The 461373-nt window shown below is 71.7% G+C and carries 374 protein-coding genes, 3 rRNA genes, 33 pseudogenes and 1 riboswitch (2 of these 411 cut by a window edge); of the genes and pseudogenes, 182 read left to right on the top strand and 228 right to left on the bottom strand.

Annotated elements, in window-relative coordinates; all coding sequences use genetic code 11:
* Window positions 1-392: the beginning of an MFS transporter gene (locus JNO44_RS32910; protein ID WP_205367488.1), read on the bottom strand. 844 nt of this gene lie to the left of the window's left edge; 392 of the gene's 1236 nt are visible here — the first part of the coding sequence; its start codon is at window positions 390-392; the stop codon falls past the left edge of the window.
* A gap of 157 nt (window positions 393-549) precedes the next feature.
* On the opposite strand from JNO44_RS32910, the gene JNO44_RS32905 reads away from it, so the two are divergent.
* Window positions 550-1818 carry a helix-turn-helix domain-containing protein gene (locus JNO44_RS32905; protein WP_205367487.1) on the top strand — a complete coding sequence of 423 codons (1269 nt, stop codon included), beginning with the start codon at window positions 550-552 and terminating at the stop codon, window positions 1816-1818.
* Here JNO44_RS32905 and JNO44_RS32900 read toward each other — a convergent pair.
* The 3 genes from JNO44_RS32900 to fabG all read right to left on the bottom strand — a co-directional run bounded on the left by JNO44_RS32900 (window position 1808) and on the right by fabG (window position 5277).
* Window positions 1808-2494, bottom strand: a complete 687-nt coding sequence (locus JNO44_RS32900; RefSeq protein ID WP_205367486.1) for a 4'-phosphopantetheinyl transferase family protein — start codon at window positions 2492-2494, stop codon at window positions 1808-1810. The genes JNO44_RS32905 and JNO44_RS32900 overlap by 11 nt on opposite strands.
* Window positions 2495-2645: 151 nt before the next feature.
* Window positions 2646-4436 (bottom strand): FAD/NAD(P)-binding protein, encoded by a 1791-nt coding sequence (locus JNO44_RS32895; RefSeq protein ID WP_205367485.1) that lies wholly within the window; start codon window positions 4434-4436, stop codon window positions 2646-2648.
* A 136-nt stretch (window positions 4437-4572) separates the two neighbouring features.
* Window positions 4573-5277 (bottom strand): 3-oxoacyl-ACP reductase FabG, encoded by a 705-nt coding sequence (gene fabG, locus JNO44_RS32890; RefSeq protein WP_205367484.1) that lies wholly within the window; start codon window positions 5275-5277, stop codon window positions 4573-4575.
* 542 nt (window positions 5278-5819) lie between these two features.
* Here fabG and JNO44_RS32885 point away from each other — a divergent pair.
* Window positions 5820-6422, top strand: a complete 603-nt coding sequence (locus JNO44_RS32885) for a hypothetical protein (protein ID WP_205367483.1) — start codon at window positions 5820-5822, stop codon at window positions 6420-6422.
* 7 nt (window positions 6423-6429) lie between these two features.
* Window positions 6430-7572 carry a beta-ketoacyl synthase N-terminal-like domain-containing protein gene (locus JNO44_RS32880; protein ID WP_205367482.1) on the top strand — a complete coding sequence of 381 codons (1143 nt, stop codon included), beginning with the start codon at window positions 6430-6432 and terminating at the stop codon, window positions 7570-7572.
* A gap of 145 nt (window positions 7573-7717) precedes the next feature.
* Here JNO44_RS32880 and JNO44_RS32875 read toward each other — a convergent pair whose 3' ends face one another.
* The 4 genes and pseudogenes from JNO44_RS32875 to JNO44_RS32865 form a co-directional block, all read right to left on the bottom strand.
* Window positions 7718-8293, bottom strand: coding sequence for a hypothetical protein (locus JNO44_RS32875; RefSeq protein WP_205367481.1), 576 nt, complete (start codon window positions 8291-8293; stop codon window positions 7718-7720).
* A gap of 221 nt (window positions 8294-8514) precedes the next feature.
* Entirely contained in the window at window positions 8515-9186 is a 672-nt protein-coding gene (locus tag JNO44_RS32870) for a hypothetical protein (protein ID WP_205367480.1), read from the bottom strand.
* A 481-nt stretch (window positions 9187-9667) separates the two neighbouring features.
* A pseudogene (locus JNO44_RS44875) lies at window positions 9668-10231 on the bottom strand (putative T7SS-secreted protein); the annotation flags it as partial.
* A 61-nt stretch (window positions 10232-10292) separates the two neighbouring features.
* The gene (locus JNO44_RS32865; protein ID WP_037634729.1) at window positions 10293-10589 is read right to left on the bottom strand and encodes a hypothetical protein; all 297 of its coding nucleotides are present in this window, start codon (window positions 10587-10589) and stop codon (window positions 10293-10295) included.
* A 497-nt stretch (window positions 10590-11086) separates the two neighbouring features.
* On the opposite strand from JNO44_RS32865, the gene JNO44_RS32860 reads away from it, so the two are divergent.
* From JNO44_RS32860 to JNO44_RS32850, 3 genes and pseudogenes are all read left to right on the top strand, one after another.
* On the top strand, window positions 11087-12151 hold the full coding sequence (locus JNO44_RS32860) for a hydroxymethylglutaryl-CoA reductase (RefSeq protein WP_205367479.1): 1065 nt from the start codon (window positions 11087-11089) through the stop codon (window positions 12149-12151).
* Window positions 12152-12684: 533 nt separating this feature from the next.
* On the top strand, window positions 12685-13254 hold the full coding sequence (locus JNO44_RS32855; RefSeq protein WP_205367478.1) for a PadR family transcriptional regulator: 570 nt from the start codon (window positions 12685-12687) through the stop codon (window positions 13252-13254).
* A gap of 25 nt (window positions 13255-13279) precedes the next feature.
* A pseudogene (locus JNO44_RS32850) lies at window positions 13280-14088 on the top strand (SGNH/GDSL hydrolase family protein).
* Here JNO44_RS32850 and JNO44_RS32845 read toward each other — a convergent pair.
* The 3 genes from JNO44_RS32845 to JNO44_RS32835 form a co-directional block, all read right to left on the bottom strand.
* A complete protein-coding gene (locus JNO44_RS32845) occupies window positions 13991-15085 on the bottom strand; it encodes a PP2C family protein-serine/threonine phosphatase (protein WP_235095790.1) in 1095 nt (364 codons plus the stop codon). The pseudogene JNO44_RS32850 and the gene JNO44_RS32845 sit on opposite strands and share 98 nt — an antisense overlap.
* 62 nt (window positions 15086-15147) lie before the next feature.
* A complete protein-coding gene (locus JNO44_RS32840; protein WP_205367476.1) occupies window positions 15148-15348 on the bottom strand; it encodes a hypothetical protein in 201 nt (66 codons plus the stop codon).
* A gap of 558 nt (window positions 15349-15906) precedes the next feature.
* A complete protein-coding gene (locus JNO44_RS32835; protein WP_205367475.1) occupies window positions 15907-16701 on the bottom strand; it encodes a CPBP family intramembrane glutamic endopeptidase in 795 nt (264 codons plus the stop codon).
* A 463-nt stretch (window positions 16702-17164) separates the two neighbouring features.
* Here JNO44_RS32835 and JNO44_RS32830 point away from each other — a divergent pair, with 463 nt between their 5' ends.
* Together JNO44_RS32830 and JNO44_RS32825 are read left to right on the top strand one after the other, a co-directional pair.
* Window positions 17165-17659: a hypothetical protein gene (locus tag JNO44_RS32830; RefSeq protein WP_205367474.1), complete on the top strand. Its 495-nt coding sequence runs from the start codon at window positions 17165-17167 to the stop codon at window positions 17657-17659.
* Window positions 17656-17973 carry a transcriptional regulator gene (locus JNO44_RS32825; RefSeq protein WP_240167757.1) on the top strand — a complete coding sequence of 106 codons (318 nt, stop codon included), beginning with the start codon at window positions 17656-17658 and terminating at the stop codon, window positions 17971-17973. The genes JNO44_RS32830 and JNO44_RS32825 overlap by 4 nt, the downstream gene beginning before the upstream one ends.
* 368 nt (window positions 17974-18341) lie before the next feature.
* Here JNO44_RS32825 and JNO44_RS32820 read toward each other — a convergent pair whose 3' ends face one another.
* Entirely contained in the window at window positions 18342-19070 is a 729-nt protein-coding gene (locus JNO44_RS32820) for a dienelactone hydrolase family protein (RefSeq protein ID WP_240167756.1), read from the bottom strand.
* Between the two features lie 425 nt (window positions 19071-19495).
* Here JNO44_RS32820 and JNO44_RS43895 point away from each other — a divergent pair, with 425 nt between their 5' ends.
* The 3 genes from JNO44_RS43895 (at window position 19496) to JNO44_RS32810 (ending at window position 22500) form a co-directional block, all read left to right on the top strand.
* Window positions 19496-20791: a hypothetical protein gene (locus JNO44_RS43895; protein WP_240167755.1), complete on the top strand. Its 1296-nt coding sequence runs from the start codon at window positions 19496-19498 to the stop codon at window positions 20789-20791.
* 90 nt (window positions 20792-20881) lie between these two features.
* Window positions 20882-21712, top strand: a complete 831-nt coding sequence (locus tag JNO44_RS43890; RefSeq protein ID WP_240167754.1) for an MDR/zinc-dependent alcohol dehydrogenase-like family protein — start codon at window positions 20882-20884, stop codon at window positions 21710-21712.
* Complete coding sequence (locus tag JNO44_RS32810) at window positions 21685-22500, top strand: SDR family NAD(P)-dependent oxidoreductase (RefSeq protein WP_205367473.1); 816 nt, start codon at window positions 21685-21687, stop codon at window positions 22498-22500. The genes JNO44_RS43890 and JNO44_RS32810 overlap by 28 nt, the downstream gene beginning before the upstream one ends.
* Before the next feature lie 279 nt (window positions 22501-22779).
* Here the strand turns inward: JNO44_RS32810 and JNO44_RS32805 are convergent, their stop codons facing one another.
* A complete protein-coding gene (locus JNO44_RS32805) occupies window positions 22780-23274 on the bottom strand; it encodes a DUF1269 domain-containing protein (RefSeq protein WP_205367471.1) in 495 nt (164 codons plus the stop codon).
* A gap of 251 nt (window positions 23275-23525) precedes the next feature.
* On the opposite strand from JNO44_RS32805, the gene JNO44_RS32800 reads away from it, so the two are divergent.
* The gene (locus tag JNO44_RS32800) at window positions 23526-23933 is read left to right on the top strand and encodes a hypothetical protein (protein ID WP_205367470.1); all 408 of its coding nucleotides are present in this window, start codon (window positions 23526-23528) and stop codon (window positions 23931-23933) included.
* Window positions 23934-24174: 241 nt separating this feature from the next.
* Here JNO44_RS32800 and JNO44_RS32795 read toward each other — a convergent pair whose 3' ends face one another.
* Window positions 24175-24594: a hypothetical protein gene (locus tag JNO44_RS32795; RefSeq protein WP_205367469.1), complete on the bottom strand. Its 420-nt coding sequence runs from the start codon at window positions 24592-24594 to the stop codon at window positions 24175-24177.
* A gap of 244 nt (window positions 24595-24838) precedes the next feature.
* On the opposite strand from JNO44_RS32795, the gene JNO44_RS32790 reads away from it, so the two are divergent.
* Together JNO44_RS32790 and JNO44_RS32785 are read left to right on the top strand one after the other, a co-directional pair.
* Window positions 24839-25048 (top strand): hypothetical protein, encoded by a 210-nt coding sequence (locus JNO44_RS32790; protein WP_205367468.1) that lies wholly within the window; start codon window positions 24839-24841, stop codon window positions 25046-25048.
* A 218-nt stretch (window positions 25049-25266) separates the two neighbouring features.
* Window positions 25267-26447 (top strand): IS3 family transposase gene (locus tag JNO44_RS32785; RefSeq protein ID WP_205363243.1). Its coding sequence is split into 2 segments (ribosomal slippage): window positions 25267-25534 and window positions 25534-26447, totalling 1182 coding nucleotides; the frame shifts between segments, so codons are not numbered across the junction.
* On the opposite strand, the gene JNO44_RS32780 is transcribed toward JNO44_RS32785, so the two are convergent.
* Entirely contained in the window at window positions 26421-27641 is a 1221-nt protein-coding gene (locus JNO44_RS32780) for a pyroglutamyl-peptidase I (protein ID WP_205367467.1), read from the bottom strand. The two genes, JNO44_RS32785 and JNO44_RS32780, sit on opposite strands and share 27 nt — an antisense overlap.
* A gap of 385 nt (window positions 27642-28026) precedes the next feature.
* On the opposite strand from JNO44_RS32780, the pseudogene JNO44_RS45255 reads away from it, so the two are divergent.
* Window positions 28027-28122, top strand: a pseudogene (locus tag JNO44_RS45255) (hypothetical protein); the annotation flags it as partial.
* Between the two features lie 92 nt (window positions 28123-28214).
* Here the strand turns inward: JNO44_RS45255 and JNO44_RS32770 are convergent.
* The gene (locus JNO44_RS32770) at window positions 28215-28643 is read right to left on the bottom strand and encodes a VOC family protein (RefSeq protein ID WP_205367466.1); all 429 of its coding nucleotides are present in this window, start codon (window positions 28641-28643) and stop codon (window positions 28215-28217) included.
* 91 nt (window positions 28644-28734) lie between these two features.
* Here JNO44_RS32770 and JNO44_RS45250 point away from each other — a divergent pair.
* A pseudogene (locus tag JNO44_RS45250) lies at window positions 28735-28920 on the top strand (DUF4158 domain-containing protein); the annotation flags it as partial.
* A gap of 171 nt (window positions 28921-29091) precedes the next feature.
* Here JNO44_RS45250 and JNO44_RS32760 read toward each other — a convergent pair.
* Window positions 29092-29997 carry a LysR family transcriptional regulator gene (locus JNO44_RS32760; protein ID WP_205367464.1) on the bottom strand — a complete coding sequence of 302 codons (906 nt, stop codon included), beginning with the start codon at window positions 29995-29997 and terminating at the stop codon, window positions 29092-29094.
* Between the two features lie 80 nt (window positions 29998-30077).
* On the opposite strand from JNO44_RS32760, the gene JNO44_RS32755 reads away from it, so the two are divergent.
* Window positions 30078-31013 (top strand): DMT family transporter, encoded by a 936-nt coding sequence (locus tag JNO44_RS32755; protein ID WP_205367462.1) that lies wholly within the window; start codon window positions 30078-30080, stop codon window positions 31011-31013.
* Between the two features lie 438 nt (window positions 31014-31451).
* Window positions 31452-32201 carry a VC0807 family protein gene (locus JNO44_RS32750; RefSeq protein ID WP_205367460.1) on the top strand — a complete coding sequence of 250 codons (750 nt, stop codon included), beginning with the start codon at window positions 31452-31454 and terminating at the stop codon, window positions 32199-32201.
* A 230-nt stretch (window positions 32202-32431) separates the two neighbouring features.
* On the opposite strand, the gene JNO44_RS32745 is transcribed toward JNO44_RS32750, so the two are convergent.
* Together JNO44_RS32745 and JNO44_RS32740 are read right to left on the bottom strand one after the other, a co-directional pair.
* Window positions 32432-33379 carry an amidohydrolase family protein gene (locus JNO44_RS32745; protein WP_205367458.1) on the bottom strand — a complete coding sequence of 316 codons (948 nt, stop codon included), beginning with the start codon at window positions 33377-33379 and terminating at the stop codon, window positions 32432-32434.
* Between the two features lie 208 nt (window positions 33380-33587).
* Window positions 33588-34307: a sensor domain-containing protein gene (locus JNO44_RS32740; RefSeq protein ID WP_205367456.1), complete on the bottom strand. Its 720-nt coding sequence runs from the start codon at window positions 34305-34307 to the stop codon at window positions 33588-33590.
* A 410-nt stretch (window positions 34308-34717) separates the two neighbouring features.
* On the opposite strand from JNO44_RS32740, the gene JNO44_RS32735 reads away from it, so the two are divergent.
* The 4 genes from JNO44_RS32735 to JNO44_RS32720 all read left to right on the top strand — a co-directional run bounded on the left by JNO44_RS32735 (window position 34718) and on the right by JNO44_RS32720 (window position 37719).
* Window positions 34718-35524, top strand: a complete 807-nt coding sequence (locus tag JNO44_RS32735; protein WP_205367454.1) for a hypothetical protein — start codon at window positions 34718-34720, stop codon at window positions 35522-35524.
* A 225-nt stretch (window positions 35525-35749) separates the two neighbouring features.
* A complete protein-coding gene (locus JNO44_RS32730; RefSeq protein WP_205360206.1) occupies window positions 35750-36268 on the top strand; it encodes a helix-turn-helix domain-containing protein in 519 nt (172 codons plus the stop codon).
* The gene (locus JNO44_RS32725) at window positions 36232-36861 is read left to right on the top strand and encodes a transposase (protein ID WP_205360203.1); all 630 of its coding nucleotides are present in this window, start codon (window positions 36232-36234) and stop codon (window positions 36859-36861) included. Before JNO44_RS32730 ends, JNO44_RS32725 begins: the two co-directional genes overlap by 37 nt.
* A gap of 9 nt (window positions 36862-36870) precedes the next feature.
* The gene (locus JNO44_RS32720; protein ID WP_205367452.1) at window positions 36871-37719 is read left to right on the top strand and encodes a class I SAM-dependent methyltransferase; all 849 of its coding nucleotides are present in this window, start codon (window positions 36871-36873) and stop codon (window positions 37717-37719) included.
* Between the two features lie 299 nt (window positions 37720-38018).
* On the opposite strand, the gene JNO44_RS32715 is transcribed toward JNO44_RS32720, so the two are convergent.
* On the bottom strand, window positions 38019-38372 hold the full coding sequence (locus tag JNO44_RS32715) for a hypothetical protein (RefSeq protein WP_205367450.1): 354 nt from the start codon (window positions 38370-38372) through the stop codon (window positions 38019-38021).
* A 203-nt stretch (window positions 38373-38575) separates the two neighbouring features.
* Here JNO44_RS32715 and JNO44_RS32710 point away from each other — a divergent pair, with 203 nt between their 5' ends.
* The gene (locus tag JNO44_RS32710; protein ID WP_275695776.1) at window positions 38576-39112 is read left to right on the top strand and encodes a CbrC family protein; all 537 of its coding nucleotides are present in this window, start codon (window positions 38576-38578) and stop codon (window positions 39110-39112) included.
* Window positions 39113-39497: 385 nt separating this feature from the next.
* Here the strand turns inward: JNO44_RS32710 and JNO44_RS32705 are convergent, their stop codons facing one another.
* On the bottom strand, window positions 39498-40460 hold the full coding sequence (locus tag JNO44_RS32705; protein WP_205367447.1) for a phosphotransferase family protein: 963 nt from the start codon (window positions 40458-40460) through the stop codon (window positions 39498-39500).
* A gap of 151 nt (window positions 40461-40611) precedes the next feature.
* Here JNO44_RS32705 and JNO44_RS32700 point away from each other — a divergent pair, with 151 nt between their 5' ends.
* Entirely contained in the window at window positions 40612-41106 is a 495-nt protein-coding gene (locus tag JNO44_RS32700) for a hypothetical protein (RefSeq protein ID WP_205367445.1), read from the top strand.
* 918 nt (window positions 41107-42024) lie between these two features.
* Here the strand turns inward: JNO44_RS32700 and JNO44_RS32695 are convergent.
* On the bottom strand, window positions 42025-44064 hold the full coding sequence (locus tag JNO44_RS32695; RefSeq protein ID WP_205367442.1) for an AfsR/SARP family transcriptional regulator: 2040 nt from the start codon (window positions 44062-44064) through the stop codon (window positions 42025-42027).
* 203 nt (window positions 44065-44267) lie between these two features.
* Between JNO44_RS32695 and JNO44_RS32690 the strand changes: the two genes are divergently transcribed.
* Together JNO44_RS32690 and JNO44_RS32685 are read left to right on the top strand one after the other, a co-directional pair.
* Window positions 44268-46316: a GAF domain-containing sensor histidine kinase gene (locus JNO44_RS32690; RefSeq protein ID WP_205367440.1), complete on the top strand. Its 2049-nt coding sequence runs from the start codon at window positions 44268-44270 to the stop codon at window positions 46314-46316.
* The gene (locus JNO44_RS32685; RefSeq protein ID WP_235091809.1) at window positions 46309-47004 is read left to right on the top strand and encodes a response regulator; all 696 of its coding nucleotides are present in this window, start codon (window positions 46309-46311) and stop codon (window positions 47002-47004) included. The genes JNO44_RS32690 and JNO44_RS32685 overlap by 8 nt, the downstream gene beginning before the upstream one ends.
* On the opposite strand, the gene JNO44_RS32680 is transcribed toward JNO44_RS32685, so the two are convergent.
* The 3 genes from JNO44_RS32680 to lanL form a co-directional block, all read right to left on the bottom strand.
* The gene (locus JNO44_RS32680; protein ID WP_205367438.1) at window positions 46967-49297 is read right to left on the bottom strand and encodes a M14 family zinc carboxypeptidase; all 2331 of its coding nucleotides are present in this window, start codon (window positions 49295-49297) and stop codon (window positions 46967-46969) included. The genes JNO44_RS32685 and JNO44_RS32680 overlap by 38 nt on opposite strands.
* A gap of 101 nt (window positions 49298-49398) precedes the next feature.
* On the bottom strand, window positions 49399-49500 hold the full coding sequence (locus tag JNO44_RS32675) for an ALQxL family class IV lanthipeptide (RefSeq protein ID WP_205367436.1): 102 nt from the start codon (window positions 49498-49500) through the stop codon (window positions 49399-49401).
* A 19-nt stretch (window positions 49501-49519) separates the two neighbouring features.
* Window positions 49520-52276, bottom strand: a complete 2757-nt coding sequence (gene lanL / locus JNO44_RS32670; protein ID WP_205367433.1) for a class IV lanthionine synthetase LanL — start codon at window positions 52274-52276, stop codon at window positions 49520-49522.
* A 159-nt stretch (window positions 52277-52435) separates the two neighbouring features.
* Between lanL and JNO44_RS32665 the strand changes: the two are divergent.
* Window positions 52436-53595: pseudogene (locus JNO44_RS32665) on the top strand (MFS transporter); the annotation flags it as partial.
* Window positions 53596-53708: 113 nt separating this feature from the next.
* Here the strand turns inward: JNO44_RS32665 and JNO44_RS32660 are convergent.
* The 8 genes and pseudogenes from JNO44_RS32660 to JNO44_RS45240 all read right to left on the bottom strand — a co-directional run bounded on the left by JNO44_RS32660 (window position 53709) and on the right by JNO44_RS45240 (window position 60695).
* Window positions 53709-54949 (bottom strand): annotated as a pseudogene (locus JNO44_RS32660) (XdhC family protein).
* 67 nt (window positions 54950-55016) lie between these two features.
* Window positions 55017-56483 (bottom strand): annotated as a pseudogene (locus tag JNO44_RS32655) (NCS2 family permease).
* 127 nt (window positions 56484-56610) lie between these two features.
* A pseudogene (locus JNO44_RS44600) lies at window positions 56611-57237 on the bottom strand (molybdopterin cofactor-binding domain-containing protein); the annotation flags it as partial.
* Window positions 57198-57680, bottom strand: a complete 483-nt coding sequence (locus tag JNO44_RS44595) for a molybdopterin cofactor-binding domain-containing protein (protein ID WP_275695815.1) — start codon at window positions 57678-57680, stop codon at window positions 57198-57200. The gene JNO44_RS44595 and the pseudogene JNO44_RS44600, both read right to left, overlap by 40 nt.
* 271 nt (window positions 57681-57951) lie before the next feature.
* A pseudogene (locus JNO44_RS44590) lies at window positions 57952-58977 on the bottom strand (xanthine dehydrogenase family protein molybdopterin-binding subunit); the annotation flags it as partial.
* Window positions 58978-59132: 155 nt separating this feature from the next.
* Window positions 59133-59687 (bottom strand): annotated as a pseudogene (locus tag JNO44_RS32645) ((2Fe-2S)-binding protein).
* Between the two features lie 46 nt (window positions 59688-59733).
* Complete coding sequence (locus tag JNO44_RS45245) at window positions 59734-60183, bottom strand: FAD binding domain-containing protein (RefSeq protein WP_420882709.1); 450 nt, start codon at window positions 60181-60183, stop codon at window positions 59734-59736.
* Window positions 60180-60695: an FAD binding domain-containing protein gene (locus JNO44_RS45240; RefSeq protein ID WP_420882708.1), complete on the bottom strand. Its 516-nt coding sequence runs from the start codon at window positions 60693-60695 to the stop codon at window positions 60180-60182. The genes JNO44_RS45245 and JNO44_RS45240 overlap by 4 nt, the downstream gene beginning before the upstream one ends.
* A 194-nt stretch (window positions 60696-60889) precedes the next feature.
* Here JNO44_RS45240 and JNO44_RS32635 point away from each other — a divergent pair, with 194 nt between their 5' ends.
* The 3 genes from JNO44_RS32635 to JNO44_RS32625 all read left to right on the top strand — a co-directional run bounded on the left by JNO44_RS32635 (window position 60890) and on the right by JNO44_RS32625 (window position 65014).
* Complete coding sequence (locus tag JNO44_RS32635) at window positions 60890-62611, top strand: PucR family transcriptional regulator (protein WP_205367431.1); 1722 nt, start codon at window positions 60890-60892, stop codon at window positions 62609-62611.
* 313 nt (window positions 62612-62924) lie between these two features.
* Window positions 62925-63809: a hypothetical protein gene (locus JNO44_RS32630; protein ID WP_420882707.1), complete on the top strand. Its 885-nt coding sequence runs from the start codon at window positions 62925-62927 to the stop codon at window positions 63807-63809.
* 329 nt (window positions 63810-64138) lie between these two features.
* A complete protein-coding gene (locus JNO44_RS32625) occupies window positions 64139-65014 on the top strand; it encodes a hypothetical protein (protein WP_338058588.1) in 876 nt (291 codons plus the stop codon).
* Window positions 65015-65036: 22 nt separating this feature from the next.
* On the opposite strand, the gene JNO44_RS32620 is transcribed toward JNO44_RS32625, so the two are convergent.
* Window positions 65037-65738, bottom strand: a complete 702-nt coding sequence (locus JNO44_RS32620; RefSeq protein WP_039631695.1) for a GntR family transcriptional regulator — start codon at window positions 65736-65738, stop codon at window positions 65037-65039.
* A 233-nt stretch (window positions 65739-65971) separates the two neighbouring features.
* Here JNO44_RS32620 and JNO44_RS32615 point away from each other — a divergent pair, with 233 nt between their 5' ends.
* A complete protein-coding gene (locus tag JNO44_RS32615) occupies window positions 65972-66820 on the top strand; it encodes a (2Fe-2S)-binding protein (RefSeq protein WP_205367426.1) in 849 nt (282 codons plus the stop codon).
* A gap of 214 nt (window positions 66821-67034) precedes the next feature.
* Window positions 67035-68117 (top strand): DUF2637 domain-containing protein, encoded by a 1083-nt coding sequence (locus JNO44_RS32610; RefSeq protein WP_205367424.1) that lies wholly within the window; start codon window positions 67035-67037, stop codon window positions 68115-68117.
* Window positions 68118-68157: 40 nt separating this feature from the next.
* Here JNO44_RS32610 and JNO44_RS32605 read toward each other — a convergent pair whose 3' ends face one another.
* Window positions 68158-68559, bottom strand: a complete 402-nt coding sequence (locus tag JNO44_RS32605) for an ATP-binding protein (protein ID WP_205370933.1) — start codon at window positions 68557-68559, stop codon at window positions 68158-68160.
* A gap of 76 nt (window positions 68560-68635) precedes the next feature.
* Between JNO44_RS32605 and JNO44_RS45235 the strand changes: the two are divergent.
* The 3 pseudogenes from JNO44_RS45235 to JNO44_RS45225 all read left to right on the top strand — a co-directional run.
* Window positions 68636-69292 (top strand): annotated as a pseudogene (locus JNO44_RS45235) (hypothetical protein); the annotation flags it as partial.
* 431 nt (window positions 69293-69723) lie between these two features.
* Window positions 69724-69870: pseudogene (locus JNO44_RS45490) on the top strand (hypothetical protein); the annotation flags it as partial.
* Window positions 69822-70025, top strand: a pseudogene (locus JNO44_RS45225) (glycoside hydrolase family 38 N-terminal domain-containing protein); the annotation flags it as partial. The pseudogenes JNO44_RS45490 and JNO44_RS45225, both read left to right, overlap by 49 nt.
* 207 nt (window positions 70026-70232) lie before the next feature.
* Here JNO44_RS45225 and JNO44_RS32595 read toward each other — a convergent pair.
* A pseudogene (locus tag JNO44_RS32595) lies at window positions 70233-71796 on the bottom strand (glycoside hydrolase family 38 N-terminal domain-containing protein); the annotation flags it as partial.
* A gap of 340 nt (window positions 71797-72136) precedes the next feature.
* Here JNO44_RS32595 and JNO44_RS32590 point away from each other — a divergent pair.
* Entirely contained in the window at window positions 72137-72538 is a 402-nt protein-coding gene (locus JNO44_RS32590) for an ATP-binding protein (RefSeq protein WP_205370933.1), read from the top strand.
* A 40-nt stretch (window positions 72539-72578) separates the two neighbouring features.
* Here the strand turns inward: JNO44_RS32590 and JNO44_RS32585 are convergent, their stop codons facing one another.
* Together JNO44_RS32585 and JNO44_RS32580 are read right to left on the bottom strand one after the other, a co-directional pair.
* Entirely contained in the window at window positions 72579-73661 is a 1083-nt protein-coding gene (locus JNO44_RS32585) for a DUF2637 domain-containing protein (RefSeq protein WP_205367424.1), read from the bottom strand.
* A gap of 214 nt (window positions 73662-73875) precedes the next feature.
* Window positions 73876-74724: a (2Fe-2S)-binding protein gene (locus JNO44_RS32580; RefSeq protein WP_205367426.1), complete on the bottom strand. Its 849-nt coding sequence runs from the start codon at window positions 74722-74724 to the stop codon at window positions 73876-73878.
* Window positions 74725-74957: 233 nt separating this feature from the next.
* Here JNO44_RS32580 and JNO44_RS32575 point away from each other — a divergent pair, with 233 nt between their 5' ends.
* Window positions 74958-75659 carry a GntR family transcriptional regulator gene (locus JNO44_RS32575; RefSeq protein ID WP_039631695.1) on the top strand — a complete coding sequence of 234 codons (702 nt, stop codon included), beginning with the start codon at window positions 74958-74960 and terminating at the stop codon, window positions 75657-75659.
* A 22-nt stretch (window positions 75660-75681) separates the two neighbouring features.
* Here JNO44_RS32575 and JNO44_RS32570 read toward each other — a convergent pair whose 3' ends face one another.
* The 3 genes from JNO44_RS32570 to JNO44_RS32560 form a co-directional block, all read right to left on the bottom strand.
* Window positions 75682-76557 carry a hypothetical protein gene (locus JNO44_RS32570; protein WP_338058588.1) on the bottom strand — a complete coding sequence of 292 codons (876 nt, stop codon included), beginning with the start codon at window positions 76555-76557 and terminating at the stop codon, window positions 75682-75684.
* A gap of 329 nt (window positions 76558-76886) precedes the next feature.
* Entirely contained in the window at window positions 76887-77771 is an 885-nt protein-coding gene (locus JNO44_RS32565; RefSeq protein ID WP_420882707.1) for a hypothetical protein, read from the bottom strand.
* Window positions 77772-78083: 312 nt separating this feature from the next.
* On the bottom strand, window positions 78084-79805 hold the full coding sequence (locus JNO44_RS32560) for a PucR family transcriptional regulator (protein WP_205367431.1): 1722 nt from the start codon (window positions 79803-79805) through the stop codon (window positions 78084-78086).
* Window positions 79806-80067: 262 nt separating this feature from the next.
* Here JNO44_RS32560 and JNO44_RS32555 point away from each other — a divergent pair, with 262 nt between their 5' ends.
* The 7 genes and pseudogenes from JNO44_RS32555 to JNO44_RS43870 all read left to right on the top strand — a co-directional run bounded on the left by JNO44_RS32555 (window position 80068) and on the right by JNO44_RS43870 (window position 86989).
* Entirely contained in the window at window positions 80068-80961 is an 894-nt protein-coding gene (locus JNO44_RS32555) for an FAD binding domain-containing protein (protein WP_073449470.1), read from the top strand.
* A complete protein-coding gene (locus JNO44_RS32550; protein WP_205367430.1) occupies window positions 80961-81563 on the top strand; it encodes a (2Fe-2S)-binding protein in 603 nt (200 codons plus the stop codon). Before JNO44_RS32555 ends, JNO44_RS32550 begins: the two co-directional genes overlap by 1 nt.
* Window positions 81564-81567: 4 nt before the next feature.
* Window positions 81568-83957, top strand: a pseudogene (locus JNO44_RS32545) (xanthine dehydrogenase family protein molybdopterin-binding subunit).
* Between the two features lie 253 nt (window positions 83958-84210).
* Window positions 84211-85684, top strand: a pseudogene (locus tag JNO44_RS32540) (NCS2 family permease).
* Between the two features lie 67 nt (window positions 85685-85751).
* Window positions 85752-85925 (top strand): annotated as a pseudogene (locus JNO44_RS43885) (XdhC family protein); the annotation flags it as partial.
* A pseudogene (locus JNO44_RS43880) lies at window positions 85877-85996 on the top strand (hypothetical protein); the annotation flags it as partial. The pseudogenes JNO44_RS43885 and JNO44_RS43880, both read left to right, overlap by 49 nt.
* Window positions 85997-86416: 420 nt before the next feature.
* The gene (locus JNO44_RS43870; protein ID WP_240167751.1) at window positions 86417-86989 is read left to right on the top strand and encodes an XdhC family protein; all 573 of its coding nucleotides are present in this window, start codon (window positions 86417-86419) and stop codon (window positions 86987-86989) included.
* Between the two features lie 113 nt (window positions 86990-87102).
* Here JNO44_RS43870 and JNO44_RS32530 read toward each other — a convergent pair.
* Window positions 87103-88229: pseudogene (locus tag JNO44_RS32530) on the bottom strand (MFS transporter); the annotation flags it as partial.
* Here JNO44_RS32530 and JNO44_RS32525 point away from each other — a divergent pair.
* Complete coding sequence (locus JNO44_RS32525) at window positions 88227-89441, top strand: MFS transporter (protein ID WP_420882766.1); 1215 nt, start codon at window positions 88227-88229, stop codon at window positions 89439-89441. The pseudogene JNO44_RS32530 and the gene JNO44_RS32525 overlap by 3 nt on opposite strands.
* A 7-nt stretch (window positions 89442-89448) precedes the next feature.
* Here JNO44_RS32525 and JNO44_RS44580 read toward each other — a convergent pair whose 3' ends face one another.
* The 7 genes and pseudogenes from JNO44_RS44580 to JNO44_RS32500 all read right to left on the bottom strand — a co-directional run bounded on the left by JNO44_RS44580 (window position 89449) and on the right by JNO44_RS32500 (window position 96368).
* Window positions 89449-89775 carry an XdhC family protein gene (locus JNO44_RS44580; RefSeq protein WP_275695814.1) on the bottom strand — a complete coding sequence of 109 codons (327 nt, stop codon included), beginning with the start codon at window positions 89773-89775 and terminating at the stop codon, window positions 89449-89451.
* Window positions 89717-89983 (bottom strand): annotated as a pseudogene (locus JNO44_RS44575) (XdhC family protein); the annotation flags it as partial. The gene JNO44_RS44580 and the pseudogene JNO44_RS44575, both read right to left, overlap by 59 nt.
* Window positions 89980-90687: an XdhC family protein gene (locus tag JNO44_RS44570; protein ID WP_275695775.1), complete on the bottom strand. Its 708-nt coding sequence runs from the start codon at window positions 90685-90687 to the stop codon at window positions 89980-89982. The pseudogene JNO44_RS44575 and the gene JNO44_RS44570, both read right to left, overlap by 4 nt.
* A 66-nt stretch (window positions 90688-90753) precedes the next feature.
* Complete coding sequence (locus tag JNO44_RS32515) at window positions 90754-92220, bottom strand: NCS2 family permease (protein WP_205367428.1); 1467 nt, start codon at window positions 92218-92220, stop codon at window positions 90754-90756.
* Window positions 92221-92474: 254 nt separating this feature from the next.
* Complete coding sequence (locus tag JNO44_RS32510) at window positions 92475-94865, bottom strand: xanthine dehydrogenase family protein molybdopterin-binding subunit (RefSeq protein ID WP_205367427.1); 2391 nt, start codon at window positions 94863-94865, stop codon at window positions 92475-92477.
* A gap of 4 nt (window positions 94866-94869) precedes the next feature.
* Window positions 94870-95473: pseudogene (locus tag JNO44_RS32505) on the bottom strand ((2Fe-2S)-binding protein).
* Window positions 95473-96368: pseudogene (locus JNO44_RS32500) on the bottom strand (FAD binding domain-containing protein). The pseudogenes JNO44_RS32505 and JNO44_RS32500 overlap by 1 nt, the downstream one beginning before the upstream one ends.
* Window positions 96369-96630: 262 nt before the next feature.
* Between JNO44_RS32500 and JNO44_RS32495 the strand changes: the two are divergent.
* The 3 genes and pseudogenes from JNO44_RS32495 to JNO44_RS32485 all read left to right on the top strand — a co-directional run bounded on the left by JNO44_RS32495 (window position 96631) and on the right by JNO44_RS32485 (window position 100756).
* Window positions 96631-98353, top strand: a pseudogene (locus JNO44_RS32495) (PucR family transcriptional regulator).
* Window positions 98354-98666: 313 nt separating this feature from the next.
* A complete protein-coding gene (locus JNO44_RS32490; protein WP_420882707.1) occupies window positions 98667-99551 on the top strand; it encodes a hypothetical protein in 885 nt (294 codons plus the stop codon).
* Between the two features lie 329 nt (window positions 99552-99880).
* Window positions 99881-100756: a hypothetical protein gene (locus JNO44_RS32485; RefSeq protein WP_338058588.1), complete on the top strand. Its 876-nt coding sequence runs from the start codon at window positions 99881-99883 to the stop codon at window positions 100754-100756.
* Window positions 100757-100778: 22 nt separating this feature from the next.
* Here the strand turns inward: JNO44_RS32485 and JNO44_RS32480 are convergent, their stop codons facing one another.
* Entirely contained in the window at window positions 100779-101480 is a 702-nt protein-coding gene (locus JNO44_RS32480; RefSeq protein WP_039631695.1) for a GntR family transcriptional regulator, read from the bottom strand.
* Window positions 101481-101713: 233 nt separating this feature from the next.
* On the opposite strand from JNO44_RS32480, the gene JNO44_RS32475 reads away from it, so the two are divergent.
* Together JNO44_RS32475 and JNO44_RS32470 are read left to right on the top strand one after the other, a co-directional pair.
* Complete coding sequence (locus tag JNO44_RS32475) at window positions 101714-102562, top strand: (2Fe-2S)-binding protein (protein ID WP_205367426.1); 849 nt, start codon at window positions 101714-101716, stop codon at window positions 102560-102562.
* Window positions 102563-102776: 214 nt separating this feature from the next.
* Entirely contained in the window at window positions 102777-103859 is a 1083-nt protein-coding gene (locus tag JNO44_RS32470; protein WP_205367424.1) for a DUF2637 domain-containing protein, read from the top strand.
* A 40-nt stretch (window positions 103860-103899) separates the two neighbouring features.
* Here JNO44_RS32470 and JNO44_RS32465 read toward each other — a convergent pair whose 3' ends face one another.
* Window positions 103900-104301, bottom strand: coding sequence for an ATP-binding protein (locus JNO44_RS32465; RefSeq protein WP_205370933.1), 402 nt, complete (start codon window positions 104299-104301; stop codon window positions 103900-103902).
* A gap of 340 nt (window positions 104302-104641) precedes the next feature.
* Here JNO44_RS32465 and JNO44_RS32460 point away from each other — a divergent pair, with 340 nt between their 5' ends.
* On the top strand, window positions 104642-107911 hold the full coding sequence (locus JNO44_RS32460; protein ID WP_205367422.1) for an alpha-mannosidase: 3270 nt from the start codon (window positions 104642-104644) through the stop codon (window positions 107909-107911).
* A gap of 90 nt (window positions 107912-108001) precedes the next feature.
* Here the strand turns inward: JNO44_RS32460 and JNO44_RS32455 are convergent, their stop codons facing one another.
* Window positions 108002-109744 (bottom strand): pyruvate dehydrogenase, encoded by a 1743-nt coding sequence (locus JNO44_RS32455; protein WP_205367421.1) that lies wholly within the window; start codon window positions 109742-109744, stop codon window positions 108002-108004.
* Window positions 109745-109922: 178 nt separating this feature from the next.
* The gene (locus tag JNO44_RS32450; protein WP_205367420.1) at window positions 109923-111209 is read right to left on the bottom strand and encodes a protein phosphatase 2C domain-containing protein; all 1287 of its coding nucleotides are present in this window, start codon (window positions 111207-111209) and stop codon (window positions 109923-109925) included.
* 186 nt (window positions 111210-111395) lie between these two features.
* Between JNO44_RS32450 and JNO44_RS32445 the strand changes: the two genes are divergently transcribed.
* On the top strand, window positions 111396-111878 hold the full coding sequence (locus tag JNO44_RS32445; protein WP_205367419.1) for a DUF456 domain-containing protein: 483 nt from the start codon (window positions 111396-111398) through the stop codon (window positions 111876-111878).
* A 63-nt stretch (window positions 111879-111941) separates the two neighbouring features.
* Here the strand turns inward: JNO44_RS32445 and rsgA are convergent, their stop codons facing one another.
* From rsgA to JNO44_RS32420, 5 genes and pseudogenes are all read right to left on the bottom strand, one after another.
* Complete coding sequence (gene rsgA / locus JNO44_RS32440) at window positions 111942-113090, bottom strand: ribosome small subunit-dependent GTPase A (RefSeq protein ID WP_205367418.1); 1149 nt, start codon at window positions 113088-113090, stop codon at window positions 111942-111944.
* Window positions 113091-113385: 295 nt separating this feature from the next.
* Window positions 113386-113807, bottom strand: a pseudogene (locus tag JNO44_RS32435) (MerR family transcriptional regulator).
* A gap of 34 nt (window positions 113808-113841) precedes the next feature.
* Window positions 113842-114270, bottom strand: a complete 429-nt coding sequence (locus JNO44_RS32430) for a hypothetical protein (RefSeq protein WP_205367417.1) — start codon at window positions 114268-114270, stop codon at window positions 113842-113844.
* 257 nt (window positions 114271-114527) lie between these two features.
* Complete coding sequence (locus tag JNO44_RS32425; protein ID WP_205367416.1) at window positions 114528-115217, bottom strand: response regulator transcription factor; 690 nt, start codon at window positions 115215-115217, stop codon at window positions 114528-114530.
* A gap of 97 nt (window positions 115218-115314) precedes the next feature.
* On the bottom strand, window positions 115315-115671 hold the full coding sequence (locus JNO44_RS32420; protein ID WP_067346023.1) for an ArsR/SmtB family transcription factor: 357 nt from the start codon (window positions 115669-115671) through the stop codon (window positions 115315-115317).
* Window positions 115672-115752: 81 nt separating this feature from the next.
* Here JNO44_RS32420 and JNO44_RS32415 point away from each other — a divergent pair, with 81 nt between their 5' ends.
* Window positions 115753-116883 (top strand): cation diffusion facilitator family transporter, encoded by a 1131-nt coding sequence (locus JNO44_RS32415; RefSeq protein ID WP_420882765.1) that lies wholly within the window; start codon window positions 115753-115755, stop codon window positions 116881-116883.
* Here the strand turns inward: JNO44_RS32415 and JNO44_RS32410 are convergent.
* From JNO44_RS32410 to JNO44_RS32400, 3 genes are all read right to left on the bottom strand, one after another.
* On the bottom strand, window positions 116841-117857 hold the full coding sequence (locus JNO44_RS32410; RefSeq protein WP_205367414.1) for a sodium:calcium antiporter: 1017 nt from the start codon (window positions 117855-117857) through the stop codon (window positions 116841-116843). The two genes, JNO44_RS32415 and JNO44_RS32410, sit on opposite strands and share 43 nt — an antisense overlap.
* 279 nt (window positions 117858-118136) lie before the next feature.
* The gene (locus JNO44_RS32405) at window positions 118137-119570 is read right to left on the bottom strand and encodes a cysteine desulfurase (protein ID WP_205367412.1); all 1434 of its coding nucleotides are present in this window, start codon (window positions 119568-119570) and stop codon (window positions 118137-118139) included.
* Window positions 119557-120939, bottom strand: coding sequence for a family 2B encapsulin nanocompartment shell protein (locus JNO44_RS32400; RefSeq protein ID WP_205367410.1), 1383 nt, complete (start codon window positions 120937-120939; stop codon window positions 119557-119559). Before JNO44_RS32400 ends, JNO44_RS32405 begins: the two co-directional genes overlap by 14 nt.
* Before the next feature lie 441 nt (window positions 120940-121380).
* Between JNO44_RS32400 and JNO44_RS32395 the strand changes: the two genes are divergently transcribed.
* Both JNO44_RS32395 and JNO44_RS32390 read left to right on the top strand, forming a co-directional pair.
* On the top strand, window positions 121381-124191 hold the full coding sequence (locus tag JNO44_RS32395) for a SpoIIE family protein phosphatase (protein ID WP_205367408.1): 2811 nt from the start codon (window positions 121381-121383) through the stop codon (window positions 124189-124191).
* Window positions 124192-124295: 104 nt separating this feature from the next.
* Entirely contained in the window at window positions 124296-124754 is a 459-nt protein-coding gene (locus JNO44_RS32390) for a hypothetical protein (RefSeq protein WP_052286686.1), read from the top strand.
* 38 nt (window positions 124755-124792) lie between these two features.
* Here JNO44_RS32390 and JNO44_RS32385 read toward each other — a convergent pair whose 3' ends face one another.
* Window positions 124793-125287, bottom strand: coding sequence for a DUF4118 domain-containing protein (locus tag JNO44_RS32385; protein WP_235094722.1), 495 nt, complete (start codon window positions 125285-125287; stop codon window positions 124793-124795).
* Between the two features lie 510 nt (window positions 125288-125797).
* On the opposite strand from JNO44_RS32385, the gene JNO44_RS32380 reads away from it, so the two are divergent.
* Window positions 125798-127771 carry an APC family permease gene (locus JNO44_RS32380; protein WP_205367406.1) on the top strand — a complete coding sequence of 658 codons (1974 nt, stop codon included), beginning with the start codon at window positions 125798-125800 and terminating at the stop codon, window positions 127769-127771.
* Window positions 127772-127806: 35 nt separating this feature from the next.
* Here JNO44_RS32380 and JNO44_RS32375 read toward each other — a convergent pair whose 3' ends face one another.
* A complete protein-coding gene (locus tag JNO44_RS32375) occupies window positions 127807-128028 on the bottom strand; it encodes a hypothetical protein (RefSeq protein ID WP_205367404.1) in 222 nt (73 codons plus the stop codon).
* Between the two features lie 483 nt (window positions 128029-128511).
* On the opposite strand from JNO44_RS32375, the gene JNO44_RS32370 reads away from it, so the two are divergent.
* Window positions 128512-129162 carry a TetR/AcrR family transcriptional regulator gene (locus JNO44_RS32370; protein WP_235094721.1) on the top strand — a complete coding sequence of 217 codons (651 nt, stop codon included), beginning with the start codon at window positions 128512-128514 and terminating at the stop codon, window positions 129160-129162.
* A gap of 45 nt (window positions 129163-129207) precedes the next feature.
* Here the strand turns inward: JNO44_RS32370 and JNO44_RS32365 are convergent, their stop codons facing one another.
* Together JNO44_RS32365 and JNO44_RS32360 are read right to left on the bottom strand one after the other, a co-directional pair.
* Window positions 129208-130428 carry an acyltransferase family protein gene (locus JNO44_RS32365; protein ID WP_240167749.1) on the bottom strand — a complete coding sequence of 407 codons (1221 nt, stop codon included), beginning with the start codon at window positions 130426-130428 and terminating at the stop codon, window positions 129208-129210.
* Window positions 130425-132791 (bottom strand): glycosyltransferase, encoded by a 2367-nt coding sequence (locus tag JNO44_RS32360; protein WP_205367399.1) that lies wholly within the window; start codon window positions 132789-132791, stop codon window positions 130425-130427. The genes JNO44_RS32365 and JNO44_RS32360 overlap by 4 nt, the downstream gene beginning before the upstream one ends.
* A gap of 868 nt (window positions 132792-133659) precedes the next feature.
* Between JNO44_RS32360 and JNO44_RS32355 the strand changes: the two genes are divergently transcribed.
* On the top strand, window positions 133660-134295 hold the full coding sequence (locus JNO44_RS32355; protein WP_205370917.1) for a transcriptional regulator: 636 nt from the start codon (window positions 133660-133662) through the stop codon (window positions 134293-134295).
* Window positions 134296-134380: 85 nt separating this feature from the next.
* Here JNO44_RS32355 and JNO44_RS32350 read toward each other — a convergent pair whose 3' ends face one another.
* Window positions 134381-135838, bottom strand: coding sequence for a nucleobase:cation symporter-2 family protein (locus tag JNO44_RS32350; protein WP_205367397.1), 1458 nt, complete (start codon window positions 135836-135838; stop codon window positions 134381-134383).
* Window positions 135839-136078: 240 nt separating this feature from the next.
* Between JNO44_RS32350 and JNO44_RS32345 the strand changes: the two genes are divergently transcribed.
* The 3 genes from JNO44_RS32345 to JNO44_RS32335 are packed head-to-tail and all read left to right on the top strand — an operon-like array spanning window position 136079 to window position 140280.
* Window positions 136079-138445 (top strand): FHA domain-containing protein, encoded by a 2367-nt coding sequence (locus JNO44_RS32345; RefSeq protein WP_205367394.1) that lies wholly within the window; start codon window positions 136079-136081, stop codon window positions 138443-138445.
* A gap of 60 nt (window positions 138446-138505) precedes the next feature.
* Window positions 138506-139264, top strand: coding sequence for a hypothetical protein (locus JNO44_RS32340; RefSeq protein ID WP_240167748.1), 759 nt, complete (start codon window positions 138506-138508; stop codon window positions 139262-139264).
* Window positions 139261-140280, top strand: a complete 1020-nt coding sequence (locus JNO44_RS32335) for a serine/threonine-protein kinase (RefSeq protein ID WP_205367392.1) — start codon at window positions 139261-139263, stop codon at window positions 140278-140280. Before JNO44_RS32340 ends, JNO44_RS32335 begins: the two co-directional genes overlap by 4 nt.
* 48 nt (window positions 140281-140328) lie before the next feature.
* Here the strand turns inward: JNO44_RS32335 and JNO44_RS32330 are convergent, their stop codons facing one another.
* Entirely contained in the window at window positions 140329-141666 is a 1338-nt protein-coding gene (locus tag JNO44_RS32330) for a streptophobe family protein (protein WP_205367390.1), read from the bottom strand.
* Between the two features lie 252 nt (window positions 141667-141918).
* Here JNO44_RS32330 and JNO44_RS32325 point away from each other — a divergent pair, with 252 nt between their 5' ends.
* Complete coding sequence (locus tag JNO44_RS32325; RefSeq protein ID WP_205367388.1) at window positions 141919-143208, top strand: DUF6777 domain-containing protein; 1290 nt, start codon at window positions 141919-141921, stop codon at window positions 143206-143208.
* 176 nt (window positions 143209-143384) lie between these two features.
* On the top strand, window positions 143385-144560 hold the full coding sequence (locus JNO44_RS32320; protein ID WP_235094713.1) for a L,D-transpeptidase family protein: 1176 nt from the start codon (window positions 143385-143387) through the stop codon (window positions 144558-144560).
* A gap of 79 nt (window positions 144561-144639) precedes the next feature.
* Here the strand turns inward: JNO44_RS32320 and JNO44_RS32315 are convergent, their stop codons facing one another.
* The 6 genes from JNO44_RS32315 to JNO44_RS32290 form a co-directional block, all read right to left on the bottom strand.
* Window positions 144640-146697: a phosphocholine-specific phospholipase C gene (locus JNO44_RS32315; protein WP_205367385.1), complete on the bottom strand. Its 2058-nt coding sequence runs from the start codon at window positions 146695-146697 to the stop codon at window positions 144640-144642.
* Window positions 146698-147001: 304 nt separating this feature from the next.
* Window positions 147002-147547: an ATP-binding protein gene (locus JNO44_RS32310; RefSeq protein ID WP_205367383.1), complete on the bottom strand. Its 546-nt coding sequence runs from the start codon at window positions 147545-147547 to the stop codon at window positions 147002-147004.
* A 158-nt stretch (window positions 147548-147705) separates the two neighbouring features.
* On the bottom strand, window positions 147706-149919 hold the full coding sequence (locus JNO44_RS32305; RefSeq protein WP_205367381.1) for a xanthine dehydrogenase family protein molybdopterin-binding subunit: 2214 nt from the start codon (window positions 149917-149919) through the stop codon (window positions 147706-147708).
* A gap of 27 nt (window positions 149920-149946) precedes the next feature.
* A complete protein-coding gene (locus tag JNO44_RS32300; protein ID WP_205367379.1) occupies window positions 149947-150942 on the bottom strand; it encodes an FAD binding domain-containing protein in 996 nt (331 codons plus the stop codon).
* A complete protein-coding gene (locus JNO44_RS32295) occupies window positions 150939-151547 on the bottom strand; it encodes a 2Fe-2S iron-sulfur cluster-binding protein (RefSeq protein ID WP_205367377.1) in 609 nt (202 codons plus the stop codon). Before JNO44_RS32295 ends, JNO44_RS32300 begins: the two co-directional genes overlap by 4 nt.
* Complete coding sequence (locus tag JNO44_RS32290; protein ID WP_205367375.1) at window positions 151547-151957, bottom strand: hypothetical protein; 411 nt, start codon at window positions 151955-151957, stop codon at window positions 151547-151549. Before JNO44_RS32290 ends, JNO44_RS32295 begins: the two co-directional genes overlap by 1 nt.
* 212 nt (window positions 151958-152169) lie before the next feature.
* Here JNO44_RS32290 and JNO44_RS32285 point away from each other — a divergent pair, with 212 nt between their 5' ends.
* A complete protein-coding gene (locus tag JNO44_RS32285) occupies window positions 152170-153000 on the top strand; it encodes a lipase family protein (protein ID WP_205367374.1) in 831 nt (276 codons plus the stop codon).
* Here JNO44_RS32285 and JNO44_RS32280 read toward each other — a convergent pair.
* On the bottom strand, window positions 152963-153622 hold the full coding sequence (locus JNO44_RS32280; RefSeq protein WP_205367373.1) for an isochorismatase family protein: 660 nt from the start codon (window positions 153620-153622) through the stop codon (window positions 152963-152965). The two genes, JNO44_RS32285 and JNO44_RS32280, sit on opposite strands and share 38 nt — an antisense overlap.
* Before the next feature lie 202 nt (window positions 153623-153824).
* Between JNO44_RS32280 and JNO44_RS32275 the strand changes: the two genes are divergently transcribed.
* The 3 genes from JNO44_RS32275 to JNO44_RS32265 all read left to right on the top strand — a co-directional run bounded on the left by JNO44_RS32275 (window position 153825) and on the right by JNO44_RS32265 (window position 156782).
* Entirely contained in the window at window positions 153825-155030 is a 1206-nt protein-coding gene (locus JNO44_RS32275) for a serine hydrolase domain-containing protein (RefSeq protein ID WP_205367372.1), read from the top strand.
* A 115-nt stretch (window positions 155031-155145) separates the two neighbouring features.
* Complete coding sequence (locus JNO44_RS32270) at window positions 155146-155397, top strand: hypothetical protein (protein ID WP_229921890.1); 252 nt, start codon at window positions 155146-155148, stop codon at window positions 155395-155397.
* 326 nt (window positions 155398-155723) lie between these two features.
* Window positions 155724-156782 (top strand): PP2C family protein-serine/threonine phosphatase, encoded by a 1059-nt coding sequence (locus tag JNO44_RS32265; protein ID WP_275695813.1) that lies wholly within the window; start codon window positions 155724-155726, stop codon window positions 156780-156782.
* Here JNO44_RS32265 and JNO44_RS32260 read toward each other — a convergent pair.
* Genes JNO44_RS32260 through pcaH form a run of 5 tightly spaced genes read right to left on the bottom strand, consistent with a single transcriptional unit; the run spans window position 156761 to window position 160478 of the window.
* Entirely contained in the window at window positions 156761-157960 is a 1200-nt protein-coding gene (locus JNO44_RS32260) for a 4-hydroxybenzoate 3-monooxygenase (RefSeq protein WP_205367370.1), read from the bottom strand. The genes JNO44_RS32265 and JNO44_RS32260 overlap by 22 nt on opposite strands.
* The gene (gene pcaD / locus JNO44_RS32255; RefSeq protein ID WP_205367369.1) at window positions 157960-158778 is read right to left on the bottom strand and encodes a 3-oxoadipate enol-lactonase; all 819 of its coding nucleotides are present in this window, start codon (window positions 158776-158778) and stop codon (window positions 157960-157962) included. The genes JNO44_RS32260 and pcaD overlap by 1 nt, the downstream gene beginning before the upstream one ends.
* Window positions 158775-159197, bottom strand: coding sequence for a hypothetical protein (locus JNO44_RS32250; protein ID WP_205367367.1), 423 nt, complete (start codon window positions 159195-159197; stop codon window positions 158775-158777). The genes pcaD and JNO44_RS32250 overlap by 4 nt, the downstream gene beginning before the upstream one ends.
* Window positions 159184-159777: a protocatechuate 3,4-dioxygenase subunit alpha gene (pcaG, locus tag JNO44_RS32245; protein ID WP_205367365.1), complete on the bottom strand. Its 594-nt coding sequence runs from the start codon at window positions 159775-159777 to the stop codon at window positions 159184-159186. Before pcaG ends, JNO44_RS32250 begins: the two co-directional genes overlap by 14 nt.
* Entirely contained in the window at window positions 159777-160478 is a 702-nt protein-coding gene (gene pcaH, locus JNO44_RS32240) for a protocatechuate 3,4-dioxygenase subunit beta (RefSeq protein ID WP_102925782.1), read from the bottom strand. The genes pcaG and pcaH overlap by 1 nt, the downstream gene beginning before the upstream one ends.
* Window positions 160479-160806: 328 nt before the next feature.
* On the opposite strand from pcaH, the gene JNO44_RS32235 reads away from it, so the two are divergent.
* Window positions 160807-162480, top strand: coding sequence for an IclR family transcriptional regulator domain-containing protein (locus tag JNO44_RS32235; RefSeq protein WP_205367363.1), 1674 nt, complete (start codon window positions 160807-160809; stop codon window positions 162478-162480).
* 1 nt (window position 162481) lies between these two features.
* On the opposite strand, the gene JNO44_RS32230 is transcribed toward JNO44_RS32235, so the two are convergent.
* Window positions 162482-163468, bottom strand: coding sequence for a YihY/virulence factor BrkB family protein (locus JNO44_RS32230; RefSeq protein ID WP_205367361.1), 987 nt, complete (start codon window positions 163466-163468; stop codon window positions 162482-162484).
* Window positions 163469-163486: 18 nt separating this feature from the next.
* Between JNO44_RS32230 and JNO44_RS32225 the strand changes: the two genes are divergently transcribed.
* Entirely contained in the window at window positions 163487-165133 is a 1647-nt protein-coding gene (locus tag JNO44_RS32225) for an acyl-CoA dehydrogenase family protein (protein WP_205367359.1), read from the top strand.
* Between the two features lie 166 nt (window positions 165134-165299).
* Here JNO44_RS32225 and JNO44_RS32220 read toward each other — a convergent pair whose 3' ends face one another.
* Entirely contained in the window at window positions 165300-165734 is a 435-nt protein-coding gene (locus JNO44_RS32220) for a hypothetical protein (RefSeq protein ID WP_240167747.1), read from the bottom strand.
* 269 nt (window positions 165735-166003) lie between these two features.
* Here JNO44_RS32220 and JNO44_RS32215 point away from each other — a divergent pair, with 269 nt between their 5' ends.
* The 13 genes from JNO44_RS32215 (at window position 166004) to JNO44_RS32165 (ending at window position 178320) form a co-directional block, all read left to right on the top strand.
* Entirely contained in the window at window positions 166004-167365 is a 1362-nt protein-coding gene (locus tag JNO44_RS32215; RefSeq protein ID WP_205367357.1) for a helix-turn-helix domain-containing protein, read from the top strand.
* A 281-nt stretch (window positions 167366-167646) separates the two neighbouring features.
* Window positions 167647-168237: a GNAT family N-acetyltransferase gene (locus JNO44_RS32210; RefSeq protein ID WP_205367355.1), complete on the top strand. Its 591-nt coding sequence runs from the start codon at window positions 167647-167649 to the stop codon at window positions 168235-168237.
* A gap of 162 nt (window positions 168238-168399) precedes the next feature.
* Window positions 168400-168483 carry a putative leader peptide gene (locus JNO44_RS45220; RefSeq protein ID WP_350257049.1) on the top strand — a complete coding sequence of 28 codons (84 nt, stop codon included), beginning with the start codon at window positions 168400-168402 and terminating at the stop codon, window positions 168481-168483.
* 216 nt (window positions 168484-168699) lie between these two features.
* A complete protein-coding gene (locus JNO44_RS32205; RefSeq protein ID WP_205367353.1) occupies window positions 168700-170394 on the top strand; it encodes a nitrite/sulfite reductase in 1695 nt (564 codons plus the stop codon).
* A gap of 34 nt (window positions 170395-170428) precedes the next feature.
* A complete protein-coding gene (locus JNO44_RS43865; RefSeq protein ID WP_235094701.1) occupies window positions 170429-170644 on the top strand; it encodes a hypothetical protein in 216 nt (71 codons plus the stop codon).
* Window positions 170641-171330, top strand: coding sequence for a phosphoadenylyl-sulfate reductase (locus tag JNO44_RS32200; RefSeq protein WP_205367351.1), 690 nt, complete (start codon window positions 170641-170643; stop codon window positions 171328-171330). Before JNO44_RS43865 ends, JNO44_RS32200 begins: the two co-directional genes overlap by 4 nt.
* Before the next feature lie 23 nt (window positions 171331-171353).
* Window positions 171354-171887 (top strand): adenylyl-sulfate kinase, encoded by a 534-nt coding sequence (gene cysC / locus JNO44_RS32195; protein ID WP_039640634.1) that lies wholly within the window; start codon window positions 171354-171356, stop codon window positions 171885-171887.
* Window positions 171888-172005: 118 nt separating this feature from the next.
* Window positions 172006-172944, top strand: coding sequence for a sulfate adenylyltransferase subunit CysD (cysD, locus tag JNO44_RS32190; RefSeq protein WP_205367349.1), 939 nt, complete (start codon window positions 172006-172008; stop codon window positions 172942-172944).
* Window positions 172945-172946: 2 nt separating this feature from the next.
* Window positions 172947-174308 (top strand): sulfate adenylyltransferase subunit 1, encoded by a 1362-nt coding sequence (locus JNO44_RS32185; protein ID WP_205367348.1) that lies wholly within the window; start codon window positions 172947-172949, stop codon window positions 174306-174308.
* Window positions 174309-174525: 217 nt separating this feature from the next.
* Entirely contained in the window at window positions 174526-175635 is a 1110-nt protein-coding gene (locus JNO44_RS32180; protein ID WP_205367346.1) for an aliphatic sulfonate ABC transporter substrate-binding protein, read from the top strand.
* A gap of 34 nt (window positions 175636-175669) precedes the next feature.
* Complete coding sequence (locus JNO44_RS32175; protein WP_205367345.1) at window positions 175670-176494, top strand: ABC transporter ATP-binding protein; 825 nt, start codon at window positions 175670-175672, stop codon at window positions 176492-176494.
* Window positions 176481-177545 carry an ABC transporter permease gene (locus JNO44_RS32170; RefSeq protein WP_205367344.1) on the top strand — a complete coding sequence of 355 codons (1065 nt, stop codon included), beginning with the start codon at window positions 176481-176483 and terminating at the stop codon, window positions 177543-177545. The genes JNO44_RS32175 and JNO44_RS32170 overlap by 14 nt, the downstream gene beginning before the upstream one ends.
* Window positions 177546-177549: 4 nt before the next feature.
* Window positions 177550-178320, top strand: coding sequence for a sirohydrochlorin chelatase (locus JNO44_RS32165; RefSeq protein WP_205367343.1), 771 nt, complete (start codon window positions 177550-177552; stop codon window positions 178318-178320).
* A 99-nt stretch (window positions 178321-178419) separates the two neighbouring features.
* Here JNO44_RS32165 and JNO44_RS32160 read toward each other — a convergent pair whose 3' ends face one another.
* From JNO44_RS32160 to JNO44_RS32150, 3 genes are all read right to left on the bottom strand, one after another.
* Entirely contained in the window at window positions 178420-179505 is a 1086-nt protein-coding gene (locus tag JNO44_RS32160; RefSeq protein WP_205367341.1) for a glycosyltransferase family 2 protein, read from the bottom strand.
* 289 nt (window positions 179506-179794) lie between these two features.
* Window positions 179795-181006: a S8 family peptidase gene (locus tag JNO44_RS32155; protein WP_205367339.1), complete on the bottom strand. Its 1212-nt coding sequence runs from the start codon at window positions 181004-181006 to the stop codon at window positions 179795-179797.
* A gap of 327 nt (window positions 181007-181333) precedes the next feature.
* Window positions 181334-182539 carry a macrolide family glycosyltransferase gene (locus tag JNO44_RS32150; protein WP_205367337.1) on the bottom strand — a complete coding sequence of 402 codons (1206 nt, stop codon included), beginning with the start codon at window positions 182537-182539 and terminating at the stop codon, window positions 181334-181336.
* A gap of 183 nt (window positions 182540-182722) precedes the next feature.
* On the opposite strand from JNO44_RS32150, the gene JNO44_RS32145 reads away from it, so the two are divergent.
* Complete coding sequence (locus JNO44_RS32145; RefSeq protein WP_205367335.1) at window positions 182723-183610, top strand: aminoglycoside phosphotransferase family protein; 888 nt, start codon at window positions 182723-182725, stop codon at window positions 183608-183610.
* A gap of 39 nt (window positions 183611-183649) precedes the next feature.
* Here the strand turns inward: JNO44_RS32145 and JNO44_RS32140 are convergent, their stop codons facing one another.
* Together JNO44_RS32140 and JNO44_RS32135 are read right to left on the bottom strand one after the other, a co-directional pair.
* A complete protein-coding gene (locus JNO44_RS32140) occupies window positions 183650-184363 on the bottom strand; it encodes an exonuclease domain-containing protein (protein WP_205367333.1) in 714 nt (237 codons plus the stop codon).
* Window positions 184364-184577: 214 nt separating this feature from the next.
* Complete coding sequence (locus JNO44_RS32135; protein ID WP_205367332.1) at window positions 184578-185828, bottom strand: SAV2148 family HEPN domain-containing protein; 1251 nt, start codon at window positions 185826-185828, stop codon at window positions 184578-184580.
* Between the two features lie 566 nt (window positions 185829-186394).
* Here JNO44_RS32135 and glgX point away from each other — a divergent pair.
* Window positions 186395-188653 (top strand): glycogen debranching protein GlgX, encoded by a 2259-nt coding sequence (gene glgX, locus JNO44_RS32130; RefSeq protein WP_205367331.1) that lies wholly within the window; start codon window positions 186395-186397, stop codon window positions 188651-188653.
* A gap of 22 nt (window positions 188654-188675) precedes the next feature.
* Here the strand turns inward: glgX and JNO44_RS32125 are convergent, their stop codons facing one another.
* On the bottom strand, window positions 188676-189947 hold the full coding sequence (locus JNO44_RS32125) for an MFS transporter (RefSeq protein ID WP_205367330.1): 1272 nt from the start codon (window positions 189945-189947) through the stop codon (window positions 188676-188678).
* 164 nt (window positions 189948-190111) lie between these two features.
* On the opposite strand from JNO44_RS32125, the gene treY reads away from it, so the two are divergent.
* Complete coding sequence (treY, locus tag JNO44_RS32120) at window positions 190112-192631, top strand: malto-oligosyltrehalose synthase (RefSeq protein WP_205367329.1); 2520 nt, start codon at window positions 190112-190114, stop codon at window positions 192629-192631.
* Window positions 192632-192688: 57 nt separating this feature from the next.
* On the opposite strand, the gene JNO44_RS32115 is transcribed toward treY, so the two are convergent.
* Window positions 192689-193570, bottom strand: a complete 882-nt coding sequence (locus JNO44_RS32115; protein WP_205367327.1) for a LysR family transcriptional regulator — start codon at window positions 193568-193570, stop codon at window positions 192689-192691.
* Window positions 193571-193674: 104 nt separating this feature from the next.
* On the opposite strand from JNO44_RS32115, the gene lpdA reads away from it, so the two are divergent.
* Complete coding sequence (gene lpdA / locus JNO44_RS32110) at window positions 193675-195129, top strand: dihydrolipoyl dehydrogenase (RefSeq protein WP_205367325.1); 1455 nt, start codon at window positions 193675-193677, stop codon at window positions 195127-195129.
* Window positions 195130-195217: 88 nt separating this feature from the next.
* Here lpdA and JNO44_RS32105 read toward each other — a convergent pair whose 3' ends face one another.
* The gene (locus JNO44_RS32105) at window positions 195218-195772 is read right to left on the bottom strand and encodes a DUF1707 and FHA domain-containing protein (protein ID WP_039631801.1); all 555 of its coding nucleotides are present in this window, start codon (window positions 195770-195772) and stop codon (window positions 195218-195220) included.
* A gap of 160 nt (window positions 195773-195932) precedes the next feature.
* Between JNO44_RS32105 and treZ the strand changes: the two genes are divergently transcribed.
* Window positions 195933-197756 (top strand): malto-oligosyltrehalose trehalohydrolase, encoded by a 1824-nt coding sequence (gene treZ / locus JNO44_RS32100; RefSeq protein ID WP_205367323.1) that lies wholly within the window; start codon window positions 195933-195935, stop codon window positions 197754-197756.
* A 278-nt stretch (window positions 197757-198034) separates the two neighbouring features.
* Here the strand turns inward: treZ and JNO44_RS32095 are convergent, their stop codons facing one another.
* Window positions 198035-198568, bottom strand: a complete 534-nt coding sequence (locus JNO44_RS32095; protein ID WP_205367321.1) for a type 1 glutamine amidotransferase domain-containing protein — start codon at window positions 198566-198568, stop codon at window positions 198035-198037.
* Window positions 198569-198733: 165 nt separating this feature from the next.
* Window positions 198734-200227 carry a purine-cytosine permease family protein gene (locus JNO44_RS32090; protein WP_205367319.1) on the bottom strand — a complete coding sequence of 498 codons (1494 nt, stop codon included), beginning with the start codon at window positions 200225-200227 and terminating at the stop codon, window positions 198734-198736.
* A 972-nt stretch (window positions 200228-201199) separates the two neighbouring features.
* Between JNO44_RS32090 and JNO44_RS32085 the strand changes: the two genes are divergently transcribed.
* From JNO44_RS32085 to JNO44_RS32065, 5 genes are all read left to right on the top strand, one after another.
* Window positions 201200-201376, top strand: coding sequence for a hypothetical protein (locus JNO44_RS32085; RefSeq protein WP_205367316.1), 177 nt, complete (start codon window positions 201200-201202; stop codon window positions 201374-201376).
* 370 nt (window positions 201377-201746) lie between these two features.
* Window positions 201747-202721, top strand: a complete 975-nt coding sequence (locus JNO44_RS32080) for an AraC-like ligand-binding domain-containing protein (protein ID WP_205367314.1) — start codon at window positions 201747-201749, stop codon at window positions 202719-202721.
* Between the two features lie 155 nt (window positions 202722-202876).
* The gene (locus tag JNO44_RS32075) at window positions 202877-203335 is read left to right on the top strand and encodes a hypothetical protein (RefSeq protein WP_205367312.1); all 459 of its coding nucleotides are present in this window, start codon (window positions 202877-202879) and stop codon (window positions 203333-203335) included.
* Between the two features lie 105 nt (window positions 203336-203440).
* Window positions 203441-203770, top strand: coding sequence for a hypothetical protein (locus JNO44_RS32070; protein ID WP_205367309.1), 330 nt, complete (start codon window positions 203441-203443; stop codon window positions 203768-203770).
* 683 nt (window positions 203771-204453) lie between these two features.
* Window positions 204454-204957 (top strand): hypothetical protein, encoded by a 504-nt coding sequence (locus JNO44_RS32065; protein ID WP_205367307.1) that lies wholly within the window; start codon window positions 204454-204456, stop codon window positions 204955-204957.
* A gap of 227 nt (window positions 204958-205184) precedes the next feature.
* On the opposite strand, the gene JNO44_RS43855 is transcribed toward JNO44_RS32065, so the two are convergent.
* Window positions 205185-205328 (bottom strand): hypothetical protein, encoded by a 144-nt coding sequence (locus tag JNO44_RS43855; RefSeq protein ID WP_240167746.1) that lies wholly within the window; start codon window positions 205326-205328, stop codon window positions 205185-205187.
* Between the two features lie 18 nt (window positions 205329-205346).
* On the opposite strand from JNO44_RS43855, the gene JNO44_RS43850 reads away from it, so the two are divergent.
* Entirely contained in the window at window positions 205347-205628 is a 282-nt protein-coding gene (locus JNO44_RS43850) for a hypothetical protein (protein ID WP_240167745.1), read from the top strand.
* 243 nt (window positions 205629-205871) lie between these two features.
* Here the strand turns inward: JNO44_RS43850 and JNO44_RS32055 are convergent, their stop codons facing one another.
* Window positions 205872-206039, bottom strand: coding sequence for a hypothetical protein (locus JNO44_RS32055; protein ID WP_205367305.1), 168 nt, complete (start codon window positions 206037-206039; stop codon window positions 205872-205874).
* A 177-nt stretch (window positions 206040-206216) separates the two neighbouring features.
* Window positions 206217-207116: a TauD/TfdA family dioxygenase gene (locus JNO44_RS32050; protein ID WP_205367302.1), complete on the bottom strand. Its 900-nt coding sequence runs from the start codon at window positions 207114-207116 to the stop codon at window positions 206217-206219.
* A gap of 87 nt (window positions 207117-207203) precedes the next feature.
* On the opposite strand from JNO44_RS32050, the gene JNO44_RS32045 reads away from it, so the two are divergent.
* Window positions 207204-208178 (top strand): aldo/keto reductase, encoded by a 975-nt coding sequence (locus JNO44_RS32045; protein WP_205367294.1) that lies wholly within the window; start codon window positions 207204-207206, stop codon window positions 208176-208178.
* 148 nt (window positions 208179-208326) lie between these two features.
* Here JNO44_RS32045 and JNO44_RS32040 read toward each other — a convergent pair whose 3' ends face one another.
* Window positions 208327-209481, bottom strand: a complete 1155-nt coding sequence (locus JNO44_RS32040) for an oxygenase MpaB family protein (RefSeq protein WP_235094679.1) — start codon at window positions 209479-209481, stop codon at window positions 208327-208329.
* A 789-nt stretch (window positions 209482-210270) separates the two neighbouring features.
* Here JNO44_RS32040 and JNO44_RS32035 point away from each other — a divergent pair.
* The 9 genes from JNO44_RS32035 (at window position 210271) to JNO44_RS31995 (ending at window position 220822) form a co-directional block, all read left to right on the top strand.
* Window positions 210271-211371, top strand: a complete 1101-nt coding sequence (locus JNO44_RS32035) for a hypothetical protein (RefSeq protein WP_205367291.1) — start codon at window positions 210271-210273, stop codon at window positions 211369-211371.
* Window positions 211372-211406: 35 nt separating this feature from the next.
* Complete coding sequence (locus JNO44_RS32030; protein WP_205367289.1) at window positions 211407-213215, top strand: hypothetical protein; 1809 nt, start codon at window positions 211407-211409, stop codon at window positions 213213-213215.
* A 312-nt stretch (window positions 213216-213527) separates the two neighbouring features.
* Complete coding sequence (locus JNO44_RS32025) at window positions 213528-213878, top strand: hypothetical protein (RefSeq protein ID WP_240167744.1); 351 nt, start codon at window positions 213528-213530, stop codon at window positions 213876-213878.
* A gap of 407 nt (window positions 213879-214285) precedes the next feature.
* Window positions 214286-215869: a PucR family transcriptional regulator gene (locus JNO44_RS32020; protein ID WP_205367288.1), complete on the top strand. Its 1584-nt coding sequence runs from the start codon at window positions 214286-214288 to the stop codon at window positions 215867-215869.
* A 93-nt stretch (window positions 215870-215962) separates the two neighbouring features.
* Complete coding sequence (locus tag JNO44_RS32015) at window positions 215963-216880, top strand: metallophosphoesterase family protein (RefSeq protein WP_205367287.1); 918 nt, start codon at window positions 215963-215965, stop codon at window positions 216878-216880.
* Window positions 216877-217536, top strand: a complete 660-nt coding sequence (locus JNO44_RS32010) for a 4'-phosphopantetheinyl transferase family protein (RefSeq protein WP_073448910.1) — start codon at window positions 216877-216879, stop codon at window positions 217534-217536. Before JNO44_RS32015 ends, JNO44_RS32010 begins: the two co-directional genes overlap by 4 nt.
* A 362-nt stretch (window positions 217537-217898) precedes the next feature.
* A complete protein-coding gene (locus JNO44_RS32005; protein WP_205367286.1) occupies window positions 217899-218576 on the top strand; it encodes a TIGR00266 family protein in 678 nt (225 codons plus the stop codon).
* A gap of 412 nt (window positions 218577-218988) precedes the next feature.
* A complete protein-coding gene (locus JNO44_RS32000) occupies window positions 218989-219552 on the top strand; it encodes a hypothetical protein (protein ID WP_205371456.1) in 564 nt (187 codons plus the stop codon).
* A 238-nt stretch (window positions 219553-219790) separates the two neighbouring features.
* On the top strand, window positions 219791-220822 hold the full coding sequence (locus tag JNO44_RS31995) for an alpha/beta hydrolase (protein WP_420882706.1): 1032 nt from the start codon (window positions 219791-219793) through the stop codon (window positions 220820-220822).
* Window positions 220823-220879: 57 nt separating this feature from the next.
* Here the strand turns inward: JNO44_RS31995 and JNO44_RS44870 are convergent, their stop codons facing one another.
* The 9 genes from JNO44_RS44870 to JNO44_RS31960 form a co-directional block, all read right to left on the bottom strand.
* Window positions 220880-221047 (bottom strand): hypothetical protein, encoded by a 168-nt coding sequence (locus JNO44_RS44870; RefSeq protein WP_338058586.1) that lies wholly within the window; start codon window positions 221045-221047, stop codon window positions 220880-220882.
* Between the two features lie 86 nt (window positions 221048-221133).
* The gene (locus JNO44_RS44865) at window positions 221134-221283 is read right to left on the bottom strand and encodes a hypothetical protein (protein ID WP_338058585.1); all 150 of its coding nucleotides are present in this window, start codon (window positions 221281-221283) and stop codon (window positions 221134-221136) included.
* Window positions 221284-221643 (bottom strand): FHA domain-containing protein, encoded by a 360-nt coding sequence (locus JNO44_RS44860; RefSeq protein WP_338058584.1) that lies wholly within the window; start codon window positions 221641-221643, stop codon window positions 221284-221286. It lies immediately after the preceding gene.
* Window positions 221644-222117: 474 nt separating this feature from the next.
* Entirely contained in the window at window positions 222118-222261 is a 144-nt protein-coding gene (locus tag JNO44_RS31985) for a hypothetical protein (protein WP_205367285.1), read from the bottom strand.
* 102 nt (window positions 222262-222363) lie between these two features.
* On the bottom strand, window positions 222364-223206 hold the full coding sequence (locus JNO44_RS31980; RefSeq protein ID WP_205367284.1) for a PH domain-containing protein: 843 nt from the start codon (window positions 223204-223206) through the stop codon (window positions 222364-222366).
* Between the two features lie 138 nt (window positions 223207-223344).
* On the bottom strand, window positions 223345-223752 hold the full coding sequence (msrB, locus tag JNO44_RS31975) for a peptide-methionine (R)-S-oxide reductase MsrB (protein ID WP_067346138.1): 408 nt from the start codon (window positions 223750-223752) through the stop codon (window positions 223345-223347).
* Between the two features lie 15 nt (window positions 223753-223767).
* A complete protein-coding gene (gene murC / locus JNO44_RS31970; RefSeq protein WP_205367283.1) occupies window positions 223768-225177 on the bottom strand; it encodes a UDP-N-acetylmuramate--L-alanine ligase in 1410 nt (469 codons plus the stop codon).
* A gap of 151 nt (window positions 225178-225328) precedes the next feature.
* Window positions 225329-225970, bottom strand: a complete 642-nt coding sequence (locus JNO44_RS31965; protein ID WP_039631831.1) for a response regulator transcription factor — start codon at window positions 225968-225970, stop codon at window positions 225329-225331.
* Window positions 225967-227214 carry a sensor histidine kinase gene (locus tag JNO44_RS31960; RefSeq protein WP_205367280.1) on the bottom strand — a complete coding sequence of 416 codons (1248 nt, stop codon included), beginning with the start codon at window positions 227212-227214 and terminating at the stop codon, window positions 225967-225969. Before JNO44_RS31960 ends, JNO44_RS31965 begins: the two co-directional genes overlap by 4 nt.
* Before the next feature lie 204 nt (window positions 227215-227418).
* On the opposite strand from JNO44_RS31960, the gene JNO44_RS31955 reads away from it, so the two are divergent.
* Both JNO44_RS31955 and JNO44_RS31950 read left to right on the top strand, forming a co-directional pair.
* On the top strand, window positions 227419-228507 hold the full coding sequence (locus tag JNO44_RS31955) for an ABC transporter permease (RefSeq protein ID WP_205370901.1): 1089 nt from the start codon (window positions 227419-227421) through the stop codon (window positions 228505-228507).
* A complete protein-coding gene (locus JNO44_RS31950; RefSeq protein WP_205367279.1) occupies window positions 228504-229190 on the top strand; it encodes an ABC transporter ATP-binding protein in 687 nt (228 codons plus the stop codon). The genes JNO44_RS31955 and JNO44_RS31950 overlap by 4 nt, the downstream gene beginning before the upstream one ends.
* A gap of 49 nt (window positions 229191-229239) precedes the next feature.
* On the opposite strand, the gene JNO44_RS31945 is transcribed toward JNO44_RS31950, so the two are convergent.
* The 3 genes from JNO44_RS31945 to JNO44_RS31935 form a co-directional block, all read right to left on the bottom strand.
* Entirely contained in the window at window positions 229240-229440 is a 201-nt protein-coding gene (locus JNO44_RS31945) for a hypothetical protein (protein ID WP_205367278.1), read from the bottom strand.
* Window positions 229441-229619: 179 nt separating this feature from the next.
* Window positions 229620-230096, bottom strand: a complete 477-nt coding sequence (locus tag JNO44_RS31940) for an indole-3-glycerol phosphate synthase (protein WP_205370899.1) — start codon at window positions 230094-230096, stop codon at window positions 229620-229622.
* 171 nt (window positions 230097-230267) lie between these two features.
* Window positions 230268-231089: a pyrimidine reductase family protein gene (locus JNO44_RS31935; protein ID WP_205367277.1), complete on the bottom strand. Its 822-nt coding sequence runs from the start codon at window positions 231087-231089 to the stop codon at window positions 230268-230270.
* Window positions 231090-231156: 67 nt separating this feature from the next.
* Between JNO44_RS31935 and zapE the strand changes: the two genes are divergently transcribed.
* Window positions 231157-232284 (top strand): cell division protein ZapE, encoded by a 1128-nt coding sequence (gene zapE / locus JNO44_RS31930; RefSeq protein WP_240167743.1) that lies wholly within the window; start codon window positions 231157-231159, stop codon window positions 232282-232284.
* Between the two features lie 40 nt (window positions 232285-232324).
* On the opposite strand, the gene JNO44_RS31925 is transcribed toward zapE, so the two are convergent.
* The 3 genes from JNO44_RS31925 to JNO44_RS31915 are packed head-to-tail and all read right to left on the bottom strand — an operon-like array spanning window position 232325 to window position 234148.
* Complete coding sequence (locus JNO44_RS31925; protein WP_205367276.1) at window positions 232325-232522, bottom strand: hypothetical protein; 198 nt, start codon at window positions 232520-232522, stop codon at window positions 232325-232327.
* 31 nt (window positions 232523-232553) lie between these two features.
* The gene (locus JNO44_RS31920; protein ID WP_240167742.1) at window positions 232554-233234 is read right to left on the bottom strand and encodes an ABC transporter; all 681 of its coding nucleotides are present in this window, start codon (window positions 233232-233234) and stop codon (window positions 232554-232556) included.
* Window positions 233231-234148, bottom strand: coding sequence for an ATP-binding cassette domain-containing protein (locus tag JNO44_RS31915; RefSeq protein WP_205370886.1), 918 nt, complete (start codon window positions 234146-234148; stop codon window positions 233231-233233). The genes JNO44_RS31920 and JNO44_RS31915 overlap by 4 nt, the downstream gene beginning before the upstream one ends.
* 230 nt (window positions 234149-234378) lie before the next feature.
* Between JNO44_RS31915 and JNO44_RS31910 the strand changes: the two genes are divergently transcribed.
* Window positions 234379-235089 (top strand): aminoacyl-tRNA hydrolase, encoded by a 711-nt coding sequence (locus JNO44_RS31910; protein ID WP_235096140.1) that lies wholly within the window; start codon window positions 234379-234381, stop codon window positions 235087-235089.
* Window positions 235090-235314: 225 nt separating this feature from the next.
* On the opposite strand, the pseudogene JNO44_RS31905 reads toward JNO44_RS31910, so the two are convergent.
* A pseudogene (locus JNO44_RS31905) lies at window positions 235315-235524 on the bottom strand (SRPBCC family protein); the annotation flags it as partial.
* On the opposite strand from JNO44_RS31905, the pseudogene JNO44_RS31900 reads away from it, so the two are divergent.
* From JNO44_RS31900 to JNO44_RS31875, 6 genes and pseudogenes are all read left to right on the top strand, one after another.
* A pseudogene (locus JNO44_RS31900) lies at window positions 235514-235831 on the top strand (TetR-like C-terminal domain-containing protein); the annotation flags it as partial. The pseudogenes JNO44_RS31905 and JNO44_RS31900 overlap by 11 nt on opposite strands.
* 105 nt (window positions 235832-235936) lie before the next feature.
* A complete protein-coding gene (locus JNO44_RS43845) occupies window positions 235937-236161 on the top strand; it encodes a hypothetical protein (RefSeq protein WP_240167741.1) in 225 nt (74 codons plus the stop codon).
* Window positions 236162-236317: 156 nt separating this feature from the next.
* A pseudogene (locus JNO44_RS31890) lies at window positions 236318-237614 on the top strand (MbnB/TglH/ChrH family RiPP precursor modification enzyme).
* A 9-nt stretch (window positions 237615-237623) separates the two neighbouring features.
* The gene (locus JNO44_RS31885; protein WP_205367274.1) at window positions 237624-238610 is read left to right on the top strand and encodes a TIGR04222 domain-containing membrane protein; all 987 of its coding nucleotides are present in this window, start codon (window positions 237624-237626) and stop codon (window positions 238608-238610) included.
* 137 nt (window positions 238611-238747) lie between these two features.
* Window positions 238748-239536, top strand: a complete 789-nt coding sequence (locus JNO44_RS31880; protein ID WP_205367273.1) for a TIGR04222 domain-containing membrane protein — start codon at window positions 238748-238750, stop codon at window positions 239534-239536.
* A gap of 136 nt (window positions 239537-239672) precedes the next feature.
* Window positions 239673-241382 carry an alpha/beta hydrolase gene (locus JNO44_RS31875; RefSeq protein ID WP_240167740.1) on the top strand — a complete coding sequence of 570 codons (1710 nt, stop codon included), beginning with the start codon at window positions 239673-239675 and terminating at the stop codon, window positions 241380-241382.
* Between the two features lie 76 nt (window positions 241383-241458).
* Here the strand turns inward: JNO44_RS31875 and hemQ are convergent, their stop codons facing one another.
* The gene (hemQ, locus tag JNO44_RS31870) at window positions 241459-242196 is read right to left on the bottom strand and encodes a hydrogen peroxide-dependent heme synthase (RefSeq protein ID WP_205367271.1); all 738 of its coding nucleotides are present in this window, start codon (window positions 242194-242196) and stop codon (window positions 241459-241461) included.
* 2 nt (window positions 242197-242198) lie between these two features.
* Window positions 242199-243662, bottom strand: coding sequence for a protoporphyrinogen oxidase (gene hemG / locus JNO44_RS31865; protein ID WP_205367269.1), 1464 nt, complete (start codon window positions 243660-243662; stop codon window positions 242199-242201).
* A 199-nt stretch (window positions 243663-243861) separates the two neighbouring features.
* Here hemG and JNO44_RS31860 point away from each other — a divergent pair, with 199 nt between their 5' ends.
* The 4 genes from JNO44_RS31860 to JNO44_RS31845 all read left to right on the top strand — a co-directional run bounded on the left by JNO44_RS31860 (window position 243862) and on the right by JNO44_RS31845 (window position 249435).
* Window positions 243862-244989, top strand: a complete 1128-nt coding sequence (locus tag JNO44_RS31860; RefSeq protein WP_205367267.1) for a DUF4349 domain-containing protein — start codon at window positions 243862-243864, stop codon at window positions 244987-244989.
* Window positions 244990-245107: 118 nt separating this feature from the next.
* Window positions 245108-246316, top strand: coding sequence for a thiolase family protein (locus JNO44_RS31855; RefSeq protein WP_205367265.1), 1209 nt, complete (start codon window positions 245108-245110; stop codon window positions 246314-246316).
* Between the two features lie 124 nt (window positions 246317-246440).
* Window positions 246441-247898, top strand: coding sequence for an aldehyde dehydrogenase family protein (locus tag JNO44_RS31850; protein WP_205370875.1), 1458 nt, complete (start codon window positions 246441-246443; stop codon window positions 247896-247898).
* A 136-nt stretch (window positions 247899-248034) separates the two neighbouring features.
* Complete coding sequence (locus tag JNO44_RS31845; protein ID WP_205367262.1) at window positions 248035-249435, top strand: FAD-dependent oxidoreductase; 1401 nt, start codon at window positions 248035-248037, stop codon at window positions 249433-249435.
* A gap of 31 nt (window positions 249436-249466) precedes the next feature.
* Here JNO44_RS31845 and hemE read toward each other — a convergent pair whose 3' ends face one another.
* Window positions 249467-250534 (bottom strand): uroporphyrinogen decarboxylase, encoded by a 1068-nt coding sequence (gene hemE, locus JNO44_RS31840; RefSeq protein WP_205367261.1) that lies wholly within the window; start codon window positions 250532-250534, stop codon window positions 249467-249469.
* A gap of 102 nt (window positions 250535-250636) precedes the next feature.
* Between hemE and JNO44_RS31835 the strand changes: the two genes are divergently transcribed.
* The 6 genes from JNO44_RS31835 (at window position 250637) to JNO44_RS31810 (ending at window position 257694) form a co-directional block, all read left to right on the top strand.
* Window positions 250637-251293: a DUF3000 domain-containing protein gene (locus JNO44_RS31835; RefSeq protein ID WP_205367259.1), complete on the top strand. Its 657-nt coding sequence runs from the start codon at window positions 250637-250639 to the stop codon at window positions 251291-251293.
* 284 nt (window positions 251294-251577) lie between these two features.
* On the top strand, window positions 251578-252240 hold the full coding sequence (locus JNO44_RS31830) for a response regulator transcription factor (protein ID WP_016573641.1): 663 nt from the start codon (window positions 251578-251580) through the stop codon (window positions 252238-252240).
* Between the two features lie 80 nt (window positions 252241-252320).
* Entirely contained in the window at window positions 252321-253595 is a 1275-nt protein-coding gene (locus JNO44_RS31825) for an HRDC domain-containing protein (RefSeq protein WP_205367257.1), read from the top strand.
* Between the two features lie 243 nt (window positions 253596-253838).
* Window positions 253839-255053: a thiolase family protein gene (locus tag JNO44_RS31820; protein WP_102925820.1), complete on the top strand. Its 1215-nt coding sequence runs from the start codon at window positions 253839-253841 to the stop codon at window positions 255051-255053.
* Entirely contained in the window at window positions 255050-257179 is a 2130-nt protein-coding gene (locus JNO44_RS31815) for a 3-hydroxyacyl-CoA dehydrogenase NAD-binding domain-containing protein (protein ID WP_205367255.1), read from the top strand. Before JNO44_RS31820 ends, JNO44_RS31815 begins: the two co-directional genes overlap by 4 nt.
* 116 nt (window positions 257180-257295) lie before the next feature.
* Entirely contained in the window at window positions 257296-257694 is a 399-nt protein-coding gene (locus JNO44_RS31810) for a PIN domain-containing protein (RefSeq protein WP_205367253.1), read from the top strand.
* 108 nt (window positions 257695-257802) lie between these two features.
* On the opposite strand, the gene JNO44_RS31805 is transcribed toward JNO44_RS31810, so the two are convergent.
* The 9 genes from JNO44_RS31805 to ngcE all read right to left on the bottom strand — a co-directional run bounded on the left by JNO44_RS31805 (window position 257803) and on the right by ngcE (window position 270056).
* Window positions 257803-259344 carry an amino acid permease gene (locus JNO44_RS31805; protein WP_240167739.1) on the bottom strand — a complete coding sequence of 514 codons (1542 nt, stop codon included), beginning with the start codon at window positions 259342-259344 and terminating at the stop codon, window positions 257803-257805.
* 205 nt (window positions 259345-259549) lie between these two features.
* Window positions 259550-261553, bottom strand: coding sequence for a 1-deoxy-D-xylulose-5-phosphate synthase (dxs, locus tag JNO44_RS31800; RefSeq protein ID WP_240167738.1), 2004 nt, complete (start codon window positions 261551-261553; stop codon window positions 259550-259552).
* 281 nt (window positions 261554-261834) lie between these two features.
* Complete coding sequence (locus JNO44_RS31795; RefSeq protein ID WP_205367251.1) at window positions 261835-263109, bottom strand: sugar ABC transporter permease; 1275 nt, start codon at window positions 263107-263109, stop codon at window positions 261835-261837.
* A complete protein-coding gene (locus tag JNO44_RS31790; RefSeq protein WP_073448877.1) occupies window positions 263106-263906 on the bottom strand; it encodes an ATP-binding cassette domain-containing protein in 801 nt (266 codons plus the stop codon). The genes JNO44_RS31795 and JNO44_RS31790 overlap by 4 nt, the downstream gene beginning before the upstream one ends.
* Before the next feature lie 139 nt (window positions 263907-264045).
* Window positions 264046-265089: a sugar ABC transporter substrate-binding protein gene (locus tag JNO44_RS31785; RefSeq protein ID WP_205370870.1), complete on the bottom strand. Its 1044-nt coding sequence runs from the start codon at window positions 265087-265089 to the stop codon at window positions 264046-264048.
* A 197-nt stretch (window positions 265090-265286) separates the two neighbouring features.
* Complete coding sequence (locus JNO44_RS31780; protein WP_205367249.1) at window positions 265287-266486, bottom strand: ROK family transcriptional regulator; 1200 nt, start codon at window positions 266484-266486, stop codon at window positions 265287-265289.
* Window positions 266487-266708: 222 nt separating this feature from the next.
* The gene (locus JNO44_RS31775) at window positions 266709-267611 is read right to left on the bottom strand and encodes a carbohydrate ABC transporter permease (RefSeq protein ID WP_205367247.1); all 903 of its coding nucleotides are present in this window, start codon (window positions 267609-267611) and stop codon (window positions 266709-266711) included.
* A gap of 11 nt (window positions 267612-267622) precedes the next feature.
* Window positions 267623-268546 carry a carbohydrate ABC transporter permease gene (locus tag JNO44_RS31770; protein WP_039631905.1) on the bottom strand — a complete coding sequence of 308 codons (924 nt, stop codon included), beginning with the start codon at window positions 268544-268546 and terminating at the stop codon, window positions 267623-267625.
* 76 nt (window positions 268547-268622) lie between these two features.
* Window positions 268623-270056, bottom strand: a complete 1434-nt coding sequence (gene ngcE / locus JNO44_RS31765) for an N-acetylglucosamine/diacetylchitobiose ABC transporter substrate-binding protein (protein ID WP_205367245.1) — start codon at window positions 270054-270056, stop codon at window positions 268623-268625.
* 527 nt (window positions 270057-270583) lie between these two features.
* On the opposite strand from ngcE, the gene JNO44_RS31760 reads away from it, so the two are divergent.
* A complete protein-coding gene (locus JNO44_RS31760) occupies window positions 270584-274066 on the top strand; it encodes a GH92 family glycosyl hydrolase (protein WP_205367243.1) in 3483 nt (1160 codons plus the stop codon).
* Between the two features lie 335 nt (window positions 274067-274401).
* The gene (locus JNO44_RS31755; RefSeq protein WP_205367242.1) at window positions 274402-275355 is read left to right on the top strand and encodes an FG-GAP repeat domain-containing protein; all 954 of its coding nucleotides are present in this window, start codon (window positions 274402-274404) and stop codon (window positions 275353-275355) included.
* 127 nt (window positions 275356-275482) lie between these two features.
* Here JNO44_RS31755 and acnA read toward each other — a convergent pair whose 3' ends face one another.
* The 5 genes from acnA to JNO44_RS31730 form a co-directional block, all read right to left on the bottom strand.
* Entirely contained in the window at window positions 275483-278197 is a 2715-nt protein-coding gene (gene acnA / locus JNO44_RS31750) for an aconitate hydratase AcnA (RefSeq protein WP_205367239.1), read from the bottom strand.
* A 373-nt stretch (window positions 278198-278570) separates the two neighbouring features.
* Window positions 278571-278924, bottom strand: a complete 354-nt coding sequence (locus tag JNO44_RS31745) for a hypothetical protein (RefSeq protein WP_205367236.1) — start codon at window positions 278922-278924, stop codon at window positions 278571-278573.
* Between the two features lie 93 nt (window positions 278925-279017).
* Window positions 279018-279854, bottom strand: a complete 837-nt coding sequence (locus tag JNO44_RS31740; RefSeq protein WP_205370868.1) for a nucleotidyltransferase domain-containing protein — start codon at window positions 279852-279854, stop codon at window positions 279018-279020.
* Between the two features lie 89 nt (window positions 279855-279943).
* Window positions 279944-280303, bottom strand: a complete 360-nt coding sequence (locus JNO44_RS31735) for a GntR family transcriptional regulator (RefSeq protein WP_205367234.1) — start codon at window positions 280301-280303, stop codon at window positions 279944-279946.
* Window position 280304: 1 nt separating this feature from the next.
* On the bottom strand, window positions 280305-281291 hold the full coding sequence (locus JNO44_RS31730) for a DUF1648 domain-containing protein (RefSeq protein WP_205367232.1): 987 nt from the start codon (window positions 281289-281291) through the stop codon (window positions 280305-280307).
* Window positions 281292-281382: 91 nt separating this feature from the next.
* On the opposite strand from JNO44_RS31730, the gene JNO44_RS31725 reads away from it, so the two are divergent.
* Complete coding sequence (locus tag JNO44_RS31725; RefSeq protein ID WP_039631918.1) at window positions 281383-282912, top strand: helix-turn-helix domain-containing protein; 1530 nt, start codon at window positions 281383-281385, stop codon at window positions 282910-282912.
* 150 nt (window positions 282913-283062) lie between these two features.
* Here JNO44_RS31725 and JNO44_RS31720 read toward each other — a convergent pair whose 3' ends face one another.
* Both JNO44_RS31720 and JNO44_RS31715 read right to left on the bottom strand, forming a co-directional pair.
* Complete coding sequence (locus JNO44_RS31720; protein ID WP_338058583.1) at window positions 283063-284235, bottom strand: tyrosine-type recombinase/integrase; 1173 nt, start codon at window positions 284233-284235, stop codon at window positions 283063-283065.
* A 128-nt stretch (window positions 284236-284363) separates the two neighbouring features.
* On the bottom strand, window positions 284364-284621 hold the full coding sequence (locus JNO44_RS31715; protein WP_240167737.1) for a helix-turn-helix transcriptional regulator: 258 nt from the start codon (window positions 284619-284621) through the stop codon (window positions 284364-284366).
* 1037 nt (window positions 284622-285658) lie between these two features.
* Here JNO44_RS31715 and JNO44_RS31710 point away from each other — a divergent pair.
* The 7 genes and pseudogenes from JNO44_RS31710 to JNO44_RS31680 all read left to right on the top strand — a co-directional run bounded on the left by JNO44_RS31710 (window position 285659) and on the right by JNO44_RS31680 (window position 292410).
* On the top strand, window positions 285659-286537 hold the full coding sequence (locus JNO44_RS31710) for a helix-turn-helix domain-containing protein (RefSeq protein WP_205367229.1): 879 nt from the start codon (window positions 285659-285661) through the stop codon (window positions 286535-286537).
* Between the two features lie 5 nt (window positions 286538-286542).
* Complete coding sequence (locus JNO44_RS31705; RefSeq protein WP_205370864.1) at window positions 286543-287232, top strand: zinc finger domain-containing protein; 690 nt, start codon at window positions 286543-286545, stop codon at window positions 287230-287232.
* A gap of 86 nt (window positions 287233-287318) precedes the next feature.
* Window positions 287319-287840: a hypothetical protein gene (locus JNO44_RS31700; protein WP_205367227.1), complete on the top strand. Its 522-nt coding sequence runs from the start codon at window positions 287319-287321 to the stop codon at window positions 287838-287840.
* Between the two features lie 2 nt (window positions 287841-287842).
* Window positions 287843-289159: a hypothetical protein gene (locus tag JNO44_RS31695; RefSeq protein WP_240167736.1), complete on the top strand. Its 1317-nt coding sequence runs from the start codon at window positions 287843-287845 to the stop codon at window positions 289157-289159.
* A 370-nt stretch (window positions 289160-289529) separates the two neighbouring features.
* A complete protein-coding gene (locus tag JNO44_RS31690) occupies window positions 289530-289871 on the top strand; it encodes a plasmid mobilization relaxosome protein MobC (RefSeq protein WP_205367223.1) in 342 nt (113 codons plus the stop codon).
* Window positions 289868-291595 (top strand): annotated as a pseudogene (locus JNO44_RS31685) (relaxase/mobilization nuclease domain-containing protein). The gene JNO44_RS31690 and the pseudogene JNO44_RS31685 overlap by 4 nt, the downstream one beginning before the upstream one ends.
* A 212-nt stretch (window positions 291596-291807) precedes the next feature.
* Window positions 291808-292410, top strand: coding sequence for a hypothetical protein (locus JNO44_RS31680; protein ID WP_205367221.1), 603 nt, complete (start codon window positions 291808-291810; stop codon window positions 292408-292410).
* A gap of 17 nt (window positions 292411-292427) precedes the next feature.
* Here the strand turns inward: JNO44_RS31680 and JNO44_RS31675 are convergent, their stop codons facing one another.
* The 8 genes and pseudogenes from JNO44_RS31675 to JNO44_RS31640 all read right to left on the bottom strand — a co-directional run bounded on the left by JNO44_RS31675 (window position 292428) and on the right by JNO44_RS31640 (window position 297394).
* Window positions 292428-293126 carry a hypothetical protein gene (locus JNO44_RS31675; RefSeq protein ID WP_205367220.1) on the bottom strand — a complete coding sequence of 233 codons (699 nt, stop codon included), beginning with the start codon at window positions 293124-293126 and terminating at the stop codon, window positions 292428-292430.
* 97 nt (window positions 293127-293223) lie between these two features.
* On the bottom strand, window positions 293224-293685 hold the full coding sequence (locus JNO44_RS31670) for a hypothetical protein (protein WP_338058582.1): 462 nt from the start codon (window positions 293683-293685) through the stop codon (window positions 293224-293226).
* Between the two features lie 96 nt (window positions 293686-293781).
* Entirely contained in the window at window positions 293782-294468 is a 687-nt protein-coding gene (locus JNO44_RS31665) for an SPDY domain-containing protein (protein ID WP_205367219.1), read from the bottom strand.
* Window positions 294469-294682: 214 nt separating this feature from the next.
* A pseudogene (locus JNO44_RS31660) lies at window positions 294683-294822 on the bottom strand (flavoprotein); the annotation flags it as partial.
* A gap of 28 nt (window positions 294823-294850) precedes the next feature.
* Window positions 294851-295207: an ASCH domain-containing protein gene (locus JNO44_RS31655; protein ID WP_205367218.1), complete on the bottom strand. Its 357-nt coding sequence runs from the start codon at window positions 295205-295207 to the stop codon at window positions 294851-294853.
* Complete coding sequence (locus JNO44_RS31650; protein WP_205367217.1) at window positions 295204-296334, bottom strand: hypothetical protein; 1131 nt, start codon at window positions 296332-296334, stop codon at window positions 295204-295206. Before JNO44_RS31650 ends, JNO44_RS31655 begins: the two co-directional genes overlap by 4 nt.
* 29 nt (window positions 296335-296363) lie before the next feature.
* Window positions 296364-296924: a DUF6624 domain-containing protein gene (locus JNO44_RS31645; protein WP_205367215.1), complete on the bottom strand. Its 561-nt coding sequence runs from the start codon at window positions 296922-296924 to the stop codon at window positions 296364-296366.
* A complete protein-coding gene (locus JNO44_RS31640; RefSeq protein ID WP_205367213.1) occupies window positions 296921-297394 on the bottom strand; it encodes an ATP-binding protein in 474 nt (157 codons plus the stop codon). Before JNO44_RS31640 ends, JNO44_RS31645 begins: the two co-directional genes overlap by 4 nt.
* A 385-nt stretch (window positions 297395-297779) precedes the next feature.
* Between JNO44_RS31640 and JNO44_RS31635 the strand changes: the two genes are divergently transcribed.
* Complete coding sequence (locus tag JNO44_RS31635) at window positions 297780-298883, top strand: helix-turn-helix domain-containing protein (protein ID WP_205367211.1); 1104 nt, start codon at window positions 297780-297782, stop codon at window positions 298881-298883.
* A gap of 14 nt (window positions 298884-298897) precedes the next feature.
* Window positions 298898-299476 carry an HD domain-containing protein gene (locus JNO44_RS31630; protein ID WP_205367209.1) on the top strand — a complete coding sequence of 193 codons (579 nt, stop codon included), beginning with the start codon at window positions 298898-298900 and terminating at the stop codon, window positions 299474-299476.
* 163 nt (window positions 299477-299639) lie between these two features.
* On the opposite strand, the gene JNO44_RS31625 is transcribed toward JNO44_RS31630, so the two are convergent.
* The 3 genes from JNO44_RS31625 to JNO44_RS44855 all read right to left on the bottom strand — a co-directional run bounded on the left by JNO44_RS31625 (window position 299640) and on the right by JNO44_RS44855 (window position 300730).
* A complete protein-coding gene (locus tag JNO44_RS31625) occupies window positions 299640-299960 on the bottom strand; it encodes a hypothetical protein (protein ID WP_205367207.1) in 321 nt (106 codons plus the stop codon).
* A 177-nt stretch (window positions 299961-300137) separates the two neighbouring features.
* A complete protein-coding gene (locus JNO44_RS31620) occupies window positions 300138-300458 on the bottom strand; it encodes a sigma factor-like helix-turn-helix DNA-binding protein (protein ID WP_420882705.1) in 321 nt (106 codons plus the stop codon).
* Window positions 300344-300730 (bottom strand): GNAT family N-acetyltransferase, encoded by a 387-nt coding sequence (locus JNO44_RS44855; RefSeq protein ID WP_338058581.1) that lies wholly within the window; start codon window positions 300728-300730, stop codon window positions 300344-300346. The genes JNO44_RS31620 and JNO44_RS44855 overlap by 115 nt, the downstream gene beginning before the upstream one ends.
* A gap of 80 nt (window positions 300731-300810) precedes the next feature.
* Here JNO44_RS44855 and JNO44_RS31615 point away from each other — a divergent pair.
* Both JNO44_RS31615 and JNO44_RS31610 read left to right on the top strand, forming a co-directional pair.
* Window positions 300811-301047: pseudogene (locus JNO44_RS31615) on the top strand (glycosyltransferase); the annotation flags it as partial.
* Between the two features lie 83 nt (window positions 301048-301130).
* On the top strand, window positions 301131-302177 hold the full coding sequence (locus JNO44_RS31610) for a serine hydrolase domain-containing protein (protein WP_205367205.1): 1047 nt from the start codon (window positions 301131-301133) through the stop codon (window positions 302175-302177).
* A 41-nt stretch (window positions 302178-302218) separates the two neighbouring features.
* Here JNO44_RS31610 and JNO44_RS31605 read toward each other — a convergent pair whose 3' ends face one another.
* The 3 genes from JNO44_RS31605 to JNO44_RS31595 all read right to left on the bottom strand — a co-directional run bounded on the left by JNO44_RS31605 (window position 302219) and on the right by JNO44_RS31595 (window position 305435).
* Window positions 302219-302923: a restriction endonuclease gene (locus tag JNO44_RS31605; RefSeq protein ID WP_205367203.1), complete on the bottom strand. Its 705-nt coding sequence runs from the start codon at window positions 302921-302923 to the stop codon at window positions 302219-302221.
* A gap of 716 nt (window positions 302924-303639) precedes the next feature.
* The gene (locus JNO44_RS31600; RefSeq protein ID WP_205367200.1) at window positions 303640-304617 is read right to left on the bottom strand and encodes a radical SAM protein; all 978 of its coding nucleotides are present in this window, start codon (window positions 304615-304617) and stop codon (window positions 303640-303642) included.
* Entirely contained in the window at window positions 304614-305435 is an 822-nt protein-coding gene (locus JNO44_RS31595; protein ID WP_205367198.1) for a helix-turn-helix transcriptional regulator, read from the bottom strand. Before JNO44_RS31595 ends, JNO44_RS31600 begins: the two co-directional genes overlap by 4 nt.
* 63 nt (window positions 305436-305498) lie before the next feature.
* Here JNO44_RS31595 and JNO44_RS31590 point away from each other — a divergent pair, with 63 nt between their 5' ends.
* From JNO44_RS31590 to JNO44_RS31580, 3 genes are all read left to right on the top strand, one after another.
* Window positions 305499-307073, top strand: coding sequence for an MFS transporter (locus tag JNO44_RS31590; protein ID WP_205367196.1), 1575 nt, complete (start codon window positions 305499-305501; stop codon window positions 307071-307073).
* Between the two features lie 177 nt (window positions 307074-307250).
* Window positions 307251-308102: a VOC family protein gene (locus JNO44_RS31585; protein WP_205367194.1), complete on the top strand. Its 852-nt coding sequence runs from the start codon at window positions 307251-307253 to the stop codon at window positions 308100-308102.
* Window positions 308099-309049, top strand: a complete 951-nt coding sequence (locus tag JNO44_RS31580; RefSeq protein WP_205367192.1) for a Gfo/Idh/MocA family protein — start codon at window positions 308099-308101, stop codon at window positions 309047-309049. The genes JNO44_RS31585 and JNO44_RS31580 overlap by 4 nt, the downstream gene beginning before the upstream one ends.
* Before the next feature lie 26 nt (window positions 309050-309075).
* On the opposite strand, the gene JNO44_RS31575 is transcribed toward JNO44_RS31580, so the two are convergent.
* The gene (locus JNO44_RS31575) at window positions 309076-310074 is read right to left on the bottom strand and encodes a helix-turn-helix transcriptional regulator (protein ID WP_205367190.1); all 999 of its coding nucleotides are present in this window, start codon (window positions 310072-310074) and stop codon (window positions 309076-309078) included.
* Window positions 310075-310208: 134 nt separating this feature from the next.
* On the opposite strand from JNO44_RS31575, the gene JNO44_RS31570 reads away from it, so the two are divergent.
* Window positions 310209-310685: a VOC family protein gene (locus tag JNO44_RS31570; protein WP_205367188.1), complete on the top strand. Its 477-nt coding sequence runs from the start codon at window positions 310209-310211 to the stop codon at window positions 310683-310685.
* Window positions 310686-310999: 314 nt separating this feature from the next.
* Entirely contained in the window at window positions 311000-311620 is a 621-nt protein-coding gene (locus JNO44_RS31565; RefSeq protein WP_240167735.1) for a phosphatase PAP2 family protein, read from the top strand.
* 98 nt (window positions 311621-311718) lie between these two features.
* Here the strand turns inward: JNO44_RS31565 and JNO44_RS31560 are convergent, their stop codons facing one another.
* On the bottom strand, window positions 311719-312888 hold the full coding sequence (locus JNO44_RS31560) for a winged helix DNA-binding domain-containing protein (RefSeq protein ID WP_205367185.1): 1170 nt from the start codon (window positions 312886-312888) through the stop codon (window positions 311719-311721).
* Window positions 312885-313511, bottom strand: a complete 627-nt coding sequence (locus JNO44_RS31555; protein WP_205367183.1) for a TetR/AcrR family transcriptional regulator — start codon at window positions 313509-313511, stop codon at window positions 312885-312887. The genes JNO44_RS31560 and JNO44_RS31555 overlap by 4 nt, the downstream gene beginning before the upstream one ends.
* 486 nt (window positions 313512-313997) lie before the next feature.
* On the opposite strand from JNO44_RS31555, the gene JNO44_RS31550 reads away from it, so the two are divergent.
* The 5 genes from JNO44_RS31550 (at window position 313998) to JNO44_RS31530 (ending at window position 319453) form a co-directional block, all read left to right on the top strand.
* Window positions 313998-314405 (top strand): VOC family protein, encoded by a 408-nt coding sequence (locus JNO44_RS31550; RefSeq protein ID WP_205367181.1) that lies wholly within the window; start codon window positions 313998-314000, stop codon window positions 314403-314405.
* Window positions 314406-314441: 36 nt separating this feature from the next.
* Window positions 314442-315206, top strand: coding sequence for a glucose 1-dehydrogenase (locus tag JNO44_RS31545; protein WP_205367179.1), 765 nt, complete (start codon window positions 314442-314444; stop codon window positions 315204-315206).
* Window positions 315207-315250: 44 nt separating this feature from the next.
* A complete protein-coding gene (locus JNO44_RS31540; protein WP_205367177.1) occupies window positions 315251-315970 on the top strand; it encodes an NADPH-dependent F420 reductase in 720 nt (239 codons plus the stop codon).
* A 127-nt stretch (window positions 315971-316097) separates the two neighbouring features.
* Window positions 316098-317278 (top strand): IS3 family transposase gene (locus JNO44_RS31535; RefSeq protein ID WP_205363243.1). Its coding sequence is split into 2 segments (ribosomal slippage): window positions 316098-316365 and window positions 316365-317278, totalling 1182 coding nucleotides; the frame shifts between segments, so codons are not numbered across the junction.
* A gap of 774 nt (window positions 317279-318052) precedes the next feature.
* Entirely contained in the window at window positions 318053-319453 is a 1401-nt protein-coding gene (locus JNO44_RS31530; protein WP_205367175.1) for an MGMT family protein, read from the top strand.
* Window positions 319454-319741: 288 nt separating this feature from the next.
* On the opposite strand, the gene JNO44_RS43840 is transcribed toward JNO44_RS31530, so the two are convergent.
* The 3 genes and pseudogenes from JNO44_RS43840 to JNO44_RS31520 form a co-directional block, all read right to left on the bottom strand.
* Complete coding sequence (locus JNO44_RS43840; RefSeq protein ID WP_235094631.1) at window positions 319742-320263, bottom strand: transposase; 522 nt, start codon at window positions 320261-320263, stop codon at window positions 319742-319744.
* Between the two features lie 89 nt (window positions 320264-320352).
* A pseudogene (locus JNO44_RS43835) lies at window positions 320353-320703 on the bottom strand (helix-turn-helix domain-containing protein); the annotation flags it as partial.
* 181 nt (window positions 320704-320884) lie between these two features.
* On the bottom strand, window positions 320885-321610 hold the full coding sequence (locus tag JNO44_RS31520) for a dienelactone hydrolase family protein (protein ID WP_205367173.1): 726 nt from the start codon (window positions 321608-321610) through the stop codon (window positions 320885-320887).
* Window positions 321611-321975: 365 nt separating this feature from the next.
* Between JNO44_RS31520 and JNO44_RS31515 the strand changes: the two genes are divergently transcribed.
* Complete coding sequence (locus tag JNO44_RS31515) at window positions 321976-322365, top strand: cupin domain-containing protein (RefSeq protein ID WP_205367171.1); 390 nt, start codon at window positions 321976-321978, stop codon at window positions 322363-322365.
* A 22-nt stretch (window positions 322366-322387) separates the two neighbouring features.
* On the opposite strand, the pseudogene JNO44_RS31510 reads toward JNO44_RS31515, so the two are convergent.
* Together JNO44_RS31510 and JNO44_RS31505 are read right to left on the bottom strand one after the other, a co-directional pair.
* A pseudogene (locus JNO44_RS31510) lies at window positions 322388-323255 on the bottom strand (IS5 family transposase); the annotation flags it as partial.
* 45 nt (window positions 323256-323300) lie between these two features.
* Window positions 323301-324095 carry a GbsR/MarR family transcriptional regulator gene (locus tag JNO44_RS31505; RefSeq protein WP_205367169.1) on the bottom strand — a complete coding sequence of 265 codons (795 nt, stop codon included), beginning with the start codon at window positions 324093-324095 and terminating at the stop codon, window positions 323301-323303.
* Window positions 324096-324360: 265 nt separating this feature from the next.
* Between JNO44_RS31505 and JNO44_RS31500 the strand changes: the two genes are divergently transcribed.
* Complete coding sequence (locus JNO44_RS31500; protein WP_205367142.1) at window positions 324361-325434, top strand: serine hydrolase domain-containing protein; 1074 nt, start codon at window positions 324361-324363, stop codon at window positions 325432-325434.
* Between the two features lie 470 nt (window positions 325435-325904).
* Here JNO44_RS31500 and JNO44_RS31495 read toward each other — a convergent pair whose 3' ends face one another.
* A complete protein-coding gene (locus JNO44_RS31495) occupies window positions 325905-326909 on the bottom strand; it encodes a DUF1259 domain-containing protein (RefSeq protein ID WP_205367140.1) in 1005 nt (334 codons plus the stop codon).
* A 181-nt stretch (window positions 326910-327090) separates the two neighbouring features.
* Between JNO44_RS31495 and JNO44_RS31490 the strand changes: the two genes are divergently transcribed.
* The 4 genes from JNO44_RS31490 to JNO44_RS31475 all read left to right on the top strand — a co-directional run bounded on the left by JNO44_RS31490 (window position 327091) and on the right by JNO44_RS31475 (window position 329859).
* Window positions 327091-327807 carry a response regulator transcription factor gene (locus JNO44_RS31490; protein ID WP_205367139.1) on the top strand — a complete coding sequence of 239 codons (717 nt, stop codon included), beginning with the start codon at window positions 327091-327093 and terminating at the stop codon, window positions 327805-327807.
* A complete protein-coding gene (locus JNO44_RS44565; RefSeq protein ID WP_205367138.1) occupies window positions 327804-328886 on the top strand; it encodes a sensor histidine kinase in 1083 nt (360 codons plus the stop codon). Before JNO44_RS31490 ends, JNO44_RS44565 begins: the two co-directional genes overlap by 4 nt.
* Window positions 328887-328981: 95 nt before the next feature.
* Window positions 328982-329356 carry a hypothetical protein gene (locus tag JNO44_RS31480; protein ID WP_205367127.1) on the top strand — a complete coding sequence of 125 codons (375 nt, stop codon included), beginning with the start codon at window positions 328982-328984 and terminating at the stop codon, window positions 329354-329356.
* Between the two features lie 23 nt (window positions 329357-329379).
* Window positions 329380-329859, top strand: coding sequence for a chromate transporter (locus JNO44_RS31475; RefSeq protein ID WP_205367125.1), 480 nt, complete (start codon window positions 329380-329382; stop codon window positions 329857-329859).
* Here JNO44_RS31475 and JNO44_RS31470 read toward each other — a convergent pair.
* Window positions 329856-330722 carry a class I SAM-dependent methyltransferase gene (locus JNO44_RS31470; protein WP_205367123.1) on the bottom strand — a complete coding sequence of 289 codons (867 nt, stop codon included), beginning with the start codon at window positions 330720-330722 and terminating at the stop codon, window positions 329856-329858. The two genes, JNO44_RS31475 and JNO44_RS31470, sit on opposite strands and share 4 nt — an antisense overlap.
* A gap of 137 nt (window positions 330723-330859) precedes the next feature.
* Between JNO44_RS31470 and JNO44_RS31465 the strand changes: the two genes are divergently transcribed.
* Window positions 330860-331444: a TetR/AcrR family transcriptional regulator gene (locus JNO44_RS31465; RefSeq protein ID WP_205367121.1), complete on the top strand. Its 585-nt coding sequence runs from the start codon at window positions 330860-330862 to the stop codon at window positions 331442-331444.
* Here JNO44_RS31465 and JNO44_RS31460 read toward each other — a convergent pair.
* On the bottom strand, window positions 331441-332010 hold the full coding sequence (locus JNO44_RS31460; protein ID WP_240167734.1) for a methyltransferase family protein: 570 nt from the start codon (window positions 332008-332010) through the stop codon (window positions 331441-331443). The two genes, JNO44_RS31465 and JNO44_RS31460, sit on opposite strands and share 4 nt — an antisense overlap.
* A 490-nt stretch (window positions 332011-332500) precedes the next feature.
* On the bottom strand, window positions 332501-333658 hold the full coding sequence (locus tag JNO44_RS31455) for an acyl-CoA dehydrogenase family protein (RefSeq protein WP_205367109.1): 1158 nt from the start codon (window positions 333656-333658) through the stop codon (window positions 332501-332503).
* Between the two features lie 171 nt (window positions 333659-333829).
* On the opposite strand from JNO44_RS31455, the gene JNO44_RS31450 reads away from it, so the two are divergent.
* Both JNO44_RS31450 and JNO44_RS31445 read left to right on the top strand, forming a co-directional pair.
* A complete protein-coding gene (locus tag JNO44_RS31450) occupies window positions 333830-335437 on the top strand; it encodes an AMP-binding protein (RefSeq protein WP_205367099.1) in 1608 nt (535 codons plus the stop codon).
* A gap of 4 nt (window positions 335438-335441) precedes the next feature.
* The gene (locus JNO44_RS31445) at window positions 335442-336311 is read left to right on the top strand and encodes a PaaX family transcriptional regulator (RefSeq protein WP_205367088.1); all 870 of its coding nucleotides are present in this window, start codon (window positions 335442-335444) and stop codon (window positions 336309-336311) included.
* A gap of 123 nt (window positions 336312-336434) precedes the next feature.
* Here the strand turns inward: JNO44_RS31445 and JNO44_RS31440 are convergent, their stop codons facing one another.
* Complete coding sequence (locus tag JNO44_RS31440; RefSeq protein ID WP_240167733.1) at window positions 336435-337208, bottom strand: HAD family hydrolase; 774 nt, start codon at window positions 337206-337208, stop codon at window positions 336435-336437.
* Between the two features lie 484 nt (window positions 337209-337692).
* On the opposite strand from JNO44_RS31440, the gene JNO44_RS31435 reads away from it, so the two are divergent.
* The gene (locus JNO44_RS31435; RefSeq protein WP_205367086.1) at window positions 337693-338346 is read left to right on the top strand and encodes a TetR/AcrR family transcriptional regulator; all 654 of its coding nucleotides are present in this window, start codon (window positions 337693-337695) and stop codon (window positions 338344-338346) included.
* A 661-nt stretch (window positions 338347-339007) separates the two neighbouring features.
* On the top strand, window positions 339008-339604 hold the full coding sequence (locus JNO44_RS31430; RefSeq protein WP_240167732.1) for a ScbR family autoregulator-binding transcription factor: 597 nt from the start codon (window positions 339008-339010) through the stop codon (window positions 339602-339604).
* A gap of 70 nt (window positions 339605-339674) precedes the next feature.
* Here JNO44_RS31430 and JNO44_RS31425 read toward each other — a convergent pair whose 3' ends face one another.
* Complete coding sequence (locus JNO44_RS31425; RefSeq protein ID WP_205370847.1) at window positions 339675-342155, bottom strand: oxidoreductase; 2481 nt, start codon at window positions 342153-342155, stop codon at window positions 339675-339677.
* Entirely contained in the window at window positions 342152-342979 is an 828-nt protein-coding gene (locus JNO44_RS31420; protein WP_039631930.1) for an enoyl-CoA hydratase family protein, read from the bottom strand. Before JNO44_RS31420 ends, JNO44_RS31425 begins: the two co-directional genes overlap by 4 nt.
* Before the next feature lie 189 nt (window positions 342980-343168).
* Here JNO44_RS31420 and JNO44_RS31415 point away from each other — a divergent pair, with 189 nt between their 5' ends.
* Complete coding sequence (locus JNO44_RS31415; RefSeq protein WP_240167731.1) at window positions 343169-343606, top strand: ATP-binding protein; 438 nt, start codon at window positions 343169-343171, stop codon at window positions 343604-343606.
* A gap of 48 nt (window positions 343607-343654) precedes the next feature.
* Here JNO44_RS31415 and JNO44_RS31410 read toward each other — a convergent pair whose 3' ends face one another.
* The 4 genes from JNO44_RS31410 to JNO44_RS31395 form a co-directional block, all read right to left on the bottom strand.
* A complete protein-coding gene (locus tag JNO44_RS31410; RefSeq protein ID WP_205367083.1) occupies window positions 343655-345241 on the bottom strand; it encodes an amino acid permease in 1587 nt (528 codons plus the stop codon).
* Between the two features lie 157 nt (window positions 345242-345398).
* Window positions 345399-346403, bottom strand: a complete 1005-nt coding sequence (gene argF, locus JNO44_RS31405) for an ornithine carbamoyltransferase (protein ID WP_205367082.1) — start codon at window positions 346401-346403, stop codon at window positions 345399-345401.
* 335 nt (window positions 346404-346738) lie between these two features.
* Entirely contained in the window at window positions 346739-347974 is a 1236-nt protein-coding gene (locus tag JNO44_RS31400; protein WP_205367081.1) for an arginine deiminase, read from the bottom strand.
* Between the two features lie 156 nt (window positions 347975-348130).
* Window positions 348131-349699: an MFS transporter gene (locus JNO44_RS31395; RefSeq protein ID WP_240167730.1), complete on the bottom strand. Its 1569-nt coding sequence runs from the start codon at window positions 349697-349699 to the stop codon at window positions 348131-348133.
* 95 nt (window positions 349700-349794) lie between these two features.
* Here JNO44_RS31395 and JNO44_RS31390 point away from each other — a divergent pair, with 95 nt between their 5' ends.
* Window positions 349795-350760 (top strand): GlxA family transcriptional regulator, encoded by a 966-nt coding sequence (locus JNO44_RS31390; protein ID WP_205367079.1) that lies wholly within the window; start codon window positions 349795-349797, stop codon window positions 350758-350760.
* Between the two features lie 126 nt (window positions 350761-350886).
* Here JNO44_RS31390 and JNO44_RS31385 read toward each other — a convergent pair whose 3' ends face one another.
* From JNO44_RS31385 to JNO44_RS31340, 10 genes are all read right to left on the bottom strand, one after another.
* Window positions 350887-353682: a polynucleotide kinase-phosphatase gene (locus JNO44_RS31385; RefSeq protein ID WP_240167729.1), complete on the bottom strand. Its 2796-nt coding sequence runs from the start codon at window positions 353680-353682 to the stop codon at window positions 350887-350889.
* Window positions 353679-355385, bottom strand: coding sequence for a 3' terminal RNA ribose 2'-O-methyltransferase Hen1 (locus tag JNO44_RS31380; RefSeq protein ID WP_240167728.1), 1707 nt, complete (start codon window positions 355383-355385; stop codon window positions 353679-353681). The genes JNO44_RS31385 and JNO44_RS31380 overlap by 4 nt, the downstream gene beginning before the upstream one ends.
* A gap of 226 nt (window positions 355386-355611) precedes the next feature.
* On the bottom strand, window positions 355612-356535 hold the full coding sequence (locus JNO44_RS31375; protein WP_205367078.1) for an LLM class F420-dependent oxidoreductase: 924 nt from the start codon (window positions 356533-356535) through the stop codon (window positions 355612-355614).
* A 692-nt stretch (window positions 356536-357227) separates the two neighbouring features.
* Complete coding sequence (locus JNO44_RS31370) at window positions 357228-357713, bottom strand: DUF6099 family protein (protein ID WP_240167727.1); 486 nt, start codon at window positions 357711-357713, stop codon at window positions 357228-357230.
* Between the two features lie 496 nt (window positions 357714-358209).
* The gene (locus JNO44_RS31365) at window positions 358210-358566 is read right to left on the bottom strand and encodes a nucleotide pyrophosphohydrolase (RefSeq protein WP_205367077.1); all 357 of its coding nucleotides are present in this window, start codon (window positions 358564-358566) and stop codon (window positions 358210-358212) included.
* Window positions 358563-359999: a biotin transporter BioY gene (locus JNO44_RS31360; RefSeq protein ID WP_205367076.1), complete on the bottom strand. Its 1437-nt coding sequence runs from the start codon at window positions 359997-359999 to the stop codon at window positions 358563-358565. Before JNO44_RS31360 ends, JNO44_RS31365 begins: the two co-directional genes overlap by 4 nt.
* 55 nt (window positions 360000-360054) lie before the next feature.
* Window positions 360055-360444 carry a cell division protein SepF gene (locus tag JNO44_RS31355; RefSeq protein ID WP_039631950.1) on the bottom strand — a complete coding sequence of 130 codons (390 nt, stop codon included), beginning with the start codon at window positions 360442-360444 and terminating at the stop codon, window positions 360055-360057.
* 658 nt (window positions 360445-361102) lie between these two features.
* Window positions 361103-361966: an ABC transporter permease gene (locus JNO44_RS31350; RefSeq protein ID WP_205367075.1), complete on the bottom strand. Its 864-nt coding sequence runs from the start codon at window positions 361964-361966 to the stop codon at window positions 361103-361105.
* Window positions 361926-363002, bottom strand: coding sequence for an ABC transporter ATP-binding protein (locus JNO44_RS31345; RefSeq protein ID WP_240167726.1), 1077 nt, complete (start codon window positions 363000-363002; stop codon window positions 361926-361928). The genes JNO44_RS31350 and JNO44_RS31345 overlap by 41 nt, the downstream gene beginning before the upstream one ends.
* Window positions 362999-363454: a MarR family winged helix-turn-helix transcriptional regulator gene (locus tag JNO44_RS31340; RefSeq protein WP_205367074.1), complete on the bottom strand. Its 456-nt coding sequence runs from the start codon at window positions 363452-363454 to the stop codon at window positions 362999-363001. The genes JNO44_RS31345 and JNO44_RS31340 overlap by 4 nt, the downstream gene beginning before the upstream one ends.
* A gap of 182 nt (window positions 363455-363636) precedes the next feature.
* Here JNO44_RS31340 and JNO44_RS31335 point away from each other — a divergent pair, with 182 nt between their 5' ends.
* The gene (locus tag JNO44_RS31335; protein WP_205367073.1) at window positions 363637-364281 is read left to right on the top strand and encodes a TetR/AcrR family transcriptional regulator; all 645 of its coding nucleotides are present in this window, start codon (window positions 363637-363639) and stop codon (window positions 364279-364281) included.
* Between the two features lie 34 nt (window positions 364282-364315).
* Here JNO44_RS31335 and JNO44_RS31330 read toward each other — a convergent pair whose 3' ends face one another.
* Complete coding sequence (locus tag JNO44_RS31330; RefSeq protein WP_205367072.1) at window positions 364316-365884, bottom strand: PTS ascorbate transporter subunit IIC; 1569 nt, start codon at window positions 365882-365884, stop codon at window positions 364316-364318.
* Window positions 365885-365980: 96 nt separating this feature from the next.
* On the bottom strand, window positions 365981-366751 hold the full coding sequence (locus tag JNO44_RS31325) for a PTS sugar transporter subunit IIAB (protein WP_205367070.1): 771 nt from the start codon (window positions 366749-366751) through the stop codon (window positions 365981-365983).
* A 378-nt stretch (window positions 366752-367129) separates the two neighbouring features.
* Between JNO44_RS31325 and JNO44_RS31320 the strand changes: the two genes are divergently transcribed.
* The 3 genes from JNO44_RS31320 (at window position 367130) to JNO44_RS31310 (ending at window position 370897) form a co-directional block, all read left to right on the top strand.
* The gene (locus JNO44_RS31320; protein ID WP_205367069.1) at window positions 367130-367663 is read left to right on the top strand and encodes a hypothetical protein; all 534 of its coding nucleotides are present in this window, start codon (window positions 367130-367132) and stop codon (window positions 367661-367663) included.
* A gap of 705 nt (window positions 367664-368368) precedes the next feature.
* Entirely contained in the window at window positions 368369-369580 is a 1212-nt protein-coding gene (locus JNO44_RS31315; protein ID WP_205367068.1) for a cytochrome P450, read from the top strand.
* Between the two features lie 261 nt (window positions 369581-369841).
* Window positions 369842-370897 carry a type III polyketide synthase gene (locus JNO44_RS31310; RefSeq protein WP_205367067.1) on the top strand — a complete coding sequence of 352 codons (1056 nt, stop codon included), beginning with the start codon at window positions 369842-369844 and terminating at the stop codon, window positions 370895-370897.
* A gap of 130 nt (window positions 370898-371027) precedes the next feature.
* Here JNO44_RS31310 and JNO44_RS31305 read toward each other — a convergent pair whose 3' ends face one another.
* From JNO44_RS31305 to JNO44_RS31275, 7 genes are all read right to left on the bottom strand, one after another.
* Window positions 371028-371690 (bottom strand): TetR/AcrR family transcriptional regulator, encoded by a 663-nt coding sequence (locus JNO44_RS31305; RefSeq protein ID WP_205367064.1) that lies wholly within the window; start codon window positions 371688-371690, stop codon window positions 371028-371030.
* Window positions 371691-371991: 301 nt separating this feature from the next.
* Window positions 371992-372108, bottom strand: a 5S ribosomal RNA gene (rrf, locus tag JNO44_RS31300).
* Between the two features lie 71 nt (window positions 372109-372179).
* A 23S ribosomal RNA gene (locus tag JNO44_RS31295) occupies window positions 372180-375302 on the bottom strand.
* Window positions 375303-375608: 306 nt separating this feature from the next.
* Window positions 375609-377137: ribosomal RNA gene (locus JNO44_RS31290) — 16S ribosomal RNA — on the bottom strand.
* The 16S, 23S and 5S rRNA genes sit together here, the layout of an rRNA operon.
* A gap of 1203 nt (window positions 377138-378340) precedes the next feature.
* Complete coding sequence (locus JNO44_RS31285) at window positions 378341-379681, bottom strand: class I SAM-dependent RNA methyltransferase (protein WP_205367062.1); 1341 nt, start codon at window positions 379679-379681, stop codon at window positions 378341-378343.
* Window positions 379682-379805: 124 nt separating this feature from the next.
* Window positions 379806-381857: an APC family permease gene (locus JNO44_RS31280; protein ID WP_205367061.1), complete on the bottom strand. Its 2052-nt coding sequence runs from the start codon at window positions 381855-381857 to the stop codon at window positions 379806-379808.
* Between the two features lie 229 nt (window positions 381858-382086).
* Complete coding sequence (locus JNO44_RS31275; RefSeq protein WP_205370817.1) at window positions 382087-384060, bottom strand: NAD-binding protein; 1974 nt, start codon at window positions 384058-384060, stop codon at window positions 382087-382089.
* A 332-nt stretch (window positions 384061-384392) separates the two neighbouring features.
* Here JNO44_RS31275 and JNO44_RS31270 point away from each other — a divergent pair, with 332 nt between their 5' ends.
* Window positions 384393-385061: a potassium channel family protein gene (locus tag JNO44_RS31270; RefSeq protein WP_067346269.1), complete on the top strand. Its 669-nt coding sequence runs from the start codon at window positions 384393-384395 to the stop codon at window positions 385059-385061.
* Window positions 385058-385729 carry a potassium channel family protein gene (locus JNO44_RS31265; protein ID WP_039631978.1) on the top strand — a complete coding sequence of 224 codons (672 nt, stop codon included), beginning with the start codon at window positions 385058-385060 and terminating at the stop codon, window positions 385727-385729. The genes JNO44_RS31270 and JNO44_RS31265 overlap by 4 nt, the downstream gene beginning before the upstream one ends.
* 74 nt (window positions 385730-385803) lie before the next feature.
* Here JNO44_RS31265 and JNO44_RS31260 read toward each other — a convergent pair whose 3' ends face one another.
* The 4 genes from JNO44_RS31260 to JNO44_RS31245 all read right to left on the bottom strand — a co-directional run bounded on the left by JNO44_RS31260 (window position 385804) and on the right by JNO44_RS31245 (window position 390619).
* Window positions 385804-386640 carry a DUF3159 domain-containing protein gene (locus JNO44_RS31260; RefSeq protein ID WP_205367060.1) on the bottom strand — a complete coding sequence of 279 codons (837 nt, stop codon included), beginning with the start codon at window positions 386638-386640 and terminating at the stop codon, window positions 385804-385806.
* A 3-nt stretch (window positions 386641-386643) separates the two neighbouring features.
* Complete coding sequence (locus JNO44_RS31255) at window positions 386644-387042, bottom strand: OB-fold nucleic acid binding domain-containing protein (RefSeq protein WP_052286700.1); 399 nt, start codon at window positions 387040-387042, stop codon at window positions 386644-386646.
* A 162-nt stretch (window positions 387043-387204) separates the two neighbouring features.
* Window positions 387205-387888 (bottom strand): response regulator, encoded by a 684-nt coding sequence (locus JNO44_RS31250; RefSeq protein WP_039631982.1) that lies wholly within the window; start codon window positions 387886-387888, stop codon window positions 387205-387207.
* 175 nt (window positions 387889-388063) lie between these two features.
* Window positions 388064-390619, bottom strand: a complete 2556-nt coding sequence (locus JNO44_RS31245; RefSeq protein WP_205367058.1) for a sensor histidine kinase — start codon at window positions 390617-390619, stop codon at window positions 388064-388066.
* A gap of 505 nt (window positions 390620-391124) precedes the next feature.
* On the opposite strand from JNO44_RS31245, the gene JNO44_RS31240 reads away from it, so the two are divergent.
* Complete coding sequence (locus tag JNO44_RS31240) at window positions 391125-391688, top strand: GNAT family N-acetyltransferase (RefSeq protein ID WP_205367056.1); 564 nt, start codon at window positions 391125-391127, stop codon at window positions 391686-391688.
* Between the two features lie 86 nt (window positions 391689-391774).
* Here the strand turns inward: JNO44_RS31240 and JNO44_RS31235 are convergent, their stop codons facing one another.
* The 8 genes from JNO44_RS31235 to JNO44_RS31200 form a co-directional block, all read right to left on the bottom strand.
* Entirely contained in the window at window positions 391775-392518 is a 744-nt protein-coding gene (locus JNO44_RS31235; RefSeq protein ID WP_420882764.1) for an ABC transporter ATP-binding protein, read from the bottom strand.
* A 421-nt stretch (window positions 392519-392939) separates the two neighbouring features.
* Window positions 392940-393608 (bottom strand): potassium-transporting ATPase subunit KdpC, encoded by a 669-nt coding sequence (gene kdpC / locus JNO44_RS31230; RefSeq protein WP_073449640.1) that lies wholly within the window; start codon window positions 393606-393608, stop codon window positions 392940-392942.
* A gap of 5 nt (window positions 393609-393613) precedes the next feature.
* Complete coding sequence (gene kdpB / locus JNO44_RS31225) at window positions 393614-395719, bottom strand: potassium-transporting ATPase subunit KdpB (protein ID WP_205367053.1); 2106 nt, start codon at window positions 395717-395719, stop codon at window positions 393614-393616.
* 32 nt (window positions 395720-395751) lie between these two features.
* Window positions 395752-397428, bottom strand: coding sequence for a potassium-transporting ATPase subunit KdpA (gene kdpA / locus JNO44_RS31220; protein WP_205367051.1), 1677 nt, complete (start codon window positions 397426-397428; stop codon window positions 395752-395754).
* Window positions 397429-397459: 31 nt separating this feature from the next.
* The gene (gene kdpF / locus JNO44_RS31215) at window positions 397460-397549 is read right to left on the bottom strand and encodes a K(+)-transporting ATPase subunit F (protein WP_016575741.1); all 90 of its coding nucleotides are present in this window, start codon (window positions 397547-397549) and stop codon (window positions 397460-397462) included.
* A gap of 325 nt (window positions 397550-397874) precedes the next feature.
* Window positions 397875-398579 carry a DUF3710 domain-containing protein gene (locus JNO44_RS31210; protein ID WP_403418227.1) on the bottom strand — a complete coding sequence of 235 codons (705 nt, stop codon included), beginning with the start codon at window positions 398577-398579 and terminating at the stop codon, window positions 397875-397877.
* Between the two features lie 55 nt (window positions 398580-398634).
* The gene (gene dut / locus JNO44_RS31205) at window positions 398635-399156 is read right to left on the bottom strand and encodes a dUTP diphosphatase (RefSeq protein ID WP_205367047.1); all 522 of its coding nucleotides are present in this window, start codon (window positions 399154-399156) and stop codon (window positions 398635-398637) included.
* Complete coding sequence (locus JNO44_RS31200; protein WP_039631993.1) at window positions 399153-399746, bottom strand: PaaI family thioesterase; 594 nt, start codon at window positions 399744-399746, stop codon at window positions 399153-399155. The genes dut and JNO44_RS31200 overlap by 4 nt, the downstream gene beginning before the upstream one ends.
* Window positions 399747-399804: 58 nt before the next feature.
* Between JNO44_RS31200 and JNO44_RS31195 the strand changes: the two genes are divergently transcribed.
* Window positions 399805-400248, top strand: coding sequence for a DUF3093 domain-containing protein (locus JNO44_RS31195; protein ID WP_039631995.1), 444 nt, complete (start codon window positions 399805-399807; stop codon window positions 400246-400248).
* Here JNO44_RS31195 and JNO44_RS31190 read toward each other — a convergent pair.
* The 4 genes from JNO44_RS31190 to JNO44_RS31175 form a co-directional block, all read right to left on the bottom strand.
* Window positions 400188-400970, bottom strand: coding sequence for a hypothetical protein (locus JNO44_RS31190; protein WP_205367045.1), 783 nt, complete (start codon window positions 400968-400970; stop codon window positions 400188-400190). The two genes, JNO44_RS31195 and JNO44_RS31190, sit on opposite strands and share 61 nt — an antisense overlap.
* Window positions 400971-401071: 101 nt before the next feature.
* Window positions 401072-401374: a DUF4193 domain-containing protein gene (locus tag JNO44_RS31185; protein ID WP_016575747.1), complete on the bottom strand. Its 303-nt coding sequence runs from the start codon at window positions 401372-401374 to the stop codon at window positions 401072-401074.
* A gap of 543 nt (window positions 401375-401917) precedes the next feature.
* Window positions 401918-403186 (bottom strand): sensor histidine kinase, encoded by a 1269-nt coding sequence (locus JNO44_RS31180; RefSeq protein WP_073449653.1) that lies wholly within the window; start codon window positions 403184-403186, stop codon window positions 401918-401920.
* A gap of 6 nt (window positions 403187-403192) precedes the next feature.
* Entirely contained in the window at window positions 403193-403846 is a 654-nt protein-coding gene (locus tag JNO44_RS31175; protein ID WP_016576171.1) for a response regulator transcription factor, read from the bottom strand.
* 323 nt (window positions 403847-404169) lie between these two features.
* Between JNO44_RS31175 and JNO44_RS31170 the strand changes: the two genes are divergently transcribed.
* Window positions 404170-404340, top strand: a complete 171-nt coding sequence (locus tag JNO44_RS31170; protein WP_167390903.1) for a hypothetical protein — start codon at window positions 404170-404172, stop codon at window positions 404338-404340.
* Between the two features lie 95 nt (window positions 404341-404435).
* Here JNO44_RS31170 and JNO44_RS31165 read toward each other — a convergent pair whose 3' ends face one another.
* Both JNO44_RS31165 and JNO44_RS31160 read right to left on the bottom strand, forming a co-directional pair.
* On the bottom strand, window positions 404436-405266 hold the full coding sequence (locus tag JNO44_RS31165; protein WP_039632000.1) for an inositol monophosphatase family protein: 831 nt from the start codon (window positions 405264-405266) through the stop codon (window positions 404436-404438).
* A 74-nt stretch (window positions 405267-405340) separates the two neighbouring features.
* Window positions 405341-406495 carry a ferrochelatase gene (locus JNO44_RS31160; protein WP_205367043.1) on the bottom strand — a complete coding sequence of 385 codons (1155 nt, stop codon included), beginning with the start codon at window positions 406493-406495 and terminating at the stop codon, window positions 405341-405343.
* 163 nt (window positions 406496-406658) lie between these two features.
* On the opposite strand from JNO44_RS31160, the gene JNO44_RS31155 reads away from it, so the two are divergent.
* Complete coding sequence (locus JNO44_RS31155; RefSeq protein ID WP_205367040.1) at window positions 406659-407945, top strand: MFS transporter; 1287 nt, start codon at window positions 406659-406661, stop codon at window positions 407943-407945.
* A 563-nt stretch (window positions 407946-408508) separates the two neighbouring features.
* Entirely contained in the window at window positions 408509-409849 is a 1341-nt protein-coding gene (locus JNO44_RS31150; protein WP_205367035.1) for a D-arabinono-1,4-lactone oxidase, read from the top strand.
* Window positions 409850-409975: 126 nt separating this feature from the next.
* Here JNO44_RS31150 and JNO44_RS31145 read toward each other — a convergent pair whose 3' ends face one another.
* Window positions 409976-411106: a hypothetical protein gene (locus tag JNO44_RS31145; protein WP_205367026.1), complete on the bottom strand. Its 1131-nt coding sequence runs from the start codon at window positions 411104-411106 to the stop codon at window positions 409976-409978.
* A gap of 497 nt (window positions 411107-411603) precedes the next feature.
* Between JNO44_RS31145 and sepH the strand changes: the two genes are divergently transcribed.
* Window positions 411604-412656, top strand: coding sequence for a septation protein SepH (gene sepH, locus JNO44_RS31140; protein WP_078876200.1), 1053 nt, complete (start codon window positions 411604-411606; stop codon window positions 412654-412656).
* 111 nt (window positions 412657-412767) lie between these two features.
* Here sepH and JNO44_RS31135 read toward each other — a convergent pair whose 3' ends face one another.
* Window positions 412768-413607, bottom strand: a complete 840-nt coding sequence (locus JNO44_RS31135) for a sulfurtransferase (protein WP_205367025.1) — start codon at window positions 413605-413607, stop codon at window positions 412768-412770.
* 250 nt (window positions 413608-413857) lie between these two features.
* Here JNO44_RS31135 and JNO44_RS31130 point away from each other — a divergent pair, with 250 nt between their 5' ends.
* Window positions 413858-414631, top strand: a complete 774-nt coding sequence (locus tag JNO44_RS31130) for a VOC family protein (protein ID WP_073449664.1) — start codon at window positions 413858-413860, stop codon at window positions 414629-414631.
* Between the two features lie 22 nt (window positions 414632-414653).
* On the opposite strand, the gene JNO44_RS31125 is transcribed toward JNO44_RS31130, so the two are convergent.
* From JNO44_RS31125 to JNO44_RS31110, 4 genes are all read right to left on the bottom strand, one after another.
* A complete protein-coding gene (locus tag JNO44_RS31125; protein ID WP_073449666.1) occupies window positions 414654-415331 on the bottom strand; it encodes a thymidine kinase in 678 nt (225 codons plus the stop codon).
* Between the two features lie 87 nt (window positions 415332-415418).
* A complete protein-coding gene (locus JNO44_RS31120) occupies window positions 415419-416609 on the bottom strand; it encodes an alkaline phosphatase family protein (RefSeq protein WP_205367024.1) in 1191 nt (396 codons plus the stop codon).
* Window positions 416609-417199 carry a DUF5998 family protein gene (locus JNO44_RS31115; RefSeq protein WP_039640685.1) on the bottom strand — a complete coding sequence of 197 codons (591 nt, stop codon included), beginning with the start codon at window positions 417197-417199 and terminating at the stop codon, window positions 416609-416611. Before JNO44_RS31115 ends, JNO44_RS31120 begins: the two co-directional genes overlap by 1 nt.
* Before the next feature lie 38 nt (window positions 417200-417237).
* Window positions 417238-420189: a bifunctional acetate--CoA ligase family protein/GNAT family N-acetyltransferase gene (locus JNO44_RS31110; RefSeq protein ID WP_205367023.1), complete on the bottom strand. Its 2952-nt coding sequence runs from the start codon at window positions 420187-420189 to the stop codon at window positions 417238-417240.
* A gap of 200 nt (window positions 420190-420389) precedes the next feature.
* Here JNO44_RS31110 and JNO44_RS31105 point away from each other — a divergent pair, with 200 nt between their 5' ends.
* Window positions 420390-420671: an HPr family phosphocarrier protein gene (locus tag JNO44_RS31105; RefSeq protein ID WP_073449701.1), complete on the top strand. Its 282-nt coding sequence runs from the start codon at window positions 420390-420392 to the stop codon at window positions 420669-420671.
* Window positions 420672-421197: 526 nt separating this feature from the next.
* On the opposite strand, the gene JNO44_RS31100 is transcribed toward JNO44_RS31105, so the two are convergent.
* From JNO44_RS31100 to JNO44_RS31085, 4 genes are all read right to left on the bottom strand, one after another.
* Window positions 421198-421884, bottom strand: coding sequence for a GntR family transcriptional regulator (locus JNO44_RS31100; protein ID WP_205367012.1), 687 nt, complete (start codon window positions 421882-421884; stop codon window positions 421198-421200).
* 245 nt (window positions 421885-422129) lie between these two features.
* The gene (locus JNO44_RS31095) at window positions 422130-422909 is read right to left on the bottom strand and encodes a M23 family metallopeptidase (RefSeq protein ID WP_205367011.1); all 780 of its coding nucleotides are present in this window, start codon (window positions 422907-422909) and stop codon (window positions 422130-422132) included.
* A 13-nt stretch (window positions 422910-422922) separates the two neighbouring features.
* A riboswitch (cyclic di-AMP (ydaO/yuaA leader) is annotated at window positions 422923-423078 on the bottom strand.
* 301 nt (window positions 423079-423379) lie between these two features.
* Window positions 423380-424762, bottom strand: coding sequence for a M16 family metallopeptidase (locus JNO44_RS31090; RefSeq protein ID WP_205370805.1), 1383 nt, complete (start codon window positions 424760-424762; stop codon window positions 423380-423382).
* A 38-nt stretch (window positions 424763-424800) separates the two neighbouring features.
* Entirely contained in the window at window positions 424801-426141 is a 1341-nt protein-coding gene (locus tag JNO44_RS31085) for a M16 family metallopeptidase (protein WP_205370803.1), read from the bottom strand.
* A 312-nt stretch (window positions 426142-426453) separates the two neighbouring features.
* On the opposite strand from JNO44_RS31085, the gene JNO44_RS31080 reads away from it, so the two are divergent.
* Window positions 426454-428898 carry a DNA gyrase/topoisomerase IV subunit A gene (locus JNO44_RS31080; RefSeq protein WP_205367010.1) on the top strand — a complete coding sequence of 815 codons (2445 nt, stop codon included), beginning with the start codon at window positions 426454-426456 and terminating at the stop codon, window positions 428896-428898.
* 204 nt (window positions 428899-429102) lie between these two features.
* Here JNO44_RS31080 and JNO44_RS31075 read toward each other — a convergent pair whose 3' ends face one another.
* Entirely contained in the window at window positions 429103-430215 is a 1113-nt protein-coding gene (locus JNO44_RS31075; RefSeq protein ID WP_205367009.1) for a CobW family GTP-binding protein, read from the bottom strand.
* A 484-nt stretch (window positions 430216-430699) separates the two neighbouring features.
* Between JNO44_RS31075 and JNO44_RS31070 the strand changes: the two genes are divergently transcribed.
* A complete protein-coding gene (locus JNO44_RS31070) occupies window positions 430700-431719 on the top strand; it encodes a sucrase ferredoxin (RefSeq protein ID WP_205367008.1) in 1020 nt (339 codons plus the stop codon).
* 604 nt (window positions 431720-432323) lie between these two features.
* Here the strand turns inward: JNO44_RS31070 and JNO44_RS31065 are convergent.
* The 4 genes from JNO44_RS31065 to JNO44_RS31050 form a co-directional block, all read right to left on the bottom strand.
* The gene (locus JNO44_RS31065; RefSeq protein WP_205367007.1) at window positions 432324-433010 is read right to left on the bottom strand and encodes a response regulator; all 687 of its coding nucleotides are present in this window, start codon (window positions 433008-433010) and stop codon (window positions 432324-432326) included.
* The gene (locus tag JNO44_RS31060) at window positions 433007-434173 is read right to left on the bottom strand and encodes a sensor histidine kinase (protein WP_205367006.1); all 1167 of its coding nucleotides are present in this window, start codon (window positions 434171-434173) and stop codon (window positions 433007-433009) included. Before JNO44_RS31060 ends, JNO44_RS31065 begins: the two co-directional genes overlap by 4 nt.
* Window positions 434174-434204: 31 nt before the next feature.
* A complete protein-coding gene (locus tag JNO44_RS31055) occupies window positions 434205-434693 on the bottom strand; it encodes a DUF1453 domain-containing protein (protein ID WP_205367005.1) in 489 nt (162 codons plus the stop codon).
* A gap of 159 nt (window positions 434694-434852) precedes the next feature.
* The gene (locus JNO44_RS31050) at window positions 434853-436973 is read right to left on the bottom strand and encodes a DNA gyrase/topoisomerase IV subunit B (RefSeq protein ID WP_205367003.1); all 2121 of its coding nucleotides are present in this window, start codon (window positions 436971-436973) and stop codon (window positions 434853-434855) included.
* 444 nt (window positions 436974-437417) lie between these two features.
* Between JNO44_RS31050 and JNO44_RS31045 the strand changes: the two genes are divergently transcribed.
* Window positions 437418-437648, top strand: a complete 231-nt coding sequence (locus JNO44_RS31045) for a DUF7455 domain-containing protein (RefSeq protein ID WP_205367002.1) — start codon at window positions 437418-437420, stop codon at window positions 437646-437648.
* Window positions 437649-437798: 150 nt separating this feature from the next.
* Here JNO44_RS31045 and JNO44_RS31040 read toward each other — a convergent pair whose 3' ends face one another.
* From JNO44_RS31040 to leuC, 9 genes are all read right to left on the bottom strand, one after another.
* Window positions 437799-438608 carry a serine protease gene (locus tag JNO44_RS31040; protein ID WP_205367001.1) on the bottom strand — a complete coding sequence of 270 codons (810 nt, stop codon included), beginning with the start codon at window positions 438606-438608 and terminating at the stop codon, window positions 437799-437801.
* 137 nt (window positions 438609-438745) lie between these two features.
* The gene (locus JNO44_RS31035) at window positions 438746-440302 is read right to left on the bottom strand and encodes an RNA polymerase sigma factor (RefSeq protein ID WP_073449692.1); all 1557 of its coding nucleotides are present in this window, start codon (window positions 440300-440302) and stop codon (window positions 438746-438748) included.
* Between the two features lie 395 nt (window positions 440303-440697).
* Entirely contained in the window at window positions 440698-441681 is a 984-nt protein-coding gene (locus JNO44_RS31030; RefSeq protein WP_073449694.1) for a FadR/GntR family transcriptional regulator, read from the bottom strand.
* A 636-nt stretch (window positions 441682-442317) separates the two neighbouring features.
* Window positions 442318-443088: an NUDIX hydrolase gene (locus JNO44_RS31025; RefSeq protein ID WP_205367000.1), complete on the bottom strand. Its 771-nt coding sequence runs from the start codon at window positions 443086-443088 to the stop codon at window positions 442318-442320.
* Window positions 443089-443135: 47 nt separating this feature from the next.
* The gene (locus JNO44_RS31020) at window positions 443136-445130 is read right to left on the bottom strand and encodes a glycogen debranching N-terminal domain-containing protein (RefSeq protein WP_205370801.1); all 1995 of its coding nucleotides are present in this window, start codon (window positions 445128-445130) and stop codon (window positions 443136-443138) included.
* Between the two features lie 215 nt (window positions 445131-445345).
* Window positions 445346-447052, bottom strand: a complete 1707-nt coding sequence (locus tag JNO44_RS31015) for a DUF4192 domain-containing protein (protein ID WP_205366999.1) — start codon at window positions 447050-447052, stop codon at window positions 445346-445348.
* A 210-nt stretch (window positions 447053-447262) separates the two neighbouring features.
* Window positions 447263-447985 carry an ArsR/SmtB family transcription factor gene (locus JNO44_RS31010; RefSeq protein ID WP_205366998.1) on the bottom strand — a complete coding sequence of 241 codons (723 nt, stop codon included), beginning with the start codon at window positions 447983-447985 and terminating at the stop codon, window positions 447263-447265.
* Between the two features lie 422 nt (window positions 447986-448407).
* On the bottom strand, window positions 448408-449097 hold the full coding sequence (leuD, locus tag JNO44_RS31005; RefSeq protein WP_240167723.1) for a 3-isopropylmalate dehydratase small subunit: 690 nt from the start codon (window positions 449095-449097) through the stop codon (window positions 448408-448410).
* 45 nt (window positions 449098-449142) lie between these two features.
* The gene (gene leuC / locus JNO44_RS31000) at window positions 449143-450636 is read right to left on the bottom strand and encodes a 3-isopropylmalate dehydratase large subunit (RefSeq protein WP_205366997.1); all 1494 of its coding nucleotides are present in this window, start codon (window positions 450634-450636) and stop codon (window positions 449143-449145) included.
* A 280-nt stretch (window positions 450637-450916) separates the two neighbouring features.
* Between leuC and JNO44_RS30995 the strand changes: the two genes are divergently transcribed.
* Both JNO44_RS30995 and JNO44_RS30990 read left to right on the top strand, forming a co-directional pair.
* A complete protein-coding gene (locus tag JNO44_RS30995; protein ID WP_205370798.1) occupies window positions 450917-452065 on the top strand; it encodes an alpha/beta hydrolase in 1149 nt (382 codons plus the stop codon).
* Window positions 452052-453281 carry an acyltransferase family protein gene (locus tag JNO44_RS30990; RefSeq protein ID WP_205366996.1) on the top strand — a complete coding sequence of 410 codons (1230 nt, stop codon included), beginning with the start codon at window positions 452052-452054 and terminating at the stop codon, window positions 453279-453281. Before JNO44_RS30995 ends, JNO44_RS30990 begins: the two co-directional genes overlap by 14 nt.
* A 21-nt stretch (window positions 453282-453302) precedes the next feature.
* Here the strand turns inward: JNO44_RS30990 and JNO44_RS30985 are convergent, their stop codons facing one another.
* Window positions 453303-454652 (bottom strand): class II 3-deoxy-7-phosphoheptulonate synthase, encoded by a 1350-nt coding sequence (locus JNO44_RS30985; protein WP_205366994.1) that lies wholly within the window; start codon window positions 454650-454652, stop codon window positions 453303-453305.
* Between the two features lie 181 nt (window positions 454653-454833).
* Between JNO44_RS30985 and JNO44_RS30980 the strand changes: the two genes are divergently transcribed.
* Together JNO44_RS30980 and JNO44_RS43815 are read left to right on the top strand one after the other, a co-directional pair.
* Complete coding sequence (locus tag JNO44_RS30980; protein ID WP_205366992.1) at window positions 454834-456330, top strand: anthranilate synthase component I family protein; 1497 nt, start codon at window positions 454834-454836, stop codon at window positions 456328-456330.
* Window positions 456330-456983 carry an anthranilate synthase component II gene (locus JNO44_RS43815; protein ID WP_235094583.1) on the top strand — a complete coding sequence of 218 codons (654 nt, stop codon included), beginning with the start codon at window positions 456330-456332 and terminating at the stop codon, window positions 456981-456983. Before JNO44_RS30980 ends, JNO44_RS43815 begins: the two co-directional genes overlap by 1 nt.
* 11 nt (window positions 456984-456994) lie before the next feature.
* On the opposite strand, the pseudogene pdxR reads toward JNO44_RS43815, so the two are convergent.
* Window positions 456995-458308 (bottom strand): annotated as a pseudogene (pdxR, locus tag JNO44_RS30975) (MocR-like pyridoxine biosynthesis transcription factor PdxR); the annotation flags it as partial.
* Window positions 458309-458430: 122 nt separating this feature from the next.
* Between pdxR and trpD the strand changes: the two are divergent.
* On the top strand, window positions 458431-459525 hold the full coding sequence (gene trpD, locus JNO44_RS30970) for an anthranilate phosphoribosyltransferase (RefSeq protein WP_205366988.1): 1095 nt from the start codon (window positions 458431-458433) through the stop codon (window positions 459523-459525).
* A 47-nt stretch (window positions 459526-459572) separates the two neighbouring features.
* On the opposite strand, the gene trpC is transcribed toward trpD, so the two are convergent.
* Both trpC and JNO44_RS30960 read right to left on the bottom strand, forming a co-directional pair.
* Window positions 459573-460388 (bottom strand): indole-3-glycerol phosphate synthase TrpC, encoded by an 816-nt coding sequence (gene trpC / locus JNO44_RS30965; protein WP_205366986.1) that lies wholly within the window; start codon window positions 460386-460388, stop codon window positions 459573-459575.
* Window positions 460388-461373: the 3' portion of a 2-isopropylmalate synthase gene (locus JNO44_RS30960; RefSeq protein ID WP_240167722.1), read on the bottom strand. It continues 712 nt past the right edge of the window; the window shows 986 of its 1698 coding nt (coding positions 713-1698); its start codon lies off the right edge, out of view — the gene reads right to left on this strand; its stop codon occupies window positions 460388-460390. Before JNO44_RS30960 ends, trpC begins: the two co-directional genes overlap by 1 nt.

The following is a 461373-nucleotide window of genomic DNA, read 5'->3' as shown; positions in this document are numbered from 1 at the left end:
GCCGCCGCGCCGGGCGCATCGAGCAGGCGCGCGGCGAGCACCAGGGCAAGGAGCGTGGGGAAGTTCATCCAGCCCGCGGCGAAGCACAGCGGGACGCACAGCGCGGCCGCACCGCTGAGCAGATAGGAGATGCCGGCCATGGTCCGAAAGCCCCACCGGTCCACGAGCGGCCCGGCGGCGAAGCCGACCAGTCCCGAGCCGATCGCCACCACGGCGACGATCAGCCCCGTACTGGCCACGCTCCCGGTGGTCTTCAAGACGAACCAGGGGACGGCGACCACGGTCATGGCCTCGCCCGCGGCGCCGATGGCCACTGCGCACAGCATGGCGTGCAGCGCCCATCGGCGGGTGCGCCGTTCCCCCCGCAGGACCACCTCGCTTGACTCTTCCATGACTAGAGTATGACTCGATGTCAAGGGTATAGGTCAAGGGATGGCCAAGTTTGCATGCCGCCGCCGGCGCGACGGCTAGACTGATGCGTCACAGTTTCGTTTGGGGCCGTGACAAAAACCTTCTCCGCATACTTCACTTCAGTGGGCGATTACCTTCATGGTCGAACAGCCAGACTTCGGGAAGCGGGTGCGGGAGATCCGTCGCGCCCGCGGCATGTCCCAGTCGGACATTGCGGGGGAGGGGATCTCTCCCAGCTACGTCTCCCTCGTCGAGAGCGGTCGGCGCACGCCCAGCCGCAAAGCCGTGCTGGCCATCGCCGACCGGCTCGGAATGACGCCCGAGGAACTGTCCGCACCCCAGCCGGACGAGCAGCGGCGACTGCACCGACTGGACCTGGTGGGACGACTGATCGCGGCTCGATCCTGCCAACTCTCCGGCGACTGGGAGTCCGCGCTGAGCCACCTGCGCGACGTCGTCCAGGAGGCCACCACCCTCGGGGCCGAGGAGGTGCTCTGGGAAGCCCGCTGGGAACTCGCCGCCACCCTGGGGCGGTTGGGGGACGCCACCGCCCGCGAGGACACCCTCAACGCCTTGTTGGCCGACCCCCTCACCAAGACCTCACCCCTGCTGCACGCCCGCGTCGCCACGGAGACCGCCCACCTGCTGCGGACCTCCGGCCGGCTTCAGGAAAGCGCACGGCTCTGCGAGGAGGCACTGCGCTGCACCGACGCCCTCGACCCCGGCATGCCCGAACGGGTACAGGCACAGGTGAGCCTGGCCTCCGTCTGGCTGGAGGGCGGCGACTGGGAGCGCGCGGGCAGCCTGTGCGACCGACTGCTGCGATCGGCGGCCGACCTCCCCGCCGGAGGGCCACGCGCCACCGTCCTGTGGGTGGTGGCCGCACACCGCTACGTCACCGAACGGCCCGGCGAGGCCGTGGACCTCCTGGACCGGGCCGTCGCCCTGAGCCCGGGAGCCGACGCCCAGCGCGTACGGATGCTGTGGGCCGCCGCCCTGCTGAACCAGGCAGCCGGCCGCCCGGAGGCCGCCGCATCGCTGCTGGAGCGGACGCGACAAGCAGTCGAGGTGATCGGCACCCCCGCCGACACACCCCGCCTCGCAGCCCTGGAGACGCTGGTCGCACTGGGCCGGGGACAGACCGCCCAGGCATCCGACCACGCCCGCCGGGCCGAGGCCGGCCAGGACGCACTGCCTGTGACGGACCGGGCGCGCTGCACCCTCGCAGTGGCCCGCGCCCACCGGGCCGCGGGCAGGACGGAGCAGGCCGAGACCGCCTACAAGGCCGCGGCCGCCCAGTACGAGACGGCCGGCGCCTTCCGCTTCGTGGCCGCGGTGTGGCGGGAGCTCAGCGACCCCGCCGCGTCCACCGGCGGGGTCGACCCCGTGGCAGTCATCAGCCCATGACCGGCTCGGACTCCGGGTGTGTCAGCCGCCAGGCCCGCACCGTGCGCACCGGCGCGGACGTCGCGGCCGAGGCCACCCATCCACCGTCGCCGGTGGGCAGGTCGCGCACCTGAACGCTGCGCGGACCGTGCTGCCCTCCGGGAAGGACGACCTCACCGCCGTGCGCGCCGGGCAGCGTGCGCGTCTCTCCCGCCAGGGCCAGCATGCCCGGCCCCGCCAGCCGCAAAGCCGCCTCCTTGCGCGTCCACAACTGCGCCGCGAGCCGTGGAACTCCCTGTTCCGGCGCGGAGTTCAGCAGGCGTCGTTCGGCGGGGTCGAAGGCGAGCAGGGCCGCATCCCCCAGCGCCTCCGGCACGGTGTGCGCACTGACCGCCACGGACATCCCATGGGCCAGAGCCACGATCAGACGCCCGTCGTCCCGGCACAGGCACAGCCCGAACGGTGACCCCTGGAGCTGCGGACGGCCGAACCGGTCGTGCGAGAGCACCGTTTCCGATTCCGGCTGGTTCAGCACCCGCGCCAGCACGGCACGGATCCCGCGGTGCCCGCCCCGCTCCTGGAGTCCGGCACTCGCCGTCGACCTCTCCTCCACCCAGAACACGTCCAGGGCGCCGGCCTCGACCGGCATCGGACACAGCGGTTCCCATAATTCCCACTCGCAACCCAACGACTGCATCTGTTCCCCCTTTGGGCCCCTGGTCAGGGGGTCCTTCCTGCCTTGCCTGCGGTGCCTGCCGATTGCAACGGGCAGCATCGCGCCGCTCCTGGTGCAATGAGTATCAATAAGTATGTAATTTTTCTGAAACGATCACTTAGTCGCTGGCAGGCTACGTTGCCGGAAATGAGTCGGTGTCAGCACCACGGAGGTTTCCGGCCAGCGCCTGGCGCGCGACCGCGTCGGTCTGGCGGAAGAACGCCGCATCGGTGTTCGCCCGGGGAAACTGCGCGGGGCCCAGCACGGCACGGTCCCGTTGCACGATGCCGTCCGCGTCGATCGGGTGCAGCTGCGCGCCGGAGAGCAGGAACGTCCCCGTGCCCGCCCCCTCGACCTGCTCCTCCACCAGCTCGCCGCGGGCCAACAGGGCCTTCAGCAAAGGGTTCTCCACCCGCTCGGGCTCGGTCTTCTCCAGATACGCATCCAGCAGCACCGTCCCCTCGTGCACCGCGGGAACCGCCTCACTCCTCGCCCGCACCACGCCACGGCCGGGATCCGCCTGGACCGTCATACCGCTTCCCACGAAGGTGACGATGCCCTGCTCGGAGAGGGCCAGCAACTGCTCCGAGCGCAGCGGCGGCGGACCAGAACTGAGGAAGGCACCGAAGGTGAAGCGCTCCCATGCCTGGGCCACCGCCTGCGGGCTCAACTCCCCGCCCCGCCACATCTCCTCCACCACCGCGCCCACCGACCCCAGGGCACCGACCACGGCGAGATCCGTGCTCTGCCCCTGGCCGCGCCGGCGCAGCGCATCGAGGAGATAGCCACGGACATGGTCCTGAAGCTCCTGCGCACCGCTGAACTCCACCCCGGACAAGGGGGCTTCGAGCCGGGCGAGGTCCAACCGGTCCCCGTCCTCGGGGACCGCGGCCCTGACCAACTTCTCCCGCCGGTCGTCATCGTCGACGAAGAGCGCGAACTCCGCATCGAAGGCGGCCCACGTCATCCGGGTGCGCTCGGGGTGCAGGGCGAACAGCGCCTGGTAGTGACTCCAGGCCAACTCGGCCAGCATCAGCGGCCACACATCGCGGTCGAAGCGGGCCCCGGCACGGCCGAGCCGCTCCCGGCAGGCAGCCAGGGTGGCGAACCGCGGTGGACGCGGCGCGGTGAAGGGCGCCGTGACACGCGGAGGCAGCGGAACCCCCCGGCGGGACCCGGCGATCAGATGGGGCTCCCGCCCCGAGGGCAGATAGCGCAGCCGGCCCTCGCGCCGGACGAACTGCCCACCACGCCCCTGCGTCAGCAGCGCCAGGCAGTCGGTGAAGACAAGCCCCAGACCGCGCACCACGACCCGCTCGCCGGGCGCAATCGCCGCGAGTCGCTCCGGATCGGCAGGGCCGGGCCCGATGCGGGGGATCCCACCCCAGTGGGATGCGCTCCGGTTGTGCGGATGCCCCAGGGCCATGACGACGTGGTCGACGTCGATCGGGGACAGTCCGCCGTCGAGGACCACGCGCTGCCGTCCGTCGCCCGTGCGCAGCAGATCCACCACGCTCGCCCGATGGGTGAGGACGTCGACCCCCGCCGGCGGCTCGGCGGTCACCTGCTCGAAGAACCAGCGCAGATAACGGCCCTGGTCGGCGCGTGAGGCATAGGCGCCGTCGTGGAGCGGCCCGGTGAGCCACTGGCCGGTCGTCGGTCCGGGCCGGGCGGGCCCGGCACACTTCACCCCTGCGCCGGGGAACATCGTCACCTGCTCGGCGGTGGAGTTCATCCACAGCAGTGCGGGCTGGTCGGTGCGCCAGGTGCGACCTGCCCCCGGCGGCCAGGGGTCGACCACATGGACAGTCAGCGGCGCACCGTCGAGCAGGGCCGGGGAATTGGCGAGAATTCGCTCGACTACCGACGCCCCGCGTGGACCGCAGCCGATGACGCAGACGGCGTGGCCGGGCTCCGCCGTCATACCTGGCCCCGTAACCGGCGGGAACCGATGAAGACGAGCGTTTTCATGGTGGACCTCCAACCTCGTGCAACCTTGTGAGCAAGCGAACGTGAGCGTGGCGAAGCGGGACCGGGCGGGACGGGACCGGGACAGGCGGTCAGTGCCCCATCCCCGAACCGCCGTCCACGGGCAGGACGGCACCGGTGATGTAGCCCGCCTCCTCTCCCGTCAAAAAGGTGACGGCCGCGGCCACTTCCTCGGGGCGGGCGATGCGGCCGAGCGGGACCTGGGCGAGGATCTGGCGGCGGCGCTCCTGGGACAGGGCGGCGGCCATGGCGGTGTCGGTGAGTCCGGGGGACACCACGTTCACGGTGATGCCACGGGTGCCCAGTTCCCGCGCCAGGGAGCGGGCGAACCCGATCAACCCGGCCTTCGAGGCGGCGTAGTTGGCCTGTCCCGTCTCGCCCGACATGGCGACGGTCGAGGAGACCAGGACGATCCGGCCCCACCGGGCGCGCAGCATGCCGCGTGTGGCGTGCCGAAGAACCCGGTAGGCACCGGTCAGGTTGGTGTCGACGACGGCCGCGAAGTCCTCCTCGGCCATGGACAGCAGCAGGCGGTCCCGGGTGATCCCGGCATTGACGACCAGTACCTCCACGGGGCCCTGCTCCTTCTCGACCCGGTCGAAGGCCCGACGGACGCTGTCAAGGTCCGTGACATCGCAGGGGACACCGAAGAATTCTTCAGGTTCCAGACCGGTGCGGTAGGTGATCGCCACCCGGTCCCCGCGCTGTGTGAGGCACCGTGCTACGGCCAGCCCTATTCCCCGGTTGCCCCCGATTACCAGAGCCGAGCGTGGCACGGCCTCCCCCTTTCTGTCGAATGCCCGCAGAATTCCCCGGGCCCGGTTGCTGACTGCCGACCCTGAGCAGGTCTGACGCCCCCGCCCGGTGATCCGTCAATGTGTGTAGGGCGAATCTCCTCCGGCGGGTGGAGGCCGCCCAGGGCTTCCCGGCCCTAGGGTTGCGTACGAGCAACTGCCCTGCGTGCCAGGGGTGTCCCGCCCTCAAGGGGGTCGGTCGCCGTGGTTTCCGCCTCGAAGGGCATCGTAGAAGGTGCCGCCTGTGCCGACAGGTGAGTTGTCCTGCGTTTGTTCACCGTGGATTCCCGCGTTCCGGTGTTCACGCTCACGGCGGTGCGCGTGGCACTGATCGCTATCGGTGGCATTCGGCTCCCATGTGACGCGTATCGGGCGACCGGCGGACGGAGTGCAGGCCAACCCGTGACAGATCAGATCTTGCCACACCCTTCACAGCAATTACAGTTTATTGACTGTAATTGACTAGACCTGCAAGATAGCGCACAATCAGCTGACTTGAGGTCGCGAAGAGGGCGGGGTACCGCATGCAGGAACGCAACGGCGACGGGGTGCACCCGCATCCACGCATCGCCCTGGCCTCCACCGAACAGGCCGAACTGGCCGCCGCACAAAAGATGGTGGGCCACGACGCACTCGTGGAGCAGCCGAGCACACACGCCAAGGCCGTCGACGCGGTGAGCGCCGCCCTGCAGGCCGCGTTCTCCGCCCTGCCCAGGTCCCGGCAGGACACGGCCCCGCTGTACGTACTCTGCGACGACTACAGCGTCCTTGCCGCCCGCAGGCTCGCCGCCCGCTGCCTGGACCCGCACCGCCGACTGCGCCCGTCGGACTCCGTGCAGGCCGAGACCTCCGAACTGGTACGCCCCTACCTGAGCCGTGCCGGCCACCGCGGAAACTGCTACCTCCTGGCGCGGATGCCCGTTGCGGCCGCCCTGCGGCTGACAGGCCGGCACACCCCGGCCGACGCGGTCCTGTGCGAGATCGTCCCGCTCCCCACCGAGGACCCCCTCGCACCCAACTGCCTCGCGGTGGCCGCGGTCTGGGGCGCCGAGACATCGGGCGCCTTCGCACCGCAGGCACACCGGACGCCGTCGTCCCTGCTCGCAGCACTGTCCCAGGAGGGGTGACTTCGCCATGTCCGCGACGCCCGACATCGTCATCAGCGGCCTCGGCCTGCTCACCCCCTTCGGACCGGGAGTCGATGCCCTCTGGCGCGGCCTGGTCCAGGGACGCACCGCCCTGGCCCCCGCCCGACGCTTCACCGCGCCCGCCTACCGAGGCGAACCGGTCGGCGAGGTACCGCAGTTCGCCCCTGGGACAGGCGCCCGCAAGCAGGCATACGCCTCGGCCGCCGTCGTCGAAGCCCTGCGCGCGGCACGCCTGCCCGCGGTCCCGCACGACGCCCTGGTCGTATTGGTCGGCCAGGCCCCCCTGCCGGCCGACGAGCCCGCCACCCCGCTCGACGCCGAGGAACGCGAGTTCCTCGGCCCCGGCCCCCTCGGCGTACTGCGACCCGGCAGGTCCGTCCACCTCACACACGCCTGCGCCTCGGCGCTGTTCGCGATCGCCTTCGCCCGGGAGGCACTGCGAGAAGGCGCCGCACCCGTGGCCGTCGTCGCGGGCGCCACCGCCTTGAACCACTACGAGTACGCCAGCATGGACGTGGTACGCGCCGTCGACCGCGCCGCCGCCCGCCCCTTCGACACGGAGCGCGCGGGCATCTCGCTCGGCGAGGGCGGCGGCGCCGTGATACTGGAGTCCGCACAGCGCGCCCGCGCCCGAGGGCTCGCGGCGGACCTCGTCGTCGCCGGATGCGGCACCCGTGTCGCGGCGGCCAAGTCCGTCGCCTCGGACGAGACATCGGTCGCCGACTGCCTCCGCGAGGCCATGTCGGACGCCCGAGCGGACCACCTCGACCACGTGCACGCCCACGCCACCGGAACCCCCCAGGGAGACACCGCGGAACTGCGCGCCATCGAGGCGGTCGCGGCACAGGCGTCTTTGCACGACGTGCCCGTCAGCTCCCACAAGGGCGCCATCGGACACCTGCTGCACATCTCCGGCGCCGTCGGCCTGGCGGCGGCGTCCCAGACCCTGCGCACCGGCATCATCCCGCCCACCGCGGGTCTGGTCACCCCCGAAGCCACCCACCGGGTACGACTGCCCCTGGTATCGGAACACGCCTCGCCCCTCACGGTGGTGGCGGTCAACAGCTTCGGCTTCGGGGGAAACAACGCCTCCGTCGTCCTGCGCACAGGCGCCAACTCGCGCCCATAAAGCCAAGACGGCCACGACAGGAGCCAGACGACGATGACCAGGGCCTGGCAGGGGGCAGGGGCCTGCCCGGCCCGCACCGCGCAAGGGCCAAGCCCCCTCCACGAGATCCAGGCCACTGGCGACGGCCGCCCCCGCCCGTAGCCGGTCAGCGCTCCCAGTACTTCGCCACCGCCTGTGCGTAGGCCACGCGACGGTCGAGCCCCTCGCCGCCGACGCGGAACCGACCACGGGCCGACTCGGTCAACGCCGCCCGGCCCAAGGGCTGGCCCGGCCGCTTCCAGGCCGTCCGCAGCGGGGCGGTGGCCGCGCCGGCGGGGGAGTCGGACAGCGCCAGGGCAACCAGGTACAGCAAGGTCAACGGCAACAGCACCAGACTCAGGAGCAGCGAGGGCACCGTTCCTTCCCGCCCGCGCAGCACGGTGCCGTCGGGCAGGAGGATCTCGTATGCGGGACGCCACCGCTTCTTCCGCGGAGGCAGCCGCAGTTCGGCCAGCTGCTCGTGGTCCGGTGTGAGCACGGCGAGGCGACCGCCGTCCGCGCGGACGATCACCGCCAGCGGCGAGGCGCCGGCACGGTCGGCGGCGAGGGTGAAGCGCGGCTTGTATCCCTGGGGGAGGGGGCGGCCGTCCGGGGCGCCGCGGAGCACGTGGACGACGGCGGAACCCCGGGGTCGCAGTTCATAGCGCTTGGCGTCGGGGTGACGGGTGAAGACCAGTGTCATGGCGTCCTGCCTCGTTGCGTCGTTACCAGGTGCCATCGCCGATGGCAGAGTTCAACAGGCGAGAAGATCATCTGCATCCCCGTGTGCGCGGGGGAAAGCCGGTGCGGCGGGTGCGCCCTTCGGACCATGGCACCGACCGCGAACCGGTACCCCGAGGCACACACGCAGGCCCGAGACCCGTCCCGGTTGTCGAGAACACCCTCCACCACCCGTGCTCCGGCCTACCCGAACACCGCACGCACATCGCCGGCCGCCGGCGTCTTCGGTGGCTCGTCGGCCTGCTCGGCGGGGCGGACGACCAAGGACTCCCCGATCTGCCGCAGGATGCCTGTGTACCGGGGCAGGTCGGCAAAACACGGTGTCGCCAGGGCGAGCACGATCAGCCAGCCTCGGACCGGAGCCGGGACGTACAACTCGACCTGGGCGAACTCCAGTGCCGGCAGGACGGCCTCGCCCTCCGTCTCGGTGGCGTGCAAAGAAAGCGTGGCGTGCAAAGAAAGCACTGCCGGGCCGCAGGGCAGATCCACCCGGGCGACGTTGCGGTGCTCCTCGAAGGAGAGCGCCTCCTGGAACGAGGCGGCGACGACTTCCGGGGCCTCCGGCTCCACGGCCTGCGCCCGTACCAGCAGATGAGCGGTGCTCGCGGCGCCGTCCTCCGTCTCGTAGAGGGCGACCGCTGCGTGCAGGACGTCGTCGGCGGTCAGGGCCGTGGTGAGGTCGGAGTAGACGATCGCGGTAGTCTCCCGCTGGAACTCCGTACCTCCCGGCCAGATCGTCTCCGCCAGCTCCCACACGGCAGCGTCGAGGACGTCCGCGGGAAGGTGCAGCGGCAGATCGTGGAAACCTTCCGGAGTGTCCACGGTGATCGACACGCTTTGCGGGGACAGAGCCATCACAGCCTCCCCGCAGCCGGCGCACCGGTATCGGTGAGCTGAGTGTGCGTATCGATGGCGATGCCTGGCAACTGCTGGGCCATCTGAGGGCCTTTGGACCACCAGGACAGCGGGTCGATGGAGCCGTCGGCCCACGTCGCGACCGCGCCGAACTTCCCGGTTTCGCTGCTCCGTGGGTGGCGAGGGCACCGAGGGAAGCCCCTGCGCTGGCCAGGGCGCCGGAGAGAGGCGGGCACCACATGGTCAGGAGCGAGGCGACGCCCAGGATGCTGGAGGCGATCGAGAGCCAGTCGCCGATCTCCTTCAGCAGGTCGGCATGCTTGGCACACCACTCTTGGATGCTGTGTCCCATGCGGGTGAAGAAGTCGCCCAGGCTCTCCCAGAACCCTGGGTCCGGCGCGTTCTCCGTGGCGCGTCGGATGCGATCGGCGATGCCGCGGGCCTCGTCCTGGTGATGACCGAGGAGCTCCTCGGCCTTCTTGACGATGCCCTCCAGCTCCTCGGTTGCCGTATCCAGGCGGCTGCGCGCGGTGTCGAGGGCCGTGTCCGCCTTGTCCAGACGGTCGCTGGCGGCGTCGATCCTCTTCTGCGCGGCGTCCAAGGCAGCCTGGTCGGTGTAGTAGGTGCCGGCAAGGCGCAGATCCGGGTGGGCGGCAGCCTCGTTGTAAGTCTGCACCGCGCGCTCGTTCTCGGTCTTCCGCGTGGCCACCGTCTGCTTGGCCGCGGCCGCTTCCGACTCGTACTGGCGCCCCCTGCTCTGGTACGAGGAGAGCGCGGTATGCCACGAGCGCAGCTGCGTGACGGCATCACGCATGGCATCGCGACTGTCGCTCACGTACTTCTGCAGGTCGCCGACGTTCTCTGCAAACGCGCTCGCCGCCTCGCCCTGCCACTGACCATCGCCCTTGCCGATGCGGGACAGAACGGCATGGGCGGAGTCCAGGGAGCGCTTGGCGGCGTCGAGCTTGCCGGTGACGGCATCGACGGAGCCCAGGTCGCCGGGCGCCGGATTGAAGCCGAGAGCAGGGAAGTCCCGCGTGGTCATGAAATCACCCATCGGAGGCCAAAGAGAAAGACGGTTTGGTTCAATGCGCGCTGCTCGGCGCCTACTTGGCGTTCTTCGCGAAGGCGTCGCGCAGCGCGTGCTCCAGCGACTCGTAGTTCTGCTTGACCTGTTTGAGCTTCTCCTCGATGGCCTGGGTGCCGTCCGCGATCTTCTTGATCGCGTTGTCCCAGCTGTCGTGGAACTCGTCGCAGGCGTTGTCCAGCGCCTCCGCTCCCATCGACTTCGGGCCGGTGTCCTTCAGCGCGCCCAGTGCCTTGCGCATGTTGTCCTGGCTGTCGTGCAGATCCTTCAGCAGACGTCCAAGACCGTCCGTCTCGACCTTGAAATAGCCGCCCATGTGCCCCCCCCGGTGATGTCTGCGCTTCGGCACGACCACCCTCGTACATTACCCATCCTTGCCCGGTGCTTTACCATCGCCTGGGTGTTGACGGGGTGAAGCATGGGACACCCCCCCCACACCACCCCCAACCTCACCAGCACACACACGAGCCGCGGAATATGCGCCCCTGCCCCGAACCCTGCGGATCGGGAAGCCGCACCGCACCCCACAGGCACCTCCAGAGCGCACGAGCCCGCCGGATCGGGCACCAGACACAGAGGTCCAACAGACCGCGGACAACAGGTGCTTGACACCGGCACCCACCCGCACCGAACGCGCCGCACCGAGGGTGCCCGGGAACGGCTCGACAACGTCGCCCTGTCGATCCGGCCCGGTGCGCCCTGAAGATCCACGGCCTTCTACGCTGCCTCACACCGACTGCGGAGATCGAGACGTGTGCGACGGGGCACACGTTCCGGTTCCTCCGCACCCCACCAGACGACGGGAAGTGCAGGATGAACGACATCCACGAAATCGCCGGGGTCCCCATGAGGTGGGTAGGGCCACTGAGGATTTCGGGAAATATCGCAACCACCGAGACCGAAGTCCCGCTCGCCACCTACGAGTCACCGCTGTGGCCCTCCGTGGGCCGCGGAGCCAAAATCTCCCGACAGACCGAGCGCGGCATCGTCGCCACCCTCGTCGACGAACGGATGACCCGCTCGGTGCTCCTCGAAGCCGAAGACGCGCCGACCGCATACGCGGCCACGCGCTGGCTCGACACGCACTTCGAGGACTTGGCCAAGGTCGTGCGCACCTGCAGCAGATTCGCCGAACTGGTCGGCATCCGGCACGAGATCACGGCCAACTTGCTGTTCATCCGGTTCGAGTTCACCACCGGCGACGCTTCCGGCCACAACATGGCCACGCTCGCGGCCGACGCGCTCTTGAATCACCTCCTGCACAACATTCCAGGAGTCTCCTACGGATCGATCTCCGGTAACTACTGCACCGACAAGAAAGCAACCGCCATCAACGGAATCCTGGGCCGTGGCAAGAACGTAGTAACCGAACTGCTCGTGCCGCGCACCGTGGTTACCGACATGCTGCACACCACGGCCGCCAAGATAGCCGAGCTGAACGTGCGCAAGAATCTGATCGGAACACTGCTCGCCGGCGGAATCCGCTCGGCGAACTCCCACTATGCGAACATGCTGCTCGCTTTCTACCTGGCGACCGGCCAGGACGCCGCCAATATCGTCGAAGGCTCACAGGGCGTGACCGTGGCCGAAGACCGAGACGGCGACCTGTATTTCTCGTGCACATTGCCGAACCTGATCGTGGGCACCGTCGGCAACGGCAAGGGCCTGGACTTCGTCGAGGCCAACATGACGCGGCTCGGCTGCCGGGCCGAGCGCGAACCAGGGGGGAACGCACGCCGACTCGCCGTCATCGCGGCCGCCACGGTGCTGTGCGGCGAACTCTCGACCCTGGCGGCGCTGACGAACCCGGGCGAGCTCATGCGCGCGCACCTCCACCTGGAACGCGAGAACAACGTCAGCCACAGCGGAGCGGCGTGAGTTCCGGTTGCGACGTCACCGGGATGTTCGGCTTCGCCTGCCATCCACATGCGGTCAACTCGGCGCCGCCCGAGGAGCCTTCACCCAAGGCGCCTTCGGTCAGAGCGCTTTCGCCCAAGGCGCTTTCGCCCAAGGGGCCTTCGACTCATCGAGCACGGTGACATCGCTCCGCATCCTGCGGTGACGTGAGACCGGATCCGCCGGTGACGCTTTCGTCGAACCTCCTTCGCGCCTGCCGCACGTGTATCGGAGTCGACGTCCCCTCCGTCGGCGACGCCCTCTCCCGGGCGGTCACGCGGGTGTGGTCGAGGCGAAGGTCCGGTCCGCCACGACCACACCCGGCCGCACTGTGCGCACCACCCCCGACCGCATTCGAAAGCCACCATGGCCATACGCATGCCCGCGCCACAGCGCCCCACGAAGCACCCCACGAAGCACATCATCAGGCACTTGATTACTCACATTCTTGACTATCATGAGCGGCGTCCCCCACGGACAAGCGGAAGCAGGGGCAACAAGAGGGAGGCGAGGCAATGGCCTTGCGCCACGCCGTCCTGGCGGCGTTGCTCGACGAAGAACTGAGCGGGTACCAGCTGGCCAAGTCGTTCGACCTGGGCGTGGCGAACTTCTGGTACGCCCAACCACAGCAGCTGTACACCGAGTTGACCAGACTGGAGAAGGATGCCCTGATCACCGGCCGCGAGGTGGTCCAGGACACGCGCCCCAACAAACGCCTGTTCCGGGTCACCGACGCCGGCCTGGCGGAACTGGAGCGCTTCACGGCCACCGCCACCAAACCCTCCTTCATCCGCGACGACCTGGCCGTCAAGGTGCAGGCAGCCGACTACGTCGACACCGAAACACTGATCGCGCAGCTGACCGAGCGTGCCGCCTTCGCCCGGGCCAAGACCGACCTGTTCGGCCGACTGCTGCACACCATGCGCGGCGAGCGCACCGAAGCGGAGTTCCTGCGCCACGGCACCCGCATCGGCCCCTACCTGACGTGTCTGCGCGGCCTGACTTTCGAGCAGGGCAACCACGACTGGTGCGAACACACCATCGCGATCCTGCGGGACAGGCAGGCGACCCAAGCCAGGCACTGACCCGCCGTACACCCGCCGCGTCGCCCTGGGCGACAGTCGGAACGAGAGCCTGGGCGACGGCGACGACACGGTCGGCTTGCGCGGCTGAGCCGATCGACCCGCCGAAGCGCCCGCACAGCACAACTGCGCCCTGCAGTACGCCGACCTGGCCGTACGCGACCGACCCGCCGGACAGGTACGCGCCGAGCAGCTCGCCCCTGCCCTCGCCCTGCGCCCCGACCGGGCCACCGTGGTCGCCGGGGTCGACGGCCTGTTGCAGCCACGGTTCGACGCCGACGAGGTCGCCGAACACCTGGAGGCGATGTTCGCCGCCCTCACCGCCCAGGGCACCCGCGTGGCCACCCTCAGCTTCCCCGACGTCGCACGCACCACCCCGCTCGCCCGACCGCTCAACTCCCGCGTCACCGCCCTCAACGAACGCATCCGCCAGGCGGCCCGGCGCCACGGGGGCACCGTCGCCGAGACCAGCCACCATCCCCTGGTCACGACCCCCGCCTGTAGAGCCCGGACCTGCTCCACGCCAGTCCTGAAGACCACCGGCGGATGGCCGCCGTCGCCGCTCACGCCCTGGCCCTGCCCAACCAAACGCCCGCACCTCTTCCCCGTACAGACACCCATCAGCCCCCGCCACGGCGAAGAGCCAAGCTGAGCCGACTGCCTGGACCAGCCCGGCAGACCGTCTGGAGGCGTCAGGCGTCAGGCGTCAGGCGTCAGGCGGCCTCGACTTGGGCCGGGGCTATTCCGGGGGCTCACTCAGGCGTACGGCGAGGGCGGCGATGTCGTCGTCGAGGCGTCCTTTGCAGTAGTGGAGGAGGTCGCGGTGAAGGGCTGTGAGGAGTTCGTGGGGTGGTGTCGGGGGTTGTTGGCGCATCCAGGTTGTCAGGGGGAAGAATTCGCCGTCGCGGGTGCGGGCTTCGGTGACGCCGTCGGTGTAGAGGAGGAGTAGGTCGCCGGGGGAGAGGTTGAAGGTGTCGATGGTGTAGTGGTCGCCGATGAGTCCTGCGAGGTTGAGGAGTGGTGAGGGGGTGGTGGGTTCGAGGGCGCGTAGTTTTCCGTGGTTGAGGAGCAGGGGTGGGGGGTGTCCGCAGTTGAGGATGTTGATGCGTTCGCCGCCGTGTGGCATTTCGGCGAGGAGGGCGGTGGCGAAGCGTTCCATGGGCCCTTCGGGAGGGAAGGCGGCGTTGTATCGGGTGCTGCTGGCGTCCAGTCGGCGTGCCACGTTGGTCATGTCGGGTTCGCCGTAGGCTGCTTCTCGGAAGGAGTTGACGATTGCGGCGGCTGCCCCGACCGCGGGCAGGCCCTTGCCTCGTACGTCACCGATGAGCAGCCTGACGCCGTATCGTGTGTCGACTACTTCGTAGAAGTCTCCGCCGATGCGGGCCTCCGCTGCGGCTGCCAGGTACAGGGAGTCGATCTCGATGCTTCCGAGGCGGCGTGGCATCGGACTGAGCACCACTTGTTGTGCTGCGTCGGCGACCAGTCGTAGCTGGAAGAGGGTTCGCTCGCGTTGGAGTCGGACGTGGCTTCCGTATGCGGCGGCCACGGTGACGGCGATGATGCCTGCAGCTGTCCACCATGTGCCCAGGCCGGGGAAGACGATGCTCAGGCCGATCATCAAGAAGAGGCAGACGGTTCCGAGTAGGACGGTGGGGAGTACGGGCCACATGGCGGCGGCGAGGGCCGGTGCGGCGGGTAGGAGGCGGCTGAAGGCCATTTCGGGGGGAGTGGTGTATGCGAGGCTGGCGATGACGACGGTCAGGGCGACCGGCGAGAGCCGTACAAACCTCCATCGGCCGCCTCGAAGGAGCCGCCGCCGTCCAGACTCGATCACACGCCACAGAATATCCACACAAAGGGGACAAAGCGCTTTGGTGGGTCGGAGTCGGCCGCCTGTCATGGGCCGGCCTGGGCGAGATGCAGCACGACGCCCCGGCCCGGCAGCGACTTCACCGGCCAGGGCGTCGGAACGGAATCGGCCCGAGCGCACAGCGCACCGGCGCGGCGGGGCGTGGGCGGGGCCAGGGCGCTGAGCCCCAGTTGGCGGACGTCCAGGTCGTAGGAGTCGCCGAACGGCAGGGATCCGCTCCTGGGCATGGACCGCCGCCCACGCCTTCCCCGGGTCTCCTCCGATGGGCCGTTAGGCGGCGGCCGACACGAAGGACTTCGCCCGGTTGCCGACTGCCGTCAGTTGCCGACTGCCGTGCCGAAGCGCTGACGGCTCATCGGCGCGGCGGCGCGGCGGCGCGGCGGTGCGGCGGCGCGGCGGTTCCGAACGATCACCGACTGAGCCGCCGCGCCGGAGGCGGACCTCCATCTGTTGTCCATGGCCGGGCAGGTGCCCGGTTGCTGATCACGTCGTTCCGGTGACCACGCCCAGCCGTTCCTGGCGCGCTGGGCGGTGGGCGCTGTTCTCCGTCGCCGCCGTCAGTTGCGCGGGGCTGCGGTGGTCTTCCTGCGGGGGAGCCGTTTCCGTTCGGCCTCCCCGTGGCCCAGCCGTTGTCGTCCGCGGCGTCGGCCGTCGGCCTGCGGTCCGCCGTGGCCCAGCTGCGCAGTGGGGCTTCGTCCGGCCCAGTCTCTGCTTGAGCATGCGGAAGGCGTGCTCGATGTCGGAGTCGTCGACCGTGGGCGGCATCCCCTTGGCCGGTCCGGATCTCACGGTACGAGGTTCAGCAGGAGGGCGATCGTGCCGAACGTCCCCAAGAGAAAGTTCGTGCCGGCGTGCATCCCGATCGACACCCGCAGATCCTTCTTCCGCCAGACGGACCAGGGCCCCGGGAGAAAGAAGATCACCCTGGAGAGGAACCCCCACGGCGTCCACAGGTGGTAAAGCGAGAACAGCACCGTGCTGACCACCGGTGCCCACCGGCCCATCCGGGGTAGACGGGCCATCAGAAAGCCACGGAAGTAGAGCTCCTCGATCAGCGGGAAGGCCAGCCCGGTCAGCGGAATGCACGCCGCCAGCGCGATAACCATGACCGAGTGCGGGTATCCGGCGAGGACGTCGGTGGGTCCACCGCCCGCGCCCTCGAACGGAACCCACCGAAACAGCAACCGGTAGAAGAAGTTGTCCATGGGCATGAGCGCGGTCGACACCACCAGGAACCAAAGGATCAGGGGGATGACGATGGTGACGAGTTTCCGGCGCGGCAGTGGCTTGTCCAGGTAGTGCACCACGCCCCGCAGCGAGAACCGGCCGTTGCGCCGGCGGCCCAGCCACAGCAGTAGGCCGAGCTCGAACGGCACGAGAGCCAGGAGCATGGCGACCGCCCAGCCCAGGAACGGCGGATAGCCGATGGACGTGACCAGCGGTTCGGCGATGAGCAGGTAGACGGCGACGATCAGGGCTCCGGGGGCAAGGTGCAGCGCGATGGACAGCGGCAGGCGATGGCGGTCGGCCAGCAACCGTTCGACGATTCGGCTCGGTCGAGCACCTGCTGTGGTGGACATGGGCTTCCGTGTGGGTTCCATGCAGGGGACGATCGCCCGGTGCGCGGACATGGCGCTGACATGGTGCTGACATGGCGCTGGCGCGGCGCTGGAATGGTGCGAATGCGGCGCTGATGTGGCGCCGATGTGGTGCGGGCCGCGAGTCGCGTCAGGGTCTGCTCCGCAGTCAGGTCGGTCCGGGCCCGGTCCCAAGGGCCCGCAGGTACCGGCGCCGCCCACAGCGGCACCCCCGCGGTCGGCCGAACCCATGGCGCTCCGCGCGCCTGCGCCGACGCGATCAGCGGTGAGCGCGGTGGGGCGCGGCGCCCCCCCCGACATCCGGTGCGCGCGCGACCTCTCCGTCCACCGCGCTGGGCATCGTCATTGCGTGTACGGGGGTGCGCGGTGCGCCGGGCGCCATTAACTTTCCGTGACGGAAAGCGGCGTCTTGCCATGTTGGAAACACGCGGCTAGTGTTTCCAACATGGAAACCGACGAGGCTATCCGCCCCACCCCACAGCAGGCCCGCGCCACCCTGGCCGAACTCGAACGCGTCCAGGCATCCACCGCCGCCCTGTCCGCCACCCCCTGGCCACGCTGGTTCGCCACCGTCCTGACGCTCTACATCGCCGCCATCCCGCCGGTCTACGGAGGCATGACGGCAAGCACCCAGTGGCTGCTGCCGAAGTCCGCCTGGAGCACCGTCTTGGTGCTCGCCACCGCGGGGTACCTGGCACTGTTCGCCTTCGCCGCCGCCACCTGGCGCAAGAAGACCGGTGTCGCGCTGCGCCTGGACGTCCTGCCCAAACGCGCCACGCTGCCGCTCGCGATCGGGTTGCCCGCCCTGCTGATCGGAGCAGTGGTCGCCTTCCGCAGCACCGGGCAGCCCGCATGGCTGTTCGCCGCCTCCGGCATCGGCGCCGCGGTCTCCATCGCCTTCCACCGCGCCTTTGTCCGCCTGCACCGGAAAACTGCATGAAGGCCGACACGCGTAGCGGCACCGGCGACCCCATGGACGGCTTCGACACCACCATCCACGCCCCGAACCGACTGCGCATCTGCGCTCTGCTCGACACCGCAGGCGAAGCCGAGTTCGCAGTGGTGCAGGAGCAACTCGATGTGTCCGCATCGGTGTTGAGCAAGCACGTCACCGTGCTGATGGAGGCCGGTTACGTCGAGCAGCGCAAGGCCGTGCGCAACACCCGCCAACGCGTCTGGCTGCGCCTGACCCCCGGGGGACGACAGGCATACCAGGCGCACCTCGCCGCCCTGCGCGCCATCGTCGGGCCCTAACGGGAACCGCGGTGCGAGCAAGCCGGACGAAGCATCAGGACGCCCCGGAGGCGCACCATGACGCCGAGACCACCTCGGCGATCAACGCGCCTGGGAGCCCCGGTCGCCGGCCCGCGAACCGGTAGGCATTGACACCCCGAGAGGGTGACCGAGTGCGAACCGACAGCACCTGCACACGAGTTTGGGCAGCACTCGAAGCTCTGCAGAAAACGAACATTCCATGGCTTCGGGCAGCGCGGGCCCCTGCCGAGTTGGCAGGGGCCCGCGGTGTAGAGAACCGAGGAGAGAGCCGGAGCCGGGACCTGTCCTCGACGAGCGGCGCCCTGGCCGACAGCGCTACCGTCTGCTGCCGGCCGGACGGCTCGGCTCTACTTCAGGTGCCGGCCGAAGAACCGGTCCCCGTCTTCCACTTCGAACCACGGGGTACCGGTGTGCCCGCCCAGGTTGGCGTGCAGCGTCTTCTCCTTGGTGCCGAAGGCGTCGAACAGGTCCAGGGCCCGCTGCCGGGGGTTCCCTTCGTCGTCCCACTGCAGCAGGAACAGCAGCGGAATGGTGACCTGCCGGGCCTCCTCGCGCTGGGCGTGGGGCACGTAACCCCCGGCGAAGAATCCGGCGGCCGAGATGCGCGGCTCGAGCACCGCCAGCCGAATGCCGAGGGCGGTCCACCCCGAGTACCCGACCGGACCGTCGATCCCGGGCAGCGCAAGGAGGGCCTCCAGGGCGGCCTGCCATTCCGGGACCGCCTTTGCGACCAGCGAGCCGACCAGGGACTCGAAGATCTCGTCGAGCGGCTCGCCGGCCTGCATCGCCCGGCGGAGGTCGGCGCGAGCCTGCTCGTCGGCGGCGGAACGGGGCCGGTCACCGCACCCGGCGGCGTCGATGGTGGCCACCGTGTAGCCGTACGCCGCGGTGTGCCGGGCCCGGGCCACCAGCCGGGATTGCTTCCTGGGCAGGCCGTTGTTGTGGGCCATCAGGATCAGCGGGGCCGGTGCGGGGGATTCAGGCGTCCACAGGGTGCCGGGGATCTCGCCGAGGGCGAATTCGCGCTCGAGGACGCCGTCGTCGAGACGCTGTTCGGAAGTGAAGTCAATGGCCATGGTCATGCCTTTCGGGAGTGCTGTTGAACGGCGCTCCCGGACGACCTATCGCCCGACCGTGACCCCGGAGGAGAGCACCCACGTCAATACGTTCACGGGTACCACCTCGTCGTTCTCTCGCACGGCCTCCGGAAACGTAGCAGCGGTCGCCGTGGTCCGCCAAACGGTTTTTGCACGAGCCCGGTGGCCCGATGCCACGCAGTCGGAACACTACGCAGAGCATCCTGGAGCCTCATCACGGCCTTCCGAGGCGAAGCCCTGCGGCGCGGCGGGCGCGCTGGGCGCTGTCATTTCCCATGGACATCGAACACGACGCGCCGCCGACGCCTCCCCTCCCGCGTGCAGGTGCCGTCGGCTCGCGGACCCAGACAACCGACAGCACCATCCCACCCTCTCCCCCTGTGACCAACCACATGGGGGAGACCATGAACTGGACCAGACCGGTGGGACTTGCCGCGGCCGGTCTCGCGCTGTGCGGCTGCGCCCATACGGCAAACGGGAGCGGGTCGACGCAGAACCCGAGGGCGTCCACCCACAGCACGCACCAGACTGCGAACAAGCCCGCAGGCAACCGCGCCAGCGCACCGACCCGCACCCCCTTCACGACCGTGTTGGAGCTGACAGGCAATCTCGACGCCCGCCCCGGGCAACTGGTCGGCATCCGGCTCGATTTCCTCACCCGCGCCCAGGGCCGTGACGCGGTGACGGCCCACTCGCCGGCGTTCGGCGAGCCCGTACCGCTGCGATGGCAGGACGACGACTCCTACAGCGCCACGCATCCGCTGGCGATGACGGACAAGCCCGGCTGGTACCCGCTCAACGTCTCCGTCGCAGGCCATACCGTCGCCCGCGACAGGATCCACGTCCTGCCTTCCCAGCGCCCTTCCTTCACCGTCACCTTCGCATCGGAGGTGGCGCGGCCCGGGGAACTGCTGTGGCTGAACTTCGACGACCTGTACCCCGGTGAGCGGGGCACCGACTTCACCGTGCGATCCACGGCCCTGCACCAGCCCGTTCGACTCGTCCACGACGAACGGTACGACCTCTCCAACCCCCGAACATTCTCCGCCAGCACGGAGCTCGCACCCGGACTCGCCGACGGCACGTACACCTTCACGCTGTACGGCCCACACGGCCACCGCATCACCCAGAAGCCTGTCACGATCCGCGCATCCCGCCCCGGCGACGCCGACTACCTCGGCAAGGCACACGGCCCCGACCTCTACGACCCGACGATCGGCTACGCCGATGCCCCCCACGGGCACGACTTCACCGTCGGCCCCGCAGGGCGGGTCGCGGTCATGTGGCACGACGCGGTCCCGGACCCGGGCGAGGAGACGCGGCTGACCGCCACCTCCCCGGCGTTCACTCAGGTACTCCACCTCCACCGCGACGACAGCAAGTCCGCCGACGGCGATGACCCGCGTTACCTCAACACGGCCACCATCCGTACCGGCCTCAAACCGGGCCGCTACCCCGTGACGATCGCCGCCCACCACCACCGCGTCATAAAGGTCGGCTACGTGACAGTCCGACCGACGCCCTGCTGCGGCGCGGCGGCCACGCCGTGCGCATGCCCGACCGGCAACCCCCCGTTCGTGCCTGGCATGGATGCCGCCGGAGTCATCGACCAGCTCGACCCGGGACCGACGCCCGCCTCGCCATGGGCCAACCGGTGGTCGCCATGGTGCTGTTCACCAGCGCGCACGGCGGAGCCTTAAGCCGAGCACGTCGTCGTGCCCGCCGCCTCGGTGGTGCCGGCCCCGAGGGGGGTGGACTTCCCCGCGGCATCCACCGTGCTCATGAACGCCATGACCGCGCGCCTTGCCTTGGACGCGCTGGCCGTGCCGCCTGGCGGGACCATCGCCGTGACCGGTGCGGCCGGTGCCGTCGGGGGGTACGCGGTCGAGCTGGCCAAGGCCGGCCAACTGACCGTCATCGCGGACGCCACCCCACACGATGCCCACCGAGTACGAGGATTCGGCGCCGACAACGTCGTCGAACGCGGCCCCGAGGTCGCCGCCCGCATCCGAGCGCTGGCGCCTGAGGGCGTTGCCGGTCTCGTGGACGGTTCCCTGCAGACCACCGAGATCACGCCCGCCGTCGCCGACGGCGGGCCCCTGGCCGAGCTGCGCGGCTGGCCCGGCCCGGCCGCTTGGTCGGTCGTCTGGTTCTTCTGCCTGGTGGGCAGCCGGCACTGGTGGTGCGCTGTCGGGCCGCTCGCCGCAGGCATGCCGCCCGTTGTGCCGTCCAACGGAGTGCCGCCGCTGCGCCGCCCCGGTCGGACGGCGTGCTGCTGCGAAACTCTGCCCAGGCTGTCGGCCGGCCGCCCCGCTCATCGTCGGTGCGCCGCCCGGCCGCGGTCGTTGATCTGGGGCGTCGTCCTCAGGCGCTGGCGGAGCTCCGGCCGGTCTGCCACCACATGCTCGTCCTGTCTGCTGTCTGCTGTCTGCTGTCTGCTGTCTGCTGTCTGCTGTGCGCTGTGCGCTGTGGTGAGGCGCTGTGCCTGTCGCGGTGTCGACGGCAGTGGCATCCGGTCGGCCCGACGATGCCGGCGCTTCGTATGCTTCAGTGCGGGGAACCGGAAGTTGACCACCTTCGGAGGCGAACGACCATGTCGGAACAGCGTGTTGTCTTGGTGACGGGCGGAGGAACAGGAATCGGGGCCGCAACGGCCCGGCTGCTGCGCACCGCCGGGCACCACGTCGTGATCTCCGGGCGGCGGCCCGAACCACTGCGCCAGGTGGCCGAGGAGACCGGAGCACTGGCCCACCCCTCCGACGCCGCCGACCCCCAGGCCGTGCGCGAGCTCGTCGAGGCGGCGGTGACGGCCTACGGGCGGCTGGACGGTGTGGTGCTCAACGCCGGAATCGGGCGGGGCGGCGCGGTCGGCGACACCGCGGTCGAGGACTGGGAAGCGCTGATACGGACCAACCTCACGGGCCCGTTCCTGCTGCTGCGTGCCGCGCTGCCGCATCTGCTGGAGACCCGCGGCGCGGTGGTCGCGGTCGCCTCGGTCGCCGCGCTGCGCAACAGCGTCGGCAACGCCGCCTATGCGACCTCCAAGGCGGGTCTGCTCCACCTGTGCCGCTCCTTCGCAGTCGACTACGGGCCGCAGGGGCTGCGGGCCAACACGGTGTGTCCGGGCTGGGTGCGTACCGAGATGGCCGACCAGCGGATGGCGCGGTTCGCGACGGAGGCGGGGCTGGCGGGCGGTACCGAAGCGGCATACGAGGAGGCGAACCGGCTGACTCCCGCCCGGCGGCCGGGTGATCCGCAGGAGGTCGCCGAGGCGATCGACTGGCTGCTGTCGCCCGCCGCGTCCTACGTCAACGGGGCCGTCCTCACCGTCGACGGCGGCGTGACCACGGTCGGCGCCGGCGGTGCCGCCTTCAACCACCGGATCGAGGCCCGCACCCCGCGCCCGTAGCGGACTCCCGACGGGAGGCCGAGCCCGGACGGCACCCAGCGCCAGCCATGCTCGACGCCGGGGATTTCCATGCCCCCGGCGCGAGCGAGGCGGCGGCTGACCTCAGCCCACCCCGACCCATCCCCACAGGGCGTACTGCCTCCGGCCGATCGGCTGGAAGCAGACCGGGTGCCGGGCAGAGCCATCACACTCGCCGTCCGGCATCCGAGTGCACGACCCGGCCCCGGACGCTGCGCCACGGGGAAAGGGCAGCGCCGGGGCCGGTGAGCTGGGCCCGGCCTAACGCCTCTGTGCGATGGCCTCCTCCACTTCTTTGCGGACCTCTCTCGCGGGATAGCGCGCGGCCGTCCCGTACGGGGCGAGCAGTCCGTCGGCGAGTGAGGGATCGTCCTCCACCAGTTCGGCTACCAGCACGGTGCTTCCCGGCGGCACTTCCGCCGCCAGCATCTCCAGCGCCGCGTTGGCTGCGGTCGCCTCGCGCGCGTCATGGGCACCGCCAATCAGCCCGCCCGCGCCGAAGCCGATCATGACGCCGAGCGGGCCGCCGAGGATGCCCAGGAGCCCGCCGATCAGGCCGCCGACGGCGAAGGCCCGGGCGGTACCGGTGGTGTCGACGGCGTCGGGGAAGTCGAGGACGCCGTCGGCGTCGCGCGCGACGACCGCCGCCTCGCGCAATTTCACCTCGCCGGTGGAGTGCGCCTGCCGCAGCGCGTCGAGCGCCTGGTGGCCGGCCTGCGGGTCGTCGACGTTCAGGAAAAGGATGTTGTCGTTCATGATGTCCACTGTTGGCGCTCCCGGCCCTTGGCGCACGCCAGCGGGGCCTGCCATGCCGAGTGGGCCGGTGCGTCGTGCCCCCTGTCAGTGGCGGACCGGCGAGGACGACTCCGGCGCCAACTCTGACCGACTGGACGCGGCCTTCCAGTGGCACCGGGGGAGTCGCGCCCCCGAGCGTTGCCCGCATGGCATGGCGTCCATCTGACGTGGGACCAGCACGACGGGTGGCGCCTCACCCATGGGCTCGGCGGATGGCCCCCGGCCCGATCTGCGGGCAGACGTTGGGCTGGAAGTCGGCCGGCTTCGAAGTCGGCCAGCTGACCTGGAGGGATGCCGAGGCGTCGTGGCCTCAGCTCCTGGAGACCGGCAGAGCTCGGGTGCACGACCCCGACTCGGTTGGCGTAGTCATCTGCGGTCCGGGGGAGGCCGAGCTGTCGGTTGTGCTGTTCCGTGGTGGCTGGGCCGATGTGGACTTCGTAGCCAGTCTCGACGACTACGGTTCCCTGCCTGTCTCGGGCATCGCCTCAGTGTCGGATTTCGAGACCCGGATGAATCAGTGGTTCGCTCGTGTCTGCGGCGTCTGCGGCGTCTGCGGCGTCTGCGGCGTTTTCGGCGTCTGCGCGTCTGCGCGTCTGTGCGTCTGCGGCGGCGCTCAGTGAGCGCCGGTCCGTCTCAGCTCAGCTGGCAGCCTGCTGTCCGGCTCAGGCCCGGGGAGTGGCGAGGCGGCAGTAGTCCCTCGGTGGGGAACTCCGCGTAACTCCCCAACTCCCCACCAACAGCACCATTTTCCCCGCCCGAGCGTTCGACCAGACGCCGGACCAAGTTGCCTCGTACCTGCAGCGGGCGTGGAAGCTGGCGTCGCAGATGACGGCGCCCCAGTGGCTTCAAGACGGTGGGCCCTCACTGTCGTGGGAGATTTCTCATGGCGTCCTCGCAGCCGCGGACCCAGTCATCGAGGTGTTCCCGCGCGACGCCCTGGGTGAACTTCTCCTGGCGGGAGGCGAGACGGCAGTCGATGCCGGCAGTCCAGCCGGAACGGGTGAAGGCGGAGGCGGGCGGCGTCTGTCCCGTGCGGGTACTGTCCGTGGGCGTGGTGGGCGTGGTGGGCGTGGTGGGCGTGTTGGGGAAAATGCGCTTGGTGTGCTCCTTGGCGGTGAGTCCTCGTCGCATGGTGGTGAGCCACTGGTATCCCTGCCGGTACTCCGCGGCCCCAACAGCGCCGGTGCCGAAGACCGTGGCTTCCAGGATCGTTACGGTGAGTGCCACGGCAGTGATCGCCGCGACCGTGCAGATCAGTGCCGTGCGCATCCTGCGCGTCATGGTCGATTCCCCCTTGGCAGCCGGGAAACGATACCCCCGGCGCCGAGTTGCCCCTGGCTGATGGCCAGATGACCGCTACCGGCCCTCCCGCCTGAAACTCCAGCCCGGCCCTGCGGGCCGCGAACGGCCGAGGCCCTCCACACCTGCTCACCGGCTGCGTATCGACCACGTGCCCCATCGGATGCACCCTGTCCTCGCAGGGGCCCTCTCCGGCACCACCAGTTGGTAAGTACGCTTGGTACACGTGAAGCAATACAACCAGCGCGGCACCGATGCGCACACCTATACCGTCCTCGCCTTGACTCTGATCGGCACCGCCATCGGCGGCTTTACCTTCAGCGCCGTCTCGCAATGGCAAGGAAAACTCCTCGCACTGATCATCTTGATCGGTTGGGGACTCGGCGTCCGATGGTGGAGCCGCACCCGGCCCCACCACACCAGCGACACCCACTAACCTCGCGACGCGACGGGAACACGGGCGCGGACGACGTCACTTCAGTGCCGAATTCGCCGCCACCCTCAGGACCGACCGCAGCTGCGCAATGATGTCCAGCCGGTTCTGCACGAACTGCGGATCCGTGATCTTTCCGGTCGCCGGATCGGGGGCGTTTCCCCTTGATCGTGGACACCCTGATCATTGGATTGTGATGATCCATAGGACAGGAGTTCCCGTTGGGGACGTCGAAGTACGCGCCTGAGTTCCGGGCTGATGCCGTCGCGCTGTACCACTCGAGGCCGGGTGGGACGTATGCGTCGGTGGCCAAGGACCTGGGCGTCAACCACGAGACGCTCCGCACCTGGGTGCGGGATGCCGAGCAGGCTGCCCAGCCCGGGGCCGTGGAGGCCACCGCGATGGAGAAGGAGAACCGGCAGCTGCGAGCGCGGGTCAAGGAACTCGAACTCGAGCGGGAGATCCTGCGGAGGGCCGCGAAGTATTTTGCGGCGGAGACCAGCTGGTGAGCAGCCGCTTCCAGTTCGTCGACGATCACCGTGACGCCTTCGGCGTCAAGCGGCTGTGCCGGATGCTGCAGGTCTCTCGGTCCGGCTTCTACCGGTGGCTGGCCGGCGCGGAAACGCGGGCCGGCCGGAGAAAGGCGGACGCCGAGCTCGCCGAGCGCATCGCCCGGATCCACCGGGAATCGGACGGCACCTACGGAGTCCCGCGCGTCACCGCCGAGCTGAAGGATGCTGGGAGGCCGGTCAACCACAAGCGTGTCGAGCGCGTCATGCGCAAGTTCCGCATCGTCGGGCTGCATTTGCGCAAGAAGGTGCGCACCACCATTCCCGAGCCCTCGGCGACGCCGGTGCCGGACCTGCTGCGGCGCGACTTCACCGCCCAGGCGCCGAACACCAAGTACGTGGGGGACATCACCTACCTCCCTGTTGGAAATGGCCAATTCCTTTATCTGGCAACGGTGTTGGACCTGCACTCGAAGCGGTTGGCAGGCTGGTCGATCGCCGACCACATGCGCACCTCCCTGGTCACCGACGCACTGAGGGCCGCCGCGGCGGCCCGTGGCACCGGCGGCCTGCGAGGGGCGATTTTCCACAGCGACAACGGGGCGCAATATGTGTCGAAGGAGTTCGCCCTGGTCTGCTCGGCGCTCGGCGTGACCAGGTCACGCGGCGCGGTGGGCACGAGCGCGGACAACGCCGCCGCGGAGAGCCTGAACGCGACCATGAAACGCGAGACGCTCCAGGGACGGAAGCGGTGGAACGGGGCCCGTGAGGCTCGCCTCGCGGTCTTTCGCTGGGCGACCCGCTACAACACCCGGCGACGGCACTCCCGCCTTGGCCAGATCAGCCCGATCGCCTACGAGCAGCGATCAACTACGCTGGCCACCGCCGCATGACAACCGGTGTCCACGATCAAGGGGAAAGCCCCCGGTGTTGCCGGCGCCGAACTGGAGCACCGGTGTGTGCACGTGCCCGCCTGGCAGCGTGTCGTGTAGGCCCAGCCGGTCGCGCAGCAGGGTCGCGCGGTAGGCGATCTCATTGGAGAGGTAGTTGCCGCCGCCGCCCTCACGAGCCGTGGAGCGCGGGGTGGGGCCGTCGGGGCGTACGACGGGTTCGGTGCTCCCGGCCGGGATCTCGGTGACCTCGGTGTGGTCATAGCTCGGGAACCGGCCGGTGCGCGCGGTCACCATCGCCTTGTAGGGGAGGGTGGTCGTCGTCCACTGCGGCTGTGTGGCCGGGGCGGCGACCGGAATGCTCCCAGTGCTGCTGATGTTGTCGTTGTCGGGGTACCCGCCGCGCCAGGCCCCGTTCGTCCGCTCGACGTCGAAGCGGCCCACCCGGCCCTGGCTCACCGTCGTGTACAGGTCGACCTTCGGCAGGTACGGCGCCAGCGTCCGTTCCACCGTCCCCTTCGCGAAGTCCTGCCAGCGCACCGGGAACGTAACGGCCTCGATGCGGGCCGGACCGGAGTTGGTCTGGATCACCGTGCCGTCGAGAGCGAGCGCGACGGCCCCGGACGGGTTGGAGATCCTGATGTCCCGGTCCAGTGTGAACGGGTCGAAGCCGGTGACGAGAATGCGCTTGATGCCCGTGGCGCGCGACGGGTAGCGGATGTCGCTCTGGCCCCGCGAGGTCCGCTCCAACTCTTCCAACAAGGTAGAGCGTTGCGCGTCACTGAGCCCGAAACCCGGCTCCCACCTGCGCACGTCCCGCGTCATCCCGAGCCGCGCCCAGTACAGCGGCCGGTCGTCGTCCCGACCGAGGTCGCCGCCCGCGGGGCCCCGTCCCTGCGCCCAGCCGACGGCGCGCCGCCACAGCGCCGTACCGTCCCGCACGACGATGCCGCGGGCCTGCTCAAAGGAGTGCGTCCGGGCCAGGTCGCGGACGAAGTCCGGGGCCACGGAGTCGAATCCGGAGCGTCGCAGTATCTCCTGCGGTATCGCCTTGTCGAGGCGCTGTTCCTCGACGGTCGGGGTCGGGGCGCCCTGAGCGGCCTGGGCCGCCGCCGCGGTCGCGGGTACCGCCAGGCCCGCCAGACCTGCCAGCAGGGCCATTCCGAGGATGCCGATCCGAACACGTAGGGAATTCAAGGGACTTGGGGTCCTTCCGTCGCTGTGGGGGCGTACGCGTACTGCCGGACCGCTGCAGTATCGCGTGACGGAAGTGGTCTACGCCATGGGTGGGGCTCAGGGGCCTCGAACTCATACTGCAACCAGGGACTGTGTGAGGTTGTGATCAATCACGGGTTTCGTTCCCGGGCAGGGCGGAATCTGGTAGGACGCCGCGTGTGACGCGCAGGCAACTCACCGATGACAGCGGAATGTGATCGAGGCGTACCTGCCGACAGATGAGTACCGCTGTACTCCGAGCGACTGCCGGACCAGCACGAGGGAGTGATCGGGCGGTTGGGTCGCACAGAACCGCTGGGGAGCGGCGGCAGGAACCGCGCCCCGGTGAAGGCGGCTGATCAGCGCGGTGTTCCGGCATTACGAGTCCAGGTCCGGCCAGCCGCTGCTGCACGACCACGCCGTCGTATCGATCAATGCACAGCACCCGGACGAGAAGGGAACCTGGGGGAACGTTTCCGTCGACGAATTCCTCGACGACATCGTGGCAGCGGGCTCCCTCTGCACCCTGACCTTCATAACTCCCGCCCCATACCTTCAGTCGATACAGAACTCGTTGCCCTCGATGTCCAGCATCGGGATGCACGAATCATTGCCGTCGTACAGCGTCTGCACGTGCACGGCGCCGAGCGGGACCAGCCGTGCGCATTCGGCCTCAAGTACGGCGAGGCGTTCTTCACCCACGAGTCCGGTGCCGACCCGTACATCAAGATGCACCCGGTTCTTGACGGCCTTCCCCTCGGGGACGCGCTGGAAGTACAGTCGCGGGCCCACACCTGAGGGATCAACGCAGGCGAACCATGAATCCCGCTCCTCAGGTGACTGCGAACGCTTGAAATCATCCCAAGTGGCGAACCCCTCTGGTGGCGGCGGTACGACGTACCCCAACACCTCGCACCAGAATCGAGCGAGGCGCTCAGGTTCTGCGCAGTCAAAGGTGACTTGGAACCTCTTGATCGCTGACATCGGTGCACCGTACCAAGGGGACTCGGGACTCCGCCGCCCATTTCCCCCAGGGGATCCGCCCGCGTCCCGTCGAGCTCTGGGCCACCTTTGGGACGACGTCGATCGGGATCTGATCGCGCTGCGGCGGACGTCGCACCACCAGCTCGGCTTCGCGGTGCAGATGTGCACGGCGAGGTACGTCGGCGGGGTCCTGGTGGATGATCCGCTGGACCTGCCGTGGTCGGTTGGACGTGCCGTGGTCGGTGGTCGAGCCCGGGCCGCACAGCTCGGCATCGAGGCCCGTAAGGAGCTCTGGACAACTCCGCGCAGACAGTCATGGGCGACAACTTCGCGCAGACAGTCACTGGCGAAGGCCGTCTGATCGCTACCAGCTGTTCCTCACTCGGCATGTGCACACCGATGCCGATGCCGATACCGATACCGGTAGCGATGCCGGTAGCGGTGTGGCTCAGCGGTCGTGGCCCTGGATCTGTGCGGCGGCGCGGTGCAACTTGGCAAGGACTGTTCGGACGGCGTTTCGGGCGGTGCGCTCGGGCCGGTGGAGGACGTCGATGTCGCGTCGGGCGTGTACTCCGCTCAGCGGCCTGAGGACGACGTCGGGGTGCGGCCGAGTGGTCCAGCGGGGCATCAGCGCGAGGCCGCCGCCGGCGGCGACGGCCACGGCGACTACCGCGAATTCGTTGATGCGGTGGACGATGTCGAGTCGGCGGTTGGCGACGCTGGCGATGGCCTCGATGGTGGACATCAGCGGGAAGCCGTCGTGCACCGTGATCCACGGCTGGTCCGCCACGTCCCGCGGCGTAAGCAGCGGCTTGGACGCCAGCGGATGGCCGGCCGGCAGGGCGACGTCGAGGGGTTCGCGCAGCAGCGTGGTGGAGGTCACGGTGCGTGGCCATGGCGGGCTGTGGTCGAGGCGGTGGGCGAGCACGAGATCGTAGTGACGGGTGAGGGCGGGGAAGCGGTCCTGGGCGACGTCCTCATCGGCGAGCGCCGGGCGGGGGCGTCCGGGGCCGACGAGGCTGCGCAGTAGGAGCGGAAAGAACGCGGACGCTGCGCTGTGGAACGCGGCCACCGACACGTCGCCGTCGGGTTGTTCGGCGAAGTCGGTGATCGTGTGCCGGGCCTGGGCCAGGGCGGTCTCGACCTTGATGGCCGCCGCGGCCAGGGCCTGCCCGGCGTCGGTCAGTACCACCCGGCGTCCGGCGCGCTCGGTGAGCGGGACGGGGATCGAGCGCTGCAGCAACCGCAGTTGCTGCGAGATCGCGGAAGGCGTCACGTGCAGTGCCTCGGCGACGGCGCTGACGCTGCCCAGGTCTCCCAGTTCGCGCAGGATGCGCAGCTGCCGTTCATCCACCCTGACAGTGTAGTGCCGCTACACCTCAGCTTTAGAAGTTGGTTATGGCCTTCAACGTACTGGTCAGGCAGCTTGGGGGCATGCATGTTGCCCGCCGCACCGATGCGGTACTTCTCCTGGTCGCGCTGGTCTGGGGTTCCAGCTATCTCGCGGCCAAGACCGCCACCGTCGCGCTCCCGGTCCTGGCGGTCCTGTTCGCCCGGTATGCGATCTCCGCGCTCGCGTGTGGAGCCCTGGTCGCCTCCCGCCGCCAAGGGCGCCGCTGGACCCGCGCGGAGGTCCGCGTCGGGTCGCTGCTGGGAGTCACCCAGGCGACCGTGCTCGTGCTGGAGACCTACGGGGTGGCGCATACCAGCGCCGCGAACGCCGGGCTCATCATCAGCCTGACCATCGTGCTGACACCGCTGCTGGACCGCACCGGCAGCCGGCGGCTGCCGCGGACGTTCTTCCTCGCCGCCGGACTCTGCGTGGTGGCCGTCGGGCTGCTCACTTCCAGTACGGGGCTGCACGCACCACGGCTCGGAGACGTGCTGATGCTCGCCGCCGCAGTCGTCCGGGCCGGGCACGTCGCTCTCGTCGGACGGCTCACCGTGGGCCGTCCCATGGACCCGCTGCACCTGACGACCGTTCAGACCATCATGGGCTCGTCACTGTTCCTGCCGCTCGCCTTCACCCACCTGACCGACCTGGTCCACAGCAGTGCCACCACCTGGGCCCAACTGATCTATCTCGCCCTGTTCTGCAGCGTGTTCGCCTTCCTCGCCCAGACCTGGGCCGTGCAAGGCACCTCCGCCAGCCGGGCCAGCCTGCTGCTGGGCACCGAGCCGATCTGGGCTGTCGCCATCGGGATCAGCGTCGGCGGCGAACGTCTCACCCTCTGGGCCGCTCTCGGCGCCGTGCTCATGATCGCCGGAACCTACTGGGGCCAGGCCATCGAACGCACCCACCGCACCACCACAGCAAGGACCGAGAAAGAAGACGAAGCGTGCCCCACAATGACACCCACCAGCGCCTGATCACCCTCTACGCGCGCTTCCTTCGGAGGCGGTGTACGTAGGCAACGGTCGAACGGCCACGGAGGCGAACAACAGGTGTCATGCCGCGGCCCCTTCCACACCCATGGCGACCAGCGGCCGGCGGGGCTGCGTTGGCCCGGAGCATAGGGGTCGACGGTCAACCGTGCCGTCGCCGTGGGGAGCCCTCTGCACGAGGCCGCCGACGACCAGGACGTCATCGATAGAGGTCCTTGCGGCGCGGGAGTGCCCTCTCCGGCCCGCACCCACCCGTACCTCCCCTCCCTTGCCAACCCCGAACCCCGAACCCCGGACCCCGAACGCCACTCTCGTGCTCGCAGGCCTTTGACCAGCGCGTTTCCGTGATAATCCTAAGCAGCTGCTGCGCACTTCGGATATGTCGCAGCCTTGCACCGGAAAGCTCATCAAGGGGGCCATCACATGAACACGCAGGCATCCAAGTCACCGGACCCGGCACGGAAGTTCCGGGCCCTCGCCCCGATGGCGCTCGACCTGGTCATCCCCATCGCAGGCTTCTACGTACTGCACCAACTGGTCGGCTTCAGTCAGGTCTGGGCGCTGACCCTCGCCGGCGCGGCGGGTGGCGTGTGGACGCTGATCCACACCATTCAGCGGCGCAAACTCGACGTCATCGGCCTGCTCGTCGTCCTGGAGATGGCGCTGACCGTCGCCTTGCTGTTCATATCCGACGATCCGCGACTGATCGCCGCCAAGCCGTCCTTCTACACCCTGCTCGCCGCCGTCTACCTGCTCCTTACCTGTGTCGCCGGGCGGCCCCTGGTCTATGTGGCGGCCACCCCCATGGCCACCGACGGCGACCCCGACCGCACCGTCGCCTATGAGCAGGCGTGGGAGCGCTCCCAGCCGTTCCGCGCTCGTGAGCGCATGGTGACGGCGGCGTTCGGTCTCGCCGCACTGGTCGACGCCGTGCTGCGCGTGATCGTCGTCTACAGCTTCGACGTCGACAAGTTCAACGAGTCGTTCCTGCTGTCCCAGTTGCCAGGCATCGTGCTGATCGTCGCCGTGCTGCTGTTCACCAAGTCCCAGATCAAGGTGCTGCACGGGCTCGTCGACGAGGTCCACGACCAACTGGCCGCTGAAGGCGTCATCGGCCCGCGCCCCCACGCCGGCCAGCACACCGCCCCGGCGCTGAACGAGGCCACACGATGAGCACGCGTGCCGCCGTGCTCAGCCCGCCGCTGCGGACGAGGAGCAGCGTCTCTCGGGCAGTTCGGGAGGCGCGGACGAACGTCAGTGGGCCGCAGTATCGATGAGCTCGGGCTCTGTCACACTGCCTGAGCTGTAGCGGTCGCTCGGACCGCAGGACCGCACGCGCGCTCTTGCGGCGCCGGGGACCGGAAACGGAGCATCAGCCACCGCGCCGGTCCCCGAACCAGGTCTCAGATGCCGAACAGCCGCTCAGCGTTGGTGTGCGCGACTTTGTGACGGTCCTCGGGGCTGAGCGGAGCGGTTTCCAGGAACGCGGCGTGCTGGGCGGGGTCCCCGAAGGGGTAGTCCGTGGCGAACATCAACCGATCGGCTCCGAACACCGTCAACGCACACTGCAGCGGGGCCACGGTGGTGTACCCGCTGATCGTGAGGTGGACGTGGGAGCGCACCGTGTCGGCGACGGACTCGTGCCCCGGTCGCAGTCGGCTCAGGACCGAGTCGGCGCGCAGCAGGGAGAACGGCAGATTCTCCCCCATGTGTCCGACAACGACCTGCAGGAGTGGATGCCGGTCGAACACCCCGCCCAGCACCATGCGCAGCACATGCATGCCGGTCTCGACGTGCCAGCCCCACCCCGCGGTCATCAACAACGCCGCGGCCGCCGGGTCGAGGCCCGCTCCATAGGACTCGGCGACGGCAGCCGGTGGATATGTCGGGTGCAGGTACACGGGAACCCCGAGTTCCTCCGCTGCCGCCAGGACCGGGGCGAACTCGGGGCCGTCGAGGAACCGGCCACCGGTGTGGCCGTTGATGATGAGCCCGCAGAACCCCAGGTCGCGCACCGCGCGGAAGGCTTCAGCCGCAGCGGCCTCGGGGTCGGGCATGGGCAGACTCGCCAGCGCACGGAATCGCCCCGGGTACTGACGGACCGCCTCGGCCGCACGGTCGTTGAGCGCCCGCGCCAGGTCGGCAGAACGCGCCGGGGCCACCTCCTGAGCGGCCGGAGCCACCACTGACAGCACCTGGATGTCGATGCCGGCCGCGTCCATCACCGCTACCCGCCCGGCGCCGAGATCGGCCAGCGGGTCCACCGCCGCGGGCGGCAGCCCCTGGGCGGCCATCACCTCTCGCACGTGCTCGGACGGCAGGAAGTGCTCTTCAACAGCGATCAGTCGCATGCGCCTCTCATCTCACACGTCTCGGAACAGCCCGACGGATCTGACACTTCGGCAGGGGGCAGTGGCGCGCTCACGGGACTCGACCACGATCGCTCCTGCCGACCTTCGCGGCCGTCCGCTCCCAGAGCAGGCGGCCGTCGTCGTCTGCACCCACCAACCGGCACGTCCCGGACAACTACACGACGCATCGCCCCAGCACCCTCGGGTATCAGCGACCCAGTACCGCTCGTGCCAGCTTGGCCTGGGCGCGCAGCGCGTACGGTCCGATCCAAAGGCCCAGCAGGAGCCACACCACGCCAAGTCCGGCCGCCCAGTTCGCCGAGCGGGCGCTCTCCAGCCGGATGAAGCCGTACCAGCTGTTGTCCCAGGTGGAGACCCACGGGTCCCACAGGACCGGCATCAGGACACCGAAGAGGCCCAACGCGAACAGTAGGAGGGGGACAACCGCGAGGAACCAGCTGGCAACGAGGGAGACCTGGGCCCAGGCCCAGTCCCGCCAGGTCGAGCGCCGGCTCAGCACCCTCAGTGCCCCCTTCACCAGCCCAGGGACGCCGGGAGTGTCGGCGGCCCCATCCAGCGCACCAGGGTGCCGCTCCCACGAGCCGGCTCCCTTGCTGGGGCCAACGCCGTACCACCGCTGGCCCAGGCGGAGCTGGCAGTCGGCCAGCCCTTTCAGCGCCTTCGCCACCAAGGGGACCAGTGCGAACCCGACCCAGATGAACAGCGTGGTGATCGCGGTGATCAGCAGCCAGGAGACCACAGTCGCCGTCCATCCCAGGAGCATCAGCACCAGTCCGCGCCACGGCGCGAGCAGCCCGCCGATCAGCCCCCCGCCCCGCCGCGCCCGCCGGGCCTGCGCGTCGTCATCGTGCTCGGCCTGCCCGGGCGCTCCTGGCCGCGTGGCCGCCCCCACAGTCCCATCCGGCATGCCTGTGCCCCCTGCCTTTCCGTCGTCTGCAAGAACGGGAGGTCAGAACCCGTTCTTTGATCATTCTCGCAGGTGGCAGAAGCCGGAGCACGGGGGCTATCCCCCGTATCCGCCTGTGACGTGCCGCAAGTCGCGCTGGCGGCTATTTGACCGACTCGGGGTCCGGCTCATCGGCAGGGGTGCCTTTCTTCCTTGAGCGACCTGGTGCTGCCCCTCCAGCTCCGGGAGCGACCGAGGCCCCCCAACCACATCACCCTGCGCATCCGCGCTCGACTCGGCTCAGTCCCAGTTGCATCGGCCGCAGCACCGCGCTCCGGACAGCTGCGCCGACCGTCTCCACACTCCCGACAGCCGTTCCCTGCCCACTCGACCCCGACCGCCAACACCGTGCCGAGCAGCTCCAGAGCCGGATGGCCGAGGCACAGCAGGCTGCCGAGTGTGCCCGTCAAGCTGCCAGCCGTGCGACGCAGACCGCCGAAGTCGCCCATGGCCTTGCCAGCGACGCCGACCGAGCCGTACTGGGGGCCTCGGCCCCTGCGCAAGCCTTCACCCAGGACGTGATGGCGCCGCAGCAACAGGCTGCCCTTGAAGCCGAGGCCGCTGTGCGGGAGCTTGCCACGCGACTGGAACCGAATGCCTGGCAGCTTCGGGAACTTGCCGAACTCATCGACCTACGGGACGAACTGCCGCACCTGGAAAGGGACAAGGAGCGCGCCGAGGCTGCCTACACCGCCGCACGGCAGGACACCGACCAGATCGTGAAACAGGGCACTGACCGGTGGTCCAACCACCTGCTCCGGCGGATGCAGGCATGCGACCCGGAGACCACCACCGCCTCCATCGGCCCAGAAGACTTCTCCGTCCCCCTCAACGGCAGCCCATTCGACGCCCGGGCCGTCGTAGGGCACGGCATGACCCGCACCAACGTCAGCACTTGGCTGGCACTTCGCGACCCCGCGCGGGAAGTGCCAGCCATGCCTGTGCCCCAGTTCCTGATCGTCGACAGTCCCTCCACGGGCCTGGACAGCAGCACCGTGGACCAGCGGACCGGGACAGCTCTGCTCAACAGCCTCACCCCTGATGCGGCGCCAGCGTCCACCAGACGGGGAGTGCGTGGCCAGCAACCGCACCCCGATCCTCTGACTCGGGGGCGCCGGCTCCTTCCCGACGGCAGTCGAGCGCTGCTTCAGTACCTGTTTTTGATCTGGCACCGGTGACGAGCTGGTGGACGATTCATGGAGCCGACACGATCGATGGTGTGACGGATCCAGATGACCGATTCCAAGGGGGTGAGTGGCCGCAGACGGTCAGTGCGCGCATGACCGGCTGGCCGCGCATGAACCTGGCTCCCCTCATCCGGCCCCTCGGAATCGACCGTCTAAGCGGTCTTGGTGAAGTGTGGTGCTGTTTGGGTATGTGCCATACCAGGAGGGGGGTTTGGAATGGCAGGACCGTTGTGGGTGGAGCTCTCGTCGGAGGATGAGGCGGAGTTGGGGCGGCGGTTGAGGGCTCGGGACTTGCCGGTGAATGAGCGGGTGCGGTTGGAATGCGTGCGGCTGTCGGCCCAGGGCCGCAACGCTCCCGAGATCGCGTCCATTGTCGACCGGCATGTGGTCACCGTGCGCAAAGCTCTGCGCCGGTTCCTTGACGGAAGTTTCGAGGCCCTGGCCGACGCGCCCCGGTCGGGCCGGCCGCCACGGTGGACGCGCGAGGACCTGGACGCGCTGGAGGCGATGCTGGATACCGCGGCGGCTGAGGGGACCACGTGGACGCTGCCCGCTTTGGCGGAGTGGCTGCGCCGAGAGCGTGGGGTAAATGTCGATTCTTCCTGGCTGTCGGTGCTGCTGCACCGGGACGGTTTCCGCTGGAAACGTACCCGCGACAGTCTGCGGCACAAGGCCGGCCCGGCCCTCCAGGCCGCCGCGTGGGAGCGGCTGGAGGGCCTACGGCTGTACGGCTGAGGGCCGAAGCCGGTACCGAGGATCTGTACTACCTGGACGAGTCCGGGTTCTCTCCGACCCTGCCCACCGGTTTCACCTGGGCCCGCACCGGTGTCCGCGCTGTCGTCAAGCGGGAGGACACCAAGAACCGGCGGGTCAACGTCCTGGGAGCACTGAGCGAGAGCGGGCCAGGCCCCGAACTGGTGTGGAGGGCCGTCGACCACAAAATTGACGCTTCGATGGTTCTCGACTTCGTCTGCACGCACATCGCACGCCTGCCCAAAGGAACGGACAGTCTCACTGACCCGCCGCCTGGTTGGCGGCGGGTCAGACCGTGCACGATCGTCATGGACAACGCCCAGATCCACCACGCCAGACTCTTCAAGGGACGGCGTGAAGAACTGGAGGCCATCGGCGTCCACCTGTTCTACCTCCCACCGCGATCGCCGGAGCTGAACCTCATCGAGCGCATATGGCGCTCAGTGAAGTACCAGGACATGCCCGTCCGTGCCTACACCAGCACCACCGCACTACACACCGCCGTCGACCAGGCAATGACCCGACGGGCAACAGCACTGACACCAACCACAGAAGACTTGCTCAAGACCGCTTAGGCTGGCGCAATGACTGATGAGCAGGAGCGGGTGCAGCCGTCGGGAGTGTGGGCCACGGCGGTGGGGGTGGCCCGGGTGCGGGCGTTGGAGACCGAGCGGGAGAACGCGCTGTTCCGCGACCCACTGGCACAGGCATTCGCCACCGCCGGCGGCCTGTGGCCCTCCTCGCCGCCGCCCGATGACGAGGCCGCGCGACGCCGCCGGCTGGCCGTGTCGTTCTCCATCGTCGTCAGGACGAAGTTCCTTGACGACGTGTTGCAGCAGGCATCTGCGTCCGGGGTCCGGCAGGTCGTGCTGCTCGGCGCCGGCATGGACAGCCGGGCCTTCCGGATGGACTGGCCCGAGGGCACCCGGCTGTTCGAGGTCGACACCGCCGCGCCACTGGACTTCAAGGCATCGGTGCTGCGCCAGGAGCGTGCCGTCGCATGCTGCGAGCGGGTCACCGTCGCGGTGGATCTGCGTGAGGACTGGCCAGGCGCGCTGGCCGCCGCAGGGCACGACCCGGCGGTGCCGACCGTGTGGATCGCCGAAGGACTGCTGATCTATCTGCCCGAGGACGCGGTGGAGCTGCTGATGGCCCGGATCAGCGCGCAGTCGGCGGCAGGCAGTCGGATGGGGCTGACGTTGGGTTCGCGCGGCGTGATCGAGCGCTTCGGCGCGGACGCCGTGCCGGGATCGGCGGCGTCCATGTGGGTCTCGGAGATGCCCGACGACCCGGTGGGCTGGCTGGCCGGGCACGGCTGGGAGGCCGAAAGCCACACCCTGCGCGAGCGCGCTGCCGCCTACGGCCGCCCGATCGACACCCCGCCGCAGCGCGAGGAGCGGTCCGGCGGACTGATCTCGGCGGTCCGCCGGTAGAGCACCTCCCGGTTCCTTAGACGGTTGATTCCAAGGGGTCTGATGAGGGGAGCCAGGTTCGTGCACGGCCAGCCGGTCCTGCACGCACTGGCCGCCTACGACCACTGAACCCCTTGGGATCGCTCATCTAGAGGTTGACGACGCATCGACGCGCTGGACGACGCATCCCTGCGAAACCTTCCGGACGCACCACCAGGGAGTGCCGTTGCCCCCGCAGGCGGGACGCACATGCCGGCGTCACCGCTGTGCCGGAACCACCGGCTGCGGGGCCATCGGCCCGGTGCTGTCGCCGGTCTTTCTCACACTTGGACGCCCACCCACACCACGGTGGTGTTTCCGGGCACCCCGGAGTAGTTGTCGCAAAGGTCGTCGAGGTACTTGGTGTGCGGGGTCGGGACGTCGGGGTTCTCCTTCCACTGGTAGGCGCCGTTATCCACTCCGTTGACGCGGCAGACGGTGACGACGTCGGTGATGTAGACGTCCTTCTCGGACTGGAAGCAGTGTTCGCCGTCGTTGTTCCAGACCTGGATGGCGGGTTGGCCTCCGCACGCGATGCGTCCGTGCTCGACGGCCATGGCGCTGCCGGTGGTCAGCCCGGCTGCGAGCACGGTGGCCGCCGCGATCGTGAGGAGTTTCAACGTGGGTGATGCCATTGTGCGTTCCCCGTTTCTCGTTTTCAGCGCCGTCGGATGAGGCGGACGCCGACGCACTGTCTAGCAACGGGGAGGACGGACACTGCGCGATTTCACCATGCCTTGACAAGTGGAGTTGGCGGTGGTCTCTGTTGGGGCAGGCCGGCGGAGTCCGGGCGGCCGCACGATCCGTCCGAACCTTACGGCTGTTACGGTCGCTGGTTGTGACCGATTCGCTTCCGGAATTCCCTTACCATCCCCATCCCATGACCACTGGCGCAGTCGTGGCCTCCGACATCCTTTGTGTCTGCTGTGGGCGAGGGCGCGGGTACATCTACACCGGCCCCGTCTATGCAGTCGATGATCTTGACGATCGGCTGTGCCCGTGGTGTATCGCTGATGGAAGCGCCGCTGAGCAGTACGAGGCTGATTTCGTAGGGGGTCTCATCGGCGACGACGTGCCGGTCGAGGTGTTCATGGGAATTGCCGGCCGTACGCCGGGATTTCCCGGCTGGCAGGAACCTCAGTGGTTCTTCCACTGCGGTGACGGTGCGGCCTTCCTGGGCGCGGTCGGGGCGGCTGAGCTGGAGGACTATCCCGACGCAGTAGAGGTGCTGCGGCGGGAAGCCAGCAGCTGGGGGTGGTCGGCAGCCCAGGTTGAGGACTACCTCAACGCCTTGGACAAAGACGGCCAGCCCACTGCCTACCTCTTCCGATGTCGAGCCTGCGCAACTCACCTCGCCTACTCGGATTTCACATAGATCGCGCACCAGGGTGAGGCCATCGTCTTGTTGGTGATCGGTGGGGTGGCCGAAGCTCAGGGCACCGCTGTGTGAGCGTCATTGCCACAGACGTGGCCCCGGCCCGGCCGACTGGACCCCTGCAGGCCGTGTCTGGAGCGTCGGCTCGACGCAGGCTGTGCGAGCGTGCCCCTCCTGCATCGCGGACTCCGCGCCGAGTGCGCCTCCGTCACCTATCAGATGGTCCGCGTCTCGGCTCCATGCTCCTTGGGCGGTTTGACGCCGTCGACGCCGGCCAGCGCCGCTCGGTCGTCTGCTGGCCCCGTGATTCCCCGGGGTCTGCTCGATTCATCCCTTGGTTGAGTGGTGAATGATGAGGTCGGGCCGTGCCCCGGGCTGTTCTGGCTCAGCCCAGCGTGTCCATCAGGGCGGTGACGTAGGCATCCAGCCGCTCTTCCACGGCTCGTGTCGTCAGCTCTGTCCTCCCCGCCTCTCGCCATGGCTGCGTCACCTGCTGCACTTCTTCTGAGCACGCCAACCCGTCCCGCACCTGCCAGTACAGCCGCTCGCTCGCGGCCTCGGCGAGCATCCCGCCGGCCTCCTCATACGCCTCGGCGAACCGCAGACCCCACGCCGGGCCGTGCAGCAGCGCGAGATTGGTGGAGCAGTGCGCCACATCGAGATCAGAGGGGCCCCAGGAGGTCGCGGCCCAGTCGACGACGCCGGTGATCCGGGCACCCGTCGGCCTTGCGGGCGGCACGTCGAACAGCACGTTGCCGGGTTGGAAGTCCCGGTGCAGGAACCGCCCTTCATAGGGTGGCGCGGGGTTGCGGATCACGTCGATCGCGGCGGCCCATGCCGCCTCGTCGGCGCCCTTGGGAACCACGACGGTGTCGGCGGTCGTCAACGCCACATACTCCCGGGGCCGTTCGGCGGGGCGCAACGCGTGGATCGCCACGAGTTGACGGGCCAGCAGCGGAATGCGCGTCTCCACTGCCTCGTCGTCGAGGACCGTCCGGCCCACCAGATGTGTCATCAGGAGCGATGGATGCTCGCACTGCGCGGCGGTCGGATCAACCGCGACCAGTTCAGGAGCCGGCACGCCGGTCCCCGCCAGCAGCGGCAGGGCGCCGGCCTCCCTGTTCAGCCAGTCCGCGGCGTGCTCCACGTAGAACGGGTCGACGAAGCTCCGCAGCACCAGGTCACGGGTGCGTCCGTCCCGCGTGCCGATGGTCAGCCGCCGCATTTCGGCAGTGATGCCCCCGCGCAGCGCCTCGGTCCTGACGATCCGTTCGCCGGCCTTGAGGTGCCGACTCACCCAAGCCAGGGTCAACGGTCGGACAGTCGCCGCCTCATCGTGGTCGGTCACCGTGCCACCTCATCATCCGGACGGCCTCTGGGCTCTCCTTGCCAGCACCGGAGGCCGGAGTGTTTGACGCCTACGGTTCTTCACCGTACGCGGGCTGGACGACCTGTCGCTGTCCCTCGCGGCCAGAGCCTGGTACGCCAAGGATCAGGGATTGGCCCTGAGCGCGTCCTGGCGCGGCGAGGACGTCACGCTCGCCGACGTCGTCCGCCTCTTCGGCCTCCAGGACACAGCGGCCGAGGACCTCCAGGTAATGGTTCAGTTCCAGACGGACAGCCCCCTTGGCAATCAGGCGCCCGTGTCGAGCCACCTCCACACTGTGGTCGTAAACCACCAGGTGAGAGGCATGGAGGTGGCTCGGACCCGCTTGCCGATCAGCCGGATGGGGGCGGTGCAGCGGTTCGTTGCGGACCGGGGTTCGGACGCGGTTGAGGTGCGGCGTGAACAGCCGCCCGGTCTCGTCGAGCTCCTCGGGGAGTGGCATCAACAGCAGTTGTTCGAGGTCGAGTTCGCTCTCCTGGTCAACAAGGACACCGACCTGCGGAACTGGCTGGCGGTGCGGGAAGACACCCCGTTGGGGGTGTTCGGTATGTTCTACCTGGCTGTCGATGACTTCGACGCCTACGCGGAAAGGTCCGCCCGCTGGTGAAGGTCGCCAAGGACGCCTTCGAGTCCCACGGACAAAGCTCTTCCACTTCACCGACCCCCAGGGTTCGTCATCGGTGTCACCCAGCGCCAGACCTGGTAAACAGCCACCCCAGCCGCGCGGGCGGAGCCGCACCCCAGCGGCCGCGCCCTGGCTGGAGCAGCACCCCGGCATACGCCTGGCACGCTTCGCCGACGTAGCCGAGGACGCCGAGTTGCGGATCAACGCCACTGCCGGCCACACCACACTCCAGGCCGTGCAAGCCGCGGGTGAGGGCAACCTTGCCGGCAAGACGCTGATCGACGCCGTCGTCCCCGACAGCTTCACCCTCCCCGTCGGGCGACGCCGGCACCTCACCGCGGATGCCCCGCCGGCTTGGGCCACGGTTGCTCGCTTCGCTGTCGTCCTGCCGGCCGGACTCTGCTGCTCCGCCGTCGTCGGGCGTCGTCGGGCCCCGTGCGCCGGCCCGCCCGTGGATCCCTGTGGGTCCGCTGCCGTCCGTCTAACGGCCACGGACCCGGTCGCGCCCCAGGGCCCCGCCGGCGTCCGGCGGCCTGTCGTCGCCGCGACGCTCGGCGCCGCCGTGTCGCCGAGTCCGCCGCCTGCCGTCGGCTGTGGCCGCGTCGCCTGGCCGCCGTGCGGCCGCGGACCGTTGTCGTCCGGGCTTGGCGAGCCCGGCTTCAGGTCCTGGACGAGCACGCCGAACACCGGCTGCTGGCCGAGGAGATGACCGGTGCGTGGCGGGCCGCCCCGGTTCCTTTGACTGCGCTGGCCGTTGCGCCGCCCCGAACCGGCTGTCGCCGACCCACCGCCGGGTTCCGGTTCCGGGGCGTTGCCCGGCCAGAGAGTGCTGCCCTTTCATCTGGTGTCCCTGCCTGACTCTGAGATTGATCTTGCCGTGGTGGTATGGACCCATCCTGATCAGTCCTTGACTGTCCGGAGGGGATAGGGCGCTGGGGTGACGTCGATTTCGTTCATGTACCCGGCGTACAGCCGGTAGCGGCGCCGCGCTTCGCCGTGGCGGCCGGCCGCTGCCAGCAGGCAGACCAGGGCGAGGTGGGTGTCCTCGTCGTACGGATCGCGTTCCAGCAGTCGAAGCCTGTAGTGGATCTCCGCGTAGGTGTCACGGTTCTCGGCAGCCGCCGCAGCGAGCCTGGCGAGCAGTTCCGCATGGGTCGCCTGGGCCTCCTCCCGCAGAGCCGTGGCCCACTGTGCATAAGGGTCGTCCGCCAAGACGTCGCCGCGGTACAGGCCCTCGGCGGCGGTCAGCGCCGCGAAGGCGTGCTCGGCCGACCGCTCGGCCACTCCCAGCGCATGGCGTGCGGTGGCCAGGAACTCCTGCACGTCCACGTGCAGCCGGGCCAGGCCCACCACCTGCTTGTCCGCGACGATGAAGTGGTCCTGTGCCATGCGGCGCTGTGGATCCAGTACCAGGCGGAGGATGGACAGTGCCACCGACAGCCGGTTTCCGCACAGGGCCGGATCCTGTTCGGGCCACAAGGCCTCCATCAGCAGTTCACGCGGTGTGGGCAGTCCTCGTCTGGCCACCAGGAGCTTGAGCAGGTCCCGTGCCTTCTTCGACTGCCACTCCTCGGCCCGGACCGAGCAGCCGTCCCGGAGGACCTGGAAGCCGCCCAGCACCCGCACGCTCGCCGATGGGCGTAGGCTCGCCGCCGCCCGGTTGAGCAGCCCCGCAGCCTCCCCGGCCCCGGCGCCCACCCCGAACTGGCCCAGCCAGGCGGTGGCCTCACGCACCCGCGTCGCGCCGGCACCCTCAAGTCGTGCCCGTGCGACGGCGACCCTGGCCACGGCCATCGGTCGTTGCGCAGCGGACCACATCGCCTCGGCGTCCCGCAACAACCCTTGCCGCGTACCAGAGTCGGCGGCACACATGGCCTCCAGCTCCAGCAGTTCGGCGAAGACGGCTCGGCACCCCTGCGCGCCCGGCTCGTTGGCCGCCTGCCAGGCCGCCTCGGCGGCCGCCTCGCGGCGCCCGCCCGCCAGGGCGATCCAGCCGCCTGCCAGCAGGGCGCGGATTCGCGGCGGACCGGCGCACCCCTGCCCGGCCCGGGACGCCAGAACTGCCGCCGAATGGGGTTCGCTGACCCCCCGGGACACCGCGAGGCCGGTCAGAGCCGAGGACAGAGTCTGACGGTCGCCGGATTGCTCGGTGAGGACCGCTGCCTCCTGGTACGCCGCCCGGGCCGGCCCCAGCTCACCACGCTCCCGGTGGACATCGCCGACACCGAGCAGCGCCTGTGCTCCCAGCGCCAGGCCCACGCCGTCCCCCAGCCGGTGATACCGCGTGAGCGCACTGGTGAACTCGGCTGCGGCCCGGTCGAGTTCACCGAGTGCCAGCAGCGCGGCGGCCCGGCGGCACCGCCCCGACAGCACCACAGGGACCGCGAGGGCTGCGTCCCCGCCAGCCACACCCAGTGCGCCGTCCAGTTCGGCAAGCACCTCTCGGGGCTCTCCCCGCTCGATCCGCTGCTGCGCCGTGCCCACCACCGCCAGCAGCCACAACAGGGGATCGCCCACCGCACGGGCGGTGTCCTGCGCGCATTGCCGGTGGTGCTCGGCGGCCGCACAACGGCCATCCGCGGCCGCCACGGCCGAGGCCGTGGTGCGGGCCACCACGCAGGCGTACGGATCGTCGCAGCGGTCCAGCGCGGCCACGGTGCGCCGGGCGAGGGCCCGGGCCTGCCGCAGCGCCCCCCGGGCGCAGTGGGCGGCTGCTGCCCAGGCCGTCGCCGTGATCTCCGCGGGCGTGTGCAACTCGCCGGAGGCCAGGTGCCAGTGGGCGGCGACTGCCCGTTCCGGTTCGCCCAGCAGTTGGTAGACCGCGACCAGCCGGCCGTCCGTGCCGGACCGGTCGCGCAACAGGTGTGCGACCGCCGTACATCGTGCTTCCTCGCCATCGGGTAACTGGTGACTCGGTGCTGCCGTCTGTGTGATGGTCATCCCCGCCCCTCCGTGCCGTCCGTCGCGCGGCGCTTCCACACTCACTGCGATCCGGGACCACCGGATCGCCCCGCGACGAGTGTGCTCGGCGGCGCGCGGGCGGCGAATCCGGGCGCCTTCTGTTCCTGTATGGAGGTTCTCCGCCATCCCGGGGGGAGGCATGCGTGCTGTACAGGGAAAAACGGTCAAGCGACACTTGCCCCATGGCGGTTGAGAACGCACGGGGCATGCGTGTCCTGGCGGTCTGCGGTGGACTGGGGCTGCTCTACGCTGTTGCGCTCGGGGTCTGGCTCACGCCCTCGCGGATGCTCCCCTGGGCTCTGGGCGCAGTAGTGCCGTGTTATCTGGCAGGGCTGTCATTGTGCTGGAAGGCCCCGGGACATCCGGTCGCGCGGCGGGTGCTGGCGGCCGGGGCGTGGGCGGCCCTGGGGCTGGTGGTGCGGTTCACCGTAGCGCTCCTGGGCCCTCTTGCCGACTGGGTTCCGGGACCGACCACCAGTTGGCCGCTGCTGTTGCTGGTCCGGACGATCGACGTGGTGGCGGCCGTCATGATCGGCCGGCTACTCGCCCTGCTGCCGGACGGCGGCGAGCGCTACGCCCACGAACGCGTCGCGCTGCGGTCGTTGTGGCTGCTGGTCGCGGCTCCGCTCGTGCTGATGGCGGTGCCGATGCCCCTGTGGTTGCGGCTGCGCTTGCTGGTCCAGCCAGAGGCATGGATGCCCGCGGTGGGGGCGGGCCTGCTGCTGGTGCGGTCGATGCTGGACGCACGACGCCCGGGCGCCCAGAGCGCGCGCTGGTGGCGAACGGTCGCGGCAGTGGCCTTCGCCCTGTTCGCCGCACGAGGCTCCATGAGGTTGTTCCGGATGTGGCAGGGAGACAGCGGGCCGGCATATTTCATTGGCTGCGCCCTGGGCGCGTTGCCCTACGTTCTGATCTCGTTGGGTCTGGTGTACGTGGGGTTCCGGCACCGGCTGCCGGGGCTGGACTTCACCGCCCGGCGCTCCACCGTCTACGGACTGCTCTGGATCATCATCGGCGGGTGGTACCTGGGCATGGTCACCGCCCTCGGGCTCACCGCGAGCCAGTACCTGCCCATCAGCACGGCGGTCCTGGTGACCGTCAGCGCGACCATGCTGTGTCAGCCCCTCCGCCGACAGGCCAACCGGCTGGCCGCGCGACGGGTGTTCGGGGCGCGGCCCTCCAACTTCGAACTGCTGGTGCAGTTCGGTACGACCCTTGAGCACGCCTACGATCTGACGCTGCTGGCGCCGCAGCTCGCCGTCAGTCTGCAAGAGTGGCTGGATCTGCGTTGGGTGCATGTCGAGTTGGGCACCCTCGGGCCGGAGCGGCTCCCCTTTGCCACAGGGACGGCGGGCGTGGTGCCCGACGGGGCGGACTCGTCACGGACCAGGGTAGGGCTCTGCTACGGCGACGACGCCCTCGGCTTCATCGAGTACGGGCCCAAGGACGAGGGACGGTTCACCCCCGAGGACCGTGACCTCGTCGAGACCCTCGCCCGACAGGCGGCGCTCGCGGTGCACAACGCACGGCTCAACGCCGAACTGTCCATCCGCATCGAGGAAGTGCAGCGGCAGGCCAGCGAGCTCAACGCCTCCCGCACGCGCATCGTGCAGGCCCAGGACACCGAGAGGCGCAGGATCGAGCGCCAGCTCCACGACGGAATCCAGCAGGAACTCGTCGCGCTCGTGGCGAAGCTACGGCTCGCCCGCAACCAGCTCTGCCGCAACGGCGACACGGTGTACACCACCCTCACCGAGCTCCAGGACGACGCCTACCGGGTCATCGACGGGCTGCGCGAGCTCGCCCACGGCATCCATCCACCCGTGCTGACCGACCAGGGCCTCGCGGCGGCGGTGATGTCCCGGGCCCGCAGGCTGCCGATCCCGGTGACCGTCGAGATCGAGCCGTCCGTGCGTCCGGCGCGCTTCACGCCCGGCATCGAGGAGGCGGCGTTCTTCTTGGTGTCGGAGGCACTCACCAACGTCCTCAAACACGCCCGGGCGGGCCGCGTGATGGTACGGATCGGGCGTGCCGGCGGCTCGCTGCTGCTCGACGTCAGCGACGACGGGATCGGGCTGCACTCGACGACCGGGCCCGGCTCGGGACTGACCGGGATGCGGGACCGGATCGAGGCCGTCGGGGGCGAACTGTCCATCATCAGCCGGCCCGGTGACGGGACCACTTTGCGCGCGCGCATCACCGAGACACGACGGGAGCCCACCGATGCCTGAACCGATGTCCGACAGGATGCGCGTCCTCATCGCCGAGGACCACTACCTGGTGCGCGAGGGTACCCGCCGTCTGTTGGAAGACACCGGCGAAGTGGTCGTGGTCGCGGCCGTCGGCACGGCGGACGAACTGCTGGACGCGGTGCACCGGTTCCGCCCCGACGCCGTGATCGCCGACATCCGGATGCCGCCCGACCACCACACCGAGGGCATCACCGCCGCACACGCCATCCGCGCCGCGCACCCCGGCATCGGTGTGGTCGTACTGTCGCAGCACGCCAACGAGCAGTACGCCTTCGCGCTGTTCCAGCACGGCACCGACGGGCTGGCCTACCTCCTCAAGGAACGCATCGGCGAGCTTGAGGAACTGCTGCGGGCCCTGCGGGAGGTCGCCGTCGGGCGCTCCGTGATCGACCCGCGCATCGTGGAGGTCTTGGTGGGCAGCCTCACCCGCACCACGGACGCGCCGCTGTCCCATCTGACACGCCGAGAGCTCGATGTGCTGCGGCACATGGCCCAGGGCAAGAACAACCGGTCCATCGCGGAGTCCCTGTCCCTGTCGGAGTCGACCATCGAGAAGCACGTCAACTCCACCTTCGCCAAGCTGGGCCTCGCCGAGGAGACCCAGCTGCACCGCCGCGTCACAGCGGTGCTCACCTACTTGCGGTACGGCCCCGAACCGGCACCCTGACCGCCCGTCCGCCGGCCGCCGCCCCGCACACCTCTCCCACCTCGACTCGCTGTCCCCGGCCGACGGTGACCTCGGTGCTTCCCAACCGGTGACCACCCGGGTCCTCACAGGTCAGGGTGTACGCCTCGGTGGGGCCATGGACGGTTGGCAGCGGCGACCGGAAGTCGACACGGCCCGTCCAGGCGTCCGGGGCCGCGGGGTCGGCCTGCTGGAAGTCGACCACCACGGCGGTGTACCGGCCGGGCGGCGGGTCGAACATGACGACCTGCTGGGAGTCGGTGTCGCCCACCACCGACTCGCCCATCGTCCTCCCCGCCGGGTCCAGGACGTAAAGGTCCCATTCGGTCTTCCGCGACCGCCAGTTGACCGACACGGTCATTCTGCCGTTGTCGGCCCGAGGCGGTCCCTCGACGGTGAACGAGACCCGGTCCGCTGCCGGATTCGTGGGGTAGTCGGTGTTCACCGGTGGCAGGGCGGGCGGGTGGCTAAGGAGGACCGCCGGCTGGACCGGCGCCTGCGGCTCCCTTCCGTACCGCCCGGCCACGTAGGGCCGGGTGGAGGGGTTGACCGACCAGGTGAACCCACCGCCCCCGGCGAGCAGCGTCGAATCGAGCGTCTCGGCCACCTCAAGCGGCGGCCCCTGTGAACCGTCCGGCCGCCGGACCGGTGAGGTGGGGGTCCGGAACGTCTTGTGCAGCCGCAGCCGGTAACCGCGCGGCGCCGCACCCGTCACCGTGGCGTGCGCCGCAGGGTCGGCGGTGTCGGCGAGCATCTCCAGCAGCGCCGCCCGGTTGCCGCCCTTGCCCGCCCCGGCCGCCGGCGCCGTACCGGTGTACTCGGCCACCACCCCCTCCGCGTAGGGAGGATGAGCCGTCCGCGGGCCGATCTCCAGGGTCAGACCAAGCCCTCCGGTGGCCCAGTACGACCAGTCCTCCGTCATCCCGGTAGCCTCGTACAACTCCCGAGCCGGTTCACTGCGGTAGCCGTTGTGCGAGGCGAGCCGGTCACCCAGGGCCCGGTACGCCGGCTCGTCCAGCGGCGGCTGGGTGTCGTTGGAACCCGGCGGGCGCACCACGAGGTCCCCATAGGTGTGCAGGCTCACCAGGTCGGTGACCTGACGGGTGGAGACGAGGGACCGCACATTACGGGTCTCGGGCTCCGAGAAGGGCGCCGAGCCGCGGTAGTGATCGTCGTCCCACACAGGTGAGGAGCCGGCTCCACCCCAGAAGCCCGCATAGTTGCGGTTGAGGTCCACACCGCGCATCCGGCCGGCCGGATTGGCGAGGCATGGCCCTGTGCGGTACTCCAGCGGCGAGTCCCCGGCTTCGCAGTTCTTGCGCTTGTCCTCGTAGTCGAAGCGGGAGAAGTCACCCTTGGGCGCCGCTGCGCGGGAGACGGCGAAGCCGTCGGGATTGACCACCGGCACAATGATGCTTCGGGTCCCGCGCACCAGCGCACGGATCCGGGCATCGGTGCGGTAGCCGGAGACCAGCTCGTACGCCCACTCCATGGCGATCTCCCCGCTGGGCCACTCGGAGGCGTGATGCAGACCCAGGGCCAGCATCACCGGCTTGCCGTCCGCGGTCCGGGGCGCGTCCGCAGCCACCTCCACCCCGGACACCTCCCGCCCCTCAGCGGTGGGGTAGGGCAGCGTGAACGAGGTGACAAGGGACGGATGGATGCGGGCCAGTTCCTTCAACTCGTACTGGTACTCGTACAGTTGCCGGTACGTGGTACGGCCGGAGGGAAGCGCGGAGCGTGCCGTCGTCCGGGCGGCGGCAGGGCGAGCGGGGGCGGTGGGTCCCTGCCCGGGCACGACATCGACACCCAGCGACACTGTCCGGGCCCGTCCGGCATAGCGGCAGCCCTGCACCACCAGCCGCTGCCCCAGGGTGACGGTGCCCTCGGCCAACTCCCGGCTGTGCGGCCCGGAGGAGGCGTCGACCAGGGTTCCGCTGGCCTTGTCGAACACGGCCAGATCCCAGTCTCCACTCACGCCGCCCCGTGGTGTCAGCCGCGCCCGCAGAACACCGTCCGCCGGCGAGGTGACCTCGCGCACCGAGACGCCCGGAGTCCCCGTGCGCAGCACGGCCGAGTAACAGGGCCGGGGCGTCGCCTGGTCGGCGGAGAGCACGGTCCGGTCGATGGGGGAGGGGCCCACCCTCGCCATGGCCGTCGCCGTCGCCGCCGGCGCCAAGGCCGGTGCCGGCAGACCGGCCAGGACGACGACCCCCACCGGGACGACGGCCAGGACCGTCCGCAGTGCTCCGCCACGGCCCCGCAGTGCGCGCATGATCTTCCCTTCCCCTGCGTCCGGTCGGTCGTGTCGGTTGCCTCGGTCGGTCACCGCCCTCGTCAGAGCGAAGGCGGTGACCTGGTTGCCGGCCGCAGCCGTCAGAAGGTGCTGCAGCACGAGCACTTCGTCGGCTCGGGCCAGGCGCCGCTCTCGGGCTCCTCCTGCTCAAGAACCTGGAGGGCGTTCACGTCGAACTCCATTGCCATTCACCTCCTTTCGTCATCGCAGGTCATCAACCGGTGCCGAGGTGGCCCGCGCCACCCCCGCACCGGGGTCCTCGGGTTCCGCTGCCGTCAGCGAGTGCGGCACCCACATCCGCGGGCCGCCGTGCGCGAGGCGCGCCAGGAAGGCGACCACTCCGGAAAGCCCGGTGTTGAAGTCGGCCCACACGGCCGTGCCGGTGTCGTCGGGGACGACCATGCGCCCGTCCCGTACGACATGGCGGGCATGGATGCCCGTCGCGAGCTCCGCGGCCCAGTCCCGATACGTGCCGTCACCGGTGGCCTGAGCGAGGTCGAGCAGGAACTCGCCGTCCCCGGCCAGACCGTGGCACTGGGTGGGCCCCTCGTGCCAGCGGGTACGGCGCACGGCCGCGGCCGCCTGCCGGGCCGCCGTCAGAAAATCTTCGTCGCCGGTCTCCAGCCAGGTGTGCAACAGGAACGTGCCCGCCCCCGAGGAGCCGCTGCACCAGTGGGTCTTGCGCGGGCTGCCCGGTTCCCCGGTCCGCCAGTACGCGCACCCGCCTTCCACCTCGACCACGGCGAGCAGCGTCCGGGCGGCCTCGACGGCGAGCTCGGCGTACGCGGCCGTACCGGTGGCCCGCGCAGCCGCCAGGAGGAAGGCGCCGACCCCCGCCACGCCGTGCGCGAACCCGTAGTGAGCGAGAGTGTCGGAGGTCGCCAGCGTCTCCCCGGGAATCGGCCACAGCAGCAGACCATCCCTGCGCACCGCCAACGCCGCCACCGCCTCGGCCGCCCGCCGCGCCCGGTCCAGGAACCGCGGCTCCCCCGTAGCCTCCCAGAATCGCAGCTGGGTCAGCCCGGCCCCCGCCACACCGTGGCAGATATCGGGCACCGGACCCTCCACCGGTGTCCCCGCCGCCAGCCCCGTGGCGTGCGCCAGCAGCGACGCGTCCGCCAGCAGCCCTGCCGCGTCCAGCAGCGCCCAGGCGGTACCCGACCGCCCGTAGTACAGCCCCGGCAGACAGCGCGGTTCGCGCCCCACCAGCCCGCTGATCCAGTCCGCCGCCGAGCGCACCGCCGTACGCAGGGCCGGCTGCGGTTCGAGCCGATGGGCCAGGACCAGGACCCCGAGCACTCCGGCGGCGCCGTGCTGGATGTTGAACGGATCCGACACGGTGCCGACGGGGCCGGAGGGCCACAGCCGGTCAAAGCGCCCTGGGTCCATGGTGGCGAGCAGATGGTCGAGACCGTCCGTGATGAGCTGCTTGAGTTCGCCCTCCCCGATACCCCGTGACACCGGAGCCGGACGGGACCGCGCCCGTTCACCGTCCACCGTGCGCAACCGGTGCAGCACCTCGTCCAGGGCGGGCCGCGCCGTGGGGTCATCGTCCAGCAACGCCCCAATGAGCGGAGCGAGGCGCCGCGCGGCCGGGTTGCCCGCCGACAGCCGTGCCAGCCAGGAGACCAGCCGCTCCTTGTGCGCACCGCCGCCGTCACCCGGGGCAAGCAGCGGGTCGACTCCGGTGGCCAGATAGAACAGGGTGGCGCCCAGGCTGTACAAGTCGGACTCGATCCCCGGTGCGGCATCGATGCGCCCCGCGTGCACCTGCTCGGCCGCCGCGTACCCGGGGGTGTGCACGCGCACAACGTGCTCCCCCGGACGGGCGAGCGTCTCCAGGTCGATCAGCCGCAGGGTGCCGTCGTCGGTGACCATCACGTTGTTGGGGTTGAAGTCCCGCAGGACCCAGCCCCTGTGGTGCACCGCACGCATCGCCTCGGCCAGCCGGCGAGCCGTGGTGAGGGCCTCGTCGGGGTCGGGCCCCCACTCCTCGCCGTCGTCGAGGACCAGCCGGTCGAGCACCCAACGGCGCAACGTGACACCGGTGATGGCCTCCTGAACCAGGAACAGGTCACCCTGCTGCTCGAACACCGCCACCGGGCGCGGGGTGAAGCCGCTGTCGGCGAAACCCTCCAGCATCCTCGCCTCGTGGTGCCGCATATCGCGTGCGTCACCCCCGGCCAGCGTGGCTGCCGCATGACGACGCGCCTGCTTGACGATGACCGCATGCCCGGTGCCCTGGTCCACAGCCCGGTAGACACCACCGGCGAAGGCGTGCCGGATCACCCCGCGCACGAGGAACCGCCCATGGAGCAACACCGGCGCGGGCTTCGGCGGTTCGGCGACCCGCCCGGGCGCGAACGGATCGCGCGGAGCCCACGACGGCGGAGCGAACCAAGGCCGACGGTTGTCACGGACGAGCGCCCCGTCCGGGGCGATCAGCATCGCAGCACGCGTCCCGTCGCCGTCCAGCGTGGTGACCCCGCTGAAGACGCCGTACCGATAGTGCACAAGGCTGTGCGGGAAGCACGGAAGGTCGGACAGGATGCCAGGCCCGGGGAGCCCCAGGGTTGCCCGGTGCAGCTCACCGGCCAGGTCTCGCAGCCAGTCCTCGTCCCCTTCCGGGTAGACGGTGAGGAACTTCCCACCACCGCCCCGCTCGTAGTGCCGCGAAACCAGTTCGCCCGCACGCTCAAGAGTCCCGGCGAACTTGAACCGGCAGCCGCGACGTACCAGTACCTCGGCGGCGCGCGACAGTACGACGGGGGCCGACAGCGGCGTCGCCGAAACGTGTAGCTTCCAGCCCTGCACCTGCCGTGTCTCGCGGGGCGGGGAGACGTAACACCAGAACTCCCCGGCCCGTACCCGCCATCCGCCCAGTGGACCCGCCTCACCGTCCCCGGCGCGGGAGAGCACCGCCGTGAGGACATCGAGCAGCACCGTGTCGCGGACCATGTCACCTCCCTCCCCTCAAGCCGACAGGACGGACCTGCACATCGGGGCGACGAGCGAACCGGGCGCGATCAGCATCCGTGCCGAACCGGTGGTCCATGAGCCGCACCGCCTCCGCCCAGTCAGCCATGGTGCGGACCGCCGACAGCGTGCGGACCACGAACGGGTCGGCCCACCTCTCCACAGCCCGCCGCCAGAGCACCACGGGCGCTGCTGATCTACTCCGGGACCTCCGGCGGCGGCTTCTCGGCCGGGCTGATCGCCGGCGGGCTGCTGACCGCGGTCGACTGGCGCTGGGTGTTCTTCGCGCCGATGGTGCCGGCGCTGCTGGTGCTGATCGCCGGGTTGCGCCTGGTGCCGCGGGACCCGGTGCGCGCCGGTGGCCGGCCGCCGGTGGACCTGGCCGGCGCGCTCACCGTGACCGGCGCGGTGCTGCTCGTCCTCGGCGTCGAACAGGCCGCGCACGCACCGGTGTTGCGCACCGCGGCGGTGCTCACCGCGGGGGTGGCGCTGCTGGCGGCGTTCGTGGTGATCGAGCGGCGGTCCGCCGCGCCGCTGGTCCGCCTGGGCCTGCTGCGCTCCTGGCCGCTGGTCCGGGCCAACGTGATGGGGCTGCTGTTCACCGCGGGCTTCTTCGGCTTCCAGTTCGTCGCGGTGCTCTACTTCCAGGAGCTGCGCGGCTGGTCGGCCGAGCGGACCAGTTACGCGATGCTGGCGATGGGCGCCGATGCGGTGCTGGCGCCGGTGCTCACCCCGCGGCTGGTGCGGCGGTTCGGGCACGCCCGGGTGATCGTCGCCGGCCTGCTGTGCGCCGGGCTGGGCTATGCGTTGTTCCTGCCGGTGGGCGCGGACTGGCCGTACCCGGCGATGTTCCCCAGCATGCTGCTGGTAGGGGTCGCCTTCGCCCTGGTCTACGGGCCGCTGACGATCGTGGCGACGGACGGGATCGCGAACCCGCCGAACAGGGCCTGGCCGGCGGCCTGTTGTACACCTCGTTCCAGTTCGGTGCGGCCTTCGGGCTGTCGGCGGTGACCGCGGTGACGGTCGCGGCGACCGGGGCCGGCGGCTCGCCGGGCGCCGCGCTCGCCGGCTATCACGCGGGGCTGACCGTGCCGGCCGGACTGGCGCTGCTGGCCCTGGCGCTGGGGGTGACCGCGCTGGCGCGGCGCCGTCGCTCCGGGCCGCCGGGCGCCGCGCCGGCCCCAGGCGGGATCCGGAGGCGATCCGGCACGGGCACGGCCCCCACGCCACGCCCGTGCCGTGACGGACGGCACGCCCGTCCTCCCGCGGTACCGGCGGTGTCAGGTACGCCGGTCCCGTAGGTCTGGTGCATCCCGTGTGCGGCGGTGCCGCCGCGGCTCCCGCCGCCCCGACAGGCCCGGGAATGGTAGGCGGGGCGTCAACAGGCCCCACACCGCCGCCTCTTGACGTTACGTCAGGCAACCTCGCCGATCCGCCCCACCGAGCGGGGGGCATCGTGGTGGATGGGGGTGTGCGCGCCGGTCAGCGGGGCGCCGGTGCCGCCGCGGCGGTTGGCGACGATCTCGGCGGCGATGGACAGCGCGGTCTCCTCGGGCGTGCGGGCGCCCAGGTCCAACCCTATGGGCGAGCGCAGCCGGTTGAGCTCCAGCTCGGTGAGTCCGACGTCCCGCAGCCGCTGCTGGCGGTCGAGGTGGGTGCGGCGGGAGCCCATCGCGCCGACGTAGGCGACCGGGAGCCTGAGCGCCCGCTCCAGCAGCGGGATGTCGAACTTCGCGTCATGGGTGAGGACGCAGAGCACAGCGCGGGAGTCGAGCTCCTGGGAGTCGAGGTAGCGGTGCGGCCAGTCGACGACGATCTCGTCCGCGTCCGGGAAGCGGGTCCGGGTGGCGAAGACGGGGCGGGCGTCGCAGACGGTGACGTGGTAGTTGAGGAACTTGCCGACCCTGACCAGCGCGGACGCGAAGTCGATCGCCCCGAAGACGATCATGCGCGGGGCGGGCACCGAGGACTCGACGAGCAGGAGCACCGGCTGGCCGCACCGCGAACCGCTGCGCTGCGCTCCGCCTTCGCCCCCCGCTTCCTCCTCGGACGCGGGGCCGGCCCCGATCTCCAGCGTCGTGGTCCGCCCGGCGTCCAGCAGGGCGGGGTCTCCTCGACGGCGGTGCGGTCCAGGGCCGGGTGTCCGCCGAGGGTGCCGGTGTGGCTGCCGTCGGGGCGGACGAGGAGGGCACGGCCGAGCAGGTCGTCCGGGCCCTTGATGATCCGCGCGACCGCCGCCGCCTCCCCTGAGGAGGCGGCGGTCAGCGCGGCGGCGAGCGTCGCGGCGTTGCTGTCCACCGGATTCCCCGCGGGGCCGCCATCGGCGGCGCCGGGGATGCTCGCCCGTACCGGAGCGATGAATAGATGTCGATGATTCCGCCGCAGGTCAGACCCACCGCGAAGGGCATCCTCATCGCTGTAGCCGAAGCGCTCCAGGACCGGCCGACCGGTCTGCAGTGCCTCCTGGCACAGCTCGTAGACCGCTCCCTCCACGCATCCGCCGGAGACCGAGCCGATCGCCGTGCCGTCGCTGTCGACGGCGAGCGCGGCGCCGGGCTGGCGGGGCGCACTGCCGTTGGTCGCCACGACCGTCGCCACGGCGAAGGTGCGTCCCTGCTCGACCCACCGGTTCAGCTCGTCGGCGATATCCAGCATGTCGGTCTCCTTACGGATGATGGGGTCCCCCCGCTCGAACGTAGCTGAGAGCGGGGGAGGGCGGGCGTTACTTGACGCCCAGCCACTGCTCGATCGGATGGAGCGAGAAGTAGACGAGGAAGACGCCGGTCAGCACCCACATGAAGGCACCGATCTCGCGCCATTTGCCCTGGGCCGCCTTGATGGCGGTGTAGGCGATGACGCCGGCACCGACGCCGGTGGTGATCTGGTAAGTGAACGGCATCAGAGCCACGGTGAGGAACACCGGGATCGACGTCGCCCGGTCGCTCCAGTCCACATGCCCCGCCACACTCATCATCATCGACCGATGACGACCAGCGCGGCGGCGGCCACCTGGGCGGGCACGAGCTGGGTGACCGGGGTGAAGAAGAGGCAGGCCGCGAAGAGCAGACCGGTGATGACGGACGACAGGCCGGTCCGGGCGCCCTCGCCGACGCCGCTGGCCGACTCGATGAACACGGTCTGGCCCGAACTGCCGGTCAGACCGCCGATCGCACCGCCGGCGCCGTCGACGAACAGCGCCTTGGACAGGCCCGGCATCCGGCCCTTGTCGTCGGCGAGCTTGGCCTCGGTGCCGACACCGATGATGGTGGCCATCGCGTCGAAGAACCCGGCCAGCACCAGGGTGAAGACGATCATGGTCCACGCTGAGTGCGCCGATGGAGCCCCAGCCGCCGAACTCCACGTGCCCGAAGAGCCCGAAGTCCGGCATGGAGACCGCGTTGCCGTCCAGGGTCGGGGGCGTGCCGCCCCAGTCCTTGGCCGTCAGCCCGCCGAGCTTGGTGGCGCCGATGGCCAGCGCGGAGCCGACGACGATGCCGATGAGGATGGCGCCGGGCACCTTGCGGGCCTGGAGCATGAGATCAGGAGGAGGGTGATGCAGAAGAACAGGACCGGCCAGCCGACCAGGTGGCCCGAGAGGTCGCTGCCGAGGGTGACCGGGCCGCCGGCCCCCTTGCCCACGAAGCCGGCCTTCACCAGACCGAGCAGGGCGACGAACATGCCGATGCCCATGGTGATCGCGTGCTTGAGCGCGAGCGGGATGGCGTTCATGACCATCTCCCGCAGCCCGGTGACGACCAGGAGGCAGATGACGACGCCGTACATCACCGCACATGCCCATCGCCTGCGGCCAGGTCATGTGCGGGACCACCTGGGTGGTCATGCGGCGGAGACGTTGAGGCCCGGCGGCGAGGGCCAGCGGCACCTTGCCGACGAAGCCCATCAGCAGGGTGCAGACCGCCGCACCCAGCGCCGTGGCGGTCACCAGGGCGGAGTGATCGAGGCCGTGCTTCTGGACGTCCTGGACGGAGCCCAGGATCACGGGGTTGAGCAGCAGGATGTAACACATCGCCATGAAGGTGGTGATGCCGCCGCGCGTCTCCCGCGCGAGCGTCGACCCTCTGTCGGATATGTGGAAGTACCGGTCGAGCCAGGAACGGCCGGCGGGCTGGCGCGAGCCGTCGCCCGCGTCTTCCGCCGTGGTCCTCGGCTCAGTGGACTGTTGGGTCATGGTTGCCTTACTCCCAAGGTTCATAGGGCCCTCGCCGAGGCGACGAGATTTGGGATGGATATTCGGCTGCACGACCCGGGGACGGCCCGAGACGAACGTGGTACTGCCTGCGTCGAGTTGGAGCAGGTCAGCCTGGGGATGGTGCGGGGAGACTCCGGGCGGTGCGCGAAGGAGGACGGACAGGGGCACCCCTTGCCGCGCACCGCCCGGAGGATCGGGGGCCTGGGGAGGCGGCCCCCAGGCGGTTCTCCGTTACGAACCCGTCAGGTGCTCGGGCCGTACCGGGGTCTTGTTGAGCTCCAGCCCGGTCGCGTTCCGGATCGCCGCGAGGACGGCCGGGGTGGACGACAGGGTGGGGGCCTCGCCGATGCCGCGCAGCCCGTACGGGGCGTGCTGGTCGGCGAGTTCGAGCACATCGACCGGGATGGTCGGGGTGTCGAGGATGGTGGGGATCAGATAGTCCGTGAAGGAGGGGTTGCGCACCTTCGCGGTCCTTGGGGTCGACGATGATCTCCTCCATCACCGCCACGCCCAGGCCCTGGGTGGTGCCGCCCTGGATCTGGCCGATGACGGAGAGCGGGTTGAGCGCCTTGCCGACGTCCTGGGCGCAGGCCAGCTCGATGACCTTGACCAGGCCCAGCTCGGTGTCCACCTCGACGACCGCGCGGTGCGCGGCGAAGGAGTACTGGACGTGGCCGTTGCCCTGACCGGTCGTCAGGTCGAACGCCTCGGTGGGCCGGTGGCGCCACTCCTCCTCCAGCTCGACCACCTCGTCCTCCAGCACGTCGACGATGTCCGCGAGGACCTCGCCGCCGTCGGTGACGACCTTGCCGCCTCCAGCAGGAGTTCGGCGGTCGCCCACGCCGGGTGGTACGTGCCCATCTTGCGGCGGCCGATCTCCAGGACCTTCTCGCGCACCAGCTCGCAGGCGTTCTTGACGGCGCCGCCGGTGACGTACGTCTGACGCGACGCGGACGTCGAACCGGCCGAGCCCACCTGGGTGTCGGCGGGGTGGATCGTCACCTGGTGGACGCCGAGCTCGGTGCGGGCGATCTGCGCGTGGACGGTGACACCGCCCTGGCCGACCTCCGCCATGGCCGTGTGCACGGTGGCGACGGGCTCGCCGGCGATGACCTCCATGCGCACCTTGGCGGTGGAGTAGTCGTCGAAGCCCTCGAGAAGCCGACGTTTCTTGATGCCGACCGCGTAGCCGACACCGCGGACGACGCCCTCGCCGTGCGTGGTGTTGGACAGAACCGCCGGGCAGCTGACGGACGTCGGCGCCCTCGCTGGACTCCCACTGGCGCTCGGGCGGCAGCGGCATCGCCTTGATGCGGCGCAGCAGTTCGGCGACCGGGGCCGTGGAGTCGACCGGCTGGCCGGTCGGCATGATCGTGCCCTGCTCCATGGCGTTGAGCCGGCGGAACTCCACGCGGTCCATGCCCAGTTTGTCGGCCAGCTTGTCCATCTGCGCCTCGTACGCGAAGCACGCCTGGACCGCGCCGAAGCCGCGCATGGCGCCGCAGGGCGGGTTGTTGCTGTAGAGCGCGATGGCCTCGATGTCGACGTCGTCGATGACGTACGGGCCGACGGAGAGGGAGGAGGCGTTGCCGACGACCGCCGGGGAGGCCGACGCATAGGCGCCGCCGTCCAGGACGATCTTGCACTTCATGTGCGTGAGCTTGCCGTCCTTGGTGGCGCCGTGCTCGTAGTAGAGCTTCGCCGGGTGGCGGTGGACGTGGCCGAAGAACGACTCGAACCGGTTGTAGACGATCTTGACCGGCTTGCCGGTGCGCAGCGCCAGGAGGCAGGCGTGGATCTGCATCGACAGGTCCTCGCGGCCGCCGAACGCGCCGCCGACGCCGGAGAGCGTCATCCGCACCTTGTCCTCGGGCAGGCCGAGGACCGGGGCGATCTGCTTGAGGTCGGAGTGCAGCCACTGGGTGGCGACGTAGAGGTCGACGCCGCCGTCCTCGGACGGCACGGCGAGGCCGGACTCCGGGCCGAGGAACGCCTGGTCCTGCATGCCGAAGGTGTACTCGCCCTCGACGATGACGTCGGCCCGCTCGCGGGCCTTGGCCACGTCGCCGCGGATGATCGGCTGGCGGGGCACGATGTTCGGGTGCGGGACGTGACCGCTGTGGTGGTCGTCGCGGTTCTCGTGGACGAGGACGGCGTCGGGAGCGGTCGCGGACGCCTCGTCCGTGATGACCGGCAGCTCCTTGTACTCGACCTTGATCTTCGCGGCGGCGCGGCGCGCGGTCTCCGGGTGGTCGGCGGCGACCAGGGCGACGGGCTCGCCGTGGTGGCGGACCTTGCCGTGGGCCAGGACCGGGGTGTCCTGGATCTCCAGGCCGTAGTTCTTGACCTCGGTCGGCAGGTCCTCGTAGGTGAGGACCGCGTAGACGCCGGAGGTCGCGAGCGCCTCGCTGGTGTCGATCGAGACGATCTCGGCGTGCGCGACGGTGGAGCGCAGGATCTGGCCCCACAGCATGTCCTCGTGCCACATGTCGGACGAGTACGCGAACTCGCCGGTGACCTTCAGGATGCCGTCGGGACGGAGCGTGGACTCGCCGATGCCGCCCTTGGTCTGCGACCCCTGCGTGACCTTGGACGGAATACCGGTGGTGCGTGGTGTCTGCCATGGCGTCAGACCCCCTCGGGCTCGGACTGGCGGGCCGCGGCCAGGCGCACCGCGTCCATGATCTTCTCGTAGCCGGTGCAGCGGCACAGGTTGCCCGACAGCGCCTCGCGGATGTCCGCGTCGCTCGGGTTCGGGTTGCGCTCCAGGAGCTCGTCGGAGGCGACCAGCAGACCCGGCGTGCAGAAGCCGCACTGCACGGCGCCGGCGTCGATGAACGCCTGCTGGATGGCGCGAGCGTCGCATGCGGGGAGATGCCGCCCTCGCCGGTCTGCGAGTCGGTGCCCTTGGCGGAACCAGCCCTGGGCCTCCTGCAGGGAGGTGCCGCAGGCGCCGCCCTCGTGGCCGCCGCAGGAGCGGTTCTTGGCGAAGTCGGCGAGCCCCTCGACGGTGACGACCTCGCGGCCCTCTACCTGTCCTGCGGCCACCAGGCACGAACACACCGGCACGCCGTCGAGGCGGACGGTGCACGAACCGCACTCGCCCTGCTCACAGGCGTTCTTGGAACCGGGAAGGCCCATCCGCTCGCGCAGCACGTACAGCAGGGACTCGCCCTCCCACACGTCGTCGGCTTCCTGCTTACGGCCGTTGACCGTGAATTGACGCGCATTACGCGACTCCCTCCGTGCGGGCGGACTGGCCGCGGTAGGACTCCCAGGCCCAGCCGAGCGTGCGGCGGGCCATGATGCCGACCGCGTGACGGCGGTACGAGGCGGTGCCGCGCACGTCGTCGATGGGGTTGCAGGCGGCGGAGCACAGGTCCGCGAACTGCTTGGCGACCGACGGGGTGATGATCTTGCCGTTCTCCCAGAACCCGCCCTCTTCGAGCGCGGCGGCGAGGAAGGCCTCGGCCTCCTTCGCCCGCACGGGGTGGGTGCGGCCGAACCGATGCCGGGTGCGGACCGTACGGGTCTCGGGGTGCAGCGCGATGCCGAAGGCGCACACCGCGATGACCATGGCGTTGCGGGTGCCGACCTTGGAGAACTGCTGCGGGCCGTCGGCCTTGGGCAGGTGCACCGCGCGGATCAGCTCGTCCGCCTGGAGGGCGTTCCGCTTCACGCCGAGTAGAACTCGTCGATCGGATCATCCGCACGCCGCGGGCGGCCGACTCGACCTCGACCTCGCAGCCGGAGGAGAGCAGCGGCCGGGTGCGCGTCACCGGCCGGGGAGGCGGTGCCGAGGTTGCCGCCGACGCCGCCGCGGTTTGCGGATCTGCGGGGAGGCCACGGTGTTGCGATGGCCAGGGCCAGGCCCGGCAGCTCGCCCCGCAGGTGCTCCATGATCTTGGTGTACGGGACGGAGGCGCCCAGGCGTACGGTCTTCTCCCCGACCTCCCACTCCCCCAGGTCACCGATCCGTTCAGGTCGAGCAGGTACTCCGGGCGGCGGTGGTCGAAGTTGATCTCGACCATCACGTCCGTACCGCCCGCGATGGGTACAGCGGTAGGTGCTCTGCCTTGGCGGCGAGCGCCTCCTCCCAGCTGGCGGGGCGAAGGAAGTCCATGGTTGGCCTCTTCTACGAAATCGGGGCGTTCGCTGCACCTGGTCGGGACCTTCGGACCCTGTCGCCATGGTGCTGTTCATGTCTTGTTAACGCGGTTGGGCTTAGTGAACGCGCCCGGCACCCACCCGGTGCAGTCACTGAAACCATGAAGCGGTTGGCTGGCCACGCCGCCCGTCTTGTAGATTCGAACGAAAGACGAGGGATCAAAACCTCGCGGCATTCCACCGGCAACACGAGACAGCACAGAACGGCGGGCGAGGTCATGCGGCTCCGCGCACTCCTGGACACACATTCTCTGGGCCTGAAGCTCCTCGGGGGCGAGGATGAGCTGGACCGTACCGTCCGTGGCGTGATGACCACCGACCTGCGGGATCCCAGTCGTTACCTCTCCGGCGGCGAGTTGGTCCTCACCGGCCTGGCCTGGCGCCGGGAACCGGAGGACTCCGAGCGGTTCGTCCGCATCCTGGCCGGCGCGGGCGTCGCCGGGCTGGCCGCCGGCGAGGCGGAGCTGGGCGCCATCCCCGACGACCTCGTCCAGGCGTGTGCCCGGCACCGCCTGCCGCTGTTCGCGGTCGACGAGAAGGTCTCCTTCGCCTCGATCACCGAGCACGTCGTCCGGCAGGTCTCCAGCGAACGGGCCGGCGACCTGGCCGCCGTGGTGGACCGGCACCGGCGGCTGATGACCTCCGGGCCGGCCGGCGGCGGCCCCGAGGTGGTCCTGGACCTGCTCGGCTCCGACCTGGACCTGCGGGCCTGGGTGCTCTCCCCCACCGGCCGGCAGATCGCCGGCTCCTCGCTGGCCGGCGCCGGGCCGGAGCTGCCCGCGGAGCTGGGCGCCCGTCTGGCCGGCGAGCACCTGGCCGCCGCCCGGAGCGGCCGCCGCGGCCCGCACCGGATCACGATCGAAAGGGGCGGCGCGCAGCGCCTCGGTGAGGGGGGGCGGCCGGGCGACGGGTGGGACGGGGCCACCTACTCGCTCTTCCCGATCCGCTACGAGGGCCGCGACCTGCGGCAGACGCTGCTCAGCGACTGGCTGCTGGCGGTCGAGGCGGACGCCGGCGACTGGTCCGAGGAGCGCCTGGACCTGCTGCACGGCGTCACCCAGCTGATCGCCGTCGAACGGGACCGCCGGGACGCCGCCCGCACGGTCCGCCGCCGGCTCGCGCAGGAGGTCCTGGAGCTGGTCCAGACCGGTGCCCCGCCGGCCGAGATCGCGGCCCGGTTGCGGGTGGCCGCCCCGGTCCTGCTGCCCGGCCTGGGGGCCGCCCCGCACTGGCAGATCGTGGTGGCCCGGGTCGAGTGGGAGGGCGGCGACGTCCCCGGCGGCCCGGTGGCGCAGAGCCTGTTGGAGGAGGTGCTGGTCGATCCCGGCACGTTCGGCCCCGAGCCCTCGGACCGGATCGCGGTGGCGCACACCGGCGACGAGGCGGTGGCGCTGGTGCCGCTGCCCGCCGTCCCGGAGGACTCCGCCGACGCCGCCACCACGGACGGCCTGCACGCCGACCACCTGCTGCGCGCCATCCACGAGCCGCTCGGCCGCGGCCTGGACGGCGACGGCCGGCTCACCATCGGCGTCAGCGCCTCCGTCCACTCGGCCGAGGGACTGCGCGGCGCCCTGGAGGAGGCCCGGCACGCCCGTCGGGTCGCCGCCGCCCGCCCCGGCCGGGTCTGCGCCGCCGGCCACGAGGAACTGGCCTCGCACGTCCTGCTGCTGCCGTTCGTCCCCGACGACGTGCGCCGGGCCTTCACCGCCCGGCTCCTGGACCCGCTGCGGGACTACGACCGTCGCCACCGGGCCGAGCTGATCCCCACCCTAGAGGCGTTCCTCGACTGCGACGGCTCCTGGACACGCTGCGCCACCCGCCTCCACCTGCACGTCAACACCCTGCGCTACCGGGTGGGCCGGATCGAGCAGCTGACGGGCCGTGACCTCTCGCGCCTGGAGGACAAGCTGGACTTCTTCCTGGCCCTGCGGATGAGCTGACGGCATTTCAGGCGGGCGACGCCGGGCGGGTCGGTGCGGAGCGCGCACCGACCCGCCCGACGCGCACCGCGCGACCGTCACCCCGCCCCGTCCCGGGGTTCCCCCGATCGGGCGGCATCGCGTCGACGCCGTTGCCGCACCGGGCGAACGCTCCGCCCCGCGGCGCCGCCAAACCGCCGCGTATCGGCCACCACGACCGCCTGGCGCGATTGTGAAATCTTTCACCCGCCCCCTTGGCCCGACGACGGGATTCGTGCTGAGATGCGCCCACAGCATCCTGTGTTCCCGCTCAATGGCGCTCGGGGAGGGCACTGTGGCGGATACCGCCATGTCCGGATCCGCGGATCCCGCGGATTCCATGAGGTCCGCGGATCAGGCACCGGTCCCGGCACCACGACCGGGAATCCCACCGGCGGCGACCGGCCCGGCGGGGGACGACCCCCTGGACCGCGCCGTGTGGCGACTGCGCTCCCGAGGCTGCTGGGCCGACGCGGCCGCCCTCCTGGAACCCCGCGCGGCCCGACAGGCACCCGCCGCACTGCGCCGCGCCGCGCTCCTGGTGGAACGCTGCATGTTCACCGCCACCGGCTGGGCCGAGGCCGAGGACGCGCTGCGCACCGCGGAGGCGCTCGCCGGCGACGACGAGGAGCGCGGCGGAGCGGCCTGCGAACGCGGCCAACTCGCCTACACCTCAACGGTGTTGGGCGTCCGCGACCGGGCCGACGAGGCACGTTCGGCGCTGGGCCGGGCCGCCGCGCTGCTCGCCCCGAGTGCGGCCGGCCGCCCGCTGCTGGACTTCCGCCGCGGCCTGATGGCCGAGCACATCGCCGACAGCCCGGACGCCGCCCGCGCCGCCTACCGCCGCGCACACGCCGGCGCCACCGCCCAGGGCGATGCGTTACTGCTCTCCTTCACCTGGCGCCACCTGGCCGGACTCGCCCTGCGCGACGGGGAGTTGGCGGAGGCCCGGCACGGCTTCGCGGAGTCCCTGCGGATCCGCGAGGAGCTGGGCTTCCTGGTCGGCACCGCACCGGCGCTGGCGGCCCTGGCCGATGCCGCACCGGAGGACGAGGCGGTCCGCCTGCGCACCGAGGCCGCCCGCCTGTTCCGCCTCATGGGCGGCGTCCCCACCTGGCTCGCGCACCAGCTCCCCCCGGCCCCTCCGGAGGAGCCGGAGCAGCCGACCGACGCGGCCTAGCGTGCGGGGTCCCGTCCGAACCCCGACCCATCGGACAGGCCCGGGGTTCCCGGCGCCCGGGAGCGGCCCCGGCGGGCGCACCCCGGTCGTCAACCCCCCGACCTCGGCCATGCCGCGCGCCGCGACGATTGGCCGGATCCATACCCCTGCCGGCGGCGGATCGGCCGGGCCGAGGGGGCTGGCGGCGGGTGCCCGTCCGCCGACCGGTCGGTAGCGCCACGCACCACCTGCCCCGAGAATGGCCACAAGTCGCACTGCGACCGGGCGGCGCGGCCTGGATGCTGGTCCGGGACCAGCTCCGTTTGGCAAAGCCTGTCAGGAGGCGCACCGTGGCAGGAGTGACCCACACCAGCACCGGAATCGACTGGGGCAAGGCGCATTTCGAGTCGATCTACAACTGCCCTGATCCGCGCCGGTACTTCAGCACGCTGCAACCCCTCGCCTACCAGATCCCGCACCACGGCCAGGCGATCTTCCGCGCGCTGGCCGACGCCCTGCAGCAGCACCGCGGCGACGGCCGACCGCTCCGCGTCGTGGACCTGTGCTGCTCCTACGGGGTCAACGCGGCACTGCTCAACCACCGGGTGACCCTCGACGACCTCTACCACCGCTACGCCGACGCCGGGCGCGACGCACCGGAGGGCGACCGCCTGGCCCAGGAGGACCGGGCCTTCTACGCCGCCCTGCGGCGACCCGGAGCGGCCCGGGTCACCGGCATCGACGCGGCGGAGCGCGCGGTCGGCTACGCCGTGGCGGCCGGCCTGCTCGACCAGGGCTTCGCGGCGAACCTGGAGGCCGACGCGCCCGCCCCGGAGCTGTGCCGGGCACTGGAGGGCACCGACCTGATCACCGTCACCGGCGGCGTCGGCTACATCACCGCGCGCACCTTCGCCCGGCTCTTCGACTGCATCGCCGCGCCGCCCTGGGTCGCCGCGTTCGTGCTGCGCACGGTGTCGTACCGGCCGGTCTCCGCGCTGCTGGCCCGGGCCGGGCTGGTGACCGAGCGGCTCACCACGCGGTCGTTCCGGCAGCGGCGGTTCGCCGACGAGGCCGAGCGACGGGCCGCCCTGGACGCGCTGTCGGCCCGCGGACTGACCGTCGGCGGCAAGGAGGCCGACGGCTTCTACCACGCCGAGCTGTACGTCTCCCGGCCCGCCGCCGATGTCGCGGCGCTGCCGCTGGCGGAGCTGCTGCCGGCCCTCTGAGTCCGCGCCGCGCCCCGCCGTCTCAGTGCGGGTGCCGGGCCGCCGACAGGTGCTCCCGGGCGATCCGCTCGATGACCGCGTGCTCCTGGGCGATCAGCGCGTCGAGCAGCGCGGTGTGCTCGGAGGCGTCGGCCAGCAGCTCGGCCGTGCGGAGCCGGGCACCGCCGCCGGCCGACCACTGCGCACGGCGCAGCAGGTCGCCGGTGACCTGGGTGAGCCGGCGGTTCCCGGTGAGCGCCATCAGGCCCTGGTGGAAGGCGTGGTCGGCGTCGGCGTACCCGGCCCGGTCGCCCCGGGCCGCGGCGGCCACCCCGTCCTCGGCCAGCGGGCGGAGCTCCTCCCAGCGCTCGGGCGGCACCGCCCGGGCCAGTCGGAGGATCGCGGGCACCTCCAGCATGGTGCGGACCTCGGCGAGCTCGGCGAGGTCGCGGGAGCTGCGCTCGCTGACCCGGAAGCCGCGGTTGGGCACGACCTCGACGGCGCCCTCCGTGGCGAGCTGCTGCATGGCCTCGCGGACCGGGGTCGCGGAGACGCCGTAGCGCTCGGCGAGGGCCGGCGCGGAGTAGACCTCGCCGGGGAGCAGTTCGCCGGCGGCCAGCGCCTGGCGCAGGGCGTCCAGGACCTGGCCGCGCACCGAGTGCCGGCGCGGCCGGGGCAGCAGGGGGCCGGGCCCGGGCGCCCGCACCCGGGCGTCCGGCTGCGGCTCCGCTGTGCCCTGCTCCATGGCGTTCCTCCTGCTGGCGTGCTGGGTCCGGGCGGACGACGGGCGTCCGGCGATCGGGTCTCGGGCCCGTCGCCGTCCCGCGTCGTCCGCCGGGCGGACGTGCCGGGCGCCGGGCGACAGGCCATAGCACCATAAGCGCCCGAAGTACCGGTTCACACCTCAGCGGGCACGGGTAGGGATTTCGGATAAGGTAAGGCTTACCTGCCAACGATCGCGATTCGGTGGTCCCCCGCATGCCTCCTGCCGCAGCTGCCGCGCCCGTCGCCCCCGCCGCCCACCCCGCGGCGGACGCCTACGCCCGGCTCGCCGAGGTCTTCCCGGACCTGCGGGTGACGCTCTGGGACGCCACGCCCCCCGAGGGGGACGACTGGCTGGACGCGTCCGCCCTGTTCGCGGACGGGCCGGTGCTGGACGGCTTCCTCGCCGACGAGGCGGCCCGGATCACCCGGGACTACGGGCGCTCCGCCCGGCCCGACGTGGTCGCCGGCTTCGCGCTGCACCGCTACGCCTGGCCGGCCTGCCTGCTGATCACCGTCCCGTGGTTCCTGCACCGCCGGGTGCCGCACATCGCCGCGGGAGACGTCCGCTTCCACCGCGAGCTGCGCCGGATGGCGGTACGCACGGGCTCTTTCGGGTGCCTTCCGGACGACCCGGCGGCGGCCCTGCCCGGCGCCCGGGTGGTGCCGGACGAGGAGGCGCTGCGCGCCGAGGTCCGCGGCGCGGTCGCCGACCACCTGCGGCCGATCCTGGACGGCTTCCGCGCCCGGATGCGGCGCGGCCCCCGCGCGGCCTGGGGCATGGCGTCCGACGAGATCGTCGAGGGGCTCTGGTACATCGGGCACCTGCTGGGCGAGGAGCGGCGCGCGGCGGCGGAGCTGGCGCGGCTGCTGCCGGGTTCGACCGCGCCGTACGCGGCCGGCGCCGGGTTCCGCGAGCTGACCGGCCCGGACGGCGCCGCCCTGCCCACCCGGGACCGGGCCAGCTGCTGCATGTACTACACGCTGCGCCCCGAGGACACCTGCGTCACCTGCCCGCGCACCTGCGACGCGGAGCGCATCAGCCGGCTCACCGCAACCGCCTGACCCGTCCGCCACCCCCGCGGCCTGCCGCGACTCGCACACAACCTCCCCTCGACGCAAGGAAGTTCGAGACTTCCGGGGCATTCCACTGCCGACCCCGGTACACCTTGGCGTTCTCTTGCTCCGAAACCCCCTGCACCCGGGTCGGTTCCGTCAGGATGGCGCGCGCACTCGCGAATCCGCGGAAGTGCCGTCACCTGAACCAAGGAATCCCGGAGTGAGAATGAACGAGATATCGCTGAACTGGATGATTCCGACGTTTCTGCTGCTCGCCGGGGTCACCGCCACTGTCCTGCTCTTCCTGCGCGGCAGGCACGCAGGCCGGCGAGCCGGCACCGATCCGTCCTGGGAACGCACCGTGGACCGCCGTCGCCGCAAGGAGGCCGTCTTCGCCTCCGCCGCCTATGCGCTGCTGTTCTGCTGTGCCGCGGTCGCAGCGGCGCTCTCCTTCCACGGCCTGGTCGGCTTCGGCATCCAGAACCTCGGGCTCACCGGAGGCTGGGAGTACCTGGTGCCGTTCGGACTCGACGGCGCCGCGATGTTCTGCTCCGTCCTGGCGGTGCGCGAGGCCAGTCACGGCGACGCGGCACTCGGCTCCCGGATACTGGTGTGGACGTTCGCCAGCGCCGCCGCCTGGTTCAACTGGGTGCACGCGCCGCGCGGACTGGACCACGCGGGCGCCCCGCAGTTCTTCGCCGGGATGTCGCTGTCGGCCGCGATCCTCTTCGACCGGGCGCTCAAGCAGACCCGCCGGGCGGCGCTGCGCGAACAGGGCCTGGTGCCCCGGCCGTTGCCGCAGATCCGCATCGTGCGCTGGCTGCGGGCCCCCCGCGAGACCTTCGCCGCCTGGTCACTCATGCTGCTGGAAGGCGTGGGGACGCTGGACGAGGCGGTCGAGGAGGTCCGCGACGACAAGCGCGAGAAAGCCCGGAACCGGCTCCACCGGCGCGAGCAGGACAAACTCGACCGGGCCCGGATCAAGGCCCTCAACCGGCAGCACCGCTCCTGGGGCAGGGGCGGTGGACGCCACGCCCTCCCGATGAGCGCGCCCCTGCCCCCGGCGGAGGCCGCCCCGCCGGCCGGCCCGGACACCGTAGGGCCGGTCGACCCGACGCCGCTGCCCTCCGGCGACCCGGCCAAGCGCCCCCGGCCGGCCCTGAAGGCCGTGGCCGGCGCCGAGCCCGACGCGCCCGGCCGGCGCGGCACCGTCGACCTCACCGCCGAGGACGACACCCAGACGATCCCCCGGCTGGACTCCCTGGAGGAGAAACTCGCCGAGATCGAAAGGCAATTCGGCTGAGCGGTGGCGGACCGCGCCGACCCTCACCCCCGGCTTCGCGTCAGGCCGGTCCGCCGCCCAGTTCGAACCACACGCACTTGCCGATCCGCTCGGGCCGGATGCCCCACGCGTCGGCCAGGGCCCGCACCAGCATCAGCCCCCGCCCCGACGTCCCGTCGACCGACGGCGCACGCGGCTCCGGACACCTCTCGGCGAAGTCCCGCACCTCGACCCGCAGCCGGTCGGTGACCCACGCCGTCACCACCGCCCCGCCCTCGGTGTGCAGCAGGGCATTGGTCACCAACTCGCTGGTCAGCAGCGCCGCCAGCTCCGGATCCGCCGGTGCTCCGCCGTCCGGCGGCGCCCAGCGGCCGAGTAACTCCTGCAACTCCCGGCGCACCTCGCCGACCGCCTTCAGATCGGCCTGCCGCACCTTGCGCTCCAGCGTCCCCGGCGCCCGCATCGCGACCGGCCCGCCCCCGTGCCCGCCGTCCGCTCGCTGCCGTCTGTTCCGTTCCTCGCACCGCACAGGCTGACGCATGCTCTCCCCCGCCCCCAACGAACCATCGGCGCTCTACCTCGAACAGCCTCACGGTCAGCATTCCCACCGGGCCCGCCCCCATGCTTCCGCTTGTCGTCGGCGGACGTCCGCCCCGCGCTGCGGCCCGGCGGGCGGTCAGCGGCGACCCATCGGCACGGGCCCCGGCGGGCCGAGATGGGTATACGTTCCGCGACCGCCCGGAGCGAGCCGGTCCGCGGGCCGGCTCCGGGCCCGCGTGCCGTACGAGCGTGAGGAGCCCGCTGTGCACGACGACCGACTGCTGGTGGAGGGGCGCCTCGCGCGGGCGCTCGGGCAGCACATCCGGCCCGCGCAGTACCCGGCCCGGGCCCCGCTGCGGCTGGAGGTGTGGCACGTGCCCGGAGCGGAGGGAACCCGTCCGGCCTCAGAGGCGCTGTCGGCCGCCTACGAGCCGTTCGCGGTCGGGGACGCCTGGGGGCCGCCGTGGTCGACGAGTTGGTTCCGGCTGTCCGGCGAGGTGCCCGCGGAGTGGGCCGGGCGCCGGGTGGAGGCCGTCCTCGACCCGGGCTTCACCGACGACGGGCCGGGCTTCCAGGCGGAGGGCCTGGTCCACGACGCGGTCGGCGTGCCCCTCAAGGGCATCCACCCGCGCAACCGGTACGTCCCCGTCGCGGCCCCGGCACGCGGCGGCGAACAGGTCCGGCTGTTGCTGGAGGCCGCCGCCAACCCCCACCGTCCTGCGGGACTTCCGCCCCACCGACCTCGGCGACATCCGCACCGCCCCGCGCCGGCCGCTCTACCGCTTCGCCGCCGCCGACCTCGCGGTGCTCGACGAGACGTCTGGCAGCTGATCCTCGACATCGAGGTGCTCTCGGAGCTGATGCACGAGCTGCCGGTCGACCGGCAGCGCCGGCACTGCATCCTGCGGGCGCTGGAGAACATGCTGGACGCGCTCGACCTGCACGACGTCGGCGGCACGGCGGCCGCGGCCCGGGCCGAGCTGGAGGACGTCCTGCAACCGCCCGGCCGCCGCCCAGCGCACACCGCGTCTCGGCCACCGGACACGCCCACATCGACTCCGCCTGGCTGTGGCCACTGCGCGAGACGGTGCGCAAGGCCACCCGCACCTTCGCCAACGTCACCCAACTGGCCATGGAATACCCGAGTTGGTGTTCGCCTGCTCGCAGGCACAGCAGTATGCCTGGGTGCGGGACCACCAGCCGCACATCTGGAGCCGCGTCAAGGAGCGGTGCGGAAGGGAACTGGGCCCCGGTCGGCTCGATGTGGGTGGAGTCCGACGCCAACATGCCCGCGCGCCCTGGTGCCCCCGGCAGCTGGTGCACGGCAAGCGGTTCTTCCTGGACGAGCTGGGCGTGGAGACCGAGGAGGTCTGGCTGCCCGACTCCTTCGGCTACACCGGCGCCTTCCCGCAGCTGGCGCGGCTGGCCGGGGCGAAGTGGTTCCTCACCCGAAGCTGTCCTGGAACCAGACCGACCGGATGCCGCACCACACCTTCTGGTGGGAGGGCATCGACGGGACCCGGATCTTCACCCACTTCCCGCCCTCGACACCTACAACTCCCAGCTGCACGGCGGCGAACTCGCCCATGCCGAACGAACTTCGCCGAGCGGGGCCGGGCCACGCGCTCGTTGGTGCCGTTCGGCTGGGGCGACGGCGGCGGGCGGTCCGACCCGGGAGATGCTGGAGCGGCCCGCCGCTGCGCTCCCTGAGGGAGCGCAGTCGGCGGGCCCGCTCCAGCATCTCCCGGGTCGGACCGCCGCCGCCGTCGCCCCAGCCGAACGGCACCAACGAGCGCGTGGCCCGGCCCCGCTCGGCGAAGTTCCGTTCGGCATGGGCGAGTTCGCCGCCGTGCAGCTGGGAGTTGTAGGTGTCGACGGGCGGGAAGTGGGTGAAGATCCGGGTCCCGTCGATGCCCTCCCACCAGAAGGTGTGGTGCGGCATCCGGTCGGTCTGGTTCCAGGACAGCTTCTGGGTGAGGAACCACTTCGCCCCGGCCAGCCGCGCCAGCTGCGGGAAGGCGCCGGTGTAGCCGAAGGAGTCGGGCAGCCAGACCTCCTCGGTCTCCACGCCCAGCTCGTCCAGGAAGAACCGCTTGCCGTGCACCAGCTGCCGGGCCAGGGCCTCACCGCCGGGCATGTTGGCGTCGGACTCCACCCACATCGAGCCGACCGGGGCCCAGTTCCCCTTCCGCACCGCCTCCTTGACGCGGCTCCAGATGTGCGGCTGGTGGTCCCGCACCCAGGCATACTGCTGTGCCTGCGAGCAGGCGAACACCAACTCCGGGTATTCCATGGCCAGTTGGGTGACGTTGGCGAAGGTGCGGGTGGCCTTGCGCACCGTCTCGCGCAGTGGCCACAGCCAGGCGGAGTCGATGTGGGCGTGTCCGGTGGCCGAGACGCGGTGTGCGCTGGCGGCGGCCGGGCGGTGCAGGACGTCCTCCAGCTCGGCCCGGGCCGCGGCCGCCGTGCCGCCGACGTCGTGCAGGTCGAGCGCGTCCAGCATGTTCTCCAGCGCCCGCAGGATGCCGTGCCGGCGCTGCCGGTCGACCGGCAGCTCGTGCATCAGCTCCGAGAGCACCTCGATGTCGAGGATCAGCTGCCAGACCGTCTCGTCGAGCACCGCGAGGTCGGCGGCGGCGAAGCGGTAGAGCGGCCGGCGCGGGGCGGTGCGGATGTCGCCGAGGTCGGTGGGGCGGAAGTCCCGCAGGACGGTGGGGTTGGCGGCGGCCTCCAGCAACAGCCGGACCTGTTCGCCGCCGCGTGCCGGGGCCGCGACGGGGACGTACCGGTTGCGCGGGTGGATGCCCTTGAGGGGCACGCCGACCGCGTCGTGGACCAGGCCCTCCGCCTGGAAGCCCGGCCCGTCGTCGGTGAAGCCCGGGTCGAGGACGGCCTCCACCCGGCGCCCGGCCCACTCCGCGGGCACCTCGCCGGACAGCCGGAACCAACTCGTCGACCACGGCGGCCCCCAGGCGTCCCCGACCGCGAACGGCTCGTAGGCGGCCGACAGCGCCTCTGAGGCCGGACGGGTTCCCTCCGCTCCGGGCACGTGCCACACCTCCAGCCGCAGCGGGGCCCGGGCCGGGTACTGCGCGGGCCGGATGTGCTGCCCGAGCGCCCGCGCGAGGCGCCCCTCCACCAGCAGTCGGTCGTCGTGCACAGCGGGCTCCTCACGCTCGTACGGCACGCGGGCCCGGAGCCGGCCCGCGGACCGGCTCGCTCCGGGCGGTCGCGGAACGTATACCCATCTCGGCCCGCCGGGGCCCGTGCCGATGGGTCGCCGCTGACCGCCCGCCGGGCCGCAGCGCGGGGCGGACGTCCGCCGACGACAAGCGGAAGCATGGGGGCGGGCCCGGTGGGAATGCTGACCGTGAGGCTGTTCGAGGTAGAGCGCCGATGGTTCGTTGGGGGCGGGGGAGAGCATGCGTCAGCCTGTGCGGTGCGAGGAACGGAACAGACGGCAGCGAGCGGACGGCGGGCACGGGGGCGGGCCGGTCGCGATGCGGGCGCCGGGGACGCTGGAGCGCAAGGTGCGGCAGGCCGATCTGAAGGCGGTCGGCGAGGTGCGCCGGGAGTTGCAGGAGTTACTCGGCCGCTGGGCGCCGCCGGACGGCGGAGCACCGGCGGATCCGGAGCTGGCGGCGCTGCTGACCAGCGAGTTGGTGACCAATGCCCTGCTGCACACCGAGGGCGGGGCGGTGGTGACGGCGTGGGTCACCGACCGGCTGCGGGTCGAGGTGCGGGACTTCGCCGAGAGGTGTCCGGAGCCGCGTGCGCCGTCGGTCGACGGGACGTCGGGGCGGGGGCTGATGCTGGTGCGGGCCCTGGCCGACGCGTGGGGCATCCGGCCCGAGCGGATCGGCAAGTGCGTGTGGTTCGAACTGGGCGGCGGACCGGCCTGACGCGAAGCCGGGGGTGAGGGTCGGCGCGGTCCGCCACCGCTCAGCCGAATTGCCTTTCGATCTCGGCGAGTTTCTCCTCCAGGGAGTCCAGCCGGGGGATCGTCTGGGTGTCGTCCTCGGCGGTGAGGTCGACGGTGCCGCGCCGGCCGGGCGCGTCGGGCTCGGCGCCGGCCACGGCCTTCAGGGCCGGCCGGGGGCGCTTGGCCGGGTCGCCGGAGGGCAGCGGCGTCGGGTCGACCGGCCCTACGGTGTCCGGGCCGGCCGGCGGGGCGGCCTCCGCCGGGGGCAGGGGCGCGCTCATCGGGAGGGCGTGGCGTCCACCGCCCCTGCCCCAGGAGCGGTGCTGCCGGTTGAGGGCCTTGATCCGGGCCCGGTCGAGTTTGTCCTGCTCGCGCCGGTGGAGCCGGTTCCGGGCTTTCTCGCGCTTGTCGTCGCGGACCTCCTCGACCGCCTCGTCCAGCGTCCCCACGCCTTCCAGCAGCATGAGTGACCAGGCGGCGAAGGTCTCGCGGGGGGCCCGCAGCCAGCGCACGATGCGGATCTGCGGCAACGGCCGGGGCACCAGGCCCTGTTCGCGCAGCGCCGCCCGGCGGGTCTGCTTGAGCGCCCGGTCGAAGAGGATCGCGGCCGACAGCGACATCCCGGCGAAGAACTGCGGGGCGCCCGCGTGGTCCAGTCCGCGCGGCGCGTGCACCCAGTTGAACCAGGCGGCGGCGCTGGCGAACGTCCACACCAGTATCCGGGAGCCGAGTGCCGCGTCGCCGTGACTGGCCTCGCGCACCGCCAGGACGGAGCAGAACATCGCGGCGCCGTCGAGTCCGAACGGCACCAGGTACTCCCAGCCTCCGGTGAGCCCGAGGTTCTGGATGCCGAAGCCGACCAGGCCGTGGAAGGAGAGCGCCGCTGCGACCGCGGCACAGCAGAACAGCAGCGCATAGGCGGCGGAGGCGAAGACGGCCTCCTTGCGGCGACGGCGGTCCACGGTGCGTTCCCAGGACGGATCGGTGCCGGCTCGCCGGCCTGCGTGCCTGCCGCGCAGGAAGAGCAGGACAGTGGCGGTGACCCCGGCGAGCAGCAGAAACGTCGGAATCATCCAGTTCAGCGATATCTCGTTCATTCTCACTCCGGGATTCCTTGGTTCAGGTGACGGCACTTCCGCGGATTCGCGAGTGCGCGCGCCATCCTGACGGAACCGACCCGGGTGCAGGGGGTTTCGGAGCAAGAGAACGCCAAGGTGTACCGGGGTCGGCAGTGGAATGCCCCGGAAGTCTCGAACTTCCTTGCGTCGAGGGGAGGTTGTGTGCGAGTCGCGGCAGGCCGCGGGGGTGGCGGACGGGTCAGGCGGTTGCGGTGAGCCGGCTGATGCGCTCCGCGTCGCAGGTGCGCGGGCAGGTGACGCAGGTGTCCTCGGGGCGCAGCGTGTAGTACATGCAGCAGCTGGCCCGGTCCCGGGTGGGCAGGGCGGCGCCGTCCGGGCCGGTCAGCTCGCGGAACCCGGCGCCGGCCGCGTACGGCGCGGTCGAACCCGGCAGCAGCCGCGCCAGCTCCGCCGCCGCGCGCCGCTCCTCGCCCAGCAGGTGCCCGATGTACCAGAGCCCCTCGACGATCTCGTCGGACGCCATGCCCCAGGCCGCGCGGGGGCCGCGCCGCATCCGGGCGCGGAAGCCGTCCAGGATCGGCCGCAGGTGGTCGGCGACCGCGCCGCGGACCTCGGCGCGCAGCGCCTCCTCGTCCGGCACCACCCGGGCGCCGGGCAGGGCCGCCGCCGGGTCGTCCGGAAGGCACCCGAAAGAGCCCGTGCGTACCGCCATCCGGCGCAGCTCGCGGTGGAAGCGGACGTCTCCCGCGGCGATGTGCGGCACCCGGCGGTGCAGGAACCACGGGACGGTGATCAGCAGGCAGGCCGGCCAGGCGTAGCGGTGCAGCGCGAAGCCGGCGACCACGTCGGGCCGGGCGGAGCGCCCGTAGTCCCGGGTGATCCGGGCCGCCTCGTCGGCGAGGAAGCCGTCCAGCACCGGCCCGTCCGCGAACAGGGCGGACGCGTCCAGCCAGTCGTCCCCCTCGGGGGGCGTGGCGTCCCAGAGCGTCACCCGCAGGTCCGGGAAGACCTCGGCGAGCCGGGCGTAGGCGTCCGCCGCGGGGTGGGCGGCGGGGGCGACGGGCGCGGCAGCTGCGGCAGGAGGCATGCGGGGGACCACCGAATCGCGATCGTTGGCAGGTAAGCCTTACCTTATCCGAAATCCCTACCCGTGCCCGCTGAGGTGTGAACCGGTACTTCGGGCGCTTATGGTGCTATGGCCTGTCGCCCGGCGCCCGGCACGTCCGCCCGGCGGACGACGCGGGACGGCGACGGGCCCGAGACCCGATCGCCGGACGCCCGTCGTCCGCCCGGACCCAGCACGCCAGCAGGAGGAACGCCATGGAGCAGGGCACAGCGGAGCCGCAGCCGGACGCCCGGGTGCGGGCGCCCGGGCCCGGCCCCCTGCTGCCCCGGCCGCGCCGGCACTCGGTGCGCGGCCAGGTCCTGGACGCCCTGCGCCAGGCGCTGGCCGCCGGCGAACTGCTCCCCGGCGAGGTCTACTCCGCGCCGGCCCTCGCCGAGCGCTACGGCGTCTCCGCGACCCCGGTCCGCGAGGCCATGCAGCAGCTCGCCACGGAGGGCGCCGTCGAGGTCGTGCCCAACCGCGGCTTCCGGGTCAGCGAGCGCAGCTCCCGCGACCTCGCCGAGCTCGCCGAGGTCCGCACCATGCTGGAGGTGCCCGCGATCCTCCGACTGGCCCGGGCGGTGCCGCCCGAGCGCTGGGAGGAGCTCCGCCCGCTGGCCGAGGACGGGGTGGCCGCCGCGGCCCGGGGCGACCGGGCCGGGTACGCCGACGCCGACCACGCCTTCCACCAGGGCCTGATGGCGCTCACCGGGAACCGCCGGCTCACCCAGGTCACCGGCGACCTGCTGCGCCGTGCGCAGTGGTCGGCCGGCGGCGGTGCCCGGCTCCGCACGGCCGAGCTGCTGGCCGACGCCTCCGAGCACACCGCGCTGCTCGACGCGCTGATCGCCCAGGAGCACGCGGTCATCGAGCGGATCGCCCGGGAGCACCTGTCGGCGGCCCGGCACCCGCACTGAGACGGCGGGGCGCGGCGCGGACTCAGAGGGCCGGCAGCAGCTCCGCCAGCGGCAGCGCCGCGACATCGGCGGCGGGCCGGGAGACGTACAGCTCGGCGTGGTAGAAGCCGTCGGCCTCCTTGCCGCCGACGGTCAGTCCGCGGGCCGACAGCGCGTCCAGGGCGGCCCGTCGCTCGGCCTCGTCGGCGAACCGCCGCTGCCGGAACGACCGCGTGGTGAGCCGCTCGGTCACCAGCCCGGCCCGGGCCAGCAGCGCGGAGACCGGCCGGTACGACACCGTGCGCAGCACGAACGCGGCGACCCAGGGCGGCGCGGCGATGCAGTCGAAGAGCCGGGCGAAGGTGCGCGCGGTGATGTAGCCGACGCCGCCGGTGACGGTGATCAGGTCGGTGCCCTCCAGTGCCCGGCACAGCTCCGGGGCGGGCGCGTCGGCCTCCAGGTTCGCCGCGAAGCCCTGGTCGAGCAGGCCGGCCGCCACGGCGTAGCCGACCGCGCGCTCCGCCGCGTCGATGCCGGTGACCCGGGCCGCTCCGGGTCGCCGCAGGGCGGCGTAGAAGGCCCGGTCCTCCTGGGCCAGGCGGTCGCCCTCCGGTGCGTCGCGCCCGGCGTCGGCGTAGCGGTGGTAGAGGTCGTCGAGGGTCACCCGGTGGTTGAGCAGTGCCGCGTTGACCCCGTAGGAGCAGCACAGGTCCACGACGCGGAGCGGTCGGCCGTCGCCGCGGTGCTGCTGCAGGGCGTCGGCCAGCGCGCGGAAGATCGCCTGGCCGTGGTGCGGGATCTGGTAGGCGAGGGGTTGCAGCGTGCTGAAGTACCGGCGCGGATCAGGGCAGTTGTAGATCGACTCGAAATGCGCCTTGCCCCAGTCGATTCCGGTGCTGGTGTGGGTCACTCCTGCCACGGTGCGCCTCCTGACAGGCTTTGCCAAACGGAGCTGGTCCCGGACCAGCATCCAGGCCGCGCCGCCCGGTCGCAGTGCGACTTGTGGCCATTCTCGGGGCAGGTGGTGCGTGGCGCTACCGACCGGTCGGCGGACGGGCACCCGCCGCCAGCCCCCTCGGCCCGGCCGATCCGCCGCCGGCAGGGGTATGGATCCGGCCAATCGTCGCGGCGCGCGGCATGGCCGAGGTCGGGGGGTTGACGACCGGGGTGCGCCCGCCGGGGCCGCTCCCGGGCGCCGGGAACCCCGGGCCTGTCCGATGGGTCGGGGTTCGGACGGGACCCCGCACGCTAGGCCGCGTCGGTCGGCTGCTCCGGCTCCTCCGGAGGGGCCGGGGGGAGCTGGTGCGCGAGCCAGGTGGGGACGCCGCCCATGAGGCGGAACAGGCGGGCGGCCTCGGTGCGCAGGCGGACCGCCTCGTCCTCCGGTGCGGCATCGGCCAGGGCCGCCAGCGCCGGTGCGGTGCCGACCAGGAAGCCCAGCTCCTCGCGGATCCGCAGGGACTCCGCGAAGCCGTGCCGGGCCTCCGCCAACTCCCCGTCGCGCAGGGCGAGTCCGGCCAGGTGGCGCCAGGTGAAGGAGAGCAGTAACGCATCGCCCTGGGCGGTGGCGCCGGCGTGTGCGCGGCGGTAGGCGGCGCGGGCGGCGTCCGGGCTGTCGGCGATGTGCTCGGCCATCAGGCCGCGGCGGAAGTCCAGCAGCGGGCGGCCGGCCGCACTCGGGGCGAGCAGCGCGGCGGCCCGGCCCAGCGCCGAACGTGCCTCGTCGGCCCGGTCGCGGACGCCCAACACCGTTGAGGTGTAGGCGAGTTGGCCGCGTTCGCAGGCCGCTCCGCCGCGCTCCTCGTCGTCGCCGGCGAGCGCCTCCGCGGTGCGCAGCGCGTCCTCGGCCTCGGCCCAGCCGGTGGCGGTGAACATGCAGCGTTCCACCAGGAGCGCGGCGCGGCGCAGTGCGGCGGGTGCCTGTCGGGCCGCGCGGGGTTCCAGGAGGGCGGCCGCGTCGGCCCAGCAGCCTCGGGAGCGCAGTCGCCACACGGCGCGGTCCAGGGGGTCGTCCCCCGCCGGGCCGGTCGCCGCCGGTGGGATTCCCGGTCGTGGTGCCGGGACCGGTGCCTGATCCGCGGACCTCATGGAATCCGCGGGATCCGCGGATCCGGACATGGCGGTATCCGCCACAGTGCCCTCCCCGAGCGCCATTGAGCGGGAACACAGGATGCTGTGGCGCATCTCAGCACGAATCCCGTCGTCGGGCCAAGGGGGCGGGTGAAAGATTTCACAATCGCGCCAGGCGGTCGTGGTGGCCGATACGCGGCGGTTTGGCGGCGCCGCGGGGCGGAGCGTTCGCCCGGTGCGGCAACGGCGTCGACGCGATGCCGCCCGATCGGGGGAACCCCGGGACGGGGCGGGGTGACGGTCGCGCGGTGCGCGTCGGGCGGGTCGGTGCGCGCTCCGCACCGACCCGCCCGGCGTCGCCCGCCTGAAATGCCGTCAGCTCATCCGCAGGGCCAGGAAGAAGTCCAGCTTGTCCTCCAGGCGCGAGAGGTCACGGCCCGTCAGCTGCTCGATCCGGCCCACCCGGTAGCGCAGGGTGTTGACGTGCAGGTGGAGGCGGGTGGCGCAGCGTGTCCAGGAGCCGTCGCAGTCGAGGAACGCCTCTAGGGTGGGGATCAGCTCGGCCCGGTGGCGACGGTCGTAGTCCCGCAGCGGGTCCAGGAGCCGGGCGGTGAAGGCCCGGCGCACGTCGTCGGGGACGAACGGCAGCAGCAGGACGTGCGAGGCCAGTTCCTCGTGGCCGGCGGCGCAGACCCGGCCGGGGCGGGCGGCGGCGACCCGACGGGCGTGCCGGGCCTCCTCCAGGGCGCCGCGCAGTCCCTCGGCCGAGTGGACGGAGGCGCTGACGCCGATGGTGAGCCGGCCGTCGCCGTCCAGGCCGCGGCCGAGCGGCTCGTGGATGGCGCGCAGCAGGTGGTCGGCGTGCAGGCCGTCCGTGGTGGCGGCGTCGGCGGAGTCCTCCGGGACGGCGGGCAGCGGCACCAGCGCCACCGCCTCGTCGCCGGTGTGCGCCACCGCGATCCGGTCCGAGGGCTCGGGGCCGAACGTGCCGGGATCGACCAGCACCTCCTCCAACAGGCTCTGCGCCACCGGGCCGCCGGGGACGTCGCCGCCCTCCCACTCGACCCGGGCCACCACGATCTGCCAGTGCGGGGCGGCCCCCAGGCCGGGCAGCAGGACCGGGGCGGCCACCCGCAACCGGGCCGCGATCTCGGCCGGCGGGGCACCGGTCTGGACCAGCTCCAGGACCTCCTGCGCGAGCCGGCGGCGGACCGTGCGGGCGGCGTCCCGGCGGTCCCGTTCGACGGCGATCAGCTGGGTGACGCCGTGCAGCAGGTCCAGGCGCTCCTCGGACCAGTCGCCGGCGTCCGCCTCGACCGCCAGCAGCCAGTCGCTGAGCAGCGTCTGCCGCAGGTCGCGGCCCTCGTAGCGGATCGGGAAGAGCGAGTAGGTGGCCCCGTCCCACCCGTCGCCCGGCCGCCCCCCCTCACCGAGGCGCTGCGCGCCGCCCCTTTCGATCGTGATCCGGTGCGGGCCGCGGCGGCCGCTCCGGGCGGCGGCCAGGTGCTCGCCGGCCAGACGGGCGCCCAGCTCCGCGGGCAGCTCCGGCCCGGCGCCGGCCAGCGAGGAGCCGGCGATCTGCCGGCCGGTGGGGGAGAGCACCCAGGCCCGCAGGTCCAGGTCGGAGCCGAGCAGGTCCAGGACCACCTCGGGGCCGCCGCCGGCCGGCCCGGAGGTCATCAGCCGCCGGTGCCGGTCCACCACGGCGGCCAGGTCGCCGGCCCGTTCGCTGGAGACCTGCCGGACGACGTGCTCGGTGATCGAGGCGAAGGAGACCTTCTCGTCGACCGCGAACAGCGGCAGGCGGTGCCGGGCACACGCCTGGACGAGGTCGTCGGGGATGGCGCCCAGCTCCGCCTCGCCGGCGGCCAGCCCGGCGACGCCCGCGCCGGCCAGGATGCGGACGAACCGCTCGGAGTCCTCCGGTTCCCGGCGCCAGGCCAGGCCGGTGAGGACCAACTCGCCGCCGGAGAGGTAACGACTGGGATCCCGCAGGTCGGTGGTCATCACGCCACGGACGGTACGGTCCAGCTCATCCTCGCCCCCGAGGAGCTTCAGGCCCAGAGAATGTGTGTCCAGGAGTGCGCGGAGCCGCATGACCTCGCCCGCCGTTCTGTGCTGTCTCGTGTTGCCGGTGGAATGCCGCGAGGTTTTGATCCCTCGTCTTTCGTTCGAATCTACAAGACGGGCGGCGTGGCCAGCCAACCGCTTCATGGTTTCAGTGACTGCACCGGGTGGGTGCCGGGCGCGTTCACTAAGCCCAACCGCGTTAACAAGACATGAACAGCACCATGGCGACAGGGTCCGAAGGTCCCGACCAGGTGCAGCGAACGCCCCGATTTCGTAGAAGAGGCCAACCATGGACTTCCTTCGCCCCGCCAGCTGGGAGGAGGCGCTCGCCGCCAAGGCAGAGCACCCTACCGCTGTACCCATCGCGGGCGGTACGGACGTGATGGTCGAGATCAACTTCGACCACCGCCGCCCGGAGTACCTGCTCGACCTGAACCGGATCGGTGACCTGGGGGAGTGGGAGGTCGGGGAGAAGACCGTACGCCTGGGCGCCTCCGTCCCGTACACCAAGATCATGGAGCACCTGCGGGGCGAGCTGCCGGGCCTGGCCCTGGCCTCGCACACCGTGGCCTCCCCGCAGATCCGCAACCGCGGCGGCGTCGGCGGCAACCTCGGCACCGCCTCCCCGGCCGGTGACGCGCACCCGGCGCTGCTCTCCTCCGGCTGCGAGGTCGAGGTCGAGTCGGCCGCCCGCGGCGTGCGGATGATCCCGATCGACGAGTTCTACCTCGGCGTGAAGCGGAACGCCCTCCAGGCGGACGAGCTGATCCGCGCGGTGCACCTGCCCAAGGCCGACGGCCCGCAGCAGTTCTCCAAGGTCGGCACCCGCAACGCCATGGTCATCGCGGTGTGCGCCTTCGGCATCGCGCTGCACCCCGAGACCCGTACGGTCCGCACCGGCATCGGTTCGGCCGCACCCACCCCCGTGCGGGCGAAGGAGGCCGAGGCCTTCCTCGCCGCCGCGCTCGAAGAGGGCGGGTTCTGGGAGAACGGCAAGATCATCACCCCGTCGGTCGCCAAGCAGTTCGCGGACCTGTGCTCCGCCGCCTGCAACCCCATCGACGACGTGCGCGGCACCGCCTCGTACCGCCGTCACGCGGTCGGCATCATGGCCCGCCGCACGCTCGGCTGGGCCTGGGAGTCCTACCGCGGCCAGTCCGCCCGCACGGAGGGAGTCGCGTAATGCGCGTCAATTTCACGGTCAACGGCCGTAAGCAGGAAGCCGACGACGTGTGGGAGGGCGAGTCCCTGCTGTACGTGCTGCGCGAGCGGATGGGCCTTCCCGGTTCCAAGAACGCCTGTGAGCAGGGCGAGTGCGGTTCGTGCACCGTCCGCCTCGACGGCGTGCCGGTGTGTTCGTGCCTGGTGGCCGCAGGACAGGTAGAGGGCCGCGAGGTCGTCACCGTCGAGGGGCTCGCCGACTTCGCCAAGAACCGCTCCTGCGGCGGCCACGAGGGCGGCGCCTGCGGCACCTCCCTGCAGGAGGCCCAGGGCTGGTCCGCCAAGGGCACCGACTCGCAGACCGGCGAGGGCGGCATCTCCCCGCATGCGACGCTCGCGCCCATCCAGCAGGCGTTCATCGACGCCGGCGCCGTGCAGTGCGGCTTCTGCACGCCGGGTCTGCTGGTCGCCTCCGACGAGCTCCTGGAGCGCAACCCGAACCCGAGCGACGCGGACATCCGCGAGGCGCTGTCGGGCAACCTGTGCCGCTGCACCGGCTACGAGAAGATCATGGACGCGGTGCGCCTGGCCGCGGCCCGCCAGTCCGAGCCCGAGGGGGTCTGACGCCATGGCAGACACACGCACCACCGGTATTCCGTCCAAGGTCACGCAGGGGTCGCAGACCAAGGGCGGCATCGGCGAGTCCACGCTCCGTCCCGACGGCATCCTGAAGGTCACCGGCGAGTTCGCGTACTCGTCCGACATGTGGCACGAGGACATGCTGTGGGGCCAGATCCTGCGCTCCACCGTCGCGCACGCCGAGATCGTCTCGATCGACACCAGCGAGGCGCTCGCGACCTCCGGCGTCTACGCGGTCCTCACCTACGAGGACCTGCCGACCGAGGTCAAGAACTACGGCCTGGAGATCCAGGACACCCCGGTCCTGGCCCACGGCAAGGTCCGCCACCACGGCGAGCCCGTCGCCCTGGTCGCCGCCGACCACCCGGAGACCGCGCGCCGCGCCGCCGCGAAGATCAAGGTCGAGTACAAGGAGCTGCCGGTCATCACGGACGAGGCGTCCGCGACCGCTCCCGACGCCGTCCTCGTCCACGAGAACCGCGACGACCACCACAGCGGTCACGTCCCGCACCCGAACATCGTGCACCGCCAGCCGATCATCCGCGGCGACGTGGCCAAGGCCCGCGAGCGGGCCGACGTCATCGTCGAGGGCGAGTACACCTTCGGCATGCAGGACCAGGCGTTCCTCGGCCCGGAGTCCGGCCTCGCCGTGCCGTCCGAGGACGGCGGCGTCGACCTCTACGTCGCCACCCAGTGGCTGCACTCCGACCTCAAGCAGATCGCCCCGGTCCTCGGCCTGCCCGAGGACAAGGTGCGGATGACGCTCTCCGGCGTCGGCGGCGCGTTCGGCGGCCGCGAGGACCTGTCGATGCAGATCCACGCCTGCCTCCTGGCGCTGCGCACCGGCAAGCCGGTCAAGATCGTCTACAACCGGTTCGAGTCGTTCTTCGGCCACGTCCACCGCCACCCGGCGAAGCTCTACTACGAGCACGGCGCCACCAAGGACGGCAAGCTCACGCACATGAAGTGCAAGATCGTCCTGGACGGCGGCGCCTATGCGTCGGCCTCCCCGGCGGTCGTCGGCAACGCCTCCTCCCTCTCCGTCGGCCCGTACGTCATCGACGACGTCGACATCGAGGCCATCGCGCTCTACAGCAACAACCCGCCCTGCGGCGCCATGCGCGGCTTCGGCGCGGTCCAGGCGTGCTTCGCGTACGAGGCGCAGATGGACAAGCTGGCCGACAAACTGGGCATGGACCGCGTGGAGTTCCGCCGGCTCAACGCCATGGAGCAGGGCACGATCATGCCGACCGGCCAGCCGGTCGACTCCCCGGCCCCGGTCGCCGAACTGCTGCGCCGCATCAAGGCGATGCCGCTGCCGCCCGAGCGCCAGTGGGAGTCCAGCGAGGGCGCCGACGTCCGTCAGCTGCCCGGCGGTCTGTCCAACACCACGCACGGCGAGGGCGTCGTCCGCGGTGTCGGCTACGCGGTCGGCATCAAGAACGTCGGCTTCTCCGAGGGCTTCGACGACTACTCCACCGCCAAGGTGCGCATGGAGGTCATCGCCGGCGAGCCCGTCGCCACCGTGCACACGGCCATGGCGGAGGTCGGCCAGGGCGGTGTCACCGTCCACGCGCAGATCGCCCGCACCGAGCTCGGCGTCCACCAGGTGACGATCCACCCCGCCGACACCCAGGTGGGCTCGGCCGGTTCGACGTCCGCGTCGCGTCAGACGTACGTCACCGGCGGCGCCGTCAAGAACGCCTGCGAGCTGGTGCGCGAGAAGGTCCTGGAGATCGGCCGCCGCAAGATGGGCACGTACCACCCGGCGTGGGCGACCGCCGAACTCCTGCTGAGGGCGGCAAGGTCGTCACCGACGGCGGCGAGGTCCTCGCGGACATCGTCGACGTGCTGGAGGACGAGGTGGTCGAGCTGGAGGAGGAGTGGCGCCACCGGCCCACCGAGGCGTTCGACCTGACGACCGGTCAGGGCAACGGCCACGTCCAGTACTCCTTCGCCGCGCACCGCGCGGTCGTCGAGGTGGACACCGAGCTGGGCCTGGTCAAGGTCATCGAGCTGGCCTGCGCCCAGGACGTCGGCAAGGCGCTCAACCCGCTCTCCGTCATCGGCCAGATCCAGGGCGGCACCACCCAGGGCCTGGGCGTGGCGGTGATGGAGGAGATCATCGTCGACCCCAAGACCGCGAAGGTGCGCAACCCCTCCTTCACGGACTATCTGATCCCCACCATCCTCGACACCCCGACCATCCCGGTCGATGTGCTCGAACTCGCCGACCAGCACGCCCCGTACGGTCTGCGCGGCATCGGCGATGCCCCCACCCTGTCGTCCACCCCGGCCGTCCTCGCGGCGATCCGGAACGCGACCGGGCTGGAGCTCAACAAGACCCCGGTACGGCCCGAGCACCTGACGGGTTCGTAACGGAGAACCGCCTGGGGGCCGCCTCCCCAGGCCCCCGATCCTCCGGGCGGTGCGCGGCAAGGGGTGCCCCTGTCCGTCCTCCTTCGCGCACCGCCCGGAGTCTCCCCGCACCATCCCAGGCTGACCTGCTCCAACTCGACGCAGGCAGTACCACGTTCGTCTCGGGCCGTCCCCGGGTCGTGCAGGCCGAATATCCATCCCAAATCTCGTCGCCTCGGCGAGGGGCCCCTATGAACCTTGGAGTAAGGCAACCATGACCCAACAGTCCACTGAGCCGAGGACCACGGCGGAAGACGCGGGCGACGGCTCGCGCCAGCCCGCCGGCCGTTCCTGGCTCGACCGGTACTTCCACATATCCGACAGAGGGTCGACGCTCGCGCGGGAGACGCGCGGCGGCATCACCACCTTCATGGCGATGTGTTACATCCTGCTGCTCAACCCCGTGATCCTGGGGCTCCGTCCAGGACGTCCAGAAGCACGGCCTCGATCACTCCGCCCTGGTGACCGCCACGGCGCTGGGTGCGGCGGTCTGCACCCTGCTGATGGGCTTCGTCGGCAAGGTGCCGCTGGCCCTCGCCGCCGGCCTCAACGTCTCCGCCGCACTGACCACCCAGGTGGTCCCGCACATGACCTGGCCGCAGGCGATGGGCATGTGCGTGATGTACGGCGTCGTCATCTGCCTCCTGGTCGTCACCGGGCTGCGGGAGATGGTCAGGAACGCCATCCCGCTCGCGCTCAAGCACGCGATCACCATGGGCATCGGCATGTTCGTCGCCCTGCTCGGTCTGGTGAAGGCCGGCTCGTGGGCAAGGGGGCCGGCGGCCCGGTCACCCTCGGCAGCGACCTCTCGGGCCACCTGGGTCGGCTGCCGGTCCTGTTCTTCTGCATCACCCTCCTCCTGATCTTCATGCTCCAGGCCCGCAAGGTGCCCTGCGCCATCCTCATCGGCCATCGTCGTCGGCTCCGCGCTGGCCATCGGCGCCACCAAGCTCGGCGGGCTGACGGCCAAGGACTGGGGCGGCACGCCCCCGACCTGACGGCAACGCAGTCTCCATGCCGGACTTCGGGCTCTTCGGGCACGTGGAGTTCGGCGGCTGGGGCTCCATCGGCGCACTCAGCGTGACCATGATCGTCTTCACCCTGGTGCTGGCCCGGTGTCTTCGACGCGATGGCCACCATCATCGGTGTCGGCACCGAGGCCAAGCTCGCCGACGACAAGGGCCGGATGCCGTGCCTGTCCAAGGCGCTGTTCGTCGACGGCGCCGGCGGTGCGATCGGCGGTCCTGACCGGCAGTTCGGGCCAGACCGTGTTCATCGAGTCGGCCAGCGGCGTCGGCGAGGGCGCCCGGACCGGCCTGTCGTCCGTCATCACCGGTCTGCTCTTTCGCGGCCTGCCTCTTCTGTCACCCCGGTCACCCAGCTCGTGCCCGCCCAGGTGGCCGCCGCCGCGCTGGTCGTCATCGGGTCGATGATGATGAGTGTGGCGGGGGCATGTGGACTGGAGCGACCGGGCGACGTCGATCCCGGTGTTCCTCACCGTGGCTCTGGATGCCGTTCACTTACCAGATCACCACCGGCGTCGGTGCCGGCGTCATCGCCTACACCGCCATCAAGGCGGCCCAGGGCAAATGGCGCGAGATCGGGTGCCTTCATGTGGGGTGCTGACCGGCGTCTTCCTCGTCTACTTCTCGCTCCATCCGATCGAGCAGTGGCTGGGCGTCAAGTAACGCCCGCCCTCCCCCGCTCTCAGCTACGTTCGAGCGGGGGGACCCCATCATCCGTAAGGAGACCGACATGCTGGATATCGCCGACGAGCTGAACCGGTGGGTCGAGCAGGGACGCACCTTCGCCGTGGCGACGGTCGTGGCGACCAACGGCAGTGCGCCCGCCAGCCCGGCGCCGCGCTCTCCGTCGACAGCGACGGCACGGCGATCGGCTCGGTCTCCGGCGGATGCGTGGGAGGGAGCGGTCTACGAGCTGTGCCAGGAGGCACTGCAGACCGGTCGGCCGGTCCTGGAGCGCTTCGGCTACAGCGATGAGGATGCCTTCGCGGTGGGTCTGACCTGCGGCGGAATCATCGACATCTTCATCGCTCCGGTACGGGCGAGCATCCCCGGCGCCGCCGATGGCGGCCCCGCGGGGAATCCGGTGGACAGCAACGCCGCGACGCTCGCCGCCGCGCTGACCGCCGCCTCCTCAGGGGAGGCGGCGGCGGTCGCGCGGATCATCAAGGGCCCGGACGACCTGCTCGGCCGTGCCCTCCTCGTCCGCCCCGACGGCAGCCACACCGGCACCCTCGGCGGACACCCGGCCCTGGACCGCACCGCCGTCGAGGAGACCCCGCCCTGCTGGACGCCGGGCGGACCACGACGCTGGAGATCGGGGCCGGCCCCGCGTCCGAGGAGGAAGCGGGGGGCGAAGGCGGAGCGCAGCGCAGCGGTTCGCGGTGCGGCCAGCCGGTGCTCCTGCTCGTCGAGTCCTCGGTGCCCGCCCCGCGCATGATCGTCTTCGGGGCGATCGACTTCGCGTCCGCGCTGGTCAGGGTCGGCAAGTTCCTCAACTACCACGTCACCGTCTGCGACGCCCGCCCCGTCTTCGCCACCCGGACCCGCTTCCCGGACGCGGACGAGATCGTCGTCGACTGGCCGCACCGCTACCTCGACTCCCAGGAGCTCGACTCCCGCGCTGTGCTCTGCGTCCTCACCCATGACGCGAAGTTCGACATCCCGCTGCTGGAGCGGGCGCTCAGGCTCCCGGTCGCCTACGTCGGCGCGATGGGCTCCCGCCGCACCCACCTCGACCGCCAGCAGCGGCTGCGGGACGTCGGACTCACCGAGCTGGAGCTCAACCGGCTGCGCTCGCCCATAGGGTTGGACCTGGGCGCCCGCACGCCCGAGGAGACCGCGCTGTCCATCGCCGCCGAGATCGTCGCCAACCGCCGCGGCGGCACCGGCGCCCCGCTGACCGGCGCGCACACCCCCATCCACCACGATGCCCCCCGCTCGGTGGGGCGGATCGGCGAGGTTGCCTGACGTAACGTCAAGAGGCGGCGGTGTGGGGCCTGTTGACGCCCCGCCTACCATTCCCGGGCCTGTCGGGGCGGCGGGAGCCGCGGCGGCACCGCCGCACACGGGATGCACCAGACCTACGGGACCGGCGTACCTGACACCGCCGGTACCGCGGGAGGACGGGCGTGCCGTCCGTCACGGCACGGGCGTGGCGTGGGGGCCGTGCCCGTGCCGGATCGCCTCCGGATCCCGCCTGGGGCCGGCGCGGCGCCCGGCGGCCCGGAGCGACGGCGCCGCGCCAGCGCGGTCACCCCCAGCGCCAGGGCCAGCAGCGCCAGTCCGGCCGGCACGGTCAGCCCCGCGTGATAGCCGGCGAGCGCGGCGCCCGGCGAGCCGCCGGCCCCGGTCGCCGCGACCGTCACCGCGGTCACCGCCGACAGCCCGAAGGCCGCACCGAACTGGAACGAGGTGTACAACAGGCCGCCGGCCAGGCCCTGTTCGGCGGGTTCGCGATCCCGTCCGTCGCCACGATCGTCAGCGGCCCGTAGACCAGGGCGAAGGCGACCCCTACCAGCAGCATGCTGGGGAACATCGCCGGGTACGGCCAGTCCGCGCCCACCGGCAGGAACAACGCATAGCCCAGCCCGGCGCACAGCAGGCCGGCGACGATCACCCGGGCGTGCCCGAACCGCCGCACCAGCCGCGGGGTGAGCACCGGCGCCAGCACCGCATCGGCGCCCATCGCCAGCATCGCGTAACTGGTCCGCTCGGCCGACCAGCCGCGCAGCTCCTGGAAGTAGAGCACCGCGACGAACTGGAAGCCGAAGAAGCCCGCGGTGAACAGCAGCCCCATCACGTTGGCCCGGACCAGCGGCCAGGAGCGCAGCAGGCCCAGGCGGACCAGCGGCGCGGCGGACCGCCGCTCGATCACCACGAACGCCGCCAGCAGCGCCACCCCCGCGGTGAGCACCGCCGCGGTGCGCAACACCGGTGCGTGCGCGGCCTGTTCGACGCCGAGGACGAGCAGCACCGCGCCGGTCACGGTGAGCGCGCCGGCCAGGTCCACCGGCGGCCGGCCACCGGCGCGCACCGGGTCCCGCGGCACCAGGCGCAACCCGGCGATCAGCACCAGCAGCGCCGGCACCATCGGCGCGAAGAACACCCAGCGCCAGTCGACCGCGGTCAGCAGCCCGCCGGCGATCAGCCCGGCCGAGAAGCCGCCGCCGGAGGTCCCGGAGTAGATCAGCAGCGCCCGCGGGCGCTGCTGATCTACTCCGGGACCTCCGGCGGCGGCTTCTCGGCCGGGCTGATCGCCGGCGGGCTGCTGACCGCGGTCGACTGGCGCTGGGTGTTCTTCGCGCCGATGGTGCCGGCGCTGCTGGTGCTGATCGCCGGGTTGCGCCTGGTGCCGCGGGACCCGGTGCGCGCCGGTGGCCGGCCGCCGGTGGACCTGGCCGGCGCGCTCACCGTGACCGGCGCGGTGCTGCTCGTCCTCGGCGTCGAACAGGCCGCGCACGCACCGGTGTTGCGCACCGCGGCGGTGCTCACCGCGGGGGTGGCGCTGCTGGCGGCGTTCGTGGTGATCGAGCGGCGGTCCGCCGCGCCGCTGGTCCGCCTGGGCCTGCTGCGCTCCTGGCCGCTGGTCCGGGCCAACGTGATGGGGCTGCTGTTCACCGCGGGCTTCTTCGGCTTCCAGTTCGTCGCGGTGCTCTACTTCCAGGAGCTGCGCGGCTGGTCGGCCGAGCGGACCAGTTACGCGATGCTGGCGATGGGCGCCGATGCGGTGCTGGCGCCGGTGCTCACCCCGCGGCTGGTGCGGCGGTTCGGGCACGCCCGGGTGATCGTCGCCGGCCTGCTGTGCGCCGGGCTGGGCTATGCGTTGTTCCTGCCGGTGGGCGCGGACTGGCCGTACCCGGCGATGTTCCCCAGCATGCTGCTGGTAGGGGTCGCCTTCGCCCTGGTCTACGGGCCGCTGACGATCGTGGCGACGGACGGGATCGCGAACCCGCCGAACAGGGTCTGGCCGGCGGCCTGTTGTACCCTCGTTCCAGTTCGGTGCGGCCTTCGGGCTGTCGGCGGTGACCGCGGTGACGGTCGCGGCGACCGGGGCCGGCGGCTCGCCGGGCGCCGCGCTCGCCGGCTATCACGCGGGGCTGACCGTGCCGGCCGGACTGGCGCTGCTGGCCCTGGCGCTGGGGGTGACCGCGCTGGCGCGGCGCCGTCGCTCCGGGCCGCCGGGCGCCGCGCCGGGCCCCAGGCGGGATCCGGAGGCGATCCGGCACGGGCACGGCCCCCACGCCACGCCCGTGCCGTGACGGACGGCACGCCCGTCCTCCCGCGGTACCGGCGGTGTCAGGTACGCCGGTCCCGTAGGTCTGGTGCATCCCGTGTGCGGCGGTGCCGCCGCGGCTCCCGCCGCCCCGACAGGCCCGGGAATAGGCGGGGCGTCAACAGGCCCCACACCGCCGCCTCTTGACGTTACGTCAGGCAACCTCGCCGATCCGCCCCACCGAGCGGGGGGCATCGTGGTGGATGGGGGGTTGCGCGCCGGTCAGCGGGGCGCCGGTGCCGCCGCGGCGGTTGGCGACGATCTCGGCGGCGATGGACAGCGCGGTCTCCTCGGGCGTGCGGGCGCCCAGGTCCAACCCTATGGGCGAGCGCAGCCGGTTGAGCTCCAGCTCGGTGAGTCCGACGTCCCCGCAGCCGCTGCTGGCGGTCGAGGTGGGTGCGGCGGGAGCCCATCGCGCCGACGTAGGCGACCGGGAGCCTGAGCGCCCGCTCCAGCAGCGGGATGTCGAACTTCGCGTCATGGGTGAGGACGCAGAGCACAGCGCGGGAGTCGAGCTCCTGGGAGTCGAGGTAGCGGTGCGGCCAGTCGACGACGATCTCGTCCGCGTCCGGGAAGCGGGTCCGGGTGGCGAAGACGGGGCGGGCGTCGCAGACGGTGACGTGGTAGTTGAGGAACTTGCCGACCCTGACCAGCGCGGACGCGAAGTCGATCGCCCCGAAGACGATCATGCGCGGGGCGGGCACCGAGGACTCGACGAGCAGGAGCACCGGCTGGCCGCACCGCGAACCGCTGCGCTGCGCTCCGCCTTCGCCCCCCGCTTCCTCCTCGGACGCGGGGCCGGCCCCGATCTCCAGCGTCGTGGTCCGCCCGGCGTCCAGCAGGGCGCGGTCTCCTCGACGGCGGTGCGGTCCAGGGCCGGGTGTCCGCCGAGGGTGCCGGTGTGGCTGCCGTCGGGGCGGACGAGGAGGGCACGGCCGAGCAGGTCGTCCGGGCCCTTGATGATCCGCGCGACCGCCGCCGCCTCCCCTGAGGAGGCGGCGGTCAGCGCGGCGGCGAGCGTCGCGGCGTTGCTGTCCACCGGATTCCCCGCGGGGCCGCCATCGGCGGCGCCGGGGATGCTCGCCCGTACCGGAGCGATGAAGATGTCGATGATTCCGCCGCAGGTCAGACCCACCGCGAAGGCATCCTCATCGCTGTAGCCGAAGCGCTCCAGGACCGGCCGACCGGTCTGCAGTGCCTCCTGGCACAGCTCGTAGACCGCTCCCTCCACGCATCCGCCGGAGACCGAGCCGATCGCCGTGCCGTCGCTGTCGACGGCGAGCGCGGCGCCGGGCTGGCGGGGCGCACTGCCGTTGGTCGCCACGACCGTCGCCACGGCGAAGGTGCGTCCCTGCTCGACCCACCGGTTCAGCTCGTCGGCGATATCCAGCATGTCGGTCTCCTTACGGATGATGGGGTCCCCCCGCTCGAACGTAGCTGAGAGCGGGGAGGGCGGGCGTTACTTGACGCCCAGCCACTGCTCGATCGGATGGAGCGAGAAGTAGACGAGGAAGACGCCGGTCAGCACCCACATGAAGGCACCGATCTCGCGCCATTTGCCCTGGGCCGCCTTGATGGCGGTGTAGGCGATGACGCCGGCACCGACGCCGGTGGTGATCTGGTAAGTGAACGGCATCAGAGCCACGGTGAGGAACACCGGGATCGACGTCGCCCGGTCGCTCCAGTCCACATGCCCCGCCACACTCATCATCATCGACCCGATGACGACCAGCGCGGCGGCGGCCACCTGGGCGGGCACGAGCTGGGTGACCGGGGTGAAGAAGAGGCAGGCCGCGAAGAGCAGACCGGTGATGACGGACGACAGGCCGGTCCGGGCGCCCTCGCCGACGCCGCTGGCCGACTCGATGAACACGGTCTGGCCCGAACTGCCGGTCAGACCGCCGATCGCACCGCCGGCGCCGTCGACGAACAGCGCCTTGGACAGGCCCGGCATCCGGCCCTTGTCGTCGGCGAGCTTGGCCTCGGTGCCGACACCGATGATGGTGGCCATCGCGTCGAAGAACCCGGCCAGCACCAGGGTGAAGACGATCATGGTCACGCTGAGTGCGCCGATGGAGCCCCAGCCGCCGAACTCCACGTGCCCGAAGAGCCCGAAGTCCGGCATGGAGACCGCGTTGCCGTCCAGGGTCGGGGGCGTGCCGCCCCAGTCCTTGGCCGTCAGCCCGCCGAGCTTGGTGGCGCCGATGGCCAGCGCGGAGCCGACGACGATGCCGATGAGGATGGCGCCGGGCACCTTGCGGGCCTGGAGCATGAAGATCAGGAGGAGGGTGATGCAGAAGAACAGGACCGGCCAGCCGACCAGGTGGCCCGAGAGGTCGCTGCCGAGGGTGACCGGGCCGCCGGCCCCCTTGCCCACGAAGCCGGCCTTCACCAGACCGAGCAGGGCGACGAACATGCCGATGCCCATGGTGATCGCGTGCTTGAGCGCGAGCGGGATGGCGTTCATGACCATCTCCCGCAGCCCGGTGACGACCAGGAGGCAGATGACGACGCCGTACATCACGCACATGCCCATCGCCTGCGGCCAGGTCATGTGCGGGACCACCTGGGTGGTCAGTGCGGCGGAGACGTTGAGGCCGGCGGCGAGGGCCAGCGGCACCTTGCCGACGAAGCCCATCAGCAGGGTGCAGACCGCCGCACCCAGCGCCGTGGCGGTCACCAGGGCGGAGTGATCGAGGCCGTGCTTCTGGACGTCCTGGACGGAGCCCAGGATCACGGGGTTGAGCAGCAGGATGTAACACATCGCCATGAAGGTGGTGATGCCGCCGCGCGTCTCCCGCGCGAGCGTCGACCCTCTGTCGGATATGTGGAAGTACCGGTCGAGCCAGGAACGGCCGGCGGGCTGGCGCGAGCCGTCGCCCGCGTCTTCCGCCGTGGTCCTCGGCTCAGTGGACTGTTGGGTCATGGTTGCCTTACTCCCAAGGTTCATAGGGGCCCTCGCCGAGGCGACGAGATTTGGGATGGATATTCGGCTGCACGACCCGGGGGACGGCCCGAGACGAACGTGGTACTGCCTGCGTCGAGTTGGAGCAGGTCAGCCTGGGGATGGTGCGGGGAGACTCCGGGCGGTGCGCGAAGGAGGACGGACAGGGGCACCCCTTGCCGCGCACCGCCCGGAGGATCGGGGGCCTGGGGAGGCGGCCCCCAGGCGGTTCTCCGTTACGAACCCGTCAGGTGCTCGGGCCGTACCGGGGTCTTGTTGAGCTCCAGCCCGGTCGCGTTCCGGATCGCCGCGAGGACGGCCGGGGTGGACGACAGGGTGGGGGCCTCGCCGATGCCGCGCAGCCCGTACGGGGCGTGCTGGTCGGCGAGTTCGAGCACATCGACCGGGATGGTCGGGGTGTCGAGGATGGTGGGGATCAGATAGTCCGTGAAGGAGGGGTTGCGCACCTTCGCGGTCTTGGGGTCGACGATGATCTCCTCCATCACCGCCACGCCCAGGCCCTGGGTGGTGCCGCCCTGGATCTGGCCGATGACGGAGAGCGGGTTGAGCGCCTTGCCGACGTCCTGGGCGCAGGCCAGCTCGATGACCTTGACCAGGCCCAGCTCGGTGTCCACCTCGACGACCGCGCGGTGCGCGGCGAAGGAGTACTGGACGTGGCCGTTGCCCTGACCGGTCGTCAGGTCGAACGCCTCGGTGGGCCGGTGGCGCCACTCCTCCTCCAGCTCGACCACCTCGTCCTCCAGCACGTCGACGATGTCCGCGAGGACCTCGCCGCCGTCGGTGACGACCTTGCCGCCCTCCAGCAGGAGTTCGGCGGTCGCCCACGCCGGGTGGTACGTGCCCATCTTGCGGCGGCCGATCTCCAGGACCTTCTCGCGCACCAGCTCGCAGGCGTTCTTGACGGCGCCGCCGGTGACGTACGTCTGACGCGACGCGGACGTCGAACCGGCCGAGCCCACCTGGGTGTCGGCGGGGTGGATCGTCACCTGGTGGACGCCGAGCTCGGTGCGGGCGATCTGCGCGTGGACGGTGACACCGCCCTGGCCGACCTCCGCCATGGCCGTGTGCACGGTGGCGACGGGCTCGCCGGCGATGACCTCCATGCGCACCTTGGCGGTGGAGTAGTCGTCGAAGCCCTCGGAGAAGCCGACGTTCTTGATGCCGACCGCGTAGCCGACACCGCGGACGACGCCCTCGCCGTGCGTGGTGTTGGACAGACCGCCGGGCAGCTGACGGACGTCGGCGCCCTCGCTGGACTCCCACTGGCGCTCGGGCGGCAGCGGCATCGCCTTGATGCGGCGCAGCAGTTCGGCGACCGGGGCCGGGGAGTCGACCGGCTGGCCGGTCGGCATGATCGTGCCCTGCTCCATGGCGTTGAGCCGGCGGAACTCCACGCGGTCCATGCCCAGTTTGTCGGCCAGCTTGTCCATCTGCGCCTCGTACGCGAAGCACGCCTGGACCGCGCCGAAGCCGCGCATGGCGCCGCAGGGCGGGTTGTTGCTGTAGAGCGCGATGGCCTCGATGTCGACGTCGTCGATGACGTACGGGCCGACGGAGAGGGAGGAGGCGTTGCCGACGACCGCCGGGGAGGCCGACGCATAGGCGCCGCCGTCCAGGACGATCTTGCACTTCATGTGCGTGAGCTTGCCGTCCTTGGTGGCGCCGTGCTCGTAGTAGAGCTTCGCCGGGTGGCGGTGGACGTGGCCGAAGAACGACTCGAACCGGTTGTAGACGATCTTGACCGGCTTGCCGGTGCGCAGCGCCAGGAGGCAGGCGTGGATCTGCATCGACAGGTCCTCGCGGCCGCCGAACGCGCCGCCGACGCCGGAGAGCGTCATCCGCACCTTGTCCTCGGGCAGGCCGAGGACCGGGGCGATCTGCTTGAGGTCGGAGTGCAGCCACTGGGTGGCGACGTAGAGGTCGACGCCGCCGTCCTCGGACGGCACGGCGAGGCCGGACTCCGGGCCGAGGAACGCCTGGTCCTGCATGCCGAAGGTGTACTCGCCCTCGACGATGACGTCGGCCCGCTCGCGGGCCTTGGCCACGTCGCCGCGGATGATCGGCTGGCGGTGCACGATGTTCGGGTGCGGGACGTGACCGCTGTGGTGGTCGTCGCGGTTCTCGTGGACGAGGACGGCGTCGGGAGCGGTCGCGGACGCCTCGTCCGTGATGACCGGCAGCTCCTTGTACTCGACCTTGATCTTCGCGGCGGCGCGGCGCGCGGTCTCCGGGTGGTCGGCGGCGACCAGGGCGACGGGCTCGCCGTGGTGGCGGACCTTGCCGTGGGCCAGGACCGGGGTGTCCTGGATCTCCAGGCCGTAGTTCTTGACCTCGGTCGGCAGGTCCTCGTAGGTGAGGACCGCGTAGACGCCGGAGGTCGCGAGCGCCTCGCTGGTGTCGATCGAGACGATCTCGGCGTGCGCGACGGTGGAGCGCAGGATCTGGCCCCACAGCATGTCCTCGTGCCACATGTCGGACGAGTACGCGAACTCGCCGGTGACCTTCAGGATGCCGTCGGGACGGAGCGTGGACTCGCCGATGCCGCCCTTGGTCTGCGACCCCTGCGTGACCTTGGACGGAATACCGGTGGTGCGTGTGTCTGCCATGGCGTCAGACCCCCTCGGGCTCGGACTGGCGGGCCGCGGCCAGGCGCACCGCGTCCATGATCTTCTCGTAGCCGGTGCAGCGGCACAGGTTGCCCGACAGCGCCTCGCGGATGTCCGCGTCGCTCGGGTTCGGGTTGCGCTCCAGGAGCTCGTCGGAGGCGACCAGCAGACCCGGCGTGCAGAAGCCGCACTGCACGGCGCCGGCGTCGATGAACGCCTGCTGGATGGGCGCGAGCGTCGCATGCGGGGAGATGCCGCCCTCGCCGGTCTGCGAGTCGGTGCCCTTGGCGGACCAGCCCTGGGCCTCCTGCAGGGAGGTGCCGCAGGCGCCGCCCTCGTGGCCGCCGCAGGAGCGGTTCTTGGCGAAGTCGGCGAGCCCCCTCGACGGTGACGACCTCGCGGCCCTCTACCTGTCCTGCGGCCACCAGGCACGAACACACCGGCACGCCGTCGAGGCGGACGGTGCACGAACCGCACTCGCCCTGCTCACAGGCGTTCTTGGAACCGGGAAGGCCCATCCGCTCGCGCAGCACGTACAGCAGGGACTCGCCCTCCCACACGTCGTCGGCTTCCTGCTTACGGCCGTTGACCGTGAAATTGACGCGCATTACGCGACTCCCTCCGTGCGGGCGGACTGGCCGCGGTAGGACTCCCAGGCCCAGCCGAGCGTGCGGCGGGCCATGATGCCGACCGCGTGACGGCGGTACGAGGCGGTGCCGCGCACGTCGTCGATGGGGTTGCAGGCGGCGGAGCACAGGTCCGCGAACTGCTTGGCGACCGACGGGGTGATGATCTTGCCGTTCTCCCAGAACCCGCCCTCTTCGAGCGCGGCGGCGAGGAAGGCCTCGGCCTCCTTCGCCCGCACGGGGGTGGGTGCGGCCGAACCGATGCCGGTGCGGACCGTACGGGTCTCGGGGTGCAGCGCGATTGCCGAAGGCGCAACACCGCGATGACCATGGCGTTGCGGGTGCCGACCTTGGAGAACTGCTGCGGGCCGTCGGCCTTGGGCAGGTGCACCGCGCGGATCAGCTCGTCCGCCTGGAGGGCGTTCCGCTTCACGCCGAGGTAGAACTCGTCGATCGGGATCATCCGCACGCCGCGGGCGGCCGACTCGACCTCGACCTCGCAGCCGGAGGAGAGCAGCGCCGGGTGCGCGTCACCGGCCGGGGAGGCGGTGCCGAGGTTGCCGCCGACGCCGCCGCGGTTGCGGATCTGCGGGGAGGCCACGGTGTGCGAGGCCAGGGCCAGGCCCGGCAGCTCGCCCCGCAGGTGCTCCATGATCTTGGTGTACGGGACGGAGGCGCCCAGGCGTACGGTCTTCTCCCCGACCTCCCACTCCCCCAGGTCACCGATCCGGTTCAGGTCGAGCAGGTACTCCGGGCGGCGGTGGTCGAAGTTGATCTCGACCATCACGTCCGTACCGCCCGCGATGGGTACAGCGGTAGGGTGCTCTGCCTTGGCGGCGAGCGCCTCCTCCCAGCTGGCGGGGCGAAGGAAGTCCATGGTTGGCCTCTTCTACGAAATCGGGGCGTTCGCTGCACCTGGTCGGGACCTTCGGACCCTGTCGCCATGGTGCTGTTCATGTCTTGTTAACGCGGTTGGGCTTAGTGAACGCGCCCGGCACCCACCCGGTGCAGTCACTGAAACCATGAAGCGGTTGGCTGGCCACGCCGCCCGTCTTGTAGATTCGAACGAAAGACGAGGGATCAAAACCTCGCGGCATTCCACCGGCAACACGAGACAGCACAGAACGGCGGGCGAGGTCATGCGGCTCCGCGCACTCCTGGACACACATTCTCTGGGCCTGAAGCTCCTCGGGGGCGAGGATGAGCTGGACCGTACCGTCCGTGGCGTGATGACCACCGACCTGCGGGATCCCAGTCGTTACCTCTCCGGCGGCGAGTTGGTCCTCACCGGCCTGGCCTGGCGCCGGGAACCGGAGGACTCCGAGCGGTTCGTCCGCATCCTGGCCGGCGCGGGCGTCGCCGGGCTGGCCGCCGGCGAGGCGGAGCTGGGCGCCATCCCCGACGACCTCGTCCAGGCGTGTGCCCGGCACCGCCTGCCGCTGTTCGCGGTCGACGAGAAGGTCTCCTTCGCCTCGATCACCGAGCACGTCGTCCGGCAGGTCTCCAGCGAACGGGCCGGCGACCTGGCCGCCGTGGTGGACCGGCACCGGCGGCTGATGACCTCCGGGCCGGCCGGCGGCGGCCCCGAGGTGGTCCTGGACCTGCTCGGCTCCGACCTGGACCTGCGGGCCTGGGTGCTCTCCCCCACCGGCCGGCAGATCGCCGGCTCCTCGCTGGCCGGCGCCGGGCCGGAGCTGCCCGCGGAGCTGGGCGCCCGTCTGGCCGGCGAGCACCTGGCCGCCGCCCGGAGCGGCCGCCGCGGCCCGCACCGGATCACGATCGAAAGGGGCGGCGCGCAGCGCCTCGGTGAGGGGGGGCGGCCGGGCGACGGGTGGGACGGGGCCACCTACTCGCTCTTCCCGATCCGCTACGAGGGCCGCGACCTGCGGCAGACGCTGCTCAGCGACTGGCTGCTGGCGGTCGAGGCGGACGCCGGCGACTGGTCCGAGGAGCGCCTGGACCTGCTGCACGGCGTCACCCAGCTGATCGCCGTCGAACGGGACCGCCGGGACGCCGCCCGCACGGTCCGCCGCCGGCTCGCGCAGGAGGTCCTGGAGCTGGTCCAGACCGGTGCCCCGCCGGCCGAGATCGCGGCCCGGTTGCGGGTGGCCGCCCCGGTCCTGCTGCCCGGCCTGGGGGCCGCCCCGCACTGGCAGATCGTGGGTGGCCCGGGTCGAGTGGGAGGGCGGCGACGTCCCCGGCGGCCCGGTGGCGCAGAGCCTGTTGGAGGAGGTGCTGGTCGATCCCGGCACGTTCGGCCCCGAGCCCTCGGACCGGATCGCGGTGGCGCACACCGGCGACGAGGCGGTGGCGCTGGTGCCGCTGCCCGCCGTCCCGGAGGACTCCGCCGACGCCGCCACCACGGACGGCCTGCACGCCGACCACCTGCTGCGCGCCATCCACGAGCCGCTCGGCCGCGGCCTGGACGGCGACGGCCGGCTCACCATCGGCGTCAGCGCCTCCGTCCACTCGGCCGAGGGACTGCGCGGCGCCCTGGAGGAGGCCCGGCACGCCCGTCGGGTCGCCGCCGCCCGCCCCGGCCGGGTCTGCGCCGCCGGCCACGAGGAACTGGCCTCGCACGTCCTGCTGCTGCCGTTCGTCCCCGACGACGTGCGCCGGGCCTTCACCGCCCGGCTCCTGGACCCGCTGCGGGACTACGACCGTCGCCACCGGGCCGAGCTGATCCCCACCCTAGAGGCGTTCCTCGACTGCGACGGCTCCTGGACACGCTGCGCCACCCGCCTCCACCTGCACGTCAACACCCTGCGCTACCGGGTGGGCCGGATCGAGCAGCTGACGGGCCGTGACCTCTCGCGCCTGGAGGACAAGCTGGACTTCTTCCTGGCCCTGCGGATGAGCTGACGGCATTTCAGGCGGGCGACGCCGGGCGGGTCGGTGCGGAGCGCGCACCGACCCGCCCGACGCGCACCGCGCGACCGTCACCCCGCCCCGTCCCGGGGTTCCCCCGATCGGGCGGCATCGCGTCGACGCCGTTGCCGCACCGGGCGAACGCTCCGCCCCGCGGCGCCGCCAAACCGCCGCGTATCGGCCACCACGACCGCCTGGCGCGATTGTGAAATCTTTCACCCGCCCCCTTGGCCCGACGACGGGATTCGTGCTGAGATGCGCCCACAGCATCCTGTGTTCCCGCTCAATGGCGCTCGGGGAGGGCACTGTGGCGGATACCGCCATGTCCGGATCCGCGGATCCCGCGGATTCCATGAGGTCCGCGGATCAGGCACCGGTCCCGGCACCACGACCGGGAATCCCACCGGCGGCGACCGGCCCGGCGGGGGACGACCCCCTGGACCGCGCCGTGTGGCGACTGCGCTCCCGAGGCTGCTGGGCCGACGCGGCCGCCCTCCTGGAACCCCGCGCGGCCCGACAGGCACCCGCCGCACTGCGCCGCGCCGCGCTCCTGGTGGAACGCTGCATGTTCACCGCCACCGGCTGGGCCGAGGCCGAGGACGCGCTGCGCACCGCGGAGGCGCTCGCCGGCGACGACGAGGAGCGCGGCGGAGCGGCCTGCGAACGCGGCCAACTCGCCTACACCTCAACGGTGTTGGGCGTCCGCGACCGGGCCGACGAGGCACGTTCGGCGCTGGGCCGGGCCGCCGCGCTGCTCGCCCCGAGTGCGGCCGGCCGCCCGCTGCTGGACTTCCGCCGCGGCCTGATGGCCGAGCACATCGCCGACAGCCCGGACGCCGCCCGCGCCGCCTACCGCCGCGCACACGCCGGCGCCACCGCCCAGGGCGATGCGTTACTGCTCTCCTTCACCTGGCGCCACCTGGCCGGACTCGCCCTGCGCGACGGGGAGTTGGCGGAGGCCCGGCACGGCTTCGCGGAGTCCCTGCGGATCCGCGAGGAGCTGGGCTTCCTGGTCGGCACCGCACCGGCGCTGGCGGCCCTGGCCGATGCCGCACCGGAGGACGAGGCGGTCCGCCTGCGCACCGAGGCCGCCCGCCTGTTCCGCCTCATGGGCGGCGTCCCCACCTGGCTCGCGCACCAGCTCCCCCCGGCCCCTCCGGAGGAGCCGGAGCAGCCGACCGACGCGGCCTAGCGTGCGGGGTCCCGTCCGAACCCCGACCCATCGGACAGGCCCGGGGTTCCCGGCGCCCGGGAGCGGCCCCGGCGGGCGCACCCCGGTCGTCAACCCCCCGACCTCGGCCATGCCGCGCGCCGCGACGATTGGCCGGATCCATACCCCTGCCGGCGGCGGATCGGCCGGGCCGAGGGGGCTGGCGGCGGGTGCCCGTCCGCCGACCGGTCGGTAGCGCCACGCACCACCTGCCCCGAGAATGGCCACAAGTCGCACTGCGACCGGGCGGCGCGGCCTGGATGCTGGTCCGGGACCAGCTCCGTTTGGCAAAGCCTGTCAGGAGGCGCACCGTGGCAGGAGTGACCCACACCAGCACCGGAATCGACTGGGGCAAGGCGCATTTCGAGTCGATCTACAACTGCCCTGATCCGCGCCGGTACTTCAGCACGCTGCAACCCCTCGCCTACCAGATCCCGCACCACGGCCAGGCGATCTTCCGCGCGCTGGCCGACGCCCTGCAGCAGCACCGCGGCGACGGCCGACCGCTCCGCGTCGTGGACCTGTGCTGCTCCTACGGGGTCAACGCGGCACTGCTCAACCACCGGGTGACCCTCGACGACCTCTACCACCGCTACGCCGACGCCGGGCGCGACGCACCGGAGGGCGACCGCCTGGCCCAGGAGGACCGGGCCTTCTACGCCGCCCTGCGGCGACCCGGAGCGGCCCGGGTCACCGGCATCGACGCGGCGGAGCGCGCGGTCGGCTACGCCGTGGCGGCCGGCCTGCTCGACCAGGGCTTCGCGGCGAACCTGGAGGCCGACGCGCCCGCCCCGGAGCTGTGCCGGGCACTGGAGGGCACCGACCTGATCACCGTCACCGGCGGCGTCGGCTACATCACCGCGCGCACCTTCGCCCGGCTCTTCGACTGCATCGCCGCGCCGCCCTGGGTCGCCGCGTTCGTGCTGCGCACGGTGTCGTACCGGCCGGTCTCCGCGCTGCTGGCCCGGGCCGGGCTGGTGACCGAGCGGCTCACCACGCGGTCGTTCCGGCAGCGGCGGTTCGCCGACGAGGCCGAGCGACGGGCCGCCCTGGACGCGCTGTCGGCCCGCGGACTGACCGTCGGCGGCAAGGAGGCCGACGGCTTCTACCACGCCGAGCTGTACGTCTCCCGGCCCGCCGCCGATGTCGCGGCGCTGCCGCTGGCGGAGCTGCTGCCGGCCCTCTGAGTCCGCGCCGCGCCCCGCCGTCTCAGTGCGGGTGCCGGGCCGCCGACAGGTGCTCCCGGGCGATCCGCTCGATGACCGCGTGCTCCTGGGCGATCAGCGCGTCGAGCAGCGCGGTGTGCTCGGAGGCGTCGGCCAGCAGCTCGGCCGTGCGGAGCCGGGCACCGCCGCCGGCCGACCACTGCGCACGGCGCAGCAGGTCGCCGGTGACCTGGGTGAGCCGGCGGTTCCCGGTGAGCGCCATCAGGCCCTGGTGGAAGGCGTGGTCGGCGTCGGCGTACCCGGCCCGGTCGCCCCGGGCCGCGGCGGCCACCCCGTCCTCGGCCAGCGGGCGGAGCTCCTCCCAGCGCTCGGGCGGCACCGCCCGGGCCAGTCGGAGGATCGCGGGCACCTCCAGCATGGTGCGGACCTCGGCGAGCTCGGCGAGGTCGCGGGAGCTGCGCTCGCTGACCCGGAAGCCGCGGTTGGGCACGACCTCGACGGCGCCCTCCGTGGCGAGCTGCTGCATGGCCTCGCGGACCGGGGTCGCGGAGACGCCGTAGCGCTCGGCGAGGGCCGGCGCGGAGTAGACCTCGCCGGGGAGCAGTTCGCCGGCGGCCAGCGCCTGGCGCAGGGCGTCCAGGACCTGGCCGCGCACCGAGTGCCGGCGCGGCCGGGGCAGCAGGGGGCCGGGCCCGGGCGCCCGCACCCGGGCGTCCGGCTGCGGCTCCGCTGTGCCCTGCTCCATGGCGTTCCTCCTGCTGGCGTGCTGGGTCCGGGCGGACGACGGGCGTCCGGCGATCGGGTCTCGGGCCCGTCGCCGTCCCGCGTCGTCCGCCGGGCGGACGTGCCGGGCGCCGGGCGACAGGCCATAGCACCATAAGCGCCCGAAGTACCGGTTCACACCTCAGCGGGCACGGGTAGGGATTTCGGATAAGGTAAGGCTTACCTGCCAACGATCGCGATTCGGTGGTCCCCCGCATGCCTCCTGCCGCAGCTGCCGCGCCCGTCGCCCCCGCCGCCCACCCCGCGGCGGACGCCTACGCCCGGCTCGCCGAGGTCTTCCCGGACCTGCGGGTGACGCTCTGGGACGCCACGCCCCCCGAGGGGGACGACTGGCTGGACGCGTCCGCCCTGTTCGCGGACGGGCCGGTGCTGGACGGCTTCCTCGCCGACGAGGCGGCCCGGATCACCCGGGACTACGGGCGCTCCGCCCGGCCCGACGTGGTCGCCGGCTTCGCGCTGCACCGCTACGCCTGGCCGGCCTGCCTGCTGATCACCGTCCCGTGGTTCCTGCACCGCCGGGTGCCGCACATCGCCGCGGGAGACGTCCGCTTCCACCGCGAGCTGCGCCGGATGGCGGTACGCACGGGCTCTTTCGGGTGCCTTCCGGACGACCCGGCGGCGGCCCTGCCCGGCGCCCGGGTGGTGCCGGACGAGGAGGCGCTGCGCGCCGAGGTCCGCGGCGCGGTCGCCGACCACCTGCGGCCGATCCTGGACGGCTTCCGCGCCCGGATGCGGCGCGGCCCCCGCGCGGCCTGGGGCATGGCGTCCGACGAGATCGTCGAGGGGCTCTGGTACATCGGGCACCTGCTGGGCGAGGAGCGGCGCGCGGCGGCGGAGCTGGCGCGGCTGCTGCCGGGTTCGACCGCGCCGTACGCGGCCGGCGCCGGGTTCCGCGAGCTGACCGGCCCGGACGGCGCCGCCCTGCCCACCCGGGACCGGGCCAGCTGCTGCATGTACTACACGCTGCGCCCCGAGGACACCTGCGTCACCTGCCCGCGCACCTGCGACGCGGAGCGCATCAGCCGGCTCACCGCAACCGCCTGACCCGTCCGCCACCCCCGCGGCCTGCCGCGACTCGCACACAACCTCCCCTCGACGCAAGGAAGTTCGAGACTTCCGGGGCATTCCACTGCCGACCCCGGTACACCTTGGCGTTCTCTTGCTCCGAAACCCCCTGCACCCGGGTCGGTTCCGTCAGGATGGCGCGCGCACTCGCGAATCCGCGGAAGTGCCGTCACCTGAACCAAGGAATCCCGGAGTGAGAATGAACGAGATATCGCTGAACTGGATGATTCCGACGTTTCTGCTGCTCGCCGGGGTCACCGCCACTGTCCTGCTCTTCCTGCGCGGCAGGCACGCAGGCCGGCGAGCCGGCACCGATCCGTCCTGGGAACGCACCGTGGACCGCCGTCGCCGCAAGGAGGCCGTCTTCGCCTCCGCCGCCTATGCGCTGCTGTTCTGCTGTGCCGCGGTCGCAGCGGCGCTCTCCTTCCACGGCCTGGTCGGCTTCGGCATCCAGAACCTCGGGCTCACCGGAGGCTGGGAGTACCTGGTGCCGTTCGGACTCGACGGCGCCGCGATGTTCTGCTCCGTCCTGGCGGTGCGCGAGGCCAGTCACGGCGACGCGGCACTCGGCTCCCGGATACTGGTGTGGACGTTCGCCAGCGCCGCCGCCTGGTTCAACTGGGTGCACGCGCCGCGCGGACTGGACCACGCGGGCGCCCCGCAGTTCTTCGCCGGGATGTCGCTGTCGGCCGCGATCCTCTTCGACCGGGCGCTCAAGCAGACCCGCCGGGCGGCGCTGCGCGAACAGGGCCTGGTGCCCCGGCCGTTGCCGCAGATCCGCATCGTGCGCTGGCTGCGGGCCCCCCGCGAGACCTTCGCCGCCTGGTCACTCATGCTGCTGGAAGGCGTGGGGACGCTGGACGAGGCGGTCGAGGAGGTCCGCGACGACAAGCGCGAGAAAGCCCGGAACCGGCTCCACCGGCGCGAGCAGGACAAACTCGACCGGGCCCGGATCAAGGCCCTCAACCGGCAGCACCGCTCCTGGGGCAGGGGCGGTGGACGCCACGCCCTCCCGATGAGCGCGCCCCTGCCCCCGGCGGAGGCCGCCCCGCCGGCCGGCCCGGACACCGTAGGGCCGGTCGACCCGACGCCGCTGCCCTCCGGCGACCCGGCCAAGCGCCCCCGGCCGGCCCTGAAGGCCGTGGCCGGCGCCGAGCCCGACGCGCCCGGCCGGCGCGGCACCGTCGACCTCACCGCCGAGGACGACACCCAGACGATCCCCCGGCTGGACTCCCTGGAGGAGAAACTCGCCGAGATCGAAAGGCAATTCGGCTGAGCGGTGGCGGACCGCGCCGACCCTCACCCCCGGCTTCGCGTCAGGCCGGTCCGCCGCCCAGTTCGAACCACACGCACTTGCCGATCCGCTCGGGCCGGATGCCCCACGCGTCGGCCAGGGCCCGCACCAGCATCAGCCCCCGCCCCGACGTCCCGTCGACCGACGGCGCACGCGGCTCCGGACACCTCTCGGCGAAGTCCCGCACCTCGACCCGCAGCCGGTCGGTGACCCACGCCGTCACCACCGCCCCGCCCTCGGTGTGCAGCAGGGCATTGGTCACCAACTCGCTGGTCAGCAGCGCCGCCAGCTCCGGATCCGCCGGTGCTCCGCCGTCCGGCGGCGCCCAGCGGCCGAGTAACTCCTGCAACTCCCGGCGCACCTCGCCGACCGCCTTCAGATCGGCCTGCCGCACCTTGCGCTCCAGCGTCCCCGGCGCCCGCATCGCGACCGGCCCGCCCCCGTGCCCGCCGTCCGCTCGCTGCCGTCTGTTCCGTTCCTCGCACCGCACAGGCTGACGCATGCTCTCCCCCGCCCCCAACGAACCATCGGCGCTCTACCTCGAACAGCCTCACGGTCAGCATTCCCACCGGGCCCGCCCCCATGCTTCCGCTTGTCGTCGGCGGACGTCCGCCCCGCGCTGCGGCCCGGCGGGCGGTCAGCGGCGACCCATCGGCACGGGCCCCGGCGGGCCGAGATGGGTATACGTTCCGCGACCGCCCGGAGCGAGCCGGTCCGCGGGCCGGCTCCGGGCCCGCGTGCCGTACGAGCGTGAGGAGCCCGCTGTGCACGACGACCGACTGCTGGTGGAGGGGCGCCTCGCGCGGGCGCTCGGGCAGCACATCCGGCCCGCGCAGTACCCGGCCCGGGCCCCGCTGCGGCTGGAGGTGTGGCACGTGCCCGGAGCGGAGGGAACCCGTCCGGCCTCAGAGGCGCTGTCGGCCGCCTACGAGCCGTTCGCGGTCGGGGACGCCTGGGGGCCGCCGTGGTCGACGAGTTGGTTCCGGCTGTCCGGCGAGGTGCCCGCGGAGTGGGCCGGGCGCCGGGTGGAGGCCGTCCTCGACCCGGGCTTCACCGACGACGGGCCGGGCTTCCAGGCGGAGGGCCTGGTCCACGACGCGGTCGGCGTGCCCCTCAAGGGCATCCACCCGCGCAACCGGTACGTCCCCGTCGCGGCCCCGGCACGCGGCGGCGAACAGGTCCGGCTGTTGCTGGAGGCCGCCGCCAACCCCACCGTCCTGCGGGACTTCCGCCCCACCGACCTCGGCGACATCCGCACCGCCCCGCGCCGGCCGCTCTACCGCTTCGCCGCCGCCGACCTCGCGGTGCTCGACGAGACGGTCTGGCAGCTGATCCTCGACATCGAGGTGCTCTCGGAGCTGATGCACGAGCTGCCGGTCGACCGGCAGCGCCGGCACGGCATCCTGCGGGCGCTGGAGAACATGCTGGACGCGCTCGACCTGCACGACGTCGGCGGCACGGCGGCCGCGGCCCGGGCCGAGCTGGAGGACGTCCTGCACCGCCCGGCCGCCGCCAGCGCACACCGCGTCTCGGCCACCGGACACGCCCACATCGACTCCGCCTGGCTGTGGCCACTGCGCGAGACGGTGCGCAAGGCCACCCGCACCTTCGCCAACGTCACCCAACTGGCCATGGAATACCCGGAGTTGGTGTTCGCCTGCTCGCAGGCACAGCAGTATGCCTGGGTGCGGGACCACCAGCCGCACATCTGGAGCCGCGTCAAGGAGGCGGTGCGGAAGGGGAACTGGGCCCCGGTCGGCTCGATGTGGGTGGAGTCCGACGCCAACATGCCCGGCGGTGAGGCCCTGGCCCGGCAGCTGGTGCACGGCAAGCGGTTCTTCCTGGACGAGCTGGGCGTGGAGACCGAGGAGGTCTGGCTGCCCGACTCCTTCGGCTACACCGGCGCCTTCCCGCAGCTGGCGCGGCTGGCCGGGGCGAAGTGGTTCCTCACCCAGAAGCTGTCCTGGAACCAGACCGACCGGATGCCGCACCACACCTTCTGGTGGGAGGGCATCGACGGGACCCGGATCTTCACCCACTTCCCGCCCGTCGACACCTACAACTCCCAGCTGCACGGCGGCGAACTCGCCCATGCCGAACGGAACTTCGCCGAGCGGGGCCGGGCCACGCGCTCGTTGGTGCCGTTCGGCTGGGGCGACGGCGGCGGCGGTCCGACCCGGGAGATGCTGGAGCGGGCCCGCCGACTGCGCTCCCTGGAGGGTTCCCCGCGGGTGACGGTCGAGCCGCCGGCCCGCTTCTTCGAGGCCGCGCACGAGGAGTACGGGGCGGCGGCCCCGGTGTGGTCCGGTGAGCTCTACCTCCAGTTCCACCGCGGCACCTACACCTCGCAGGCCAAGACCAAGCAGGGCAACCGGCGCAGCGAACACCTGTTGCGGGAGGCCGAGTTGTGGGCCGCGACCGCGGCCGTCCGCACCGCCGGTGCGGCCGACGGCCCCGCGTACCGGTATCCGTACGAGGCCCTGGACCGGCTCTGGAAGACCGTGCTGCTGCACCAGTTCCACGACATCCTGCCCGGCTCGTCGATCGCCTGGGTCCACCGCGAGGCCCGCGACACCTACGCGGCGGTGGCGGCCGAACTGACCGCACTGACCGAGCAGGCCCTCGCCGCCCTCGCAGCCGGGGCGGGGACCGGGGCCGCCGCTGTGCAGGGGGGTCCCCCCTGCTCGAACGAGGCCGAGAGCTCGGGGGCGGAGTCGCGAGCCCGGGGAACGGCCGCGCCCGGCCTCGCGGTCTTCAACGCCTCGCCCTACGACCGCCACGAGATCGTCGCACTGCCCAGCGGCGAGGAGCACACCGGCGACGACGGCCCGGCCGCGGTCGCCGTCCACGTCCCCGCGCTCGGCTCCGCCCCGCTCCCCCGGCCCGGCACCGCTCCCCGGGCCCTGGACGGCTCCCGCTTGCCCGGACCGGTCCCGGTGCGCGCCACCGCCGAGGCCCACCACCTCACCCTCGACAACGGGCGGTTGCGGGTCCGCATCGACGCCGACGGCCTGCTGGCCTCCGTGCGCGATCTGACCGCCGGCCGGGAGGTGCTGGCGCCCGGCGCCCGCGGCAACCTCCTCCAGCTGCACCCCGACCACCCCAACCAGTACGACGCCTGGGACCTCGACCGGCACTACCGCAACCGGCACACCGACCTCACCGCCGCCGACGCCGTCGAACTCGTCGCCGCCGGACCACTCTGCGCCACCGTGCGGGTCACCCGCACCTTCGGCGACTCCCACCTCACCCAGGACCTCACCCTGCACGCCGGCTCGCACCGCCTGGACATCACCACCGACATCGACTGGCACGAGTCGGAGAAGGTCCTCAAGGCGGCGTTCCCGCTGGACGTGCACGCCGAACGGTCCACCGCCGAGATCCAGTTCGGCCATGTGCACCGCCCCACCCACGCCAACACCAGCTGGGACGCGGCCCGTTTCGAGATCTGCGCCCACCGCTGGCTCCGGGTCGCCGAACCCGGCTACGGCGTCGTCCTGCTCAACGACTCCACCTACGGCCACGACGTCACCCGCACCCCCCACGAGGACGGCCTCGGTACGACCGTGCGGCTCACCCTGCTGCGCGCCCCGCACAGCCCGGACCCGGAGACCGACCAGGGCAGCCACCGCTTCCGCTACGCGCTGCTGCCCGGCGCCGGGACCGGTGACGCCGTCGCCGGCGGCCTGGCCCTCAACCTCCCGCTGCGCACCGCCCCGGCCCCCGCCCCCCGGCACCGCGCCCCGCTGGTCCGGGTCGACAACCCGGCCCTGACCATCGAGTCGGTCAAGCTCGCCGACGACCGCAGCGGCGACGTCGTCGTCCGGCTCTACGAGTCCCGTGGCAGCCGTGCCACCGGGACCCTCACCCCCGGCTTCCCCCTCGCCCACGCCACCGTCACCGACCTGCTGGAACGCCCCCTGCGGGACGAGGAGGAGGGCCCGACCTCGGAGCTGACGCTCACCCTGCGCCCGTTCGAGATCCGCACCCTGCGGCTCCGGCCGCAGTACCCGGCCGCCGCACCGCCGGCCTGACCCGCCGGCCCGCCCCGCCCGTCGGGCGCGCCCCCACCGCGCCCCCGGTCCCCCACCCCCGGTCCCCCACCCCCGGTCTCCCTCCCGGTCTCACACCCGCGGGATGTTCCGCAGGTTGGAGCGGGCCATCTGCACCATCCGCCCGACCCCGCCGTCCAGCACGATCTTCCCGGCGGAGAGCGCGAAGCCGGAGACCATCTCCGCGCTGATCTTCGGCGGGATGGACAGCGCGTTGGGATCGGTGACGACGTCGACCAGTGCCGGCCCCTTGTGCCGGAAGGCGTCGCGCAGCGCCCCGCGCAGCTGCTCGGGCTTCTCCACCCGCACGCCGTACGCACCCGCCGCGCGGGCGATGGCGGAGAAGTCGGGATTGTGGTTGGTGGTGCCGTACGCCGGCAGCCCCGCCACCATCATCTCCAACTCCACCATCCCCAGCGAGGAGTTGTTGAAGAGCACCACCTTCACCGGTAGGTCGTACTGGACCAGGGTGAGGAAGTCGCCCATCAGCATCGAGAAGCCGCCGTCGCCCGACATCGAGACGATCTGCCGGCCGCGGTCCATGAACTGGGCGCCGATCGCCTGCGGCAGCGCGTTGGCCATCGAGCCGTGGCTGAACGAACCGATCACCCGCCGGCGCCCGTTGGGCGTGAGGTAGCGGGCCGCCCAGACGTTGCACATGCCGGTGTCGACGGTGAAGACCGCATCGGCGGCGGCCTCCTCGTCGAGCACCGAGGCGACGTACTCGGGGTGGATCGGGACGTGCTTCTCCACCTTGCGGGTGTACGCCCTGACCACCCCCTCCAGCGCGTCCGCATGCTTCTTCAGCATCCGGTCCAGGAACGTGCGGCTGCTCTTCTCGCGCACCCTGGGGGTGAGGCACCGCAGCGTCTCCCGGACGTCGCCCCAGACGGCGAGGTCCAGTTTGGTGCGCCGCCCCAGGTGCTCGGGCCGCACGTCCACCTGGACGATCCGGACGTCGTCGGGCAGGAAGGCGCTGTACGGGAAGTCCGTGCCGAGCAGGATCAGCAGATCGCACTGGTGCGTGGCCTCGTAGGCCGCGCCGTACCCGAGCAGCCCGCTCATCCCGACGTCGTACGGGTTGTCGTACTGGATCCACTCCTTGCCGCGCAGCGCGTGGCCCACCGGCGACTTCACCCGCTCCGCGAACTCCATCACCTCGGCGTGCGCCCCCGCGGTGCCGCTGCCGCAGAACAGCGTGACCTTGTCGGCCGCGTCGACCATCCGGGCCAGCGCGTCGATCTCCTCGTCCCCGGGGCGGACCGAGGGCCGGCTGGTGACCAGGGCGTGCTCGAAGGCGCGCTCGGGCGCCGGTTCGGCGGCGATGTCACCGGGCAGCGAGACCACCGCGACGCCGCTCTGCCCCACGGCGTGCTGGATCGCGGTCTGCAGCACCCGCGGCATCTGCTTGGTGCTGGAGATCAGCTCGCTGTAATGGCTGCACTCGGAGAACAGCCGGTCCGGATGCGTCTCCTGGAAGTAGCTGGTACCGATCTCGCTGGAGGGGATGTGCGAGGCCAGCGCCAGGACCGGGGCCATGGACCGGTGCGCGTCGTACAGCCCGTTGATCAGGTGCAGATTGCCGGGCCCGCAGGAGCCCGCGCAGGCCGCCAGCCGCCCGGTGAGCTGCGCCTCCGCGCCGGCGGCGAAGGCGGCGGTCTCCTCGTGCCGGACCTGGATCCAGTCGATCGCGGAATTGCGGCGGATGGCGTCCACCACCGGGTTCAAGCTGTCCCCGACGACCCCGTAGAGCCGCCGGACACCGGCCCGCACCAGGATGTCGATGAACTGCTCGGCTACGGTCTGCTTGGCCACCGGGAGAGCCTCCTTACGCACGACGAACGGGCCGAGGGACATGCCTGCCGACGGGCCGGCGGACCGCCGCGCGCACGGCCGCGGGAACCGTGGCCGCCTGCCGGCTCCTTCCCATCAACCCACGGGGCGAAGCACTCCGCCTCCGGGGGCCGACGCGGGCGGCGGCGGTACGTCCCCGTTACGACTCCCAGACCCCCACCGCCGTGCGGTCCTTGGCGTCGCCCGCGCCCCGGGGCTGGACGGCGGCCAGGAACCCCGCCAGGTCGGGCGGCGCGGGAGCGGACCACGCGGCGGCGAGCCGGGCGGCGAAGTCCGGGTCGGTGCCGAGCGGTTCCGCCAGGCCGGTGCCGCACAGCAGCAGGACGTCCCCCGGCCGGCCCGGCACGGCGCGGAAGCGGAACGGCGCCGCGGGGGGCCCGGCGTCGGCGGGCTCCAGGTCCTCCCAGCCGCCGTGGCGGAGCCGGAACAGCCCGCCCCCGCCGACGGCGAAGAACACCCGGGTACGGCACTGCGGGTCGGCGGGCAGCAACAGGCAGCGCAGCGCCGCCGGGTGCGCGCCGGCCGGCATCCCGAGCTCCGCCGCCCGGCCGCGCAGCGCGCCGAAACCGCGGTCCGTGAGGCGCTGCAACCCCGCCCGGAGCGCGTCGTGCCGGCCGGCGCGGAGGTCCTGCGCCAACCGGGTGGCATTGCGGTCGACGGCGCCGCCGGCCCAGGCGCAGGCGGCGCGGGCCGCGCGGTGCGCGACCGCTCCGGTGGTGGACAGCCCGGTGGCGACGGCTACCAGGAACAGCGCGTTGCGGCCCGAACCGAACCGGGCGGTGAGGTACGCCTCGCCGCGGACGTCGCCCCGTCGGTGGACGTCCGTGCCGCGCTGCGAGACGGCGCGGACGGCGACCGGCCCGAACCGGGCGCCGTCCAGGACCGTGTCCGGCACCGGATCGGCGGGGGCGCCCGGCTCGACCTCCGGGAACGCGGGGGTGTCGGGCGCCCGGACGACGGGCGCGGGGGCCGCGGCCCCGTCGGGCGGCCCGGCGGCCCGCGGTGCCGACCGGCCGGGCGGCTCCCAGGGGCGCGGCTCCCATGAACTCGGCTCCCACGGCCGCGGCTCGAACGACCGCAGGGTCAACTCCCCGGGCGCGGGCGCCGCGGGCCCGGATCCCCCGGGCGCGGGGTGGTCGGGCGTGGAGCGGCCGCCCGGGTCCCGGGCGGTCCCGGGCGAGGGTGCGCCGGTGGCGCCGCCGGACGGCCCCGCGCCGGCGGCCGGGCCCCGGCCCATCGTCCGCAGCACAGACTCGATCCGTTCGTCGAGGGTGTCGGAGGCATCGGTGCCGCCGGCGGAGGTGCCGGCCTGCGGCCCCGTGCCGCTGCCCCCGCCGTCCTCACCTCCCGCCCCGGAGCCCTCGCCGTACAGCTCCCGCCACCACCAGTCGTCCTCCCTGCCGCGGCCCGCCCCCTGCTGCTCCATGGGCCGCATTGTCCCGTCGTGCACCCCACCCGGACAGGGCGCGAAAAGGGCACTCCGGGAAGCGCGTCCGGTCCCCTTCCGGCAGGCTTGGGCCATGCGGGCCGCAACAGAGCGCAGCGTTCGAGCCGTCGCCGGACGTGCGCCGCTCGGGGCACGCCCGCGCGCCGGCGCCGCCGGGGCCGCGGCGTGAACGCCTGGCAGCTGATCGGCGTCGGGCTGGTCCTGCTGTTCGGCGTCTTCGGGGTGCTGGTCCCCGGTATCCCCGGGCCGCTGGTCGTCTGGGCGGGGCTGCTGTGGTGGGCCACGGCCGAGCGGTCCGCCCTGGCGTGGTCGGTGCTGATGGCCGGCACCGCCGTCCTGCTGGTCAATCAGGTGCTCAAGTGGCTGCTCCCGACCCGCAACGTGCGCGAGGCGGGCGCGCCCTACCGCACGCTGGTGCTCGCCGGCGTGGCCGGTATCGCGGGGTTCTTCGTGGTCCCCGTCGTCGGCTGCCCGTTGGGCGCGCTCGGCGGCCTCTACGCCCTCGAACGCGTCCGGCTCGGCAGCCACGGCGACGCCTGGGCCTCCACCCGTACGGTGCTGCGCGCCGTCGGCCTGAGCGTCCTGGTCGAACTGTTCGCCTGCCTGCTGGTGGTGGGCACCTGGGTGGGGGCCGTCCTCGCCGGGTGAAGGGGGCGAGGGGCGGTGGAGCGCCGGTCGTTTCCCGGCGTCACCGCCCCTCGCGGGAGGGGGCTATCGGCCGGTCCCCCACCCGGTCCCCTGGCCCCGCTTCCGTTCCGTCATGTGGCGGCCCAGGGCCTGCTTCTGCTTCCAGTCGCGCCGGATCTCGGCGCGCAGTCGGGCGTCCGTCTTGGCCACGATGCGCTGGTTCTCGCGCCGCAGCTTGCGGTAGCTCTCCAGCCGACGCGGCGCCAACTCGCCAGATTCCACGGCGAACTGCACCGCGCAACCGGGTTCGACCTCGTGCGCGCAGTCGTGGAACCGGCACCGCTCGGCCAGTTCCTCGACGTCCGAGAACGTCCGGGACAGTCCGGCCTCGGCGTCCCACATCCCGACGCCGCGGAGCCCCGGGGTGTCGATCAGCACGCCGCCCCCGGGCAGCACCAGCAGATCGCGGGTCGTGGTGGTGTGCCGCCCCTTGCCGTCCTGGTCGCGGACCGCCCGCACGTCCTGCACGTCCGCGCCGAAGAGCGCGTTGGCCAGGGTGGACTTGCCGGCACCGGACCGCCCCAGGAGGACGGACGTGGTGCCCGCGAACAGGGCGGACAGCCCGTCGAGGCCGTCCCCGGTGGTCGCGCTGACCGCCCGCACCTGCACGCCCGGCGCGGCGAGCTGTGCGTCCGCGACGAGGTGCCCCAGCGTGGCCGGGTCCGTCACCAGGTCCGCCTTGGTGAGGAGCACCAGCGGCTGCGCCCCGCTCTCCCACACCAGGGAGACGAACCGCTCGACGCGGTCGAGGTCGAGCGCCTCGGCCAGGGAGACCGCGACCACCGCGTACTCGACGTTGGCCGCGAGGACCTGCCCCTCGGATCGCTTCGACGAGGCGGATCGCAGGACGGCCGTGCGGCGCGGCAGCAACGCCCGCACCACGCCGTCGAGATGGTCGCCGACCCGGCCGTTCTCCAGGTCGAGCACGGCCCAGTCGCCGGTGCAGGGCACCCGCGTCGGGTCGCCGGTGGCCACCAGTGCGGTGTCGGCCAGGACGGTGCGGACACCGTCGCCGTCCGGCACCACGGCGTCCACCCGGCCGCGGTCGACGCGGGCCACGCGGCCGGGCACGAACCCCTGCCCGGCGAAGGGGGTGAAGAGCTCCGCGAATCCGTCGTCCCAGCCGTAGTCGGCGGTCAGCGGATGCGTGGCGGAGAGAGGAAGAGCGAACAACGGGATGGCCTTTCGACAAGGCACGGTCCCGGCTGTGCACGCTGGCGCACGCGCCGGGTGGGCCCGGCGCGCGGGAAGAGCGCGGAGAACGAGAGAGGTCGGGTCAGCCGAGGACCGCGGAGGTGAATGCGATGCTGGTCTGCTGGTTGCGGGCCATGCCCGTGGCAGTGACGGTCATCAGTTGCCACCTCCCTGTCCGGTGCAGTTCCTCGACACGATGCGATCGACGGCGCGGCGATGGTGCCGACGCCGGGTCAGACCGTAGAGCAGCCGCGGCCCGTCGCGCCAACGGTTTTCATCCGGTAGGGCGCCCCGCGCCGGATCCGACGACCCGACCGGTGCCCCCGGCGTCCCCGCGGTTGTAGGCGAGGACCGCGTCGAGGTACTCGGCGATGGCGTCGCGGTTGCGGGTCAGGCAGCCGATGCGGTCGGTCATCCGGTCGCGCTGGTGCGCGAGGGTGGCCAGCATCTCCGGGGTGGCGTCCGGGAAGTAGATGGTCCGGGGCTTGTCGAGGCAGGGCAGGATCTGCCGGATCAGGCGGGTCGGCGGACAGGCGTCGAGCAGCCCCCTGATCTGCAGCACCCGGTCCACGAAGCGCTCGTCGTAGTCGCGGTGCCGTGCGGGGTGCGGGCGGCGGCGATCAGCCCCTGCTCCTCGTAGGAGCGCAGCAGCCGTCGGGGCGTCCCGGTGCGTTCCGACAGCTCTCCGATCCGCACGACCGCCCCTCCCGTGTCCCTCGGCCCGCCCCACTCAGTGGACGGTCACGGTGACGGTGGAGGAGTGCGTCTTGCCGTGGGCCACGCGGAGCTTCTCCTTGCCCTTGTTGCCGAGCTTGACCTTGACGCTGTAGTGGCCGCCGTGCTTGGTCTTGGTGCTGGCGTGCAGGGTGGTCCACTTGCCCTTGTTCAGGTGCTGCACGGTGAGCTTGCTGCCCGTCGGTATGCCCTTGGTCCGGCCGCTGAGGGTGACCGACTCACCGGCCTTGACGGACTTCGCGCTCGCCTTGACGTCGATCTTCTCGTGCGACGTGGCGGCGGCAGCGGCAACGGCGCGGGAGTGCAGGTCCGGTACCGCGCTCGGCGCGGCGACCGCGGTGCCCGCCCCGCCGGCCAGCAGTGCCGCGCAGGCGAGGCCGATGGTGGTGGTACGCCAGCGGTACGCCTTCTTGGTGGTCCCCATGGAATTCACCTCACCTGGGTGCACGGGTCCGCCGGCGCGCCCGGATTCCGGTTCCCCGGGCTCCGGTTCAGCTGATTCCGGTTCCCCGGGTTTCCTGTCACCGGTGCTCCGGCACACCGGTCCACCCGTGTTCCGCAGGCCGCTGTTCCGGCGTCCTGTACGCCGGCGGCCCGCGTGTTCCCCGCCAGTATGCGAAGCGCAGCATGAGGTGACCGTGTACGGCGGATGTGAGTCCTCACATGTCGTCGTGCGGCGGCTCAACCACTGGTCACGGGGGTCGGGGCGAGCAGCCGGTAGCCGGCGCCGCGGACCGTCTCCAGATGGGACGCCTGGCCCGCCCGGTCGATCTTGCGGCGCAGATAGGCCACGTACTGGTCGACGACGTTGGACACCCCGTCGCAGGGGAAGTCCCAGACGTGCTCCAGGATCAGGGTCCGGGTCAGCACCTCGCCGGGGTGCCGCAGGAACAGCTCCAGCAGGGCGAACTCCTTGGGCGACAGCCGGAGTTCGGCCCCCGCGCGCCAGACGCGGCGGGTGGCCGGGTCCAGCCGGAGGTCGCCCACCGCCATCTGGGGCGGTCGGGCGTGCGCCCCGCGGCGGGACAGGGCCCGCAGTCGGGCGTACAACTCCGCGAAGCTGAAGGGCTTGGCCAGGTAGTCGTCGGCGCCCGCGTCCAGGCCCCGGACCCGGTCGCAGACCTCGTTGCGGGCGCTCAATACCAGGACCGGCGGCCAGCAGCCGGCGGCGCGCAGCCGGCGGCACACCTCGAAGCCGTCGAAGCCCCGCAGCAGGATGTCCAGGACGATCAGGTCGTACGCCATCTCGCGGGCCCGCCAGACGGCTTCCGGGCCGGTCATCGCCAGGTCCACGACATAGCCCTCCTCGGCGAGGCCGCGGCGCAGCAGAGCCGCCGTGCGGGGCTCGCCGTCGACCACCAGGACGCGCATCCCTCCACGGTAGAAGTTCTACGGACGGACGACATATGGTGCGCCGGGGGACGGAACGTGGTAGAAGTCCCGGCCGCCCCCGGCCCGTTGTGTCCGCTCAGTCGTGCGGCGGCAGGTGGCGGACCTGGTGGTCGGCGGCGTTGAGGGCCTCGTCGACCAGGCGTCGCAGATGGCCGTGCCGCAGGGCGTACACGGCGCGCCGGCCGTCCTTGCGGGTGGTGACCAGGCCGGCCAGCCGGAGGCGGGCGAGGTGCTGGCTGACAGACGTCCGGGAGGCGTCGCAGGCCGCGGTCAGGGTGGTGACGTCGGCCTCGCCGGCCCCGAGGCGGCGCAGCAGTGTCAGCCGGGTGCGGTCGGCGAGCAGTCCCAGAATCTCCACGGCGACGGCGAGCCGGGCGCCGTCGTCCGGCTCCTGCGAACCGTGCGCACCTGATAGGTGCATGCGTGCGCTCATACGCACATAATGAGGTGACGAGGGCGTACGGCACAAGCCGCGCCCCGGACCGCGGGAAGGTGCACACCTGTGGACGCGCACATGTCGGTCTCCGACCCCCACCCCCACCACCACGGCCCCGAGCACCACACCCGTCCCGCCCCGGCCGGCCGCTCCCGCGCGGCCCGACTGCGGCACCGGCTCGCACACGCCCTCACCCCCCACAGCCACGAGGCCCGGGACAAGGTCGATCCCGCGCTGGAGAGCTCCCGCGAGGGCATGCGCACGCTCTGGCTCTCGCTCGCGGTCCTCGGCCTGACCACCATGGTCCAGGCCGCCGTCTTCGCGCTGTCCGGCTCGGTGGCGCTGCTCGGCGACACCCTGCACAACGCCGCCGACGCGCTGACCGCGGTCCCGCTCGGCATCGCCTTCGTCCTCGGCCGGCGGGCCGCCAACCGCCGCTACACCTACGGCTACGGCCGGGCCGAGGACCTGGCCGGCGTGGTCATCGTGCTCACCATCGCGGCGTCCGCGGTGCCCGCGCTCTACGCGGCCGTCGACCGGCTGGTGCACCCGCGGGACGTGACGCACCTGTGGGCGGTCGCGGCCGCCGCGCTGGCCGGCTTCCTCGGCAACGAGTGGGTGGCCCGCTACCGCATCCGCACCGGCCGCCGGATCGGCTCCGCCGCCCTGGTAGCGGACGGGCTGCACGCCCGCACCGACGGCTTCACGTCGCTGGCCGTGCTGCTGGGCGCGGGCGGCGCCGCGCTGGGCTGGCGCGCCGCCGACCCGGTCGTCGGTCTACTGATCACCGCCGCGATCCTGCTGGTCCTCAAGGACGCCGCCCGGGAGGTGTTCCGGCGGCTGATGGACTCGGTGGACCCGGCCCTGGTGGCGGCCGCCGAGGCGGCGCTGCGCGGGGTGCCCGGCGTCCGCGGGGTGGGCGCGCTGCGGATGCGGTGGATCGGCCACACGCTGCGGGCCGAGGCGGACATCGTCCTCGATCCGCGGCTGACCGTGGCCCACGGCCACCGGATCGCGGTGGCCGCCGAGCACGCGCTGATCCACAGTGTGCCGCGACTGACGGCGGCCACCGTCCACCTGGACCACACCCCGGAGGACGGCGCGGCGGACCCGCACGCGGCCCTGGCCCACCACGCCCCCGTTCGCCCGACGCCCGGTCCCGGCGCTCACGCCAGGATCGGGATCAACCCCAGCCCGAAGACCACGTAGAAGCCGGCCGCCACCGCCAGCCGGCCGGCGGTCAGCTTGTGCGCGCGCATGGTCAGCAGGAGGTAGCCGATCGCCGCCATGGTGATCACGCCGGACCACAGCAGGGCGCTGTCGAAGTGCCAGCTGGTGAAGAGCAGGCCCAGGCCGCTGGGGACGGTGGCCTGGATCATCATGGCGCCGGAGATGTTGGCCAGCGCCAGCTTGGTCTTGCCCTGGCGCACCCAGATCACCGCGTTCATGATCTCCGGCAGCTCGGTGGCGATCGGGGAGAGCAGCAGCGCGGTGACCGAGGCGGAGAGTCCGAGCATCGGGCCGATGGCGTCCAGCTGGTGGACGAAGAGCTGCGAGGCGAAGAAGATCACCACCAGGGTGACCAGGGTCTGGGCAACGACCGCCCAGGTCGCCGGGGACGCGGCCCTGGGCTGGAACTTCAGCGGCTCCAGCTCGACGCCCTCGTCGTCCTCCTCGTGGTCGCCGCGGATCTCGCGCCAGAAGTAGACCGCGTACACCGCGAAGAAGGCCAGGCCGAGCACCGGCTTGAAGGCGAAGGCGACCAGGCCGAGCGCGACCTTGACGACGAAGACCGGCAGGAACCACGTCTGGTCCTTGGCCAGCCGCCGCATGTCCCGCTCCGTGCCGAGGGGCGCGTCGGCCGGGGCCGCGGCGCGCCGCTTGCGCCGCTGGAGCAGCAGCATCGCGCCGGTCACGCCGTACGCCACGGTGGCCAGGGCCAGCGGGCCGCCCATCGCGGCGCCGACGCCGATGTTCTTGGCCTCCGGGGTGGCGCCGGTGGTCACCGCGACCAGGGTCACCACGGACTCCGGGAGGGCGGTGCCGAAGGCGGCGAGGATGGTGCCCACCGCCATCCGGCCCACGTTGAGCCGCTCCCCCAGCCATTCCACGGCGTTGACGAACCACTCGCAGGAGAGATAGATCGCCACCGCACACGCGATGAGCAGGACAAAATGCAACACGCTGATCGTCAGCCTTTCCGCTCCGGCGGGCTTCGAGGGCGACCGGCGTGGGAGCGGCGGCACGACTTCGACCCCGCCGACGCGTGAATGATTCGTCGACAAAGGGCCGAAGGTCTCGCCCGCCCGCACAAGTGGCTGCGTGGGCCCGGCCACCGGGAGCCGACTGTGGCTCCAGTGTGTCGATGACCGGTTCGCGGGGCTACTCCCCTTCGCAGCCCCCCACCCTACACACCACGGGCGCGGACCGACGTCAGCGGGACATCGGGGTCGTCGGCGGTCTCAGCCGGACTGCTGGAGCCGCTGGAGCGAGGCGACCAGCTGATCCACCTCCTCGCGGGTGTTGTAGAGGGCGAGCGAGGCACGGGCGGCGCTCTTCAGGCCGTAGTGGGCCAGGGCCGGCTGGGCGCAGTGGTGGCCGGCCCGGACGGCGATCCCGTCGCGGTCCAGCCAGTCGGCGATCCGGCCGGGGTCGTGGCCCGCCATGGTGAAGGTCAGCACCGCGATCCGGTCGGCGGCGGAGCCGATCAGGCCCAGCCCGGGGACCGCGGCCAGGGCCTGCTGGGCGTAGGCCAGCAGCTCGGTCTCGTACGCCGCGACGGCGGGCCGGTCGAAGCCGGTCAGCCAGTTGATCGCGGCGAGCAGTCCGACGACGCCGGCGATGTGCCCGGTGCCGGCCTCCAGGAGGTGCGGGACCGGCGCGTAGCTGGTGCGGTCGAAGGAGACGGACTCGATCATGTTGCCGCCGCCCTGCCACGGCGCCATCGTCTGCAGGATCTCCGGCTTGGCGTACAGGGCGCCGATGCCCGTGGGGGCGAACAGCTTGTGGCCGGAGAAGACGTAGAAGTCGGCGTCGAGGTCCGCCACGTCGACCGGGAAGTGGGCCACCGCCTGGGCGCCGTCCACCAGGACCTTGGCCCGGTAGCGGTGAGCCAGCGCGGTCATCTCCTTGACCGGCGGGACGGTGCCGAGGACGTTCGACGCCTGGCTGAGGGCGACCAGCCGGGTCCGCATGGAGAGCCGGTCGGCGTAGGCGTCGAGGTCGATCTGGCCGTCCGGCCGCAGCGGGACGGGGACCACCCGGGCCCGGGTCTCCTTGGCGACCAGCTGCCAGGGGACGATGTTGGAGTGGTGCTCCAGCACCGGTACGAGGATGTCGTCACCGGGGCCGAGGTTGGCCCGCCCCCAGCTCTGGGCGACGAGGTTGATCGCCTCGGTGGTGCCGCGGGCGAAGACGATCTCGTCCGGCGAGCCCGCGCCCAGGAACCGGGCGACCGCGGCCCGGCCCGCCTCGTACGCCTCGGTGGCCTCGCGGGCCATGGTGTGCGCACCGCGGTGGATGTTGGAGTTGCCCGCCCCGTAGAAGCCGGACACCGCCTCGATGACCTGGCGGGGCTTGTGCGTGGTGGCGCCGTTGTCGAGCCAGACCAGGGGTTTGCCGTTGACGGTCCGGTGCAGGATCGGCACGTCGCGGCGCGCCAATTCCGGTGTGAACGAGGGCTGTTGGGAGAACTGACGGTCCGTCGGGGCGGTGCCGGGCCAGGTGGCGCCGGCGGGCTCGGGGGCGGGGGCCGGGGCGCCGGTGGTCGCACCGGTGGTCGCGCCGGCGGCGGTCGTGGGAGGCGCGGTGGTGCCGGCGGCCGGCGCCGCGCCGGTGGGGACTCCCGTCGTGTCCGGCCCGGTCAGCGGGAACCCCAGGAGATCAGGCGTAGTCATGGTAGCGGGACACCTCGACGTTCTGGAGGACGGCGAGGGCGTCCTCGACGAGGACCGCGGCGTTGAAGTACGCGGTCATCAGGTACGAGGTGATGCCCTTCTTGTCGACGCCCATGTTCCGCATGGCCAGCCCGGGTTCGATCTCGTCGGCCACCTTCGCCGGGCGCAGGCCGACCACGCCCTGCTCGGCCTCGCCGACCCGCATCAGCAGGATCTCGGTGGTGCCGGTGTCCGCCCCGCCGGAGAAGCGCACCTTGTCGGAGGGGAGCAGCGGGACGCCGCGCCAGGTCAGCAGCGGGCTGCCGAAGCTGGTGTCGATGACCGGGGGCACACCCCGCCGGGTACATTCCCGGCCGAACGCGGCGATGGCCCGCGGGTGCGCGAGGAAGTAGCCGGGCTGCTTCCAGACCCGGGTGAGCAGTTCGTCGAGGTCGTCGGGGGTGGGGGCGCCATAGCGGGCCTGGACGCGCTGGCCGGGGGCGATGTTGCTGAAGAGGCCGTGCTCGGGGTGGTTGAGGAGCACATCCTCCTGCCGCTCGCGGAGCGCGTGCGCGGTGAGGTTGGCCTGAGTGCGGACCTGATCCATGGTGCCGCTGTAGAGGTCGGAGACCCGGGTGTGGACGCGCAGCACGGTCTGGGCGAGGTTCATGTGGTACTCGCGGGGCGCGTCCTCGTAGTCGACGAAGGTCGCCGGCAGGTCGGGCTCGCCGACGTGCCCGGAGCTGAGGTCGACCGGCACCTCGCTGCCCGGCAGCACACCGTCCGCCGCGAGGTACGCGTCCATCGCGGCGCGCAGCGCCGGGTCGCGGTCGCCGAGCCGGGCCAGGGCGGCGCGGTCGAGGCTGAGCGCGGTGCCGGGGGTGAGCGCGGTGACCCGGTACGGCGTCGGCGCGGAGCGGGTCCAGGTGTCGAGGTCGAAGAACTGGCCGTCGCCGATCACGTCGAGGAGCGCGTCCTCGCCGTAGCGGCCGCGCGCCCGCTTCTCGGCCCGCCCCTGCACGATGACGAGCAGACGGTCCGTCACCTCACCGTCTTCCGCGAGGACTTGACCGGTGTCGAAGGTCACCTGCGCGAAGGCGCCGGCGAGTTCGGTGAGCAGCGCGTCGTCGGCTTCGCGCAGGTACGGCAGTTCACGAAGGTCACCGGGGATGACGCGGTGGGTGTCGCCGTCCTGGTAGGTGCTGAGGCGGTCGTCGCCGAGGACATAGGTGCGGCGTCGGTTGACGCGGAAGACGCCGGATTCGACGTCCACCCACGGCAGGGCGCGCAGCAGGTAGCGCGGGGTGATGCCGCGCATCTGGGGGGTGGTCTTGGTCGTGGTCGCGAGTTGCCGTGCCGCATCCGGGGCGAGCGTCATCCGGTCGTTCACTGGGGCCTCCCTACGGGACCGAGGCATGCCGACCGACCGGCGCACGGCCGGTGACACGCGGGACATCGGGATGGTCTGGGCGGGAACATCCGGCCCGCAATGGCCCGTTGGCGGCCCTCCGGCCGGAAACGCTCGCTACCCGAAACCTGGAATTCCGGATATACGTGCGACTACCTTGCGTCGTAGCGCCGCTACGCCGCGTGGAACGCCCCTCGGGCAGGCGGCCCATGGGGCCCGAACGCCCCGCGCCGGCGCTCGCCCTCCCCTGACAACCGACCAAATTTGCCCTCATGAAGGCACTTTGTCATTCCAAAAGGAACGCTTATGACCCCGCTCAGCTGATCGCTATACAGGGGCGCACAATGCTAAATATGGCGCGTGATGGAAAATTTCGGGCGAAAGCAATATTCCAGGCGTGATATCGGGCGCCGCCTTCGCTCGGTGCTGAGCGTGCACAGCGTCGCGGGCCAGGTCCTCGCGTTGCAGCTCGCCCTCGTCGTACTGCTGGTCGTGGCAGCCGGGGTGGCGCTCGCCCTCCAGGCCCAGCAGGCGAGCCTCCAGGAGGCCGAACAGCGGTCGTCGGTCGCCGCGGCGGCCTTCGCACACGCCCCGGGGACCGCCGCCGCGATGCAGTCCGCCGACCCCACCGCGCGGCTCCAGCCCCGGGCCGAGGACGCCCGCAGGGAAGCCGGCCTCGACTACCTCGTCGCGTTCAGCCCGTCCGGCGTCCGCTGGACCCACCCCAACCCGCAGCTGATCGGCAAACACGTCCCCGACGACTACGGCCCGGCGCTCGCCGGCCGCACCGTCACCTCCACCTCCTCCTCGGCCCTCGGGCGCGCCGTGGACACCACGGTGCCCGTCAAGAACGCCGACGGCCGGCTCGTCGGCCTGGTCGCGGCCGGCATCAAGGTGCAGCGGACCAACGAGTGGGCGCTGCAACGGCTCCCGCTGCTGATCGGCAGCGCGGCCGGCGCGCTCGTCGTCGGGGTCGGCGGGGTGGCCCTGGTGGGCCGCCGGCTGCGGCGCCAGACGCACGGCCTGGACCCGGCCGAGATGGCCCGGATGTACGACCACCACGACGCCGTCCTGCACGCCGTCCGCGAAGGCGTGCTCATCGTCGGCGGCGACGGACGGCTGGTGCTCGCCAACGACGAGGCCCGCCGGTTGCTGGACCTGCCCGACGACGCCGAGCACCACCGGGTCACCGAGCTGGGACTGGAACCGGGCATGGCCTCCCTGCTGGCCTCCGGCCGGGCGGCCACCGACGAGGTGCACCCCGCCGGCGAGCGGCTGCTCGCGGTGAACATCCGCCCCACCGCCCCCTACGGCGGCCTCCCGGGCACCGCCGTCACCCTCCGGGACACCACCGAACTCCGGGCGCTGACCGGCAAGGCCGAGGTCGCCCAGCGGCGCCTGAAGCTGCTCTACGACGCGGGGATGCGGATCGGCAGCACGTTGGACGTGTCCCGCACCGCGGAGGAGCTGGCCGCGGTCGCCGTGCCCCGGTTCGCCGACGTGGTCTCCGTCGAGCTGCTGGAGCCGGTGCTGCGCGGCGAGGAGCCGACCGGGGGGCACGCCCCGATGCGACGGCTGGCGGTCCGCGGCGTGCCGGAGGACTCGGCGGTCTACCGCGTCGGCGAGCAGATCCGCTTCGCGCCCGGCAGCCCGATCACCGCGGGGATCGCCGACGGCCGCCCGGTCGTCGTCCCCGACCTGCGCGCCGAACACGAGTGGCGGGCCCAGGACCCGGTCGACACCCAGCGGATCCTGGACAACGGCATCCGCTCGCTGATCGCGGTGCCGCTGCGGGCCCGCGGCGTGGTGCTGGGCCTGGCCAACTTCTGGCGGGCCGCCACCTCCGAGGTGTTCGGCGAGGAGGACCTGTCCTTCGCCGAGGAGTTGGCCGCGCGGGCCGCGGTCTCCATCGACAACGCCCGCCGCTACACCCGCGAGCACGCCACCACCATCACCCTCCAGCGCAGCCTCCTGCCGCGGGCGCTGCCCGAGCAGTCGGCGCTGGAGGTGGCACACCGCTACCGGCCCGCGCAGGCCGGTGTCGGCGGCGACTGGTTCGACCTCATCCCGCTGCCCGGCGCCCGGGTCGCCCTGATCGTCGGCGACGTCGTCGGGCACGGCCTGCACGCCGCCGCCACCATGGGCCGGCTGCGCACCGCCGTCCTCAACTTCTCCACCCTGGACCTGCCGCCCGACGAACTCCTGGGGCACCTGGACGAACTCGTCAGCCACATCGACACGGACGAGGCCCGCACCGGCGGGGCGGGGGCGGGCGAGGACGGTGACGGACCCGCGGTCGGGACCACGGCTGACGCGGCGTCGGAAACGGCCCCCGACGCCGCACCGGCCACCGACGCCTCGCTAGTGGGCAACAGCGGTGCCGGCGTCACCGGCGCCACCTGCCTCTACGTCATCTACGACCCGGTCGACGGACGCGTCACCCTGGCCCGGGCGGGCCACCCGGGCCCGGCCCTGGTCCTCCCCGACGGAACGGTGTCCTTCCCCGAGGTGCCGGTCTCCCCGCCGCTCGGACTGGGCGGCGGCATGCCCGTGGAGACCCTCGAACTGCCCCTGCCCGAGGGCTCCCGGCTGGTCCTCTACACCGACGGGCTCATCGAGGGCCGCGACCGTGACATCGACACCGGCCTGGAGCTGCTGCACAGCACCCTCGCCGGCGCGCCGGACAGCTCGCCGGAGGAGACCTGCACCACCGTCCTGACCGCCATGTTGCCCGAGCAACCCGGCGACGACATCGCCCTGCTGGTGGCCCGCACCAAGCTGCTGGACCGGGACCGGATCGCCGAATGGGAGGTCCCCTCGGACCCGGCGGCCGTCGGCCCCGTCCGCTCCGCCTGCATGCGCACCCTGGAGACCTGGGGGCTGGCCGACATCGGCTTCACCACCGAGCTGATCCTCAGCGAACTGATCACCAACGCCATCCGCTACGGCGCCCAGCCCATCCGCGTCCGCCTCCTCCACGACCGCGCCCTGGTCTGCGAGGTCTCCGACGGCACCAGCGCCTCCCCGCACCTGCGGCGGGCCACCACCACCGACGAGGGCGGGCGCGGACTGTTCCTCGTCGCCCAGTTCGCCCAGCGCTGGGGGACCCGCTACACCCCCGGCGGCAAGGTCATCTGGACCGAGCAGACCCTCGACGGGATGCGGCCGCCGGGCGGCCCCGAGGACGGCGGCGTCGACCGCCTCCTCGACCAGTGGGACGAGGCGGCCCCGTGAGCAGCGGACCGTGCCGGACGGGGCCCCGGACGGCACCGGATGCAGCCCCACCCGCCGCTCGCTAACCTCGGTCGAAGGGCCGGAACCCGACCTCTGGAGGCCCCATGACGCAGCTGCCCGAACCGCGCGACATCGCCCCTCGACTGGCCACCGGCGCGTTCATCCTGAACTCCGGGCTGACACTGTGGCGGGCGGACGAGGAGACCGCGGCCTCCGTGCACGGCACGGCGACCACGGCGTACCCGTTCCTGTCGGCACTGCCCGCGGAACAGTTCACGCGGCTGCTGGCGGCCGCGGAGATCGCCGTCGGCGGCGCACTGCTCGCCCCGTTCGTCCCGACCCGGCTGGCGGGCGTCGCCCTGACCGGCTTCGCCGGTGGCCTGGTCGGCCTCTACCTGCGCCTGCCCGGCATGCGCCGACCCGGCAGCCTGCGCCCCACGCAGAGCGGCCTGCCGCTCGCCAAGGACGTCTGGATGCTGGGCATCGGCATCGGCTTCCTCGGCGCCCGGCGCCGCGCCGACGGCCGCCGGTGCCCCTGCCCCGGCTTCCTGAGGGGCCGCTGACCGGCCGGCCGGCGCGTCACGGCGGGCCGGCCCGGACGTCACACCGCGCCGCCGCGCCGGATCCGCACGGCCCGTACCGCCGCCGCACACCCCGCCCCGACCAGCCCCGCCCCCGCGAGGACCCACAGGCTCAGCCGGTCGGTCTGCTGCCAGCCCAGTTCCGCGCGCTGCTGCACCACGAAACCGTCGAAGAACAGCCAGGAGACGAGGATCACGGCCGGGACCAGGCGGGGCCGGGCCGCCGCCGCGACGGCGACGGTCAGCAGCGCGAACGCGACGAGCGAGAACGCCAGGTGGGCGGCCTCGCCGGTCACCAGCAGGACGGTCACCGCGACCGCGGTCACCGCGGCGCCGACCGGCAGCGCGAGGTCACGGCCGAGCTCGTCGGCGGGCGGCGGCGCGGCGACCGCCCGACCGCCCGCCGTCCCGCGCCCGGCCCGCCGTCCCGCGGCCCGCCCCGGGCGCGAGGTCGGCGCCGGGAAGCGCGGGGTGGGCGGCGGGTGGGCGGGGACGGGGTGGTGAAGGGTCGCCATGGGAGCACCTCCTGGGGCCGGGGCCTGTGTGCCAGGGTGCGCGGGCCGGCGGGACCGGGACCGATTCGGCGGGGAACTTAACGCGGTACGTACGGGGGGCCGGGGGATTATGACGCGGCCCTGACGCGGCGGATATGGACACCGGATGCCCCCGGACGCGCCCCGGGCACCGAGGGGCACCGGCACGTGTTGCATACTCGCTCCTCGTTGCCCCGGGCTCCCGGGGGACAACTCGTGGGCGAAAGCGACAAAAGGCGGCAGGAAGAGCGAGTTGGACATAATCGGCCCTTATCGGAGCAGGCCGCCGATGCGCCGGACCGGGCGTCCTCGGGGTGGCCCTCAGCGCGCCTCCTGCGTCGCCTCGGCCCACGCCACGCCCTGCCCGCAGCACGCCTCGGCCCGTACGACGACCGCACGGCCGGACACCCCCCGACACACCCATCAACCCCCCACCCGCCCGGCCTCCGTGACGGCCGGCGGGACGAACGACGATCGGCAGGACGTGGCCGTATGACCAGTACCCAGGTGGACCCCACTCCGCCGCCCACCGCCCCCGCACCACCGAGGTGGCGGTCCTGGCTGCTGGACGGCCTGAGCGAGCAGAGCGCCCGCCACCCCGGGCCGCACGGCACCCCGCCCGCCGAGCACAAGGGCCACTCCTGGTGGCGGGTGATGTGCCTGACCGGCGTCGACTACTTCTCGACGCTGGGCTACCAGCCGGGCATCGCGGCGCTGGCCGCCGGACTGCTGTCGCCGTTCGCCACGCTCGTGCTGATCGCACTGACGCTGCTGGGCGCGCTGCCCGTCTACCGGCGGGTCGCCAAGGAGAGCCCGCAGGGCGAGGGTTCGATCGCGATGCTGGAGCGGCTGCTGCCCTGGTGGGCGGGGAAGCTGCTGGTGCTGGTGCTGCTGGGGTTCGCCGCCACCGACTTCGTCATCACGATGACGCTGTCGGCGGCGGACGCCTCGGCGCACGTGGTGGAGAATCCTTTCGCCCCGGCCGCACTGCACGGCGCCAACCTCTGGATCACGCTGCTGCTGCTCGCCGCCCTGGGCGCCGTCTTCCTCAAGGGCTTCCGGGAGGCGATCGGGATAGCCGTGGCGCTGGTCGGCGTCTACCTGGTGCTCAACGTGGTCGTGCTGGCCACGTCGACCTGGCAGGTGCTGTCCCACCCGGTCGCGGTCGGCAACTGGTGGGGCGCGATGACCGCGCAGCACTCCTCGCCGCTGGCGATCGTCGGCGTCGCGCTGCTGGTCTTCCCGAAGTTGGCACTCGGCATGTCCGGCTTCGAGACCGGCGTGGCGGTGATGCCGCAGGTGCGCGGCGACGCCGGTGACGACCCGGTCAAGCCGGCCGGCCGGATCCGGGACACCCGCCGGCTGCTGACCACCGCGGCACTGATCATGAGCGTTTTCCTGCTGCTGTCCAGTCTGGCGACCACCATCCTGATCCCGCAGAAGGAGTTCGCGCCCGGCGGTTCGGCCAACGGGCGGGCGCTGGCGTATCTGGCGCACGAGCACCTGGGCGAGGCGTTCGGCACGGTCTACGACATCTCGACCATCGCGATCCTGTGGTTCGCCGGTGCGTCGGCGATGGCGGGGCTGCTCAACCTCGTGCCGCGCTACCTCCCCCGCTACGGCATGGCGCCGGAGTGGACCCGGGCGGTGCGCCCGCTGGTGCTGATCTTCATGGCCATCGCGTTCGGGATCACCATCGTCTTCGACGCCAGCGTCGACGACCAGAGCGGTGCCTACGCGACCGGCGTGCTGGTGCTGATGCTCTCCGCCTCGTTCGCCTCGACCGTCGCGGCCCGGCACCGCGGGCACCGTGGCGCCACCATCGGATTCGGCGCGATCACCCTGGTCTTCGGCTACACGCTGGTCACCAACGTCATCGAGCGGCCGGACGGCCTGAAGATCGCGCTGCTGTTCATCCTCGGCATCCTGCTGACGTCGTTCGCCTCGCGGGTGCACCGCGCCTTCGAACTGCGCGCCGCGGACGTGGTGTTCGACGAGACCGCCGAGCGGCTGATCGACGAGGCGCTGGTCGCCGGACCGCTGCGGGTGATCGCCAACGAACCCGACGAGCGGAACGCGGCGGACTACCGGGAGAAGGAGTACAGCCAGCGCGAGGAGACCCACATCCCCGACCGCGGGCCGGTGCTCTTCCTGGAGGTGCTCGTCGAGGACTCCTCGGACTTCACCGCGGAACTGCACGTGCACGGGGTGGAGGAGCACGGCGCGCGAATCCTGCGGGTGCAGGGCGCGGGCGTGCCCAACACCATCGCGGCGGTGCTGATGCAGCTCCGCGAACGGACCGGCCAGGTGCCGCACATCTACTTCAACTGGACCGAGGGCCATCCGTTCAGTCACCTGCTGCGCTTCCTGGTGTTCGGTGACGGAGAGGTCGCGCCGGTCGCCCGCGAGGTGCTGCGCCGGGCGGAGCCGGACCTGCGGCGGCGCCCGCGGGTCCACGTGGGCTGACCCGCCCGCTCCCCCACCCCTCCTCGGCCGCCGGATCACTTCCGGCGGCCGAGTGCTTTGGCGCGGGTGTGCGACCAGCCGGCGAGCACGACGCCGACGGCGACGACGCAGAGATAGGCGGTCAGCAGGACCGGGAACCCGCCGCCGACCCATCCGAGCAGGCCGGTGTTGTCGTGGTCGATCAGCAGGCGGAAGGCGCCCTGGGCGGCGGTGACCACCAGGCCCATGGCGATGATCTGCAAGACGTCGTACTTCATGGCGCTCCTCGAAGCGTGCGGTGATGACGTGCCCTCGGTCTCCCGGCGCCGCAACGCGACGCCCCGGCCGGCCCGCGGCGCACCACGGCAGCAACCGTCGAGGCGCGAGGCGGGTCGGGCAACGGGGAGAACGCGAGTGGGCCCGGATGCGGCCCGGGGTGTGAACCGAGAGGTGGACCGGGACGTCGGGGCGGAACGCCGGAGCCTGACCGGCCTCGGCCGTGCCCTCCAGCCCACCGGGCGCCGCCCCGTGACGTTACGAACGTATCAGCGCCATGGGTGCCGTATTAGGCTTCAGCACTGCCGAATTCGCTTTTCGTCACAGTATTTGCGAGGTGCCGAATGGACTTGGGCCGTGCGAAAAACGATCCGTCGTGCCGGATGTGCGGAGCGCCGCTGACCCCCGCCGGGCGCGGACGGCCGGCGCTCTACTGCTCGCGCAGCTGCCAGGCACGGGCCTACCGGCGCCGGAAGCATCCGCCGGTGCCGCCGCCGACAGGGGCGCCGCGCCCGGCGGCGGGCCCGGCCGGGGAGGCGGCGGGCAAGCGGCGGCGGATCATCGAGGCGGTGTGGCGGATCGCGGCGGAGCGCGGGCTGCACGCCGCCAGCATCCGGGAGGTGGCGGCCGAGGCCGGGGTGTCGGTGCGGGCGGTGCAGTACCACTTCGCGGACAAGCACCGGCTGTTGGTGGACGCGCTGCGGCTGCTGCACGACGAGAACGAGCGGATCGCCCGGTCCCGGATCCGCTTCGACCCGGCGGATCCGCGGGGGCTGCTGCGGGACGTGCTGGACGAGTTCCTGCCGGTGGACGCCCAACGGGCCGCGGCGCTACGGGTGTTCGCGGCGTACTACGCGCGCAGCCTGACCGATCCGGCACTGGCCGCGGTGTTCCTGCCCGACGAGCATCCGCTGGAGGAGATGGTCGCGGCGATCCTCGCGGCGGCGCGGGACGCAGGGCGGGCCGCGCCGGGCTTGGACGTCCGCCTGGAGGCCGATCTGCTGGTGTCCGCGGCGGTGGGGCTGGGCGGCGATGTGCTGCACGGCCGGCGGTCGCTGGCACACGCGCGACGGGCGCTGGCCTACCGGCTGGGGGCGATCTTCGGCGACGGGCCCGGCGGGGCGGCCGAGCGGTGACGGGGGCCGCCGTCGGGCGACCCCCGTCACCGGTGTTCGGCACGGTCAGCGGAGGGCGGGTTCCGGGTAGAAGTCCCGGGGGCGCCCTTGGGCGTCCTTGAGGCGGCCGAGCAGGCTCGCCGGGTATTCGACGAGCCAGTAGCTGGCCGCGGCCACCGCGACGGCGGCGAGGAAGACGATCAGCAGGGCCCAGGGGAAGCCGGACGGGCCCCCGGGCAACAGTCCGGCGTTGTGCAGCAGGAGCATGACCGGCTCGTGCCAGATGAAGAGGCTGTAGCTGATCAGGCCCAGCGGGGTGAGCCAACGCGCCGTCAGGAAGCGGTTCCAGAAGGTGCGTCGGCGGATGTGGAGGGTGCTGAAGAGCAGCAGCACCCACAGGGCGGAGGCGATCGGGTGGTAGTAGGTGAAGGTGAAGCCCTCCGCGTCGGACTGGAGCGAGAGGCAGAAGAGGCCGGCCAGCGCGAGGGCGGTCAGGAGCAGCGCGGCGCCCGGGGAGAGGCGGGCCCGGTCGCCGAGCGCGGCCAGGACCACGGCCAGCAGCATGCCGGCCGCGAAGCCGCCGAAGCGGGCCTGCGGGCCGAAGTAGGCGACCCAGTCGGTGTGCGGGATGCCGAGGGCGTAGTGCGCGACGGTGATCCAGGCCAGCGGTGCGGCGAAGAGGAACAGGCAGCCGGCGGCGCAGACCGCGACCCGGTCGGCCCGGCGGCGCAGTCGGCGGCAGGCGCGGACGGCGAGCGGACCGAGGCCGACGAGGACGAAGTAGAAGAGCACCTCCAGGGAGAGCGACCAGGTGGGGCCGAGGGTGTAGAAGATCCGGTCCTGGTCGAAGACGTGGGTGAACGTGAGGTGTTCGAACAGGTCCTGCCAGTCGCCGGGGAGGGTGGGGTTGCGGGTGGCCCAGACGACCAGGACGGCCAGGACGTACAGCGGCAGGATGCGGATCGCGCGACGGAAGAGGAAGGCGCGGGCCGGGCGGGTGGAGCCGCCGTCGAGGGCGGCGCGGGCGTAGGAGAGGGTGAGCAGGAACGCCGACAGGACGAAGAAGAGGTCGATGACTTCGAGGGAGAGCACCGCGTCGAGGACGGGGTTGGCCACCGGCGGGTGGGTGCCGTGCGCGTCGTAGGCGGTGTACTGCTGCCAGACGTGGAAGGCGACGGTGCTGAGCGCGGCGAGGCCGCGGAAGCCGTCGATGTCCCCGGCGCGGCGGCGGCGCGGGGGGCCTTCGGGGGTCCGCGGCGGGGCGGGTGGCGCGGCGGTGGCGCTCATCGGCGGGCCACCGCCCTCGTCGCCTGGGCGCGCGGGGTGACCCGCCACTGCCGGTCGCCGAGGGCCTCCTTGAGGTGGGCCTGCCGGGCGACCATGTTCTTGAAGTGGCTGTAGAAGACGGTCGACACCAGGAGGTAGGACCAGAACCAGCGGCGGCGGGCGCGGAGTTCGGGGACGGCCAGGCGCCAGGCGAAGAGGGCCTGGACGGGTCCGGCGGCGAGGGTGAGGAGCAGGGCGAGCACACAGACCGGTACGCCCCAGTCGAGGTGCTGGGGGCCGCCGACCTTCCAGGTGGCGTAGAGCAGGATCGGCAGGATCTGCAGGGTCAGCCAGGGCTGTATCTCGCGCCAGCCCAACAGGACCAGCAGGCCGAACTTCTGACGTACCGTCAATACCGGTGAACGCAGGCCGCGCCAGAGGTGCTTGAGGGAGACCTGGAGCCAGCCCTGGGCCCAGCGGGAGCGCTGGTTCCACAGCGCGGTGAGGGTGGTGGGCGCCAGTTCGCGGGAGATCAGGGTGCGGTCGACGGCGATGCGGGCGCCCGCGGTCAGGGAGCGCATGGTGGAGTCGATGTCCTCGGTGAGCATGGAGCCGTGCATCCGGGTGCGGGCGAGGAGGTCGGTGCGCCAGAAGCCGTTGGAACCGCCGAAGACGCCGAAGCCGTGGAGCCGGGTGCGGCCGGGGTGGCTGACGGCGTAGATCGCCTCGAACTCGACGGCGACGAGCCGGGCGATCCGGGAGCTGTCGCCGTTGCGGATGACGCAGTGGCCCTGGACGACGTCGTAGCCGTGCGAGAGCCAGTGCCAGGCGTCGCGGAAGGCGTGCGGGGCGGGGTGGTGGTCGGCGTCGAAGATGCCGACGAACTCGCCGCGGACGCGGGTGACGGCGGCGTTGACGTTCTGGGCCTTGGAGGTGCTGCCGGCGACGGGGAGGAGGACGAGGCGGGGGTCGCGGGCGGCGATCTCGCGGAGGGTGTCCTCGACGGGCAGCGGGTGCGGGGTGTTGTAGGCGAGGACGATCTCCAGACCGCCCGGGTAGTCCTGGCGCAGGAACGATTCGACGGTGTCGACGATGGTGGCGGCCTCGTTCGGGAGGTACGCGGCGATCACGGCACTGGCCGGCGGGTAGGCGGCGCCGGGGCGTTGCGGTCGGGTCGGCGCGTCCAGCGCGTAGAGGCATTCCAGGACGATCAGCAGCGCGGAGAGCACCAGGCCGGCGACGACCGCCCAGTACATGCCCGAGCCGAGGTCCCAACCGGCCAGATAGGTCTGCCGGTAGAGGGCGAACGGCACCCCGATGCCCAGCAGCAGCGCCAGGACCGGGGAGAGCGCCAAGAGCGCGGGGCGGATCACGGCGCGCAGCGGCGGCCGGCGGTGGCGATGGGGGGTGCCGCGCATCCAGGGGGCGTAGCGGACCGGGCGGAGGTCGCGGTGGCGCAGGGACTCGCGGGTCGCGTCGCGGGCCCGGTCCACGACGTCGGCGGCATCGGTGCACTCGGCGAGCGGGAGCCAGCCGACGGCGGGGGTGAGGCGGACGTTCTCGTCGGCGACGACGAAGCGGGTACCGGCGGCGGCGGTGGCGAAGGCGTGCAGGGCGCGCACGGCGGTCTCCTCGCCAACGCCGGGGAGCAGCATCAGCAGGTGGCCGTCGTCGTCCCGGCCGAGCCGGTCGCAGGCCCCGCCCAGTCTTTCGGCGACGCCGGCGAGCCGTTCGGCGACCTCGCGGCGGATCCGGGGGCCGAGTCGCTCTTCCAGGGCGGCGAGTTCGGCGACGGCGACGACGGCGAGCACGCCGCCGTGCCGGGCGCCTTCGGGGCGCTTGAGTTCGCGGTCGAGTTCGTCGAGGAAGTGCGGCCGGGAGTAGAGGCCGGTGCGCGGGTCGCGGAGCAGGTGCTCGACGGGGACCGGGATCCGGCGGAGCTTGGCCTCGATCCGGGCGGAGAGCTCGTCGGGGTCGGATGCCTCGGGTATGCAGTCGTCGGCGCCCTGGCGGAGCAGGTCGGCGGCGCCGGTCGGGCCGGGGGCGCCGGTGACCATGAGGAGCGGCAGGGCCCGTCCGGCGGGGACGGTGCGGACCTCGCGGATGACGTCGGCTCCGGCGTGCCCGGTGCCGGGTTCGTGCAGGGCGACGACGGCGTCCGGGGGCGCCTGGCGGACGCGGGGGCCGGCCTCGCCGGGTGGGGCGTGGGTGACGTCGTGACCGGTGGTGCGCAGGGTGTGGGTGAGGCGTTCCAGGCGTGGCCCTGGGGTGCCGATGACGAGGACCTGGCCGGCCGGGTGGGCACCGGGTGCGGTGGGGTGGTCCGTTCCGCCGAGGAGGGCCGTGGGTGAGCCCTGGGGGTGTGCCGGGTGCGAAGTGAGCACCGGGGATTGTCCTTTCTGGCTACGGGGCACACGGAGGCCGGCGACGGGGGTCCCTGGACAACGGCCTGTCGGCGGTCCTTGCGGGGACGGGACCCGGCGGCCGGGCGCGGGCAGGCCGGCGCAACCGCCGTGGTACGGCGGCGGGTCGGGCATGCCGTCGGGCCGGCTCGTGGGGTGCCGGCGGCTCCGTGACGCGCGCGATGCGGGGACGGTGACGATCAGGCGGGCGTCGGGCGGCGCTCAGTTGGTGAGGGTCGCCGACAGCGCGCCGACTGTCAGAGACATGACAGCGCGAAGTGGCGCGCCGGGGTGCGTCTTCTCTCGGCGGAACGGACGGCGGCGCGGCGGCGCGCGGCCCCAACGGGCGCGAGCGGCATGACAAGCGGCAGGCACCGGACCGCGCGGGGGCGGTCAAGCGTGTATCGCATAGGGAGGGTCCCATCCTGATCGGATTGTGGGGGGAGGACCGGATGTCAGGTGTACACCGACCGGCGCTGCTGGGCAAGGCCCATCGGCACCCGCCAGCCTCTGCGATCACTGTGACACCACACCTTCATCCACGTAACGCCTTGATTACGTCCCGCCTTCGTGATGACCCCAACTGCCGCTACTGCCCGGTAGATACCGGTGCATCGGCTATACCCGGAACGCGAGTTCTGAGCTGGAGGTTCGTACCTCTCGCCGATCTGTTAATCTGCCCGCCCCTGGATGTTCCTCCATGTCCGCCCCCTTCCTCTCCCCCCAGCACCCCCCTGCTCACCGGGTGCAGCGAGGTGTCGCGTACGTGAACAGCGTTCCGTTCTCTCCCGCTCAGGCCCGATCCGCACGGGCCCGGGTCGGCCTGACCACAAGTCAGGTCGCCCAGTCCATGACGGCGTGCGGCTCGCCCGTGCGCCCCGAGGTGATCGAGGCATGGGAGTACGGCTCCCTGCTGCCCACCGAGGCGCAACTCTTCGCCCTGGCCGATGTGTTGTGGTGCCCGCCGGTCGTGCTGATGGGGGTGGAGCCGCGGACGCTGGCCGAGCACCGGATGGCCCGGCAGCTGAGCGCGGAACGGCTGGCGCAGCTGGTCGGCATGGCGCCGGAGGAGTACCGCGCGGCGGAGGGGGCCAACCAGTGGCACGGCGACTACCGGCAGACCAAGGCACTGGTGGACGCGCTGGGGCTGTCGCTGCGCAAGCTGATCGGGGTGATGGGGCGGGTCGAGGAGCTGGCCGGGCACCTGCGCGCGGCACTTGAGGGCCGCTGGAAGTCGCACGTCGCACCGATCACCGAGATCACCTCGCTGAACCGGACGCGGGTGGGCGATGCGCTGCGCACCATGCACGCGGAGTTCGCGGACTTCTCCGAGCGGTACATGGGGCACGTGGTGGCACGGAGCGCCGACGCCCGGCTCAAAGCGATCGCGGCCGAGCGGTCGGCGTATCTGCGACGACTGGTCGACCACTTCTGGGAGTTGATCGGGGAGGCGGGCGAGGCGCCGCCGTTCCACTCCGTGCACTAGGGCGCTTCTGACGGATCTCCGCGGCGTCCGGCGTGGGCCGGGGGCGGGACGGCGCGTCGGGCGCGTCCCGCCGTCCGGCCGGGTGTCAGTACGCGCCCTGGGCGTGCGACGGGGGGCCGGCCGGCGCCGACTCGTCCGGCCCCGGCTCGTCGTCCTCGGCGAACTCGTCCCAGTCGATCTCCAGCGACCTGCGGCGGGTGAAGACGTTGAAGACGAGGTTCAGCACGATCGCGGTCAGACCGCCCAGGGTGATGCCGCTGTCGAGCACCGCCCGGACCCCCTGCGGCATCCGCTCGAAGAACGGCGCGACCGCGGTGGGCAGGAACGCGACGCCCAGACTGACCGCGAGAATCAGGGCGTTGCGCTCCTCGCGGAGGTCCACCTTGCCCAGGATCTGGATGCCGACCGCGGCGACCATGCCGAACATGGAGAGCGCCGCGCCGCCGAGCACCGGGTGCGGGATCGCGGCGACCACCGAGCCGGCCTTGGGCACCAGTCCCAGCACGACCATGAAGCCACCGGCCGCGACGACCACGAACCGGCTCATCACCCGCGACATCCGCACCAGGCCGATGTTCTCGGCGAACGCCACGTAGGGGAAGGAGTTGAAGATGCCGCCGAGGACGGTGGCGACGCCGTCGGCGCGCAGCGCCCGGGCGACGGTGTCGTTGCCGACCGGCTTGCCGGTGATCTCGCCGATGGCGTAGACGTCACCGGTGGTCTCCACCATCGTGATCAGCATGACGACGATCATCGCGATGATCGGGAACGGCTCGAATTTGGGCATTCCATAATGGAACGGGGTGCTGACACCGAACCAGGCCGTCTGTCCCACACCGCTGAAATCGACATCACCGAGCAGCCAGGCGACGGCCGTTCCGCCGACCAGGCCGAGCAGTACCGCGACGCTGCTCAGCAGCGGCTTTCCGATCCGCACGATCGCGAGAATGAACAGCAGCGTGCCCAGGGCGTATCCGAGGTTCTTCAGGTCGCCGAATTCGGGCTTGCCCACCAACTGGGCGCCGCCGGCCGCGTCCTGGAGCGCCTGCGGGATGAGGGTCAGCCCGATGATGGTGAGGATCGTGCCGATGACGATCGGCGGGAAATACTTCACCAACTTGCTGAAGAACGGGGCGAAAAGGAAAGTGGCGATACCCGCGGTGATCACCGCGCCGTAGACCACCAGCAGTCCGGCGGTGCCGCCGCCCGCACCCAGCCCGATGGCGATCATCGGGGAGACCGCGGTGAAGGTGACGCCCTGGACGAGAGGCAGTCTGGCACCTATCTTCCATACGCCAAACGCCTGGATGATGGAGGCGATTCCGCAGGTCAGCAGGTCCGCGTTGATGAGGTAGACGAGTTCCTGACGGGACAGCCCGAGGGCGTTCCCGAGCAGGATCGGGACGATGACCGCGGCCGCGTAGAAGGCGAGGACGTGCTGGAAGCCGTAGAGGGCGAGTTTGCCGAACGGCAGCACCTCGTCGACGGGATGGGCCCGCTGCCGGGGAAACTGCCGAGGGGATTGTCGCGCGAGTCGTGCCATCTCTGCCTTGCCTTCATGAGGTAGGTGAATAAGAAGGAACCCGGGCCCTATGGTGCGTTGCCCTGCAGGGTGCGGTGCGTCCCGGTTTGCCGGTGCATCCTTCGATCAGCGAACCGAAGTACGGCATTTCCATGGAATGCGCAGGTGCGGGCACATCGGGGCGCTCACCCTAGTTGACCTACGTCGGTCCGCGCGAGTGACCGGGGGCGAGGGCGGGGAATGCGCCGTAAAATCTGAAATATGGCTGAGCGGCCTGATGCGTCCGCCGCGCCCGAACTCCTGGTGGAGTCCGGCGGGGTCACGCAGGTGATGGACCCGGGCCACGCTTACCACGTGGGTCGGGACCCCGACAGCGACCTGGTGATCAGCGACGACCGGGTGTCGTGGCACCACGCGGTGCTCCGGGCCACCGAGGGCCACTGGCTGGTGGAGGACGAGGGCAGCACGAACGGTACGTACACGGACGGGCATCGGGTGTCGCGGTACGGAGTCGGCCCGGGGAGCGTGATCCGCTTCGGCAACCCGGCCGACGGCCCGTGCGCGGTGCTCGCCGGTGTCCCCCGCCCGACCACGCCCGTCGGCCGTCCGGCGACCGTGTCGCGGCCCGCGGCCACCCACACCTTCCGCCGGCCGAGCACGGTCCGGCCGCTGCCCCCGGCGCGCACCACGCGGATCGGACGGGCCGACGACAACGACCTGGTCGTCGACGACCTCGCGGTCTCCCGCCACCACGCCGAACTCCGGGCCGGCCCGGACGGCTACCGGATCGCCGACCTGGGCAGCCACAACGGCACCTACCTCAACGGCCGTCCGGTCGATGTCGCCCCGGTGCGCCCCGACGACATCATCGGCATCGGCCACTCCGCGTTCGTCCTCGTCGGCGACCAGCTCCAGCAGTACGTCGACACCGGCGAGGTCTCACTGGACGTGCAGCGGCTGACCGTCCGGGTGGGCCGGGGCGGCGCGCGCCGGACCCTGCTGGGCGGGGTGTCCTTCCCGGTGGGTGAGAAGTCGCTGCTGGCCGTGATCGGCCCGAGCGGGGCGGGCAAGTCGACGCTGTTGAACGCGCTGACCGGGCTGCGGCCCGCCGACGAGGGCACCGTGCTCTACGACGGCCGGGACCTCTACCGGGACTACGCCGAGCTGCGCCAGCGCATCGGGCTGGTGCCGCAGGACGACATCCTGCACACCCAGCTGACCGTCCGCCGGGCGCTGGGCTACGCGGCGGAGCTGCGGTTCCCCGAGGACATCGCGCCGGCCGAGCGGGCGGCCCGGGTCGAGGAGGTGATCCGCCAACTCGGCCTGGTCGAACGGGCCGGGCTGCCGATCCACAAGCTCTCCGGCGGGCAGCGCAAGCGCGTCAGCGTGGCGCTGGAGCTGCTGACCAAGCCGTCGCTGCTCTTCCTCGACGAGCCGACCTCGGGCCTCGATCCGGGGATGGACCGCTCGGTGATGCACATGCTGCGCGGCCTGGCCGACGACGGCCGCACGGTCATCGTGGTCACCCACAGTGTGCTCAGCCTGGACGTCTGCGACCGGCTGCTGGTGCTGGCGCCGGGCGGCACCATCGCCTACTACGGGCCGCCGGAGGAGGCGCTGCCGTACTTCGGGTTCGGCCAGTGGCCGGAGGCGTTCGAGGCGTTCGAGAACGACCGCGGGCGGGACTGGGCCGGGGAGTTCCGGGCCTCGCCGCTGTACCGGCGGTACATCGCCGATGAGACCCGGCAGCCGCCGGCACCGCCGGCCCCACGGGCCCCGCAGGCGCCCCGGGAACCGGTGGCCGCGCCCCGGACCCGGCGCTGGGGCACCCAGCTGTGGACGCTGATGCGGCGGTACGCGGCGGCGCTGTCCTCGGACCGGACGTTCCTGATCATCATGGTGGCGCTGCCGTTCGTCATGGGGGCGATGGCGCACGGCCTGAGCGGCGGGAAGTTGACCGCGGACTCGGCGACGAACGTGCTGCTGATCCTGTGCGTGGGCGCGGTGCTCACCGGGGCCGCCAACGCGGTGCGCGAGCTGGTCAAGGAGCGGGTGATCTATCAGCGGGAGCGGGCGGTGGGGCTGTCCCGGTCGGCGTATCTGATGTCGAAGGTGCTGGTGCTGGGGACGGTCACGGTGGTCCAGGCGGCGGTGCTGACGGTGGTCGCCCTGTTCGGGGTGGAGCTCAACGCGCCGGGCGGCAAAGGGGTGTTGCTGCCGCCACTGCTCGAAATCACCCTGGCGGTGGCGCTGTTGGCGTTCACCGCGATGATGCTGGGGCTGCTGGTGTCCGCACTGGTGCGCAAGGAGGAGGTCACCATGCCGCTGCTGGTGCTCCTCGCGATCGTCCAAGTGGTGTTCTGCGGGGCGCTGCACTCGCTGCGCGGCACGCCGGTGCTGGAGCAGCTGGCGTGGCTGGTGCCGTCCCGCTGGGCGCTCGGGGCCATGGCGGGCACCATCGACCTGCACCGGATCCTGCCGCAGCCGCTCACCGCGGATCCGCTGCTCCGGCACGCGGTGGGCCCCTGGCTGCTGGACATGGGGATGCTGGTGGTGCTCTCGGCGGTGTTCGGCTTCCTCGTCCTGCGACTGCTGCGGCGCCATGAGCCCGAGATCATGCGCCAGTAGTCGGGACCGTTGGTGCGTACGGTGCCGGGGCCGTGCGCGAGGAGTGCCGAGGAGCCGCCTGTGACCGCGCCGGAGTTCCGTCCCAGCCATGTCGTCCCGCCGGGCGGGATGCCCACGTGGGCGGACCCGCGCGCGGGCCGTCCGCTGGTACCGCTCGATCCGCTGCTGCCCGTCCAGGTCGTCGAGCGACACGGCGACTGGGCGCGGGCGCTGTGCTCCAACGGCTGGTCGGCGTGGGTGGACGGGCGGCTGCTGCTGTCGGTGCCGCACGACCCGCCGACCGCCGAGCAGCCCGCCGCCTGGGCCGCGGATCCCCGGCCGCTGCTGGCCGCCGCCGAGGGCGCGCTGAGCCGTTACCGACAACTGGTCGAGGAGATGCTGGCCGGGCGGGTGGACCGGGAGGCGTTCGGCGAACGGTCGCGGGGGACGCGGGTGGGGGCGGTGGTGGACGGCGACGCGGTGTGGCTGTACGACGCGCCGCACGGGCGGTGGTGCTTCTGCGACGGGGAATCGTTGGTGACGTTCGCCGTATCGGACGGGCCGATGGCGGAGGGGCCCGAGGCGCGGGAGGCGGCGGAGGCCGCGGATGGGGGCACCCCCTGCTCGAACGGAGTCGAGAGCTCGGGGGAGGTCACTGACGCGGCGGGGACGGAGGGTACCGGTGGCGCGGGGAGTACGGGGAGTGCGGGGAGCACGGGGAGCACGGGGACCGGTGGCGGACTGCCCGGCGAGGCGGAGTTCCCACCGCCGTACCCGCCGATCCCACCGCCGTACCCGCCACCGATCCCACCGCCCGGCGGGACGGGTGAGCGGCCGTGAACGGGCGGCCGACGGACGCCGAGCAGACGGGCACCGGGCCGGCGGGCGGCCGGCGCCGGGAGCACACCACCGTGCCGGACGCGTCCGGGCTGCGCGGCCGCCGGATCGCCGGGTACCTGCTCGGGGACGAGATCGGCCGGGGCGGGATGGCGGTGGTCTACAAGGCAGCGGACCTGAACCTGGGCCGGACCGTGGCCCTCAAGCTGCTGGCGCCCGAACTGGCCCGGAACGACACCTTCCGGAAGCGTTTCGCGTACGAGTCGCGGGCGGCCGCGGCGATCGAGCACCCGCACATCGTGCCGGTCTACGAGGCCGGGGAGGCCAACGGCCTCCTCTACATCGCGATGCGCTTCATCCCGGGCCGCGACCTGCGGGCACTGCTGGACGACGAGGGCCCGCTGCCGCTCGCGACCACCTGCCGGATCGCCGTCCAGGTCGCCTCCGCGCTGGACGCCGCGCACGCCCACGACCTGGTGCACCGCGACGTCACCCCGCGCAACATCCTGATCTCCGAGGGCATCGACAGCGACCGGCCCGAGCACGCCTACCTGACCGACTTCGGACTGACCAAGAAGTCGCTGTCGCTGACCGGTTTCACCAGCACCGACCAGTTCATCGGGACGCTGGCCTACGTGGCCCCCGAACGGATCTCCGGGCACCCGGTGGACGGCCGGTGCGACCTGTACGGACTGGCCTGCGTGGTCTACGAGATGCTGACCGGGGCACCGCCGTTCCGCCGCGAGGACGACTTCGCGCTGCTCTGGGCCCACCAGTACGATCCGCCGCCGGCGCCGAGCGGGCAGCGGTCCGACCTCCCGCCGGCCGTGGACGCGGTGTTCGCCCGCGCGCTGGCCAAGGCGCCGGAGGAGCGGTACCAGACCTGTCGGGCGTTCGTGGCGGCGCTGCGGGCCGCCGGACGGACCGCGGACCCGAGCATCCGGCGCGGCACCGCTCCCCCGCCCCCGCCGCGCTGGGCGATCCCGGTCTTCCCCGGAGCCGGCGCCCCGGGGGCGTAGGGTCCGGGGCCCGGGGCTGCCGCGTCGGTCCGGCCGTCGCGCTCGCCGTCAGCCCCGTCGTCCGGGGTCCGGCGGCCGTGCCGGAGGGGCGTCCCGGACCTCGCCGGGATGGCGGAACCGGCGCGCCGCGAGGCCGCCGGCGAACCCGGTGACCAGGCCCCAGGCGAACCCCGCCGCCGCCAGCCGCCACAACTGCGGCCGCAGCGTGACCGCGCCGCCCAGGTCGCCGCCGAGGTCGCCGACGCCGATCAGGGAGAGCCCGTAGTGGGCGTCGATCCTGGTGGCCGACCCGACGACGAGGAGGGTGAGCGCCAGCGCCACCGCCATCTCCAGGGCGTGCCGCCAGGCGGGCCTGCGGACCGGGGCGCGGACCGCCGCGTCGAACGCGGCACCGAGCAACACCACCGCGGCCACTGCCACCAGCAGCCAGACCCGCCCGTCGTACGCGCCGATCGAGCCGAGGTCGAGGGTGCGCTGTCCGCGGGCCCGCAGCACCTGCTCCAGGGCGTGCGGCAGCGGCAGTCCGAGGGATCTGTCGACGTGGCCGGTCCAGGCGCCGCCGGTGCCGATGCCCAGCGCCAGCCAGGCCACGTTCGGCAGCCCTAGCAGGATCACCGCGAGGGTCCGGGCCGGGTCGCCGCGGACGACCAGCTCGACGAGGCCGACGAGGAGCCCGAGCCCGACGTAGGCCAGCAGCGTCAGCAGCATCGCGTGGGCCGGCGGACGGACCGGGGCCTGGAAGCGGAGCAGCCGGGCGGAGAGCGGGGCCTTGCGGGAGACGACGAAGGCCAGCACCAGCACGGCGAGCACCCACAACAGGCCGAACCCGAGGGTGGCCGGGAGGTCGGCGCGGAAGCCGACGGTGGGGGTGCTGCCGAGGAGGGCGCCGAGTTGGTCGGCGAGTTCGTTGCCGACGGTGACGGTGAAGCTGTGCCGGGCGGCCAGCGCGATCAGCCACAGCAGGACCAGCCAACAGGCCGCCGTCCGGGCGATCCGGCCGAGGAGTTCGCCGGCCGGGGCGACCGCGCGGTGCCGCAGCGGCCGGAGGAAGACGACGGCGGTCACCAGCGCGCCGGCGAGGGTCACCGACAGCGGGACGGCGTCCACGGCGGCCTGCGCCTCGACGATGATCCCGGCGTCCCCGGTCGCCTGGAGCGAGCCGCCGGCCGCGGCGACCACGGTGGCGGCGACCACCGCGGGGAACGCGCCCGCGGGCAGGTCGGCCGCGCCGGCCGCCCACAGGCCGAGCGCGGCGGTCACGACCATGGCGACCAGGCCCGCCAGGGCGGCGCCGAGCGCCTCCGCCCAGCCGCGCAGGGCCGGCGGGACGCGGTGGGACGCCGGGCTGCCGGGACCGGCCGCCACCGGGCCGCGGGTCTGGCTCACGACTGCCTCCTGCGGGTGTCTCCTGCGCGTGAGAGGGGAGGCGCGAAGTGAAGTGCCTCCTGCCGGGGTGGTGGTGGGGCGACGGACGGGCCTGTCGGACGCCGTCCTCGCCACGGTACGCACGGGCGTGCCACCCCGCTTGCGGAGGACGCCGACCCCAAGCACACAATTACCTAGAACCACATAAACATTGGCAAATCCGGACGTTATGCACATCGCCGGATGGCCCAACAGCCCCGGGAAGAAGGACCCGTGACCGCTCCACCGCCACCGGACGGCCCGTCGGAGGGCCACCCGACCGGCCCGCCACCGGGTCCCGTCTCGGGCCCCTCCACCGGACCCTCCTCCGGTCCCCCGCACGAGCCGACCCGGCCGTGGCAGCAGCCGCCGCCCACCGCGCCCGGGCGGGGAACGCCCCCTCCCCCGAACAGGCCCGGTGGCCCCGGTGGCCCCGACAGCGGAGACGCCTCGCGCGGCGGCCCCGAGCGCCGGCGGCCCTGGTGGCGGCCGACGCCGCGGGTCGCCGTCGCCACCGCCGCGGTGGTGCTGGCGGTGGTACTGGCGGTGGTGCTGACCCGCTCCGGGGGCGGCGGGAGCGCGGGCGAACTGCACCTGGAAACGGTCGGCTCGGCGGGCCCGGCCCCGTACACCGACTCGACGGTGAACGGGGGCGGCACCGCGGCTCCGACGGCCACCCCGTCCGTGGCACCCCGCGGCGACCACCAGCGCGCCAGCGTGTCGGGGTCGGCGCCCGGCCTGTACGGCGGCAGCCGCGACAAGGCCAGCTGCGACGTGGAGAAGCAGATCCGCTATCTCCAGGCCAGCCCGGACAAGGCGCGGGCGTTCGCCGGCGTGCTGGGGAAGAGCACCGAGGAGCTGCCGGCGTACCTGCGGTCCATGACGTCGGTGCAGTTGCTGGTCGACACCTGGGTCACCAACCACGGCTACCAGGACGGCAAGGCGACCAGCTACCAGGCGGTGCTCCAGGCGGGCACGGCGGTGCTGGTGGACGCGCAGGGGGTGCCGCGGGTCCGCTGCGCCTGCGGGAACCCGCTGACCCCGCCGAGGGCCACCGGGAAGGGGTTCAAGAAGCAGGGCAAGCCGTGGCCGGGGTTCCGGGACTCCAACGTGGTGACGGTGCAGCCGGCGCCGAAGCCGGTGAAGACGTTCGTCCTCCAGGACCCGCGGACCGGGGACTACTTCACGCGCCCGGAGGGCACCGACGGCAGTACGGACCAGCCCTCGCCGGCGCCGTCCGCGTCGCCGTTCTCCCCGTCGCCGTCGTCCCCCGAATCCCCCGGTTCGCCGGGCGGCGGCTCGCCGTCGGAGACCTCGCAGTCCCCGGGCGGAAGTACGACGCCTGAGTCGCCGTCCGAGCCGGGCTCGACGCCCGGGCAGACGTCGGGCGGGCCCACCACCCCCGAACAGCCGGGCACCCCGGGGTCCACGCCCCCGGAGCAACCCGGAGGCTCCGGGTCGTCCAGCGGGCCGGCCGGGACCCCCGAGAACCCGACCGGGACCAGCGGCGGCAGCGCCAGCTGACGGGCACCTGCCCCGGACCCGCGTCGCGCCCTCCCGACGCCTCCCGGCATCGATATCGAACTGTGTCCTAATAAACCGATGCACCGCACAACCTCTGAAGCGGACAAAACATCTGTATATGCGGCGGATGCCTCCGGCTCCGCCGCTGTCCGTTGTTCAGCTTTGGAGGGACCCTCGTGCACGCCGGATCACGTCGCCACACCGCCCGGTTGATACCCGCCGCGCTCGCGGCCGGGCTGCTGCTGTCCGCGTGCGGTACCGGCGCCGGCTCGTCCAAGGCGGCGGAGCCGGCTGCCAAGGTGACCGTCACCCCGGCCGCCGGCAGCGACGCCGCGAAGCTCGGCTCGCCCATATCGGTCAAGGCGGCCGGCGGCAAGCTGACCGCGGTCGACGTCAAGGACGACAAGGGGGCCAAGGTGCCCGGCCGACTGGCGGCCGACGGGGCGTCATGGACGTCCGACGGCAAGGTCCGGCCGAAGACCACCTACACCGTGACCAGCAAGGCGAAGGCGGACGGCGGCAAGGAGTCCTCGTCCACCGCGACCTTCACCACGGAGCAGGCCGACAAGGTCAACAAGCTCACCAACACCCCGGGCAACGGGCAGACGGTCGGCACCGGCATGCCGGTCTCGATCAAGTTCGACCACAAGGTCGCCAAGAGCCAGCGCGCCGAGGTCGAGAAGGCGCTGAAGGTCACCAGCCAGCCGAAGGTGGAGGGCGCCTGGGGCTGGGTCACGGACTGGGACGGCAAGGACCGGATCGACTGGCGGCCCAAGGACTACTGGCCGAGCGGCACGAAGGTCTCCGTGCGGGGCGCGCTGGGCGGGATAGATTCCGGCGACGGCCGGTACTTCACCCGCGACTACGACTACGACTTCGCCATCGGCGCCGACCACAAGGCCGTCATCGACGTGCCGTCGCACACCCTGACCATGTACGCCGACGGCAAGGCCGTGGGCACCGTCAAGGGCTCCGCCGGCTCCCCGCAGGACCCGACCCGCGGCGGCGTGCACACCGTCCGCAGCAAGAACGCCGCGGAGACCATGGACTCCTCCACCATCGGCCACGGCAACGAGTGGATGCTGGACTCGAAGTGGGTCACCCACCTCACGGCGTCCGGAACCTTCCTGCACTCCGCCCCCTGGAACCAGTCCATCGGCGTGGTCAACAACAGCCACGGCTGCTTCGGCATGACCACCTCGGACGCCAAGCAGGTCTACGACTTCCTGTCGGTCGGCTCCACGGTCGAGGTGAAGGGCACCAGCAGCACCAAGAAGACCGACGTCGGCAACGGCCTTGAGGTCTGGCAGGAGAACTGGCAGCAGTGGCAGCAGCGGAGCGCGCTGAAGTAGCCCGCCGCCCCCGCACCATGGCACGCACGCCGCCGCCCGGCCCCCGGGCGGCGGCGTGCGGCGTTTGCGGCCGGGCCGGTCAGGCGGTGTGCAGAGCCGGGTCGCTGACGCCCGGCTTACCGGTCTCGACGTGGCCGGCGAGGCGGCGCAGGAAGCCGGCTTCGGTGTCGGCGGTGACCGTGAGGTCGTACCAGCGCTTGCTCGCGGTGAGGTCGACGGACCGGGTGACGGTGCCGCCCGGGTCCACGCGGACGGTCTGCTTGGCCCCGCCGTAGGCGTTGGCGATGGTGAGGCGGCAGGGCGCGGTGCCCGGGTTGGTGAGGGACAGTTCGACCTGGCCGGAGGCGGCGTTGTGGCGGGCGGTCACCTCGGGGGTCCGCTTCTTGCCGGGGCCCTGGAAGGTGCGCAGGAAGCCGTTGGGGCCGTGCACCGTCAGGTCGTAGTTGCCCTTGGAATAGGCGGTGTTCCAGGTGTCGGAGAGCGTCTTGCCGGCCTCGGTGGTGTACGTCCAGGGGCCGTCGGTGCGGTTACCGGAGGTGACCAGGAAGCACGCGCCGGCGGCGGCGCCGCCGCTGAAGGTGAGGGTGAAGCGGCCGCCGGCGACGTCGGCCTTGCCGTCGGTCAGCGGGACGTAGCGCAGCGGGCGGCTGGGCCGGGAGCCCGCCTCCTGCTTGGGCAGGACGGGGTTGGTGGGCGGCGTGGGGTGGTAGCTGTCGTGCCGGTTGTGGTCCGGCGGCTGGTAGCCCTTGGTGTCCGGGAGCACGGCCGGCTTGGTGTTCTCCAGGGAGAAGTCGAACGCGGAGGTGAGGTCGCCGCAGATGGCGCGGCGCCAGGGCGAGATGTTGGGCTCGTGGACGCCGAACCGGCTCTCCATGAACCGGATGACGGAGGTGTGGTCGAAGACCTCGGAGCAGACGTAGCCGCCGGTGCTCCAGGGGGATACCACCAGCATCGGGACGCGCTGGCCCAGGCCGTAGGGGCCGGCGGCGTAGGTGAGGTTGCCGGGGAAGTGCTCCAGGGCGGTGTCCACGGTGGAGCGGCCCTGGGCCGCGGAGGACGGCGGGAACGGCGGGACGACGTGGTCGAAGTAGCCGTCGTTCTCGTCGTAGGTGATGAACAGGGCGGTCTTGCTCCACACCTCGGGGTTGGAGGTGAGCGCGTCCAGGACCTGGGAGACGTACCAGGCGCCGTAGTTGGCGGGCCAGTTGGGGTGCTCGGAGAACGCCTCGGGGGCGGCGATCCAGGAGATCTGGGGCAGCTTGCCGGCCTTGACGTCGGCCTTGAGCTGGTCGAAGTAGCCGTCGCCCTGCTTGACGTTGGTGCCGGTGCGGGCCTTGTCGTAGAGCGGGTCGCCGGGCTTGGCGTTGCGGTACTGGTTGAAGAAGAGCAGGGAGTTGTCGCCGTAGGTGCCGCGGTAGGCGTCGTCGATCCAGCCCCACTTGCCGGCCGCGTCGAGGCCGTCGCCGATGTCCTGGTAGATCTTCCAGGAGACGCCGGCCTTCTCCAGGCGCTCGGGGTAGGTGGTCCAGCCGTAGCCGGCCTCCTCGTTGCCGACGACCGGGCCGCCGCCGGTGCCGTCGTTGCCGACGTAGCCGGTCCACATGTAGTAGCGGTTGGGGTCGGTGGAGCTCATCAGGGAGCAGTGGTACGCGTCGCAGATGGTGAACGCGTCGGCGAGGGCGTAGTGGAAGGGGATGTCCTGCCGGGTGAGGTAGGCCATCGTCCCGGTGCCCTTGGCGGGGATCCACTGGTCGTACTTGCCGTCGTTCCACGCCTGGTGGCCGCCGTGCCAGTCGTGGTTGAGGCCCTCGATGAACTGCATGCCGAGGTTCTCGGCGTCGGGGTGGTAGGGCAGCACGTCCTTGCCGCCGCCTGCCTGGTACCAGACGGACTTGCCGTTCGGCTGGGTGACCGGGCGGGGGTCGCCGAAGCCGCGGACGCCCCGCAGCGAGCCGAAGTAGTGGTCGAAGGACCGGTTCTCCTGCATGAGGACGACGATGTGCTCGACGTCCTTGATGGAGCCGGCGCTGCGGCGGGCGGGGATCGCGGCGGCGCGGGCGATGCTGCTGGTGAGGGCGGTGGCGCCCGCGGTGGCGCCGGCTATCTGGAGGAAGCGCCGGCGATTGATGTCAACCATGTGTCTGGGGACCTCGTGGTGGGGGGGAAGTGACGGGGGGTCGGATCTGGAACAGGGTGCGGAAGCGTCGTGCGGTACAGCGGTCAGCAGAGTGTTCCAAGAGGAACGAGGATCCGGGAAGGGGGGATGACGCGGAAGTGACACCTCACGGTACGGGGGGCGAACTCGCAGGCCGGAGGCGGCCCGAGCACGCCGAACGGCCGGCGGGTCACGGCGGTCGTGCCGTGACCCGCCGGCCGTTCGGGGCCGGGCGGGCGCGCCGGATCGGCGGCGCGTGGGACCAGGGGCGGTGGTGGCGGGGCGGTCAGACCAGCGATGCCTCCGACGGGGACGGTCCGGCGACGGCCGGGCCCCCGGCGGACCCCGGCGCCGGCCCGGCCGCCGGGGCGGGTTGCTCCACGGCGGGCGCGGGCTCCACCCCGTCGGGCACGCTGCGCGGCGACACCTGCGGGGTCACCGGCGCGGGGCGGGCCGCCCCGACCCGGCGGGTGAACCAGATGACCTTGCCCTCCGGGGTGCCGCAGGTGCCCCAACTGTCGCTCAGGGCGGCGATCCGGGCGAGTCCGCCGCCGGCCGCGCGCTCCAGCCGCGGCAGCCGGGGGCCCTCGTCGGCGACCGAGGCGGTCAGGTGCCGGCCGCTCCAGCGGAGTTCGACCACACAGCGGGCGTCGGGGCCGATGTGGCGGTGGACGTTGGTCAGGAGCTCCGCCACCCCCTCGCAGAGGGGCGGGATCTGCGGTTCGAGGTTCCAATGGCGCAGATGCGCGGCGATGATCCGCCGGATCTGGGGGACGCGCTCGGCCGAGGCGGGCAGTTCGACCGTGTAGTGCCGGTCGCCGGGTGGTGTCATGTCGTCGCTCCTCACCGCGAGGCTCACGTCCTTCACCTCGTTGGACCAACGAACCCCGAACACGAAGAGTGAGCATCCATCACGTATGGGTGGACTGCCATGCTGTCCCCGGGGTGTCGGACCCGCAACAGGGGTGAGCCGTATGAGTAGCCCCGCTCTCAGGTGAGCGGGGCGGCGAGCGCGGCCAGTGTCCTGTCCGGGGTCAGCGGCAGGTCGCGCAGCCGGGCGCCGATCGCGTGCCACACCGCGTTCCCGATCGCCGCCGGGGTGCCGACGATGCCGATCTCGCCGATGCCCTTGCTGCCCATCGGGTTGAGGTGCGGATCCTCCTCGTCGAGCCAGTGCGCCTCGACGGCCGGGACGTCGGCGCAGGCCGGGATGTGGTAGGCGGCCAGGTCGCAGGCGGTGAAGTCGCCGAAGACGGGGTCCAGGGCACTGTCCTCCATAAGTGCCATGCCCAGCCCCATGATCATGCCGCCGACGAACTGGGACCGCGCGGTGCGGGGGTTGAGGATCCGCCCGGCCGCGTACTGGCCGAGCAGCCGGCGTACCCGGACCTCGCCGGTGCGGGTGTCGACCTCCACCTCGGCGAAGACGGCGCCGAAGGCGTGCCGGGCGTACGGGGAGGGCTCCGCGGTCTCCTGGCGGGTGTCCTCGGTGACCGTGATCCCCTCAGCGGGGAGCGGCCCGTGGTGCGCGCGCAGCCGGGCCAGCAGCGACGTGCACGCCTTGTGGACGGCCCAGCCCCAGGAGGCGGTGCCGGCGGACCCGCCGGCGAGCACCGCGGGCGGCAGGTCGCTGCTGCCGATGTCGACCTGCACCCGGTCCTCGGGGGCGCCGAGCACGGCGGCCGCGATCTGGGTGAGGACGGTGCGGGCGCCGGTACCGATGTCGGTGGCGTTGACCCGGATCCGGTAGCCGCCGTCGGCGGCGGCGTGCGCCTCGGCCTCGGTCTCGGAGATCTGGACGGGGTAGGTGGCCGCGGCGACGCCGGTGCCCAGCAGCAGGTCGCCGCGGCGGCGCACGGCGGGTCGCGGGTCGCGCGGCAGCCAGCCGAAGCGTTCCGCGCCGACGCGCAGGCACTCGACGAGGTGACGGCTGCTGAAGGGGCGGCCGGTGTCCGGTTCGGTGGCGGGGTCGTTGCGGATGCGCAGTTCGACGGGGTCGATGTCCAGCACGACGGCGAGCTCGTCGAGGGCGGACTCCAGCGCGTACATCCCGGGGGCCTCGCCCGGGGCGCGCATCCAGGAGGGGGTGGGGACGTCGAGGGCGGCCAACCGGTGCACGGTGCGGCTGTGCGGCGAGGTGTACATCATGCGGGCCGGGATCGCGGCCTGTTCGACGAACTCGGTGACCGTGGAGGTGTGGGTGACGATCTCGTGGGCGAGGGCGGTGATCACGCCGTCGTGGCCGGCGCCGATCCGCACCCGGTGCAGCGTGGGGGCGCGGTGGCCGACGACGCCGGGCAACTGGCGGCGCGGCAGGGCCAGTTTGACGGGGCGGCCGGTGTGCCGGGCGGCCATCGCGGCGAGCACGACCTGGGGGCGGGGCGTCCCCTTGGCGCCGAAGCCGCCGCCGACGTGCTCGGAGACGACGGTGATCTCGTCGGTGCCGAGCTTGAACAGGGCGGCCAGGTCCTCGCACACCCTGGTGGCGCCCTGGCTGGAGTCGTGGACGGTCAGGTGGCCGTCGGTCCACTGGGCGGTGGCGGCGTGCGGCTCCATGGGGTGGTTGTGCAGCGGTGGCACGGTGTAGGCGACGTCGACGGTCGCCGGTGCGGCGGCGAACGCCGCGTCGAAGTCGCCGCGTTCGCGGGCCCCCGGGCCGCCGAACACCTCCTCCGGCACGTACAGCCCCGGGTGGTCGGCGGTGATCCGCACGTCGTGGGGTTCCGTGGCGTAGCCGACGTGGACGGCCTCGGCGGCGTCCCGGGCGGCCTCCAGGGTGTCGGCGACGGCGAGCGCGACGTACCAGCCGCGGTGCGGGACGCGGTCCTCCTGGAGCAGGGCGAGGGTGGGGTCGCCCATGGACGCAAGGCGGGGCGCGTTCTCGTGGGTGAGCACGGCGATCACCCCGGGCAGCGCGAGCGCCGCCGCGGTGTCCAGTGCGGTGATCCGGCCGCGCGCGACGGTGGCCGGGACCGGCCAGGCGTAGGCGCAGCCGGGCGGGGTGTACTCGGCGGCGTAGCGGGCGGCGCCGGTGACCTTCTCGCGGCCTTCGCGGCGGACCGAGGGGGCGCCCAGCGGGTGCGGCAGCGGGGCCGCCGGCGCGAGGTGCGGCGTCGGCCGGTCCGGGGAGGGGGGTCTCCCCTGCTCGTACTGGTGCGAGAGCTCGGGGGAGGCGGTGCGCTCCGGGACGGGGTCGTGGCTCATGGCGCGGGTCCTTGCGGTCGGGGCGGGTCAGCCGTGCGCGGCGCGGCCGGCGAGGTCGGTGAGCACGCCGACGGCGAGGGCGCGGGCCAGCGGGACCTTGAAGCCGTTGTCGCGCAGCGGTGCGGCGGCGGCGAGTTCGGCGTCGGCGGCGCGGGCGAAGTGCTCCTCGGTGGCGGGCGCGCCGCGCAGCACGGCCTCGGCGGCGCGGGCCCGCCAGGGGCGGTGGGCGAGCCCGCCGAAGGCGAGGGCGGCGTGCTCGACGGTGCCGTCGCGGACGGTGAGCACGGCGGCGACGGAGGCCAGCGCGAAGGCGAACGAGGCCCGGTCGCGGGCCTTGCGGTAGCGGGAGCGGGCGCCGGGGCGGGCCGGCGGCAGTTCGACGGCGGTGAGCAGTTCGCCGAGCCGGATCTCGGTGTCGCGTTCGGGGCTGTCGCCGGGCAGCCGGTGGAACTCGGTGGCGGGGACGGTGCGTTCGCCCTCGGGGCCGTGCAGGCACACGGTGGCGTCCAGGGCGGCGAGGGCGACCGCCATGTCGGAGGGCTGGGTGGCGACGCAGTGCGCGGAGTGGCCGAGCACGGCGAGGTCGCGGTGGGCGCCCTCGCGGGCCGGGCAGCCGGTCCCCGGCTCCCGTTTGTTGCAGGGCTTGGAGACGTCCTGGAAGTAGCCGCAACGGGTGCGCTGGAGGAGGTTGCCGCCGGTGGTGGCGGTGTTGCGGAGCTGCCCGGAGGCGCCGGCCAGCAGGGCCTGGGAGAGCACCGGGTAGCGGTCGCGGACGGCGGGCACCGCGGCGAGGTCGGCGTTGCGGACCAGGGCGCCGATCCGCAGCCCGCCGTCCGGCAGTTCCTCGACGCGGTCCAGCGGGAGCCGGCCGATGTCGATCAGGGTGCGCGGGGCCTCCACGCCGAGCTTCATCAGATCCACGAGGTTGGTGCCGCCGGCGAGGAACTGGGCGCCGGGCTGCCCGGCCGCGGCCCGCACCGCCTCGTCGACGCTGGCGACCCGCAGGTATCCGAACGGCCTCATCCGCCGGTCACCCCCGCCCCGGTGACCGCCGCCCCCGTGGCCGCCGCGTCGGCGACCGCCTCGACGATCCGGGGGTAGGCGCCGCAGCGGCACAGGTTGCCGCTCATCCGCTCCCGGATCTCGTCGGCGGTGAGCGCCACCGGCGCCCCGGACCGCGCGGTGTCCGGCGTGACGAGGGAGGGGAAGCCGTCGGCCGCCTCGGCCAGGACGCCGACCGCCGAGCAGATCTGGCCGGGGGTGCAGTAGCCGCACTGGAGGGCGTCGCGGTCCAGGAAGGCTTCCTGGAGGGGGTGCAGCCGCTCGCCGTCGGCGAGGCCCTCGACGGTGGTGATCCGGCGGCCGTCGTGCGCCACGGCCAGCAGCAGGCAGCTGTTCGCGCGCCGACCCTCGACCAGGACGGTGCAGGCGCCGCACTGCCCGTGGTCGCAGCCCTTCTTGGCGCCGGTGAGGCCGAGGTGCTCGCGGAGCAGGTCCAGGACGGTGGTGCGGTGGTCGAGGGTCAGGGTGTGCCGGGTGCCGTTGACGGTGAGGGTCAGTTCGGAGCGGCGGCCGTTGACCGGGTGGGGGCCGCCGGTGTCGTCCGGGCGGCCCTCCCCCGGCGCCATCAGGCGCCCCTCGTGACGAGCCGCCGCAGGGTCTCCAGCCGCAGTTCGACCTCCTTCTCCTGGTCGCCGGCGGCGGTGCCGAGGACGGTGACCGCGAACGCCGGCCGCAGGCCCGCGCACAGCTGGTCCACCGCCCAGTAGCCGCCCTGGAGGCTGACGGTGACGGGGGCGGTCAGCCGTCGCGGCTCCGGCTCGGTGCCGCGCTCGCTGACGTCGACGGTGGAGGTCCACACCGTCGTGCCGGGGCCGGCCATCTCCTGGGGCACGTCGTCGGGGGCCCGGTCGGAGCGGAAGGCGGTGCGCAGGGCGCTGAAGACGGCGTGGGCGTCCGCCGTCCTGCAGCCCTCGACCTCCACCACGACCTCGGCCGATGGGTGTTCCGGGTGTGACGCCTGTTCCACGCTGTTCACGGTGGGCCCTTCCTGTGGGTGCCGGTCGGTGGGTACCGGTCGCTTCCAGGCTCACTCCGCGCCACGGTGTGTGCGACCCGAGGCTCGAACGAGTGGTTTAAACGGGCGCACCTGCTCGCCGCACCAGCAAGGGGTTACGGTGTGTAGTCAGAGCGCGCTCTCTGTAGTCGCCCTGTCGTCACTGCCGTCCGCACCCCTCCAGGAGCCCCCCGTTGACCAGTAGTCCCCGCGTCGACCAGCAGGCCACCGGCTACAGCCTCCGCCAGGCGGTGTGCATGGTGCGCGCCGCCGAGCTCGCGTACCAGGGCGAGCAGACCATCGAGGCCGCTGCCCGGGAGTGGGGGTTCGACCGGGTGCGCCACCACCACACCGCCTTCCGCCCGCCGTTCCCCCTCCAGGACACGCAGGCGTACACCCTCGGCGGGCGAGACATGATCATCACCGCGTTCCGCGGCACCGAGCCCGCCGAGCTGCGGGACTGGCTGTCCGACGCCACCACCCCGCCATGGCCCGGCCCCGGCGGCCGGGGCCACGTCCACTACGGCTTCGCCGAGGCGCTGGAGTCGGTCTGGCCGCAGGTCCTCACCACGCTCAAGGAGTTCCGGGACAACGACCAGGCGCTCTACTTCACCGGCCACAGTCTGGGCGGGGCGCTGGCGATGCTGGCCGGCGCCCGGCTCCACTTCGAGGACCCGAAGCTGACCGCCGACGGCGTCTACACCTTCGGCCAGCCCCGCACCTGCGACCCGGTCCTGGCCAAGGAGTTCAACTCCGCCTTCACCGACCGCATGTACCGCTTCGTCAACAACAACGACATCGTCCCCCAGCTCCCGCCGGAGCCGGTCTTCCGCCATGTCTCCGCGCTGCGCTACATCGACTCCCGGGGCGCGGTGCACAACACCATGCCGCTGATCGGCGGCCTGCTGGACCGCGGCCGGGGCCTCACCGCCGATCTGCTGGCCCCCGCCTCGGACGGCGTGCGGGACCACTTCATCGCGGCGTACGTCACCGCACTGGAGAAGGCGGCGGAGCAGCGGGGCTGACCGGGAGACCGGGCGCGGCGGCGGGCCGGACGGCAGGGCCGGGCGCGGCGGTGAAGGGCACGGCGGCGGCGTGCGGGACGATCTCGACCTCGTCGCCGAGGGCCCATTCGGCGGCCCGGGAGGACATCGCGGCCGGGACGGTGTCGCTGATGCCGGGCGCGGCGGGGATGTCATAGGTGGCGTGCGCGTCGTGCGGCAGGACGACGCGATGCCCCCGGGCCAGCGCGGTGCGCGCGGTGGCGGCCACGCACATCTCGGAAAGCACGCCGCAGACGACGAGTTCGGTCACGCCGGCGCCGGTGAGCAGGTCGCCGAGCGGGGTGTCCGCGAAGCCGTCGTCCTCGGTCTTGCGGACGACCCGCTCGCGGGGGCCGGGCTCGACGGGCAGGTGGAGTTCCCAGCCGGGGGTGTGCGGCGCGTCGACGGCGCCCGGTTCGCCGTCGTTCTGGAGGTGGACGACGAGGGCACCGGCCGCGCGCGCCCGGGAGAGCAGGTCGCGGGTGCAGCGCAGCACCCGGTCCGCGTCGGGGACCGCCTCCCGCCCGGAGACGAACGCGGCTTGCACGTCGACGACGAGGAGGGCCTGGACGGGGTGGATCGCAGCGGCGGTCGGGGCAGTCATGGCAGCCATCATCCCGTGCCGCGACATTGGTCCGGACGGGCGGGAACACTTCTGGCCGGACAGGCATGGTTGCCACAGGCATCGACCCGGACGGATCATCCGTACGTGCTCCACGGCCGGGGTGCGTCGTGCTCCGCGCGCGGGCGTCCGGGCGGCGGGGCGCGCCGCCCGACCGCACCGCGACGACGCGAGGAGAGCCACTGTGGAAGCCGCCACCGTCAAAGGCCACTGCGCACCGGGTTTCGAGGGGGTGCGGCGCGCGTTCGAGCGGAACTTCCGCGAGCACCGGGAGATCGGCGCGGCGGTCGCGGTGACGTGGGACGGCGAGCCGGTGGTGGACCTGTGGGGCGGTCACGCGGACGCGGCCGGCAGCCGCACCTGGGAGCGCGACACCCTGGTCAACGTCTACTCGACGTCCAAGGGGATGACCGCGCTGTGCGCCCATCTCCTGGTGGACCGGGGCGAGTTGGACCTGGACGCCCCGGTCTCCCGCTACTGGCCGGAATTCGCCTGTGCGGGAAAGGAGGCCATACCGGTGCGCTGGCTGCTCTGCCACCGCGCCGGGTTGCTCGCGCCCCGCGAGCCCCTGGCCGAGGGCCGCGCCTACGACTGGGAGTACGTCTGCGACGCCCTGGCGCACACCCCGCCGTGGTGGGAGCCGGGGACCGCGCAGGGCTATCACGCGACGACGTTCGGGTATCTGGTGGGCGAGGTGGTCCGGCGGATCACCGGGCAGTCGCTGGGGGCGTTCCTGCGCAGCGAGATCACCGGGCCGCTCGGCGCCGACCTCTTCATCGGCACCCCCGCCGAGGAGCACCCGCGGTGCGCCGACATGGTCGGGCAGCTGGGCGACGCGCTGCTCGCCGAGCGCTTCCCGGATGCGCCGCTCCCCCCGGTGCGCGCCATCGAGGAGCATCCGCTGGCCCCGGTCACACTGGCGCTGCGCTACGTCCCGATCGGCGACGTCAACAGCGCCGCCTACCGCTCGGCCGAGATCCCGGCCAGCAACGCCCACGCCTCGGCGCGCGGCCTGGCCGCCGTCTACGCGGCGCTGGCCGGCGGCCGACTGGTCGGGCCCGCCACCCTGGAGGCGCTGCGCAGTTCGCAGAGCCGGCCGGACGAGCCGGACCTGACGCTGGGCGCGCTCGTCCCGGAGGGCACCGCCACCGCGTTCCGCTGGGGGCTGGGCTACATGCTCAACGACCGGGGGCAGGCGGGCCCCAATCCGCGGGCGTTCGGGCACGGCGGCGCGGGCGGTTCGTACGCCTTCGCGGACCCGGAGAACGGACTGTCCTACGCGTACACGATGAACCGCTTCGGGGGTGGCACCAGCGGCGAGGATCCGCGGAGCCGGGCGCTGGTGGCGGCGGTGTACGAGGCGCTGGCGGAGGTCCGTGGCCGGGCCTGAGGGCCGCTCCGGCGCCGCCGCGGATGCGCCGGAGCGGCGCAATAATGGGAGGTGCGGCAGGATCCGTCCGGCGCCGCCGCGGGTGCGACGGCCCCGGAGAGAGGGCGTGGTGACCATGGAAAGGGACACCGAGACGGTTCACGAGGCGTACTCGTTCGTCTGCCTGCACTGCGGGCACGGGTGGGAGGAGGAGTACGAGATCCGGCACACCACCGATCTGGCGGGCCACCGCCGCGCCGACTACTTCGCCCACGGCCGCCGGGTGCCCTCTCCGCTGACCCGTGCGGACTGCCCCGACTGCAACCGCGGCCCGATCCGCATCCTGCGCCCCGGCAGGGTGAACGCCGCGCGGTCGTTCCTCCCTTAGGGCCTGCCCCAGGACCGCGCGGGTTCCTGTCCTCGCACTCGCGTCGTCCGGCCCCGGTGGACCACCCCGTGCCGCTGCGATTCGGTAACGGCCGCGTACTCCCCGTCCGTCAGCCCGGCAAATGTTGCATATGCTCAGGTCGGGGGCCCGGAGGACGGTTTCGGACAGTCGAACGGACCGTGGCCGGCCCCGCAAGCGATCGCCCCTCGGGGACCGCCGGCCATCCGGTCCCCGAGCCGTCACAACGCCGGAGTGGACCTTTGACCGTGGAGAAGGCGGAGCAGCGCAACCGCTCCCGCGTGCTGGCCGCGCTTCCGTACCTGGTCATGGCCGCGGTCAGCGCGGTGGACATCACCGCGGGCCCGGGGGTCGGCTTCCTGCCCCTGGTGTCGCTGGGGCCGGCGTTCGCCGGTCTGGTCGGCGGCTGGCGGCGGACCGCGCTGGTCGGGCTGACCGCGGCGGTGCTCTGCGTCGGGCTGGGGGTGCACAGCGGGCTGTTCGAGAGCCGGCGCGGGCTGACCGCGCTGCTGTCGGTTGCCGGGGTGACCGCCGCCGGCGTGGTGGCCGCGGTGATGCGGCAGCGCCGGGAGGCGGAGCTGGCCAATGTCCGGTCGATCGCCGAGGTCGCCCAGCGGGTGCTGCTGCGGCCGGTGCCGCGCGGCGCCGGCCCGCTGCGGATCGCGGTCTCGTACACCTCGGCGGTGGCCGAGGCCCGGATCGGCGGGGACCTCTACGAGGTGGTGACCTCGCCCGCCGGGGTGCGGATCATCGTCGGGGACGTGCAGGGCAAGGGCCTGGAGGCGGTGGAGAGCGCCGCGGTGGTGCTCGGCGCGTTCCGGGAGGCGGCGCACGACGAACCGGACCTGCCGGCGGTCGGCGCCCGGGTCGAGCGGGCGCTGAACCGCCATCTGTCCGGCGAGCGGTTCGTGACCGCGGTCCTCGCCGAGATCGGCGACGGTCCGAACGCGACCCTGCTGAACTTCGGCCACCCCTCCCCCCTGGTCGTCCGCCCCTCCGGCGAGGTCCGCTACGCGGCGCCGCCGGAACGCGCCCTGCCGCTGGGCCTGATGGACCACCGGCCGGACGCGCCGGTCCCCCACGAAGTGCCGTTCGCCCCCGGTGACCAGCTGCTCTTCTACACCGACGGGGTCACCGAGGCCCGGGACTCGGCCGGCTGGTTCTATCCCCTCGACGAGCGGGCCGTGCTGCTCAAGGACCCCGACCCGGAGGCGGCGTTGCAGGCGGTCCGGGAGGACGTGGTCGACCACGCGGAGGGCCCGCTGCACGACGACGCGGCGATGCTGCTGGTGCGCTACCGCAGGGGTCATCGGGACCCGGACCGGCCGGGACCCGGCGCCGGTCACTACAGCGGCAGCCCGGTGTAGTTCTCGGCCAGTTCGGCGGCGGCGTGCCAGGAGCCGGCGATCCGGTCGAGCTGGGAGAGCTGCAGCCGGGTGTCGAAGGGGCTCTGCTCGGGGTCGGTGTGCAGGGCCGTGGTCATGAAGTGCGAGAAGTGCTCGGCGCGCCAGACCCGGCGCAGACAGGTGGCGGAGTAGGCGTCGAGCAGCTCCGCCGATCCGGTCCGGTGCCGGTGCGTCAGCGCACGGGCCAGCACGGTGACGTCGGCGACCGCGAGGTTGAGGCCCTTGGCGCCGGTGGGCGGGACGATGTGGGCGGCGTCGCCGGCCAGCAGGATCCGGCCCCAGCGCATCGGCTCGGTGACCGAACTGCGCAGCGGGAGGACCGCCTTGGCGGTGAGCGGGCCGCGGGCCGGTTTCCAGGGGGCGGTGTCGACGGCGGCACGGGCCTGGAGTTCCGCCCAGATCCGCTCGTCGGGCCAGTCCGCCGGGTCGGTGTCGTTGGGGACCTGGAGGTAGAGCCGGCTGACGGTGGGGGTGCGCATGCTGAGCAGGGCGAAGCCGCGGTCGGAGTGGGCGTAGACCAACTCGTCGCGGGAGGGCGGGACGTCGGCGAGGACGCCGAGCCAGGAGTAGGGGTAGCGGCGGGTGAAGGTGCGGCGGGCGGACTCCGGGATCGCCTGCCGGGCCACGCCGTGGAAGCCGTCGCAGCCGACGACGTAGGCGCAGGCCAGGGTGTGCTCGCGGCCGTCGTGTGCGTAGTGGACACGGGGCCGGTCGGTGTCCGCGCCGGTGACCGCGAGCGCGCGGGCGCCGAACAGCAGCGGCGGGCCCTCGGCGAGCTGGAGCGCTATCAGGTCCTTGACGACCTCCGTCTGGGCGTAGACGGTGACCCGGCGGCCGTCGGTGAGCGCCGGGAAGTCGAGGCGGTGGGAGCGCCGGTCGAAGCGCAGCTCGATGCCGTCGTGGACCAGCCCCTCGCGGTCCAGTCGCTCCCCCGCCCCGCAGGCGCGCAGGACGTCGGTGGTGCCCTGTTCGAGGATTCCGGCGCGCTGCCGCTGCTCGACGTAGGCGCGGTCCCGGCTCTCCAGCACCACGCAGTCGATGCCGGCGCGGTGCAGCAGCCGGGCGAGCAGCAGTCCGGCCGGCCCGCCGCCGATGATGCCGACGGTGGTGTCCCTCGGTGGAGCGGGGGTGCGGGGCATCAGAGGTCCGTTCCTGGGGCGGGGTCGGTGTGGAGCGGGGCGAGGTGGGCGAGGAGGGCGGCGAGGACCTCGGCGGGCCGCTCGACGCCGGCGAGGTGGGCGGCGCCGGACAGTTCGACGAGGCTGGCGCCCGGGATGCCGTCGGCGAGTTCCCGGGCGTGCGCGGGCGGGGTGGCCGGGTCGGCGCGGCCCGCCACGACGAGGGTCGGGGCGCCGATCCGGGGCAGCGCGGTGCGCAGGTCGAAGACGGCGAGGGCGTCGCAGCAGGCCGCGTACCCCTCGGGGGAGACGTCCCGGCGCAGCGCCTCGACCAGGGCGGTGGCCTCCGGTGAGGTGGCGAAGGCGGGGGTGAACCAGCGGCCGGCGGCAGGGTCGGCGACCACGTCGGTGCCCTTGGCGCGCACCAGGGCGGCCCGTTCGCGCCAGCCGGCCGGCTCGCCGAACCGGGCGGAGGAGCAGATCAGGGCGAGCGAGGCGACCCGGCTCGGGTGGTGGGCGGCGAGCCAGGCGCCCACCGCGCCGCCCAGCGACGCCCCGGCGTAGGCGAACCGGTCGAGGCCGCGGGCGTCGGCGAGCTCCAGGACCAGGCCGGCCAGTTCGGGCACGGTGGTCGTCCCGGGGTCGGCCAGCGCGTCGACGGGGGTGCCGCCGTGGCCCGGCAGGTCCCAGCGGACGACGTGGAACCGGCCGGCCAGGGCCGGGAGTTGGGGGTCCCACACGGAGAGCGTGGTGCCCAGCGACGGGCCGAGGACGAGCGGTGGGGTGCCGGGCGGGCCGTCGGTGGTGTGGTGCAGTGCGGGGGCGGCGGGCGGCGTCATCGGGGCTCCTGCGGGTCGTACCGGTGGTGCGGAGGGTGCCGGGCGGCTGCGAGGTGCGGGCGGTACGCGCGGGACGTCGGGGCGCGGGGCACGCGGGCGCCGGGCGGTCCGGGGCGGCGGGCGGGACCGACGGGCCGGCCCGCGGCGTCCGGGGCGCCGGCCCGGCGCGCCCGGAGCGGTGCCTCCAGGGCCTCGTCGCGGCCGGTCAGGGCGGTGAGGGCCGCGACGAGGCTCCCCCGGACGTCGTCCGGGGGCACCCCCAAGGGGGCGACCGGATCACCGGCCGTACCGAGGTTGTACCGCATCCCGGGCGCGGGCCCCGGCAGGCCCGCGGGGCGGGAGAGCGCCGGGTGGGCGGCGCGGGAACGGACGCCCCGGGCCGGCGCAGCCTGCTGTGCCGGTGGTTCAGCGGAAGGCAAGGAAGACCGTCTCCTCGAAGGCGCCGTCCGCGGACTGTTGGAGCTGCACGTCGAAGCGGTAGCGGCCGGGGCCGTCGGGGTGGGCCAGGAGGGTCCGGGCGCGCTCCTCGGGCAGCTGCGCCAGCAGCGGGTCGGTGGCGTGCGCCGCGGTGTGCTCGGGGAAGTAGACGCGGGTGAACAGGTGGTGCAGCAGACCGCGGGCGTGCACGCAGACCGCGAGGTGGGGCGCGGCGTTCGAGCGCCCGGCGGCTGCGGGGCGCAGGGTGCGGACCGCGTAGTGCCCGCCGGCGTCGGTGGGGACCCGGCCGAAGCCGGTGAAGACCGCGCCGTCGCGGCGCAGCGAGCCGGGGGCGCCCGCCAGGCCGCCGTCGGGTCCGGCCTGCCAGAACTCCAGCAGCGCGTCCGGCACCGGGGCGCCCGCGCCGTCGCGCACCAGGCCGTGCACGGTGACGGCGTCGGGGTGCCCCTCGGGCGCGATCCGGCCGCCGTCGGGGACGGGGAGCGCGTGGCCGAAGAAGGGGCCGATGGTCTGCGCGGGCGTCGCGGCCAGCGGCCCGCCGCGGTCGTCGGTGTCCGGCATCAGCGGCCCTCCTCGGTCCAGGTGGCGGACGGGCCGTCGAGGACCACGTCCCAGCGGTACGCCAGCGGTCCCGCGGGGAGGGACAGCGCATGGTCGAAGGCGGCGATCAGGCGGTGGCGGTCGGCGGGGTCGCGGACCGCGGCGAGGATCTGGTCGTACGGGAGCAGCGGGTCGCCGGGGAAGTACATCTGGGTGACCAGGCGTTGGGTGAAGGCGGTGCCGAAGAACGAGAAGTGGATGTGGGCCGGGCGCCAGGAGCTCTCGTCGGGCAGCGGGTAGGCGCCGGGTTTGACGGTGGTGAAGGCGTAGCGGCCCCGGTCGTCGGTGCGGCAGCGGCCGACGCCGGTGAAGTTCGGGTCCAGCGGGGCCGGGTGCCGGTCCTGCCGGTGGGTGTACCGGCCGGCGGCGTTGGCCTGCCAGATCTCGACGAGCTGGCCGCGGACAGGGCGGCCGGCGCGGTCCAGGATCCGGCCGGTGACGGTGATGCGCTCGCCGAGCGGCTCGCCGGGGTGCTGCCGGGTGAGGTCGGCGTCCCACTCGCCGACGTCGGCGGGGCCGAACACCGGGCCGGTCAGCTCCACGGCATCCGGGTCGGTGCCGGTGTCGAAGGGGAGGAGCGGTCGTCGGGGGTGGCGCTCCACCGCGCCGCGGTACGGCGCGGGGGCCGGGGGCGGCGGGGCGGGGGATGCCGGTGCGGTCATGATGCCCTTTCCCTGCGGTGGACGGGTACGGACCGGGCGGTGGACACCGCTTTCGCCGGGACGCGGTCCAGCGTGCCGACGTTTCCCCCGACGGTCACCGGGGCGCGCCGGCGGCGGCCGCGGCGGCCCGCTGAACCCCGTCAGGAACCGGCCGGCCGTGGCGCGACCCCGACCCTCCCGACGGGTCAATTCTCCTCTGGACAAAGGGTGTTCGCCCAGTGAACTGGCGTTCACATCGTGTGCTGCCCCGAGTCTGGTCCCGGCCCCGGGCCGTGTCAACGGGCCGCCCGGTACGGTTCCGGACTACCCCGGACCACAACGCCGCACCATGGAGAGCCCCTTGCCGCCGTCCGCCTTCCCCGCTCCGCCCGCCCCGCCGCCACCGGAGGCGGTGACACCGCTGATCCGCGCGCTGGCCGTGCTGCGCGCGCTGACGGCGGCCGGCGGCCGGGCGGCGGTGAGCGATCTGGCGCGGGCCACCGGGCTGGCGCGCGCCACCGCGGACCGCGTCCTGAGCACCCTCGCCGCCCTCGGCCACGTCCGCGCCGAGGGCCGGGACGCGGTGCTCGCCCCCGGTCTGCTGGAACTGGGCAACGCCTACCTCGCCGCCACCGGGCTCCCCGACCGGCTCGGCCCGCTCGCCGACCGCCTCGCCGACACGCTCGACGAGTCGGTGTCGCTGGCCGTGCCGGACGGCGACGGGGTGCGCTTCGTCCACCAGGCGACCCGCCGCCGCGCGATGTCGCTGGCGTTCCGCATCGGCGATCTGCTGCCGGCCGAACGGGGCGCGCCGGGGGCGCTGTTCGCGGGGGACTGGGGCCCGGCGGAGTGGCGCCGCTGGCGGGCGCGCCGGGCCGCCGACCCGGTCGACGCGGGCTTCCCCGCGGTACCGGCCCGGGGCGCCGGCGATGCCGCGCCGGCCGGTGCCCGCCGGATCGCGGCGGACTTCACGGCGCGGGTGGCCGCGGCCCGCGCCGCCGGCTGGTCCCCGGACGACCAGCTCATCGAGCCGGGCCTGATCGCCGTGGCGCTGCCCGTCCGGGACCCGGCCGGCGGCACGGTCTGCGCGGTGAGCGTGGTCAGCCACACCAGCCGGCACACCGCCGCCGCGCTGCCGGGCGCGGTCCTCGCCCGGCTCCGCGACACCGTCGCCGCGATGGAGGCCGCGCTGGCCGCGCCGCCCTCCGCCGAGGATCCGGCCGCGCGCCACCAGGCGGCCTGGCGGCGCGCGGCCAAGCGGCAACTGGGCCCGGGATTCGTGGAGTCCGTCGCCCGCGGGCTGGCCGTGCTCACCGCGTTCGGCGCCGGCCGGGCCGCGCTGACGCTCTCCGCCGTCGCCGAGGCCACCGGCCTCCCCCGGGCCACCGCCCGGCGCGCCCTGATCACCCTGGAGCACCTCGGCTACACCGCGGCCGACGACGGGCGCTTCCGGCTCACCCCGCAGGTGCTGGAGCTGGGTTTCGCGCCGCTCTCCGGGCTCACCCTGCCGGCCCTCGCCCGGCCCCACCTGGCCGCGCTGGCCGAACGGGTCGGGGACTCGGCCTCGTTGGCCGTGCTGGCCGCCGACGGCGACGCCGCCGGACCGGCCGTCCAGTACCTCGTCGGGGTCCCGGCGGGGCGCATCATGAGCGTCACGATCAGTCCGGGCAGCCGCGCCCCGGCGCCGGCCACCGCCCCGGGCCGGGTCCTGCTGGCCGCCCTGCCGACCGCCGAGCGTGCGGCCATCGGCCCGGCCGGGCTGCCGGCCCTCCTGGACCGGGTCCGGGCCGACGGGCACGCGCTGGTGGACGACGAACTGGAGGCGGGCCTGCGCTCCTTGGCGGTCCCGGTGCACGACCGCGCCGGCCGTGCCGTCGCCGCGGTCGGGGTCGCCACCCATGCGGCCGGCCGGCCGCCGGCGGCCACCCGCGCCGCGGTGCTGCCCGCGCTGCGCGCGACCGCCGCCGCCGTCGAGGCCGAACTGCGGGTGGCCGGGCGCTTCCTGCGGATTTGGGTGCCGTGAGTCAGCCGGCGTCGAGGTCCTCGGCGGCGCGGCGCCGGGCGAGCTCCGCGCGGGCGGCTGCGGTGGCGACCGACGGCCACACCCGGTCCAGCGCGGCGTTCATGGCGGCGCCGACCAGGACCGCGAAGGCGGAGACGCCGATCCACAGCAGGACCGCGATCGGCGCGGCCAGGGAGCCGTAGATGGTGGGGCCCTCGACGGCCGCGGTGAGGTAGAGGCGGAGCAGGAAGCTGCCGAGGATCCACATCGCCAGGGCGACGACGGCGCCGGGGATGTCCTCGCGCCAGGGCGAACGGACCGGCACCGACAGGTGGTAGAGGGTGGTCAGGAAGGCGATGGAGAGGATCAGCACGACCGGCCAGTACAGGACGCGGATGACGTTCTCGCTGGCGGGCAGCCAGCCGACCACCACGTCGGGGCCGGCGACCATCAGCGGCAGGGCGATGGACCCGGCGGCCAGGGCGGCGAGGTAGAGCACGAAGGACAGCAGCCGGGTCCTGACGATGCCGCGCCGGCCGTCGAGCCCGTACATGATCGTGATGGTGTCCACGAAGACGTTGAGCGCGCGGGAGCCGGACCACAGGGCGAGGGCGAAGCCCAGGGAGATGACGTCGGGGCGGCGGCCGGTGAAGACGTCCTGCAGCAGGGGCCGGGCGACCTCGTCGACGCCGCGGTGGGACAGGACGGTGCCGGCGGCGCGCAGCAGGTGGCCGCGGAAGTTCTCCAGGGTGGTGTGGCCGATCCACGGTTCGGTGTAGCCGAGGACGCCGAGCAGGCCCAGGATCAGCGGGGGCAGCGAGAGCAGGCACCAGAACGCCGCCTCGGCGGCCAGGCCGGTGACCCGGTAGCGCATGCAGCTGCCGACGATGTCCTTGACCAGCAGCCACGCCAGCCGCCGCTTGGAGACGTTGCGGTAGAGCACCCGGGCACGGGTGAGGCGCCCCCGGGGTGGCCCGTGCGATTCGGTGGGTTCGTTCGGCGGCTGCACCTCTTTACCGTATCGGGCATGGCAGCCACCACTCATACCGTGACGAACCAGCCCCCGCCGCTCACCGGCTACGACGTCTTCGCCGCCGATCCGGCGCTCACCGAGGGGGTGGCCCGGTACGTCGCCGGGGAGCACCTCGGCGAGGTGCGGGAGGAACTGGGCCGGCTGGGGCGGGCGGCCGGTTCGGCCCAGGCACAGCGCTGGGGCGAGCAGGCCAACGGCTCGCCGCCGGTGCTGCGCACCCACGACCGCTACGGGCACCGCATCGACGAGGTGGAGTTCCACCCGGCCTGGCACCGGCTGCTCGGGCACGCCGTCACGGCCGGGCTGACCGACGCCTGGTCGCGCCCGCACGGGCACGTCCGACGCACCGCGGGCTTCCTGGTGTGGACCCAGGTGGAGGCGGGGCACGGCTGCCCGCTGTCGATGACCCATGCGGCGGTGCCGGCGCTGCGGGCCGAGCCGGAGCTGGCCGCGGTGTGGGAGCCGCTGCTGACCTCGCGGGTGTACGACGCGGAGCTGCGGCCCGTGGCGCGCAAGGCGGGCGCGCTGGCGGGGATGGCGATGACGGAGAAGCAGGGCGGCAGCGACGTCCGGGCGAACACCACCCGCGCCGAACCGCTGGCGGCGGCCGGGGAGTACGCCCTGACCGGCCACAAGTGGTTCTGCTCGGCGCCGATGTCGGACGCGTTCCTGGTGCTGGCCCAGGCGCCGGGAGGACTGACCTGCTTCCTTCTGCCACGGGTGCTGCCGGACGGCACCCGCAACGCCTTCCGGATCCAGCGGCTCAAGGACAAGCTCGGCAACCGCTCGAACGCCTCGGCGGAGGTGGAGTTCGACGGGCACACCTGGGCGCGCCGGGTCGGAGAGGAGGGGCGCGGGGTGGCGACGATCATCGAGATGGTCGCGGCGACCCGGCTGGACTGCGTCACCGCGTCGGCGGCGGTGATGCGGCAGGCGGCGGCGCAGGCGCTGCACCACACCGCGTACCGGGCGGCGTTCGGGCGCAAGCTGGCCGACCAGCCGCTGATGCGCAACGTGTTGGCCGACCTGGCCCTGGAGTCGGAGGCGGCGACCACGGTGGCGCTGCGGCTGGCGGCGGCCTACGACAGCGGCACCGAGCGGGACCGGGCCTTCCTGCGGCTGGCGGTGCCGGCGGCCAAGTACTGGGTGACCAAGCGGTGCACGCCCATGGTCGCGGAGGCGCTGGAGTGCCTGGGCGGCAACGGCTACGTGGAGGAGTCGGGGCTGCCGCGACTGCTGCGGGAGGCCCCGCTGAACTCGATCTGGGAGGGCGCGGGCAACGTCCAGGCGCTCGATGTGCTGCGGGCGCTGCGGCGCGAACCGGCGGCGCTGGACGCGTATCTGTCCGAGATCGGCACCGCGCGGGGCGCCGACCACCGACTGGACCGGGCGATCAGGGGCCTGCTGACCGAACTCGCCGATCTGGAGGGCATCGAGGCGCGCGCCCGGCGGCTGGCCGAGCGGATGGCGCTGGTGCTCCAGGGGGCGTTGCTGGTGCGGTACGCGCCGCCGGAGGTGGCCGACGCGTTCTGTGCCGCGCGACTGGGCGGCGATGCGGGGGCGGCGTTCGGCACGCTGCCGCACACGCTGGACCTGGCCGCGGTGGTGGGGCGGGCGCGCCCGGTGGTGGTGGCCGAGTAGTGCGTGCCACCGGGTGCGCCCGCCCGGTCTCCAGTGGCGCGGCGGCGGTTCGCCGTCCCCTCGGAGCCGTCAGGAGGCGGCTCCGGGTGGGGGACGGGACAGGGGATAACCGCCGCCGCGCCGGGCAGGGAACGGTGCCGCGCCGACTCGGCACCGATCCCGGTCTTCAGGGCCATCGCGGCGGCTGCGCCGCGGTGCGCCCGCGCAGCGCCGCGTCGATGGCCACGATGATCTCGGCGTCCGGTACGTCCGGCCGGAAGCCGACCAGGACGCCGCGCGCCTCGTAGTACCGGATCACGCGGGAGGCGTCACCCGTGCCGTCCCGCTCCGCCTCGCGCAGATGCACGACGAGGTCGGCGAAGGCCGGTGCGGGCAGCGGACCGCCGAAGCGCGCGACCCGGTCGAGGAGTTGCGGCGCACCGTCGATCACATATCCTGCGCTCGGCAGTGGCTGACGCCTGATCAGGACGTCGACCGCGGACAGTCGGGGCACGCCGTAGTGACCGGCCAACCGGGCGGCCCGGGCGAGCCGACCGCCCTCGCCGGCGCCGATCACCACGACACGTGGGGCGGCGGCCACCATGGTGTCCCCCTCCCCCATCGTGCCGACGACGCGGGCGGCCGATCGCCTCCCCGGCGGGCTCCGGCGGGTTCTCCGTCGGGTGACCGGCGAAACCTCCGGATGTGGGTCCCCGACCCACAAGGCAGGGGAAGGGTGCCATCGGCCGCTGACACCAGATTTCCCCGCAGGCGTCATAGGCCACAACGGTTGCATTCCGTTGCAACCGATCTGGTCAATGGGCTCTCCAGGGCGGGCGGCTGACGGCACGATGGGCACCGACCGGACACACGGGCACAACGGAGAGCAGTGTGAGCGACAGACCGATCGACAGGACCGGCGGGCGAACCGGGGACCGGCCGACCGACAGACCGGTCGAGAGCGCCGTCCGGTCCGCCCAGGACATCCGGGAGACCTCGCGGCGGCTGGCCGGGCTCCACGAGGCGACGCTGGCCGGCGACCACCTGCCGGCGGACGCGCCCCGGGACGCGCCCCGTGCGGTGATCGGCGAATCCTGGCGGCGGGTGCTGGACCGCGGTGTTGACCCGGAGCGGGGGACCGACCAACACCCCCTGTCGATGGCCGAGTTGGAGTACCGGCGGCAGACGTCCCAGTTGGCGTCGATACTGCCGGTGCTCAGCGGCGGGCTGCTGCCGACCGCCGACGCCGCCCAGCAGATCATGGTGGTCACCGACGCCGAGGGCCGGGTGCTGTGGCGGGAGGGCAGCGCCCCGATCCGGCGGATGGCCGACCGGCTGGGCTTCGACAAGGGCGCCGACTGGACGGAGGGGGTGGTCGGCACCAACGCGATCGGCACCGCGCTGGTGGCCCGCAGCCCGGTGCTGGTGCACTCCGCCGAGCACTTCCTGCGCAGCCACCACCAGTGGACGTGCGCCGCGGCACCGCTGCACGACCCGCGCGACGGGCGGCTGCTGGGCACGGTGGACGTCAGCGGCCCGGCGCCCTCGTTCCACCCGACGACGCTGGCCCTGGTCTCCGCGGTGGCCCGGCTCGCCGAGGGCGAGCTGCGGACCCGCCACCACGCGTCCCTGGAGCGGCTGCGGGCGAGCGCGGCGCCGATACTGGCGCGGATCGGCGGGCGGGCGCTGGCCGTGGATCCGCACGGCTGGACGGCCGCGGTGACGGGGATGACCCCGCCGGACCGGGTGGCGCTGCCCAAGGCGCCGGAGGCCGGGCCGCTGTGGCTGCCGCGGTACGGGATGTGCACGTTGGAGCCGCTGCCGGGCGGTTGGCTGATCCGGCTCGGCCGGCCGGAGCCGGCGCCCGGGCCGCACCGGGTGGTGCTGGACCTCGGCGGTGCCGACGGTCCGGTGGTGACGGTGGCCGGGCCGGCGGGCAGCTGGTCGCACGCGCTGACCCCGCGCCACGCCGAGCTGCTGTTCCTGTTGGCCATCCATCCGGGCGGCCGCAGCGCCGCCGAGCTGGCCCGGGACGTGTTCGGCGACGGCGGGCGCACGGTGACGGTCCGGGCCGAGCTGTCCCGGCTGCGGCGCCATCTCGCGGGGGTGCTGGCCCACCGGCCGTACCGCTTCGCGGACGGGGTTCAGGTCGAGCTCCGACTGCCGGCCCGGCCCGTGGAGCTGCTGCCGCACTCCACGTCGCCGGCGGTGCTGGCGGCCCGGCGGCCGGGGGCCGTCGTCGGGCCGGCGTGAGGGGCCGGGGCGCGCTCGGAGAATACGGTGCCCGGGCGCGGCTGCGGACCGAGGTACTGTGCGGCGGATCGGTGTCGGCCGTGGTCGAGCGGGTGGCCCACCGGGGCGACGGCTCCCCCGGGGCGGCCCTGCCGTCCCAGCAGATGGACGGGTTGTTCCGTGATGTGGAGGCGGCCCGGGAGCACGCCGGCCGGCCCGTGGAGACGCCGCCCCGGAAGGGCCCTGCCCGCTCTCCGACCGACCGCCGGCCGCCCCCTCCCCCGGTGTGATGTGCTGGCGCCATGAGCCACTCCGTCACCACCTGGTATCTCGAACAGACCTCGCGCACCGATCTGGCGCCCGCCGCCGAGCCGCCCGCCGAGCAGGATGTACGGATCGTCCGCTCCCAGGCACCCTCGCCCGAATTCAGCCGGTTCCTCTATACGGCGGTCGGCGGGGACATCCTGTGGACCGACCGCCTGGAGTGGTCGTACGCGCAGTGGGCCGAACACCTCGGGAAGCCGGGTACCGAGACCTGGGTGGCGTACGAGCGCGGCACGCCCGCCGGCTTCATCGAGCTCCAGGCCCAGCCGGCGGGGGTGGTGGAGGTCGTCTACTTCGGGCTGCTGCCGGCCTTCCGGGGGCGGCGGATCGGCGGGCACCTGCTCGGCTACGGTACGGCGCGGGCCTGGGACCTGGCCGAGCGGTGGCCGGACGTGCCGGAGACCACGCGGGTATGGGTGCACACCTGCAGCGACGACGGGGCCCACGCCCGGGCCAACTACGAGCGGCGCGGCTTCCGGCTGTACGACACCACGGTGACCGAGGAGCCGGTGGTCGAGAACCTCGGCCCGTGGCCCGGCGCGGGACCGACGCCGGCCCACGCCGGCTGACGCACGCGCTCACCGCGGACCCGTGGAGGGGGTGCGGCCGGGGATCCGGCGGCACCCCCTCCGCACGTGACGGACGCCACAGCATCTCGTGATGCGGGACGCTGATGTCCATATCTTGGATAACGGTGGACTGGCCAGAGAGCCGCGTGCCACGCTTCCGTCATGTCTCGAGCTGGAATTGCCTTGGTGAGTCGACGCCACGTCGACCTCGGCCGCATGTCCAGCGCCATTTGTCGGGCAGGCTGACGCTGCACGCGTGAGGGCCCGCCGCCCTGCGTACCCGGACAGCACTCAGCACCACCGCTTCGCACGCCGTCCCCACCGTCGCGGACGCGTCGCCCCCACCCTGCAGCCCACCGCCGACGCGCGCCCGCGCGCCGCGCTTCGGTGTGTCCGCGCAGGTCAACAGGGGTGCATCGCACCGTCCGCAGCCCCTTTGAGCCGCCCAGAAGGACGAAACCCATGGCCACCACCCCGGAACGCCCCACCGCCACGACCCGCCGCAAGGCCGGCCGCCACCGCGGCGAGGGTCAGTGGGCCGTTGGCCACTTCACACCCCTCAACGGCAACGAGCAGTTCAAGAAGGACGACGACGGTCTCAATGTGCGGACACGCATTGAGACGATCTACTCCAAGGCCGGCTTCGACTCCATCGACCCCAACGACCTGCGGGGCCGGATGCGTTGGTGGGGCCTGTACACCCAGCGCAAGCCCGGGATCGACGGCGGCAAGACCGCGGTGCTGGAGCCCGAGGAGCTCGACGACAAGTACTTCATGCTGCGGGTCCGCGTCGACGGCGGCCGACTCAGCGTCGCCCAACTGCGCGCCATCGGCGAGGTCTCCGAGCAGTTCGCCCGGGGCACCGCGGACATCACCGACCGGCAGAACATCCAGCTGCACTGGGTGCGCATCGAGGACGTCCCGGCCATCTGGGAGAAGCTGGAGGCAGTGGGCCTGTCCACGACCGAGGCGTGCGGCGACTGCCCGCGCGTGATCATCGGTTCCCCGGTGGCCGGCATCGCGGCGGACGAGATCATCGACGGCACCCCGGCCGTGGACGAGATCCACGAGCGCTACATCGGCAGCAAGGAGTTCTCCAACCTGCCGCGCAAGTTCAAGACCGCGATCTCCGGCTCGCCCGTCCAGGACGTGGTGCACGAGATCAACGACGTGGCGTTCGTCGGCGTCGTCCACCCCGAGCACGGACCGGGCTTCGACCTGTGGGTCGGCGGCGGCCTGTCCACCAACCCCAAGCTCGCGCAGCGCCTGGGCACCTGGGTGCCGCTGGACGAGGTCGCCGACGTCTGGGCCGGCGTGGTCGGGATCTTCCGCGACTACGGCTACCGGCGGCTGCGCACCCGCGCCCGCCTGAAGTTCCTGATGGCCGACTGGGGTCCGGAGAAGTTCCGCCAGGTGCTGGAGGACGAGTACCTCAAGCGGAAGCTGGTCGACGGCCCGGCGCCGGAGCAGCCCGCGCACAAGTGGCGCGACCACATCGGCGTGCACCGGCAGCAGGACGGCCGCTTCTACGTCGGCTTCGCCCCGCGGGTCGGCCGGGTCGACGGCGCCACCCTCACCAAGGTCGCCGAACTCGCCGCCGCACACGGCTCGGACCGGCTGCGCACCACCGTCGAGCAGAAGATGATCATCCTCGATGTGGCCGAGGACCGGATCGACTCGCTGGTCGCCGGGCTGGAGGCGCTGGACTTCCAGGTCAACCCCTCGCCGTTCCGGCGCGGCACCATGGCCTGCACCGGCATCGAGTTCTGCAAGCTCGCCATCGTCGAGACCAAGGGGCGCGGCGCCGCGCTGATCGACGAACTGGAGCGCCGGATGCCGGACTTCCAGGAGCCGATCACCATCAACCTCAACGGCTGCCCGAACGCCTGCGCCCGCATCCAGGTCGCCGACATCGGCCTCAAGGGCCAGCTGGTGCTGGACGACGACGGCAACCAGGTCGAGGGCTACCAGGTGCACCTGGGCGGCGCGCTGGGCCTGGAGCCCGGCTTCGGCCGCAAGGTCCGCGGGCTGAAGGTGACCTCCGCGGAGCTGCCCGACTACGTCGAGCGGGTGCTGCGCCACTTCGAGGAGCAGCGCACGGAGGGCGAGCGGTTCGCCAGCTGGGCGGCGCGCGCCGAAGAGGGTGCGCTGAAGTGACGTCGCAACGCACCGAGACCGAACGGGAGGAACCGTGAGCGAACGCGCCGCGCCGTTCTACTGCCCGTACTGCGGGGACGAGGACCTGCGCCCCTCCGAGGAGGGAGGGGGCGGATCGTGGGAGTGCCGGGCGTGCAGCCGGGCCTTCCGGCTGAAGTTCCTGGGGCTGCTGGCCCCCGGAGCCGCCGGGTCCACCCCGTCCCCGTCCCCTTCCGCAGCTCCTTCCGCTTCAGACGGAGGTACGCCGTGACCACCACCACCGACCTTCAGCGGCTCGCCGAGCAGGCGGGCCGCGACCTGGAGGACGCGCCCGCCCTGGAGATCCTCACCTGGGCCGCCGAGACCTTCGGTCCGCGCTTCTGCGTCACCTCCTCGATGGAGGACGCGGTCGTCGCGCACCTGGCCTCGCGGGCCCTCCCCGGCGTGGACGTGGTGTTCCTGGACACCGGCTACCACTTCCCGGAGACCATCGGCACCCGGGACGCGGTGGCGGCGGTGATGGACGTCAACGTCATCACCCTGACGCCCCGTCAGACGGTGGCCGAGCAGGACGCCGAGCACGGGCCGAGGCTGCACGACCGCGACCCCGACCTGTGCTGCGCGCTGCGCAAGGTCAAGCCGCTCGAAGAGGGGCTGGCCCGGTACGACGCGTGGGCGACCGGGCTGCGCCGGGACGAGTCGCCGACCCGCGCCGACACTCCGGTGGTGGGCTGGGACGCCCGGCGGCAGAAGGTGAAGGTCTCGCCGATCGCCCGCTGGACGCAGGACGACGTGGACGCGTACGTGGCCAAGCACGGGGTGCTCACCAATCCGCTGCTGATGGACGGCTACGCCTCCGTCGGCTGCGCCCCCTGCACCCGCCGGGTGCTGGCGGGCGAGGACGCGCGGGCCGGCCGCTGGGCCGGCAGCAACAAGACCGAGTGCGGACTGCACTGATGGCGGAGTTTTTGGAGACACAGATGACGGGCGCCACGATCTGGCTGACCGGTCTGCCGAGCGCGGGCAAGACGACCATCGCGCGTGAGCTGGCCGAGCGGCTGCGCGGCGAGGGCCACCGCGTCGAGGTGCTCGACGGCGACGAGATCCGCGAGTTCCTCTCCGCGGGCCTCGGATTCGGCCGCGAGGACCGGCACACCAACGTCCAGCGGATCGGCTTCGTCGCCGAACTGCTGGCGAGCAACGGCGTGAAGGCCCTGGTCCCGGTGATCGCCCCGTACGCGGACAGCCGCGAGGCGGTGCGCAAGCGCCACCAGAGCGAGGGCACCGCGTACCTGGAGGTGCACGTCGCCACCCCGGTCGAGGTGTGCTCCGAGCGCGATGTGAAGGGGCTGTACGCCAAGCAGGCGGCCGGCGAGATCTCCGGCCTGACCGGCGTGGACGACCCGTACGAGGCGCCCGCGGCGCCGGACCTGCGGATCGAGTCGCACACCCAGACCGTGCAGGAATCCGCGGCGGCGCTGCACGCGCTGCTCGTCGAGAGGGGGCTGGCGTGAGCGACACCCACGCGGGCACCGACCCGCAGCCGGCCGTGATACCCGCGCCTGTGCACCGCGTGGGCGGAGATGGGGGTGCCCCCGGACGGAGTCTGGGAGAGAACGAAGGGGATACCGCGTGACCACCGTTGCTTCGCTTTCCGAGGAACTGGACAACAACCCCTACGCGCTGTCGCACCTGGACGCCCTGGAGTCCGAGGCGGTGCACATCTTCCGCGAGGTGGCGGGCGAGTTCGAGCGGCCGGTGATCCTCTTCTCCGGCGGCAAGGACTCCATCGTCATGCTGCACCTGGCGCTGAAGGCGTTCGCGCCGGCGCCGGTGCCGTTCGCGCTGCTGCACGTCGACACCGGGCACAACTTCCCCGAGGTCCTCGACTACCGCGACCGCACCGTGGCGCGGCACGGGCTGCGGCTGCACGTCGCCTCGGTGCAGGACTTCATCGACCGCGGCGAGCTGCGCGAGCGCCCGGACGGCACCCGCAATCCGCTGCAGACGGTGCCGCTGCTGGACGCCATCGAGAAGAACCACTTCGACGCGGTCTTCGGCGGTGGTCGGCGGGACGAGGAGAAGGCGCGCGCCAAGGAGCGGGTGTTCTCGCTGCGCGACGAGTTCGGCGGCTGGGACCCGCGCCGGCAGCGGCCCGAGCTGTGGCAGCTCTACAACGGCCGGCACTCGCCCGGCGAGCACGTCCGGGTCTTCCCGCTCTCCAACTGGACCGAGCTGGACGTCTGGCAGTACATCGCCCGCGAGAAGATCGAACTCCCCGCCATCTACTACGCCCACGAGCGCGAGGTCTTCGCGCGCAGCGGCATGTGGCTGGCGCCCGGTGAGTGGGGCGGACCGAAGGACGGCGAGCGGCTGGAGGTCCGGCAGGTGCGCTACCGCACCGTCGGCGACATGTCCTGCACCGGCGCCGTCGAGTCGGACGCGAACACCATCGAGGCCGTCATCGCGGAGATCGCCGCGTCCCGGCTCACCGAGCGGGGCGCGACCCGGGCCGACGACAAGCTGTCCGAGGCCGCCATGGAGGACCGCAAGCGCGAGGGGTACTTCTAGCCATGAGCACGACCAACACCACCCGTGCGGACCTGACGGTGGATGCGGGTACCACCTCGCTTCTGCGTTTCGCCACCGCCGGCTCCGTGGACGACGGCAAGTCGACCCTGGTCGGCCGGCTGCTGCACGACTCCAAGTCGGTCCTCGCCGACCAGTTGGAGGCCGTCGAGCACGCCTCCCGCAAGCGCGGGCAGGAGGCGCCGGACCTGGCGCTGCTGACGGACGGCCTGCGCGCCGAGCGCGAACAGGGCATCACCATCGACGTGGCCTACCGCTACTTCGCCACCCCGCGCCGCCGCTTCATCCTGGCCGACACCCCCGGGCATGTGCAGTACACCCGGAACATGGTGACCGGGGCCTCCACCGCCGAGCTGGCCGTCGTCCTCGTCGACGCCCGCAACGGCGTGGTCGAGCAGACCCGCCGGCACGCCGCGGTCGCCGCCCTGCTGCGGGTGCCGCACGTCGTGCTGGCCGTCAACAAGATGGACCTGGTCGACTACCAGGAGTCCGTCTTCGCGGCCATCGCCGAGGAGTTCACCGCCTACGCCGGCTCGCTGGGCGTGCCAGAGATCACCGCGATCCCGATCTCGGCGCTGGCCGGCGACAACGTGGTGTCCCCGTCGGCGCACATGGACTGGTACGGCGGCCCGACCGTGCTGGAGCACCTGGAGACCGTGCCGGTGGTCGCCGACCCGTCGGACGACCCGGCCCGCTTCCCGGTCCAGTACGTCATCCGTCCGCAGACCGCCGAGCACCCCGACTACCGCGGCTACGCGGGCCAGATCGCCTCCGGCGTACTGCGCGTCGGCGACGCCGTCACCGTGCTGCCCTCGGGACGGACGAGCACCGTCGAGGGGATCGACACACTCGGCCAGAGCGTGGACGTCGCCTGGGCACCGCAGTCGGTGACCCTCCGGCTCGCCGACGACATCGACGTCTCCCGCGGCGACCTGATCGCCCCGGCCGCCGCGGCGCCGTCGGTCACCCAGGACGTCGAGGCCACCGTCTGCCACGTCGCCGACCGGCCGCTGGCCGTCGGGCAGCGGGTGCTGCTCAAGCACACCACCCGCACCGTCAAGGCGATCGTCAAGGAGATCCCGTCCCGGCTGACCCTGGACGACCTCTCCCAGCACCCGGCCCCCGGCGAACTGGTCGCCAACGACATCGGCCGGATCGTGGTCCGCACCGCCGCGCCGCTGGCGCTGGACGCCTACGCGGACTCCCGGCGCACCGGCTCCTTCCTGCTGATCGACCCCTCGGACGGCACCACGCTGACCGCGGGCATGGCCGGCACGGCGTTCACGGAGGCGACCGCGGACCCGGCGCCGGAGGGCGCGACCGACGACGAGGGGTGGGATTTCTGATCATGCTCAGGGACATCTTCTCGACCTTCGCGAAGGAAGGGGGCCGCGTAGGCAGCGGCGCCCTCGGGAGCGGACAGGGCGGAGTCGGCCGATGTATGTGCTGACCGGGCCCGACTCCGTACCCCCCACGTCCTCCCTCCGAAGTTCCACCCTTCCGCCGGGCGCGCCCCCCTAGCGAGGCGCGTACTCCCCCGGCCTTCCGAGAGGAACACCTCCCGTGTCTGCCGTTCGTCATCGCCTCCTGGCGGTCGCCGCCACCGTCCCGTTGCTGACCCTCGCGCTGGGGGCCTGCGGCTACGGCTCCCAGGCCCCGAAGGACACCGCGGCCACCGTCGCCCCGAAGGGGCCCAAGGTCGACGGGCTCGATCAGGTCAAGATCGGATTCTTCGGCAACACCACCCATGCCACGCCGCTGATCGGCCTTCAGACCGGCCAGTTCCAGAAGGAGCTGGGCGGCACCGCGGTGAAGTCCTCGGTCTTCAACGCCGGCCCCGCCGAGATCGAGGCGCTCAACTCGAACGCCATCGACATCGGCTGGATCGGCCCCTCCCCCGCGATCAACGGCTATGTGAAGTCGCACGGCAAGAGCCTGAAGATCATCGCCGGTTCGGCCTCCGGCGGTGTCTCGCTGATCGTCAACCCCAAGAAGATCAAGAGCCTGGACGATCTCAAGGGCAAGACGATCGCCACCCCGCAGCTGGGCAACACCCAGGACGTCGCCCTGCTGAACTTCCTTTCCGGCAAGGGCTACACGGTCGACGCCACCACCGGCAAGGGCGACGTCACCGTCCAGCGCATCGACAACAAGGTCACGCCCACCGCCTTCACGCAGGGCAGCATCGACGCCGCCTGGGTGCCCGAGCCCACCGCGTCCAAGCTGGTCGCCGCGGGCGGCAAGGCACTGCTCGACGAGAAGAAGCTGTGGCAGGACGGCAAGTTCGTCATCACCAACGTGATCGTCTCGCAGCGCTTCCTCAAGGAGCACCCGAAGGCGGTCGAGGCCGTGCTGCGCGCCTCGGTGAAGACCAACACCTGGATCCGGTCGCACCCCGCCGAGGCCGTCAAGGCACTGAACGAGAAACTGGCCGACCCGGCGATCACCGGCAAGCCGCTCCCGGACGACGTCATCGACCCGGCCTTCAAGAACGTCGACGTCACCGATGACCCGCTGGCCGCCACCCTCCAGGAGGAGGCGGACCACGCCGTCAAGGCGGGGCTGCTGAAGAAGCCCGACCTCAAGGGCATCTACGACCTCACCCTGCTGAACAAGGTGCTCAAGTCCGAGGGCAAGCCGCCGGTCGACGACGCCGGCCTCGGCGGCAACTGACCCCGGCCCCCCGAACTCCCAGGAGGTGACACCGATGACGACCAGCACGCTCACCAAGCCCGCCCCGGCGGACGCCGGCACCACCGGCCCGTACGCCGCTCGCATCCACCACGTCTCGAAGTCCTTCGGCCGCCCCGGCGCGCAACAGCAGGTGCTGGACGACATCAACATCGACGTCGCACCCGGCTCCTTCGTCTGCCTCCTGGGGGCCTCGGGGTGCGGCAAGTCCACCCTCCTCAGTCTCGTGGCCGGTCTGGACAAGCCGTCCGCCGGCACCATCGAGACGCCCGGCGGCAGGCCGGCCCTGATGTTCCAGGAGCATGCGCTGTTCCCATGGCTGACCGCGGGCCGCAACATCGAACTGGCGCTGCGGCTGCGCGGGGTGCCGCGCGCGGAGCGCCGCGGCGAGGCCGAGCGGCTGCTGGAACTCGTCCGTCTCAAGGGCGCGTACGGCAAGCGGGTACACGAGCTGTCGGGCGGCATGCGCCAGCGGGTGGCGATGGCCCGGGCGCTGGCCCAGGACAGCCAACTGCTGCTGATGGACGAGCCGTTCGCCGCCCTCGACGCCATCACCCGCGATGTGCTACACGACGAACTGACCCGGATCTGGCAGACCCAGAACAGCAGCGGCTCCGCCGCGGGCAACCTCTCGGTGCTCTTCGTCACCCACAACGTCCGTGAGGCGGTGCGGCTCGGCGAGCGGGTCGTGCTGCTCTCCTCCCGCCCCGGCCGAGTCGCCCGGGAGTGGCACGTGGACATCCCCCAGCCGCGCCGCATCGAGGACTCCGCGGTCGCCGACCTGTCCATCGAGATCACCGAACAGCTCCGTGGGGAGATCCGCCGCCATGGCCAGCACTGAGACCACCGCGTCGTCCGCCAAGGGAAACCCCGGCGACGACCCCGCCGGCCCCTCCACCACCCCGGCCACCGAAGCGGCCACCGACGCGGTGGCCGGCTCAGCGGGCTCCACGCACGGTTCCCCCGCCGAGGCGACCACGGAAACCGGGACCGGAGCCGGCGCCGAGGCGGCCGGCGCCACGCCCCGTCCCACCGCCGGCGACCTCGCCGGTCTGGAGGCCGGGCTCGACGCCCTGGACTCCGCCGTGGTCGCCCGGCAGCCGTGGCTGCGTACCGCGCTGTCAAAGGCGTTCCCTCCCGTCATCGCGATCGTGATCGTGCTGGCGCTCTGGCAACTCGCGTACCACTTCCAGCTCAAGCCGCACTATCTGCTGCCGAGCCCACTCGACGTCTTCCGCTCGCTCCAACAGAAGTGGCTCGAAGGCACCCTGCTGGGCTTCGTGTGGACCAGCCTCTCCCGCGGCGCCCTCGGCTTCCTGGCATCGGTCGTCCTCGGCACGGCGCTCGGACTGATCGTGGCCCGCGTCAAGCCCGTACGAGCCGCAATCGGTCCGATCCTCAGCGGGCTGCAGTCCCTCCCCTCGGTAGCCTGGGTCCCGGCGGCGATCATCTGGTTCGGGCTGAGCGACGCCACCATCTACGCGGTGGTGCTGCTCGGCGCCGTGCCCTCGATCGCCAACGGGCTGGTGTCCGGTGTCGACCAGATCTCTCCTCTCTATCTGCGGGCCGGCCGCACCATCGGCGCGACCGGCCTGGCCGGTGTCCGCCATGTGCTGCTCCCCGCCGCACTGCCCGGCTACCTCGCCGGGCTCAAGCAGGGCTGGGCGTTCTCCTGGCGGTCCCTGATGGCCGCCGAACTCATCGTCAACGCTCCCGATCTCGGCACCGGCCTGGGCCAGCTCCTGGAACAGGGCCGCGAACTGCAGGACATGTCCTGGGTGTTGGCCGCCATCCTGCTGATCCTGATCGTCGGCATCGGCATCGAGCTGTTGATCTTCGCCCCGATCGAGCGCCGGGTGCTGCGCAGCCGCGGCCTCCTCGTCAAGAGCTGAAACCATGAGCACACGCCCCACTCTCCTCGTCATCGCCCACGGCAGCCGTGACCCTCGGCACGCCGCGACCGTCGCCGCGCTCTGCGCGCGCGTCCGGAAGCGGCGGCCGGGGCTGCGCGTGGAGGTCGGCTATCTCGACTTCAACGCGCCCCGGGTACCCCGTGTACTGGAGCGCCTCTCGGCCGAGGGCGTACGGAACGTGGTGGCTCTCCCCCTCCTCCTCACCCGTGCTTTCCACGCGAAGTCCGACATCCCCGCGGTGCTGCGGGAGGCCGCCGCGCGGCTGCCCCTGCTCACCGTCCACCAGGCCGATGTACTCGGCCCTTCGCCCCTCCTGACCGGCGCCCTGGAGCGCCGGCTGGAGGAGGCCGGGCTGCGGCCCGGTGACCACCGCTCGACCGGGGTCGTCCTGGCCTCGGCGGGCTCCTCAGACCCGGAGGCGATCGCAGTGATCGCTGAAATCGCGCGGGAGTGGCGGCGCACCGCAGACTGGTGTGCCGTGCGACCTGCGTTCGCCTCCGCATCCCTTCCCCGCACGGCCGACGCCGTACGGGAACTGCGGGCCGAGGGCGTCCAACGGGTGGCCGTCGCCCCGTACGTCATCGCGCCGGGCTTCCTGCCGGACCGCATCGCCGCCGGTGCCCGCGAGGCCCGCGCCGACATCCTCGCCCCGGTGCTCGGTGCCGCCCCCGAACTGGCCCGGCTGCTGCTGCGCCGCTACGACCAGGCCGTCCGGGCCCGCTCCCGCGGCGACGCGGCGGCGCTCATCGCCTGAGCGACACCGACCGCCACCGCCTCGCCACTGCCCGCGCCGCCTCACATCTCGTCAGTGCAGGTCAGGGCCAAGGCCGAAGCCACAGCACGGCGGGTCGGGTCAGGTCGCCACCACCCGCTGCCCCGAGGGTGCGTCGGCGCGCCCCTTCTCATAGACCGTGAGCCCCCGCGCGAGGTGCAGGGGCACCAGCAACAACTCCACGACCAGGGCCTTCCAGGCGTAGACGACGTTGACCGCCTTGGTGGCGTAGGCGCAGGGGATGTTCACCAGCACGCCCCAGAGCGGGAGTTTGCGGCGATGGGCGGCGTACACCAGCGGTGGCAGCGTCAGCAGGAGGTCGGTGCCGGCCCACCACGCGAGGGCGGCCGGTGGTGAGGCACCGGTCGTCGCGGTGAGCACGAACGGGGTGACCCACCACAGCGGCGCGGTGAGGATCTCGAACAGGGCGAGCAGCACCCAGATCGCCAACAGCGGTTTGTGGACGAGGAGTCGGCCGAGGTGGAGCCGGACGTTCTGGCAGAAGCCGGCCATCCAGCGCTTGACCTGTTTGCGGAAGTAGGTGAGGTTCTCCGGGTCGGCGGCGAGGGCCACCGCGTCGGAGACGTAGACCGCGCGCCGGCCGGCGATCTGTCGGGACCAGGTGTAGTCCATGTCCTCGACGATGGTGCGCTCGGGGAAGCCGCCGCACGCCACCAGTTCGCCGCGCCGGAAGACCGAGCAGCACCCCGAGCAGACCATGGGGCTGTCGGCGAGTGCCTGGATGGGCCGGTGGAAGTGGAATCCGAAGAGGTACTCCGTGGAGCGGCCCCGCTCCCAGACGGTGCGGGTGTGTCGGGTGCGGACCGTGCCCGCGGCGACGGCGACGTCGGGGTCGTCGAAGACCGGGAGGATGCGTTCGAGGTAGTCCGGGGCCAGGACGGTGTCCGCGTCGACGGCCAGGACGAGGTCGGTGGTGCACCGCGGGAGGGCGTGGTTCTGCGCCCTCGCCTTGCTGCCGAGGTTGCGCGGTGGGCGGAGCACCGTGGCGCCGTGTGCGGCGGCTACCTCGCCGGTGCGGTCGGTGGAGGCGTCGTCGACGACCAGGATCCGGTCGGGCGGGACGGTTTGCCGGGCGAGGGACTCCAGCGTGGCCGGTAGCCCCTCTTCCTCGTTGTGCGCCGGGACGATGACGGTGACGGTGTGCATGGCGGGCTCCCCCCTGTCGTGCGGACCGCGCCGAGGACGACGCAGATCAGTCCGATCACTCCGTAGACGATGGTGCTGATGCCGAGAATCGGCGTGACTCCGTGCATGTCACCGACGGTAGCCACGCTCGGCCGTCCACGGATTCGGAGGGAGCCTCCTGTGGATAACCCGACGCGGGGGAAGGCGCGTTGGCGGGCCGCGGGCACGGCGACGCCGGCCGCCGCGCCCCGTGGGGGCGAGCGCGACGGCCGGCGTCAGGTGCCGAACGACCCGATCGGCTGCTGGCGGACTACTGCACGACCTTCAGCAGCTTGTTGGGCGTGCCCTGGCCCGGGTTGCTGATCTTGTCGGGGGTGGCCCCGTCCGTCAGCGCCTTCTCCACGTCGGCCGGCTTGGCGTCCTTGTGGTCGGCCAGGTAGATCGCGGCGGCACCCACGACGTGCGGGGTCGCCATCGACGTGCCGGAGATGGTCTTGGTGGCGTCGTCGCTGGTGTTCCAGTCCGAGGTGATGTCGGAGCCCGGAGCGTAGAGGTCGACGACGCTGCCGTAGTTGGAGAAGTCGGACTGCTGGTCGTCCTTGGTGCTGGAGGCCACCGTGATGGCCTCCTTGACGCGCGCCGGGGAGCCCTGGCCCGCGTCGGTGGACTCGTTGCCGGCCGCGACGCCGAAGGTGACACCGGAGTCGATGGCCTTCTTCACGGCCGCGTCGAGCGCCTCGTCCGCGCCGCCGCCGAGCGACATGTTGGCGACCGAGGGGCCCTTGTGGTTCTTGGTGACCCAGTCGATGCCCGCGACGACCTGCTCGGTGCTGCCGGAGCCCTGCGCGTCGAGGACCTTCACGGCGACCAGTTTGACCTTCTTGGCGACGCCGTGCGCGGTGCCGCCGATGGTGCCGGAGACGTGGGTGCCGTGGCCGTTGTCGTCCTCGGCCTTGTTGCTGTTGTCGATGGCGTTGAAGCCGTAGGACGCGCGACCGCCGAAGTCCTTGTGGCTGATGTGGATACCGGTGTCGATGACGTAGGCGGTGACGCCGTCGCCCGCGCTGTCCGGGTAGTTGTACTTGCCGTCACCGTTGGTGTCGGTCTGGTCGATGCGGTCCAGACCCCACGACGGCGGGTTCTCCTGGGTGCCGTCGATGTGGAACGTGTGGTTCTGGACGACCTTGTCGACGGCCGGGTCGGCCGCCAGGCGCTTGGCGTCCTCGGCGGACAGGCCGGTGGTCGAGAAGCCGTCGATGGCGGAGGTGAAGGTCCGCTTGACCTTGCCGCCGTACTTGGCGGCAAGGTCGCCGCTCTCGGCGGCGTGCATCGAGGCGGATTTCTTCAGCAGCACGATGTAGCTGCCGGTGACGGCGCCCTTTGCGTCGGCACCGTAGATCTTGCCCTCGGCGGCGGGCGACGCGCCCGCGGTGACCGCGGTGACGGCGGCGATACCAGTGGCGGCCACGGCGGCGGATATCGCCGTGATGAGCCGCTTCTTGCTGGAACGCTTATGAGCCATGGCGAGGGTTCTCCTCGTTCGTGGTGTGGGGGGAAGCGTTGCGAAGAGCCCGAGGAGACCGCGAGATCTCCGGCGGACTGGTTCGAAACCCTGTCGGATTGACGAGTGCAATTCAAGGGCCGCCGGGCCGTGTGAGATTCGCAACAACCCTGTAGAAATACAAAGGGTTTCAGAAGTACCCAAAGGACGCGCTGGAGTTGACGCACACCGACTCAACTCCGTTTACATGTGCGCAACGAAGGGGGACAGCTGACGATTCATTTGCTCGTCAACCATCCCCCTGTGGCAGGCTCGCGCCTCGCAAGATCTGCGTACCGGCGGTTACGCCTACGGGAGTTGGGCCTCGATGAGATCGGCGGCCCGCCGGCTGCCGCCCTCGTCCGCCATCTCGGCGCGGATCCGTCGGAGCGTCGCGGCCACATCGGGATCGTCGATCAGCGAGCGCACCGCATCACCCAGTGCCCGCGCCGTCACCTGCCCGTTCGCCAACTGCCGTGCGACACCGAGCCTTTCCAGGGTGTCGGCGTTCATGAACTGGTCGGCGGCCTGCGGTACGCACACCATGGGCACCCCGTTCGCCAGGCCCTCCTGGCTGCCGCCCATCCCGGCATGGGTGACGAACATGTCCGCCTGGCGGAGGATCGCCAGCTGTGGGACCCAGGTGTGCACCGCGACGTTGTCCGGGATCTCGCCGAGCACCGCCGGGTCGGTGAACTTCCCGATCTGCAGCACCACATGCCAGTCCGGCCGCCCGCCGAACTCCTCGATACAGGCCCGGTAGACCTCCGGCGCATCGGTGAACACCGAGCCCAGGGAGACCAGGAGCACCTTGGCGTCCGGCGCGAGACCGGCGGGCCGCCGCCAGTCGCCCTGCGCGGAGCGGTCGCCCTGGCAGGAGCCGACGAAGGTGAAGACGGAGGGGTCGACCCGGTCGGCGTTCGGCTGCATGGCGCGGGGGATCAGGACGATGGCGCGGGCGGGGCGGGCGGAGAGGAAATCCGGCTCGACGACACCCGGCACGCCGTGCTCATCCAACCAGGCCCGGAAGCGGGCGTAGTAGGCGCGGCCGCGCTCGGCGCGCAGCACCTCCTCGCGAATCCCCTTGCCAACCTCCTCTTCGTAGCCGTCCCAGGCGACCATGTGCGGGGTGAGCTGGATGGCCGGAACTTCCCACCAGTGGGCGAGCAGCGGCGCCGGGAACGCGGCGCTGTCATGGAGGACGAGGTCCGGGGTGTCGCCCTCGTAGGCCGCGGCGAGCTGCGGCAGGGCCTGTACCGCGTCGTCGAGGAAGGGTTCCAGGTGGTCGAGGACGTCCGGGCCCCAGGACTGCGGATTTTCATCGATGGGCAGGACGGAGGTCCACGGCCGGTGTTCGGCGCCGGTGGCGGCGACGAGATCGGCGAAGGCGTCCGGGATGGCGTAGCTGACCCGGTGCCCACGGTCGACCAGTTCACGGATGACGTCGAGGTTCGGCTGGACGTGGCCATGCGCCGGGATGCTGAACATGGCGATGTGCGAGGGGTGCTGAGGCATACCCAGGACCTTATGCGAGACGATACGTATCGTTCAACGGCGAAAAGTCGCCACACCAGGGGTGCGGCGGGCGGTCAACTCCCCCACCCGGCAGTGTTCTTCCGACGGCGGGCGGACGGGCCCCGGAGCGGCATCGGGCACCTGCGACACTGGTCGCGAGACCGCACCGCAGGAGGCAACCCGATGACCGAACCCAGCCCTGCCTTCACCGAGGCGCGTGCCCGGGACGTGCTGGCCGCGGCCGGGCACCCCGGCGCGGCGGCGGACGCCCGGCTGCTCGCACTCGGTGAGAACGCCGTCTTCGCCCTGGGCGAGCGCGGCCCGGTCGTCCGGGTCGGCCGCAGCGCCGAACTGCTGGCGCGCGCCGAGCGGGAGCTGGCCGTGGCGCAGTGGCTGGCGGCCGAGGACGTCGCGGCCGTGCGGGCCGCGGAACCGACCGCACGGCTCGTCGACGGGCACCCCGTGACGTACTGGCAGCAGTTGCCGGAGGCCGTCCGGCCCGCCGCGCCGCAGGACCTCGCCGAGCTGCTCAAGCGCGTCCACGCGCTGCCCGAGCCGCCGTTCGCGCTCCCCCGGCGCGAGTTGCTGGACGGCGTGGAGCGGTGGCTGCGGCTGGCCGGCGACGCGGTGTCGCCGGCCGACGCGGAGTATCTGCGGGGCCGGCGGGATGCCTTCGCGCTGGCCGCGACGGCGCTGGAGCCGCATCTGCCACGCGGCCCGATCCACGGCGACGCGCTGCCCCGCAACGTCCACATCGGGCCCGCCGGGCCGGTGCTGGTCGACCTGGAGACCTTCTCCTCGGACCTGCGCGAGCACGACCTGGTCGTGATGGCGCTGAGCCGGGACCGCTACGGGCTGGGCGCGGAAGCCTACGACGCCTTCGTGTCGGTGTACGGGTGGGACGTCCGGGACTGGGAGGGCTGCGCCGTCCTGCGCGGATCCCGGGAGACGGCGAGCTGTGCCTGGGTCTCCCAGCACGCGCCCGGGAATCCGGCGGCGCTCAAAGAGTTCCGACGGCGGATCGCCTCGCTGCGCGAGAAGGACGCGGCGATCCGGTGGTACCCGTTCTGAGGCGGTGACCCGGCCTCCGGGCCGCACCGGCCGGGTGCCTCAGCGCTGAAACGGGATCAGCGGCCAGGCCGGCTCGACTCTCGCCCGCGGGTCGCCGGACCGGCGCAGATACGCCTGGAACGAGGCGGCCTGCTCGGCGGCGGCCTGCTCCTGGAGGGCGTGCAGGGCACGCGGCGAGGGCAGCGCGACGGCCGGGTACTTCTCCCCGATGCGACGGGCGACGCCGGCCGCGGCCACCGCGTCGGCGCCCGCCTCGTGCGCGCCGTCGAGCGGTACGCCGTAGTGCCCGCAGAGCGCCTGGAGCGCACGCTTGCCCTTGCGGTAGCGGTCCACGTGCTTGTCGAGGACGAGCGGGTCGATGACCGGGGCGGGCGGTCGGCCCAGCCGGTCGGTCAGCGTCGGCACGCCGTGGCGACGGCACTCGCGGTCCAGGAGCGAGAGGTCGTAGCGGGCGTTCATCACCACCAGCGGTATGTCCGCGCGCAGGACCTCGGCCAGCGCCTCGGTGATCTCCGCTATGGCAGCCGCCGGCGCTCGGCCGTGCTCCTGGACGTATGCGGTCGACATGCCGTGGATCTCCGCGGCCTCGTCGGGGATCGGCACGCCCGGATCGAGCAGCCAGGACCGCTTGTCGGCCACCCGGCCGTCCCCCTCCAGCCGGATCAGCGCGGCCGTGACGACGCGGTCCTGCTCGACGTCGGTGCCGGTGGTCTCCAGGTCGAAGCCGACCAGCAGCTCCTGATGCCAGCTCATGCCGAAACCTCGCTTCGCCCGACCCCGCACCGGCGCGGCGCACACCCCTGCTCGATGCCGTCCCGGCCCTCGGCCGGGCCGATCCCCACGCTGCGCTCACTCATGCGCGGCCTCCTTCGGTGGTTCCTCCCCCGTGGTCCGACCACTCTCCCACGCGCCACTGACAACGGGCCGGGCCGCCCGGCCCGCCGCCCGGCCCGCCGCCCGGACCGGCTCAGGAGACCGGCCGCGAGTCCGCCCAGACGCTCTCGAACTCCTCGCGGTAGATCTCGAAGAGCCCGTGGTCGATGTCCCGGCCGTCGCGGGCGTCCTGGCGGACCACCTCGCGGCCGCCCCCGCGCAGTACGAAGACCGGCGACTCCATCCCGCGGCTCTTGCGGAGGTAGTGCTGGACGACGGCTATCCCGTCGGGCCCGTCGCCGTCGACGAGGTAGGCGGTGAAGCGCGGGGTCTCGTCGAAGACCTGGATCTCGAAGGCGCCGGGGTCCCGCAGCCGGGCCCGGACCCGGCGCATGTGGAGGATGTTCATCTCGATGGAGCGGCTCATCTCGCCCTTTTTGAGGCCGATTTCGCGCTCCCGGCGGCGGACCGCGCTGCTGGCCGGGTTGAGGAACAGCACCCGGACCCGGCAGCCGGACTCGGCGAGCCGGACCAGCCGACGGCCGGAGTAGTTCTGGACCAGGAGGTTGAGTCCTATGCCGACCGCGTCGAGGCGGCGGGCGCCGCCGAAGAGGTCCTCGGCGGGCAGCTGGCGCTGGAGCCGTACCCGGTCGGGGTGCACGCCGACCACGTCGGCGTAGCGGTCGCCGACGAGGTCCTCGACGGCGTCGATGGGCAGCCGCCCGGAAATACGGGTGCCGGCCCCGGAACCGAGGATGTCCAGCAGACGGGCGGAGGCCCGCTCGGCCTGGGCCAGGACGGTCTCGGACAGCGCGCGGTTGCGGGAGACGATGTTGCGGGCCACCTCCAGCTCGTCCAGGACCAGCTCGACCTCGCGGCGGTCGTCCACGTAGGGCTCGAAGCAGGGCCAGTGCTGGACCATCAGCTCGCGGAGCTGCGGGAGCGTCAGGAAGCTGACGATGTTGTCGTCGGCGGGGTCGAGGAGGTAGCCCTTGCGACGGCTGACCTCGCGGACCGCGACCGCGCGCTGGACCCACTCCTGGCCGGCGGGCCCGGCGGCCGCGATGACCCATTCGTCGCCGTGCACCGGCTCGTAGATGGGGCGCAGGACGGCCGCGACGACGGCCCGCAGGCGCTGCTCGACGAGATTCAGCCAGATGTAGGCGCGACCGGCCCGTCGGGCCCGGGTCCGCACCTCGCTCCAGGCGTCGGCCCCCCAGTCCAATTCCGCGCCGATCTCCAGGGGGCGGGCCAGGGACACCGTGCCGGGCGGTGCGTCCACGGAGCCGCCCTCGTGGCCCTCATGACTCTCGTCACCAGGGGGCAACTCCAGCCCGCCGCTCACCTGCCACCGCCTCCCGAACCCCCGTGCCAACGATCAAGGCAGACTACTGCGGCGCGGGGGGCGGTGCAGCAGGATGCATCGAGTCGGATGCCAACTCCCCTTATTCATAGTGCCGGTTGTGGCCGGAAGGTGTGGGGGGAGTGAGCGGTTTCATAGCCAGGGCAGGAGGCGCGGACCGATTCCGGCCCACGCGATGGAGTGTTCCGACGGCGGGCCGTTGACATCGCGCCGCGAGGCCGGGCCGGGCGCGGGGCGCCGCGGTGGGCCGGAATGTCGCTGGCGAACCGTCGGCATTTGATGTAGTCCGTCGAAGAGGTCCGCTTGAGGGACAGCCGTACCGGTCCGCCGCCCCGTACACCGACCGTCCATGCCGGCCACCGACCCCGATCGGCGCACGGTACGACAATCCGACATTACAGAAGACGACCCACCATTCAGCGGAGTTCACACGAAAATCTCCCACTATCCGGCAGTTTGGGACATATGGGGGAAGGAATCCGATTCGGTCCGCGGACGTGTGTCGTGGAGCCGCCGCCGCCCCGTAGAGAAAGTGGAAGAGTCTACGCATGCAGGTCTGGCCGGGACAGATGTATCCGTTGGGTGCCACCTACGACGGTGCGGGCACCAACTTCGCGGTGTTCTCCGAAGCCGCCACGCGCATCGAACTGTGTCTGCTGCACGACGACGGGTCGGAGACCGCCGTCGAGCTGCGCGAGTCCGACGCCTTCGTACGGCACGCGTATCTGCCGGGGGTGATGCCGGGACAGCGCTACGGCTTCCGGGCGCACGGCCCCTACGAGCCCGAGCGGGGGCACCGCTGCAATTCCGCCAAGCTGCTCCTCGACCCGTACGCACGGGCCATGAGCGGCGTGATCGACTGGGACGAAGCGGTCTACGGCTACCGCTTCGGGCGCCCGGAGGTGCGCAACGACCTGGACTCGGCGCCGCACACCATGGCGTCGGTGGTGGTCAACCCGTACTTCGACTGGGGCGACGACCGCCCGCCGCGGACCGCCTACCACGAGACGGTGCTCTACGAGGCCCACGTCAAGGGCCTGACCATGCGCCACCCCGAGTTGCCGGAGGAACTGCGCGGTACCTATGCGGCGCTGGCGCACCCGGCGATCATCGACCACCTGACGGCGCTGGGGGTCACGGCCCTGGAGCTGATGCCGGTGCACCAGTTCGTCCAGGACCACCGGCTGGTGGACGCCGGGCTGAGCAACTACTGGGGCTACAACACCATCGGCTTCTTCGCCCCGCACAACGCCTACGCGTCCTGGGGGGACCGCGGGCAGCAGGTGCTGGAGTTCAAGACCGCGGTCCGGGCGCTGCACCGGGCGGGCATCGAGGTCATCCTCGACGTCGTCTACAACCACACCGCCGAGGGCAGCCACCTGGGGCCGACGCTGTCCTTCCGGGGGCTGGACAACGCCTCCTACTACCGGCTGTCGGACGACCGCCGGTACTACATGGACACCACGGGCACCGGCAACTCCCTCCTGATGCGCAGTCCGCACGTGCTCCAACTGGTGATGGACTCGCTGCGCTACTGGGTGCAGGAGATGCACGTGGACGGGTTCCGGTTCGACCTGGCGGCGACGCTGGCCCGGCAGTTCCACGAGGTGGACCGGCTGTCGTCGTTCTTCGACCTGGTGCACCAGGACCCGGTGGTCAGCCAGGTGAAGCTGATCGCCGAGCCGTGGGACGTCGGGGAGGGCGGCTACCAGGTGGGGAACTTCCCGCCGCTGTGGACGGAGTGGAACGGGAAGTACCGGGACACCGTGCGGGACCTGTGGCGCGGCGAACCGCGCACGCTGGCGGACTTCGGATCCCGGTTGACCGGTTCGTCGGACCTCTACCAGGAGGACGGGCGGCGGCCGCTCGCCTCGGTCAACTTCGTCACCTGCCACGACGGTTTCACCCTGCGCGACCTGGTCTCGTACAACGACAAGCGCAACGAGGACAACGGCGAGGACAACCGGGACGGCGAGCGCTTCAACCGGTCGTGGAACTGCGGGGTCGAGGGGCCGACCGAGGACCCCGGAGTGCGCCGGCTGCGGCTGCGGCAGATGCGGAACTTCCTCGCCACGCTGATGCTGTCGCAGGGCGTGCCGATGCTCAGCCACGGCGACGAGTTCGGCCGCAGCCAGCGCGGCAACAACAACGCGTACTGCCAGGACAACGAGCTGACCTGGGTGCGGTGGCCGGAGCCGGGGGCGCCGGGCAGCGCCGGGGCGTTCGACGCCGACCGGCCCGACGGAGCGGACGGGACGGACGAGGCGGGCGAGGCGGACGGGGGCGAGGCGGTCGAGGGGGACGGCGGGGCGGTGGTCGACACGCCGGCGGCGGCCGAGCGGGAGGAGGAGCTGGCGCTGCTGGCGTTCGTCCGGCAGATGGTGTGGCTGCGGCGGGACCACCCGGTCTTCCGGCGGCGGCGGTTCTTCCAGGGGCACCCGATGGAGGGCACCCACGACGAGCTGTCCGACATCGCCTGGTTCACCGAGGTCGGGGCGGAGATGGGGACGCGCGACTGGCAGTCCGTCCACGCCAAGTCGCTGACGGTCTTCCTGAACGGGAGCTCGATCTCGGAACCGGGGCCGCGCGGCGAGCCGATCACCGACGACTCGTTCCTGCTGATGTTCAACGCCCATGACCAGGAGAAGGAGTTCACGGTGCCGGAACACCTGGGCCGGCAGTGGCAGGTCGTGGTGGACACCGACCGGCCGGCAGCGGCGGCGGACGGCCGGGGCGCCAAGGTCAAGGGCGGCGACCGGCTGACGTTGGTCGGGCGGAGCCTGCTGGTGCTCCAGCGGCCGGCCTGAGCCTGCGGGGGGGGCCAAAGGCTCAGGGGGCCGGGGTGCGGTCCGCCGCGGCCCCCCGGCCGGGCCGGGCGGTGCGGACGGGGGCGGTGGGCCGGGAGCCGGCGCGGGTGGCGAGGGCGACGCCGAGGATCAGCACGGCGGCGCCGACGGCGACCGCGAAGGCGGCGGACGGGCCGTACGCGTCGGCGAGCCGCCCGGAGACGGCCAGCGCGACGGCCTGGCCCCCGACCACCGCGCTGGTGAGGAACGCCATCGACTCGGCCAGCCGGGTGGCGGGCACCAGCCGTTCGGTGAGCCCGAAGAGAGTGATCAGGTGCGGCGCGAACGCCACCCCGAGCACCACGACGACCAGGTAGAGCGCGGCCATCGACCGGACGAACAGCAGCGGCACGGACAGCACGATGAGCGCGGCGGCGGCCGCCCGCCAGCGGGTCGGCAGGCCGATCCGGGCCGGTACCAGCGCGAGCGAGAGGCCAGCGGCGGCGCTCATCACGCCCATCGCCGCGTACACCAGCCCCGCCTGGGCGGGCTGGTGGAGGCGTTCGGTGAGCGCGGTGATGCCGGCCTGGCAGGCGCCGAACATGGCGCCCTGGAGGGCCGTCGACAGGCGCATGGCGTGGACGGCGCGGGGCATCCGGGTGCGGGCGGGGCGGACGGCCCGGGCGGCGGCGTTCGCGGCGGGCCGCACGGCGACCGCGGTCGGGTGCAGCGCGAACGCCGAGCCGCAGACCGCCAGCAGCGCCGCGGCCAGGGCCAGCGCCACCGCCGGGTGCGCCAGGGTGGCGGCCAGCCCCACCAGCGCCGGACCGAGCACGAACGACACCTCGTCCAGGGTGCCCTCCAGGGACAGCGCGGCGCTCACCACCCGGTCGTCGGCCGCCGCGCGGTGCGCCAGGGCGACCAGCCGGGTGCGGGCCAGCGGGCCGATCTGGGGCACGCTCGCCCCCGCCAGCAGGCCGATCGCGGCGAGCGGCGGCGTCGCCGTCCGGGCCAGCGCGGCGGTCACCAGAGCCGCCACCGCCAGCGCGTTGAGCCAGCAGGCGACGAGCACCACCGGGCGCTGGCCGTGCCGGTCCGCGAGCCGCCCCATCAGCGGGCCGGCGACCGTCTGACCCGCCGCCAGGGCGCCGCCCACCAGGCCCGCGGTGGTCAGCGAACCACTGGTCTCGGCCACCAACAACACGCTGCCGAGCTGGCACATGGCGGTCGGCAACCGCCCCAGGAAGGAGACGGCGGGCAGCAGCGGCCCGCTGAGGGCGAGCACCCGGCGGTAGGTGGCGGTGGCGGCGGTCATCACAAGAAGCTATCCACCGCACCGGCACGATCCGTAGCGGCGGTACGTACAAAGCGATACCGCGAAGGGGCTTTCCGGTTCGGACGAAAACACGACCGGCGGGACGGCCCGGGATGACGCAACCCGATGACAGAACGGGCCGTCGGCGGGGTACGGGTGTTCCCATGACGCAGCCTTCGAGTCCGTCGCCGACCGCCACCTACCGGCTGCAGCTCCAGCCGGACTTCCCGTTCGCCGCCGCCGAACGGGCGGTACCGTATCTCGCCGCCCTCGGGGTGTCCCATCTGCACCTCTCCCCCGTACTGGAGGCGGTGCCGGGGTCCACCCACGGGTACGACGTGACCGGCCACGCGGCGGTCCGGGCGGAGCTGGGCGGCGAGGAGGGGCTACGGGCGCTGGCGGCGACGGCCCGGGCGCACGGCCTCGGGCTGGTCGTCGACATCGTGCCCAACCACATGGCGGTGCCCGCGCCGCTGTCGCTCAACGGGGCGCTGTGGGAGGTGCTGCGCGACGGGCCGGCGTCGCGGTACGCGCACTGGTTCGACATCGACTGGGACGGCGGGCACGGGGGACGGCTGTTGCTGCCCGTCCTGGAGGGGCGGATCGGCAACGAGCTGCCCCGGTTCCGGGTCGAGCGCGGGCTGCTGCACTACGGGGAGCAGGTCCTCCCGCTGCGCCCCGGTACGGAACTGCTGCCGCTGCCGCGTCTCCTGGAGGCGCAGTGGTACCGCCTCGCCTGGTGGCGGTTGGCCCGCACCGAGCTCAACTACCGGCGCTTCTTCACCATTTCGGAGCTGATCGGGATCCGCGTCGAGGATCCGGAGGTGTTCGACGCGACGCACGGGACGGTGCTGCGGCTGATCCGGGAGGGGGTCGTCGACGGGCTGCGGATCGACCATCCGGACGGGCTGGTGGATCCCGGGGGCTATCTGGCGCGGCTGCGGGCCGGGACCAAGGGCTGTTGGACGGTGGTGGAGAAGATCCTGACCGGCGCCGAGCGGCTGCCGGACGGCTGGGCCTGCGCGGGCACCACGGGCTATGACGCGCTCCGCCACCTCGACGGGCTGTTCGTCTGCCCGCAGGGCGCCGGGCGGCTGTTCTCGCACTACCGCGACTTCGTCACCCCGTTGGCCGACGAGGGCGGCGACTGGGACGAGACGGTCCGCCGAGCCGCCTACGAGGTCGTCGAGCACGACCTGGCGGCGGAGGTGGAGCGGCTGGTACGGACCGCGGCGCGGATCGGCGAGCGGGTGCCCCGGCCGGGCGACCATGCGCCGTGGGCACTGCGGCAGGCGGTGCGGGAACTACTGGTGCGGCTACCGGTCTACCGGCCGTACGCCGGGGAGGCCACGGACACCGCCCGGGCCGCGGCGGACGCGGCGATGCTGCGCGCCGCGGCGGAGCGGGCCCGGGCCACCTTCCGGGTGCCGGAGGAAGCCGGGGCGGTGGATCTGGTCCACGACCTGGTGCTCGGGCGGTTGGGATACAACGCGGACGGCGCGGACGGCGCGGACGACGCCCCGGGTCGCGATGCCGCGGAGCGCGAGGCCGTGGAAACGGACGCCGTGGATCCCGATGTCGCGGACTTCGCCGCGCGGTTCGCGCAGACCGCGTCCGCGCTGCACGCCAAGTCCGTGGAGGACACGGCCTTCTACCGCTACCCGGTGCTGCTGTCGGCCTGCGAGGTCGGGGGCGATCCCGGGGAACCCGCGCTGGGGCCCGGGACGTTCCACGAGTACTGCGCACGGCTGCAGCGCGACTGGCCGGAGAGCGGCACGGTGCTCTCCACGCACGACACCAAGCGCAGTGCCGATGTGCGGGCGCGGATCGCGGTGCTGTCGGAGTGCCCGGACCGCTGGCGGGACGTGTTGAACGTGGTGGCCGACGGGCGGGAGGTCGCGGACGGTGCGGTACGGGTGGATCCCCTGGTGGCCTGGTCGGCCTGGCAGACCGCGTTCGGGCTGGGTGCGTCCGCCACCGGCGGCCCGACGGCGGAGCAGTTGACGCCCGCGGTCCTCAAGGCGGTGCGGGAGGCCGGGTTGCGCACGACCTGGACGGAGCCGGACGCGGTGTACGAGGAGGCGGTGGCGGAGTTCGTCCGCAGCGGGCCGTGCGGTCCGGCCGCCGACCGACTGGCCGCGCTGGAGGCCGAACTGTCCCCGTACGTCCGGGCGAACGTACTGGCCGCGACGCTGCTGCACCTCACCATGCCGGGCGTGCCCGACCTCTACCAGGACACCGAGCGGGAGTACGCGGCGCTGGTCGACCCGGACAACCGGCGGCCCGCGCGGTGCGATCCGGGGCCGCTCGCGGCGCTGGACGACGGTGCCGCGCCGGCCGGGCTGTCCGCCGAGAAGCTGCGGCTGACGGCCACCGCGCTGCGGCTGCGGCGGGCGCACCCGGAGTGGTTCGGCGCCGCCGCGTCGTACGAGCCGCTGGCCGCGGAGGGCCCGGCGGCCGAGCACTGCGTGGCGTTCGTCCGTGCGGGACGGGTGGTGACGGCGGTGACCCGGCTGTCGCTGCGGTTGCAGGAGACCGGCGGCTGGTGGGACACCGGGCTGCGGCTGCCCGCGGGCGGCGACTGGCGGGAGCTGCTGACCGGCCGCACGCTGGCGGGCGGTGCCGCGGTGGGGGTGGACTCGCTGTTGACGCAGTGGCCGGTGGCACTGCTCGTACGGGAGTAGCACCGAGCGGCAAAGGCGGCGGCAGGGGTGTCGCGGCCGGGCATTCTTGACGCTGCGTCAGGAACCATCGGCGGCGCCCCACTCCCTCAGCAGCTCGGTGAACTCCGCGGCGGCGCCGGTCAGTTCCACCCGCGAGAAGACCGTGATGTCGCGGCGCCACGGCGGGTCGGTGGGTATCCGCGCGCAGTCCAGGCCGGTCAGTTCGTGGGCCGCGGTGAGCAGGACGCCGACGCCGGCCGAGGCCATCCGGACGGCCGTCGAGGTGTGCTGGGTGCGGACGGCGGTGCGCGGGGTGAAGCCCGCCCGCTCGCACTCCACGTCCAGCCAGCGGCGGCCCGCCAGCACCGGTTCCAGGCTGCACCGCACCCAGGGCCGGTCCGCCAGGTCCGTCAGGCGCAGCGACTCCCGGGCGGCGAGCGGGTCGTCGTGCGGGACGACCACCACCATCCGCTCCCGGCCGACGACGGTGACCGGCCCCGGCCAGTCCTCCGGGCGCGGCCCCAGCGCCACGTCGGCCACCCCGCGCACCATCTGGTCGGTCAGTTCGTCGGTAGTGGCGTACTCGTGGAGTACCAGGCGGACCCCGGGGTGCAGCCGGGTCCAGCGGGCACAGACCGCCGGGAGCACCCCGATGGCCTGGGCGTGCACCGTCGCGATGTGCAGTTCGCCGCTCTCCGCCCCGCCGGCGGCCAGCGCCGCGCGCCGGGCCTGGCGGGCGCTGCGGACGGCGAGTTCGGCGTGCGGGTAGTAGGCCCGGCCCATCGCGGTCAGCCGCACGCCGCGGTTCATCCGCTCCAGCAGCGGGCCGCCGACCTCCCGTTCCAGCGCCTTGATCTGGTGCGAGAGCGCGGACTGGCTGACGTGCAGCGCCTCCGCGGCCCGGGTGAAGGACTGTTCCTCGACCACCGCCACCAGGTATTCCATCTGCCGCAGGCTCATCCGCCGCTCCCCGCCTCCCCCGTGCGCTCCCATGCACACAGTTCATCGCTCCCATAGAAACATTGCCTTGGACTCATGACCGCGGGTGGGCGGAGGCTGTTGCCATGAACACGGACTCGCTCACGGACCGGCCCGACGCGCCGGATGTCGTCGTCATCGGCGGGGGCACCGGCGGCTACAGCACCGCCCTGCGGGCCGCCGCCCTCGGACTGCGGGTGGTGCTCGCCGAACGCGATCTCGTCGGCGGCACCTGCCTGCACCGCGGCTGCATCCCCAGCAAGGCGATGCTGCACGCCGCGGAACTGGTCGACGGCATCGCGGAGGCGGGCGCCCGCTGGGGCGTCAAGGCCAGCGTGGACGCGGTGGACTGGGACGCGCTGACCGCCACCCGGGACGACATCGTGGCCCGCAACCACCAGGGCGTGAGCGGCACCTTGACGCGCGCCGGGGTGCGCGTGGTGCACGGTTCGGCGCGTCTGACCGGGCCGCGTTCGGTGCTCGTCGACGGGCCGGAGGGCGGCACGTTCACCGCCCGGCGCGGGATCGTGCTGGCAACCGGCTCCCGGCCCCGGACGCTGCCGGGCCTGACGGCGGACGGCCGGAGGGTGGTGACCAGCGACGACGCGCTGTTCGCGCCGGGCCTGCCGGGGTCGGTGCTGGTCCTGGGCGGCGGGGCGATCGGCATCGAGTACGCCTCGTTCCACCGCTCGATGGGCGCCGAGGTCACCCTGGTCGAGGCGGCGGACCGGCTGCTTCCGCTGGAGGACGAGGAGGTCGGCCGGCATCTCCTCCGGGGGCTGAAGCGGCGCGGGATCACCGTCCGCACGGGCTCGACGCTGACCGGCACGGAGCTGCTGCCGGACGGTGTACGGGCCACCGTCGTCACGCCCAAGGGCGAGGAGGTGGTGGTCGAGGCCGAGCGGCTGCTGGTCGCGGTGGGGCGGGCCCCGGTGACCGACGGGCTCGGGCTGGTGGCGGCCGGGCTGGCCGTGGACGAGCGGGGTTTCGTACCGCCGGCGGACTGGGCGCGGCTGGAGACCGCGGTGCCCGGCATCCATGTGGTCGGCGATCTGCTGCCGCCGCCGTCGCCCGGGCTGGCGCACGCCTCGTTCGCCGAGGGGCTGTTGGTCGCCGAGACGCTGGCCGGGGTGCCGTCCCGTCCGGTGGACTACGCGACGGTGCCGCGGGTGACGTACTCCAGTCCGCAGACCGCGTCGGTCGGGCTGAGCGAGGCCGCGGCGCGCGCCCGGGGGCTGGAGATCAAGGTCAACACGATGCCGCTGACGGCCACCGCGAAGGGCATGGTCCACGGGCAGGGCGGCATCGTGAAGGTGATCGCGGCAGCGGACGGGGCGGGTGGCGAGGCCACCGGCGCGGTGCTGGGCGTCCATCTGGTGGGGCCGCACGTCTCGGAGATGATCGCGGAGAGCCAGCTGATCGTGGCGTGGGACGCCGAACCGTCCGACGTCGCCCAGCAGGTGCACGCCCATCCGACGCTGTCGGAGGCGGTCGGCGAGGCGTTCCTGACACTGGCGGGGCGGGGGCTGCACCAGCACTGACCGCACCCGCACCGGGCCGCTCTGCCGCTCCGTCGTCCGCCCCCGGGAGCCCGACTACCGCACCCCTTCCCCGCTCCTGCTGCGTTCGTCAGCGCTCGGGCGGGGCCTGGCGCTCCGTCAGGACGTAGTCGACCTGCCCGAACCTGATGTGGTCGCCGGGACCGACCGGTATCTCGCCCACCAGCCGGCGGCCGTTGACGCAGGTGCCGTTGGTGGAACCGAGGTCGCGCAGCATCCAGCCGGTGCCCTCGCTGCGCAGCTCGGCGTGGTTGCGGGAGACCGTCTCGTGGTTGAGCCGCAGGCCGACGCCCGGGGCCCGCCCGATCAGCAGCGGGAACGGCCCGGGCTCCGGCAGCAGCAGCTTCGGCAGCCGCTCCGTGCGCCAGGCCCTGCGCACCCGGATGTGGAACGCCGACACCCGGCCGACCATCCGCAGCAGCAACCCCTGGACCTTGCCGCGGCTCTCCAAATCGGCGGTGGCGGCCGCGAGATCGGAGTGCTGCTGGGCGGTCAGGACGAGTTCCAGCCGGCGCAGGAAGGTGTCCTGGGACAACCGTCCCTCCGCCGCACCGTCGCGCAGCAGTTCAAGGGCGCGTTCCCGATCGGCGTCGGAAGGCCGCGCGGGGAACTGGAGCGAAGTCATAGCGTGATTGTCCGGCCTGCGGCGAGTCGGTGTCCAGGCGATGTCCGTGCCCCGCCGCGCCGCGTCCTTCCGTCCACGGCGGCGGCGTGCTTTGGTCGTCGGTAACCGGGGCCGCCTGGTGTCGGGACGGCCGGGGCCGCAGTGACGAAGGAGGACAGCCGTGCTGTTCGAGGTATGGGCGCCGGGTGCCGGACGGGTCGCCCTCCAGTGGGCCGGCGACCGGTCCGACGAGCCCCCGGTCCCGCTGGAGCCCGCCCCCGGACGCCCCGGCTGGTGGCGCGCCGACGCGCCGGCCCGCGACGGCGACCGCTACGCCTTCCGGCTCGACGACGGCCCGCCGCGGCCCGACCCGCGCGCCGCCCGGCTGCCGGAGGGCCCCGGCGGACCCGGCGCGGTCGTCGAGCACGCCGGGTTCGCCTGGCGGCACCCCTGGCCCGGCCGTCCGCTGCCCGGCGCGGTCCTCTACGAGCTGCACATCGGGACGTACACGCCCGAAGGCACCTTCGACGCCGCGGCGGCCCGCCTGGGCCACCTCGCCGACCTCGGCATCACCCACATCTCCTTGATGCCGGTCTGCCCGTTCCCCGGCACCCACGGCTGGGGGTACGACGGGATCGCGCCCTGGGCGGTGCACGAGCCGTACGGCGGGCCCGACGGGCTCAAGCGGTTCGTGGACGCCGCGCACGGCCACGGCCTCGGGGTCGTGCTCGACGTGGTCCACAACCACCTCGGCCCGTCGGGCAACCACCTCCCCGAGTTCGGCCCGTACTTCACCGACGCCCACCACACGCCCTGGGGGGCCGCGGTCAACCTCGACGCCCCCGGTTCCGACGAGGTCCGCGGCTATCTCATCGGGAGCGCGCTGGGCTGGCTGCGCGACTACCGCATCGACGGACTGCGGCTGGACGCCGTGCACGCCCTGCACGACGACCGCGCCCAGCACTTCCTGGCCGAACTCTCCGCCGCCGTGGACGCGCTCGCCGCCCAGCTGCGCCGCCCGCTGTTCCTGATCGCCGAGTCCGACCGCAACGACCCGCGCACCACGGCGCCGCGGGCCAGCGGCGGCCTCGGCCTGCACGCCCAGTGGAACGACGACTTCCACCACGCCCTGCACACCGCGCTGACCGGCGAGTCCCACGGCTACTACGCCGACTTCGCGCGCGCCCCGCTGGCCGCCCTCGCCAAGACCCTGACCGGCGGCTTCTTCCACGACGGTGGCCACTCCAGCTTCCGCGGCCGCCGCCACGGCGCACCGCTCGACCTGCGCACGACCCCGCCGCACCGGCTGCTCGCCTACGCCCAGACCCACGACCAGATCGGCAACCGCGCCCACGGCGACCGGCTCACCGCGGCGCTCTCCCCCGGCCTGCTCGCCTGCGCCGCCGCGCTGGTCCTCTGCTCCCCCTTCACCCCGATGCTGTTCATGGGCGAGGAGTGGGGCGCACGCACCCCCTGGCAGTACTTCACCGACCACCCGGACCCGGAGCTTGCGGAGGCCGTACGGGCGGGCCGACGACGCGAGTTCGCCGCGCAGGAGGGCGGCGCGGCGCACGGGGACGGGCTCGACGCCGACTGGCCGGACCCGCAGGACCCGGCCACCCGCGACCGCTGCGTCCTGGACTGGGCCGAACCCTCCGCCGAGCCGCACGCCGCCCTGCTGTCCTGGTACCGCACCCTCCTCACCCTCCGCCGCACCCATCCCGCGCTGACCGACCCCGACCCGTCCCGCACCCGCCTCACCCACGACGCGTCCGCCCGCTGGCTCCTCCTCCGCCGCGGCCCCGTACACCTGGCCGTCAACCTCGCCTCTGAGGGCACGTCAACCATCCCGGTGGGCCCCGCCGGGGCATCCCGCTTCGAAGCGGTGGCGGGCTGGCCGCGCCCGCTGCACCCGGAGGCCGACGGGACACTGCACCTGCCGGCGGAAGCGGCGGTGGTGTTGGTGGGGGACGGGGCGGCGGATGGGGTGGGGGATGTTCCCTAGGGGGTGGGCGCGCCCCCTGTTGGGCCACAACGCCGGTGCGGGGTGGGGATGTTCCGCGGTCGGCCGGGCGGCGGCGCCGGGCTGCCGGCCCGGCGTCCACGGACCGGCGTGAGGGGCGACGGGCCCCGGGCCGCCGTGACCCGGGGGCGCGCCGCCGGCGAGCGGTTCAGCGCTTGAGTGGTTCTGCCGCCCAGCCGTTCTGGTCGTGCAGTTCTGCCGCTGTGCCGCTGTGCCGCTGTGCCGCTGTGCCGTTCAACGGTTCTGCGCGCTTCAGCCGTTCAGCGGGCGAACTCCTCGGCCATGGCCTTGCAGAAGGCGGGCAGGTCGGCGGGTTTGCGGCTGGTGACGAGGGTGTTGGCGGCCTGGGTGCAGACGACGACCTGTTTGTCGACCCAGGTGCCGCCCGCGTTGCGGATGTCGGTGCGCAGGCTGGGCCAGGAGGTGAGGGTGCGGCCGCGGACCATGTCGGCCTCGATCAGGGTCCAGGGCGCGTGGCAGATGGCCGCGACCGGTTTGCCGGTCTCGAAGAAGGACGCGATGAGGGAGATGGCACCCTTGTCGAGCCGGAGGGCGTCGGGGTTGGCCACGCCGCCGGGGAGGACCAGGGCGTCGAAGTCGGCGACCGACGCCGCGTCCACGGTCAGGTCGACGGGGAAGGTGTCGGCCTTGTCGAGGTGGTGGAACGCCTGGATCCGGCCCGACCGGGTGGAGATCAGCGTGGGGGTGCCGCCCGCGGCGAGGACCGCCTGCCAGGGCTCGGTCAGCTCGATCTGTTCGGTGCCCGCGGGGGCCACCAGAAACGCCACCTGCATGGTGCGCTCACTTCCCTTCATCCGGGCGGCCGGATGGCCGGACGGGGCCGGAAACCGCCGGTCGGTCGGTGGGACGTGTCCCTACCGACCGACCATAGCGGGAGGAATGGGGCGGCTCATCCGCTGGTAGGCGGCACCCCCGGGCGGCCCGCGCCGCCCCGCGGGTCAGGCGGGCGTGGGCGAGGCCGCGGTGACCGTCCCCGCCCCGTCGACCCCCTCCAGCTCGCGCTCGCTCTCGGCGACCGCCGCCGCCTCCGCCGCCCGGTCGAGGTTGCGGCTGAGCAGGTAGTACAGGCCGCCGCCGACCAGCAGGCCGGGGACGAAGGCCAGGTCCGCACCGCCCAGCGCCTCGGTCACCGGGCCCGTGTAGAAGGACGTGGAGAAGAACGGGATCATCGCGACGAAGCCCGCGGCGTAGGCGGCGATGCCGCGCCAGGACCAGCGGCCGTAGATGCCGGCCGGGTCGAAGATCGCGGTGACCGCGTAGTGACCGCGCCGGACCCAGTAGAAGTCGACCAGGTTGACCGCCGTCCACGGGATCAGGAAGTAGAGCATCATCAGCACGAAGGTGTTGAAGCTCTCCAGGTAGTTCTCCGGGAGCAGCATCGCCACGGTGAAGACGATCAGGCCGATGGCCACGATGCCGGCGATCCGGATCCGGACGGTCGGCTTGACCGCGCGGAAGGCGTCGATCGCGCTGGTGGTGGTGAGCATCGCGCCGTAGGCGTTGACGGCCATGATGCCGACCAGGGCGACGGAGGAGACGACCACCGCGAAGGTGCCGAAGCCGGGGATGATCGCGTTGCCGACCTGACGGATGCCGCTGATCGCGTCCGGGTGCGGCAGCGCCGAGGCGAGCAGCGCGCCCAGCGACATCAGCCAGGCGGCGGAGCCGGCCGCACCCGCGTAGGTCCACCAGATGACCTTGCGCGCGGAGACGTCGCGGGGCAGGTAGCGGGAGTAGTCCGAGACGTAGACGGCGTAGCTGATCTGGTAGCCGGCCGCGGCGGAGAAGACGACCAGGAACGACGTCCAGGAGCCGTGCGCGGCGTGCCCGGCGGCGGCCGCGGAGTGCGGGTCCAACTGGATCAGCGCGCCGACGGTCAGCACGCCGAAGACCGCGATCAGCACGTAGGTGAGCCAGCGCTGGACGAGGTGCAGCAGGTCGTGGCCGACGACGGCGAGCACGAGGGCGACGCCGATGATCAGCACGTACCAGAGCGTGGTGCCGCCGGGGAAGACGGTGCGCAGGCCCTGCGCGGCCAGGACGACGTTGAAGACGTTGAAGCCGACGTAGACGAAGACCACCGCCGCGAACGGGACGATCGCGCCGCGGATGCCGAACTGGGCCCGCGACTGGATCATCTGCGGCAGCCCCATCCGCGGGCCCTGGTTGGCGTGGAAGGCCATGAAGAAGGTGCCGAAGCAGGCGCCGAGGACGACCGCCGCCACGGAGGCGGGCAGGCTCAGGCCGAGGGCCGGGCCGAGGAAGCCGGTGACCATCGTGGTCAGCACGAAGTTGCCGGTGAACCAGAAGGGACCCTGGTGCCACACCTTCCCGTGCCGCTCGCGGACGGGTACGTAGTCGATGGAGCGGACCTCGATCACGCGGGAGCCTCGCCCCTCGCTCGTGCCTTCCACGGGTGCCGTGGGATCCATGGGTTACTCCTCGGACGTGGCGACGGGGTGTGCGCGGATGACACCGCGGGAGGCCGCCGGGGAACTGCGGACTCCGCGGTGGTGTGAACCTAGGCGCCCGGCCGCCGGGAATCGATCGCCCGATCGTCCATTCAATAACATGCCCCTTGGACGATCAGTCCATCTCGATCCACCTCGACAGTCACCCATTTCCGCAGGCCAGAAGGGCAACGAGGCGAAGCCGACCCAGATCCTTCACGATCCTTCTCGGGCCGTCTCCGCCCTGACGTTCCCACCACGTTCCCAGCCGGGATCCGGGAACGGCATTGCGGCGGAGCGGCCGAGCGGCCGAGCTCTCATCAAGATCGAACGGTGGATGCGTTGGGGTGAGCACCACAGATGCTTTGAGAGGGACGACGCCCCTGATCCCGTAACCCGAGAATCGAACAGATCGCCTCTCGTCAAGGTCAATCAGAGCGTAGCTCGTTGTTCGGTTCGGGTGAGTCAGGCTGCACTTCTCCCATCGGGCGCCAGCGGCAGGCGGGCCGTGACCGGGTGGCCGTTACCGTTTCGTGGGGAGCACGACAGGTCGGAGCCGCGGCACTCGCTTCATTCCGGCGGCCACGAGCATGCCCACCATCGTGGTCACTGCCGCAGAGCCGGGGTTGGACGGTCTCGGCCATCTTCGGCGTCTCCTCGATCATCAGATTCACCGTTGGTTAGGCCCTACCGCTGAGGATCGAGGTGGGGTGATCCACCGTTGTTCGCGCGGCCCCTGCTGGCACGTCGTCCTCCCACGCGGCGAATGCTGACCGGTCTGCTCCGGACTGGACTGGGAGCATGCCTGCGGCGGTGAGGGGCCGTGGGGTCAGCGGCTCTGTGGTGGGGCTGGTTGGAGACACCCGTTGCCGGCGACGGGGTGCGGTTTCCCGAACCTTGGATCCGGGGGTGGGCAGGATCGATCGTCGCATCCCGTGTGCCAAGGATGGGGGCATGCTTCAGACGGCAACGGATATCGGGGTGGGGACCACTGCTCAGGCAGTGGTTCTGCATCGTGAGTATGGGCGCGGCGCTGCCGCGGTGTGGGCGCTGCAGGGGTCGGTGGCGTTCACGCCGGGGACGTTCACGGCGGTGTTGGGGCTGTCGGGTTCGAGCACCGCCGGCCACTGACCTGCGGGCAGTTCGCGGGCCGGCTGCGGAACTGATGGGCCGGGCCGTGACTCGATGCGGTGGCTGCCGCGTTGCCGATCGCTTCGAGCGGACCGGCTGAGGTCTTGGCAGGAGGGTCCGGGTGCCAAGTTCGGGCCGGACAACACATCTGGGATGTGTCCGATGCGTCGTGTGACTGGCCACTTCTCTTGTTGCGCCAGTAGGGCGGTGTGCCGTCTCTCGGGCCCGGAGCGGGCTCGGTGAGGAACTGCGACTGCGGGCGTTCCATTCCATGCTCCCGGCGGTCACGGCATGGAACCGAGTCGACCAGGACACGGCGTACTGCCGGGTGAGCCCGTGACCCACGGTTTTCAGAAATAGGGAACGAGTGTTGTTGGACGAGAAGGTGTTCCGTAGTGACGATGTGCCGGCGGCGGACCGGTTCGACTACTGGGCCGAGCTTCTGGGGCGTACCCACGCCCCCATGGAACTGCGCAGCGACCACGCCGACGATTTCCGGGCTTCCCAGCGCGTGCTGGACCTCGGTACCGTCACCGTGTGGTCCGCCACGTTCCAGCCGCTGGTGTTCCGGCGCACGCCGAAGCTGATCCGGCAGTCCGACCCCGAGGCGTACCACCTGTCACTCGTCGTACGCGGGAGCGGGGCGGGCGTGTGGCGGCACCGGGAAACCCAGTACAAGCCGTACGACGTGTTCATCAACTCTTCCTCGCTGCCGAACGACGTCCACAGCAGCGGGGCCCCGGTCACGACAGTGGCGCTGGAGATCCCCAAGGCCCTGGTGTCGCTACCACGCGACATGGCCCACCGGATAGTCGGGACGCCGGTCTCGGGCCGGGAGGGGATGGGCGCCCTGCTGGCAGGGTTCCTCACTCAACTCACCGACGACACCGCCTCCTACCAGCCCACAGACGGCTCCCGACTGGGCGCTGTCCTGGCCGATCTGACGACGGCGCTCTTCGCCCACCTGCTCGAAGCAGGCGACTGCCTCCCCCCGGAGACCCACCGACGCACCCTCACCTTGCGCATCCAGGCGTTCATCCGGGAGCACCTGCACGACCCGCACCTCACCCCGGCCTCGATCGCCGCGGCACACCACATCTCCACCAGCTATCTGCATCGGCTCTTCCAGGACGAGGACGCCACAGTCGCCGCGTGCATCCGCCACCAACGCCTGAAGGCGGCCCGTCGCGACCTCACCGACCCGGCGCTCCACGCCATCCCCATCCATGCCATCGCCACCCGCTGGGGATACCCCCGGGCAACCGACTTCAGCCGCGCCTACCGCGCCGCCTACGGAACCACACCCAAGGAACATCGACATCAGGCAATCCACGGCCACAAGTGAACTCGGCGCCAACACGGTTGTGCACTCAGCACTCACGACGCACCGGCCGCATTCCGACATCCTGGAGGGACATCAGCTCATCCTCAGGGGGATCAATGCGCGCTCTCACCTCAGCCGGAGCCTTCGTCGCCGCCGGTGCCCTCACCCTCGGCCTGATGGCCGCACCGGCATGCGCGGCGCCCGCCACCACCGCGTCCACTGCCTCCACCTCCCCGGCCAGGGCTCAACTCGCCGGAGGAGGCTGGCATATCAAGAACGCCAAGAACGTCGCCGACTCCGGTGTGCCGAAGCCGAGCAACACGGTGGTCTGCCAGTGGGTGGTGTCGGGCGGCGGCGTGAACACCCACGGCGAAGTGTGTTTCGATCCGGACGGCGACACCTTCTACGTCAAGGACATGATGGCCGACGGAATGACCATCACTATGCGCGCCCTGTACGGCGGCAACACGCAAACCATCTTCGAGTGCAGGGATGGCGAGGGCAGCGCCGCGGGCTGGACGGCGTGCGACTTCTCCCGTGAGATGAAGGAGGGCCGGAGCATCAACTTCGTCGCCATGGCCTGGAAGGGCAACACCCCCAAGTACGTGAGCCAGACCGCGACCGCGCAGAACTGAACGGTCGGGCGGGACAGGCACTTGGTGACGTCCGTTGCCGCCGGGTACCGATCCTTCACCAGGCAATCACCCACCACTGCCGGGAAACCGCCACAAAGGAAGAAAATGCACAAGCTCATGAAGTCAGCGGCCATGGCCGCCACCACAGCGGCCGTGGCCCTCGGCTCTCTGGCCGCCACCGCCCCGACCGCCTCGGCGGACGGCTCTGTGGACTGCACACGGGACGACCGGAACCGTACGGTCTCCGTCTCTGACATCTCCGCCGCCATACACGAAGAGCCCTACGTCGACTCCAAGGTCATCGGCCATGCGTGGACGCAGTTCACGGTCCAGTGCAGCAGGCCCGGCCGCGACGGCCACCGCTGGTGGTGGGGGTACGGGGGCTCGGACGGCCACACGACAGGCTGGATATGGGGCGGCTACCTTCAGGGCTGACCGGTCCGAAGTCGAGGCCGGGGCGCTGTCCCGCTGGGCTCGCACCCAGGGATGGACTCGTCGGACCGGACGCGCCCTAGGACCCGAGAGGACGCAGCTCCCTGCCGCCGGGGTTCGCCGGGATCGGCCGGGTAGTCGTCGGGCACGGGAAGTCCGGCTCCTCGGCTCTCGGCGACCCGGCGGACGACGGTCAGGGAGTCCTTCAACCGCGCGGTGAGCCGTTGCAGTTCACCGGCCGTCCAGCGCCGGCCGGCCAGGATTCCCTCCGCCTCCTGTACGTCGATCATCTATGTGTTCGCCAGGCCAGCGGCTGTTCCCGGCAGGTTTTGCCATCTTGCCCCGGAGGCTCCAAGCCCATGGCTCACCATCGGTTTCTGAACTGGTTCGGAACGGGCCTGTGGGGCCGCCTGCACGAGGCGGTTCTCCACCGGCTGGACGGCGCCGGTCTGATCGACATGACCGTGTGGTGCCGGATTTCGCTCACGTCAGGGCCAGGGGTTGTCCCGTAGATAAGGGGCGACTTGACCCTGCGGACCAGGAAGAGCCGACTTCCCGATTTCACTGCCGCTATAGCCGGGTGTCGAATTAGGCACACACCCGATCGCAACAAGGAAAATGGACACAAGGAATGGCCGTTGGGGACTCGCATTCCCATCGGATCAATTCGAGGGAAGGTCAGGAAAGTGCCCAGCAAAACGTGGATACTCAAACTCGCGACCTGCATCGCCGCGGGAGCAAGCATCCTTGCGACATCGCCCGCACAGGCCGCCGTAGCGCACGACGGATCGACGCAGACCGCTACAGCCCACGCCGGAAAGGCTCGCACCCAGGCGGCCGGCTCAGGTGATCCTGTGGTACACCGAGCATGTACCACAGGCGACGCCGGGGCGTCGGGTGGAGCAGACATCTACAACTGGCACGGGCCGAACTCCACACTCAACGTCAAGTTGGATCTCACGGACGGCAAGGCAGACGGTCGCTATGCGGCGATTCGACTCCTCGCGGTGGGGATGGACGGTAGCCAGGTGCAGAGCCATTGGAACAAGGTTTCCGGCTATGGCAAACGCAAGGAGGCGTGGGGGCCGGTCAAATATAAGGGTGGAATCAATCATATCGGGGTCCAGGTCGCCACGTTCAAAGGCAGCCACATGATTAGCTACTGCATTGATTTTGGTGAAGCCGACTAGGTTCTGCAAGACTTGATTGCTTGAAGTCCAATTCCCAGGGGCGCGAAAGGCATCCGTCGAAACGACGTCTGAATTCGACGTCACGCCATGCTTCGGGTCGCGGTTGGAGGCTGGGGCAACGTCCCGAGGTGTGCCCGAAGGATGAAGGAAAGGCAACGCGGCCGCCTTAAACCGGCCTTCGCCGTGGCGTCGGCGAAGGCCGCTGCCTGGCCAACCGCCAGTCCCGGTCAGGTCTTGTGAGCCCCCGCGCGGTCGGGGCCGGCGACCTCGCGCACGGCCGCGGCGACGGCGCGGAAGTTCTTTTTCAGGATCGAAGCGCGGGTGCTGGTGACCTTCGGGTGGATGGTGATGTGCGGGTTGCGGGCGGCCACCGCGGGGAGGGTGGCGCGGTGCCGTTCTTGCTCGTCGCCCTTGCTTCCGAAGGACTTCCCGAGGGGATCACGTACCGGATCGAGACGGTGATGTGGTCCAGCACGGGGCCCAGGTTGCGCGCGCGGGCGATCACCCCGGCCTCGATGTTGCTGCTCGCGACCTGTGCGGCGGTCATCCGCGGGGTCAGGCCCGTAGGGCGCAGCAGCAGCATGATCGGGCTCAGCCGTCGAAACAGCTTCCGGATCCGCTGCTCCACGGCCTCATCCAGCCAGTCGTCCGATTGCACGCCCTCTTCGTGAGAGGGCGCGGTCTGGATTCTTCTCAGTGCCAACCACGGTTCGAGTGATCCTCCGTGACCGGCTCCCTTCGCTGTTGCGGGGGGGGGGAGAGAGAGCCGGCGCTCAGCGGTTCCAAGCCCCATCGGGGGGGGGCGGCAGCAACTGTCCTGAATTGGTCATGCAACTGATCGCAGAATGTGGAGGCGTCGAAGGCCGGAGCCTGGTCGAGGTCTGTTGCCGTACTGACTCGACCAGGCAGGCGGGTCAGTCGTCGATCGCCTGGTAGAGCGTGGTCCAGAAGTCGTGGATGACCCGCGCCGAATCCGCGGTGGAGCGGTGGCGTTCCTGGCGTGGTGGCTGCAGGCAACTGGACGGTGGCGTTCCCCGCTGGGAGGAGTTGCACCACCGGCGCTCGGTCTGAAGGTGGGCCAATGGTGGTGGCCACCGCTTCGCGGTACGTACACCACCCTCGCGGTCTGGCTCTTGTCCGTCCCTTTCCTTCTATTGGGTTTTTCGACAGCGGACAACACCCCCAACCGATACGGGCGTGCCGGTCCGGGCAACCATGCGGCTGAAGCCTCTGACGAAGAGGTGGGATCAACCTCTCGATCAGGACGCCTTGCCGACCGAAGCGCACCGCAGCATGACACGTACGAGGCAGCGTCGGTGGGCGGTGTCGGGGTGGTCCTCGTAGGGCGTACGGCCGTGGAGGACCCGCCGGTCATCGATGACGAGGCAGTCGCCCTCCTCCAGCGGGATGGTGACCTTCAGCTCCGGGCGGGCCAGCACCTGGCGCAGGGTTTCGAGGGCCGCGCACCGTTCGGCCGGTATGGGCTCGCCGGTCAGTTCAGCGGCGGTCTCGATGCGTTTGAGGTTGCATCGGACCTGCAGGCGGCCGTCGGCCTGCTCGAACACCGGCGCTCGCACCATGGGGTTTTCGCCTCGGGGTGTGACGTGGCGGCGGTCCACGGGCCACGGGGTGCTGAGCATGTCCAGTGCGTGAGGAGCTGACTTGCGAAGGATGCGGTGGACCATCCAGCCGTCCATCAGGACGGAAGCGCCGCCTCGCAGGGCTTTGCGGTGTGTGAGGAGGGCGATGCAGTCGGGGTCCTGGCCGAAGGGCTTCACTGCCCGGTCGTTGTGCAGGTGCAGGTAGCCGCGTGACTTGGAGGTGTAGGCGTTCTCATGGAAGCGGCGGTCGTCGGTGTGTGCCGAGGCGCCCTCGTCCCGGACCAGCCACGCCAGGGCGGTGTCCTGCGGGCCCCGGCCCTGCGGTAGTGGTTCGCCGAGGTGGCGGAGCATCGACGTGGCGAACTCTTGGGCCGTGTGGGTGCTCATGGTGCCGGCGGGTGTGCCCGTCACCACGGCGAAACCGCGGCCGTCGAGCACCTCGGCGCGTAATCGGTGGGCCAGGAGGGCGTGATCGGGGCTGTAGGGGAGCCGGAAGGCGGTGGGGGAGGCGAAGGTATGCCGTGTCCAGCTGTCCCTGTCCGTGGCGTACCCGGTCATCGGCGTCTTCCTTCCGGATGTAACCGTGCTTCCTCTTCAGGGTAGGAGGCAGGGTGAACCCAGAGAAGGCCGCATGAGGAGGTGTGGATGCTGCGCAAGCGGCTGGGGCGTGGCGGTCCCCTGGTGTCCGCGATGGGGCTGGGCTGCATGGGCATGTCCGACTTCTACGGTCCTGCCGAGGCGTCGGAGTCGATCGCGACGATCCACCGGGCGCTCGACCTGGGCCTCACCTTCCTCGACACCGCCGACATGTACGGCCCGTACACCAATGAAGAGTTGGTGGGACAGGCCGTCGCAGGACGCCGTGACGAGGTGTTCCTGGCGTCCAAGTTCGGCGTCGTACGGTCCGGCGACCGCCGGGCGCGACGGGTCGACTCGACGCCTGCCTACGCCAAGAGGGCCTGTACCGCGTCGCTACGCCGGCTCGGGGTGGACCACCTCGACCTCTACTACCTGCACCGTCGCAACCCGGCTGTCCCCATTGAGGACACCGTCGGTGCCATGAGCGAGTTGGTGGCCGAGGGCAAGGTGCGCCACATCGGCCTGTCGGAGGTGAGCGCCGAAACGCTGCGCCGGGCGCACGCAACAGCCCCCATCGCCGCGCTGCAAAGCGAGTACTCGCTGTGGACACGTGGCCTGGAGCGGGAGATCCTGCCCACGGCCCGGGAACTCGGCGTCGCGCTGGTGGCGTACGCGCCGCTCGGCCGCGGCCTCCTCACCGGAACGCTCGCCGGCGTACACACCCTGGCCGCCGACGACATTCGCCGAGATCACCCCCGGTTCCGCGGGGAGAACTTGCCGGCCAACCTGCGCCTGGTTGAGCGCCTGCGGACGCTGGCCGGGGATCTCGGCTGTACTCCCTCTCAACTGGCGCTGGCCTGGGTTCTGGCACAGCCGAAGGATGTGATTCCCCTGCCGGGCATGCGCCGTCGCACGCACCTTGACGAGAACTCCGGGGCTCTTGCGGTCACGCTGACGTCCGAGCAATTACGGTTGATCAGCGAAGCGATACCGGAAGCCGCAGGCGACCGCGCACCGGACTCGTCCCGGTTGGAGAAGTAGTTCGAGGCGGCGGGCTGTCGCGTACCGGGCTCGCTGGGCCGCGCGACCATCGGACAGCCCCTGGACCGGACCGTGTTGGGCCCGCCGCGCTCGGCAGCGGGCCCACCCCACAGCGGCCGAGTGGCACCCGCTCGACGTGAGAGTTCCGTCAGCGGTTGTCGTGGAGTTCCTGGTGCATCTGCGGCTGGTCGTCCTGGTCGTGGGTGAGGGCGAAGCGTTCGACGGCGTTGAACGCCTTGGACGCCACCCCGAGGATCTCCTTGTAGGGGTTGATGCCGACGGTGTCCTTGGCGGCGCCTCCGAGGAGGCCGCCGCCGATGCCGCTGATGACGTCGTGGCCGGCGGCGAGTGGCTTACCGGCCAGGTCCAGGACACTGCGCGGGAGGCCCGCCATGTCGGCGTACGTGTCGGTGAGTGCCACGCGGACCATGGCCATGTAGGCGTCGTGTGCGCCCGGTGGCAGGAACTTCCGGTAGAAGTCGACGGCCTGCTTGGTCATGAAGACTCCGTCGTCGGTCTTGTGCCATTCGGTGTCCCGCTGGGAGTTCCACAGGCGCTCGACCTCGTCGGCGTCCTTGGGCAGCAGCCACTTCTCCGGGGTGCCGAGGTAGTGGTTGACGTAGTGCCAGGCGCAGATGAAGCCGTGGGCGTCGTCGCGGGAGACGTCGATGCCCAGGTGTTTCATCGCCTGGAGGATCTGGGTGCTGAAGACGAAGGAGGCGCCGGTGGTGTATTTCTGCGAGACCGGTTCGCCCCACTTCTCGTAGTCCCACTCGCTGCTCTTCTTGTGCAGTTGCCGGACCGAGGCGTGGACCAGGCGGACCTTGGTGACGGTGGCGGCCAGCGACCCGTCCCGCAGGGCGTCCTTGTTGCCCATGTCCAGGAAGAGGCGGGAGGACTGTGACAGTCGCCGGCCGGGGCCTTCGACGCCGCCCAGGCGGCCGGTCGAGCGGAGGGTGAAGGCGCCGGTGGGGGAAAGGTAGGTGCCGATGAGCCCGACGGTGCCCTGGAGCATGGACGCCTCGCCGTGGTGGTGGGCGAAGAAACCCTCCGCGGCCTTGACGTCTTGCTGGCTCCAGCCCGGAGGCTCGGCCGCGGCCGCGTCCAGGAACTCCCGTAGCCGGTGCGGTAGATGCGAGTTGTCCTGGCCCCGCTTCAGCGTCCCGATCGTGCGGAACAGGCCGTTGATGCCATCGACCTCCTTGTTGTCGATCAGGTCGGACACCAAGGCATCGGCGAGTGGGTCACCTGCCTTGTTCGCCGCTTCCAACTCCGTCGCGAGCGTTTCAACCGTCAAAGCCACCGTGTAAAGCTCCGTTCATCGCGATCAAGGGAATACGCCACAGGGAGACGTAGCTCGATCTCGCCGCCGGTCAGCTCTGACCACCGCAGGACCTGAGGCACACATCGCCTCACGCGCAGCCGCACAGAAACCGTGCTCGTGGGCCTCACCAGAAGATCGACCGGATCCGGGGCAAGATCTCCGGCCGCCATCCTGCCCGCGAACGCTCTGACCGACGATCCCTCAATCGAGTTATCAGGGCGTACGCCCGCGCGCATCAGGGCTCACGCCCCGGAACTCGTGGCCCCGAGTCGTCCCCTGCCGGCCCGGCCCGATCACGTCGCACCGGAGCACGCGACGGCGATGGGCCAGCGCCCGCCACGTGATCACGACTCCAGACAGGCCCTTCACCGACGGCCTGGAGGTCAGCGGTCAACGCCGTGCCGGTGCCAGTGTTCTTCGCCCTTCGGCGAGCAAGCTGGAAGAGGCCCCTTCGGATCCCACTCGATCGGGTGAATGTGATCGAGTCAGCGCGGAAGCGCCTCGGTTGTCCCCACGCACGGGCGGTTGGCCGGGAAAGCGCGGTTGCAGCCGCCGGCAGACTCTGTGGCTGTTGCTGCAGTGCGTGCCGAGGTGCAGCGCACAGACATGGGGCCCGACATGAGGAACCAGTGGTTTCTGGCGCCCGGGGCTGGATTCGGATGCCAGTTGGTGCTGGCTGATCTTGCCCTACTCCCCGGTAGTGAGGCTTTACACGCGTCCCACGGCTCTGTGGAGTTGCTGCTCCGAAAGAGTGACAGGGGAGGGTTCGTGAGCGAGCTGCTGGAAGGCAGTCAGTACCTGATCAAGAGCAAGAAGACCGGGTTGTACCTGACCGGGAAACCCAATCCCAACCGCGACGAGCACGGAACCGTCGAGTTGCAGCCGCTGCGGGACGGCGAGGAGCGCACGTCGCAGCTGTGGGAGTTACGGCAGGGCAACGCCCAAGGGCGTTTCATGCTGCGGAACATGCAGCGGCGGCAGTCGTATCTGCACCCCATCGGGCACAGCGGTGATGCCAGCACCAGGCTGGAGGAGTTCATCTACGAGGAGGACCACGCCGACAGCTACATGTGGGAGCTGGTCAAGGAGACCGCGCCGGATGGTGATGCCTGGAAGCTGAAGTTGGTGGTCGGCGGCCACTGGCTCAACATCGCGTGGCACAGCGATCAGCCGGGAGCTGAAGCGGAGGTGTGGAACGACCCGTCGGACACTCATGCCTACCGGCTGTGGCAGCTGGAGCGGGTCCCGGAGGCGGCATCCGGGGTCGAGCTGCCCCTGACGTTCTCCGTCCCCGAGGAGTTCCAGTCCCTGGATCTCCTGGGCTCCGCGGAGGAGAACACCAACCGGCTGCTCGAACAGCTCGGGCAGCTCGATCCCCCGCCGTCGCAGGAGGAACTCGCCCACGCTGTCCTGGCGCAGCAGACGATGTTCGAGATGCTGACCGCGGCCGGGGCCGTCTACGCCGGTGTTCTGCTGGCCAAGACGCCGGGGGACGCGCCGCCGGAGCAGCAGCGTCTGAGTTCGGCGATGCTGACGGTCGTTGCCCGGCCCAGTGAGTTGAACAACGAGGAGACGGTCGATCGCCTGGCGCGCACGCTGGGTGCGATTCATCCCGAGGCCGAGGTCGGAGTCTCCCGGATACCCACAGGGCGCGTGGTGCTGCTGACCCAGGAGAGCAAGGTCGAAGAACCGGTCAACCTCCTGGCGAACGGCGGCCAGCCCACCGTGGTGCGCCAGTTGCATGTCTTCGTGCCGATCCCTGGCCGACTGGCGATGGCGGACTTCTCCCTCTCCACCGAGAACATCGCCGAGTGGGACCACTACGTCGAGATCCTGGCCGGCGTCTGCAACACCATCGCCTTCACCTAAAGCCGCCCGCCGCCCCGGAAGAGAAGGACCTCGCCATGAACAAGCCGCTGTACACGCTGGAAAGCGAAGCAGCCACCCAGCTGGACAACCTCGGCTACAACGCCTCCGTGCACGACCTGGTCGTGCAGGCCGCGCACAAGGAACTCAACCGGTTCGTCCAGCACGAGGGCGAAGCGGTCCAGATGTGGGGCTGGGACCCGAACTCCCTGCACGACGCGGACCGTTACCGCATCAGCCAGCTCGTGCGCTCCTTCACCTTCCAGGAGCAGCGCATCGTCGCCGCCCTGAAGCGGCTGGACGAGCAATACCGTGCCTACCTCGCCTCTTCTCCCCAGGCGCGGGCGCAGGCAGAGGCGTTCGTCGACTCCCTCAACGAGGCCGCCGCCCGTCGTGCGATCGATGGCGCGGCCCGGGGCCTGGACTGGGCTGCGGCCCAGTGGTTCACGAAGGACAAGCGTGACAAGGCAGCCAAGGACCTGGTGGCCAAGTGGCGGCAGAAGACCTCCGAGGCCGACGCTCATGTCCCCCGAGCCCCACAAGAGGAGTACAGGCCGTACGAGGACGACGCCTACCGCCCCGAGGGGCCCAGCAAGCGGGAGGTTTACGAGCTGGGAGAACAGCTCGTGTCCAGGGTGATCGCAGATCACCTCAAAGTCGGGCCCTTCATGCAACTAGCTGAGAAGTTCGCCAAACGGATCGTCAAGATCTGGTACAACGGGAACGGGGGCGAGCCCGACGAGGTCCGCGACTACGACCCGGAACGCGACGACTTCGCGGACACGTACCTGCGGCCCCCCTTCCGGCGTATCCACACCGTGAACGGCATCGTGGACTTCCACGACCCCGAGATCGCCCGCGAACTCGGCCGCCGCAGCAACGCGTTCAACTCCGATCCCTGGGACGAGGAAGGGAACGAGCGGCCCGAGGACACGTCCTTCAAGGGGTCCGGCGTCGAGGTGGATCTGTGGCGGTTGAAGGACCGCGGGTATCCCACCGAGCGGATCCGCGACGGGTTGCTGTACGACCTGGTGGACATTGCCCTGGCCGTGCAGGCGGAGTACCAGCTGCAATGCTTCTTTGTGGACCGGGAGTTGGCCAAGGTCATCGAGACCCGGGGCAAGGAAGAGCAGTGGCTCTACCAGAAGACCGCGGACTGGGCCGCCGAGCTGGCCAAGGCGAAGCAGAGGGAGATCGACCGCTGGAGCTTCTGGGGTGACGTCCTCGGCATGGTCAGCGCCGTCGCAGGCGTTCTGACGTTCATCCCGGGAGTGTCCGTGATCGCGGGCCCCATCGCCGTCGTCACCGCTGCCGCGTCGCTCGGCCTGCACGCGAAGGCCATCTCCCTCAAGGGAAACGTGGACCTCGCCGATGGCGTCACCCTCGCGACGGATGTGCTGTCCGCCCTTCCGGTCGTCGGTTCCGTAGCCAAGGGCGCGAAAGGTGCGTGGGCCGCGGCCCGTTTGAACAAGGTCGCCAACGTGATCGTCAGCAACGGCGGACGGGCCTTCATGGGGGCGATCGCCAGCAAGAGTGCCTCCGATGCCACCCGGATCTTCGACTACCTCGGCAAGAAGGGCGCCCAGGTGGTCACAGGCACCGTCATCGAGAGCAAGATCCCCGGAAGGGTGCTGCAGGGGGCGGTCGCGCTGACCACCCAAGTGCCCACGGCCATCGACTGGGCCACCCCCGTGGACCAAGTAGCCAAGGACACGGCCGCCGGCACCGCGCTGACCGCCAACATCGGCCAGACCATCGGTGAATGGGACACGGTCGGCGCCTTCACAAAGAAGGCCGGCACCCGCAGCCTCGAAACCTTCAGCAAGTTCTTCCGCAGCCTTCACTAGCTGCGTCGCCCCGGTGATCGTCGGCCGTCCCCGACCAACTCCGGTGCTCGGTGCCCTCCTGGTCGAGGGCACCGAGCACGTTGGCTCGACGGCTCTTGGTTTCCCCCCGTCCGCCCACCGGTCGTATCGCACGCCGCCCGTGCGGCAACGACCGCTCAGCGCGGACCACGATGAACACTCACTCAACGCGGACCTTGCAATGAGGGGCGGAGCTGACTTCCAACCGACCTCCGACAACGTTGCGGCTCACCGTTTCGATCAAGCGTTGAAATAAATTGCCGAAGCTGTGGCATCAACGGTTGCGCTGGCAGCGTGGGTGCCCTGGAGAACCTCCGCGACTACGGCTGGACCCCGGTCACCGCGCCGTACGTCGTCCGCCAGGGCCTCATGGGACTCTCCGTCGCCTTCCTCGCCCTCTATCCGGTATTCACGGTCTGGATGCTCGACCGGGGAACACCGGAGGTCTCCCTCCTCTGGATCGCGATCGGGCTGGTCTTCGTGACCGAGAAGATCGTCACCGCACACGGTGCCGGATGGCGCACCCAGTTGCTCGCCGCGCCCCTCGTCGTCGAGCTGATCTACGACATGTTCCAGCACACCGTCTGCCTCAAGTCCCTGTGGGACATGCTGCACCGCCGCGAGGAAAGGCGGCAGGCCACCTGAGCGTCCGCCAGCGGCAGTTGCAGGAAACCCGAGCACGTCAGAGACCACCAGCGAAGTCCTGGAAAGTACCGCGAAAACAGCCCATGTACACCAAGTTATCCGTCGTCAACACCGTCGGTCGACGAGCGCCGTGAAGTTCCCGCCCAGGGCGTCCTGTCAGCCGACGGCACCAGCCGCGGTCCCGGCCAGTTCACCCACCAGATGTGCGAGCTGCCCCGAGGGCCGTTTGCCCAGCACACGCGGACCTTGGAACACACATGGCGGGGCTCACCGCACCATGTTGCAATGATCCCCGCCATCTCGTTTTCCCAGGTCACAGCCTTGCTGTGCGCCTGCTCCGTGGTGAGGCGGGTGGGACTCGAACCCACGGCCGACGGATGATGAGATATGTGGTGAACACTGTGTCTATGCCGTTGCGTATCTCGGACCTGCTGGCCCGGCCCGGCCTGCATCTGGCCCTCACCTACGACGTGCCGCCCGAGCTGCTGTCCCGCACGATCGAGGCGGCGACCGTCTCCGACCTCCTGGTCCCGGGGAAGTGGCTGCAGGGCGGCGAGCTGCTGATGACGATCGGGCTGCTGCTGCCGATGGAGCCGGCGGCCTGCCGGGCCTACGTCCGCGACGTGGCCGAGGGCGGCGCGGCCTGCCTGGCGCTCGGGCTGGGGCACGGACTGCCCTACCAGGAGGCACCGGAGCCGCTGGTCACGGCGGCGCGGGAGGCCGGGCTGCCGCTGCTGACGGTGCCGGACGAGGTGCCGTTCATCGCGGTCACCAAGGCGGTCTTCGACGCCCGGGCCACCGAGCAGCGGGAGGTACTGCACCGGGCGTTCGCCACCCAGCGGCGGCTGACCGCGGCGGCGGCGACCAGCGACGGCCTGCAGCCGATGCTGGAGGAGTGGACGGCCGCCACCGGGATCGGCGCCACGGTCCTCGATCCGCTGGGCCGGCAGTTGGCCACCGCCGAACAGGAGCCGCGGACGCCCCTGGAACACGCCCACGACCTGGTCGAACGGGTCGCCGCACGGGGGCTGCGGGGCAGCGCGACCAGCACCGCCGGCGGCCGGCAGCTGGAGGTGCAGCCGCTCGGCGCCCGCCGGCTGCGCGGCCTGCTGCTGCTCGCCGGCCGCCCGGACGACGCCGCCCGGTCCGTCGTCCCGGGACTGATCTCGCTGCTCTCCCTGGAGCTGGAGCGGCGCCATCTGCGGGACGAGCCGGAGCGCCGCCGGCGGTCGGCGCTGCTGTCGGAGCTGCTGGCCGACGAGGAGCTGGCGGCGGACCGGGCCCGGGACATGCTGGCCTCGGTGGGGCTGTCAGCGGAGCGGGTGCGGGCGGTCGTCGTGGAGAGCGCGCCCGCCACGGGGGCGGGCGGCGGCCCCGCGCCCGTCGGGCCGTCGGAGGGCGCGGCCCAGGAGACGGCGGCCGATCTGGCGCTGGCGATGCCCGGGGGGCTGGTGCGGGTGACCGGAGGTCCGGGGCCCGCGTCGGCGCCGCTGATCGAGGCGGTGGTGGGTGAGGAGCTGGACATCCACGCGGTGCTCGGGCGGTTCGCGCCGCACTGCCCGGCGGGCATCGGCCCGGCGACCGCGCCGGAGGCGGTCCGGGTGTCGCTGCGGCAGGCGACCGGGCTGCTGGCGGTCAGTCGGACCAGCGGCGCGCCCGTGGAGGCCCGGCAGAGCGAGGCCGCCCGGCTGCTGCTGGGGCTGGGCGACCGGCGGACGCTGCACGGCTACGCCGACACCGTGCTGGGCCCGCTGGACCTGGCCGAGCACGGCGAGGAGCTGATCGCCACCCTCTCCGCCTGGCTGGAGACCGGCGGGGCCTGGGACGCCACCAGCCGCCGGCTCGGCGTCCACCGGCACACCGTGCGCAACCGTCTGGACAAGGCGATGGACCTCACCGGGCGGCGTCTGGAGGACCCCGACGACCGCTTCGACCTGTGGCTTGCCACCCGGATCCGGCGCGGCGGCGCCCCCCTGCCCGGGAGCCGGTGACGGCCGGGCGCGCGGGCCCGGCGGGCCGGCGGCACAGCTGTTGGATCATGGAAGTCGCTTCACTCTCCCCGCGTCACCGTCTTTACTTCTGAGGTGACCTACGAGATCCGCACCTTCGCCCCCGGCGCCCAACACGCCACCGCCGGGCCGGCCCCCGCCTCGCGCGAGGGCCGGCTGGTGGCCGTCAGTGACCTGCACGTCCGGTACGAGGAGAACCGCGACATCGTCGAGCGGTTGCGACCGGAATCCGACGACGACTGGCTGCTGCTCGCCGGCGACGTCGGCGAGTACTCCGAGGACATCCGGTGGGCACTCGGCCTGCTGAGCGAACGGTTCGCCAAGGTGATCTGGGTGCCCGGCAACCACGAGCTGTGGACGCCCGCCCAGGACCCGCTCCAGCTGCGCGGGGTGGCCCGATACGAGCATCTGGTGGAGATCTGCCGGGAGTTGGGGGTGATCACCCCTGAGGACCCTTATCCGATCTGGGAGGGCGCGGGCGGCCCGGTCGTCATCGCACCGCTGTTCCTGCTCTACGACTACTCCTTCCGGATGCCCGGCGCGAGCTCCAAGGAGGAGGCCCTGGCGATCGCCGAGAAGGCCGGGATCGTCTGCACCGACGAGTACTTCCTCCACCCCGACCCCTATCCGTCCCGCGAGGCGTGGTGCCGGGCCCGGGTGGCGGAGACCGAGGCCCGGCTCGCCGCGCTCCCGGAGGACCTGCCGACGATCCTGATCAACCACTGGCCGCTGGTCCGCGAACCCACCAGACCGCTGTGGTACCCGGAGTTCGCCCTGTGGTGCGGGACGGAGGCCACCGCCGACTGGCCCCGGCGGTTCCGCGCCGCCACGGTGGTCTACGGCCACCTGCACATCCCCCGACTGATCGTCTGGGACGGAGTGCCTCATCAGGAGGTGTCACTGGGCTACCCTCGCGAGTGGCGGCGCCGCTCCGGCTCCCCCGGCCGCCCGGTCCAGATCCTGCCCGTCGCGACCACCGGAGTGCCCGCGTGATCGAGAAGCTGCTGCCCCCGCCGATAGCGACCGCCGAGTCCTTCCACGACGACCCGCTCTCGGAGATGTATCCGGAGGAGTTCGCGCTGGTGGCCGAGTCGGTGCCGCACCGCCAGCGAGAGTTCGGCACGGTGCGCAACTGTGCCCGCCGGGCCCTCGGCACGTTCGGCATCGCCCCCGGCCCGGTGCTTCCCGGGCCCGGCCGCGCCCCGATCTGGCCGGAGGGCATCGTCGGCGCGATGACCCACTGCACCGGCTACCGCTGCGCCGCGGTGGCCCGGGCGACGGACATCCGCTCACTGGGCGTGGACGCCGAGCCGCACGCCCGCATAGACGACCCCGGCGTCCTGGAGCTGGTGTCCCTCCCCGAGGAGCGGGCCCAGATAGCCCAACTCTCCCGGCACCAACCGGAGATCTGCTGGGACCGCCTGATCTTCAGCGCCAAGGAGAGCGTCTACAAGGCGTGGTATCCGCTCACCGGCCGCTGGCTGGGCTTCGAGGACGCCCACCTCACGCTCGACCCCACCAACGCCAGTTTCACCGCCCGGCTGCTGGTACCGGGCCCGGTGGTGGACGGCCGGAGCCTCGGCGAATTCAACGGTCGGTGGCTGATCGGGGCGGGACTGGTGGTGACGGCGGTGACGATACCGGCGTGACGGACGGGGCCCGGGCACCCGGTGCGGGAGCGCCCGACGGCGCCCCGCCGCCCGGGCCGGTCCCGGCCCGCCCCTCCCGTCCGGCCTCCGCGGCCGGGAAACGCCTCCGCGCGCCCACCCCGACATGGGATGATGCGGGGCTGTGGCGTGGGGGAACCCGCCGGACGCGGAGGAGGCGAGGCCCACCGGGCCCACCGGGCCCACCGGACGCGCCGGGCGACGCCGCGGCCGTTGCCGCAGCCCGGAGGAGGCGGGGGCGACGCCTCCGACGGCCGCCCTCGGCCGCGCCGCGGTGCGCTGCGCCGCGGCCCCGCCGGCAGCGGCCACCCCGTGGAGAACCGCTCCGCCGAGAGAAGGCTGACATGAAGATCGAAGTACGGCATAGCCCCTCGTTCGCGGTGGCCCGGGTGCACCTGGCGGCGGGCGAGGTCGTCCGCGGCGAGTCCGGGGCGATGATGGCCACCTCCGCGGACATCGGGGTCGAGGCGAAAGCCGAGGGCGGCCTGTTCAAGGGGCTCAAGCGCAGCGTCCTGGGCGGCGAGTCGCTCTTCATCACCCGCTTCACGGCAGGGCCCGCGGGCGGCTGGGTCGATCTCGCCGCGAACCTCCCCGGCGACGTGACCGCCATCGCCGTCGACGGCGGCGTCAACCTCGCCCGCGGCGCCTGGCTGTGCTCGTCCGAGGGCATCGACCTCGACACCAAGTGGGGCGGGTTCAAGAACCTGGCCGGCGGGGAGGGCGGTTTCCTGGTCCGCGCGGAGGGCCGGGGCCAGGTCCTCGCGACCTGCTACGGGGCGCTGGACGAGGTCGAGCTGGGGCCCGGCGAACAGATGGTCCTGGACTCCGGGCACCTGGTCGCGTTCGGCGACGGCGTCTCCTACACCACGCGCAAGGTGACCCGCGGGCTGATGCAGACCCTGAAGTCCGGCGAGGGCCTGGTCTTCGAGTTCACCGGCCCCGGCCGGCTGTGGACCCAGAGCCGCAACCCCCACGAGCTGGTCACCTGGCTCACCGCGAAACTCCCCTTCAGCCGGGGGTAGTTCGGCACCGGGGCGGGCCCGGCCGGGAGGTGCGCCGTCGCGGGCGCCCCGGCCGGGCCCTGTGGCACCCGCGCCCCCGCCCGGCACCACCCGGCACCGCGCGCTGTCCTCGCGCCGTCCGGCCGGGCCGAAGTTCCGTCATATTTTCGTACGCCCGCCGGAGCAGGCAGCCCCGCCCCGAACCGACGGCCCGGAATCCGAAGTCAGCCGTGCGGCCGAGTGGGCTTGACCCGTCACATCGTCAAAGACAGCCCGGGCGGCACCAGTTGCGGCACAAGTTGCGGCACCGGTTGGTGACGGCCGCGGAATTCGGCGCGTCCCGGGACAAGTGCGTCACATTTTGCATTAATCTCCACTAACCGTATGAAGACGATCAATTACCGATCGCATCCGATCGATTTTCGGAGATAACATGCGCAAGCTTCGCAAGGCTGCCGTCATGGTGGCTGTCCTCGGCAGCGTCGGCCTCCTCGGCGCGGGCACGGCCTCCGCCAATGCCGGGCCGGGCGGTGGCCACCGCCAGCTCCAGCCGAGCCAGCAGACCGCCATCCGGACGCTGCCGGGCCAGCAGGTGATCATCCGGCAGCAGCCGCAGGTGATCATCCGGCAGCAGCCGATCCGGCAGTACACCGCCCCCCAGCAGCCGAGACGGCAGATCGTCGTCCCGCAGCAGCCGGTCCGCCAGAACATCGTCCGACAGCAGCCGGTACGCCAGAACGTCGTCCGTCAGCAGCCGATCCGGCAGCACGTCGTCCGGCAGCAGTCCAACGGCCGGCACGGCTCGTCGCACGGCCACAAGATCGTCATCCGGCAGTTCACCTCGTGCCGGACGTTCGACAAGAACGTCGACGTCCTCGGCGGGGTCGGGATCGCGAACGGCTGGTTCGGCCCCTGGCACCGGTGGTTCGACCGGCGGGGCGTGGAGCACACCAGGATCGGCACGACCGTGGGCTGCAACAACGTCGTCCGCTTCTGAGCGCCCGGCACCACACGCCCGACGCACCCCGCGCAACAGCGCGGCCCGGATGCCCGCTCCTCGCTCGGTGAGGGGCGGGCATCGGTGTGCGGACCACGACGGCTTCCGGCGCTCTCCACCAGGGAACGCTCCCTCCCCGCCGACGCGGGACCCGGCCTCGTCGGGAATCGGCCACGGCTGACAAGCTGTCCCGGGCGGGACGGCATCGGGCGTCCCGCAACCGTGGGGAGGACCTGTCGTGGGTGTGGGTGTGGGTCTCGGTGGGACGTCGTCGGAGCATGATCCCGGCGCTACGGGGCGTCAGGTACCGCCCTTCGACCCGGAGTTGCGCACCGTGCTGGCGGCCATGGGCGAGGCGGCACGGAGGCCGCTCACCCCTCAGGACCTCGCGGCCAGGCAGGAGCAGGACGCCGCGGCCCGGCCCCGGCCGACGGTCCGGGAGCTGGCGGACGGCGGCCGGTTCGAGGTGGCGGAGGTGTGCGCGCCGGGGCCGCGCGGCGGGGGCGAGGTCAGGCTCGTCAGCGCCCGGCCCGCCGGGATCGCCGGGCCACTGCCGCTGCTGTACTACCTGCACGGCGGCGGCATGATCATGGGCAATGCCTGGTCCGTGCTTCCGCGGCTGCTGCGCGAATGGGCCCTTCCGCTGCGGCTCGCCGTCCTCTCCGTCGAGTACCGACTGGCGCCGCGGGCGCAGTACCCCGACCCCGTGGAGGACTGCTACGCCGGGCTCGTGTGGGCGGCCGACCAGGCGGCCGGACAGGGCTTCGACGCGGACCGCATCATCCTCGGGGGGAAGAGCGCCGGCGCCGGCCTCACCGCGGCGCTCGCCCTGCTGACCCGCGACCGCGGCGGGCCGGCTCCGATCGGTCAACTGCTGCTGAGCCCGATGCTCGACGACCGCAACGACACCTTCTCCGGCCACCAGATGGCCGGCGTCGACACCTGGGACCGCACCTCCAACGCCACCGCGTGGCAGGCGCTGCTGGGCGACCGGTACGGCGCCGCCGACCTGCCGCCGTACGCGGCACCCGCGCGCGCCACGGAGCTGTCCGGGCTGCCCCCGGCCTACGTCGAGGTCGGGTCGGCCGAGACCTTCCGGGACGAGGCGGTGGCCTACGCCCAGGCGATCTGGCGGTCCGGCGGCGAGGCCGAACTCCACGTGTGGGCCGGTGCCTGCCACGGCTTCGACACCCTCGCGCCGCGGGCGGCCCTCAGCCAGGACGCCCTCGACGCGCGTACCCGCTGGCTCCGCCGGATCCTCGGACGCTGAGCCCGCAGCAGGGGGCCGGTCTCCCGGGCGGCGGCGCGGGCGGAGCCGCGGCGATCGTCACAGCCCGTCCTCCTCCATCAGGTCCAGGTCCGGCGGCACCAGCGTCGTCGACTCCACCAGGCCCTTGAGCAGGTTGTGCAGCAGGCTGTTGCCCGAGGGGCGGCCGGCGGAGGTGTCGTGCATCAGCGGGTGGGGGAACCCGGTGCCGTGCAGGCGCCGGCGCACCGCCTCGATGCGGTACTCGACCTTGCGCTCGCTCCAGCTCTCCTCGGGGCGGAGGTAGCGGAGTTGCTCGGCGGCGCGGCCGTAGCTCAGCGGCGCGGCTCCTCCTCGTAGAGCAGGTAGCGCTGGCCCAGTACGACCAGCAGCAGTCGTTCGTCGTCGTCCAGCGGCCACCGGTCGGGGGCCACGGTGTCGGCGCGGCGACGGGAGACCGGGCCCTGGTCGTCGTGGCCCGTCACCTACAGCTCGACCAAGTGCTCGCGGAATCCGGCCCCCCGCACGAACAGCGGGGTGTAGCCCGGCGCGAGCGGTACCGGCTCGCTGCTGACGTGCACCATCCGGCCGCGCGGCAGCCGCAGCTGCCCGGTGTTGGTGAGCCACCACTGCCGCCCGCGGAACGTCAGTTGACCGTGCCGGCGGCTGACCCGCAGGTCGTCCACGCCGACGCCCAGATCGACATCGGGCCGCTCACCACGGCCGAAGCGCACGGTCAGTCCCGTCCGCGGCGGCACCTCGATGCCGCCGGTGACGGTACGGGCGTGCAGGGTGCCGGGCCCCGTCGGGGCGACACCGCGCGCCAGGCTGTCGGAGAAGCGCATCGCCGGTCTCCTCGGATGGTCGCTCCAGGGCGGGTCCCTGGTGAGGTGCGGACGGCCTGCCATGGTGCGCCCGGTGTTCGGGAACCGTCCCCACGGTGTGCCGCTGGAAGGACCGTGGAACGCAGAGGCCGTGAGGGATCCGTGCCGTGCGCGCGGGTCCGGACATGTGGTGAGGGGCGGAGCGATGGGGATCAGTGCGCACCGGGGCGTCGTGGCCGTACTGGGGTGGGGGCCGACGGTGGTTCTCTCGGGGTGCGGGGCGGGCGGCGGCGCGGCCGAGGGCGCCACGCCGCCCGCCCCGCACGCCGTTTCCTCGGCCGCCCGGTCCCTCGCGCCGTCCGCCCCACCGCCCGCCTCGGCCACACCGTCCACCACCGCTTCCTCCCCTGCCCCGGCGTCGGCGCCTGCTTCGACGGGCGCTGCCAGATGCTCGTGACGAAACTGCCGCACGGAACGGTCGGCCCGGGTGCGGGCTCACTCCATCTGCCCCTGGTCCTGCCGGAGTTGGGCGACCGCGGCGGTGGCCAGCCGGGTGGCCAGCCGCACCTCGCACATGCCCCCGCGCAGCGGACCCCGCGTGAGCCGGTAGCGCCCACCCATCGTCGTTCCCAGGCGCACCGAGACGCCCCCTCACCCACGCTCCGGAAGTCCGCTGCCTGCGACCACCGAACGTAGTGGGTTACCGGGGCGTCACCGTGCGCCTTCACCGGATTTTCGCGTTCATCGGTGCAGGCCGGTCCGGCGCGTCCGCGGTGCGGCGGGCCGCTCGCCCCGCCGCGCCGACCGCTGGCCGAGTACCGCGCCCACCGCCCCGCCCACGGCCACGAACCCCACGGCCACCAGGGGCAGCGCGTCCGCCCCGACACCGCCGAGGGCCCCGGTCAGCACCAGGACGAGGAACAGCACGAGGCCGACCATCGCCACGCCGCCACCGACCGCCACCCCGACCACGAGCCCGCGCTGCCGGCGCATGCCGCGCCGGGTCCTGGCGATCTTCTCCGCGACCTCCGGCAGCGCCACCCAGTCCGTGCCGCGCAGGTGCTCCCACCGCACCCGCAGCCTCGCCACGTCCTCGTGCAGCCCGAACACCGTCGTGCTGTTGAGGTGGGGAAGCAGCAACCGGCGCCCGCCCCGGTCGTAGAGCACGACGAACTCCGCGATCACGCCGGAGTCCGCGACGGCGGACGGGTTGGAGTGGATCTCGATGGCCTGGATGTCCGGCCACGCGGTCCTGCGCTCCCCGAACGGCCTGCGGACCGTGATGCCGTCCGGCCCGGTGAACGTCGCGACGCGTCCGGACGCGATCCGCAGGAGGAGGAACACCAGGATCAGGAAGGCGGGCAGCGCGAGCAGCAGCCACAACGGCGCGCCGTTGTGGGAGATCTGCGCCAGTCCGGCCAGGATCCCGGTCAGCCCCACGCTCGGCAGGGCCAGCCCGCCCAGGCATCCCGCCGGAGCCCAGTACTCGGGGAAGTGCACGTCCTCGTCGATGGTCGTCGTTCCTCGCCCGCCCTGGATCGCCGGTCCGCTCCGGTGTCCGCACCGACCGGAGCGCGGCGTCACCGTAGGACCGGGCGCGCGGGACGGGTCCCGGCGGTCCGCGGCCGGCGTCGATCGCCCGCGAGGGAGGGGGAAGCGGCGAGGGCGGGGCGGTCGGGTCGGGAAGGGGCGACGGGCACCTCCTCCCGACCCGACCGGTGCTCAGCTCTCGTCGGAGAGCAACCGCAACGAGATCGAGTTGATGCAGTACCGCTGGTCCGTCGGCGTCGGGTAGCCCTCGCCCTCGAAGACGTGGCCGAGGTGGGAGCCGCAGCGGGCGCAGCGGACCTCGGTGCGGACCATGCCGTGGGTGCGGTCCTCCAACAGCTCGACGGCGTCGGTGTCCTTGGGGTCGTAGAAGGACGGCCAGCCGCAGTGGCTCTCGAACTTGGTGGTGGAGCGGAAGAGTTCGGCGCCGCAGGCGCGGCAGGAGTAGACGCCGGCGGCCTTGGTGTCGGTGTACTCGCCGACGAAGGCGGGCTCGGTGCCGCCCTGGCGCAGGACGTGGTACTCGGCCGGGGTCAGCTCGGCGCGCCACTGCTCGTCGGGCTTGTCGATCTCGTACGTCATCGGGGGCTCCTCAGCTCATGCACCCAGGCGGGTCAGGATGGCGGGGCCGAGGTCGGTCACATCGCCCGCGCCCATGGTGAGAACAAGGTCACCGGGGCGGCTCATTCCGGCGATCAGGTCCGGGATCGCGCTCTTGTCGGCCTCGGGGGTGACCTGGGCGCCGGCGGCCCGGGCGGCGTCGGTGATCAGGGCGCTGGTGACGCCCGGGATCGGGTCCTCGCGGGCCGGGTAGATCTCCAGGACGACGGAGGCGTCGGCGAGCGCGAGCGCCTGGCCCATCTCGGTGCCCAGCTCCTGGGTGCGGGAGTACAGGTGCGGCTGGAAGACCACGAGGATGCGGCCGCCGGACTCCTCGGTGGCGCTGCGGATGGCCTCCAGGTCGGCGGTCATCTCGGTGGGGTGGTGGGCGTAGGAGTCGATGACCTGGACGCCGGCGGCCTCGCCCTTGAGCTGGAGGCGGCGCTTGACGCCGGTGTACTTGCCGAGGGCGTCGGCGAGCTGGTGCGGCGGGAGGTCGAGGGCGACACCGGCGGCGAGCGCGGCGACGGCGTTGCCGGCGTAGTGCCGGCCGGGGACGGAGACCGTGAAGGTGAGGATCTTGCCGCTGGTGAGGGTGACGGTGACGTCGCTGGCCAGGCCGTGCGGGGTGATCTGGAGGATGCGGACGTCGGCGTCCTTGGACTCGCCGTAGGTGACGATCTCGATGTCGTCGCGGTCGGCGAGGCGGGCGGTCAGCTCGCGGGCGCCGGGGTGGTCGGCGGAGACGACCAGGGTGCCGCCGGGGCGGATGCGGTCGACGAAGGTCTCGAAGGAGGCGTAGATCTCGTCCATCGAGGCGTAGTTGGCGTGGTGGTCCAGCTCGACGTTGAGGACGATGGCGACCTCGGGGGCGTACTTGTGGAAGCTGCGGTCGCTCTCGTCGGCCTCGGCGACGAAGATCTGGCCGGTGCCGTGCTCGGCGTTGGATCCCGGGGCGTCGAGGTCGCCGCCGATGGCGTACGACGGCTTCAGGCCGAGGGCGCCGAGGGAGACGGCGAGCATCGACGTGGTGGTGGTCTTGCCGTGGGTGCCGGCGACGGCGATGGGGCGCAGGCCGTCCATGAGGGCGGCGAGGGCGTCGGAGCGGTGCACGACGGGAATGCCGCGCTGCTGGGCGGCGGCGAGCTCGGGGTTGTCGGGGCGGATCGCGGAGGAGACCACGACGCTGGTGGCGTCCTGGGCGAGGTGCTCGGCGGCGTGCCCGATGTGGACGGTGACGCCGAGGTCGCGCAGGGCCTTGGCGGTCGCGGAGTCCTTGGCGTCGCTGCCCGCCACCGCGGCGCCGCGCTGCGCGAGGATCTTGGCGATGCCCGACATGCCGGCGCCGCCGATGCCGATGAAGTGCGGTCGTTCCATCGAGGCTGGGATGGCGGTGGCGGGTGCCATGGATGGGTCTCCCTGATCGTCGAGCGGATCGTGCGGTCGAGCGTGGTGTCGTACGTCGTGCTGCGGACGATTCTCGCACCCGGCACCGACAGCGGCGGTCCGCGACCCCGCGGCGGTGGCCGCCGCGCGGCCGGCCCCGCGGCGGCGACGCTCAGCGGCGGATCAGGCCCTGGGCGGTGGCGGCGGCGACCGCGGCGGTGCGGGAGTCGACGCCCAGCTTGGAGTAGATGTGGACGAGGTGGGACTTGACGGTCGCCTGGCTGAGGAAGAGCCGCTTGCTGATCGCCGCGTTGGACAGGCCGTCGGCGACGAGCTGGAGGACCTCGGTCTCGCGGCGGGAGAGGGCGGTGGCGGGCGTCCGCATGCGGTCCATCAGGCGCAGCGCGACGGTGGGGGCGAGCGCGGACTTCCCGGCGGCGGCGGCCCGCACCGCGGCGGCGAGCTCGTCCGGCGGGGCGTCCTTGAGGAGGTAGCCGGTGGCGCCGGCCTCGATGGCGGCGAGGATGTCGGCGTCGCTGTCGTAGGTGGTCAGGATCAGGACGCGGGGGGCTCCGGGGCGGCCGGTGATCTCGGCGGTGGCCCGGGACCCCAGCATCCGGCCGCCGAACTGGAGGTCCATGAGGACCACGTCGACGTCGAGCCGCCCGGCCAGTTCCACGGCCTCCTCGGCGGTGGGGACGTCGGCGGCGATCTCGAAGTCCGGCTCGGTCTCCAGGACGGCGCGGAGTCCGGCGCGGACGACGGGGTGGTCGTCGGCGAGCAGCAGCCGGACGGGGGCGGCGGGTGCGGTCACGGGGCGGCTCCCGGTGCGGTCTCGGGGGCGGCGGACGGGTCGGGGCAGGGCAGGGTGACGGCGAGTGCGGTGCCCTCCCCCGGGGCGGACTCGACGGCGAGGGTGCCCTGGAGGGCGCGGGCCCGGGCGCGCATCGCGGCCAGCCCGAAGCCGGAGTCGCCGGCCGCCGCGGAGCCGGGCGGCGGGACCTCGGCGGGCACGAACCCGGCGCCGTCGTCGACGACGTCCAGGGCGACCTCGGTGTCCATGTAGCTCAGGGTCAGCTCGACGCGGCCGGCGGCGGCGTGCTGGACGGTGTTGGCGAGCGCGGACTGGGCGATGCGCAGCAGGGCGACCTCGTGCGGGGTGGGCAGCGGGGCGGGGACGCCGGAGACCTGGCAGTGCACGACCAGCCCGGAGGTGCGGGCGGTGGCGGCGCACAGCCGCTCCAGGGCGGCCGGCAGCGAACCGGCCTCCAGGTCGGGCGGGCTCAGCGCGCGGACGAAGCGGCGCGCCTCGGCGAGGTTGTCGACGGCGGCGGTACGGGCCTGCCGGATGTGGCCGAGGGCGGTCTCCGGCCGCTCCGGCACGGCCCGCTCGGCGGCCCGGAGCAGCAGCTGGATGCTGGACAGGCCCTGGGCGAGGGTGTCGTGGATCTCGCGGGCCAGCCGCTCCCGTTCGGCGAGGACGCCGGCGGCCCGCTCCGCGACGGCCAGTTCGCTGCGGGCCTCGGTGAGCTCCTCGATGAGGCGGCGGCGCTGCTCGCTCTCCCGGTAGAGGGCCTGGTAGCCCAGGACGACGGCGATCGAGACCGCGGCGCCCAGTACGGGGCCGATGACCGTGCCGACACTGAGGGTGCGGGTGTGCCAGGCGAACCCGGCGATGGCGAGGGCCGTACTGGCCGCGACGGCGGGCAGTGCCCAGCGCAGCGGCAGCAGGTGCAGCTGGACGAAGAAGAGCGGGAAGGCCAGCCAGACGCCGTCCGGGGTGAGTGCCAGCAGCACCATCCAGACCGCGACCACGGCGGCGAGCCAGAGCGCGGCGGCGCGGGAGGAGCTGCGGACCCGGGGCAGTACGGGGCCGAGGACGTAGAGCGTCAGCAGGACCACGGCGGTGGCGAGCACGGCCGGTGCGGTGGGCCTCCCGTCGGCCACCGCGCGTACGGCGGCGAGCGCGAGCAGCGCGGCCACCATCAGATGGAGGCACAGGCGCAGCACGCGCAGAACAGGGGTGAGGGAGTGGTCGGTCCTGGCTTCTTCGGTCACGGCCCCTTCAGGCTACGGTCCGGTTCCGCCGCCGGCATCAATCGAAAGGTGGAGCGCGGGCATCCAAAGGTGGAGGCCGGACCGCATCTTTCGGCCCCGGTGAACCACACCTGGGCGCGATGCCCGGTACCCGCGCGGTGGGCGACGGTGGGAGCCAGTCGCCGGGCAGCGGGCCCGGCACCGTTGTCGAGGATGGCCGCGCCGGTGTTCGTCGCCTGGAGAGATCTGAGATTCGCCAAGGGCCGGTTCGCCCTGATGGGGACCGTCGTCACCCTGATCACGGTGCTGGTGGGGCTGCTGTCCGGCCTGACGGCGGGGCTGGGCCGGGAGAACACCTCGGCGATCACCGCGCTCCCCGCCGACCACCTGGTCTTCTCCGCTCCCGCCGGGGACGGCAAGCCGTCGTTCACCGATTCCCGGCTGCCGGAGCGGACGGTGCGGGAGTGGGCCCGGGTGCCCGGTGTGCGGAGCGCGGAGCCGCTGGGGATCGCCACCACGAAGGCCGAGGGGGCCGGCGGGAAGTCGGCGGCGGTGTCGGTGTTCGGGGTGCGGCCCGGGTCGCGCCTGGCGCCGTCCGCCGGGCCGGACGGGGACGGCACGGTGGTGCTGTCCGAGAAGGCCGCCTCGACGCTCGGTGTACGGGCCGGCGACCGGGTCTCGCTGGGCGGCCGGAAGCTCGCGGTGGCGGCGGTGTCGGGCGCGGCGATGTACAGCCACACGCCGGTGGTGTGGGCCTCGCTGGGCGACTGGCACCGGCTGTCCGGGAGTCCCGGCGGCGCGGACTCCGGGGGCGCGACCGTGCTCGCCCTGTCCACCACCGGGACGGACGGCCTGGCCGCCGCCGACCGCCGGCTGGACACCAGGACGGTGGCCGCCGCGGACGCCCTGACCGCGATCGGTTCGTACAGCGCCGAGAACGGCTCGCTGCAGTTGATGCGCGGCTTCCTGTTCGCGATATCCGCGCTGGTCATCGGGGCGTTCTTCACGGTCTGGACGATCCAGCGCAGCGGCGACGTCGCGGTGCTCAAGGCGCTCGGCGCCTCGACCCGCTATCTGCTGCGGGACGCCCTCGGCCAGGCCGTCGTCCTGCTGGTGGCCGGCACGGCCCTGGGGACCGCGATGGCGGCCGGGGTGGGCGCCGCGGTGGGCGGCACCGTGCCGTTCGTGCTCGCCCCGTCCACCGTGCTGGTCCCGGCCCTGATCATGATCGCGCTGGGTGCCGTGGGCGCCGCGCTGTCCATCCGCCGCATCACGTCCGTCGATCCGCTGACCGCCCTGGGAAGTGCCCGATGAGCCTCGAACTGTCCGATGTCACCCTCACCTACCCCGACGGCGACACCCGGCTGACCGCGCTGGACGCGGTGTCGCTGACCGTGCCGGCGGGCTGCCTGACGGCGGTGGTCGGGCCGTCCGGGTCCGGCAAGTCCAGCCTGCTGGCGGTCGCCGCGACGCTGATCCGGCCGGACCGCGGGCGGGTGGTGATCGCCGGCCGGGACACCGCGGGGCTGAGCCGCGCGGAGCTGACGACGCTGCGCCGCAGCACCATCGGGACGGTCTTCCAGCAGCCGAACCTGCTGCCGGCGCTGACCGCGGCCGAGCAGCTCCAGGTGATGGCCCATCTGGACGGCCGCTCGCCCCGTACGGCGCGGTCCCGGGCCCGGGAGCTGCTGGCGGCGGTGGGCCTGGCGGACCAGGCGGACCGGCGTCCGCACCAGTTGTCGGGCGGCCAGCGGCAGCGGGTCAACATCGCCCGGGCGCTGATGAACGAGCCCTCGGTGCTGCTGGTCGACGAGCCGACCAGCGCACTGGACCACGAGCGGGGCGCGGCGGTCCTCGGCCTGCTGACCGAGCTCACCCACGCCCGCGGCACCGCGACGGTGCTGGTCACGCACGACCGCTCCCACCTGGACGCGGTGGACGCGGTGGCGGAGGTGCTGGACGGCCGGCTGACCTCAGGGGCGGGCGCCGGGGTGTGAGTGTGTACGGGACGGGCGGGGGCACCGGCCCGTCCCGTACGCGCGGCGGCTAGTCGTCACGGTGCGAGAAGGTGGGGAACAGGCCGTGCTTGTCGGTCACCCGCCTCGTGCCGATTCCACTCTCGGGCGTGGACTCCTCGGCCTCCGGGGCGGCCTGCGCCGACCGCTCCGGGTCGCGCTCGTCGTCCCGGGACCGGCCCTCGCGACGGCCGCGCTTGCGTGGCGCGTCCGGTTCCCGCTGCTCCGCCATGACGTCCCCTTTCCTCGATGCGCCGGTCCTCGGCGGTGCCGGCTGCGGCCCGCGGTGGGCCGCTTCCTGACCAGGAACGCACCGAATCGGGACAGCAGTGCGCTACAGCTGCCCCGTTCGGGTGGCGGGTCGGTGCGGGCTTGACGTGATCCGGCCGGTGCGGGCCGTACCGGGGCGGGTCAGGCGTCGGACGCGTGCGGCTGGTCGTCGGCGGCGTGCGAGAACAGCTTCAGGACCGGGACGCCGACCTTGTGGCGGGCCCGGGAGGCCCAGTCGCGGTGGAAGAACTCCTCGACGAAGTGCGGGGTGGTCAGCACGATCACCTCGTCGGCGCCGGTCTCGTCGACCACCGACTTCAGCAGGTCCAGCGGATGGTCCTCGACCACCTGGCCGACCGCTTCGGAGCCCGCGGCGCGCAGCGCCTCCAGGGTGTGCGACAAGCCCTGTTCGGCGGGGAGCACGGCGTTCGCCCCGCCGGGCTCGTCGCCCTCCCGCACGGCGTCCTCGAACTCGCCGAGCGCGACATCGTCGATGGCCCGCAACAGGACGTCCTGTTTGCCGCGCGGCTGCATGAGGACGACGAAGGAGACCGGGTCATCGCCGTGCAGGGTGGTGACGAACTCCACGTCGGCGGGCGTCAGGGGCTTCTCGATCATCAGTACGCTCGTGAACACGACGGACGCCCTTCTTCTCTTCCGCACCGCTCGCCACGGTGCCCACAGAAACCATCCTGCCCCGTCGCCACACGGGACCTGTCGGCTTTTAGTGTGCCCAACGGAAGCTAAGCGGAACAGATAATTCCGCTCTTTCGAGAACCTGCGGCGCTGTCAGAACCGGCGGTAACGGGTGAACAGGAATCCGGACTCCTCCAGCACGGACACCAGCGCGAACCGCGCGGGAACCGCGACCGCGGGCCCGTCCATGATCCGCTGCGCATCGCCCACCGCCACCACCGGGGCCAGCGACAGACACATCTCGTCCAGCGCCCCCGACGCCGCGAACTGCCCCAACAGGCGCGGCCCTCCCTCGGTGAGCAGCCGGGTGTGCCCCCGTCCGGCCAGCACCTCCGCCACCCGGGCCGGGTCGACGCCCAGCCCCTCGCCGGCGAAGAGCACCTCGACACCCGCCGCCCGGGCCGCGCGCACCCGGTCCTCGGGGGCACCGGCCCCGGTCAGCACCAGGGTGGGCACCAGCGGCTCGGTGAACAGCGGCAGGGCGAAGTCCAGCTCCAGGCCCGCGGTGACCACCGCGATGGCGGGGGCCGGGCCCTGTCCGGCGGCGGCCCGCCGGTCGGCGAACGCGGCCCGGGCGCGGGCCGGCCGGTAGCCCTCCCGCCGGACCGTCTCGGCGCCCACCACGACCGCGTCCGAGAGCGCCCGCAGCACCCCGAAGATCCGCATGTCGGCGTCCCCGGAGAGCGGCTGGGAACGCCCCTCGTGGTGCGCAGCACCGTCCAGGGAGGACACCATATTGGCGCGCAGCCATCCGTGGCGGCCGGCCCGCACCGGGTCGTCCGCCTCCGGGTACGCATAGGCCGTGGCCAGCTCGTCCAGCGTCCACTCGCGGTCGGCGGTCGTATCGGGACCGGCGGTCCGGTCGGCCTCCGGGGCGGGGGTGGTCGGGGTGGGGAAGGGGAACAGGCGTCGCATGGGCGCAGTGTGACATGCCTCGCTCACCCGGTCGGGTGATGCCACGCAGCGACTAGGCTGGACGGCTGTGTCACCTTCCCACTGCTCGTCCTCCCCCGCCCCCTCTCCGATAGCCGCGCCCCCGGCCGACGGGGACCGCGCCACGGCGCCCACCGCGCTCACCTCCCGCGCGCCGCACGTTCCGGCCGAGCGCCTGGTCGCCGAGATGGTGCCGCCGCCGCGCTTCCAGGGCGCCCGCTTCGACACCTACCTGCCGGACCCGGGGCAGCCCAGCCAGGCCGAGGCCGTGCAGGTCCTGCGGACGTTCGCCTCGGGCATCGACGGCGCGGCCACGGACACCGGCGGGAAGCGGCGCTGGTTCTCCCGGGGACCGAAGAAGACCGCCGCACCCAAGGGCCCGCGCGGGGTCTATCTGGACGGCGGCTACGGCGTCGGCAAGACCCACCTGCTCGCCTCCCTCTGGCACGCGACCCCCGCCGCCCCCGAGCTCAAGGCGTTCGGGACCTTCGTCGAGCTGACCAACCTGGTCGGCGCGCTCGGCTTCCAGCAGACCGTGCGCACGCTCGGCTCCCACCGGCTGCTGTGCATCGACGAGTTCGAGCTGGACGACCCCGGCGACACGGTGCTGGTCTCCACCCTGCTGGGCAAGCTGGTGGAGTCCGGTGTGGCGCTGGCCGCCACCTCCAACACGCTGCCCGGCAAGCTCGGCGAGGGCCGGTTCGCCGCCGCCGACTTCCTGCGCGAGATCCAGGGCCTGAGCGCCCACTTCCGCGCCCTGCGCATCGACGGCGAGGACTACCGGCACCGCGGCCTGCCCGAGGCGCCCGCCCCGTACGACGACGAGACGGTGGCCCGCGCGGCGCACCACACCCCCGGCGCCTCGCTCGACGACTTCCCGGCCCTCCTGCACCACCTCTCGACGGTGCACCCCAGCCGGTACGGCGCGATGTGCGACGGCATAGCGGCGGTCTGCCTCACCGACGTGCAGGCGGTTCCGGACCAGTCCACCGCGCTGCGTCTGGTGGTGCTCGCCGACCGGCTCTACGACCGGGAGGTGCCGGTGCTGGCCTCCGGCAAGCCCTTCGACGAGCTGTTCAGCGACGAGATGCTGCGCGGCGGCTACCGGAAGAAGTACTTCCGCGCCATCTCCCGGCTGACCGCGCTGGCCCGGGACGCCAAGACGCTGGTGGCGTAGCCGGCGCCGGCGGCCGGTCGTCCGGCGGGCGCCGGGCGGGTCAGCCCGAGCAGGCCGAGCGCTGGGCCTCCTGCCACTCGCAGACCGGGCAGCGGACGATGCCCGGCCGGGACGCCGGGTATGCGGTCGGACGGCCGCACTCGACGCAGTCTGCGCGGGGCTCGCCCGCGTCGGCGCCGGGGGCCTCCGGGCCCGGGCCGTCCGGGTCGGGCGTGGGGTGCGGATCGGTGCGGGGCATGGGGCGAGCCTACGCCGCGGACCCGGAGCCCTCAGCCGCGGCGCCCGCCGAGGGCGCAGGCCAGGGCCGTGGCTGCGGACGCCAGCGGCACCGCGACGGCGAGCGACAGCCAGGGCACGGTGACGGTGCCCCGCTCGGAGCCGGTGATCATGCCGCGCAGCGCGGCGTTGGCGGGCGACGCACCCAGCACGAGGACCAGCAGCGCGGCGATCAGTCCGACCGGGACGCCCCAGCCGGGGCGGCGCAGCACCGGCGGGGAGCACAGCGCGCCGATCCCGATGCCCAGCAAGAGGCAGACCAACGCGGTGAGCAGCCCGGCGCCGGTCGCGGGCAGCACCGGGACCGCGACCCGGTGACCGGTCGAGTGCGGGTCGGAGAGCAGCGCGACGAAGGCAGCCCCGGCGAGTGCGAGGACCAGCGCCGCGCCGACCGCGGCCAGCAGCGCGGCGAGGTGCGCCCGGCCGGGTCCGGCGGCGGCCGCCACGCAACTGCGGGCGGCCGGCGGCTCGTTGGTGGCGCAGATCCGGGCCAGCCAGACGGAGACCGGCAGCAGCCCGCCGGCGGCGTAGCCGTACGCGTCCAGGATCGGGCCGCCGGTCTGGACGCCGATCGCGAGGAACGCCGCGTAGGCGAGGAGCGGCGGCAGCCAACGGTAGGAGCCGACGAGCAGCGCCGCCTGATAGCGGACCAGCGCCGGCAGGGAGGCGGTCATGGACGGGGAGCCTCTCCGGGAGCAGGGGTTCCGGGGGTTCCGGGGGTTCCGGGGCCGGGCGGCTCGTCGGCGGCGACCGCCCGGATGTGCCACGGCGGGCGCGCGGTGAGCAGGGCGCGCAGCAGGGCGTCGGAGTGGACGGTGGCGACGGTCAGCCGCAGGCTGTTGCCGGGGCCGGGGGCGAGGTCCGGCGCGCCCGGCAGACCGGACGGCGGCGGGCTGCCCGGCGGACCCTCCGCCTCGACGACGGTCCGCGGGCCGGCACCGGCGTCGACCCCGTCGGCCGGCTCGGCGGCGGTGCCGCGCTCCCGGGGCAGCAGCCGGCCGTCGGCGACGCGGTAGCGGGCGCTCGCGGCCCCGGCCAGTCGGCGCGGGTCGTGGTCGACGAAGACCACGGTGCCGCCGGCGGCGACCCGTTCGGCGACCGCGCGGTCGAGGGTGTCGCGGGCGGCCGGGTCCAGCCCGGTCCACGCCTCGTCCAGGACGAGGAGTTCGGGCTCGGCGAGCAGTGCCTGGGCGACCGCGACCTTCTGGCTCGTCCCCTTGGACAGCTCCGCCAGCGGGGTCCGGGCGTGACCGGCGGCGCCGAAGCGCGCCAGCCACTCGGCGGCACGGTCCGCCGCCTCCGGTGTCCGCAGGCCGTGGACGCGGCCGAGGTGGGCGAGGTAACCGGCGGCGGTGAACGGCAGGGCGGCCGGGAACCGCTCGGGCACGTAGGCGGTGCGCGGACGCCCGGTGATCCGACCCGTGGTGGGCCGGTCGATGCCGGCGAGCAGCCGCAGCAGCGTGGACTTGCCGCTGCCGTTGGTCCCCTCGATGCGCAACAGCGCGCCCGCCGGCACATCGAGCCGCACCTCGCGCAGCACCCAGGGCCCGCGCAGGCCGTAGCGCCGCCCGACCCCGTCCAGCCGCATCCGCTGCGCTTCCTGCCGCGGCATCGGCCGCACCTCCCCCGCTCCCCTGTTCTCCTGTTCCCCTGTAGCCGCCGACGGTAGCCGGGCGCGGGCAGCACCGCGTCGGCGGGCGCGGGTTCGGCGACCGTCGGCGGGCGCGAGGGGGGACTGTCGGTGGCGGCTGGCAGACTGATCGGGTGACCAGTACCGAGACCACCGGCCCGTCCGGCGAGCACAGCGCGCCCACCCGGATCGACGACCAGCGGGCGCAGGCCCCCACGGAGCCGGCGCCGGAGTACGTCCTGCCGCTGGTGGTGCGCGTGGAGCGGGCCGCACCCCCCGGGCGCACGGACGCGCTGGAGACCGCGGCGCGGGCGGTGCTGGTGCTGCTCTCCGACGAGCGGGCCACCGACGCGGGCGAGTGGGCCCGGGCGGTGCACGACTGGCAGGACTCCCGGATACGGAAGGTGGTCCGGCGGGCGCGCGGAGCGGAGTGGCGGCGGGCCGGGGCCCTGCCCGGCATCACGGTCACCGGCCGCGAGGCCGAGGTGCGGGTCTTCCCGCCGGTGCCGCTGGACGGCTGGCCGAAGGACCTCGCCCGGCTCCAGGTCTCCGGCACCGAGCTGGACGAACCGCAGGCCCCCGCGGAGCCCGTGGACGGCGCGCCGGTGCTGTGGCTCAATCCCGGGCTGAAGATGTCGGCGGGCAAGGCGATGGCACAGGCCGGGCACGGCGCACAGCTGGCCTGGTGGGAGCTGTCCACGGCGGAGCGGGAAGCCTGGCGCGCGGCAGGGTTCCCGCTGGCCGTGCGCACCGCGACGCCCGCGGCCTGGCCGGCACTGACGACCAGCGGACTGCCCGTGGTGCGGGACGCCGGGTTCACCGAGATCGCGCCCGGGAAAACCGTGGTGACCGAAGGGGGCAGCCGATTCTGCCCCCTCCCCCGCACACCACGGCCGTAGGTCGTGCGGATTGCGCACCACGGGCTGCCCGCGTTCCGGACGGCGCCCGACCGAAGTCGGCCCTCGGGACGCCGGGGACCCGATCGAAGGTCCGCCGCCCCTGTCGGATGCCCCTCTCCACCATCCCGCGCACCCGCGCCATCCGCGTCATCTGCGCCATCCGTCGTGAACTGGCCGATTTCGACGGTGAGTTCCGCGCTCGTCGCACAATCGGGGCGTCGGGGTTCAGTGCCGCTGATCGAGGCTGGTCGCTTCGGCGGTGGCCTTCAGCTCGCGCAACCATGCTTCGAGGTCCTGACGCAGGATCGCGGTCGCGGCGGGAACGTTCGCGTCGACCTGGGCGCCGGTGCGGGTCTCCTCGGTGCTCACCCGGACCCCGCCCTCGACCTCGGTGAAGTTCCATATGTGGACGCCGTCGATGCGCAGCCCCGCGCCCGGCTACCACACCCCCGAGGACATCACCGGCATCGCGGACCGGATCACGGCCGTCCTGCTCGACGCCTGCGCAGCCCTCGCCGCGGACGAACCGACGACACCGTTCGGCGCCCGCCTGGAAGCGCACCGGGAATGGGCCCACGACCACCCCGCCCCACCGGCGGCTCTCCACAAAGCTCTGGCCTTCTGGTCCCGGTTGCACGGTGTCCTGTCCCTGGCGCTCGCCGGCCAGTTCAACGGCATGGGCCTGGACCCCGCCCTGTTCTTCGCGGCCGAACTGGACGGCCTGTTGGCCGCCGGAGCGTGACGTCGTGCGCGGGGCGACGGCCGGGTCGCCGGCGGCGGGCCCCGGTGGGCCGCTCCCCCGTCCCCGCCGGCGGCCCGGCCCACGGCGGGACATACCGTGTCACCCATGCTGACCTCGCTCATCGGCTTCACCGTGGTGGCCGTACTGCTCACCGTCTCCCCCGGCCCGGACTTCGCGGTGGTTCTGCGGACCGCGCTCGGCTCGGGGCGGCGCGCCGCGCTGTGCCGTGCGCTGGGGCAGCGCCCGCGGGTGCGGCGGCGGCTGGACCAGGCCACCGGCGGGGTGCTGGTGGCGCTGGGCGCGGCGGTCGGGTGGGAGGTCGCCCGCTGAGCCGCGGCGGGACGCAACGGCCGGCGCACGGCACGGGCCGGGCCGGCCTCTGGTGAGAGAAGCTCAAATCAACCTCTGAACCGCGCGGGTGCGGGATTCGCCCCGCCCGCGCCGGGTCAGGACTACCCCGACCGCGGGGAGCACAAAGGGGGAACCATGCGTCGTTTGGGGACGGGCATCGGCTGGCGGCCGGAGATCGCCGCGGAGATCGCCGCGCTGCCCGGGGTGGACTGGGTGGAGGTGGTGGCCGAGAACGTCTGCCCCGGCCATCTCCCGGACGCCCTGCGGGAGTTGCGGGATCGCGGCACGACGGTGATCCCGCACGGGGTCTCGCTCGGGCTCGGCGGCGCGGACCGGCCGGACGCCGGGCGGCTGGCGGCCCTCGCCGAGCGGGCCACCGCACTGGAGGCCCCGCTGGTCACCGAGCACATCGCGTTCGTCCGCGCCGGCGGCCCGCTGATCGCGTCGCCGGCGCTGGAGGCGGGGCACCTGCTGCCGATGCCGCGCACCCGGGACGCGCTGGACGTGCTGTGCGAGAACGTCCGGATCGCCCAGGACGCGCTGCCGGTGCCGCTGGCCCTGGAGAACATCGCCGCGCTGTTCGCCTGGCCCGACGAGGAGCTGACCGAGGGGCAGTTCCTGTCCGAGCTGGTCGAGCGCACCGGGGTCGGGCTGCTGATCGACGTCGCCAACCTCCACACCAACCACGTCAACCGTGGCGAGGACCCGACCGCGGCCCTCGACGAGCTGCCGGTCGAGGCGCTCGCCTACGTACATGTCGCGGGCGGCGTCGAGCGGGACGGGGTGTGGCACGACAGCCACGCCCACCCGGTGACCCGGCCGGTCCTGGACGTCCTCGCGGAGCTGTGCGCCCGGACCGATCCGCCGGGCGTGCTGCTGGAGCGCGACGACGACTTCCCCGAGGGCGGCGAGCTGGCCGGTGAACTCGACGCGATCCGCGCCGTGGTGGAGGAGGCGCGCCGTGTCCGGGCGGCTTGAGGCGGTGGCGGACACCGGTCCGGCCCGTGAGCGGTTGGCGCTGGCGCAGGCCGCGCTGCTGTCCGCACTGGTGGCCGGGACGCCCGCCCCGGAGGGCTTCGACCCGGCCCGGCTGCGGGTGCAGAGCCGGGCCCTGGCCGCCAAGCGGGCCTCGGTGGTCGCCAAGGTGGCACCGGAGCTGACGGAGATCCTCGGCGACGGCTACCGGTCGGCCTTCCTCGGCTACGCCCGGCGCCGCCCCATGGCCGGCGGCTACCGCCAGGACGCCCTGGACTTCGCGGCGTTCCTGCTGGCGCAGGACCGCCCCGCGGACCCGGTGGCACGGCGGCGGCTGACGCACTGGTGGCGCGACCGCGCCGGTCCGCGACCGCCGTCCGGGCGCCGCGCGGCGCAGCTCGCGCGGGCCGCCGCCCGGCGGGCAGGAATCCTGCAGCGCGCGCTGCGCCGGAAGTGAGGTGCCGCCGTGTCGTTCACACAAGGGGTGTATCTGGGCCTCGGCCTGTCGTCGCTGGCGCTGCTCGTCGGGGCCCTGGTGGTGCGGCTGCGGACGCCGGCGGTCGGGCGGGTGGCCGGACCGACCCGTGACGTCCGGGAGTTGGCGTTCCTGGCCGGCGGGCCGGGCCGGGTGGCGGACACCGCGCTCTGGGTGATGCACGAGGACGGGCGGCTGGCGATCGGCGGCCCGGGCGTGGTGACGGTGCGGCGCGCCGCCGCGCACGACCCGGTGGAGACGGCCGTGCTGGACGCGGTCGCCGCCACCCCGGGCGGGGCGCTGGCCGCCGTCCGCGGGCGGGCGATGCGCAGTGCGGCGGTGCAGGAGGTCGGCGACCGACTGGCGGCCCGGGGGCTGCTGCGCCCGCCGCGCGCCGGCCGGGGCTGGCGGCTGCTGGCCGGGCTCCAGGTGAAGGCGAGCGTCGTGCTCTTCGCCGTCGCGCTGGTGCTGTCCTTCCTCGCCGTCCGCGACGGCGGTGGTCCGTGGGCACCGCCGGTGGCCGTCCGGGTCGTCCCGGCGGTGGCCGTGGGTCTGCTGGTCGGGCTGCCGTGCCGGCGGTTGTTCACCCGCCGGATCACCCGGGCGGGCCGGTCCGCCCTGGCCGCGGCCCGGCCCCGGGGCACCCGGCCCGACGACCTCCGGAGCCTGGAGGCGGCCTGGCAGGTCGCCGGGCTGGCGGTGGCGCTGGGCGGTACCGCGGTGCTCGCGGACGAGTTGCTGCGGGACCACTTCGTGCAGGCCCAGGGGGCGGTGGCGGCCTCGACGCCGTCCGGCGGGTCGTCGGCGGGCTCCGGCGGGTGCGGCGGGGACGCGGGCTCGGCGTGGTGCGGCTCCTCGGACGGCGGTGGGGACTCCGGATGCGGGGCGTCCTCGTGCGGCGGCGGGTCGTCGTGCGGCGGGAGTTCGGGCTGTGGCGGCTCCGGGTGCGGCGGCGGGGGCTGCGGCGGCGGAGACTGACGATCCGTCAGTTCAGGTGTCCGCACGAAGGGGCCGGTCGGGGCGGCGAGTTCGGCGCCCCGACCGGCCGGGGCGCACTATCCACAAGGTGAGAAACGTCATGGCGGCCGCGCCCGCCGTCCCGTAGAACGTCCACTATGTGGCTCCTCTTCCTCCTGCTCGCCTGGGTGGCGGCGGTCGTCTCCTGTGTCCGGGTCTGCCGTACGGCGGTCGTCACCGGCCAGGCCCAGCACCGCGCCCAGGACACCCCGCCGGACACCGCACCGGACGCCGACGGCGCCCACGCCGGGCTGACCCTGTACGAGACGGCCTATCTCTCCGGCGGCCCGCACCGACTCGCCGATGTGGTGCTCGTCCTGATGGCCCAACAGCGGCGGCTGCACCTCGCCCACACCGGCTGGGCCACGGTCGTCGACCCGGTCGGCCAGGACCCCGTCGAGCGGGCCGCGCTCACCGCCATCTGCCCCGAGGGGCAGTGCCGCATACCCGCCGTCCGGACCGCCCTGTCCGGCACCGATGCGGTCCGGGGGCTGGCCGACCGGCTGGTCGACGCCGGTCTCGCGGCGCCCGCCGCGATCCGCACCGCGGTCCGCCAGGTCCGCGGCGCCGCCCTCGTGGTGCTGTTGGCCGCCGGCGCGACCTACTGGACGGCCCCGTCCGGCGAGCCCGACCGGCTGGTGCTGGCGTGGTTCGCGCTCCCGCTGATCCTCGCCCTCGGCACCTGGGCCATCGCCCGCACGGAGGTCCGTCCGTCCACCGGCTGGGCCACCGAGACCGGCGCGGCACGGCTGCGGCAGGAGCACCCCGGCGTGCGGGACAGACGTCCGGCGCCGGAACCGGCCGGCCTGACGGGACTCGCCCTGCACGGACCCGCCGTGCTCGTCGATCCCGGTTTGCGCGCGGCGCTCCACTCTTCCGGGGCATAGCGTCCGACACCGCCGTACGGTGCTTTACTTCGCCCTCGGTTGGCCCAACTATCCCTTTTGTATGCCCACCGCGCGACCCCGTGCAGCGAGCCCCTCCCCGGAGCCCCGCACCGCGCACCATACGAAGGGACGGCTCGTGAGAGCACTTGCGTTGTACGGCGCCCTCGGGTCGCTGGTCCTGAGCGGCCTCGCCTCGGCACCGGCCGGCGGCGCCGCCCGGGACCCGGCGGCGCCGCCCGCCCCCGTTCACCCCCTCACCTTCGGCCGGTGCGCGGGCGTGGAGCACCTCCCGGCCTCCGTCGAGTGCGGCACGCTCACCGTCCCGCTCGACTACGCCCGGCCGCACGGCAAGCAGATCAAGCTGACGGTCAGCCGGACCCGGGCCACCTCGTCCGCCGAACGGCAGGGCGCCCTGGTCTTCAACCCCGGCGGCCCCGGCGCGTCCAGCATGCAGTTCCCCCTCTACGGAGCGCTGCCGACCTGGCGCCGGACCGCCCGCGCCTACGACTTCGTCGGCTATGCGCCGCGCGGGGTGGGGCGCAGCGCCCCGCTGTCCTGCCAGGACCCCAAGGACTTCACCAAGGCGCCCACGGACAGCCCGCGGTACCCCAGCGAGTCCTTCAAGCAGAAGAAGGTGGCGGAGGCGAAGGCGTACGCCCACGGCTGCGCCCAACGGGCCGGCGCCGACCTGCCGTTCTACAACTCGATCAACAACGCCCGGGACCTGGACATGCTGCGGGCGGCGCTCGGCGAGAAGAAGCTGACGTTCATGGGCGCGTCCTACGGGACGTACTTCGGGGCGGTCTACGCGACGCTGTTCCCCGGCCATGTCCGCCGGATGATCTTCGACAGCGTGGTCAACCCCGATCCCCGGCAGATCTGGTACCAGAACAACCTCGACCAGAGCGTCGCCTTCGAGCGCCGCTGGGGCGACTGGCTGCGCTGGGTCGCCAAGCACGACTCCACCTACCACCTGGGATCCGACAAGCAGGCGGTGCAGCACTCCTACGACACCGTCATCCAGCGGCTGCGGCGCGCGCCGGTCAACGGGAAGATCGGCCCCGGGCAGCTCCAGGCGGCGTACCTCAAGACCGGCTACAACGACGCGTTCTGGCCGATGCGCGCCGAGGCGCTGTCGAAGTACCTGCGCGGCGACGCCCAGCTGTTGATCGCCCAGGCACTGCCCTCCGGCGACGGCCAGGGCGAGGAGAACGCCAACGCCGTCTACACCGCCGTCGAGTGCAACGACTCGGCCTGGCCGCGCAACTGGCACGTCTGGGACCGGGACAACACCGCCCTGGCCCGCACCGCGCCGTTCGAGACCTGGGACAACGCCTGGATGAACCTGCCGTGCGCCTTCTGGCCGGAGCGCCGGCAGTCGGCGGCGGACGGCGTCGAGGAGGCGATCCGCACCACCACCCGGCGGGCCGTCAAGGGCGCGTCGGCCGGGGACGCCCTGGCCCACGCCTCCCAGCAGGTCGCCGACACCGACCTGGACGACGCGCTGTACGGGCGGGGCCGCCCGCTGGACATCCGCACCGAGCCCGGCGCGCTGCCGCCGGTGCTGCTGCTGGCCGCCGAACGGGACGCGGCCACCCCCTACCCGGGTGCGCTGGAGCTGCAGCGGCGGCTGCCCGGCTCGTCCCTGGTGACCGAGCGGGACGCGGGCACCCACGGCATCGCGTACGGCGACAACCTCTGTGTGAACGGCTACGTCGAGACGTACCTGCTGCGCGGGAAGGTCCCCGGGCACCGGTCGTACTGCGGACCGCGCGCCGAGCCGGTGCCGGGGCAGCCGCTCCAGCGGGCCCGGCCGACGCTGGTGCAGCAGGTGAAGGGGCGGTAGCCGCCCCGGAGCGTGGAGGTCGGGGCCGTCCCTTCGGGGGCGGCCCCGACCTCCGTGTTCCGGGGTGTCCGACCGGTCAGGCCAGGCCGGCGACCAGCTCGGCGACCGGCTTGCGGCGGCCGGTGTAGAACGGGATCTCCTCGCGGACGTGCCGGCGCGCCTCGGAGCCGCGCAGGTGACGCATCAGGTCGACGATGCGGTGGAGCTCGTCGGCCTCGAAGGCGAGGATCCACTCGTAGTCGCCGAGCGAGAAGGAGGCGACGGTGTTGGCGCGGACGTCGGGGAAGCCGCGGGCCATCTTGCCGTGGTCGGCGAGCATCCGGCGGCGGTCCTCGTCGGGGAGGAGGTACCAGTCGTAGGAGCGCACGAACGGGTAGACGCTCACGTAGTCGCGGGCGTGCTCGTCGGCCAGGAAGGCCGGGATGTGCGACTTGTTGAACTCGGCGGGACGGTGCAGCGCCATGTTCGACCAGACCGGCTCCAGCGCGCGGCCCAGACGGGTGCGGCGGAAGCGGTTGTACGCCTCCTGGAGGTCGTCGGAGTTCTCCGAGTGCCACCAGATCATCACGTCGGCGTCGGCGCGCAGCCCGGAGAGGTCGTAGGTGCCGCGGACCACCACGTCCTTGGCGGCGAGCTGGGCGAACAGCTCCTCGACCTCGTCGGCGTAGCCGGACCGGTCCTCGGGAAGGACGTCGCGCAGCTTGAAGACCGACCAGAGGGTGTAGCGGATGACCTCGTTGAGGTCCTTGGCCTTCTTGCCGGCGTTGGGGATCTTGTCGGAGGCGGGGGTGGAAGCGTCTGTCATGTCGTCCATTCTCACTCGCCGCCGGCGACGCCCGGCGTCAGGGTCCCGAGGACCTCGTCGGCGGCCCGGTGCGCGGAGGCGATGCACGCCGGGATGCCGACGCCGTCGTAGAGCGCGCCGCAGACCCGCAGCGGGCCCGGCAGTCCGGCGATCGCGGCCCGGATGCGCGCCACCCGGTCCACATGGCCGACGGCGTACTGCGGCAGCCCGCCGCCCCAGCGGGTGACGGTGGTGGCCACCGGCCGGGCGGTCAGGCCGACCGCCTCGCCGAGGTCGGCGAGGGAGAGGGCGACCAGTTCGGCGTCGTCGCGCTCCAGATCGGCCTCGTCGCCGTACCGGCCGAGGGAGGTGCGCAGCACGAAGAGGTCCGGGTCGGCCTCGGCGATCCAGTTCCACTTGTGGCTGGCGAAGGTCGACGCCTTGATCCGGTGGCCGTCGACCGGCGGGACGAGGAAGCCGCTGCCGTGCGGAACGGCCGTCAGATCGGCGCGCCGGAAGGCCATGGTGACCAGCGCCATCGAGGCGTACTCGACGGCGGCCAGCTCGTCGGCGGCGGCCGGGGAGCCGGCGCGCAGCAGGCGTTCGGCGGCCGGCGCGGGCGCGGCCAGGACCACCGCGTCGGCGGTGAGCACCCGGTCGCCGGCCTGGATGTGCCAGCCGTCCACGGCGGTCCAGCGCAGCTCGCGCACCGGCGTGCGCAGCAGGATCTCGCCGCCCGAGCGGCGCACCGCGTCGGCGACCGCGCCCGGCAGCGTCCCGATGCCGCCGGCGATGCCCATGAAGACCGATACCGGGCCGGTCGCGGCCGGCCCCTCGGGCACGGCGGCCGCGGCGCGCTCCTGGATGCCCCGGACGCCCTCGATCAGCGAACCGCCGCGCCGGGCCGCCTCGAAGAGCTGCGGGACGGCGGCGCGCATCGAGATGCGGTAGGCGTCGCCCGCGTAGACCCCGCCGAGCAGCGGCTCGACGAGCCGGTCGACGACCTCCCGGCCGAGCCGGGCCGCTACGTACGCGCCGACCCCGATGTCGGTGCCGGCCTCGGTCGTCGGCAGCGTCCGGTCCTCCTCGATGCGCGCCAGGCCCTCCGGGGAGAGCACGCCGGAGGCGGCGAGCGGCCCGAGGTCGCCGGGGACGCCCATGACGTGCCCCTTGGGCATCGGGCGCAGCGCACCGCGGGTCCACAGGGAGGCGGTGGCGGTGCCGGGTGGCTGGAGCCGGTCGGTCAGGCCCACGGCCCGCGCCAGCTCCACCGCCTCCGGCCGCCGGGCCAGCATCGATTCGGCGCCGAGATCGACCGGTACGCCCGCGATGTCACCGGCCAGCAGCTTGCCGCCCAGGCGCTCCGACGCCTCCAGGAGGGTCACCCGGGCCCCGCCCGCCAGCAGCCGGTGCGCGGCGGCCAGCCCCGCGATACCGCCGCCGATGACCACGACATGACCGGGCGCGCCGCCCGTACCGCTGTGCGCTGTGCTCATGTCCTCCACTCTCTCAGAGCCGGTTCCGGCGCCCGGGAGCCGGTCCGGGCAGCGGGACCGTGACCTCTTCGAGATCCCGGAACGGCAACCCGCTGCCGGGGCTCCCCGTCGAACCGGCGTCACGATCCGGCCAGTTGACCGGGCCGCCCGGAGTCCGCGCGGCCCGGCGGCCGACGACGCGGAAGGGGAGCGGCCTGTCATGCACGGATCATGGGGACGGCGGGTTGCCGGGGCGGCGGCGGTGTTGGCCGTGTCGCTGGCGGCCGCCGGGTGCGGTGCGCCGAGCGGGCCCGGCGCGGCGGTCGACGCGGCGGGGCCAGGCAAGGGCGCGGCGGGGGCGGCTCGGCAGCAATCCGACGCACGGGCCGGCGGGACCGTCCGACGCACCGGCGGGGGCACCGCGCCGGACACGCCGGTGAAGGCGACGCAGACGCAGATCATCCGGACCGCGACGCTGACCGTGCAGACCGCGGACGTCGCCGCGGCACTCACCAGGGCGCGGGGCGCCGTCGAGGACGCGGGCGGCTACGCGGCCGACGAAACCACCGACCGGGACGCCGACGGCCGGGACCGCTCGAAGCTGGTGCTGCGGGTGCCGCCGGAGCACTACGACGCGCTGCTGACGCGGCTGTCCGGGCTGGGCAAGGTCCTCACCCGCGAGGTCTCCGCCAAGGACGTCACCGACCAGGTGGTGGACGTCGACAGCCGGGTGACGTCGCAGCGGGCGAGCGTCGAGCGGATCCGGGCGCTGATGGACCGGGCGTCCTCGATCGGCGACATCACCGCCCTGGAGTCCGAACTGGGCACCAGGGAGGCCAACCTGGAGTCCCTGGAGGCCCGGCTGAAGTCCCTCAAGGACCGCACCGGGACGGCCACCGTCACGCTGCTGCTGCGGCAGCCCGGCGCCGCCAGCGGCCCCCGGCCGGACGACGGCACGTCCTTCGGGGACGCGCTGTCCGACGCCAGGCGCGCCTTCACGGCGGCGGTGCGCTGGGTGCTGGTGGCGCTCGCCGGGGCGCTGCCGTTCGCGGCCGTCGCGGCGGGCGGGCACGCGCTGTGGCGGGCGGTCCGCGGCCGGCGGGCGGGCACCCGGCCCGGCGGGCGGCGGCCCACGGAGGCCGACGGGGGCGCGGAAACCGGCCCTGCTGACACCCGCACCTCGGACGCCGGCCCCGCGGAGGCGGCCGGGACGGACCGGGCCACCCCGGCCGAGACGGCCAAGGCGTCTGAGACGGCCGCGACGCCCGGGACAGCCGGTGAGTCGGGCGGAACCGGCGGGACCGGCCGGTCCGGCGCGTCCGGTGAAGGTGGCCGCCCGCCCCGTTGACACCGGGCGGTGCCGGGCAAAGACTCGGGGCGGCGGGTGGCGATCTTCGTACCGCCCGGCCGCCGAGCCGGTGTCGCGAGGACAGCGCAGACAGCGAAGACAGCGAGGACACAGCCTGATGACCGAGCCACACGCACCGAACGCCGTGCGGGACGTCTACATCGTCGACGCGGTACGGACCCCGGTCGGCAAATACGGCGGCGCGCTGGCCGGAGTGCGCCCCGACGACCTCGCCGCCCATGTGGTGCGCGCCCTGGTGGACCGCACCCCGGAGCTCGATCCGGCGCGGATCGACGACGTCTACTTCGGCGACGCCAACGGCGCGGGCGAGGACAACCGCAACGTCGCGCGGATGGCCGTGCTGCTGTCCGGGCTGCCGGTCGGCGTCCCCGGGGTGACCGTCAACCGGCTGTGCGGGTCCGGGCTGGAGGCGGTCATCCAGGCGGCCCGCGCCGTCGCGCACGGCGATGCGGAGGTCGCGGTGGCCGGCGGCGTGGAGTCGATGAGCCGGGCGCCGTACGTACTGCGCAAGCCGGACCGGGCCTTCCCCGCGGGCCATCAGGAGATGTTCTCCTCGACGCTGGGCTGGCGGATGGTCAATCCGCGGATGGCGCCGGAGTGGACGGTCCCGCTGGGCGAGGGCGCCGAGCTGATCGCCGACAAGCACGGCATCACCCGCGAACAGCAGGACGTGTTCGCGCTGGCCAGCCACCAGAAGGCGGTCCGGGCCTGGGCGGCGGGCGACTACGACGCGGAGGTCGTGCCGGTGCCGGGGGCGGACCTGACGCGCGACGAGACCGTCCGGGAGAACTCCTCGCTGGAGGCGCTCTCCAGGCTGAAGCCGGCGTTCCGCAGTGCGGGCGGCACGGTCACCGCCGGCAACTCCTCGCCGCTCAACGACGGCGCGGCGGCGCTGCTGCTGGTCAGCGAGGAGGGTCTGCGGGCCACCGGGCGGGAGCCGCTGGCCCGGGTACGGGCGAGCGCGGTGACCGGTATCGAGCCGCAGCTGTTCGGGCTCGGCCCGGTGGAGGCGGTCCGGCGGGCGCTGGAGCGGGCCGGGCGGGGCTTCGGCGATCTGGCGGTCTGCGAGCTGAACGAGGCGTTCGCGGCGCAGGCGCTGGGCTGCCTCGCCCAGTGGCCGGATCTCGACCCCACCGTGGTCAATCCGCGCGGCGGCGCCATCGCCATCGGGCACCCGCTGGGCGCCTCCGGGGCCCGGCTCGCCGGCGCGGTGGCCCACCAACTCGCCGCACAGGGCTCGGGCACCGGGCTGGCGGCACTGTGCATCGGGGTGGGGCAGGGGCTGGCGATGGTGCTGGAGCGCTAAGGCACTTCTGGCGCCCTACGGCCCGCCGGGAGGTCGGGGTCGGCCGTCCGGCGGGCGCGCGCCGCCGCCATGGGGCACACTCGTTCATCAATCAACTGTCCCGGTGCTCACGGAGGTTGGCGCGATGGCCCTGCTCGATCCCAAGGACTGGCTCTCCCTGCACGGTGACCCCACCGAGGCGGTGGAGCCCGCGACGGGCGAGGTGCTGGCCACCCTGACGCTGGCCGCGCCCACCGACGTCGCGGACGCCGCGGCCACGGCCGCCGCGGCGCAGCGGGACTGGGCGCGCAGGCCGTACTCGGAGCGGGCCGCGGTGCTGCGCCGGGCCGGCGATCTGCTCCAGCAGCACGCCGCGGAGATCGGCGAGTGGATCGTCCGGGAGGCCGGCAGCGTCCGCGGCAAGGCCGAGTTCGAGCTCCGCACCGCGGCCGAGGAGTGCTACGAGGCCGCCGCGCTCGCCCACCGTCCGCTCGGCCAGGTGCTGCCCTCGGGGGCACCGCGGCTGTCGTACACCACCCGGGTGCCGGCCGGCGTGGTCGGGGTGATCGCGCCGTTCAACGTCCCGCTGATCCTCGCCGTCCGGTCCGTCGCACCGGCCCTGGCGCTGGGCAACGCCGTGGTGCTCAAGCCCGATCCGCGGACCGCGGTGTGCGGCGGGCACGTCCTCGCGGCGGTCTTCGCCGAGGCCGGCCTGCCGGCGGGGCTGTTGCACGTGCTGCCCGGCGGCGCGGACGTCGGGCGGGCGCTGGTGGCGGACCCGCGGGTACGGGTCATCTCCTTCACCGGCTCGACCGCGGCCGGCCGCAGCGTCGGCGCGCTGGCCGCGCAGCACCTCAAACGGGCCCATCTGGAACTGGGCGGCAACAGCGCGTTCCTGGTGCTGGAGGACGCCGACCTGGACGCCGCGATGTCCACCGCCGCCTGGGCGTCGTTCTTCCACCAGGGACAGGTCTGCATGACGGCGGGCCGTCACCTCGTCCACGCCTCGCGCTACGAGGAGTACGTGGCGCGGCTGGCGGCGAAGGCGGACGCGCTGACCGTCGGGGACCCGTTCCGCGCGCAGGTCCACCTCGGCCCGGTCATCGACCGCGGACAGCTCGGCAAGATCGACGCGCTGGTCCGGGAGAGCGCCGCCGCGGGCGTGCGGATCGCCGCCGGCGGCACCCATCGCGAACTGTTCTACCGGCCGACGGTCCTCGCCGACGCGGACCCGGACGCCACCGGGCCCGGCTCGGTGGGCGCGTCCCCCGCCTACTGCGAGGAGGTGTTCGGCCCGGTGGCCCCGGTCCGCGCCTTCCGGACCCTCGACGAGGCGGTGGCGCTGGCCAACGAGTCGTCCTACGGGCTGGCGCTGGGCGTCGTCACCCGCGACGCGGCCCGCGCCCTGGAGCTGGCCGACCGGATCCCCACCGGTCTGCTGCACATCAACGACCAGACCGTCAACGACGAGCCGGTGGCCGCCTTCGGCGGGCTGGCGGACTCCGGTACCGGCTCCCGCTTCGGCGGCGAGGCCAACCTCGACGCGTTCACCGAGACCCGCTGGACCACGGTGCGCGCCACCCCGGCCGCCTACCCCTTCTGAGCCGGCCCGCGCGGTCCGCTGGGGAACCGCCGGTGCCGCGCGACGGACCGGCGCACCGCGATCATGGAACGGACCGGAGCGCGCGGAAACGAACCGAACGCCGCGGAAGAGCGACAACTGACGAAGGGAAACGGGGATGGCGACGCCGGAGCGGCTGGTGGTCATCGGCGGCGATGCGGCGGGGATGGCCGCCGCCTCACAGGCCCGCCGCCACAAGGGGCCCGAGGCACTGGCCGTCACGGCCTTCGAACGCGGCCGCTTCACCTCGTACTCGGCCTGCGGCATCCCGTACTGGGTGGGCGGCGTGGTGGACGGCCCGGACGCACTGATCGCCCGCACCGCCGAGGAGCACCGGGCCCGGGACATCGACCTGCGGCTGCGCACCGAGGTCACCGAGATCGACCTGGACCGGGGCCGGGTGCGCAGCCGGGACCTGGCGGACGACGGCCGGGAGACGTGGACCGGCTTCGACAAGCTGGTGGTGGCGACCGGGGCGCGCCCGTTGCGCCCGCCGCTGCCGGGGATCGACGCACCGGGCGTGCACGGGGTGCAGACGCTGGACGACGGACAGCGTCTGCTGTACGGCCTGCGCGGCGCGCCGGGCCGGCGGGCGGTGGTGATCGGCGCCGGGTACATCGGCGTGGAGATGGCGGAGGCGCTGGTCCACCGCGGCTTCCAGGTCACGGTCCTGGACCAGGGCGCGCAACCGATGTCCACCCTCGACCCGGACATGGGGGCGCTGGTGCGCACCGCGATGTGCGGGATGGGCATCGAGGTGGTGACCGGTGCGCGGGTCACCGGAGTGCTGACCGACGAGGACGGGGGCCGGGCCCGGGCGGTGGTCACGGAGGACGCCGAGTACCCGGCCGACGTGGTCGTGCTGGGGTTGGGCGTCCGCCCGGAGACCGCCCTGGCCGAGGCGGCCGGGCTGCCGCTGGGCGCCTCCGGGGGACTGCGCACCGATCTGGCGCTGCGGGTGGCCGGCCAGGAGCACGTCTGGGCGGGCGGGGACTGCGTCGAGGTGCGCGACCTGGTCACCGGGGAGCACCGGCACATCGCGCTGGGCACCCACGCCAACAAGCACGGCCAGGTGATCGGCGCCAATGTGGCCGGCGGCTACGCGACCTTCCCGGGTGTCGTCGGCACGGCCGTCAGCAAGGTCTGCGACCTGGAGATCGCCCGCACCGGGCTGTTGGAGAGCCAGGCCCGGGCGGCGGGGCTGCAGTTCGTCACCGTCACCATCGAGTCGACCAGCCGCGCCGGCTACTACCCCGAAGCCCGCCCGATGCACGTGAAGATGCTCGCCGAGCGGCGCACCGGGCGGCTGCTGGGGGTGCAGATCGTCGGGCGGGAGGGCGCCGCGAAGCGGGTGGACATCGCCGCGGTGGCGCTCACCGCGGGGATGACGGTGGAGCAGATGACCGCCCTGGACCTGGGGTACGCCCCGCCGTTCTCGCCGGTCTGGGACCCGGTCCTGGTGGCGGCCCGCAAGGCGGACGCGGCGGTGCGGGCGGCCGGGAGCACCGGCCCGCGATAGCCGGGGGTGGGCCCGCCCCCGGCTCAGCTGCTCAGCGCGCGGTCTGCGTGTGGACGTACTCGACGAGGCGGGTCAGCGCCTCCGGGTCGGTGTTGGGGAGCACCCCGTGGCCGAGGTTGAAGACGTGACCGGGGAGGCCGGCGGCGGCGTCGAGGACCTCGCGGGCCTTGGTCTCGACGGCCTCGCGGGGGGCGAAGAGCACGGCCGGGTCGAGGTTGCCCTGAAGCGCCTTGCCGGGGCCGACCCGGCGGACCGCCTCGTCCATCGGGACCCGCCAGTCGACGCCGACCACGTCCGCGCCGGCCTCGCCCATCAGGCCGAGGAGTTCGCCGGTGCCCACGCCGAAGTGGATCCGCGGGACGCCGTAGCCGGCGACCGCGTCGAAGACCTTGACGGAGGCCGGCATCACCGAGCGCCGGTAGTCGGCCGGGGAGAGCGCGCCGACCCAGGAGTCGAAGAGCTGGACGGCGCTGGCACCGGCCTCGATCTGGACCTTGAGGAAGGCGGCGGTGATGTCCGCGAGCCGGTCGAGCAGATCGGACCACAGCTGCGGGTCGCCGTACATCAGGGCCTTGGTGCGCTCGTGGTTGCGGGACGGGCCGCCCTCGACGAGGTAGCTGGCGAGCGTGAACGGGGCGCCGGCGAAGCCGATGAGCGGGGTGGTGCCCAGCTCGCGGGTGAGCATGCCGATGGCCTCGGTGACGTAGGAGACGTCGCCGGGCTCCAGCGCGCGCAGCTGCTCCAGGTCGGCGCGGCTGCGGATGGGGTTCTCGACGACCGGGCCGATGCCGGGCTTGATGTCGAGGTCGATGCCGATGGCCTTCAGGGGCACCACGATGTCGCTGAAGTAGATCGCGGCGTCCACGCCGTGCCGGCGCACCGGCTGCAGCGTGATCTCGGTGACCAGCTCCGGCCGCATGCAGGAGTCGAGCATGGCGATGCCCTCGCGGACCTTGCGGTACTCGGGGAGCGAACGACCGGCCTGGCGCATGAACCACACCGGCGTGTGCGGCACCGGCTCACGCCGGCACGCCCTGAGGAAAGCCGAGTCGTACGTAGCGGTCTGCTGCTGGCCCGTAAGGGCATCGTTGGCGCTCACGCGGCAAATCTTCGCATGCGCCCGACGGCACCTCCGAATGGGCGACGCGCGCACCGGGTGTCCTCCGCGTATGAGCGGCGTCTTCCGCCTACCCTTCCGGGCATGGCTGCGGCTCAAGAACACCTCGCGGACAGCGCGGACGAGACCCCGATCCCCTTCCGTCAGGCGGTCGAGGCGCTTCGCGCGGCACGACTGCGGCCGGAGATCGAGACCGGCCCGACACCCGCACCGAAACGCCTCGCCCCGTACGCCTACGCGCTGGAGGCCGCGGTCGTCGAACGCGGGGCGGGGCCGGACGGCGAGGACCGGGACCTGGCGGACGGCCGGCTGGTGGTGCTCCATCAGCCGGCCGGCGACGAGACCTGGCAGGGCACGTTCCGGGTGGTGACGCTGGCCCGCGCGGAACTGGAGCCGGAGATGGGCGCCGATCCGCTGCTGCCCGAGGTCTCGTGGTCCTGGCTGACCGGGGCGCTGGAGGCGCGCGGGGTGCGGTACAGCGCGCCGAGCGGCACGGTCACCCGGGCCGGGTCGTACTACTTCGGCGGGCTCGCGGAGCGGGAGCCGGCGACCCAGATCGAGATCCGGGCCTCGTGGACGCCGGCCGAGGGGCCGGGCGGGGTGCCCGATCTCGCGGCGCACCTGTCGGCGTGGTGCGATCTGCTGTGCCAGGTGGCGGGGCTGCCGCCGACCCCGGTCGACCCCCCGCCGCACGGCGGGGTGGTGGCGCTGCCGCAGCGCCGCGGCCCGCAGGCCCGCTGAGGAGTCGTCCGCCCCGTCCATACGACGGCGAGGTGCCGCACGTCCGGGATGTCCGGAAGTGCGGCACCTCGCCGTTTCCGTACGCCTGTGATCACCTCGGTGTGCACTCCATGCTCACCTTGATCGCTCACGCATCCGATTTGCCCGAATTGCCCCTAACTAAATCGTGATCAAACTCTAAAGTCCTGCCGGATTGCTGCCGAAGAGGTCAGTGACCCTTCAAACACGGATCATTCCGGCTTTCCCCAGCCGGCTTCCGTCCCCGCCACTCCCCAGGAGGCCCGGTGTCAGTTCTCCTTGAGCAGCCTTCGAGCCTGGTCGCCTACCGCCCGAACAAGCCGACCGCCATGGTCGTCGTAGCCGACCCTCGCGTTCGCTCCACCGTCACCCGTCACCTGTGGGCCCTCGGCGTACGTGACGTGATCGAGGCGTCGTCCATCGCGGAGGCCCGTCCCCGCGTCGGCAACCCACGCGACATCTGCGTGGCCGACGTCCACCTTCCCGACGGCTCCGGCCTGACCCTGCTGTCCGAGACGCGGGCGGCCGGCTGGCCCAACGGCCTCGCACTGTCCGCCGCCGACGACATCGGCGCCGTGCGCAACGCCCTCGCCGGCGGCGTCAAGGGCTACGTCGTCACCGGCACCCGCACCAACCTGGGCCTGCCGGGCCGGCCGGGCGCCGCGCCGATCGGCGCCAACGCGGCCCGGATGCAGCGCCGCCCGCCGGGCGCGCCGGGCCACCCCGGCGGCTACCGCGAGCTGTCGGGGCGCGAGGTGGAGGTGTTGCGGCTGGTGGCGGAGGGCCAGTCCAACAAGGCCATCGGGGTGTCGATGGGGCTGTCGGCGCTGACCGTCAAGAGCCACCTCGCCCGGATCGCGCGCAAGCTCGGCACCGGCGACCGGGCCGGGATGGTGGCGGTCGCACTGCGCACCGGCATCATCCACTGAACCCCGCTTCCCGACCCTTCTCGCCCGTCGAGGGAACATTCCCCCGACGGGCGACGTGCATACACAGATACCCTTGACTGGTGACCGACGCCCAAAAGACCGCAGCAGACACGACACTGCGAGCACCCGGAGAATCGCCTCCGGATTCCCGACCGGCGCCGGAACCCCTACTGGAACCCCGCGAGGGCATCCCCCCGGTGACCGCCACATCCGAGGCGCTCGCCGAGGTCGTCGCCGCCTTCCAGGCCGGTCGCGGTCCGGTCGCCGTGGACGCCGAGCGTGCCTCCGGCTACCGCTACGGCCAGCGCGCCTACCTGGTCCAGCTGCGCCGTGAGGGCGCCGGCAGCGTGTTGATCGACCCGGTCGGCTGTCCCGACCTCTCCGCGCTCGGCGGGACGATCTGCGACACCGAGTGGGTGCTGCACGCCGCCACCCAGGACCTGCCCTGTCTGCGCGACATAGGGATGGTCCCCACCAAGCTGTTCGACACCGAGCTGGCCGGTCGACTGGCCGGCTTCGCCCGGGTCGGCCTGGGCGCCATGGTTGAGAACGTCCTCGGCTACGCGCTGGAGAAGGGCCACTCGGCCGTCGACTGGTCCACCCGCCCGCTGCCCGATCCGTGGCTGCGCTACGCCGCGCTCGACGTCGAGCTGCTGGTGGACCTGCGCGACGCGCTGGAGGAGGAGCTGGACCGCCAGGGAAAGCTGGAGTGGGCCCGGCAGGAGTTCGCGGCCATCGCCACCGCTCCCCCGCCGCCGCCCCGCAAGGACCCCTGGCGCCGCACGTCCGGCATGCACAAGGTGCGCCGGCGTCGGCAGATGGCGGTCGTGCGGGAGCTGTGGACGCTGCGCGACCAGGTCGCCCAGCGGCGCGACGTCTCCCCCGGCAAGGTGCTCGGCGACGCCGCGATCATCGAGGCCGCACTCCAACTCCCGCCCAACACCCACGCGCTGGCCGCGCTGTCCGGGTTCGGGCACCGGATGGGCCGGCGCCAGCTGGAGCAGTGGCAGGCCGCCGTGGACCGCGCCCGGGCGCTGCCGGACAACGAGCTGCCGCAGCCCGGCCAGCCGTTCAACGGCCCGCCGCCGCCCCGCTCGTGGGCCGACAAGGACCCGGCCGCCGCCGCCCGGCTGTCGGCCGCCCGCACGGCGGTGACCACACTCGCCGAGCAGCTGAACCTCCCCCAGGAGAACCTCATCACCCCGGACACCGTCCGCAGGCTCTGCTGGGAACCGCCGGCCGGCCCGACCCCGGAGACGGTCGCCGAAGTCCTGGCCGGACACGGCGCCCGTCCCTGGCAGATCGAGCTGGTCACACCGCTCCTCACCGAGGCCCTGGTGGCAGGCGGCTCCTGACCGGGCCCCGCGACACCACCGACGGCCCCGGCCGCGCAGCACCGCGCGGCCGGGGCCGTCCGCGTTCCCGGCGGCCTTCGCATCCCCGACACCCGGAGGGTTCCGGCCACCGGACGGTGTGACGTTCGCCGCTCCGGGCGAGGGGGGTGTGCAGCTTGGTTACTCGTAAGTAGCATGGGCGTGTGACGCGTCCTCCGGGGCGCGCTTGCAGCAGTGCCATCCCGCACCTGGAGGAGAGCCAACGTGCCTCGTACCGCTAGGGACGTCGTCTTCGTCGACGGCGTCCGCACCCCGTTCGGCAAGGCGGGCCCGAAGGGCATTTACCACGAGACCCGCGCCGACGACCTGGTCGTCAAGTGCATCCGGGAGCTGCTGCGCCGCAACCCGGACCTGGACCCGGCCCGGATCGACGAGGTCGCCCTCGCCGCCACCACCCAGATCGGCGACCAGGGCCTGACCCTGGGCCGCACCGCCGCCATCCTGGCGGGGCTGCCGAAGTCCGTGCCCGGTTTCTCCGTCGACCGGATGTGTGCCGGTGCGATGACCGCGGTGACCAGCGTCGCCGGCGGGGTGGCCTTCGGCGCGTACGACATCGCCGTGGCCGGCGGTGTCGAGCACATGGGCCGCCACCCCATGGGCGAGGGCGTGGACCCCAACCCGCGCTTCGTTTCGGAGAAGCTGGTCGACCAGTCCGCGCTCTTCATGGGCATGACGGCGGAGAACCTCCACGACCGGCTGCCGCACCTCACCAAGCAGCGCGCCGACGAGTACGCGGTGCGCAGCCAGGAGAAGGCCGCGAAGGCGTACGCCAACGGCAAGATCCAGGCCGACCTGGTGCCGATCTCGGTGCGCCGCACCTCCCCCGAGGGCGGCGAGACGGGCTGGGGCCTGGCCACCGCCGACGAGCCGATGCGCCCGGGCACCACGCTGGAGAACCTGACGGGCCTGAAGACGCCGTTCCGCCCGCACGGCCGGGTGACCGCGGGCAACGCCGCCGGCCTCAACGACGGCGCCACCGCCTCGCTGATCGCCGCCGAGGACGTGGCCCGCGAGCTGGGCCTGCCGGTCAAGATGCGCCTGGTGGACTACGCCTTCGCGGGCGTCGAGCCCGAGGTGATGGGCATCGGCCCGGTCCCGGCGACCGAGAAGGCGCTGGCCAAGGCCGGTCTGACGATCGACGACATCGGCCTGTTCGAGATCAACGAGGCGTTCGCCGTCCAGGTGCTCTCGCTGCTCGACCACTACGGCATCGCCGACGACGACCCGCGGGTCAACCAGTACGGCGGCGCGATCGCCTTCGGTCACCCGCTGGCGTCGTCCGGCGTGCGTCTGATGACGCAGCTGGCGCGGCAGTTCGAAGAGCAGCCCGAGGTCCGCTACGGCCTCACCACCATGTGCGTCGGCTTCGGCATGGGCGGCACGGTCATCTGGGAAAACCCGCACTGGGAGGGCAAGTGAGCACCACCGCTGAACTGTTGAAGGGTGCGGCCGAGCTGTTCCCGGACGAGGTCGTGACGCAGGCGCACGTGCGCCACCTCGACCTTCCCAAGGGCGCGGGCCGGTTCGCGCTCATCACGCTGGACAACGGCCTGGACCACACCAAGCCGACCACCTTCGGCCCGCAGTCGCTGGCGAACCTCAACGTCGCGATCGACCAGGTCGAGAAGGAGGCCGCGGACGGCGAGATCGTCGGCGCCGGCATCACCGGCAAGCCGTTCATCTTCGCCGTGGGCGCCGACCTCAAGGGCGTCGAGCTGCTGGCGCGGCACGAGGACGCGCTGGCCATCGGCAAGGGCGGCCACGACGTCTTCAAGCGGCTGTCGGCGCTGGCCGTGCCGACCTTCGCCTACTACAACGGCGCCGCGATGGGCGGCGGTGTCGAGGTCGGTCTGCACTGCACCTACCGCACCGTCTCCAAGGCGCTGCCGGCGTTCTCGCTGCCCGAGGTCTTCCTCGGCCTGGTCCCCGGCTGGGGCGGCTGCGCGCTGCTGCCGAACCTGATCGGCGCGGACCGCGCGGTGAGCGTGATCATCGAGAACTCGCTCAACCAGAACAAGCAGCTCAAGGGCCAGCAGGTCTTCGACCTGGGCATCGCGGACGCGCTCTTCGAGGGCGCGGACTTCCTGGAGCGGTCGCTGGACTGGACCGCGTCGGTGCTCAAGGGCGAGACCGAGGTCGCCCGACCCGAGATCGACCGCGGCGAGGCGTGGGACGCCGCCGTGCAGCGCGGCAAGGCGATCGCGGACGGCAAGGTGCACGGCGCGGCCCCGGCCGCCTACCGGGCGCTGGACATCATCGCGGCGGCCAAGAACGGCGACCTGCGGCAGGGCTTCGACGCCGAGGACCAGGCGCTCGCCGACCTCATCATGGGCGGCGAGCTGCGCTCCGGCATCTACGCGTTCAACCTGGTGCAGAAGCGCGCCAAGCGCCCGGCCGGCGCGCCGGACAAGTCGCTGGCGCGGCCGGTCACCAAGGTGGGCGTCGTCGGCGCCGGCCTGATGGCCTCCCAGCTGGCGCTGCTGTTCGCCCGCCGCCTGGAGGTCCCGGTCGTCCTCACCGACATCGACCAGGCGCGGATCGACAAGGGCGTGGAGTACGTCCACGGCGAGATCGACAAGCTGCTGCTCAAGGGCCGGGTCAACCAGGACAAGGCGAACCGCCTCAAGGGCCTGGTCAGCGGCCACCTCGACAAGGCCGCGGCGTTCGGCGACGCGGACTTCGTCATCGAGGCCGTCTTCGAGGAGATGGGCGTCAAGCAGCAGGTGTTCGCCGAGGTCGAGGCGGTGGTGCCGGAGCACGCCATCCTCGCCACCAACACCTCCTCGCTGTCGGTCACCGAGATGGCCTCGAAGCTGAAGCACCCCGAGCGGGTCGTGGGCTTCCACTTCTTCAACCCGGTCGCGATCCTGCCGCTGCTGGAGATCGTCCGGGCGGAGAAGACCGACGACGCGTCGCTGGCCACCGCCTTCGCGGTCGCCAAGTCGCTGAAGAAGACGGCCGTGCTGGTGAAGGACGCCCCGGCGTTCGTCGTCAACCGCATCCTGACCCGCTTCATGGGCGAGATCCAGAACGTCATCGACGAGGGCACCTCGGTCGAGGTCGCCGAGAAGGCGGTCGAGCCGCTCGGCCTGCCGATGTCGCCGCTGGTCCTGCTGGAGCTGGTCGGCCCGGCGATCGGCCTGCACGTCTCCGAGACGCTGCACGGCGCCTTCCCGGAGCGCTTCACGGTCTCCCCGAACCTCAAGGCCGTCGTCGAGGCCGGCAAGCGCGGCTTCTACGTCTACGACTCCGGCAAGCCGGAGCTGGACCCGGAGGTCGCCGCGCTGCTCAAGCAGGGCGACGCGGTGCTGACCGAGGAGCAGGTCCGCGACCGGGTGCTGGACGCCGTCGCGCAGGAGATCCGGCTGATGCTGGACGAGGGCGTGGTGGCCGAGGCGCAGGACATCGACCTGTGCCTGATCACCGGCGCCGGCTGGCCCTTCCACCTGGGCGGCATCACGCCGTACCTGGACCGTGAGGGCGTCTCCGAGCGGGTGGCGGGCAAGAAGTTCCTCGCCCCGGGCGTCGCGAGCGTTCCCGCGTAAGGGACTCCCGCCGCAGGGAAGTTGGCGCGCGGACCGGCTGGGTGGAGCCGGTCCGCGCGTCTTTCGCGTGCGGCGGGCGGGGCTGCCGACGGCCCCGCCCGTGGGAGGCTGACCGCATGGATTCCTTGGTCGTTGTCGATGCCGCGAACGTCGTCGGCTCGGTGCCCGACGGCTGGTGGCGGGACCGGCGCGGCGCGGCCGAGCGGCTGCGGGACGCGCTGCCCGGCTGTGCCGAGGCGGGCCTGCCGGGGCTGGCCGAACCGCCGCTGGAACTGCTGCTGGTGGTGGAGGGCGCCGCGCGCGGGGTGGCGTCGGTGCCGGGTGTGCGGGTGGTGTCGGCGGACGGCAGCGGCGACGACGCGATCGTGCGGCTGGTCGCCGAAGAGGGCGCGGGACGGGACTGCCTGGTGGTCACCGCGGACCGCGGCCTGCGCGAACGCGTGCAGGCGCTGGGCGCCCGCGTGACGGGCCCGCGGGCGGTGTGGGGCGGCAGGGGGCGGAGCGGGGCTCCGTAGCCGCCGAGAGCGGCGCCTGCGGCCGCCCGGGGAGGTACGCGCCGGGCGGCGGGCGGGGCGTTGCGGACCCGGATCGGACCGGATCGGATCGGATCGGATCGGACCACGCTAGGCCGTGTCGCGCTGTCGCCGGCGGACGGCGAGGCGGCTGTGGGTGCGCCCGTAGACGAAGTAGACGACGCAACCGAGCGCCATCCAGATCGCGAAGCGGATCCAGGTCTCGGCCGGCAGGTTGAGCATCAGCCAGAGCGAGGCGAGCACCGACAGCAGCGGGACGAACGGGACGAGCGGGGTGCGGAAGGCGCGCGGCAGATCGGGGCGGGCGCGGCGGAGCAGGACGACGCCGATGGCGACCACGACGAAGGCGAAGAGCGTGCCGATGTTGACGAGTTCGGCCAGCACGTCGATCGAGGTGAAGCCGGCGACCACCGCGACGACGACGCCCAGGACGATGGTCGAGCGGTGCGGGGTGCCGAACTTCGGGTGCACGCGGGAGAAGAGCTGCGGCAGCAGCCCGTCCCGGCTCATCGCGAAGAACACCCGGCTCTGGCCGAGCAGCAGGATCATGCACACCGAGGTCAGGCCGACCGCCGCGCCGAAGCTGATCAGGCCCGCGTAGAAGGGGTGGCCGACGTGCTTGAAGGCGTCGGCGAGCGGGGCGTCGACGGAGAGCTGGTCGTACTTCTCCATGCCGGTGACGACGACCGACACGGCGACGTACAGCAGGGTGCAGATGGCCAGCGAGCCGAGGATGCCGCGCGGCACGTCGCGCTGCGGGACGCGGGTCTCCTCCGCCGCGGTGGCCACGATGTCGAAGCCGATGAAGGCGAAGAAGACCACCGCGGCCGCCGCGAAGATGCCCATCACCCCGAAGTCGGACGGGGCGAAACCGAACATCAGCTGGGAGAGCGGCGCGGTCAGGCCGCCGCCGGCCGTGCTGGGCCGGCTGGGCGGGATGAACGGGTCGTAGTTGGCCCCCGAGATGAAGAACGCGCCGGCGATGATCACCAGCAGCACGACGGTGACCTTGACGCCCACGACCACCGTCGTCACCCGGGACGAGAGCTTCATGCCGAGCACCAGGATGCCGGTGATCACCAGGACCAGGACACAGGCGAGCAGGTCGAAGCCGAACTGCCCGCCGTGGCTGCCGGACAGCATCGACGGCAGGTGCAGCCCCCCGGTGTCGAGCAGCGAACGGACGTAGCCCGACCAGCCGACGGCGACCACCGCGCACCCCAGGGCCAGCTCCAGGATCAGGTCCCAGCCGATGATCCAGGCGGGCAGTTCGCCCAGCGAGGCGTACGAGAAGGTGTACGCCGAGCCGGCGACCGGCACGGTGGAGGCGAACTCCGCGTAGCACAGCGCCGCCAGCGCGCAGACCACGCCGGCGACGACGAACGAGAGCGCGACGGCGGGTCCCGCCTGCTCCTTGGCGATCTTCCCGGTGAGGACGAAGATGCCGGTGCCGATGACGACACCGACGCCGAAGACGGTGAGGTCCAGCGCCGAGAGGGACTTCCTGAGGGCGTGTTCCGGCTCCTCGGTGTCCTGGATCGACTGCTCGATGCTCTTCGTCCGCAGGACGCCGCGATCGCGGTGCGTCCCGCCCCCTGGTCCGTGTCCCTGTGGTCCGTGCTGTGTGCTCATGGGCGAACCTCCGCCTGGACTGCCCTCGCAACTCTCCTGAACTGACCGAGTCTCCGCAATGTCTGGAAATGGTCATCGTCGGCGGGGCCTCCGGGCCCGGGGATTCACCCGATGGGGTGGGGAATGGCGGAAATGCCGATGGGCCGGCCGGAACATCCGTGAGGACGTCCGGCCGGCCCATCGGGCGGGCGGTGCGGGCCGCGGGTCAGTCGCGGGCCACCTCGACGGGCGCGGTCGCGGCCTCGCCGTCGACCGCCTCCGGGGCGACCGGTTCCGCGGCGGCCGGGACGCCGGCGGTGCGCCCGGCGCCCGCGGCGTCGTCGTCGCGGTTGTCCATCTTGGCGACCAGCCCGGTCACCTGGCGGGCGATGTCCGGCGCGGTCAACCCGATCTCGGCCATGACCTCCTTGCGGGAGGCGTGGTCCAGGAACCGCTCGGGGATGCCGAAGTCGCGCAGCGGGAGGTCCACGCCGGCGTCCCGGAGCGCCTGGGCGACGGCCGAACCGACGCCGCCGGTGCGGATGTTGTCCTCGACGGTGACGACCACCCGGTGCTCGGCGGCCAGGCCCGGCAGCGCCTCGTCGACCGGCTTGACCCAGCGCGGGTCCACGACGGTGGTGGAGATGCCCTGCTTGTCGAGCAGGTCGGCGACCTCCAGGCACATCGGGGCGAGCGCGCCGACCGACACCAGCAGGACGTCCGGGCGCGCGACGGAGTCGGCCGGCCGGCGCAGCACGTCCATGCCGCCGACCCGGTCGACCGCCTCGACGGCCGGGCCGACCGCGCCCTTGGAGTAGCGCACCACGGTCGGCGCGTCGTCGATCTCGACGGCCTCCCGCAGCTGGAGGCGCACCTGCTCGGCGTCGCGCGGGGCGGCCAGCCGCAGGCCGGGCACGACCTGGAGGATCGACATGTCCCACATGCCGTTGTGCGAGGCGCCGTCGGTGCCGGTGACGCCGGCCCGGTCCAGGACGAAGGTGACGCCGCACTTGTGCAGCGCGACGTCCATCAGGACCTGGTCGAAGGCGCGGTTGAGGAAGGTGGCGTAGACCGCGAAGACCGGGTGCAGCCCGGCGGTGGCCATGCCGGCGGCGGAGACCGCGGCGTGCTGCTCGGCGATGCCGACGTCGTAGACCCGGTCCGGGAACGCCTTGGCGAACTTCTCCAGGCCGACCGGCTGGAGCATGGCCGCCGTGATGGCGACGATGTCCTCGCGCTCCTTGCCCAGCGCGACCATCTCGTCACCGAAGACGCCGGTCCAGTCCTTGCCGCCGGAGGAGAGGGGCAGGCCGGTGTCGGGGTGGATCGGGCCGATGCCGTGGAAGCGGTCGGCCTCGTCCTGCTCGGCGGGCTTGTAGCCGCGGCCCTTCTCGGTGAGGCAGTGGACGATCACCGGGCCGCCGAAGCGCTTGGCGCGGGCCAGCGCGGACTCCAGCGCCTCGATGTCGTGGCCGTCGATCGGGCCGACGTACTTCAGGCCCAGGTCCTCGAACATGCCCTGCGGCGCGATGAAGTCCTTCAGGCCCTTCTTGGCCCCGTGCAGCGTCTCGTAGAGCGGCTTGCCGACGACCGGGGTGCGCTCCAGGATGTCCTTGCCGCGGGCCAGGAAGCGCTCGTAGCCGTCGGTGGTGCGGAGCGTGGCGAGGTGGTTGGCCAGGCCGCCGATGGTCGGCGCGTAGGAGCGCTCGTTGTCGTTGACGACGATGACCAGCGGGCGGTCCTTGGCGGCGGCGATGTTGTTGAGCGCCTCCCAGGCCATCCCGCCGGTGAGGGCGCCGTCACCGATGACGGCCACCACCCGGTCGTCCCGGCGGCGGACCTCGTTGGCCTTGGCGATGCCCTCGGCCCAGCCCAGGACGGTGGAGGCGTGGCTGTTCTCGATGACGTCGTGCGCGGACTCGGCGCGGGAGGGGTACCCGGAGAGGCCGCCCTTGGCCTTGAGTCTGGCGAAGTCCTGTCGGCCGGTCAGCAGCTTGTGGACGTAGGACTGGTGTCCGGTGTCCCAGAGGACCTTGTCCTTGGGGGAATGGAAAACACGGTGCAGGGCGATGGTCAGCTCGACCACGCCGAGGTTCGGGCCGAGGTGTCCGCCGGTCTTGGAGACCGCGTCGACGAGGAAGCCGCGGATCTCGCCCGCGAGCTGCGTGAGCTGCTCCGGGGAGAGCCGGTCCAAGTCGCGCGGCCCCTTGATACGGGTCAGCAATGCCACCCCATGCCTCCTTGCTGCCGTAGGTCGAGCTTGCCGATCAGATGAGTCTAATGTTGCGTCCGCCGCCGGCGCGGCCGGGCCCGGCGATGTATGTCACTCGGGTGACAGCCGCCTCGAACGCCTGTTTCCAGCCGTCCCGGCAGTTCCCCGGGCGCGGCACGGCCCCCATCGGAAGACGTCCGATGGGGGCCGGTTTCCGCCGTGTCACACAGACTGTTGCAGTCTTACGACATTGCGCGGTTTCCGTACGCCGGGGCGCCCCGGCCCAGACGCGACAGGGCCTAGGTCCGCCCGGCGGTCTTCTGGGTCCGCCGGGACACCGAGTCGATCACCACGGCGGCCAGCAGCACCGCGCCGGTGATCATGTACTGGATCTCGCTGGCCATGCCGAGCAGGTTCAGGCCCTGCTGGATGGACTGGATCACCAGCATGCCCAGCAGCGCGGACCAGATCTTGCCGCGGCCGCCGAAGAGGCTGGTGCCGCCGATGACCGCCGCGGCGATGACGTTCATCAGGGTGTTGCCGGAGCCCAGGTTCTTGGTGGCGCCGCCGGAGAGGCTGGCGATGAACAGCCCGCCGAAGGCGGCGAGCATCCCGGAGATCGCGAAGACGGTGATCCGGACCCGGTTGACGTTGATGCCGGCGCGGCGGGCCGCCTCGGCGTTGCCGCCGACCGCGAAGATCTGCCGGCCGTAGCCGGTGCGGCGCACCACGAAGTCCGCGACGACCAGGACGCCGAGGAAGAGCACCAGGGCCAGCGGCAGCCCGCGGGCGCCGGACGGCTCGTTGAGGACGTAGGCGACGGCGAAGGCGATCACCGCGACCACGCCGGTGCGCAGCAGGATCTCGCTGAGCGGCCGGGACGGCAGGGTCGCGGCCCGGCGGCGGCGGCTGTCCAGCAGCAGGGAGCCCGCGTAGGCGAGGACCGCGATCAGCGCCAGGCCGTAGGCGGCGGCCTTGTCCGCGAAGTAGTAGCCGGTGAGGTTCTCCACCAGGCTGCCGCTGGGCGTGTTGATGGAGCCTTCCTTGCCCATCATCCAGATCTGCAGGCCGCTCCAGCCGAGGAATCCGGCCAGGGTGACGACGAACGCGGGCACGCCGATCTTGGCGAAAAAGAAGCCGTGCAGGACGCCGATGACGGCGCCGGCGGCGATCGCGATCAGGACCGCGAGCCAGTCGTTGACGCCGTGGGTGACGCTCAGCACCGCCCAGACGGCCGCGCCCACGCCGGCGACCGAGCCGACCGAGAGGTCGATCTCGCCGAGCAGCAGGACGAAGACGATGCCGACGGCCATGATGCCCAGGCCGGAGGTGTAGACGCCGATGTTGGCGAGGCTGCCCGCGGACAGGAAGCTGCTGTTCTTGAGCTGGAAGACGACCGCGATGATCACCAGGCCGACGACGACCGGCAGGGATCCCAGCTCACCGCCGCGGATCCGGCGCACGAACTCGCCGAAGTAGCCGGCGAATCCTCTCTGTCTGACCAGCAGCCGGGGGTCGACGGCGGCCGGCTGCGGGGTCTCCGGCGTGGCCTCGGCAGTCTGCTGTTCGTTCATGCCCCGGCCTCCTTCTTGAGCTGGTCGGTGCGCGCCTTGCGGCGGGTGACGGCGTTGTCGTCGGCACCGGTGATGGCGGCGATGATCTCTTCGTGGGAGGTGTCCGCGACGTCGAAGACACCGTTGTTGCGGCCCAGCCGCAGGACCGCCACCCGGTCCGCGACGGCCAGCACGTCGGCCATGTTGTGGCTGATCAGGATGACGCCGAGGTCGCGCTCGCGGAGCCGCTCGACGAGGTCGAGGACCTGCGCGGTCTGCTCGACGCCGAGGGCGGCGGTCGGCTCGTCGAGGATGACGATCTTCGGGTCGCCGATCAGCGCGCGGGCGATGGCGACGACCTGCCGCTGACCGCCGGAGAGCGCGGCGACGGGGATCCGGACGCTGGGGATCCGGATGGACAGGGTGTCCAGCAGTTCCTTGGCCCGCTTCTCCATGGCGATCTCGTCGAGGACGCCGGCGGTGCTGAGCTCGTTGCCGAGGTAGAGGTTGGCGACGACGTCGAGGTTGTCGCAGAGCGCGAGGTCCTGGTAGACGGTGGCGACGCCGAGTTCCTGGGCGTCGTGCGGCTTGGTGATGCGGACCGGTGCGCCCTCCCATTCGATGACGCCGTCATCGACCGGGTGGACGCCCGAGATGGTCTTGACCAGGGTGGACTTTCCGGCGCCGTTGTCGCCGACGAGGGCGACCACCTCACCGGCGCGGATCTCCAGCGTGACGTCGGTGAGCGCCTGGACGGCGCCGAACCGCTTGGAGACCCCGCGCAACGCCAGGACAGGCGTAGCGGACACGTGAATCATCTCCTTCACCGCCGTCGCTACGGCGGGAACGGTGGTGCGAGTGCGGGGGTGTGCGGGCCCCCGGCGCGGCGACCGGACGGCCACCGGGCCGGGGGCGGGGAGGGGACGGAAGCGGGCCGGACCGGGCCCGCCGCCCGCCTTACTTGATGCCCGCCGCCTCGCACGCCGCCTTGACGTCGGCGGTGCAGATCTGGCTCGCCTGGTAGACCTTGTCCTTCAGGATCGTGTCCTTGATGTTGTCCTTGGTCACGACCTGGGCGTCGTAGAGCTTGGCGGGGATGCCCTTGACCTCGCCGCTGAGGCTGTCCACCTTGGTGGGCGTCAGGGAGTCGGCCTTCTCGCCCTTGAGCAGCTTGACCGCGATCTCGGCGGTGGTGTCGGCCTGCGGCTGGATCTGCTTGTAGATGGTGAACGCCTGCTCGCCCTTGAGGACCCGCTGGAGTCCCGCGAGCTCGGAGTCCTGGCCGCCGACCGGGACGGTCATGCCCCGCTGCTTGAGGGCCGTGATGATGCCGCCGGCCATGCCGTCGTTGGCGGAGTAGACGGCCTGGATGCCGTCCTTGCCGAGCGAGTCGATGGCCGCGTTCATCTTCTTGTTGGCCTCGTCCGACGACCAGTCCGGGATGTCCTGCTCGTAGACGACCTTCTTGACCTGCTTGTCGAGGACGCTGTGGGCGCCCCGCTTGAAGAACGGCGCGTTGGGGTCGGTCGGCGAGCCGTTGATCATGACGACATTGCTGTCCTTGGCCTGGTCGCCGAGCGCCTTGACCAGTGCCTCGCCCTGGAGGCGGCCGATCTTCTCGTTGTCGTAGGAGACGTAGGCGGAGATCTGGCCCTCGGCCAGGCGGTCGTAGGCGACGACCTTGACGCCCTGCTTGGCGGCCTGGTCCACCCAGGACTTGGTGGCCTTGTAGTCGACCGGGTCCAGGACGATCACCTTGACGCCCTGCGTGATCAGGGCGTCGAACTGCTTCTTCTGGGTCTGGGTGTCCTGGTCGGCGTTGTTGTACTTGACCTTGCAGTCCGGGCAGAGCGCCTGGATCTTCTTGGTGATCAGCGGGCGGTCGAAGGTCTCGTAGCGGGTGGTCTTGTTCTCCGGCAGCAGCAGACCGATGGTCTTGCCGTCGCCGCCGCCCTTGGCGCCGTCGCCGGCCTTGCCGCAGGCGGCCACGGAGAGCGCCATCGAAACCGCTGCGGTGCCTATGACGACGCGACGCGTCCACACATTGAGCACATTCATTGGGGGTGCCTCCCTGACGTGGCCGCGTCGTTGCGGCCGAGGTGGCTGGAAGTCAACTCGGCCGCCAGCCGACCGTCAAGGAGTAAATCCTTAACGAGATGACAACGGTGCCATGCGTTAGGTGTGTGAACGTAAGCCGTTCACGCTATGGCTGCCGCGTCCGCGCCGCGCGCCCCGTCGAGCAGGGTCGAATCGCCCATCTCGCTCAGCACCAGGGCGAGCGCGCCCAGCACCTCGGCGCGACCCCCGAGGGTGCCCGGCACGATGCCCAACTGCCGTGCGGCGCTGGGGATCGCGTACCGCGACACCGACTCCCGGATCGGGCCGAGCACCAGCTCGCCGGCCTCGGCGAGGTCGCCGCCGAGCACCACCCGACTGGGATTGAGCAGATTGCACAGATTCGCCACACCGCTACCGATATGGCGTCCCACGTCCGCGATGACCCGGCGGCAGCCCGGGTCGCCCTCGCGGGCCAGCTGGACCACGCGCGGCATGGTCAGATCGGGGCCGTGGCTCGGCTGGAGCAGCGGGAGGACGTAGCGGGCGGCGGTGAAGGTCTCCAGGCAGCCGCGGTTGCCGCAGCGGCAGACCGGGCCGGACTCGTCCAGGGTGATGTGCCCGATCTCGCCCGCCGTGCCGCCCGGGCCGCGGTAGATCTGCCCGCTGATCACCAGGCCGGCACCGACGCCGCTGGCCACCTTGATGTACGCCAGGTCCGCCGCGCCGCGGCCGCCGCCCCACACCAGCTCGCCCAGCGCGCCGAGGTTGGCGTCGTTGTCGACGTAGACGGGGACGCCGAGCCGCCCGGACAGCTCCTCGCCCGGGTTGGTCCCGGACCAGCCCGGCAGGATCGCGGTGGAGCCCAGGGTGCCGGACTCCACGTCGATCGGACCGGGGACGCCCAGCCCGACGCCGATGATCTTGTCGGTGCTGACCCCGGTGCGCGCGATCAGCCGACTGACCAGCTGCTCGGCCCGGTCGAAGCCCTCGGCCGCGGAGGCGTCCACGTCGATCGGCTCGGCCTCCTCGGCGAGCACCTCGTGGGCGAGGTTGCCGACCGCCACCCGCAGGTGGGAGTGGCCGAAGTCGACGCCCACGACGATGCCGGCGTCGCCGGAGAGCGAGACGCTGCGCGCCCGTCGGCCGCCCGCGGAGGTGGGCGTCACCTCGACCGTCCCGCCGCCCTTCAACTCACGAACGATGTTCGAGACGGTGGCCGCGGACAGCCCCGTGCTCCGGGCGATCTCCGCCTGGGTGAGCGAGCCCGCCATGCGCACCGCTCGGACGACCCGCTCCAGATTGGCCCGGTGCAGCGAGGACTGCGACCCCGGAGTCTCCATCGACTCATCCACTCCCGCCTGGGGCGGACAGTGCGACGACTGCCCGCCGGCCGCACCCACGTCATCGGGGGACGGCAACCGATTTCAACATGTGAACTCTAAGCAGAACTCCAGCGGGGAAGTCTCGTCAAGGCGTTGAGCCCGAGCAGCATCGGGGCGGCCGGACATACGGGAAGGGCGGCCCCGCCCGGTGCGGGACCGCCCTTCGCCACGCGGCGGGCGCTACTTGAGCGCGCCGGCCGTCAGTCCGGCCTGCACCTGCCGCTGGAAGATGATGTAGACGAGCAGCACCGGCAGCATCGCGATCATCATGCCGGCCATCAGACCGCCCCAGTCGCCCTGGTAGCCCTGCTGGAGCGCGAGGTTGGCCAGGCCCTGGGTGAGCACGTACTTGTCCTCGTCCTGGTTGAGGACCATCGGCAGCAGGTACTGGTTCCACTGCCCCAGGAAGTTGAAGATCCCGACGCTGATCAGGCCGGGCTTGGCCATCGGCAGCATGACCTGGAAGAACGTCCGGGCGTGCGAGGCACCGTCGATCATCGCCGCCTCCGCCACCGAGGTCGGCAGGGTGCGGAAGAACGCCGTCATGAAGAAGACGGTGAACGGCAGCGAGTAGGCGATGTAGACGGCGATCAGCCCCTGGTACGTCGCCAGCAGCGGCAGGCCGGGGAAGTCCCGCAGCACGAAGAACAGCGGGATCACCAGCATGAAGACCGGGAAGGACATGCCGGCGACGAAGAGGTAGTAGATGAGGCGGTTGCCGGGGAACTCGAAGCGGGCCAGGACGTAGCCCGCCATGGAGCCCAGCACCATCGTCCCGGTGAGCGAACCGCCCACCACGATGAGGGTGTTGAGGAACATCTTGCCGATGTTGGCCTTCTCCCAGGCGTTGATCCAGTTCTCGAAGTGGAGCTTGCCCGGGAGGGACCAGGGGGTGGTGAGGATGTCGCCGCTGCTCTTGAACGAGCTCCACAGCACCCACAGCAGCGGCATGCCCACCATCAGCGCCCACACGACGAGCATGCCGTGCGAGAAGACGTTGAGCGTGCCGCCCTCGGAGGTCCGGCGCGGCCGTGCCGCGGTGGCCCGGCGCGGTCGCGCCTCGGTGGTCTCTGTCGTCGTCATGCGCCCTGCCCCTAGTACTCGATCCGCTCACGGCGCGCGAAGCGCATCGTGAGGACGGCGAACAGCAGCGTGACGACGAGCATCGCGACGCCCATCGCCGCCGCGTAGCCGAACTGACTGTCGCGGAAGGCGGTCAGGTAGAGGCGGAGCGGGACGACGTCGGTCGCGCCGTCCGGACCGCCCATGTTGACCGACATGATCTGCACCAGCGCGAACGCGTCCATCGCGATGATGCCCATGTAGACCCAGCCCGTCTGCACGGTGTCCCACAGCAGCGGCAGGGTGATCCGGAAGAAGGTCTGCGAGCGGCCGGCGCCGTCCAGCAGCGCGGCCTCGTAGATCTCCCGGGGAATGGAGGCCATGGCGGCGGAGAACAGCACGACATAGAAGCCGACGTTGGCCCAGACCATCACCAGCATGATGCAGGCCAGCGCCAGGCTCCCCTCCCCCAACCAGGCGCTCTGGAAGGAATCCAGACCGACCACGCCCAGCAGCGAGTTGAGCATGCCGTCGTGCGGATCCGGATTGTAGATGTTGAACCAGATCACCGAGATGATGGTGATCGAGATGACCTGCGGGAAGAAGTAGACGAATTTGTAGAACGTCGCGCCGCGGACGCCGGTGATGACCGCGCCGCGGCGGGCCCGGCCGCCGACGTTCAGCATGAACGCGAAGAACAGTCCCAGCGCCAGTGTGGCGATCGGCACCAACACCAGCATGACGACGTTGTGTTTGAGCGCATTCCAGAACTCATCGCTGTGCAGGAGTTTGCCGTAGTTGGCCAGCCCGACGCTCTTGGCGGTGCCGCGCAGTCCGCTCCATTCCGTGGTGGAAATCTGGAACGCCTGGACGAACGGCGAGATCACGAAGATCCCGTAGATGAGCAGAGGCAGGGCCAGGAACCCCACGATGAATCGGTACTTGCCGTGTCGCATGAGCTCCCCGGCCCTCCCTGGTCAGCGGTGGTACGTGGACGGATTCCCGGTCACGAGGCCCGGTCGGGAAACGCGGTCAGGAAGCGCGGTGGAACTTGGTGACCGAACTGTCCTTGGCGACCTCGTCCGCGTATTGCTGCGCCTTCTTGATCCAGTCGGCCGCCTTGAGCTCACCGGTGAGCAGCTGGCTGGTGAGACCGCCGAGCTTTTCGTCGGTCAGCTTCGGGTACCACTCCTGGAGTTGGATCATCAGGAGGTTCTTGCCGCCCTCCTTGACGGCCTTGGCGGCGGACGCCAGGCCGGGCGAGAGCTGCATTCCGTCGGTGGCGCCCTGGACGGCGGTGAGCGACTTGACCTTGGTGGCGAAATTCTGCGCGTGCTTCTTGGAGACCAGGATCCGCAGCAGTTCCATTCCGCCGAGCGGGTTCTTGCCGCCCTTGGCGACGATGAACGGCTCGCTGGGTTCGGCGCGCAGGGTGCCGTGCGGCATCTTGTCACCGCTGCCGCCGTCGAAGAGCGCGCCGACGGCCATGTCGAAGTCGGCCGGGGTGGTGGGCGCGGCCTCGTTCTCCACCCAGGAGCCGTTGGGGATGAAGGCGGCCTTGCCGCGGGTCCAGGCGGTCTGCGACTGGATGTGCGTCAGGCCCTGACTGCCCTCCAGGAAGTAGCCCTTGGCGGCCAGTTCCTCGTAGTGCCCGACGACCTGCTTGACGGCGTCGTTGGAGGTCCAGGCGCCCGGCTCCAGGTTGTCGATGGCGATCCACTTGTCCAGGCCGCCGATCTTGGCGATCTGCGCGAACAAGTTGAAGTGGACGTAGTACGGGTACTTCCCCGGATACGTCCAGGGGGCGATGCCGGCCTTCTTGATCTCGGCACAGAGCTTGATCATGTCGTCGAAGGAGGTGGGATAGGCCCAGCCCTTCTCCTTCAGCAGCTTTTGGGAATACCAGGTGCCGTACACCGTGAAGGCGTAGTAGAAGACGTCGAAGGCGTCCTTGTGCTTGCCCTTTTCGACGGTGCTCGGGTAGAGCGTGTCCCGGACCTTCTTCTTCGGGTCGTCCAGTGACGGGGCGTCGAGCAGCGCGGTGAGGTCCTGCAACTGCCCCTGCGCGGACAGCTTGTTCATATCCAGGTGGTCGGCGCCGGAGTTGTCGATCAGGTCGGGCGGATTGCCGCCGGCGAAGCGCGGCTGGAGTTTGGGGCCGATCTGCTGGGTGCCGGTGTGCTTGACCGTGACGCCGTAGGTCCTGTTGTAGTCGGCCTCGGCGTCCTTGGCGTACTGGTCGCCCAGACCGCCCTTGAAGATGAATGCCTCCAGCGGGGCGCCGTTCTTCACGCCGAGCGGATTCTTGGCGGAGGTCGTGCCCTTGTTCTTGAGGCCGTCGTCCGAGCCGCCGCCGCCCCCGGTGGCGCAGGAGGTCAGGGTGCCCACGGCCGGTACCGCGAGAATTCCCAGGGCCGCGGCCCGCTTGACCAGATCGCGACGGCCTACTTCTGAGGTGGATCCCATGCTCAAGTCCTCGCCTTCTTCAGGACTCAGGCGGTGCACCGGAGCCACCCCGGCACCGCGGGTCAGATGAAGCTGAGTTGTACGGGATGTGCACCGGGCGAGCTAGGGATGTGCGGGGGATGTCGTCCGTCCCCGCTTTCCCCCCGGATTCCGGCCTGGCGGTCGTACGGCCGGTTTCGGACGCCGATAGGTATAGTCCACTTCCGGCCGAACGGGCAAGATCGGATACCGGGTTGGTCGGGAGTCTTTCCCTAGTTGAGACCTCCCCGGTATGCGCCTTCGGCAGCCCTCCTCGGGGGCGCGGCCGGGAGCGCGCGACCGGCGACGCTCGGCCGAGGTGCGACGTCGGCGCTTCCCGTGGGGCCGGCGCCCGTACCGGGCGGCGGCCGGAGCCGGTGCGCGCACCGGACTTCGCGACACGGCCGGCGCCGCCCCGGCGCACCCTTGACACCCATGCCACCGGGCACCTTACTTATCTCCTGCACTACGCAACTGACAACGATGTCAATCCCGTTGAGAGGGCTCGCGTGCGGCACAGACACCGGCAGCACAGACACCGGCACGGTCCACTGCGGACGATCGCCCGTCCCGCCGCCCTCGTGGCGGCCGCCCTGCTCGTCGTCTCCGCCCCGGGCGCAACCGGCGCGGCCCAGGCAGCCCCGCCCCGGCCTCAACCGCCGGGCACCGCGGCCGAGTTCCGCTCCTCCTTCGAACCCGGCCAGCCGGCCCCGGACTGGACCGACGCCGTCGAGACCGGCCCGGACGGCCGGCCGAAGACCTCCGGCGTCGCCCCCTCCCCCGCAGCAGCTGACGCTGCGCCCCCTCACAGCGGGCCCGGTATGGACACCGCCCCCGGCACCGGCCCCGCCGACTCCCCCACCGCCAAGGCGCACGCCGGATTCACCGGCGGCCACGCCCTGCGCTACGCCGGCACCCACACCGCCGCCGGCCGGGCCTACTCGTACAACAAGCTGTTCGCGGTGCAGATCCCCGTCACCCCCGCCACCACGCTCTCGTACAAGCTCTTCCCGGAGCTGACGGAGACCGATCTCGACTACCCCGCCACCCACGTCGCGGTCGATCTGGCCTTCACCGACGGCACGTACCTGAGCGAGCTGGCCGCGACCGACCAGTACGGGACCCCGCTGACCCCCCAGGGCCAGGCCGCCGCCAAGACGCTCTACGTCAACCAGTGGAACAACCGGGAGTCGCGGATCGGCGCCGTCGCCGCCGGGAAGACCATCGCCCGCGTCCTGCTCGGCTACGACGCGCCGCGGGCCCCGCGCACCGCGCCCGCCTTCCGCGGCTGGCTCGACGACCTCGTCATCGCCCCCAAGGCCCCGGAGAAGCCGCTCGGCCACCCCTCCGACTACGCGGTCACCACCCGCGGCACCCTCTCCAGCGGCGGCTTCTCGCGCGGCAACACCTTCCCCGCGACCGCAGTGCCGGGCGGCTTCACCTTCTGGACCCCGGTGACCAACGCCGGCTCCACCGACTGGCTCTACGAGTACGCGCGGAAGAACAACGCCGACAACCTCCCCACCCTCCAGGCGTTCGGCGCCAGTCACGAGCCGAGCCCCTGGATGGGCGACCGGCAGACCTTCCAGGTCATGCCGTCCCTCGCGGCCGGCGCCCCGGACGCCTCGCGCACCGGGCGCGCGCTGCCCTTCCACCACGAGCGGGAGACCGCGCGGCCGTACCAGTACGCGGTGACCTTCGACAACGGCCTGCGCACCGAGATCGCGCCGACCGACCACGCCGCGGCGATGCGGTTCACCTTCCCCGGCGCCGACGCCAACCTGATCTTCGACAACGTCAGCGACAAGGGCGGTCTGACCCTGGACTCCGCGCACGGCGTCGTCTCCGGCTACTCCGACGTCCGCAGCGGCCTCTCGGTCGGCGCCACCCGGCTGTTCGTCTACGGCGTGGTGGACGCACCGGTCACCGCGAGCGGACCGCTACCGGGGGGCGGGGGCAGGGGCGTCACCGGCTATCTGCGGCTGCGACCGGGCGCCGACCGCACGGTGACGCTGCGGCTGGCCACCTCGCTGATCGGCGTCGAGCAGGCGAAGGCCAACCTCGCCCGGGAGATCCCCGACGGCACCTCCTTCGCCACCGTCCGGGACCGCGCCCGTGCGCAGTGGGACGCGCTGCTGGGCCGCGTCGAGGTCGAGGGCGCCACCCGCGACCAGCTGACCACCCTCTACTCCAGCCTCTACCGGCTCTACCTCTACCCCAACTCCGGCTCCGAGCAGGTCGGTTCGCGGGTCCGCTACGCCAGCCCGTTCTCCCCGCCGGTCGGCCCGGACACCCCCACGCGCACCGGCGCGAAGATCGTCGATGGTGCGGTGTACGTCAACAACGGCTTCTGGGACACCTATCGCACGACCTGGCCGGCCTACGCGCTGCTCAGCCCCGGCCGGGCCGGCAAGATGGTGGACGGGTTCGTCCAGCAGTACAAGGACGGCGGCTGGATCTCCCGCTGGTCCTCGCCCGGTTACGCGGACCTGATGACCGGGACCAGTTCGGACGTCGCGTTCGCCGACGCCTACGTCAAGGGCGTGCGGTTCGACGCCGAGGCGGCCTACGACGCGGCGGTGAAGAACGCCACGGTCGCCCCGCCGGCCGCCGGCGTCGGCCGGAAGGGCATGGCGACCGCCCCGTTCCTCGGCTACACCAGCACCGACACCCGCGAAGGCGCGTCCTGGGCGCTGGAGGGCTACCTCAACGACTTCGGCATCGCCCGGATGGGACAGGCCCTCTACGCCAAGACCCACAACCCCCGCTACAAGGAGGAGTCGGCGTACTTCCTGGGCCGGGCCCGGAACTACGTGCGCCTCTTCGACGACCGCACCGGCTTCTTCCAGGGGAAGGACGCCCGGGGCGGCTGGCGGCTGCCGCCGGACCGCTTCGACCCCCGCGTCTGGGGCTACGACTACACCGAGACCAACGCCTGGACCTTCGCCTTCGCCGCCCCGCAGGACACCCGCGGACTGGCCAACCTCTACGGCGGCCGGGCCGGCCTGGCGAAGAAGCTTGACGCCTACTTCAGCACCCCGGAGACCGCCGCGAAGCGGTTCGCCGGCTCCTACGGCGACGTCATCCACGAGATGACCGAGGCCCGCGACGTGCGGATGGGGATGTACGGGCACAGCAACCAGCCCTCCCACCACATCGCCTACCTCTACGACGCGGCCGGGCAGCCGTACAAGACGCAGGAGAAGGTCCGCGAGGTGCTCTCCCGGCTCTACCTCGGCAGCGAGATCGGCCAGGGGTACCCCGGCGACGAGGACAACGGCGAGATGTCCGCGTGGTATGTCTTCAGCGCCCTGGGCTTCTACCCGCTGGTGATGGGACAGGGCGAGTACGCGGTGGGCTCACCGCTGTTCACCAAGGCCACGATCCATCTGGAGAACGGCCGGGACCTGGTCGTCAACGCGCCCCGCAACAGCGCCCGGAACGTCTATGTGCAGGGCCTCCGGGTGAACGGGAAGCCGTGGAACTCCACCGCCCTGCCGCACGCGCTGCTCGCCCGCGGCGGGACCCTGGACTTCGCCATGGGCCCCCGCCCCTCCCGTTGGGCCACCGGTCCGGACGCCGCGCCCACCTCGATCACCGAGGACGACAAGGTGCCCGCGCCGCCCACCGATCTGACCGTCCCGGACGGCGGCCCGCTGACCGACGACACGTCCGACACCGCCGCCACGGTCTCCCGCGCGACCTTCACCGTCCCCGCCGGCGCCACCGTCTCCTCGTACACCCTCACCTCCGCCACCGCCGCGAAGGCGCCCGGGGAATGGCTCCTGGAGGGCTCCGACGACGGAGAGCACTGGGTCGCCCTGGACCACCGCAGCGGCCAGCGCTTCACCTGGGACCACCAGACCCGCCCCTTCGCCCTGCCCACCCCCAGCACCCACCGCCACTACCGCCTCACCCTGCCCCACCCGGCCACCCTCGCCGAGACGGAACTGCTGGGGGGAGGCGCCCGAGTCGGGGCGGCGCGGCCCTGACGGGCGCGGGACGGCCCCCGGACGGCACGTGTCGGAAGGATCACAGGGCGGAACAACAGGGGCGGAGTCGGACAGACGGACCGGGGCCTGCCGCGCCGGGGGGTGTCGGACGCGCGTCTTCTCACGCGTTTCGCGGGGTTCCTTCCACCACTGCCGAATTGTCGCCCGGGAAAAGGTTGTACGGCCGGAACGGGAGCTTCCGCGCCTGCCGCCGAAGTAGTTGACAGGTGAAGAAGCCGTGACAAGATCCTGAGCTCCGGACACCTTCGGCGCGCCCCCACGGGGGCGCGCCGTCGTCGTACCGGATCCCATCGATCCCCACCACGGAGAACTACGTGGCAATACTCTCCGGCCGCAGGCGCGGACGTGCTCTGTCCCGTCTCGCCACCGCGGCCATCGCCGTCGCGCTCGCCGGCACCGCTGCCGGCACCTCCTTCGCGGCGGACAACCCCGGCTCGGCGGCCCAGAACGCCGTGCAGGGCACCCCGCAGGCGTCCACCAGCGCCCCGAAGGCGATCACCAGCGGCGCCAGCTCGACCGGGAACGCGGCCAACCCGATCTTCACCCTCTTCGGTGTGGAGTCCACCGGCGCCACCTACGTCTACGACGTCGACGGCTCCGGCAAGTACACGGCGCGCCAGAAGGTCGACGACCTCGGCGACGTCCGCGCCAACCAGCAGGCGGTGGACAACGACGCCGACGGCATCGGCGACGGCGTCTGGCTCTGGGAGCCCGGCGGCGACCTGTACTTCAGCAACGACGCCACCCCGGACAGCGTCCGGATCGGCGGCGGCTGGAACACCTACGACAAGGTGCTCTCCCCGGGCAACCTGGGCGGCGCCAAGGAGTACGACATCATCGCCCGCGACCGCAGCGGCGTGCTGTGGCTGTACCTCGGCTACCCCGACGGCAAGGTCACCGCGCGCACCAAGGTCGGCGCCGGCTGGCAGATCTACGACCAGATCGCCGGCAAGGGCGACCTGACCGGTGACGGCAAGCCCGACCTGATCGCCCGCGAGAAGGCCACCGGCGACCTGTACCTGTACAGGGGCACCGGCAGCGCGAGCGCGCCGTTCGCGGCCCGCCAGAAGATCGGCACCGGCTGGGGCGGCTACAACGCCCTGCTCTCCTCCGGCGACGTGAACCTCGACGGCAAGACCGACTTCATCGCGCGCGACGGTTCCGGCCGCCTCTTCGCCTACTACGGCACCGGCAACGCCGCCAGCCCGTACCAGGCGCGCGTCCAGATCGGCACCGGCTGGAACATCTACACCAAGCTGTTCTCCTGACCGGTGCGGCGGGACCGGCCGGCCCCGCCGACCGCACCGCCGACGGCGTGCAACGCGAGGGCCGCACCCCCCTTCCGGGGAGTGCGGCCCTCGTCTGCTGTGCCGTACCGCCTACGTGCGGCTGTGCTTACTTACGAATGAGGCTCCGCAGCACGTACTGCATGATGCCGCCGTTGCGGTAGTAGTCCGCCTCACCGGGGGTGTCGATGCGGACGACCGCGTCGAACTCGACACCGGTGTCGGTGGTGACCTTCACCGTGCGCGGGGTGGTGCCGTTGTTGAGCTCCTCGACGCCGGCGAAGGAGAAGGTCTCCTCGCCGGTCAGGCCGAGGGACTGCGCCGAGGCGCCCTCGGGGAACTGCAGCGGCAGCACGCCCATGCCGATCAGGTTCGAGCGGTGGATGCGCTCGTAGGACTCGGCGATGACGGCCTTGACGCCGAGCAGCGCGGTGCCCTTGGCCGCCCAGTCGCGGGACGAGCCGGAGCCGTACTCCTTGCCCGCGAGCACGACCAGCGGGATGCCCTGGTCGATGTAGTTGCGCGAGGCGTCGTAGATGAAGGAGACCGGGGCACCCTCGACGGTGAAGTCGCGGGTGTAGCCGCCCTCGGTGCCCGGCGCGATCTGGTTGCGCAGGCGGATGTTGGCGAACGTACCGCGGATCATGACCTCGTGGTTGCCGCGGCGGGAGCCGTAGCTGTTGAAGTCGCGGCGCTCGACGCCGTGCTCCGTGAGGTACTGGCCGGCCGGGGTGTCGGCCTTGATGGCACCGGCCGGGGAGATGTGGTCGGTGGTGACCGAGTCGCCCAGCTTGGCGAGGACGCGGGCGCCGGCGATGTCGGTGACCGGGGCCGGCTCCATCGCCATGCCCTCGAAGTACGGGGGCTTGCGGACGTAGGTGGACTCCGCGTCCCACTCGAAGGTGTTGCCGGTCGGGATCGGCAGCGCCTGCCACTGGGCGTCGCCCGCGAAGACGTCGGCGTAGGACTTGTTGAACATGTCCTCGCCGATCGCGTTCGCGACCACGTCGTTGACCTCGGCCTCGGTCGGCCAGATGTCCTTGAGGTAGACCGGGTTGCCGTTCTGGTCGGCGCCCAGGGCCTCCTTGGTGATGTCCACCTTCATGGAGCCGGCGAGGGCGTAGGCGACGACCAGCGGCGGGGACGCCAGGTAGTTCATCTTGACGTCGGGGTTGATCCGGCCCTCGAAGTTGCGGTTGCCGGAGAGCACCGAGGTCACGGCCAGGTCGTGGTCGTTGACGGCCTTGGAGACCTCCTCCGGCAGCGGGCCGGAGTTGCCGATGCAGGTGGTGCAGCCGTAGCCGACGAGGTTGAAGCCGACCTTGTCGAGGTACGGGGTCAGGCCCGCCTTGTCGAAGTAGTCGGTGACGACCTTGGAGCCCGGGGCGAGCGTGGTCTTGACCCACGGCTTGCGGGTCAGGCCCTTCTCGACCGCCTTCTTGGCCACCAGCGCGGCGGCGACCATGACGTACGGGTTCGAGGTGTTGGTGCAGGAGGTGATGGCCGCGACGGTGACCGCGCCGTGGTCCAGCTCGTAGGTGGAGCCGTCGGGAGCGGTGACGGTGACCGGGTTGGTCGGCACGCCGTTGGCGGTGGCCGGGGCGTCGGAGGCCGGGAAGGACTCCTTGCCCGCCTCGTCGGCGGTGTCCACGTAGTTGCGGACGTCCAGCTTGAACTGCTCGGCGGCGTTCGCCAGGACGATACGGTCCTGCGGGCGCTTCGGGCCGGCGATCGACGGGACGACCGTCGACAGGTCCAGCTCCAGCTTCTCGGAGAAGTCCGGCTCGGCCTTCGGGTCCAGCCAGAGGCCCTGCTCCTTGGCGTACGCCTCGACGAGGGCGACCTGCTGCTCGCTGCGGCCGGTCAGCTTCAGGTAGTTCAGGGTCTCGTCGTCGATCGGGAAGATCGCCGCGGTGGAACCGAACTCCGGCGACATGTTGCCGATGGTGGCGCGGTTGGCCAGGGAGGTGGCGGCCACGCCCTCGCCGTAGAACTCCACGAACTTGCCGACGACACCGTGCTTGCGCAGCATCTCGGTGATGGTCAGGACCAGGTCGGTGGCGGTGGTGCCGGCCTGCAGCTCGCCGGTCAGCTTGAAGCCGACGACGCGCGGGATCAGCATGGAGACCGGCTGGCCGAGCATCGCGGCCTCGGCCTCGATGCCACCGACGCCCCAGCCCAGCACGCCCAGGCCGTTGACCATGGTGGTGTGCGAGTCGGTGCCGACGAGGGTGTCGGGGTACGCCTGGCCGCCTCGCACCATGACGGTGCGGGCCAGGTGCTCGATGTTCACCTGGTGGACGATGCCGGTGCCGGGCGGGACGACCTTGAACTCGTCGAAGGCGGTCTGGCCCCAGCGCAGGAACTGGTAGCGCTCCTTGTTGCGGCCGTACTCCAGCTCCACGTTCTGGCCGAACGCGTCCTTGGTGCCGAACTTGTCGGCGATGACGGAGTGGTCGATGACCAGCTCGGCCGGCGCCAGCGGGTTGATCTTCGCCGGGTCGCCGCCCAACTCCTTCACGGCCTCACGCATGGTCGCCAGGTCCACGACGCACGGCACACCGGTGAAGTCCTGCATGATCACGCGGGCCGGCGTGAACTGGATCTCCTGGCTCGGCTGCGCCTGGGAGTCCCAGGTGCCGAGCGCCCGGATGTGGTCGGCGGTGATGTTGGCGCCGTCCTCGGTGCGAAGCAGGTTCTCCAGCAGCACCTTGAGGCTGTAGGGCAGACGGGCCGAGCCCTCCACCTTGTCCAGCCTGAAGATCTCGTACGACTCGTCGCCCACCTGCAGCGTGCTACGGGCGTCGAAGCTGTTCGCCGACACGACAGTCTCCTTCAATGATTTCGCGCGTACCACCGCAATCCTGCCGTCACAGGTTCGTCGCCGATCCGCTAAGGTGAACCTAAGTTAGGCTCGCCTTACTCACCCGGCTGCGGTACGCCTCCCGGCAGATATCTCGATGTCGAGATAACTCTAATACATCGCTGCTGCCTGGTCATGCCCTGCCGCCCTGACCGCTGTCATCCAATCGAGTCGCCGACGGTGCACCCGGCCTCTTCGGCTTCCTTGCCGGCGAACCCTGCCGGGATCCCCTCGCAGCCGTTCCGGCCGCGCCGGCTCCAGGAGACAGCCGCCGAGGGGCTGCCGGTCGAGTCGCCGGGGCCGGCCACGGACATCGGCGTCGACGCGTCGTGCCTCAGCTCGCGCGCGGCCCGTCAACAGTGAGCTCGCCGTCGGGTGCCAGGGTGAACCGGACGTCTTCCGTCACGGTCGCGGTGGTGGCCGAGGTGCCGTGGGCCTTCAGTGTGAAGCCGTCCGCCTTGCCGTAGTGCCCGTCCGCTTCGGCGGCGTCGCTCCAGGAGTTGACCCGCACCCACACCGACCAGTGGTGCACCCGCTTCTCCCGCCACGGCCCCCAGCTGTCCTGCGGCAGCAGCCCCGCGCCGCGGCCCGAGAACAGGTACCAGCCGACAAGTCCGAGCAGGACCACGGCGGTCACGGCCATGAGCCGCGGCGCGGTCGGCCGCCGGGGAACGCGTATGACGGGCACGGGGATTCCTTCCGTTCGGGTTGAGCTCAGTCGGAGTCGAAGACGGTTCTCCGCCGTGCCGCGCTCCCTTGCGCCACCGTTTGCCGGTACGGCTCAGCCGTTCCCGTACGCCGCCAGCGTCCGGTCGATGGTCGGGCCGAGGAAGGCCCGGGTGAGCTCGGCGCGCCGGGCCGGCCAGTCCGCGCGGGGGGCTTCGGGCGCGCCGGCCGTGCCGGCCGCGGCCGGCGCCGGCGAGGTGGCCGGCGGGCCGTAGCGCCGGTGCCGGATGTCGGCGAGGACCTGTGCCGGCGCGCCCAGGCCCGCCAGGACGGGCAGGGCCTGGCCCTTGCTGATCAGGGTGCCGTTCCGCAGCGTCACCGTCGCCCGGGCCAGGGTCAGCAGCCCGAGGTCCACCCAGATGTCGCGCAGCCAGTATTCCGGGTGCTCCAGTGCGGGCCGCCAGAACCCGCGCAGGTCGGCGAGGACGAAGGCGGCCAACTGGGCGTCGGTCACCGGGGGCAGGAGCGCGGCGGGGCCGTCGCCGTACAGCACCAGGCCGAAGGAGTGGAGTTCGCGGCGGGTGACCGGGGTCAGGGGGCGGTGCGTCAACTCGTCGTGGGCCCAGGCGAGATGGGGGTGTGCGGGGTCGTCCGGCGCGGTGCCGTCCGGATAGGCGCAGTGCAGCGCGCGGGCCGGTGGGCCGCCGGTGGCGGCGAGACGGCGGTGGAGCTCCGCCAGGCGACGCTCCTCCTGCGGTGTGGCGGGGCGGGCGAGGACCGCGATCAGGTCGAGGTCGCTGCGGCCCTCCTGGTAGTCGCCGCCGGCCAGCGAGCCGTGCGCCCACAGCGCCCGCAGCGGCACCCGCTCCTGAAGCCCCGTCAGGAAGGCGCGGAGCAGGGCGGCGGTGGACGGTGGCGGTGCCGGTCGGTGTGCCTCCGTCGCCGCCCGCATCGCCGTCCTCTTCTGCCCGGCCGCCGCAGCGGCCTCCGGGTAACCCGTCCCCGCCCCACTGCCCCGCGCGCCGCCGGGCCCGGCGGCGGTCATCCGCCGTCCAGCCCCAGCCGCACCACCCGCACGATCTCGTCGTCGGTCAGCCCCAGGTCGCGGGCCTCGGAGATGAGTCGCTCGGCGGTTTCCCCGAGGCGGGCGCGGGCCGGCGAGGCGGCGCCGGTGACCACCGCACCGCGGCCACGGCGGAGCTCGATCAGCCCCTCCTCCTTCAGCCGCTGGTAACCGCGCAGCACGGTGTGGACGTTGACGCCGAGGGAGGCGGCGAGCGCCCGGGCGGCGGGCAGGCGTTCCCCGGCGCGCACCGAGCCGTCGGCGATCGCGCCGCGCACCGAGGCGGCGATCTGGTCGCCGAGCGGGACGGACGAGCCGGGGTCGACACGGAACAGCACGTCAGCTCCCTTCTCCCGAGCGGTGGCGGTCGAGGTAGGTGTTGAGCAGCGCGGCGGCGGTGGCGGAGTCGTCGACCGTCACCACGAACTCCCGGCCGCTGGTGAGCCGCAGCACCATACCCTCACCCGAACGGAGCAACAGGCCGCTGCGGCCGGGCTGGATGCGGTACCCCCAGCCACCGTACTCGGCGAGCGCCCCGATCCGGCGGCTGGTCGCCTCCACCACCTTGGCGAGCGGGATGCGGTGCAGCGGGACCGGCAACAGCGTCGGGGTGAGGCTCAGCCCGCGCCGGTCGACGGTCACCCGCACGGAGCAGTGGACCGCAACCGTCAGGCCGCCGAGAAGCATCACCGCGCCGCCCACCCAGCCGGCGAACATCCCGAGCAGGACCCCGGCGCACATCATCGCGGCGGCCAGGAGGGCCATCAGCGGCGAACTGACGGTGCGGGACCAACCGGCCCGGGTCCCGGCGGGCAGGTCCAGACGGCGGACGGTCCCACCCTGCGGACGGGATGCCTCCGGTTCGGCGCCGGCCAGCAGCCAGCCCAGCGCCCCGGCGACCAGGCCCGCCCCCAGCATCACGGCCACCTGCCAGGCGGGCAGCCGGAGCCCGACGGGGTCACCGCCGCGGGCGTTGCCGAGCAGGGTCGTCACCGACGCCCAACCGAGGCAGACGGCGGTGAAGTAGGCCATGGCGACCATCCAGCGCCCGGCCCGCGCGGGCAGCCCCCGCCGGACGAACAGGCCGAGGCCGACGCCGAGGACGAGCAGGCCCGCCAGGCACGCCGAGAGGAAGCCCTGGGGCGAGGAGTAGCCGTCGGGGCGGCCGTCGGCGGCGAAGTGGGTGGCGAGTCGTTCGGGGAGCCGCCCGGCGACGCACGCGTAACAGGCGCCGAGGATCAGCGTGACGAGGATGAACGGCAGGGCCGCTATCCAGCCCCGCGGGCGGGTGTTCACGGGGCCGGCGAACGGCGTGGATCGCTTCATGACAACCTCCAGTTGTTCGCATAGTAGTAGAACAATCTGGAGAGCACTCACCAACAACGCATCAATCTCATATCTGAGATACGGTCACCCCATGGCAGACGACTACCTCGTACGCATCGGCAGGCTCATCCGTGACGCCCGACAGCACCGTGGCTGGACACAGACGCAGCTCGCCGAGGCGCTCGGCACCAGCCAGAGCGCGGTCAATCGGATCGAGCGCGGCAACCAGAACATCAGCCTTGAGATGATCGCCCGCATCGGCGAAGCCCTGGACAGCGAAATCGTCTCGCTCGGATACGCCGGACCGATGCATCTGCGGGTGGTCGGCGGGCGCCGACTGTCCGGCAGCATCGACGTCAAGACGAGCAAGAACGCCTGCGTCGCGCTGCTGTGCGCGACCCTGCTCAACGCGGGCCGCACAACTCTGCGCCGGGTGGCCCGCATTGAGGAGGTCTACCGGATCCTGGAGGTGCTGGGCAGCATCGGCGTCCGCACCCGCTGGATCAACGACGGCAACGACCTGGAGATCGTGCCGCCGGCCCAACTCGACCTGGACGCCATGGACACGGAGGCGGCCCGCCGCACCCGCAGCGTCATCATGTTCCTCGGTCCGCTGCTGCACCGGATGGACCACTTCAAGCTGCCCTACGCGGGCGGCTGCGACCTCGGCACCCGCACGGTCACGCCCCACATGACCGCCTTGCGGCACTTCGGACTGGAAATCACCGCGACCGACGGCACCTACCTCGCCGAGGTCGACCGCGACGTCGCGCCCAAGCGCGCCATCGTCCTGACCGAGCGCGGCGACACCGTCACCGAGAACGCGCTGCTCGCCGCCGCCCGGCACGACGGCGTCACGGTCATCCGCAACGCCTCCTCCAACTACATGGTCCAGGACCTGTGCTTCTTCCTGGAGGAGCTGGGCGTGCGGGTCGACGGCATCGGCACCACCACCCTCACCGTCCACGGCGTGGCGAAGATCGACCGCGATGTGGACTTCGCGCCCTCCGAGGACCCGGTCGAGGCGATGAGCCTGCTGGCCGCCGCGGTCGTCACCGAGTCGGAACTGACGATCCGTCGGGTCCCGGTGGAGTTCCTGGAGATCGAGCTGGCGGTCCTGGAGGAGATGGGCCTGGACCACGAGCGCAGCGCCGAGTACCCCGCCGACAACGGCCGCACCCGCCTCATCGACCTGACCGTCCGCCCCTCCAAGCTCCAGGCCCCGCTGGACAAGATCCACCCGATGCCGTTCCCGGGCCTGAACATCGACAACGTCCCCTTCTTCGCCGCCATCGCGGCCACCGCCCAGGGCCAGACCCTGATCCACGACTGGGTCTACGACAACCGCGCCATCTACCTCACCGACCTCACCCGGCTCGGCGCCCAGGTCAAACTGCTCGACCCGCACCGCGTCCTGGTCGACGGCCCCACCCGCTGGCGCTCCGCGGAAATGATGTGCCCCCCGGCGCTGCGCCCCGCCGTCGTCGTCCTGCTGGCGATGATGGCCGCCGAGGGCACCTCGGTGCTGCGCAACGTCTACGTCATCAACCGCGGCTACGAGGACCTCGCGGAACGCCTCAACTCGATCGGCGCGCAGATCGAGATCTTCCGGGACATCTGATGTGCGGATGCCGCCGAACCCCGTCTGACCTGCTACTTAGCGAGTCAGGGAGGGGTGCGGCGGCATCCGTGGGACTTCTCTGGGACTTTGCGACCGAGCCGGGGCTCCTACGGACTCATCAGTCCGGACCCGACGCTGTCCGGTCCGCGGCTACGCGAAGATCGCGTCGATGGCGGTGCTGCCCCGCGCGCCCGCGCGGGGCAGGAAGTGGGAGTACTTCCGCAGCGTGAACCCGGGGTCGGAGTGACCCAGCCAGCGTGCCAGCGAGACGACCGATTCGCCGGCCTCCAGCTCCTCGGAGGCGTAGAAGTGGCGCAGGGCGTGGTAGCCGTGCTCCCGGGATGGCTCCCAGATCCGGGCCCCGTCCTGGGAACTCGTCTCCAGCGCGGCGATCACGCCGGCCTGGGCCAGAGCCGGCTTCCAGACGTAGGAGTTGAAGTAGTTCCGGTTGATCGCCGTCCGCTCGCGACCCGTCACCAGGAGGTTGTACGTCCGCGGGCGACGGTGCTTGGCTTCCACCGGCGTCTCGGGAGGGCGCGGATCGTCCCACGGCAGCGTGACGGGCACTGGTGCGAAGAGCTCCATGTGCTGCCGCAGAGCCCTGGCCACGCTTGAGGGCAGGGGAACGTCTCGGACCTTGCGTCCCTTTGGAAGCGCAAAGCACAGCTTTGTCCGCACCATCTTGATCTGGCGCCGGACATGGACGACTTCCTCTTCGAAGTCGATGTCGTCCAAGCAGACGCCGAACGCTTCCCCTTGCCGGAGTCCCAGGCCGGCACCGATCTCGACGAGGACCCGGTAGCGATCCGACAGAGCTGCGCGTACGGCCAATACCCGCTCCGGCGGCCAGGCTTCGACCCTGCCAGGTGCGGCGGCTGGGGGACGGACCGTGCTCGCGCGGCATGGGTTGCGTGCGAGGCGACGGTCCTCGACAGCGGCTTGAAGCACGCCGGAGAGCGTCGCCCAGACGAGACGGATCGACGTAGGCCCGAGGTCTTTCTCCAGCCGCTTCTTCCAGCTTCGCAGGGCTTCCGTACCCACGCTGTTCAGCGGCAGGGCGCCAAGGTGCGGGAGGATGTGCCGGCGTACCCGCTGCTCGATGCGCTCAAGGGTGGACGGGTCGCCGCTCTGGGTGGGCCACCAATGGGTCTCGATGTAGTCCTTGAGGGAGATGGCCCCGTCGCGCGGATCGACGAACTCGCCTCGCCGCGCATCGGTCTGAGCCTGGGCGAGCCAGGTCTTGGCGTCCTGGACCGTGTCGAACGAACGGTCTTTGACGCCCGGAACGCCCTTGACGCGATAGCGCGTGCACTTGCCGTACATCGCTGTGCGCTCACGCTTACCGGTTTCGGGGTTGGGGCGCTTCTTCAGCCACCGGTCCTCTATGTAGCCAGCCAGAAGGAACTCCTTGACGAAGGGGATGGAAACTGCGGTCTACGGCGCGCGCCGTGTCAGGTGCTGGGAACGCGACCGGACCGATGCTGGGGAGCTGAGTTCAGGGGGCTCAACGCCGTGTTGGAGCGCGAGTCGGCCTGTTCCTGCTGGCGGACCCATGCGTCGAGCGCTTCCACCCGGTACATGACGCGGCCACGTGGGCCCATGCGGAAACTCGGCGGCCCCTGCCGCCGATGCCGCCAGACATAGAGCGTGTGCGGTGAGAGGCCGAGGTATTCAGCAGCGTCCTTCACGTTCAGGAAGGCCGTGCGCACAGCGCGAGCAGAGGTAGGGGCGGCGGAGGGGACGAGTAGCGATTGTGCGGGCATAGGAAGTTCCTGTGGGGCGAAGGGGACAAGGCGGCGGTGGGGGTTCCTGGCTCTCACCTTCGCCCACGACTCTCGGCGAAAAGGAGTTCGGGGGCTACTGCAGATCGGGGCAAGAGGTTCCTCACAACGAATGAGACGGATTTCGGATGGCCGCAGGGCGGAGCGCGCGGGAAATCCAATGATGCGGAGAATCCCCGGTTTCGCTAACCGGGGATCGTCGGCTATATTCCGCCCGCGCCGACCGGCGCGGGGCCGGGCGAGCTCGCCGAGAAAGGTGCGTGGGGAGATTCCGCGATCGGCTGCGATGGCAACATCGTCATCGATGTCGCAGCGTCGCCGCCGGCGTTCGATGCGGGAGTCCGTCGTGAGGGTCGTGGGGCGACCCAGCTCGGTCGTGCGGGCGGCCAGCTCTCGTTAGGGATTCCGCGCATGGTGCGGGCGCGGTCGATGGCGCGGGCGGCCTGATCTCCGACCGGCCTACTTCCAGAGGGGTTTGCGGCATGGGATCTGTTGTAGCTCTGGAAGAGCCGTTTCCCCAACCGGTGATCCACTGCTGTCTTGCGCCACTTTGTTGTCACATCCCCTACGTCACCGCAGAAAAGGGCGGAACATAGCACGGGAACACCGGTTGGCGAAATCACGGTGCGTCAGGTCGCCCATCCCACTGAACAACCGCTGCGGGCGATTTCGCTAACCGGGGATCCGGGTCTAACGTTTTAATTCCCCGCGCACGACGTGTTCGCCGTGAGCTGTTTGCTTTCTCGGTGGAATGCTGGACTTGCGCGGGCGGATGTGGCTGTCTTGTCCAGGCGCCCGGAACACTGTTTCCGGGGCACGGGGAAACTCGGCACGCCACAGCCGCGGCCAAGGAATCCTCGTGCACACCAGCGCGGGCCTCGCCGGGAACTCCACGCCGCAGCCCTCCCCGAACCCCCGAAGCGGACTGCCCGCACCTCCCCACCTGACCTAGGAGCCGCCAACCGATGAGCAGAGACGCCCGCGAGTGGGTCTGGGAGAACAGCGCCAGCAAGGGCAACGCCCGGCTGGTGATGCTCTCCATCGCCGACCGCGTCGCCGACGACAAGTGTGTCGCCTACGCCACGGTGCCCAGCCTGATGGAGCGCACGGGGGCATCCCGGTCCACCGTCCGTGACGCCCTGGACATGCTGGTGCGCTGCGGTGAGCTGGAGGAGGCTGACGATCTCCAGGGCCCGTACCGCGCCACCGTGTACTGGCTGCCCCGAGCGGCCCGCTTCATCGCGAACGCGTCGCGTCCCGATGGCACTCCCGCCGTCGAGCCCAGGAAGCCCGACCGCAACACGCCCGGCCTGCGGCGGTACGGAATCCGTCCCCGCAAGGGGCTGGAATCCGGCCCCTCGAAGGACCAGGATCCGGCCCTGCCGGAAATCGGCACGGACCGGAATCCAACCCCTCCAGGGACCGGAATCCAGCCCGTGGAGGGACCGGAATCCAGCCCCCAGAACCGTAGTGAACCGAAGGTGAACCGTAGGTACAGCAGCAGTGCCACCACCCTCACCTCGGCCACCGACTGGGAGGTCGACGCGGAGACCCGCGCCTGGGCGCAGCAGCAGGGGCACCTGGCCCGCCTCGGCGAGGACGGCATCCGTGCCGCCGACGCGAAGTGGCGTTCCTACCGGGCGGCTTGGCCGCCGCGCTCGGCCGCCGCATGGGCTGCCGACTGGCGCACCTGGATCGCCCGCGAGCACAGCCCTGCACCGAGCCGCCCGAGCCTCTACGCCCTGCCCGGCGGCACCCCCGCCCCCACGGTCGGCATGACCCGCGCCGAGGCGCACACCGCCGCCCTGCTCGCCGCCCTCGAAGAACCGACCGGAACGGAGTAACTGCACTGGATCGCCGCGAAATTGCCGCCCTCCTCGCCTACATCGGCCGCCTCGACCCCCGCTCCATCCGCACCGATGCCGGCGAGGCCCGTGACCAAATCGCCCAATGGCACGAGTTGCTGAGCGACGTACCCCTGACCACCGTCCACGGCTGGGATGCCCGCGAGGCGATACGGGACCACGTCCTGGACTCCCCGTACCCGCTCCTGCCCGTGGACATCGCCCGCAAGTGGCGTGCCCACCGCCGCGACCGCCTCGGCCGGCACACCGACCCCACACCGTCCGCTGACCCGGACGACCCTGCCGCCTGGCGGGCCGAACTGTTCGCCACCCGACACGCGGTCGCCACTGGTGCGGCTGCGCCCTCGTCGCACCGGCGGATCACGAACGGCGGTCCACACCCCGACATCGCAGCCCGCCTCGCTGCCATCGGATCGTGCGTCCCGCCCGCTGCCCGTGTCGAGCTCGCCCGCTACCGGCCGATGCGAGCCGCCCGCGAGGCCGCCGTCGCCGCGGGACGGCCCGACGCGCTCAGCGTCCCTTGCCAGTGGTGCCACGCCGGCAAGGGCGAGCCCTGCCGTACCCGGCGCGTAGGGCCCGACGGCCGCCCGCGAGGCAACGCGCCCCGCGCCGTGCCTCACCCGACGCGTGTGGACCTCGCCGCAGCCGAGCTCGCCCAGCACACCGCCGCGTAATCCGCGCCAACTCCCTCCCCTCCCCCCTCACTGCCCCCGTGCACGGCTCAACGCCGCATGCCCCGTGGGCCCTTCGGAGACCTCATATGCCCACTACCGCAGTTCCCCCTGCCCCAACAGGTCCGTCGGCTTCGACCTGGACCGCTCCGTCGGGGTGCATCGCGGCCGTCGTACTGGCCACGCTGACCTTCCTGCTCGCTCTCGACCTCGTGCATCAACTCGCTGCCACGACTTACGCCTCCACGCCTCTCCCATACGTGTTCCTCGGCGCCATCGACGGGTTCATCGCCCTGTCGATCGCCGCCGTAGTCCGGCTGCGTTCAGCGCCGATCCTGGACCAGGAGTACGCGTGGAAGCTGACTGTCGCCGCGATAGCTGTCCGCGCCGCCACGGTCGTCGTGCTCGGCTCTCTCGCCGACCGGCAGGGTCCGGGAGGCGCCTGGACGCTGGCCGGCGTCACCGTCGTGGCCATGTCGGCCTGCGCGCCTCTCATCCCCTTGGGCGTCGTCCACCTTTACGTCCTGGCCGCCGAGCACGCCGCAGGCGTGAGCCAGCGGAGGGGACCGGACGCGTCGAGCCAGGAGCGGACTCGGGGCGGTGACGCCTGAAAGTGCCCTGGTCGACATGGGACGCCACTCCCCTGCTGCTCACCGCTTTGGCCTTCGTCTCCGGCGGGGTGCTGGCCACATACCTGACCCGGCGAGGCCGGAGCGGCAGCAACGGCCAACGGCGACAGGCGCGAGGAACGCTCGCGCTCCGGCTGGCCGCTGTCGCCGCGACCGTGTGCACGATCTACAGCGCCGATACAAGTTGGCGGTTCGCCGCCCACTACCTCGGCATGTACAGCACGGCGGAGCGGATCGCGATGTTCGCCGCCGGTGAGCTCGCGCTGTTCTCCACCGCCCTGCTGGCTCGGCAGAACCTCCACAGCGACAATCGGGCACCCGGTATGCCCGGGGTCCTGGTCTGGGTCATCACGACGGTTCAGATCATCCCCGCGTACGCCGAATCTGGTCTGGTCGGCGGCTCGGTGAGGGCCTTCCTCGGGCCGGTCATGGCCGCCGTGCTGTGGCACCTCGCCATGGGCATCGAGCTGCGCCACCGCATCGCCAAGGCCGCCTCCGACAGCCTGGCCGCCCGCATCGGGCGCGAGGCCCGCGAGCGCCTCCTGTCTCGCCTGGGCATCGCCGACCGCAGCCGCGACGCCCAGGAGATCACCCGCGAACGCGCCACTGCCAAGGCCGCCGACCTGGCCGCGCGCCTCTACGCGAAACCCAAGGCATACCGCACGACCCGGCGTGGCCGGCTCGCCATGCGCCGCCTGTCCGATGCGGTGGACCGGGCCCAGGTGGCCACCGATCCGCAACAGCGCGAGCGGCTCCTGGCCCGGTTCGCGGCCCGCCGGAACGCCGCGGCCCTGCTCGATGCCGACCTGACCTTCCCCTGGGAGACCGGCACCCGCCACCATTCCGCATCCACGCCGCCAGGGCTGCCGACTTCCGGTGACTCCACTTCCGATGGCCCCACTTCCGGTGCAGCTCCGCGTTCCCATGACCACCCGCACCCCGCACGCGAGCACGTACCGGAAATCCCCACCCCCGAGCGCCACCGGAAGAAGGACACCCCGCAAGCGAAGCGGGAACCACCCGAGGAGCCGGCACCACCTCACCCTCTTCCGGAACGCGACCGGCCGAAACCCCGGCCTCGCCGTACGGGGCGCCCGCCCGACACCTCCATCGACGAGCTGATCGCGATCGCCCACGATCTCGAAGCCCGCACCGGATCCGCCCCCCACACGGCCATGCGCGCCGAGCTCGACAAGCTCGAACGCAAAGCCTCCAACAAACGGATCACGCAGGCACTCGAAGCCCTGGAGGCCGGGCGCAAGGGCGGCACACCGATCCTCGGCGAGGCCAGCGGCGAGTAACGGTTCGGACTCCAACGCCCAGCGGGTGTACCGGAATTGATTCCGGTACACCCGCTCGCCCTCACCCAACCATCCTCTGAAACGGAGACCCATGCACGAACCGCACCACGAAGACCCCACCATCCACGAGAACGCACTGACGAGTACCCCTGCCCCAGGCGGAGCAAGTTGTACCGGGAGCAATGCTCCCGGGTTTCCCGCCCCGGGGGTGGCGGGAGCGGACCGGCGCCAGGGGGCACCGGGCCGGCAAGCTGCGGCCGAGGGCGGACCGCAGTCTGGAGGGGAACGGCAGGCCGAGACCCTCTCGACGAAGCGCCAGCGCGCCCGTCAGCCCAAGCCGCTCAAGCGCCTGCACCAGCCCAGCTGCCGCATGAACGAGCCCGAGTACGCGCGCTTCACCACCGCAGCCGCCCACTGCAAGATGACCAACGCCGCCTTCCTCGCCTACGCCGTCGACAAGGCCGCCCGCGACCTGACCCGCACCGCCGCCGAGATCGCCACCGAACGGGAAGTCATCGACGAGCTCTTCACCGCCCGCCGGCACCTGGGCCGTATACACGGCCTCTTCAACCAGGTCGCCAAGGCCCTCAACTCCGGCGCCGACGCACCCCACCTCCACGCCACCGCCCAGGCGGTCCACGACGCGGCCCGCCGCATGGAAGACGCCGCCGACGCCCTGCTCGCCCACCGCGACGGCGGCGCCGCGGCGTGATCCCCAGCATCCACAAGCGCGGCAGCGAAACGATCGGCCTGATCCGCTACCTCTACGGCAAGGGCACCCACGAGGAGCACATCGATCCCCACCTGGTCGCCGCCTACGATCCACTCACCCCGGACCCCGGCCACGACCCCAGCGCCACCTATGAGCAGTTGCAGCGCCTGCTCGACCAGCCCGTCAACGCCCTGCCCAAGAACCGCCGCCCCAACAAGCACGTGTGGCACATCTCCGTACGGGCCAGCCCCGAGGACCCGGTCCTGTCCGACGAGGACTGGGCTGCCATCGCCCGCCGCACGGTCGCCGCCACCGGCATCGCCCCCGACGGCGACGAGCAAGCCTGCCGGTGGGCGGCGGTTCGTCACGCCGACGACCACATCCACATCATCGCCACCCTGGTCCGAGACGACGGCCGCCGCCCTCGGCTGCACAACGAAGCCCGCCGCGCCCAGGCCGAGGCCCGCCGCATCGAAGCCGATTACGGCCTGCGCCGGGTCACACCGGGTGACGGCACGGCCGCCAAGCGCCCCACCAGCGCCGAGCGCCACAAGGCCGAACGCCAGGGCCGTGACCGCGCCGCGCGCGAGGAACTACGTGAGACCGTCCGCCGCGCACTCTCCGGCGCCGCCTCCACGGACGAGTTCCTCGACCGCCTCAAGAACGCCGGGCTCCTCGTACGCACGAAGGTCCTCCCCTCCGGGGACCTGAAGGGCTACAAAGTCGCCTTGCCGGACGACCGCAACAAGGACAAGGAGCCCGTCTACTACGCCGGATCCACCCTCGCCCCCGACCTGTCCCTGCCCCGCATCCAGGAACGCTTCGCCCTCGACTCCACCCCACCGCAGACCACCGACAGCGAACGGCGGGAACACTCCACCAGAGCGTCGGCACCTGCCGCGGCACGGCGCACCACTGCCCACGCGGCCTGGCAAGCGCTGCTCGTCCTCGACCACAGCGCCGACGACGGTGCGGCGGCCGCCCAGATCGCCGCAACCGGTGAGGTCCTCGACGCCCTGGCCAAGACTTCCGCGCTCCACACTCGCGATGAACTCCGCAAGGCGGCCTGGGAGTTCGAGCGTGCCTCGCGCTCCCACACCCGAGCCGAGTTCCGCCACGCGCAGGACCTGCGCCGCGCGGCTCGCGAGCTAGTCCGAGGCGGGCCCGCGCTCGGCCGGGGCGAGGACGGGGCCGGCACCGCGATGGTCCTGGACATGCTGTTCTTCCTGACCATCACCGCCGCGCACTGGCACGCCTAGCGACACCACGCCCAGCAGGCCGAGGCCGCCCGCCAGGCAGCCGAGCATCTGCGGGCCGCCTACCAGCAGGCAGCCGGCGAACCCCTCACGGTGCTGCGTGAGCGGGGCCGCCGTATCGCCCCATCTCTACGTCACCACCATGCCGCCACCGTGCGCGCCGCCCTCCCCGAACTCGCCGAGATCGTCCTGGCCGAGCCTGGCTGGGACGCCTTGGCGGTCACCCTCGCCGACGCCGAACACGCAGGTCATGATCCCGGTTCCCTGCTCGCCGACGCCGCCGCTCACCGGGAACTGGACACCGCCGAATCCATCAGCGATGTCCTCATCTGGCGCCTGCGCCGCGCCACAGACCTCCCCGGATACGCCCCGGCCCCGGAAGGCACCCGAACCACCCACGCCAACGATCAGCCGGCCACCGCACGGCAGATGCCGACACCGTCGACACCACGCACACCACGCCGCTGATCACAGCGAGGACACCGACCCCATCGAGAGAACCCGGATAGCGGGCGACATATGACTGACGGGCCCGACCACTCATGGTCGGGCCCGTCAGATGTCTTCGCCCGGCGGCGTACCGCCGTCGCACCCCACGCTCTGCGGAGAGCCAACTCCGTTGTCAGTGGCTGATGCCAGGCTGACCACTACCCACCTCAGACCGTCGTCAGGAGGACAACATGAGCACCAACGACCTTGGTCCGCTGGCCATCACGCGCCGTAGCGCCAGCGAGCCGATACGGGACAACGGCGAAACCGTAGGCCGGTTAGGCGACTTCTGGAGCTGGGCATGCTCCGACCTGGCCAACAACACCATGCGCGGTGTCCTGGCCGAGTACCTCGTGGCCACGGCTCTGGGCGCCGCCACCGGTACCCGCACCGAATGGGACACCGTCGACATCCGCACGCCCGAGAAGTGGCGCGTCGAGGTGAAGTCGACGGCCTACCTGCAGTCGTGGGCGCAGTCCCAGCTGTCGGAGGTCTCGTTCTCCATCAAACCGGCCGCCGGCTGGGACACGCAGACCGGCACCACCTCGGCCGACGTACTGCGCCGCTCGGACGTGTACGTCTTCTGCCCGCTGCACCACCAGGACAAGCAGACCCTCGACCCCCTGGACCTCGGCCAGTGGACCTTCTACGTCCTGCCCACTCGTGTCCTGGACGAGCGGTGCCCTGGCCAGAAGACCATCAGGCTGTCCAGCCTCGATCGCCTCGGCCCGTTGAAGACCGACTTCACCGGCCTGCAGAAGGCGGTCGCCGCGTGCGCCGAGGGCCCACGGTAGTCCCAGGGCCGGCGAGCTCAGCCCGCGTGGTGAGCCTTGTCGACGGCCTTCAGCAGGTGGGCGTCGACAAGGCCAGGGCTACCGGAGACCACTACGACCACCGTCCCGGTGCGCACGGCCGTCTGCTTGACAAGGGTGGTGCGTCCACCGGCGGTGAGGGTCAGCAGATGGCTCCACCGCTCGTCGCCCAGCTGCAGGGCGGGCGCATTCTGGGGTGTGACCGTGATGGGGGTGCTGCCGGCGAGCACTTGGTAGGCGGGACAAGAGGTCATCGCCTCGAAGATCCGGCCCACGCCCTCGGAGAGTTTGGCGCCAGTGTCGCTGTACAGCTCCTCGGACACCTCCGAATCACCGCCGTCGGCGTAGGCGAAGGACGCCTTCGCCTTACGAGGGAAGTCCAGACCGCCGCCGACCGCGGCGTCACCACCGAGCTTCTCCAGCGCGGGGCAGCCGGTCACGGTCACGTCGTCATGCCGCTTGAGCGGCTCCGGCTTACGCACGTAGCCCTGGCCCAAGTCGCCCTCGTCAAGGAGCCGCTTGCCCAGCGCGGCGGAGGACAGCGGCGCGGACTCCCGGGCGTTCTTGCCCTCCTGGAGCGTGGAGGCGGACGCGGAGGATGTCGGGTTGTCGGCGGAGGTGCTGCCGTCGGAGCAGCCCGCCAGGGCCAGGACGGCAAGGGTACTCAGGCTGAGGACGGCCGCGGCGTGAAGGCGCATGTGAATCCCCAAGGTTGGTGATGAGCGGACGGTCTGGCCGGACCGGCCCTCCGGGCGCCGGCGATACGTAGGGGAAGGGAGAAGGGGGTTCGTGGGGTCAGTGGCCGAGGTGGCGCAGGCCGTCCTCGACAGTGGGGTGAAAGTGGTCGGCCGGACCGGAGTTGCGGTTGTACCAGGCCGTGTCCAAACGCGGCTCATGCGTCTCGTGCCCAGCCCGGCAGCGCAGCCACACGGAGCCGTCGCGCATGTTGAAGACCACCCAGTGCCGATACGCACCGCACGTGGGGCACTCACGGACCTCCTCGTCGATGACGAGCGGCTGGTCCCAGCGCATCATGAACCCGGAGACGTCCTGCCGAGACGGCGCTCGAAAGCCCGACGGCAGGAAGTCGGGCACCACCTCGTCCTCCGGCTCAGCGGCCGCGGCCCCGCCGGAGGCCGGGCCAGGAAAGTCGGGCACCGGAAGTTCGGCGTGCATCGCCAGCATCGCCCGACCCACACGCTGGGCCTCACGGAACTCACGCTCGACACGGGCACGTCGTCGGAACATTCGGAACATGCAGTCTCCATCTCGTCATCTGACGGATACGAGGAACGGGCAACCCGGGGGAAATCGGCACCGAACAGCACAACCGCCCCCAAGGTGCCGGTCGGCTCAGCTGCGGTGGATGACGCTGAGGCGGCCCTCGGCGCACTTGGGCAACGTGCGGCGAGGCACCGGGACCGGTGAGGCGAGCGAGGAAGCGAACACGGCGACCAGGTCGTGGGGGACACTGGCGCTGAAGCTGGCGCACCACAGATACGGGGCGCCGAGAACGGGTTCCGCCCACACCTGCCAGCCCACCAGATCAGGGCGCGGGTCGGCATCCTGGACGAGCGTCGGCAGCGGCTCCAAGGAGACACTGCAGGAGAACTCGGGATCCGAGGCGGTGGTCCGGGGCCGGTCCACGTCACGGATCCAGCCCTGAGCGCCGAGCGCCTTGAGGACCGCCTCGGGCCCCTCGAAGCCGATGTCGGGCGTCTCGCGGGCGTCCATCGCCACGAGGAGATCGGCGAGCGCCTCGTACGGAACGCCGCCGGTGACGTACGCGTTCCACTCCGTCATCGCGGAGGCGGCATGCGGGCGGGCGCTCAGCTGCCAGGCGATGGGCAGTCCGCCCAACTCGAACGGGGAGGCCGCGAAGATCCACTCGGCCCCGCACAGCTCGCCCGGGCTCACGTACAGCAGGGTGTAGCGGGAGGTGGGCCACATGCGCCAGCCGAGGCCGACCAGGGTGTCGCCGATCCGCTCGGCGAGAACGTCGTCGTCACCGGCCAGGTGGCGCGGGATGACCCAGTACACCGGGTCCGGCGCGGCGGGGCGGGAGGGATCGCTGGGGTGGTGCGGGTACAGGGCGCCTCCGTGAGCTCAGGGGTATGTCTTCCGGCAGGCGTTGTACGTTGACATGTTGCGCGGCAGCGCACCAGTCCTTCTGGACTCTTTCCTGTCTGCCCCCGGCGAACTGGTGTCCTCTGCCATCCAATCGAGTCGTTTGACAGCGAACCCAGTCGTTTGGGCCAAAGCCGTACGCCTCGCACAGGAAGCCCAAGGCCAGGGTGTCGGAGATCCCGGCAGCCCACTTGTTGATCGTGTTGAACGTGGCCGGGGCCACCGCAATGCATTGGCGGGCTGCAGGGAGCGGGGGTAGCCGGGAGCAAACACGTCACCTGCCCCACGGAAAGCCCTAGCGAACGCGCAGTTCGATCTCGATCGCAAGGGCTCCCAGCGCCTCCTTCTCCGGGCCGTAGATGGTGCGGATGTTGGCCAGCTGCTCCTCACGGGAGGCTGACGGGTTGATGTTGGCCGGTCCTTCGCCGTCGAGGAGGGCCTCGAAGTCCGGGTACTCGGTGACGCGTTTGACCAAGACGTCGCAGGTTTCCTCGGTGTCCTTGATCCGGAATCGGATGGTGTCGCCGGCGGCAAGACCGGCCAGGTGCGGGTACTTCACCCGCACCTCGATCGTCTTCTCACCGGCGGCGACGAGATCGAAGTACCGGCGGTAGAGGTTCAGCTCGTGGAAGCGGGCGGCGGTGTCCGTCATGGGGCGGGAACGCTCCTAGCGTGTGGTGCGGTCAGCAGGCGGCCGAGCTCGGCGGCCGAGTAGGCGCGGAAGAAGTGCCGGGGATCGGAGAGCAGTACCTCGGCGAGGCCGAGCAGCCGCTCGGCGTATTCGTTCAACGAACCGGGCCATTCCCGGGTGTCGAGCATCCACGACTCGGCACCGTCCGACAAGCGCGTCTTCCCTTCCCGGATGAGCGACTTGGAGAGTTTCGCGCCGGTGTCGGTAACGACCTGTGGGCAGAACAGCCGCGCGGGAAGGTGTGCGGGTGAGAGGCCGACGGCCTGCATGGCGCCGTCGACGAGCTGCGAGCCGAAGATCCAGTCGCCACCCTTGACCATCACGGGCAGCGTGCCGGGTGCGCTGGTGCCGGCGGCGAGTTCCTTGACGAGATTGCGGTACAGCGTCGCGAGATCGAGGTAGTCGGCATGCCCGTCACTGGTGGGGGTGATGGCCACCTCATACGGGCCGTGGTGGAGGCACACGGCCTCGACAACCGCCTGCTCGGGGTTGGTCCGGCGGACGCGGGTGCGTTCGGCGTACTTCTCGGCCCAGCCGCAGCCCGGCTCGGGGCACGGTACGCGCAGGTGCGGGATCCCGGAGGAGGGGGCGAGCCACCAGCGTACTGGGCCGCCCATGTGTGGCAGGAGGTGCAGCCAGGTGCGGCGGAAGCGCTCGGTGGCCTGCTGCTGTGAATACGTCTCGATGGTGTACGGCACGTGGAGCCGGTCGGACAGGGTGGCGAAGAGCGGCAGGTAGAGGTCTTCGACCAGCTGGCGGACGGCTTGGTCGCCGAGGGACTGGGCGTAGGCGCGCTGGTAGCGATGTCCGGTTGCCCGGTCGGTCAGGACCTCATGCGGTGCGTTGTCGAGTGCGCTGAACAGGACCGAGACGGGCAGGCCGAACCGTTCGCGGATGCGGGCGGCGCCGGCGAAGGCGAGGGACTGCACCAAAGAAGTTCCCAGGTGCGGTGCACCGTTGATCTGGGTGCCGACGACGAACACGACGTGGTCCGGAGTGGCGGTGGTCAGGCGGGGAATGAGGACGTCCTCAGTGCTGGACAGGGCGTTGGCGAGGACTGTGTTGGGTGATGCCGGGGGTGTGGTCACCGTGTCTCCCTGATGGCTGGGCGGATGGATTAGCCGGCGGTGGAGTCGGGAGGAGGGGGTGCGGATGCGGGCGGTAGGTAGAGGGCGCGCACCAACTCGTCGAAGGCATCAAAGGGTTCGAGGCCCATCTCGGCACGGCGGGCATCCAGCCGCTCAGGGTCCTGGACCGCGTACGCCTGGACGCCGGCCGGACCGTAGCTGAACTGGGTGCCGTAGAGCTGCGGCTGGTCGGCCATGACCCGGCACCGATCCGTGAGGAAGGCGAGCTGCTTCCTGGTGGCCTCACCGGCCTTCACCGCTTCTTCGAGCAAGGCCAGGGCGTGCCGCTGGAAGGTGCGGTCTGCGGAGTGGTGCGCGATCCACCAGGCCGCATCGGCGCCGACCTCACCGACCAGGGAGTGACCAGGCCAGCCGTGCACAGCGACGACCAACCGCAGCGTTTCGGTGGCCATGTCCTCGATCTCCTCCAGCACCGCTTCGGATACCTCGTCGGCGCCGTGGCCAACGTGCGTACGGGCTTCTTGGTGCTGCCGCTTGAGATCCAGCAACGTAAGAGCGATCTGCGGCTGCGATGGCTGCGCGGCACTCACGACGTGACCTCATCAGCGGTGGGCGAGCGGTGCGCCGGAGCGGCGAGGTTCAAGCAGCACCACACGACCTTGGTCTTGCGGCCGGCCACGGCTACGCCCCAGTCGTCGGCCAGGAGGTCGAGGAGCACGAGACCGCGGCCGTGCTCGTCACGGGCGGTCGGACGGTGACGTAGCGGTACGGCGGTGGAGCCGTCGCAGACCGCGAGGAACAGCGTGCCGGGAGCGAGGCGAGCGGTAACGCTCACTCCGGCCCCCGGGGAGTGCCGAACGGCGTTGGTGACCAGCTCACTCACCAGCAGGCGCGCGTCGTCGAGGCGTTCCGTGATGCCGTGACACCGCAGCGCCCGGACGACATCGTTCCGGGCGGTCCCGACGTGCGCGGGCGCGCTCTCGTATGCGACGTGCAGGAGCAGCACGCCGTGCACGTATTTCGGCGGCGTGCGAGGCGCCTCGGCCGACTCTTCGCTCACGTGGAGCAGCCCATACCGGTCGGCGCGGACGACACGACTCGATTGTCGTGCCGCCTCGGCTGCTCCGGAGGCCCTTGGAGCGGGCCACGAAGTCCCGGCAAGCGAACGCGACCCCGTGACGTCACGCGGTCCGGTCGGAGGAAGAGCATTCACAGCGCGTCTCCTCACTGGGGGTTGGGGCCCTGGCCGCCCCTCTCGGGGGACAGCGGCGGCCAGGGCCGTACGCCGATCGGGGCCATGCGGATTGCGACCGACTCGGCGGAAGCCAGCTCCCAAGTCGGGTAGTCATCCAGGAAGTTGACCCATCCCGAACGTAGGGTCACCGTGAGCGCGGTAGGACTGACTACCAGTACGTGTTAGGTGGCGGAGCGCACCCGGGGGCCTCATGACTGCCAGACCATCCAGCCGACAGCGCGCGGCTACAGGGACCGTCGCCGGCTTCGTGCTGCGCCTGACCAGGGAGTCCATCCCGCTCACCCAGACCGCCATGGCCGAAGCGCTGGGCGTCGATCTCGGCACGGTGCAGGGACGGGAGTCCGGCCGCCGTCCCCTGGCCAACATGAAGGCCGGCGCCTTCCTGGACCTCAAGCGCCGACTGCTCGCCCTCGGCGCGGATCACGCGGCCCTGGGCCTCCTGGACGCTGCCATGGACGCCGACCGGATCATCGGCGCCGCCCTCGACCCTCCGGAGCAACCCGATCTCCACCCCCTCGCCGAGTGGGTCCACACACGCGACACCGCGCACATGATCGCGTGGGCCGTGAACGGCAACCCGCCACCGTCATTACGCGGGCGAAGTCCATCCCGCCGCGGTCCCGTAGCGGCAGCGCCCCTGATGGCCGCGCAAGACCGCGAGGCTTTCTTCACCAACCTGCGCGGCATCGTGGAATCCGCCGCTGCCGGAGGGGACGGGCGAGCCCTCCTTCGCCGTCAGGCGCTCTACCTCACGTCGTACGACCGCAGCCCCGAAGCCAACTCCTGGACCGCGCATGCCCTCCATGCCCGCCGTGGGATCGCCGCGGTCCAAGGCGGCTCGCCGCGCTGGGCGGAGGCCAGGTCCACGGCGGCAGCCCTCGCCCGCAGGGGCGATCCGGTCCCGCTGCTGGACTTCATTGACCGGGCCATGGCCGACGACGACGCGGCCGAGGCCGCGAACCTCAATTACTGGGCGTACTGGATGGGCGCCCTACGGGAGCCACAGGCCAGCGACCGCTTCATGGCTGACCGCGCCCTGACCGGCTGGGACCCGGTGACCCTCCTGCGAGGACTCGCCCGCGGCTTCGAGGAGTCGCCAGGGTACGTCGACCTGTACGCCCATTCCCTGTGGGCTCTGCTTACCGCCCACACCTGGCTCCCGCAGGCATCACCGGCGCTCGCCCGTTCCCTCGCCGACCGAGTGGCGCGGATACTCGACGCTGGCGTGATCTCCCCACGATCCCGGCGCGAACTGGGCGCCGTGCACTACGTTCTACGCGATCATCCGCACTGAAACCGGAGGGCACCATGGCGGACGAGACGACCAACGCGCGGGGCACAGCGGGATACCTCCTGGAGTTGGGGATGCTCAAGCGGGCCAAGCGCAGCGGATGGTGGATCGCCGGCGTCAAGGACCCCGAGAGCATCGCCGAGCACAGCTTCCGCGTGGGCGTCATCGGCGCGGTGCTGGCGATGATGGAAGGCGCCGACCCCGCCAAGGTCGCCCTGATGTGCCTCTTCCACGACACCCAGGAGACCCGGGTCGGCGACATCCCGCACATCGGCCGGCGCTACCTGGAGGCCGCCTCGAACGAGAAGGTCACCGCCGATCAGGTCTCCGCCGCCCACCCCGCGGTCGCCGCAGGCGTTCAGCGGGTCGTCGACGAGTACGAGAACGGGGATTCCCTCGAAGTCGTCGTCGCCCACGACGCCGACAAGCTCGAATGCCTCGTCCAGGCCGTCGAATACCGCGAACAGGGCTACAGCAACGTCCAGAACTGGATCGACACCAGCCTGGCCAGTCTCAAGACCGCTTCGGCACAAGCACTCGCGGAAGCCGCGCTGAACATGTCGTCGATCGAGTGGCAGAAGACCTACCTGCGGTGATCCGCAAGTACCAGTGATGCTTCTGCCACCCCTGCCGCATCCGTGTGCCCGTTCGGGGATGCTCGCCCAACAGCTCAGGATCGACGCAGCTCGGTGGTGAGCAGGGACGTTTGTACGTGTCTGCTCACCACCGAGGTGCATAGCCACCGTCTGATGCCTGTGTTCACTTCTGTCGCGTGTAGGGCATGACGCAGGGCATCGGCTGGATCGGTGTGCCGCCCTGGGCTGCGACGTACGAGGTGCCGAACTGGTCGCTGGTGTCTGAGCCGTTGACCGGATTGCTGTACAGGTCGAGCTGGTTGCCCGAGGTGGTCTGCGGTGCGCCCTGACCGACAACGGGTGCCTCTTTGACGGAGCCGACGGTCACGCACTGTCCGTCAGGCGTGGTCACCTGGCCGGCGTTGTGTGCCGAGGCCGAGGGCGCCGCGAGAGCGGTGAGCCCCAGAGCAGCCAGCGTCAGGGGAATCAGCGCGAGCTTACGCATGACAAGACCCTCCAGTTCATGATGAACGGGGTGGGTGCCGGAACCGAAGGCTCCGTACCCGCTTCGCTTCACTGGTCGGACGATTCGCCCGTCGGGTTCCCGATGGACGGTGTCTGCTTCCGTCGCGACGTCGGATGCCTGCACCGCCCGGCAAGGAGTCGTCGGTGGCCTCCGTGGTCAAGGCTGATGCCCGGGCGTACCCGTGCACGTTTCGGCGGACCTCAGCCAGCCGGTGAGGTCGGCGCGGGCGCGGGCCACGCGGGAGCGCACCGTGCCGATCGGACAGCCCACGGCCGCCGCGGCGTCCGCGTACGGCATTCCGAGTAGCTGGGTGAGGACGAACGCTTCGCGGCGCTCGCGGTCGAGTGCGCCGAGCAACTCGCTCAGCGCCAGTCCGTCGTCGAATCCCGGTAGTCCGCTGGGTTGGCGGTGTTCTGCGACTGCCTGCCAGTCGTCGATGTCGACGATGCGGGGCCGGGCGGCCGCGGACCGGTCCATCCGGTGGCGTGCCGGGAATTGAGGTTGCTGACCGCGACACCGCCCAGCGCCGTGTTGGTGCTGTCGGCGACGGCGAAGCTGTAGGCAACCTGCCGGCGCCATTGATCCTGCCGCCGCTGGAGCCACTGCTCGGCATCCGCGATCGTGGCGATGGGTGCATCGGCCTGCCGTTTCATCACGGGTTCCGCGAACGCCTCCAGTACGGCGAGGGCATCGGATGGCTCCCATGGACGCAGACACAGCCCTGCCGGCAGCCGAATTCGATCACGCATCCGCTGATTGTGCCTGCCCGTAGTGGGGCGGCTCCACGGAAATGGACCAACAGGCCGGAGTGCCTACCGGTCCGTGCCCTGCCTGCGGCCTGCCTGTCCTCTACCAGCCGGTCCCCGGCCTGAACGAGTCCCTAGCCGCCACCGGCCTGGCCACCGACTTCACCAACCCGGCAGCCCTCGCACGGGACCTCGACCGTCTCCGCACCACCCCCGGCCTACTTCCCGCCCTCCAGGAAGCAGGCCGCGCCAACGCCGCCTGCTACCCCCTGAGTACCACCGCCGCTGCCCTGACCGACCTCGGCAGACAGCTCAACTGACCGCTCCGTGGCGCGGCCGGGCCGCCACCGGCTGCGCCACTACCCTGACCAACGGGACACCCAAGGCACATGATCGGGAGACCATGACGCTCGAAATCGACCGCATCGACCAGCTCCTGCGCAACGGCGTCCACGACCGCGTCTACCCGGGTGCCGTCTGGGCCACCGGCGACACCACCGGCACAAAGGCAAACGGCGCCGTAGGGCTCCTCGATCCGACGCAGCCCGACCAGCCGATGCGACTCGACACGATCTTCGACGTCGCCAGCCTCACCAAGATCCTGGCCGTGTGGGCGTCGATCGGCACCCTCGTCGAGGACGGCAAGCTCCAACTCGATGAGCCGCTGGGCAACTTCTGGCCGGAGGTCAAAGGCCACCCCCTCGGCCAGGTGACAGCCCACCACCTCCTGACCCACACCGCCGGCCTCCCTCTCCGGGCCAACCTCAAGAACCTCTACGGCACCGACACCCAGGACATCCACGACGGCGTCCTCCACGAGGCCCTGCACCGCCCGCCCGGCGAAGCCGTCGAATACACCGACCGTGCCGCCCTCGTCCTCGGATACCTCGCCGAACACATCTCCGGACAGCGACTCGACCAGCTGGCACGCACACGGATCTGGCGCCCCCTCGGGATGGCCGAAACGTCCTTCGGCCCCCTTCCCTCCCAGTCCGTGAACCGCTGCGCGCCAACCGAGGTGAACGAGGCCACCGGACTCCACCTCAAAGGCATGGCCCACGACTTCTCCGCACGCCTCCTCGACGGCATCTGCGGGATCGCCGGCGTCTTCTCCGTCCTTGAAGACCTCGCCGCCTTCCTCCGTCACATGCTGAATCCCGCGTCCGCTCCCGAGCAGGCGGGCTTCGGACGAGACTGGGTGACGGAGTCCCTCCAAACCCACACCGGGGCGATGACACCAGAACGGGGCCTGTTCTGGCACCCAGCCCCCGGCACGGATCCGGCAGCCGACGACATCTGGGTGCACTACGGCTTCACCGGCACTGGCATGTGGATCTCACCGGCGAAAGGTCGGTGGGCGATCCTGCTCACCAACAAGCTCTACTACACCCGCGATCGGGAGCCCTTGACCGCGGTTCGCAACGCGTTCCGCACCGCCGCATTTCTGTAGCAGCAGGCCATTCACATGCGCCAGCGACGGCTACGCCCCGATCATCTGCCGTACGTCCGCTTCCACCGGCGCAGATGCTTGGTGTCGCCCTGACCGGCGCCGTTGACGCTGATCAACGACTCAAGGCGAGCACCGTTGTTCCACAGGCCAAGATGGTTACGGTGGATGGCAAGGATCCCGATGTTCACGGCGAAGTCCTCGGCCTGACGGCTGAACCGCGTGGTGGTCACGAAGATGGCGACATCGGCCTCGAAGTGCGCTTGCGCACCTCGTAGATCACGCACCTCACGACTGGCGATGGCGCGGCTGGGGGCGTAGCGCTTGCACTGGATCACCATCGTCCGCCCGTCCGACAGGCAGCCGCGCACATCGGCGCCGTTGTCCCCGGATCCGCCGACCCGCCGTACCTCGGTGCAGCCGTCACGCCGGCACAACGCGGCGACCAGCTCCTCGAACTCGGTCCCGGACATCACGTCCACCTCGGCGAGCGTCCGACGGCCCGCCTTCACCTCCTCCTCGCGTCGCCAGCTGCGATCGCGGCTGCGCAGCAGTCGATCGGTACGCCATAGCCACCACACCAGAGTCCCAACGGCCCCCAGAACAACAATCCCCACCATGTAGGGCCAGATGACCGACCAGAACACCACGAGCAATATGAGCAGCAGTGCCGCACCCACAAAGGCCGACTGCTGCAACGCCTGACGCCGCCTGCGCGCCGCGGAGCGGCGCCCCCTCCGAGTAGCCATGCCGCCTCTCCCCCTCAGTGTCACGGGAGCAGTGTGGGCAGCACACGCGGCGGCCGGAAGAGCGCCGCATGGGGATCATGGCGTGATCCTGGCTATGACAGGCAGCTGCCGCACCGGCGATGGGCGACGAGAGTCGTATCCCCCTCCGTGGCCTGCACTGGACGCGTTGGATCTATGCCCTCCCACAGCCCCTTCGCCGGCCATGCGATCCATCCCCAACCCGCGTCTCGATGACTCTGCTCCGGATGGTGGTTGCACGCATCGGGAAGGTGAGCCACCCCGCGTGGAGAGATCAGGATCCTGTCCGGAGGAGTAACGAGCTGTCGCACAGCCTGAACAGCGGCAATTGCGGCATCGGCCCGCGGGACCGATCCGTCTGGTGGGCAGTCACAGCCTTCGCCAATGAACAGATCACAGCGGTCACATCTCTTGGCAGCCATGCCGGCCATGGTGGCAGCTGTCTCTGACCGGCACACCGCTTTGCCCAACACGACGCCATCTGCCTACCTGAACGCTCCAGCACAGGCTGCGAGCAGAGCAGCGACGAACATGCGGGACCTGACCGATCCGTGAGGCGCCGCATAAGCAACTTCTTGACTGAAAGGGCGGTCACCGACGGACGTCTGCCACCAGCGCCATGCGTCAGCCCGCGGCATCCTTGAGGCGGCCGGTGTCGAGGATCGTGACACGGCCCCGGGCGAGGCGGATCGCCCCTGTTACCCGCCGTTCAGGCCGGGGCGGTGCACGTTCCTGACGTAGTCCTGCCATCGGGGGATGCCGTGCTGGGCTGCGCGGGCGTGGATGTGGTCGGCGACCTGCTGGACGTAGCGCGGGGGCATGGTGCGGCGAGTGGCGAAGTCGGCGGCCAGGCGGTGGTGGAGGCGGGGTGGGAGGTTTTGGGCGGCCTGGTCCAGGAACCAGGTGCGGGCGCCGGGGCTGAGGCGCATGACGTCGGGGAAGACGGTGACGGCTCCGGCCTCGGCGCAGGCGTCGACGAGGGCGTTGAGGGCGTCGGGGTGGTCGGCGGCGTGGGGGATGACGGGGGCGATGAGGACGCCGGCGGGGACGCCTGCGGCACGCAGGGCGGCAATGGTGTCCAGTCGGGCGCGGGGTGGGGCGGCGCCGGGTTCGAAGGCGCGCCACACGCGGTCGTCGAGGGAGCCGAGGGAGGTCATGACCAGGACGTCGGTCACGTGGGCTGCTTCGGCGAACAAGGCGAGGTCGCGGCGCAGGAGAGCGGACTTGGTGGTCGTGGTGAAGGGGACCCGGTAGTCGGTCAGAGCACGCAGGATGGCGGGCATCAACTGGTAACGGCCTTCGGCGCGTTGATAGCAGTCGGTGGAGGTACCGACCATGACCCACTGGTCACCGGTTTTGCCGGTACGCAGTTCGCGGCGCAGGACGGTGGCGGCGTTGGTTTTGACGTAGAGGCGGGTCTGGAAGTCTTCGCCGGTGTTGTGGCCGAGGTGGTGGTGGCCGTCGCGGGCGAAGCAGTAGGTACAGGCGTGGGTGCAGCCCCGGTAGGGGTTGAGGGTCCAGCCCAGGCCGCCGGGCGGGGCGCCGGGCATGCGGTTGAGGAGGGTGCGGGCCTGGATCTCGTGACAGGTGATGCCGTGGAAGTCGGGGGATGGGGGTGGTGCGGGGCTTATGGCGGAGGCCGGGAAGAGGGTGGGCTGCGGGGCGGTGGCGTTCACCGGTCCGCCTCGCGCTCGTCGTGGGGCTGGGCGAGAGCGCGGGCTGCGTCCGCCAGGCAGTGGGCGAACTCTTCGAGGTGCGGGACGAGCTCGGTGGTGCCGTACAGGGTGGTGGCCCCGCGTCCCAAGTTTTCCAGGGTGAGGAATCTTACGGCGATGTGGAGCGGGTCGTCGGCGGAGAGGTCGACGATGCACGTGTGGCCGTCGAGGGCCCGGACGCGGGAGGGGAGGACCCCGGTACGAGCGCGGACCGTCTCGGCGTCGGACGGGACGGTGGCCCGGGCGGAGTAGCGAGTGGGTAGGGCGGCAAGGGATGCGGTCAGGTACGCGGACGCGTCGGGGGCGGGGAGCCGGCGGGGTGGGACGCGGCGGCCGGTGGAGTCGGGAGCGGTGAGGCGGTCGACGCGGAAGGTGCGCCAGGCGTCGCGGTCAAGGTCGTACGCGGCGAGGTACCAGCGGCCGTGGGTGGTGATGAGGGTGTGGGGTTCCACGCGGCGTGTGCTGGGGGTGCCGTCGCGGGACTCGTACGCGAAGGTGATGATCTCGTGGTCGTGGCAGGCGGCGGCGAGGGTGGCCAGCGCGGCGAGGTCCACCTGCGGCGTGCCGTCGAACCGCGGTGACACGGTGGAGTGTTGGAGGGCGGAGATCTGGTCGCGCTGGCGGGCGGGCAGGAGCTGTTCGAGCTTGGCCAGGGCGCGGACGGCGGTCTCCTCGATGCCGGAGACGCTCGTTGCGGCGGTGCGCAGGGCGGCGGCGAGGGCAACGGCCTCCTCGTCGTCGAAGGGGAGGGGCATCCGGGCAGGCAGGTCAGCGGTCATGCCCTCCAGGCTTCCCGGCATTGAGGTCGTTGGGCGTCCTATTGGGTTTTTAGCGTCGAAGGCATGTCTGAGAACAAAACTCCTCAAAGCGATGCGAAAGCGTCGGTTATTGATGCGCTGAACAGCCCCTCGCAGGCAGTGGATCAGGCGGATCCTCGCCGTTGGGTGGCGCTGATCGTCCTCCTCGTCGCGACCTTCATGGACGCGGTGGATGTGACCGTGGTCAATATCGCCGTCCCCCACATCCAGGCGGACACCGGGGCGTCGACCGCCCAGATCCAGTGGGTGGTCGGCGGCTATGCCCTGGCCTTCGCGCTCGGCCTGATCACCGGCGGGCGTCTGGGCGACCTGTACGGCCGCAAGCGGGTCTTTCTCGCCGGGGTCGCCGGGTTCACCCTCACCTCGCTGGTGTGCGGGATCGCCGGCTCCCCCGAGGTCCTGCTGGCCGGCCGGATCGCGCAGGGCGCGGCGGCCGCGCTGATGGTGCCCCAGGTGCTGTCGATCATCCATGTCTCCTTCCCGAAGGAGGAGCGCGGCAAGGTCTTCGGTGTCTTCGGGGCGGTCAGCGCGCTGGGCGTGCTGGCCGGGCCGCTGGTCGGTGCGCTGCTGGTCGAGGGCGATCTGTTCGGGCTGGGCTGGCGTCCGATCTTCCTGGTCAACCTGCCGCTGGGCGTGGCCGGACTGATCGCCGGGGCGATGCTGATCCGCGAGTCGAAGGACGAGCGCGCGGCCCGGCTCGATGTGGGCGGCATGCTGCTGTCCGCGACGGGTCTGCTCTTCCTCGTCCTGCCGCTGATCCAGGGGCGCGAGCTGGGCTGGCCGGTGTGGACGTACGCGATGTTGGCGGCCTCGGTGCCGGTGCTGGCGCTGTTCGTCGCCTACGAGCGCCGGGTGATCGCCCGCGGCGGCTCTCCGCTGGTGGTGCTCTCACTGTTCTCCCGCAGAAGCTTTTCGGGCGGGCTGGGCGTGCAGCTGCTGTTCGGCCTGGCCTCCGGGGTGTTCTTCCTGGCCTGGGCGCTCTACCTCCAGCTGGGCCTCGGCTTTTCACCGCTGAAGGCGGGCCTGTCCGGGCTACCGCTCTCCCTGCTGCTGATGGCCGGCGCCGGTGTCTCGATGCAGGTGCTGGTGCCGCGTTTCGGCCGCCGGGTGCTCCAGGCGGGAGCGCTGATCGCCGCGGCCGGGATGGTGCTCTTCGCGTGGCTGGTGGGCCACTACGGCGCGGACATCGCGCTGTGGCAGACGATGCTGCCGCTGGTGCCGATGGGCATCGGCATGGGCCTGATCATCGCGCCGCTGACGGACATCGTCCTGTCCGAGGTGCCGCACGAGCACGCCGGTTCGGCCTCCGGCCTGAACAACACCACGACCCAGCTCGGCCAGGCCGTCGGCACCGCCCTCTCCTCGCTGATCTTCTTCAACCACCTGGGCGGCGACGGCAACCCGGCCGTCCGGGCGGCGAAGATGCCGGACGCCTTCGCGCACACCCTGCCGTATGTCGCCGCCGCCTTCCTCGCCGCCTTCGCGCTGCTGTACGCGGTGCCGCGCAGGGCCGGGCGCAAGGACGCGGACACCGTCGGTGGCCCCCGAGCGGAGGAGCAGGCCAGGCAGCCGGCACCGGACCCCGCGCTCACCCGGTGAACCGGGCGGGCCGGTGCCGCGTCGGCCGGATGCGGCACCGCCCCCGCCATGCGCGACGGTCCGGGCCCATCGGTGACGAGGTCGGACACAACGCCTCCCAGGACATTAGGACATTGGGGGCCCTATTGGAGTTCTACGGTTCCGGCACACCGCACGCCTACTCCGACAGGAGCCCGCATGAGCTTCATGTCCCCCGGAAACGTCGTCTGGTTCGAGTTCGCCACCGCCGATCCCCAGGCGGTCCAGGACTTCTACGGCCCGCTGCTGGGCTGGACCTTCGAGCGGGATCCGGACTCGTCCATCGACGGCAACATCTACCTCCGCATCTTCGCCCCGGACATGCCCTGGCCGATGGGTGCCATCCACAGCCGGGAGGGAGGGGCCGGCGTCCGTGAGACGTCCAACCTGTCCGTGCTGTCCTTGGACGTGGCCGCCCACGTCGAGCGGCTGAGCGGGCTGGGCGCGCACGTGGAGGTGCCCGCCACCCCGGTCGGCGACGTCACCGTCTTCGCCCGGCTGCGCGACCCGCAGGGCAACGTCTTCTCGCTCTTCTCCCAGAGCGACGCGGCCCGCTTCCAGGACCGGATGGAGTCCACCCACGCGCAGATGGAGCGGGTCGCCTTCGAGCCCCGGCCGGGCATGTTCGCCTGGTTCGAGATCGGCACCTCCGACCCGGACGCCACCCGCGCGTTCTACTCCTCCGCCTTCGGCTGGCGGTTCGAGGGCGAGGGGCCGTACCAGTCCATCCTCACCGGTGGCCCCTACCCGGTCGGCGGGCTGCACGACCGCAGCGGGCGGGAGGGCGGCGCGGACTACGCCATGCCGTGCTTCCTGGCCCAGGACGTCACAGCGCTGACCGAGAAGGCCGTCGCAGCCGGTGCCCGCGTCGAGCAGGGACCGGAAACGGTGCCCGACGGATGCCGCTACGCCCGCCTGCTGGACCCGCGGGGCAACCGCTTCGGACTGTTCAGCAACGGCAACGACAGCGGCAGTAACGCCAGGATCAGCGGCAAGGAGAGTGCACGATGAAGATCGGTCTGCTGGGTACGGGATTCGGCCGCGCACACGCCGCCGTCTACGCCGCCCGCCCCGACGTCGAGAAGGTCGTTGTCTTCGGCCGCACGCCGGCCAAACTGCAGCCCCTCGCCGAGCAGTTCGGCTTCGCCACGACCACCGATCTCGATGAGATCTACGGTGACCCCGACATCGGCCTGGTCGACGTCTGTCTGCCCACGCCGCTCCACGCAGACCATGCGGTACGGGCCATGGAGGCGGGCAAGGACGTGCTGTGCGAGCTGCCGCTGGCCGCCTCGATGGATGACGCCCAGCGCGTCGTCAAGGCGCAGAACGCCACTGGCCGGCAGGCGTTCGTGGATCTCTTCGCCCGCTTCAGTCCCGTCAACGAGTACGTCCGCAAAGCCCTCGCCGACGGGACGTACGGGCCGCTGCGCACCTGGGAGACCGAGACCCGCACCGCACTGCTATGGGAGGGCTATGACCTGCGGCTGGACTCCCTGGCCATGGACACCCTGCACACCGAACTCGACCTGTTCACCACCACGCTGGGCCGGCCCGAGTCCGTCGCCGCCCACGGTGTCGAGGGCGCGTGGCGCGGTTCGGCCGGTGAGGCCGTGCTGACCTACCCCGGCGGGGTGCTGGCGCGCTGTGCCGCCTCCGCGCTCATGCCCACGTCCTATGGCATCAGCGGCGGTTCGCGGGTCGTCTTCGCGGAGGGCGTGCTGGAGACGGAGTTCACGGGAGGCGCCGAGGGGCAGGGCCGCACCGTCCTCGTCGAATACACCGATGCCGGGCGGCGCACCCTCGACCTGCCCGAGCGTGACACGTACGCGGCCGTCATCGACCATGTGCTGGCCTGCCTGGCCGGGAAGGAGACCTCCCGGATCACGCCCGAGAGCGCACTGGACAGCCTCCGTCTCACCCTCGATATCCGGCAGAAGCTCACCGCACGAGGATGACGCGGCGGGCGGCGCTCCGGTGCGCGTCACTCGCCCTGCCCCTGAAGAGCGCCCAGGGCGCGTTCGGCGATCCGGCGTAGGTGCGGGACGAGGTCGGGCGGTCCGACGAGGGTGTAGTCCAGGCGCAGGGCGGCGATGCGGAAGGCCAGGTACTCGGGGGAGTCGACGGCCGTGCGCAGTCGGCAGCGGTGCTCGTCGATCCGTTCCAGGGTTCCGAGGGAGGACGGTACGCCCTCGGCGGCGCGCTCGATGGGGGCGTGGACGATGAGTTCGGCGCGGCAGTTGCCGGGGCCGGCGGCCAGGGCGTCGGCCACGTATGCGGCGGCGTCCTGGCCGCCGGGCAGGTCGCGCTCGGGGACGCGGGAGCCGGTGCGGTGCAGGGCGTCGATGCGGTCGACGCGGAAGGTGCGCCAGTCGGCGCGGTCCAGGTCGTAGGCGAGGAGGTACCAGCGCCGTCCGGCGGCCACCAGCCGCTTGGGCTCGGCCAGCCGCCGCGTCGGCGCCCCGCGTGCGGGGGCGTATCCGAAGCGGACCTTCTCGTGGGCGACGCAGGCGGCGGCGAGGGAAGCCAGCAGCTCGGCGTCGGCCCCCTGGACGGGCTGGGGCAGGAAGGTGGCCGCCTCGGCGAGGTGCGACACGCGGCGCCGCAGCCGCGAGGGCAGCACCTGCTCCAGCTTGGCCAGGGCCCGCAACGAGGTGTCCTCGATACCGCTGACCGCCGCCGTGGCCGCCGCGCGCAGCCCGATGGCGATGGCCACCGCTTCGTCGTCGTCCAGGAGCAGCGGCGGCATCGCGGTGCCCGCGCTGAGACGGTAACCGCCGATGTTGCCCTGCGTGGCCTGGACGGGATAGCCCAGCTCCCGCAGGTGCTCGATGTCACGGCGGATGGTGCGGGCGGTGACCCCCAGACGCTCGGCCAGCTCCACGCCCGTCCAGTCACGTGGGCGCTGCAGCAGCGAGAGCAGCTGCAGCAGACGGGCGGCGGGATCTCTCGTACCTCGCGTCACTCCCGGATCGGCTGTCATGCCGTCCACCTTCGCGGAGTGTGAGGACATTCAGTGACCTATTGGACCTCTACCGTCGAAGACGCCAGGTGAAACACCCGCTTCTTCCCCATTTTTCTCCAGCCATCAAGGCCATCAGGATTAAGGAGCCTCCCATGGCACCCAAGGAAATCTTCCACCGCTTCGTGCCCCTGCTGTACGTGCACGACAGCCTGGAGGCGATCGCCTTCTACACCGACGCCTTCGGCGTCGAGGAACTCACCGAGCGCACCATGCTGCTGTCCCAGGTCCCCGGCATGGACAAGATCCCGGGCGCGGACCGGACCGTCGTCTACTCCAAGCTCCAGTTCACAGACGGCAGCGCGCTGGGCGTCGCCGAGCTGTCCGCCGACACCAAAGCCGAAGGCGAGCACGTCATCGGCAACAACATCCACATCGGCCTGGTCTACGAGGACCCCGCCGAGCAGCGCACGGCCTTCGACAAGCTCGCCAAGGACGGGAAGGTCCTGGAAGCGTTGGAGAACAGGTTCTGGGGCGCCGCCTACGGCGCCGTCCGCGACAAGTACGGCGTCATCTGGGAGACCAACTGCTACCTCCCCCAGACTGACGATGGGGCCGGCACACACACCTGACCGCCTCGTCGTCGCGGCCTGTCCGCCGCGCCGCCCACGAAGACATCCACATCCACTGCTTCATCGTCAGTCGGCGGAACGAGGACACATTGACTCAGCAAGATCACACATTCACGCGCATAACCGAGGCGGCACGGCCGACCACGGCGCCCCGCCCGCTCCTGTTTCTTCTCGGGTTCGCGGCGATCTATCTTCTCGTCGTCTGCACACCGTTCGGTCAAACGGCGGAGAACTCGCTGGTCAGGGGATTCGCTGAGCAGGCGCGGGTCTTCGCCCTGGTCGAGTCGGTGGGTCCACCGCCACTCAAGGCAGCCATGCCGACCCTGGTTGCGGGCTCGGCCTTGATCGCCGCGGTCGCTGCGGTGCGCCGCTGCTGGTGGCAGGGCTGCGCGGCACTCGCGGTCGTGGTGGCCACGGTCGGCGGAACGGAGGTGCTCCACACGGTCCTGCCCCGTCCCGACCTGGCAGACGCCCCGCACAACCTCATAGCGGCGAGTTTCCCCAGCGGTCACGTGGCCATCGTCGCCGGTCTGGTCCTGGGCATGACTCTCGTCGCTTCCCCGCGCGCCCGCCCCTACATCGCCGCCGCCGGAATACTGTGGCTGGCCGTCACCGCAGCCGCCGTCCAGACGCTCTACTGGCACCGTCCCAGCGACGCGATCGGGGCGACGCTGCTGGGCTGCGCCTGCTACAGCCTGACGACCCGACTGCTGCCCGCCACCACGGCCGGCAGCACAGTGCGCCCCGGCGCGCTGTCAGGCATCGCCCTGGTTCTTGCAGCAGCAGGTGCGCTAGCCGCCAGTACACGCAAGGACTCCGTCATGCACCCGCTGGCCTTCGCAGCAGTAGCCCTCCTGTGCGCGGCCCTGCTCTGGATCACCGTAGCGAAGCAGCCCACACGGCCCGCACCTGACGCAGGCCCGGCCGCGCGCTGAAGGTGTGTACCTGGCCCCACAACTGTGGAAGGCCACGAGTCCAGGAGCGCGACCACCACGGTGCGCCTGCTGACCGCCCGGCCGCCGCGGGCGCGGGCTCACGAGGTGAGTTCGCGCTCCAGCGGGGTGCGGTAGGCGGGGTTGAAGCGACGCTCCCCGAGGAAGGCCGTCATCCGTTCCGCCTCGGTTTCGATGGCCATACGAGCCTCCCGGCCGCGGTCCTTGAGCAGCCGCCAGGCCAGGGTTCCGTCCTTGCGCTGTGCCCAGCCGCCGACGATCCGGCCGTCCCACCACACGGTCGGTCCGATGTTGCCCATCCGGTCGAAGAGCGCGAGGACGTGGTCGGGGTCGAGGTAGAAGCCGCGCTCCCGCCAGCCCATGGGGGTCGGGTCCAACGCGGGCAGCAGCGCGGCCGACGGCTCCGGCTCGGCGACCGGCGCGTCCAGGTCCTCCGCCAGCGCATAGCCGGCGCCCTCGTCCAGGCGCACCTCGACCGCCTCCGCAGCGGCTACGGCCTTGCGGGTTTCGGTGATCGTCCAGCCGGTCCACCATTTCAGGTCGGCGACCGTACCCGGCCCGAAGGCGTCCAGCCAGTGGCGGACCAGCTCGGCACGGGCCAACGGGGCTGGCATGTCAGGTAGTTCGGGAGCGAGGGTCCAGGCGTGCTGGTTGCTGGTCCAGCCGCCACGGCGGCTACCGCGGGTGAGGTGTCCGTCGGCGGCCAGGGCGAAGAGCAGGTCGGTGGCGATGCTGCGGCGCGACTCGTACGGTTTGCCGGGCGAGACGACCAGCTGCCGGTCCAGGCCCGGGACGGCGGTGGCCAACTCCGCCGTCGTGGCCTCACCCCGTTCCCGCACGGCCTCCAGCGTGCTGCGGCTGATGTTCTCCAGCCAGGCGGCGTTGCCGTAGCCGTTCGCTTCCAACCGGCGCAGCAGCCCCTTCATGCGGGCTGCGGCGTTCGGTCGGCCGACGGCGGCCAGCATCACGGGTGCCAGGGCGGTGGGGACGACGAAGAGGGTGCAGCGCATCGCCGTCATCCGCAACAGCGCCTCCCGCTCGTACAGTTCGCGTTCGATGGACTCGTGGCTGGGGCTGTCCATACGGGCGGCGGCCGAGAGGTAGACCGTGGCGGCGTCGGTGGCGTGCAGGGCCAGCACCGACTCGGCCACCTCCCGGGTGGTGCTCGCTCGCCGTCCGGGGTCGGGCAGGTGGCGTCGGGCCAGGCGGGCGCGGCGCTGTGCGTCGGTGATGCGGGGAACGGTGTTCATGCGAGGGCCTGTGGGGCGCCCTGGTCGGGGGCCGGGCTGGGGGCGGGCAGGTTCGGGTTGGGGGTGAGGATGCGCCGCAGGATGTCTTCGACCTCCGCCCGGGTGGGCGGTGTGGTGCCGGCCAGGCCGCGCAGGGTCAGGCCGTTGGTGGCCACGGCCGCGGTGCGGGCGGTGAGCGGATCGACGTACGGCAGGAGTGCGTCGATGCTCAGCTCGATGAACCGGTCGGCGATCGGGCGCAGCGCGGGCCGGCGCAAGGCGGCCAGGTACAGCTCGAACTCCATAACCTGGGCGTCTCGCTGGGGGCCGAAGCAGCCCATGAGGGCGTCGGTGAGCAGCACGGTGAGCTGCTCCGGGGTGAGCTCGGGACGCTGGGCGACCCAGTCGGCGAGGTAGGCGGCGTAGCGGTCGACGGACCGCTGGAGGGCAGCCTGGATGAGGTCGTCCTTGGTCGCGAAGTGGTAGGTCGTCGCGCCGAGCGGGACGCCGGCCCGCTCGGCGACCGCCCGGTGGGTCAGCCCCTCGATGCCGCGCTCGGCGATGACCTTCTCGGTGGCGGTGGTGATCTCCGCTATCCGCCGCTTGGGGTCGTACCGCCGCTTCGCGACGCCCTGCCCTGCCATGACCGTATCCCTCCCAGGGGCTCGCATACATCGACGAGTGCTTCGGTGAAGCAACTTATGTACGAAGGTATCAATTTTCCTTCGAAGCCGCCCTCGCGAGGCGCATGAACATCGTCAGCCCTTCATGCACCTCCCATATTTGCCGTACCTTCCTCGCTACTCCCTGTTGTTTGGGCACGTAGGGCGACTCATCGCCGATGCATATTTATCCCAATTACCAGCATTGGTCGACAGAAGTGCTGCACGTATGTACTAATTGGAGGGCGGGACGCCGCGAGCGTCTCCGCGGAGCAGGAAGCCCCCGTTGAGCCCGCTAGGCGCTTGCCGTCATGGCCACCCGCACCACCACCGGAACCGCGCGCATGGCCGCCTTCTGCCCCCCTTCGGCCAGCCCTTCTGCCTCAGCGCCACCCCGCAAAACGCCTGACCCGCCCCACTCGCCCACCGCAGAGACATAGCAGACAAAAAGAGCAGAGAGAGAAAACCATGGCTTTCGCACCGTGCATCAGCGTCCGCGACACCGCCGCCAGCCTCGCCTTCTACAAGAAGCTCGGCTTCGACGCCGACTCCAGCACCGCCCGCCCCGGCGACGACATCCACATGCTCCTCTACCAGGGCGAATTCGTCGCGATGATCTACCGCAACGCCGACCTGAAGAACTGGCTCCCGGTCCTGGCCGACACCCCGGTCGGCTTCGCCGGCATGTTCTACCTCGGAGTCGACGACCTCGAAGCCGCCTTCGCGCACATCTCGCGGCACGCGGAGATCGTCAAGCCGATCACCACCGACCACAACGGACAGCGGATGTTCTACTTCCGCGACCCCGACGGATACGTCATCGGCATCAACGAGGAGGCCCGGCTGCACGGCAGCGACCTGGGCAAATACGCGTGACCGCACCCCGCCCAACTCAGCAGACAGGAGACGACCATGCGACCCTTCACCGGAAAGACCGTGCTCATCACGGGTGGTACGAGCGGGATGGGCCTGGCCACGGCCCGCCACTTCCTCGCCGAGGGCGCCCAAGTGGCCATCACCGGCCGCAACGACGACCGGCTGCGCCAGGCCGCCGCCCAACTGGATTCCTCGGACCGACTCTTGACAGTGCGGGCGGACACCGCGGACCTGTCGGCGATCGACACTCTGGTGGGAGAGGTCCGCCGGCGATATGGAAAGCTCGACGTGCTGTTCGCCAACGCCGGCATCTTCGACCAGAAGCCCACCGAGGAATGGTCAGAGGAGGACTTCGATCGCCTCGTCGGCGTGAACTTCAAGGGCCCCTTCTTCACCGTCCAGAAGGCCCTCCCTCTGTTCCGGGACGGCGGCGCGATCATTCTCAATGCCTCCGGCGCCCTGCACCGCACCTTCGGCACGTTCTCCGTGTACGCGGCCACCAAGGCTGCCGTCCACAACCTGGCCCGCACCCTCGCCACCGACCTCGCCCCCCGTGGCATCCGCGTCAACTCCCTGAGCCCCGGCGCGATCGCCAACGAAACCTTCAATGAACAGGTCATGGGCGAGCAAGGGGCCGCACAGATCCGCGCGCAGATCCCGCTGGGCCGCATGGGACGCGGCGAGGAAATCGCCGAGGTGGTCGCCTTCCTCGCCTCCGACGCCGCCTCCTACCTCACCGGCCAGGACATCCTCGTCGACGGAGGCGCCCACCGATCCATGGCTGGGCCCACCGGCGCCTGAAGCACTTGCCCTGCAAACCCCCTCAGTACACAGGAGTTACCAAAATGAAGACCACGAAGATCGCAGTCCTGGGCACCGGCGGCGGAGGCCGCGCACACGCCGCCAAGCTCGCCGCACTTGGTTACGAGGTCCACGTCGGCACCCGCGACCCCGAGGCCACCCTCGCCCGCACCGAGCCCGACATGATGGGCAACCCGCCCTACAAGCAGTTCCTCGCCGAACACCCCGGCATCCACCTGCACACCTTCGCCGACGCCGCGGCCGCCGCCGACGAGATCGTCATCAACGGCATCGACGGCCACAACGCCGTCACCGCCCTGACCGCCATCGCCGCCCAACTCGCCGGCAAGACCCTCATCGACTACGCCGTCCCCTACCTCTACGGCGCCGAGATGGAACACCCCTGGCCGACCCCCTTCGGCACCATGCCCAAGCTCGACCCCTGCGACACCGACAGCCTCGCCGAACAGATCCAGCGCGCCCTGCCGAACGTCAAGGTCGTCAAGTCCTTCGTCACCCAGGAACAGGACACCGTCGTCAACCCCAGAGCCATCGGCGGCGACCACACCATGTTCCTCGCCGGCAACGACACCGAGGCGAAGAAGACCGTCACCGACCTGCTCACGTCCTACGGCTGGACCGACATCCTCGACCTCGGCCCCCTCGTCGCCGCCCGCGGCATGGAGATGTACGCCCACATGCACGGCGCCATCGGCATGGCCCTCGGCATCGGCAACCACTTCGGGGTCAAGATCGTTCGCTGATGCCGCCAGGCACGCCCGGTGCCAGCCCTGAGTCAGCGTCGGCTGCGGACGGATCGTCGGGCGTTTCCCCTTGATCGTGGACACCCTGATCATTGGATTGTGATGATCCATAGGACAGGAGTTCCCGTTGGGGACGTCGAAGTACGCGCCTGAGTTCCGGGCTGATGCCGTCGCGCTGTACCACTCGAGGCCGGGTGGGACGTATGCGTCGGTGGCCAAGGACCTGGGCGTCAACCACGAGACGCTCCGCACCTGGGTGCGGGATGCCGAGCAGGCTGCCCAGCCCGGGGCCGTGGAGGCCACCGCGATGGAGAAGGAGAACCGGCAGCTGCGAGCGCGGGTCAAGGAACTCGAACTCGAGCGGGAGATCCTGCGGAGGGCCGCGAAGTATTTTGCGGCGGAGACCAGCTGGTGAGCAGCCGCTTCCAGTTCGTCGACGATCACCGTGACGCCTTCGGCGTCAAGCGGCTGTGCCGGATGCTGCAGGTCTCTCGGTCCGGCTTCTACCGGTGGCTGGCCGGCGCGGAAACGCGGGCCGGCCGGAGAAAGGCGGACGCCGAGCTCGCCGAGCGCATCGCCCGGATCCACCGGGAATCGGACGGCACCTACGGAGTCCCGCGCGTCACCGCCGAGCTGAAGGATGCTGGGAGGCCGGTCAACCACAAGCGTGTCGAGCGCGTCATGCGCAAGTTCCGCATCGTCGGGCTGCATTTGCGCAAGAAGGTGCGCACCACCATTCCCGAGCCCTCGGCGACGCCGGTGCCGGACCTGCTGCGGCGCGACTTCACCGCCCAGGCGCCGAACACCAAGTACGTGGGGGACATCACCTACCTCCCTGTTGGAAATGGCCAATTCCTTTATCTGGCAACGGTGTTGGACCTGCACTCGAAGCGGTTGGCAGGCTGGTCGATCGCCGACCACATGCGCACCTCCCTGGTCACCGACGCACTGAGGGCCGCCGCGGCGGCCCGTGGCACCGGCGGCCTGCGAGGGGCGATTTTCCACAGCGACAACGGGGCGCAATATGTGTCGAAGGAGTTCGCCCTGGTCTGCTCGGCGCTCGGCGTGACCAGGTCACGCGGCGCGGTGGGCACGAGCGCGGACAACGCCGCCGCGGAGAGCCTGAACGCGACCATGAAACGCGAGACGCTCCAGGGACGGAAGCGGTGGAACGGGGCCCGTGAGGCTCGCCTCGCGGTCTTTCGCTGGGCGACCCGCTACAACACCCGGCGACGGCACTCCCGCCTTGGCCAGATCAGCCCGATCGCCTACGAGCAGCGATCAACTACGCTGGCCACCGCCGCATGACAACCGGTGTCCACGATCAAGGGGAAAGCCCCGTCCGTCCGCAGCCGACGCGCTGCCATTCACCGCAGCAATGCACAGCCAGGCAAGGATCCTCAGACACCGCAGACAACCCACAAGCAGCCCTGCCACAACCGGTATGACGACCGCCGCGAGCCGCCGTGCCACTTCCGTGCCAGATCAGGCGGTACACAACGGTCACTGGAGGTCAAAAATCAGGTGCTCCGCCACCCGTCGAGGAATGTGTTTCCGCAGTTCAGAGGCAGACAAGGCCCCCTCTCACCACAGGATTCCCAAGCTCAGAGCGCGGGTTCGATTCCCGTCACCCGCTCCATACAGAAGCCCCAGGTCGGAGACCTGGGGCTTGTCCGTTGTTCCAGGCCATTTACGGGGCGCGTGCCATCCGCGTGCCGCGGCCGGCACGTGACAAGTGCTCCCCCTCTGTCCCCTGGGAGCCGTTTGGGAGCCGACTTGCTCCCCGAGCCCTCCCGGCACCACGCGAGGCCCACCGAGCCCAACGTCCTGACCAGGGGAAACACCAAACAGGCAGGTGCTGATCCTGCCCGAACCTCATTCGGGACGAAGAGGTCGTGGGTTCCCCCCCCAACCCCGGGTGACGTTGCCCCTGCCTCGGAACTGCCGGAAAGCCGACTTCAGAGGAGACCCCTCATCCCTCTGCGATCCGCCGCGAAGAACTCCCCGTAGTGCGCCCTGCACGTAGGCTCGGGGCGGCCGGCGTGAAAGTGCCGGGTCGATGGAATGGGGCAGGGGGACAGCGTGGATCATCTCTTCACCGTCGACGGGTGCTCGGCCACTCCTGTCCCCCCGACCGCGCTCGCCGCGGAAGGGCTTTTCGAACGGCAGCACCTTCAGGAGTGGGTGATCGAGCATCCGGCGGTGCTCGGCGAGGAGGTGCTCGTGATCACCTCCGAGTTCGATCGGTGGGCAGACATGGACGGCGTGCCCGCGCGGGACCGGCTGGACATCCTGGGTCTGGATGCCACGGGGCGTCTCGTGGTGGTCGAGCTGAAGCGGGGAACGGCGGACCGCGACGTACACCTGCAGGCGATCACCTACGCCGCTCTGGTGTCACGGTTCGACCTCGACACGTTGGCCCAGGCACACCGTGACTTCCTGAAGGGCAGGGGGGAGAGCCTCGAACTGGAAGCATGCCGACAGCGTCTGCTGGAGCATGTGGACGGGGACTGGAGCCAGGAGCTGCTCCAACGTCCCAGGCAGGTGATCATCGCCGCCGACTTCCCCAAACAGGTCACCCACACCGTGGTCTGGCTGTCGGAGATGAATCTCGACATCGACCTCGTCCAGGTGGGTCTCTGGAAGGTCCAGGACCAACTCGTCGCCGGCTTCACCAAGCTCTACCCCACCCCGGAAGTCGAGGAGTTCACCCTCGCACCGGCCCGGATCGAGACCAAGGCAGCAGCGCAGAAGCTGGAAGAGCGTTCGCGTGCCCGCAAGGCAGTGCACGTCCTCGTCGAGGCCGGCCTGTTGCCGGACGGGACCCGGATGCGGCTGGTGCTGAGACACGGCGTGACGGAATCCATCCGCGAGGCCATCCATGCGTGGGTGGGCGAGGACAGCAGTCGCGGGGCCGCCACGTGGAACAACGGCACCGCCAACCAGCTGACCTGGGAGGCCGACGGCAGGCCGTACTCACCAACCGGGCTGGCCAACCACATCTTCACCAGCGTGACCGGCCGCAAAGCCGAGGGGATACAGGGCACGACCTGGTGGGATGTCGACACGAGCCATGTCCCGGACACGGTTGATCCCGACGACTGGGCGGCGCTGGCGGGCCTCAGTCTGGTACGCCTGGCCAAGCAACTCAGCGGCTCCGGCAAGGACTGGACAACTCTCCACCGGCTGCTGGCCGCCCTGCCCTCCGGGCGGTGGACAACCTACGGGGACGTGGCGACCGCGGTCGGGAGCCACGCTGTCCCGATCGGCACTCACTTGTCCACCTGCGGCCAGTGCCCCAACGCATGGCGGGTTCTGAACGCTCGGGGACAAGTCAGCGCCGGATTCAAGTGGACCGACCCTACCCGCACGGACTCCCCCGCCGATCTCCTGGCGGCCGAGGGCGTCAGCTTCGACACGGGGACAGCGGACCCGAGCGCCCGCCTGCCCCTGGACGCCCTGAAGACCCTCCTCGACGGCTGATTCCGACCGCAGCGGAAGCGGCCGTCGAACCGCGGCGGTGGCCCTTGGCGGAGCCGGCCACTTGGGAGTCCCCTGGGACTTTTCTGGGACTTCCGGCTGCGTCAGCGCGCATGAACGTGAAACAACCGAAAGGGCATTCACGCAGGTCACCACTGCACGAGAGTCCGTCGTGCCAGGTCACCGGGCCGCCTGGTCTCTTCCGGGACATCTGATGTGCGGATGCCGCCGCACCTCGTCTGACCTGCTACTTACTGTAGTGGTCGAGTTCGTAAGTCCTTCGGGGGTTGATCACGCCGCCAGCGAGACGGAGGATTCTTCTCGGTGATCGGCGGTGTGCCGGTCGAGTCTGGCCAGCAGATCGTCCAGGTCGGAGGTGGTGAACTTCCACTGGAACGGCTGTGCTGTGGCGTTGTAGCGGTCTTCGAAAGCTCGGAGGTGGTCCTCGACTTGGGCAAGGTCGGTGAAATCGTTGGGCGTGACCACCTTGCGCTGGACGACGGAGAAGTAGATCTCCACCTGGTTCAGCCAGGAGGCGTGCACGGGGGTGTGGATCATCACCGCGTTCGGGAACGCCGCCGTGAGGCGGTCGGCGGCCTTCTGCCCGCGGTGGGAGGAGCCGTTGTCGACGATCCAGAACACTCGCTTGGCGCTCTTGTAGGGTTCCTGACTCATGACCTGGGTGACCAGGTTCATGAATGGGTCGATGCCGGTGCGCGGCTCGGTGCGGCCGGACACCTTGGACTGGTGGACGTCGTAGGCCGCGAGGTAGGCCAGGGCGCCGCCGCGTCCGTAGGTGTGGTTGTCGCGCATGGTGCGGGCCTGGCCCGGGGCGAGGGTGGGGTGGCAGCGGCAGCGGGCTGCTGCCAGGGCTTGAGCGCGTCGTCGGCCAGCCAGCGGCGCACGGTGGACGTCGACACGAACGCGGCGATGCCCCGCTGGGTGGCCTCATAGGCCAGTTCCGGGCATGACCAGCGCGACAGCGGCACTCCGCTCTCGGCGGGCAGCCGGCAGGCCAGTGCCTTGGCCTCGGCAACCTGCAGCGACGTGAACACCGGTGGGCGGCCGCAGCGTTGACGGTCTTTGAGCCCCGGCAAGCCCTGTTCGGCGAACCGGCCACGCCAGCGGCGCACGGTGTCCAGGTGCAACCCCGTCTCCTGGGCGATACGCACGTTGGAGCGTCCGCGCGCGGCGTGCAGCACCACCTGTGCACGCACCCGCAGCCGGTGCTCGGTCTTGTGGCCGTAGGCCATCGCCTTCGGTCGCGCGTTCGGCGGCACTCGGGGCTATCGGGCAGGCAGTGCGGAGGGGCATGGCGGGCGAGCCGATCGGCCGAAGTGGATCACTGGCAAGCCGCAGCCTTCCCCGCCCGCGTTGGCAGTGGAGCCCAGGCATCGCGGCGGTCACCGGGCGTCCGAGCTTGGACTGACCAGATCACTCCGTCACGGGCAGACATTCGGCGAGCAGGTCGACGACGTCGCGCCAGGCTCGCTGTGCGTGCCGTGGGTGGTAGCCGACGCCGGGGCGCACGGTGTGGTCGACCGACGGGTGGTGAAAGGCGTGAAGGGCGCCGCCGTAGACCGCGAGGCGCCAGTCGACGCCCGCGGCCTGCATCTCGGCGGTGAACGCCTCCCGCTGCGCGGGGGGCATGATCGGGTCTTCCGACCCGACCCCGGCCCATACCGGGCAGCGAATGCGCGCCGCCTCGCCCGGTCGGCCCGTGATCAGCCCGTTGACTGTCGCGATCGCGCGCAGGCTGACGCCGTCGCGCCCGAGTTCCAGCCCGACGGCGCCCCCGGTGCCGTAGCCGACGGCGGCTATCCGATCGGGGTCGGTCCGCGGTTCGGTGCGCAACACGTCGAGCGCCGCGTGGCCGATGCCCCGCATCCGGTCGGGGTCGGCGAGCAGCGGCATGCAACGAGCCATCATCTCCTCGGGGTCTTCCAAATAGCGTCCGCCGTGGAGGTCGAAGGCCAGCGCCACGTATCCCAGCTCGGCGAGAGCATCGGCCCGTCGGCGCTCGACGTCGCTGAGCCCCGTGCCCTCTGGTCCGAGCAGCACCGCGGGCCGGCGGTCGACACCGGCCGGCAGCGCGAGGTGCCCGATCATCGTCAGACCGTCGGCCGGGTACTGGACCGTGCGCGTGGTGATCGTCGTCATGAGACTGGACCGTAGTGATCGTCGAGTCCGATCGGGCCGGGTTTCGCCGCTGGCAGAACAGCGCTGGTGTCCCTCTGAAATGCGGCGGTGGCTCACAAGATCCGTCACAACTCCCGTTCCCACGGCAACACCTGCCCCGGCATCACGCACGACACAGGTTCCGGAGTCAACCCCCGAAGGATTTGCAGAGCCGACCACTTAGCGGGTCAGACGAGGTGCGGCGGCATCTCTGGGAATTCTCTGGGGCTTTGGACCCGCGGTGGGCTACGAGCCGCGCTCCACGGGCTCTGGCGACCGGCCGCGGCCAGTCCGTGCATCGAAAGCGCTGACTGCGAGTACAAGAGCGGCTGCTAGCGTTCGGCCACGTGAATGACAGCGTGTATGTGGGCAACGCGGGCAAGGACGCGGCACTGGACCGAGGGTGGCTCCTCGGGCACTTCAAGGACGTTGACGACCCGCGCCACAGCGAGGCCCTGGAGATCAAATGGGGCGTCCACCCCCGTGCCGATGCGCGATCGCAGTGGGTGAGGGGCGAGGAACGCACGGCTCTCCTGATTCTCATCAGCGGCCGCTTCCGCGTCGAACTACCCGGCCGCAGCGTCCTTCTGAAGGAGCAGGGTGATTACGTTGTGTGGGGGCGCGGAGTCGATCACTCATGGCTCGCGGAGGAAGAGTCGGTGGTACTGACTGTTCGCTGGCCGTCCGTGCCCGGCTATGCAGTGACTGAGAAGGACCAGGCGCAACTGCGGACTTGACACGAATGGGCAATGGATACCGCCACTCGTTGATGGCCGCGACGAGGACGGTCGCGTCGTAGCGGACCGCGAGTTTGTCGTAGCGCGTGGCGACGGCGGGGGGCCTCTTGAGGCGGTTGATCCCGCACTCGACCGCGTGGCGTTCCCGGTAGTCGACCGGGTCGAAATGTGGCGGCCGGCCACCGCGGGAGCCGAGCTTCTGGCGGTTGCGCGCCTGATCGGCTTTGTCCGGGATGGTGCAGCGGATCCCCCGGCGATGCAGGTAAGCGCGGTTCTTGCGGGAGGCGTACGCCTTGTCAGCACGCACCCGATCGGGACGGACGCGCGGCCGGCCCGTCCCGATGCGGGGCGCGCGGACCTCTCCAGCACGGGTTCGAACTGCGGCGAGTCCCCCGCTGCCCTGCTGTCACCACGATCGACATGGGCTTCTCGCCCTCCTCGACGGCCAGGTGCAGCTGGGTGGTGAACCCACCGCGGGAGCGCCCCAGTTCATGATCAAGGGGTTCGGTGAAGACACCGCCCGGCGGTTCCTTCTGCAGGTCACCCTGCTTCCGGGCCCCAGCCGCATGCTGATGAGCGCGACACACCGTGGAATCGACGCCCAGGTCCCACGTGGTCGCACCCTTCTCATCCGCCGGCGACTGGAGCCGGCTGAAGACCCTGTGCCAGGTGCCGTTCCGCTGCCATCGGCGGAACAGGTCGTAGACCCGGCCCCACGGCCCGTACTCGACGGGCACGTCCCGCCACGTCACACCCGTTCGGACTCGGAACCGTATGCCGTCGATCAACTGCCGCCGGGACCAGACGGGTGGTCGCCCCGCCTTCGTCCCCTTCGGCAGCAACGGCTCCAACACCACCCACTGTTCGTCCGTGAGATCTCCCCGCCCCATGAACCGTGATCATTCATGCTTCGTGATCCACTTTCGATACACGGCCTAGTCCAGGTCGTTGCCTCCATTGGCTTTGTTCGCCGGGTGCCGGTCCTGCGCCCGCTGGGGGCGGTCTGCGGTTCCAGAGCCCGCCCCGGCCGAGAAGACCTCTCGCCAGTGCTCGGCCGATGTGACCAGGTCTTGGCCGACATGGGTGAGGAACCGTCCCATGTCGGCGAGTCGGATGCCGGCGGGCGTGGTGGCGCCGAGTGTCCGGGCGCCTTGGTGGGCGGCCTCGGCGAGCAGTGCGTTGGTGTTGGCGCTGGCGAGCATGGCCCGGAACCAGACGTCGTCGTCGATGACGTAGCGTTCGTGGCGCTTTCCGGGGTCGCGTTCGCGCCGGATGAGTTCCTGCTCTTCCAGGTAGTGCACGGCCAGGGAGATCGATGCGGGGCTGACCCGGAGGCGCTGCACCAGTTCTGCCGCGGTGCGGCTGCCGGTGTCAGCGGCGTACAGGCAGCCGAGCAGTCTTGCTGCCATCCTCGGCAGTCCCGTCTGGACGAGCAGTGCGGTGAACTGTTCCTCGAAGTCGCGCACCACCTCCCGGTCGCGTCCGTGGGCGTCGGTCTCGGGCGGCGGCGCCGGTGTCGGGGCGGGTGTGCGGCGGCGGGCGCGCCGCTCGGTGGCCCGGTGCGCCCGGTCCGCCCGGTAGCCGGTGGGTCCGCCGTTGCGGGTGACCTCCCTGGTGATGGTCGAGGTCGGCCGGTCCAGGCCCCTGGCGATCTCGGCGTAGGCGAGCCCTTCGGCCAGTCCCTCCGCGATGCTCCGGCGTTCCTGGTGGCTGAGCCTGCCTCCTGGCATCGACGTTCTCCCCGTCTCGGTCTCTCTAGGTCCCGTCCGTCGATCAGTGTGCGTTCACATCCATCTCATTGCAACAGGCGAGGAACCGCAGTGCATTCAACGCCAAGGTCATTGCAACGATTTCAGGCTTTCTACCTGCATAAATGCGAAACATCGTCGATGCGGTTGTTGATTAAATATCGAACGCAACATAGCTTTCAGTGCGTACCGAACACCGATTGCGGCGCGGCTGACACCGCCTCGCGAACCCGAGAGGAACTACGTCATGCACAAGATCCAGGACGCTCTTGAGCAGGTCGTCGCCGAGGGGCTGCCCGGCATCGTTGCCGAGGTCCGCGACGGCGACCGAAGCTGGTTCGGCACGGCCGGGGTGGCCGACATCGAGACCGGGCGCGCACGCACCGAGGGCGAGCAGTTCCCCATCGGCAGCCTCACCAAGGCGTTCACCGCCACCGTGGTCTTCAAGCTCGTGGACGAACACCGGCTGCGTCTGGACGACACCGTGGAACAGTGGCTGCCCGGTCTGGTCCAGGGAAACGGCAACGACGGCAGCGTCATCACCGTCAGGCACCTGCTGCAGCAGACCAGCGGCATCGTCAACTACGCCTTCGACGACCCGGACATGATGGACCGCTACGTCACCACCGCGTACCTCACCCACCGCTTCGACAAGTGGACCCCCGAGCAGCTGATACAGATCGCCATGAAGTACCCGCCCTACTTCGCGCCGGGCACCGCCTTCCGCTACTCCAACGCCAACTACATGCTCCTCGGCCTGATCATCGAGCGGGCCAGCGGCTGCAGCTTCGCCGAGGAACTCTCCCGGCTGATCCTCCACCCGCTCGGCCTGACGGGGACCTACCTTCCTGGCACCCAGACCACCATCAGCGGGCCACACCCCCGGCTGTACACGAAACTGCCGGCCGGTGACCCCGACGCCAAGGTCTACGACGTGACCGAATGGGACTCGTCGCTGGGCTGGGCCGCCGGCGGCATCGTCTCCACCACCGGCGACCTCGGCCGCTTCTTCGGAGCCCTGCTCGGCGGCGAACTCTTCTCGCCCGCCCTGCAGGCCGAGATGTGGGCCACCGTCTCGACCGAAGGCGCGGGCTGGATCCCCGACACCAGGTACGGCATGGGCACCTTCGAGCAGACCTTGCCCAACGGCGTCACCGTCTTCGGCGGCGGTGGCGCACTCAACGGCTCCTGGACCTACGTGATGGGCACCCGCGACGGCAAGCGCCTGGTCGTCTGCAACGTGAACGGCGACTGGGACAACCCGATCGCCGCCTTCTTCAAGGTACTCGAAGCAGAATTCCTCCCCGCCGAAACTCGCTGACCCACGCCGTGGACGCCGGGCGGGCCGTCAATGGTCCGTACGACGTGGCCCGCGTACACGTCCACCTCGACGACCTGGCTCGCGCCGAGGTGGGCGATGAACAGCAGCCCGCGGTCGGAATCGAGGCTCGCGTAGTCGAAGCGGGAGCTGTCGCCGGGCAGGGTGATCTCGTTCACCGCGCGGAGCGGCAGCGCCACTTTGGACGGCTGGCCGCCGCGGGTGAGCAGTACGCGGCCACGACGGCGACGACAGCGAGGACCAGGCCCACGGTCAGAGCCGGCAGAGCGCAGGGGCTGAGGCGACGGATCTGTGCGGGCTTTCCCGAGGGTGGCGGTGAAGAGGCGCGGGCGGCCCGCCGCTGCCCGTGGGTGGCGAGCGGCGGCGGGACGGCCGGGTCGTTCAGTGCGGCGACGGTGAACACGGTGGCGAGGCCGACGGCGCCACACCGCAACCGATCCGGTCTCAGCCGGTCACGAAGCGGGCGCCGGCGAGGTTGTGTCCAGGGCCGGGCGCAGGGCCTTGGCCAGGGTGACTCCGTCGGCGGTGGCCCAGAAGTGCATGTAGAACAGGCGGGGTTGCTCGTCCAGGGAGTGGTTGTGGAGCTCGACGATGTCGATGTTGCCCTTGCGGAGCGCCTGGATGACCTTCTGCACCTCGGGGGCGGTCATGACGAAGTCGCCGTTGATGGCGGCCTTGTTGCCGCCAAGGGGCTGGAAGTTGATGCCGGTGGTCAGGCCGAGGGCGGGCGGGAGCACGTGCTCCCCGTCGTTGATGGTGTTCTTGCGGGCGATGGTGAACTTGTAGATGCCGCCGTCGGCGGTGCCCTTGCGGCCGAGTGCCTTGTCGATGCCGGCGGTGTCCAGTGCGATCGATGGCTGGGTGGCCGGGGGTGGCGAGGCGGGCGGGATGCCAGTCGCGTCCAGCACGGACTTCAGCCCCTTGGCGAGGGCCACCGGGTCGCCCATGGCGTGGATGTGCGTCCACCAGATCGCCGGGGACTGCTGGAGCAGGTGTTTGTGCAGGGCGGTCTGCTCGATGCCGGCGGCCTGCAGCGCGTCGGTGACCTTGGGCAGTTCGTCCTCGGTGACGACCAGGTCGCCCATGAGCATGGTCGTGTGCTTGTACTTGGCGAAGGCGGCGTAGCCGCCGAGCGACAGGCCCGGCTTGATGGTGACGCCCTCGGTGGTGACCTTGAGGTCCTTGCGGGGCAGTGGGACGCGGTAGACGGTGCCCTTCATCAGCGTTCCGGTACGGCCGAGGGCGTCGGCGACCGGCTTCCAGTCCGCCTCCTTGGTCTGCACGGGCTGCTGAAGGTGGTCGCTCTGGGAGGCGGCCTGCGCCGCGACCACGCTCGTACCGCCGGCGGAGTCGCTTCTCGTCTGGGTGGCGCAGCCTGCCAGCAGGCCGGCGCCCGTCACCAGGAGGAGCGCGGCCGTGGTCCCTGCGGCCGGCTTGGTGAGCGAACGGGGTGACATGACCACTCCTCGTCGAGATCGTTGTCGAGGTCGAAGGTGCCTGTGTGGCCAGCGAAGCCGCCCCGGATGAAGCTGGCATGAAGATCCACCCGCTCGGATGCCTTCATGCCACCTTCATCAGAGGCAAGGATCGTGAAAGGCACGACAACGTACGCGGCAGCGGCGGACGAGGGACGGTGCGATGCGGATCCTGGTGGTCGAGGACGAGCCCAAGATGCGGGACCTGCTGCGCCGGGCCCTGACCGAGGAGGGCTATGCCGTCGATGTGGCCGCCGACGGCCCACAGGCCCTCGCCCTCACCGACGTGGCCACCTACGACGCGATGGTGCTGGACGTGATGCTGCCCGGCCTGGACGGCTTCGAGGTCTGCGCGACCCTGCGCAGGCGCGGCATCTGGCTGCCCGTGCTGATGCTCACCGCCAAGGACGCAGTCGCCGACCGGGTGCGCGGCCTGGACGGCGGAGCGGACGACTACCTGACCAAACCGTTCAGCCTGGAGGAACTCTTCGCGCGACTGCGGGTGCTGATCCGCCATGGCCCGTTCGAGCGCCCGGCCACCCTCACGGCCGGCGACCTGTCACTGGACCCGGCCACTCGGACGGTGCGGCGCGGCGCCGAAGAGATCCCCCTGACCGGCAAGGAGTACGCCCTTCTCGAAGCCCTGCTGCGCCGCCCCGGCACCGTCCTGACTCGCGCCATGCTCGTCGAGCACTGTTGGGACCTGGGAACCAGTCCCGGCTCCAACGTCGTCGACGCCCACATCAAGGCCCTGCGCGACAAGATCGACCGCCCCTACGGCACCCGGGCCGTCGAGACCGTCCGCGGCGCCGGATACCGGATCCGCCGCGACGGCGGACGCACCACCACCCACCGCACGTCACGAACCCGCACGCCATGAACCGCATCCCGCTCCGCATCCGCCTCACCGCGATCTTCGCCGCCGTGATGGCCCTGGTCCTGGCCGGCGCCGGCTACCTCACCCTCAGCCGCTTCCGCGAGTCCCAGAGCGAATACGGCGCCGTCACCGGCATCGCCCGCCAGGCCCAGCAGGAAGCCCTCGACGACCTGGTGCGCGAACTGGTCACCGCCCTGCCGATCGTCCTCGTGCTGGCCACCCTCGGCGCCTACGTTCTCGCCGCCGCGGCGCTGCGCCCGGTGGAACGCATGCGCACCCAGGCCGCCGCCGTCACCGAGGACACCCCCGGCCACCGCCTCGACGTACCGCCCAGCCGCGACGAGATCGCCCGCCTCGCCACCACCCTCAACGACATGCTCACCCGCCTGCAGACCGCCCTGGACCACGAGCGGCTCTTCGTCGCCGACGCCAGCCACGAACTGCGCACCCCGCTCAGCCTGTTGCGCACCGAGATCGAACTCGCCCTTCGGCACCCCCGCGACGCCACCGAGCTACGCGCCGCCCTCGTCTCCGCGCACGAGGAGACCGAACGGCTCGTCCAGCTCTCCGAGGACCTGCTGCTCCTGGCCCGCACCGACCGCCGCGACACCACCCCCACCGGGTCGGCCGTGCCCGACCTGGCGCGGCTTCTGCATCGTGTGGCGGCCCGCCTGCGCAACGGCTCTCCCGGCAAGGCCGTCACCGTCGGCTGCCCCGACGGACTGACTGCCGCCGTCCCACACGACCGCCTGGAGCGGGCGGTGACGAACCTGATCCACAACGCCCAGCAGCACGGCCAGGGTCCCATGGAAGTGACAGCTCGGCCATACGAGAAGTCGGTCCGCATTGAGGTACGCGATCACGGCCCCGGCTTCCCGCCCGACTTCCTCCCGCACGCCTTCGACCGCTTCACCCAGGCCGACCGCTCCCGCGCCACCAGCGGAACCGGCCTCGGACTGGCCATCACCGCCGCCATCGCCCGCGCCGCCGGCGGCGGGTACGGCGCCTACAACCACCCCGACGGCGGCGCCGTCGTATGGATCGCCTTCCCCACCCTTCCACCGCCACCCAGGCCCGCTTGATGCACCCCAAGCACCAGGCAACCCTGGTTGCATTCAGCCGACTTGGCTTCACCCACCTCGTCCGACCATCCGCACGAGCCCCCCGGGATCACGCCATGGCCCTCGTCATCGCCTCGTCGCCCGAAACATTCAGCTCCGCCCACATCGCGCTGACCGCCGCCGTCACCGGCGCTCTCGCGCTGGCTGTGGCGGCCTGGCGGCTTCCCCGGAACGCATGGCCCGACATGGCCGCGGTCGCGGTGCTGTCCGCGGCCTCCGTCTACCTGTGGCGGACCTCGGCGAACATGACGCAGCTGAACACGGACGGCCTGCCGGGCTTCTCCGCCAACGACTGGGCCGCCCCCGTCCTCACGTACGTCTTCCTCAGCCTCTACGCCGACGTCCGCCCCTCGGCAGAACCACGCCGCTACGCCCAGACCCGGGCCCTCGCCACCCTCGCTTCGCTGGCGGTCAACGTCATCACCATCTGACAGGGCGACCAGCCGAGGGCCCATTGATCGAGAAGTGCAACCGTGGCGACAGTTCCCGCATACGCTCCGAGGACCCGTCGACGCCCGGCAGCACAGGCGACACCGAGACCCCCGCACGAGCCACGGCCACAGCAACGGGCGACCCGGGCTTCGCCACCGTGCTGCACTCCTTCCTGCGCCTGGGCACGCTCGGGTTCGGCGGGCCCATCGCCGTGGTCGGTTACATGCAGCGTGGCCTGGTGGAGAAGCGCGGCTGGATCGCCAAACAGGATTTCCTCAACGGCGTTGCCCTCGAACAGACCATGCCCGGCCCGCTGGCCGCGCAGGTCGCCATGTGGGTCGGCTACCTCAGGCGGGGCGTGCTCGGGGCAGCGGCAACCGCGCTCGCCTTCATCGCCCCGTCGTTCCTGATGGTCACCGCCGTCGCCGTCGCCTACGCCCACTACCCGGGCCTGAGGGTTCCTCTGGCCCACCCGGTGATCCCAACGAAACGGCCTGGCTAGGGCGCTTCTGACGGAACAGCCGGACGGTCCGCCGTGACCAGCCATGACGTGCTGCGCAGTCGGACCGCGCCGTCCGCCGCCTCGTGGTCGCGCAGACGGTCCGTCAGGGCGCGGTGGGCGCGGGCCCGTGCGGTCGCGTCGGCCTGCTCCATCAGGTGGCGACCGGGTCCCGTTCCCAGCAGGAACTCTGCCGCGTCCTCGGCTCCATGCCCCCATGTCCCGTACGCCTGCGACTGGTTGACGGTGACGCCGGTGAAGCCGGCCGCGGTGAGGACGTCGCGGATGCGATCCGGGGCGGCCAGCGAGAACATGCCGGGCAGCCCCGGCCGTCCGAAGTCGCCGACCGGCAGGAAGTCGCGCAGCGCTGCCACCGCCGTCACCCAGTCGTTGAGCGTGGCATCGGCCGGGCAGACGAATGCCAGGCGCCCGCCGGGGCGCAGCGCCCGGCAGACGTTGCCGAATGCCGCTACGGGGTCGGCGAAGAACATCACCCCGTAGCGGCTGATCGCCGCGTCGAACGCGCCCGCCTCGAAAGGGTGCGCCTGCGCGTCGCCTTGCGTGAAGGAGGCGTTGCCGATGCCCTCCTGCTCTGCGCGGGCCCGGGCCTCGGCCAGCATCGGGCCGGACAGGTCGAGGCCCAGCGCGCGCCCTTGGGGCGCCCGGAGCGCCGCCAGGCGCGTGGTCTGCCCGGAGCCGCAGCCGAGGTCGAGAGTCTGGTGGTCCCCGGTGATTCCGGCGGCGTCGAGGAGCGGCTCGTTGAAGCCCTCGTTCACGGCGTTCCAGCGGTCCTGGTGACGGGCCCAGTGGACTCCTTCGGGACCGTTCCATGCCTGCGCCTGCTCGGTGTTGACGATGTCCGGCACGGGTGCCTCCTGTGGTGGACGACGGAGAATGGGCATGCGCCCAAACAGTATGGGCGCATGCCCAAACTGGCAATCCCCGATACCATCCAAGAAGTTGGCCCCATAGGGCGACGGAGGCAGAACGGAAGAGAGAGCCCATGTCACCGCGTGGAGTGACGACGCCGGACGTACGCGAACGGCTGTTCGCGGCCGCTGAGCGCGTCGTCGAAAGGGATGGGCCCGGCGCGCTCACCAGCAGGTCCGTCACGACCGAAGCAGGCTGCGCCAAGGGGCTGTTGCACGCGCACTTCGCGGGGTTCGACGAGTTCGTGGCCGAGCTCTGTCTCGACCGGTTCGCGCGGACGGCGGCACAGGCACAGGAACTGTCGGGGCTCACCGGTCAGGGCACGGTGGCACGGAACCTTGAGGCCGTCGCCCTCGCGCTGTTCGACTCCGGCGGTCCCGCCATCTCGGGCCTGGCCATGACCCGCCCCGCCGCCACAGCGCGCATCCGCGAGGCCCTGGAAGGCGGGGCGGCCGGCTTCACCGCGATCCAAGAGGCCATCACCGGCTATCTGAAGGCCGAGCGGGGACTTGGCCGGGTGGCCGAGACCGTCGACCCGGCCACGGTGGCCCTTGCCGTCGTCGGCACCGCCCACCACCTCCTGATGACCAGTTGGCCGGGCACGCCTGACCCGCGCCCCTCTATGACGCGTCTGGTGGGCGCGCTGGTGGGCGGCTAGTCAGGAGTCGTACGGTGGCAACCGTCACGCTGCCTGAAAGGCGTGCGTCCTCTGGTCGAAGTGCGTGGACACGGCTCGGTAGTGTGCGACCGGTTGATCAACCACTCGACTTCTTTCCTGCGGGCACAGTGTGCCGGGCCACCCGCCAGCCGCGTAAACAACGCTGCAAGTTCCTCGCTGCGGGCCAGTCGGATGTACACGTAGACCAGGATCGGGAACATGATCAGGGTGGGGAGGGTGGGCCACTGGAGCAGGAACCCGATCATGACCAGGAGCAGGCCGTCGTACTGCGGGTGCCGGACGCGGGCGTAGGGGCCGGTGGTGGCCAGGGCGTCGTGCTGGACGGCGGTGTGCAGGACGCGCCAGGCGGCGGCGATCAGCCAGAAGCCGCCGCCGATGGCGACGTAGCTGGCGAGGTGGAACGGGCTCAGGTGGGGGTCGCCTCTCCAGCCGGTCAGGTCGTTCCACAAGTGCCCGCCGGCGTGGGCGTTCTTCAGCAGCGGGAACCGGCTGCCCGCGGCGTCGGTCTCAGCACCGCACAACCCGTAGGCCCCGCCAGATCTCACGGGGCCCACTGCCGACCGAGATCAGTCGCGATGATGGCCCGAACCCAACGAAGAAGGGGCACACCAGGAGGTCCTCCCCGCGCAGGCGGCGTGGCCCGCAGTCGATGTGCCGCTTCTCGCTGACGTACCCGTTCTCCCCGTTGCAGGCGGGAGTCGTTCGAGGAGCACGCGCTGCCGTTCGTTCACGGGAGACCACCGACGTACGAGACCCGCCCACACCGCACCCCCTCACCCTGCATGGAGCCGAATGAGTGGCCGTCGGCACGGGGAGTCCCCCGGGACTTTTCTGGGACTCCCGGCTGCATCAACGGGCACGAGCGTGAAACAACCGCAAGGGCATGAGTGCAGGTCAGCGCCCCGCAGCCAGCCATCGCCGCAGGTCACCGGGCTGCCTGGTCCCTTCCGGGACATCTGAACATCCGCCAGACGATCGGCGGGCGGACCGGCGCACGGGTCCGGACCGGTGGTGGCGCGGCCCGGCCGGCGTCGGTCAGGTGTCGACGACCGTCGGGCGTCGGTCGGCGTTGCGGTACAACTCCTTGGCGATGAGGGAGCGTTGGACCTCCGTGGCGCCCTCGTAGATGCGGGGGGCGCGGACCTCGCGGTAGAGGTGTTCCAGGAGGTGGCCGCGGCGCAGGGCGCGGGCGCCGTGGATCTGGACGGCGGCGTCGACGACGTACTGGGCGGTCTCGGTGGCCAGGAGCTTGGCCATCGCCGCGCGGCGGGCGATGTCCGGGGCGCCGCGGTCGTAGGCGGCGGCCGCCGCGTAGACCAGGAGCCGGGCGGCCTCGACGCGGGTGGCCATCTCGGCGAGCCGGTGGCCGACGGACTGGAGGTCCTTGAGCGGCCCGCCGAACGCGGTGCGCGTACCGGCGTGCACCAGCGCGGCGTCCAGCGCGGCCTGCGCCATGCCGACCGCGAACGCGCCCACGCTCGGCCGGAAGAGGTTCAGGCTGCGCATCGCCACCCCGAACCCGCCGCCCACTTCGCCGAGCACGTCGGCGCCGGTCACCGGGGTGCCGTCGAAGACCAGAGTGCCGATCGGGTGCGGGCTGAGCATGTCCAGCGGCTCGCCGCCCAGCCCCGGGCGGTCGGCGGGGACGAGGAAGGCGGTGATGCCGCGGGCCCCGTCGGCGCCGCCGGTGCGGGCGAAGACCGTGGCGAAGTCGGCCTCGGGGGCGTTGGAGATCCAGCACTTCTCGCCGGACAGCCGCCAGCGGCCGGGGCCGTCGGGCTCGGCGGCCAGCGCGAGCGCCGCGGCGTCCGAACCCGCGCCCGGCTCGCTCAGCGCGAAGGCCGCGACCGCCCGGCCGGCGGTCACCTCCGGCAGCCAGCGGGCCCGTTGGGCGTCCGTCCCGGACTGCACGATCGGGCAGGTCCCCAACCCCTGGAGCGCCAGGGCGGTCTCCGCCTCCGTGCACTCCTGGGCCAGCGACTCCCGCAGCAGGCACAGGTCCAGCGCCCGCGGGCTACCGCCGTCGGGGAAGAGCCGCGCCAGCAGGCCCAGTTCGCCGAGGGCGGCGACCAGCGGGCGGTTGACCCGGCCCGGTTGCCCCTCCTCCGCCAGGGGACGCAACCGTTCGGCCGTCCGGGCGCGCAGCCGGGCGCACCATTCCTGTTCCTCCGGTCCCAGCGCGAATGCGGTCACGAGGCGGCTCCCCTGGTAGCGGTACCGGACGCGGCGACGGCCCGCACGGCCGGCTATCGCGGTCTGTTGACTGCCGTCACGAAGACGTTACGCTGACGAGGACCCGTACGGCAGTCCTCCACCCCTCCCCGGCCGCCCGGCGGCCCTCCGGCGCAAGGGGGCACACCCCGCATGGAGCTACGGTCCTCGGCCCACACCGACACCTTCACCCGCGACCGGCTGCCACCGCCCGAGCAGTGGCCGCACCTCACCGACCTGGGCTATCCCGACCGGCTGAACTGCGGCGCGGAACTCCTCGACGGCACCATCGCCCGGCTGGGCCCGGACCGGCCCGCGCTCCGCGACGCACACGGCCTGGTGTGGTCCTACGGGGAGCTGCGGGCGCGGGTGGACGCGCTCGCCCGGCAGCTCACCGACCGGCTCGGCGTCGTACCCGGCAACCGCGTGCTGCTGCGCGGCCCCACCACGCCCTGGCTGGCCGCCTGCTGGCTCGCCGTCATGAAGGCCGGCGCGGTGGCGGTGACCGTCCTGGCCGCGCACCGGCCGGACGAACTCGCCACCTTCTGCCGGATCGCCCGGGTACGGCACGCGCTGTGCGACGCCGCCGCGGTCGCCGATCTGGACCGGGCGAAGGTCCCGGGGCTGCGGATCGCGACGTTCGGCGGGGACGGCCCGGACGACCTGACGCGGTGCGCCCGGCCCGACGGCGCGCCGTACCGGGCGGTGCCGACCGCCGCCGACGACGTCGCGCTGATCGCCTTCACCTCGGGCACCACCGGCCACCCCAAGGGGTGCCTGCACTTCCACCGCGATGTGCTCGCCATGGCCGACACCTTCTCGGCGCAGGTGCTCCGGCCGCGACCGGACGACGTGTTCGCCGGCAGTCCGCCGCTCGGCTTCACCTTCGGGCTCGGCGGGCTGGTCGTCTTCCCGCTGCGCGCCGGCGCCTCGGCGTACCTGGCCGACTGGGGCGGGCCGGAACGGCTGCTCGGCGACATCGCGGCCCACCGGATCTCGGTGCTGTTCACCGCCCCGACCGCCTACCGGACGATGTTGGCGCACCTCGACGGGCACGACCTCGGCTCGCTGCGCCGCTGTGTGTCCGCCGGCGAGAACCTGCCCGCCGCGACCTGGCGGTCCTGGTACGAGGCCACCGGCCTGCGAATCATCAACGGCATCGGCGCCACCGAGATGTTGCACATCTTCCTGTCCGCCGCCGACGAGGCGATCCGCCCGGGGACGACGGGGCTGCCGGTGCCCGGCTTCGAGGCGCGCGTGGTGGGCCCGGACGGCCGCCCGGTGCCGGACGGCGAACCGGGGCTGCTGGCGGTCCGCGGCCCGACCGGCTGCCGCTACCTGGCCGACGCCCGGCAGACCGCCTACGTCCGCGACGGCTGGAACCTCACCGGCGACACCTACGTACGGGACCGGGACGGCTACTTCCGCTACGTGGCCCGCGCGGACGACATGATCATCTCGGCCGGGTACAACATCGCCGGCCCCGAGGTGGAGGACGCCCTGCTGCGGCACCCGGACGTCACCGAGGCGGCGGTGGTCGGGCGGCCCGACGCGGAGCGCGGCCAGGTGGTCGTCGCCCATGTGGTGCTGCGGGACGGCGTACCGCCCGGGGCGGAGACCGTCGCCGCGCTGCGGACGTTCGTCAAAGCCGAGATAGCGCCCTACAAGTGCCCGCGCGAGGTGGTCTTCCACCGCGCGCTGCCCCGCACCCCGACCGGCAAGCTCCAGCGCTTCCGGCTGCGCGACCGCGATCTAGAGTGAACCGGTGAGCGACGAGCAAGCCCAGCACACCCCGCGGTCCCTGATCGTCACCTTCTACGGGGCCTACGGACGCGGCACCACGGAAGGCTCCGGCGGTGCGCCCGGCCCGGTGCCGGTGGCCGCACTGATCCGGCTGCTCGGCGTGCTCGGCGTGGATCCGCCGTCGGTGCGCTCGGCGGTCTCCCGGCTCAAGCGACGTGGACTGCTGATCCCGGAGCGCACCCCCGCGGGCGCCGCGGCGTACGGGCTCTCCGACGCGGGCCGCCAGTTGCTGGAGGACGGCGACCGCCGGATATTCGGCCGGCCGGCCGGCTCGCCGGAGGGATGGGTCCTGGCCGTCTTCTCCGTCCCCGAGGAGGAGCGGCACAAGCGCCATCTGCTGCGCTCCCGGCTGGCCCGGCTGGGCTTCGGCACCGCGGCACCCGGTGTGTGGATCGCCCCCGCCCATCTCTACGAGGAGACCCGGCACACCCTGGAACGACTGCAACTGGCCGACTACGTCGACCTGTTCACCGGCACCCACGCCGGTTTCACGCCCACCGCGCGGGCCGTGGCGCGCTGGTGGGACCTGGACGCGCTCGCCGCCGGGCACCGCGCCTTCCTGACCGCACACGAACCGGTCCTGTCCCGCTGGACCCGACGCCGCTCGCTGCCCCCCGAGCCGGCCTACCGCGACTACCTGCTCGCCCTGGACGCCTGGCGCCGCCTGCCCTATGCGGATCCCGGTCTGCCCCCGGCCCTCCTGCCGGAGGACTGGCCAGGCAGCCGCGCGGCGGAGGTCTTCGCCCGGCTGCACGACAAACTGTGGGCGGCGGGCGCCCGTTATGTGGGCGAGGCGACGGACGGGTCGTACCGCACCCGGAACACCGGCTGAACTCCCCCGCTCCCGGCACCGCCAGGAGCGGGAGCACGCCCGCGTCCCCATCCGCCCGTCGCCCTCACCGCCGGCCCGCGGCCCCGTTCCCGTGGGCCGCGGGCACTCCCCGTGCCCCCTGTGTCAGCGTCGCCGCTGCTGCGCTCCCACCGGGACGGCGGCGGCTCGGCGCTGCCGGACGACCGGACCGGCGGCGGACGCCGGGCGCGGCCGGGCGGCGGCGATCACCGACACGACGTCCTTGAAGGAGCTGCACATCCGCGTCCCGGCGACCGCGGCGAGCTCACCGAACGTTCCGCTGCCGTAGGTGACCGCGACCGGCTCCATGCGCGCGGTCACCGCCATCCTCATGTCCCCGACGGTGTCCCCCACATACGCGCTCTGCCAGGCCGGGACACCCAGCCGGCCGGCCGCGCGCAGCACCATCTCCGGGTGCGGCTTGCCGCGCCGGACCATGTCCTGCCCGATGACCGGGCCGACCAGGTCGCGGATGCCCATCACATCGAGCAGCGCCTCGGCGCTGCCGGTGGTCTTGGAGGTGGCGACGGCCAGTTCGACGCCGTGGGCGCGCAGCGCGGACAGACCGGCCGTCACTCCCGGGTAGAGCAGCTGCGGACCCTGGCACAGGACCTCGTAGGAGAACAGCTCCCGGTAGCGGGTGATGGCGGCCTGCACCCGGCCGTCGTCCTCGGGCCGGCCCAGCAGCCGCCCGAACGCGGCGGACGGGGGCTTGCCGATGGCCGCGGCCGCCTGCCGCGCGGTCACCGAACAGCCCTGCTCCGCGGCAACCTTGACCAGCAGCTTGCTGATCGCGGGCAGGGTGTTGGCGAGAGTGCCGTCCAGATCGAAGACGGCGGCCCTGAGCGTTTCGCCACCGGCGCTCCGCGCGCCTCTCACAGGACGTTCGCCGACTTCCATTGATACGCGCATGGATGGGGACCTTTCCGGTTTCCGATGGGTGCGGGGGCTCGGGTGACTGTGCGGGCTCAGCTGGTCGGGCGGGCCTGCGGTCGACGACTGTGGCGGCGGAGTCGGTCTCGCCGGGCGCACCGTTGTCCAAGGGCGGTACGCGACCCGTCGAAGCGGCGGCATCGGGAGGGATCGTCCCGTTTACCGCCTCCGGAGATTTAAAAACCGCCTGCGCTGTTTGTCAATGCGCCTTAGCCCCTCCCTGACGCTCGACAAGCATTCCCCGCCCGGCCAGACTGAACGCGCCGGAGCCCAGGCGTCCGCCATTCAGGTCCGAACCAAAGGCAAACGATCACTTCTCGACAGAGACGGGGGGATCTGGCCGATTCCCTTCGGCGTAGCGAACCGCGCGGTTGGTTTTCTTTGTAGACTACGTTCACGTTGCAGTCGTACGAGAGACGGGACGGACACCGTGCCCACGCAGCATCGCGCCATCCAGAGCCGTCAGGCGCTCATCCGCTCGGCCGCAGAGACCTTCCTGGAAAAGGGAGTGCCCGCCGCGGGCATGGTCGAGATCAGTCGACGGGCCCGCCTCAGCAAGGGCGCCCTCTACTTCCACTTCACATCCAAGGACGACCTGACCCTTGCGGTACGGGACGCCGCCCTGGCCACGCTCAACGAGATCGAGGAGGGCTTCCAACGCTCCCCCGAGCCGCTGACCGTCGCCGTCCGGGACTTCACGGTCGAGCTGTTCGACCGGGTGCAGTCGGACGCGGTGCTGCGCGCCGGGCTCCGGCTGCGCCCGGAGACCGCACCCGGTCTGGACATCCACGCCCTGGAGCAGCGCTGGTACGCGCTCTTCCTCGACAAGGCGGTCACCTGCGGCACCGGTGAACCGGTCGGCGTCGGGGGCGGGCTCACCGGACCGCACCCCTCCGACGCCGAACCCCGGCGCACCGCCCAGCTGTTGACGTCGATCGTGGTGGGGCTGCTGCACCTCGGCGGCGGGGACCAGACATGGTGGGACGCGGAGGCGGTCACCGGACTGTGGGGCCTGCTGCCGACCGTCTGCGGACGGGTCACGACCGCCGACATCCCCGCGCCGGCGCAGGTCCCGGCCGGCTGACCGTCCCGCGGCGACCGGCGGTCCGCGCCGCACCCCGGCTCCGTGCCGGCCTCCCCACCCGACCAGGACCGCCCCCAGACACCCCCCGAGTGAGCGCCGGAGCACTCTGACGCCCGCTCACCCCACCGGCGGCTCGCACGAGAAAACGAGCCAGCCGTACCGCAGCCCTCGGCCGCCTCCACGGCCCCTTCCGCCGGCAGCCCGGGGTACGCGCACGCCCGCAGCCGCGCGGCACCCCGCGGCACGCGAGGGCCCGCCCCCTTCGTCGTCGGCCGTGAACTCCCGCCTGCCGCACGGGCGGTGAAAGCGTTCACGGACGTGAGGGCACCGCCGGAAGCCTCGGTCGGCCACGCCCGCGGGGCCCCGGCGACCGCCGCGACGGCGGCCGCGCAGCACCGCCCCCGACCCGATCCACCGCACTCGGCGGCATCTTGGCGACGACGTGAATGTGACGGGCCGTCGTAACGGGCCGTCATATCCGGATCCCGGCACAACGGTCGTGCGTACTCCGGCTGTCGGCATCGCGGACTCCCGCATACCGCACAGTTGGCTTCCTTATGATGCGCCAAGAGATCGCGCGACCACGACGGCGGGTCTCCCCAGGTGCAACAACATCACGACAGCATGCGGAGGATGACCGGTGGTCAAACAGGAACGCGCAGTGCGCACCCGACGCACCGTCCTGGAGGCCGCGGCCCATGTCATCGGCGCCCGCGGGTACCAGGGGGCGACGATCGCGAAAATCATCCAGCGCGCGGGGGTCACGAAGGGCGCGGTCTACTTCCACTTCCGGTCCAAGGACGCGCTGGCGCGTGCGGTCATCGAGGAACAGACCGATCCGTTCGTCCCCCCGGTCAGCGACTCCCGGCTCCAGGACGCCATCGACTTCTCCCACCAGGTCGCGCTGGCCCTGCGCAGCGACCCGATGTTGCAGGCCGGCACCCGGATCGCGGTCGAGACGACGTTCACCGAGGAGCCGCTGGTCCCCTACCAGGCGTGGACCGACATCATGACCGCGATATTCACCGACGCCCAGAGCAACGGCGAGTTACTGCCCGCCGTCGAGCCGGACCGGGCCGCGGAGTTCTTCGTCGCCGCGTACCTGGGCGTGCAGTTGTACTCGCACGCCGCCTCCAACCGCGCCGACCTTCCCGAGCGGGTCACGGCGCTGTGGCGACACACCTTGCCCGGCCTGGCATCGCCGGGTGCACTGAGCCGTCTGGACCCGCAGGGCCGGTCCCGGAAGGTCGCCGTCTGAACGCCCGCCCGTGGCCGCTCCGGCGAGGTCGGCGGCGCTCCCGGCACCGGAAAACAGACCATGCGGTTCGTCAGTGCAGCGTGAGGCGGGGCTTCGGCGCGTCGGTGCGGCCGGTCGGCGGGGTGCGGCTGCCGGCCTGGTAGGGCAGCGGCCAGGGTGCGCCCGGTCCGGTGTAGCCCTGTTCGGCGGCGGCGTGCAGGGTCCAGTGCGGATCGTAGAGGTGGGGTCGGGCCAGCGCGCACAGGTCGGCGCGGCCGGCCAGGATCAGGGAGTTGACGTCGTCCCAGGAGGAGATGGCGCCGACCGCGATGACCGGGATGCCGAGGGTGTTGCGGATGCGGTCGGCGAACGGGGTCTGGTAGGAGCGGCCGAAGTCGGGGCGTTCATGCGGCACGACCTGCCCGGTGGAGACGTCGATGGCGTCGGCGCCGTGCTCGGCGAAGGCCGCCGCGATGGCCACCGCGTCGTCCGGGGTGGTGCCGCCCTCCGCCCAGTCGGTGGCGGAGATCCGCACCGTCATGGGGCGGTCCGCCGGCCATTGTTCCCGTACCGCGTCGAAGACCTCCAGGGGGAAGCGGAGACGGCCGGCGAGCGAGCCGCCGTAGGCGTCGGTGCGCCGGTTGGTCAGCGGCGAGAGGAATCCGGAGAGGAGGTAGCCGTGTGCGCAGTGGAGTTCGAGGAGGTCGAAGCCGGCGCGCGCGGCGGCGGCCGCGGAACGGGTGAACTGCTCGCGCACGGCGACGAGTTCGACGGCGCTCAGGGCGTGCGGGATCTGGTTGACGTCGGGGCGGTAGGGCAGTGCGGAGGGGGCGACAAGGGGCCAGTTGCCGTCCGGGAGCGGCTGGTCGATGCCCTCCCACATGCGCCGGGTGGAGCCCTTGCGGCCGGAGTGGCCGAGCTGGACGCCGAGGGCGGTGCCGGGGGCTTGGGCGTGCACGAAGTCGGTGACGCGCCGCCAGGCCCGCTCGTGTTCCGGCGCGTACAGCCCGGAACAGGCCGGGGTGATCCGCCCCTCGGGGCTGACGCACACCATTTCCGTCATCACCAGGCCGGCGCCGCCCAGCGCTCGGGCGCCGAGGTGGACGAGGTGGAAGTCGCCGGGGGTGCCGTCGCCGTCCGCGGAGTACATGTCCATCGGGGAGACCACGACCCGGTTGCGCAGGGTCAGCCCGCGCAGCCGGAAGGGGGTGAACATCGGCGGCGTCCCGTCGGGGACGCCCGCCTCCCGGGCCACCGTGTCGGTGAAGTCCGCGTCGCGCAGCCGCAGGTTGTCGTGGGTGACCCGGCGGCTGCGGGTGAGCAGGTTGAAGGCGAACTGGTGCGGCGGCTGCGCGGTGTAGGTGGCCAGGTCCTCGAACCACGCGAGGCTGGCGCGGGCGGCGCGCTGGGTGGAGGCGACGACGGGGCAGCGCTCGTCCTCGTAGGCGGCGAGGGCGTCCGGCAGGGTGGGCTGTTCCCGGAGGCAGGCGGCGAGCGCGAGGGCGTCCTCGACGGCGAGCTTGGTGCCGGAGCCGATGGAGAAGTGGGCGGTGTGCGCGGCGTCGCCGAGCAGCACGATCCGGCCATGCGACCAGCGTTCGTTGACGACCGTGCGGAAGGCGGTCCAGGTGGAGTTGTTGGTGCGCAGCGGACGGCCGCGCAGGGTGTCGGCGAAGAGCTCGGCGCACCAGGCGGCCGAGGCGTGCTCGTCGCTGGTGTCCAGGCCGTTGGCGCGCCAGACCTCCTCGCGCATCTCGACGATGACGGTGCTGGCGCCACCGTCGGGCGCGCCGGGGCGGTCGGGCGACGGGCGAGGGAGCCGCCGAGGCGTCGTTGAGGGGTGGGGGTCGGGTGACGAGCGAAGGGGCCGCCGAGGCGTCGTTGAGGGGTGGGGGTCGGGTGACGAGCGAAGGGGCCGCCGAGGCGTCGTTGAGGGGTGGTGGTCGGGTGACGGGTGGGCGTAGGGATAGGCGTGGAGCTGGGCGATGCCGTGGCCGGTGTCGGCGATCTCGAAGCGGAAGGCGTCCAGGGCGAAGTCGGCGGAGAGCCAGATGTAGCGGCAGCGGTGGGTGGTCAGCCGGGGCCGGAAGACGTCGGCGTGCGCGGTGCGGGTGGTGCTGTGCACGCCGTCGGCGGCGATCACCAGGTCGTGGTCGCGGGCGAGATGGGCGGCCGGCGGGGCCTCGGTGCGGAAGCGCAGCCGGACGCCCAGCGCGCGGCAGCGCTCGTGGAGGACCGCCAGCAGCCGGCGGCGGCCCAGGGCGGCGAAGCCGTGGCCGCCGGAGGTGAGGGTGCGGCCGCGGTGCACGATGTCGATGTCGTCCCAGCGCACGAACTCCGCCTGCAGGGCGCGGTAGACGACCGGGTCGGCGTGTTCGATGCCGCCGAGGGTCTCGTCGGAGAGGACGACGCCGAAGCCGAAGGTGTCGTCGGGGGCGTTGCGCTCCCAGACGGTGATCTCGCGGGCCGGGTCGAGGCGTTTGAGCAGGGCGGCGGCGTAGAGCCCGCCGGGGCCGCCGCCGAGGACGGCGACCTTCAGCGGCCGGTGGCCCGGGCCGGCGGGCGCGGTCACTTCCCCTGCCACTTGGGCGGCCGCTTCTCGGTGAAGGCGGCGTGGAACTCGGCGTAGTCGGCGCTGTTCATCAGCAACGCCTGGGTGGATGCGTCCAGTTCGACGGCGGCGGCCAGTGGCATGTCGAGTTCGGCGGTGAGCAGCGCCTTGGTCTGGGCGTGGGCGAGCGCCGGGCCCTCGGCGAGCCGGCGGGCGAGCGCTGCGGCCCGCTCGTCGGCGCGGCCCTCCTCGGCCAACTCGCTGATCAGGCCGAGGCGTTCGGCCTCGGGGGCGCGGACCGGGTCGCCGAGCATCAGCACCCGGGTGGCGTGGCCGAGGCCGATGACGCGCGGGAGGAGGTAGGCCGCGCCCATGTCGCCGCCGGAGAGGCCGACCCGGGTGAAGAGGAACGCGAAGCGGGCGGAGGGGTCGGCGATCCGGAAGTCGGCGGCCAGGGCGAGCACCGCGCCGGCGCCGGCGGCCACTCCGTGCACCGCCGCGACGACCGGGAAGGGGCACTCCCGGATCGCCCGGACGACCTGCCCGGTCATCCGGTTGAAGTCCAGGAGTTGGGCGGTGTCCATGCCGAGGGTGACACCGATGATCTCCTCGACGTCGCCGCCGGAGCAGAAGCCGCGGCCCTCGCCGGCCAGGACCAGGGCGCGCACCGAGCGCTCCCGGGAGAGTTCGGCGAGCAGGTCGCGGAGGTCGGCGTATGCCTCGAAAGTGAGCGCATTGAGCTTCTCGGGGCGGGCGAGGGTGACGGTGGCGACGCCGTCCTCCCTGCTGACCCGGATGTGCTGCCATGCGCCGGTGCTGCGGGCGGATCCTGCGAACGGGCTCATCGGACTGCCTGCCCCCTTCAGCCGGACGGCTGGTGCGTGCGGTGGCCGCGGATGCGGATGCGGTGGCGGTGCGGGACGTGCGAGATGCCCTTCGAAGCTATCACCGGTCTGTGACTGTCGTCACGAGGGCGCGATATCCGGTCGGGGTGCGGCGTGCCGCACGCCGGCCCGCCGCGAAGGGAGCGGCGCATGCCGGTGGCGCAGCCGAAGGAACCGACCGCGCGGCACGGGTCCGGGCCGTCCGGCCCCGAGTGCTGGCGGATCGAGCTGCCGCACGCCCCGTCCGCGGTGCCCCCCGCCCGTGCGCTGGCCGGCGCCGCGCTCCGCGATCTGCGGGCCACCGCGGACCACGTGACCGCCGCGCTGTTCGCCGCCGAACTCGTCGCCAACGCCGTCGCGCACACCCGCGGCCCCGGGCCCGTCGCCCTGGTGGTGCGGGCGCGGGCGGCGGGCTGCGAGGTGGAGGTGCACGGCGCGGATCCGACGCCGGTGGTGGGGCTGCTCGCCGCGGCCTGCGACGCGGAGCGGACGGGGCGCGCGGCGGGTCCGGCCGCCGGGAGTTCGGGGCCGCGGTCGGTCAGCGCTCGCCGGTCGTCGGGCGGGGGCTGCGGCTGGTGCGGGGGCTGAGCACGTCCGCCGGCTGCCGGCGGACGCCGCACGGCAAGGCGGTGTGGTTCACGCTTCCGGCGCTGCGGGAGCCGCGGCTGCCGTGACCGCGGGCGCACCGGCGGACCGCCCTTCCGGGGCGGTGGCCGGCGCAGCACCGGCGGCGCCTCCCCGGGGCGACTCCGCACCCTCCTGACCCTCCTGGGCGGTGCCCGTCCCGGACCCGGGGGTTCCGTCCCCGCCCGCTGCGGCCGAGAGGCGCGAGTGCCGGCGCCCGTACAGCTCGTACCCGACCACACCGACGACGAGGAACACGGCCAGCTGGAGCCAGGTGGCCGGGCCGGTGCCGTAGACGAGGTAGCCGCAGAAGGCGATGCCGAGCAGCGGGCTGAGCGGGTAGAGCGGCACCCGGAAGCGGCGCGGCAGGTCGGGCCGCTTGCGGCGCAGGATCAGCACACTGACGTTGACCGCCGCCATGGCCACCAGCGTGCCGGCGCTGCTCAGGTTCATCACCATGTCCAGCGGGACGACCGCGGCCGGGAGGGCGAAGACCCCGGCGACGATCCAGGTGTTGGCGACGGGCGTGGCGGTCCGGGGCGAGACCCGCGCGAAGACCCCGGGGACCAGCCCGTCCCGCGCCATCGACATCAGGATGCGGGTCTGCCCGTACATCACGGCCAGGACCACGGAGGCGATGGCGACGACCGCGCCGAAGGCGATCACCGTGCCGCCGATGCCGGAGTGCGTGACCCGGTCGACGATCAGCGACAGCGCGGCGGGGCGGCCCGCGACCTGCCCGGCGGAGAGCGCGCCGATGGCGGCGAGCGCGACCAGGCAGTACAGGACGGTGACCACTCCGATGCAGACCATGATCGCGACGGGGACGTCGCGGCGCGGGTTCCGTGCCTCCTCGCCGGCGGTGGTGATCGAGTCGAAGCCGATGTACGAGAAGAACGCGATGGAGGCGCCGGAGGTGATCCCGGCCAGGCCCTCCGGGGCGAACGGGGAGAGGTTCCCGCTGCGGAAGGCGCCGAAGCCGATCACGCAGAACAGCACCAGGACCAGCAGCTTGAGCACCGCCATCGCGGCGGTGGCGCGGGCGCTCTCCCGGACGCCGCGGACCAGCAGCACCGCGGCCAGCAGCACCACGAGCACCGCCGGGAGGTTGACGACGCCGCCGTCGCCCGGCGGGTTGGCGAGCGCGGCGGGCAACTGCCAGCCCGTCAGGCTGCCGAGCAGCTGGTTGAGGTACTGGCCCCAGCCGACCGCGACCGCCGAGACCGAGACGCCGTATTCGAGCAGCAGGCACCAGCCGACGAGGAAGGCGGCGCGCTCGCCGAGGGTGGCGTAGGCGTAGGAGTACGAGCTGCCGGAGACCGGGATCGCGCCGCCCAGCTCGGCGAAGGCGAAGGCGGTGAAGATGCAGGTGACGGCCGCCAGGACGAAGGAGACGACGACCGCGGGGCCGGCCTGGGCGACGGTGTCGGAGAGCCCGACGAAGATGCCGGTGCCGACGATGGCACCGACGCCGAAGCAGATGAGCTGGAACAGGCCCATGCTGCGCCGCAGGCCATGGCCCTGGAGGTCCGCCCCTGATTCGGCGATGAGGAGGTCGGGGGACTTGATGCGCAGTCCGGACGCGCCTGAGCGGGGCATGGGGTGGTTCTCTCTCTGGTGGTGCGAGGCGCGCGGCGCGGGTGGGCCGGGCACGCAGCGGGGCCCGGACCGGTGGGTCCGGGCCCCGTCAGCGGCTCGATGGTAACCGCCCGGGTCGCATGAGCGCCCGGACCCCCGAATGGCTATGCGTCAGGCCCTAGCGGCCCAGCGTCGCCACCATCACGGCCTTGATGGTGTGCATCCGGTTCTCCGCCTCGTCGAAGACGACCGAGTGCGCGGACTCGAAGACCTCGTCGGTGACCTCCAGCGAGGTCAGGCCGTGGCGGGCGTGGATCTCCCGGCCGACGGCGGTGCCGAGGTCGTGGTAGGCGGGCAGGCAGTGCAGGAACTTCACCCCGGGCTTGCCGGTGGCGCGCAGCACGTCCATGGTGACCGCGTACGGGGCGAGCAGCGCGATCCGCTCGTCCCACACCTCCTTGGGCTCGCCCATGGAGACCCAGACGTCGGTGGCGACGAAGTCCGCGTCCCGGACGCCCTCGGCGACCTCCTCGGTGAGGGTGATCCGGGCCCCGTTGGTCTCCGCGAGCGCCCGCGCCCGGGCGACGACGGCGTCCTCCGGCCACAGCTGCCGGGGCGCCACGATCCGCACGTCCATGCCGAGCAGCGCGCCGGTGACGAGGTAGGAGTTGCCCATGTTGTTGCGGGCGTCGCCGAGGTAGGCGAAGGCGGTCTCCTCCAGGGGGCGGGCACCGCCGTGCTCGACCATGGTCAGGACGTCGGCGAGCATCTGGGTCGGATGCCAGTCGTCGGTGAGCCCGTTGTAGACGGGCACCCCGGCGTGCGCCGCGAGCTCCTCGACGTCGGCCTGGCGGCTGCCGCGGAACTCGATGGCGTCGAACATCCGGCCGAGGACGCGGGCGGTGTCCTTGACCGACTCCTTGTGCCCGATCTGCGAGCCGGACGGGTCCAGGTAGGTGGTCGACGCGCCCTGGTCGGCGGCGGCGACCTCGAAGGAGCAGCGGGTCCGGGTCGAGGTCTTCTCGAAGATCAGCGCGATGTTGCGGCCGTTCAGGCGGCGGACCTCGGTGCCGGCACGCTTGGCCGCTTTCAGCTCGGCGGCCAGGTCGATCAGTCGGCGGAACTCCTCGGCGCTGAAGTCCAGCTCCTTGAGGAAGTGGCGGCCCGTGAGGTCTATCGCCATGGGTGGGCTCCTCGTTCGCGGCGGGTCGTGGTGGGGCGGGTGCGTGAGTGGGTGGCGGGAGAGGCGGGTGGAAGGACGGGAAGCGGGTCGGTGCCGGAATCGGACCGGTGGCAGGATCGGAGCGACGGGTCACCGATTCACCGATTCACCAATTCACCGATTCCTCGATGCTTCGGCTCACCGGCTCGACGAGTCGGCGAGCCGGTGAGTCGGTGAGTCGGTGAGCCGACGTATCGACAGCTCGCTCGACCTCCCGCGCTGGAAGTCTATACGAGACTTCGTATCTGTATACGGATACCCTCCGGCGGCCGGCCCGACCTCCCCGGAAACCCGGCTCAGCCCATCCCCGGCACCGCGTCCCTGGCCACCGGGCAGCTCATACAGCGCGGGCCGCCGCGGCCCCGGCCGAGCTCGCTCCCGGGAATCGTGATCACCTCGATGCCGCGCTTGCGCAGGAAGGTGTTGGTGGTGACGTTCCGCTCGTAGGCCACCACCACGCCGGGCTCCACCGCCAGCACGTTGCAGCCGTCGTCCCACTGCTCCCGCTCGGCCGAGTGCACGTCCTGGGTCGCGGTGAGCACCCGGATGTCGGACAGGCCCAGGGAGGCCGCTATGGCGCGGTGCATGTGCTCCGGCGGATGGTCGGTGACCTTGAGGTCCTGCGCCCCCGCGCCCGGTTCGATGGTGTACGAGCGGAGCATGCCCAAGCCCGCGTACTGGGTGAAGGTATCCCCGTCGATCATGGTCATCACGGTGTCCAGGTGCATGAACGCCCGCCGCTTGGGCATGTCCAGCGCCACGATCGTCTGCGCGGATCCCGCCGCGAACAGCCCGCGGGCCAGGAGTTCCACCGCCTGCGGAGTGGTGCGCTCGCTCATGCCGATCAGCACCGCCCCGTTGCCCATCACCAGGACGTCACCGCCCTCGATCGTCGAGGGGAAGTCCGCCTGGCCCTCCGACCAGACGTGGAACGCTTCGTCGCGGAAGAGCGGGTGGTAGTGGTAGATGGCCTCGTAGTGCACGGTCTCGCGCTGCCGGGCTGGCCAGCGCATGGAGTTGATCGACACGCCGTCATAGATCCAGGCGGAGGTGTCGCGGGTGAAGAGGTGGTTGGGCAGCGGGCCCAGCAGGAAGTCGTCCAGGTCCATCACGTGGAAGCGGACCGAGGTGGGTTCGGGGTGGCGTTCGAGGAACTCGCGCTTGGTCATCCCGCCGACCAGCGCCTCGACGAGTTCGGGCACCGGCAGTTCGGCGAACGCCGCCCGCAAGTGGTCGGTCGCCAGCGGCCCGTACTCCTTCTCGTCGAAGACCCGGTCCAGGACAAGCGTCCGCGCTTCGGGGATCTGGAGGCTCTCGGCCAGCAGATCCCCGAAGAGGTGCACCTCGACACCCCGGTCGCGGAGCACGTCCGCGAACCCGTCGTGCTCGGCCCGCGCCCGCCGCACCCACAGCACGTCGTCGAAGAGCAGGGTGTCCTTGTTGGAAGGGGTGAGCCGCTTCAGTTCCAGATCGGGGCGGTGCAGGATCACCCGGCGCAGCCGCCCGGCCTCTGAGTCGACATGGAATCCCATCTCCCCATCTTGTCGGCTCCGGGCGCCAAGTGCCGGGAGTCGGGGGATGTCGGGGAATGTCCAGCGGTGTTGGCCGGCCCGCCCGTCCTTTCCCCTCGCCCCCGTCTGCTCCCGTCTACCGCCTGCCCGTCACTCCCGGCCGCGCCTCGCTCCCGTCTACCGCCGCGGCTGCCCGTCCCGCCCCAGGGCCAGCGCCGCCACCGCCGCGCCCACCGAGGTCACCGCCGCGATGATCCAGCCGCCGCGCAGCGCCCCGAGCTCCGGATGCTGCTGGCCGCCCATGGCGGCGATCAGGACAGCGACGCCGAGCGCGGTACCGGCCTGCCGGGACACCATCAGGACGCCCGAACCGAGGGAGAGTTGGCCGCTGGGCAGCGATCCCGTGGCAGCGAACATCACCGGCTGGTAGAGCCCGGTGCCGCACCCGGCGAGGATCAGTCCGGGCAGGAACCGCGTCGCGTAGTGCGTCCCCCCGCTCCCGTCGCCGGCCAGGACGGACCACCACAGCGCCGCCGCCACGAAGCACAGCGCGCCGATCACCGCCGTCCCCCGGTTCCCGACCGCCGCGACGATCCGGCCGGAGACCGCCGAGACCACCAGCACGGTCAACGGCCAGGGCGCCATCGCCAGGCCCGCCGTCCGCACCGGGTAGTGCCAGACGTCGGTGAACAGCAGGCTCGCGGCGAGCATCATCGCCCCGTAGGCGACGAAGTAGCCGAGCAGCCCCAGGGTGGCCGGAGTGAAACCGGGGGTGCGGAAGAGCGCCGGATGCACGACGGGATGTTCGGCCCGCCGGACGTGGCGGACGCCCAGTACGCCCGCCAGCACGCCGGCGGCGAGGACGGCGAGCGTGGCCGGCGCGGTGTAGCCCCACTCGGGGGCCTCGACGAACGCGGTCACCAGCGCGCCGACACACACCAGCACCAGCGCCGTGCCAGGCAGGTCGAGCGCCTGCCGTGGCCCGCGTACCGATCGGGGCAGCAGCCGGACGCCCGCGACGACCGCGAGCAGCACCACCGGGACGTTGATCAGGAAGATCAGCCGCCAGTCGACGGCGGCGAGCAGCCCGCCGATCACCGGGCCCGAACTCGCCGCCACCGCGCTGACCGCCGTCCACGCGCCGACCGCGGTCGCCCGCTCGCGGGCCGGGAAGGCGGGCAGCGCCAGGGAGAGCGAGGTGGGGATCAGCACCGCGGCGGCCACGCCCTGCACCACCCGCGCCACGATCAGCAGGGTGAGCGTGGGCGCCGCCCCGCAGGCCGCCGACGCCAGACCGAACAGCACCATGCCGACCAGGAAGCAGCGCCGCCGCCCGGCCTCGTCGGCGACTCGGCCGGCGGGCACGAGGAGCGCGGCGAGCACGACGGTGTAGCCGTTGAGGACCCAGGAGAGCGCGGCGGCCGGCGCCGGCGCGAAGTCCTGGCCGATGGCCGGGAACGCGATGGTGACCGCGATCAGGTCGAGCACGGCGAGGAACTGCGCCGCGGAGGCGATCGCCAGGATCAGCCAGCGACGGGGGTCGGGGGCTTCGCGGGTGGCCGTGGAACCGGGCAGATCGCGAGTGGCCTGGCGCGCGGCGGAGGAGGCGTCGCAGGCGTCGGCCTGCGGGGCGGCGGTCCGGGTGGCCCGGGTGGTGGGGTGCCCGTCGGTATCGGTGGGGCGGGGAACGGGGGCCGCGCCCGTGGGCGCACCCGTCCCCTGGTCGCTCGGTAGAGGAGTGGTCATGTCGATCAAGCATCGGCCGTGCGCTCCCCCGTCACGAGTGGCAGTACTGCCACCACCCGCTACATTTCTGCCACGTGCTCTGCGACACTCGCGTCATGCCCTCCCTCGCGATCGCCGTCACCGCCGGAATGCCGTTCTTCGAACTCGCCGTCCCCTGCCACATCTTCGGCTTCGACCGGCTCCAACCGCCCCCGGACTGGTACGACGTCCGGGTGTGCGTGATCGGCGAAGGGGCGGGGGAGACGAGCCTCGCCGGCGCGTGGTTCAACACCCGGACCCCGTACGGCGTCGAGGAGTTGGTCTCCGCCGACACGGTCATCGTGCCGGCGTCCGCCGACGTCCACGGCGACCCGCCGGACGAACTCGTCGCGGCGCTGCGCGAGGCCCACCGTCGCGGCGCGCGCGTGGTCTCGTTCTGCTCGGGCGCCTTCACCCTCGCCGCGGCCGGGCTGCTCGACGGCCGGACCGCCGCCACGCACTGGATGTACGCGGCACTGCTCGCCGAGCGCCATCCGACGGTGAGCGTGGACCCGACGGTCCTGTACGTCGACCACGGCGACGTGCTCACCGGCGCGGGCGCCACCGCCTCCATCGACGTCTGCCTGCACCTGATCCGCGAGGACTTCGGCACCGGCGTCGCCAACTCGCTCGCCCGACAACTGGTCGCGCCCGCGCACCGCCCCGGCGGCCAGGCACAGTACATCGAGACGCCGCTGCCGGAACGCCGCGACGACTCCCTCGCACCGGTCCTGCACTGGGCCACCGAACGGCTCCGCGAGCCGCTGACCGTCGCCGACCTCGCCCGGCATGCACACACCAGCCCGCGCACCCTCGTCCGGCGTTTCCACGCCACGACCGGGACCACGCCGATGCAGTGGCTCCAGTCCCAACGCCTCGCACGGGCACGGGAGTTGTTGGAGAGCACCGACCTGCCCGTGGACCGGGTGGCGGAGATCGCCGGCCTGGGGACGGCCGCCAACCTCCGCCGCCACTTCACCCGGGCGATGGGCGTGCCCCCGGTCGACTACCGACGCACGTACCGGGCGGCACGGGTGGCGTGAGACCGGCGGGGCGCCCCCCTGTGCCTGGCCTGGGCTCGCCCGCCCCAGGCCCAGACCCAGGCCCAGACCCTGGGCGCGGCACGTCGTACGCGCCGACGACTCCTCGCCGCGCCCCGCCGCGCCCCGCTACAGCCGCGGGTCCACCGGCTCCGACTCCAGCGCGAGCACCGCGAAGACCGCTTCGTGCACCCGCCAGAGCGGCTCCCCGTCCGCCAGCCGTTCGAGCGCCTCCAGCCCCAGCGCGTACTCGCGCAGGGCCAGCGAACGCTTGTGGCCGAGGTGGCGGACACGCAGGCGCCGCAGGTTCTCCGGGCGGGTGTACTCCGGACCGTAGACGATCCGCAGGTACTCCCGGCCGCGGCACTTGATGCCCGGCTGGACGAGCCGGCCGTCCGCCTGCCGGACCAGCGCCCGGACCGGCTTGACGACCATGCCCTCACCGCCTTCCGCGGTCAGGTCCAGCCACCACTCCACACCGGCCGCGACCGACGCCTCGTCCTCCGTGTCGACGACCAACCGCCGGGTCGGCGCGAGCAACCGTATGCGGTCGGCAGCGGACCCGGCAGGCGCGTTCCCCACCGTCGGGTCCATCACCGTTGGATCGTCCGTCGTCGGATCCGCCACCGTCGCGCCCTCGCCCGTCGCGTCTGCCCTCGTCGCATCCGCCACCGTCGCGCCCTCCCCCGACGGCAGCGACTGATCCGCCGCTATCAGCCGGTCGATCAGGGCCAGTTGCTCGGTGTGCGCCAGGCCGGCCAGGCTGCGCCCCTCGACCGCGAGGATCTGGAACGGCGCGAGCCGGATCCCGGCCAGCCCCGGCACGGCCTCCGCGGGCGGCGGCGCAGGCTCCCCCACCCGCCAGCAGTAGCGCCGGTACGCGTCGGTGAACGCCGCGGCGTCGGCGGCCCGGCCGCGCTGCCGGTCGAGCAGCGCCGCCACCTCGACCCCGCGGCCGGCCGCCGCCTCCAGCGCGCCGAGCGCCCCCGGGAACACCGCCCGGGAGGCCGCACCGACCGCCGCGTACTGCGTGCGCAGCAGACCCGTCGCCTTGAGGGACCACGGCATCAACTCGGCGTCCACCACGAGCCATTCGGTGTCCAGCTCCGACCACAGCCCGGCCCGCTCCACGCAGTCGCGGACCCGCCGCAGTATCCGCTCGGTCGTCTCCCGGTCGTCGAAGAACGGACGCCCGGTGCGGGTGTACAGCGCACCCGAGACTCCCGCCGCCGACACCCCGAACCGCTCGCGGGCCACCGCCTCGTCACGGCAGACCAGCACCACGGCCCGGGAGCCCATGTGCTTCTCCTCGCAGACCACTTCACGGACGCCCGCCGCCCGGTACTCGGCGAACGCCTCCCGCGGGTGCTCCAGGAAGCCCTCGCCGCGCGCATCCGCCTCCTCGGACGGCTTGGCGGTCGCGCACGGCGCCATGGTCGGCGGGAGATACGGCAGCAGCCTCGGGTCTATCGCGAAGCGGCTCATCACCTCCAGCGCGGCAGCGGCGTTCTCCTCCCTGACGGCGAGGCGGCCCATGTGACGGGTCTCCACGACCCGCCGGCCGGCCACGTCGCCCAGATCGAGCGGCCGCCCGTCCGCCCCGCCCGGCGCCTCCGCGGCCAGCGGCTTGGCGGGCTCGTACCAGACGCGCTCCGCCGGCACGTCCACCACCTCGCGCTCCGGCCAGCGCAGCGCGGTCAGCTTCCCGCCGAAGACACAACCGGTGTCCAGGCAGATGGTGTTGTTGACCCAACCGGCGCGCGGGGTCGGGGTGTGACCGTAGACGACGGCGGCGCGGCCGCGGTACTCCTCCGCCCAGGGGTACCGCACGGGCAGGCCGAACTCGTCGGTCTCGCCCGTCGTGTCGCCGTACAGCGCGAAGGACCGCACCCGGCCCGACGTGCGGCCGTGGTACTTCTCCGGCAGCCCGGCATGGCACACCACCAATCCACCCCCGTCCAGGACGTAGTGACTGACCAGTCCCCGAATGAACTCCGCGGCCCCGGCGCGGAACGCCTCGTCCTCCTTCTCCAACTGCTCGATGGTCTCGGCGAGACCGTGCGTGTGCTGAACAGCGCGACCGTTGAGGTAACGTCCGAGCTTGTTCTCATGATTCCCGGAAACGCACAGTGCGTGACCGGCCGCCACCATTCCCGTCACCAGGCGCAGCACGCCGGGGCTGTCCGGCCCCCGGTCGACGAGGTCGCCGACGAAGACCGCCGTGCGTCCCTCGGGGTGCACCGCGTCCACGGCCCGCCCCTGGCCGTCCCGGGCGAGCTCGTACCCGAGGCGGCCCAGCAGCGTCTCCAGTTCGGAGCGGCACCCGTGGATGTCGCCGACGATGTCGAACGGACCCGTGAGGTGCCGCAGGTCGTTGAACCGCCGCTCCCTGACGATCTCCGCGGCCTCGGCCTCCCGCTCGCCGCGCAGCACATGCACCTTGCGGAAGCCCTCGCGCTCCAACTTGCCGAGCGAGCGCCGCAGTTCACGCTGGTGCCGCTGGATGACGCGGAGCGGCAGCCCGGCCCGGTCGGCACGCGCCGCGTTGCGCTCGGCACAGACGCGCTCGGGCACGTCCAGCACGATCGCCACCGGCAGGACGTCATGCTCGCGCGCCAGCTGCACCAGCCGGGCACGCGACTCCGTCTGCACATTGGTGGCGTCCACCACCGTCAACCGCCCGGCCGCGAGCCGCTTGCCCACGATGAAGTGCAGCAGCTCGAACGCATCGCCGCTGGCGCTCTGGTCGTTCTCGTCGTCGCTGACCAGCCCACGGCAGAAGTCCGACGAGATCACCTCGGTCGGCTTGAAATGCCGGGCGGCGAAGGTCGACTTGCCGGAGCCCGTCGCCCCGATCAGCACCACCAGCGACAGATCGGGCACGGCAAGCACATGCGACACCGACATACGGTCCGGCTCACTCATGCCGCTACCGCCTTCCCACTGCCGGAACCGCCAGGACCGCCAGGACTACCGGAACTGCCGGAATCGCCCGGTCCACTGTTGCCATCGCCGACCCCAATGCCCTGACCATCCCTGATGTCACCATTGTGACCCCCGTCGGCCACACCACCGACACTCTCGCCCCAGGCCCATCCCCCGCTTCCGCTCCCACTCCTGCTCACACCCACATCCACACCCACGCCGTTGCTGCCGTTCGTACCTTCGCTGCCCTTGACGCCTTCCTCGCCGCCCTCGCGGACGAAGCACGCAAGCTGGGTCGGCGGCCCGACCTCCGGGTCCTCCGGCCCCACCGGGCCGAACGTCACCGCATAGCCGTGCCGCGCGGCGACCTCCCCCGCCCAGCGTCGGAACTCGTCCCGCGTCCACTCGAACCGGTGGTCCGCGTGCCGCACCCGCCCGGCGGGCAACGATTCCCAGCGCACGTTGTACTCGACGTTGGGCGTGGTCACCACGACCGTTCGGGGCCTGGCCACCCCGAAGACCGCGTACTCCAGCGCCGGCAGCCGCTCCGGATCCACATGCTCGACGACCTCGCTGAGCACCGCGGCATCGAACCCCTTGAGCCTGCTGTCCGTGTACGCCAGCGACCCCTGGACGAGCCGCACGCGCTGCGCCTGTCGCTCCGGCAACCGGTCGAGGCGAAGCCTGCGCCGGGCCTCCTGGAGGGCCCGCATCGACACGTCCATCCCGACGATCTCGGTGAACTGCCCTTCCCTGAGGAGCGCGCCGATCAACTGCCCCTGTCCGCAACCCAGATCGAGGACCCGGGCGGCTCCGGCCGAGCGCAGCACTCCGAGGACCGCCTCCCGTCGCCGCACGGCGAGCGGCACCGGCTTCTCCTCGGTGTCCGCCTCCTCGTCCACCGCGTTGTCGATCTCCTCGACGGCCGCGTCGTCCGCTTCGGCGAGCCGCTCCAGCTCCAGCCGCGCCATCGCCTCACGCGTCAGCGACTGGCGGCGGGCGAGATAGCGGCCGACGATCAACCGCTGCTCCGGGTGGCGCTCCAGCCAGCCCTCACCGGCTCGCAGCAACTTGTCGACCTCGTCGGGCGCCACCCAGTAGTGCTTGGCGTCGTCCAGCACCGGCAGCAGCACATACAAGTGCCTTAGTGCGACGGCGAGTTCACATGCGCCCTCCAGCACCAGCCGTACGTAGCGCGAGTCGCCCCACTCGGGGAACGTCTCGTCCAACGGCAGCGGCTCGGCCAGCACCGACCAGCCCAGCGGCCGGAACAGCCGCTCCACCAGCGCCGCGCCGCCGCGAGCGGGCAGCACCGGCACCTCGATACGGAGCGGGATCGGCCACCCCACCAGCTCCGGACGGGCCGCACACTGCCCCTTCATCGCGCTCGCGAAAACACTCCGCAACGCCACCGCCAGCAGCGACGACGCCGCGTAGGGGCGGTCGTTCACATACCGCCCGAGCGCCGCGTCCGGGGCCCCGCCTCGCCCCTTGCCCTGCCCACGCCGCACCAGGGCGACGGGATCGACCTCCAGCAGCAGCGCCGCCGTGCACCGTTCCGCGTCGGCCTCCGGGTAGAGGACATGCGCGGTGCCGTGCGCCGTCGAGAACTGTTGCGCCCGATCGGGATGCTTGTGCAGCAGAAACCCGAGGTCGGTCGCGGGGCGGTCGGTCGTACCGGTGGTGGTTATGGTCAGAAACACACCTTGAGTATCGACGTGTGCGGCGCTGATTCCCCACCGATTTTCCCAGCTCTACCGCCTGCTTCGCCCCTCCCCCTCCCCCTCCCCCCCCACCCCGCAACCCGCGACTCCACGCCCCGCGTTCCGCTCCCCGCTCCCCGCGCTACGGCAACGCACCGACGGCGGCCGGCCCCACGGCACCGCCCCACCTGACAGCCATACCGCGCCGGCCGCCACGGCCCCACCGTCAGCTCAGCTGGGACAGAACCTGCGCGGAGATCAGCTCCAGGTGATCCAGGTCGTCCAGATCCAGGATCTGCAGATAGGCGCGGGAGGCGCCGATGGCGGAGTAGCGGCCGAGCTTGTCCACGACCTCGGCAGGCGAGCCCGCCAGACCGTTGGCCTTGAGTTCGTCCACCTCGCGCCCGATGGTCGCGGCCCGCCGCGCGACCTCGGCGTCGTCCTTGCCGACACAGGCGACCAGAGCGTTGGAGTACACCAGGTCCTCACCCTTGCGCCCAGCGGCTTCGGCGGCCGCCCGCACCCGTCCGAACTGGCGCTCACTGTCTTCGAGCGAGGCGAAGGGCATGTTGAACTCGTCGGCGTACCGCGCCGCCAGTCGCGGGGTCCGCGTCGCGCCGTGTCCCCCGATCAGCACCGGCACCTTGCCCTGGGCGGGCTTGGGCAGCGCGGGCGACTTCTCCAACTGGTAATGCGTCCCGTCGTAAGAGAACTCCTTTCCGACCTCCGTGGCCCACAGTCCGGTGACGATCGCCAGCTGCTCCTCAAGCCGCGCGAACTTCTCCTTGGGGAACGGGATGCCGTACGCCTTGTGCTCCTCCTCGAACCACCCTGCGCCGAGGCCGAGTTCCACCCGACCGCCGGACATCTGGTCGACCTGGGCCACCTGGATGGCCAGCACGCCAGGCAGGCGGAAGGTACCGGCCGTCATGAGCGTGCCGAGCCGAATGCGCTTGGTCTCGCGGGCCAGACCGGCCAGTGTGATCCAGGCGTCCGTCGGACCGGGCAGCCCGTCGACGTTGCCCATCCGCAGGTAGTGGTCGGAGCGGAAGAAGGCGTCGAACCCGAGGTCCTCGGTGGCCTTGGCGACCTTCAGAAGGGTGTCGTAGGAAGCCCCCTGCTGGGGCTCGGTGAAGATGCGTAGATCCATACCTCCATCCTGCACGGTGGTCGGCGAAACAATCGCCGGTGCCTACCAGCCCATCGGGTGGGCTCGTTTTGGCATATGTGGAGTGCGTAGTCGGTCCGGCATGCCGAGTGGGCGGAGCGAAGCCGCCTGGCCGGCGGGGTGAGCGGGCGACCGGGCTTGCGGTGAAGAACGAGACCCCGCCGGCACGGCGCCTTGCGCGACAGGCGACTCCGCCCCTGCCTCAGCCCACGTCCCTGCTCCGGGCCACAGCCCCGGCCCCGGCCCCGGTCGCCTGCCCCACCCGCGCAAAGGCGCAGCGACAAGTACCGAGGGCGCAGAAGAAACGGGAGAGGAGGCGGGAGGTGGAAGGAGAAGGAAGCGGGAGAGGGAAAGGACGGTGACGAGGAACCCGACGATCACGTTGACGGTGACGAGACCCTGCCCCGTCAGATCCGTGTCACCTACTGGCTGCCGCCAGAACGAAGCCACGGAGGGACGTGGAGGCGAGGAGGGAGGGGTTCAGGGGAAGCGGGAACAGGCGAGGGCAAGGGCCGGAGGGGCGCGGACGGATGCCGGTTCCGGGCATGGCCTGCCGGGGGCACGGGTGACGCGCCTCTACCCGGGAAGGCCGGTTGAACTGGTCGGCCAGCATGGGGTGCCAGCTGGGCCGATGGTGGTTCCCGAGGGCAGGGCGGGAGGCGGCCCGCCCTTCGTCAGGCAAGGTGCCGGTCGCGTACCTCCAGTTTCTCCAGTATTCCGGCGGCGTGGTCTCTCGATTCGTCGGCGGTGTCCATGGCCTCGACGCAGGTCCAGTACATTCCCTCCTCCTCGGCCGAGATCACCACTCCCACCAGCGCCTCGCACACCTCTCGGAGCAGTTGGCAGAGGCCGACAAGGACTGCCTTGACGTCACGTATCTCGGTCAGCTGAGCCGCCCGCAACCCGTCGGTGGTCGCTGTCGAGCACAGCAGTCCCCCGCTGAACCGCCCGCTCGCATCGCCCAACCCCCGGGCTCTGGACCGCACTTCGTACGGACCGAATATCGCGAGATGGCTACCTATCGCCTCTGCCAAGGCTTGCGCCTGCCACGCCTCGACGAGCACGTCATGCACCGTGTTCGCCTGTGCCAGACTGCGCCGACTGGCCGCGATGATCCGCACCGCGTCCATCTGCATTCCTCCCTCCTTCTCCATGTGCATTCACCCCGCTCTCCTTCCACTACCCAGAGTGAGGGTCAACAGCCAAAAACGCCAGAGGAATTCGCAAATCTGTGGACAACCAAGGCGCTGTGGAAAGATCCATGACTCCATAGAGTGACGAGAGGCGATTTCGGAACGGTCGCGGCGGAAGTTCCGGCCCCCAGGGGCACCTCACGTGACTGCGCTCCCACCCATATCCCAGCATGAATCGCGCCACGTACGGCACTCAAAGCACTTTCGACACACCAGCCACCGGGATCCCTGCTGTTGGACGCCGTTCCCATTCCGCATAAATCACGACTCACGGCGCGCGGCACGGAGGTGGCGGTGTGGGCGACAGCGGCCGCAGTGGCAGCAGTGGCGCACGGGACGGCGCGCGGCAGACAGCGCGAGCCGTCCCAGGACCGGCGCGAAAAAGCCGACGGGGCGGAGGCCCTTGCCCCACCCCGCCGGCCGTATCCCCTCGGACGACGCCCGCCGCAGGTCCGTCCGACGGCTACTCGTCGCCCCGCCGCCGGTCCGGCGGTGCCTGCCGGACCGCCGGGAACCGCGTCTCATTGCGTTCGATCTTCGCGGCGAGCGCGGTCAGCGGGTCGATCCCCAGTGCCTGGCAGAACTGCAGGAGATACGCCAGGACATCCGCGACCTCGTCCGCCACCCGGCCGGCGGACTTCGGGTCGGACATCACCTTCGCCGACTCCTCCGGCGTCAACCACTGGAAGATCTCGACCAGTTCCGCGGCCTCGACGCTGAGCGCCGCGGCCAGGTTCTTGGGTGTGTGGTACTGCTGCCAGTCCCGGGCGGCCGCGAACTCGGCCAGGCGTCGCTGCAGGGCATGAAGATCCTCACTCATACCCCTAGGTGTAGCACCTGCACCTCGGGCAGCCCCTCGGCGACCGACGGGTCCCGCACCGTGCCCAGCAGCCTGACGTGTCCGCGTTCGGCCATCCGCACCGCCAACGACACCAGTTCCCGCACCTGCCGGCGATCCATGCAGCGGTCCATGCCGTCCGCCATCACCGTCATCTGCTGCAGCGCCAAGGGGATCTCCCCCGCCGGATCCATGGCAAGCACCCCGGGACCGGTCAGGAGCACCAGCGCCAGCGCCAGGAACCTCAGTTCGCCGTCGCCGAGCTGCTCGACGGGCATCTCTCCCAGAACACCGCGGTCGAGGACGGTCCGGAGGTCCCGCGGATCCGGAGTCGCCTGCCGCCCCTGCACCGCGGCACCATCTGCTTCTCCGGTGGCCACGGCGTCCGCCGCCGTCGCCGCGTCCGGCTGCCGGGGAACCGCGCGCAGCCCGTCAACGGGCCCGGAACACGCCGCCCGTACGGCCGCCACCAGCACCGCGTGCCTCCGGGAGCATTCGCGGCTGGTGCGCTCCAGTACGGCGGACAGGTTGTCGCAGGACGAGCGCAGCCGTCCTTCGTCGCGCTCTGCGTCCTCGCCCCAACCGCTGGCCCCGCCGCCGTTCCGTGCGCCTTTGCGTCCGCGCGTACCCGTCGTACCGCCGGAACCGTCGGATCCCCCTCCTTTCCCCGGGCGGCTGGAGCCACCACCCCGACCACCGGCGCGCGTGCCGGCCCCGCGCCCCGCGCCTCCCGTGCCGGACGTACCGCCTCCGATGCCGCCGTCAGGCGCACCGCCATCCGCCGGCTGGCCCCGCATGGCCTCCGGTCGCGGATCGCACACAAAGGCTGAACGCAGCGCCACCACGACTTGTTCCGCGGCGGCCAGGACGAGGCGCTGCCCCTCCGTCTTGCCCGCCACACGCAGCGGGAGGAGGGAGGTGGCCAGCCGGTCGTCGGGCAGCGGCGCACGGGTCACCGGCGTCGCCCCCGCGGTGTGCCAGGCAGCCTGGACGGCGGGACGGGCGGGGTCGGTGAGAGCGGTGGTGAGCAAGGTCTCGCCGCAACCCGTCAACCGCTCGCCGACGATACGGAGTTCGGGTTCGGCCTGTACGGCGAGGTCGAGGTGGACGGGGCCCACCGGGCCGTCGACCGTACAGCCGAGACGGAAGCCGCGCCGCCCCTGGTCATCGGGGCGCGCGTCAGCCGGTACGCAGGCAGAGGCTCCACCCGCCACCACCCCCACGGCCCGTTCCAGTGGGTCTCCGCTGCCGAGCCGGGCGAGGATCTCGTACGCCTGCAGCACACTGGACTTGCCGCTTCCGCTGTCGCCGCTGAGCAGGGTCAACGGGCCGAGCGGGAGGGTGGTGCCGCGATGGGACTTGAAGGCGGACAGCCGTAATTCGATGACGGCCGGACGCGGACTGTCGGTATCCATGCGGGGACGCTATGCAGTCGCACGCACGGAGAACCGTTACGCCCAACTGCTCTTCCTACGAATGGGGGACGGAGCCCGTTGCCGGTTCCGCGACCTCGGTGCCGACCGGCGCCAACAGGAACACGTTGGTGTCCACGCGGTGCATCCCGCTGCCGAGGCCGAAGACGACGCCGCTGGCGAAGTCCAGGATGCGCTTGGCGACATCGGTGTCCGCGCTGCTGAGGTCCAGCAGGACCGGCAACTGCGCCATGAGGTACTCGGCCACTTCCCGGGCGTCCGCGAAGGTCTGGACACGGATGACGATGAACCGCCGTGTCTCTTCGGTCGGTTCGTCGTCCGGGAGCGCGCGGTGGTCGGGCCACGAGGGCCATTCGCTGCCGCCGCGTAGCGGTACGACTTCAGCGAGCCCTTCCCACTGCTCGTCGGTGGCATCGGGGCCGTTCACCGAATCACCTCACCCAGAGGAGCGCTGGCTTTCTGCGGTATGTGCATCGCACGATTCTAGAGATAAACCTACAAACGTCGCTGACTGCGACACACGAGGTGGCGCAGCCGTTCCCATCCTGCCTCATAGCTCTGACCAGTGCGGACAGCTCGGCGAATCCACCGGATCGAGTTTCTGTATGCCTGTTCATCCTCTCTTGTGACGGAGCACGCGCCCGCCCTCAAGGCCACGTTGCGGAGGTGCCTGACAACTACTCACGTTGCCGGGTGCCATGCACCCCTGAGTGCTCGTGATCTCCTGACCCACGGGCGGATGCGCGGTGCGCACCGCCACGATGGAAGACGTGTCGTTCGTCACGGGGACGGCGCGGCGGACGGGCGACGGACCCGAGGCGGTCCGCAACCGGTAGAGGACTCACGTTCGTTGCCACCACGCGGCGGTGCACGGGCCGAGCAGAGACCACGGCCCGGGCGGAGGCGCCGATGCGGGCGGAGACGACGATCCGGGCGTTCCCGCTGGTCGAGGGCGTTGTCAGTGGGGTCTCTTACGGTGGATGCATGAGTACGGAGAGTGTTCGCGAAGGGTTGGCGTGGGCAGGGTCGCGCCCGCCGTGCGAGAGACGAGGCGGATCGCTCGGCGGGTCGTGGCGGCCTGCGGGTCAGCGGGCCAGACGACCGAGGAGAGCCGAGGCCGCGGCGATACCGGCGACCGAGGCGGCGGCGAGGACGGCGAAATCGAGACCCAGATGCGAGGGGGTCCCCAGGAGCAGCCCGCGGAGGGCGTCGACCTGATAGCTGAGGGGGTTGATCCGACTGACGGTCTGTAGCCAGCCGGGCATGACCGCCACGGGGTAGAGGGCGTTGGAGGCGAAGAAGAGCGGCATGGTGATGGCCTGGCCGATGCCCATCAGGCGGTCTCGAGTCAGCACGATGCCGGCGATCGAGATCGACAAGCAGGAGAAGAACGCGGAGCCGAGGATCACGGCGACGGCCACGCCCAGCAGCCGTAGCGGATTCCAGGTCATGGCCACACCGAGCAGGGCGGCGATGACGATGACCACCACGGCTTGGAGCAGTGCCTTCAGTCCGGCGGCGAACGCCTTGCCGGCGATCAGGGCGGACCGCGGGGTGGGGGTGACCAGGAGTTTGGTGAGGATCCCGGCGTCCCGCTCCCAGATGATCATGATGCCGTAGAAGATCGCGATGAACATGGCGGACTGGGCGATGATCCCGGGCGCCAGATAGTCGATATAGGGGGTGCCACCAGTGGGAATGGCCTTGATACGGGTGAAGGTCTCGCCGAAGACCACGAGCCACAGGGCGGGTTGGACGGCGCGGGTGTAGAGCTCCGTGCGGTCATGGCGCAGTTTCTGCAGCTCGACCACGCACATCGCGACGACTCTGGCGGGCAGCACCCGCCAGCCCGTGCGGGGGCGCGGTGGAATCAGCAGCAGGTCCAAGTGACGGGCGGCGGCCGGGGGCTCAACCGACCCTGGTTGCGGTGCGGCGGGTGCTTCGGACATCGCGGAAGTCTCCTGACTGCTCGTCGAGTCCGGTGCCGGCGACGTCGCGGAAGACGTCCTCCAGGGTCGGCTCGACATCGGACGAGGCAGAAGTGCGGGGTGCGGACGGTGTCGTCGTGGTGGTGCGCGCGGCCTGTGCCCGACGGGCACGCAGGTCCGAGCGGAGTTCGGCGGGTGTGCCGAGGGCGCGGATCCGGCCGCGGTGCATCAGGGCGACGCGGTCGCAGTACTGCTCGGCCTCGTCCATGTAGTGGGTGGTGACCAGGACGGTCATGCCCGTTGCGGCGCGGACCACGTTGATGTGCTCCCAGACGGTGGTGCGGGCGATCGGGTCGAGGCCGATCGTCGGTTCGTCGAGCATCAACAGGCGGGGTGCGCTGACCAGTGCCTGGGCGAGTTCCAGTCGGCGGATCATGCCGCCGGAGTACGTGCTGGCGAGTCGATTCGCGGCGTCGGTGAGGCCGACGGCCTCCAGCGCCTGGCCGACGCGGGCGGCGCGCTCGCGGCGGGGGATGTCGAAGACCCTGGCGAAGAGTGCGACATTCTCCCGGCCGGTCAGTCCGGCGTCGGCGGACAGTTGCTGCGGCACGTAGCCCAGGAGGCGCCGGACGGCCATCCGCTCCCGTGCCGCGTCATGCCCGAAGACTCGCACCATGCCCGTGGGGACGGGCAGGAGGGTGGTGATGCAGCGGATGGCGGTGGTCTTGCCCGCGCCGTTCGGCCCGAGCAGGCCGAAGACCTCACCGGGGCGGACGGACAGGTCCACCCCGTCCACGGCGCGGGTCTCACCGAAGGTGTAGCGGAGGCCGCGACAGGCGAGGGCGTCGGGAAGCGGAGCCGGGTCCGGGGCGGAGGTCCGATCCGGGGCGGAGGTCCGATCCGGGTCGGGAGTCCGGTCCGGGTCGGGGGCTGTCGGGCGACCGGTCGGTGCGCCCGCCGTGTGCCGGGACGGAGCGGTGTGCCGGGACGGAGCGGCGTGCAGGGACTGGCCGGGGGCGGCCCCTGGGACCGGCCGCACCGGGTCTTCGCTGGTCATGGTCCCTCCGTCTGCTGATGCAGGTTGCGGGCGAGCTGGCGCAGCGCCGGAAGGGCGGCCTCCAGCGCGGTCCGGTCGGCTTCCGGGAGGCGTTCGAGCTGTTCGCGGACGAGGGCGCTGCGGCGGGTCTCCCAGTCGTGCAGCCGTGACCGGGCCGCCGGGGTCGGGAAGAGCAGGGCCGAGCGTCGGTCGGCGGGGTCGGTCTCGCGGCGGAGGTAGCCGGTTCCGCTGAGCTGGTTGACCAGGGTGGAGACCGAGTTGCCCGCCAGGTAGAGCTCTTGCGCGGCGGCGGAGACGCGGATGCCGGGCCGGATGGCGACCAACCGCAGGAGCTCGACCTCCGCGCCGCGCAGGCGAGGGCCGGGCAGGCCGGGCCGGAGCCGCCGGCGGATCAGGCGTTGGATACCCGCCAGTACGTCGGCCAGCTCGTCGGGGAGGTCCCCACTAGCCATATGTCGACTTTAACTCTCATTGAGAGGCAAGGCAGGTGGTGACCGGTCGACGGGGTGGGGCACCGGCCGATCCCGGATCGGTAGGTACCGATTCCGGATCCGTAGGTGACGGGGCGGGCCGGCGCTCGTGGCCTCTCGTCCACCACGGGTGCGACGAGGCGGGGCGGGTAGCATCGCGCTCCATGGCCAGGCCCAAAGAGTTCGATCCGCACGCCGCGCTCAAAGTGGCGATGGAGACGTTCCGCCGCCGGGGGTACGAGGGCACGTCCGTGCAGGATCTCGTGGACGCGTTGGGGATCAACCGCTCCAGTATGTACGCCGCTTTCGGTTCCAAACACGACCTCTATCTCAAGGCCCTGGAACGCTACAGCACGGACGAGAAGGCCAAGGCGGAGAACGATCTGGCCGGCGACGGTCCCGCGCTGCCCGCCCTGCGCGCCTTCCTGCTGTCCTACGTGGACGCCGCCCTGACGGACCCCGAACGCAACGGGTGCCTGGTCACCCACGGCGTGATGGAACGCGTTCCCTGCGACCCCGAGGCCACCGCACGGCTGCGAGCCGCCCTGCGCGGGATGGAGGACGCCTACGCCGCCCTGCTGCTGCGGGCCCGGGCCAACGGTGAACTCGCGCCGGGTACGGACGTGAAGAGCGTGGCGCGGTTCCTCGTCACGTTCACCCAGGGGCTGCGGGTGATGGAGAAAACTGCGGACCGGGAGTACCTGATCGAGGCCGTGGACCAGGCACTGAGCGTCTTCCGCGGCAAGTCCGCCGACGCCGCGGATTCCGGAGGGGACGGGGCGACGCCCGACGAACGCGCCGACGGCTGACGGTCGCCGACCCACCCCGGCCGTCCCTGGCCGGTCAGTCTCCCTGAGGAGGAGGCGGGGCCGGAGCTCCTACGGGCGGTGCGATCCTGGGGTGACGACGAAGCGACATGCGCACGTCGGCCCCCTCGGGAGCAGCGGGCGCGGCGGTGCCCGAACGGGTCACGGGGCGCCCGGCACCGGGGTCCCACCCCGAGTCCACCACCCGCTTCTGGAAGAAGATCGCGCCGCCCAGTACGGCGCCGCCGATCACCAGCATCGTGATCGCCCCGCCCGTGGGCCCCACCTTGGCCGCATAGCCGATGAGGGTGCCGAACCAGCCGAAGTCGGCATCGCCGAAGGTGGTGTTGGCCTTCCCGAACGCGCCGAGCACCTTGAGCAGCAGCGCGGGCAGGAAGGTGATCAGGACGCCGTTGAGGAAGGCGCCGGCGATCGCGCCGCGCCGGCCGCCGGTCGCGTTGCCGTACACGCCGGCCGCACCACCCGTGAAGAAGTGCGGTACGAGACCGGGCAGAACGAGCGCGAGGCCGAGGGCGGGGTGGAGCAGCCAGGTGAGGAGAGCGAGACCGGCCAGGCCCCCGGTGAAGCTGGCGAGGAAGCCGATCAGCACCGCGTTCTGGGCGTAGGGGAAGACGATCGGTGCGTCCAGGGCCGGCACCGCACCGGGCACCCACTTGCCGGCGATGCCCTGGAAGGCGGGGACGAGTTCGCCCAGGATCGTTCGGACACCGAAGAGGATCACGGCGACCGCGATACCGAATTGCAGTCCCTGCATGACGGATTGCATGAGGTAGTTGCCGAGGTTCCCGGCCGTGCTGCCGCCGGCGACCGCGAACGCCTGGAAGGCGGCGCCCCGTCCTGCCTTGGCCAGATAGACAAGCGCCATGACCACGTAGATCAGCACCATGGACAGTGCCGTGGCGACCATCGAGTCCCGTAGGAAGCGCAGGCTCTCGGGCAGCTTCATCTCCTCGGTACTGCGGCTGCGCCGGCCGACGAGCCGCCCCGTGGCGCCCGCGAGGAGGTATCCGGCGGTGCCGAAGTGGCCGATGGCGAGGGAGTCGTTGCCCGTGACGCGCCTGGTCCAGGGGTGGACGAACGCGGGCAGCGCGACCAGCAGGATGCCCAACAGGACGGCGCCGACGGCAACCACTACCGGCGTCGGCTGCCCGGCGGCACTCAACACCATCGTCAACAGCGTGGCCATGAAGAGGATGTGGTGCCCGGTCAGGAATACGTAGCGAAGGGGTGTGAACCGGGCCAGCAACAGGGCGACGGCAAAGCCGAGGATCATCAACCAGGCGACCCGCGCACCGAACCGCTCCTGGGCGATGCCGACGATCGCCTCGTTGGCCGGGATCACCCCGTGTGCCCCGGTGGCGCCCTGGATCATGCCGCCCAGTGGGCCCAGCGCGCCGACGACCAGCCCCGCGCCCGCACCGATGAGCAGAAAGCCGAGCGTGGCCTTGAGGGCACCGCCGGCTATCTGCCCGACCGGTTTGCGGAGTGCGATCAGCCCCGCCGCCGTGATCAGGCCGATCAGGCAGGCGGGCCGGCTGAGCACCTCGTCGACGAGGAACGTGGCGATGGACAGGAGCACGGTCACGGGCGGTCTCCTCTCTCGGCACGGCTACGAGCGCCATCGGCTTCGGACGTCAGGTCACTTCCGTACGGCGCGCCGCTTCCGGATGCCCTATCGGTGTCAGACGTCATAGATGTCGCGTAGTACCCGGTCGACCTCACTGGCGCTGGTGAAGTCCTCGACGGCCACAACCGGGACGTCCATCTCGCCCAACGTCCCGGCGATCTCACGGGACGTGAGGATCGCGACGGCCTCGGCCGCCTTGCCCCTGGCGGAGATGGTGTCGGTCGCCTCCACGGTGACGTGGCGGGCCCAGCCCCACTGGGCGAGTACGCGCTCCAACGTGGTCTTGAGGAAGAGGCTGGTGCCGAGTCCATTGCCGCAGACCGTCAAGATCTTGTGCACGACGGGAACTTCGGCGCTTTCGGCCGGGCTGCGCACTTCTGGCGCGGCCAACAGTGCGCGCAGCGATGCGGGGTCCGGAGCCTCCCGCAGCGCCCGGGCGATGTCGGGGTCGGCAAGCAACCGCGCCAGAGCGGCGAGCGCCGCCGTATGGGCGCCCTGATCCCGCGCGGCCAGGGCCACGACGAGAGACACCGGATCGTTCGACTCGTGCCCGAATTCCACGGGCCGCGCCAACCGGACCCAGGACAGCGCGGTCCGGAGCACCGCGGGCGAGGAGCGGGCGTGGGCGAGGGCGAAGCCGGGCGCGATGACGATGTACGGACCGTTCTCCACCACGTTCCCGATCATCTCTGTGGTGTACGCGGCGGTGGTGGCGCCGGTCGCCACCAACAGCCCGCCCGCCACCCGGATCGATGCCCGCCAGTCCGGAGCCGGTACGTCCAGGCGCACCGCCGCGACGGGGAGGAGATCGCTCAGAGCTGCCATGGCGGGACTCTACGGGCGCGCGGGTGATTGCGCATCGGTCCTTCCGCTCCTTCCGTGGCCGAGGAGTTGGCCAGAGGAGCCGGTGCGGGCGCAGGGTGCGGGCGCCGCGTGTGGGTGCTGGTGCGGGACCCAGCGGGTCGGCGAAGGGAGGCGTCAGGGTCGGAGTCGGGGTCGGAGTTCGGGTTGGCATCAGGGCCGACTCAGGGATGCGTCAGGGCCGGCGAGGGAGTGGGGGTGGGCGGACGCGGGGACAGATGAGTCAGGAGGCGGAAGGCGGCACCCCATCGGTGGCACGGCACCGACGGAAAGTCCAACCAGGCAAGGAACAGGAGGCCCAGAAGCCAACCGCGGGGCATCCGGTGGGTATTGTGGCGCCGCGTGGGCGACAGCACGGTGTGGACCTTGGCGATTGCGGCAGTGACAGGCGGAACGGCAGTACTGGCCAGCTGGGTGACCAGTCGCGGCAGTACGCAGGCCGCCAAGATCCAGGCAGAGACGGCGGCGCGCTCGCAGCGCGCGGAGCGGCTGCGGGAGAGCCGACGCACCGCCTATCTGGACCTGATCGAACAGACCCACCGCATCGGCGAGTTGTACTGGGAGATCTCCGCGGAGCTTCGGGAGTCCGCCTCGTCGACGCGGAACACCAGGCTCGACGCCCTGCTCGACCGGGAGATCGCGGAGTACGCGAAGATCCGCCGCTGTGCGCGGGTCGTGGAGTTGGAGGGCCCGCCGTCGGCCGCGGCCGCGGCACTCGCCCTTCAGAAGGCGACCGGACCGTTCTACGAGGCGCTCAGGACGGGCCTGGCGGACGACGCGGACTGCCAGGAGGTGTTCAACGCCGCGTACAACCCCTTCTGGAAGGCGCTGGAGAACTTCGTGGACTCGGCCCGGGACGCACACCAGACAGACTGAGCACCCCCAGGCGGGGAGACAACACACCCCGAAGGCCCCATGCCCCGGATCCCCACACCAACCGGTCGAGGATCTCCGCGTCACACGGGGCGACCTCGCCGAGCCGGCCGTGCAGCGCCTCGTCCGCCCACTCCGGGTCGGCGGCCACAGCATGCGCCACTGCCGCCAGGGCGAACTCCTCCCAGTCCAGGCGGTCCGGTAGCGGGGCGATCTCGCTGCCCCGCGACCGTTGGGTACGTCCCGCAACCCGTCGAACTCGTAGACGTCGCCACAGCACCAAAAACGCCCCGCAATCGGAGTGGAGAGCATGAGCATCGCCATCTCGCTCATCGGAGCGCTGCTCGGGGCGACGGCCGTCCTGACGGTGGAGAGGGTCATACGGCCCGCCCGCCGGGCTTCCAGCCACCCCATCACCCGTTTGGCGTAGCAGGGCGGTCGCCGGCACCCGGCGTCGAGTGCCCCGGCGGTGACGGGTGAAGCGGGGTCGTCACGCACCGCGCCCACCGGTCCCGCACGGGAACGGCCAAGGCGGGGCCGGTACCGCCTGCGTACGATAACCGGGACGAAAAGGGCCTTTCTGGCCGACTAGCGAGGGCACGCATGCCTTCTTGCCGCCCGTGACCGCGGGCGGCAATTCGCTCGTCGCTCGCAACAATTCAGCTCTCCGACGAATCCACCCCGTCCGTCTCACTCCAGGAGTCCGGAATGGCACAGGAAGCCGATAGCACCGTCTGGAACTGCCCATTCGATTACGCCGAGGCGCTGGAGTTCGATCCGACGCTTCGACGAATCATGACCGAAGAACCGGTCGCACGTATTCGACTGCCCTACGGCGAGGGCGAGGCGTGGCTGGTCACGCGGTACGAGGATGTGCGGACGGTGACGACGGACCGGCGGTTCAGCCGGCACGCAATCATCGGCCGGGACTTCCCGCGGATGACACCGGAACCGATCGTCCAGGACGAGGCGATCAACGTGATGGACCCGCCCGCGAGCAGCCGGCTGCGGAGCCTGGTGGCAAAGGCGTTCGCCCCCAAGCAGGTGGAACGCATGCGGGAGGGCACGCAGCGCGTCGTGGACGAGTTGCTGGACCGGATGGCCGAGGACGGGGCGCCGGGCGACCTGATGGACAACCTCGCGCAGCCGCTGCCGCTGACCACGATCTGCGAGGTGCTGGACATCCCGGAGGACGAGCGCGCGCAGCTGCGCGGGTACGCCCGGACGATGATGAACGTCAGCCTCGACAACAAGGACAACGCCATCCGCGCCAAGGCCGAGATGCGCGAGTACTTCACGGAGCTGACCGCACGGCGCCGGCGTGACCCCGGGGACGACCTGATCAGCGCGCTGGCGACGGCCCGCGTCGGGGACGAGGTCCTCGACGCGAAGGAACTCACCGTCATGGCGATGGTGCTCCTCATCACCGGCCAGGACACCACCACCTACGAGATCGGCAACCTCTCGTACACACTGCTGACCCGGCCCAAGGACCTGGCGATGCTGCGGGAGCACCCCGAGGCGCTGCCACAGGCGATCGAGGAGATGCTGCGGTTCATCCCGTTCCGCAAGGGAGTTGGCATCCCTCGTGTCGCGCTGGAGGACGTGGAGCTGAGCGGGGTGACGATCCGGGCCGGGGACATCGTGCACGTCTCGTATCTGACCGCCAACCGGGACGGCGCGAAGTTCGAACGGCCCGACGAGCTGGACCTCTCGCGCGAGCCCACCGGACACATGACGTTCGGCTGGGGCGCGCACCACTGCTTGGGGGCCCCGCTGGCCCTCACGGAGCTTCAGGTCGCGCTCAGCACCCTGCTGAAGCGGTTCCCCGACCTGAAGCTGGCCAAGCCGGCCGAGGAAGTCCGGTGGAACACCACGGCGATCTGGCGCTATCCGCTGGCTTTGCCGGTGGTGTGGTGAGTTGCCGGGGCCGCGGTAATTCCGCGGCCCCGGCTGCAGAATGCGGAACTCACCCCCTTGGCGTACGGTCTAGGAATGACCCATCTGCACGGGGAGAGTTCATTCTTCGACGGATGGCCCGCTCGCGTCCTTCCAGGGGTCTGTGTCGTGAGGTCGACGGAATCGACGAAGATTTCGCCGGTCGACATGGAAGCGACAAAGACGCGAAATGCAGCGCGAGAACAGCACTGAGCGGACCACAGTCTGCAAGGAGTGCATCCGATGGCCGTTTTGTGCAAGCCGGCAATCGCGGTCCCTGAATACATCATCACCAGGGACGACACCCTCGAACTGGCACGTCAGCTGCACGCCAACCACTCGCAGCTGAATCTCGTGCTGAGACTGATCGAGCACACGGGCGTCGTACGGCGGCATCTGATCCAGCCGATCGACAAGGTGCTGGAGCATCCGGGATTCGACGCCCGCAGCGCCATCTACGAAGAGGAGTCCAAGGCGCGCGTCCCCGCTGTCGTGCGCCGGGCACTCGACCACGCGGAGCTGGAGCCACGGGAGATCGACCTGATCATCTACGTGTCGTGCACCGGCTTCATGATGCCGTCGCTGACGGCGTGGCTCATCAACCACATGGGGTTCCGGTCGGACACGCGTCAGATTCCGATCGCCCAACTCGGTTGTGCCGCAGGCGGTGCCGCGATAAATCGCGCACACGACTTCTGCCAGGCGTATCCGGACGCCAACGTCCTGCTCGTCGCCTGCGAGTTCTGCTCGCTGTGCTACCAGCCCGACGACGACGGAGTCGGATCGCTGCTGTCCAACGGCCTGTTCGGGGACGCAGTGGCGGCGGCCGTGATGCGCGGCAAGGGCGGCACGGGCGTCCATCTGCAGCGGAACGCCTCGTACCTCATACCGCACACCGAGGACTGGATCTCCTACGCGGTCCGCTCCACCGGGTTCCACTTCCAGCTGGACAAGCGGGTCCCGGGCACCATGGAGCCGCTCGCGCCGGCGCTCCGCGCCCTCGCGGAGGAGCACAAGTGGGACGCGGGGAACCTGGACTTCTACATCGTCCACGCGGGCGGCCCGCGTATCCTCGACGACCTCTGCCGCTTCCTGGAAGTGCCGCCCGAGGCATTCCGGTTCAGTCGGGCGACGCTGACCGAGTACGGCAACATCGCCAGTGCGGTGGTGCTCGACGCCCTGGCCCGCATGTTCGACGAGGCGTCAGCACAGGACGGTCAGCGCGGCCTGCTGGCCGGCTTCGGCCCCGGCATCACCGCGGAAATGTCCCTGGGCACCTGGACGTCGTCGCCGAACTGAGCCGCGGAGCACGCAACTCGAATCCCTGAGCAGTGAGCCTGACTTGACGAGCCGTCGCGGGGCGGCTCGTCAAGCATGCGTACGACGGGCCACCCCGGCCGTGCCCACTCCCCCGCCGTTCACCACCGTCCTACTCAACCGCCACCGCGAACGCGCTGATGAAGGTACCCACCGCGGCGGCAACAGTGGCGCGCAGTTCGTCGTCGGAGACAGTACGGGTACCGAGGACAGTGCGCCCCTCCAGCGGGCCGGTGAGCAGCGCGACGAACTGCTCGGCGGCCCGCACCGGATCGGTCAGGCGCAGTCGGCCGGCCAGCGCCAGCCGGGCCAACCGGTCCGCGAGCGCCTCCGACAGCTGGTTCGGGCCGTGCCCCCACACCTTGTCGAAGAGCTCCGGGAACCGCGAGATCTCCGCGTACAGCAACCGTCGCAGGGCCCAGGCTTCGTCGCTGGTGTGACACAGCAGCAGGCGGTACCCGACGTCGGCGAGCACACCGGACAGGTCCTCGACGTCACTGGCGAGACCCGCGACGACCGCGAGACTCTTGGCGGTGGCCAGCTCGGCGGTGGCGGCCATGGCCTCCCGGAAGAGGGCCTCCTTGCCTCCGAAGTGGTTGTAGAGCGTCGGCTTGGCCACACCGGCCTCGTCGGCGATCGCATCGACGCTCGCCTTCCCGTAGCCCTCACGAGCGAACACGACGAAGGCCGCATCGAGGATGGCGTGACGTTTGTCGATCCGCCCACGCCCGGCCCGCCGTGCGGCCGAGGGCGCTGAGAGATTGGCTCCACTCACCCCGCCAGCATACCTATGCCTCCAATACCCTGAACTATCCGGTTCAACCAGCCCATACGCCTACCTCCCCAACCCCGCCCCTGCCTTCAACACCCCGACACCAAGCCCATATTGAGACCAATCGGCTGTGCACCGCCCCTCCCCAGGGGGAGAGGCACAAAGGCTCGGCGATATGGAACCGGAGGAACAAGTGGAGTGGGACCGCCAGGCCGGCACCACCTCGTGCCGCGGGTCCCCGTTCCGAAACGCAAAGAAGCCCTGTTGGGAACCGAGGTTCCCAACAGGGCTTCTTCTAAAATTAGTTCGGCGGCGTCCTACTCTCCCACAGGGTCCCCCCTGCAGTACCATCGGCGCTGAAAGGCTTAGCTTCCGGGTTCGGAATGTAACCGGGCGTTTCCCTAACGCTATAACCACCGAAACACTATGAAACTATGAACAACCGTTGGTCTGTTCGTGGCTTCAGAACCAACACAGTGGACGCGAGCAACTGAGGACAAGCCCTCGGCCTATTAGTACCAGTCAACTCCACACCTTACGGCGCTTCCATATCTGGCCTATCAACCCAGTCATCTACTGGGAGCCTTACCCCATCAAGTGGGTGGGAGCCCTCATCTCGAAGCAGGCTTCCCGCTTAGATGCTTTCAGCGGTTATCCTTTCCGAACGTAGCCAACCAGCCATGCCCTTGGCAGAACAACTGGCACACCAGAGGTCCGTCCGTCCCGGTCCTCTCGTACTAGGGACAGCCCTTCTCAAGACTCCTACGCGCGCAGCGGATAGGGACCGAACTGTCTCACGACGTTCTAAACCCAGCTCGCGTACCGCTTTAATGGGCGAACAGCCCAACCCTTGGGACCGACTCCAGCCCCAGGATGCGACGAGCCGACATCGAGGTGCCAAACCATCCCGTCGATATGGACTCTTGGGGAAGATCAGCCTGTTATCCCCGGGGTACCTTTTATCCGTTGAGCGACGGCGCTTCCACAAGCCACCGCCGGATCACTAGTCCCTACTTTCGTACCTGCTCGACCCGTCAGTCTCACAGTCAAGCTCCCTTGTGCACTTACACTCAACACCTGATTACCAACCAGGCTGAGGGAACCTTTGGGCGCCTCCGTTACCCTTTAGGAGGCAACCGCCCCAGTTAAACTACCCACCAGACACTGTCCCTGATCCGGATCACGGACCCAGGTTAGACATCCAGCACGACCAGAGTGGTATTTCAACAACGACTCCACACCAACTGGCGTTGGCGCTTCAAAGTCTCCCACCTATCCTACACAAGCCGAACCGAACACCAATATCAAGCTATAGTAAAGGTCCCGGGGTCTTTCCGTCCTGCTGCGCGAAACGAGCATCTTTACTCGTAATGCAATTTCACCGGGCCTATGGTTGAGACAGTCGAGAAGTCGTTACGCCATTCGTGCAGGTCGGAACTTACCCGACAAGGAATTTCGCTACCTTAGGATGGTTATAGTTACCACCGCCGTTTACTGGCGCTTAAGTTCTCAGCTTCGCCCCACCGAAATGGAGCTAACCGGTCCCCTTAACGTTCCAGCACCGGGCAGGCGTCAGTCCGTATACATCGCCTTACGGCTTCGCACGGACCTGTGTTTTTAGTAAACAGTCGCTTCTCGCTGGTCTCTGCGGCCACCCCCAGCTCACCGTGTAAAACGGATCACCAGAAATGGCCCCCCTTCTCCCGAAGTTACGGGGGCATTTTGCCGAGTTCCTTAACCATAGTTCACCCGAACGCCTCGGTATTCTCTACCTGACCACCTGAGTCGGTTTAGGGTACGGGCCGCCTTGAAACTCACTAGAGGCTTTTCTCGACAGCATAGGATCATCCACTTCACCACAATCGGCTCGGCATCAGGTCTCAGCCTTAACGTGCGACGGATTTACCTACCACACGGCCTACACCCTTACCCCGGGACAACCACCGCCCGGGCTGGACTACCTTCCTGCGTCACCCCATCGCTTACCTACTACAAGTCTGGTCCGTCGGCTCCACCACTCCCCTCAACTCCGAAGAGATCAGGGCGGCTTCACGGACTTAGCATCGCCTGATTCAGTATTGGGCGCTTCAAAGCGGGTACCGGAATATCAACCGGTTGTCCATCGACTACGCCTGTCGGCCTCGCCTTAGGTCCCGACTTACCCTGGGCAGATCAGCTTGACCCAGGAACCCTTAGTCAATCGGCGCAAGAGTTTCCCACTCTTGTATCGCTACTCATGCCTGCATTCTCACTCGTGAACCGTCCACAACTCGTTTCCACGGCTGCTTCACCCGGCACACGACGCTCCCCTACCCATCACAACAGGCGTTAGCCCTCATGCTGCAATGACACGACTTCGGCGGTGTACTTGAGCCCCGCTACATTGTCGGCGCGGAATCACTTGACCAGTGAGCTATTACGCACTCTTTCAAGGGTGGCTGCTTCTAAGCCAACCTCCTGGTTGTCTCTGCGACTCCACATCCTTTCCCACTTAGCACACGCTTAGGGGCCTTAGTCGATGCTCTGGGCTGTTTCCCTCTCGACCATGGAGCTTATCCCCCACAGTCTCACTGCCGCGCTCTCACTTACCGGCATTCGGAGTTTGGCTAAGGTCAGTAACCCGGTAGGGCCCATCGCCTATCCAGTGCTCTACCTCCGGCAAGAAACACACGACGCTGCACCTAAATGCATTTCGGGGAGAACCAGCTATCACGGAGTTTGATTGGCCTTTCACCCCTAACCACAGGTCATCCCCCAGGTTTTCAACCCTGGTGGGTTCGGTCCTCCACGAAGTCTTACCTCCGCTTCAACCTGCCCATGGCTAGATCACTCCGCTTCGGGTCTTGAGCATGCTACTCCAACGCCCTATTCGGACTCGCTTTCGCTACGGCTTCCCCACACGGGTTAACCTCGCAACATACCGCAAACTCGCAGGCTCATTCTTCAAAAGGCACGCAGTCACGACGCAAAGAACAAGTCTCTGCGCGACGCTCCCACGGCTTGTAGGCACACGGTTTCAGGTACTATTTCACTCCGCTCCCGCGGTACTTTTCACCATTCCCTCACGGTACTATCCGCTATCGGTCACCAGGGAATATTTAGGCTTAACGGGTGGTCCCGCCAGATTCACACGGGATTTCTCGGGCCCCGTGCTACTTGGGTGTCTCTCAAGCAAGCCGCTGACGTTTCAGCTACGGGGGTCTTACCCTCTACGCCGGACCTTTCGCATGTCCTTCGCCTACATCAACGGTTTCTAACTCGCCCTGCCGCCGGCAGACGACAGAAGAGAGATCCCACAACCCCAACCACGCAACCCCTGCCGGGTATCACACGTGACTGGTTTGGCCTCATCCAGTTTCGCTCGCCACTACTCCCGGAATCACGGTTGTTTTCTCTTCCTGCGGGTACTGAGATGTTTCACTTCCCCGCGTTCCCTCCACACTGCCTATGTGTTCAGCAGCGGGTGACAGCCCATGACGACTGCCGGGTTTCCCCATTCGGACACCCCCGGATCAAAGCTCGGTTGACAGCTCCCCGGGGCCTATCGCGGCCTCCCACGTCCTTCATCGGTTCCTGGTGCCAAGGCATCCACCGTGCGCCCTTAAAAACTTGGCCACAGATGCTCGCGTCCACTGTGCAGTTCTCAAACAACGACCAGCCACCCACCACCCCAACCCGAAGGCTGAGTTCACTGGGACCGGCATCGCGAAGGTTCAGACCATAGTCCGCACCCTCAGATACCCAACAGCGTGCCCGACCCGACCAGATGAGACCCTGCGTTCCACGCCGAAGCAGTACTAACAGTCCTCACACCAATCGCGCCGAGTAGTCAACGTTCCACCCATGAGCAACCAGCATCAGACACTCGCTGATGTACTGGCCTCTGACCAAGCACAAAGCTCGGTAAGAAATGCTCCTTAGAAAGGAGGTGATCCAGCCGCACCTTCCGGTACGGCTACCTTGTTACGACTTCGTCCCAATCGCCAGTCCCACCTTCGACGATTCCCTCCCACAAGGGGTTGGGCCACCGGCTTCGGGTGTTACCGACTTTCGTGACGTGACGGGCGGTGTGTACAAGGCCCGGGAACGTATTCACCGCAGCAATGCTGATCTGCGATTACTAGCAACTCCGACTTCATGGGGTCGAGTTGCAGACCCCAATCCGAACTGAGACCGGCTTTTTGAGATTCGCTCCACCTCACGGCATCGCAGCTCATTGTACCGGCCATTGTAGCACGTGTGCAGCCCAAGACATAAGGGGCATGATGACTTGACGTCGTCCCCACCTTCCTCCGAGTTGACCCCGGCAGTCTCCTGTGAGTCCCCATCACCCCGAAAGGCATGCTGGCAACACAGAACAAGGGTTGCGCTCGTTGCGGGACTTAACCCAACATCTCACGACACGAGCTGACGACAGCCATGCACCACCTGTACACCGACCACAAGGGGGGCACTATCTCTAATGCTTTCCGGTGTATGTCAAGCCTTGGTAAGGTTCTTCGCGTTGCGTCGAATTAAGCCACATGCTCCGCTGCTTGTGCGGGCCCCCGTCAATTCCTTTGAGTTTTAGCCTTGCGGCCGTACTCCCCAGGCGGGGAACTTAATGCGTTAGCTGCGGCACGGACGACGTGGAATGTCGCCCACACCTAGTTCCCAACGTTTACGGCGTGGACTACCAGGGTATCTAATCCTGTTCGCTCCCCACGCTTTCGCTCCTCAGCGTCAGTATCGGCCCAGAGATCCGCCTTCGCCACCGGTGTTCCTCCTGATATCTGCGCATTTCACCGCTACACCAGGAATTCCGATCTCCCCTACCGAACTCTAGCCTGCCCGTATCGAATGCAGACCCGGGGTTAAGCCCCGGGCTTTCACATCCGACGTGACAAGCCGCCTACGAGCTCTTTACGCCCAATAATTCCGGACAACGCTCGCGCCCTACGTATTACCGCGGCTGCTGGCACGTAGTTAGCCGGCGCTTCTTCTGCAGGTACCGTCACTCTCGCTTCTTCCCTGCTGAAAGAGGTTTACAACCCGAAGGCCGTCATCCCTCACGCGGCGTCGCTGCATCAGGCTTTCGCCCATTGTGCAATATTCCCCACTGCTGCCTCCCGTAGGAGTCTGGGCCGTGTCTCAGTCCCAGTGTGGCCGGTCGCCCTCTCAGGCCGGCTACCCGTCGTCGCCTTGGTGAGCCACTACCTCACCAACAAGCTGATAGGCCGCGGGCTCATCCTTCACCGCCGGAGCTTTCCACACGGAGATCATGCGACCCCGTGTCATATCCGGTATTAGACCCCGTTTCCAGGGCTTGTCCCAGAGTGAAGGGCAGATTGCCCACGTGTTACTCACCCGTTCGCCACTAATCCCCGACCGAAGCCGGTTCATCGTTCGACTTGCATGTGTTAAGCACGCCGCCAGCGTTCGTCCTGAGCCAGGATCAAACTCTCCGTGAATGCTTACCGGTAATCCGGTATCAACACTCGCGTTGAGCGGAACCACAAGGAGGAATAATCCTCGCGGTTCACAGCGTCCTCGCTGTGCGCCTCCCAAAGCTATTGGAAGGACTTTTCAAAGGAACCTCATCTCCATGATGGAGACGGGGTATCAACATATCTGGCGTTGACTTTTGGCACGCTGTTGAGTTCTCAAGGAACGGACGCTTCCTTCGGCCACCCTCTCGGGCTTCCTCCGGGCGCTTCCCTTCGGTCTTGCGTCTCCGACTCTATCAGATCCTTTCGGCTCCGATTTTCGCCGGTGCGATTCGGCCTTTCGGCTTCCTCGCGGTTCCGACTTTACCAGATCCTTTTTCGCTTCCGGGCCGCTTCCCGAGGGGCGCTACCGGCTTCGAATTCGGTTCCGATTTTCGTCGGAGGGGTTCGCCTTTCGGCGTGATCACTACTTTAGCGGATTCCCTCGACGACTCATAATCGAGTCCCGTTCCGAATTTCGGCATGCCGAAATTGTTCCCGATGAGGGGCCGTTCAGTAGTGGTGTGCCGCTGATGCGGCGGAATGGCCGCCGTGGGACCTGTCGGCTCCGCGGCAACTCGAAGAACTTACACGATCCTATGGGTGCGGCGCGACCCGGGGCCTGTCCGCGGTGGTACGAGAGGGCTCGGACCGCTGGGTCGTGTCCGCCTGGCCCAGAAGGCGCCTGGTCAGCAGGTGCCCATGAGGCATGGCGCAGTCCGATGTTCTGTCCTGGGTCGGCGCGCTCGCAGGGATAGGCCAGCTGCCAGGGAGCCTTGTGTCTCGCTTCGGCGATCTCGTCGCGCCGCCGGACGTCGTAAGGGGTGCCGCAAGGGGCCGCTCCTCGTGGGGCAGAGGTCGAAGGGCTCTCCCCGGTTCATGGCGTCCCGCCGCCTCTGCGTTGCCGGAGATTCCGGGAACGGGCGGCGTCTGGGCTTGGGTTCCTGGCGCTGGAAGGCCAGGAACCCAAGCGTTGAGGGCTGTCGTACGTGCCGAACGTGCCAGGCAGGCAATCGGCCGCGGAACGGCGACGAGCGCACCGCGGGGTGCGGTGCGCTCGTCGGGGCGACGGGCCGGCGGCGTTCTGCCGGGGTCCCGCGGGGTCTGCCCGCGGGAGGCGGGCCGTGCGTTGTGCTCGTCGTCCGTAGCACCCGCGGTGCACACGATGTGTGCGTGCGAAAGCTCGGGTCAGGAGCGCTTCGCGACCTTTTCCAGGGTCACCACGCACTCCACGTGGTGCGTCATCGGGAAGAGGTCGAACGCCCGCATCCGTCGCGGTGCGTAGCCGACCTCGCGGAAGTATGCGAGGTCGCGGGCGAGCGCGGCCGGGTCGCAGGCGACGTAGGCGATGCGGCGCGGGGTGAGGGTGGCGAGGTGGTGGACGGTTTGTTTGCCGGCGCCGGCGCGGGGCGGGTCGAGGACGACGAGGTCGACGTCGGTGATGCCGGTGCGGGGGAGGATCTGCTCGACCTTGCCCTGTTCGATGCGGACGCGGTCGAGGTCGGCGAGGTTGTGGCGGGCGTCCTCGACGGCGCGCTTGCTCGATTCGATGCCGAGGACGGCGCCCTTGTCGCCGACGCGCTCGGCGAGGGCGCCGGCGAAGAGGCCGACGCCGCAGTAGAGGTCGAGGGCCATGTCGCCCCTCTTGGGCATCAGGCCCTGCATGACGGCCTCGACGAGGAGGTCGGCGGCCTTGGGGTGGACCTGCCAGAAGCCGCCGTTGCCGACCCGCCAGGTGCGGCCGGCGGCGCGTTCGCGGACGAAGGGGCGGCCGTGGACGCGGTGGACGCCGCCGTCCTTCTCGTTGACGCGGAGGACGGAGACCGGCTTGTCGAGTTCGACGATCGGGAGGCGGCCGCCGGGGCGGGGGGTGAGGACGACCTGGCGGTCGTGGGAGCCGGTGGCGGCGATCGCCTCGACGGTGGCGATCTGCGGCCAGGTGCGCCGCTCGATGCCGAGTTCGGAGACGCCGGGGGCGGCGATCATGCAGTGGGTGACCGGCTCGATGTCGTGCGAGCGGTGCTTGCGCAGGCCGGGGTGGCCGTCGGCGTCCACGGCGTACTGGACGCGGGTGCGCCAGGCCGGGACCTCGCCCTTGGCGACCTTGTCGCCGGGCGCCGGTTCGACGGTGCCGTCCCAGCCGCTCTCCTCGGGCGTGAGGCCGGCGAGGCGGGCCAGCTGCTCGCTGACGACGGCGGCCTTCAGGCGGCGCTGGGCGCCGGGCGCGGCGTGCTGCCAGTCGCAGCCGCCGCACCGGCCGGGGCCGGAGAACGGGCAGGGTGCCTCGACGCGGTCCTTGGAGGGGGAGAGGATCTCGACGGCGTCGGCGCGCAGGAAGCGGGCGCCCTCCTCGCCGTCGGTGACGCGGGCACGGACGCGTTCGCCGGGCAGGGTGTGCCGGACGAAGAGCACCTGTCCGGTCTCCGTGCGGGCGATGCAGTGCCCGCCGTGCGCGACGGGGCCGATCTCGACCTCGTACTCCTCGCCGACCAGCGACTTCCTGGTTTCCGGCGGCGTGTCCGGCTGCATGGCGGGGAGCTCCTGGGGAGAGGGGGCGAAACCGTTACGGTCGGCCTTCGGAGGAAGGCCGACCGTCAACTTTACGGGGTGCGGTGCGGTGCGCCGGCCCAGGCGGAGGGCCGGCGCACCGGGTTCACTTCTTGGTGGCCGCGGATTCCTTCTTCGGCCCGGTGACTTGGCCGCGCCGGACCGCGCCGGGCGCGTTCCACTCGGCGCGCTTGCGGGCGCGCTTCTTGGCGGCCTCGGAGGAGTCCAGTTGCCAGGGCACGGAGGTGACCATGACGCCGGGGGTGAACAGGAGACGTCCCTTCAGGCGCAGTGCGGACTGGTTGTGGAGCAGGTGCTCGTACCAGTGGCCGACGACGTACTCGGGGATGTAGACGGAGACGGCGTCCCGGGGGCTCTCCCGGCGCAGGGACTTGACGTAGTCGATGATCGGCCGGGTGATCTCGCGGTACGGGGAGGCGAGGACCTTCAGCGGGACCTCGATGCCGCGGCGCTCCCACTCGTCGCGCAGGGCCCGGGTGTCGGCCTGGTCGACGTCGACGCTGACCGCTTCGAGGGAGTCCGAGCGCATCAGCTTGGCGTAGTTCAGGGCGCGCAGGGTGGGCTTGTGGAGCTTGGAGACCAGGACGATGGCGTGCACCCGGGAGGGGCGGACCACGTCGTCGTCGAGCATGTCCGGGGCGGCGATCTCGTCGGACACCCGGTCGTAGTGGCGGCGGATCGCGGTCATGGTCACGAAGAAGATGACCATGCCGAGGAGGGCGACCCAGGCGCCGTGGGTGAACTTCGTCAGGAGGACGACGACGAGGACGAGGCCGGTGAAGAAGGCACCGAAGGCGTTGATGGCGCGGGAGCGGTACATCTTGCGGCGCTTGGCGGGGTCCTTCTCACCCACCAGGTGGCGGTTCCAGTGCCGGACCATGCCGATCTGGCTGAGGGTGAAGGAGACGAAGACGCCGACGATGTAGAGCTGGATCAGGCGGGTGGAGTCCGCGCCGTAGAGGTAGACCAGGACGGTGGCGGCGCCGGCCAGCAGGACGATGCCGTTGGAGAAGGCCAGCCGGTCGCCGCGGGTGTGCAGCTGGCGCGGCAGGTAGCGGTCCTGGGCCAGGATCGAGCCGAGCAGCGGGAAGCCGTTGTAGGCGGTGTTGGCGGCGAGGAAGAGGACCAGCGCGGTGGCCGCGGCCAGCACGACGAAGAGGAAGCTGCCCTTGCCGAAGACCGCCTCGGCGACCTGCGAGATGACCGGGTTCTGGGTGTAGCCGGAGCCCAGCGGCTTGCCGTTGTTCAACAGGTCGGTGGCCGGATTCTCGGCCATCCGGACGCGGGTGGTCATGGCCAGCGCGATGATGCCGCAGAACATGGTGACGGCCAGCCCGCCCATGAGGGCGAGGGTGGTCGCGGCGTTCTTCGACTTCGGCTTGCGGAAGGCGGGCACGCCGTTGGAGATCGCCTCGACGCCGGTGAGCGCGGCGCAGCCGGAGGAGAAGGCGCGCAGCAGCAGGAAGATCAGGGCGAAGCCGGCGAGCCCGCCCTGCTCGGCGTGGATGGTGTAGTCGGCGGTGGGCGCCTTCATGGTGTCGCCGAGGACCAGGCCGCGGATCGCGCCCCAGAGGATCATGATGAAGACGCCGGCCACGAAGACGTACGTGGGGATCGCGAAGAGCTTGCCGGACTCCTTGACGCCGCGCAGGTTCATCAACGTCAGCAGCACGATGATGGCGATGGCGCACAGCGTCTTGTGCTCGACGACGAACGGGACCGCGGAGCCGAGGTTCTCCACTCCTGAGGAGATGGAGACCGCGACGGTCAGGACGTAGTCGACCAGCAGGGCGCTGGCGACGGTCAGGCCCGCCTTCGGCCCGAGGTTGGTGGTGGCGACCTCGTAGTCGCCGCCGCCGCTCGGGTAGGCGTGCACGTTCTGCCGGTACGACGCGACGACGGTGAACATCAGCACGACGACCGCGACCGCGATCCACGGGCTGAAGTGGTACGCCGAGACTCCCGCGACGGACAGGACCAGCAGCACCTCGCCGGGCGCGTACGCCACGGAGGAGAGCGGGTCGGAGGCGAAGACGGGGAGTGCGATGCGCTTGGGGAGAAGGGTCTCCGCCAACCTGTCGCTGCGCAGTGCGCGCCCGATCAAGATCCGTTTGGGCACGTCGGTCAGTTTGGACACCAGAGGATGCTAAGCCTTCGTCAAGGTCTGCGCCCACCCGCAACCCGGATGGGTGGAGGCACTCGAATGCGCCACCATGCACAACACCCCTCGACTCCGCATCCGGTACGCGGTACCTCCACGGCATCTACACAATTTGTGCACGGTGGCACCGTCGATGCAGGGAACCCCGCGGGCCCGGATTCCGTGGTGGACGCCACGGCGCCCGGGCGTGTCGCGGGGCGTGCGCTCACTCCCCGCGCAACGCCGGGCGCGGCCGACGGGACAGCAGATCGCCCAGCCCCTCCCGAGTCGCCGCCAGCAGCACCACGTCCTGCGGCCGCAGCACGTAGTCGTCCAGCTCGTCCGCCAGGTGCGCCGGCTCCGGCCCGTCGCCCGGCCGCGGCCCACCCGCCTCGGGCTCCACCGCCGACTCGTCGGGCACGGAATTGTCCACGGCCAGCACCCGCAGCCGGCCCGGCCGCAGCACCTCGCCCACCGTCCGCCCCTCCAGGGCGGCATGGCCGCGCACCTCGACGCGGGCGACGAGCAGCACCCGCCGCTCCACCGGAATCGCCCCCAGGATCTCGCGGCCCACCATCGCCCCGGCGAAGGCCGGCGCCGCCAGGAAGGAGACGCTGCGGCTGCGGGTCCGCGCGCCCGGATGCGCCGCGCGCAGCGTCCGGTACACGGCGGCGGCGAACCCGTCGTCGAACAGCCGCAGGGTCACCCGCAACCGCGGATTGACCGACCGGGCGTACAGCGCGGCCTCCAGATTGGTGGTGTCCTCGCTGGTCAACGCCAACAGGGTGCGGGCCCGGTCGGCCAGCGCGGCCTCCAGCACCCCCTCCTGCGTCACGTCCCCCACGACCGTCGGCACCCGCAGCCGCCGCGCCAGGGCGATCCCGCGCGCCTCCGGATCGGCCTCGATGCACACCACCGGGATCCGCATCTCGTGCAGCCGCGCCAACACCCGGGTACCGATCTTCCCCAGACCCAGCAGCACCACGTGCCCGGACAGCCCGCGCGGCGGCCGGCGCAGCGCCGACGCACTGCGGAACGTCCCCAGCCCCTCGAACGCCGCCGCCACCAGCACCGGCAGCAGCAACAGCCCGACCAGCCCGGACAGCAGCTGGAGCAGTTTGCGGGCCAGCGGCTCCCGGAGCGCCGGCTCGTTGATCGCGAACAGGTCCAGCAGCGTGAGGTACGCGGCGTGCCACGGCGGCACACGGGTCGTCAGGGACTCGGCGACGGCCAGCGCCAGCACCGCCCCCACGATGCCGGCCAGCGACCAGCGCAATCGCCGGGAGAAGAAGGAGGCGAGCGGCGCGCCCCGGCCCCGCAGCCGGCGCGGCCGCACCGTCCGCCCCGTATAGGCGACGGTCTCCAGCACGACCCGGCCGCAGCCGGTGGCCGCCCCGGCGGTGGCGTCGTCCGGCAACAGCACCGGCCCCTCGTCCCCGGGTGCCGCGCCGGGCGGGCCGGCCGCATCACCGGGCGGGTCGCCGGGTGACGGCGACAGCAGCGCCAGGGTGCACAGCCGCCGCGCCCCCGCCGGACCGGACTGCCCCGGCGCACGCTCCACGGCGCGCAGCATCAGCCCGTCCGCCTCGATGACCTTGCTGGTGCCGGCGACCGCGGTGGCCACCAGCGCCGGCGCGACGGTGTCCGCGTCGGACAGCACCATGGTCGACGCATCGACCCGCGGCGCCCGAGCACCGCCCACGCCGCTCGCCGCGACCGCCGCGGCCTGGTCCAGCAACTCCTCCAGATGCTGGCCGAGTTTGCGGTTGTAGAGCCGGATAACCAGCCGCAGCCGGGGATTGAGACGGCGGGCCCGCAGCGCGGCATGGATGTTGAGATCGTCGTCGTCGTGGACCAGTGCCAGGGCACCCGCCTCCGCGATGCCCGCCTCGGTCAGCGCCGCCTCGTCGACCTGCGCCGCCACCTGGACCCGTATCGGCTCCGGCGGCGCCTCGCCGTCCTCGCGCGCCACCGTGGGCGGCGGCAGCCCCGGCGCCGCCCCCGGACCGGTCCGCGCCACCGCCGCCGACATCCGGCCGAGCAGCGCGGAAGCCCGGCCCAGACCACGGGACGACGCGGGGACGCGGGGCCGTTGCGGCTCCCGCGCGGACGGCACGATCAGCGTCACCCGTTCGCGGTAGACGTCGCGCAGCTCGACGGCGAGGCGATGGGCCAACGCATCATCGCCGCACACCACCATGTGCGGCGCAGGAGAGCCCTGTTGGGGCTGATGTGGCAGTTGTGGCACACGTCGTAGGGTGCCCTACCCGCCCGTCCCGGCGCAGCAAGCCGTACGATCCCACACCACCCGCCACCGGCCCCCACCACCAACCGGCTCCTACCGCGCCCCCTACCGGACCCGCCATTACGGCTACGGTTGTACCGGACCACGGTGCGGCCGGCGCTCCCGTCTGACGCACCGGGCCGAGGTCACAGACCGCGGCCCCGCGTCGCCGGTACGTCGGAGAAGGAAGTAGTGAGCAGGGTGTTTGGGCAGGTCAGCGCGCTAGTACAGGGCACGGGGTAATCAGCATGCACATCGTCATCATGGGGTGCGGCCGGGTGGGCTCCGCGCTCGCGCAGACCCTGGAGAGCCAGGGCCACACCATCGCGGTGATCGACCAGGACCCGACCGCGTTCCGCCGCCTCGGCTCCGCCTTCGGCGGCCGCCGCGTCACCGGCGTCGGCTTCGACCAGGACACCCTCCGGGAAGCCGGCATCGAGGAGGCGGGCGCCTTCGCCGCCGTCTCCAGCGGCGACAACTCCAACATCATCGCCGCCCGAGTGGCCCGCGAGATGTTCGGTGTGGAGAACGTCGCGGCCCGGATCTACGACCCCCGCCGCGCCGAGGTCTACCAGCGCCTGGGCATCCCCACCGTCGCCACCGTCCGCTGGACCGCCGACCAGATGCTGCGCCGGCTGCTCCCCTCCGGCGCCGAGCCCCTCTGGCGCGACCCCAGCGGCGGCGTCCAGCTGGCCGAGGTCCACACCGCCCCGTCCTGGGTCGGCCACAAGATCAGCAAACTGCAGGAGGAGACCGGAGTCCGCGTCGCCTTCCTCACCCGCCTGGGCGAGGCCATGCTGCCGACCTCCCAGACGGTCCTCCAGGAAGGCGACCTGGTGCACGTGATGATGCGCACCGACGAAGTCGAAAAGGTCGAGGCGGCATTCGCCCAAGGCCCCGAGGAGGCGCACGCATGAGGGTCGCCATTGCAGGCGCCGGCGCAGTGGGTCGCTCCATCGCCGGCGAGCTCCTGGAAAACGGTCACGAGATCCTGCTCATCGACAAGGCGCCCACCGCCATCTCCGTCGAGCGGGTACCGCTCGCCGAATGGCTGCTGGCCGACGCCTGCGAGATCACCTCGCTCGACGAAGCCGCGCTCCAGCGCTGCAACGTCGTCATCGCCGCCACCGGCGACGACAAGGTCAACCTCGTCGTCTCCCTGCTCGCCAAGACCGAGTACGGCGTGCCGCGGGTCGTCGCCCGCGTCAACAACCCCAAGAACGAGTGGCTCTTCAACGAAGCCTGGGGCGTCGACGTCGCCGTCTCCACCCCCCGGCTGATGTCCGCCCTGGTCGAGGAGGCCGTCAGCGTCGGCGACCTCGTCCGACTGCTGCGCTTCAGCCACGGCGACGCCAACCTCGTCGAACTCACCCTCCCCCCGGAGGCCGCCCTCGCCGGCACCCGCGTCGGCGACGTCGACTGGCCCGAGGACACCTCCCTGGTGACGATCATCCGCGGCACCCGCGTCCTGACCCCCAACAAGGACGACGCCCTCGAAGCCGGCGACGAACTCCTCTTCGTCGCCGCCCAGTCCCGCGAGGAACAGCTCGAAGACCTGCTGTCGGTCCGCCGCGACGACAGCTGAGCCGCCCCCGCACCGCACGAAGGGCCCGGAAGCCACACGGCTCCCGGGCCCTTCGTCACACCTCGCGCGGCGGCTCAGCGGCGATGCCGCGGCCCCTCCTGCGACCGGTCCGCGACGGCCGCCCCCGCCGCCGGCCGCCCCCGCTCGGCCTGCTCCGCCTTCTCCCGCGCCTCCATCTCCGCGAAGACATCGATCGGCGCCGGCGCCTTCACCAGGAACAGCCACGTCAGATACACCGCCAGCAGGAACGGCGGGATCTTCAGCGCCACCAGCACCCACCCCAGCTGCGTGGTGTCCGCCCACCAGTACAGCGGGAACAGGACCATGCACTTGGCGAGCAGGATCAGGCCCCACGCCCAACTGGCCTTGGCGTACGCCTTCTTCCGCCCCGGATTACGGGTCCGCCAGGAGAGGTTCTCCTTGAACACCGGCCCGAGGATCAACCCGATCAACGGCACCCCCGCGAGGGTGGTGACGATGTAGGCGAGGGCCAGACCCAGCGTGTACAGCATCCCCGGCAGATAGAAGTCCTTGGCGTTGCCGGTCATCATCGCGAAGACCACGCCGAAGGCCACCCCGAAGACGCCACTGAAGGCGTGCTTGACGGTGTCCCTCCGCACCAGGCGCACCGCACACAGCACCAACGACACGGCCAGCGCCGCGATCGCCGACACATGCAGATCCTTGTTGACCGTGAAGATCGCGACGAACAGCAGACCCGGCAGAACCGTCTCCACCATGCCGCGCACGCCACCGAACGCCTCGAAGAGCGCCGCCTCCGTCACCTGCCTGCCCTCGGCATCAGAGCCCCCACCCGACGCCGGCGGTGCGGCGGCAGCCGCAACGCCCACGGGACGATCAACGGGGGCGGAAGCCTCAGGCTCAGTGGTCGGTCGGTCGTACGACGTCACCGGCTACTCCTGTCCGAGCGGTCGCAGTTCGTACTTGGGATTGAAGAGCACCCGGCGCCCGTGACTCAACGAGATCCGGCCCGAGGCGATGAGCTTACGGCCCGGCTCGATCCCGACGATGGAACGGCGACCCAGCCACACCACGTCGAGCGCCGCGGAGCCGTCGAACAGCTCCGCCTCCAGCGCGGGCACACCGGCACGCGGCCGCAGCGTCACATGCCGCAGGGTGCCGGAGACCTTCACTATCTGACGGTCGTCGCAGTCGCATATCCGGGTACACCCCGTGGCCTGCGCATCCTCCTGCAACTCGGCGGACTGCAGCTCCTCCTCGGAGGACGACAGCCTGTCGAGCATCCGGCGGAACCGGCCGGCCGGCTTCTCGGGTCGGGTCCCAGCACTCATAAACCCAGCGTACCGGGGCCCGCGCGGCCTCCCCCGCACCCCGCACCAGTCCCCCACCCCGCACGTTCACCCCTCGAAGGGACGACCGGCCCACGGAACGGCCACCGGGCCGTCCCCCACGAACAGCCCCGACGGCCGGCCGCACCCGGACCGCCCCCGCGTTCACCCCTCGAAGCGATACCCCATCCCCGGCTCCGTGATGAAGTGCCGCGGATGCGAGGGGTCACTCTCCAGCTTCCGCCGCAGCTGCGCCATGTACACCCGCAGGTAATTGGTCTCCGTCCCGTACGACGGACCCCACACCTCCTGCAACAACTGCTTCTGGCTCACCAGCCGGCCCTGGTTGCGCACCAGCACCTCCAGCAGGTGCCACTCCGTGGGCGTCAGACGAATGTCCCGACCACCCCGGTTGACCTTCTTCGCCGCCAGATCGACCGTGAACCCCTCGGTCTCCACGATCACCTCGTCGTCCGCCGGCCCCGTCGGCTCCGCCCGGCGCACCGCCGCCCGCAACCGCGCCAGCAGCTCGTCCATCCCGAACGGCTTGGTCACATAGTCGTCCGCCCCCGCGTCCAGCGCCTCGACCTTCTCGTCCGACGTCTGCCGCGCGGACAGCACCAGGATCGGCACCCGGGACCAGCCCCGCAGCCCCTTGATGACCTCCACACCGTCCATATCGGGCAGTCCCAGGTCCAGGACCACGACATCGGGATGGCGGGCCGCGGCAAGCTTCAAGGCGGTGGCCCCATCGGGGGCCGCGTCCACCTCGTACTTGCGCGCCTTCAGGTTGATCACAAGGGCGCGAACGATTTGCGGCTCGTCATCAACCACAAGCACCCGGTTCACTGGCGTTCTCCTCGCGGTGTCGGTCGCCGACGGGCGAAGCCCGCCGGCCAAGTGGTGTGTGCGGCCGGTACCGCCCGGCCGGTGTCATGGCCCCCTCCCGGGCCGCGCGGCGGACACGCACCGTCACCGGAACGCGACCGTATACCGCCGCAGGTACCTCCGCCGTGGCCACGACTCATGTCGTCGCCTGCGCCGGAAGATCAGGACGGACCGGCGGAACCCCCGCGGCCGTCGGCAGCGTCAGCACCATCGTCATCCCACCCCCCGGAGTATCCTCCGCGGCCAACGTCCCGCCGATCGCCTCCGCGAAACCACGCGCCACGGCTAGCCCCAGCCCCACCCCGGCGCCCCGCGGAGCATCCCCGTACCGCTGGAACGGCTCGAAGATCCGGTCCTTCGCGCTGTCCGGCACACCCGGACCCCGGTCCGCGATCCGCAACTCCACCCGGCCACCGAGCGCACTGGCCGCGACCAGCACCGCCTCACCGTCCGGGCTGTACTTCACGGCGTTCTCCACCAGATTGGCCACCGACCGCTCCAGCAGCCCCGGATCCACCGCCACCATCGGCAGCTCCTCCGGGATGTCCAACATGACGCTGCCCTCCGGGACCCCGCCCAGCGCCATCGGCACCACCTCATCGAGATCGATCTCCCGAATCAGCGGCGTCACCGTACCGGTCTGCAGACGCGACATGTCCAGCAGATTGCCCACCAGATGATCGAGCCGGTCGGCACCCGCCTCGATCCCCTCCAGCAGCTCCGCCTCGTCCTCCTCCGACCACGCCACGTCATCCGACCGCAACGACGTCACCGACGCCTTGATGCCCGCCAGCGGCGTCCGCAGATCGTGACTGACCGCGGCCAGCAACGCCGTCCGGATCCGGTTCCCCTCGGCCAGCTCCCGGGCCCGCTCGGCCTCCCCCACCAACCGCTGCCGATCCAGCACCACCGCGGCCTGCGCGGCGAACGCCGACAGCACCCGACGGTCCTCCGCCGGCAGCACCCGACCGGTCAACGCCAACGCCATGTGGTCCCCCACCGGCACATCGACGTCCGCGTCCTCCGGGCGCGCGAGCGGCGGCACACTGCCGTCACCACCGGCCCGGCCGGCACACGTCCAGGGCTCCACCTCGCTGCGCCGCTCCAGCAGCACCACGGTGTCCATCCCGAACGTCTCCCGCACCCGCTCCAGCAGCGCGTCCAACGTGGTCTCACCACGCAGCACGCTCCCCGCCAGGAACGACAGGATCTCCGACTCGGCCCGCAACCGGGCCGCCTGATGCGTCCGCCGGGCGGCCAGATCCACCACCGACGCCACCGACACCGCCACCGCGAAGAAGATCGCGATCGCGACGATGTTCTTCGGGTCGTTGACCGTGAGCGTATGGGTGGGCGGAGTGAAGTAGAAGTTCAGCAGCAACGACCCGACCGCCGCCGACGCCAGCGCCGGCAGCTGCCCACCGAGCAGCGCCGCCACCACCGTCAGGAACAGGAACAGCAGCACGTCATTGGCCAGCCCCGGACCGTTCGAAAGCCGCGTGAGCAGCAACGACAGCAGCACCGGACCACCGACACCGATCAGCCAACCGGCGATGATCCGGGACCGTCCCAGCCGCGCCCCCCGCGCCACCGGCAGCCCCCGGCCCTTGGCCACCTCGTCGTGCGTCACGATGTGCACATCGAGATCCGGCCCGGACTCCCGGGCCACGGTCGCCCCCACGCCCGGCCCGAACATGTACTGCCACGTCTTGCGGCGGCTCGACCCCAGCACGATCTGGGTGGCGTTCACCCCCCGCGCGAACTCCAGCAGCGCACCCGGTATGTCGTCCCCGATGACGTGATGAAACGTCCCTCCCAGGTCCTCCACCAGCGTCCGCTGAACGGCGAGCTCCTTCGGCGACGCCGACGTCAGCCCGTCACTGCGGGCGATGTAGACGGCGAGCACCTCACTGCCCGAGCCCTTCGCGGCCATCCGGGCGGCCCGGCGGATCAGCGTCCGACCCTCCGGACCACCGGTCAGGCCGACCACGATCCGCTCCCGCGCCTGCCAGGTCGAACGGATCGAATGCTCCGCCCGGTACTGCTGGAGGTACTCATCGACCCGGTCGGCCACCCACAGCAGCGCCAGCTCCCGCAGCGCGGTGAGGTTGCCCGGCCGGAAGTAGTTCGACAGCGCCGCGTCGACCTTGTCCGACTGGTAGATGTTGCCGTGCGCCATCCGTCGCCGGATCGCCTGCGGGGACATGTCGACCAGCTCGATCTGATCGGCACGGCGGACGATCTCGTCCGGCACCGTCTCCCGCTGCCGCACACCCGTTATCGAATCGACGACGTCCCCGAGCGACTCCAGATGCTGGATGTTGACCGTCGAGATCACCGTGATCCCGGCTTCCAGCAGCTCCTCCACGTCCTGCCAACGCTTGCCGTTGCGGGACCCGGGAACATTGGTGTGCGCCAGCTCGTCCACCAGCGCCACGGCGGGCTTGCGCTCCAGCACCGCATCGACGTCCATCTCGGTGAACGTCGAACCCCGGTACTCCAGCTCCCGCCGCTGGACCTGCTCCAGCCCGTGCAGCATGACCTCGGTGCGGGGCCTGCCATGGTGCTCGACGAACGCCACCACGACATCCGTACCGCGCTCCACACGCCGGTGTGCCTCGGACAGCATCGCGTACGTCTTGCCGACGCCCGGTGCCGCGCCGAGATATATCCGTAGCTTGCCGCGTGCCATGGCCCCATTGTCTTACGTGAAGGTCGCCCCCACCGGGCTGGACCTGATGCGACCCTACCGACCCTTCCCTGGAAAAAACGCCCAGGTAGCGGCTTCCCGCCCGGTCTTGACGCGACTCTGATACAGCCTCTGACCTGGGGCCGATCGGGGGTGGCGGGCCCTTGCGGGCAGGGATTGCGGGGGTGGGCGGGACACGGCGGGCGAGGGGAACGTCCGCGGCCGGAGGGACGTTGGCGGCCGAGGGGTGACGACGAGGCAGAAGGGTGACGCCGGCGGCATGAGCAGGGCAGGCGGCGAGGAAAGAGTGGTCCCGGCGGGACCGCCGCAAGGACCGCGCGGGCGGCTCGACGGGAGCGGGTGGGTAGACGGGTGGGTGGCCGGCCCGTTGCCCAGCCGGGGTGGCGTGCGGGGGTGGCCGGGCGCCCCTCAGAAGTGCCGACCAGGGGCGCGATTGGCCGAAACAAAACCATCGCGCCCGCCGATCGGCCGCTGTAACGATGCCCGCATGACCCCCACACCCTCCGAACGCCCCGCCGGAGCGACCGAGATACACCTCGCCCACACCGCCGAGCTGGACACCGCCACCCTCAAGGCCGCCCGCATCCTCCTCTACGACGTCTTCGACGACATGACCGCCGAGGACTGGGAACACTCCCTCGGCGGCCTGCACGCCCTCGTCCACGAAGGCGGCGAGCTGATCGGACACGCCGCCGTCGTCCAGCGCCGGCTGCTGCACAACGGCCGGGCACTGCGCTGCGGCTACGTGGAGGGCGTCGGGGTCCGCGCGGACCGCCGCGGACAGGGCCACGGCGCGGCCATGATGGACGCCCTGGAGCAGGTCATCCACAACGCCTACGACCTCGGCGCGCTCGGCGCCGCCGACGAGGCCGCCACCTTCTACACCGCTCGCGGCTGGCAGCTCTGGCGCGGCCCCTCCTCGGCCCTCACACCGGACGGCATCCAGCGCACCCCGGAGGAGGACGGCGCCCTCCACGTCCTCGCCACCTCCGCGCCATTGGACCTCGAAGGTGAGCTGACGTGCGACTGGCGCGAGGGGGATGTTTGGTAGGGGGAGCGGGGGTGGGGGCGGGGGGCTTGGCTCAGGGGGGCTCCCCCGGGGGAGCCCCCCTCCCCTCCCCCCACTCCCCCCACCCCTCACCCATCCCCCGCCAGCGTGACCACCCCGTCCCCCAGCTCCAGCACCCGGTCGGCGAAGGTCAGGAGGGTGGCGTCGTGTGTGGCGACGAGTGCCGTGACGCCCTCGCTGCGGACGACGGCACGCAGCAGTTCCATGACCTCCAGACCGGTTTCGGCGTCGAGTTGTCCCGTCGGCTCGTCGGCGAGGAGCAGCGCGGGACGGTTGGCGAGAGCGCGGGCTATGGCAACGCGCTGTTGCTGGCCGCCGGAGAGCTCTCCCGGGCGCTGGGCGGCGTGGTCGGCGAGGCCCACCAGGGACAGCAGGAGTGCGACGCGCGCTTCGCGCTCCCGTGCTGGGACCTTCCGCAGCCGCAGCGGTACTCCGACGTTCTCGGCGGCGCTGAGTATGGGTATGAGTCCGAAGGTCTGGAAGACGAAGCCGATGCGGTCGCGGCGCATCGTGAGCAGTCCGTTCTCCTTGAGGTCGGCCAAGGGTGTGCCGTCGACGGTGATCCGCCCGGAGTCCGGGGTGTCGAGGCCGCCGATGAGGTTGAGGAGCGTGGTCTTGCCTGATCCGGAGCGGCCGCGCAGGGCGACCAGTTCGCCGCGTGGGACGCTGCAGGTCACGCCGCGCAGGGCATGTACGGCGCCCGTTCCCAACCCGTAGCTGCGGTGGAGGTCCTTGACGACGACCATGGCCTCCGCCTCCTCTGCCTCCGGCGCGACATCGGCGGAGGCGACGGCCGTGCCCTCGATCGCCATACCGCCGTCCCCCCTGCTGCTGCTCCTGCCCATGATGCGTCCCCCGCTCTCGTCTTCGTCTCGCCGACGAACCGCCCGCGTCGCCTCCGACTGACCTGACTTTCCCCTCAGTTGGATTCGAAGTGGGCCGAACGAGACTCCCGTGTCGGCGGGTTGTCCGTCGGTTGCGAAACAGTATGAGGATCGGGCGCTTGAGCCGGCAACGCCTGTGGATAACCCTGGGACGACCGACGGCACCCCAGGGGCAACTCGGAGAAAGAGCAGGTCAGATGCGGCCCTGACACGGCGGGCGGGCGAAGCACCGGACACTGCGGGGGGAGCGGCACGCGAAGGGGCGGCCCCGGGGAAGTGCTTCCCTGGGGCCGCCCCTTATGTGCGGCGGTGAGGCGTCGCGTGTGGTGTCTCAGTAAGCCACCGTCCGTCACCGCTGTCCCTGTGTCAGGTCCCGGAGTGCCACGTTCAGCTCCAGGACGTTGACGCGGGGCTCTCCCATGAAGCCGAGTTGGCGTCCCTGGACGTGGTCCTGGACGAGCTTCTCGATCTCGTCGGCGGAGCGGTGGTTCTCCTTGGCGACGCGGTTGACCTGGAGGAGCGCGTACTCGGGGGAGATGTCCGGGTCGAGGCCGGAGCCGGAGGAGGTCACGGCGTCGGCCGGTACCTGGGACTCGGGGACGCCGTAGGTGGTGGCGACCCACTGCTTGCGTTCCTTGACGGCCTTGATGAGGTCGGTGTTGGTGGCGCCCAGGTTGGAGGCGCCGGAGACCTGCAGGTCGTACTGGGGGTTGACGGGGGGCGTCGCCTTCCGGTTGCTGCCCAGTCCGGCGGAGGGCCGGGGCTGGAAGTACCGCAGGTCCGGGATCGGGTTGCCCTGCTTGTCGGTGCCCTTGTCGTAGCGCTGACCGAGGAGGGAGGAGCCGACGACCTTGCCGTGGGAGGTGACCTCGGAGCCGTTGGCCTTGCCGGAGAAGGCGGCCTGGGCGACTCCGGTGACCACCAGGGGGTAGATCACGCCGCAGACCACGGTGAGGACGAGCAGGGCGCGCAGGCCCGCGGTCAGCAACCGGGCGGTGTTGCGTACGGAGTTGTTCATGGCGGTCACCCGATTCCGGGGATGAGGGAGATCAGCAGGTCGATGATTTTGATGCCGATGAACGGTGCGATGAGGCCGCCGAGTCCGTAGACGGCGAGGTTGCGGCGGAGCATCTTGTCGGCGCTGACGGGCCGGTAGCGCACGCCCTTGAGGGCGAGCGGCACGAGGGCGACGATGATCAGGGCGTTGAAGATGATCGCGGACAGGATGGCCGAGTTGGGGCTGGACAGCCGCATGACGTTGAGGGTGTCCAGGCCGGGGTAGGCCACGGCGAACATCGCGGGGATGATCGCGAAGTACTTGGCGACGTCGTTGGCGATGGAGAAGGTCGTCAGGGCGCCTCGGGTGATGAGGAGTTGCTTGCCGATCTCGACGATCTCGATGAGCTTGGTCGGGTTGGAGTCGAGGTCGACCATGTTGCCGGCTTCCTTCGCGGCGGAAGTGCCGGTGTTCATGGCCACGCCGACGTCGGCCTGGGCCAGTGCCGGGGCGTCGTTGGTGCCGTCGCCGGTCATGGCGACGAGCTTGCCGCCGGCCTGTTCGCGCTTGATGAGCGCCATCTTGTCCTCGGGCGTGGCCTCGGCGAGGAAGTCGTCCACGCCGGCCTCGTCGGCGATGGCCTTGGCGGTCAGCGGGTTGTCGCCCGTGATCATGACCGTCTTGATGCCCATCTTGCGCAGCTCTTCGAAGCGTTCGCGCATGCCGTCCTTGACGACGTCCTTGAGGTGGATGACGCCGAGGACGCGGGGGCCGCTTTCGTCTTCCAGGGCGACGAGCAGCGGGGTGCCGCCGGCCTGGGAGATGGTGTCGGCGAGTTGCCGGGCGTCGTCGGTGATGGTGCCGCCGCGTTCCTGGACCCAGGTGAGGACGGATCCGGTGGCGCCCTTGCGGATCTTGCGGCCGTCGACGTCGACGCCGGACATGCGGGTCTGTGCGGTGAACGGGATCCATTCGGCGCCGGTCAACGTGTCGCCGGTGAAGTCACCCTCGCGCAGTCCGTACTTCTCCTTGGCGAGTTGGACGATGGAGCGTCCTTCGGGGGTTTCGTCGGCGAGTGAGGACAGCTGGGCCGCGTCGGCGAGTTCTTCCTCGGTGGCGCCGTGGACGGGGACGAACTCGGAGGCGCGGCGGTTGCCGTAGGTGATGGTGCCGGTCTTGTCGAGCAGCAATGTCGATACGTCGCCTGCGGCTTCGACGGCGCGTCCGGACATGGCCAGGACGTTGCGCTGGACGAGTCGGTCCATGCCGGCGATGCCGATGGCGGAGAGCAGTGCGCCGATGGTGGTGGGGATGAGGCAGACCAACAGGGCGAGCAGCACGATCATGGGCTGTTCGGCGCCGGCGTAGATGGCGAACGGCTGGAGGGTGACGACGGCCAGCAGGAAGACGATGGTGAGGGACGCGAGGAGGATGTTCAGCGCGATCTCGTTGGGGGTCTTCTGGCGGGCGGCGCCTTCGACGAGGTTGATCATCCGGTCGATGAAGGTCTCGCCGGGCTTCGTCGTGATCTTGATGACGATGCGGTCGGAGAGGACCTTGGTGCCGCCGGTGACGGCGGAGCGGTCGCCGCCGGATTCGCGGATGACGGGTGCGGATTCGCCGGTGATGGCGGATTCGTCGACGGAGGCGACGCCTTCGACGACGTCGCCGTCGCCGGGGATGATGTCGCCGGCTTCGCAGACGACGAGGTCGCCGACGCGGAGTTCGGTGCCGGGTACCTGTTCTTCTTCGGTGCCGTTGAGGCGGCGGGCGACGGTGTCGGTCTTGGCCTTGCGGAGGGTGTCGGCCTGTGCCTTGCCGCGGCCTTCGGCGACGGCTTCGGCGAGGTTGGCGAAGATGACGGTGAGCCAGAGCCAGGCGGCGATGGCCCAGCCGAACCAGTCGGTGGGTGCGGCGCAGGCGAATATCGTGGTGAGGACGGAGCCGACCTCGACGACGAACATGACGGGTGATTTGACCATCACGCGCGGGTCGAGCTTGCGCAGGGCGTCCGGCAGTGAGACGAGCAGTTGCTTGGGGTCGAAGAGACCACTGCCCACGCGGCCGTCGCCGGGCTGCTGCCCGCTGGTGGCGTCCTGCTGCGGAGCGCGGGTCGGAGTGGCGGTGGACATGGGGCCGGACTCCTCCGGTTTCACGGGGGCGGTCATGACAGGCCCTCCGCCAGCGGCCCGAGGGCGAGCGCCGGGAAGTAGGTCAGACCGGTGATGATCAGGATCGTGCCGACGAGCAGCCCGGCGAAGAGCGGCTTTTCGGTACGGAGGGTGCCTGCGGTCTCGGGGATCGGCTGCTGTTCGGCGAGCGAGCCGGCGAGGGCGAGCACGAACACCATGGGGAGGAAGCGGCCGAGGAGCATGGCCAGGCCGATCGTGGTGTTGTACCAGGGGGTGTTGGCGTTGAGTCCGGCGAATGCGGAGCCGTTGTTGTTGGCGCCGGAGGTGAAGGCGTAGAGGACTTCGGAGAAGCCGTGCGGGCCGGCGCCGACCGCCTTGGTGTTGAGCATGGAGCCGAGTGCGTCGGGCAGCACCATGGAGGCGGCGGTGAAGCCGAGTACGAGGGTCGGCGTGATGAGGATGTAGCAGGCGGCGAGTTTGATCTCGCGGGTGCCGATCTTCTTGCCGAGGTATTCGGGGGTGCGGCCGACCATGAGGCCGGCGATGAAGACGGCGATGACGGCCATGACGAGCATGCCGTAGAGGCCGGAGCCGACGCCGCCGGGGGCGATTTCGCCGAGCATCATGCCGAGGAGCTGGAGGCCGCCGCCGAATGCGGTGAAGGAGGAGTGGAAGGAGTCGACGGCTCCGGTCGACGTCAGGGTGGTCGCGATCGAGAAGATCGCGGAGGAGCCGACGCCGAAGCGGTTTTCCTTGCCTTCCATGGCGGCGCCTGCGGCTTGGAGTGCCGCGCCGCCGTGGGCGAACTCGGTCCACATCATGAGGGCGGTGAAGCCGAGCCAGATGATGCCCATGGTGGCGAGGATGGCGTAGCCCTGCTTCACGTTCCCGACGAGCTTGCCGAAGGTGCGGGTGAGCGCGAAGGGGATGACGAGGATCAGGAAGATCTCGAAGAGGTTGGTGAAGGCGGTGGGGTTCTCGAACGGGTGGGCGGAGTTGGCGTTGAAGTAGCCGCCGCCGTTGGTGCCGAGTTCCTTGATGACTTCCTGGGAGGCGACGGCACCGCCGTTGGTCTGCTGGGCGCCGCCCATGAACTGGCCGACTTCGTGGATGCCGGAGAAGTTCTGGATGGCGCCGCAGGCGACGAGGATGAGGGCGCCGATGATGGCGATGGGGATGAGGACGCGGATGGTGCCGCGTACCAGGTCGGCCCAGAAGTTGCCGAGTTCGCCGGTGCGGGAGCGGGCGAAGCCGCGGACGAGGGCGACGGCGACGGCCATGCCGGTGGCGGCGGAGACGAAGTTCTGTACCGCGATGCCGGCGGTCTGGACGACGTGGCCCATGGCCTGTTCACCGCTGTACGACTGCCAGTTGGTGTTGGCGACGAAGGACGCGGCGGTGTTGAAGGCCTGGTCGGGGCTGATCGAGGCGAATCCGAGGGAGAGCGGAAGGTGTCCCTGGAGTCGCTGGATGAGGTAGAGGAAGAGCACCCCGGCGAGGGAGAAGGCCAGGACGCCGCGGAGGTAGGCGGGCCAGCGCATCTGGGTGTCCGCGTTGGCGCCTATGCAGCGGTAGATGACCTTTTCCACGCGCAGGTGGCGGGGGGAACTGTAGACGGCGGCCATGTAGTCGCCGAGGGGGCGGTACGCCAGGGCGAGCGCTGCGATGAGCGCCGTGAGCTGGAGCACGCCCGCGAGAGCGGGGCTCATGTGGCCCGCTGCGTTGGCAGCTGTCGACACCTCAGAACCTCTCCGGGAAGACGAGAGCGAGGACCAGGTAACCGAGGAGGGCGACGGCCACGATGAGGCCGACGATGTTCTCGATGGTCACAGCTTCGTCACCCCCTTGGCGACGAGAGCCACCACTGCGAAGACCGCGAGGGTGGCGACGACGAAGGCCACGTCGGCCATCGTGTGCTCCTAGATGGGCAGACCGAATGGGACCCCTAGAGCAAAGCGTCGTTCTTCCGCCACTTGAACGCCGTTGACGCCTCCCTTACGGCCATTAGCGTTCTGTTGACGGTTTTCTTACGCCTCCCGATCTGACCTGCACAAACGTCAAGGGGCCGTACTCCTGTGCGGGAGTACGGCCCCTTGTGACCGTCGTGATTGAGCCGCCGCGCGGCGTTTTCGCACCATGCGGCCTTGCGGTGGGGTCAGCGGATCTCGGTGATCTCCGGTCCGCGTTCCAGGCGCTCCACGCCGCCGCCGAAGCGCGACCCTTCGGCCTGTTCCTGCTGAACGCCGTCCGGCACCATCTGGGCGTCGTCGGGCAGCTTGAGGACGATCGGGTCGCGGGGTGCCATCGGGCCCTCGCCGCGGACGACGACGGTGTCCCGGAAGATGTGCTCCAGTACACCGGCCGCCTGCGGCTGCACCGCGCCCTGTCCCGAGATCACGCCGCGCAGGAACCAGCGCGGGCCGTCGATGCCGACGAAGCGCACGACCTGGACGCCGTTGGTGCCGTCCGGCAGCTGCACCGGGACCTGGGCGCGCAGCTCCCAGCCCAGCGGGCCCTCGACCTCGTCGATGACGCCGCCCTGCTGGGTGATGCCCCCGGCGATCTCCTCGCGGACCTCGCCCCAGATGCCCTCGTTCTTGGGGGCGGCGAACGCCTGGAGCTGCACGGCGCTGTCCTGGAGGACGACCGTGGCGGCCACGATCGCGTCGCCGGCGACCTCGACCCGCAGTTCCATGCCCTCGACGCCGGGCACGTAGAGGCCGCCGAGGTCGACCCGACCCTCGCCGGGCTCCTTGACCTCCGACACGTCCCAGGGGCCGTCGGGGCGCGGCGCGGGCGGGAGGTTGAGCCGCGCGTGCGTCGCGTCGCCCTCGTCGGTCTCGACCTCGTCGGTGAGCACCGCGTCCTCGGCCGGCTCTACCGGAGCCTCGTTCTTCTTGCGACGTCCGAACACGTCACTGTCCTTCCCGGTCGCCACCGACCGATGCGAATGCGTTCCCGCCCGTGGGGCCGTCCACCGCCGCGTGACCGCCGGTGGACCCGAATCCCCCCTCGGCCCGCGCCGAGCCGGGAAGTTCCGCCACCTCGTGGAAGCGCACCTTCTCGACCTGCTGGACGACCAATTGGGCGATCCGGTCGTACTTCTCGAACCGCACGCTCTCGCGCGGGTCCAGATTGACCGCGATCACCTTGATCTCTCCACGGTACCCGGCATCGACCGTCCCGGGGGCATTCACCAGCGCCAATCCGCAGCGGGCCGCGAGTCCGGACCGTGGGTGGACGAATGCCGCGTAGCCGTCGGGCAGGGCGATCGACACCCCGGTGGGGAGGACGGTGCGCTCCCCCGGTGCCAGCTCGGCGGCCTCGGTGGTGACGAGGTCGACGCCGGCGTCTCCTGGATGTGCGTAGGACGGAACGGGAACGTCCGGGTCCAGGCGGCGCAGGAGCACGTCCACCGGATTCCGTAGCTGACTCACGGGTTCACCTCGAAAGCACGTGCGCGCTTGACCTGGTCCGGGTCGGCCATGGCCGCCTGGATCTCCTCGGTCCTTCCGTTGTCGATGAAGTGGTCGACCTTGACTTCGACGAAGACCGCCTGGGCGCGGACCGCGACCGGGCCGTCGGGGGCGCCTATCCGGCCCACCGCCGTCGAATAGATCTTCCGGCCATGTACGGCGGTGACCCGCGCTTCGAGGTGCAGCACCGTGCCCAGCGGGACGGGCGCGAGGAAGTCGGTCTCCAGCCGTCCGGTCACCGCGATCACCCGCAGCAGCCAGTTCAGGGAGCCGAGGGTCTCGTCCAGCGCGGTGGCCAGTACGCCGCCGTGCGCCAGGCCGGGCGCGCCCTGGTGGGCCTCCTTGACGGTGAATTCGGCGGTGATGCTCACGCCGTCGCCGGCCCGGGCCTCCAGGTGCAGCCCGTGGGGCTGTCCCGTGCCGCAGCCGAAGCACCGGTCGTAGTGCGCGCCGAGCAGTTCTCCGGGGGCCGGCGCGTCCGGGTGCCGGACCGGGGGTGTGGCGCCCTCGGGTGGCGTCAGCCGCGTCCTGGGTTGGTCAGTTCCACTCACGAGTGCAGACCCTACCCGCGCGGATAAGGGGTGCGTGCCGCCGTGCCAAGCTGGGGGCATGCAGTCGTACGAAGAACGTCTCACCGCGCCCCGTTCCTGGTGGGTGATCGCCGCCCTCGTCGGCGTCGCCTGTGCCCTGATGTTGCTCCCGTTGGGGACGCTCCCGATGCTCGGCGGGCTGATCGGCGGCGCGGCGCTGTCGGCGGTGGCGGTGAGCTCGTACGGCTCGGTGCGGATCCGGGTGGTGGGCGGCGCGCTGATCGCGGGGGACGCGAAGATCCCGGTGTCGGCGCTGGGCGAGGCGGAGGCGCTGGACGCGGCGGAGGCGCTGGCGTGGCGCACGTACAAGGCCGATGCGCGGGCGTTCATGGTGCTGCGGAGCTACGTGCCGACGGCGGTGCGGGTCGAGATCACCGATCCCGAGGATCCGACGCCGTACGCCTATGTGTCGACGCGGGAGCCGGAGCGGCTGGTGGCGGCGCTGGCGTCGGCGCGGGGCTGATCGGCCGGGGCGTCGGGGAGGGCGTCCCAGGCGATCTGGTGGCGGCGCAGGTCCGCGCGGATCGTGTGGGCGAGTTTCCTGGTGTCGCGGCGGTTGAGGAACGCGCCGACCGCGGCGCCGACCAGGAACGGCGTGAGGTTGGGGAGGTTGCGCAGCGTCCGCTTCATGATCTGCTGGCGGAGCTCGCGTCTCATCTGCCCGCCGAGCGCGACGTTGAGGGACGCGGGTGCGGCGATGTCGATGCCGCGTCCCTGGGTCCAGGACGTCAGGTAGGCGGTCGCGCGCTGGGTGAGGTTCCCCGCGGGGCGCAGGCCGTAGACCTCGTGGAGTTCGGCGATCAGTTTGATCTCGACCGCGGCGATGCCGGCGACCTCGGCGGCGAGTTCGGCGGGCATGGCGGGCGGTACGGGCAGCATGGCGGCGGCACCGACGCCCGCGCCGACGGTGGCGGTGCCCGCGCAGGCGCCCGCCACCAGCTTGTCGGCGAGTTCCTCGGGGGTCAGACCGGGGAACTGTTCCCGCAGGGCGGCGAGGTCGCGCACCGGGATCCTGGGGGCGGTGGCGATGATCCGGTCAGCGATCACGCCGAGCGCCGACCGTACGCCGTCGCGGCCCCTCCTGGCGCCCCGCACGGCTGCGCCCGCGAGCGAGGCCGGCCGGCCCCGCCGCTTGAGTTCACGGGTGGTCCGTTCCTCGGGCAGGGCGGTCGGGGCGGCGGGCACGGGCGCGGTTTCCTCGCGTGATCGTGCGCCGGCCGCCGGACCGTTGCCGCCCTTGCGGCCCCTACGGAACGGGTTTACGCCCGGCACGGCGTAGGCCGCGATCAGGCCGCGCAGTCGCGGCAGATCGGGTTGCCGTTCTTGTCCTCCGCAGCCAGCTGGCTGCGGTGGTGGACCAGGAAGCAGCTCATGCAGGTGAACTCGTCCTGCTGCTTGGGCAGCACGCGGACCGCGAGTTCCTCGTTGGACAGGTCGGCGCCGGGGAGTTCCAGGCCCTCGGCCTGCTCGAACTCGTCGACGTCGACGGCCGAGGCGGACTTGTCGTTCCGCCGCGACTTCAGTTCTTCGATGCTGTCCTCGTTGAGGTCGTCATCGGTCTTGCGTGGAGTGTCGTAATCCGTAGCCATTGTCGCTCTCCCCCTCTGGGTGTCTGCGGTGTCTCAGCGCTCGTAACGCGTGAGAGGCCGGACTTGTGCCCGACCTGAGGCGGAGATTTTGCCTCACATCAAGGTCTGTTACTCAATCGACACCCAACCGCACCCCTGAAGAGGTGATCGGTTTGGATGGCGATCAGGACCGTACACGGTCCGAATGTCGCACCTCGCGCAGCCCATCACGTGTACTTCCCGTGATCAGGGCCTTGGGAAACCCGGATTTTCCCGGCTTTCCACCAGGCAATTCGATCACGGAGGGTAGATGGCCGGAAAGGGGCCTCTGTGAGGGATCACACACGCTGAAGGCGGCGGGCTGACCCGCCGAATTCCGCGCAAAGCGAACTCGGCGAAGGATCCCCAAAGACCCCCCGCCTCGTCAAACCGGAAAGTCGAACGAGGCCGGGTGGAATCCGGGTGTACGGCCGCCGGACGGGCGACCGTACCACCGGGTAGCCGGAAGTTCCCGGCGCGGCGCACGACCTCTCCAGCGGCCGCACAGGGGCCTTGCCGTCTGTCTCAGAGCGGGAGGACGACGCGCATGTCGAGTCCGCCGCCTTCGCGGGGTTCGGCGGTGATGGTGCCGTCGTGGGCGCGGACCACGGACCGGACGATGGACAGGCCAAGGCCCACGCCCTTGTCGCTGCCGGTCCGCTCCGTACGCAGCCGCCGGAACGGTTCGAAGAGGTTCTCCACCTCGTAGGCCGGCACCACCGGCCCCGTATTGGAGACCACCAGCACCGCACACCCCGGCTGCGGCTCCGTGGTCACCTCCACCCAACCGCCCTCCGGCACGTTGTACCGCACCGCGTTCTGCACCAGATTCAACGCGATCCGCTCCAACAGCACCCCATTGCCCTGCACGAACACCTGCTGCCGCACCCCGCGCAGCTGCACCCCCTTGGCCTGCGCCTCCTCACGCGTCTGATCCACCGCCTGCGAAGCCACCTCCGACAGATCCACCGGACGCTTGTCCACGATCTTGTTCTCACTGCGCGCCAGCAGTAGCAACCCCTCCACCAACTGCTCACTGCGCTCATTGGTCGCCAACAGCGTCTTCCCCAGCTGCTGCACCTCCGGCGACGCCTGCGGATCCGCCAGCTGCACCTCCAACAACGTCCGATTGATCGCCAACGGCGTCCGCAACTCATGCGACGCGTTCGACACGAACCGCCGCTGCGACTCAAACGCCCGGTCCAACCGGTCCAACATCTCGTCGAAGGTGTCCGCCAACTCCTTCAGCTCGTCATCCGGACCACCCAACTCGATCCGCCGATGCAGATCCGACCCCGCCACCCGCTGCGCGGTCCGCGTGATCCGCCCCAACGGCGACAACACCCGCCCCGCCATCGCATAACCGAACGCGAACGCCACGATCGTCAACCCCAACAACGCCAACAACGAACGGTTGAGGAGGTTGTTCAGGGCGACCGCCCGCTGGTGCATCAGGCAGTTGTTGACGGCCTCCTGGAGCAGCGCCCCGGAGGTCTCCGTGGGCAGGTCGCAGATGTCGCTGGTGGACTGGAACTTTCCGCCGAGGATCTTCAGCGGCAGCGCGCTGCCGTCGTGCAGGGCGGCCGCGGCGAGCATGTAGATGATCGTGAGCAGCACGATTCCGGCCATCAGGAACATGCCGCCGTACAGCAGCGTGAGCCGTATCCGGATAGTGGGCCGCAGCCAGGGGAAAGGCCGGACGTTGACCGGTTTTGGGTCCCAAGCTGGCTTGGGGGGCACCGGTGGCGGCGGCGGTGCCGACTTGGAGCTGGAGAACGAGGGCAGGGAAGGCATCGCCGGTCAGATCCGGTATCCCGAGCCGGGGACGGTGACGATCACTGCGGGCTCGCCGAGCTTGCGGCGCAGCGTCATGACCGTGACCCGGACGACGTTGGTGAACGGGTCGGTGTTCTCGTCCCACGCCTTCTCCAGGAGCTGCTCGGCCGAGACGACCGTGCCCTCGCTGCGCATGAGGACTTCCAGGACCGCGAACTCCTTGGGGGCGAGCTGGACCTCCCGGCCGTCGCGGAAGACCTCGCGGCGGTTGGGGTCGAGCTTGATCCCGGCGCGCTCCAGGACCGGCGGCAGGGCGACCGTGGTGCGGCGGCCGAGGGCGCGGACCCGGGCGGTCAGCTCGGTGAACGCGAACGGCTTGGGGAGGTAGTCGTCGGCGCCGATCTCCAGGCCCTCGACGCGGTCGCTGACGTCGCCGGAGGCGGTGAGCATCAGGACGCGGGTGGGCATGCCCAGCTCGACGAGCTTGCGGCAGACGTCGTCGCCGTGGACGAGCGGGAGGTCGCGGTCGAGGACGACGACGTCGTAGTCGTTGACCGCGATCCGCTCCAGCGCGGCGGCGCCGTCATAGACCACGTCGACGGCCATGGCCTCCCGGCGTAGTCCGGTGGCCACAGCATCGGCGAGCAGCTGCTCGTCCTCGACGACGAGAACACGCACGTCGCAGTCCTTCCTTACGGCCCTTGATGAGCAGGGCACAACAACGTTCAGAGCCCTTCCATCCTGCCCCGAAGAGTCATAAACCGGCGGTAAGGGGGGGTGTGGAAGGGGCAGGGGCGGTGGGGCGGGGCCGGTGCGGCCCCGGATTCCCGGGCCGTTTGAGGTTTCCCTGAGAGTGCGCGTGGGGAGGACGACTGCACACCCGCGATCACGCCCTGTACCGGCGTCTTGCCACGCTTGGTATCCATCGCAGGGACCACGCCGTGATCGACCCACCCGTCGGCACACCCCCGTGCCACCGACCCACGACGAGGGGGCGCACCATGGACGCGTTCACCGCAGGTATTTTGCAGCGCATACGGAACACCGAAGCCGATCTGGTCCGGGCCCGCGAGTCGGGTGACGAGTTCCTCGCCGAGGTCGAGCTGGCGGAGCTTGAGGACCTGAAGCGCCTGGCGACCGAGCACGGCGTTCGCTACAGCGTCAACGCCTGATTCCCGGCCTCGTACGACAGCGGCTGCGCCCCGGCACCGAGGGATGGTGCCGGGGCGCAGCCGTGTCCGTGTGCGGTCCGTCGGTCCGGGGACGGTCAGTCGTGCCAGGCGCCGAGGTCGTCGAGGAGCGGCTGGAGCTCGGCGAAGACGCCCGGGGAGGCGGCGAGGGTCAGCTCGTGGGAGGGGGCCTGGCCGGGACGGCCGCCGGTGAGCGCGCCGGCCTCGGAGGCGATCAGGACGCCGGCCGCCAGGTCCCAGGGATTGAGGCCGCGCTCGTAGTAGCCGTCGAGCCGGCCGCAGGCCACGTCGCACAGGTCGATGGCGGCCGAACCGCCGCGGCGGATGTCGCGGACCTGCGGGAGCAGGGTGCGGACCACCTCTGCCTGGGCGGCGCGCCGCTCGGTGAGGTAGCCGAAGCCGGTGCCGACCAGGGCCTGGGAGAGCGGTGGGGCGGGGCGGTGGTGGATCGGCTCGCCGTTGAGGTGGGCGCCGCGGCCGCGGACGGCCTGGAAGGTCTCGCCGCGCATGGGGGCGGTGACCACCCCGACGACCGTCTCGCCGTCTTTCTCGGCGGCGATGGACACGGCCCAGGAGGGCAGCCCGTAGAGGTAGTTGACGGTGCCGTCCACGGGGTCGATGACCCAGCGCACGCCGCTGGTGCCGGTGCTGCCGGCGCCCTCCTCGCCGAGGAAGCCGTCGGTGGGGCGGTGCTCGCCGATGAAGTCGGTGATCAGCTTCTCGGAGGCGAGGTCCATCTCGGTGACGACGTCGATGGGGCTGGTCTTGGTGGCGGCCACCCCCAGGTCGGCGGGGCGGCCGTCGCGCAGCAGGGTCGCGGCGCGGCTGGCGGCCTCCAGGGCCAGCTCCAGGAGTTCGTCGTGGAAGGGGTCGGTGTGCGGCGGGGCGGTGTACTGGGGGTCGGGCACGGTGCTCCTTGCTCGGACGAGCGGTGGTCGGGGGCTCGGGCGGGCGGCGGGTTGTACGAGGCCGGCGGGGCGGGTTACGCGGGGGCCTCGGCCGTGGGGCCGGTCCAGTCGGCGCCGGCGGCGGCCGGGCGGGGTGTACGGGCGGGGCAGCAGCCGACGGGGCAGAGGTCGTGCGAGGGGCCGAGGGCACCCAGGGCGCAGCGCTCGGGGGTGGTGCCCCGCTCGGTGGCGGCGCGCTCCAGGAGGAGGTCGCGGACGGCGGCGGCGAACCGGGGGTCGGCGCCGACGGTGGCCGAGCGGGCGACCGGCAGGCCCAGTTCGGCGGCCTTGGCGGTGGCCTCGGTGTCGAGGTCGTACTTGACCTCCATGTGGTCCGAGACGAAGCCGATGGGGGCCATGACGACGGCCGGGACGCCGGCGCCGTGCAGCTGCTCCAGGTGGTCGCAGATGTCGGGCTCCAACCAGGGGATGTGCGGGGCGCCGCTGCGGGACTGGTAGACGAGCTGCCAGGGGTGGTCGACGCCGGTCTCGGCGCGCACGGCGTCGGCGATGCTCCGGGCGACGTCCAGGTGCTGGGCGACGTAGGCGCCGCCCGTGCCGTCCTCGGTGTGGTCGTCGGGGGTGCCGGAGGTGTCGGCGGCGGCGGTGGGGATGGAGTGCGTGGTGAAGGCGATGCGGGCGCCGGCGCGGGTCTCCTCGGGAAGTTCGGCGAGGGCCGCGAGGACGCCGTCGACCATGGGGCGCACGAAGCCCGGGTGGTTGAAGTAGTGGCGCAGCTTGTCGAACCGGGGGACGGGCAGGCCCTCGGTCTGGAGGGTGGCGAGCGCGTCGGCGAGGTTCTCGCGGTACTGGCGGCAGCCGGAGTACGAGGCGTACGCACTCGTGGCGAGGACGGCGATGCGGCGGTGGCCGTCGGTGACCATGGCGCGCAGGGTGTCGGTCAGGTAGGGCGCCCAGTTGCGGTTGCCCCAGTAGACGGGCAGGTCGAGGCCGTGTTCGGCGAAGTCCTTGCGGAGGGCGTCGAGGAGTTCCCGGTTCTGGGCGTTGATGGGGCTGACGCCACCGAACAGGAAGTAGTGCTGGCCCACCTCCTTGAGGCGCTCGCGGGGGATGCCGCGTCCACGGGTGACGTTCTCCAGGAACGGCACGACGTCGTCGGGGCCTTCGGGGCCTCCGAAGGACAGCAGCAGCAAGGCGTCATAGGGGCGGGGGTCGCACTGTTCGGGCATGCCTCCGATCCTCCCACTCCCGGTCCGGCGGCGAGGGGTCAGGCCCCGGTAGGGGTGAGGGAAATGGGCGCGAAAACTGGGGGGCGCAGGGGGCCGCGCGACCCGTAAGCTGTATCGGCCACCGACATTCCTTACCGACTTCCTCACCCGGCGGAGCACCCCGTTGCCCAGTCCTTACCGCGCCATATTCGGCCGCCCCGGCACCAAGTCGTTCTCCGGCGCCGGGCTGCTGGGGCGGATGCCGCTGTCGATGATGGGCATCGGCATCGTCACGATGGTGTCCCAGCTGACCGGTCGGTACGGGCTGGCCGGGGCGCTGTCCGCGACGCTCGCGCTGTCCGCGGCGGTCCTCGGGCCGCAGATCTCCCGGCTGGTGGACCGGCACGGCCAGCGGCGGGTGCTGCGGCCGGCCACGCTGGTGTCGCTGGGGGCGGTCGCCGGGCTGCTGCTGAGCGCGCAGCAGCGGTGGCCGGACTGGACGCTGTTCGCTTTCGCGGCCTGTGCGGGCTGTGTGCCGAGCGTGGGCTCGATGGTGCGGGCGCGTTGGGCGGAGCTCTACCGGGGGTCGCCGCGTGAGCTGCACACCGCGTATTCGTGGGAGTCGATCGTCGACGAGATGTGCTTCATCCTCGGCCCGATCCTCTCGATCGGGCTGTCGACGGCGTGGTTCCCGGAGGCCGGGCCGCTGCTGGCCGGGGCCTTCCTGGCGGCGGGGGTGTTCTGGCTGACGGCGCAGCGCGCGACGGAGCCGGTGCCGCATTCCCCGGAGCAGCAGGCGAAGGGATCGGCGCTGCGATCGCCGGGCCTGCGGGTGCTGGTGGGGACGTTCGTGGCGACCGGAGCGATCTTCGGGGCGATCGACGTGGTGACCGTGGCGTTCGCCCAGGAGGAGGGCCACAAGGCCGCGGCGAGCCTGGTGTTGGCGGTGTATGCGCTGGGGTCCTGTGTGGCCGGCGCGGTCTTCGGGCTGCTGCACCTGGCGGGGCCGCCGTCCCGCCGGTGGCTGGTGGGGGTGGCCGCGATGGCGGTGAGCATGGTGCCGCTCCAGTTGGCCGCGTCGTTCACCGGGTCGCTGGTGCTGCTGGCCGTCGCGTTGTTCCTCGCCGGGCTGTCGATCGCGCCGACGATGGTCACCACGATGGCGTTGGTCGAGGAGCATGTGCCGCGGACACAGCTGACCGAGGGCATGACGTGGACGAGCACCGGGCTCGCGGTCGGCGTGGCGCTCGGCTCGTCGGCGGCCGGCTGGGTGGTGGACGCGGCGGGTGCCGCCCACGGTTACGTGGTGCCGCTCGCGGCGGGCGTCCTGGCCGCCCTGGTGGCGCTCGCCGGCTACCGCTGGCTTCGCCCGCGCGCCGCCCGGCCGCCGTCCTCGCCCACGGCCGGCGGCATCCCCGCCCCGGCGGAACCCCCGGCCACCGAACGCCACGACGAGACCCGCGCCGGCTGACCCGGGGCATCACGGCGCGACGGTAAACGGGGCGACACCGACGACGGTCGACGCCAACGAGGCACCCGGCGCGCGCCGTTGGGACAGCCGAAGCGCAGCGGGCCGCTGCGGGAGAACCCTCCCCATCCCGCCCCGTCCCGTCTGCACCACCGCGGGGACCGCCCCTCCCGTCCACACCACCGATAGGACCACCGCTCCCGTCTACACCGCCGGAATGCAGCGCGCTTCCTTCTGCGCGCTCACCCCTCGTCCCAACGCCCAGCGCCCCTCCGACCCACCGACCCTCCGACCCACCAGTGCAGGTGACTTCGGAGGCGCTGCGTTGACTGGGCACCCGGTTCGTGACCGGCTTCCGCGCCCGGTGGGCGGGTGGCCGGAGTGGCATCTCCGAATTTCCTTGTTACCGGCGGTACGACATGTCCGGGAGCCGTGCGATTGCACCCGTTTTCTCACGTGTGTGATTCCCGTCACCCCGCCTGGAAGCGGCGTCGGCGGCTGGCATCATGCGCTGACCAACGGCGGTCGAATGCGGCCGGCCCGCGCTGAGGGGAGGCATCGTCACCATGGCAGTCACGGACGTCATCGGCGGCTCGGGAAGGCGCGGTTCGGGAGGCTCCTGGCGGAACTGGGCGGGCAACGTGACCGCCTGCCCCGCCCGGACCGTGGCGCCGGCGAGCGCCGAGGAGCTGGCGGCCGCCGTCCGGACCGCCGCCGCGGACGGGTTGACGGTCAAGGCGGCCGGCACCGGGCACTCGTTCACCCCGGCCGCCGCCACCGACGGGCTGCTGATCCGCCCCGAGCGGCTCACCGGGATCCGTCGGATCGACCGCGCGGCGGGGACGGTGACCGTGGCCGCCGGCACTCCCCTCAAGGTCCTCAACCGGACGCTGTCCGCGCACGGGCTGTCGCTCGCCAACATGGGCGACATCATGGAACAGACCGTCTCGGGAGCCATCAGTACCGGAACCCACGGCACCGGCCGGGACTCCGCGTCGATCGCGGCGCAGATCACCGCCCTGGAGCTGGTCACCGCCGACGGCTCGGTACTGCGCTGTTCCGCCGAGGAGAACCCCGAGGTGTTCGCGGGGGCGCGGCTGGGCCTGGGCGCGCTGGGCGTGGTGAGCGAGCTGACGTTCGCGGTGGAGCCGGAGTTCCTGCTGACCGCCCGTGAGGAGCCGATGTCGTTCGACGAGGTGACCGGCCGCTTCGACGAACTGGCCGCAGAGAACGAGCACTTCGAGTTCTACTGGTTCCCCCACACCGGCAACTGCAACACCAAGCGCAACAACCGCAGCCAGGGTCCGGCGGCGCCACCCGGGAGGGTGAGCGGCTGGATCGAGGACGAACTGCTGTCCAACGGGGTGTTCCAGGTGGCGTGCGCCATGGGGCGGGCGGTACCGGCCGCGATACCGGGCATCGCGAAGATCTCCAGCCGGGCGCTGTCGGCCCGTACGTACACCGACATCCCCTACAAGGTGTTCACCTCGCCGCGGCGGGTGCGGTTCGTGGAGATGGAGTACGCGCTCCCCAGGGCGGCGGCGATCGAGGCGCTGGGTGAACTGAAGGCGTTGGTGGAGCGGTCGGACTTCAAGGTCAGCTTCCCGGTGGAGGTGCGGACCGCGCCGGCCGACGACATCGCGCTTTCCACGGCGTCGGGCCGGGAGACCGTGTACATCGCGGTGCACATGTACCGCGGGACGCCGTTCCAGGCGTACTTCGGGGCCACCGAGCGGATCATGGCGGCGCACGAGGGGCGGCCCCACTGGGGGAAGCTGCACACGCGTGACGCCGGGTACCTCGCGGAGGTCTATCCGCGGTTCGGCGAGTTCACCGCGTTGCGCGACCGGCTGGATCCGGAGCGCCGGTTCGCCAACGGGTACCTGCGGCAGGTCCTCGGTGACTGAGGGACGACCGGCCGGTCCATGATGCGCCGCGGCCCGGTGCCCCGTGGGGGGTGCACCGGGCCGCGGTCGTGGGTGGTCCGCTGGTAGGGCGGTCCGCCCGTTGGGGGCGATCCTTCGTCAGAGGGTTCAGGGGGCGTTGGGGTCAGGGCTCTGGCGGCCGCCGGGGTTCTGCTCCCCTTGCTGGTGCCCCGGGGTGGCACCGCCGCCGGTCGAGCCGGTGCCGTCACCCTTGCCTCCGTCGCTCCCGGTGGACGGGCTCGACGACGTGTCGGGCGACGAGGACGTGTCCGGGCTCGGGGAGCCGGTGGCGTCGTCGCTCGGGGTCGGCTTCGGACTCTGCCCGCTGTGGCCGCTGCCGCTACCGGTGCCGTCGGTGTCGCTGCCGCCGGAGTGGCTGGGACCGGGTGACGGAGTACTGCCGTCGCGACCGGTGCCGTTGCCGGTGGAGTGGCCGGGGTTCGGAGCCTGCGGGGTACTGGGCCGGTGCGGGGCGACGTTGCCGGTGAGGAAGTTGCCGACGGTGGTGCCCTTGGTGCCGCTCGGCGTCTCCTGGGTGATCAGCTCGGTGGCGGTGACCACGCCCATGGCGAGCACGAAGACGGTGAGCGCACCGAGCGCGGGCCGCTTCCAGCCGCGCAGGCGGGTGCCGTAGGTGGCGCTGGTCTCCTCGGTCCCGGGGAGAGCAGCACCGGGCGCGCCGGCCTGCGGGAGGACGGCGGTCGCGTCGTCGCCCCTGAGGGCCGCCCGGCCCAGTGCCATGGTCCGCTCGGCGGGCCGCGCCATCAGCTGCGTCGCCTCCGGGTCCTGGCCGGGTGGCTGGGCGCGCGGGATGAGCTGGGTGCGGGCGGTGGCGGGGCCGGGGTCGCGGGCCGCGACGGAGGTGACGGGGTCCTCCGTGCCCTGCTTGTCGAAGGTGGGCAGCACCCGCGTGGGACCGGCGGGCGCCGGGGGGTCGGTGGTGGGCTGGGGTTGGTTGGTGGATCGGGTTCGGGTGATGGAGACGCGGTGCGGCTTGGGCCGGGTGGTGACCGCCGCTTCCTTGATCTGCTCACCGGTGCGCCGGAACAGGTGCTGGAACAGGGAGCCGCCGGTCGTGGCGACGACACTGACGACGCCTGCGCCGATGATGGTTCCGTACACACCGAGCTGACCCGCGAGGTACGCGGCGACGGCCGCGGCAAGTGCGCTGCTGGCGACCTGGGCGACGCTCAGGTCGATCCGCTTCTGCTTCGTGTCGGCTTCGGTTTTTTCGTCCATCTCCTACCTTTGATCGCCCCTTCGATCCATCTTGCATGGAGAAGTGACCAAATGGCGGAGTCAATAGTTCCGAATCTGTGGAATCTGTGAACCTCGCCACCCTTGTCGCAGGTAGAGAGGTCGACAAGGTGACTTGCCCGGACCGCCCGCCCAGAACTTCCACGGCGCGGCGGTCCACTTCGGTGGCCCGAATGGAGTACTGTGGCGAGCCCTGGCCCCGGTTCCCGTCCGGCTGCCCGGACCCGCGGGAGGGGGCACTGAAGGTGACACCCTCCTTGGGGCGCCGTCGCTCGGCACGGGTGGTCGGTGACAGGGTAAGCGGCATGGTCACCGAGCGTTGCGAACTGGTAACCGTGTCATAACGGCGTTGCTGGGCCAAGCCCTGACACGCCGGGCAACTCGGCAATGTTGTGGCAGGCTGCACCCGGGCAGGCCACACTCGACTAGCGGAAGCAGCGACGCACGTGACGTCGGCAGGCACCACCCGGGAGGTCCCCATGCCCGAACTGCGTGTCGTGGCCGTCTCCAACGACGGCACACGGCTGGTGCTCAAGGCTGCGGACAGCACCGAGTACACGCTTCCGATCGACGAGCGGCTGCGCGCCGCCATCCGGAACGACAGAGCGCGGCTGGGCCAGATCGAGATCGAGGTCGAGAGCCACCTGCGCCCGCGGGACATCCAGGCGCGGATACGAGCCGGTGCCTCCGCTGAGGAGGTCGCGCAGCTCGCCGGCATCCCCGTCGACCGGGTGCGCCGCTTCGAGGGACCGGTGCTCGCCGAGCGGGCGTTCATGGCCGAGCGGGCCCGCAAAACCCCTGTGCGCCGACCGGGCGAGAACACCGGCCCGCAGCTGGGCGAGGCCGTCTCGGAGCGGCTGCTGCTGCGCGGCGCCGACAAGGACAGTGCCCAGTGGGACTCCTGGCGCCGGGACGACGGCACGTGGGAGGTGCTGCTCGTCTACCGGGTCGCGGGTGAGCCGCGGTCGGCGACCTGGACGTACGACCCGCCGCGCCGACTGGTGCAGGCCGTGGACGACGAGGCGCGGGCGCTGATCGGCGAGAGCGACGACACCCCCGAGCCGAGCTTCCCGTTCGTGCCCCGGATCGCGCGGTTGCCGCGCGACCGGCCGCTGGACCGCGCCCTGGACCGTCAGATGCCCGAGCGGCCCGGCGAGGACCGGGAGCGGGAACGAGAGGCGCGGGCCGAGGAGGCCACCGGCGAGCGGGAGCGGGATTCGCTGACCAGCCTGCTGGAGGCGGTGCCCAGTTTCCGGGGCGACATGGTCGTGCCGGACAGCGCCAAGGCGCCGCAGAAGGAAGAGACGGAGCAGGCCGAGGTCGAGGAGCCGCCGGCCCCGGCGGCGAGCGCGGGCGCGGGTTCCGCGTATGCCGATGTGCTGATGCCGCGGGCGGTCGCCGGCCACCGCGACCGCCTGACCGGGACGACGGACCGGCAGGCCGAGGCGGACGGGGTGCGCCCCGGGCGCCGGGCCGCGGTGCCCAGCTGGGACGAGATCGTCTTCGGCACCCGGAGGAAGAAGCCTGAATAGGCCGTAACGGCCGGGTTCCGGCCGTGTTGTGCGTGACGACTTCGCCCGCCCCCTGCACACAGGGGGTGGGCGAAGTCGTTGCGTGGGCCCGTCGCGGGCCTCAGCGGCCGCTCAGCCGGGCTGGGGGCCGGTGGCGACAGGGCGAGATGGGTCGGCGCACCATTCGCTCCAGGAGCCGACGTACAGGGCCGCGGGGATCCCGGCGACGGCGAGGGCGAGGACCTGGTGGGCGGCGGAGACGCCGGAGCCGCAGTAGACGCCGACCTCGGCGTCGGGCGTGGCGCCCAGCGCCGCGAACCGCTTCGCCAGTTCGGCGGCGGGACGGAAGACCGTGCTGCCGTCGGCGACGTTCTCGGCCGTGGGGGCGGACACCGCACCGGGGATGTGACCGGCCACCGGGTCGATGGGTTCGGTCTCGCCCCGGTAGCGCTCCCCTGCCCGCGCGTCCAGGAGGACGCCGCGGCGGGCCAGCGCGGCCGCGTCGTCCGCGGTGAGCAGCGGCACCGCACCGGGCGCGGGGGTGAAGTCACCCGACTCCGGAGTCACTTTGTCGACACTCATGGGGCCGTCGGACGCCTGCCAGGCGGCGAGTCCGCCGTCGAGGACGCGCACGTCCGGGTGGCCCGCCCAGCGCAGCAGCCACCACGCACGGGCGGCGGCCCAGCCCTGGCCACCGTCGTAGGTGACCACCGGTCGGTCGGCACTGACACCGGCGGCCCGCATCGCGGCGGCGAAGGCGGCGAGGTCGGGCAGCGGGTGCCGGCCCGCCGCGCCGGGCGGGCCGGCCAGTTCGCCGTCGAGGTCGACGTAGACCGCGCCGGGCAGGTGGCCGGCCTCGTACTCGGGGCGGCCGGGCGGGCCGCCGAGCTGGTAGCGCACGTCCAGGAGGAGCGGAGCCTCGGGGCCCGCCAACTCGCTCGCGAGTTCGGTAGCGGTGATGATGGCATTCATGGGACTCATCCTTGCGTAGCAGTGACTACGTACAGAAGGCGGGTGCCCACCCTCCGTATGACGGAGTTCGTCGGCGCCGTAACGCCACCGAAACGGAAGAGGAACATTAAAACGGGCATTCTCCCTCGTGAACGCGCCGTGGACGGCGCGGCCGGGGCGCACACCCGGTGACAGGGTGCGAGCATCTGCTCGGGACCCGCGCCCGTACCGCACATGGCCAGCACCCTGATGCTCCGAGGAGAGAGTGACGATGACGACCGAGGCAGCAGCCCGGCGGATGCCCGGCGCGCCCTGCTGGGTGAGCCTCCTGGCACACAGCCTGCCCGCGACGCAGGAGTTCTACGGCGCGCTCTTCGGCTGGGAGTTCCGCCCGGGGCCGCAGCATTTCGGTCCGTACGCCCGTGCCTTCCTCGACGGCCTGGAGGTGGCCGGGGTCGGCGAACTGGCGGCCGACCGGCACCTCCCGGTCGCCTGGACCACCTACCTGGCCAGTGACGACGCGGACGTGACCGCCGAGCAGATCCGTTCCTGCGGCGGCACGGTGGGCGTGGGCCCGCTGGACGCCGACGACGCCGGCCGGATGGCGATCGCCTCCGATCCGCAGGGCGCCATCTTCGGCGTGTGGCAGGGTAGGGCGATGCTGGGCACCGCGGTCAGCGGCGAGCCGGGCACCCCCGTATGGAACGAACTGGTCACCCAGGAGACGGACTCCGTCGCCCCGTTCTACGAGCATGTCTTCGGGTTCGAGTCGGAGGCCGTGGTCTCCGCCGACTTCGACTATCTGACGCTGCACATCAAGGGAAAGCCGGTCGCCGGCATCCACGGTGTCGGCAACGCGCTGCCGCGCGACCGGGGGCCGCACTGGATGACGTACTTCGCCGTCTCGGACACCGACGCCGCCGCCCGTCGGGTCGTCGAGCTGGGCGGCCATGTGCTGCGGCCGGCGCGGGACTCGGCACACGGCCGGCTGGCGACCGTCGCCGACAACGACGGCGCGGTCTTCACGATCATCCAGCGGCGCTGAGCCGCCCCACGGCCCGGTGCGACTAGCGCTGGGCGTCGACCGGCAGGACGTCCGGCGAGAGCGCCGCCGCATGCGCGGTCGCCGCGGTCTGCAGGCGGCGGTGGTGGCGCCGGCACAGCACCTCGTAGCCGACCTCGGCCGGCCGCTCCGCCCCCTCGCCACCGGTTTCGCCGCGCACGTCGCCGACGACGACCTGCGCGCCCTCGACGACCATCCGGCCGTCGACCGTGCGGGCGTTGTGGGTGGCCCGGGCGCCGCACCAGCACAGCGCCTCGACCTTCAGCACCTCTATGCGGTCGGCGAGTTCGACCAGCCGCTGGGAACCGGGGAAGAGCTTGCTGCGGAAGTCGGTGGTGATGCCGAACGCGAAGACGTCCAGCCCGAGGTCGTCGACGACCCGGGCGAGCTGGTCGACCTGCTCGGGGGCGAGGAACTGCGCCTCGTCGGCGATGATGTAGTCCACCCGGCCGCCGGAACTGAGGTGGTCCACGACGTGGGCGTAGAAGTCCAGGTCGTCCGCCGCCTCGACGGCCTCGGTGACCAGGCCCAGGCGGGAGGAGAGCTTGCCGCGGCCGGCCCGGTCGTTACGGCTGTAGATCATGCCCTGCAGGCCGCGGGCCGAGCGGTTGTGCTCGATCTGCAGCGCCAGTGTCGACTTTCCGCAGTCCATCGTTCCGGAGAAGAACACCAGCTCGGGCATGGGGGGTGGCGGGCCTTTCGGGCTCGTACGGAAGGGACGGTGCGGGTCGGGCAATACGGGGCCGCGCCGACCTGGCGCGGTGACGGGTCAGGTGCGGACTTCGAGAAGCGGCACCAGCTGCTCCACCGGGGTCATGGAGCCGTGCAGGCCGACCATCTGCGACTCCCCCGGCTCCCGTTCACTCGCGATGATCGCCATGTCGGCGTGGGCGGCGGCCACCACGTCGCCGATCCGGGCGCGGACCCGGTCGTCGACGTCCTGCCCGAACCAGCCCGCGGCGATGGCCTCCTCGCGGCTGGCGACCCACATCTGGTCGCCGACCACCTCGCGCCAGACGGTGAGCACGTCGGCCGCCGCCCCCGGGTGGGCGTAGACGTGCCGCGCCCGGCCCTCGCCGCCCAACAGGCGTACGCCGGCGCGCAGTTCCCAGTCCTCGTCGAAGTCGATTCGGGAGTCGGGGTCGAAGGGGATGTCGATCATGCCGTGGTCGGCGGTGATGTACAGGGCGCTGCGCGGCGGGAGTTGCTCGGCGAGCCGTTGGGCGAGCCGGTCCACGTAGAGCAGTTGGCCGCGCCAGGCGTCGGAGTCGACGCCGTAGCGGTGGCCCTTGCCGTCGACCTCGGAGTAGTACGTGTAGACCAGGGAGCGGTCGCCGGCGGCGAGTTGTTCGGCGGCGAGGTCCATTCGCTCCTCGCCGGAGAGCCGGCCGTGGAAGGTGCCGCCGCTGAGCGCGATCCGGGTGAGGGGAGTCTGCGCGAAGTCCGGTGCGGAGACCTGGCAGGTGTGGATGCCGGCGGCGTCGGCGAGCTGGAAGACCGTCGGGTAGGGCTGCCAGACGTGCGGATCGGTCCACGGGCGCCAGCGCAGCTGGTTCATCAGCGCGCCGGTGGCGGGGTCCTCGCAGGTGTATCCGGGCAGGCCGTGGGCGCCCGGTGGCAGGCCGGTGCCGACCGAGGCGAGGGAGGTGGCGGTGGTGGCCGGGAAGCCGGCGGTGAGCGGCTGGCCGGTGCCGTTGAGCGAGGTGCCCAGGAGGGAGGTGAGGAACGGGGCCTCGTCCGGGTGGGCGCGCAGCAGCTCCCAGCCGAGCCCGTCGATCAGGAAGACGCAGGCGCGGTCGGCGGGGGCCAGTTCCATGTCCGTGGTGACGCCGGGCAGGCCCTGGCCGGCGACGACGGCGGGCAGCAGGTCGGCGAGCGAGCCGGTGCCGTAGCGGGGCACCGGGGCGGTCAGCGGGTCGAGCGGTTCCGGTTCCGGCCAGAAGGGGGCGGTGTGGGCCATCAGCGGGCGCTGGTGGCCGCGGTGGCCTCGGAGAGCGCCTGGGCGAAGGCGAGGGTCTCGCGCACCGAGTCCGGGCCGTCGCCGGCCTCGCTGACCCGGAGGGAGAGGTCGTCGGCGGTGGAGGAACCGGTGTAACCGTGGTCCGCGTCGCAGTTGGGGTCGCCGCAGCTGGCGGGCTCCAGGTCGAGGCGCGCGACGGCGCCCCAGCCGATGGTGAGGACGACCTCGCGGGGCAGCTGGCCGGGAGTGTAGGACTCGGGGTTGGCGACGACGCGGCTGAGCACCACGGACGAGATCCGGCCGAGCTTGACGGACTCCGTGGACGTGGTGGCGTACGGGGACGGGGAGGTGGCGTCGGCGGCCTGCTCGTCGGTGTGGCTGACGATGAAGCGGGTGCCGGTCAGGACCAGGACCGTGACGTGGCGACGGACCTCGTTGGCGTCGAAGGTCGTCTCCTGGTGGACGAGGTACGACACGACCGGCTCGCCGCCGACCGCGGCCTGCACCGCCTCGGCCACGAGCGTCGGGTAATAGCCACTGCGCTCGATCGCCGCGCGCAGCCCCTGGGTCGTCGTACCGGTCTTAGCCATGGGGTCCATCTTACGGGGCGCACCGGGCCGCGAGACCCTCAGTAGACGGGCAGCCTGCGAGGGCCCAGGTCGGTGGTCGCGGGCGGTCTGGCGAGCCGGACCGAGGCGCTCAGGACGGCCAGGCCGTGCGGGGCGACGACGACTGGTTCGAGGTCCACGGCGACCACCTCGGGGTGGTCGTCGACGAGCCGGGACACCCGCAGCAGCAGTTCCTCCAGGGCGGCGGTGTCCACGGGCTGGGAACCGCGCCAGCCGAACAGGAGCGGGGCGCTGCGGATCGACCGGATCTGCTCGGTGACCTCGCGGTCGGTGGCCGGAATCAGACGGTGGGCGATGTCGCCCAGCAACTGGGAGGGGGCACCGGCCAGCCCGAAGGAGAGGACCGCGCCGGCGGCGGGGTCGATGGCGGCACGGACGACGGTGTCGACGCCGCGCGGCACCATCGACTGGACGACCGGCCGGAGCTCTTCGGGAGAGCCCAGGAAGTCGGTCAGTTCCGCGTAGGTGCGGCGGAGTTCGGCCTCGCTCGCGATGTCGAGGCGGACGCCGCCGAGGTCGGCGCGGTGCCGCAGGTGGGGGGCGGTGGTCTTGAGGGCGACCGGGTAGCCGAGCCGGGCGGCGGCGCGGACGGCGGCGTCCGGGTCGGGTGCCGGGAGCGAGGGGCGGGTATGGATGCCGTAGCGGGCCAGCAGCGCCTCGGCGTCGGCGGGTGGCAGCGCGACGGAGCGGCCGGGGGCGACGTCCCCGGTGAGCCGGTCGAGCAGCCGCTCGATGTCGACGCCGGCCGCCGCCTCCTGGATGTCGTCGTACTCGGGAACCCGGCCCGGCTCGGCGGCGGACCGGCGCCACGCGGCGTACCGGACGGCCTCGGCGAGGGCGCGGACGGCGCGCTCGGCGGCAGGGTAGGCGGGGATGTGGACGGGACGGGGGCGGGCCGGGGTCTCGGGGGCGGCGGCCTGTCGGGCCCCCGGGGCGGGTGCCCGGTCCGGGGCGTACCCGGGGGCCGGCGGGCGGGGTGGGGCGGGGGGCCGCTCCCGGCTGCCGGGGGCGGGGCGCTGCGCCGGGGTGGTCGGCTCCTGGGGCGCGTGCGGGGCCTCGGGCCCGGGTGGGGCCGCGAGCGTTTCGGCCAGGTCGTCCATGGCGAGGTGGACGACGGTGACCGGCTTGCCCGGGTCGGCGGCGACCGCGGCGCGCAGGGCGTCGGCGAGCGCGGCGCCTTCGCTCCCACCCATGGAGGCGGTGCCTTCCTCCCCCACCCACGGGATGGCGGTGACGACGACGGCGTCCCAGCCGTCCCCGGCGAGCGCCTCGGCGAGGGCAGCGCGGAAGTCCTCCGGGGTCGCCGCGGAGGGCAGAACATGGGGGCGCTGCGGGCGCAGTCCTTCGGTGAGGCAGGCGTCGTAGGCCAGGAGGGCCAGCGATTCGGAGTTGCCCAGGATGGCGACGCGCGGGCCGGCCGGCAGTGGTTGGGAGGCCAGCAGCAGTCCGGCGTCGATCAGCTCGGTGACGGTGTCGACGCGGATCACCCCGGCCTGGCGCATGAGGGCGGCGACGGTGCTGTCGGGGACCCGGACGGTGGGCACGGCGTGGCCCAGGGGGGCGGTGCCGTGATGGCGGGCCCCCTTGGCGACCACCACGGGTTTGACGGCGGCGGTGCGGCGGGCGAGCCGGGCGAACTTCCGGGGGTTGCCGATGGATTCCAGATAGAGGATCGCGACGTCGGTGTGCGGGTCGTCGTACCAGAACTGCAGGAGGTCGTTGCCGGAGACGTCTGCGCGGTTGCCGGTCGAGGCGAAGGTGGAGATGCCGGCGATGCCGCCGTCGCCGGGGCCGCGCGCGTGCAGTCCGCTGAGCAAGGCGATGCCGATCGCTCCGGACTGGGTGAACAGGCCGATCCGGCCGGCGCCGGGCATCCGGGGGGCGAGGGAGGCGTTCAGCCGGACGTCGGGGGCGGTGTTGAGCAGACCGAAGGCGTTGGGGCCGATGAGGCGCATGCCGTACGAGCGGACCTGGCGGAGCAGGGAGCGCTGTCGCTCGCGACCTTCCACGCCGGCCTCGGCGTATCCGGAGGAGAGGACCAGCACCCCTTGGACGCCGTGTTCGCCGCAGTCCCTGACGACGTCGGGGACTGCGGCCGCGGGGACGGCGATGACCGCCAGGTCGACCGGCTCGGGGATCTCGCGCAGCGTGCGGGCGGCGGGGACACCCTCGGGCTCCAGGTGCCGGACGCCCTCGGGGAAGGCGTGGTTGACGGCGTGCACGCGGCCGGTGAAGCCGGCGTCGAGGATGTTGCGCAGCGCGGTGCGGCCGAGGCCGCCGGGGGCGCGGCCGGTGCCGATGACGGCGACCGAGCCGGGGGCGAGCAGCCGCTGGACGGAGCGGGCCTCTGCGCGCTGTTCGCGGCCGCGCATCACGGCGACGGACTGCTCGGTCGGTTCGAGGTCGAGCTCCAGGCGGACGACGCCGTCCTCGAAGGTGCGCTTCTGGGTGTAGCCGGCGTCCGTGAACACCTTGATCATCTTGGTGTTGGCGGGCAGGACCTCGGCGGCGAACCGACGGATGCCGCGCTCGCGGGCGACCGCGGCGATGTGCTCCAGGAGGGCGGAGGCGACGCCGCGGCCCTGGTGGGCGTCCTGGACGAGGAAGGCGACCTCGGCCTGGTCGTCGTCGGGGTTCTTGGCGGGCAGCCCGCGCTCGTCGATCCGGTCGTAGCGGACGGTGGCGATGAACTCGCCGCCCACCGTGGCGGCCAGGCCGACCCGGTCGATGTAGTCGTGGTGGGTGAACCGGTGGACGTCGCGGTCGGACAGGCGGGGATACGGGGCGAAGAAGCGGTAGTACTTCGATTCGTCCGAGACCTGCTCGTAGAAGGAGACCAACCGCTCGGCGTCGTCGGGCGTGATGGGCCGGATGCGTGCCGTGCCGCCGTCGCGCAGCACCACGTCGGCTTCCCAGTGGGTCGGGTACGCATGATCCGGCGGCGTCTGCATGCGGACAGCGTACGGCGGGCCGCCGACAACGGGCTCGACGCGCGTACGCTCGACTTCCCGGCCCCTGCCGCATCAGGACCGACGGCCCGGAAGAGAGCCGTACAGCCCAGACGGGAGGCCGGGACGAAGTGCTACGGGACCACTCGTGGCACCGTGCGAGAATGGTCTAGACAACAGTCACGACTTTGAAGGGCAACACCATGGCTGAGCGCCGCGTCAATGTCGGTTGGGCCGAGGGCCTGCACGCCCGCCCCGCGTCGATCTTCGTCCGAGCGGCCACCGCCTCCGGTGTCGCGATAACGATCTCCAAGGCGGACGGCAACCCCGTCAACGCCGCCTCCATGCTCGCGGTTCTGGGCCTGGGCGCCCAGGGTGGCGAGGAGATCGTGCTGGCCTCCGACGCCGATGGTGCCGAGGCTGCGCTCGACCGTCTGGCGAAGCTGGTCGCCGAGGGTCTCGAGGAGCTCCCCGAGACCGTCTGAGGAGCACCGGGGCCCCGCGTCCCGACTCCCCCCTTCTGCTGATGCGGCCCCGCCGCGGTGACCGGGACAACCGGGTACTGCGGCGGGGTCGTTTGCTTGGGCGGCGGCGCGGAGGCGCGCCTTCTTGCGGCGAGGGGCGCCGGGGCCGTCGCATGCCACGTCGTCAGGGGCCGCGCCGGGAGGCGGATCCGGCGGTCGGCGCCACGCTGCCGGGCCGGAAACGGGCGGCCGGGGAAGGCGGAAGGCGGGCCGTGAGGACGCCGGACAGGGCTTCGCGAATCCCCCGCCCCGCCATGCGCTGCTCAGGGCGTCCAGAAATACCCGTCGCCGGTCGGAGTTCTTTTCCTTCAGCCTACAGAATTCTCGATCGCGGCAGGATTCCCGAAAACGGAATCCCGAATTAGGGGTTGCGGAGTGCGAAGCACAAACTCCCCGCCCTATCTCGCCCCACCCCGCCCGCCCCATCCGCCTTCCTTCCCCATGGCGTCAATTCCGCTACGCCATCTCTTTGTATACGGGGCGATTGTTAAGTGCGGGCGCGCACCGTGTTGACGGCTCGTTTCGGCTCCCTCACCACGGGAGCGGCGCGCCGCAGCCGGTACACGGGAAGCGACCGCTCGATGTGGGCTGCCATGAGGGCACGGGCCCGTTCCGCGTCCCCCCGGGCGATCGCGTCAAGCACGGCACCGTGTTCGTCCCACGAGTCGGCGACTCGGGTCGGCGGTTCCACGACGTACATCCACTCGATCTTGCGCCGCAGCTGGGTGAGCAGTGCCGTGAGGCTGGGGCTGCCGGTCGCCTGGGCGAGCGTCTCGTGGAACCAGCTGTCCAGTTGGCGCAGGTCGGCGGGGTGGCCGTGGCGGGCCCGCTCCCGGCCGAGCCGTACCAGGCCGCGCAGCACCTTCAGGTGGGCGGAGCTGCGGCGGGCGGCCGCGCGGGCGGCGCCCAGCGGCTCCAGGAGGGCACGGATGTCGAGGAGGTCGGCGGCCTCCTGTTCGTCGAGTTCGGCGACGCAGGCGCCCGCGTGGTGGCGGGTGGTGACGAATCCCTCGGACTGGAGGGTGCGCAGCGCTTCCCGCACGGGGACCCTGGAAACGCCGTAGCGCGCGGCGAGAATGTCCTCGATCAGCCGACTCCCCGGCGCGAGTACGCCGGAGACGATGTCGTCGCGAATCGCTGTGCACACCGCATGCGCGGAAATATGGCCTCGCATCGTCCGTGCCTCCGCCGTAATCTGCGAAAAAGTGCCGCCCCGTCGGCGACTTTCTCCGACTCTATTCGAACGCGGAGAGTTTTCCCGCAGCATGTCGTGAATTCACCGGCGCTTTTCGGCCGGTGCGCAGAGCCACTGGGCGGGCGGTGCACCGGCGGCCCCGGGGGACGACGCAGCCCCGGCCCACCAGGGTGGCGGGCCGGGGCTCCGGGGGACGGTGCTGCGGCGGAGAGGTCCGGGTGAGGTCAGACGGTGACGCCGTGCGCGCGGAGGTAGGCGACGGGGTCGATGTCCGAGCCGTAGTCGGGGCCCGTCCGCGCCTCGAAGTGGAGGTGCGGGCCGGTGGTGTTGCCGGTGTTGCCCGAGAGCGCGATCTGCTGCCCGGGGGTCACCGTCTGGCCGACCGTCACCCCGATCGACGACAGGTGACCGTATTGGGTGTACGTACCGTCGTTCATCTTGATCACGATGTTGTTGCCGTACGCGCCGCCCCAGCCGGCCTCGACGACGGTGCCCGAGCCCACGGCGTGGACGGACGTGCCGGAGGCGGCGTGGAAGTCGATACCGGTGTGGCTGCCGGAGGACCACAGGCCGCTGGACGCCTTGTACGCGGTGGAGACGTAGGAGCCGGTGACAGGGGCGACGAAGGTGTTGAGGCGCTTGCGCTCGGCCTCGCGGGCGGCGCGCACCTTGGCCGCGCGCTCCTCGTCGGCCTTCTTCTTCGCCACCTCGGCCAGCCGCAGGGCCTCCGCCTCGGCCTTCGCCCGGGCCGCGGTGGCCTCGGCGGCCGCCTGCTGCGCGTCGGCCTGGGCCTCGATCCGGACGGCGAGCTCGTCACCCATCACGACGGCCTGCTGGAGGCCGGTGTCGTGGTGGGCCGCCTGGCCCGTGGCGGCCAGCGCGGGCGACGCCACGGAGGCGACGACACCGGAGGCGGCGAGGGTGGCTATGCCGGCGAGGTTGCGAGTGGTACGAGCGGTGCGGGTCGCGCGGCGGTGCTTCCCGGTGGCACGGGTGAACGCCATGTACTGGCTGGTCCTTTCCTTCCTTCTCGCCTACCGGGTTAGCTGACGGGTTCGGAGCAGGAAGGTCTCCTACGGGTTCCTCCGGAGAGGCACCCGATTCACCCCAAGGGACGTGTGGGTCCCCGGCTCCCCTGGCTCGCGCCGTGCGGGGACTCGGCGATGGCTGTCCGGTGCCACTGTTGTGGCGGACTTGTGACGAACAGCCGGACCGACGCTAATCGGGACAACTTTCAATCGGCAAACAGAACCGGATTTTTGTGCGCCACGCCACACGCGAAACGGGCAACCGGCACAACCGGCCGGGCATCTCCAACCGCCCGCCGAGCGTGATCCCGCGGAGCCGTGTGCACGTCGGAAGTCACGGACCCGGCGCGCGCACACGCAGCGGCTCCCGTGGCAAGTGACCACCACGAGAGCCGCTTTGTCGATACGTGACGAGCCGTCTGCTGACCGTCCGTCACCCGGCGGGATCAGCCGCTGACGACCGTCACCTCGCCGATGCCCAGCGCCTTGACGGGCTCGGCGATCTGCGCCGCGTCACCGACCAGGACCGTCACCAGCCGGTCCACCGGGAAGGCGCTCACGACCGCCGCGGTCGCCTCGACGGTGCCGGTCTTGGCGAGCCGGGCGTACAACTGCGCCTGGTAGTCGTCCGGGAGCTGCTGCTCCACCTGGTCGGCCAGCGTCCCCGCGACGGCCGCGGCGGTCTCGTACTTCAGCGGCGCGACACCGACGAGGTTCTGCACCGCGACGTCACGCTCGGCGTCCGTCAGCCCCTCCGCCGCGAGGGTGCGCAGCACCGTCCACAGGTCCTGGAGGGCCGGCCCGGTGGACGCGGTGTCCACCGACCCGCTGATGGCGAGCAGTGCGGCGCCGGTGGCCCCCTCCGGCGAGGACGGGGCGGAGGAGCGCAGCACCTGCCCGAAGGCGCGCACCCCGTAGGTGTAGCCCTTCTCCTCGCGCAGCACACGGTCCAGCCGGGACGTGAGGGTGCCGCCCAGGCAGTACGTGCCGAGCACCTGGGCGGGCCACACCTGGTCGTGCCGGTCGGCGCCGACCCGCCCGATGAGCAGCTGCGTCTGGACGGCGCCCGGGCGGTCGACGATCACCACGCGGCCGGCGTCGTCGGCCACGACCGCGGTGGGCTTCGGGGGCTCGGCGGTGGAACCCGTCCAGGCGCCCAGGGTGTCGGCCAGCGCCGCGTCCAGGTCGACGCCGGTGAAGTCGCCGACGATGACGGCGGTGCCGGTGGCGGGCCGGACATGCGCGTCGTAGAAGGCGCGGACGGCGGCCGCGTCGATCCGCGCGACGGTCTCCTCGGTGCCCTGGCGGGGCCGGGACATCCGGGAGGTGGCCGGGAACAGTTCCTTCGACAGCGCCATCGCGGCACGCCGGGCCGGGTTGGCCAGCTCGTGCGGGATCTCGTCGAGGCGGTTGCCGACGAGCCGCTCGATCTCGCTGTCGGGGAAGGCGGGGGCGCGCAGCGCGTCGGCGAGCAGCCCGAGGGCGCGCGGCAGCCGGGAGGCGGGGACCTCCAGGGAGACCCGCACACCGGGGTGGTCGGCGTGCGCGTCCAGGGTGGCGCCGCAGCGCTCCAGCTCGGCGGCGAACTCCTCCGCGGTGTGCTTGTCGGTGCCCTCGGACAGGGCGCGGGCCATGATCGTGGCGACGCCGTCGAGGCCCTCAGGCTCGGTCTCCAGCGGGGCGACGAGGTTGACCTCCACGGCAACGACCTGCTGGCCGGGGCGGTGGCTGGTCAGGAGGGTCAGCCCGTTGGCCAGCCGGCTGCGCTCGGGGGCCGGGAAGGCCCACGGCTTGGGGGCGCCGCCCCGGGGCTGCGGGTGGAACTCCATGGTGCTCACGGGGGCGTCTGCGGGGGTGGTGGCGTCGGTCACTTGGCCGCCTCCTCTTCCTCGGTGCCGGCGGCGTCGGTCTGCGCGGTGGGCTCGTAGACGAGCACGGCGCGGTTGTCGGGGCGCAGGCGGGCCTTGGCGATCGTCTGCACCTCCAGCGGGCTGATCGCCAGGACGCGCTGGACGGCGGTGAGCGCGAGCTGCGGGTCGCCGAACAGGACGGCGAAGCGGCACAGTTCGTCGGCGCGCCCGCTGACCGTGGCGAGCCGGTCCAGCCATTCGCGCTCCAGTTGGGCCTGCGCCCGCTCCATCTCCTCCGGGGTCGGCCCCTCTTCGGCGAAGCGGGCCAGCTCCTCGTCGACCGCGGCCTCGATGGCGGGCACCTCCACGCCACCGGACGCCTTGACGTCCAGCCAGCCCAGCGAGGGCGCGCCGGCCAGCCGCAGCAGGCCGAAGCCTGCGGCGACCGCGCTGCGGTCGCGGCGCACCAGGCGGTTGTACAGGCGGGAGGACTCGCCGCCGCCCAGGATGGTGAGCGCGAGGTCGGCGGCGTCGGCCTCACGGGTGCCGTCGTGCGGGAGGCGGTAGGCGGCCATCAGGGCACGGGAGGGGACGTCCTCCGCCACGACCGTGCGGATCTGGTCGCCGATGGTGTCGGGCAGACCGCCGTCGCGGGGCGGCTGCTTGCCGTCGTGCGACGGGATCGACCCGAAGTACTTCTCCACCCAGGCCAGCGTCTGCTCGGGGTCGATGTCGCCCACGATGGACAGGACCGCGTTGTTGGGCGCGTAGTAGGTGCGGAAGAAGGCCCGCGCGTCCTCCAGGGAGGCGGCGTCGAGGTCGGCCATCGACCCGATGGGGGTGTGGTGGTACGGGTGGCCCTCCGGGTAGGACATGGCCGTCAGCTTCTCGAAGGCCGTGCCGTAGGGAACGTTGTCGTAGCGCTGGCGGCGCTCGTTCTTGACGACGTCGCGCTGGTTCTCCAGGGACTCGTCGTCGAGTGCGACCAGCAGCGAGCCCATCCGGTCCGCCTCCAGCCAGAGGGCGAGCTCCAGCTCGTGGGCGGGCATGGTCTCGAAGTAGTTGGTGCGCTCGAAGCTGGTGGTCCCGTTGAGCGAGCCACCGGCGCCCTGGACGAGCTCGAAGTGGCCGTTGCCCTTCACCTGCGCGGACCCCTGGAACATCAGGTGCTCGAAGAGGTGAGCCAGGCCCGTACGGCCCTTGACCTCGTGGCGCGACCCGACGTCGTACCAGAGGCAGACGGCTGCCACCGGCGTCAGATGGTCTTCGGAGAGCACCACGCGCAGGCCGTTGGCCAGCCGGTGCTCGGTCGCTGTCAGGCCGCCGGAGCCGGCTTGTTCTGTGGCCGTGTGACCCATGGGCATGTACGTCCCTTCGATCCGCTTGCGAGGAAGTTCTGTCACTGTATGCAACCGCGTCGGCATCTGGCGAAGTTCCCGTGAGGAAGGCCCCGAACGTGCGCCGTGGCCGCCTGCGGGGCGTCAAGGGGGGAGTCGTGGTGAGCGTTGTCGGTGGGGCGGTCCACAATGGTCCGCGTCAGACTCATCGGACTCGCCGGTCGGTCCGCCGGCCGGCCGGTCAACGTTGATCCCAGTGTGGGTCCGAAGCGTTGACCCGACAGCGTTGATCACACATCGGCAGTAGACGCAGCAAAAGGAGCCGCAGCCGCGATGGCCCGCCGCAGCACGAAGACCCCGCCGCCGGACGACTTCGAGGAGAGGATCCTCGACATCGACGTCGTCGATGAGATGCAGGGTTCCTTCCTTGAATACGCGTACTCGGTCATCTACTCGCGTGCCCTGCCGGACGCCCGCGACGGTCTCAAGCCCGTACACCGCCGCATCCTCTACCAGATGAACGAAATGAGCCTGCGGCCCGACCGCAGCTACGTGAAGTGCGCCCGGGTCGTCGGCGAGGTGATGGGTAAGCTCCACCCGCACGGCGACGCGTCGATCTACGACGCCCTGGTGCGCATGGCGCAGCCGTTCTCCATGCGGCTGCCCCTGGTGGACGGGCACGGCAACTTCGGTTCCCTGGGCAATGACGACCCGCCCGCCGCCATGCGGTACACCGAGTGCCGGATGGCGTCGGCGACGTCCCTGATGACGGAGTCCATCGACGAGGACACCGTCGATTTCACGCCCAACTACGACGGCCAGGAGCAGGAGCCGGTCGCCCTCCCCGCCGCGTACCCGAACCTCCTCGTCAACGGGTCGTCCGGGATCGCCGTCGGTATGGCGACGAACATGCCGCCGCACAACCTCGGCGAGGTGATCGCCGCCGCCCGCCACCTGATCAAGCACCCGAACGCCGACCTCGACACCCTGATGCGCTTCGTACCGGGTCCGGACCTGCCGACGGGCGGTCGGATCGTGGGCCTGGGCGGTGTACGGGACGCGTACGAGAAGGGCCGCGGCACGTTCAAGATCCGCGCCACGGTCACGGTGGAGGACGTCACGGCCCGCCGCAAGGGGCTGGTCGTCACCGAACTCCCCTTCACGGTCGGCCCGGAGAAGGTCGTCTCCAAGATCAAGGATCTGGTGGGGGCCAAGAAGCTCCAGGGCATCGCGGACGTGAAGGACCTCACCGACCGCGAGCACGGCCTGCGACTGGTGATCGAGGTCAAGAACGGCTTCAACCCCGAGGCCGTGCTGGAGCAGCTCTACAAGCTCACACCGATGGAGGAGTCCTTCGGCATCAACAACGTCGCGCTGGTCGACGGCCAGCCGCTGACGCTGGGCCTGAAGGAACTGCTGGAGGTCTACGTCGACCACCGCTTCGACGTGGTGCGTCGTCGCAGCGAGTTCCGCCGCACCAAGCGGCGCGACCGGCTCCACCTGGTCGAGGGCCTGCTGACCGCTCTGGTGGACATCGACGAGGTCATCCGCCTGATCCGCTCCAGTGAGAACAGCGCCCAGGCCAAGGAGCGCCTGATCGAGCGGTTCTCGCTGAGTGACGTGCAGACCCAGTACATCCTGGACACCCCGCTGCGGCGGCTGACCAAGTTCGACCGGATCGAGCTGGAGGCGGAGCGCGACCGGCTGGAGTCCGAGATCGCGGACCTGACCCGGGTCCTGGACTCGGACGCCGAGCTGCGCAAGCTGGTCTCGGGCGAGCTGGCCGTGGTCGCCAAGAAGTACGCCACGGCGCGCCGCACGGTTCTGCAGGAGTCGGCGGGCGCCTCGATCGCCGCGGTGCCGCTGGAGGTCTCCGACGACCCGTGCCGGGTGCTGCTGTCCTCCACGGGCCTGCTGGCGCGCACCACCACGGCGGAGACGTCGTTCGACGCCGACGCCAAGCGCGGCAAGCACGACGTGATCGTCTCGGCGGTGCCGGCGACGGCGCGTGGCGAGGTGGGCGCGGTGACGTCCTTCGGGCGGCTGCTGCGGCTGGCGGTGATCGATCTGCCGCAGCTTCCGGACACCATGACGCCCAGCCTCTCCGGCGGCGCGCCGATCTCGGAGTTCCTGAGCCTGCAGGACGACGAGCGGCTGGTGTGCCTGACGACGCTGGACGAGTCCTCGCCGGGTCTTGCGCTCGGTACGGAGCAGGGCGTCGTGAAGCGGGTGGTGCCCGACTACCCGTCCAACAAGGACGAGTTGGAGGTCATCACCCTCAAGGAGGGCGACCGCATCGTGGACGCGATGGAGCTGCGTACGGGCGAGGAGGACCTGGTCTTCATCACCGACGAGGCGCAGCTGTTGCGGTATCCGGCGGCACAGGTGCGGCCACAGGGCCGGCCGGCGGGCGGTATGGCCGGCATCAAGCTGGGCGAGGGCGCGAAGGTGATCGCCTTCGCGGCGATCGATCCGGCCGCGGACGCCGTGGTGTTCACGGTCGCCGGGTCGCACGGCACGCTGGACGACTCGGTGGCGACGGCCAAGCTCACGCCGTTCGACCAGTACCCGCGCAAGGGCCGGGCGACCGGCGGTGTGCGCTGCCAGCGTTTCCTGAAGGGCGAGGACTGCCTGACGATGGCCTGGGCCGGTCCGGCGCCGGTGCGGGCCGCTGACGCCAAGGGAGCGCCGGTACCGCTGCCGGAGCCGGATCCCCGCCGGGACGGCTCCGGAGTGGCGCTGGACAAGCCGGTGGCAGCACTGGCCGGTCCCGTGTAACCACGACGGCCTGCACACACGACGCCGCCGGGGTGGTGAACGACCACCCCGGCGGCGTCGGTTGTACGCCCCGGGGAACCGGCCTGGAGAGCGTTGCCGCCTGTAGCGGCGCCTACGACATCAACTCCCGGCCTCAAGAGGCGCTCCCCGTAACGGTGCCTCTCCGTGGCAGGCCGACGGCACACGGCGCTCCGGCCGCTGCGCTCACGCCTCCTGCTCGGGCACGTACCGCAGCACGCCCCACATGCTGTTCTCATCGGCCTCCGCCGGCACGGTCTGGCGGCAGTTCTCCAGCTCCTTGCGCAGTGCCGGAGCATCGATACCGCTGCCGATCATCACCAGCTGGGTGCACCGCTCCTCCCCCTTCGGCCACGGCTCGGGGTAGAAGCGCAGGAAGTTGCCGACAGCGTGCAACATGAACTTCTGACGGTTCTCCGCGACGTCGAAGTGGACGAACCCCTTGATGCGGTAGAGGCCGCCGGGTCGGCTGTCGAGGAACTCCATCAGGCGGCGCGGATGCATCGGCTCGGCGGACGTGAACTCCACGCTCTCGTAGGCGGCGTGCAGGTGCTCGGCGTGGCCATGCTCGCAGTCACGGCAACTCTGGTGGTCGTGGTCGCCACCGCCATCGACCGCCTGGCCCGGGGCTCCGTTGGCGGAAGCCTCGCGCAGCAGGTCCTCGAAGGACAGTTGGCGCACAGCCGCATCGCGGTCCTCCCCGGGCCCGCGGTCGAAGAAGATCTCCGGATCGATCCGCCCGTACGCCGTGCAGATCACCGGCCTGCCGGGAGCGAGATATCCGAGCGTGCCGATGAGCTCCTGACGCGCGTCGTCCCCGATCCTGTCGGCCTTGTTGAGCACCACGAGGTCGGCGATGCCCACGTGCCGGTCCAGTTCGGGGTGCCGAACGCGAGTGTCTGCAAATTCCGCTGCGTCGACCACCTCGATCAGTCCGCCGTAGACGATCCGGTCGTTGTCGCTCGCCAGGATCATGCGGATGAGTTCCTGTGGCTCGGCCAGCCCACTGGCCTCGATCACGATCACGTCGATACGTGCCGCGGGGCGGGCCAGCCGCTCCAGGTAGGTGTCCAGCTCACTCGTGTCGACGGCGCAGCACAGGCACCCGTTGCCGAGCGAGACCATCGAGTCGACCTGCCCGGCGACCGTCATGGCGTCGATCTCGATGCTGCCGAAATCGTTGACAATCGCACCGATACGGGTGCCGTCGCCGGCACGCAGCAGGTGGTTGAGGAGGGTGGTCTTGCCTGACCCCAGGAAGCCCGCGAGCACGACGACCGGGATCTGTTGCGTGGCCAAGGGGAGCGCCTCCATGGTGCGGGTGGCGGGCCGCACGGCCCGGCGGCGGACGAGCTGTCGATCGTAACGGACCGCCCATGCCAAGGGCCCCGCCCTGCTACCCGTCCGGCCCGGAGACCGCCCCGGATCAAACGAACCGCGGCAGTCGTGAACAGCGACCGTGCCGGATGAGGCGCATCCACTCCTCAGGCCACTCCACGGATGCTCTCGAAGTCCCGGCCCTACCGATGGCCGAGGTCCGCACCACCACCCGTCTGGAGCCTGCGACACCTGCGCACCAACGTCACCGCCTCCGCCGACCCTCATTGGGTGCCTTCGGCGTCGGCCTCCTGCGTTTCGGCCGTGCCGGGCGGCGTCGCAGCCGGCGGCCTCCGTGCCCGATTCCGCTGTACCGGAGGCACGACAGACCACCGCCACTCGTCGTGGCATGCCTCGCAGTCCTCCCGGCATTCCGGGCATGGCCCTCCGGGTTAGGCTCACCTTTGTGAGCACATGCGCTACCGCTTCCCTCGAAGCGTCCGAACCTCTCGCTGGAACAGCAGCCACCGCCCGGACCTGGCTGCTGATCGAGCAGACCGGGCCATGGGGAGCCAAGGCGCTGGCGGACAGCCACCTCGACCCGCACGTCGGCCGGGCCCTGGAAGCCGCGGCAGAAGGTACCGGCGTGCGCGTTGCTCTCATCCGTCGGCCCGGGCGCCATGCCGACTTTCACGGCACCCCCCGGCGTCGGCTGTTCCTCGCGCACACCGCTCCCGGCCGTTCCTGGATCCGCACCACCATCGTCACCGACCCGCGAGCTGCGCTCGGGCTGGATTTCGCCGCCGCGGGAGCCGGAGACCATCTCGGTCTCTGGGAGCCGTACACCGGCGAACCGGTGGTGCTTGTGTGCACCAACGGAAAGCGGGATCGCTGCTGTGCGCTCCTCGGCCGCCCGCTGGCCGCCGAGCTGGCCGCCGGGGGCGGCGCGACGTGGGAGGTGACGCACATCGGAGGTCACCGTTTCTCCCCCACTCTGTTCGTCCTCCCCTACGGCTACGCCTACGGACGCGCCTCGACTCAGCTGGTCAAGGATGTCGTGGAAGCGGCGCGAGGTAGTCTCGTCGCGCTCGACCAGTGCCGGGGCCGTTCGACGTGGGACCGTCCGGCCCAGGCCGCCGACCTCGCGGTCCGCGAGCTGATCCGGGAGCGTCGCGCGGACGCACTCGACGTCGTACGGACCGATCCGGTGCGGCCCGAACCGGCCGGACCGGGGAGTGGCCACGGACCGACGTCCGGAGACGGACCGATGGCGAACGCCGTTGACAGTTGGGCCGTTACCGTTGCGCACACGGACGGGCGAGGCTGGAGAGTCATGGTCGATCAGCGGGCCGATGGTGCTCCTGCGCCCGCCAGCTGTGGTGCGCCGCTCGGTCCACCGACGCGTATGGCGGTCGCCTCCATCACCGCGCTCGCGGACGGCGTTGCTGCGGGGCAGTCCCGCTCGCCCGCGCTTCCGCCGTTCTGATTCCGGCGGTGGATCCGGATCCGCCGCTTCACCGCCCCGACGGGGGTTCCGTGCCGTGTCGACCGGTCCCGCGCCGGTCTCCACAGCGCGGGCCAGCGCAACCCCCAACGCCAGTCCCAGCGTCGCAGCGAACCCCAGAGTCAACATCGGCCCCATCGACCGCAGCACGGTTGCCATACTCCGGTCGCCCCGCGCCCCCACATCCGACGGCACCGCGCCAGCGCCTGCAGCCCACATGCCCGTTCCCCTCCGCGCGCTGTCCCCGCGCGCACCCCGGCCGGTGCATTCACCTGCTCAACGCGGCGCTGCCTGGCAGCCACCGAGCGACATGGGACGGACCACCGGCCTCGGACCTGACCCTGCGAGGCTACGCACGCACAATCCGCAACCGCGCGGGCTGTGGATAACTCCGCGTCGGCCCCGGCCCGGACTCCGCCGTGCGCTCAAGTCGTCCCGGCGTGAGCCCTCGCAGCGCGGGGAACCGCTCCCTGCCCACGGCCGCGGAGCACCACCCGACCCTCACGACGCCCGCGGCAAGGGCAACGGTCCACCGGCGCCATCAGCACTGTGCCGACAGGACCGGCAAGCATCTCTCCGCGTCGACTCACCGTGCGGACGTCCCCGGAGGCTCCGCGAGGCCGTGCCGGTAGGCATACCGGATCGCCTGCGCCCGGTCGCGTAGTCCCGCCTTGGCGAACAGGTTGTTGATGTGCGTCTTCACCGTCGCCGTGGAGACGTGCAGGGTACGGGCGATCTCCGGATTGGTCTGGCCCCCCGCCACGAGACGCAGCACCTCCACCTCCCTGGCGGTGAGCCCGTCCGGCGGCTCTGCGGGCGGTTCGGGACGGCTCGGTGCGGGCTCGGCGATGCGCTCCAGCAGGCGACGCTGGATCTTCGGTGACAGCCCCGCGTCGCCCGAGAGCACGCCGTCGATGGCGCGGACGATCTCGTCCCCGTCTGCATCCTTGGTGAGGTACCCACGAGCGCCGGCCTGCAGGGCAGGAAAGAGCGAGTCGTCATCGGCATACGTGGTGAGCACCACGACCTGGGTTCCGGGATGGTCCGTGCGGATGCGGCGAGTGGCCTCGACACCATCGCAGCGCGGCATCCGCAGATCCATCAGGACGACGTCGGGGGCGAGTTCGGCAACGAGGCGGACGGCTTCATCGCCATCAGCCGCCGAACCGACAACCTCGATGCCCGGCAGCAGCCCCAGCAGCATCACGATGCCCTCGCGTACCACCGTCTGGTCATCGACCACGACCACACGCGTCGTTGTACACGCCGTCATGCGGGCACCTTCAACCGCACCACAAAACCCTCCTCGTCGGGGCCGGATTCCAGCGTTCCACCGAGGAGTTCGGCGCGCTCCCGCATCCCGAGGAGACCGTACCCGGAACCGCTCATCGCGAGCTCACCCGGTTTGCCGCGACCGCCGAAGTCCCGCACCATCAGGCCCACGTTGCCCTCGTCGTACTCCAGCCGCATCCGCACCCGGGCTCCCGGTGCGTGCTTGCGCACGTTCGTCAGCGCCTCCTGGGCGACCCTTCGGATCGCGAGTCCCGCTTCCGCGGAGAGTGCGCGCGGCTCGCCCACAACGTCCAACTCCGCGCCCTCAGCGGCCGCCAGACGGCGCAGGAAGTCCTCGACCGGGGCCATCTCGCCGCGGAGGGCTGAAAGGGCCTCACGAGTGCCGTCAAGCCCTTCTCGCGCCATCCCACGGCAGGCCACCACCTGCTCCAGCAGTTGTTCGCGATCCGCCTCCAGATCGCTGCTGCGCTGGATCAGTTGCCGAGCCGCCTCCAGATGCACCAACTGGGCGCTCAGGCTGTGCGCGAGGACATCGTGGATCTCACGGGCGATCCGCCCCCGTTCGGCAAGGGCCGCAGTCTCCGCCTCGGCTTTGCGGGCCGCGCGCTCCTGGACCAGCAGCCGCTGCGTACTGCCGCGCGCCTCGGCGTCCAGGCGTACGACGTAGCCGGCCAGCGCCAGACCCGCGGCGGTCACGGCGGTGGTCAGCCAGTTGTCGCTATTCACCACGGCGAACGCACCGAGTGCGAGGGCGGAACACGGCACCGCGGCGCTGAGCGGCAGTCGCTCCATCGCCGTCATGGCGCAGGCGCACCACACGACGATCGCCGGCAAACGGGCGCCGACCAGAAAGAAGCCGAAGGCGGTGGCCTCCAGTAGGGCGAACAGCACGATGGAGGGCCAGATCCGCCGCTCCAGTGTCATCCGGAAGAAGCCTCGGAACGCCAGCACAGCGATGACGACTCCGGCACCCGCCGCGGCCAGTCCCCAACCGCTGAAGGCCCCTCCCCCGAAGGTGGCCCAGAGCAGGCCGACAAGCACAATGACGCGGATGCCGCGGCCGATCCACAGACGAGTCTCGCTGAGGCCCTCCTTCGAGAGTGCCTCCCTCAGCGGCCATCGCGTCCAGGCATTCGGCGGCACTTCGGGTCCTTTCGGTGCGCGGCGCAGGGCCTCAGCCCGCGACAGGGACACCGTACGTCCGCTGGAGCCCCTGGGCCCGCCAAGCGGTCACACCGGCACGGGTGAGCAGCATCGCGGCTACGGACAGCAGGGTCGACTGGCTGCTCTGGTGGACCCCCAGGACGGCGGCTACACCCATGAGTCCCAAGCGCAGCGCGATACCACCGAGCCATACGCCCGCCGCCGCCCAGGTTCCCTTGGTCCACACCGCGCCGTTCTCGTCCGTCCACAGGCGTGTGGTCCACGCCCAGGCCGCTCCACTGACCAGTCCGATCAAGAGCGTGGCGAGCAGCAGCGCTACGGAGGCGGCGCGATGAGCGGGGTCCAGGAGGCCGGGCTGCCGCAGCGCCAGGAAGACCAGGATGGCCGGCATCAGCCACCACTTCCTGCCCTCCGACGTGACGCGCTGCGCCGTGAACTGCCGTGCAAAGACGATCGCGACGATCGCGACGAGCACAGCGATGTTGAGCAAGCCGCTCATGGCCTGAAGCCTCCGTGGTACGGGGAATTTCGACGCTCCCGACGCTACGGAGAGAGCCCCGTGGCCCGGATCGGAGCCAGGGTGGGACGTGGGTGGAAATGGCGACGGGCGCCTCTCCACCTGTGGGTGGAGAGGCGCCCGTACCGTGCTGTGACCGGCTCAGGTGTCGATGCGTGAACGGTCCAGAGTGGCGGCGGAGTTGGTGATGAACTCCTTGCGGGGAGCGACTTCGTTGCCCATCAGGAGGTCGAATGCCTTCTCCGCGGCTTCGAGATCGCTGATGTTGATCCGCCGCAGGGTGCGGTGGCGCGGGTCCATGGTCGTCTCGGCGAGCTGGTCGGCGTCCATCTCACCGAGACCCTTGTAGCGCTGGATGCTGTCCTTGTAGCGGACGTTCTTGCGCTGGAGCTCCAGGAGGGTCTGTCGCAGCTCGTTGTCCGAGTACGTGTAGATGTACTTGTCCTGGCCCTTCTTGGGGCTGACCAACTCGACACGGTGCAGCGGCGGGACGGCGGAGAAGACCCGGCCCTGTTCCACCATCGGCCGCATGTAGCGCTGGAAGAGCGTCAGCAGCAGGCAGCGGATGTGCGCCCCGTCGACGTCCGCGTCGGCGAGGAAGATGACCTTGCCGTAGCGGGCGGCGTCGATGTCGAAGGTCCGCCCCGAGCCGGCCCCTATGACCTGGATGATGGCGCCGCACTCCGCGTTCTTCAGCATGTCCGAGACCGACGACTTCTGGACGTTGAGGATCTTGCCGCGGATCGGCAGCAGCGCCTGGAACTCCGAGTTCCGCGCCAACTTTGCGGTGCCCAGCGCCGAGTCGCCCTCGACGATGAACAGCTCGCTGCGGTCGACGTTGTCGCTGCGGCAGTCCGCCAGCTTGGCGGGCAGGGACGAGGACTCCAGTGCCGTCTTCCGCCGCTGGGCCTCCTTGTGCTGGCGAGCGGCGATGCGCGTACGGGCCGCGGCGACGATCTTCTCCAGCACGGAGCGGGCCTGCTGCTTGGCGTCCCTCTTGGTGGAGGTCAGGAACGCCTTGAGTTCCCTGCTGACCACCTGGGCGACGATCCGCGACGCGGCGGAGGTGCCGAGCACCTCCTTGGTCTGGCCCTCGAACTGGGGCTCTGCGAGCCGCACCGTGACGACGGCGGTGAGGCCCTCCACGGCGTCGTCCTTGACGACGTCGTCCTCGGCGACGCGCAGCAGCTTGCTGGCCCGCAGCACCTCGTTGACGGTCTTGGCCACCGAACGCTCGAACCCGGCGACGTGGGTGCCGCCCTTGGGGGTCGCGATGATGTTGACGAACGACTTGATCGTCGAGTCGTAACCGGTGCCCCAGCGCAGGGCGATGTCGACGCCCAGTTCACGGGTGACTTCGGTGGGTGTCATGTGGCCGCGCTCGTCGAGCACCGGCACGGTCTCCTTGAAGGTGCCCTGGCCGGTCAGCCGCAGGACGTCGCAGACGGCCTTGTCCTGGGCGAGGTACTCGCAGAACTCGCTGATTCCGCCGTCATAACGGAACGTCTCTTCCGTCTTCCCGGCACCGTCGATGCCGCGCTCGTCCCGGACCACGATGGTCAGGCCGGGCACCAGGAAGGCGGTCTGGCGGGCACGGGCGTGCAGCGTCTCCAGGGAGAGCTTGGCGTCCTTGAGGAAGATCTGCCGGTCCGCCCAGTAGCGCACCCGGGTGCCGGTCTTGGTCTTCGGGATGCGCTTGCCCTTGTGCAGCCCGTTGGCGGGCTCGAACGGGGCGTCCGGTCCGGATTTGGTGAAGGCACCGGGGACGCCGCGGCGGAAACTGATCGCGTGGGTCTTGCTGTTGCGGTCGACCTCGACGTCCAGTCGCGCGGAGAGCGCGTTGACCACCGAAGCGCCGACGCCGTGCAGACCGCCGGAGGCGGCGTAGGAGCCACCGCCGAACTTTCCGCCGGCGTGCAGCTTGGTCATCACGACCTCGACGCCGCTGAGCCCGGTCTTGGGCTCGACGTCGACGGGGATCCCTCGGCCGTTGTCCTGGACCTCCACGGACCCGTCGTCGTGGAGGATCACCTCGATGTGGTCACAGTAGCCGCCGAGCGCCTCGTCGACGGAATTGTCGATGATCTCCCACAGGCAGTGCATCAGGCCGCGACTGTCCGTCGAGCCGATGTACATGCCCGGGCGCTTCCGGACGGCTTCCAGACCCTCAAGGACGAGCAGATGCCGCGCGGTGTAGTTGGAACCGTCCCGGTCTGCCCCGGTCAGCACTGCGGTGGACGGCACGGACATCTCGGCGGTCACGCGGTTCGCTCCTCGCTGAATTTCTGACAGTCCGCATTCCGCGGACTCGGTTGTGGCGGTGTCGCCGGTGAGAGGGTACCGAGGCCCAGTAGAGCCGATGTGACGCCACCCGTGAGCGTGACCATGGTAGTAGAATTTCGCTCGTACGTTCGATCGCTCGATGGGGTGACGTCCTAGTGACGTGCACATCACGTTCCCTTCGAGGCATGAACCATTTAGGCTCCGGGCACGTCCTCATCAACAACCGGCAAGCCAGCCGGGAGGGCAGACTTCAGCAACCAACGTGAATCAGACCACCACGCACTACGGCTCATTCGCCGCCACCCGGCAGCACCCGGCCCCTCGGAAGAAATTTTTCGAGGAAAAGGCACGAGCGGGAACGTTTTCGGCCTGGTTGGATGTTGACCCTGGTACGACAGCTCGTCGAGCTAGAGAAGAGGCGACGTGACTACTGTTCTGACACCCGCGAGCCCGCTGACGGCCGCTGACCGGTGCGACCGCTGCGGCGCCCAGGCATACCTGCGCGTCGTCCTGATGTCCGGCGGAGAACTGCTCTTCTGCGCCCACCACGGCCGCAAGTTCGAGCCAGAACTCAAGAAGATCGCCGCGGAAATACAGGACGAGACGGAGCGGCTCACGACCACTCCAAGGTCTGCGTCCGAAGAGGAACGCTGACACATCGCAACCACGACGAGCGAGTAGCGGCTCAACGCCGTGCGGCGGGCGGACTTTCCGGCACGACCGGGGAGGCCGCCCGCACTCGTGCTCGCTGCGGCTGCCCGCTTGGCCGGCGTCTTTGAGTCGGCGTCGCCGAGTCGGCGTCATTCAATCGGCGCCGTGCTCGAGTACGGCCGGCAGCAGCGCGGACGCCCGGGTGTAGACACCGGGGCTGCCCGCGCGCCCGCAGCCGGTCCCCCACGACACCAGTCCCACCAGCTGGCCGCGCACGACCAGCGGCCCGCCGCTGTCCCCCTGGCAGGCGTCACGCCCGCCCTTCAGCTCCCCCGCGCACAGCATCGAGGTGGCCTTGTACGTGCCGTCGGCGCTGCCCGGGTAGGCCTGCGTGCACACGGCGTCGCGGAGCACGTTCACCTTGGCTGACCGCAGCCGTGATGCGTAGCTGCCGTCGCCCGTCATGTCGCCCCACCCGTAGACCGTGGCGGCGCCGCCAGGGTCGTAGACGCTGTCGTTGGGGCGCGCTATTTGAATGGGTTGGTTCGGGACTCTCTTCTGGAGGGTTACGACAGCCATGTCGCCCTCGTTGGTCCAGCTGTTGTAGTGCGGATTGACCCACACGTTGGCGATCTTTATCTCCTGGCCGCCCTTGCTGGTGAGGTTGTTGCGACCCACGACGACGCGCAGGTCCTTCACCTCCTGCCAGGGCAGTCCCAGGACTTCCCGGCCCAGGCAGTGCGCGGCCGTCACCACCGTCGCGTGCCCGACCAGCACACCGCCGCAGAACTGACCGGAGCGCCGGTTCCCGAACCGCTGGTGCGAGGCCAGGGCGACCGCCCAGGGGCTCTGAGAGAGGCGGACGGGCTTCCCCCCGACCACCAGGTCATCTGCGGCCGCTGAGGCCGGCACGGCGAGGATCAGGGCAAGCGCCCCGAGGGCGGCGCGTACGGTGGGGCGCATACGGACTCCCGACTCTGGGAAAGTGGTCGCCTACCCAGAGTGACCCAAACGGGCGCGCCCCGCACCCGGACGGCCGCGAGCCCGGCGCTCCACGGAGGTGGAGGGCCGGGCTCGCGGCACGATCGGAGCCGTCTCGACTAGTCGAGGTAGTCCCGCAGCACCTGGGAGCGCGACGGGTGGCGCAGCTTCGACATGGTCTTGGACTCGATCTGGCGGATCCGCTCACGGGTGACGCCGTAGACCTTGCCGATCTCGTCGAGGGTCTTGGGCTGGCCGTCCGTGAGGCCGAAGCGCATGGACACCACGCCGGCCTCGCGCTCGGAGAGGGTGTCCAGCACCGAGTGCAGCTGCTCCTGGAGGAGCGTGAAGCTGACCGCGTCGGCCGGGACGACCGCCTCGGAGTCCTCGATGAGGTCACCGAACTCGCTGTCGCCGTCCTCGCCCAGCGGGGTGTGCAGGGAGATCGGCTCGCGCCCGTACTTCTGGACCTCGATGACCTTCTCGGGGGTCATGTCGAGTTCCTTGGCCAGCTCCTCCGGGGTGGGCTCGCGGCCCAGGTCCTGGAGCATCTGGCGCTGGACACGGGCCAGCTTGTTGATGACCTCGACCATGTGGACGGGGATACGGATCGTGCGGGCCTGGTCGGCCATGGCGCGGGTGATGGCCTGGCGGATCCACCACGTCGCGTAGGTCGAGAACTTGTAGCCCTTGGTGTAGTCGAACTTCTCGACCGCACGGATCAGACCGAGGTTGCCCTCCTGGATCAGGTCCAGGAAGAGCATGCCGCGGCCGGTGTACCGCTTGGCCAGGGAGACGACCAGTCGGAGGTTGGCCTCCAGGAGGTGGTTCTTCGCCCGGCGGCCGTCCTCGGCGATGATCTCCAGCTCGCGCTTCAGCTTGGGCGCGAGCTTGTCGCTGTTGGCGAGCTTGTCCTCCGCGAACAGACCCGCCTCGATGCGCTTGGCGAGCTCCACCTCCTGCTCGGCGTTGAGGAGCGGGACCTTGCCGATCTGCTTGAGGTAGTCCTTGACCGGGTCGGCGGTGGCTCCGGCCGCGGCGACCTGCTGGGCGGGCGCGTCGTCCTCGTCCTCGTCCGACAGCACGAAACCGGCGTTCTCGGCGGTCTCGGCGTCGGTGGGCTCGCCCTTGCCGGGCGCCGGGGTCTCCTCGGTCAGCTCGTCCTCGAGCAGATCGTCGACGTCCTTCTTGGACCCGGTCTTCTTCGCGGTGGCCTTCTTGGCCGTGGTCTTCTTCGCGACCGTCTTCTTGGCGGCCGTCTTCTTCGCCGCGGCCTTCTTCGCAGGCGCGGACTCGGACTCACCGAGGGCCGGATCCGCCATCGAGGTGGCGGCCGAGGCGGTGGTGGTCTTCTTCACCGTGGCGGTCTTGGCCGCGACGGTCTTGGTGGCGGTGCGCTTCGCCGGACTCTTCGCTGCGACGCTCTTGCGGGTGCGCTTGGGCGCCTCTGCGGCACTGACCATCAGCGTCACACCCTCCTCGTCGAGGATCTGGTTGAGGCTGCGCAGAACGTTCTTCCACTGGGTTGGCGGAATCTGGTCAGCCTCGAAGGCCCGACGCACGTCATCGCCGGCGATCTGCCCATCTGCCTTTCCCCGCTCGATGAGCGCCATCACAGACTCGGACTCGGCGATCTCCGGCGGGAGCGTACGGGATGTGCTGGCCGACACGAACAACCTCTCGGAACGTTGGAAACGGCTTCCGACCCCGTCCACTGTGGATCGGAGCCGACGACCGCCGGTGGGGATGGACCGACGGCGCAGGGGCAACCGGGGAGTTGAACAGCGCCACGAACGCCGCTCGTATTCCCTCCTCGGCTATCACCTCTTACGTCATCGCGCTTCCCCGGAGAGCGTTACGCCCAATCTGCGTGGCCCGAGTCACACCCCATAACGACCCATTCCCAGTCATATGCAGCGCAATCCTCTCAAAGCATTCCGCCGGATCCGGACGACGCCCCGGATCCGGCGATCTTGTGCTCCTTCGGTACGTGTCGCGCGTCCTCGGCAGGGGTGCACGGGGCGCGAGTCCGCGCGGTGCTCACGGTCCGCACGCGGTCAGGTACGAGGCTTCAGTGCTCGCGCGGCGCGGGGACGACGTGGTCCACGGGCGTCCCGGCACCCTGGCCGGCGGCCTCGCCATGGGCGGCGAGGAGCTGGCGCATCGCGGTCTCGGCGGCGGAGGCGTCGCCGGAGCCGATCGCGTCGACGACCCTCATGTGCTGACCCACGGACGTCTCGACCGGCCGCTCGCAACCGCTGCCGGGTCCACCGGAGACGTGCAGGGCGGAGGTGACGATGCCCGCGAGGTGCTCGAGCATGCGGTTGCCGGCGAGCTGGAGGAGCAGGGTGTGGAACTCGGCGTCGGCGCGGGCGAAGGTCATGGTGTCGCCCTGGGCCGCCGAGTGACCCATGATCTCGACCATGTCGGCGAGCCGCTGCTGGATGTCCTCGCGGCCGTGGCCGGCGGCGAGCCGGGCGGCCAGCGGCTCGATCGTCCAGCGCAGCTCGCACAGCTCGCGGCGCTGGTCGTCGCGCTGCGGCCCGTAGGCGCGCCACTCGATGATGTCGGGGTCGAGGAGGTTCCAGTCGCTGACCGGGCGTACTCGGGTCCCCACGTTCGGGCGCGCGCTCACCAGGCCCTTGGCCTCAAGGACGCGCAGGGACTCGCGGACGACGGTGCGGGAGACCTCGAAGCGCTGACCGATCTCCTCGGGGACGAGCGGGCGGTCGGCGCCGAGGTCGCCGGAGACGATCATCTGGCCGAGCTGCTGGACGAGTTGGCCGTGGAGGCCGCGGCCGCGGCTGCCCGCCGCGCGCCGGCCGACCCGGCCGATGTCTGTCTCGGAGCCTTCCCAGACCGGCGAGACGCGCTCGGTGCGGTCCTGGCCGGCCGCGTTGGCGGCGTTGGCGTAGGGGTAGCGGTCAAGCTCGCCGGGGCCTGCGAGGCCGGTGTCGCCGGGGCGAGCCGCGGTCATCATGGTGTGCGCAAGGGTACTCACGCATCCTTTGTCGGCGACACCCTGAACGGCCTTGAGGTCTTTGGTGAAAAGCACACGAAAGGGTGATCGCCCGTTATCTCGCAATTGACGCTTTATCGGAAAGAAATGCGCTTTCGTCGGTGAGTTGTGGACAGCGGGCGCAACAACGGGGCCTGGAAGCGGACGTTTTGGCCGATCGGCGCCTCCGGCCCGTTAGCACGGTGAACACATAAGCGCAGACCAGGGCGGCGGGGGCAACACCCCTGCGCAGACTGCGGGTTGGGGCACCGGCGGCGCCATGTGCGGAAGACCTCGATCGGTTCCGGAAGGTGGTCGGAGCGCCTCGGGCGGAGTGCGGGGGCGGCGTCGAGCGCGGTCGTGCGCGTCGTGGTGCGCGACGGCCAGTCGCGCCGGGGCGAGCGGGAGTTGGCGGGAGTCGGCGGGGACTTCCGCGGGGGCCTTGGGGCGCGTGGCGGAGTTCGTCGGGGCGTCGCGCGGGAGAGGGGTGCGCGGCGATCACATGGGGCGAAGTCGCCGTGGTGGGTGGGTTGCCCGGGCGGCCGCTGCCGGGCGGGACGCGGAGTCACCGGGGACGGTGAGTTCGGCGGCGGCTTCTTGACGGCGCGGGGAGGCGTGCACACAGGAGGCAGACGGGGGCGCGCGGCGGTGGCCGGTGCGTGGCCGGCCACCGTGGGGACGGCGCGGGGCGGGTCAGACCTCCGGGCGCAGCATCGGCGGGTTGAGGAGGGTCGCGCCGCCGGCGCGGAAGAGCTGGGCGGGGCGGCCGCCCTGGCGGGTGGTGGTGCCGCCGGTGGGGACCAGGAAGCCGGGGGTGCCGGTCACCTTGCGGTGGAAGTTGCGGGGGTCGAGGGCGACGCCCCAGACCGCCTCGTAGACGCGGCGCAGCTCGCCGACGGTGAACTCCTGCGGGCAGAAGGCCGTGGCGAGCGAGGAGTATTCGATCTTCGAGCGGGCGCGTTCCACCCCGTCGGCGAGGATGCGCGCGTGGTCGAAGGCGAGCGGGGCGGTCAGGTCGCCTTCGCGGGCGTGGGCACTGCCCTCCTGGTCCAGGAGGGATTCGACGGGGGCCCAGCGGGCGCTGTGGGCGTCGCCGCCGGCCCGGGGCGCGGGCAGGTCGGGGGCGAGGACGAGGTGCGCGACGCTGACCACGCGCATGCGGGGGTCGCGCTTGGGGTCGCCGTAGGTGGCGAGTTGTTCGAGGTGCGCGCCGTAGGCGGGCGGCGGGCTGCCCTCCGGCGGGTAGGCGTGCAGGCCGGTCTCCTCGACGAGTTCCCGGGCCGCCGCCTCCGCCAGGTCCTCGTCGGCGCGGACGAATCCACCGGGCAGGGCCCAGCGGCCCTGGAACGGCGGCTCACCGCGGCGCACGGCCAGCGCGCACAGGGCGTGGCGGCGCACGGTGAGCACGACCAGGTCGACGGTGACGGCGAAGGGCGGGAAGGCCGACGGGTCGTAGGGAGGCATGCCGTGATCATAGTCGTCCGCCTGACGATAAACAGGTCATGCGGGCTTCAGGAGCCCAGTTGCAGACCGTCCGCGGCTTCTTCGACCATGCCCATGCCGAGCCGGCTGATCCGTACGGCGAAGGGCTGCTCGGCGAGGGTCAGTCCGGTCAGTTGCATCGCGCCGAGCGGGGGGTTGCCGAGCGGGCGCACGGCGACCGTCCCGGCCGGGACGTCGGGGCGCAGTCCGGCGACGGCGAGGAGGATCTGCACCGCGCCGGCCGCCGCGACGGCCGCGGGGCGGCAGGCCGCCGGGTGCGGGGCGGGGACGCCGCCGGCGGTGCGCTGCTCCCCCGCGAACATCTCGGGCAGGCGGTGGCCGAAGCTCTCGGCGGCGTCGAGGACGCCCCTGGTCAGGGTGGCGGCGGCAGCCTCGTGACCGGCCGCGGCGAGTCCGGCGACGGCGACGGCGGTTTCGTGGACGCGGACCGCTCCGCTGCGGTGGCCGAACGGGTTGTAGCCGCTCTCCTTGGCGCCGAGTCCGCGCAGGCCCCATCCGGAGTCCATGACAGGGGCGCGGAGCAGTCGGGCCAGTTGGTCGGTCCGGGCGGCGTCCAGCAGGCCGGGGGCGAAGGTTCCGCCGCCGAGCAGGCCGGTGTCGAGGAGATGGGCGGCGGTGGCGCCGAGGTGCGGGACGGGGCGGCCGTCGGCGGTGAGCAGGGCGGCCGGGCGGCCGCCGGTGCGGTCCTCCACCCAGAAGTCCGTGCGGAAGCGGGTGCGCAGGTCGGCCGCCCAGTCGCGGAGCGCAGGGGCGCCGGGGGATCCGCAGGCGTCCAGGAGATCGGCGCCGAGGAGGGCGGCGCGGTGGGCGTGAGCCTGGGTCTCGCAGCGGTAGGGGCTCTCGGGTGCGGGGTCGGGGAGGTAGCCGCCGCGGTCCGTGCCGCGCGGGTCGGTGGCCGTGCGCAGCCACTGCAGGCAGCGTTCGGCGGCGGGCAGCAGCCGCTCGGTCTCGTGGTCGGGCAGGCCCCAGCGGCGGGCCTCGGCCAGGACCGCCGGGAAGAGGAGGGTGGCTTCGATGCCGGTGCAGCCGGGCGGGGCGTGGGGTCCGGAGTCCCGGAGGGGGCCGGGAATTCGGCCGAAATCCGCTCCTGGGGTGGCCTGTTGGGTGCGCGCCAGGGTGCGCAGGGTGGCGGCGGCGAGCCGGGTGCCGAGGGGGAGCAGCATCCGGGCGGTCCACAGGGCCTCGGCGGGGGCGAGGCCGCAGCGCCAGGGGAAGCCGCCGGCGACGAAGACGTCCGTGGGCAGGGCCGGGTCGCGCATCAGCAGGCCGTGCAGATCGTCGAGGCTGCCCGCCATGAGGGCGTCGGCGCGGGGGTCGTCGCACTCCAGGCGGGCGGCGGACCAGGAGCGCGGGGGCCGTTCGCTGCGGGCGCGGGGGCCGGTGGGTGCGGTGCGCGGGCCGGGGACCAGGATCCGGCCGACCCGCCCGGCCGGGGCCGGTTGTCCGCCCGGGCCGTATTCCAGGCGGGGGTGGAGCTCGATGGTGCGCCGGCCGCCGGGGGGCAGCTCCAGTTCCCAGCGGAGCAGGCCCGCGGAGGCCAGGGCGTCCTGTGGTGCGGGGGTGGCGGTGACTGTCGCGTGGGCCCCGCGACCGGACCAGCGGAGGCCGGATCCGTGGACGGCGGCGCGGAGTTCGGGGCCGGGGAGGCCGACGGCGACGGCGCCCAGGTCCGCCAGGTCGGTGCCCAGGTGGATCTCGACCGGCAGCCGGACGGGTCGGGCGGCGCTGCTGTGGAAGGTGATCTGCTCGGTGCCGTCGGCGGACCGCAGCCGCTCCATCCGGATCTCCGGGTCCGGTCCGCGCTCGCCCGCTCTGCGGATCACGCCGGTGAACCTGGCTCGGTCCGCACCGGTCAACCGCCCCTGGACGACGAGGGGTTCGCCGCCCGCGGCGCGTACCTCGCAGCGGGAGAGGATCCGTCGGCCGTCGCGGTAGCAGCCGTCCAGGCCCCGGCCGGTCAGCTGCCCCGTGGGGGACGACACGGCGAGCGAGGGAAGGGCCACGCAGACCAGTGCCGCGTGCACGGGCTGGGGCTGCGGCGGCCGGGCCGGCGCGGTGCGCCGCGCTCCGACGGGCCGGTGGGTCGGCTGGGTGGTGGGGACGATCCCTGGCACGCTCTGCGCTCCATGATGAGGTGGGGGTCCTTCCGGACTACGCCACTCAGGTGAACGGCGCGGCCGGCGCGCAGGTCACGCCGGCCGCATCCGGCCCCGCGCGGTCACCGCCGGCTTCGGTCACCGTCCCTTCCGGTCCGGCGGTCGCCCGGTGCTCCGGTCGTGCGGGAGCCGGGGCCGGTGCCGCCCCGTGGGCCGCGGGGCCGGGCGGCGTCCCCCGGGCGCGGTGGGGTCGGGCGCTGTGCGGGCTGTCGTCGGCCCGCCGGGGGCGCGGCGGGGCCGTCGGCGGTGGTCTCGGCGGTCTCGTCGGTCCGGGCCTCCCCGGTCGCTTCGGTCGCCTCGGTCGCCTCGGTCGCCTCGGTCTCGTCGGTCTCTTTCGCCTCCTCGTGCTGCCGGCGCAGGCAGCGGCGCAGCGGCTCGGGGTCCAGGCCCTCGTTGATGGCGCGGTGCAGCAGTTGGGCGAAGAGGCAGTCGGGGTCGGCGGTCAGGGCGCGGCTGAGGGCGACGCGGGCGGCGGGGCCGTCCGCGGTGGACCAGCAGACCCAGCCGGCGAGGGTCAGGGGCGCCGCCGCGTGTTCGCCGTAGCCGCCGGTGCAGCGGCGGGCGAGGGCGCGCCAGAGCCTGAGGGCCGCCGCGGCGTCGGGGCCGTCCATCCATTCCGCGGCGCGGTCGCGGGTGGTGCGGTCCTGGAGGCCCAGGATGAGGGTGGCGGCCTCGGTGTCGGTGATCAGTGCGTCGTCGCAGGCGTCGCGGGCGCGGTTGCTGCCGGAGGGGGTGTCCTGACGGAACCGGTGGATCATCGCGGCGGTGCGTTCGAGGGTGGCGCGTTGGACGGCGGTGGCGCCGTCCGGGCGGAGCATCCGCGGCAGGAGTTCGGCGGCTGCTTCGTCCAACGCCTTTTCCTGGTCGGCGCCGCGCCGTCCGGTGCGGGGCGCGAGCCGGGCCTCCATCTCCTTGAGCGAGCCGCGCACCTGCATCCCGGCGTAGGCGGCGGCCGCGGCCATGACGGACGTGCCGGGCAGGAACAGGGGGGTGCCGTCGGCGGGGCAACAGCGGTAGTCGGGGCAACAGTAGGACCAGTAGCGGCCGTTGGAGAGGCACAGGGCTTCCAGGACCGGCACGTCCAGGGCGCCGCAGGCGGTGCGCAGCCGCTGGGCCAGGGGGCGGAGGTGCTCCTTGACGTCCTGGCCGCTCTGGCCGGGCGCCGGTTCCCGGCAGAGGAAGACGAGAACGCCGACGAGGCGGTCGGCGCGCTTGCGGGCGCCGGAGATCAGGCAGTCGGCGAGTTGGTCGCCGACGTCGGGCCAGTGCGACGGGTCGGTGGGGATGCCGAGCCGGAGCCGGCCGCCGAACCGGGCGCGCTCGCCGTGCACGGCGACCATGACGATGCTGTCGTCCGGATAGAAGCCGAGGAGGTACGGCAGGGCGTCGGCGAGTTCGGCCGGGCCGCGCAGGGTGACCTGGGGCTCGGCGGGCGGGCCCGCGGCCGGGTCGGTGGGGTCGGCGGCGTCGGTGGGGCTCCCGGCCTCGGCGAGCGGGGCGTGGGCGCTGCAGGAGAGGGCGGGGCTCGGAGGGTCGTAGGGGGTGGGCGGGTTGTCGTGGGGTGTCGAGGGGGCGGGTGGGCTCAGGCGGGCCGGGGACGGGGGCGGGGTGGGGGTCGGGGGTGCGGGATCGCCGTCGGTGGCGGTGGGGCGGTGGCCCGTCCCGACGGTGTGGGGGTCGGGGTCGTTGCGCGGGGCGCGGGTGGGCCGCGCCCCGTGCGGGTGGGTGTCGTCGATGCCGGGCTCGTGCGGTTCGCTGTGCGGATTCATGGTGCGAAGATCCCGCGGTCGTGCGGCGCTCCGCGACCCCTGTGGATAACTCGCGGGCGCGGCGGTGCTCCGCCGCCTTCCGCCGTGCCGAGGGCCGGCGTGCCACGCGGGGCGGGGCGGGTGGCCGGGAGGGCTCCGGAGTCCGAACCGGCGTCTGACTCCGGGCCCGTTCGCGTCCGTCCGCAAGGGGGCGTGCGCCCTACGGAGGGTTCATCGTTGCGGGGAGCCGGCCGACCGTCGTGCGGCGGGCCGGCCGCTCAGGTCCCCGTGGAGGAGTGCGCCGCCGAGGGGGGTGAGGGTGTGCTGGACCTTGTTGAAGGTGCGCACGGTGGTGATCAGGCCGGCCGCGCGCAGGACCGAGGTGTGCTGGCTGGCCGCGGCGGAGGAGATCCCGACGCTCTCGCCGACCTCGGTGGTCGTACGGCTGCGGGTCAGGCTTTCGAGGACGGCCGCCCGGGTGCGGCCCACCAGGGCATGCAGGGCGTGGTCGGTGCACTCCTTGGGTTCCCAGAGGGTCTCCGCCCAGTCGCTGTGCGCGGGAGTGGGGTAGACCAGGGTCACCTGGCAGGCGTCGTCGCCGTCGCCCAGGAGCGTGGGCGGGCGGCCGGCCAGGAAGAGGGAGGGGGCCAGGACCAGCCCGTCCGACTCCAGCTTCACGTCGTCGCCGGTGCCCGGTATTTCCAGGACCGGCGGCGTCCAGCGAATGGCCGGGTGGAGGGTGCTGAGCAGTTTGCCGACGCCGTCGCTGAGCATGATCTGGCCACGGGCGGTGCGGTCGGCGTGCAGTGCCCGGGCGATCGCGGCCCAGTAGGGCGCGACCGCATGGGCGTGGAACTCCTCCAGATCGCGGACGACTTGTGGCCGAACGGGTCGATCGGCGTGGTCGGCGCCGGTCCGCGACTCTTTGCCGTCGCGCCGCAGGACCTGATCCATATCCGGTAACGGCCGTATCACCTGTGCAAGTTTCACCAGTGCGCGGATATTCGCCGTACTTCCTATCCGCTTGCGCCATGGCTTGAAAACGGGACCGCCCCCGCCCACGCTGAGCATTTCCAGCGCGAAGAGAGCCTCCCGTAACTGGCTGACCTCGGGTGAAACTCTGGCCCTTGACAAGCTTTCTGACGTAAAGTATATGCGACGCATACTCCCCCGCAGGATCCGTGCGCATCGTCGACCCGGTCTTGGTTTCACCGGCGACTAGCCGCTCCACCACCGTCCAACTCGCAAGTCCATTCGACGCTATCACGAGCCAATCCGGTTGGCATTCGACAACTCTCAGAAACCCGTGTGGCCTTGGGGTATCCGACAGTTGGCACAACCATGAGGGTTCAGCTGACTGCACCTTGACGGTGGTGTCAGTCAGTCGGGCGCAACGTGGGCAGCCAGTCGGGGCGGCCCGCCTCATACCGCGCGATCGAGGCGTCGCGCTGCAGAGTGGCCGAAATGGCATCCTGGCCCTTGAGGAGGAGTTGCCGGGCCCGTTCGTTCACGGCGAAGTCCCAGCCGTCCGCCCCCTGGTGACGTCCCGTCGTCAGCCGGCAATTCACCAGGTCGACGGTGATTTCCCGCTCCGGGTCCCGCTCCACCTCGGCCATCAGGAGTTCCACGACCGACAGCGGTTGGTCCACCGGCAGCAATCCGTTGTTCATCGCGTTGCGCTGGAAGATGTCACCGAAACCGGTGGCGATCACGACCCGGAACCCGCCGTCTTTCAGCGCCCATACGGCGTGTTCCCGGGAGCTGCCGATTCCGAAGTTGCGGCCCGCAAGCAGCACTCCGGCGCCCCGGTGCTCGGGGCGGTCCACAATGAAGTCGGGTTCCTTTCGCCAACGGGCGAACAGCGCGTCCGCATAACCGCTTTTCGTTACCCTCTTGCAGAATTCGGCGGGCACGATCTGATCGGTGTCGATATTGTCGCGGCGCAGGGCGACCGCCCGCGCGGTGTAGACCTGGAAAGGCGTCGGGCCGGCTGGCGGGTGGTTTTCCGGGGACGGCTCCGGCGTCCGTTCCGGCATCGGATGCGAAGAGGGGGGCGAGGCGGTCAACGGGACTCCGTTCGTTTCGTCCTACGGGGGCCGGTCCTCGGGGCGCTACGGGACCAGGTCGGCCGGCACGGCGAGACGGCCGACCACGGCGGTCGCGGCGGCCACGGACGGCGAGACGAGGTGGGTGCGGGCCTGCCCGCCCTGGCGGCCCTCGTAGTTGCGGTTCGAGGTGGAAGCGCAGCGCTGGGCGCCGTGCAGCCGGTCGGCGTTCATGCCCAGGCACATCGAGCAACCGGGCAGCCGCCATTCGCCGCCGGCGGCGGTGATCACCTCGTCCAGGCCCTCCCGCTCGGCCTGGGCGCGCACCTGCGCGGAACCCGGGACCACGATCAGTCGGGTGCCGTCGGCGACCCGGCGGCCCCGCAGCACGCCGGCGGCGGCCCGCAGGTCCTCGATCCGGCCGTTGGTGCAGGAGCCGAGGAAGACCACGTCGATGGCCAGTTCGCGCAGGGCGGTGCCGGGGGTGAGGTCCATGTAGTGCAGGGCGCGGTGGGCGGCCTGACGGGCCTGGGGGTCGGCCAGTTCCTCGGGGTCCGGGACGACGCCCGCCACCGGGGCGACCTGGCCGGGGTTGGTGCCCCAGGTGACCAGCGGGGTGAGGGCGGAGACATCCACGGTGACCGTGCGGTCGAAGGTGGCGCCGGGGTCGGTGTGCAGGGTGCGCCAATGGGCCAGCGCGGCGTCCCGCCGGGCGCCCTCGGGGGCGTGGGGGCGCCCCGCCAGGTAGGCGAAGGTGGTTCGGTCGGGGGCGATCAGGCCCGCGCGGGCGCCGGCCTCGATGGTCATGTTGCACAGCGTCATCCGGGCCTCCATGGACAACCCGCGGACGATCTCGCCCCGGTATTCGATCATGTGGCCGCGGCCGCCGTTGGTGCCGATCCGGGCGATCAGCGCGAGGATCAGGTCCTTGGCCCCGACCTCCGGCGGCAGCGTTCCGGTGAACTCGACGGCCATGGTGCGGGGGCGGTCGATCGCCAGGCACTGGGTGGCCAGCACGTGCTCGACGTCGCTGGTGCCGATGCCGAAGGCGAGGGCGCCGAAGGCGCCGTGGGTGGAGGTGTGGCTGTCGCCGCAGACCACCGTCATCCCCGGTTGGACCAGGCCCAGTTGGGGTCCGACGACGTGGACGATGCCCTGGCGGTGGTGGCCCATCGGGTAGAGCTCGACGCCGTGGGCCGCGCAGTTGGCGCGCAGGGTGTCGAGCTGGGTGCGGCTGACGGGGTCGTGGACCTCGTGGGTGTCGGTCGGGACGTTGTGGTCCTCCAGCGCGAGGGTCAGCTCGGGGCGGCGCACACCGCGTCCGGCGAGGCGGAGCCCGTCGAACGCCTGGGGGGAGGTGGCCTCGTGCGTGAGGTGCAGATCGACGTAGAGCAGATCGGGCTCGCCCGGCGCCCGGTGGACGACATGGCTTTCCCACAGTTTCTCGGCGAGCGTTCTCGGTTCGGCTGCGGCTTCCGGTGCGGCGGGCACTTCCGGTGCGGCGCTCTTCCCCGGGGTGGTGGTGCCGGATCGTTCGGCGGTCGTTCTCGGGATGCTCATCGGATTCCCCCGGCCCAGCTTCCGGACCGTTCGGCCGGTGGGCGAACGGCAGACGCATTTCCCGAAGGCTTTCATCGGGCCCCGACACCGGCCAGGGCATTAAGCCGAGGCCGAATGTTCCAGGTGGCCCCACCCGGGGTGGGGGTAGCCCCCAGTGCGCCAAGTACAGCTGACCTCACGGTGGTTGGCCTGCTGACGTCACTGTGTTCCCGGCTCCTCACGGCCAGCATGAAGGTCGGCCGGGCCGTGCGCGTCCGGGCGGAGAGGGGACGTGACCGACATGCTCGGCAAGAGGCGGCTGACAGGTGTGATCGGGCTGGTTCTCCTCTCCGTCGTGGGTACCGGCGGCTGGGTGGCGGGCAGTGCGCAGCAGGCCGTCACGGGCCCGCCGCCGGGCAGCGCCGCCTGGCGCGCGGACCATTCCCTGGGCCGGGCGCTGCCCGATCCGGCGGGCGCCGCACCGCGGGAGGTGACGGCTTTCTTCGTGCGGCTGGACGGTGTGCAGCGGGAGGAGTTGGCGGCGCGCCACCCGCTCGTCGTGGGAAATCTCGACGGGGCTCCGCTTTCCCTGCGCTATCGGGCCAATTCCCTGGCGATAAGGGCCGAGGAGGAGAAAGCGGAAAGGCGGGGGGACGGGCGGAGCGCCGCGCGGTACGCCGCGTTCCTCCGGCCCGGGCGGCGGATTCTCGCCTTCGATCCGCGCGGGCGCGGCCAACTCGCCGAGGTCTACGGTGATTTGGCGGCGGCGCGGCGGACGGCCGTCGTCGTGCCCGGTTCCGATATCGATCTCGGGTCGTTCGAGCGGGCCGAGGATCCGTACGGCACGCCGTCCGGTATGGCGCGGGCGTTGCGCGCCAAGATGGCCGAAAACACCCCTGGCACGCCGACGGCGGTGATCGCCTGGGCGGGGTACACGACCCCGGTCGGCCTGGGCCCGGATGCCGCCACCGGCCGTCTGGCCGAGGCCGGCGCGCCCCGGCTGAACCGCCTCCTGGCCGGTCTGCAGGCCCTCGGCCGACCGGCGCCCAGCGTGTTCTGCCACAGCTACGGCTCGGTCGTGTGCGGGGTGGCGGCACCGGCCACGGCCCCGGGCGCCGTCGCCGACCTGGTCTTCCTCGGCAGCCCCGGCACCCGCGCGGACACCGCCGCCGGTCTGCGCAGCACCGCCCGCGTATGGGCGGCCCGGGACGCCACCGACTGGATCGGCGACGCCCCGCACACCCGCCTGCTGGATCTGGGCCACGGCCCGGACCCCACCGATCCCGCCTACGGTGCCCGCCGCGTCTCCGCCGACCGCGCCCGGGGCCACACCGGCTATTTCGCCCCCGGCACCGATTCCCTGGCCAACTTCGCCGACATCACCCTCGGTGCGTACCGCGCCGTCCGCTGCGCCGCCGATCGGCAGGAGTGCCGCCATGACCTCGGTTGATCTCCTGGCCCCGGTGCGCCGTGCGGTCGCGGCGGTGGACGCCCGCACGCCGGCCGGCCGGGACCGCGCCCTGGACGGCCTGCGGGCCCTCGCCCTGCTGTCCGTACCGACCGGCCACTGGCTGCTCGGCGGCTTCACCCGCGACGCGGACGGGGCCCTGCACAACGCCAGCCCGCTGACCGTCCTCGGTTTCCTCGCGCCGCTGAGCTGGGTGCTGCAGATGCTCGGGGTCTTCTTCCTGGTCGGCGGCCATGCGTCGGTGCTCTCGTACCGGCGGGCCGCCGCGCGCGGCACGTCCACGGCCCGGTGGCTGCGCGGGCGGCTGGCCCGACTGGGCCGTCCGGTGCTCGGGGTGACGGCGGTATGGGCCGCGCTGTTGCCGCTGCTGTCCGTGCTGGGGGTGCCGGCCGCCACGCTGCGCACCGGGGCGACGCTGGTCGTCCAGCCGCTGTGGTTCGTCGGCGTCTATGCGGGAGTGACGGCGCTGACCCCGTACTGCGCGCGGGCCGCGCGGCGGCTGGGCGGCTGGGCGGCGGCGCCGCTGCTCGGCTGTGTCGCCGTGGTCGATCTGCTGCGCTACGGGCCGTTCGCGGCGGCGATGCCCGGTTGGCTGGGCCTGCTCAACCTCCTCCCCGGCTGGCTGTTCGCCTATCAACTCGGCGTGAGCTGGGGCGAGAAGCGGCTGGGGAAACGGGCCGGGTGGGTGCTGCTGGCCGGTGGCGCCGCGCTGTTCGCGCTGCTGCTCCTCGTCTTCCACTACCCCGCGAGCATGGTCGGCGTCCCCGGTCGGGACCGCACCAACTCCCATCCGCCGTCCCTCCTCGTCCTGGCGCTGGCCGCCGCCCAGTCCGGTGCCGCCGTGCTGCTGCGCGACCGCCTCGGCCGGCTGCTGCGCCGCCCGGCCCTGTGGGCGCCGGTCGTCGTGATCAACCTCTCGGCGATGACGGTCTTCTGCTGGCACCAGACGGCGATGCTCGCCGCGGCCGTGCCGGGCTCCTTCTTCGGCGCGGTGCCGGGGCTGACCACGGCGCCCGTCGGTCTGCCGTGGCTCGTGGCCCGGCTGGCGTGGTTGCCCGTCTTCGCGGCGGCGCTGCTCCTGATCGGGTGGTACGCGCGGCGCTTCGAGGCCCCCTGGACCGGGGCGACCAGGGGGCGGCGGGCCGCCGCCGCGCTGCTCGCCACCGGGTTCGCGCTCTACACGGTCGCCGGGTGGTGACCGCGCGGCCGGTGCGAGGAGTCAGTCGCGGAGCATCTGGGCGACCAGGAAGGCCAGTTCGAGGGACTGGCGGTGGTTGAGCCGGGGGTCGCAGGCCGTTTCGTAGCGGCGGGGGAGGTCGGCGACCAGGACCTCGTCGCCGCCGCCGATGCACTCGGTGACGTCGTCGCCGGTGAGTTCGACGTGGAGGCCGCCGGCGTGGGTACCCAGGGCGCGGTGCACCGCGAAGAAGCCCTCGACCTCGCTGAGGATGTCGTCGAAGCGGCGGGTCTTGTGGCCGCTGGGGGCCTCGAAGGTGTTGCCGTGCATGGGGTCGCAGACCCAGGCGACGGGGGCGGCCTGCGCGGTGACCTTCTCCACGAGGGTGGGCAGCCGGTCGCGGACCGCGGCGGCGCCCATCCGGACGACGAAGGTCAACCGGCCCGGTTCGGCGGTGGGGTTGAGCTTCTCGCTGTAGGCCAGGGCCTGGTCGGCCGTGGCGTTCGGGCCGAGCTTGACGGCGATGGGGTTGCGGATGCGGGAGAAGTACGCGACGTGGGCGCCGTCCAGGTCGCGGGTGCGCTCGCCGATCCACAGGAGGTGGCCGCTGCCGGCGTACGGGAGGCCGGTGCGGGGGTCCGTGCGGGTCAGTGCGGCCTCGTAGTCGAGCAGGAGGCCCTCGTGGCCGGCGAAGAACTCGACGGCGCGTAGTTCCCGGGGGGCGACGCCGCAGGCCGCCATGAAGCGCAGCGAGCGTTCGATCGCGTCGGTCAGCTCCTCGTAGCGGCGGCCGGCGGGCGAGTCGGAGACGAAGCCGCGGTTCCAGGTGTGGGCTTGGTGGAGGTCGGCGTAGCCGCCGGTGGCGAAGGCGCGGACGAGGTTGAGGGTGGCGGCCGACGCCTCGTACGTCCGGCGCAGTCGGCGGGGGTCGGGGCGGCGGTCGGCGGCCGTGAAGGCCAGGCCGTTGACGGCGTCGCCGCGGTAGGCGGGGAGGGTGGCGTCGCCCTGGGTCTCGGTCGGCCGGGAGCGGGGTTTGGCGTACTGGCCGGCGATCCGGCCGACCTTGACGACAGGGACGGCGGCCCCGTAGGTCAGCACCACGGCCATCTGGAGGAGGGTGCGCAGTGTGCGGTTGATGGCGTCGGCGGTGACCGCGGCGAAGGTCTCGGCACAGTCGCCGCCCTGGAGCAGGAACGCCTCGCCGCGGGCGACCGCGGCCATCCGTGCGCGCAGTCGGTCGCACTCCTCTGGGAAGACCAGTGCGGGGGCGCGGGAGAGCCCGTCGGTGACCTCGCGCAGCAACTCCTGGTCGGGCCAGTGGGGTTGCTGGGCGGCCGGGCGGCCGCGCCAGGCGTCGGGGGTGGTGGGTGGGGGCGTGTGGTGCGTCGTCATCGCGGGCCTTCGCTAGGGGTGGGAACCGACGGAATGCGCCTGCATTCGCTGCGGTGGGCGCCACTGCCGAAAGGATTCCAACCCGTCCCGCGGAACGCGGTCAAGCGCCCTCGGAGTGGACTGCTGCGGCATCGCCCAATTGGTCTGGTCGCCGTCCTTGGCGAAATGCTTGGCTTGCCAAATGGAATGCAGAAGTGGAGCCGCCGCCCCGCCAATTGACGTGCGGGTGTCGGTGCGGGAACTGGCGCCGCACGATCCGTTGCGGCTTTATGCGGCCCTGGAACGGGAATCAGGTCGCGGCGAGGTTTTTCTCTTCGAGAGCCTTTCGGGGCCGGAGCGGGGCCGCCGCTGGGCGGTGGTCGGGCACGGCCGGCTGGCCGAGGTGCGGGTGTTCGCCGGGCGGGTGGAGATCGAGGGCGCGGCGCCGCTGCGCGCACACCTCGCCGCGGCGGCCCGGGCGGCGGGGATGGCCGGGGGGAGGTTCCGGCGTCCCGAGCAGGTGTGGGAGTTGTTGCGCCGGGCGCAGGCGCTGTTCGCGGTGTCGGGCGAGGGCCCCGGGGAACTGCCGGACGACTCCTACGCGTTCGGGTTCCTGGCCGCCCTGGGGTACGAGGCGGCCTGGCACATGGACGCCTTGCCGGAGCGCAGCGGTGCGGTCGGCGGGCCCGACATGACGTTCACGCTCTACCGGGAGACCGTCTGGTACGACCGGCGGGAGGGCCGGGTGCGGCTGCTGAGCGCCCGGTCCGCGGCGTTCCCGGATGCGGCGGCGCCGGACGTCGCGGCGCTCCTGGCGCGCCCGGCGGAGGACCTCACCGACTGCCCCGAGGCGCCCGCGCCGCGTTCCGTGCGCGACAGCGTGGACCGGGGGACGTTCCTCGGCTGGGCCCGGCGGTGCCTGGAGCACATCCAGGTCGGGGACATCTACCAGATCCAGATCGGGCACCGGGTGGACGTCGCCACGGATCTGACGCCCGTCGAGGTGTACCGGCGGCTGCGGCACCGCAACCCCTCGCCGTACATGTATCTGGCGCCGCGCGCCGGGGACACCCTGATCGGCGCCAGTCCGGAGCTGTTCTTCCGTACCGAGGGCGGCTCGATCGCGATGCGGCCGATCGCCGGCACGACGCGGCTGGTGGCCTCGGAGGAGGAGAACCAGCTGCGGGTGAAGGAGATGCTGGCCAGCACCAAGGAGCAGGCCGAGCACGTGATGCTGGTCGATCTGTGCCGCAACGACATCGGGCGGGTGTGCCGGCCGGGCTCGCTGGCGGTGGACGACCTGATGGTCGTCGAGGCGTACTCGCACGTCTTCCACATGGTCTCGACGGTCACCGGGGAACTGGAGCCGGATGCCGACGTCTGGCGGTCGCTGTGCGCGACCTTCCCGGCGGGGACGATGACCGGCGCGCCGAAGCTGCGCGCGATGGAGATCATCGACGGGCTGGAGCGGGAGCCGCGCGGGATGTACGCGGGCGCGGTCGGGCTGATCGACGTGCGGGGCTGGAGCGAGCTGGCGCTGTGTATCCGCACCGTGGTGCACGACGGGCGCACCGGCACCTACTCCACGCAGAGTTCGGCGGGCATCGTGGCCGAGTCGACGCCCGAGGCGGAGTGGCAGGAGACCCTGGCGAAGATGGGCGCCGCCTATTGGGCGCTGACCGGGAAGGAGCTGGCGTGATGCGGGTGCTGCTGGTGGATGCGTATGACAGCTTCGTGCACATCATCGCCCAGTATCTGCGGGCGTTGGGGGCCGACACCGAGGTGGTGCGGTCGCGGACCCGCGACCCGGAGGAGCTGGCGGCCGGGCGGCCGGACGCGGTGGTGCTGGGGCCCGGTCCGGGGCATCCGGCCGACTCCGGGCACGTGGAGCTGGTCCGGCGTTTCGCGGGGGCGGTGCCGGTGCTGGGGGTGTGTCTGGGGCATCAGGCGATCGCGCTGGCCTTCGGCGGGCGGGTGACGGTGGCCGAGCATCTGCTGCACGGGCGCACCAGTTCCGTGCGGCACGACGGGGCCGGGGTGTTCGCGGGGCTGGGGTCGGGCACGGTGGCCACCCGCTATCACTCGCTGATCGTCTCCCGGCCGCTGCCGGACGAGCTGGTGGAGACCGCGACGTCCGAGGACGACGGCTATGTGATGGGGCTGCGCCACCGCGAACTGGCCGTGGAGGGCGTGCAGTTTCATCCCGAGAGCATCATGACGGAGGGCGGGATGCAGCTGTTCGGGAACTTCCTCGCCGGTGCCGGCGCCGGTGGCGGGCCCTCCCCCGCCCGGTATGCCGCCCCCAGCGCCTGCACCGCCTCCGCGATGCCGGTGCCGGGCACCGTGGCGTAGCCCAACACCAGGGCGGGCGCGGCCCGTTCGGGTCGGGCGTGGTAGAGGCGTCCGCCGCGCACCAGCACCGAGCGGCGCAGCGCCCGCTCGACGAGGGCGGCCTCGTCGGTGCGGGGCGGCAGCCGCACATAGGTGTGCAGTCCGGCCGCCGCGCCCTCGATCCGGGCGCCGGGCAGATGGCGGAGCACGGACTGGACCAGGGTCTCGCGGCGGATGCGGTAGCCGGCGCGGCGGCGGCGCAGATGCCGGTCGAAGTGGCCCGAGCGCAGGAACTCGGCGAAGGCGAGCTGGGTGAAGACGTCGGAGCCCAGGTCGCGGTGGGAGCGCATCCGCTCCAGGGGGGCCAGCAGCCGGGCGGGGGCCGCCAGCCAGCCAAAGCGCAGGCCGGGGGCGAGGGATTTGCTGGCGGTGCCGCCGTAGACGACGCGTTCGGGGGCCAGCCGTTGGAGCGCGGGCGGGCGGGCGCCGCGCTCCAGCCACAGGTCGCCGTCGTAGTCGTCCTCGATCACCCAGGCGTCGACGTCCCGGGCCCAGCGGATCAGGGCCTCCCGGCGGGCGGTGGTGAGGGTGGCGCCGGTGGGGAACTGGTGGGCGGGGGTGACCAGGACGGCCCGTGCGCCGGTGCGGGCCAGCGCGTCGACGTCGATGCCCTCGGCGTCCACCGGGACCGGTACCGGCCGCTGCCCCACCTCCTGGAGGAACTGCCGCTGCCGGTGGTGGCAGGGGTCCTCCATGGCGATGCGGTCGACGCCCTGGTCGGACAGGACGGAGCACAGCAGGCCGAGCGCCTGGGCGAAGCCGGACATCACCATCACCTGGCCGGGGGTGGTGAGCACCCCGCGGGCCCGCCCGAGGTACTGGGCGAGTTCCTCGCGCAGCGCGCCGACGCCGGACAGCGGCGGATAGTCCAGGTCCTGCGGGCCGGCGCCGCCCAGGGCGCGCTGGTAGGAGGCGAGCCATTCGCGGTGCGGGAAGCCGGTCGGGCCGGCGGTGCCGGTGCGCAGGTCCCAACGGGCCGGTGGGACCAGGCCGTCGTCCAGCAGCGTGGGCCGGGTCGGCGGCGCGGGCGGTGCCGTGTGCGGGGCGACGCGGGTGCCCGAGCCGCGGACGGCCTCCAGGTAGCCCTCGGCGATCAGTCGGCCGTACGCCTCGACCACCACGCTGCGCGAGACGCCGAGGTCCTCGGCGAGTTGGCGGCTGGAGGGCAGCGGGGTGCCGGGGTGCAGCACTCCGGCGGCGATGTCGCGGCGCAGGGTGGATTCGATCTGCGCCGTGAGCGGTAATGCGGAGTTTCGGGACACGTCGATGAGGGCGTGCCAGGACATTTCTTCTTCCCCTTCTTCTCCCCGACGGTGGGCGGAAAGTGGACCGGAATTGCTGCGGTGAATTGGTCTGTCGGCCGGTTTGCCGCGGACCTCAGAATTGCCGTGAGGAAAGGGGGCCACCGGTGACCGATACGGATCGGCATGCGACGGCTCGATGTGCGGCGGACCGGGAGGTGTCCTGGGCCGCGCTCCTGACGGCGCTGCTGGCGGGCGAGGACCTCACCGCCGAGGACACCGCCCGGGCGATGGACCGGGTGATGCGGGGCGGGGCGACCCCCGCGCAGCTGGCGGGTCTCGTGGTGGCGCTGCGGGCCAAGGGCGAGACCGTCGACGAGGTCGAGGGGTTCGTCCGGGCCATGTACGCGCACGCGGTGCCGCTGGCGGTGCCCGGGCCGACGCTGGACATCGTCGGCACCGGCGGCGATCGGTCGCACAGCGTCAACATCTCCACGATGTCGGCGATCGTCGCGGCGGGCGCCGGCGCGCGGGTGGTCAAGCACGGCAACCGCTCGGCGTCGTCCGCCTCCGGGTCGGCCGATGTGCTGGAGCGGCTGGGGGTGGCGCTGGACCTGCCCGCGGCGGACGTCGCGGCGCTGGCCACGGAGGTCGGCATCACCTTCGCCTTCGCGCCGATGTTCCATCCCTCGATGCGGCACGCCGCCGCCCCGCGGCGGGAGTTGGGCATCCCGACGGTCTTCAACGCGCTGGGCCCGCTGACCAATCCGGCGCGCCCCACCGCGCAGGCGGTGGGCGTCGCGGACGCCCGGCTGGCGCCTCTGCTGGCCGGGGTGCTGGCCCGGCGCGGCGCGTCCGCGCTGGTCTTCCGCGGTGATGACGGGCTCGACGAGCTGACGGTCACCACGACCTCCACGGTCTGGTCGGTGCGGGACGGGGCGGTGCGCGAGGAGGTGTTCGATCCGCGGGAGGTCGGCGTCGGTCACGCCCCGCCGGAGGCGCTGCGGGGCGGGGATGCCGCGCGGAACGCCGAGGTGGTGCGGGACCTCGTGGCGGGTGCCCGGGGGCCGGTGCGCGACGCCGTGCTGCTGAACACCGCCGCGGGGCTGGCGGCGCTCGCGCCGACGGACGAACCGCTCGCGGTGCGCCTGGCGGCCGGGATGGCGCGGGGCGCGCGGGCCATCGACTCGGGGGCGGCGGAGGAGGTGCTCCAGCGGTGGGTGCGGGTCTCCGCCAAGTTGGCGGCCGGGGGCCGGCGGTAGGGCGGCGGCCCCCGGCGCCGCACCGGGGGCCGCCGCGCCGTGCCGCGTCAGCGCCGTCCCGCGGCGCGCAGCGCGGCCAGCGTCCGCCGCGGGCCGTCGGCGCCGGTGACCAGGGCCTCCCCCACCAGTACGGCGTCCGCACCGTGGGCCGCCACCGCGGCGACGTCCGCCGGGCCCCGGATCCCCGACTCGGCGATCCGGACCACGTCCTCGGGGAGCAGTGCCGCCAGCCGACCGAAGACGGACCGGTCGATCTCCAGGGTCCGCAGGTCCCGGGCGTTGACCCCGACGACCCTCGCCCCGGCGGCCAGCGCCCGCTCGGTCTCCGCCTCGTCGTGCACCTCCACCAGGGCGGTCAGGCCCAGTTCGGCGGCGGTCGCCATCAGTGCGACCAGCTCCGGCTGCGGCAGCGCGGCCACGATCAGCAGTGCCAGGTCGGCGCCGTGCGCCCGCGCCTCCCACAGCTGGTAGCGCGTGACGATGAAGTCCTTGCGCAGCACGGGGAGGGTGATCCGGGCCCGGACCGCGTCGAGGTCGTCGAGCGAGCCGCGGAAGCGGCGCTCCTCGGTGAGCACGCTGACGGCCGCGGCGCCCCCGTCCTCGTACGCGCGGGCCAGTGCGGCGGGATCGGCGATCGGGGCCAGCGCTCCCTTGGAGGGGCTGGCCCGCTTCACCTCCGCGACGACCTGGACGCCGGTGGGCCGGCGCAGCGCCGCCACCGCATCGCGGGCCGGCGGCAGCGCGGCCACCCGGTCCCGCAACGCGGCCTCGGGCACGGTGCGTCGGCGGACGGCGAGGTCCTCGCGTACTCCGGTCACGATCCGGTCGAGCACCGTCGGTGTTCTGGGTGTTCTTGGTGGCATCACGGCGCCACCGGGGTGCGCGGCAGGGCAGCGCGCCGGGCCGCGGAGCGCACCGCACGGCGCACCGCCTCGCTCTCCTCGGGGTGCCGGCCGACGGCCCAGAAGGCGCGGTCGCCCACCACGGCCTCCAGGTAGACGACGATGCCGTTGAGGCGGCCGGAGACCCGGTCGACCTGTATGTGACGCACCTGGCCGGTCGCGCCCAGCGCGCCGAGCAGGTCCTGAGCGGGGGCGCGCCAGCGGTCGGCGGCGGCGCCGGTCGGTTCCGCGATCGGGGGGACCGGCGGGTGCGAGGGGGCGTCCGCGGCGCGCGGCAGGGCGTAGGTCTCCTCGAAGGTCAGCCACAACTGCGGGGCGGATGCCTCGCCCCCGGTGCGTTCGCAGCGCTGCTGCATCACCGCGGAGAAGTCGATCTGCAGGCGCCGGGGCAGTTCGAGGCCGTATGCGCTGCGCAGGAGGTGGGCGATGCCGCCCTTGCCGGACTGGGTGTTGATCCTGATCAGGGCCTGGTAGTCGCGTCCGATGTCGCGCGGGTCGACGGGGAGGTAGGGCACGTCCCACACGCCGCGGTCGCCGGCCTTCTGCCGGGCGAGCAGGCCCTTGCTGATGGCGTCCTGGTGGGTGCCGGCGAACGAGGTGTAGACGAAGTCGCCCGCCCAGGGGTGTCGGGCCGGTACCGGCATCTGGTTGCAGTCCTCGACGATGCGCCGGATGCGGTCGATGGCGCCGAGGTCCAGCATCGGGTCGACGCCCTGCGAGAAGAGGTTCATGGCGAGGGTGATCAGGCAGACGTTGCCGGTGCGTTCCCCGTTGCCGAAGAGGGTGCCCTCGACGCGCTGCGCGCCGGCCAGCACGGCCATCTCGGCGGCCGCGACGCCGCTGCCGCGGTCATTGTGCGGGTGCACGGACAGCAGGGTGCGGTCGCGGTGGGCGAGGTGCCGGCTGACGTACTCGATCCGGTCGGCGAACTCCTGGGGCGGGAAGA

The organism is Streptomyces noursei, from assembly GCF_016917755.1.
Taxonomy (GTDB): Bacteria; Actinomycetota; Actinomycetes; order Streptomycetales; family Streptomycetaceae; genus Streptomyces; species Streptomyces yunnanensis.
This window is presented reverse-complemented; position numbering and strand designations above follow the sequence as displayed.

Bases quoted from the DNA above. Each gene is read 5' to 3' on its own strand.
- JNO44_RS32905 (WP_205367487.1), top strand. From the start codon at position 550: ATGGTCGAACAGCCAGACTTCGGGAAGCGGGTGCGGGAGATCCGTCGC.
- JNO44_RS32900 (WP_205367486.1), bottom strand. From the start codon at position 2,494: ATGCAGTCGTTGGGTTGCGAGTGGGAATTATGGGAACCGCTGTGTCCG.
- JNO44_RS32895 (WP_205367485.1), bottom strand. From the start codon at position 4,436: ATGACGGCGGAGCCCGGCCACGCCGTCTGCGTCATCGGCTGCGGTCCA.
- JNO44_RS32885 (WP_205367483.1), top strand. From the start codon at position 5,820: ATGCAGGAACGCAACGGCGACGGGGTGCACCCGCATCCACGCATCGCC.
- JNO44_RS32880 (WP_205367482.1), top strand. From the start codon at position 6,430: ATGTCCGCGACGCCCGACATCGTCATCAGCGGCCTCGGCCTGCTCACC.
- JNO44_RS32875 (WP_205367481.1), bottom strand. From the start codon at position 8,293: ATGACACTGGTCTTCACCCGTCACCCCGACGCCAAGCGCTATGAACTG.
- JNO44_RS32870 (WP_205367480.1), bottom strand. From the start codon at position 9,186: ATGGCTCTGTCCCCGCAAAGCGTGTCGATCACCGTGGACACTCCGGAA.
- JNO44_RS32865 (WP_037634729.1), bottom strand. From the start codon at position 10,589: ATGGGCGGCTATTTCAAGGTCGAGACGGACGGTCTTGGACGTCTGCTG.
- JNO44_RS32860 (WP_205367479.1), top strand. From the start codon at position 11,087: ATGAACGACATCCACGAAATCGCCGGGGTCCCCATGAGGTGGGTAGGG.
- JNO44_RS32855 (WP_205367478.1), top strand. From the start codon at position 12,685: ATGGCCTTGCGCCACGCCGTCCTGGCGGCGTTGCTCGACGAAGAACTG.
- JNO44_RS32840 (WP_205367476.1), bottom strand. From the start codon at position 15,348: ATGCCCAGGAGCGGATCCCTGCCGTTCGGCGACTCCTACGACCTGGAC.
- JNO44_RS32835 (WP_205367475.1), bottom strand. From the start codon at position 16,701: ATGTCCACCACAGCAGGTGCTCGACCGAGCCGAATCGTCGAACGGTTG.
- JNO44_RS32830 (WP_205367474.1), top strand. From the start codon at position 17,165: ATGGAAACCGACGAGGCTATCCGCCCCACCCCACAGCAGGCCCGCGCC.
- JNO44_RS32825 (WP_240167757.1), top strand. From the start codon at position 17,656: ATGAAGGCCGACACGCGTAGCGGCACCGGCGACCCCATGGACGGCTTC.
- JNO44_RS32820 (WP_240167756.1), bottom strand. From the start codon at position 19,070: ATGGCCATTGACTTCACTTCCGAACAGCGTCTCGACGACGGCGTCCTC.
- JNO44_RS43895 (WP_240167755.1), top strand. From the start codon at position 19,496: ATGAACTGGACCAGACCGGTGGGACTTGCCGCGGCCGGTCTCGCGCTG.
- JNO44_RS43890 (WP_240167754.1), top strand. From the start codon at position 20,882: ATGACCGCGCGCCTTGCCTTGGACGCGCTGGCCGTGCCGCCTGGCGGG.
- JNO44_RS32810 (WP_205367473.1), top strand. From the start codon at position 21,685: ATGTCGGAACAGCGTGTTGTCTTGGTGACGGGCGGAGGAACAGGAATC.
- JNO44_RS32805 (WP_205367471.1), bottom strand. From the start codon at position 23,274: ATGAACGACAACATCCTTTTCCTGAACGTCGACGACCCGCAGGCCGGC.
- JNO44_RS32800 (WP_205367470.1), top strand. From the start codon at position 23,526: ATGGCCCCCGGCCCGATCTGCGGGCAGACGTTGGGCTGGAAGTCGGCC.
- JNO44_RS32795 (WP_205367469.1), bottom strand. From the start codon at position 24,594: ATGACGCGCAGGATGCGCACGGCACTGATCTGCACGGTCGCGGCGATC.
- JNO44_RS32770 (WP_205367466.1), bottom strand. From the start codon at position 28,643: ATGTCAGCGATCAAGAGGTTCCAAGTCACCTTTGACTGCGCAGAACCT.
- JNO44_RS32755 (WP_205367462.1), top strand. From the start codon at position 30,078: ATGCATGTTGCCCGCCGCACCGATGCGGTACTTCTCCTGGTCGCGCTG.
- JNO44_RS32750 (WP_205367460.1), top strand. From the start codon at position 31,452: ATGAACACGCAGGCATCCAAGTCACCGGACCCGGCACGGAAGTTCCGG.
- JNO44_RS32745 (WP_205367458.1), bottom strand. From the start codon at position 33,379: ATGCGACTGATCGCTGTTGAAGAGCACTTCCTGCCGTCCGAGCACGTG.
- JNO44_RS32740 (WP_205367456.1), bottom strand. From the start codon at position 34,307: ATGCCGGATGGGACTGTGGGGGCGGCCACGCGGCCAGGAGCGCCCGGG.
- JNO44_RS32735 (WP_205367454.1), top strand. From the start codon at position 34,718: ATGGCCGAGGCACAGCAGGCTGCCGAGTGTGCCCGTCAAGCTGCCAGC.
- JNO44_RS32730 (WP_205360206.1), top strand. From the start codon at position 35,750: ATGGCAGGACCGTTGTGGGTGGAGCTCTCGTCGGAGGATGAGGCGGAG.
- JNO44_RS32720 (WP_205367452.1), top strand. From the start codon at position 36,871: ATGACTGATGAGCAGGAGCGGGTGCAGCCGTCGGGAGTGTGGGCCACG.
- JNO44_RS32715 (WP_205367450.1), bottom strand. From the start codon at position 38,372: ATGGCATCACCCACGTTGAAACTCCTCACGATCGCGGCGGCCACCGTG.
- JNO44_RS32695 (WP_205367442.1), bottom strand. From the start codon at position 44,064: ATGACCATCACACAGACGGCAGCACCGAGTCACCAGTTACCCGATGGC.
- JNO44_RS32690 (WP_205367440.1), top strand. From the start codon at position 44,268: ATGGCGGTTGAGAACGCACGGGGCATGCGTGTCCTGGCGGTCTGCGGT.
- JNO44_RS32685 (WP_235091809.1), top strand. From the start codon at position 46,309: ATGCCTGAACCGATGTCCGACAGGATGCGCGTCCTCATCGCCGAGGAC.
- JNO44_RS32680 (WP_205367438.1), bottom strand. From the start codon at position 49,297: ATGCGCGCACTGCGGGGCCGTGGCGGAGCACTGCGGACGGTCCTGGCC.
- JNO44_RS32675 (WP_205367436.1), bottom strand. From the start codon at position 49,500: ATGGAGTTCGACGTGAACGCCCTCCAGGTTCTTGAGCAGGAGGAGCCC.
- lanL (WP_205367433.1), bottom strand. From the start codon at position 52,276: ATGGTCCGCGACACGGTGCTGCTCGATGTCCTCACGGCGGTGCTCTCC.
- JNO44_RS45240 (WP_420882708.1), bottom strand. From the start codon at position 60,695: ATGGCGACAGGGTCCGAAGGTCCCGACCAGGTGCAGCGAACGCCCCGA.
- JNO44_RS32635 (WP_205367431.1), top strand. From the start codon at position 60,890: ATGCGGCTCCGCGCACTCCTGGACACACATTCTCTGGGCCTGAAGCTC.
- JNO44_RS32620 (WP_039631695.1), bottom strand. From the start codon at position 65,738: ATGGAGCAGGGCACAGCGGAGCCGCAGCCGGACGCCCGGGTGCGGGCG.
- JNO44_RS32615 (WP_205367426.1), top strand. From the start codon at position 65,972: ATGCCTCCTGCCGCAGCTGCCGCGCCCGTCGCCCCCGCCGCCCACCCC.
- JNO44_RS32605 (WP_205370933.1), bottom strand. From the start codon at position 68,559: ATGCGGGCGCCGGGGACGCTGGAGCGCAAGGTGCGGCAGGCCGATCTG.
- JNO44_RS32590 (WP_205370933.1), top strand. From the start codon at position 72,137: ATGCGGGCGCCGGGGACGCTGGAGCGCAAGGTGCGGCAGGCCGATCTG.
- JNO44_RS32580 (WP_205367426.1), bottom strand. From the start codon at position 74,724: ATGCCTCCTGCCGCAGCTGCCGCGCCCGTCGCCCCCGCCGCCCACCCC.
- JNO44_RS32575 (WP_039631695.1), top strand. From the start codon at position 74,958: ATGGAGCAGGGCACAGCGGAGCCGCAGCCGGACGCCCGGGTGCGGGCG.
- JNO44_RS32560 (WP_205367431.1), bottom strand. From the start codon at position 79,805: ATGCGGCTCCGCGCACTCCTGGACACACATTCTCTGGGCCTGAAGCTC.
- JNO44_RS32555 (WP_073449470.1), top strand. From the start codon at position 80,068: ATGGACTTCCTTCGCCCCGCCAGCTGGGAGGAGGCGCTCGCCGCCAAG.
- JNO44_RS32550 (WP_205367430.1), top strand. From the start codon at position 80,961: ATGCGCGTCAATTTCACGGTCAACGGCCGTAAGCAGGAAGCCGACGAC.
- JNO44_RS44580 (WP_275695814.1), bottom strand. From the start codon at position 89,775: ATGACGCGAAGTTCGACATCCCGCTGCTGGAGCGGGCGCTCAGGCTCC.
- JNO44_RS44570 (WP_275695775.1), bottom strand. From the start codon at position 90,687: ATGCTGGATATCGCCGACGAGCTGAACCGGTGGGTCGAGCAGGGACGC.
- JNO44_RS32515 (WP_205367428.1), bottom strand. From the start codon at position 92,220: ATGACCCAACAGTCCACTGAGCCGAGGACCACGGCGGAAGACGCGGGC.
- JNO44_RS32510 (WP_205367427.1), bottom strand. From the start codon at position 94,865: ATGGCAGACACACGCACCACCGGTATTCCGTCCAAGGTCACGCAGGGG.
- JNO44_RS32480 (WP_039631695.1), bottom strand. From the start codon at position 101,480: ATGGAGCAGGGCACAGCGGAGCCGCAGCCGGACGCCCGGGTGCGGGCG.
- JNO44_RS32475 (WP_205367426.1), top strand. From the start codon at position 101,714: ATGCCTCCTGCCGCAGCTGCCGCGCCCGTCGCCCCCGCCGCCCACCCC.
- JNO44_RS32465 (WP_205370933.1), bottom strand. From the start codon at position 104,301: ATGCGGGCGCCGGGGACGCTGGAGCGCAAGGTGCGGCAGGCCGATCTG.
- JNO44_RS32450 (WP_205367420.1), bottom strand. From the start codon at position 111,209: ATGGAGCAGCAGGGGGCGGGCCGCGGCAGGGAGGACGACTGGTGGTGG.
- JNO44_RS32430 (WP_205367417.1), bottom strand. From the start codon at position 114,270: ATGGGGACCACCAAGAAGGCGTACCGCTGGCGTACCACCACCATCGGC.
- JNO44_RS32425 (WP_205367416.1), bottom strand. From the start codon at position 115,217: ATGCGCGTCCTGGTGGTCGACGGCGAGCCCCGCACGGCGGCTCTGCTG.
- JNO44_RS32420 (WP_067346023.1), bottom strand. From the start codon at position 115,671: ATGAGCGCACGCATGCACCTATCAGGTGCGCACGGTTCGCAGGAGCCG.
- JNO44_RS32415 (WP_420882765.1), top strand. From the start codon at position 115,753: ATGTCGGTCTCCGACCCCCACCCCCACCACCACGGCCCCGAGCACCAC.
- JNO44_RS32405 (WP_205367412.1), bottom strand. From the start codon at position 119,570: ATGACTACGCCTGATCTCCTGGGGTTCCCGCTGACCGGGCCGGACACG.
- JNO44_RS32390 (WP_052286686.1), top strand. From the start codon at position 124,296: ATGACGCAGCTGCCCGAACCGCGCGACATCGCCCCTCGACTGGCCACC.
- JNO44_RS32385 (WP_235094722.1), bottom strand. From the start codon at position 125,287: ATGGCGACCCTTCACCACCCCGTCCCCGCCCACCCGCCGCCCACCCCG.
- JNO44_RS32380 (WP_205367406.1), top strand. From the start codon at position 125,798: ATGACCAGTACCCAGGTGGACCCCACTCCGCCGCCCACCGCCCCCGCA.
- JNO44_RS32375 (WP_205367404.1), bottom strand. From the start codon at position 128,028: ATGAAGTACGACGTCTTGCAGATCATCGCCATGGGCCTGGTGGTCACC.
- JNO44_RS32365 (WP_240167749.1), bottom strand. From the start codon at position 130,428: ATGAGCGCCACCGCCGCGCCACCCGCCCCGCCGCGGACCCCCGAAGGC.
- JNO44_RS32355 (WP_205370917.1), top strand. From the start codon at position 133,660: ATGACGGCGTGCGGCTCGCCCGTGCGCCCCGAGGTGATCGAGGCATGG.
- JNO44_RS32350 (WP_205367397.1), bottom strand. From the start codon at position 135,838: ATGGCACGACTCGCGCGACAATCCCCTCGGCAGTTTCCCCGGCAGCGG.
- JNO44_RS32345 (WP_205367394.1), top strand. From the start codon at position 136,079: ATGGCTGAGCGGCCTGATGCGTCCGCCGCGCCCGAACTCCTGGTGGAG.
- JNO44_RS32315 (WP_205367385.1), bottom strand. From the start codon at position 146,697: ATGGTTGACATCAATCGCCGGCGCTTCCTCCAGATAGCCGGCGCCACC.
- JNO44_RS32310 (WP_205367383.1), bottom strand. From the start codon at position 147,547: ATGACACCACCCGGCGACCGGCACTACACGGTCGAACTGCCCGCCTCG.
- JNO44_RS32305 (WP_205367381.1), bottom strand. From the start codon at position 149,919: ATGAGCCACGACCCCGTCCCGGAGCGCACCGCCTCCCCCGAGCTCTCG.
- JNO44_RS32300 (WP_205367379.1), bottom strand. From the start codon at position 150,942: ATGAGGCCGTTCGGATACCTGCGGGTCGCCAGCGTCGACGAGGCGGTG.
- JNO44_RS32295 (WP_205367377.1), bottom strand. From the start codon at position 151,547: ATGGCGCCGGGGGAGGGCCGCCCGGACGACACCGGCGGCCCCCACCCG.
- JNO44_RS32280 (WP_205367373.1), bottom strand. From the start codon at position 153,622: ATGACTGCCCCGACCGCCGCTGCGATCCACCCCGTCCAGGCCCTCCTC.
- JNO44_RS32270 (WP_229921890.1), top strand. From the start codon at position 155,146: ATGGAAAGGGACACCGAGACGGTTCACGAGGCGTACTCGTTCGTCTGC.
- JNO44_RS32265 (WP_275695813.1), top strand. From the start codon at position 155,724: ATGGCCGCGGTCAGCGCGGTGGACATCACCGCGGGCCCGGGGGTCGGC.
- JNO44_RS32260 (WP_205367370.1), bottom strand. From the start codon at position 157,960: ATGCCCCGCACCCCCGCTCCACCGAGGGACACCACCGTCGGCATCATC.
- pcaD (WP_205367369.1), bottom strand. From the start codon at position 158,778: ATGACGCCGCCCGCCGCCCCCGCACTGCACCACACCACCGACGGCCCG.
- pcaG (WP_205367365.1), bottom strand. From the start codon at position 159,777: ATGCCGGACACCGACGACCGCGGCGGGCCGCTGGCCGCGACGCCCGCG.
- pcaH (WP_102925782.1), bottom strand. From the start codon at position 160,478: ATGACCGCACCGGCATCCCCCGCCCCGCCGCCCCCGGCCCCCGCGCCG.
- JNO44_RS32235 (WP_205367363.1), top strand. From the start codon at position 160,807: ATGGAGAGCCCCTTGCCGCCGTCCGCCTTCCCCGCTCCGCCCGCCCCG.
- JNO44_RS32225 (WP_205367359.1), top strand. From the start codon at position 163,487: ATGGCAGCCACCACTCATACCGTGACGAACCAGCCCCCGCCGCTCACC.
- JNO44_RS32220 (WP_240167747.1), bottom strand. From the start codon at position 165,734: ATGGGGGAGGGGGACACCATGGTGGCCGCCGCCCCACGTGTCGTGGTG.
- JNO44_RS32210 (WP_205367355.1), top strand. From the start codon at position 167,647: ATGAGCCACTCCGTCACCACCTGGTATCTCGAACAGACCTCGCGCACC.
- JNO44_RS45220 (WP_350257049.1), top strand. From the start codon at position 168,400: ATGTCTCGAGCTGGAATTGCCTTGGTGAGTCGACGCCACGTCGACCTC.
- JNO44_RS32205 (WP_205367353.1), top strand. From the start codon at position 168,700: ATGGCCACCACCCCGGAACGCCCCACCGCCACGACCCGCCGCAAGGCC.
- cysC (WP_039640634.1), top strand. From the start codon at position 171,354: ATGACGGGCGCCACGATCTGGCTGACCGGTCTGCCGAGCGCGGGCAAG.
- JNO44_RS32185 (WP_205367348.1), top strand. From the start codon at position 172,947: ATGAGCACGACCAACACCACCCGTGCGGACCTGACGGTGGATGCGGGT.
- JNO44_RS32175 (WP_205367345.1), top strand. From the start codon at position 175,670: ATGACGACCAGCACGCTCACCAAGCCCGCCCCGGCGGACGCCGGCACC.
- JNO44_RS32170 (WP_205367344.1), top strand. From the start codon at position 176,481: ATGGCCAGCACTGAGACCACCGCGTCGTCCGCCAAGGGAAACCCCGGC.
- JNO44_RS32165 (WP_205367343.1), top strand. From the start codon at position 177,550: ATGAGCACACGCCCCACTCTCCTCGTCATCGCCCACGGCAGCCGTGAC.
- JNO44_RS32160 (WP_205367341.1), bottom strand. From the start codon at position 179,505: ATGCACACCGTCACCGTCATCGTCCCGGCGCACAACGAGGAAGAGGGG.
- JNO44_RS32155 (WP_205367339.1), bottom strand. From the start codon at position 181,006: ATGGCTCATAAGCGTTCCAGCAAGAAGCGGCTCATCACGGCGATATCC.
- JNO44_RS32150 (WP_205367337.1), bottom strand. From the start codon at position 182,539: ATGCCTCAGCACCCCTCGCACATCGCCATGTTCAGCATCCCGGCGCAT.
- JNO44_RS32145 (WP_205367335.1), top strand. From the start codon at position 182,723: ATGACCGAACCCAGCCCTGCCTTCACCGAGGCGCGTGCCCGGGACGTG.
- JNO44_RS32140 (WP_205367333.1), bottom strand. From the start codon at position 184,363: ATGAGCTGGCATCAGGAGCTGCTGGTCGGCTTCGACCTGGAGACCACC.
- glgX (WP_205367331.1), top strand. From the start codon at position 186,395: ATGCAGGTCTGGCCGGGACAGATGTATCCGTTGGGTGCCACCTACGAC.
- JNO44_RS32125 (WP_205367330.1), bottom strand. From the start codon at position 189,947: ATGACCGCCGCCACCGCCACCTACCGCCGGGTGCTCGCCCTCAGCGGG.
- treY (WP_205367329.1), top strand. From the start codon at position 190,112: ATGACGCAGCCTTCGAGTCCGTCGCCGACCGCCACCTACCGGCTGCAG.
- JNO44_RS32115 (WP_205367327.1), bottom strand. From the start codon at position 193,570: ATGAGCCTGCGGCAGATGGAATACCTGGTGGCGGTGGTCGAGGAACAG.
- lpdA (WP_205367325.1), top strand. From the start codon at position 193,675: ATGAACACGGACTCGCTCACGGACCGGCCCGACGCGCCGGATGTCGTC.
- JNO44_RS32105 (WP_039631801.1), bottom strand. From the start codon at position 195,772: ATGACTTCGCTCCAGTTCCCCGCGCGGCCTTCCGACGCCGATCGGGAA.
- JNO44_RS32095 (WP_205367321.1), bottom strand. From the start codon at position 198,568: ATGCAGGTGGCGTTTCTGGTGGCCCCCGCGGGCACCGAACAGATCGAG.
- JNO44_RS32090 (WP_205367319.1), bottom strand. From the start codon at position 200,227: ATGGATCCCACGGCACCCGTGGAAGGCACGAGCGAGGGGCGAGGCTCC.
- JNO44_RS32085 (WP_205367316.1), top strand. From the start codon at position 201,200: ATGCTTCAGACGGCAACGGATATCGGGGTGGGGACCACTGCTCAGGCA.
- JNO44_RS32075 (WP_205367312.1), top strand. From the start codon at position 202,877: ATGGCCGCACCGGCATGCGCGGCGCCCGCCACCACCGCGTCCACTGCC.
- JNO44_RS32070 (WP_205367309.1), top strand. From the start codon at position 203,441: ATGCACAAGCTCATGAAGTCAGCGGCCATGGCCGCCACCACAGCGGCC.
- JNO44_RS32050 (WP_205367302.1), bottom strand. From the start codon at position 207,116: ATGACCGGGTACGCCACGGACAGGGACAGCTGGACACGGCATACCTTC.
- JNO44_RS32045 (WP_205367294.1), top strand. From the start codon at position 207,204: ATGCTGCGCAAGCGGCTGGGGCGTGGCGGTCCCCTGGTGTCCGCGATG.
- JNO44_RS32030 (WP_205367289.1), top strand. From the start codon at position 211,407: ATGAACAAGCCGCTGTACACGCTGGAAAGCGAAGCAGCCACCCAGCTG.
- JNO44_RS32020 (WP_205367288.1), top strand. From the start codon at position 214,286: ATGCCGTTGCGTATCTCGGACCTGCTGGCCCGGCCCGGCCTGCATCTG.
- JNO44_RS32005 (WP_205367286.1), top strand. From the start codon at position 217,899: ATGAAGATCGAAGTACGGCATAGCCCCTCGTTCGCGGTGGCCCGGGTG.
- JNO44_RS32000 (WP_205371456.1), top strand. From the start codon at position 218,989: ATGCGCAAGCTTCGCAAGGCTGCCGTCATGGTGGCTGTCCTCGGCAGC.
- JNO44_RS44860 (WP_338058584.1), bottom strand. From the start codon at position 221,643: ATGCGCTTCTCCGACAGCCTGGCGCGCGGTGTCGCCCCGACGGGGCCC.
- msrB (WP_067346138.1), bottom strand. From the start codon at position 223,752: ATGACGTACGAGATCGACAAGCCCGACGAGCAGTGGCGCGCCGAGCTG.
- murC (WP_205367283.1), bottom strand. From the start codon at position 225,177: ATGGCACCCGCCACCGCCATCCCAGCCTCGATGGAACGACCGCACTTC.
- JNO44_RS31950 (WP_205367279.1), top strand. From the start codon at position 228,504: ATGAGCCTCGAACTGTCCGATGTCACCCTCACCTACCCCGACGGCGAC.
- JNO44_RS31945 (WP_205367278.1), bottom strand. From the start codon at position 229,440: ATGGCGGAGCAGCGGGAACCGGACGCGCCACGCAAGCGCGGCCGTCGC.
- JNO44_RS31940 (WP_205370899.1), bottom strand. From the start codon at position 230,096: ATGATCGAGAAGCCCCTGACGCCCGCCGACGTGGAGTTCGTCACCACC.
- JNO44_RS31935 (WP_205367277.1), bottom strand. From the start codon at position 231,089: ATGCGACGCCTGTTCCCCTTCCCCACCCCGACCACCCCCGCCCCGGAG.
- JNO44_RS31925 (WP_205367276.1), bottom strand. From the start codon at position 232,522: ATGCCCCGCACCGATCCGCACCCCACGCCCGACCCGGACGGCCCGGGC.
- JNO44_RS31920 (WP_240167742.1), bottom strand. From the start codon at position 233,234: ATGACCGCCTCCCTGCCGGCGCTGGTCCGCTATCAGGCGGCGCTGCTC.
- JNO44_RS31915 (WP_205370886.1), bottom strand. From the start codon at position 234,148: ATGCGGCTGGACGGGGTCGGGCGGCGCTACGGCCTGCGCGGGCCCTGG.
- JNO44_RS43845 (WP_240167741.1), top strand. From the start codon at position 235,937: ATGCTGACCTCGCTCATCGGCTTCACCGTGGTGGCCGTACTGCTCACC.
- JNO44_RS31880 (WP_205367273.1), top strand. From the start codon at position 238,748: ATGTGGCTCCTCTTCCTCCTGCTCGCCTGGGTGGCGGCGGTCGTCTCC.
- hemQ (WP_205367271.1), bottom strand. From the start codon at position 242,196: ATGGACGACATGACAGACGCTTCCACCCCCGCCTCCGACAAGATCCCC.
- hemG (WP_205367269.1), bottom strand. From the start codon at position 243,662: ATGAGCACAGCGCACAGCGGTACGGGCGGCGCGCCCGGTCATGTCGTG.
- JNO44_RS31860 (WP_205367267.1), top strand. From the start codon at position 243,862: ATGCACGGATCATGGGGACGGCGGGTTGCCGGGGCGGCGGCGGTGTTG.
- JNO44_RS31855 (WP_205367265.1), top strand. From the start codon at position 245,108: ATGACCGAGCCACACGCACCGAACGCCGTGCGGGACGTCTACATCGTC.
- JNO44_RS31850 (WP_205370875.1), top strand. From the start codon at position 246,441: ATGGCCCTGCTCGATCCCAAGGACTGGCTCTCCCTGCACGGTGACCCC.
- JNO44_RS31845 (WP_205367262.1), top strand. From the start codon at position 248,035: ATGGCGACGCCGGAGCGGCTGGTGGTCATCGGCGGCGATGCGGCGGGG.
- JNO44_RS31835 (WP_205367259.1), top strand. From the start codon at position 250,637: ATGGCTGCGGCTCAAGAACACCTCGCGGACAGCGCGGACGAGACCCCG.
- JNO44_RS31810 (WP_205367253.1), top strand. From the start codon at position 257,296: ATGGATTCCTTGGTCGTTGTCGATGCCGCGAACGTCGTCGGCTCGGTG.
- JNO44_RS31805 (WP_240167739.1), bottom strand. From the start codon at position 259,344: ATGAGCACACAGCACGGACCACAGGGACACGGACCAGGGGGCGGGACG.
- JNO44_RS31795 (WP_205367251.1), bottom strand. From the start codon at position 263,109: ATGAACGAACAGCAGACTGCCGAGGCCACGCCGGAGACCCCGCAGCCG.
- JNO44_RS31790 (WP_073448877.1), bottom strand. From the start codon at position 263,906: ATGATTCACGTGTCCGCTACGCCTGTCCTGGCGTTGCGCGGGGTCTCC.
- JNO44_RS31785 (WP_205370870.1), bottom strand. From the start codon at position 265,089: ATGGCGCTCTCCGTGGCCGCCTGCGGCAAGGCCGGCGACGGCGCCAAG.
- JNO44_RS31780 (WP_205367249.1), bottom strand. From the start codon at position 266,486: ATGGAGACTCCGGGGTCGCAGTCCTCGCTGCACCGGGCCAATCTGGAG.
- JNO44_RS31775 (WP_205367247.1), bottom strand. From the start codon at position 267,611: ATGACGACGACAGAGACCACCGAGGCGCGACCGCGCCGGGCCACCGCG.
- JNO44_RS31770 (WP_039631905.1), bottom strand. From the start codon at position 268,546: ATGCGACACGGCAAGTACCGATTCATCGTGGGGTTCCTGGCCCTGCCT.
- ngcE (WP_205367245.1), bottom strand. From the start codon at position 270,056: ATGGGATCCACCTCAGAAGTAGGCCGTCGCGATCTGGTCAAGCGGGCC.
- JNO44_RS31740 (WP_205370868.1), bottom strand. From the start codon at position 279,854: ATGCGGGCGGCGACGGAGGCACACCGACCGGCACCGCCACCGTCCACC.
- JNO44_RS31730 (WP_205367232.1), bottom strand. From the start codon at position 281,291: ATGAAGCGATCCACGCCGTTCGCCGGCCCCGTGAACACCCGCCCGCGG.
- JNO44_RS31725 (WP_039631918.1), top strand. From the start codon at position 281,383: ATGGCAGACGACTACCTCGTACGCATCGGCAGGCTCATCCGTGACGCC.
- JNO44_RS31720 (WP_338058583.1), bottom strand. From the start codon at position 284,235: ATGTACGGCAAGTGCACGCGCTATCGCGTCAAGGGCGTTCCGGGCGTC.
- JNO44_RS31710 (WP_205367229.1), top strand. From the start codon at position 285,659: ATGAGCAGAGACGCCCGCGAGTGGGTCTGGGAGAACAGCGCCAGCAAG.
- JNO44_RS31700 (WP_205367227.1), top strand. From the start codon at position 287,319: ATGCCCACTACCGCAGTTCCCCCTGCCCCAACAGGTCCGTCGGCTTCG.
- JNO44_RS31690 (WP_205367223.1), top strand. From the start codon at position 289,530: ATGAACGAGCCCGAGTACGCGCGCTTCACCACCGCAGCCGCCCACTGC.
- JNO44_RS31680 (WP_205367221.1), top strand. From the start codon at position 291,808: ATGAGCACCAACGACCTTGGTCCGCTGGCCATCACGCGCCGTAGCGCC.
- JNO44_RS31675 (WP_205367220.1), bottom strand. From the start codon at position 293,126: ATGCGCCTTCACGCCGCGGCCGTCCTCAGCCTGAGTACCCTTGCCGTC.
- JNO44_RS31670 (WP_338058582.1), bottom strand. From the start codon at position 293,685: ATGTTCCGAATGTTCCGACGACGTGCCCGTGTCGAGCGTGAGTTCCGT.
- JNO44_RS31655 (WP_205367218.1), bottom strand. From the start codon at position 295,207: ATGACGGACACCGCCGCCCGCTTCCACGAGCTGAACCTCTACCGCCGG.
- JNO44_RS31635 (WP_205367211.1), top strand. From the start codon at position 297,780: ATGACTGCCAGACCATCCAGCCGACAGCGCGCGGCTACAGGGACCGTC.
- JNO44_RS31630 (WP_205367209.1), top strand. From the start codon at position 298,898: ATGGCGGACGAGACGACCAACGCGCGGGGCACAGCGGGATACCTCCTG.
- JNO44_RS31625 (WP_205367207.1), bottom strand. From the start codon at position 299,960: ATGCGTAAGCTCGCGCTGATTCCCCTGACGCTGGCTGCTCTGGGGCTC.
- JNO44_RS31620 (WP_420882705.1), bottom strand. From the start codon at position 300,458: ATGGACCGGTCCGCGGCCGCCCGGCCCCGCATCGTCGACATCGACGAC.
- JNO44_RS44855 (WP_338058581.1), bottom strand. From the start codon at position 300,730: ATGCGTGATCGAATTCGGCTGCCGGCAGGGCTGTGTCTGCGTCCATGG.
- JNO44_RS31610 (WP_205367205.1), top strand. From the start codon at position 301,131: ATGACGCTCGAAATCGACCGCATCGACCAGCTCCTGCGCAACGGCGTC.
- JNO44_RS31605 (WP_205367203.1), bottom strand. From the start codon at position 302,923: ATGGCTACTCGGAGGGGGCGCCGCTCCGCGGCGCGCAGGCGGCGTCAG.
- JNO44_RS31595 (WP_205367198.1), bottom strand. From the start codon at position 305,435: ATGACCGCTGACCTGCCTGCCCGGATGCCCCTCCCCTTCGACGACGAG.
- JNO44_RS31590 (WP_205367196.1), top strand. From the start codon at position 305,499: ATGTCTGAGAACAAAACTCCTCAAAGCGATGCGAAAGCGTCGGTTATT.
- JNO44_RS31585 (WP_205367194.1), top strand. From the start codon at position 307,251: ATGAGCTTCATGTCCCCCGGAAACGTCGTCTGGTTCGAGTTCGCCACC.
- JNO44_RS31580 (WP_205367192.1), top strand. From the start codon at position 308,099: ATGAAGATCGGTCTGCTGGGTACGGGATTCGGCCGCGCACACGCCGCC.
- JNO44_RS31575 (WP_205367190.1), bottom strand. From the start codon at position 310,074: ATGACAGCCGATCCGGGAGTGACGCGAGGTACGAGAGATCCCGCCGCC.
- JNO44_RS31570 (WP_205367188.1), top strand. From the start codon at position 310,209: ATGGCACCCAAGGAAATCTTCCACCGCTTCGTGCCCCTGCTGTACGTG.
- JNO44_RS31565 (WP_240167735.1), top strand. From the start codon at position 311,000: ATGCCGACCCTGGTTGCGGGCTCGGCCTTGATCGCCGCGGTCGCTGCG.
- JNO44_RS31560 (WP_205367185.1), bottom strand. From the start codon at position 312,888: ATGAACACCGTTCCCCGCATCACCGACGCACAGCGCCGCGCCCGCCTG.
- JNO44_RS31555 (WP_205367183.1), bottom strand. From the start codon at position 313,511: ATGGCAGGGCAGGGCGTCGCGAAGCGGCGGTACGACCCCAAGCGGCGG.
- JNO44_RS31550 (WP_205367181.1), top strand. From the start codon at position 313,998: ATGGCTTTCGCACCGTGCATCAGCGTCCGCGACACCGCCGCCAGCCTC.
- JNO44_RS31545 (WP_205367179.1), top strand. From the start codon at position 314,442: ATGCGACCCTTCACCGGAAAGACCGTGCTCATCACGGGTGGTACGAGC.
- JNO44_RS31540 (WP_205367177.1), top strand. From the start codon at position 315,251: ATGAAGACCACGAAGATCGCAGTCCTGGGCACCGGCGGCGGAGGCCGC.
- JNO44_RS43840 (WP_235094631.1), bottom strand. From the start codon at position 320,263: ATGCGCGACAACCACACCTACGGACGCGGCGGCGCCCTGGCCTACCTC.
- JNO44_RS31520 (WP_205367173.1), bottom strand. From the start codon at position 321,610: ATGACGACGATCACCACGCGCACGGTCCAGTACCCGGCCGACGGTCTG.
- JNO44_RS31505 (WP_205367169.1), bottom strand. From the start codon at position 324,095: ATGCCAGGAGGCAGGCTCAGCCACCAGGAACGCCGGAGCATCGCGGAG.
- JNO44_RS31500 (WP_205367142.1), top strand. From the start codon at position 324,361: ATGCACAAGATCCAGGACGCTCTTGAGCAGGTCGTCGCCGAGGGGCTG.
- JNO44_RS31495 (WP_205367140.1), bottom strand. From the start codon at position 326,909: ATGTCACCCCGTTCGCTCACCAAGCCGGCCGCAGGGACCACGGCCGCG.
- JNO44_RS31490 (WP_205367139.1), top strand. From the start codon at position 327,091: ATGCGGATCCTGGTGGTCGAGGACGAGCCCAAGATGCGGGACCTGCTG.
- JNO44_RS44565 (WP_205367138.1), top strand. From the start codon at position 327,804: ATGAACCGCATCCCGCTCCGCATCCGCCTCACCGCGATCTTCGCCGCC.
- JNO44_RS31480 (WP_205367127.1), top strand. From the start codon at position 328,982: ATGGCCCTCGTCATCGCCTCGTCGCCCGAAACATTCAGCTCCGCCCAC.
- JNO44_RS31465 (WP_205367121.1), top strand. From the start codon at position 330,860: ATGTCACCGCGTGGAGTGACGACGCCGGACGTACGCGAACGGCTGTTC.
- JNO44_RS31450 (WP_205367099.1), top strand. From the start codon at position 333,830: ATGGAGCTACGGTCCTCGGCCCACACCGACACCTTCACCCGCGACCGG.
- JNO44_RS31420 (WP_039631930.1), bottom strand. From the start codon at position 342,979: ATGAGCCCGTTCGCAGGATCCGCCCGCAGCACCGGCGCATGGCAGCAC.
- JNO44_RS31415 (WP_240167731.1), top strand. From the start codon at position 343,169: ATGCCGGTGGCGCAGCCGAAGGAACCGACCGCGCGGCACGGGTCCGGG.
- JNO44_RS31410 (WP_205367083.1), bottom strand. From the start codon at position 345,241: ATGCCCCGCTCAGGCGCGTCCGGACTGCGCATCAAGTCCCCCGACCTC.
- argF (WP_205367082.1), bottom strand. From the start codon at position 346,403: ATGGCGATAGACCTCACGGGCCGCCACTTCCTCAAGGAGCTGGACTTC.
- JNO44_RS31400 (WP_205367081.1), bottom strand. From the start codon at position 347,974: ATGGGATTCCATGTCGACTCAGAGGCCGGGCGGCTGCGCCGGGTGATC.
- JNO44_RS31395 (WP_240167730.1), bottom strand. From the start codon at position 349,699: ATGACCACTCCTCTACCGAGCGACCAGGGGACGGGTGCGCCCACGGGC.
- JNO44_RS31390 (WP_205367079.1), top strand. From the start codon at position 349,795: ATGCCCTCCCTCGCGATCGCCGTCACCGCCGGAATGCCGTTCTTCGAA.
- JNO44_RS31385 (WP_240167729.1), bottom strand. From the start codon at position 353,682: ATGAGTGAGCCGGACCGTATGTCGGTGTCGCATGTGCTTGCCGTGCCC.
- JNO44_RS31375 (WP_205367078.1), bottom strand. From the start codon at position 356,535: ATGGATCTACGCATCTTCACCGAGCCCCAGCAGGGGGCTTCCTACGAC.
- JNO44_RS31370 (WP_240167727.1), bottom strand. From the start codon at position 357,713: ATGCACATGGAGAAGGAGGGAGGAATGCAGATGGACGCGGTGCGGATC.
- JNO44_RS31365 (WP_205367077.1), bottom strand. From the start codon at position 358,566: ATGAGTGAGGATCTTCATGCCCTGCAGCGACGCCTGGCCGAGTTCGCG.
- JNO44_RS31360 (WP_205367076.1), bottom strand. From the start codon at position 359,999: ATGGATACCGACAGTCCGCGTCCGGCCGTCATCGAATTACGGCTGTCC.
- JNO44_RS31350 (WP_205367075.1), bottom strand. From the start codon at position 361,966: ATGTCCGAAGCACCCGCCGCACCGCAACCAGGGTCGGTTGAGCCCCCG.
- JNO44_RS31345 (WP_240167726.1), bottom strand. From the start codon at position 363,002: ATGACCAGCGAAGACCCGGTGCGGCCGGTCCCAGGGGCCGCCCCCGGC.
- JNO44_RS31340 (WP_205367074.1), bottom strand. From the start codon at position 363,454: ATGGCTAGTGGGGACCTCCCCGACGAGCTGGCCGACGTACTGGCGGGT.
- JNO44_RS31335 (WP_205367073.1), top strand. From the start codon at position 363,637: ATGGCCAGGCCCAAAGAGTTCGATCCGCACGCCGCGCTCAAAGTGGCG.
- JNO44_RS31325 (WP_205367070.1), bottom strand. From the start codon at position 366,751: ATGGCAGCTCTGAGCGATCTCCTCCCCGTCGCGGCGGTGCGCCTGGAC.
- JNO44_RS31315 (WP_205367068.1), top strand. From the start codon at position 368,369: ATGGCACAGGAAGCCGATAGCACCGTCTGGAACTGCCCATTCGATTAC.
- JNO44_RS31310 (WP_205367067.1), top strand. From the start codon at position 369,842: ATGGCCGTTTTGTGCAAGCCGGCAATCGCGGTCCCTGAATACATCATC.
- JNO44_RS31285 (WP_205367062.1), bottom strand. From the start codon at position 379,681: ATGCAGCCGGACACGCCGCCGGAAACCAGGAAGTCGCTGGTCGGCGAG.
- JNO44_RS31275 (WP_205370817.1), bottom strand. From the start codon at position 384,060: ATGGTGGTGTGCGGCGATGATGCGTTGGCCCATCGCCTCGCCGTCGAG.
- JNO44_RS31270 (WP_067346269.1), top strand. From the start codon at position 384,393: ATGCACATCGTCATCATGGGGTGCGGCCGGGTGGGCTCCGCGCTCGCG.
- JNO44_RS31265 (WP_039631978.1), top strand. From the start codon at position 385,058: ATGAGGGTCGCCATTGCAGGCGCCGGCGCAGTGGGTCGCTCCATCGCC.
- JNO44_RS31255 (WP_052286700.1), bottom strand. From the start codon at position 387,042: ATGAGTGCTGGGACCCGACCCGAGAAGCCGGCCGGCCGGTTCCGCCGG.
- JNO44_RS31245 (WP_205367058.1), bottom strand. From the start codon at position 390,619: ATGGCACGCGGCAAGCTACGGATATATCTCGGCGCGGCACCGGGCGTC.
- JNO44_RS31240 (WP_205367056.1), top strand. From the start codon at position 391,125: ATGACCCCCACACCCTCCGAACGCCCCGCCGGAGCGACCGAGATACAC.
- JNO44_RS31235 (WP_420882764.1), bottom strand. From the start codon at position 392,518: ATGGCGATCGAGGGCACGGCCGTCGCCTCCGCCGATGTCGCGCCGGAG.
- kdpC (WP_073449640.1), bottom strand. From the start codon at position 393,608: ATGAACAACTCCGTACGCAACACCGCCCGGTTGCTGACCGCGGGCCTG.
- kdpB (WP_205367053.1), bottom strand. From the start codon at position 395,719: ATGTCCACCGCCACTCCGACCCGCGCTCCGCAGCAGGACGCCACCAGC.
- kdpA (WP_205367051.1), bottom strand. From the start codon at position 397,428: ATGAGCCCCGCTCTCGCGGGCGTGCTCCAGCTCACGGCGCTCATCGCA.
- JNO44_RS31195 (WP_039631995.1), top strand. From the start codon at position 399,805: ATGCAGTCGTACGAAGAACGTCTCACCGCGCCCCGTTCCTGGTGGGTG.
- JNO44_RS31185 (WP_016575747.1), bottom strand. From the start codon at position 401,374: ATGGCTACGGATTACGACACTCCACGCAAGACCGATGACGACCTCAAC.
- JNO44_RS31180 (WP_073449653.1), bottom strand. From the start codon at position 403,186: ATGCCTTCCCTGCCCTCGTTCTCCAGCTCCAAGTCGGCACCGCCGCCG.
- JNO44_RS31170 (WP_167390903.1), top strand. From the start codon at position 404,170: ATGGACGCGTTCACCGCAGGTATTTTGCAGCGCATACGGAACACCGAA.
- JNO44_RS31160 (WP_205367043.1), bottom strand. From the start codon at position 406,495: ATGCCCGAACAGTGCGACCCCCGCCCCTATGACGCCTTGCTGCTGCTG.
- JNO44_RS31150 (WP_205367035.1), top strand. From the start codon at position 408,509: ATGGCAGTCACGGACGTCATCGGCGGCTCGGGAAGGCGCGGTTCGGGA.
- JNO44_RS31145 (WP_205367026.1), bottom strand. From the start codon at position 411,106: ATGGACGAAAAAACCGAAGCCGACACGAAGCAGAAGCGGATCGACCTG.
- sepH (WP_078876200.1), top strand. From the start codon at position 411,604: ATGCCCGAACTGCGTGTCGTGGCCGTCTCCAACGACGGCACACGGCTG.
- JNO44_RS31135 (WP_205367025.1), bottom strand. From the start codon at position 413,607: ATGAATGCCATCATCACCGCTACCGAACTCGCGAGCGAGTTGGCGGGC.
- JNO44_RS31130 (WP_073449664.1), top strand. From the start codon at position 413,858: ATGACGACCGAGGCAGCAGCCCGGCGGATGCCCGGCGCGCCCTGCTGG.
- JNO44_RS31125 (WP_073449666.1), bottom strand. From the start codon at position 415,331: ATGCCCGAGCTGGTGTTCTTCTCCGGAACGATGGACTGCGGAAAGTCG.
- JNO44_RS31120 (WP_205367024.1), bottom strand. From the start codon at position 416,609: ATGGCCCACACCGCCCCCTTCTGGCCGGAACCGGAACCGCTCGACCCG.
- JNO44_RS31115 (WP_039640685.1), bottom strand. From the start codon at position 417,199: ATGGCTAAGACCGGTACGACGACCCAGGGGCTGCGCGCGGCGATCGAG.
- JNO44_RS31110 (WP_205367023.1), bottom strand. From the start codon at position 420,189: ATGCAGACGCCGCCGGATCATGCGTACCCGACCCACTGGGAAGCCGAC.
- JNO44_RS31105 (WP_073449701.1), top strand. From the start codon at position 420,390: ATGGCTGAGCGCCGCGTCAATGTCGGTTGGGCCGAGGGCCTGCACGCC.
- JNO44_RS31100 (WP_205367012.1), bottom strand. From the start codon at position 421,884: ATGCGAGGCCATATTTCCGCGCATGCGGTGTGCACAGCGATTCGCGAC.
- JNO44_RS31095 (WP_205367011.1), bottom strand. From the start codon at position 422,909: ATGGCGTTCACCCGTGCCACCGGGAAGCACCGCCGCGCGACCCGCACC.
- JNO44_RS31090 (WP_205370805.1), bottom strand. From the start codon at position 424,762: ATGGAGTTCCACCCGCAGCCCCGGGGCGGCGCCCCCAAGCCGTGGGCC.
- JNO44_RS31085 (WP_205370803.1), bottom strand. From the start codon at position 426,141: ATGGGTCACACGGCCACAGAACAAGCCGGCTCCGGCGGCCTGACAGCG.
- JNO44_RS31080 (WP_205367010.1), top strand. From the start codon at position 426,454: ATGGCCCGCCGCAGCACGAAGACCCCGCCGCCGGACGACTTCGAGGAG.
- JNO44_RS31065 (WP_205367007.1), bottom strand. From the start codon at position 433,010: ATGACGGCGTGTACAACGACGCGTGTGGTCGTGGTCGATGACCAGACG.
- JNO44_RS31055 (WP_205367005.1), bottom strand. From the start codon at position 434,693: ATGAGCGGCTTGCTCAACATCGCTGTGCTCGTCGCGATCGTCGCGATC.
- JNO44_RS31040 (WP_205367001.1), bottom strand. From the start codon at position 438,608: ATGCGCCCCACCGTACGCGCCGCCCTCGGGGCGCTTGCCCTGATCCTC.
- JNO44_RS31025 (WP_205367000.1), bottom strand. From the start codon at position 443,088: ATGCCTCCCTACGACCCGTCGGCCTTCCCGCCCTTCGCCGTCACCGTC.
- JNO44_RS31015 (WP_205366999.1), bottom strand. From the start codon at position 447,052: ATGAATCCGCACAGCGAACCGCACGAGCCCGGCATCGACGACACCCAC.
- JNO44_RS31010 (WP_205366998.1), bottom strand. From the start codon at position 447,985: ATGGATCAGGTCCTGCGGCGCGACGGCAAAGAGTCGCGGACCGGCGCC.
- leuC (WP_205366997.1), bottom strand. From the start codon at position 450,636: ATGAGCATCCCGAGAACGACCGCCGAACGATCCGGCACCACCACCCCG.
- JNO44_RS30995 (WP_205370798.1), top strand. From the start codon at position 450,917: ATGCTCGGCAAGAGGCGGCTGACAGGTGTGATCGGGCTGGTTCTCCTC.
- JNO44_RS30990 (WP_205366996.1), top strand. From the start codon at position 452,052: ATGACCTCGGTTGATCTCCTGGCCCCGGTGCGCCGTGCGGTCGCGGCG.
- JNO44_RS30985 (WP_205366994.1), bottom strand. From the start codon at position 454,652: ATGACGACGCACCACACGCCCCCACCCACCACCCCCGACGCCTGGCGC.
- JNO44_RS30980 (WP_205366992.1), top strand. From the start codon at position 454,834: ATGGAATGCAGAAGTGGAGCCGCCGCCCCGCCAATTGACGTGCGGGTG.
- JNO44_RS43815 (WP_235094583.1), top strand. From the start codon at position 456,330: ATGCGGGTGCTGCTGGTGGATGCGTATGACAGCTTCGTGCACATCATC.
- trpC (WP_205366986.1), bottom strand. From the start codon at position 460,388: ATGCCACCAAGAACACCCAGAACACCGACGGTGCTCGACCGGATCGTG.